Origin of the sequence: Sphingomonas sp. (assembly GCF_965248875.1) — a bacterium.
GTDB lineage: Bacteria > Pseudomonadota > Alphaproteobacteria > Sphingomonadales > Sphingomonadaceae > Sphingomonas.
Genome location: NZ_CBDFKR010000003.1, coordinates 1 through 443,543, shown reverse-complemented (window position 1 = coordinate 443,543; position 443,543 = coordinate 1). Strand labels below are relative to the sequence as shown.

446 protein-coding genes, 4 tRNA genes and 9 pseudogenes (1 of these 459 running past the window's edge) are annotated in these 443,543 nt (G+C 69.3%); 204 read left to right on the top strand and 255 right to left on the bottom strand.

Going from position 1 to position 443,543, the window contains the following annotated elements:
• The 3 genes in view from gspE to ACP2AD_RS02520 are tightly spaced (at most 44 nt apart) and all read right to left on the bottom strand, a layout consistent with a single transcriptional unit that may run on beyond the window.
• A protein-coding gene (gene gspE / locus ACP2AD_RS02530) for a type II secretion system ATPase GspE (protein WP_425228499.1) crosses the window boundary here: on the bottom strand, positions 1-145 show its 5' portion. 1,349 nt of this gene lie to the left of the window's left edge; the window shows 145 of its 1,494 coding nt (coding positions 1-145); it begins with the start codon at positions 143-145; its stop codon lies off the left edge, out of view.
• Positions 146-189: 44 nt separating this feature from the next.
• Positions 190-2,376 carry a type II secretion system secretin GspD gene (gene gspD / locus ACP2AD_RS02525; protein ID WP_425228498.1) on the bottom strand — a complete coding sequence of 729 codons (2,187 nt, stop codon included), beginning with the start codon at positions 2,374-2,376 and terminating at the stop codon, positions 190-192.
• Positions 2,373-3,242 (bottom strand): type II secretion system protein N, encoded by an 870-nt coding sequence (locus ACP2AD_RS02520; RefSeq protein WP_425228497.1) that lies wholly within the window; start codon positions 3,240-3,242, stop codon positions 2,373-2,375. Before ACP2AD_RS02520 ends, gspD begins: the two co-directional genes overlap by 4 nt.
• Before the next feature lie 131 nt (positions 3,243-3,373).
• On the opposite strand from ACP2AD_RS02520, the gene ACP2AD_RS02515 reads away from it, so the two are divergent.
• On the top strand, positions 3,374-4,036 hold the full coding sequence (locus tag ACP2AD_RS02515; RefSeq protein ID WP_425228496.1) for a prolyl hydroxylase family protein: 663 nt from the start codon (positions 3,374-3,376) through the stop codon (positions 4,034-4,036).
• A gap of 44 nt (positions 4,037-4,080) precedes the next feature.
• Here the strand turns inward: ACP2AD_RS02515 and ACP2AD_RS02510 are convergent, their stop codons facing one another.
• The gene (locus ACP2AD_RS02510) at positions 4,081-6,762 is read right to left on the bottom strand and encodes a TonB-dependent receptor (protein ID WP_425228495.1); all 2,682 of its coding nucleotides are present in this window, start codon (positions 6,760-6,762) and stop codon (positions 4,081-4,083) included.
• Between the two features lie 139 nt (positions 6,763-6,901).
• Positions 6,902-8,146, bottom strand: a complete 1,245-nt coding sequence (locus ACP2AD_RS02505) for an amidohydrolase family protein (protein ID WP_425228494.1) — start codon at positions 8,144-8,146, stop codon at positions 6,902-6,904.
• Positions 8,147-8,314: 168 nt separating this feature from the next.
• Between ACP2AD_RS02505 and sppA the strand changes: the two genes are divergently transcribed.
• The 3 genes from sppA to ACP2AD_RS02490 all read left to right on the top strand — a co-directional run bounded on the left by sppA (position 8,315) and on the right by ACP2AD_RS02490 (position 11,391).
• On the top strand, positions 8,315-10,198 hold the full coding sequence (sppA, locus tag ACP2AD_RS02500; protein ID WP_425228493.1) for a signal peptide peptidase SppA: 1,884 nt from the start codon (positions 8,315-8,317) through the stop codon (positions 10,196-10,198).
• Between the two features lie 13 nt (positions 10,199-10,211).
• Positions 10,212-10,772 (top strand): N-acetyltransferase family protein, encoded by a 561-nt coding sequence (locus ACP2AD_RS02495; protein WP_425228492.1) that lies wholly within the window; start codon positions 10,212-10,214, stop codon positions 10,770-10,772.
• Between the two features lie 91 nt (positions 10,773-10,863).
• Positions 10,864-11,391 carry a hypothetical protein gene (locus tag ACP2AD_RS02490; RefSeq protein ID WP_425228491.1) on the top strand — a complete coding sequence of 176 codons (528 nt, stop codon included), beginning with the start codon at positions 10,864-10,866 and terminating at the stop codon, positions 11,389-11,391.
• 114 nt (positions 11,392-11,505) lie between these two features.
• Here ACP2AD_RS02490 and ACP2AD_RS02485 read toward each other — a convergent pair whose 3' ends face one another.
• Positions 11,506-12,165 carry a trimeric intracellular cation channel family protein gene (locus ACP2AD_RS02485; RefSeq protein ID WP_425228490.1) on the bottom strand — a complete coding sequence of 220 codons (660 nt, stop codon included), beginning with the start codon at positions 12,163-12,165 and terminating at the stop codon, positions 11,506-11,508.
• Between ACP2AD_RS02485 and ACP2AD_RS02480 the strand changes: the two genes are divergently transcribed.
• From ACP2AD_RS02480 to ACP2AD_RS02435, 10 genes are all read left to right on the top strand, one after another.
• Positions 12,164-12,742 (top strand): hypothetical protein, encoded by a 579-nt coding sequence (locus tag ACP2AD_RS02480; RefSeq protein WP_425228489.1) that lies wholly within the window; start codon positions 12,164-12,166, stop codon positions 12,740-12,742. The genes ACP2AD_RS02485 and ACP2AD_RS02480 overlap by 2 nt on opposite strands.
• Positions 12,743-12,896: 154 nt before the next feature.
• Positions 12,897-13,160, top strand: coding sequence for a hypothetical protein (locus tag ACP2AD_RS02475; RefSeq protein ID WP_425228488.1), 264 nt, complete (start codon positions 12,897-12,899; stop codon positions 13,158-13,160).
• Positions 13,161-14,212: 1,052 nt separating this feature from the next.
• Complete coding sequence (locus tag ACP2AD_RS02470) at positions 14,213-14,524, top strand: glycine zipper 2TM domain-containing protein (protein WP_425228487.1); 312 nt, start codon at positions 14,213-14,215, stop codon at positions 14,522-14,524.
• 191 nt (positions 14,525-14,715) lie between these two features.
• Positions 14,716-15,438, top strand: a complete 723-nt coding sequence (locus ACP2AD_RS02465; protein WP_425228486.1) for a hypothetical protein — start codon at positions 14,716-14,718, stop codon at positions 15,436-15,438.
• Between the two features lie 120 nt (positions 15,439-15,558).
• Positions 15,559-15,927: a fluoride efflux transporter CrcB gene (crcB, locus tag ACP2AD_RS02460; protein WP_425228485.1), complete on the top strand. Its 369-nt coding sequence runs from the start codon at positions 15,559-15,561 to the stop codon at positions 15,925-15,927.
• Positions 15,924-17,006, top strand: coding sequence for an RluA family pseudouridine synthase (locus ACP2AD_RS02455; RefSeq protein ID WP_425228484.1), 1,083 nt, complete (start codon positions 15,924-15,926; stop codon positions 17,004-17,006). The genes crcB and ACP2AD_RS02455 overlap by 4 nt, the downstream gene beginning before the upstream one ends.
• Positions 17,006-17,596 (top strand): FMN-binding negative transcriptional regulator, encoded by a 591-nt coding sequence (locus ACP2AD_RS02450; protein ID WP_425228483.1) that lies wholly within the window; start codon positions 17,006-17,008, stop codon positions 17,594-17,596. The genes ACP2AD_RS02455 and ACP2AD_RS02450 overlap by 1 nt, the downstream gene beginning before the upstream one ends.
• A gap of 22 nt (positions 17,597-17,618) precedes the next feature.
• Positions 17,619-17,864 carry a hypothetical protein gene (locus ACP2AD_RS02445; protein WP_425228482.1) on the top strand — a complete coding sequence of 82 codons (246 nt, stop codon included), beginning with the start codon at positions 17,619-17,621 and terminating at the stop codon, positions 17,862-17,864.
• Positions 17,861-18,550, top strand: a complete 690-nt coding sequence (locus ACP2AD_RS02440; protein WP_425228481.1) for an ATP12 family chaperone protein — start codon at positions 17,861-17,863, stop codon at positions 18,548-18,550. The genes ACP2AD_RS02445 and ACP2AD_RS02440 overlap by 4 nt, the downstream gene beginning before the upstream one ends.
• A gap of 34 nt (positions 18,551-18,584) precedes the next feature.
• Entirely contained in the window at positions 18,585-19,196 is a 612-nt protein-coding gene (locus ACP2AD_RS02435; RefSeq protein ID WP_425228480.1) for a hypothetical protein, read from the top strand.
• Between the two features lie 17 nt (positions 19,197-19,213).
• Here ACP2AD_RS02435 and gmk read toward each other — a convergent pair whose 3' ends face one another.
• The 4 genes from gmk to ACP2AD_RS02415 form a co-directional block, all read right to left on the bottom strand.
• Positions 19,214-19,864 (bottom strand): guanylate kinase, encoded by a 651-nt coding sequence (gene gmk, locus ACP2AD_RS02430; RefSeq protein ID WP_425228479.1) that lies wholly within the window; start codon positions 19,862-19,864, stop codon positions 19,214-19,216.
• Between the two features lie 136 nt (positions 19,865-20,000).
• Positions 20,001-20,216, bottom strand: coding sequence for a hypothetical protein (locus ACP2AD_RS02425; RefSeq protein WP_425228478.1), 216 nt, complete (start codon positions 20,214-20,216; stop codon positions 20,001-20,003).
• Between the two features lie 78 nt (positions 20,217-20,294).
• A complete protein-coding gene (fumC, locus tag ACP2AD_RS02420; RefSeq protein ID WP_425228477.1) occupies positions 20,295-21,683 on the bottom strand; it encodes a class II fumarate hydratase in 1,389 nt (462 codons plus the stop codon).
• A 141-nt stretch (positions 21,684-21,824) separates the two neighbouring features.
• Positions 21,825-22,310 carry an SspB family protein gene (locus ACP2AD_RS02415; RefSeq protein ID WP_425228476.1) on the bottom strand — a complete coding sequence of 162 codons (486 nt, stop codon included), beginning with the start codon at positions 22,308-22,310 and terminating at the stop codon, positions 21,825-21,827.
• Between the two features lie 71 nt (positions 22,311-22,381).
• On the opposite strand from ACP2AD_RS02415, the gene hisB reads away from it, so the two are divergent.
• The 4 genes from hisB to hisF all read left to right on the top strand — a co-directional run bounded on the left by hisB (position 22,382) and on the right by hisF (position 25,409).
• Entirely contained in the window at positions 22,382-22,969 is a 588-nt protein-coding gene (gene hisB / locus ACP2AD_RS02410; RefSeq protein ID WP_425228475.1) for an imidazoleglycerol-phosphate dehydratase HisB, read from the top strand.
• Between the two features lie 47 nt (positions 22,970-23,016).
• Entirely contained in the window at positions 23,017-23,619 is a 603-nt protein-coding gene (gene hisH, locus ACP2AD_RS02405; RefSeq protein WP_425228474.1) for an imidazole glycerol phosphate synthase subunit HisH, read from the top strand.
• 142 nt (positions 23,620-23,761) lie between these two features.
• Entirely contained in the window at positions 23,762-24,496 is a 735-nt protein-coding gene (gene hisA, locus ACP2AD_RS02400; protein ID WP_425228473.1) for a 1-(5-phosphoribosyl)-5-[(5-phosphoribosylamino)methylideneamino]imidazole-4-carboxamide isomerase, read from the top strand.
• A gap of 142 nt (positions 24,497-24,638) precedes the next feature.
• Complete coding sequence (gene hisF / locus ACP2AD_RS02395; protein ID WP_425228472.1) at positions 24,639-25,409, top strand: imidazole glycerol phosphate synthase subunit HisF; 771 nt, start codon at positions 24,639-24,641, stop codon at positions 25,407-25,409.
• Here the strand turns inward: hisF and ACP2AD_RS02390 are convergent.
• Positions 25,399-25,884, bottom strand: coding sequence for a DUF3592 domain-containing protein (locus tag ACP2AD_RS02390; protein ID WP_425228471.1), 486 nt, complete (start codon positions 25,882-25,884; stop codon positions 25,399-25,401). The two genes, hisF and ACP2AD_RS02390, sit on opposite strands and share 11 nt — an antisense overlap.
• A gap of 316 nt (positions 25,885-26,200) precedes the next feature.
• Between ACP2AD_RS02390 and ACP2AD_RS02385 the strand changes: the two genes are divergently transcribed.
• Positions 26,201-26,515, top strand: a complete 315-nt coding sequence (locus tag ACP2AD_RS02385) for a phosphoribosyl-ATP diphosphatase (protein WP_425228519.1) — start codon at positions 26,201-26,203, stop codon at positions 26,513-26,515.
• 8 nt (positions 26,516-26,523) lie between these two features.
• Here ACP2AD_RS02385 and ACP2AD_RS02380 read toward each other — a convergent pair whose 3' ends face one another.
• From ACP2AD_RS02380 to ACP2AD_RS02370, 3 genes are read right to left on the bottom strand one after another with little or no spacing between them, the layout of a single operon-like run.
• A complete protein-coding gene (locus tag ACP2AD_RS02380; RefSeq protein WP_425228470.1) occupies positions 26,524-26,751 on the bottom strand; it encodes a hypothetical protein in 228 nt (75 codons plus the stop codon).
• Positions 26,748-27,293, bottom strand: a complete 546-nt coding sequence (locus ACP2AD_RS02375) for an RNA polymerase sigma factor (protein WP_425228469.1) — start codon at positions 27,291-27,293, stop codon at positions 26,748-26,750. The genes ACP2AD_RS02380 and ACP2AD_RS02375 overlap by 4 nt, the downstream gene beginning before the upstream one ends.
• A 5-nt stretch (positions 27,294-27,298) precedes the next feature.
• Positions 27,299-27,517 carry a YgaP-like transmembrane domain gene (locus ACP2AD_RS02370; protein WP_425228468.1) on the bottom strand — a complete coding sequence of 73 codons (219 nt, stop codon included), beginning with the start codon at positions 27,515-27,517 and terminating at the stop codon, positions 27,299-27,301.
• 130 nt (positions 27,518-27,647) lie between these two features.
• Here ACP2AD_RS02370 and ACP2AD_RS02365 point away from each other — a divergent pair, with 130 nt between their 5' ends.
• Positions 27,648-28,025: a histidine triad nucleotide-binding protein gene (locus ACP2AD_RS02365; protein WP_425228518.1), complete on the top strand. Its 378-nt coding sequence runs from the start codon at positions 27,648-27,650 to the stop codon at positions 28,023-28,025.
• A gap of 83 nt (positions 28,026-28,108) precedes the next feature.
• Complete coding sequence (locus tag ACP2AD_RS02360; protein WP_425228467.1) at positions 28,109-29,674, top strand: amino acid permease; 1,566 nt, start codon at positions 28,109-28,111, stop codon at positions 29,672-29,674.
• 37 nt (positions 29,675-29,711) lie between these two features.
• Here the strand turns inward: ACP2AD_RS02360 and ACP2AD_RS02355 are convergent, their stop codons facing one another.
• Entirely contained in the window at positions 29,712-30,710 is a 999-nt protein-coding gene (locus ACP2AD_RS02355; RefSeq protein WP_425228466.1) for an adenosine kinase, read from the bottom strand.
• 68 nt (positions 30,711-30,778) lie between these two features.
• On the opposite strand from ACP2AD_RS02355, the gene ACP2AD_RS02350 reads away from it, so the two are divergent.
• Positions 30,779-31,147, top strand: a complete 369-nt coding sequence (locus tag ACP2AD_RS02350; protein ID WP_425228465.1) for a hypothetical protein — start codon at positions 30,779-30,781, stop codon at positions 31,145-31,147.
• Positions 31,148-31,210: 63 nt separating this feature from the next.
• On the opposite strand, the gene ACP2AD_RS02345 is transcribed toward ACP2AD_RS02350, so the two are convergent.
• Positions 31,211-31,357, bottom strand: a complete 147-nt coding sequence (locus ACP2AD_RS02345; protein ID WP_425228464.1) for a lmo0937 family membrane protein — start codon at positions 31,355-31,357, stop codon at positions 31,211-31,213.
• Between the two features lie 15 nt (positions 31,358-31,372).
• Positions 31,373-32,530, bottom strand: coding sequence for a tRNA epoxyqueuosine(34) reductase QueG (queG, locus tag ACP2AD_RS02340; protein WP_425228463.1), 1,158 nt, complete (start codon positions 32,528-32,530; stop codon positions 31,373-31,375).
• A gap of 37 nt (positions 32,531-32,567) precedes the next feature.
• Here queG and ACP2AD_RS02335 point away from each other — a divergent pair, with 37 nt between their 5' ends.
• Genes ACP2AD_RS02335 through ACP2AD_RS02325 form a run of 3 tightly spaced genes read left to right on the top strand, consistent with a single transcriptional unit; the run spans position 32,568 to position 35,988 of the window.
• A complete protein-coding gene (locus ACP2AD_RS02335) occupies positions 32,568-33,470 on the top strand; it encodes an ABC transporter ATP-binding protein (protein WP_425228462.1) in 903 nt (300 codons plus the stop codon).
• Positions 33,467-34,714 carry an ABC transporter permease gene (locus tag ACP2AD_RS02330; protein ID WP_425228461.1) on the top strand — a complete coding sequence of 416 codons (1,248 nt, stop codon included), beginning with the start codon at positions 33,467-33,469 and terminating at the stop codon, positions 34,712-34,714. The genes ACP2AD_RS02335 and ACP2AD_RS02330 overlap by 4 nt, the downstream gene beginning before the upstream one ends.
• A gap of 29 nt (positions 34,715-34,743) precedes the next feature.
• Positions 34,744-35,988 (top strand): cytochrome P450, encoded by a 1,245-nt coding sequence (locus ACP2AD_RS02325; protein ID WP_425228460.1) that lies wholly within the window; start codon positions 34,744-34,746, stop codon positions 35,986-35,988.
• Between the two features lie 7 nt (positions 35,989-35,995).
• Here the strand turns inward: ACP2AD_RS02325 and ACP2AD_RS02320 are convergent, their stop codons facing one another.
• Positions 35,996-36,280, bottom strand: a complete 285-nt coding sequence (locus ACP2AD_RS02320) for a hypothetical protein (RefSeq protein ID WP_425228459.1) — start codon at positions 36,278-36,280, stop codon at positions 35,996-35,998.
• A gap of 121 nt (positions 36,281-36,401) precedes the next feature.
• On the opposite strand from ACP2AD_RS02320, the gene msrB reads away from it, so the two are divergent.
• The gene (gene msrB, locus ACP2AD_RS02315) at positions 36,402-36,893 is read left to right on the top strand and encodes a peptide-methionine (R)-S-oxide reductase MsrB (RefSeq protein ID WP_425228458.1); all 492 of its coding nucleotides are present in this window, start codon (positions 36,402-36,404) and stop codon (positions 36,891-36,893) included.
• A 79-nt stretch (positions 36,894-36,972) separates the two neighbouring features.
• On the opposite strand, the gene ACP2AD_RS02310 is transcribed toward msrB, so the two are convergent.
• From ACP2AD_RS02310 to ACP2AD_RS02300, 3 genes are all read right to left on the bottom strand, one after another.
• Entirely contained in the window at positions 36,973-37,413 is a 441-nt protein-coding gene (locus ACP2AD_RS02310) for a CHAP domain-containing protein (RefSeq protein ID WP_425228457.1), read from the bottom strand.
• A gap of 237 nt (positions 37,414-37,650) precedes the next feature.
• Complete coding sequence (locus ACP2AD_RS02305; RefSeq protein ID WP_425228456.1) at positions 37,651-39,114, bottom strand: MFS transporter; 1,464 nt, start codon at positions 39,112-39,114, stop codon at positions 37,651-37,653.
• On the bottom strand, positions 39,111-39,938 hold the full coding sequence (locus ACP2AD_RS02300; RefSeq protein WP_425228455.1) for an SDR family NAD(P)-dependent oxidoreductase: 828 nt from the start codon (positions 39,936-39,938) through the stop codon (positions 39,111-39,113). Before ACP2AD_RS02300 ends, ACP2AD_RS02305 begins: the two co-directional genes overlap by 4 nt.
• A 123-nt stretch (positions 39,939-40,061) precedes the next feature.
• Here ACP2AD_RS02300 and ACP2AD_RS02295 point away from each other — a divergent pair, with 123 nt between their 5' ends.
• Positions 40,062-41,207: an acyl-CoA dehydrogenase family protein gene (locus ACP2AD_RS02295; RefSeq protein WP_425228454.1), complete on the top strand. Its 1,146-nt coding sequence runs from the start codon at positions 40,062-40,064 to the stop codon at positions 41,205-41,207.
• Positions 41,208-41,223: 16 nt separating this feature from the next.
• A complete protein-coding gene (locus ACP2AD_RS02290) occupies positions 41,224-42,012 on the top strand; it encodes an SDR family NAD(P)-dependent oxidoreductase (protein ID WP_425228453.1) in 789 nt (262 codons plus the stop codon).
• Positions 42,013-42,015: 3 nt separating this feature from the next.
• Here ACP2AD_RS02290 and ACP2AD_RS02285 read toward each other — a convergent pair whose 3' ends face one another.
• The 8 genes from ACP2AD_RS02285 to ACP2AD_RS02250 all read right to left on the bottom strand — a co-directional run bounded on the left by ACP2AD_RS02285 (position 42,016) and on the right by ACP2AD_RS02250 (position 49,465).
• Complete coding sequence (locus ACP2AD_RS02285) at positions 42,016-42,444, bottom strand: type II toxin-antitoxin system VapC family toxin (protein WP_425228452.1); 429 nt, start codon at positions 42,442-42,444, stop codon at positions 42,016-42,018.
• Complete coding sequence (locus ACP2AD_RS02280; protein ID WP_425228451.1) at positions 42,441-42,680, bottom strand: type II toxin-antitoxin system Phd/YefM family antitoxin; 240 nt, start codon at positions 42,678-42,680, stop codon at positions 42,441-42,443. Before ACP2AD_RS02280 ends, ACP2AD_RS02285 begins: the two co-directional genes overlap by 4 nt.
• A 58-nt stretch (positions 42,681-42,738) precedes the next feature.
• A complete protein-coding gene (locus ACP2AD_RS02275; RefSeq protein WP_425228450.1) occupies positions 42,739-43,824 on the bottom strand; it encodes an aspartyl protease family protein in 1,086 nt (361 codons plus the stop codon).
• Between the two features lie 52 nt (positions 43,825-43,876).
• Positions 43,877-44,506 carry a hypothetical protein gene (locus ACP2AD_RS02270; RefSeq protein WP_425228449.1) on the bottom strand — a complete coding sequence of 210 codons (630 nt, stop codon included), beginning with the start codon at positions 44,504-44,506 and terminating at the stop codon, positions 43,877-43,879.
• Positions 44,507-44,569: 63 nt separating this feature from the next.
• Positions 44,570-46,261: a hypothetical protein gene (locus tag ACP2AD_RS02265; protein ID WP_425228448.1), complete on the bottom strand. Its 1,692-nt coding sequence runs from the start codon at positions 46,259-46,261 to the stop codon at positions 44,570-44,572.
• Positions 46,252-46,647, bottom strand: coding sequence for a hypothetical protein (locus ACP2AD_RS02260; RefSeq protein ID WP_425228447.1), 396 nt, complete (start codon positions 46,645-46,647; stop codon positions 46,252-46,254). The genes ACP2AD_RS02265 and ACP2AD_RS02260 overlap by 10 nt, the downstream gene beginning before the upstream one ends.
• Positions 46,644-48,902 (bottom strand): NADP-dependent malic enzyme, encoded by a 2,259-nt coding sequence (locus ACP2AD_RS02255; protein ID WP_425228446.1) that lies wholly within the window; start codon positions 48,900-48,902, stop codon positions 46,644-46,646. The genes ACP2AD_RS02260 and ACP2AD_RS02255 overlap by 4 nt, the downstream gene beginning before the upstream one ends.
• A gap of 47 nt (positions 48,903-48,949) precedes the next feature.
• Entirely contained in the window at positions 48,950-49,465 is a 516-nt protein-coding gene (locus ACP2AD_RS02250) for a methylated-DNA--[protein]-cysteine S-methyltransferase (protein WP_425228445.1), read from the bottom strand.
• A gap of 117 nt (positions 49,466-49,582) precedes the next feature.
• On the opposite strand from ACP2AD_RS02250, the gene mutS reads away from it, so the two are divergent.
• Entirely contained in the window at positions 49,583-52,159 is a 2,577-nt protein-coding gene (gene mutS, locus ACP2AD_RS02245) for a DNA mismatch repair protein MutS (RefSeq protein WP_425228517.1), read from the top strand.
• Here mutS and ACP2AD_RS02240 read toward each other — a convergent pair.
• Entirely contained in the window at positions 52,126-52,818 is a 693-nt protein-coding gene (locus ACP2AD_RS02240; protein WP_425228444.1) for a CAP domain-containing protein, read from the bottom strand. The genes mutS and ACP2AD_RS02240 overlap by 34 nt on opposite strands.
• A gap of 125 nt (positions 52,819-52,943) precedes the next feature.
• Positions 52,944-53,108, bottom strand: a complete 165-nt coding sequence (locus tag ACP2AD_RS02235; protein ID WP_425228443.1) for a hypothetical protein — start codon at positions 53,106-53,108, stop codon at positions 52,944-52,946.
• Between the two features lie 110 nt (positions 53,109-53,218).
• Between ACP2AD_RS02235 and ACP2AD_RS02230 the strand changes: the two genes are divergently transcribed.
• Positions 53,219-55,966 carry a [protein-PII] uridylyltransferase gene (locus ACP2AD_RS02230; RefSeq protein WP_425228516.1) on the top strand — a complete coding sequence of 916 codons (2,748 nt, stop codon included), beginning with the start codon at positions 53,219-53,221 and terminating at the stop codon, positions 55,964-55,966.
• Positions 55,967-55,977: 11 nt separating this feature from the next.
• Positions 55,978-56,361 (top strand): VOC family protein, encoded by a 384-nt coding sequence (locus tag ACP2AD_RS02225; RefSeq protein WP_425228442.1) that lies wholly within the window; start codon positions 55,978-55,980, stop codon positions 56,359-56,361.
• Positions 56,362-56,388: 27 nt separating this feature from the next.
• On the opposite strand, the gene ACP2AD_RS02220 is transcribed toward ACP2AD_RS02225, so the two are convergent.
• The 6 genes from ACP2AD_RS02220 to ACP2AD_RS02195 form a co-directional block, all read right to left on the bottom strand.
• Entirely contained in the window at positions 56,389-57,417 is a 1,029-nt protein-coding gene (locus ACP2AD_RS02220; protein ID WP_425228441.1) for a substrate-binding domain-containing protein, read from the bottom strand.
• 218 nt (positions 57,418-57,635) lie between these two features.
• Positions 57,636-58,454 carry a hypothetical protein gene (locus ACP2AD_RS02215; protein WP_425228440.1) on the bottom strand — a complete coding sequence of 273 codons (819 nt, stop codon included), beginning with the start codon at positions 58,452-58,454 and terminating at the stop codon, positions 57,636-57,638.
• Positions 58,455-58,650: 196 nt separating this feature from the next.
• A complete protein-coding gene (infC, locus tag ACP2AD_RS02210; protein WP_425228439.1) occupies positions 58,651-59,181 on the bottom strand; it encodes a translation initiation factor IF-3 in 531 nt (176 codons plus the stop codon).
• Positions 59,182-59,264: 83 nt separating this feature from the next.
• A complete protein-coding gene (locus ACP2AD_RS02205; protein ID WP_425228438.1) occupies positions 59,265-60,191 on the bottom strand; it encodes a hypothetical protein in 927 nt (308 codons plus the stop codon).
• Positions 60,192-60,233: 42 nt separating this feature from the next.
• Complete coding sequence (thrS, locus tag ACP2AD_RS02200) at positions 60,234-62,261, bottom strand: threonine--tRNA ligase (protein WP_425228437.1); 2,028 nt, start codon at positions 62,259-62,261, stop codon at positions 60,234-60,236.
• Positions 62,262-62,420: 159 nt separating this feature from the next.
• Positions 62,421-63,236 carry an LD-carboxypeptidase gene (locus ACP2AD_RS02195; protein WP_425228436.1) on the bottom strand — a complete coding sequence of 272 codons (816 nt, stop codon included), beginning with the start codon at positions 63,234-63,236 and terminating at the stop codon, positions 62,421-62,423.
• Between the two features lie 47 nt (positions 63,237-63,283).
• On the opposite strand from ACP2AD_RS02195, the gene ACP2AD_RS02190 reads away from it, so the two are divergent.
• The 12 genes from ACP2AD_RS02190 to ACP2AD_RS02135 all read left to right on the top strand — a co-directional run bounded on the left by ACP2AD_RS02190 (position 63,284) and on the right by ACP2AD_RS02135 (position 72,302).
• Positions 63,284-64,747, top strand: coding sequence for a glutamate ligase domain-containing protein (locus tag ACP2AD_RS02190; protein WP_425228435.1), 1,464 nt, complete (start codon positions 63,284-63,286; stop codon positions 64,745-64,747).
• 32 nt (positions 64,748-64,779) lie between these two features.
• Positions 64,780-65,034: a DUF6356 family protein gene (locus ACP2AD_RS02185; RefSeq protein ID WP_425228434.1), complete on the top strand. Its 255-nt coding sequence runs from the start codon at positions 64,780-64,782 to the stop codon at positions 65,032-65,034.
• 307 nt (positions 65,035-65,341) lie between these two features.
• Positions 65,342-65,755: a hypothetical protein gene (locus ACP2AD_RS02180; RefSeq protein ID WP_425228433.1), complete on the top strand. Its 414-nt coding sequence runs from the start codon at positions 65,342-65,344 to the stop codon at positions 65,753-65,755.
• Positions 65,752-65,955 (top strand): helix-turn-helix transcriptional regulator, encoded by a 204-nt coding sequence (locus ACP2AD_RS02175; RefSeq protein ID WP_425228432.1) that lies wholly within the window; start codon positions 65,752-65,754, stop codon positions 65,953-65,955. Before ACP2AD_RS02180 ends, ACP2AD_RS02175 begins: the two co-directional genes overlap by 4 nt.
• Position 65,956: 1 nt before the next feature.
• Complete coding sequence (locus ACP2AD_RS02170) at positions 65,957-66,874, top strand: alpha/beta fold hydrolase (protein ID WP_425228431.1); 918 nt, start codon at positions 65,957-65,959, stop codon at positions 66,872-66,874.
• A gap of 58 nt (positions 66,875-66,932) precedes the next feature.
• Positions 66,933-68,039: a YjgN family protein gene (locus ACP2AD_RS02165; protein WP_425228430.1), complete on the top strand. Its 1,107-nt coding sequence runs from the start codon at positions 66,933-66,935 to the stop codon at positions 68,037-68,039.
• A gap of 1 nt (position 68,040) precedes the next feature.
• Positions 68,041-69,105 (top strand): M48 family metallopeptidase, encoded by a 1,065-nt coding sequence (locus ACP2AD_RS02160; protein WP_425228429.1) that lies wholly within the window; start codon positions 68,041-68,043, stop codon positions 69,103-69,105.
• Between the two features lie 132 nt (positions 69,106-69,237).
• Positions 69,238-69,963 (top strand): alpha/beta fold hydrolase, encoded by a 726-nt coding sequence (locus tag ACP2AD_RS02155; protein ID WP_425228428.1) that lies wholly within the window; start codon positions 69,238-69,240, stop codon positions 69,961-69,963.
• Positions 69,963-70,700 (top strand): tetratricopeptide repeat protein, encoded by a 738-nt coding sequence (locus tag ACP2AD_RS02150; protein WP_425228515.1) that lies wholly within the window; start codon positions 69,963-69,965, stop codon positions 70,698-70,700. Before ACP2AD_RS02155 ends, ACP2AD_RS02150 begins: the two co-directional genes overlap by 1 nt.
• A gap of 16 nt (positions 70,701-70,716) precedes the next feature.
• Entirely contained in the window at positions 70,717-71,154 is a 438-nt protein-coding gene (locus ACP2AD_RS02145; protein WP_425228427.1) for a VOC family protein, read from the top strand.
• Positions 71,154-71,876: a hydroxyacylglutathione hydrolase gene (gene gloB / locus ACP2AD_RS02140; RefSeq protein WP_425228426.1), complete on the top strand. Its 723-nt coding sequence runs from the start codon at positions 71,154-71,156 to the stop codon at positions 71,874-71,876. Before ACP2AD_RS02145 ends, gloB begins: the two co-directional genes overlap by 1 nt.
• 18 nt (positions 71,877-71,894) lie before the next feature.
• Positions 71,895-72,302 carry a hypothetical protein gene (locus tag ACP2AD_RS02135; protein ID WP_425228425.1) on the top strand — a complete coding sequence of 136 codons (408 nt, stop codon included), beginning with the start codon at positions 71,895-71,897 and terminating at the stop codon, positions 72,300-72,302.
• On the opposite strand, the gene hslU is transcribed toward ACP2AD_RS02135, so the two are convergent.
• The 3 genes from hslU to hslV are packed head-to-tail and all read right to left on the bottom strand — an operon-like array spanning position 72,299 to position 75,248.
• Positions 72,299-73,600 carry an ATP-dependent protease ATPase subunit HslU gene (gene hslU / locus ACP2AD_RS02130; protein ID WP_425228424.1) on the bottom strand — a complete coding sequence of 434 codons (1,302 nt, stop codon included), beginning with the start codon at positions 73,598-73,600 and terminating at the stop codon, positions 72,299-72,301. The genes ACP2AD_RS02135 and hslU overlap by 4 nt on opposite strands.
• Before the next feature lie 8 nt (positions 73,601-73,608).
• Positions 73,609-74,682: an aldo/keto reductase gene (locus ACP2AD_RS02125; protein ID WP_425228423.1), complete on the bottom strand. Its 1,074-nt coding sequence runs from the start codon at positions 74,680-74,682 to the stop codon at positions 73,609-73,611.
• A complete protein-coding gene (gene hslV, locus ACP2AD_RS02120; protein ID WP_425228422.1) occupies positions 74,682-75,248 on the bottom strand; it encodes an ATP-dependent protease subunit HslV in 567 nt (188 codons plus the stop codon). The genes ACP2AD_RS02125 and hslV overlap by 1 nt, the downstream gene beginning before the upstream one ends.
• 113 nt (positions 75,249-75,361) lie before the next feature.
• Here hslV and ACP2AD_RS02115 point away from each other — a divergent pair, with 113 nt between their 5' ends.
• Positions 75,362-76,693, top strand: a complete 1,332-nt coding sequence (locus tag ACP2AD_RS02115) for a Yip1 family protein (protein WP_425228421.1) — start codon at positions 75,362-75,364, stop codon at positions 76,691-76,693.
• A gap of 39 nt (positions 76,694-76,732) precedes the next feature.
• On the opposite strand, the gene ACP2AD_RS02110 is transcribed toward ACP2AD_RS02115, so the two are convergent.
• Positions 76,733-77,146, bottom strand: coding sequence for a holin family protein (locus tag ACP2AD_RS02110; protein WP_425228420.1), 414 nt, complete (start codon positions 77,144-77,146; stop codon positions 76,733-76,735).
• Between the two features lie 82 nt (positions 77,147-77,228).
• On the bottom strand, positions 77,229-77,768 hold the full coding sequence (locus ACP2AD_RS02105) for a glycoside hydrolase family 108 protein (protein ID WP_425228419.1): 540 nt from the start codon (positions 77,766-77,768) through the stop codon (positions 77,229-77,231).
• A 185-nt stretch (positions 77,769-77,953) separates the two neighbouring features.
• Here ACP2AD_RS02105 and ACP2AD_RS02100 point away from each other — a divergent pair, with 185 nt between their 5' ends.
• The 15 genes from ACP2AD_RS02100 (at position 77,954) to ACP2AD_RS02030 (ending at position 90,938) form a co-directional block, all read left to right on the top strand.
• Entirely contained in the window at positions 77,954-78,535 is a 582-nt protein-coding gene (locus ACP2AD_RS02100) for a hemerythrin domain-containing protein (RefSeq protein WP_425228418.1), read from the top strand.
• A gap of 37 nt (positions 78,536-78,572) precedes the next feature.
• Positions 78,573-79,334 (top strand): histidine phosphatase family protein, encoded by a 762-nt coding sequence (locus ACP2AD_RS02095; RefSeq protein ID WP_425228417.1) that lies wholly within the window; start codon positions 78,573-78,575, stop codon positions 79,332-79,334.
• The gene (locus ACP2AD_RS02090; protein ID WP_425228416.1) at positions 79,327-80,190 is read left to right on the top strand and encodes an NAD(P)H-hydrate dehydratase; all 864 of its coding nucleotides are present in this window, start codon (positions 79,327-79,329) and stop codon (positions 80,188-80,190) included. The genes ACP2AD_RS02095 and ACP2AD_RS02090 overlap by 8 nt, the downstream gene beginning before the upstream one ends.
• A 132-nt stretch (positions 80,191-80,322) precedes the next feature.
• Positions 80,323-81,501 carry an inositol-3-phosphate synthase gene (locus ACP2AD_RS02085; RefSeq protein ID WP_425228415.1) on the top strand — a complete coding sequence of 393 codons (1,179 nt, stop codon included), beginning with the start codon at positions 80,323-80,325 and terminating at the stop codon, positions 81,499-81,501.
• Positions 81,498-82,385 carry a hypothetical protein gene (locus ACP2AD_RS02080; protein WP_425228414.1) on the top strand — a complete coding sequence of 296 codons (888 nt, stop codon included), beginning with the start codon at positions 81,498-81,500 and terminating at the stop codon, positions 82,383-82,385. The genes ACP2AD_RS02085 and ACP2AD_RS02080 overlap by 4 nt, the downstream gene beginning before the upstream one ends.
• Positions 82,382-83,503 (top strand): class I SAM-dependent methyltransferase, encoded by a 1,122-nt coding sequence (locus ACP2AD_RS02075; RefSeq protein WP_425228413.1) that lies wholly within the window; start codon positions 82,382-82,384, stop codon positions 83,501-83,503. Before ACP2AD_RS02080 ends, ACP2AD_RS02075 begins: the two co-directional genes overlap by 4 nt.
• Entirely contained in the window at positions 83,500-84,606 is a 1,107-nt protein-coding gene (locus tag ACP2AD_RS02070; RefSeq protein WP_425228412.1) for a Gfo/Idh/MocA family protein, read from the top strand. The genes ACP2AD_RS02075 and ACP2AD_RS02070 overlap by 4 nt, the downstream gene beginning before the upstream one ends.
• On the top strand, positions 84,597-85,412 hold the full coding sequence (locus ACP2AD_RS02065; RefSeq protein WP_425228411.1) for a hypothetical protein: 816 nt from the start codon (positions 84,597-84,599) through the stop codon (positions 85,410-85,412). The genes ACP2AD_RS02070 and ACP2AD_RS02065 overlap by 10 nt, the downstream gene beginning before the upstream one ends.
• A complete protein-coding gene (locus ACP2AD_RS02060) occupies positions 85,409-86,896 on the top strand; it encodes a YcaO-like family protein (protein WP_425228410.1) in 1,488 nt (495 codons plus the stop codon). Before ACP2AD_RS02065 ends, ACP2AD_RS02060 begins: the two co-directional genes overlap by 4 nt.
• Positions 86,893-87,714: a sugar phosphate isomerase/epimerase family protein gene (locus tag ACP2AD_RS02055; protein ID WP_425228409.1), complete on the top strand. Its 822-nt coding sequence runs from the start codon at positions 86,893-86,895 to the stop codon at positions 87,712-87,714. The genes ACP2AD_RS02060 and ACP2AD_RS02055 overlap by 4 nt, the downstream gene beginning before the upstream one ends.
• Before the next feature lie 5 nt (positions 87,715-87,719).
• On the top strand, positions 87,720-88,922 hold the full coding sequence (locus tag ACP2AD_RS02050) for a glycosyltransferase family 4 protein (RefSeq protein ID WP_425228514.1): 1,203 nt from the start codon (positions 87,720-87,722) through the stop codon (positions 88,920-88,922).
• Between the two features lie 24 nt (positions 88,923-88,946).
• A complete protein-coding gene (locus ACP2AD_RS02045; RefSeq protein WP_425228408.1) occupies positions 88,947-89,636 on the top strand; it encodes a PIG-L deacetylase family protein in 690 nt (229 codons plus the stop codon).
• A gap of 43 nt (positions 89,637-89,679) precedes the next feature.
• Positions 89,680-90,234, top strand: coding sequence for a dCTP deaminase (gene dcd / locus ACP2AD_RS02040; RefSeq protein ID WP_425228407.1), 555 nt, complete (start codon positions 89,680-89,682; stop codon positions 90,232-90,234).
• Between the two features lie 3 nt (positions 90,235-90,237).
• Positions 90,238-90,480 carry a hypothetical protein gene (locus ACP2AD_RS02035; RefSeq protein WP_425228406.1) on the top strand — a complete coding sequence of 81 codons (243 nt, stop codon included), beginning with the start codon at positions 90,238-90,240 and terminating at the stop codon, positions 90,478-90,480.
• Positions 90,462-90,938, top strand: a complete 477-nt coding sequence (locus ACP2AD_RS02030; RefSeq protein WP_425228405.1) for a hypothetical protein — start codon at positions 90,462-90,464, stop codon at positions 90,936-90,938. Before ACP2AD_RS02035 ends, ACP2AD_RS02030 begins: the two co-directional genes overlap by 19 nt.
• Positions 90,939-90,959: 21 nt before the next feature.
• On the opposite strand, the gene ACP2AD_RS02025 is transcribed toward ACP2AD_RS02030, so the two are convergent.
• The 5 genes from ACP2AD_RS02025 to ACP2AD_RS02005 all read right to left on the bottom strand — a co-directional run bounded on the left by ACP2AD_RS02025 (position 90,960) and on the right by ACP2AD_RS02005 (position 94,459).
• A complete protein-coding gene (locus ACP2AD_RS02025; RefSeq protein ID WP_425228404.1) occupies positions 90,960-91,352 on the bottom strand; it encodes a hypothetical protein in 393 nt (130 codons plus the stop codon).
• Between the two features lie 430 nt (positions 91,353-91,782).
• Positions 91,783-92,208, bottom strand: a complete 426-nt coding sequence (locus ACP2AD_RS02020) for an ExbD/TolR family protein (protein WP_425228403.1) — start codon at positions 92,206-92,208, stop codon at positions 91,783-91,785.
• 39 nt (positions 92,209-92,247) lie between these two features.
• Positions 92,248-92,730, bottom strand: a complete 483-nt coding sequence (locus tag ACP2AD_RS02015) for an ExbD/TolR family protein (RefSeq protein ID WP_425228402.1) — start codon at positions 92,728-92,730, stop codon at positions 92,248-92,250.
• A gap of 165 nt (positions 92,731-92,895) precedes the next feature.
• Positions 92,896-93,726 (bottom strand): MotA/TolQ/ExbB proton channel family protein, encoded by an 831-nt coding sequence (locus ACP2AD_RS02010; protein ID WP_425228401.1) that lies wholly within the window; start codon positions 93,724-93,726, stop codon positions 92,896-92,898.
• Between the two features lie 67 nt (positions 93,727-93,793).
• On the bottom strand, positions 93,794-94,459 hold the full coding sequence (locus ACP2AD_RS02005) for an energy transducer TonB (RefSeq protein ID WP_425228400.1): 666 nt from the start codon (positions 94,457-94,459) through the stop codon (positions 93,794-93,796).
• Between the two features lie 239 nt (positions 94,460-94,698).
• Here ACP2AD_RS02005 and ACP2AD_RS02000 point away from each other — a divergent pair, with 239 nt between their 5' ends.
• On the top strand, positions 94,699-95,556 hold the full coding sequence (locus ACP2AD_RS02000) for a hypothetical protein (RefSeq protein ID WP_425228399.1): 858 nt from the start codon (positions 94,699-94,701) through the stop codon (positions 95,554-95,556).
• A 27-nt stretch (positions 95,557-95,583) separates the two neighbouring features.
• On the opposite strand, the gene ACP2AD_RS01995 is transcribed toward ACP2AD_RS02000, so the two are convergent.
• Positions 95,584-95,955 (bottom strand): dihydroneopterin aldolase, encoded by a 372-nt coding sequence (locus ACP2AD_RS01995; RefSeq protein ID WP_425228398.1) that lies wholly within the window; start codon positions 95,953-95,955, stop codon positions 95,584-95,586.
• 122 nt (positions 95,956-96,077) lie between these two features.
• On the opposite strand from ACP2AD_RS01995, the gene ACP2AD_RS01990 reads away from it, so the two are divergent.
• From ACP2AD_RS01990 to ACP2AD_RS01975, 4 genes are read left to right on the top strand one after another with little or no spacing between them, the layout of a single operon-like run.
• Complete coding sequence (locus tag ACP2AD_RS01990) at positions 96,078-96,575, top strand: GNAT family N-acetyltransferase (RefSeq protein WP_425228397.1); 498 nt, start codon at positions 96,078-96,080, stop codon at positions 96,573-96,575.
• A 46-nt stretch (positions 96,576-96,621) separates the two neighbouring features.
• Entirely contained in the window at positions 96,622-97,197 is a 576-nt protein-coding gene (locus ACP2AD_RS01985) for a DUF1285 domain-containing protein (RefSeq protein ID WP_425228396.1), read from the top strand.
• Complete coding sequence (locus ACP2AD_RS01980; protein WP_425228395.1) at positions 97,194-97,799, top strand: CoA pyrophosphatase; 606 nt, start codon at positions 97,194-97,196, stop codon at positions 97,797-97,799. The genes ACP2AD_RS01985 and ACP2AD_RS01980 overlap by 4 nt, the downstream gene beginning before the upstream one ends.
• Entirely contained in the window at positions 97,796-99,004 is a 1,209-nt protein-coding gene (locus ACP2AD_RS01975) for a CCA tRNA nucleotidyltransferase (protein ID WP_425228394.1), read from the top strand. Before ACP2AD_RS01980 ends, ACP2AD_RS01975 begins: the two co-directional genes overlap by 4 nt.
• On the opposite strand, the gene ACP2AD_RS01970 is transcribed toward ACP2AD_RS01975, so the two are convergent.
• On the bottom strand, positions 98,920-100,644 hold the full coding sequence (locus ACP2AD_RS01970) for a putative bifunctional diguanylate cyclase/phosphodiesterase (RefSeq protein WP_425228393.1): 1,725 nt from the start codon (positions 100,642-100,644) through the stop codon (positions 98,920-98,922). The genes ACP2AD_RS01975 and ACP2AD_RS01970 overlap by 85 nt on opposite strands.
• A 35-nt stretch (positions 100,645-100,679) precedes the next feature.
• On the bottom strand, positions 100,680-102,941 hold the full coding sequence (parC, locus tag ACP2AD_RS01965) for a DNA topoisomerase IV subunit A (RefSeq protein WP_425228392.1): 2,262 nt from the start codon (positions 102,939-102,941) through the stop codon (positions 100,680-100,682).
• 413 nt (positions 102,942-103,354) lie between these two features.
• Between parC and ACP2AD_RS01960 the strand changes: the two genes are divergently transcribed.
• The 4 genes from ACP2AD_RS01960 (at position 103,355) to purC (ending at position 107,335) form a co-directional block, all read left to right on the top strand.
• Complete coding sequence (locus tag ACP2AD_RS01960; RefSeq protein ID WP_425228391.1) at positions 103,355-104,245, top strand: alpha/beta hydrolase; 891 nt, start codon at positions 103,355-103,357, stop codon at positions 104,243-104,245.
• A gap of 8 nt (positions 104,246-104,253) precedes the next feature.
• On the top strand, positions 104,254-105,468 hold the full coding sequence (kynU, locus tag ACP2AD_RS01955) for a kynureninase (protein WP_425228390.1): 1,215 nt from the start codon (positions 104,254-104,256) through the stop codon (positions 105,466-105,468).
• Positions 105,469-105,554: 86 nt separating this feature from the next.
• On the top strand, positions 105,555-106,466 hold the full coding sequence (locus tag ACP2AD_RS01950) for a hypothetical protein (RefSeq protein ID WP_425228389.1): 912 nt from the start codon (positions 105,555-105,557) through the stop codon (positions 106,464-106,466).
• 89 nt (positions 106,467-106,555) lie between these two features.
• On the top strand, positions 106,556-107,335 hold the full coding sequence (gene purC, locus ACP2AD_RS01945; protein WP_425228388.1) for a phosphoribosylaminoimidazolesuccinocarboxamide synthase: 780 nt from the start codon (positions 106,556-106,558) through the stop codon (positions 107,333-107,335).
• A 42-nt stretch (positions 107,336-107,377) separates the two neighbouring features.
• Here the strand turns inward: purC and ACP2AD_RS01940 are convergent, their stop codons facing one another.
• Positions 107,378-107,527, bottom strand: a complete 150-nt coding sequence (locus tag ACP2AD_RS01940; protein ID WP_425228387.1) for a hypothetical protein — start codon at positions 107,525-107,527, stop codon at positions 107,378-107,380.
• Between the two features lie 147 nt (positions 107,528-107,674).
• On the opposite strand from ACP2AD_RS01940, the gene purS reads away from it, so the two are divergent.
• Positions 107,675-107,905 (top strand): phosphoribosylformylglycinamidine synthase subunit PurS, encoded by a 231-nt coding sequence (gene purS, locus ACP2AD_RS01935; RefSeq protein WP_425228386.1) that lies wholly within the window; start codon positions 107,675-107,677, stop codon positions 107,903-107,905.
• Positions 107,902-108,567 (top strand): phosphoribosylformylglycinamidine synthase subunit PurQ, encoded by a 666-nt coding sequence (purQ, locus tag ACP2AD_RS01930; RefSeq protein ID WP_425228385.1) that lies wholly within the window; start codon positions 107,902-107,904, stop codon positions 108,565-108,567. Before purS ends, purQ begins: the two co-directional genes overlap by 4 nt.
• Here purQ and ACP2AD_RS01925 read toward each other — a convergent pair.
• On the bottom strand, positions 108,564-109,313 hold the full coding sequence (locus tag ACP2AD_RS01925; protein ID WP_425228384.1) for a queuosine precursor transporter: 750 nt from the start codon (positions 109,311-109,313) through the stop codon (positions 108,564-108,566). The two genes, purQ and ACP2AD_RS01925, sit on opposite strands and share 4 nt — an antisense overlap.
• 49 nt (positions 109,314-109,362) lie before the next feature.
• A complete protein-coding gene (locus ACP2AD_RS01920; protein ID WP_425228383.1) occupies positions 109,363-110,067 on the bottom strand; it encodes a hypothetical protein in 705 nt (234 codons plus the stop codon).
• Between the two features lie 58 nt (positions 110,068-110,125).
• Here ACP2AD_RS01920 and ACP2AD_RS01915 point away from each other — a divergent pair.
• Together ACP2AD_RS01915 and ACP2AD_RS01910 are read left to right on the top strand one after the other, a co-directional pair.
• Positions 110,126-110,199, top strand: a tRNA-Arg gene (locus ACP2AD_RS01915).
• A 195-nt stretch (positions 110,200-110,394) separates the two neighbouring features.
• On the top strand, positions 110,395-111,519 hold the full coding sequence (locus ACP2AD_RS01910) for a zinc-binding dehydrogenase (protein WP_425228382.1): 1,125 nt from the start codon (positions 110,395-110,397) through the stop codon (positions 111,517-111,519).
• A 24-nt stretch (positions 111,520-111,543) separates the two neighbouring features.
• On the opposite strand, the gene ACP2AD_RS01905 is transcribed toward ACP2AD_RS01910, so the two are convergent.
• Both ACP2AD_RS01905 and bla read right to left on the bottom strand, forming a co-directional pair.
• Entirely contained in the window at positions 111,544-111,786 is a 243-nt protein-coding gene (locus ACP2AD_RS01905; protein ID WP_425228381.1) for a KTSC domain-containing protein, read from the bottom strand.
• Positions 111,787-111,913: 127 nt separating this feature from the next.
• Positions 111,914-112,774 (bottom strand): subclass B3 metallo-beta-lactamase, encoded by an 861-nt coding sequence (bla, locus tag ACP2AD_RS01900; RefSeq protein ID WP_425228380.1) that lies wholly within the window; start codon positions 112,772-112,774, stop codon positions 111,914-111,916.
• 221 nt (positions 112,775-112,995) lie between these two features.
• On the opposite strand from bla, the gene ACP2AD_RS01895 reads away from it, so the two are divergent.
• The 3 genes from ACP2AD_RS01895 to ACP2AD_RS01885 are packed head-to-tail and all read left to right on the top strand — an operon-like array spanning position 112,996 to position 116,650.
• Positions 112,996-114,012: a hypothetical protein gene (locus ACP2AD_RS01895; RefSeq protein ID WP_425228379.1), complete on the top strand. Its 1,017-nt coding sequence runs from the start codon at positions 112,996-112,998 to the stop codon at positions 114,010-114,012.
• A gap of 2 nt (positions 114,013-114,014) precedes the next feature.
• The gene (locus tag ACP2AD_RS01890; RefSeq protein ID WP_425228378.1) at positions 114,015-115,202 is read left to right on the top strand and encodes a hypothetical protein; all 1,188 of its coding nucleotides are present in this window, start codon (positions 114,015-114,017) and stop codon (positions 115,200-115,202) included.
• Entirely contained in the window at positions 115,199-116,650 is a 1,452-nt protein-coding gene (locus ACP2AD_RS01885; RefSeq protein WP_425228377.1) for a hypothetical protein, read from the top strand. Before ACP2AD_RS01890 ends, ACP2AD_RS01885 begins: the two co-directional genes overlap by 4 nt.
• 75 nt (positions 116,651-116,725) lie before the next feature.
• Here the strand turns inward: ACP2AD_RS01885 and guaA are convergent, their stop codons facing one another.
• The 16 genes from guaA to rplO form a co-directional block, all read right to left on the bottom strand.
• A complete protein-coding gene (guaA, locus tag ACP2AD_RS01880) occupies positions 116,726-118,279 on the bottom strand; it encodes a glutamine-hydrolyzing GMP synthase (RefSeq protein WP_425228376.1) in 1,554 nt (517 codons plus the stop codon).
• A gap of 59 nt (positions 118,280-118,338) precedes the next feature.
• Complete coding sequence (locus tag ACP2AD_RS01875) at positions 118,339-118,773, bottom strand: hypothetical protein (protein WP_425228375.1); 435 nt, start codon at positions 118,771-118,773, stop codon at positions 118,339-118,341.
• A gap of 52 nt (positions 118,774-118,825) precedes the next feature.
• Positions 118,826-119,254, bottom strand: a complete 429-nt coding sequence (rplQ, locus tag ACP2AD_RS01870; protein ID WP_425228374.1) for a 50S ribosomal protein L17 — start codon at positions 119,252-119,254, stop codon at positions 118,826-118,828.
• A 106-nt stretch (positions 119,255-119,360) separates the two neighbouring features.
• The gene (locus ACP2AD_RS01865; RefSeq protein WP_425228373.1) at positions 119,361-120,143 is read right to left on the bottom strand and encodes a hypothetical protein; all 783 of its coding nucleotides are present in this window, start codon (positions 120,141-120,143) and stop codon (positions 119,361-119,363) included.
• Entirely contained in the window at positions 120,143-121,204 is a 1,062-nt protein-coding gene (locus tag ACP2AD_RS01860; RefSeq protein WP_425228372.1) for a hypothetical protein, read from the bottom strand. The genes ACP2AD_RS01865 and ACP2AD_RS01860 overlap by 1 nt, the downstream gene beginning before the upstream one ends.
• A gap of 291 nt (positions 121,205-121,495) precedes the next feature.
• A complete protein-coding gene (locus ACP2AD_RS01855) occupies positions 121,496-122,563 on the bottom strand; it encodes a DNA-directed RNA polymerase subunit alpha (protein ID WP_425228371.1) in 1,068 nt (355 codons plus the stop codon).
• A gap of 101 nt (positions 122,564-122,664) precedes the next feature.
• Positions 122,665-123,054, bottom strand: a complete 390-nt coding sequence (gene rpsK / locus ACP2AD_RS01850; protein WP_019516037.1) for a 30S ribosomal protein S11 — start codon at positions 123,052-123,054, stop codon at positions 122,665-122,667.
• A gap of 78 nt (positions 123,055-123,132) precedes the next feature.
• Positions 123,133-123,501: a 30S ribosomal protein S13 gene (rpsM, locus tag ACP2AD_RS01845; RefSeq protein ID WP_425228370.1), complete on the bottom strand. Its 369-nt coding sequence runs from the start codon at positions 123,499-123,501 to the stop codon at positions 123,133-123,135.
• 226 nt (positions 123,502-123,727) lie between these two features.
• A complete protein-coding gene (locus ACP2AD_RS01840) occupies positions 123,728-124,312 on the bottom strand; it encodes a hypothetical protein (RefSeq protein ID WP_425228369.1) in 585 nt (194 codons plus the stop codon).
• Between the two features lie 130 nt (positions 124,313-124,442).
• A complete protein-coding gene (locus tag ACP2AD_RS01835; protein WP_425228368.1) occupies positions 124,443-125,705 on the bottom strand; it encodes a sensor histidine kinase in 1,263 nt (420 codons plus the stop codon).
• Between the two features lie 86 nt (positions 125,706-125,791).
• Positions 125,792-126,478 (bottom strand): winged helix-turn-helix domain-containing protein, encoded by a 687-nt coding sequence (locus ACP2AD_RS01830; RefSeq protein ID WP_425228367.1) that lies wholly within the window; start codon positions 126,476-126,478, stop codon positions 125,792-125,794.
• 196 nt (positions 126,479-126,674) lie between these two features.
• Positions 126,675-126,812, bottom strand: a complete 138-nt coding sequence (locus ACP2AD_RS01825) for a hypothetical protein (RefSeq protein ID WP_425228366.1) — start codon at positions 126,810-126,812, stop codon at positions 126,675-126,677.
• Positions 126,813-126,976: 164 nt separating this feature from the next.
• Positions 126,977-127,195 (bottom strand): hypothetical protein, encoded by a 219-nt coding sequence (locus ACP2AD_RS01820; RefSeq protein ID WP_425228365.1) that lies wholly within the window; start codon positions 127,193-127,195, stop codon positions 126,977-126,979.
• A gap of 95 nt (positions 127,196-127,290) precedes the next feature.
• Positions 127,291-127,938, bottom strand: a complete 648-nt coding sequence (locus ACP2AD_RS01815) for an adenylate kinase (protein WP_425228364.1) — start codon at positions 127,936-127,938, stop codon at positions 127,291-127,293.
• 29 nt (positions 127,939-127,967) lie between these two features.
• Complete coding sequence (gene secY, locus ACP2AD_RS01810) at positions 127,968-129,338, bottom strand: preprotein translocase subunit SecY (RefSeq protein WP_425228363.1); 1,371 nt, start codon at positions 129,336-129,338, stop codon at positions 127,968-127,970.
• Positions 129,339-129,559: 221 nt separating this feature from the next.
• Positions 129,560-130,099, bottom strand: coding sequence for a 50S ribosomal protein L15 (rplO, locus tag ACP2AD_RS01805; RefSeq protein ID WP_425228362.1), 540 nt, complete (start codon positions 130,097-130,099; stop codon positions 129,560-129,562).
• Positions 130,100-130,462: 363 nt separating this feature from the next.
• Between rplO and ACP2AD_RS01800 the strand changes: the two genes are divergently transcribed.
• Complete coding sequence (locus tag ACP2AD_RS01800) at positions 130,463-131,653, top strand: CaiB/BaiF CoA transferase family protein (protein WP_425228361.1); 1,191 nt, start codon at positions 130,463-130,465, stop codon at positions 131,651-131,653.
• Positions 131,654-131,769: 116 nt separating this feature from the next.
• A complete protein-coding gene (locus ACP2AD_RS01795) occupies positions 131,770-132,084 on the top strand; it encodes an NAD(P)-binding protein (protein ID WP_425228360.1) in 315 nt (104 codons plus the stop codon).
• A 115-nt stretch (positions 132,085-132,199) separates the two neighbouring features.
• Here ACP2AD_RS01795 and ACP2AD_RS01790 read toward each other — a convergent pair.
• From ACP2AD_RS01790 to ACP2AD_RS01775, 4 genes are all read right to left on the bottom strand, one after another.
• Positions 132,200-132,274 (bottom strand) — tRNA-Val (locus ACP2AD_RS01790).
• Between the two features lie 214 nt (positions 132,275-132,488).
• Positions 132,489-132,761 (bottom strand): HU family DNA-binding protein, encoded by a 273-nt coding sequence (locus tag ACP2AD_RS01785; RefSeq protein WP_425228359.1) that lies wholly within the window; start codon positions 132,759-132,761, stop codon positions 132,489-132,491.
• A 108-nt stretch (positions 132,762-132,869) separates the two neighbouring features.
• Entirely contained in the window at positions 132,870-135,284 is a 2,415-nt protein-coding gene (lon, locus tag ACP2AD_RS01780) for an endopeptidase La (RefSeq protein ID WP_425228358.1), read from the bottom strand.
• A gap of 189 nt (positions 135,285-135,473) precedes the next feature.
• A tRNA-Gly gene (locus ACP2AD_RS01775) sits at positions 135,474-135,544 on the bottom strand.
• Positions 135,545-135,651: 107 nt separating this feature from the next.
• Here ACP2AD_RS01775 and ACP2AD_RS01770 point away from each other — a divergent pair.
• The 6 genes and pseudogenes from ACP2AD_RS01770 to ACP2AD_RS01745 all read left to right on the top strand — a co-directional run bounded on the left by ACP2AD_RS01770 (position 135,652) and on the right by ACP2AD_RS01745 (position 140,112).
• Entirely contained in the window at positions 135,652-135,843 is a 192-nt protein-coding gene (locus tag ACP2AD_RS01770) for a hypothetical protein (protein WP_425228357.1), read from the top strand.
• A gap of 15 nt (positions 135,844-135,858) precedes the next feature.
• Positions 135,859-136,263: pseudogene (locus ACP2AD_RS01765) on the top strand (ECF-type sigma factor); the annotation flags it as partial.
• Positions 136,241-136,981 (top strand): protein kinase domain-containing protein, encoded by a 741-nt coding sequence (locus tag ACP2AD_RS01760; RefSeq protein ID WP_425228356.1) that lies wholly within the window; start codon positions 136,241-136,243, stop codon positions 136,979-136,981. The pseudogene ACP2AD_RS01765 and the gene ACP2AD_RS01760, both read left to right, overlap by 23 nt.
• Before the next feature lie 89 nt (positions 136,982-137,070).
• Positions 137,071-138,606 (top strand): hypothetical protein, encoded by a 1,536-nt coding sequence (locus ACP2AD_RS01755; RefSeq protein WP_425228355.1) that lies wholly within the window; start codon positions 137,071-137,073, stop codon positions 138,604-138,606.
• A 984-nt stretch (positions 138,607-139,590) separates the two neighbouring features.
• Positions 139,591-139,698: pseudogene (locus ACP2AD_RS01750) on the top strand (PEPxxWA-CTERM sorting domain-containing protein); the annotation flags it as partial.
• Positions 139,699-139,740: 42 nt separating this feature from the next.
• Positions 139,741-140,112: a hypothetical protein gene (locus tag ACP2AD_RS01745; protein ID WP_425228354.1), complete on the top strand. Its 372-nt coding sequence runs from the start codon at positions 139,741-139,743 to the stop codon at positions 140,110-140,112.
• Here the strand turns inward: ACP2AD_RS01745 and ACP2AD_RS01740 are convergent.
• A complete protein-coding gene (locus ACP2AD_RS01740; protein ID WP_425228353.1) occupies positions 140,109-140,867 on the bottom strand; it encodes a competence/damage-inducible protein A in 759 nt (252 codons plus the stop codon). The two genes, ACP2AD_RS01745 and ACP2AD_RS01740, sit on opposite strands and share 4 nt — an antisense overlap.
• 53 nt (positions 140,868-140,920) lie before the next feature.
• Between ACP2AD_RS01740 and map the strand changes: the two genes are divergently transcribed.
• Positions 140,921-141,748 carry a type I methionyl aminopeptidase gene (map, locus tag ACP2AD_RS01735; protein ID WP_425228352.1) on the top strand — a complete coding sequence of 276 codons (828 nt, stop codon included), beginning with the start codon at positions 140,921-140,923 and terminating at the stop codon, positions 141,746-141,748.
• A 50-nt stretch (positions 141,749-141,798) separates the two neighbouring features.
• Complete coding sequence (locus tag ACP2AD_RS01730; RefSeq protein ID WP_425228351.1) at positions 141,799-142,179, top strand: hypothetical protein; 381 nt, start codon at positions 141,799-141,801, stop codon at positions 142,177-142,179.
• Positions 142,180-142,183: 4 nt separating this feature from the next.
• Here the strand turns inward: ACP2AD_RS01730 and ACP2AD_RS01725 are convergent, their stop codons facing one another.
• Together ACP2AD_RS01725 and ACP2AD_RS01720 are read right to left on the bottom strand one after the other, a co-directional pair.
• Entirely contained in the window at positions 142,184-143,902 is a 1,719-nt protein-coding gene (locus ACP2AD_RS01725) for a hypothetical protein (RefSeq protein ID WP_425228350.1), read from the bottom strand.
• 90 nt (positions 143,903-143,992) lie between these two features.
• Entirely contained in the window at positions 143,993-144,178 is a 186-nt protein-coding gene (locus ACP2AD_RS01720) for a hypothetical protein (protein ID WP_425228349.1), read from the bottom strand.
• Between the two features lie 120 nt (positions 144,179-144,298).
• Here ACP2AD_RS01720 and purL point away from each other — a divergent pair, with 120 nt between their 5' ends.
• From purL to bfr, 3 genes and pseudogenes are all read left to right on the top strand, one after another.
• Complete coding sequence (gene purL / locus ACP2AD_RS01715; RefSeq protein WP_425228348.1) at positions 144,299-146,545, top strand: phosphoribosylformylglycinamidine synthase subunit PurL; 2,247 nt, start codon at positions 144,299-144,301, stop codon at positions 146,543-146,545.
• A 79-nt stretch (positions 146,546-146,624) separates the two neighbouring features.
• The gene (locus ACP2AD_RS01710) at positions 146,625-146,792 is read left to right on the top strand and encodes a (2Fe-2S)-binding protein (protein ID WP_425228347.1); all 168 of its coding nucleotides are present in this window, start codon (positions 146,625-146,627) and stop codon (positions 146,790-146,792) included.
• 27 nt (positions 146,793-146,819) lie between these two features.
• Positions 146,820-147,296: pseudogene (bfr, locus tag ACP2AD_RS01705) on the top strand (bacterioferritin); the annotation flags it as partial.
• 267 nt (positions 147,297-147,563) lie between these two features.
• On the opposite strand, the gene ACP2AD_RS01700 reads toward bfr, so the two are convergent.
• The 8 genes from ACP2AD_RS01700 to ACP2AD_RS01665 form a co-directional block, all read right to left on the bottom strand.
• Positions 147,564-147,986 (bottom strand): Hpt domain-containing protein, encoded by a 423-nt coding sequence (locus tag ACP2AD_RS01700; protein ID WP_425228346.1) that lies wholly within the window; start codon positions 147,984-147,986, stop codon positions 147,564-147,566.
• Between the two features lie 105 nt (positions 147,987-148,091).
• A complete protein-coding gene (der, locus tag ACP2AD_RS01695) occupies positions 148,092-149,468 on the bottom strand; it encodes a ribosome biogenesis GTPase Der (RefSeq protein ID WP_425228345.1) in 1,377 nt (458 codons plus the stop codon).
• Positions 149,469-149,563: 95 nt separating this feature from the next.
• Positions 149,564-150,892 (bottom strand): PQQ-binding-like beta-propeller repeat protein, encoded by a 1,329-nt coding sequence (locus ACP2AD_RS01690; RefSeq protein WP_425228344.1) that lies wholly within the window; start codon positions 150,890-150,892, stop codon positions 149,564-149,566.
• Positions 150,889-151,590: a tetratricopeptide repeat protein gene (locus ACP2AD_RS01685; RefSeq protein ID WP_425228343.1), complete on the bottom strand. Its 702-nt coding sequence runs from the start codon at positions 151,588-151,590 to the stop codon at positions 150,889-150,891. Before ACP2AD_RS01685 ends, ACP2AD_RS01690 begins: the two co-directional genes overlap by 4 nt.
• A 75-nt stretch (positions 151,591-151,665) precedes the next feature.
• Positions 151,666-152,544, bottom strand: a complete 879-nt coding sequence (gene panB / locus ACP2AD_RS01680; protein ID WP_425228342.1) for a 3-methyl-2-oxobutanoate hydroxymethyltransferase — start codon at positions 152,542-152,544, stop codon at positions 151,666-151,668.
• Positions 152,545-152,578: 34 nt separating this feature from the next.
• Positions 152,579-153,037 (bottom strand): hypothetical protein, encoded by a 459-nt coding sequence (locus tag ACP2AD_RS01675; protein WP_425228341.1) that lies wholly within the window; start codon positions 153,035-153,037, stop codon positions 152,579-152,581.
• A gap of 51 nt (positions 153,038-153,088) precedes the next feature.
• The gene (locus ACP2AD_RS01670) at positions 153,089-153,370 is read right to left on the bottom strand and encodes a DUF427 domain-containing protein (protein ID WP_425228340.1); all 282 of its coding nucleotides are present in this window, start codon (positions 153,368-153,370) and stop codon (positions 153,089-153,091) included.
• A 10-nt stretch (positions 153,371-153,380) separates the two neighbouring features.
• Positions 153,381-153,725, bottom strand: coding sequence for an ArsC family reductase (locus tag ACP2AD_RS01665; RefSeq protein WP_425228339.1), 345 nt, complete (start codon positions 153,723-153,725; stop codon positions 153,381-153,383).
• An 88-nt stretch (positions 153,726-153,813) separates the two neighbouring features.
• On the opposite strand from ACP2AD_RS01665, the gene ACP2AD_RS01660 reads away from it, so the two are divergent.
• From ACP2AD_RS01660 to ACP2AD_RS01640, 5 genes are all read left to right on the top strand, one after another.
• Positions 153,814-155,856 (top strand): NAD(+) synthase, encoded by a 2,043-nt coding sequence (locus ACP2AD_RS01660; RefSeq protein ID WP_425228338.1) that lies wholly within the window; start codon positions 153,814-153,816, stop codon positions 155,854-155,856.
• 117 nt (positions 155,857-155,973) lie between these two features.
• On the top strand, positions 155,974-156,825 hold the full coding sequence (locus tag ACP2AD_RS01655; protein WP_425228337.1) for a CDP-alcohol phosphatidyltransferase family protein: 852 nt from the start codon (positions 155,974-155,976) through the stop codon (positions 156,823-156,825).
• 17 nt (positions 156,826-156,842) lie between these two features.
• The gene (locus ACP2AD_RS01650; RefSeq protein WP_425228336.1) at positions 156,843-157,937 is read left to right on the top strand and encodes an inositol-3-phosphate synthase; all 1,095 of its coding nucleotides are present in this window, start codon (positions 156,843-156,845) and stop codon (positions 157,935-157,937) included.
• A 1-nt stretch (position 157,938) separates the two neighbouring features.
• Complete coding sequence (locus tag ACP2AD_RS01645) at positions 157,939-158,643, top strand: NTP transferase domain-containing protein (protein WP_425228335.1); 705 nt, start codon at positions 157,939-157,941, stop codon at positions 158,641-158,643.
• 428 nt (positions 158,644-159,071) lie between these two features.
• Positions 159,072-159,317: a hypothetical protein gene (locus ACP2AD_RS01640; RefSeq protein WP_425228334.1), complete on the top strand. Its 246-nt coding sequence runs from the start codon at positions 159,072-159,074 to the stop codon at positions 159,315-159,317.
• Here the strand turns inward: ACP2AD_RS01640 and ACP2AD_RS01635 are convergent.
• Positions 159,303-160,916, bottom strand: coding sequence for an alkaline phosphatase D family protein (locus ACP2AD_RS01635; protein WP_425228333.1), 1,614 nt, complete (start codon positions 160,914-160,916; stop codon positions 159,303-159,305). The two genes, ACP2AD_RS01640 and ACP2AD_RS01635, sit on opposite strands and share 15 nt — an antisense overlap.
• A gap of 86 nt (positions 160,917-161,002) precedes the next feature.
• Here ACP2AD_RS01635 and ACP2AD_RS01630 point away from each other — a divergent pair, with 86 nt between their 5' ends.
• Positions 161,003-162,955, top strand: coding sequence for a CocE/NonD family hydrolase (locus ACP2AD_RS01630; protein WP_425228332.1), 1,953 nt, complete (start codon positions 161,003-161,005; stop codon positions 162,953-162,955).
• Between the two features lie 154 nt (positions 162,956-163,109).
• On the opposite strand, the gene ACP2AD_RS01625 is transcribed toward ACP2AD_RS01630, so the two are convergent.
• The 6 genes from ACP2AD_RS01625 to rpiA all read right to left on the bottom strand — a co-directional run bounded on the left by ACP2AD_RS01625 (position 163,110) and on the right by rpiA (position 169,695).
• Positions 163,110-163,856, bottom strand: coding sequence for an HAD-IIB family hydrolase (locus ACP2AD_RS01625; protein ID WP_425228331.1), 747 nt, complete (start codon positions 163,854-163,856; stop codon positions 163,110-163,112).
• Positions 163,853-164,668, bottom strand: a complete 816-nt coding sequence (locus ACP2AD_RS01620; protein ID WP_425228330.1) for a Cof-type HAD-IIB family hydrolase — start codon at positions 164,666-164,668, stop codon at positions 163,853-163,855. Before ACP2AD_RS01620 ends, ACP2AD_RS01625 begins: the two co-directional genes overlap by 4 nt.
• 10 nt (positions 164,669-164,678) lie before the next feature.
• Positions 164,679-165,665: a phosphogluconate dehydrogenase (NAD(+)-dependent, decarboxylating) gene (gene gnd / locus ACP2AD_RS01615; RefSeq protein WP_425228329.1), complete on the bottom strand. Its 987-nt coding sequence runs from the start codon at positions 165,663-165,665 to the stop codon at positions 164,679-164,681.
• 45 nt (positions 165,666-165,710) lie between these two features.
• Entirely contained in the window at positions 165,711-166,835 is a 1,125-nt protein-coding gene (gene tal, locus ACP2AD_RS01610) for a transaldolase (RefSeq protein ID WP_425228328.1), read from the bottom strand.
• 25 nt (positions 166,836-166,860) lie between these two features.
• Positions 166,861-168,948: a transketolase gene (tkt, locus tag ACP2AD_RS01605; protein ID WP_425228327.1), complete on the bottom strand. Its 2,088-nt coding sequence runs from the start codon at positions 168,946-168,948 to the stop codon at positions 166,861-166,863.
• Between the two features lie 66 nt (positions 168,949-169,014).
• A complete protein-coding gene (rpiA, locus tag ACP2AD_RS01600; RefSeq protein WP_425228326.1) occupies positions 169,015-169,695 on the bottom strand; it encodes a ribose-5-phosphate isomerase RpiA in 681 nt (226 codons plus the stop codon).
• A 121-nt stretch (positions 169,696-169,816) separates the two neighbouring features.
• On the opposite strand from rpiA, the gene ACP2AD_RS01595 reads away from it, so the two are divergent.
• From ACP2AD_RS01595 to ACP2AD_RS01565, 7 genes are read left to right on the top strand one after another with little or no spacing between them, the layout of a single operon-like run.
• Complete coding sequence (locus ACP2AD_RS01595; protein WP_425228325.1) at positions 169,817-171,037, top strand: efflux RND transporter periplasmic adaptor subunit; 1,221 nt, start codon at positions 169,817-169,819, stop codon at positions 171,035-171,037.
• Positions 171,034-174,309 carry an efflux RND transporter permease subunit gene (locus tag ACP2AD_RS01590; RefSeq protein ID WP_425228324.1) on the top strand — a complete coding sequence of 1,092 codons (3,276 nt, stop codon included), beginning with the start codon at positions 171,034-171,036 and terminating at the stop codon, positions 174,307-174,309. The genes ACP2AD_RS01595 and ACP2AD_RS01590 overlap by 4 nt, the downstream gene beginning before the upstream one ends.
• The gene (locus tag ACP2AD_RS01585; RefSeq protein WP_425228323.1) at positions 174,309-175,808 is read left to right on the top strand and encodes an efflux transporter outer membrane subunit; all 1,500 of its coding nucleotides are present in this window, start codon (positions 174,309-174,311) and stop codon (positions 175,806-175,808) included. The genes ACP2AD_RS01590 and ACP2AD_RS01585 overlap by 1 nt, the downstream gene beginning before the upstream one ends.
• A 32-nt stretch (positions 175,809-175,840) precedes the next feature.
• Positions 175,841-176,185 carry a poly(R)-hydroxyalkanoic acid synthase subunit PhaE gene (locus ACP2AD_RS01580; RefSeq protein WP_425228322.1) on the top strand — a complete coding sequence of 115 codons (345 nt, stop codon included), beginning with the start codon at positions 175,841-175,843 and terminating at the stop codon, positions 176,183-176,185.
• Between the two features lie 19 nt (positions 176,186-176,204).
• Positions 176,205-177,293, top strand: coding sequence for an alpha/beta fold hydrolase (locus ACP2AD_RS01575; RefSeq protein ID WP_425228321.1), 1,089 nt, complete (start codon positions 176,205-176,207; stop codon positions 177,291-177,293).
• The gene (locus ACP2AD_RS01570) at positions 177,290-177,832 is read left to right on the top strand and encodes an N-acetyltransferase family protein (RefSeq protein WP_425228320.1); all 543 of its coding nucleotides are present in this window, start codon (positions 177,290-177,292) and stop codon (positions 177,830-177,832) included. Before ACP2AD_RS01575 ends, ACP2AD_RS01570 begins: the two co-directional genes overlap by 4 nt.
• A 55-nt stretch (positions 177,833-177,887) precedes the next feature.
• Positions 177,888-178,694: an esterase/lipase family protein gene (locus ACP2AD_RS01565; RefSeq protein WP_425228319.1), complete on the top strand. Its 807-nt coding sequence runs from the start codon at positions 177,888-177,890 to the stop codon at positions 178,692-178,694.
• Positions 178,695-178,836: 142 nt separating this feature from the next.
• On the opposite strand, the gene ACP2AD_RS01560 is transcribed toward ACP2AD_RS01565, so the two are convergent.
• From ACP2AD_RS01560 to ACP2AD_RS01530, 7 genes are all read right to left on the bottom strand, one after another.
• Entirely contained in the window at positions 178,837-179,286 is a 450-nt protein-coding gene (locus ACP2AD_RS01560) for a phasin family protein (protein ID WP_425228318.1), read from the bottom strand.
• Positions 179,279-180,784, bottom strand: coding sequence for a WS/DGAT/MGAT family O-acyltransferase (locus ACP2AD_RS01555; protein WP_425228317.1), 1,506 nt, complete (start codon positions 180,782-180,784; stop codon positions 179,279-179,281). Before ACP2AD_RS01555 ends, ACP2AD_RS01560 begins: the two co-directional genes overlap by 8 nt.
• A 116-nt stretch (positions 180,785-180,900) precedes the next feature.
• Positions 180,901-184,068, bottom strand: a complete 3,168-nt coding sequence (locus ACP2AD_RS01550; protein WP_425228316.1) for a bifunctional cytochrome P450/NADPH--P450 reductase — start codon at positions 184,066-184,068, stop codon at positions 180,901-180,903.
• Positions 184,069-184,163: 95 nt separating this feature from the next.
• Positions 184,164-185,705, bottom strand: a complete 1,542-nt coding sequence (locus tag ACP2AD_RS01545) for a DHA2 family efflux MFS transporter permease subunit (RefSeq protein WP_425228315.1) — start codon at positions 185,703-185,705, stop codon at positions 184,164-184,166.
• Between the two features lie 163 nt (positions 185,706-185,868).
• Positions 185,869-187,059 carry an efflux RND transporter periplasmic adaptor subunit gene (locus ACP2AD_RS01540; RefSeq protein WP_425228314.1) on the bottom strand — a complete coding sequence of 397 codons (1,191 nt, stop codon included), beginning with the start codon at positions 187,057-187,059 and terminating at the stop codon, positions 185,869-185,871.
• Positions 187,056-188,480 carry an efflux transporter outer membrane subunit gene (locus ACP2AD_RS01535; RefSeq protein WP_425228313.1) on the bottom strand — a complete coding sequence of 475 codons (1,425 nt, stop codon included), beginning with the start codon at positions 188,478-188,480 and terminating at the stop codon, positions 187,056-187,058. Before ACP2AD_RS01535 ends, ACP2AD_RS01540 begins: the two co-directional genes overlap by 4 nt.
• Complete coding sequence (locus ACP2AD_RS01530; protein WP_425228312.1) at positions 188,477-188,932, bottom strand: MarR family winged helix-turn-helix transcriptional regulator; 456 nt, start codon at positions 188,930-188,932, stop codon at positions 188,477-188,479. The genes ACP2AD_RS01535 and ACP2AD_RS01530 overlap by 4 nt, the downstream gene beginning before the upstream one ends.
• 141 nt (positions 188,933-189,073) lie before the next feature.
• Here ACP2AD_RS01530 and ACP2AD_RS01525 point away from each other — a divergent pair, with 141 nt between their 5' ends.
• On the top strand, positions 189,074-189,397 hold the full coding sequence (locus ACP2AD_RS01525) for a PilZ domain-containing protein (RefSeq protein WP_425228311.1): 324 nt from the start codon (positions 189,074-189,076) through the stop codon (positions 189,395-189,397).
• Here the strand turns inward: ACP2AD_RS01525 and ACP2AD_RS01520 are convergent.
• From ACP2AD_RS01520 to glnE, 3 genes are read right to left on the bottom strand one after another with little or no spacing between them, the layout of a single operon-like run.
• Complete coding sequence (locus tag ACP2AD_RS01520; RefSeq protein WP_425228310.1) at positions 189,394-189,903, bottom strand: hypothetical protein; 510 nt, start codon at positions 189,901-189,903, stop codon at positions 189,394-189,396. The genes ACP2AD_RS01525 and ACP2AD_RS01520 overlap by 4 nt on opposite strands.
• Complete coding sequence (locus ACP2AD_RS01515) at positions 189,903-190,352, bottom strand: peroxiredoxin (protein WP_425228309.1); 450 nt, start codon at positions 190,350-190,352, stop codon at positions 189,903-189,905. The genes ACP2AD_RS01520 and ACP2AD_RS01515 overlap by 1 nt, the downstream gene beginning before the upstream one ends.
• Complete coding sequence (glnE, locus tag ACP2AD_RS01510) at positions 190,336-192,996, bottom strand: bifunctional [glutamate--ammonia ligase]-adenylyl-L-tyrosine phosphorylase/[glutamate--ammonia-ligase] adenylyltransferase (protein WP_425228308.1); 2,661 nt, start codon at positions 192,994-192,996, stop codon at positions 190,336-190,338. The genes ACP2AD_RS01515 and glnE overlap by 17 nt, the downstream gene beginning before the upstream one ends.
• Positions 192,997-193,110: 114 nt before the next feature.
• Between glnE and ACP2AD_RS01505 the strand changes: the two genes are divergently transcribed.
• The gene (locus ACP2AD_RS01505; protein ID WP_425228307.1) at positions 193,111-193,233 is read left to right on the top strand and encodes a hypothetical protein; all 123 of its coding nucleotides are present in this window, start codon (positions 193,111-193,113) and stop codon (positions 193,231-193,233) included.
• A gap of 156 nt (positions 193,234-193,389) precedes the next feature.
• Here ACP2AD_RS01505 and ACP2AD_RS01500 read toward each other — a convergent pair whose 3' ends face one another.
• From ACP2AD_RS01500 to ACP2AD_RS01490, 3 genes are all read right to left on the bottom strand, one after another.
• On the bottom strand, positions 193,390-194,064 hold the full coding sequence (locus tag ACP2AD_RS01500; protein ID WP_425228306.1) for a sigma-70 family RNA polymerase sigma factor: 675 nt from the start codon (positions 194,062-194,064) through the stop codon (positions 193,390-193,392).
• Positions 194,065-194,206: 142 nt separating this feature from the next.
• Complete coding sequence (locus tag ACP2AD_RS01495) at positions 194,207-194,353, bottom strand: hypothetical protein (protein ID WP_425228305.1); 147 nt, start codon at positions 194,351-194,353, stop codon at positions 194,207-194,209.
• A gap of 45 nt (positions 194,354-194,398) precedes the next feature.
• Complete coding sequence (locus ACP2AD_RS01490) at positions 194,399-195,223, bottom strand: response regulator (protein ID WP_425228304.1); 825 nt, start codon at positions 195,221-195,223, stop codon at positions 194,399-194,401.
• 211 nt (positions 195,224-195,434) lie between these two features.
• Here ACP2AD_RS01490 and ACP2AD_RS01485 point away from each other — a divergent pair, with 211 nt between their 5' ends.
• Together ACP2AD_RS01485 and ACP2AD_RS01480 are read left to right on the top strand one after the other, a co-directional pair.
• Complete coding sequence (locus ACP2AD_RS01485) at positions 195,435-195,701, top strand: NepR family anti-sigma factor (protein WP_425228303.1); 267 nt, start codon at positions 195,435-195,437, stop codon at positions 195,699-195,701.
• Between the two features lie 12 nt (positions 195,702-195,713).
• Entirely contained in the window at positions 195,714-197,324 is a 1,611-nt protein-coding gene (locus ACP2AD_RS01480) for a sensor histidine kinase (protein WP_425228302.1), read from the top strand.
• Between the two features lie 290 nt (positions 197,325-197,614).
• Here ACP2AD_RS01480 and tatC read toward each other — a convergent pair whose 3' ends face one another.
• Genes tatC through argS form a run of 8 tightly spaced genes read right to left on the bottom strand, consistent with a single transcriptional unit; the run spans position 197,615 to position 203,987 of the window.
• Positions 197,615-198,406, bottom strand: coding sequence for a twin-arginine translocase subunit TatC (gene tatC / locus ACP2AD_RS01475; RefSeq protein ID WP_425228301.1), 792 nt, complete (start codon positions 198,404-198,406; stop codon positions 197,615-197,617).
• Positions 198,403-198,795 (bottom strand): Sec-independent protein translocase protein TatB, encoded by a 393-nt coding sequence (gene tatB / locus ACP2AD_RS01470; RefSeq protein WP_425228300.1) that lies wholly within the window; start codon positions 198,793-198,795, stop codon positions 198,403-198,405. The genes tatC and tatB overlap by 4 nt, the downstream gene beginning before the upstream one ends.
• Positions 198,796-198,824: 29 nt before the next feature.
• Complete coding sequence (locus ACP2AD_RS01465) at positions 198,825-199,091, bottom strand: twin-arginine translocase TatA/TatE family subunit (protein WP_425228299.1); 267 nt, start codon at positions 199,089-199,091, stop codon at positions 198,825-198,827.
• Between the two features lie 29 nt (positions 199,092-199,120).
• Positions 199,121-199,708 (bottom strand): SMC-Scp complex subunit ScpB, encoded by a 588-nt coding sequence (scpB, locus tag ACP2AD_RS01460; protein WP_425228298.1) that lies wholly within the window; start codon positions 199,706-199,708, stop codon positions 199,121-199,123.
• Positions 199,705-200,451, bottom strand: a complete 747-nt coding sequence (locus ACP2AD_RS01455) for a segregation and condensation protein A (protein ID WP_425228297.1) — start codon at positions 200,449-200,451, stop codon at positions 199,705-199,707. The genes scpB and ACP2AD_RS01455 overlap by 4 nt, the downstream gene beginning before the upstream one ends.
• A gap of 3 nt (positions 200,452-200,454) precedes the next feature.
• Entirely contained in the window at positions 200,455-201,456 is a 1,002-nt protein-coding gene (locus ACP2AD_RS01450; protein WP_425228296.1) for a glycoside hydrolase family 3 N-terminal domain-containing protein, read from the bottom strand.
• A gap of 60 nt (positions 201,457-201,516) precedes the next feature.
• A complete protein-coding gene (locus tag ACP2AD_RS01445; protein WP_425228295.1) occupies positions 201,517-202,251 on the bottom strand; it encodes an SPOR domain-containing protein in 735 nt (244 codons plus the stop codon).
• Positions 202,251-203,987 (bottom strand): arginine--tRNA ligase, encoded by a 1,737-nt coding sequence (gene argS / locus ACP2AD_RS01440; RefSeq protein WP_425228294.1) that lies wholly within the window; start codon positions 203,985-203,987, stop codon positions 202,251-202,253. The genes ACP2AD_RS01445 and argS overlap by 1 nt, the downstream gene beginning before the upstream one ends.
• Positions 203,988-204,184: 197 nt before the next feature.
• On the opposite strand from argS, the gene ACP2AD_RS01435 reads away from it, so the two are divergent.
• Positions 204,185-204,691, top strand: coding sequence for a globin family protein (locus ACP2AD_RS01435; protein WP_425228293.1), 507 nt, complete (start codon positions 204,185-204,187; stop codon positions 204,689-204,691).
• Positions 204,692-204,702: 11 nt separating this feature from the next.
• Here ACP2AD_RS01435 and ACP2AD_RS01430 read toward each other — a convergent pair whose 3' ends face one another.
• The 26 genes from ACP2AD_RS01430 to ACP2AD_RS01305 all read right to left on the bottom strand — a co-directional run bounded on the left by ACP2AD_RS01430 (position 204,703) and on the right by ACP2AD_RS01305 (position 238,024).
• Entirely contained in the window at positions 204,703-205,857 is a 1,155-nt protein-coding gene (locus tag ACP2AD_RS01430) for a DUF1501 domain-containing protein (protein WP_425228292.1), read from the bottom strand.
• Positions 205,858-205,861: 4 nt separating this feature from the next.
• Entirely contained in the window at positions 205,862-207,397 is a 1,536-nt protein-coding gene (locus ACP2AD_RS01425) for a DUF1800 domain-containing protein (RefSeq protein ID WP_425228291.1), read from the bottom strand.
• A 251-nt stretch (positions 207,398-207,648) separates the two neighbouring features.
• Positions 207,649-208,809: a deoxyguanosinetriphosphate triphosphohydrolase gene (locus tag ACP2AD_RS01420; RefSeq protein WP_425228290.1), complete on the bottom strand. Its 1,161-nt coding sequence runs from the start codon at positions 208,807-208,809 to the stop codon at positions 207,649-207,651.
• Positions 208,806-211,091, bottom strand: a complete 2,286-nt coding sequence (locus ACP2AD_RS01415; protein WP_425228289.1) for an SPOR domain-containing protein — start codon at positions 211,089-211,091, stop codon at positions 208,806-208,808. The genes ACP2AD_RS01420 and ACP2AD_RS01415 overlap by 4 nt, the downstream gene beginning before the upstream one ends.
• A gap of 260 nt (positions 211,092-211,351) precedes the next feature.
• Complete coding sequence (gene ftsZ / locus ACP2AD_RS01410; protein ID WP_425228288.1) at positions 211,352-212,812, bottom strand: cell division protein FtsZ; 1,461 nt, start codon at positions 212,810-212,812, stop codon at positions 211,352-211,354.
• 104 nt (positions 212,813-212,916) lie between these two features.
• Complete coding sequence (ftsA, locus tag ACP2AD_RS01405; protein WP_425228287.1) at positions 212,917-214,182, bottom strand: cell division protein FtsA; 1,266 nt, start codon at positions 214,180-214,182, stop codon at positions 212,917-212,919.
• Between the two features lie 3 nt (positions 214,183-214,185).
• Positions 214,186-215,097, bottom strand: coding sequence for a cell division protein FtsQ/DivIB (locus tag ACP2AD_RS01400; protein ID WP_425228286.1), 912 nt, complete (start codon positions 215,095-215,097; stop codon positions 214,186-214,188).
• Complete coding sequence (locus tag ACP2AD_RS01395; protein ID WP_425228285.1) at positions 215,094-216,059, bottom strand: D-alanine--D-alanine ligase; 966 nt, start codon at positions 216,057-216,059, stop codon at positions 215,094-215,096. The genes ACP2AD_RS01400 and ACP2AD_RS01395 overlap by 4 nt, the downstream gene beginning before the upstream one ends.
• Positions 216,026-216,964: a UDP-N-acetylmuramate dehydrogenase gene (gene murB, locus ACP2AD_RS01390; RefSeq protein ID WP_425228284.1), complete on the bottom strand. Its 939-nt coding sequence runs from the start codon at positions 216,962-216,964 to the stop codon at positions 216,026-216,028. The genes ACP2AD_RS01395 and murB overlap by 34 nt, the downstream gene beginning before the upstream one ends.
• An 89-nt stretch (positions 216,965-217,053) precedes the next feature.
• The gene (murC, locus tag ACP2AD_RS01385) at positions 217,054-218,469 is read right to left on the bottom strand and encodes a UDP-N-acetylmuramate--L-alanine ligase (protein ID WP_425228283.1); all 1,416 of its coding nucleotides are present in this window, start codon (positions 218,467-218,469) and stop codon (positions 217,054-217,056) included.
• A 43-nt stretch (positions 218,470-218,512) separates the two neighbouring features.
• Complete coding sequence (murG, locus tag ACP2AD_RS01380) at positions 218,513-219,670, bottom strand: undecaprenyldiphospho-muramoylpentapeptide beta-N-acetylglucosaminyltransferase (RefSeq protein ID WP_425228282.1); 1,158 nt, start codon at positions 219,668-219,670, stop codon at positions 218,513-218,515.
• Positions 219,655-220,887 carry an FtsW/RodA/SpoVE family cell cycle protein gene (locus ACP2AD_RS01375; RefSeq protein WP_425228281.1) on the bottom strand — a complete coding sequence of 411 codons (1,233 nt, stop codon included), beginning with the start codon at positions 220,885-220,887 and terminating at the stop codon, positions 219,655-219,657. Before ACP2AD_RS01375 ends, murG begins: the two co-directional genes overlap by 16 nt.
• Complete coding sequence (gene murD, locus ACP2AD_RS01370) at positions 220,884-222,284, bottom strand: UDP-N-acetylmuramoyl-L-alanine--D-glutamate ligase (protein ID WP_425228280.1); 1,401 nt, start codon at positions 222,282-222,284, stop codon at positions 220,884-220,886. The genes ACP2AD_RS01375 and murD overlap by 4 nt, the downstream gene beginning before the upstream one ends.
• Complete coding sequence (mraY, locus tag ACP2AD_RS01365; RefSeq protein WP_425228279.1) at positions 222,281-223,351, bottom strand: phospho-N-acetylmuramoyl-pentapeptide-transferase; 1,071 nt, start codon at positions 223,349-223,351, stop codon at positions 222,281-222,283. Before mraY ends, murD begins: the two co-directional genes overlap by 4 nt.
• A complete protein-coding gene (locus ACP2AD_RS01360; RefSeq protein ID WP_425228278.1) occupies positions 223,352-224,752 on the bottom strand; it encodes a UDP-N-acetylmuramoyl-tripeptide--D-alanyl-D-alanine ligase in 1,401 nt (466 codons plus the stop codon). It abuts the gene before it with no gap.
• A complete protein-coding gene (locus ACP2AD_RS01355; protein WP_425228277.1) occupies positions 224,749-225,270 on the bottom strand; it encodes an endonuclease domain-containing protein in 522 nt (173 codons plus the stop codon). Before ACP2AD_RS01355 ends, ACP2AD_RS01360 begins: the two co-directional genes overlap by 4 nt.
• Positions 225,270-226,697 (bottom strand): UDP-N-acetylmuramoyl-L-alanyl-D-glutamate--2,6-diaminopimelate ligase, encoded by a 1,428-nt coding sequence (locus ACP2AD_RS01350; protein ID WP_425228276.1) that lies wholly within the window; start codon positions 226,695-226,697, stop codon positions 225,270-225,272. Before ACP2AD_RS01350 ends, ACP2AD_RS01355 begins: the two co-directional genes overlap by 1 nt.
• Complete coding sequence (locus ACP2AD_RS01345) at positions 226,694-228,427, bottom strand: peptidoglycan D,D-transpeptidase FtsI family protein (protein ID WP_425228275.1); 1,734 nt, start codon at positions 228,425-228,427, stop codon at positions 226,694-226,696. Before ACP2AD_RS01345 ends, ACP2AD_RS01350 begins: the two co-directional genes overlap by 4 nt.
• 5 nt (positions 228,428-228,432) lie before the next feature.
• Positions 228,433-229,071: a hypothetical protein gene (locus ACP2AD_RS01340; protein WP_425228274.1), complete on the bottom strand. Its 639-nt coding sequence runs from the start codon at positions 229,069-229,071 to the stop codon at positions 228,433-228,435.
• 1 nt (position 229,072) lies between these two features.
• On the bottom strand, positions 229,073-230,002 hold the full coding sequence (gene rsmH, locus ACP2AD_RS01335) for a 16S rRNA (cytosine(1402)-N(4))-methyltransferase RsmH (protein WP_425228273.1): 930 nt from the start codon (positions 230,000-230,002) through the stop codon (positions 229,073-229,075).
• Positions 229,999-230,535, bottom strand: coding sequence for a division/cell wall cluster transcriptional repressor MraZ (locus tag ACP2AD_RS01330; RefSeq protein WP_425228272.1), 537 nt, complete (start codon positions 230,533-230,535; stop codon positions 229,999-230,001). The genes rsmH and ACP2AD_RS01330 overlap by 4 nt, the downstream gene beginning before the upstream one ends.
• Before the next feature lie 273 nt (positions 230,536-230,808).
• Positions 230,809-231,084, bottom strand: a complete 276-nt coding sequence (locus ACP2AD_RS01325; protein WP_425228271.1) for a hypothetical protein — start codon at positions 231,082-231,084, stop codon at positions 230,809-230,811.
• A 10-nt stretch (positions 231,085-231,094) separates the two neighbouring features.
• Positions 231,095-232,096: a cysteine synthase A gene (locus ACP2AD_RS01320; RefSeq protein WP_425228270.1), complete on the bottom strand. Its 1,002-nt coding sequence runs from the start codon at positions 232,094-232,096 to the stop codon at positions 231,095-231,097.
• Between the two features lie 104 nt (positions 232,097-232,200).
• Complete coding sequence (locus ACP2AD_RS01315) at positions 232,201-233,262, bottom strand: efflux RND transporter periplasmic adaptor subunit (protein ID WP_425228269.1); 1,062 nt, start codon at positions 233,260-233,262, stop codon at positions 232,201-232,203.
• Positions 233,262-234,869 (bottom strand): TolC family protein, encoded by a 1,608-nt coding sequence (locus tag ACP2AD_RS01310; RefSeq protein WP_425228268.1) that lies wholly within the window; start codon positions 234,867-234,869, stop codon positions 233,262-233,264. Before ACP2AD_RS01310 ends, ACP2AD_RS01315 begins: the two co-directional genes overlap by 1 nt.
• Positions 234,866-238,024, bottom strand: a complete 3,159-nt coding sequence (locus tag ACP2AD_RS01305) for an efflux RND transporter permease subunit (RefSeq protein WP_425228267.1) — start codon at positions 238,022-238,024, stop codon at positions 234,866-234,868. Before ACP2AD_RS01305 ends, ACP2AD_RS01310 begins: the two co-directional genes overlap by 4 nt.
• A gap of 56 nt (positions 238,025-238,080) precedes the next feature.
• On the opposite strand from ACP2AD_RS01305, the gene ACP2AD_RS01300 reads away from it, so the two are divergent.
• Both ACP2AD_RS01300 and ACP2AD_RS01295 read left to right on the top strand, forming a co-directional pair.
• Positions 238,081-238,698 (top strand): TetR/AcrR family transcriptional regulator, encoded by a 618-nt coding sequence (locus ACP2AD_RS01300; RefSeq protein WP_425228266.1) that lies wholly within the window; start codon positions 238,081-238,083, stop codon positions 238,696-238,698.
• Positions 238,695-240,086 (top strand): hypothetical protein, encoded by a 1,392-nt coding sequence (locus ACP2AD_RS01295; protein ID WP_425228265.1) that lies wholly within the window; start codon positions 238,695-238,697, stop codon positions 240,084-240,086. The genes ACP2AD_RS01300 and ACP2AD_RS01295 overlap by 4 nt, the downstream gene beginning before the upstream one ends.
• Positions 240,087-240,096: 10 nt before the next feature.
• Here the strand turns inward: ACP2AD_RS01295 and ACP2AD_RS01290 are convergent, their stop codons facing one another.
• Positions 240,097-241,302, bottom strand: coding sequence for a multidrug effflux MFS transporter (locus ACP2AD_RS01290; protein ID WP_425228513.1), 1,206 nt, complete (start codon positions 241,300-241,302; stop codon positions 240,097-240,099).
• A 127-nt stretch (positions 241,303-241,429) separates the two neighbouring features.
• Here ACP2AD_RS01290 and ACP2AD_RS01285 point away from each other — a divergent pair, with 127 nt between their 5' ends.
• The 3 genes from ACP2AD_RS01285 (at position 241,430) to aat (ending at position 244,162) form a co-directional block, all read left to right on the top strand.
• The gene (locus ACP2AD_RS01285; protein WP_425228264.1) at positions 241,430-242,821 is read left to right on the top strand and encodes a DNA polymerase Y family protein; all 1,392 of its coding nucleotides are present in this window, start codon (positions 241,430-241,432) and stop codon (positions 242,819-242,821) included.
• Between the two features lie 55 nt (positions 242,822-242,876).
• Complete coding sequence (locus tag ACP2AD_RS01280) at positions 242,877-243,266, top strand: hypothetical protein (protein ID WP_425228263.1); 390 nt, start codon at positions 242,877-242,879, stop codon at positions 243,264-243,266.
• A 170-nt stretch (positions 243,267-243,436) separates the two neighbouring features.
• Positions 243,437-244,162: a leucyl/phenylalanyl-tRNA--protein transferase gene (gene aat / locus ACP2AD_RS01275; protein WP_425228262.1), complete on the top strand. Its 726-nt coding sequence runs from the start codon at positions 243,437-243,439 to the stop codon at positions 244,160-244,162.
• 35 nt (positions 244,163-244,197) lie between these two features.
• Here aat and ACP2AD_RS01270 read toward each other — a convergent pair.
• The 3 genes and pseudogenes from ACP2AD_RS01270 to ACP2AD_RS01260 form a co-directional block, all read right to left on the bottom strand.
• A pseudogene (locus tag ACP2AD_RS01270) lies at positions 244,198-244,431 on the bottom strand (DUF2155 domain-containing protein); the annotation flags it as partial.
• A 235-nt stretch (positions 244,432-244,666) separates the two neighbouring features.
• Complete coding sequence (locus tag ACP2AD_RS01265; RefSeq protein ID WP_425228261.1) at positions 244,667-245,059, bottom strand: NADH:ubiquinone oxidoreductase subunit NDUFA12; 393 nt, start codon at positions 245,057-245,059, stop codon at positions 244,667-244,669.
• Positions 245,060-245,190: 131 nt separating this feature from the next.
• A complete protein-coding gene (locus tag ACP2AD_RS01260; RefSeq protein WP_425228260.1) occupies positions 245,191-245,607 on the bottom strand; it encodes a hypothetical protein in 417 nt (138 codons plus the stop codon).
• A 95-nt stretch (positions 245,608-245,702) separates the two neighbouring features.
• Between ACP2AD_RS01260 and ACP2AD_RS01255 the strand changes: the two are divergent.
• Both ACP2AD_RS01255 and ACP2AD_RS01250 read left to right on the top strand, forming a co-directional pair.
• Positions 245,703-246,455 (top strand): annotated as a pseudogene (locus ACP2AD_RS01255) (IS5 family transposase).
• A gap of 17 nt (positions 246,456-246,472) precedes the next feature.
• A complete protein-coding gene (locus ACP2AD_RS01250) occupies positions 246,473-246,880 on the top strand; it encodes a hypothetical protein (RefSeq protein ID WP_425228259.1) in 408 nt (135 codons plus the stop codon).
• A gap of 352 nt (positions 246,881-247,232) precedes the next feature.
• Here ACP2AD_RS01250 and ACP2AD_RS01245 read toward each other — a convergent pair whose 3' ends face one another.
• The 3 genes from ACP2AD_RS01245 to ACP2AD_RS01235 all read right to left on the bottom strand — a co-directional run bounded on the left by ACP2AD_RS01245 (position 247,233) and on the right by ACP2AD_RS01235 (position 248,961).
• Positions 247,233-247,724 (bottom strand): DUF192 domain-containing protein, encoded by a 492-nt coding sequence (locus tag ACP2AD_RS01245; protein WP_425228258.1) that lies wholly within the window; start codon positions 247,722-247,724, stop codon positions 247,233-247,235.
• Complete coding sequence (locus tag ACP2AD_RS01240) at positions 247,721-248,311, bottom strand: cold-shock protein (protein ID WP_425228257.1); 591 nt, start codon at positions 248,309-248,311, stop codon at positions 247,721-247,723. Before ACP2AD_RS01240 ends, ACP2AD_RS01245 begins: the two co-directional genes overlap by 4 nt.
• Positions 248,312-248,409: 98 nt before the next feature.
• Positions 248,410-248,961 (bottom strand): RecX family transcriptional regulator, encoded by a 552-nt coding sequence (locus ACP2AD_RS01235; protein WP_425228256.1) that lies wholly within the window; start codon positions 248,959-248,961, stop codon positions 248,410-248,412.
• 97 nt (positions 248,962-249,058) lie between these two features.
• On the opposite strand from ACP2AD_RS01235, the gene ACP2AD_RS01230 reads away from it, so the two are divergent.
• On the top strand, positions 249,059-250,822 hold the full coding sequence (locus ACP2AD_RS01230; RefSeq protein ID WP_425228255.1) for a fatty acyl-AMP ligase: 1,764 nt from the start codon (positions 249,059-249,061) through the stop codon (positions 250,820-250,822).
• 114 nt (positions 250,823-250,936) lie between these two features.
• Complete coding sequence (locus ACP2AD_RS01225; RefSeq protein WP_425228254.1) at positions 250,937-253,315, top strand: putative bifunctional diguanylate cyclase/phosphodiesterase; 2,379 nt, start codon at positions 250,937-250,939, stop codon at positions 253,313-253,315.
• A gap of 53 nt (positions 253,316-253,368) precedes the next feature.
• Here ACP2AD_RS01225 and ACP2AD_RS01220 read toward each other — a convergent pair whose 3' ends face one another.
• The 6 genes from ACP2AD_RS01220 to ACP2AD_RS01195 form a co-directional block, all read right to left on the bottom strand.
• Positions 253,369-253,719 carry a DUF3140 domain-containing protein gene (locus ACP2AD_RS01220; RefSeq protein WP_425228253.1) on the bottom strand — a complete coding sequence of 117 codons (351 nt, stop codon included), beginning with the start codon at positions 253,717-253,719 and terminating at the stop codon, positions 253,369-253,371.
• A 52-nt stretch (positions 253,720-253,771) separates the two neighbouring features.
• On the bottom strand, positions 253,772-255,229 hold the full coding sequence (locus ACP2AD_RS01215; RefSeq protein ID WP_425228252.1) for a hypothetical protein: 1,458 nt from the start codon (positions 255,227-255,229) through the stop codon (positions 253,772-253,774).
• 70 nt (positions 255,230-255,299) lie between these two features.
• Entirely contained in the window at positions 255,300-256,439 is a 1,140-nt protein-coding gene (locus tag ACP2AD_RS01210) for a S41 family peptidase (protein WP_425228251.1), read from the bottom strand.
• Positions 256,436-257,830 (bottom strand): dihydrolipoyl dehydrogenase, encoded by a 1,395-nt coding sequence (gene lpdA / locus ACP2AD_RS01205; protein ID WP_425228250.1) that lies wholly within the window; start codon positions 257,828-257,830, stop codon positions 256,436-256,438. The genes ACP2AD_RS01210 and lpdA overlap by 4 nt, the downstream gene beginning before the upstream one ends.
• Positions 257,823-258,200 (bottom strand): endonuclease domain-containing protein, encoded by a 378-nt coding sequence (locus ACP2AD_RS01200; RefSeq protein ID WP_425228249.1) that lies wholly within the window; start codon positions 258,198-258,200, stop codon positions 257,823-257,825. The genes lpdA and ACP2AD_RS01200 overlap by 8 nt, the downstream gene beginning before the upstream one ends.
• A gap of 115 nt (positions 258,201-258,315) precedes the next feature.
• A complete protein-coding gene (locus ACP2AD_RS01195; protein WP_425228248.1) occupies positions 258,316-259,656 on the bottom strand; it encodes a pyruvate dehydrogenase complex dihydrolipoamide acetyltransferase in 1,341 nt (446 codons plus the stop codon).
• 113 nt (positions 259,657-259,769) lie between these two features.
• Between ACP2AD_RS01195 and ACP2AD_RS01190 the strand changes: the two genes are divergently transcribed.
• Together ACP2AD_RS01190 and ACP2AD_RS01185 are read left to right on the top strand one after the other, a co-directional pair.
• Positions 259,770-260,225, top strand: a complete 456-nt coding sequence (locus tag ACP2AD_RS01190) for a universal stress protein (protein WP_425228247.1) — start codon at positions 259,770-259,772, stop codon at positions 260,223-260,225.
• Positions 260,226-260,295: 70 nt separating this feature from the next.
• The gene (locus tag ACP2AD_RS01185; RefSeq protein ID WP_425228246.1) at positions 260,296-260,976 is read left to right on the top strand and encodes a ferritin-like domain-containing protein; all 681 of its coding nucleotides are present in this window, start codon (positions 260,296-260,298) and stop codon (positions 260,974-260,976) included.
• Between the two features lie 22 nt (positions 260,977-260,998).
• Here ACP2AD_RS01185 and ACP2AD_RS01180 read toward each other — a convergent pair whose 3' ends face one another.
• Entirely contained in the window at positions 260,999-261,646 is a 648-nt protein-coding gene (locus tag ACP2AD_RS01180) for a TetR/AcrR family transcriptional regulator (protein WP_425228245.1), read from the bottom strand.
• 162 nt (positions 261,647-261,808) lie between these two features.
• Here ACP2AD_RS01180 and ACP2AD_RS01175 point away from each other — a divergent pair.
• Positions 261,809-262,126: pseudogene (locus ACP2AD_RS01175) on the top strand (GFA family protein); the annotation flags it as partial.
• A 106-nt stretch (positions 262,127-262,232) separates the two neighbouring features.
• Here the strand turns inward: ACP2AD_RS01175 and ACP2AD_RS01170 are convergent.
• From ACP2AD_RS01170 to ACP2AD_RS01150, 5 genes are all read right to left on the bottom strand, one after another.
• Positions 262,233-263,183: an RcnB family protein gene (locus ACP2AD_RS01170; protein ID WP_425228244.1), complete on the bottom strand. Its 951-nt coding sequence runs from the start codon at positions 263,181-263,183 to the stop codon at positions 262,233-262,235.
• A gap of 100 nt (positions 263,184-263,283) precedes the next feature.
• Positions 263,284-263,787: a GAF domain-containing protein gene (locus ACP2AD_RS01165; protein WP_425228243.1), complete on the bottom strand. Its 504-nt coding sequence runs from the start codon at positions 263,785-263,787 to the stop codon at positions 263,284-263,286.
• Positions 263,788-263,802: 15 nt separating this feature from the next.
• On the bottom strand, positions 263,803-264,195 hold the full coding sequence (locus ACP2AD_RS01160) for a DUF2809 domain-containing protein (RefSeq protein WP_425228242.1): 393 nt from the start codon (positions 264,193-264,195) through the stop codon (positions 263,803-263,805).
• On the bottom strand, positions 264,192-264,590 hold the full coding sequence (arfB, locus tag ACP2AD_RS01155; RefSeq protein WP_425228241.1) for an alternative ribosome rescue aminoacyl-tRNA hydrolase ArfB: 399 nt from the start codon (positions 264,588-264,590) through the stop codon (positions 264,192-264,194). The genes ACP2AD_RS01160 and arfB overlap by 4 nt, the downstream gene beginning before the upstream one ends.
• Positions 264,587-265,228 carry an RluA family pseudouridine synthase gene (locus ACP2AD_RS01150; RefSeq protein ID WP_425228240.1) on the bottom strand — a complete coding sequence of 214 codons (642 nt, stop codon included), beginning with the start codon at positions 265,226-265,228 and terminating at the stop codon, positions 264,587-264,589. The genes arfB and ACP2AD_RS01150 overlap by 4 nt, the downstream gene beginning before the upstream one ends.
• Before the next feature lie 49 nt (positions 265,229-265,277).
• Here ACP2AD_RS01150 and ACP2AD_RS01145 point away from each other — a divergent pair, with 49 nt between their 5' ends.
• Positions 265,278-265,934: a M15 family metallopeptidase gene (locus ACP2AD_RS01145; protein ID WP_425228239.1), complete on the top strand. Its 657-nt coding sequence runs from the start codon at positions 265,278-265,280 to the stop codon at positions 265,932-265,934.
• Positions 265,935-265,964: 30 nt separating this feature from the next.
• On the opposite strand, the gene wrbA is transcribed toward ACP2AD_RS01145, so the two are convergent.
• Both wrbA and ACP2AD_RS01135 read right to left on the bottom strand, forming a co-directional pair.
• The gene (gene wrbA / locus ACP2AD_RS01140; RefSeq protein ID WP_425228238.1) at positions 265,965-266,564 is read right to left on the bottom strand and encodes an NAD(P)H:quinone oxidoreductase; all 600 of its coding nucleotides are present in this window, start codon (positions 266,562-266,564) and stop codon (positions 265,965-265,967) included.
• 30 nt (positions 266,565-266,594) lie between these two features.
• A complete protein-coding gene (locus ACP2AD_RS01135) occupies positions 266,595-267,320 on the bottom strand; it encodes a pirin family protein (protein ID WP_425228237.1) in 726 nt (241 codons plus the stop codon).
• A 129-nt stretch (positions 267,321-267,449) separates the two neighbouring features.
• Between ACP2AD_RS01135 and ACP2AD_RS01130 the strand changes: the two genes are divergently transcribed.
• From ACP2AD_RS01130 to ACP2AD_RS01115, 4 genes are all read left to right on the top strand, one after another.
• Complete coding sequence (locus ACP2AD_RS01130; RefSeq protein WP_425228236.1) at positions 267,450-268,328, top strand: LysR family transcriptional regulator; 879 nt, start codon at positions 267,450-267,452, stop codon at positions 268,326-268,328.
• A gap of 309 nt (positions 268,329-268,637) precedes the next feature.
• Complete coding sequence (locus tag ACP2AD_RS01125; protein WP_425228235.1) at positions 268,638-269,852, top strand: AI-2E family transporter; 1,215 nt, start codon at positions 268,638-268,640, stop codon at positions 269,850-269,852.
• Positions 269,853-269,949: 97 nt separating this feature from the next.
• Positions 269,950-270,651: a response regulator transcription factor CtrA gene (ctrA, locus tag ACP2AD_RS01120; protein ID WP_425228234.1), complete on the top strand. Its 702-nt coding sequence runs from the start codon at positions 269,950-269,952 to the stop codon at positions 270,649-270,651.
• 94 nt (positions 270,652-270,745) lie between these two features.
• Complete coding sequence (locus tag ACP2AD_RS01115; RefSeq protein WP_425228233.1) at positions 270,746-272,239, top strand: esterase-like activity of phytase family protein; 1,494 nt, start codon at positions 270,746-270,748, stop codon at positions 272,237-272,239.
• On the opposite strand, the gene ACP2AD_RS01110 is transcribed toward ACP2AD_RS01115, so the two are convergent.
• A complete protein-coding gene (locus ACP2AD_RS01110; protein ID WP_425228232.1) occupies positions 272,236-272,529 on the bottom strand; it encodes a putative quinol monooxygenase in 294 nt (97 codons plus the stop codon). The two genes, ACP2AD_RS01115 and ACP2AD_RS01110, sit on opposite strands and share 4 nt — an antisense overlap.
• A complete protein-coding gene (locus ACP2AD_RS01105) occupies positions 272,526-274,190 on the bottom strand; it encodes an amidohydrolase (RefSeq protein ID WP_425228231.1) in 1,665 nt (554 codons plus the stop codon). Before ACP2AD_RS01105 ends, ACP2AD_RS01110 begins: the two co-directional genes overlap by 4 nt.
• Before the next feature lie 56 nt (positions 274,191-274,246).
• On the opposite strand from ACP2AD_RS01105, the gene ACP2AD_RS01100 reads away from it, so the two are divergent.
• Positions 274,247-275,518 carry a threonine ammonia-lyase gene (locus ACP2AD_RS01100; protein WP_425228230.1) on the top strand — a complete coding sequence of 424 codons (1,272 nt, stop codon included), beginning with the start codon at positions 274,247-274,249 and terminating at the stop codon, positions 275,516-275,518.
• A 43-nt stretch (positions 275,519-275,561) separates the two neighbouring features.
• Here ACP2AD_RS01100 and ACP2AD_RS01095 read toward each other — a convergent pair whose 3' ends face one another.
• Complete coding sequence (locus ACP2AD_RS01095; RefSeq protein WP_425228229.1) at positions 275,562-275,807, bottom strand: hypothetical protein; 246 nt, start codon at positions 275,805-275,807, stop codon at positions 275,562-275,564.
• A gap of 185 nt (positions 275,808-275,992) precedes the next feature.
• Here ACP2AD_RS01095 and ACP2AD_RS01090 point away from each other — a divergent pair, with 185 nt between their 5' ends.
• Together ACP2AD_RS01090 and ACP2AD_RS01085 are read left to right on the top strand one after the other, a co-directional pair.
• Positions 275,993-276,745: an arginyltransferase gene (locus tag ACP2AD_RS01090; protein ID WP_425228228.1), complete on the top strand. Its 753-nt coding sequence runs from the start codon at positions 275,993-275,995 to the stop codon at positions 276,743-276,745.
• Positions 276,746-276,869: 124 nt separating this feature from the next.
• The gene (locus ACP2AD_RS01085) at positions 276,870-277,442 is read left to right on the top strand and encodes a hypothetical protein (RefSeq protein ID WP_425228227.1); all 573 of its coding nucleotides are present in this window, start codon (positions 276,870-276,872) and stop codon (positions 277,440-277,442) included.
• Here ACP2AD_RS01085 and ACP2AD_RS01080 read toward each other — a convergent pair whose 3' ends face one another.
• The 4 genes from ACP2AD_RS01080 to ACP2AD_RS01065 form a co-directional block, all read right to left on the bottom strand.
• Positions 277,443-278,249, bottom strand: a complete 807-nt coding sequence (locus tag ACP2AD_RS01080; RefSeq protein WP_425228226.1) for a transglutaminase family protein — start codon at positions 278,247-278,249, stop codon at positions 277,443-277,445.
• A 159-nt stretch (positions 278,250-278,408) separates the two neighbouring features.
• Entirely contained in the window at positions 278,409-279,344 is a 936-nt protein-coding gene (locus tag ACP2AD_RS01075; protein WP_425228225.1) for an alpha-E domain-containing protein, read from the bottom strand.
• A 148-nt stretch (positions 279,345-279,492) separates the two neighbouring features.
• Positions 279,493-280,977: a circularly permuted type 2 ATP-grasp protein gene (locus ACP2AD_RS01070; protein WP_425228224.1), complete on the bottom strand. Its 1,485-nt coding sequence runs from the start codon at positions 280,975-280,977 to the stop codon at positions 279,493-279,495.
• Between the two features lie 100 nt (positions 280,978-281,077).
• The gene (locus ACP2AD_RS01065; protein ID WP_425228223.1) at positions 281,078-283,051 is read right to left on the bottom strand and encodes a protein-disulfide reductase DsbD family protein; all 1,974 of its coding nucleotides are present in this window, start codon (positions 283,049-283,051) and stop codon (positions 281,078-281,080) included.
• A gap of 47 nt (positions 283,052-283,098) precedes the next feature.
• On the opposite strand from ACP2AD_RS01065, the gene ACP2AD_RS01060 reads away from it, so the two are divergent.
• The gene (locus ACP2AD_RS01060; protein ID WP_425228222.1) at positions 283,099-284,745 is read left to right on the top strand and encodes an alkaline phosphatase family protein; all 1,647 of its coding nucleotides are present in this window, start codon (positions 283,099-283,101) and stop codon (positions 284,743-284,745) included.
• 63 nt (positions 284,746-284,808) lie between these two features.
• Here ACP2AD_RS01060 and ACP2AD_RS01055 read toward each other — a convergent pair whose 3' ends face one another.
• Complete coding sequence (locus tag ACP2AD_RS01055) at positions 284,809-285,738, bottom strand: right-handed parallel beta-helix repeat-containing protein (RefSeq protein WP_425228221.1); 930 nt, start codon at positions 285,736-285,738, stop codon at positions 284,809-284,811.
• 236 nt (positions 285,739-285,974) lie between these two features.
• Between ACP2AD_RS01055 and ACP2AD_RS01050 the strand changes: the two genes are divergently transcribed.
• Positions 285,975-286,886 (top strand): PEPxxWA-CTERM sorting domain-containing protein, encoded by a 912-nt coding sequence (locus tag ACP2AD_RS01050; RefSeq protein WP_425228220.1) that lies wholly within the window; start codon positions 285,975-285,977, stop codon positions 286,884-286,886.
• A gap of 52 nt (positions 286,887-286,938) precedes the next feature.
• Here ACP2AD_RS01050 and metH read toward each other — a convergent pair whose 3' ends face one another.
• The 4 genes from metH to ACP2AD_RS01030 form a co-directional block, all read right to left on the bottom strand.
• Positions 286,939-289,650, bottom strand: a complete 2,712-nt coding sequence (gene metH / locus ACP2AD_RS01045; protein WP_425228219.1) for a methionine synthase — start codon at positions 289,648-289,650, stop codon at positions 286,939-286,941.
• A 143-nt stretch (positions 289,651-289,793) separates the two neighbouring features.
• Positions 289,794-290,837: a homocysteine S-methyltransferase family protein gene (locus ACP2AD_RS01040; protein WP_425228218.1), complete on the bottom strand. Its 1,044-nt coding sequence runs from the start codon at positions 290,835-290,837 to the stop codon at positions 289,794-289,796.
• A gap of 148 nt (positions 290,838-290,985) precedes the next feature.
• A complete protein-coding gene (metF, locus tag ACP2AD_RS01035) occupies positions 290,986-291,927 on the bottom strand; it encodes a methylenetetrahydrofolate reductase [NAD(P)H] (RefSeq protein WP_425228217.1) in 942 nt (313 codons plus the stop codon).
• Positions 291,924-292,868, bottom strand: a complete 945-nt coding sequence (locus tag ACP2AD_RS01030) for an ArsR/SmtB family transcription factor (RefSeq protein WP_425228216.1) — start codon at positions 292,866-292,868, stop codon at positions 291,924-291,926. Before ACP2AD_RS01030 ends, metF begins: the two co-directional genes overlap by 4 nt.
• A 106-nt stretch (positions 292,869-292,974) precedes the next feature.
• Here ACP2AD_RS01030 and ACP2AD_RS01025 point away from each other — a divergent pair, with 106 nt between their 5' ends.
• From ACP2AD_RS01025 to ACP2AD_RS01015, 3 genes are all read left to right on the top strand, one after another.
• Positions 292,975-293,319 carry a hypothetical protein gene (locus tag ACP2AD_RS01025; RefSeq protein ID WP_425228215.1) on the top strand — a complete coding sequence of 115 codons (345 nt, stop codon included), beginning with the start codon at positions 292,975-292,977 and terminating at the stop codon, positions 293,317-293,319.
• A 69-nt stretch (positions 293,320-293,388) separates the two neighbouring features.
• Complete coding sequence (locus ACP2AD_RS01020; RefSeq protein WP_425228214.1) at positions 293,389-293,571, top strand: hypothetical protein; 183 nt, start codon at positions 293,389-293,391, stop codon at positions 293,569-293,571.
• Complete coding sequence (locus ACP2AD_RS01015) at positions 293,568-294,521, top strand: aldo/keto reductase (protein WP_425228213.1); 954 nt, start codon at positions 293,568-293,570, stop codon at positions 294,519-294,521. Before ACP2AD_RS01020 ends, ACP2AD_RS01015 begins: the two co-directional genes overlap by 4 nt.
• Before the next feature lie 4 nt (positions 294,522-294,525).
• Here ACP2AD_RS01015 and ACP2AD_RS01010 read toward each other — a convergent pair whose 3' ends face one another.
• Positions 294,526-294,906, bottom strand: coding sequence for a DUF3060 domain-containing protein (locus ACP2AD_RS01010; protein WP_425228212.1), 381 nt, complete (start codon positions 294,904-294,906; stop codon positions 294,526-294,528).
• Positions 294,907-295,147: 241 nt separating this feature from the next.
• Between ACP2AD_RS01010 and ACP2AD_RS01005 the strand changes: the two genes are divergently transcribed.
• On the top strand, positions 295,148-295,300 hold the full coding sequence (locus tag ACP2AD_RS01005) for a hypothetical protein (RefSeq protein WP_425228211.1): 153 nt from the start codon (positions 295,148-295,150) through the stop codon (positions 295,298-295,300).
• 177 nt (positions 295,301-295,477) lie between these two features.
• Here ACP2AD_RS01005 and ACP2AD_RS01000 read toward each other — a convergent pair whose 3' ends face one another.
• A complete protein-coding gene (locus tag ACP2AD_RS01000) occupies positions 295,478-296,860 on the bottom strand; it encodes a helix-turn-helix domain-containing protein (protein WP_425228210.1) in 1,383 nt (460 codons plus the stop codon).
• A gap of 157 nt (positions 296,861-297,017) precedes the next feature.
• Here ACP2AD_RS01000 and aceA point away from each other — a divergent pair, with 157 nt between their 5' ends.
• The 4 genes from aceA to ACP2AD_RS00980 all read left to right on the top strand — a co-directional run bounded on the left by aceA (position 297,018) and on the right by ACP2AD_RS00980 (position 300,275).
• Positions 297,018-298,340: an isocitrate lyase gene (gene aceA / locus ACP2AD_RS00995; RefSeq protein ID WP_425228209.1), complete on the top strand. Its 1,323-nt coding sequence runs from the start codon at positions 297,018-297,020 to the stop codon at positions 298,338-298,340.
• Positions 298,340-298,522, top strand: a complete 183-nt coding sequence (locus ACP2AD_RS00990) for a hypothetical protein (protein ID WP_425228208.1) — start codon at positions 298,340-298,342, stop codon at positions 298,520-298,522. Before aceA ends, ACP2AD_RS00990 begins: the two co-directional genes overlap by 1 nt.
• A gap of 90 nt (positions 298,523-298,612) precedes the next feature.
• Positions 298,613-299,563: a cation diffusion facilitator family transporter gene (locus tag ACP2AD_RS00985; RefSeq protein ID WP_425228207.1), complete on the top strand. Its 951-nt coding sequence runs from the start codon at positions 298,613-298,615 to the stop codon at positions 299,561-299,563.
• 40 nt (positions 299,564-299,603) lie between these two features.
• Positions 299,604-300,275, top strand: coding sequence for a hypothetical protein (locus tag ACP2AD_RS00980; protein WP_425228206.1), 672 nt, complete (start codon positions 299,604-299,606; stop codon positions 300,273-300,275).
• Here ACP2AD_RS00980 and ACP2AD_RS00975 read toward each other — a convergent pair.
• Positions 300,272-301,057 (bottom strand): 3-hydroxybutyrate dehydrogenase, encoded by a 786-nt coding sequence (locus tag ACP2AD_RS00975; RefSeq protein WP_425228205.1) that lies wholly within the window; start codon positions 301,055-301,057, stop codon positions 300,272-300,274. The genes ACP2AD_RS00980 and ACP2AD_RS00975 overlap by 4 nt on opposite strands.
• Positions 301,058-301,160: 103 nt before the next feature.
• On the opposite strand from ACP2AD_RS00975, the gene ypfJ reads away from it, so the two are divergent.
• Positions 301,161-302,075, top strand: coding sequence for a KPN_02809 family neutral zinc metallopeptidase (ypfJ, locus tag ACP2AD_RS00970; protein ID WP_425228204.1), 915 nt, complete (start codon positions 301,161-301,163; stop codon positions 302,073-302,075).
• An 18-nt stretch (positions 302,076-302,093) separates the two neighbouring features.
• Here the strand turns inward: ypfJ and ACP2AD_RS00965 are convergent, their stop codons facing one another.
• From ACP2AD_RS00965 to ACP2AD_RS00955, 3 genes are all read right to left on the bottom strand, one after another.
• Positions 302,094-303,083 (bottom strand): NADP-dependent oxidoreductase, encoded by a 990-nt coding sequence (locus tag ACP2AD_RS00965; protein WP_425228203.1) that lies wholly within the window; start codon positions 303,081-303,083, stop codon positions 302,094-302,096.
• Between the two features lie 102 nt (positions 303,084-303,185).
• Positions 303,186-304,217 carry a DUF2171 domain-containing protein gene (locus ACP2AD_RS00960; protein WP_425228202.1) on the bottom strand — a complete coding sequence of 344 codons (1,032 nt, stop codon included), beginning with the start codon at positions 304,215-304,217 and terminating at the stop codon, positions 303,186-303,188.
• Positions 304,218-304,379: 162 nt separating this feature from the next.
• Positions 304,380-304,455: transfer RNA gene (locus ACP2AD_RS00955), tRNA-Ala, on the bottom strand.
• 97 nt (positions 304,456-304,552) lie between these two features.
• Here ACP2AD_RS00955 and ACP2AD_RS00950 point away from each other — a divergent pair.
• Together ACP2AD_RS00950 and ACP2AD_RS00945 are read left to right on the top strand one after the other, a co-directional pair.
• Positions 304,553-305,311, top strand: a complete 759-nt coding sequence (locus ACP2AD_RS00950; protein ID WP_425228201.1) for an NUDIX hydrolase — start codon at positions 304,553-304,555, stop codon at positions 305,309-305,311.
• Positions 305,311-306,018, top strand: coding sequence for an extensin family protein (locus ACP2AD_RS00945; protein WP_425228200.1), 708 nt, complete (start codon positions 305,311-305,313; stop codon positions 306,016-306,018). The genes ACP2AD_RS00950 and ACP2AD_RS00945 overlap by 1 nt, the downstream gene beginning before the upstream one ends.
• Here the strand turns inward: ACP2AD_RS00945 and ACP2AD_RS00940 are convergent.
• The 4 genes from ACP2AD_RS00940 to ACP2AD_RS00925 form a co-directional block, all read right to left on the bottom strand.
• Entirely contained in the window at positions 306,015-306,557 is a 543-nt protein-coding gene (locus ACP2AD_RS00940) for a hypothetical protein (protein ID WP_425228512.1), read from the bottom strand. The genes ACP2AD_RS00945 and ACP2AD_RS00940 overlap by 4 nt on opposite strands.
• Before the next feature lie 262 nt (positions 306,558-306,819).
• Positions 306,820-307,104: a hypothetical protein gene (locus ACP2AD_RS00935; protein ID WP_425228199.1), complete on the bottom strand. Its 285-nt coding sequence runs from the start codon at positions 307,102-307,104 to the stop codon at positions 306,820-306,822.
• Positions 307,105-307,162: 58 nt separating this feature from the next.
• Complete coding sequence (locus ACP2AD_RS00930; protein ID WP_425228198.1) at positions 307,163-307,942, bottom strand: transglutaminase-like domain-containing protein; 780 nt, start codon at positions 307,940-307,942, stop codon at positions 307,163-307,165.
• Positions 307,943-308,014: 72 nt separating this feature from the next.
• Positions 308,015-308,767, bottom strand: coding sequence for a Bax inhibitor-1/YccA family protein (locus ACP2AD_RS00925; RefSeq protein ID WP_425228197.1), 753 nt, complete (start codon positions 308,765-308,767; stop codon positions 308,015-308,017).
• A 129-nt stretch (positions 308,768-308,896) separates the two neighbouring features.
• Between ACP2AD_RS00925 and thpR the strand changes: the two genes are divergently transcribed.
• The gene (thpR, locus tag ACP2AD_RS00920) at positions 308,897-309,451 is read left to right on the top strand and encodes an RNA 2',3'-cyclic phosphodiesterase (RefSeq protein ID WP_425228196.1); all 555 of its coding nucleotides are present in this window, start codon (positions 308,897-308,899) and stop codon (positions 309,449-309,451) included.
• Between the two features lie 27 nt (positions 309,452-309,478).
• Positions 309,479-309,994: a superoxide dismutase family protein gene (locus tag ACP2AD_RS00915; RefSeq protein WP_425228195.1), complete on the top strand. Its 516-nt coding sequence runs from the start codon at positions 309,479-309,481 to the stop codon at positions 309,992-309,994.
• 8 nt (positions 309,995-310,002) lie between these two features.
• Here ACP2AD_RS00915 and ACP2AD_RS00910 read toward each other — a convergent pair whose 3' ends face one another.
• The 3 genes from ACP2AD_RS00910 to ACP2AD_RS00900 form a co-directional block, all read right to left on the bottom strand.
• Entirely contained in the window at positions 310,003-311,559 is a 1,557-nt protein-coding gene (locus tag ACP2AD_RS00910) for an MFS transporter (protein ID WP_425228194.1), read from the bottom strand.
• A 99-nt stretch (positions 311,560-311,658) separates the two neighbouring features.
• A complete protein-coding gene (locus tag ACP2AD_RS00905; RefSeq protein ID WP_425228193.1) occupies positions 311,659-312,318 on the bottom strand; it encodes a hypothetical protein in 660 nt (219 codons plus the stop codon).
• The gene (locus ACP2AD_RS00900) at positions 312,291-313,523 is read right to left on the bottom strand and encodes a TIGR04063 family PEP-CTERM/XrtA system glycosyltransferase (protein WP_425228192.1); all 1,233 of its coding nucleotides are present in this window, start codon (positions 313,521-313,523) and stop codon (positions 312,291-312,293) included. The genes ACP2AD_RS00905 and ACP2AD_RS00900 overlap by 28 nt, the downstream gene beginning before the upstream one ends.
• 135 nt (positions 313,524-313,658) lie before the next feature.
• Here ACP2AD_RS00900 and ACP2AD_RS00895 point away from each other — a divergent pair, with 135 nt between their 5' ends.
• The 5 genes from ACP2AD_RS00895 (at position 313,659) to ACP2AD_RS00875 (ending at position 320,582) form a co-directional block, all read left to right on the top strand.
• Positions 313,659-315,587, top strand: coding sequence for a beta-propeller domain-containing protein (locus ACP2AD_RS00895; protein ID WP_425228191.1), 1,929 nt, complete (start codon positions 313,659-313,661; stop codon positions 315,585-315,587).
• Positions 315,588-315,742: 155 nt separating this feature from the next.
• Positions 315,743-317,338, top strand: coding sequence for a DUF5935 domain-containing protein (locus ACP2AD_RS00890; RefSeq protein ID WP_425228190.1), 1,596 nt, complete (start codon positions 315,743-315,745; stop codon positions 317,336-317,338).
• Positions 317,331-318,389 carry an acyltransferase family protein gene (locus ACP2AD_RS00885; protein WP_425228189.1) on the top strand — a complete coding sequence of 353 codons (1,059 nt, stop codon included), beginning with the start codon at positions 317,331-317,333 and terminating at the stop codon, positions 318,387-318,389. The genes ACP2AD_RS00890 and ACP2AD_RS00885 overlap by 8 nt, the downstream gene beginning before the upstream one ends.
• Positions 318,361-319,380, top strand: a complete 1,020-nt coding sequence (locus ACP2AD_RS00880) for a DNA topoisomerase IB (RefSeq protein ID WP_425228188.1) — start codon at positions 318,361-318,363, stop codon at positions 319,378-319,380. Before ACP2AD_RS00885 ends, ACP2AD_RS00880 begins: the two co-directional genes overlap by 29 nt.
• 11 nt (positions 319,381-319,391) lie before the next feature.
• Entirely contained in the window at positions 319,392-320,582 is a 1,191-nt protein-coding gene (locus tag ACP2AD_RS00875) for a mechanosensitive ion channel family protein (RefSeq protein WP_425228187.1), read from the top strand.
• 29 nt (positions 320,583-320,611) lie between these two features.
• Here the strand turns inward: ACP2AD_RS00875 and ACP2AD_RS00870 are convergent, their stop codons facing one another.
• The gene (locus ACP2AD_RS00870) at positions 320,612-321,526 is read right to left on the bottom strand and encodes a DUF2167 domain-containing protein (RefSeq protein ID WP_425228186.1); all 915 of its coding nucleotides are present in this window, start codon (positions 321,524-321,526) and stop codon (positions 320,612-320,614) included.
• Positions 321,527-321,583: 57 nt separating this feature from the next.
• Positions 321,584-324,535, bottom strand: coding sequence for an L-glutamate gamma-semialdehyde dehydrogenase (locus ACP2AD_RS00865; protein WP_425228511.1), 2,952 nt, complete (start codon positions 324,533-324,535; stop codon positions 321,584-321,586).
• Positions 324,536-324,670: 135 nt separating this feature from the next.
• Between ACP2AD_RS00865 and ACP2AD_RS00860 the strand changes: the two genes are divergently transcribed.
• The 5 genes from ACP2AD_RS00860 to ACP2AD_RS00840 all read left to right on the top strand — a co-directional run bounded on the left by ACP2AD_RS00860 (position 324,671) and on the right by ACP2AD_RS00840 (position 328,675).
• Positions 324,671-325,105 carry a MaoC family dehydratase gene (locus ACP2AD_RS00860; RefSeq protein ID WP_425228510.1) on the top strand — a complete coding sequence of 145 codons (435 nt, stop codon included), beginning with the start codon at positions 324,671-324,673 and terminating at the stop codon, positions 325,103-325,105.
• A gap of 40 nt (positions 325,106-325,145) precedes the next feature.
• The gene (locus ACP2AD_RS00855) at positions 325,146-325,691 is read left to right on the top strand and encodes a carboxymuconolactone decarboxylase family protein (protein ID WP_425228185.1); all 546 of its coding nucleotides are present in this window, start codon (positions 325,146-325,148) and stop codon (positions 325,689-325,691) included.
• A gap of 10 nt (positions 325,692-325,701) precedes the next feature.
• Positions 325,702-326,877 carry an acetyl-CoA C-acyltransferase gene (locus tag ACP2AD_RS00850; RefSeq protein ID WP_425228184.1) on the top strand — a complete coding sequence of 392 codons (1,176 nt, stop codon included), beginning with the start codon at positions 325,702-325,704 and terminating at the stop codon, positions 326,875-326,877.
• 357 nt (positions 326,878-327,234) lie between these two features.
• Complete coding sequence (gene hemF, locus ACP2AD_RS00845; RefSeq protein ID WP_425228183.1) at positions 327,235-328,077, top strand: oxygen-dependent coproporphyrinogen oxidase; 843 nt, start codon at positions 327,235-327,237, stop codon at positions 328,075-328,077.
• Between the two features lie 4 nt (positions 328,078-328,081).
• Positions 328,082-328,675, top strand: coding sequence for a GNAT family N-acetyltransferase (locus tag ACP2AD_RS00840; RefSeq protein ID WP_425228182.1), 594 nt, complete (start codon positions 328,082-328,084; stop codon positions 328,673-328,675).
• Here the strand turns inward: ACP2AD_RS00840 and ACP2AD_RS00835 are convergent.
• Positions 328,645-329,394: a hypothetical protein gene (locus tag ACP2AD_RS00835; protein ID WP_425228181.1), complete on the bottom strand. Its 750-nt coding sequence runs from the start codon at positions 329,392-329,394 to the stop codon at positions 328,645-328,647. The genes ACP2AD_RS00840 and ACP2AD_RS00835 overlap by 31 nt on opposite strands.
• The gene (locus tag ACP2AD_RS00830; protein ID WP_425228180.1) at positions 329,391-330,218 is read right to left on the bottom strand and encodes a hypothetical protein; all 828 of its coding nucleotides are present in this window, start codon (positions 330,216-330,218) and stop codon (positions 329,391-329,393) included. The genes ACP2AD_RS00835 and ACP2AD_RS00830 overlap by 4 nt, the downstream gene beginning before the upstream one ends.
• A 96-nt stretch (positions 330,219-330,314) precedes the next feature.
• Here ACP2AD_RS00830 and lipB point away from each other — a divergent pair, with 96 nt between their 5' ends.
• From lipB to ACP2AD_RS00815, 3 genes are all read left to right on the top strand, one after another.
• Positions 330,315-330,974, top strand: coding sequence for a lipoyl(octanoyl) transferase LipB (gene lipB, locus ACP2AD_RS00825; RefSeq protein WP_425228179.1), 660 nt, complete (start codon positions 330,315-330,317; stop codon positions 330,972-330,974).
• 91 nt (positions 330,975-331,065) lie between these two features.
• Entirely contained in the window at positions 331,066-331,341 is a 276-nt protein-coding gene (locus tag ACP2AD_RS00820) for a hypothetical protein (protein ID WP_425228178.1), read from the top strand.
• 218 nt (positions 331,342-331,559) lie between these two features.
• A complete protein-coding gene (locus ACP2AD_RS00815; protein WP_425228177.1) occupies positions 331,560-332,231 on the top strand; it encodes a hypothetical protein in 672 nt (223 codons plus the stop codon).
• 3 nt (positions 332,232-332,234) lie between these two features.
• On the opposite strand, the gene queE is transcribed toward ACP2AD_RS00815, so the two are convergent.
• The 7 genes from queE to parE all read right to left on the bottom strand — a co-directional run bounded on the left by queE (position 332,235) and on the right by parE (position 340,545).
• Positions 332,235-332,867 carry a 7-carboxy-7-deazaguanine synthase gene (queE, locus tag ACP2AD_RS00810; RefSeq protein WP_425228176.1) on the bottom strand — a complete coding sequence of 211 codons (633 nt, stop codon included), beginning with the start codon at positions 332,865-332,867 and terminating at the stop codon, positions 332,235-332,237.
• Positions 332,864-333,556, bottom strand: coding sequence for a 7-cyano-7-deazaguanine synthase QueC (gene queC, locus ACP2AD_RS00805; protein ID WP_425228175.1), 693 nt, complete (start codon positions 333,554-333,556; stop codon positions 332,864-332,866). Before queC ends, queE begins: the two co-directional genes overlap by 4 nt.
• 152 nt (positions 333,557-333,708) lie before the next feature.
• Positions 333,709-334,629 (bottom strand): Hsp33 family molecular chaperone HslO, encoded by a 921-nt coding sequence (locus ACP2AD_RS00800; RefSeq protein ID WP_425228174.1) that lies wholly within the window; start codon positions 334,627-334,629, stop codon positions 333,709-333,711.
• A gap of 111 nt (positions 334,630-334,740) precedes the next feature.
• A complete protein-coding gene (argF, locus tag ACP2AD_RS00795; RefSeq protein ID WP_425228173.1) occupies positions 334,741-335,658 on the bottom strand; it encodes an ornithine carbamoyltransferase in 918 nt (305 codons plus the stop codon).
• A 140-nt stretch (positions 335,659-335,798) separates the two neighbouring features.
• On the bottom strand, positions 335,799-336,989 hold the full coding sequence (locus ACP2AD_RS00790; RefSeq protein ID WP_425228172.1) for an aspartate aminotransferase family protein: 1,191 nt from the start codon (positions 336,987-336,989) through the stop codon (positions 335,799-335,801).
• Positions 336,990-337,087: 98 nt separating this feature from the next.
• A complete protein-coding gene (locus ACP2AD_RS00785; protein ID WP_425228171.1) occupies positions 337,088-338,413 on the bottom strand; it encodes a serine hydrolase in 1,326 nt (441 codons plus the stop codon).
• A gap of 137 nt (positions 338,414-338,550) precedes the next feature.
• On the bottom strand, positions 338,551-340,545 hold the full coding sequence (parE, locus tag ACP2AD_RS00780) for a DNA topoisomerase IV subunit B (RefSeq protein ID WP_425228170.1): 1,995 nt from the start codon (positions 340,543-340,545) through the stop codon (positions 338,551-338,553).
• 104 nt (positions 340,546-340,649) lie between these two features.
• Between parE and ACP2AD_RS00775 the strand changes: the two genes are divergently transcribed.
• Both ACP2AD_RS00775 and ACP2AD_RS00770 read left to right on the top strand, forming a co-directional pair.
• Complete coding sequence (locus ACP2AD_RS00775; RefSeq protein ID WP_425228169.1) at positions 340,650-340,784, top strand: hypothetical protein; 135 nt, start codon at positions 340,650-340,652, stop codon at positions 340,782-340,784.
• A 67-nt stretch (positions 340,785-340,851) separates the two neighbouring features.
• Positions 340,852-342,315 (top strand): S41 family peptidase, encoded by a 1,464-nt coding sequence (locus ACP2AD_RS00770; protein ID WP_425228168.1) that lies wholly within the window; start codon positions 340,852-340,854, stop codon positions 342,313-342,315.
• Positions 342,316-342,328: 13 nt separating this feature from the next.
• On the opposite strand, the gene ACP2AD_RS00765 is transcribed toward ACP2AD_RS00770, so the two are convergent.
• Entirely contained in the window at positions 342,329-342,988 is a 660-nt protein-coding gene (locus ACP2AD_RS00765) for a GcrA family cell cycle regulator (protein ID WP_425228167.1), read from the bottom strand.
• A gap of 53 nt (positions 342,989-343,041) precedes the next feature.
• Between ACP2AD_RS00765 and ACP2AD_RS00760 the strand changes: the two genes are divergently transcribed.
• The 3 genes from ACP2AD_RS00760 to ACP2AD_RS00750 all read left to right on the top strand — a co-directional run bounded on the left by ACP2AD_RS00760 (position 343,042) and on the right by ACP2AD_RS00750 (position 344,802).
• Positions 343,042-343,905, top strand: a complete 864-nt coding sequence (locus ACP2AD_RS00760; RefSeq protein ID WP_425228166.1) for an ABC transporter permease — start codon at positions 343,042-343,044, stop codon at positions 343,903-343,905.
• 65 nt (positions 343,906-343,970) lie between these two features.
• Positions 343,971-344,366 carry a BPSL0067 family protein gene (locus ACP2AD_RS00755; protein ID WP_425228165.1) on the top strand — a complete coding sequence of 132 codons (396 nt, stop codon included), beginning with the start codon at positions 343,971-343,973 and terminating at the stop codon, positions 344,364-344,366.
• Positions 344,338-344,802: an STY0301 family protein gene (locus tag ACP2AD_RS00750; RefSeq protein ID WP_425228164.1), complete on the top strand. Its 465-nt coding sequence runs from the start codon at positions 344,338-344,340 to the stop codon at positions 344,800-344,802. Before ACP2AD_RS00755 ends, ACP2AD_RS00750 begins: the two co-directional genes overlap by 29 nt.
• Here the strand turns inward: ACP2AD_RS00750 and ACP2AD_RS00745 are convergent.
• From ACP2AD_RS00745 to ACP2AD_RS00730, 4 genes are all read right to left on the bottom strand, one after another.
• On the bottom strand, positions 344,789-345,325 hold the full coding sequence (locus ACP2AD_RS00745; RefSeq protein ID WP_425228163.1) for a GNAT family N-acetyltransferase: 537 nt from the start codon (positions 345,323-345,325) through the stop codon (positions 344,789-344,791). The two genes, ACP2AD_RS00750 and ACP2AD_RS00745, sit on opposite strands and share 14 nt — an antisense overlap.
• Positions 345,322-346,125 carry a LysR family transcriptional regulator gene (locus ACP2AD_RS00740; RefSeq protein ID WP_425228162.1) on the bottom strand — a complete coding sequence of 268 codons (804 nt, stop codon included), beginning with the start codon at positions 346,123-346,125 and terminating at the stop codon, positions 345,322-345,324. The genes ACP2AD_RS00745 and ACP2AD_RS00740 overlap by 4 nt, the downstream gene beginning before the upstream one ends.
• A 142-nt stretch (positions 346,126-346,267) precedes the next feature.
• Positions 346,268-346,666, bottom strand: a complete 399-nt coding sequence (gene apaG, locus ACP2AD_RS00735) for a Co2+/Mg2+ efflux protein ApaG (RefSeq protein WP_425228161.1) — start codon at positions 346,664-346,666, stop codon at positions 346,268-346,270.
• Between the two features lie 14 nt (positions 346,667-346,680).
• The gene (locus ACP2AD_RS00730; RefSeq protein WP_425228160.1) at positions 346,681-347,886 is read right to left on the bottom strand and encodes a trans-sulfuration enzyme family protein; all 1,206 of its coding nucleotides are present in this window, start codon (positions 347,884-347,886) and stop codon (positions 346,681-346,683) included.
• 119 nt (positions 347,887-348,005) lie between these two features.
• Between ACP2AD_RS00730 and ACP2AD_RS00725 the strand changes: the two genes are divergently transcribed.
• A complete protein-coding gene (locus ACP2AD_RS00725; RefSeq protein ID WP_425228159.1) occupies positions 348,006-349,235 on the top strand; it encodes a phospholipid carrier-dependent glycosyltransferase in 1,230 nt (409 codons plus the stop codon).
• Positions 349,236-349,239: 4 nt separating this feature from the next.
• On the opposite strand, the gene leuB is transcribed toward ACP2AD_RS00725, so the two are convergent.
• The 7 genes and pseudogenes from leuB to uvrC all read right to left on the bottom strand — a co-directional run bounded on the left by leuB (position 349,240) and on the right by uvrC (position 357,341).
• On the bottom strand, positions 349,240-350,283 hold the full coding sequence (gene leuB, locus ACP2AD_RS00720; protein ID WP_425228158.1) for a 3-isopropylmalate dehydrogenase: 1,044 nt from the start codon (positions 350,281-350,283) through the stop codon (positions 349,240-349,242).
• Between the two features lie 27 nt (positions 350,284-350,310).
• On the bottom strand, positions 350,311-351,042 hold the full coding sequence (gene recO, locus ACP2AD_RS00715; RefSeq protein ID WP_425228157.1) for a DNA repair protein RecO: 732 nt from the start codon (positions 351,040-351,042) through the stop codon (positions 350,311-350,313).
• Between the two features lie 24 nt (positions 351,043-351,066).
• A complete protein-coding gene (locus tag ACP2AD_RS00710) occupies positions 351,067-352,020 on the bottom strand; it encodes a polysaccharide deacetylase (RefSeq protein WP_425228156.1) in 954 nt (317 codons plus the stop codon).
• A gap of 377 nt (positions 352,021-352,397) precedes the next feature.
• Entirely contained in the window at positions 352,398-354,680 is a 2,283-nt protein-coding gene (locus ACP2AD_RS00705; protein ID WP_425228155.1) for a class I SAM-dependent DNA methyltransferase, read from the bottom strand.
• A gap of 114 nt (positions 354,681-354,794) precedes the next feature.
• A pseudogene (locus tag ACP2AD_RS00700) lies at positions 354,795-354,908 on the bottom strand (hypothetical protein); the annotation flags it as partial.
• A 115-nt stretch (positions 354,909-355,023) separates the two neighbouring features.
• Positions 355,024-355,254 (bottom strand): annotated as a pseudogene (locus ACP2AD_RS00695) (type IIL restriction-modification enzyme MmeI); the annotation flags it as partial.
• Positions 355,255-355,403: 149 nt separating this feature from the next.
• Positions 355,404-357,341: an excinuclease ABC subunit UvrC gene (gene uvrC / locus ACP2AD_RS00690; RefSeq protein ID WP_425228154.1), complete on the bottom strand. Its 1,938-nt coding sequence runs from the start codon at positions 357,339-357,341 to the stop codon at positions 355,404-355,406.
• 72 nt (positions 357,342-357,413) lie between these two features.
• On the opposite strand from uvrC, the gene ACP2AD_RS00685 reads away from it, so the two are divergent.
• On the top strand, positions 357,414-358,184 hold the full coding sequence (locus ACP2AD_RS00685) for a class I SAM-dependent methyltransferase (RefSeq protein ID WP_425228153.1): 771 nt from the start codon (positions 357,414-357,416) through the stop codon (positions 358,182-358,184).
• 44 nt (positions 358,185-358,228) lie between these two features.
• On the opposite strand, the gene ACP2AD_RS00680 is transcribed toward ACP2AD_RS00685, so the two are convergent.
• From ACP2AD_RS00680 to ACP2AD_RS00640, 9 genes are all read right to left on the bottom strand, one after another.
• Positions 358,229-358,504 carry a hypothetical protein gene (locus ACP2AD_RS00680; protein ID WP_425228152.1) on the bottom strand — a complete coding sequence of 92 codons (276 nt, stop codon included), beginning with the start codon at positions 358,502-358,504 and terminating at the stop codon, positions 358,229-358,231.
• Positions 358,505-358,616: 112 nt separating this feature from the next.
• Positions 358,617-359,213: a hypothetical protein gene (locus tag ACP2AD_RS00675; protein ID WP_425228151.1), complete on the bottom strand. Its 597-nt coding sequence runs from the start codon at positions 359,211-359,213 to the stop codon at positions 358,617-358,619.
• Positions 359,206-359,697, bottom strand: a complete 492-nt coding sequence (locus ACP2AD_RS00670) for an ATPase (protein WP_425228150.1) — start codon at positions 359,695-359,697, stop codon at positions 359,206-359,208. The genes ACP2AD_RS00675 and ACP2AD_RS00670 overlap by 8 nt, the downstream gene beginning before the upstream one ends.
• Positions 359,698-359,739: 42 nt before the next feature.
• Positions 359,740-359,970, bottom strand: coding sequence for a F0F1 ATP synthase subunit C (locus ACP2AD_RS00665; protein ID WP_425228149.1), 231 nt, complete (start codon positions 359,968-359,970; stop codon positions 359,740-359,742).
• A 52-nt stretch (positions 359,971-360,022) separates the two neighbouring features.
• Positions 360,023-360,775, bottom strand: coding sequence for a F0F1 ATP synthase subunit A (locus ACP2AD_RS00660; RefSeq protein ID WP_425228509.1), 753 nt, complete (start codon positions 360,773-360,775; stop codon positions 360,023-360,025).
• Positions 360,776-360,841: 66 nt separating this feature from the next.
• Positions 360,842-361,156 carry an AtpZ/AtpI family protein gene (locus tag ACP2AD_RS00655; protein ID WP_425228148.1) on the bottom strand — a complete coding sequence of 105 codons (315 nt, stop codon included), beginning with the start codon at positions 361,154-361,156 and terminating at the stop codon, positions 360,842-360,844.
• Positions 361,157-361,429: 273 nt separating this feature from the next.
• Positions 361,430-361,798, bottom strand: a complete 369-nt coding sequence (locus ACP2AD_RS00650) for a YdbL family protein (protein WP_425228147.1) — start codon at positions 361,796-361,798, stop codon at positions 361,430-361,432.
• Positions 361,798-361,989, bottom strand: a complete 192-nt coding sequence (locus ACP2AD_RS00645; protein WP_425228146.1) for a YnbE family lipoprotein — start codon at positions 361,987-361,989, stop codon at positions 361,798-361,800. The genes ACP2AD_RS00650 and ACP2AD_RS00645 overlap by 1 nt, the downstream gene beginning before the upstream one ends.
• Positions 361,986-365,168, bottom strand: a complete 3,183-nt coding sequence (locus ACP2AD_RS00640; RefSeq protein ID WP_425228145.1) for an intermembrane phospholipid transport protein YdbH family protein — start codon at positions 365,166-365,168, stop codon at positions 361,986-361,988. The genes ACP2AD_RS00645 and ACP2AD_RS00640 overlap by 4 nt, the downstream gene beginning before the upstream one ends.
• A 62-nt stretch (positions 365,169-365,230) precedes the next feature.
• On the opposite strand from ACP2AD_RS00640, the gene radC reads away from it, so the two are divergent.
• From radC to ACP2AD_RS00620, 4 genes are all read left to right on the top strand, one after another.
• A complete protein-coding gene (gene radC, locus ACP2AD_RS00635) occupies positions 365,231-365,944 on the top strand; it encodes a RadC family protein (protein ID WP_425228144.1) in 714 nt (237 codons plus the stop codon).
• Between the two features lie 27 nt (positions 365,945-365,971).
• Positions 365,972-367,285, top strand: coding sequence for an adenylosuccinate lyase (purB, locus tag ACP2AD_RS00630; RefSeq protein ID WP_425228143.1), 1,314 nt, complete (start codon positions 365,972-365,974; stop codon positions 367,283-367,285).
• Positions 367,286-367,306: 21 nt separating this feature from the next.
• Positions 367,307-367,861: a hypothetical protein gene (locus ACP2AD_RS00625; RefSeq protein ID WP_425228142.1), complete on the top strand. Its 555-nt coding sequence runs from the start codon at positions 367,307-367,309 to the stop codon at positions 367,859-367,861.
• A 76-nt stretch (positions 367,862-367,937) separates the two neighbouring features.
• Entirely contained in the window at positions 367,938-368,060 is a 123-nt protein-coding gene (locus ACP2AD_RS00620; protein ID WP_425228141.1) for a hypothetical protein, read from the top strand.
• Between the two features lie 61 nt (positions 368,061-368,121).
• Here ACP2AD_RS00620 and ACP2AD_RS00615 read toward each other — a convergent pair whose 3' ends face one another.
• Positions 368,122-368,490 carry a bactofilin family protein gene (locus tag ACP2AD_RS00615; RefSeq protein WP_425228140.1) on the bottom strand — a complete coding sequence of 123 codons (369 nt, stop codon included), beginning with the start codon at positions 368,488-368,490 and terminating at the stop codon, positions 368,122-368,124.
• Positions 368,471-369,586 carry a M23 family metallopeptidase gene (locus ACP2AD_RS00610; RefSeq protein WP_425228139.1) on the bottom strand — a complete coding sequence of 372 codons (1,116 nt, stop codon included), beginning with the start codon at positions 369,584-369,586 and terminating at the stop codon, positions 368,471-368,473. The genes ACP2AD_RS00615 and ACP2AD_RS00610 overlap by 20 nt, the downstream gene beginning before the upstream one ends.
• A gap of 339 nt (positions 369,587-369,925) precedes the next feature.
• Between ACP2AD_RS00610 and ACP2AD_RS00605 the strand changes: the two genes are divergently transcribed.
• A complete protein-coding gene (locus ACP2AD_RS00605; RefSeq protein WP_425228138.1) occupies positions 369,926-370,690 on the top strand; it encodes a hypothetical protein in 765 nt (254 codons plus the stop codon).
• 16 nt (positions 370,691-370,706) lie between these two features.
• The gene (locus ACP2AD_RS00600) at positions 370,707-371,312 is read left to right on the top strand and encodes a hypothetical protein (RefSeq protein WP_425228137.1); all 606 of its coding nucleotides are present in this window, start codon (positions 370,707-370,709) and stop codon (positions 371,310-371,312) included.
• A 126-nt stretch (positions 371,313-371,438) separates the two neighbouring features.
• Here ACP2AD_RS00600 and ACP2AD_RS00595 read toward each other — a convergent pair whose 3' ends face one another.
• From ACP2AD_RS00595 to dnaK, 3 genes are all read right to left on the bottom strand, one after another.
• The gene (locus tag ACP2AD_RS00595) at positions 371,439-371,912 is read right to left on the bottom strand and encodes a hypothetical protein (RefSeq protein ID WP_425228136.1); all 474 of its coding nucleotides are present in this window, start codon (positions 371,910-371,912) and stop codon (positions 371,439-371,441) included.
• A 461-nt stretch (positions 371,913-372,373) separates the two neighbouring features.
• The gene (gene dnaJ, locus ACP2AD_RS00590) at positions 372,374-373,504 is read right to left on the bottom strand and encodes a molecular chaperone DnaJ (RefSeq protein WP_425228135.1); all 1,131 of its coding nucleotides are present in this window, start codon (positions 373,502-373,504) and stop codon (positions 372,374-372,376) included.
• 64 nt (positions 373,505-373,568) lie between these two features.
• Positions 373,569-375,473: a molecular chaperone DnaK gene (gene dnaK / locus ACP2AD_RS00585; RefSeq protein WP_425228134.1), complete on the bottom strand. Its 1,905-nt coding sequence runs from the start codon at positions 375,471-375,473 to the stop codon at positions 373,569-373,571.
• Between the two features lie 180 nt (positions 375,474-375,653).
• Between dnaK and ACP2AD_RS00580 the strand changes: the two genes are divergently transcribed.
• Both ACP2AD_RS00580 and ACP2AD_RS00575 read left to right on the top strand, forming a co-directional pair.
• A complete protein-coding gene (locus tag ACP2AD_RS00580; RefSeq protein WP_425228133.1) occupies positions 375,654-376,067 on the top strand; it encodes a copper chaperone PCu(A)C in 414 nt (137 codons plus the stop codon).
• Positions 376,064-376,576, top strand: a complete 513-nt coding sequence (locus tag ACP2AD_RS00575; protein WP_425228132.1) for a GNAT family N-acetyltransferase — start codon at positions 376,064-376,066, stop codon at positions 376,574-376,576. Before ACP2AD_RS00580 ends, ACP2AD_RS00575 begins: the two co-directional genes overlap by 4 nt.
• A 3-nt stretch (positions 376,577-376,579) precedes the next feature.
• On the opposite strand, the gene ACP2AD_RS00570 is transcribed toward ACP2AD_RS00575, so the two are convergent.
• The 3 genes from ACP2AD_RS00570 to ACP2AD_RS00560 all read right to left on the bottom strand — a co-directional run bounded on the left by ACP2AD_RS00570 (position 376,580) and on the right by ACP2AD_RS00560 (position 379,129).
• Positions 376,580-377,497 (bottom strand): lysostaphin resistance A-like protein, encoded by a 918-nt coding sequence (locus ACP2AD_RS00570; RefSeq protein WP_425228131.1) that lies wholly within the window; start codon positions 377,495-377,497, stop codon positions 376,580-376,582.
• A gap of 61 nt (positions 377,498-377,558) precedes the next feature.
• Positions 377,559-377,750, bottom strand: coding sequence for a hypothetical protein (locus ACP2AD_RS00565; protein WP_425228130.1), 192 nt, complete (start codon positions 377,748-377,750; stop codon positions 377,559-377,561).
• Between the two features lie 149 nt (positions 377,751-377,899).
• The gene (locus tag ACP2AD_RS00560; RefSeq protein WP_425228129.1) at positions 377,900-379,129 is read right to left on the bottom strand and encodes a threonine synthase; all 1,230 of its coding nucleotides are present in this window, start codon (positions 379,127-379,129) and stop codon (positions 377,900-377,902) included.
• Between the two features lie 82 nt (positions 379,130-379,211).
• Here ACP2AD_RS00560 and ACP2AD_RS00555 point away from each other — a divergent pair, with 82 nt between their 5' ends.
• A complete protein-coding gene (locus ACP2AD_RS00555; RefSeq protein ID WP_425228128.1) occupies positions 379,212-379,664 on the top strand; it encodes a DUF4126 domain-containing protein in 453 nt (150 codons plus the stop codon).
• A complete protein-coding gene (locus tag ACP2AD_RS00550) occupies positions 379,664-380,779 on the top strand; it encodes an AI-2E family transporter (RefSeq protein WP_425228127.1) in 1,116 nt (371 codons plus the stop codon). Before ACP2AD_RS00555 ends, ACP2AD_RS00550 begins: the two co-directional genes overlap by 1 nt.
• 155 nt (positions 380,780-380,934) lie before the next feature.
• On the opposite strand, the gene ACP2AD_RS00545 is transcribed toward ACP2AD_RS00550, so the two are convergent.
• From ACP2AD_RS00545 to ACP2AD_RS00530, 4 genes are all read right to left on the bottom strand, one after another.
• Entirely contained in the window at positions 380,935-381,246 is a 312-nt protein-coding gene (locus tag ACP2AD_RS00545) for a hypothetical protein (RefSeq protein ID WP_425228126.1), read from the bottom strand.
• A gap of 247 nt (positions 381,247-381,493) precedes the next feature.
• Positions 381,494-382,036 carry a nucleotide exchange factor GrpE gene (grpE, locus tag ACP2AD_RS00540; RefSeq protein WP_425228125.1) on the bottom strand — a complete coding sequence of 181 codons (543 nt, stop codon included), beginning with the start codon at positions 382,034-382,036 and terminating at the stop codon, positions 381,494-381,496.
• Positions 382,037-382,052: 16 nt separating this feature from the next.
• A complete protein-coding gene (hrcA, locus tag ACP2AD_RS00535) occupies positions 382,053-383,093 on the bottom strand; it encodes a heat-inducible transcriptional repressor HrcA (protein WP_425228124.1) in 1,041 nt (346 codons plus the stop codon).
• Between the two features lie 38 nt (positions 383,094-383,131).
• The gene (locus ACP2AD_RS00530; protein ID WP_425228508.1) at positions 383,132-383,389 is read right to left on the bottom strand and encodes a GCG_CRPN prefix-to-repeats domain-containing protein; all 258 of its coding nucleotides are present in this window, start codon (positions 383,387-383,389) and stop codon (positions 383,132-383,134) included.
• A gap of 167 nt (positions 383,390-383,556) precedes the next feature.
• Between ACP2AD_RS00530 and rph the strand changes: the two genes are divergently transcribed.
• The 3 genes from rph to hemW all read left to right on the top strand — a co-directional run bounded on the left by rph (position 383,557) and on the right by hemW (position 386,295).
• Positions 383,557-384,270 (top strand): ribonuclease PH, encoded by a 714-nt coding sequence (gene rph, locus ACP2AD_RS00525; protein ID WP_425228123.1) that lies wholly within the window; start codon positions 383,557-383,559, stop codon positions 384,268-384,270.
• Positions 384,267-384,905 (top strand): RdgB/HAM1 family non-canonical purine NTP pyrophosphatase, encoded by a 639-nt coding sequence (gene rdgB, locus ACP2AD_RS00520; RefSeq protein ID WP_425228122.1) that lies wholly within the window; start codon positions 384,267-384,269, stop codon positions 384,903-384,905. Before rph ends, rdgB begins: the two co-directional genes overlap by 4 nt.
• Positions 384,906-385,146: 241 nt before the next feature.
• Entirely contained in the window at positions 385,147-386,295 is a 1,149-nt protein-coding gene (hemW, locus tag ACP2AD_RS00515) for a radical SAM family heme chaperone HemW (protein WP_425228121.1), read from the top strand.
• Between the two features lie 138 nt (positions 386,296-386,433).
• Here the strand turns inward: hemW and ACP2AD_RS00510 are convergent, their stop codons facing one another.
• A complete protein-coding gene (locus ACP2AD_RS00510) occupies positions 386,434-387,645 on the bottom strand; it encodes a penicillin-binding protein activator (protein ID WP_425228120.1) in 1,212 nt (403 codons plus the stop codon).
• An 11-nt stretch (positions 387,646-387,656) separates the two neighbouring features.
• Between ACP2AD_RS00510 and rsmI the strand changes: the two genes are divergently transcribed.
• From rsmI to ACP2AD_RS00480, 6 genes are all read left to right on the top strand, one after another.
• Positions 387,657-388,499: a 16S rRNA (cytidine(1402)-2'-O)-methyltransferase gene (rsmI, locus tag ACP2AD_RS00505; RefSeq protein ID WP_425228119.1), complete on the top strand. Its 843-nt coding sequence runs from the start codon at positions 387,657-387,659 to the stop codon at positions 388,497-388,499.
• Positions 388,500-388,655: 156 nt separating this feature from the next.
• The gene (locus ACP2AD_RS00500) at positions 388,656-389,189 is read left to right on the top strand and encodes a hypothetical protein (RefSeq protein WP_425228118.1); all 534 of its coding nucleotides are present in this window, start codon (positions 388,656-388,658) and stop codon (positions 389,187-389,189) included.
• A 43-nt stretch (positions 389,190-389,232) separates the two neighbouring features.
• Positions 389,233-389,604, top strand: a complete 372-nt coding sequence (locus ACP2AD_RS00495) for a YraN family protein (protein WP_425228117.1) — start codon at positions 389,233-389,235, stop codon at positions 389,602-389,604.
• Positions 389,605-389,614: 10 nt separating this feature from the next.
• Positions 389,615-390,082, top strand: a complete 468-nt coding sequence (locus ACP2AD_RS00490) for a hypothetical protein (RefSeq protein WP_425228116.1) — start codon at positions 389,615-389,617, stop codon at positions 390,080-390,082.
• On the top strand, positions 390,079-391,044 hold the full coding sequence (gshB, locus tag ACP2AD_RS00485; RefSeq protein ID WP_425228115.1) for a glutathione synthase: 966 nt from the start codon (positions 390,079-390,081) through the stop codon (positions 391,042-391,044). Before ACP2AD_RS00490 ends, gshB begins: the two co-directional genes overlap by 4 nt.
• 192 nt (positions 391,045-391,236) lie before the next feature.
• A complete protein-coding gene (locus ACP2AD_RS00480) occupies positions 391,237-391,836 on the top strand; it encodes a DedA family protein (protein ID WP_425228114.1) in 600 nt (199 codons plus the stop codon).
• A 95-nt stretch (positions 391,837-391,931) separates the two neighbouring features.
• Here the strand turns inward: ACP2AD_RS00480 and ACP2AD_RS00475 are convergent, their stop codons facing one another.
• Together ACP2AD_RS00475 and ACP2AD_RS00470 are read right to left on the bottom strand one after the other, a co-directional pair.
• Entirely contained in the window at positions 391,932-392,834 is a 903-nt protein-coding gene (locus ACP2AD_RS00475) for a tyrosine recombinase XerC (protein ID WP_425228113.1), read from the bottom strand.
• Positions 392,831-393,271 (bottom strand): hypothetical protein, encoded by a 441-nt coding sequence (locus ACP2AD_RS00470; protein WP_425228112.1) that lies wholly within the window; start codon positions 393,269-393,271, stop codon positions 392,831-392,833. The genes ACP2AD_RS00475 and ACP2AD_RS00470 overlap by 4 nt, the downstream gene beginning before the upstream one ends.
• Positions 393,272-393,311: 40 nt before the next feature.
• Here ACP2AD_RS00470 and ACP2AD_RS00465 point away from each other — a divergent pair, with 40 nt between their 5' ends.
• Complete coding sequence (locus tag ACP2AD_RS00465) at positions 393,312-395,495, top strand: primosomal protein N' (protein ID WP_425228111.1); 2,184 nt, start codon at positions 393,312-393,314, stop codon at positions 395,493-395,495.
• 71 nt (positions 395,496-395,566) lie between these two features.
• Positions 395,567-397,204, top strand: a complete 1,638-nt coding sequence (locus tag ACP2AD_RS00460; protein WP_425228110.1) for a hypothetical protein — start codon at positions 395,567-395,569, stop codon at positions 397,202-397,204.
• A gap of 228 nt (positions 397,205-397,432) precedes the next feature.
• Here ACP2AD_RS00460 and ACP2AD_RS00455 read toward each other — a convergent pair whose 3' ends face one another.
• Complete coding sequence (locus ACP2AD_RS00455) at positions 397,433-398,101, bottom strand: hypothetical protein (protein ID WP_425228109.1); 669 nt, start codon at positions 398,099-398,101, stop codon at positions 397,433-397,435.
• A gap of 97 nt (positions 398,102-398,198) precedes the next feature.
• Between ACP2AD_RS00455 and ispH the strand changes: the two genes are divergently transcribed.
• From ispH to rnhA, 3 genes and pseudogenes are all read left to right on the top strand, one after another.
• Positions 398,199-399,131: a 4-hydroxy-3-methylbut-2-enyl diphosphate reductase gene (gene ispH, locus ACP2AD_RS00450; protein ID WP_425228507.1), complete on the top strand. Its 933-nt coding sequence runs from the start codon at positions 398,199-398,201 to the stop codon at positions 399,129-399,131.
• Positions 399,132-399,546: 415 nt separating this feature from the next.
• Positions 399,547-400,563, top strand: coding sequence for a homoserine kinase (thrB, locus tag ACP2AD_RS00445; protein WP_425228506.1), 1,017 nt, complete (start codon positions 399,547-399,549; stop codon positions 400,561-400,563).
• Positions 400,560-401,003: pseudogene (rnhA, locus tag ACP2AD_RS00440) on the top strand (ribonuclease HI); the annotation flags it as partial. The gene thrB and the pseudogene rnhA, both read left to right, overlap by 4 nt.
• Positions 401,004-401,115: 112 nt before the next feature.
• Here rnhA and ACP2AD_RS00435 read toward each other — a convergent pair.
• Genes ACP2AD_RS00435 through ACP2AD_RS00425 form a run of 3 tightly spaced genes read right to left on the bottom strand, consistent with a single transcriptional unit; the run spans position 401,116 to position 403,343 of the window.
• Positions 401,116-401,295 (bottom strand): YegP family protein, encoded by a 180-nt coding sequence (locus tag ACP2AD_RS00435; RefSeq protein WP_425228108.1) that lies wholly within the window; start codon positions 401,293-401,295, stop codon positions 401,116-401,118.
• 18 nt (positions 401,296-401,313) lie between these two features.
• Positions 401,314-402,405, bottom strand: coding sequence for an NAD(P)/FAD-dependent oxidoreductase (locus ACP2AD_RS00430; protein WP_425228107.1), 1,092 nt, complete (start codon positions 402,403-402,405; stop codon positions 401,314-401,316).
• Positions 402,402-403,343, bottom strand: coding sequence for an alpha/beta fold hydrolase (locus ACP2AD_RS00425; protein ID WP_425228106.1), 942 nt, complete (start codon positions 403,341-403,343; stop codon positions 402,402-402,404). The genes ACP2AD_RS00430 and ACP2AD_RS00425 overlap by 4 nt, the downstream gene beginning before the upstream one ends.
• A gap of 52 nt (positions 403,344-403,395) precedes the next feature.
• Between ACP2AD_RS00425 and ACP2AD_RS00420 the strand changes: the two genes are divergently transcribed.
• From ACP2AD_RS00420 to ACP2AD_RS00385, 8 genes are read left to right on the top strand one after another with little or no spacing between them, the layout of a single operon-like run.
• Positions 403,396-403,869, top strand: a complete 474-nt coding sequence (locus ACP2AD_RS00420; protein ID WP_425228105.1) for an A24 family peptidase — start codon at positions 403,396-403,398, stop codon at positions 403,867-403,869.
• A gap of 54 nt (positions 403,870-403,923) precedes the next feature.
• Positions 403,924-404,985: a Flp pilus assembly protein CpaB gene (cpaB, locus tag ACP2AD_RS00415; protein ID WP_425228104.1), complete on the top strand. Its 1,062-nt coding sequence runs from the start codon at positions 403,924-403,926 to the stop codon at positions 404,983-404,985.
• 3 nt (positions 404,986-404,988) lie between these two features.
• Positions 404,989-406,710: a type II and III secretion system protein family protein gene (locus ACP2AD_RS00410; RefSeq protein ID WP_425228103.1), complete on the top strand. Its 1,722-nt coding sequence runs from the start codon at positions 404,989-404,991 to the stop codon at positions 406,708-406,710.
• A 23-nt stretch (positions 406,711-406,733) separates the two neighbouring features.
• Positions 406,734-407,363, top strand: coding sequence for a CpaD family pilus assembly protein (locus ACP2AD_RS00405; RefSeq protein ID WP_425228102.1), 630 nt, complete (start codon positions 406,734-406,736; stop codon positions 407,361-407,363).
• A 1-nt stretch (position 407,364) separates the two neighbouring features.
• Complete coding sequence (locus ACP2AD_RS00400) at positions 407,365-408,639, top strand: AAA family ATPase (protein WP_425228101.1); 1,275 nt, start codon at positions 407,365-407,367, stop codon at positions 408,637-408,639.
• Positions 408,639-409,607, top strand: a complete 969-nt coding sequence (locus ACP2AD_RS00395; RefSeq protein ID WP_425228100.1) for a type II secretion system F family protein — start codon at positions 408,639-408,641, stop codon at positions 409,605-409,607. The genes ACP2AD_RS00400 and ACP2AD_RS00395 overlap by 1 nt, the downstream gene beginning before the upstream one ends.
• Before the next feature lie 11 nt (positions 409,608-409,618).
• Entirely contained in the window at positions 409,619-410,611 is a 993-nt protein-coding gene (locus tag ACP2AD_RS00390; RefSeq protein WP_425228099.1) for a type II secretion system F family protein, read from the top strand.
• Between the two features lie 52 nt (positions 410,612-410,663).
• Positions 410,664-411,020, top strand: a complete 357-nt coding sequence (locus tag ACP2AD_RS00385; protein WP_425228098.1) for a hypothetical protein — start codon at positions 410,664-410,666, stop codon at positions 411,018-411,020.
• On the opposite strand, the gene ACP2AD_RS00380 is transcribed toward ACP2AD_RS00385, so the two are convergent.
• The 6 genes from ACP2AD_RS00380 to ACP2AD_RS00355 form a co-directional block, all read right to left on the bottom strand.
• Complete coding sequence (locus ACP2AD_RS00380; protein WP_425228097.1) at positions 411,017-411,532, bottom strand: DUF1254 domain-containing protein; 516 nt, start codon at positions 411,530-411,532, stop codon at positions 411,017-411,019. The two genes, ACP2AD_RS00385 and ACP2AD_RS00380, sit on opposite strands and share 4 nt — an antisense overlap.
• Before the next feature lies 1 nt (position 411,533).
• Positions 411,534-412,097 carry a DUF1214 domain-containing protein gene (locus tag ACP2AD_RS00375; RefSeq protein ID WP_425228096.1) on the bottom strand — a complete coding sequence of 188 codons (564 nt, stop codon included), beginning with the start codon at positions 412,095-412,097 and terminating at the stop codon, positions 411,534-411,536.
• A 147-nt stretch (positions 412,098-412,244) separates the two neighbouring features.
• A complete protein-coding gene (gene ppdK, locus ACP2AD_RS00370; RefSeq protein ID WP_425228095.1) occupies positions 412,245-414,902 on the bottom strand; it encodes a pyruvate, phosphate dikinase in 2,658 nt (885 codons plus the stop codon).
• An 86-nt stretch (positions 414,903-414,988) separates the two neighbouring features.
• Positions 414,989-417,289, bottom strand: a complete 2,301-nt coding sequence (locus ACP2AD_RS00365; RefSeq protein ID WP_425228094.1) for a glycine--tRNA ligase subunit beta — start codon at positions 417,287-417,289, stop codon at positions 414,989-414,991.
• The gene (locus ACP2AD_RS00360) at positions 417,286-417,774 is read right to left on the bottom strand and encodes an endonuclease domain-containing protein (protein ID WP_425228093.1); all 489 of its coding nucleotides are present in this window, start codon (positions 417,772-417,774) and stop codon (positions 417,286-417,288) included. The genes ACP2AD_RS00365 and ACP2AD_RS00360 overlap by 4 nt, the downstream gene beginning before the upstream one ends.
• Positions 417,771-418,625 (bottom strand): glycine--tRNA ligase subunit alpha, encoded by an 855-nt coding sequence (locus tag ACP2AD_RS00355; protein WP_425228092.1) that lies wholly within the window; start codon positions 418,623-418,625, stop codon positions 417,771-417,773. The genes ACP2AD_RS00360 and ACP2AD_RS00355 overlap by 4 nt, the downstream gene beginning before the upstream one ends.
• Before the next feature lie 131 nt (positions 418,626-418,756).
• Here ACP2AD_RS00355 and ACP2AD_RS00350 point away from each other — a divergent pair, with 131 nt between their 5' ends.
• The 3 genes from ACP2AD_RS00350 to pth all read left to right on the top strand — a co-directional run bounded on the left by ACP2AD_RS00350 (position 418,757) and on the right by pth (position 421,158).
• The gene (locus ACP2AD_RS00350) at positions 418,757-419,680 is read left to right on the top strand and encodes a TraB/GumN family protein (protein WP_425228091.1); all 924 of its coding nucleotides are present in this window, start codon (positions 418,757-418,759) and stop codon (positions 419,678-419,680) included.
• 133 nt (positions 419,681-419,813) lie between these two features.
• Complete coding sequence (locus ACP2AD_RS00345) at positions 419,814-420,470, top strand: 50S ribosomal protein L25/general stress protein Ctc (RefSeq protein ID WP_425228090.1); 657 nt, start codon at positions 419,814-419,816, stop codon at positions 420,468-420,470.
• A 118-nt stretch (positions 420,471-420,588) separates the two neighbouring features.
• On the top strand, positions 420,589-421,158 hold the full coding sequence (pth, locus tag ACP2AD_RS00340; protein WP_425228089.1) for an aminoacyl-tRNA hydrolase: 570 nt from the start codon (positions 420,589-420,591) through the stop codon (positions 421,156-421,158).
• A gap of 136 nt (positions 421,159-421,294) precedes the next feature.
• Here the strand turns inward: pth and ACP2AD_RS00335 are convergent, their stop codons facing one another.
• Positions 421,295-421,999, bottom strand: a complete 705-nt coding sequence (locus ACP2AD_RS00335; protein ID WP_425228088.1) for a phosphatase PAP2 family protein — start codon at positions 421,997-421,999, stop codon at positions 421,295-421,297.
• A 51-nt stretch (positions 422,000-422,050) separates the two neighbouring features.
• Between ACP2AD_RS00335 and trmB the strand changes: the two genes are divergently transcribed.
• Genes trmB through ACP2AD_RS00320 form a run of 3 tightly spaced genes read left to right on the top strand, consistent with a single transcriptional unit; the run spans position 422,051 to position 423,615 of the window.
• Positions 422,051-422,728: a tRNA (guanine(46)-N(7))-methyltransferase TrmB gene (gene trmB / locus ACP2AD_RS00330; protein ID WP_425228087.1), complete on the top strand. Its 678-nt coding sequence runs from the start codon at positions 422,051-422,053 to the stop codon at positions 422,726-422,728.
• A gap of 48 nt (positions 422,729-422,776) precedes the next feature.
• Positions 422,777-423,226, top strand: coding sequence for a DUF2721 domain-containing protein (locus tag ACP2AD_RS00325; RefSeq protein WP_425228086.1), 450 nt, complete (start codon positions 422,777-422,779; stop codon positions 423,224-423,226).
• Complete coding sequence (locus ACP2AD_RS00320; RefSeq protein ID WP_425228085.1) at positions 423,223-423,615, top strand: DUF4345 domain-containing protein; 393 nt, start codon at positions 423,223-423,225, stop codon at positions 423,613-423,615. The genes ACP2AD_RS00325 and ACP2AD_RS00320 overlap by 4 nt, the downstream gene beginning before the upstream one ends.
• A 116-nt stretch (positions 423,616-423,731) precedes the next feature.
• Here ACP2AD_RS00320 and ACP2AD_RS00315 read toward each other — a convergent pair whose 3' ends face one another.
• The gene (locus ACP2AD_RS00315) at positions 423,732-425,306 is read right to left on the bottom strand and encodes an amidase (RefSeq protein WP_425228084.1); all 1,575 of its coding nucleotides are present in this window, start codon (positions 425,304-425,306) and stop codon (positions 423,732-423,734) included.
• A gap of 109 nt (positions 425,307-425,415) precedes the next feature.
• Here ACP2AD_RS00315 and ACP2AD_RS00310 point away from each other — a divergent pair, with 109 nt between their 5' ends.
• Both ACP2AD_RS00310 and ACP2AD_RS00305 read left to right on the top strand, forming a co-directional pair.
• Entirely contained in the window at positions 425,416-425,892 is a 477-nt protein-coding gene (locus ACP2AD_RS00310) for an SAM-dependent methyltransferase (protein ID WP_425228083.1), read from the top strand.
• 69 nt (positions 425,893-425,961) lie between these two features.
• Positions 425,962-427,125, top strand: coding sequence for an MBL fold metallo-hydrolase (locus ACP2AD_RS00305; protein WP_425228505.1), 1,164 nt, complete (start codon positions 425,962-425,964; stop codon positions 427,123-427,125).
• Positions 427,126-427,137: 12 nt separating this feature from the next.
• Here the strand turns inward: ACP2AD_RS00305 and ACP2AD_RS00300 are convergent, their stop codons facing one another.
• Positions 427,138-428,523, bottom strand: a complete 1,386-nt coding sequence (locus ACP2AD_RS00300; protein WP_425228082.1) for an MFS transporter — start codon at positions 428,521-428,523, stop codon at positions 427,138-427,140.
• 399 nt (positions 428,524-428,922) lie between these two features.
• Entirely contained in the window at positions 428,923-429,192 is a 270-nt protein-coding gene (locus ACP2AD_RS00295) for a hypothetical protein (protein ID WP_425228081.1), read from the bottom strand.
• 1 nt (position 429,193) lies between these two features.
• Here ACP2AD_RS00295 and ACP2AD_RS00290 point away from each other — a divergent pair, with 1 nt between their 5' ends.
• From ACP2AD_RS00290 to ACP2AD_RS00280, 3 genes are all read left to right on the top strand, one after another.
• A complete protein-coding gene (locus ACP2AD_RS00290) occupies positions 429,194-429,841 on the top strand; it encodes a hypothetical protein (protein WP_425228080.1) in 648 nt (215 codons plus the stop codon).
• A 57-nt stretch (positions 429,842-429,898) separates the two neighbouring features.
• Entirely contained in the window at positions 429,899-431,482 is a 1,584-nt protein-coding gene (locus tag ACP2AD_RS00285) for a ShlB/FhaC/HecB family hemolysin secretion/activation protein (RefSeq protein WP_425228079.1), read from the top strand.
• Between the two features lie 82 nt (positions 431,483-431,564).
• On the top strand, positions 431,565-432,725 hold the full coding sequence (locus ACP2AD_RS00280; RefSeq protein ID WP_425228078.1) for a sterol desaturase family protein: 1,161 nt from the start codon (positions 431,565-431,567) through the stop codon (positions 432,723-432,725).
• A gap of 12 nt (positions 432,726-432,737) precedes the next feature.
• On the opposite strand, the gene ACP2AD_RS00275 is transcribed toward ACP2AD_RS00280, so the two are convergent.
• The 8 genes from ACP2AD_RS00275 to mmsA form a co-directional block, all read right to left on the bottom strand.
• Positions 432,738-433,680 (bottom strand): IS630 family transposase gene (locus ACP2AD_RS00275; protein ID WP_425228077.1). Its coding sequence is split into 2 segments (ribosomal slippage): positions 432,738-433,343 and positions 433,345-433,680, totalling 942 coding nucleotides; the frame shifts between segments, so codons are not numbered across the junction.
• A 113-nt stretch (positions 433,681-433,793) separates the two neighbouring features.
• A complete protein-coding gene (locus tag ACP2AD_RS00270; RefSeq protein WP_425228076.1) occupies positions 433,794-434,909 on the bottom strand; it encodes an NAD(P)-dependent alcohol dehydrogenase in 1,116 nt (371 codons plus the stop codon).
• A gap of 61 nt (positions 434,910-434,970) precedes the next feature.
• The gene (mmsB, locus tag ACP2AD_RS00265; RefSeq protein WP_425228075.1) at positions 434,971-435,849 is read right to left on the bottom strand and encodes a 3-hydroxyisobutyrate dehydrogenase; all 879 of its coding nucleotides are present in this window, start codon (positions 435,847-435,849) and stop codon (positions 434,971-434,973) included.
• 217 nt (positions 435,850-436,066) lie between these two features.
• Complete coding sequence (locus tag ACP2AD_RS00260; RefSeq protein WP_425228074.1) at positions 436,067-436,840, bottom strand: enoyl-CoA hydratase; 774 nt, start codon at positions 436,838-436,840, stop codon at positions 436,067-436,069.
• On the bottom strand, positions 436,837-437,877 hold the full coding sequence (locus ACP2AD_RS00255) for an enoyl-CoA hydratase/isomerase family protein (protein WP_425228073.1): 1,041 nt from the start codon (positions 437,875-437,877) through the stop codon (positions 436,837-436,839). Before ACP2AD_RS00255 ends, ACP2AD_RS00260 begins: the two co-directional genes overlap by 4 nt.
• A gap of 151 nt (positions 437,878-438,028) precedes the next feature.
• Positions 438,029-439,174 carry an acyl-CoA dehydrogenase family protein gene (locus ACP2AD_RS00250; RefSeq protein ID WP_425228072.1) on the bottom strand — a complete coding sequence of 382 codons (1,146 nt, stop codon included), beginning with the start codon at positions 439,172-439,174 and terminating at the stop codon, positions 438,029-438,031.
• 31 nt (positions 439,175-439,205) lie between these two features.
• On the bottom strand, positions 439,206-442,346 hold the full coding sequence (locus ACP2AD_RS00245; RefSeq protein WP_425228071.1) for a DEAD/DEAH box helicase: 3,141 nt from the start codon (positions 442,344-442,346) through the stop codon (positions 439,206-439,208).
• 77 nt (positions 442,347-442,423) lie between these two features.
• Positions 442,424-443,543 (bottom strand): CoA-acylating methylmalonate-semialdehyde dehydrogenase (mmsA, locus tag ACP2AD_RS00240; RefSeq protein WP_425228070.1); only part of this gene is annotated, 1,120 nt, incomplete at its 5' end.

Here is a 443,543-nt window from a genome sequence, read left to right as displayed (position 1 = left end):
GCCCCAACGCGCGACGTACCTCGATCAGCGCCTTCGGGTCGGCCGCCTCGCGCAACGCCACGGTGAGATGACCGTCGGCGGCCGTGGGCGCGATGCAGACGCCGAACTTGCGCGCGAAAAGATAGGGTAGCGTGAGCGTTGGCAAGCCATACAGCCCCTCCCCTGACGGAGAGGGGAGAGCAGAGACACTCACCTTCTAGCTCCCGGGACCGCTGGCTGCACCGGCACCGCGACGCGCGGATCGTCGATGCTGCCCGCCGCGGGCGCGCTCGGCAGCGGCGGCGCAGCGCCGAAATAGTCCCGCACCAGCTGATCGATCGTCGGCTCCTCGCCCGGCCGCTGTTCGCCCTCCTGGACGCGCAGATAGCCGTAGCGCCGCTCCGCCAAAGCGCGTGTGTCCCCCTCGGTGCGCAGGATGGTCGGGCGGATGAAGATCATCAGGTTGGTCTTGGCCCGCGTCCGCGCCCGCGACCGGAACAGATTACCGACGATCGGAATGTCGCCCAGCACCGGGATGCGCTCCAGCGTGCGGCGCTCCTCGTCCGACAACAATCCGCCGATCACCCCGATCGCGCCGTCGTCCAGCGTCAACGTCGTCTCGACCTCGCGTTTGTTGAGGATCAGGTCTGAATTGTCGTTGCTGACCGGTCCCGCGATCGAGCTGACCTGAAGGTGCAGCGTCAGCTTCACCGTGCCCGACGAATTGACCTGCGGCCGGACGTCGAGGCCGATGCCGACATTCTCGCGCTGCGTGGTGCGAAAGGCGTTGTCGAAGTTCGACGACAGCGCCTGGCCGGTGGTGATCGGCACCTCCTGCCCGACCAGGCTGTGCGCCTCCTGATTGTCGAGCGTGACAATATGCGGCACCTGCAACAGGTTCGACGTCGTGTCGCTCTTCACCGCGTTGATGATCGCGCCGAAGATCGTGTTGCCGATCTGCCCGCCGAAGCCGCCGAACCCCCCCGACGAGCCGATGATCGAGTTGATCGCCGACTGCGCAAGGCTGTCGCTGACGGTGTTGTTGGTCTGGGTCACCGTCGTCGTGCCGTTGACGGTGGTCGTCGTGGTCGCCAGCTGCCGCGCGCCGATCGCGCCCGCGATCTGCAGGATGTTGGGCGCCGAGTTGGAGAAGGTCGACGCCGCGAACGCGCCACCGCTGGTGTTGCCGAGCAGGAACTGCGCGCCGAGCCGGTTGACCGTCGAGTCGGACACCTCCGCGACGATCGCCTCGACCAGCACCTGCGCGCGCCGCGTGTCGAGCTGGCGGATGACGTCAGCCAGCTGGCGCTGGATCTCGGCCGGCGCGGCGATGACGATTGCATTGGCGCCGGCGAAGCGGGTGACGACCGACGCGCTGCGCCCGCCCTGAGTCGTGATCGCCGCCTGCCCGGTGCCGCCGCTCCCGGTCGAGGGCACGGGCGTCGGGGTCGGCGCGGGCGTGGAAACCGGGCCGGTGCTGTTGCTTGTGCCTGTCCCGGAGCTGGTCGAGCCGAAATTGGCGCGCGCCAGCGACTGTGTCGTTGGCTGTTCGGGCGCCTGGCCGACCAGCTGCTGGAGGACCGGCAACAGCTGCTCGGCGTCGGCGTTCTCCAGGAACACGACCTTGATCTGGGTGCCGTTGCGCGCCTGCGTGTCGAGCTGTTCCGCCACCCCCCCCAGCCGCGCCACGGTGCCTGCGTCACCACGCAGCGCGACCGAGTTGGACCCCTCGACCGCAACGATCGACACGCCCGCACCCGGGGTCAGGCCGCCGCCGCCTGACTGGCCGGAGCCGCTCAGCGCCTGCAGCGCCGCCGCCACCTCGCGCGCGCTGGCGTTATGGAGCGCGATTACCCGCGTCGTCGCCGCATCGGTGTCGAGCCGCCGCAGCACCTCGCGCACCCGGCGGATATTGTCGGCGAAGTCGACCACCACCAGGCTGTTGCCAGCCCGGTTGGCGCTGACCGATCCCTGCTGGCTGACCAGCGGCCGCACCGTGTCCAGCGCCGACTGCGCGTCGACGGTGCGCAGGCGGATGATCTCGGTCACGAAGCTGTTGCGGTTCGCGCCGTTGACCCCGATCCGCCCCGGCTGCTGCGCGGCGTTATCGATCGGCTGGATGCGCAGAGCCCCGTTGGCGATCGGCACCGCGATCAGGTTGTTGGCGCGCAGCGTCGACAGGAACACCTCGAAATACTCGGATCGGCTTAGCGGGCGGTCGGTGACCACCGTCACCTTGCCGGTCACGCGGTTGTCGATCACCATGACCCGCCCCGTCACCCGCGCCGCGTCGGCGATGAAGGCGCGCATGTCCGCGTCGCGGACGTTTAGCGTCGTCTGCGCGGCGAGCGGCGCGGCGGCCGCGACGATCGCAAGGGGAACGAGCCAGCCCCTCACCGGGTCGGCGCCACGGTGAGGGCGAGCGACAGCGTCTGCGTCCCGCGCTCGACCTGGACCGGAATGTTGCCGCCGCCGCGGAAGTCCGCCGCGATCCGGTCGAGGTCGTCAGGCCCCTGCACCGGGCGGCCGCCGATCGACGTCACGACATCGCCCTCACGCAGCCCCGCTTGGCGGAATACCGTGCCCGATCCCTGCGCGCGTACCACCAGCCCGCTCAGCCGGCCGCCGTCGATCCGCGGAATGAAGCCGATCTCGTTGCGCAACTGCGCTACCGGCACGCCGGGCAACGGCGCTCCGGCCCCTGGCGGCATTCCCGCCGGCGCGCCTCCTGCCACCGGCACGACCACCGGCGTCGCCTGGCCCCCGGTCTGGCTTCCTGCCTGGCCGCCGCGCGACTGGTCGATGAACAGATCTTCGGCCGCGCCGCCGCGGTCGAGCGTGACATGGTCGAAGGCAACCGCCTTGAGCCTGACGCCCGGCGCGACCTCCTCGCCCACCGCAACCGAGCGCTGCACCCCGTCGGGACCGGCGACGATCGCCGAGCCGCCGCCCTGCGCCTCGTCCATGCGGGTGCCGAACAGGGTCAGCTGCAACGACGTCACCGTCGCCGGGCCGGTATCGCTGCCGCTCAGCCTGAAGAATGGATCGAACGAGGCGAGCGTATCGGCGGCCACCCCGGACACCGCCGGCGCCGCCGGACGCCAGTCGCCGAGCGGCCCGACCGGGGTCGCGATCGTCCAGATCAGCCGCGCCACCTGCAGCGCCAGACCGCCGAGCAGCAGCAGCTCGAGCCCCGAATAGATGGTGACGGCAGGCAGGCGCCCGAGCAGCCGGCGCGCGCGCCCGTCCAAGGTCAGTCGCATTTGCCATCCTTGCCCATAGCGCCAACGGGTTAGCAAGCCCTTGTTGCCGCGATCGGTCCGCAGCTTGCGGCGAATTGACCGGCACGCACCCCTCATGGTGAGGGCGTGAACGTGATGACCAAGGACGAGCGATGACCGATCCCCCGCCCCCGCCGCTAGGCTGCGGCCACCCATCGGAAGCGATTGTCGCACGCATTCTCGCCCAACCGCGGGTGCAGAAGCTGCCCAGTCCCAAGCTGACGCTGTTCGTCGCGCGCGGGTTCCTGCCGCCGGACCTGTGCACCCGGATCGTCGCGCTGATCGATGCGGTGCGCCGTCCCTCCACCATCGCCGACGGCAACGGCGATGCCAACTATCGGACCAGCGAGACCGGCGACCTCGCCGACGCTGACCCGGCGGTGCGGGAGGTCGAGCAAAGGATCGCCGTCTTTACCGGGCTGGATGCCGCGCATGGCGAGCCGCTCCAGGGCCAGCGCTACGCCGTCGGGCAGGAGTTCAAGGGTCACACCGACTATTTCGAACCGTCGGGCGCCGACTATGACCGGTACTGCTCCGTGGCGGGCAACCGCACCTGGACGGTGATGGTGTATCTGAACAAACCCGACGCGGGCGGCGCGACCCGGTTCAAGGCGGCGGACAAGATCATTCAACCCGAGACGGGGAAGCTGGTGTGCTGGAACAACCGGCGCCCCGACGGCACACTCAACCCCGCCACGCTCCATCAGGGGATGAAGGTGCGCAGCGGGGTGAAATACGTGATCACCAAGTGGTTTCGGGAAAAGCCCTGGGCGTGAGCGATGGGCTGCGCCGGCTGCGCGCCGGTACAGTCCGCTTGCTCCTAGAACTTGACGCTGACCTCCGCCCCATAGGTGCGCGGTGCGTTGAAGTTGCCATAGTCGCCCAGGATGTTGTTGACGCTGCCCGTCGTGACGCTGGTGGTCGGCGCGCCCGGCAGGCTGTTCGACGGATCGCGGCGGAACACGTGCTGCTCGTCGAGCAGGTTGCGCGCCCAGACGCTGAACGTCACCTGCTGCGATCCGCCGACCGAAATGCCGGCCAGCGACACGCGGCCGTTGACCAGGAACGATGCGTCGTTGTGCGTCGCGAACTGATCAAAGGCCTGGGTCGACTGGGCATAATTGGCATCCGCGTGGAAGCGGAGCGCCGCATCGCCGCCGCCGAACGGGATCGCATAGTCGATCGACCCTGACGCCGCGTTGCGCGGCGTGAAGACGATGTAGAATTGCTGCTGCACCGTCGTCGACAGCCCGCCGGCCGTATAGGTGATCGGCACCAGCGGCAGCTTGGTGTAGGTGTAGGCATAGGATGCGTTCAGGGTAAGGTTCTCGACCGGATTGATCGTCAGGTCCGCTTCCAGACCCCTGATCCGGGTGGTGCCCTGCGCGTTGATCGTGACCAGGTTGTTGAAGCTGCCGGTCGCGGTCACCTGGATCGAGCTGATGTCGACCTGACTGTTCTTGCGGTCCATCACATAGCCCGCCAGGTTGAAGCGAACGCGATGATCGAGCAGGTCGGTCTTCAGCCCGACCTCGTAGCTGTTGACGTCCTCCGGACCGAACGGCTGGTAATTGGACGTGCGCGAGCTGGCGCCGCCAGCGCGATAACCACGCGCATATTTGGCATAGCCGTGGATGGTGTTGCTGAAATCATATGCCACGGTCGCCGTCGGGCTGAACCGGTTGTAGGTCTGGTTCAGCGGCTGGTAACCGTTGGCCGTCGCCGCGGCGGTGTTCACGACGAACGGCAGCGAGGTGTTATAGATCGACCGAGCGAACGGCGTGTCCACATAGACGATGTTGCGGGAGATGACGAGCTGTCCCTGTTTGCGGTCATGCGTATAGCGGCCGCCCACCGTCAGATGCAGTGCGTCCGTCGTGTTCCAGGTCAGCTGGCCATAGGCCGCATAGCTACGCGAACGAACCTCGGAAGCGCGGTCGATCGAGCGGCAGCCATAGGTCGAGCCGACCCCGGCCGACCCGGTGCATGGGTCGACCACCACATAGCTGTAGCCGGTCGTCTGCCCCGCCGTGGTGTAGCCTGAAATAGCATTCGAGTTCGGAGTCGCCGCATCATCACGGACGTTCTCGATGAAATAATACAGGCCCGCGACGTAATCGACCGTATTAACTGTGCCAACGGCCTGCAACTCTTGGCTGAACTGGTTCTGGTGCAGGTCGGCGAGACTGTACCGGCTGAAATTGCACCCATTGCCCCCGACGTTGCCGACGCCGACACAGCCCGGCGCCACGACTGGAACGCGGTGCGCGCCGCCCGAATTGTCCCACTGGCTGGCGTTGACGCCTCGCCAAGAGGTGAAAGAGCGCAGCTCGATCTCGGGTGAGATGTGGTAGCGCAGGATGTTGGTGAACCCATGCGTCTTATCGACGCTCACCTGCTGCGGTACGCCGATGTCGGCGACCGTCTGGCGCGACGACCCGTTCACCACCACGCCCGGCAGCAGCGGCTTCACCGTACCCGTCAGCGTCGTGTAATTCGTGCCCGGCAGGTAGCAGGCGCCCTCGCGGTTGCTGGCCGATGAGGCCGGCGATGCGCCGGCGACACAGCCGTTCGGGTTATAATTCAGCAGCTGGCTGTAGAACGGCGTGTTGGCGTCATAGCCATTGTCGTAGGAAAAGACGTTGGTCAGCCCCTCCAGTGGCTGCCACCGTACCGCGACGCGGCCACCGCGACGGTTGTAGTAGTTCCAGCCGACCTGCCCCGCGAGCGGGTCCTTGGTCGTGGCGTTCTGGTGCTGGACGACCCCGTCGAACTTGAACGCGAAGCCATAGGCTTCCGGCAGGTCGAGATGGATGTCGGCATTGTAACCGCCATAGTTGGAGACGCCGCCGGTCGCGCGGCCACCCGCTTCGCCGGTCGGCGCGCGGGTAACGATATTGAGCGCGCCGCCCTCCGTATTGCGGCCGAACAGCGTGCCCTGCGGGCCCTTCAGCACCTCGATCCGCTCGACGTCGAACAGCGCGGCGTTAAGGCCGTGCTGACGGCCCAGGTAGATGCCGTCGACATAAATGCCGACGCCCTGCTCGCGCGCCGGTTGATTGGCGTCGAGCGGGACGATGCCGCGAATGCCGACGGTCAGCGCCGACTGGCGCGCCTCGAAGGTCGCGACGCGCAGCGACGGCACGCCGCCGTCGGCCAGATCGTACAGGCTCTGGACGTGGCGGTCACGCAGCGCGACGTCGTTGACGACCGAGATCGCAACCGGGGTGCGCTGCAGGTTGGTCTCGCGCCGGGTGGCGGTGACGACGACGTCCTGGATGCCCTGCTGCGGGGCCGGCGCGGCCACCTGCTGCGAGTCGGACTGCGCAGCATCGCTGGCGGCGTTCGGGGTCGGGACGCCGGCGTCGGCGGGCACGGTCGCGGCGGTCGCGCCGGGCGCGGTGGTGCCCGAGGTGCTTTGCGCGAAGGCAGGTGAGGCGAGTGCTGCGGCCAGTGCGGCGGCCGAGACAAAGGAGCCGCGCAGGCGGGCGGGCGTCAGCATGAAGATAGTCCCCGATCGTGTCAGGCCGACTCGGGAAGCTCCCCGCGGCCTTGCCCGGCGCGCTAGGCGCGGGGTGTGACACTCCCGTGCCGGTTCGGAGACTCCACGGTGACAATCGGGTTGCGGATTTGTGACGGCGCTATCGTACCCGCACCCCTCCCTTCATCACCAGCGTAACGCGCCGCAACGCGCCGATGTCGCGCGTCGGGTCGCCGGTCACCGCCACCAGGTCCGCGAGCATTCCCGCACGCACCCGCCCGACGCGGTCGTCCATGTGCAGCGCCCGCGCGTTGCCGCTGGTCGCGACCGTCAGCACCGCGAGCGGGGTCATGCCCCAGGCGACCATCCGCTCTTCCTCGCGCGCGTTGTCGCCATGCGCGAAAACGCCGGTGTCGCCGCCCGCGCACAGCCGCACCCCCGAGCGCAGCGCCGCCGCAAAGCTCGCGCGCTTGGCCGCGATCCGCGCCGGCTCGGGCGCCTGGCCGTTCCACCCGGCATAGCGGCTGATCGCGTCGGTCGCCGCCAGCGTCGGGCAGTAGAAGACGCCCCGCGCCTTCATCAGCGCGAAGACCGCCGGTGTGCCTTCGTCGCCATGCTCGATCGTGTCGACCCCGGCCTCCGCTGCGCGTCGCATTCCTTCGGCGGTGGCGGCGTGCGCCGCCGCGGTCCGGCCGGCGTCATGCGCCGCCTCGACCGCGCCGCGCATTTCCGCGATCGTGAAAGTCGGGGTCGCGCGGGCGTTCCCCTGCCAGTGATAGTCGGCGTAGAGTTTCACGACGTCGGCGCCCTCGCCCATCTGCCGCCGGGCGACGCGCGTCACCTCCTCGCCCGACGCCTCCTCCGCGCCCTGCGGCACCGGAAAGGCGTAGCCCTTCGGGCCATAGGCTCCGGTCGCGACGATCGCACGGTTGGCGCTGAGCAGCCGCGGGCCGGGCACGATCCCGCGCTCGATCGCGAGCTTCAGCCCCTGGTCGGCGTCCCCCGCCCCCTCCGTGCCGAGGTCGCGCACCGTGGTGAACCCCGCCATCAGCGTCGCGCGCGCCGCCGCCACCGCGCGCGCGGTACGCAGCGCCAGCGGCTCGTGCAGCACCTGCTCGTTCCAGCTCGTCTCGTTATACGGATGAAGGAACAGGTGGACGTGCGCGTCGATCAGTCCGGGCATCAGCGTCTGCCCCGGGAGGTCGATCGTCTCCGCTCCTGCGGGCGTAGCGATCGCCGGCCCGGCGGCGACGATCCGCTCGCCGGTGACGAGCACCTGCCAGCCAGGGTGCAGCGCCTCGCCGTCGAAGACCTGGGCGGGGCGCAGGAGAACCGAATGGTCCTGCGGCGCAGGCGAGGCGGCGGCGAACAGCGCGAAGAGTGGGGCGAGCAGGCGGAGACGCATGAGCACTCCCTAATTCGTTATGCCGCGCTTGTCCCGGCATCGATCTCGCCGCGAGGGACAGGCCCGAGGAGAGATCGATCCCGGCGCATGAACGGGTTGACGAACGAAAGCAGATTGCACGGGGTGAAATCGACCGGCTAAGCCCTCCGTACAAAGGAGACCGCCCCCGTGAAGCTCGTCAAGGCCGCCTGGAAGCTGCTCGTCGCGATCAAGGACGGGCTGGTGCTCGTCGCCATGCTGCTGTTCTTCGGCGCGCTGTTCGCGGCGCTGTCCGCCCGCCCCGGTGGCAAGGCGATCGGCGACGGCGCGCTGGTGCTCCGCCTCGACGGCGCGCTGGTCGAGCAGCCGAGCGAGCCCGCGGGCCTCGCCTCGCTGCAGGGCGGCGGCAACCCGCGCGAATACCGCCTGCGCGACGTGCTGCGCGCGATCGACGCGGCGCGAACCGACGGGCGGGTCAAGGCGATCGTCCTCGACCTCGACAGCTTTGGCGGCGGCTATCCGGCCGCGATCGCCGAGGTCGGTGCAGCGTTGAAACGCGCCCGCGACGGCGGCAAGCCGGTCCTCGCCTACGCCACCGCCTATACCGATGCGGGCTATCGCCTCGCCAGCAACGCGAGCGAGATCTGGGTCCATCCGCTCGGCGGCACGCTGTTCACCGGCCCCGGCGGGTCGCAGCTCTACTACAAGGGGCTGATCGACCGGCTGGGCGTCGACGTCCATGTCTATCGCGTCGGCCGCTACAAGAGCTTCGTCGAGCCCTATATCCGCGCCGATCAGTCGCCTGACGCGCGCGCCGCCGGCGAGGCGCTCTACGGGACGTTGTTCACGCAATGGCAGGAGGCCGTCCACGCCGCCCGCCCCCGCGCGCAGCTCGCGGGCTTCCTGACCGCGCCCGACACGACCGTGCAGGCCGCCAACGGCTCAATCGCTGACGCCGACCTCCATGCCGGGATCGTCGATCATCTCGGCGACCGCACCGCGTTCGGCCGCCGGGTCGCCCAGCTCGCCGGGTCCGATGACAGTAAGCCCGCGGGCAATTACCGGACGATCGCCTATCGCGACTGGATTGCTGCGCACCCGTTGCCGACCGGCGGCGACGCGATCGGCGTGCTGACGATCGCAGGCGACATCGTCGACGGCAAGGCAGGGCCGGGCAGCGCCGGCGGCGAGACGATCTCGCGCGCGCTGCTCGACGGACTGGCGCACAACCGGCTTAAGGCGCTGGTCGTCCGCGTCGATTCGCCCGGCGGCTCGGTTCTCGCTTCCGAACAGATCCGGCTCGCCATCCTGGAAGCCAAACGCAAAGGGCTGCCGGTCGTCGTGTCGATGGGCGGCCTCGCCGCCTCGGGCGGCTATTGGGTGTCGACGCCGGGCGACACGATTTTCGCGGAACCCAACACGATCACCGGCTCGATCGGCATCTTCGGCATCCTGCCGACGTTCGAGAACGCGCTCGCGAAGATCGGCATCACCGCCGACGGGGTGCGCACTACGCCGCTGTCGGGGCAGCCAGACCTCTACCGGGGCACGACGTCGCAGCTCGACGCGGTGCTGCAGGCGGGGATCGAGAACGGCTACCGCCAGTTCATTTCCCGCGTCGCCGCATCCCGTCACATGACGACGGCGCGCGTCGACGAGATCGGCCAGGGCCGCGTCTGGGACGGCGGCACCGCGCATCAGCTCGGGCTGGTCGACCGCTTCGGCACGCTGCAGGACGCGCTGGCGGAAGCTGCGCGCCGGGCGGGGGTTGCGGGCGACGGCTGGCACGCGGTGTATCTGGAAAAGAAGCCCGGCTGGTGGGCGCAGTTCGTCGCCGGGCTCAATCGCGATGACGAAGAGCAGGCGGGGGAGCAGACTGGCGGCGATGTCTTCGCCCATGCCGCGGCGGCGCAGCGCGGCCTGCTCGCCCGCGCTTTGGGCGACGTGCGGCGGCTCGCGACCGGCGGCTCGGTCCAGGCGCGATGCCTCGAATGCGGCGGACTGGGCGCGACTACCCCAGCACCCGCCGAGGCGCACCTGCGCGACCTGCTGCTGGCGCGGCTCGGCCTGTGATCGGACACGACGCATGATCGCGCTGCGCCCGGCCCGCCCCGACGACGCCGCCGCGATCGCCGCGATCTATGCCCCGCATGTGCTGGTCGGCACCGCCTCGTTCGAGACGGAGGCGCCGGACGCGCGGACGATGCGCACGCGGATGAGCGGGTCGGAGGGCCTCTACCCGTGGCTCGTCGCGACGCAGGGGGAGGCGACGGGCGGCGTGCTCGCCTATGCCTACGCCACCGCCTTTGCGACCCGCGAGGCGTATCGCTGGACGGTCGAGACCACCGTCTATGTTGCCGACGCGGCGCAGCGGCAGGGCGCGGGGCGGCTTCTCTACGAGGCGCTGATCGACACGCTCCGCGCGCAGGGTTTCACCCAGGCGATCGCCCGCATCGCGCTCCCCAATCCGGCCTCGATCGCACTCCACGAGCAGGTCGGCTTCCGCCGCGCCGGCGTGCTGCGCGAGGCGGGATGGAAGAGCGGCCGCTGGATCGACGTCGGCCTGTGGCAGTGTGAGCTGGCCGAGCCGGCAACCCCGCCCGCCGAGCCGCGGCCGTTCGTGGAGGTAGGATTGGTGCGGGGGTAGCGTGGGGATGTCAGCTTATGGTGGAATGCCGTCTGTCCGGTTCCAAGCAGCGAGGGGTGGAAAGCTGCCGTCGTTGCGACGATGATGCCCCATGACCGATGCGACAGAAACCGGAGTGCCATATCCAAGCGAGATGGCGGGACCCGTCGACGAATGGTCTGAGCAAATCTACGCAGCCCTTAGCGATTGGCCTATCGCCCAGACGGGTGAGTGGACCCGATGGGAGCCGGGCTACCTCTTGCTGACGATCACGCACGTCGACGACAGCGAGGTGGAGCCGATTGTGCTGTACTCCGCCGATGAAGAGCTGACCGTAGCGTTCGGATATTGGGAAACTCACAACCCAGCCCCGTATGAATTCTGGGACGCGGAAGCAGGCGTAATCGTAGAGCACGCCAAGTTGCTCGTCGAGCACTGGTTGAACGGTAGCATCCGCACTGCCGTCCTCACTGATGCAACCGGCAAGTGGTGCGGAAGCGCCACCATTGAGCCGGAGGAGCTTGCACCGCAGTTGGAGGCTGCTGCTCGGCGGGTGCGCAACTTTCATCCGGAGCAGTTGGAAGTCCGCACACCTCGCAAATGCGATTGGAAACCTACCCTATTGAGCGAGAATGGCTGAAGCTGCCCGTGCTCGCGCCCGACAGGCTACCGGGATAAACGTACGCCAAACGTCTGCTTTTGGGATGCGGCGAGAGGGGGGTCGAACGGCCGAGATTGGGCGAAAGCATGCCCTTTACCGCCGCCCGCGATACGCCGGCAGCCCCAGCCGCCAGCGGATCGCCGCCGCGCGCAGCGCAAATCCCGCCGCCGCCGCCACGCCCGCCGCGGCCGACCGCTCCACCCCCAGCCGCTCGCCCGCCACATACAGCCCCGCCGCCAGCGCCGCCGCCGTCACGTACAGCTCCGGCCGCATCAGGATCGAGGGTTCACCCGCCAGCACGTCGCGGATGATGCCGCCGACGCACGCCGTCACTACGCCCATCAGCGCGGCGGGGACCGGCGGCACGCCATAGCCGAGCGCCTTGGCCGCGCCGAACACCGCATATGCCGCCAGCCCTACCGCATCGAACCAGTCGAGCGCCGCCCCGCGCCACCATCGCTCGGGCGTCACCCAGATCACCGCCGCCACCGTCAGGCACGCCGCCGCCGCCCGCGCGTCATGGACCCAGAACACCGGCGCGCCGATCAACAGGTCGCGCACCGTGCCGCCGCCCACCCCCGTCACCAGCGCGAAGAACGCGAGCGTGACGAAGGTCTGCCCCCGTTTTGCCGCCGCCAGCGCACCGGAGGCGGCGAACACCGCCAGCCCCGCCAGATCGACCCACGGCGCCAGCCCGCGCACGACCTGCGGCGCGACAGCGCCTAGCGCGTGGGCAGCGGCGGGGTGGAACATGGCGGCCGGGTTGCAACACCCCCGCGCCGCGCGCAACCCGCACGGCATGGAGATCGACGCCGCCACAGCGGCCGCGCACGGCTGGCCCAAGCTCAAATACGCCGTTGTCGAGCGCGAGCGCCGCTGGCTGTGCGACGCGGTGCCGCTCGACCTGGTCGAACGCGCGGCGGCGATCACCGACCTTTATGTCACCGGCACCCGCCTGCGTCTTCGCGAGGCCGTGCCGCAGGGCGGCGGTGCACCGCAGCGGCGGCTGGGGCGCAAGGCGGACGTGACCGCCGACACCCGCCTCCTCACCTCCATCTATCTGAGCGACGCGGAGTTTGCCCGCCTCGCCGTCCTCCCCGGCCGCCGCCTGCGCAAGACGCGCCACACGCTGCGCCCCATCGCCGGCGTCGCGCTGGCCGTCGACCGGTTCGAGGGGGAGTTGGCCGGGCTGATCCTTGCCGAAGCCGAGTTCGACAGCAACGCGGCGATGCGGGCCTATGTCGCGCCGTCGTTCTGCGGCCGGGAGGTTACCGCGGATACGCGGTACACAGGCGGAGCGTTGGTGGAGATCGGGTTACCGGCCGACTGAACGTACGACCGCTGAACGAAGCGCTCGGTCCCATTAGCCTGCTCGTTTCGCGCCAGCCACCAGCACCAATGGCGTGCGTCAGAAACCGCCCGGCGAGAACGAGACGACGGTGAAGCTAATCGTGCGTCAATCGCGCCCGCACGGCCGTGATGTCATGCTGGAGGTCAGCTCCGGGCAATTGATGTGTCCCTCCTACGAAGGGTGCAGCGGCACCGTACGATTCGATGCTGGACCGTCGCAGCGCATCCGGTTCGATGGCGCAGCCGACTGCAGCAGCGAAGTGATCTTCGCCGTCAATCCGACGCGGTTCATCGCGCAGCTCAAGCGAGCGCGGAATCTGATTGTCGAGACGACGATGTACGAGGCGGGTGACCCGCAATTCACGTTCGATGTGTCGGGGTTGCGATGGGACCACTGAGCTGTGATCATTAGGTCATGTGGACTGGCCCTGGCGGCATCGGCGCGCTCTCGGGACGGAAATGGATCATCGCCGGGCGATGGTGAGACGCGCTGCAACGGCGATGCGCGGCGCAGCCGCGTCGTGAAGTCGGACGGGTTCGGCGTCGCCGTCCCGCCGGCCGCGCTAGCGCGTGTCGTGAACAGCGCTGGCGCTCTTCGCGTGCGCGCTGCGCGAAAAAGGGGCCGGCGTTGCCGCCGACCCCTCGCGCTGCCGTCGGGCTGATCCGCCGACCTGTCCGCGCCTGACCTGCGTCCTGCGCTCGCCGTCCCGCCAATCCGCCTCCCGGCTGCAACCGAATGGAGAGAAGCCGCGAACGGCATCTGCCCTGTTCGATCTCTTGGTCGGCGTCCCGGCTGATCGATCGACTCGGCTTCCGAGGAAACCTTGTCGCTCGTCCGCGCCGATCATACCGGCCTGCTCGGCCGGCCGGACCCTTGCGGAACCCGGCCTGCACCTCGCTTTCGAGCCGCTCCTGACCGCCCGACCTTCGCCCGGCCCGACCACTCCCGAAAGAGCGTCCCTGCGCGGTCGCGTCCCTGCCGCCCTTAGCGACCCCCGGTGCCGCTGCCCTGCCCATTCGAGTAAACCCGAACCTGCCCGGCCTTGCCGCCCCGGTCGGCGATGCACTTCCCATCTCGTCGCAGCGCCGCTCGAAAGCGTCGCGCGCCCGATGCCGTTCGTCGCATCCCCAGCTGCCTGACCCGCTCTGTCGCGTGCACCCGAAGATGCCGTCAACCGCATTGTCTTGCAGCACCTGCTTCTGCGACCTTCCTCTCGGGGTGACCCGGGGGCGTCCGCCTCCGCCTGCCCATGGAAGTTCTCACGCCTGGCGAGTCGCGCCAAGCGTGAATGTAACGCCCGGGCTGTGGATAATGTGGATAGTTGATGAGGGTTGCTACTGGACGAGACTAACGGGCACCGGCGGCTCCGCGTCGTTGTCTCCCGTTCATGCAACCGCGGCTGCCGGGGGACGTTACGCTTCCAGATCAATTCATACGGGAGTTTCGTACATGCGTAAGTTCATCCTGACCCTCGGCGCCTTTGCCGTCGCCCTGCCCGCCGTGGCGGTGTTGCCGGCCTCCGGCGCCGACGCCCGACGGTCGCAGTATCGCGAATGGCGTGGGCGCGACGGCCGCGTCTACTGCCGCAAGTCGAACGGCACCACCGGACTCGTCGTCGGTGGCGTCGCGGGCGCGCTGGTCGGGCGCACGATCGACACCGGCGGCGACCGCACGGTCGGCACGCTGGGCGGCGCGGCGCTGGGTGCGCTGGCCGGCCGCGCGGTGGAGCGCAACACCGGCAACAACCGGCATTGCCAATAAGCTCTCGCGAGACCTGACGGATCAGTGCCGCGTCAGGTCTCGCGACGGGGGGCGGACAGCCGAGCTGCCCCGTTCGACCGCTTCGGCGGTCTTCTTCGTACGGACACCCGCCAGCTATTCTGACAGCATGAAGTGACGAGCTTTCCGACGTTGCTCATCAAAGCTTTACCCGGCCACGCTAGTCATCCGGCATGCCGCGGGACCTGTTATCCACCCTGCTCCTCCTGTCGTTTGCGGCCTGCAGCCGCGCGCCGGATAGTCAGACCGACCTAGAGCGGCTCGACCGTGAACTCGCCAACTCCCAGAGCCCGGAAAACACCCGGGACCCGGCCGTCGCCCAGGCGATCGCCGCGCCGATCATGGCTGATCCGACCCTGTCGCAGGCGAGCAATGGCAATGCCGTTCGACCGCCGCCGCGACCCGACTCGGGCGCCGTTCCGCTCGACCCGCCGCACCCCGACCCGGTGAACGCCCACACGCTGCGCCATGCACCGGCGGCACGACAGCCCTGTCCGCAATGTGACGCGCATGCTGAAAGCTATACGCTCGGCGCGCTCGCCGCCAGCCAGGGTCAGCGCGGCTGCGCATCAGTTAGTTATTCCGCGGCCTGGGCAAACCGCCTTCCCGCCGATCTCCCGCTTTACCCCGGCGCGCAGGTTGTCGAGGCGGCAGGCAATGCCAGCGGCCGCTGTGCGCTGCGTATGGTCACCTTCGCCAGTGGCGCCGCGCCCGCCAAGATGATCGACTGGTATTACACCCGCGCCACCACTGCCGGCTATTCGGTCGAACACCGCACCGGCCATGGCACGCAGGTGCTGGTCGGCACCAAGGGTTCCGCAGCATATGTGGTCTATGTCACGCCCCGCCAGGACGGCGGAAGCGACGTCGACCTGCTGACCAACGCGGGCACGTAATTATTCAGGCTGGCCTGTAGCCGTTATCCGGGGTTGCCCGCGCAACCGCCCCGTTCAGCTGAACGCAGGCGACGCGCGCTTGGGGTGACGGCATCGGCGGGAACGGCTAACGGGCTTCCCATGCCCCTCCTCCTCGTCATGCTCGGCGGCGCGCTCGGCGCCGGCGCGCGGTATATGGCCGGGCGCGCGATGCCGCTGCCCGCGAGCGGCTTTCCCGTCGCTACATTGAGCATCAATATTGTTGGCGGATTCCTGATGGGACTGCTCGCGGGCAGCCTCGCGCGGCTCAACGCCGGCGAGGGCTGGCGGCTGTTCATCGGTGTCGGCGTGCTCGGCGGCTTCACCACCTTCTCCGCCTTTTCGCTCGACGCTGTGACCCTCGCCGAGCGCGGCCAGCTCCTCCTTGCTGCCGGCTATGTCGCCGTCAGCGTTGCGGGCGCGATCGGGGCGCTGATCGCCGGCCTCGCGCTGGTCAGGGCGGGCGCGTGACTGAAGCCGTCCGCCAGTTCACCGTCGCGCCCGACGACGATGGCATCCGCCTCGATCGCTGGTTCAAGCGGCATCTGCCCGACACCAGCTTCACCACGGTCGCGAAATGGGCGCGTACCGGTCAGCTCCGCATCGACGGCGCCCGCGCGACGCCCGGCGACCGGATCGAGGCGGGGCAGCAGCTGCGCGTGCCGCCGCCGGAACCCGTCCGCCCGGCCGCCAAGCCGCAGCGCGAGCGCATCCCCCTCACGCCCGACCAGGTCGCCTTCGCCAGCGAGATGGTGATCCATCGTGACCCGCAAGCGCTGGTGCTCAACAAGCCCCCGGGCCTGGCGACGCAGGGCGGCACCAAGACCACCGAGCATGTTGACGCGCTGCTCGACGCCTTCGCCGAAGGGGAAAGCCGCCCCAAGCTGGTCCACCGCCTCGACAAAGACACGTCGGGCGCGCTGCTCGTGGCGCGCACCAGCCGCGCGGCGGCGTTCTTCGCCAAGACTTTCAGCGGCCGCATCGCTAAAAAGGTCTATTGGGCGCTGGTCGTCGGCGTGCCCTCGATCGACGACGGCACCGTAGAGTTGCCGATCGGCAAGCAGCCCGGCACCGGCGGCGAGAAGATGCAGGTGGACGAGGAAAACGGTCAGACCGCGCGAAGCCGCTACCGCGTCGTCGAGCGCGCCGGCAACCGCGCCGCATGGGTCGAGCTGCAGCCCTTTACCGGCCGCACCCACCAGCTCCGCGTCCACATGGCCGCGATCGGCCACCCGATCGTCGGCGACGGCAAATATGGCGGGCAGGCGGCGTTCCTGACCGGCGGCATCAGCCGCAAGATGCACCTTCACGCGCGCCGCCTGCGCGTCGATCATCCCGATGGTGGCCAGATCGACGTCCAGGCCGAGCTGCCGACCCATTTTGCGGAAAGCCTCAAGGGGCTCGGCTTCGAGCAGATGCTGGGCGACCAGCTCCCGCTCGACGAATATGTCCCCCCCTCGCGCGCCGACAAGAAGCAGGCCGCCAAGGCCCACGCCAAGACGATCCGCAAAGCCCGCAAGGGGGAGCGGCGCGGCCGGGGAACGCGCTGATGCACCCAAACCCCGCCTTCCGTCCTGATGCGGCGGCCTTGCTCGACCACGCTGCGCGGATCGCCTTCGCCCACCTGTTCGTCGCCACCCCGGCCGGGTCGATGGTCGCACACGCGCCGCTGACGCGTCATGGCGAGCGGCTGCGCTTCCACCTAGCCCGCGCCAACCGCCTCCACCCGCATCTCGACGGCGCGGCGGTGCTGGCGAGCCTCGCCGCGCCGGAGGGGTACGTTTCGCCCAACTGGTATGCGCGACCGGGCAATCAGGTGCCGACCTGGAACTACCTAGCGATAGAGATCGAGGGCGTTGCCCGCGCGCTGCCCGAGGCGGCGCTGCTCGAGCAGCTCGACACGCTTGCCGATGCGCACGAGCCGCGCCCGCATCCCTGGACCCGCGCCAAGGCCGATTCCGCGACCATCGCCGCGATGCTCCGCGCCATCCAGGGCTTCGAGATCGAGGTGACGACGATCCGCGGCACCGCTAAGCTGTCGCAGAACAAGAACGCGGAGGATCGTGCGGGGGTGATCGCAGGGCTGCAGGCGCAGGGCAATCACGCGCTGGCGGGTGCGATGGCGGACTGGCCTTCCTGATCGCAGCCGCCATATGACGGTCATGCCCGCCCCGGACCCCGCCCAGGACCCAGCCCCCGGCCCCGCGTCCGACCCTGCACGGGGTCGCTGGTTCGCGATCGTCGCCACCCGCCTCGCCGGGACGGCGGGCGCGGTGCTGGGGCTGGTGCTGGTCGGCCGCGCACACGACTGGCCGGTCAAGGCGCTCGGCATCGCGATCGTCCTCGCCGCGCTCTATCTGATCGCGGTGGTGCCGCGCGCGTTGGCTCATCGCTGGCGGAGCGAGTGAAGCGGTTCTGGACAACGGCGGCGGTAACGGCCGAGCGCAGCGTCGCGCTCGACGGCCGCCCGGTGCGGACCCCAAGCCGCGCACCGCTGATCCTGCCGACGGATGCGCTGGCAGCGGCGGTGGCGCGCGAGTGGCTGGATAGCGGCGACACCGTCGATCCACGCGCGATGCCGCTAACCGGGCTCGCCAATGCCGCGATCGACCGGATCGCGCCCGACCGCTCCGCCTTTGCCGTCGGGCTGGCGCGCTATGGCGAAAGCGACCTCCTCTGCTACCGTGCCGCCGACCCGCCCCAGCTCGCCGCGCGCCAGGCCGCTGCCTGGGATCCGGTGATCGCCTGGGCCGAGCGCCGCTGGGATATCCACCTCGCCGTCACCGCGGGCGTCATGCATCGCGCACAGCCGCCGCTAGCGCTGGAGCGGCTCGGCCAGGCGATCGCGGCGTTCGACCCGTTCACGCTCGCCGCACTGTCGCCGGTCGTGACGATCACCGGCTCGCTCCTCCTCGCGCTGGCGCTGGTCGAGGGCGCGCTGAACCCGGATCAGGTCTGGACCGCCGCGCATGTCGACGAGGACTGGCAGGTGGAATTGTGGGGCGAGGATGCGCTCGCGCAACAGGCGCGCGCGGCTCGGCGGCGCGAGTTCGACGCAGCGGCCCTGATGCTGGGGCATCTTGCGACGCCGTGACGGTGCTGCCAAGTTCGCGGCGGAAGGATCGACGATGCCGAACAACACGAAGTGGATTGTCCTGGTTGTCATTGCCGCGGTGGTTGGCGCAGTACTTGGTCCGGCGATGCTGTACGCCCTGCCTGGCGGTGTCGGCCTCGCCATCGCCGGCCTCATGTTCCTCGGCGTGGTCGGCTACCTCGTCTACATCCTCGCGGGCAACCGGGTCGGCAAGGCCGCGCCGCCCGCGCTCGTCGCTGAAGCGCGCAGCTTCGCGCCCGCGCCGGGCATGGCGCGGCTATACGTCGTCCGGCGCGGCTTCATGGGCGGCTTGGCCGGCATGAAGGTCGCAATCGCCGGCGTCGTTTCCGGCCAGATAAGGATGAACCAGTTCGTCATGGCCGAGCTGCCGCCCGGCACCTACACGCTCGAAACCGCGATGGCGCGCAACGGCATGAAGCCATCGCTCGCGTCCGGCGCCTTCACGCTGGCGGCGGGCGATATCGTGGTGGTGCGTGCGATGCTGGAGATGCGCGCGACGCATGCGCTAACGGTGCAGCAGCCGCTGGCGCCCCCCGACGGCCGGGCGGAGATCATGGCGGCAAAGATGGTGGGGTGGAACGAAGGCGCGCCGCCGACCCTGACGACCTCGCGCGTGGTGGGCTGAGCCACCGCAGCGCAGCGTTACCGCGTCAATCCGCGGATGAAACCGATCAGCCCCGTCTGCCGCGACCGCCGCAGCCGCTCGGCCGCCAGAATCGTTTTCACGCCTGCGAAACACCGCTCGACGTCATCGTTGACGAGCACATAGTCATATCCGTCCCAATGGCTGACCTCGTTCGCAGCGCGCGCCATCCGCGCATCGATCACCTCGGCCGGATCGGTTGCGCGCTTGCTCAGCCGGGTGTGCAGCTCCGCCATCGACGGCGGCAGGATGAAGACGCGGACGACGTCGCCGCCAGCGATCTGATACAGCTGCTGAGCGCCCTGCCAGTCGATGTCGAACAGCACGTCCTTTCCCGACGCCAGGATCGCGTCGACGGGGCCACGCGGCGTGCCGTAGCGCTGGCCGAAGACGTGCGCCCATTCGAGGAAGGCGTGATCCGCGACCATCGCGCGGAACCGCTCCAAGTCGACGAAATGATAGTCGCGCCCGTCGACCTCGCCCGGGCGCATCGGCCGCGTCGTGGCGCTGACGGACATCTCCAGCTCCGGCTCCTGCGCCAGCAGCATGCGCGCGATCGTCGATTTTCCCGCCCCCGACGGCGACGACAGCACGAACAGCACGCCCCGCCGCTGAAAGCCGTGCGGATCGGGCGAGGCGGCGTCTGGCATGCCCGCCTTTGGCGTGCCGCAGGTTGAGACGTCAACCCGCGTCGGGCGCGTCAGTCGTGACTCGCGCTACGCCTGCGCCCGATCATCTGCTTGGCGACATTGGCGCCGCCCAGCGCCGCGCCGATCATTCGCCTGATCACGCCGCGTCGCCGTCGCCGATCACCCGATCCTTGAGCGCCCCCATCCCGCGCAGCACCGCCCAGCCGATGGCGTAGGTTGCGACGACGGGCAGCACGACTTTCAGGACATTGGCGACTACCGCGCCCTTGATCGCACCGTCCGCGGACGAGTCGTCGCCTGACATGCCGTCGATCGCGGCGCCGATCAGGCCGCCAATGGTGGTTGCAGACATCGCCATCCTCCTGGTGTGCAGGTAGCGCGGGAAAGCGGGGGTTGGTTCCGTAGCCTCCCGTTCCGCATGAAGGGGAAATCAGGGACCAATCATCAGGTCTGCCCGCACCACGCGGTCGAACGTGACCGCGTCGACCAGCCCCAGCCGCAGCCCCGCCTGACGCAGCGTTTCGCCCGACGCATGCGCCTCCTTCGCGATCTTCGCGGCGTTGTCGTAGCCGATCTCGGGCGCCAGCGCCGTCACCAGCATCAGCGATCGCTCGACCAGCTCCGCGATCCGGCCGCGGTTCGCCGTCATGCCCTTGACGGCCCGCTTGGCGAAGCTCTCCATTCCCACGCTCAGCAGCTCGATCGAGCGCAGCACATTGGCGCCGATCAGCGGCTTGAAGACATTGAGCTCCAGATGCCCTTGCAACCCGCCGATCGTCACCGCAGTCTGATTGCCCATCACCTGCGCCGCGACCATTGTCAGCATCTCGCACTGGGTGGGGTTGACCTTGCCCGGCATGATCGAGCTGCCCGGCTCGTTGGCGGGCAGCTCCAGCTCGCCGAGGCCAGAGCGCGGGCCGGAGCCGAGCAGGCGGATGTCGTTGGCGATCTTGGTCAGCGCCACCGCCAGGCTGTTGAGCCGGCCGTGGAAGTCGACCAGCGTGTCGTTCGACGCCAGCGCCTCGAACTTGTTGGGCGCGGGCTCGAATGGGGCGCCGACGATGGCGCTGATCGACGCCGCCATGTCGCGGTCGAACCCGGCCGGCGCGTTCAGCCCGGTGCCGACCGCCGTCCCGCCCTGCGCCAGCCGGCTCAGCGCATGCTCGACGAACGGCACGATCCGCACCCGCGCGAGCTGGAGCTGCGCAACATAGCCGGAGAACTCCTGCCCCAGCGTCAGCGGCGTCGCGTCCTGCAGGTGCGTGCGGCCGATCTTGACGATGCCGTCCCACGCCTTCGCCTTGGCGAGCAGGTTGGCATGCAGCCGGTCGAGCGCGGGGAGCAGCCGGTCTCGGCTGGCGCGGACGGCGGCGATATGGAGCGCGGTCGGAAAGCTGTCGTTCGACGATTGTCCCCGGTTGACGTCGTCGTTCGGATGGACCGGCGTCTTGCCGCCGCGCGCGCCCGCCATCAGCTCGTTGGCGCGGCCGGCGATCACCTCGTTGACGTTCATGTTCGATTGCGTGCCGCTGCCGGTCTGCCAGATCACGAGCGGGAACTGGTCGTCGAGCTTGCCCGCCACCACCTCCGCCGCCGCCGCCTCGATCGCGTCCGCTTTCGCCGCGCCGAGCGCATCCCGGTTCACCCGGGCAGCAGCCTGCTTCACGATCGCAAGCGCATGGATGATGCCGATCGGCATGCGCTCGGCGGGCGGAAAGGGAAAGTTCTCGATCGACCGCTGCGTCTGCGCACCCCAATAGGCGGCGGCGGGCACCTCGATCGGGCCGATCGAGTCGGTTTCAGTGCGGGTCTGGGTCATGGCCGTAGAACCTCCATGGACGCGGTAGGCTCCCCTATCCCCCGCAGGCGGTGGCGGAGGGGACCATCCTCTCGAGCGGAGTTCCAGCTCCGTCACGGGCTGCGCGCGCGCCACCTCCCCCGCAGCGCGGGGAGGTGAGGCCTATTTCTTCCGCTTGAAATCCACCGACACGACGTTCGACCCATCCTCGACCGGCGCGGCGACTGCGCCGTCATTCTCCGCCGGATCGTGCGTCGTCGCGCCGTCCTCCGGCCCCTCCTGCGCCTGGAAACGCAGCTCGAAATTGACCGCCGGATCGTGAAAGCCGGTGATCGCGGCATAGGGAATGACCAGCTTCGACGGGATCTGGTTGAAGCTGAGCCCGACCGAGAACCGCTCGTCGTCGACCAGCAGGTCCCAGAAGCGGTTCTGCAGCACGATCGTCATCTCGTCGGGGAAGCGCTCGATCAGCCGCCGCGGAATGTCGACACCGGGCCCCTGCGTCTTGAAGGTGATGTAGAAGTGATGCTCGCCCGGCAGCCCGCCCGACTCCGCTACCGACCCCAGCACCCGGCCGACGACGGCGCGCAGCGCTTCCTGCACGATCTCGTCATACGGGATCAGGCTGTCGGGCAGGCCGTCGGTCATGCGCCTTGGGTAGCGGCCCCGCCCGCCGGGTCAAGGTTGCTTGGCCCGCCTGCGGCGCTAAGAGCGCGGCCATGCGCCAGGCGACGATCGAACGGAACACCAGCGAAACCCGCATTGCGGTCGTCGTCGACCTCGACGGGACCGGCAAATACGACATTGCAACCGGGATCGGCTTTTTCGATCACATGCTGGAACAGCTCAGCCGCCATTCGCTCATCGACCTGCATGTCCGCACCCAGGGCGACCTCCATATCGACCAGCATCACACGGTCGAGGACACCGGCATCGCAATCGGTCAGGCGGTGGCGCAGGCGCTCGGCGACAAGCGCGGCATCCGCCGCTATGGCGACGCGTTGAGCCCGATGGACGAATGCCTGACGCGGGTGGCGCTCGACATCTCGGGGCGCCCCTGGCTGGTATGGAACGTGCCGTTCAGCCAGAAGCGGCTGGGCGAGATGGACACCGAGCTGTTCGGCCACTGGTTCCATTCCTTCGCCCAGGCGGCCGGGCTGACGCTGCACGTCGAGACACTCTACGGCGACAATAACCACCACATCGCCGAGAGCGCGTTCAAGGGGTTGGCGCGCGCCCTTCGCACCGCGGTCGAGATCGATCCGCGCAAGGCGGACGCGATCCCGAGCACGAAGGGGGTGTTGTGACGGCCTGGTGTCGCCCGTCCCCTCGCCTGAAGGGAATAGGCTAAGCTGTGCTCGCGCTTATCGACATCCAGTCGGGCAATCTCCACTCCGTCGCCAACGCGCTCGCCGCGGCGGGGGCCGGTGACGTGGCGATCACCGCCGATCCCGACCGGGTCGCGAGGGCCGACCGCATCGTCCTCCCCGGCGTCGGCGCGTTCGGCGCGTGCGCGGCGAATCTGCGCGCGGTCGACGGACTGGAGGCAGCGCTGGGCGCCCGCGTGCTGGCCGACGGGCGCCCCTTTCTCGGCATTTGCGTCGGGATGCAGCTGATGGCCGATCTCGGGTCCGAGATGGGTGAACATCGCGGGCTCGGCTGGTTTCGCGGCGAGGTCGACCGGCTGATGCCCGGCGAGGCTGCCGTCAAGGTGCCCCACATGGGCTGGAACGACGTGACGCCCACGCGCGCGCACCCGTTGCTGGAAAAGGGAGAGGCGTACTTCCTGCACAGCTATGCGTTCACCGGCGCGGGCGTGCTCGCGACGACGGATCACGCCGGCCCCATCACGGCGGCGATCGGCCTAGACAACATGATCGGCGTCCAGTTCCACCCCGAGAAAAGCCAACGCTACGGCATCGAGCTGCTGCAGAAGTTCGTGTCGTGGGCGCCCTAAACTCCTCCCAGGCACGGAGAAGTGGCGCGCGCGCAGCGCGTGGCGGAGGGGGCCCGCCTCCCGCGCACCGCTCGTGGCTGGCCCCCTCCACCACCCGGATGCGCCGGGCGGTCCCCCTCTCCGTGCCGGGGAGGATTTCACGATGACCCTCATCGTCTTCCCCGCGATCGATCTCAAGGCCGGGCAGGTCGTCCGCCTGGCGGAGGGCGACATGGCGCGCGCCACGATCTATGGCGACGACCCCGCCCACCAGGCGCAGCTTTTCGCCGAGGCGGGCGCGCAGCACCTCCATGTCGTCGACCTTGATGGCGCATTCGCGGGCGAGAGCCGCAACGGCGACGCCGTCCGCGCGATCGTCGAGCGCTTCCCCGGCCACGTCCAGCTCGGCGGCGGCATCCGCACGCGGGAGAGCGTCGAGCGCTGGTTCGACCTGGGCGTCGCGCGGGTCGTCATCGGCACCGCCGCGCTTGAAGACCCCGCTTTCGTCCGTGCCGCCGCCGCCGACTTCCCCGGCGGCATCGTCGTCGCCGTCGACGCGCGCGATGGCTTCGTTGCCACGAAGGGCTGGGCCGACGTGTCGGACGTCACCGTCGTCGATCTCGCCCGCCGCTTCGAGGATGCGGGCGTCGCGGCGCTGCTGTTCACCGATGTCGGCCGCGACGGCATGCTCAAGGGCTGCAACATCGAGGCGACGGTGGACCTAGCGCGCGCTGTCACCATCCCGGTCATCGCCAGCGGCGGGGTCAAGGGCCTCGCCGACATCCACCTCCTCGCGCTGCACGGCAGGGACGGCGTGGAGGGCGTCATCACCGGCCGCGCGCTGTACGACGGCCGCCTCGACCTGGCGACGGCACTCAGCGTCGGGGCGGCGGCATGATCCTCCCCGCTCGCGGGGAGGGGGACCATGCATCAGGCATGGTGGAGGGGGCTCTCCACCCGCGAACCGCCCGCGGCCTGCCCCCTCCACCACGGCGCCGCGCGTCGCGGTCGCCCTCCCCGTCCCGGGGAGGAGCGCAGCCATGACCGTCCGAGCCCGCGTCATCCCGTGCCTCGACGTCGCCGACGGGCGCGTCGTCAAGGGCGTCAACTTCGTCGATCTGATCGACGCCGGCGATCCGGTCGAGCAGGCGCGCACCTATGACGCCGCTGGGGCGGACGAGCTGTGCTTCCTCGACATCACGGCCAGCCACGAAGGGCGCGGCACGCTCCTGGACATCGTGCGGCGCACCGCGGCGGTCTGCTTCATGCCGCTGACCGTCGGCGGGGGCGTCCGTACGGCAGACGACGCGCGCGCGCTGCTGCTCGCGGGCGCGGACAAGGTCGCGGTCAACTCCGCCGCCGTCGCCCGGCCAGAGGTCGTCGCCGACATCGCCGAATGCTTCGGTAGCCAGTGCTGCGTCGCCAGCATCGACGCGCGCCTGACCGGGTCTAACTGCTGGGAGGTCTTCACCCATGGCGGCCGCCGGGCCACCGGGATCGACGCGGTCGCCCACGCCGTCCGTCTTGCCGAACTGGGCGCGGGCGAGCTGCTCGTCACCAGCATGGACCGCGACGGCACCCGCGATGGCTACGACCTCGCGCTGACACGCGCCATCGCCGACCGGGTCGGCGTGCCGGTGGTCGCTAGCGGCGGCGTCGGCGGCCTCGACGATCTCGTCGCCGGCATCACCCGGGGTCACGCCAGCGCGGTATTGGCCGCGAGCATCTTCCACTTCGGCCAGGCGAGCATCGCCGACGCCCATCGCGCGCTGGCTGCGGCGGGGGTGCCGGTGCGGCGGCCTATAGGCTGAAATGGACGAGCCAACCGGCGGCGATGACCCCTGCCCCGGTCAGCGCAACGAGCGCGCTGTTGAACAGCGACGGCTTCTCGTTGATGAGCGCCGACCGGTCCGGGTCGGCCGGATCGAACCAGACCTGGACCGTGGTGCCGGGCGCGACGCTGCGCAGCCACGCGTCCGCGTCCCTGCGCAAAAGAAACTGTTTCCCGAGAAGGAATGCGGTCGTGCCGCGCCGCTCGCCATCGGCCTGGAACGCATATTCGATCTGCGGGAAATACCGGGCGGCGCTGTTGGCCGACCACGCATCCTCCAGCCTGACGATGCGGAGGTCCGACCATAGCACCACACCGGGGGCGCTGATCCAGGATCGCGTGTTCTGCGTCCGCGCCCGCGCCCAGATCAGATAGCCGATGGCGCACCCGATCAGCACGAGCCCGAGCAGCGTCAGCCCTGTCCGCCACCAGAAGACGACCTGCCCGTCCGACATCACCCGCCCCCCGACGTTTGTTCGCCTGACGAGGGGCCACGCGTCGCCGCCCTTGTCAAACGGGACATCGCGCGCGGCGGCTAACCCGATCGCAACGGCTTCCGGCTAACCGGCGGTGCATGCCCGTAGAACAGGTTCCGAGCGGCCACACCGGCGTCCCCCGTCCGCGCACCGGGCCGGAGCTGTCGGACCTCGCGCTGTTTGCGCTGGCGTGCGTCGCCGTCTGGCTGGTCCGACGGGCGCTGCGGCGGCGCTTCGCCCGGAAGCCGGCCGCGAAGGATTGACCCCCCTCCCCGCCTGCGGCACCGCGGGCGGCATGGCCGAAGACCCGCTCGACCGCTTGGACGCCACGATCCGCGCCCGCCGCGACGCGGCTGCCGACACGTCCTACACCGCGCAGCTCTTCGCCCGCGGCCGCGCCCGCATCGCGCAGAAACTGGGCGAGGAAGCGGTCGAGACCGTCATCGCCGCGCTCGGTCCCGATCCACGGCGGATCGTCCCGGAGGCCGCCGACCTCCTCTACCACCTCCTCGTCCTCCTCGCCGACGCCGGCCTCTCGCTCGACGACGTGCGGACGGAGCTGGCGCGGCGCGAGGGGGTGAGCGGGCTCGAGGAAAAGGCCCGGCGCTAGCTTGCCGCCTATTCACCGCGCGGATCGGCGCATCGCAATATCTTGAACGCAGCTGTTTCGATAAGGCCGACGGTCCAGCACATCGGACAGCCCTTGAACGCCCAGACCGTCACGCCCGCGAGCAGCAGCGCGGGCCAGCCGATCATGTCATAGCCACGCAGCGCGGCGATCAGCGCCACCGTCCCGATGATCCCCCGGGCCAGATGCACGGTCAGAGAGCGGTTGCCAAATGTCATCGCTTCGCCCTCAGCGTCATCGGCTGGCTGTTCTCACCCAGCACCTCGCGCACTGCGGCACGGGCGCGGTGCAGGCGGCTCTTGGTGGCTTCCAGTCCGATGCCAAGATGCTGGGCAGTCTCGTCGGCCGACCAGCCCTGGACGTCCTTCAGCAGCAGCACGGCACGATGGTTGGGCGTCAGTCTCGCGATCGACCGTGCCAGCCGTGCGCGGAGTTCTGCGTCCGACGCGGCGGCGTCCGGCGCGTCCCACCCTTCCAGCGTTGCCGCGCTACGTTGCTGGCGGCGACGCATGTAGCGCAGGCATGTTCGGCGCACGACCTGGACGATCCAGCCGGTGAAGGCGGCCGCGCTGCGCAGTCCGCCGACCTTGCGGTACAAGATCCACAGCGCGTCCTGCACCGCCTCCTCGATATCACCGGATTCGCAATGCCTGCGGGCGTAGCGATGCAGGTCGGGCCGCGCGACCGTGAGCAGTCGCTCGATCGCACCCGTCTCGCCCGCCATCGCCTTTGCGATCAAATCCGCAGAAAGCGGATGCACGGCGGTCATTCCGATCTGGCCGCGCGGCGATCCAGCCGGCGTCCGGCCAACGCACAGGCAGGGCAGAAACCGAACACCGATGTCAGCGCCGCGGACGCGGCGGCAACGCTGAAGACCGTTCCCACCGGACGGCCCCAGAAATGCCAAGCGCACGCCGCCATCAACACGGCACCTCCGATCCGCACGAGCCGCTCCCAAGTCGGCAGATTGTTCCGGTACAGCATCTATGGCTCCTTGTGCGTTGATCCTTAAACCCAAGAGGACGCGGGCGAGCGAAACGGTTCGCCTGTGTCGATTTGTTCACCCGGATGTCCCGCCCTTGCCGTTCGCAGCAAAACTTCGGACATGCGTTCCATGCCCATCGACGCCACCCTGCTCTATGATCCGGCCAACATCTTCGCCCGCATCCTGCGCGACGAGATCCCCTCGACGCGGGTGTACGAGGACGAATGGGCGGTCGCGTTCCACGACATCGCGCCGCAGGCGGCGACGCACATCCTGATCATTCCGCGCGGTGCCTACGTCTCATGGGACGACTTCTCCGCCCGCGCTTCGGCAGCCGAGATCGCCGGCTTCGTCCGCGCCGTCGGCGCCGTCGCCCGCGCGCAGGGGCTGGTCGTCCCCGGCTATCGCCTCCTCGCCAATACCGGACAGCACGGCGGACAGGAGGTCCCGCATCTCCACGTCCACCTGTTCGGCGGGCAGCCGCTGGGGCCGATGCTGGCGCGATAAGCATTGCGCCCTGCGGATTTGCCGATAGGCTCTGCCGCATTGCGTAGGTGAAGGCCGCCACCTGAGCGGCAGAGGGAGATTTGATGGCGACCAGACCCGCCCCCGGGCTTTTCGCGCGCATGGCGCTCCGCAAGACCGTCGAGCAGGTGCAGCGCGAGACCGAGTCGAGCGAGCTCAAGCGCACGCTCGGGCCGTGGAACCTGCTGTTCCTCGGCATCGGCTGCATCATCGGGGCGGGTATCTTCGTGCGGACGGGCAGCGCCGCGTCGCTTCACGCCGGCCCGGCGGTGCTCCTGTCGTTCCTGATCGCCGGCGTCGTCTGCGCGCTCGCCGGCCTGTGCTACGCCGAACTGTCCTCAACGCTGCCGGTCTCGGGGTCGGCCTATACCTACAGCTATACGACGATCGGCGAGTTCGCCGCCTGGATCATGGGCGCGCTGCTGTTGCTTGAATATGGCCTGGCAGCGTCGGTGGTGGCGGTCGGCTGGGGCGGGTACGTCGTCAGCCTGCTGAGCGACTTCGGCATGGTCATTCCCGTCGCCCTGACCGGCCCAACTGGCCATCATGTGCAGGAGGCGGGGGTCGACGTCCTCGTCAACGGCGCGCCGGTTACCTATCTCTTCAACCTGCCCGCCTTCCTGATCTGCGCCGCCATGACCGCGCTGTTGGTCGTGGGCGTGTCGGAAAGCGCCAAGGTCAACAACGTCATCGTCGCGATCAAGGTGACGGTGATCACCGCTTTCATCCTGATCTGTGGCGGTTACGTCATCGCGCATATCGGCACGCTGAAGGCGAACTGGAGCCCGTTCATCCCGCCGGCCACCGGCGCAAAGGGGGAGTTCGGCTGGGGGGGCATCCTGCGCGCGGCCTCCATCGTGTTCTTCGCCTATATCGGCTTCGAGGCGGTCTCGACCGCCGGCCAGGAAGCCAAGAACCCCAAGAAGGACATGCCGATCGGCCTGCTCGGCAGTCTGGCGGTATGCACGCTGATCTACATTCTCGTCTCGATCGTGATGACGCTGATCGTCAACTACAAGACGCTCAACGTGCCCGATCCCGTCGCGGTGGCGGTCGACGCGCTGGGCCCGCAATGGGCCTGGTTCGCGAAGCTGGTGAAGGCGGGCGCGATCGTGGGGCTGACTTCGGTGGTGCTGGTGCTGATGTACGGCCAGACTCGCATCTTCTACACCATGGCGCGCGACGGCCTGCTCCCGCGCGTCTTCGCAACGGTGCACGCGAAGTTCAAGACGCCGTGGGTCAACACGCTGCTGGTCGGGCTCATCACCGCGGTGGCGGCGGCGTTCTTCGACATCAACACGCTGGGCGACATGACCTCGGTGGGGACACTGGCCGCCTTCGCGATCGTCTGTCTGTCGGTGATCTGGCTGCGGCGCACCCATCCAGACATCCCGCGCGGCTTCACCGTGCCGCTGTTCCCAGTCCTGCCGGCGCTCGGCATCGTCGCATGCATCGCGCTGATCTTCACCGTCGAGACGCGCGTGCTGGTTTTCTTCGGCTGGTACACCGTCGGCGCGGTAATCCTGTATTTTGTGTACGGCATGCACAACAGCCGACTGTACAAGGGGCTGGACGAGATCGAGGCGGCACCGATGGGAGAGTATGTCGCTCCCATCAGGCAGCAACCCTGACGGACGCGGGTCCGCGACACGCTTCGTTTGACGCGTGTCACCCCAGCAACCCGCCCGCCAGCGCCTTCAGGTCAGCCACCGGTCGCGCGCCGACGTGGCCGATGACCTCCGCAGCGCATACCGCCCCCAGCTTGAGCGACGCCGCGTTCGGTAGTCCCCGGACGTAGCCCGTCAGGAAGCCGGCGGCGAAGAGGTCGCCCGCCCCCGTCGTATCGACCACCTTCGCGACCGGCTCGGCCGCGACATCGGTCCGCACCCCGCTCTCGATCGCGCTGGCGCCACGCGCGCCATGGGTGACGACCAGCAGCGGCACCTTCGGCGCCAGCGCCGCCAGCGCCGTCTCCACATCCGCACTCCCGGCCAGCGCCACCGCCTCCTCCTCATTGGCGAACAGGATGTCGATCTCGCCCGCGTCGATCATCGCGGTGAAGTCGGCATGGTGGTTCATGATGCAGAAGGTTGCGGACACCCCCAGCGCCACCTTGCGTCCCGCCGCGCGCGCGATCCGGATCGCGCGCTGCATGGCCGCGCGTGGCTCGGCCGGGTCCCACAGATAGCCTTCGAGCAGCAGTACCTTCGCCCCCGCGATCTCCGCCTCGTCGATCGCATCCGGCGGCAGGAACTGCGCCGCGCCCAGGAAGGTGTTCATGGTCCGCTCGCCGTCCTCCTCGCTGACCAGCACCAGGCATCGGCCCGTCTCGACCACCGGCTCGCGCGGCGGCACCGCGCAGGTCACACCCTGGACCCGGAGGTCGTGGACGAAGATCTCGCCCAGCTGATCGTCGGCGACCTGCGCGATCATCCGGCAGCGCGCGCCCAGCATCGCCGCGCCGACCAGCGTGTTGGCGGCTGACCCGCCGCTCGTCACCTGCGTCTCGCCCATCTCCTGATACAGCGACTTGGCGCGCGCCTGGTCGATCAGCTGCATCTGTCCCTTGGTCAGGCCCTCGCGGGTCAGAAACGCGTCGTCGATGGTGGCGAGAACGTCGACGATCGCATTGCCGATCGCGACGATATCGTAGGTGGGCTGATCCAAGGGAGGCTCCGGCAGGGGAAAGCGCGCCCTCTAGCGGCACCGGCCGACGCGCGATAGTCGCGGGGCGCATGAGAACCGCCCCGATGATCACCGCCGCCGCCCTGCTCACCGCCTGTACCGGCGGCGGCACGACCCGGCCGCAACCGGTCAGCGCCGCACCGGTGCCGCGCTACACCGCCAGCGGCCTGGAGCGGGTGGTCGGTCAGGATGCTGCCGCACTGACGCGCCTGTTCGGTCAGCCCGACGCCGAGGTCCGGGAGGGGACGGCGCGCAAGCTGCAGTTCGTCGGTCCGATCTGCATCCTTGACGCTTACCTGTACCCGCACGGATCGGAGCCGCCCCAGGTCACGTGGATCGACGCCCGCCAGCCCGACGGAAGCCCGATCGACCGCGGCAGCTGTGTCGCGGCACTCAGCCGCCGCGAGGCGGCGCGCTAGTTCCTCTCGTCCCCGTCATCTCGAACCGGTCGAGGATGACGAGGCGAACGGGAATGCGCCCGGTCAGACCGCGCGTCGGCCGGAGAAGAGCTGGATCAACCCGACAACCAGCGCCACGACCAGCAGCAGATGGATCAGCCCGGCGCCGATATGCAGGCTGAAGCCAAGTACCCAAAGCACGAGCAGGATGACAACGACGGTCCAGAGCATGGTGAACGCCTTTCGTTACACAGGTGATATGGCCGAAACGTCCATCACACCCGCAACGTTCCCGTCCCATTCGACCCTGACGTCAGCATCGTCCTCGGTTTGCAGCCGCGCCGCCCGCTCGATTGCCCATGTCCGCGGGTCCAGTTCTCCCAGCGCCCACACCGCCGCCCCGCGCACCACCGCCGCCGGATCGTCGAGCAGCCCCCGCACGACCGCCGCCAGCACCGCCGCCCCGCTGTTCCCCGCCGCGATCAAGCAGTTGCGTATGAAGCGGGCACGCCCGATCCGCTTGATCGGCGAGCCCGCGAACACCTGGCGGAATGCCGCGTCGTCGAGCCGCAGCAGGTCGGTAAGCGCCGGGGCCGTCAGCTCGGCACGCGGCTGAAACGCGATCTGCGCGGCGGCGGCTTGAGCGAACTTGTTCCACGGACACACCGCCAGGCAATCGTCGCAGCCATAGATGCGATTGCCCAACGCGCGCCGGAACGTCCGCGGGATCGGCCCGGCATGCTCGATCGTCAGGTAAGAGATGCACCGCCGCGCATCGAGCCGGTACGGCGCTGGAAAGGCATCGGTCGGGCATGCCCGCTGACACGCAGCGCACGATCCGCACAAGTCGCGCCCGGGCCCATCCGGCGTCAACGTCAGCGTCGTGTAGATCGCGCCGAGGAACAGCCAGCTGCCGTCGCTGCGGCTGACGAGGTTGGTGTGTTTGCCCTGCCAGCCCAGCCCCGCCGCCTCGGCCAGCGGCTTCTCCATTACGGGCGCGGTGTCGACGAACACCTTCAGCGGCGCCGGCGCCTGCGCCGCCAGCCAGCCGCCCAGCGCCTTGAGCTGCCGCTTGACGACATCATGATAGTCGCCGCCCTGGGCATAGACGCTGACCCGCCCAACCTCGCTCGCACTCGCCAGCCGCAGGGGATCGGCGGCAGGCGCATAGCTCATCCCCAGCGCGATGACGCTGCGCACCGCCGGCCACAGTCCGGCGGGCGACGCGCGTTCGTCGGCGCGCGCTGCCATCCAGATCATGTCGCCGTGGTGACCCTCGTCCAGCCACTCCCGCAGCCGCACACCCGCGGCGGACGCTGCCGCTGCGGCCGCGATCCCGCATGCGGCGAAGCCGAACGCCGCCGCCTGCGCCTTGATCCGCGCTTCGAGGTTGTCAGCCGCCACGCTCGGCCGCTACCAGCCCGCGCATGACGTGGGTAGCATGAGCAGCGACTGGGCGGTCACCGCCACCGGTCTCGTCAAGCGGTTCGGTGACCGTGAGGTGGTGCAGGGCGTCGACCTGCAGGTGCCGCGCGGCAGCATCTACGGCGTCCTCGGCCCCAACGGCGCGGGCAAGACGACGACGCTGCGGATGCTGCTCGGGATCATCGAGCCCGACGGCGGCAGCCGCACGCTGCTCGATGCCGTCCACCCGCGCGACGCGGGCGACCGGGTCGGTTACCTGCCGGAGGAGCGCGGGCTGTATCCAGCGATGAAGGCGCGCGAAGCGATCGCCTTCATGGGCGCGCTGCGCGGGCTGTCCTGGGGTCAGGGACGCGCACGCGCGGTCACGATGCTCGATGCGGCGGGGCTGGGCCACGCCACCGACACCAAGATCAGAAAGCTCAGCAAGGGCATGGCGCAGCTCGTCCAGCTGCTCGGCTCGGTTGTTCATCGGCCCGACCTGCTCGTTCTCGACGAACCCTTTTCCGGGCTCGATCCGGTCAACCAGGAACAGCTGGAGCGGCTGATCGTCGGCGAGCGCGATCGCGGCGCGACCGTCATCTTCTCGACCCACGTCATGGCGCATGCCGAGCGGCTGTGCGATCGCCTGGCGATCATCGCCAAGGGCAAGCGGCGGTTCGAGGGAACTGTCGCGGACGCCCGCGCGCTGCTGCCCGAGCGGGTACGCTACACGCCGCGAGAACGCGCCGATGAGGCGCGCGCGCTATTGCCTGACGGCGCGATGCGCGACGACCGGGGCTGGCGGTTCGAACTGCCCGCCGAAGGGATCGAGGCGCTGCTCGCACGGCTGATCGCGGCGGGGCACGGCATCGCCGGGCTGCAGATCGAACGGCCCGGGCTGCACGACGCATTTGTCCGCATCGTCGGCGACGCGCGATGAGCAAGGTCCGCCGCTTTGTGCGCCAGGTGCTGACGATCGCCCGCCGCGATTTTGTCGCGACGGTGTTCACGCCCGTGTTTCTCCTGTTTCTGTTTGCGCCTGTCGTGATCGGCTCGTTCAGCCTGATCGGCGGCTTGGGCGCGTCGGCGGCGGCAAATAGCGGGTCGGACCGGGTCCGCGTCGTCGCGATCGTACCCGATGCACTCGCCCGACCCATCGCCGAAGCGGACACCCGACTGCGGGGCGCATTCAAGGACGCGGGCGATGCGCCACCGGAACTGACCACGCTGCACCCCGAGAACAATACCGCTGGCCAGGCCCGTCGCACGTTCACGGCTCACGATTTTGAAGCCGCGGCGGTATTATCGGGTCCGCTCGACCACCCGCGCATCCTCTACACGGCCAACGCCGCACGTAGCGCGCGGTATCTTGAACTGCTCGCCCAGACGACGCTGGCGGCACAGCAACTCGGTGGCGCGCTGCCACGCGTTGCGACGGTCAGAGAGCTGGTCCAGGTGCCCCGACCCTCGGCCGGCACCCGCAACCAGTCCGCCTTTTTCGCGGTGTTCGGCGTCTTCTTTCTGACCCTTTTCCTCGCCGGGCAGGTCGTCGGGACGATGGCGGAGGAGCGCAACAACAAGGTGATCGAGGTGCTCGCCGCCGCCGTGCCGCTGGAGGCGGTGTTCGGGGGCAAACTGATCGGCATGTTCGGCGTCGCTGTGCTGTTCGTTGGCTTCTGGGCGACGGTGATCGGCCGCGTCACCTCGCTGCTGCCGCCCAGCTTTGCGCACGGCTTGGCGGAGCTCACCCCGGCGGTCGGGGGTGGCAGCTTCGCGCTGCTGTTCTGCGCCTATTTCGCGATGGCGTACCTGCTGCTCGGCTCGGTTTTTCTCGGCATCGGGGCGCAGGCGTCGACGATGCGCGAGATCCAGATGTTGTCGCTGCCGATCACCTTGGTGCAGGTGGGGATGTTCGCATTGGCGACCGCGGCGGCGTCGCATCCGGGCAGCGGCCTGGCCACCTTTGCGCAGGTCTTCCCGCTGTCCTCCCCCTTCGCGATGGCAGGCCGGGCGGCGAGCTCGCCGGAGCTGTGGCCGCACCTGCTCGCGCTCGGCTGGCAGGCGCTGTGGGTCGCGATCTTCATCGCGGTCGGTGCCCGGCTGTTCCGACGCGGCGTGTTGCAGTCCGGAAGCGCCAGACCGTTCTGGCGGCGGCAGCGTCCTATTGACACTGGTGTCAGTTAAGGCACACTCCGATCGCAAAGGAGCCCGACATGGCAACGCTCGTGCGCGATTTCGTCCGATCACCCGCTATCGACCCGTTCGACGTCAGCCGCGCCGAGCTTTACCGCGACGACACGTGGCACGCACCGTTCGCCCAGTTGCGCGCCGAGGCGCCGATCCATTTCGTGCCGGAATCGGAGTTCGGGCCCTATTGGTCACTGTCGACCTACAAGCCGATCGTCGAGGTCGAGTCGCTACCCGACATCTACTCGTCCGAAGTCGACGGCTTCACGATCAGCCGGTTCAATCCGGCGATGGAGGGACCGCGCATGCCGATGTTCATCGGCCGCGACCGGCCGATCCACACCGCGCAGCGCCGCACCGTCTCCCCCGCCTTTACGCCGTCGGAAATGCAGCGGATGGCCATAGATATCCGCCACCGCACCGGCGAGGTGCTCGACGGGCTGCCCTGGGGCGAACGCTTCGACTGGGTGGAGACGGTCGCCATCGAACTGACCACGCAGATGCTCGCGATTTTGTTCGATTTCCCTTGGGCCGATCGGCGCAAGCTGACGGAATGGTCCGACTGGGCTGGCGACATCGAGATCGTCAAGAACGACGCGCTCCGTGAACAGCGGCTCGGCAAGATCTACGAGATGGGCACCTATTTTCAGGGGCTTTGGAATGCCAAGCTCGGCAAGGAGCCGACCCCGGACCTGATCTCGATGATGCTCCACTCGGACGCGATGAGCGCGATGGATCATCATGAATTCATGGGCAATCTGATCCTGCTGATCGTCGGCGGCAACGATACCACGCGCAACACCATGTCGGGCCTTGCCTACGCGCTGGACCGGTTCCCGGATCAGCGCGCGAAGTTGGAGGCCGATTCCGGCCTGATCGGCAACGCCGCCAGCGAGATCATCCGCTGGCAGACACCGCTGGCGCACATGGCGCGAACACCGATTCAGGACACCGAGCTGATGGGCCACAAGATTGCGGCCGGCGACAAGGTGGTGATGTGGTACATCTCTGCCAATCGCGACGAGAGCGTGTTCGGCGACAATGGCGAAGACTTCCAGGTCGACCGGCCCAACGCCCGGCGTCATCTGGCGTTCGGCCACGGTATCCACCGCTGCGTCGGTGCCCGGCTTGCCGAACTGCAGGTGTCCATCCTGATGGAGGAGATGGCGGCGCGCCGGATGCGAGTGAATGTTGTCGGCGAGCCCGAGCGTGTCGCCGCCTGCTTCGTCCACGGCTATCGCAAGTTACCGGTCGAGATCAGCAAATACTGATCGGCCGTCAATTTGGCTTCACGACCTCCGCCTTCAGCATCGGCTCATCCGGCCCCGAGCACCTGCCGTCGGCACGTGCCGCGACCGCAGGCGGCTTGGCGCGGCCCATCGTCCAGTTCGCCTGGAGCCGCACGCGCGGGTTGGGCGCGCACCAGATCTCGCCGGTGTCGTTGATCGCGGTGACCCAGATCAGGTTATGCTCCTGCCCATAGTCGATCACCGCAAAGGCGTAGCCCGGCCCCTTGTCGAGCACATGGACGGGCAAGGGCGGGTCAAGCTGTTCGAAACTCATAACGGCTCCGTTGTTGATCTGGCGCAAGCGCACGACCTTGATCGGAGTTCCCCAACGTAACCTATCGTCATCGGCGTGCGAAAACCTATATCGTCCATCGGTATAGCAAGGAGCACCCGCCATGATGAACCGCCGCGATCTGTTCGGCCTTGCCGCAACGGGTGCCGTCGGTGCGGCGCTCTGGGGTTGTCGCAGCGGGCCTGCGGCCGCCGCCGAGCGCTACACTGTGACCTATTCCGATGCCGAATGGCGCCGCCGGCTCGGCCCCGCCGCGTACGACGTGCTGCGCCACGAGGGTACGGAGACACCCTTTACCAGCCCGCTCAACAGCGAGCATCGGGCGGGTACCTTCGCGTGCAGGGGGTGCGCGCTGCCGCTGTTCGCGTCGCGCACGAAGTTCGACAGCGGTACCGGTTGGCCAAGCTTCTGGCAGCCGCTCGCCAATGCGGTGAGCACCCGTAACGACGCGTCGCTGATGATGGCTCGCACTGAGGTCCATTGCCGTCGATGCGGCGGCCATCTGGGCCATGTCTTCGACGACGGTCCCCGCCCGACCGGCAAGCGCTATTGCATGAACGGCGTGGCCATGACCTTCGCCCCAGCGCACACGTAAGCTAGCGCCACTACGCCCGAGCGGGGCCGGGCTCGCGCTCGCCAGGTTCAACGGCGCGGCTTTGCCGCGTCGCGCTATGTCAGCCCTGCGCGCCCTCGTCGCCGGCCGCGGCGACCGCATCGCCGTCATGGCCGGAATAGATGAAGCCCTTGGTCGGGTAAGTCGAAGTGCCCATGCCCGAGCCATACTGGACGCGCACTTCGCTCCAGTCGTTCGCCGCCGACACGTCGATCGCCCGCGCGCCGACCTCGACGCCGCCGCGACGCGACCAGTTGGCGTGGGTCAGGCGGACCTCACGGTCGTTCACCAATTCCGATACCATGGCGACATGGCCGACGCGCATTCGCCGCGTCGCCTCGAAGGCCAGCACCGCGCCGACGCGCGGCGTATGCCCACGCGCATAGCGGCCCGCCGCCTGCGCCCACCAGGTGTTTGCGTTGCCGCGGATCTGAATGCCCGAGACCGACCGCGCGAAGGTCACGCACTGCCAGAACTGCGCGGACGCAGGTGCAGCCGTCATCAGGGCACAGGAAGACACCAGCGCGAATCGCGCTGCAAAACTACCGAAACGCAATTGAACCCCCCGGCCCAAAAGAGTGATGTTGCAGTCTCGCTACGGGTAGGGGTCCCGCTCACCAAGTCGTTGGCGATGAACCGTTTCGACGTGCCGACGAACTGTGCCGCACTGCAAAACCGACAGACCTGCCTGTCGACGAGCTGCCCACGGGCGGCGACGAACCGACACAGCGCTCGCGAATCAGACCTGCTGCGGGATCGCCTCGAGCGTCGGCGCGCCGGCAAGAAGCGCCAGCCTTGCCTGATGCTCGGTCCTTCCGAATGGAAAGCGCGTGAGGATGAAGGCCGCCACCAGCGCGATCGCGAGATAACTGCTCGCATGCACCAGCGCGAGACGGTCGAGCACCGCTGCGGATACCTGTCCCGGCAACGCCCGTGCGGGAAAATGCGACAGCGACAGGATCACGCCTGCGCCGAAGATGCCGATGCCGCTGGTGCATTTCTGCATGAAGAAGGACCCCGCGAAGAACACCCCTTCGTCGCGGCGGCCGGTGCGCAGCTCGGAATCCTCGACGACATCGGCCATCATCGATGCCGCGAGGATGAAGCCCGATATGTTGCAGGCCGTACCCGCGGCCGACACCCAGACCGCGATGAAGGGCAGGACGGGGTCGGACGCCGGCGGCAGCAGACCGGCGAAGCGGAGCCAGTAGGGAACCGTGATGAACATCGCGCCGCACACCACCGCGGCGGCGGCGATCTTCGGCTTGCTCCCGCGTCGTCCCAGCCACGGCGCCGCCAGCAGAGCGATAGACGCCGCCACCGCGAAGCTCAGCGCCTGCATCACGAAGTCGCCGGGGTGGAAGCCCCAGATGTGCACGGCGGTATACACGCCGAGCGCGCTGATCACGCCCTGGTTGGTGTAGAGCAGCACCCCCGCCGTCATCAGGATCGCGAAGGCGCGGTTGCGCAGCGTGTCGCGCAACTCGCCGAAACTGTCGCGCAGGCGCGCCGCCTTCACGGCGCCGAGCTTGGGGAATTTGGGAATCTCCCGATGCGTCGCCAGCGCGGAGACGAGGATCGCAAATCCCATCAGCAGCGCCGAGGCGATCCCCAGCCGGTAATAGCCGGCCGGGTTGAGCTTGCCGTCTGGAAAACCCGGAGCCGGCGCAAGGAACCACAGCCAGATCGCCAGCAGCGTGGCGACCACCCCTGCCCATCCCCATAGATAGCGCCACGCCAGCACCCGCGTCCGCTCGTCGTAATCGCCGGTCAGTTCCGGCGTCAGGGCGACCGACGGCACCTCATAGGCGGACACGGCGCTGCGCATCAGCACCGCGATCGCGAACAGCCAGACCAGCAGCCCGGTCGCGCCCAGGCCGGACGGCGGGCTCCACACCGCGACATACAGCATCATGATCGGCAGCGCCGACGCATACATCCACGGATGCCGCCGTCCCCAGCGCGAGCGGGTACGATCGGACAGGAACCCGATCATCGGATCGACCGCCGCATCGATCAGCAGCGCCGCCATGATGACGAAGCTGACCGTCGCCTGGGGCAGCCCCATGACCTGATTGTAGAAGAACAGGAGGAAACCGCCGAAGCCCGTGTCCTTGACGCCATAGGCGACCGCGCCGAAGCCATAGGCGACGACCAGCCCGCGGCTTAGACGACGCGGCGGCGCCACCGCCGCGGTGCTCATCGAAACGCGTCCAGCGCGCTCATCATGCCGGGGGCGTCCGGATCCCAGCTCGGCCGCGTGCCGACCAGCATGCCGCCGTCGACCAACAGGTGCGTGCCGGTGACGAAGCTCGCTTCATCGCTGAGCAGAAATGTCACCGCCGCCGCGATATCCTCCGGCCGCCCCGCCCGCGCGACCGGCTGCGCCTGTGCCGCGCCAGCGGCGATCATGCCCTTGACGGTGTCGACCTGCGCGGGGGGCACGCCCACCGCGCTGGTGAAGATGTTCGTCACGATGAAGCCGGGCACGACCGCATTCACCCGGATGCCGTGCTTCGCCAGGTCAGCCGCCGCCAGGCGCGATAGATGGAGCACCCCCGCCTTCGCCGTCGAATAGGCGACCGGGGCATAGCCCGATCCCATCGCCGACACCGACGAGATGTTGACGATCGCCGCGCCCGCGCGCCCGCTCATCAGCGGCGCGGCGTAGCGCATCCCCAGCGCGACCGAGCGCAGCAGCAGCGCCTGCGTCCGGTCCCAATCCTCCGGCGCGATCTCCGCCAGCCCCTCGCGCGCGCCGCCCGCACCGGCGTTGTTGACGACAAGGTCGATCCCGCCCCCCGCCGCCGCGGCGTTCATCAGCGCCGCGATCTGCGCGGCGTCCGTGACGTCGGCATGCCGGAAGCTGATCCGCCCGTCCGATTCGGCCGCGACCGCCGCGCCGCCCGCGTCGTCGATGTCGCCGATCAGAACGGTGGCGCCTTCGGCCGCAAGGCGGAGCGCCGTCGCACGGCCGATGCCCGACGCCGCGCCGGTCACCACCGCGCGCTTGCCCGTGAACCGCATGCGCCTCTCCTCACTGCTGTTTGTCGAAAGCATAGTATGGGCGGACGCGCGGTCAACGCCGTCGGCTTGGAAAACCGGGTTTGCTCGCTTGCGGGCGGCGGGCGGGCTGATTACCGGTAGGGAATGGCCCTCGACCCCGAGACGTTCGACCAGCTCCTCGATACCGTGCGCCGCTTCGTTGCCGAGCGGCTGCGCCCGCTGGAGGCGGAAGTGGAGGCGAACGACGCCATCCCCGATGCGGTGCTGGCCGAGATGAAGGCGATGGGGCTGTTCGGCCTGTCGATTGGCGAGGACTATGGCGGACTAGGCCTGACGATGGCCGAGGAATGCCGCGTCGTGATCGAGATGGGGCGGACCACGCCCGCCTTCCGCTCCTCGTTCGGCACCAATGTCGGCATCGGCTCGCAGGGGTTGGTGATGGCCGGCACCCCCGAGCAAAAGGCGCGTTGGTTGCCCGGCATCGCGTCGGGCGAGGTCATTACCAGCTTCGCGCTGACCGAGCCGGAAGCAGGGTCCGACAGCGGCAGCGTCAAGACGCGTGCGGTGCGTGACGGCGACGACTACCGGCTGACCGGCAGCAAGCGCTACATCACCAACGCCGACAAGGCGCAGCTCTTCACCGTCATGGCGCGCACCGGCGAAGAGCCGGGCGGCCGCGGCGTCTCCGCCTTCCTCGTGCCGCGCGATCTGCCCGGGATAACGCTCGGCGAGCCCGAGAAGAAGATGGGGCAGAAAGGCGCCAAGGTCTCGGACGTCATCTTCGACGATGTCCGCGTGCCGGCCGCCAATCGCCTTGGCGCGGAAGGGGAAGGCTTCAAGATCGCGATGCGCGTGCTCGACCGCGGGCGACTGCACATCGCGGCGCTGTGTGCCGGCGTCGCCGAACGGCTGATCGCGGACAGCGTCGCCTATGCAACCGAACGCAACCAGTTCGGCAAGGCGATCGCCGAACATCAATTGATTCAGGGGATGATCGCCGACTCCAAGACCGAGGCGCTCGCCGCCCGCGCGCTGGTGCTGGAGACCGCGGCGAAGAAGGATCGCGGCGAGGACGTCGTACTCGAAAGCGCCGCAGCAAAGTATTACGCCAGCGAAATGGTCGGCCGCGTCGCCGACCGCGCGGTCCAGACCTTCGGCGGCGCGGGCTACATCGCCGATTACGGGATCGAGCGGCTCTACCGCGACGTCCGCCTGTTCCGCATCTACGAAGGTACCAGCCAGATCCAGCAGATCATCATCGCCCGCGAGACGCTGAAGCGCGGCGGCTGACATTCAGGAGAGCTTTATGGATACCACCAACCTGTTCCGCCTCGACGGGCGTGTCGCGCTGATCACCGGCGGGTCGCGCGGCATCGGCAAGATGATCGCCGCCGGTTTCATCGCGCAGGGGTGCAAGGTCTATATCTCGTCGCGCAAGGCGGCGGCGTGTGAGGAGACGGTGGCGGAACTCGGCCCCAACTGCATCGCGTTGCCGCAGGACGTTTCGACGGTCGACGGCTGCAAGGCGCTCGCGGCGCAGTTCGCCGAACATGAAGCCAAGCTCGACATTCTCGTCAACAATGCGGGCGCCGCCTGGGGTGTGCCGTTCGAGGAGTTTCCGGAGAAGGGCTGGGACAAGGTCATGGACCTGAACGTCAAGTCGCCCTTCTTCCTCACCCAGGCGCTCCATCCCGCGTTGAAGGCCGCCGCCAGCCATCAGCGGCCGGGCAAGGTCATCAACATCACCTCGATCGACGGCCTGCGCCTCAATCCTTGGGAAACCTACAGCTATCAAGCGTCCAAATCGGCGCTGATCTATCTTACCAAGCGGATGGCGGCGCGGCTGATCGAGGATTCGATCAACGTGACCTCGATCGCGCCCGGCGCCTTCGCGAGCGAGATGAACCGCGCCGCCCGCGACCATGGCGACGCGGTCGCGCAAAGCATTCCGGCCAGGCGCATCGGCGTCGATGAGGACATGGCGGGCACCGCGATCTATCTCGCGTCGCGTGCGGGCGACTATGTGGTCGGCGACACGATCGTGGTCGACGGCGGACTGGTCAACGCGGCCGTGGGGACCAGCATCGACGCGTGAGGGTCAGGCGAGCAGGCGCACGTTCAACCCGAGGGCCTGCCCCGCTTGCGCCATCCGCCGGTCGAACGTCCATGCCGTGGCAGACAATCTCGATGATATCGCTAGGTGCAGGGCATCGCCGGCACGCAGCGGTTGGTCGGTCGCCAGCATCAGCTCGACCGCGGCGGTAAAGTCTCGCGCAATCGGCTCCAGCCACTGCGCCGTCCGCGTCAGATACGTCGTGATGGCTAGATGAAGCGGCCGCCGTTGGTCCGCCTCCAGCGTTCCCGTGCGCACCTTGATCCCAAGCGCCGATGCTATCTCGGTGACGGTCCAGGAGCTGACGAGGAGCGTATCCTCCGGAAGGCTCGTCAGAAACGCTAGCGCTGTCGCACTGTTCGGCTCGTCCGCGAACGCTGAAACAAGGACCGACGCATCAGGGTAGGTCGTCAAAGCAGGTCCTGCTCCTTCGCCCAGACAACGAAGCTGCCCTCGCCTTCCCACGGTTTGGACATTGCCCGGATCCGCCGCAGCTCCTCCGGATCGAAGGGGCGCTTGGGCTGCTTGCGCGGCACGATGTCGGCGACGGGCTTGCCACGGCTGGTGATCGTGACCGCTTCACCCTGCTCGGCAAGCCGAATGAGCTCGCTCAGCCTCGCCTTTGCCTCCGCCAACGCGACCGCGACCATGTCACCGCTCCTGACCAACTAGATGGTCAGGTAGCGCAGATCAGCCGCCGTCGCAATCTCAATCCCGCCGGCACGCCGCGCTGCCGCCGTTGCTCAGCCCGATGCGGGCGGAATCGCCGAACGGGTCGGTGGAAATCGAGATGCCGATCGCGTCGCAGCGACGGAGCTGGAAGCGGACCTTGCGCGCGCGGAAATCCAAGGACACCCGCCGGAACGTCTCCATCAGGTCGGTGCCGAGCAGCAGCGCCGGCTCGTCGCGAAGGCCGAAGACCGCAAAGGGCGGCACGTCGGCAAAGGCGATCGGCACGTCCCGCAGCACCACGGGCCCGAGCCGTAGCTCGCCGATCCGCGCCATCTCGAGATGCACCGTGACCCCGGTCACCCCGGTTACCGCACCGCTGGTGAAGGTATTGCCGTAGCGCCGCATCAGCGCATCGCGCAGCGCGAGGTTGCCGATCGTGATCTCCGACCCCGTGTCGACCACGGCATTGACCGGCCGCCCGTTCGCCCGCGCCTGCGTCAGGATCAGCTGCCCGCGCCGCCGCCGCGCCACCACGACGATCTCGCCGTCCAGCCGCGGCGGCGGCCGGCGCGCATCCTCGACGCGGATCGTACGCCGCTCGAAATCGAGCATCAGCCGCTGGTTCACCAGCGCATCAATCCCGACCATCCCCGCCCCACCAAGATCGCGCTCGCGCAGCACGGGCAGCTCCAGGCCGTGAAAGTCGCTCTGCCCCAGGTGCAGCGTATCGACCTGCACCCGCTGTACCTCGCTGGTCGCCGTCATGCCGTGCAACGTCACCGGTGTGCCAGCGGGTAGCTGGAGCAGGCGGGCGACGTTGGCGCCGACCACCGAGGTGTCCGCGCCGCTGTCGACGACAAAGGGGAACGGCCCGCGCCCGTTGACGTCGACCTGCACCGTCATCCGCGTATGCGTGCGCCGCGCGTCGAGATCGTCGCCGCCGATCTGCAGCGCATCGTCGATGACGGCAGGCGGCAACGGCGCCAGCGTCGGGGTCGGCGCCGGGCGCGGCGCGCGCTGATCCGATGCAGCAAGGCCCGTGCCGGTCACCCCGCCGCCGATCGCCAGCAGCATAAGCAGCATCCGCCGCTTCGCGCACGCCCGGATCGACTCAGCCGCCATGCTCGCCTCCACGCGGCCATCTACGCCAACCGGGCGGTCGCGGCCACGCCGATCAGGTCACCCAACTGCTAATCGTGTCCACCGCCCAACGGCCGCCGATCCAGCGCAACCGATAGGTGCCGCCCGCCCAGCCGGACGACCAGCGGACGAAGCCGCGATCATGCGCCCGGTTGAAGACGATCGGCGGCACCTCCAGCACGTGGAAGCCGGGCGAGAATCGCGCCAGCGCCGCGATCTGCGCGCGGGTGTAGACCAGCATCGGTCGGGTCGGGCGCAGGCACGCGAAGTCCGCGGGGTCGCCGAGCAGGAACAGCGGCCGGTCCGCCGCCGCGGCCGCGCGCTGCCACCCGGTGATCGCCAGCTGACCCGCGGGGCGGTCGACTGGCTCGACGATCGCCTGCCCCGCGGGATCGAACAGTTCGGCCAGCACCGCCGCCCGCGCTGCCGCCTCCCGCGAGGGCGCCGTGCAGGCGCCCGCCGCGTCGCTGCCGACCACGAAAGGTCGCTCGCCCGCTGGCTGATCGAGCAGCAGGTGATGCGCGGCGATGTCGGTCAGCCCGTCGCCGTCCGCGTCCCGTTGTAGCGCGGCGAGCGGGATCGAGAGGTACAGCTCGCGCGCGCGCCGCCGGGTGCGCAGCATGACGGGCGGATAGGTGATGCTGGCCGTGTCGAGCTCCGCCACCTCGACCGCGAGGTTCAGCGCGTTGCCGGCCAGCAGCGGCAGCGCGGCCGATGACGCGACGACTTAGGGGAACCGCTCGGCGAGCCCGGTGTAGAGCGGTCGGCGCCACGTCCGCCCGCCGTCGTCCGACAAATGCACCCAATAGCCGCCGCGCGACACCTCGCCGGTCGGGTCCAGGCTCTGCGATACGCTGATCGCCACCGTCCGCTGCCCTGACCGTTCGGCGCGCACCGGCGTGTAGCCGGCGGGGAGCGGCGCAAGCCCGGCAGGCGCGCCGGCTCCCCGCCCGCGCGCCGGCGGGATGGGGTGCTCGGCGAAGGGCGACGGTTCGGGATCGGTCGAGACGCGCGCGATCCGGGGCGGCGCGGCGGCCGCCGGCGCGTCGCGGTGAAGCGCCGCCCGCCTGGCGGCGAAGCCCGGGATTGCGCGGTCCAGCGCCGCTTCCTGCCGTGCCACCTGTCCGGTATCCGCCTCTAGGGCGTCGGTTCGGTCGAGATCGCCAATGCTCATCGCCGCCTGCCGCGCCCGATCACACAAATGGGGGACCTCGGCCGGCGGGAAGAGGCGGCAGGTGATCGCCGCATTCGGCATTTCAGTCAGCATCGTACCGGCGAAGAGGGTCTCGGCCAGCGGGTACGGGTCGGCCGCCGCGTCGTTGAGCAGGTGATCGAGCGGCAGTGCCGCCATCGGCAGCGCGTCGCGCCCGTCTCCGTGCAGCGAACGCGCCATCGCCGCGCATCCCGCAGTGTCCAGCTCGTAGCGGCAGCCCAGGGCCTGCCGCGCCCGCGCAAAGCCCGGCAGCGTCGCGAGCAGGCGCCGCGCCTCGTCCTCGCGTCCAGCCGCGGTCAGCGCCTGCGCCACGCCGAGGATCGGCGCCTGCGTCGCATCCTCTCCGGTCGGATCGCCCTGCTCGGGCTCGAACGGCACGATGATGCCGTCCAGCGTCAGGCTCGCAGGCACCGACACGGCAGGGGTCAGCAGCGCCTGCCGCGCCGCGGGTGGCAGGTCGTCGAGCAGCTGCAGCGCCTCGGCATCGCGTCCTGCATGCAACAGCACCGCCAGCAGCCGCCGTCGGACCAGCAGGGTCGCCGCCGGACGGTCCGCGTCCGCCACGCGCGCCAGCGCGGCGGGGCTCGCCAGCCACGTGTAGAGCGGGATCGCGTCGCGCAGCGGCAGCCCGCCCCACTCCGCCATCCGCGCCAGGACGGGCAGGCTGCGGTCCGGCGCTGCGAGCACGGCACGGCTCCAGTTGTCGTTGCACGGCGCACCCGACGCGGCGCGAAACGCATCTTTTGCGACATCAGTCGACGCAGCCGTCAGCGCCGCAAAGTCGTCGGCACGGCATTCCTCGATCGTGTTCAGCGTTTCCGCGAGCACGCCGACGCCCAGCCGCGAACGCCGCAGCGCCGGCACCAGCGCGTACAGTTCCGCGCGCGCCTGCGACGCCCAGGCTGGCCGGTCGTTCTCCAGGCCGCCGTGGCGACCGCGGACGATCACCCACAGGTCGATCAGCCGCTCCATCTCGGCCGCCGTCATGCCATAGCGCGTCGCCATCGCGGCTGCCGTCGCGGCAGGCGACCCATGCGCCAGCTGTGCGCGTACCTCGCGTTGCCATCCGACGATCACCGGATCGGGGTAGCTCGACGTGTCCTCGTTCGCCCGCGCCGCCGCGATGTCCTGCGCCGTCGGTCGCAGCGGGGTGGAAGGCGCAGCCGCGAGCAGCAACAGCGGGAAAACGCGCCGCGTCAAAGCCATTGCGCGACCGCCACGATGGCCTGTCCGGCGAGCAACAGCAGCTGCCCCCCCGCGATGACCGCGGCCCCCGCGCGCAGGTAGGTCCGGTCACGCGACAGCGCGGCCCACCCGGCCAGGAACAGCGCGCGGACTATGCCGATCGCCACGTTGGCGGCTCCGAACACGAATGCGCGACGCGAAATCGTCTCGTACGCGCCCGTCGTCATCCACGCCGTCAGCAGCGGCCAGCCCAGCGCCGGCACGACCACCAGCGTCATCGCGATCACCCGCAGCGTCGGGGTGTCCCGAGACTGCGCCGCCCACCACGTCAACCAGATCGCCGCCGCCGCGATGCTCCACTGCATCGCGACGGTAAGCAGCATCGGCAGCGGGTGCACATCGTTCACCGCGCGATACCCCCGGCCGCCAGCACCGCCAGCGTCACCAGCTCGCTTGCGGTTGCCGTCATGGCGGCGATCTGGACCGGTTTGGCCATCCCGATCAGCATCGGCCCGATCATGTCGTCACCGCCCAGCTCGCGGAGCAGCTTGGCGGAGATGTTCGCCGATTGCAGCCCGGGCATGATCAGGACGTTGGCGGGACCGGACAGCCGCGCGAACGGATAATTGGCGAGCTGCCGGGGGTTTAGCGCGACGTCGGGGGCCATCTCGCCCTCATATTCAAAGCCGACCTGCCGCGCGTCCAGTGTCGCCACCGCCTTGCGCAGCGTGTCCAGCCACTGCCCCTCCGGATTGCCGAAGGTTGAATAGCTCAGGAACGCGACGCGCGGCTCGTGCCCCATCCGCCGTGCCACCGCCGCGGTCTGTTCGGCGATGTCTGCGAGCATCTCGCCCGACGGCCGCTCGTTGACCGTGGTGTCGGCGATGAAGACGGTATGGCTCTGCCCGACCAGGATGTGAATGCCGAACGGCGTCCGCCCCGCCTCTGGGTCGATCACCCGCCTGATCTCGCGCAGGTTCTGCGCATAGGTGCGCGTGACGCCGGTGATCATCGCGTCCGCCTCGCCCAGCTGGAGCAGCGCGGCGCCGAACAGGTTGCGGTCCTGGTTGATCATCCGCTCGGCCTCACGGCGCAGATAGCCGCGTCGCTGCAGCCGGGTGTAGAGCAGGTCTACCATCTTCGGCACCAGCGCGGAGGTGCGGCTGTTATGCACCTCATACTCCTGCGGGTCGGCGACGCCCAGGGCGGCCAGCCGGTCGTAAACATCCTCGCGCCCGACCAGCACCGGCGTGCCGTAGCCGCCTTCCTTGAAGGCGATCGCCGCGCGCAGCACCACTTCCTCCTCGCCTTCGGCGAACAGCACCCGCTTGGGATGCGCCCGCGCGCCGTCATAGGCGAGGCTGAGGACCGATGTCGTCGGGTTGAGCCGCGCGCGCAGCGCGGTGCGATAGCCGGCGAGGTCCAGGATCGGCTTGGTCGCGACACCCGAGTCCATCGCTGCCTTGGCCACCGCGACCGGGACTACCTCCATCAGGCGCGGATCGAACGGCGCGGGGATGATGTACTCCGGCCCGAAATGGTGCCGCACGCCATAGGCGATCGCGACCTCTTCGGGCACCCGCTCGCGCGCCAGTTCAGCGATCGCGGTGGCGGCGGCGATCTTCATCGCATCGTTGATCCCCGTCGCGCGCACGTCCAGCGCGCCGCGGAAGATGAAGGGAAAGCCCAGCACATTGTTGACCTGGTTCGGATAATCCGACCGCCCCGTCGCGATGATCGCGTCGGGCCGCGCCGCACGCGCCTCCTCCGGCAGGATCTCTGGCACCGGGTTCGCCATCGCGAAGATGATCGGTGCGGGCGCCATGTCCTTGACCATTTCCGGCGCGAGCGCGCCCGCCGCCGACAGGCCCAGGAACACGTCGGCCCCGGCCAGCGCCTCCGTCAGCGTCCGCCGGTCGGTAGCCGCGGCATGCGCCGACTGCCACTGGTTGACCCCCTCGCGCCCCTGATAGATCACGCCCTTGCGGTCGCAGATCAGGACATGGTCGTGGCGCACGCCCATCGCCTTGATCAGCTCGGTGCACGCGATCGCCGCAGCGCCCGCGCCGTTTACCACCACCCGCACCTCGGCCAGCGCGCGCCCGGTCAGCAGGCAGGCGTTGATCAGCCCCGCGGCAGTGATGATCGCGGTGCCGTGCTGGTCGTCGTGGAAGACCGGGATGTTCATCCGCTCGCGCAGCGTCTGCTCGATGATGAAGCATTCCGGCGCCTTGATGTCCTCCAGGTTGATGCCGCCGAAGCTGGGCTCCATCAGCTCGACCGCGTCGATGAAGCGGTCGACGTCCTCCGTCTTCAGCTCGATGTCGATCGAATCGACGTCGGCAAAGCGCTTGAACAGCACCGCCTTGCCCTCCATCACCGGCTTCGACGCCAGAGCGCCGAGATTGCCCAGGCCCAGGATCGCGGTGCCGTTGGAGATGACCGCAACCAGATTGCCCTTGGCGGTATAGTCATAGGCCGTCGCCGGATCGTCCGCGATCGCGCGCACCGGCACCGCGACGCCAGGCGAATAGGCGAGCGCCAGGTCGCGCTGCGTCGCCATCGGCTTCGATGCGACGATCTCGATCTTGCCCGGCCGCCCCTCCGAATGGAACAGGAGCGCCTCGCGCTCGGAGAATTGCAGGGACTGTTCGTCAGACATGGGCGCGCTCCTGTCCGGCTCCCCTTAGGGCAAAGGGCGGAGCGCCGTCACCCCGTCGCGCTTCGAGAACGGGACGCGAACAGGTCGCGCCGTTCGTGGTCGAGCAGGAACCGCTTGATCGGCAGGCCGCCGCCGAATCCGGTCAGGCTGCCGTCGGCGCCGATGACGCGGTGGCAGGGTGCTACGATCGGCAGCGGATTGCGGCCGTTCGCCGCCCCCACCGCGCGGGTCGCGCTGGGCTGGCCGATCGCACAGGCGATGTCGCGGTAGCTGCGCGTCTCGCCGAACGGAATCGCCATCAGCGCCTCCCAAACCCGCCTCTGGAACATGGTCCCGACGGGCGCGAGCGGCAGGTCGAACACGTCGCGCGTCCCGGCGAAGTAAGCTTCCAACTGGTCACGCGCGGCGCACAGAACAGGATGGTGGGGATCGTCGCCGGGGTCCGGAACCGGCGCGCGCGCGTCGTCCTCGCCGGGAAAGCGGATCGCCACCAGCGCGGCGTCGCCGGCCACCAGGGTCAGCTCGCCGATCGGCGACGGCATCGTTGTCATGAGATAGCTCATCGCGATGCGTTAGCGCATCCGCCGCCGCCTGCGCATCCCGGCGCTTGCGGCCAAAGCACGGCGGCCCCACACGCTCCGTCGATGGCCGTCCCGCCGACTCCCGCCTCCTCCACCCCGATGATGGCGCAATATCATGCGCTCAAGGCGGAGGCCGGCGACTGCCTGCTCTTCTATCGCATGGGAGACTTCTTCGAACTGTTCTTCGACGATGCGAAGATCGCTGCGCAAGCGCTTGATATTGCCCTGACCGCGCGCGGCCAGCATGACGGCGAGAAGGTGCCGATGTGCGGCGTGCCCGTCCACGCCGCGACCGCCTATCTGCAGCGGCTCATCAAGGCCGGGCACCGCGTCGCCATTGCCGAACAGACCGAAAGCCCCGAAGCCGCTCGTCAGGCGCGCGGATCGAAGGCGCTGGTCAATCGCGCCATCGTACGCTTCGTCACCGCCGGGACGCTGACCGAGGAAGCGCTGCTCGACGCGCGCGCCGACAATTGGTGCGTGGCGATCGGCGAAGCGGCAGGCGGCGTGGCGCTCGCCGCGGCCGACGTCTCGACCGGCCGCTTCGAGGTGATCGAGACCAGCGCCGCCGGGCTCGACGCCGACCTCGCGCGCCTTGCCGCCGCGGAGGTGATCGCGTCAGAAGCCAGCGAGGCGGCAGGTGTAACCGCGACCCGCCCCCGCGACGAGTTCGACAGCGCCGCGGGCGAGGCGCGGCTGAAGCGGCTCTACGGCGTCGCGACGCTGGACGGTTTCGGTCAGTGGAGCCGCGCCGCGCTGGCGGCGGCGGGCGGGCTGGTCGCGTATCTCGATCATGCCGGCAGGGGTGCGGTCCCCTTCCTGCGCCCACCGATGCTCCGGCACGCCGCCGAGACGATGGCGATCGACCCCGCGACGCGCGAGAGCCTGGAGCTGACCTGCACCGCTGCCGGCCAGCGCAAGGGCTCGCTGCTCGACGCGGTCGACCGCACGGTGACCGGCGCGGGCGCGCGGCTGCTGGCGGGCGACATTGGCGCGCCGCTGATGGACCGCGTGGCGATCGGCGAGCGGCTCGACCTCGTCCAAATCTTTGCCGACGACGACGCAGTGCGTGAGCGGCTGCGCGCCGCGCTCCGCGCCGCCCCAGAGATCGGCCGCGCGCTCGGCCGCCTCGTCGCCGGGCGCGGCAGCCCGCGCGACCTCGGCCAGCTCCGTGACGGGCTCGACGCAGCATGGGCGCTTGGCGAACAACTCGGAAGCTTCCCCGTCCGCCCTGTCCTACTCGACCGCCTCGCGCCCCACCTCCGCGGCCACGGCGCGCTGATCGACCAGCTCCACCGCGCGCTAGTTCCTGCGCCGCCGGTCGACGCCGCGGACGGCGGCTACATCGCTGCGGGCTACGACGCCGCGCTCGATGCGCTGCGCGAAACTGGTGCAGGCGGCCGCCGCATGCTGGCGCAGCTGGAGATCGAGATGAAGGCGGCGACCGGCATCGCGACGCTGCGCATCCGTCACAATAACGTGCTCGGCTATCATCTGGAGGTCCCCGCCCGCGCCGCCGACCCGCTGATGAAGCCCGACAGCGGCTTCACCCATCGCCAGACACTGGCGGGCGTGGTGCGCTTCAACACCCCCGCATTGCACGATGTCGCGGCGCGCATCGCCCAGGCGGGCGCGCACGCGCTCGCGGCCGAGGCGGCGCATCTGGAGGAGCTGACCGCCGCCGCACTCGCCCGGCGCGAGGAGATCGCCGCCGCCGCCGACGCACTCGCCCGCCTCGACGTCGCCGCCGCGCTCGCCGAGCGTGCGATCGAGGGCGGCTGGATGCGCCCCGCGCTGGTCGATCGCCCCTGTTTCGAGATCGAGGGCGGCCGCCACCCCGTGGTCGAGGCGGCAGTGGGCAAGCATGGCGGTCGCTTCGTCGCGAATGACTGCCGCCTGTCCGACGGCGATCGGCTTTGGCTCGTCACGGGGCCCAACATGGGCGGCAAATCGACCTTCCTCCGTCAGAACGCGTTGATCACCGTCCTCGCCCAGGCGGGCGGCTATGTCCCCGCCGCCCGCGCCACGCTTGGCCTCGTCGATCGCCTGTTCAGCCGCGTCGGCGCGTCAGACAACCTCGCCCGCGGCCGCTCGACCTTCATGGTCGAGATGGTCGAGACCGCCGCGATCCTGGCGCAGGCGACGACCGCCAGCTTCGTCATCCTCGACGAGGTCGGACGCGGCACCTCCACCTATGACGGGCTGGCGATCGCCTGGGCGGTGGTGGAGGCGATCCATGAGGAGAACCGCTGCCGCTGCCTGTTCGCCACCCATTATCATGAGCTCACACGGCTGGCGGAACGCTGCGACTCCCTGTCGCTCCACCATGTCCGCGCGCGCGAGTGGAAGGGCGAGCTAGTGCTGCTCCACGAGCTGGCCGACGGCCCGGCGGATCGCAGTTACGGCCTCGCCGTCGCGCGGCTGGCGGGGATGGCGCCCGTGACGGTCGCGCGCGCCAAGGCGGTGCTCGCCAAGCTGGAGGCAGGCCGCGCGAGGACCGGCGGCCTCGCGGCCGGGCTCGATGATCTTCCTCTCTTCGCCGCCGCGCAGGTCGCTGAGGAGAGGCAGTGCGACGCCATTCGCGCGGAGGTCGAACGCATCGATGTCGACGCGCTCACCCCGCGCGAGGCGCTCGATACGCTCTACCGGCTGAAGGCGCTGGCGCGGGAGGGCTGAAGCGCGGCGACCTGTGGCAGCACCGGACTGCCGTCGGGCGTTGCGGCATAGTCGATCACGCACATCGCGCCATAGCGGGCATGGCCGCCGCAGCCGACCCCGGCGAAACGGATTGACGTCGAGAAGACGAGCGCGCGGTGACCGCGGCGAGGCTGACCATCGTCGACGATGAACTGACGCACCACCGTCTCACCGGCGCGCATGCCATAGGAGATAGTCTCGCCGACATAGATGTCGCCGCCCGCGGCGCGCACCCGCGTGCCCGGCGTGGCGCCGGCGGCCGAGATGTGGCCGGTCGCCCCGGCCGGCCCCTGCGCCGCCGCCCAGCCCTGTGCCGCGCGCGCCAGCACCGGGCTGAACTGCAGCGGCGGCAGCGGTGGCTGGGCGTCAAGGAAGGCGATCGCCTCGTCTACCGCGGGTGTACCCTCGAAAGTCTCGGTCCCGACCGGATCGCCATCCTCATGCACCACTCGCCCCGCGAAACCCTGCCGATAGCGACGCAGCGCCGCCGCTACTTCCTGCGGATGCGCACGGACATAGTTCAGCTGCGCCAGCACCGCGGCCTCGATGCCGTCACCGTCCACCGCCGCCGCCGATCCTGCCGATGCCCAGCAACCCACCATGACGGCGACCGCTGCGCCGCCAAGCCTGATCCCCATGTCCCGCCCCCTTCCGATCGCGCTGACCGGTATCGAGCATGGGCGCGGAAAATCACTTTAAGGTCTATGGTTAGGGCGGCGTTTTCAGCAGACATCAGGGCGCCGTTCGCCATACCCGGCGCGGGTTAGGCCGAGGGGCTATCGACCCGCTTCAGCATCTCACGCATCGTCCGCTCTTCCGCGGTATCCGCCGGACCCGTGCCGTAACCACGCCGCAGCGCGATCCCGGTGCGATGCAGCTCAGGTTCCTGATAGTCGTGGTAGAGCGGGCGGCGCGTGACGTCGGTCATGTGGGCGATCCGATCGGAATCCAGAACCGTTAATACCTGAGCAAGGACAAGGTTGCAGCCCCGCCCATACTTTGCGCACGCGCGGCGCGCCAGCTATGCGCAGCGCCGCCATGACCGGCCGTTTCGATCATCTGCCCAACCGTCGCGCCATCGTCGACCGGCGCGGGCTAGCCGACGCGCTGCTCGCTCTGCCGGAGGCGGCGCGCCCTGTGCTGCGCACCGCCGCGGTCGCGCTTCTCGCTGAGGCGTTGACGGCCGGGCGCACCGAGATCGCGCGCCGCCTTGCGGAACATCCGTCCCGCGGGCTGATGGCAGCGAACGCCGGCGCCTATCTGGTCGACGCGGTGTTGCAGGCGCTCTTCGCCTTCACGACCGAACGCCTCCACCCGCTGCCCAACCCGACCGCGGGCGAGCGGCTGCTGCTGCTGGCGGTCGGCGGCTATGGCCGCGGCGAGATGGCGCCGCATTCGGATGTCGACATCGGTTTCGTCACGCCGGGCAAACAGACCGGCTGGGGCGAGCAGGTCATCGAATCGATGCTCTATGCGCTCTGGGACCTGCGGCTGAAGATCGGCCAGTCGACCCGCTCTGTCGATGACACCATTCGCCAGGCCAAAGCCGATGTCACGATCCGCACCGCTCTCTTGGAGGCGCGCTATGTCGCGGGCGACCAGGCGCTTCACGCCGAGGTGGCGTCGCGCTTCAAGGTGGAGGTGCAGCGCGGCACCGAACGGCAGTTCATCGCCGACAAGCTCGCCGAACGCGATGCGCGCCACCGCAAGATGGGCGATACCCGCTACGTCGTCGAACCCAACGTCAAGGAGGGCAAGGGGGGACTGCGTGACCTCCACGCGCTGTTCTGGATCGGCAAATATGTCTACGACGTGACCCGGGCCGCGGAACTGGTTGGCAAGGGGCTCTTCACCCGCGCCGAATATCGCCGCTTCCACGCCGCCGATCAGTTCCTGTGGGCGGTGCGCTGCCACCTCCACCTCATCGCCGGGCGTGCGGAGGACCGCCTCACCTTCGACGTCCAGCGCGAGGTGGCGACCCGGATGCGTTTCGCCGATCGCCCCGGCAAGTCCGCGGTCGAGCGCTTCATGCAGTTCTATTTCCTCCAGGCGAAGACGGTCGGCGTCCTCACCGGTGTCTTCCTGACCCATCTGGACGACCAATTCGCGGAGCGCGGCTGGCGGTCGTGGCTGCCGGCACTGCGCCGGTCGCCGCGAAGACTGAACGGCTTCCGGCTCGATCGCGGGCGGCTGGCGATGCCGCACGACGAGTTCTTCGTGGAGAGCCCCGTCCGCCTGATCGAGCTGTTCGCGCTCGCCGATGCGCAGGGGCTGGAGATCCACCCGCTGACGATGCGCGCTGCGACGCGCGATGCGAAGCTCATCGATGATTACCGCGCCGACCCGCACGCCAACGCGCTGTTCATGGAGGTGCTGACCTCGCGCCGCGACCCCGAGCTGGTGCTCCGCTGGATGAACGAGGCCGGCGTGTTCGGACGTTTCGTGCCCGATTTCGGCCGGGTCGTCGCACAGATGCAATTCGACATGTATCATCACTACACCGTCGACGAGCACACCATCCGCGCCATCGGCCTGCTGTCGCAGATCGAGCGGCGGCGGCTCGACGCCGATCACCCGCTCGGTGCCGCGATCGTCCGCCAGATCGTGTCGCGCCGCGTGCTGTACGTCGCCGTCCTGCTCCACGATATCGCCAAGGGCCGCGGCGGCGATCATTCGGTGCTGGGCGCTGCGGTCGCCGAGCGGCTGGGGCCGCGCTTCGGCCTGTCGGCAGCGGAGACGGAGACGGTGAGCTGGCTGGTGCGCTGGCACCTGCTGATGAGCGCAACCGCGTTCAAGCGCGACCTATCCGACTTCAAGACGATTCTCGACTTCGCCGGCGCGGTGCAGAGCCCAGAGCGATTGCGCCTGCTGCTGCTCCTGACCGTGGTCGACATCCGCGCGGTCGGGCCGGGCACCTGGAACGGCTGGAAGCGCCAGCTGCTGACCGACCTGTACGAGTCGGCCGAGGAGGTGCTGCGCCTCGGGCACAAGCAGCGCGGACGGATCGAGCGCGTCGCCGCCAAGCAGCAAGCGTTGCAGGCGGCGCTGGACTGGGACGACGCGCGCTTCACCGCGTTCGTCCGCCGGTTTCCGGAAGCGTACTGGGTCGCCGAACCCGACGACGTGCTCCTCCACAACGCCCGCTTCATCGCGGGTGCGCCCAGCGAGGCGCTGGCGATCGACGCTCAGGTCTATCCCGGCCGCGGTGCGACGCTGGTCACCGTCTACGCCGCCGACCACCCCGGCCTGTTCTACCGTATCGCCGGGGCGATCCACGTTGCCGGCGGTAACATCATCGACGCGCGTATCCATACCACGCGCGACGGCCTCGCGGTCGACAACTTCTTGGTCCAGGACCCGTGGGGCCGCCCGTTCGACGACGCCGGTCAGCTTGCGCGGTTGAAAGCGACCATCGCCGATGCGCTCGCCAACCGGGGCAAGCTGGTCGACCGGCTGGTCGCCAAGCCTGCGGCGCGTCCCCGCGCCGACGCCTTTCCGATCCAGCCCAACGTCCTGATCGACAACCGGGCGTCGAACCGCTTCACCGTCGTCGAGGTCAACGCCCGCGACCGTCCGGCGCTGCTCAATCAGCTCGCGCATGCGCTGTTCCAATCGAAGGTGACGATCCACTCCGCGCATGTCGCGACCTATGGCGAGCGCGCGGTCGACACCTTCTACCTGACCGACCTGACCGGCGATAAGCTCGACAATGCGATCCGGTTGCGGACACTGGAACGCAGGCTCGCAGCCGCCGCTGCCGGCGAGTCGCTGGAGCTGGCGGCGTAAAGGAGACGATCATGCCCGTTCTCGGCATCGGCGGCCTGTTCTTCCGGGCGGCAGACCCGGACGCACTTGGCGCCTGGTACAAAACGCATCTCGGCATCGGCGGCGGCTGCGCCGCACCCGGCGCGCCGGCGGCAGGACCCTGGGAATGGCAGGCGCTGGGCGGCCCGGTCGTATTTCAGCCCTTCGCCGCCGATACCGAGTATTTTCCCGCGGCCAGGCAGACGATGCTCAACCTGCGCGTCAGCGCGATCGACGCCCTGCTCGATCAGCTCCGTGCCGCCGGTGTCGTCGTCATCACCAAACCGGAATGGGACGATCCGGCGATGGGCAAGTTTGCGCGCATCCATGATCCCGAAGGCAACCCGATCGAACTGTGGGAGCCACCGGCCGGGTAGGCAGGGCCGGGCGGCGTTGGCCGGCCGTCAGAACAGCGCCTCGCGATCGAGCGCCTCGCCATTGGCGATCGCCGTCTGCGCCGCCTGACGGGCGCTATCAGACATGGCGATCAGGCCCCGCCGGGTCAGCGGTCCGCCCGGGTTCCACATCGTCGCGTAGAGGTTCAGGAACGCCTGCAGGTCGGGCTTGTTCTTGAGATGCGCGATCTTGACATAGAGCATCAGCGTCCGGCCGCCGGGATAGGTGCCGTTCGCGATCGTGCCTTGGTCGGGCGCGACACCGTCGATCGCCAAGCCCTGCAGCTGATGCGCGCTCTCCAGATAGGAGTAGCCGAACACGCCGATCGCCTGCGCATCGCGGCCTACCGCCTGCGCCGTGGCGGCGTAATCCTCGCCGCCGACGACATAGACGCCGTCGGTGCGCACGGCCCGGCACAGCTGATTGAAGGCGGATTGATCGGTCTGCGCCATCATCGCCTGGGCGGCAGGGTTCGCCTGCACGCACCCCGGCTCGATCAACAGCTGCAGGAGCTGGTCGTGCGTGCCGCTCGTCGCGGACGGGCCAAGCACCTTGATCGGCAGGGCGGGGAGCCGCGGGTCGACATCGCGCCAGGTCCGGGCGGTGTTGGGGTGGCCCATCGGCATCGCCGCCAGCGCCAGATAGATGTCCTTGCGGCTGAGCGTCAGGTGCGGGCCGGCCGCCGCCTCGGCGAGCGCCACGCCGTCGCGTCCGATGCTCACCTCCATGATCGGCCCGGCGCCGTTGCGCTGGCAGGCGTCGAACTCGGCGCGAGTGATGCGCCGTGAGGCGTCGGCGATGTCCGGCGTGTCGTCGCCGCCGCCGGCGCAAAAGGCCGCGATGCCCTGACCGGTGCCGATCGAGTCGACCGCGGGCGCCGTGCGTCCGGCCTGTTGCGCCGCGAACGCCTCGCTTACCGCCTGGGTGAAGGGATGGACCGTCGACGAGCCGGTGATGCGGATCGCACCGTCCGACCCGCCGCATCCCGTCAGCGCCAGCATCAGCGCCGCCGCGCCTGCACCAGACCAGCCGCTCATCGCCGTCTCCCCGTTGACCCTGGCCGGCAACGCTGCCGCATCCACGACAGTCCCTTCTCGACCGCGCGCGTGACCGGATGATGACAACGCCGGACGCGGGGCCGTCGCTCGGCGATCACAACGTCAGCTGCCGACGATCCAAGTCCAGGGTCCATCGCGCCGCGGCGATTTAGGTCGGACGGGCCGAGGAGCGGCGGGGCTCGCGCGGTGACGTCGGCTCAGGACGACGACGCGCGGTAATAGGGCTGGTGCGATGCAAAGTCCTGCTTGCCCGGCTGCCCGGCCGCGCGCGCGACCGCAGCATTGACCGCCTGCCAGAAATGATTGGTGAAATCGCTTTCCATTGCGGTCCGGAGGTCGTCGCCGATCAGCATCCGGCTGTGCACGCCGATCTGAAACGAATGGATGTCCGGCGAGCTTGTCGCAGAGACCGCGCTTCTGCCGATCGGTCGCTTCGTTCGCCAGTCGAGCAGGATGACCCAACCGCGAAAAACACCCGGCTCGAACGTCTGGCCATCGCTGTTGAGCACCGGTCTCCGCTCTTCCTGCGGCACGATCACCACGACATAGGCCGCGTGCGCCAGATCGTCGATGTTGCCGACCAGTCCGCTCGTGTCACGCGACGGCATCCCCGGCGCGGGTACTGCCTCGGCGGCGATGTTCCCGAAATCCTGATCGCGATAGAGTGGCGGGGAGGACGCCGCACCCGGCGTGAAGCGGCCGTCGCTGAACAAGGCGAGCCATCCGGCGTCGACCGTGCTGTACGGCAGCTCGCTGGCCGTGACCGGTGCCGATGCCTGTTCCGTCAGGGCATCACCGGTAGGGAGACGCGCGCGAAGGTCACTCATCGCCCGGAAAAAGGCGCCGATCTTCGCGTCATCCGCAACTTCGCTCGCCGTGGCGCTCATCGCCGCATCGCCATGCAGCGCAGCGCGCTGTGCGGGGGTCATGAAGTGATTGACGCCGGCCCCGACCAGGATGACGACGGCGAACAGCCCCAGACACCCGAAACACCCGATCGCCACAGGACTTTTCATGACGTTTGCCGGCTGGTTTGATGTCATGGCTGTTTCCCCGCTGCGAAGGCATATCAGCCGACGGCCACAGGCGAGACAAGGCGTAATCGATCAACAGGCGCCGCAGCGACGCCGCGCCGTCAGCCGGCGCTGCGCACCGCTGGCCGCGCATGACACCGCGACGCGGAACAGCGCGCGCTGCCCCGCTGCGCCAGGCTCACTTGGGCGACAGCACCATCAGCATCTGACGGCCTTCCATCCGCGGATAGGCCTCCACCTTGGCGATCTCGTTGGTCGCCTCCGCCACCCGCTGGAGCACTGCCATGCCGAGATTGCCGTGGCTCAGCTCGCGCCCGCGGAAGCGCATGGTGACCTTCACCTTGTCGCCCTCGCCGATGAACTCGACGACCTTCTTCATCTTGGTGTCATAGTCGTGATCGTCGATGTTCGGACGCATCTTGATCTCTTTGATCTCCTGCGTCTTCTGCGACTTGCGGGCGAGGTTCGCCTTTTTCTGCGCCTCGTACTTGAATTTGCCGACGTCGAGGAACTTGGCGACCGGCGGATCGGCGTTTGGCGACACCTCGACCAGGTCGAGGCCCAGCGCCTGCGCCTGTTCCATCGCTTCGCGGGTGTACATGACGCCCAGATTCTCGCCCTCGTGATCGATCACGCGGACCTTCTGGCTCTGGATCCACTCGTTGAAACGAGGGCCGTTCATCGGCGGCGCCTGATTTGGCCGGCGCATGGTGGGAGGACGTATGAGTTGATCTCCTTGGTTTGACATCGTCGATATAGCGGTTGCGGCAGGGTCACGATAGGGTGCGCGCCCTATCGCGGGAAAAGATCGGTGTGGTGCTTCGACATGGCCGCATAAAATGGGCTGCCCTGCGCCATGGCGATCGACGGACTTTCGGTAAAGCTGTGATCGACCTTGCCGACTTGGGTGCCATAGGTCGACGCGACGCGGCTGCCCATCTCGAGCCAGACCGGTCTCACGGCCGTCGGCGCCCCGCCCATGGCGTAATCGGTAGCTTTCTGAAAGATGACATGGGAATAGGCCTCGGCGGCAGCGGTCTCGAATACCCAATGACTACCCGGCAGGCCGAACTCCGCGGCCGTTCCCATCCGGAACGATCGACGTCCCGCAAGGAAGTGGTATTGGTTTATCTCGATCGCCTTGTCCACGAACCATTGGGAAACATACTCGCTTACGCTTGGTATGGCCAACAGGGCGGTAGCAGGGGCAGTCAAAGGATTCGAGGCGAGCAGGGTCGCGAGTAGCGAGACGACAGCTGTCGTGACCAACAGCTTGATCTTTTGGTCGTCGGCCGTGATGTATTCCCGTTTCAAGGTCTGCACGGTGATTTCCTTCGCTTTGGGCATGTAAACGTGCCCGACGCTGTCGGTGTGGAGGTCAGGGATCATGTAGTCGCGAATCTGCTCGGGAATGGGAATGCTGAGCGGAAATCCCGGCGGCACCGGCAGCCAGACGGGCAGCGGAATAGCCTGATAGACCGAAAAGGGTCGAAACCGCGCGACGCCGCGAAAACACAAGGTCGCTTCGTTGTTCCAGCGGTTGGCTTCATCGACGAAGACCGTCGCGGTATGCGGGTCCATGAAGGTCGGCATGGCGTTGGCGAGCGCATAGCCATTGGGCATCTGCTGGCCAGGCCTAGGCTGGATCACCGTCCGCGTGCGATTCATGTGGACGACGCCGACGCCGTTGTAGATCGGCAGCTCGGTAAATCCCGGCATCGTGCGACTCCTTCTTAACGATCGAAGCGACCTGGCAGCGGGTCAGTGCCGGCGCAAATCCGGCGGGACGGCTTCGCGACCAAGTGCCGCGACGCACGCCGTCAGCGTCATCACCTCCTGCGCCTGGCTGCCCAGGCGGCGCAGGGCGATGGTTCCTTCCTCCGCCTCGCGCTTGCCGACGACCAGCAGCACCGGCACTTTGGCGATCGAGTGTTCGCGCACCTTGTAGTTGATCTTCTCGTTGCGCAGGTCGGTCTCGACGCGCAGCCCCGCCGCGCGCAGTGCCGCCGCGACCGCGCCGGCATAGGCATCCGCGTCCGAAACGATTGTCGTCACCACCGCCTGCACCGGCGCCAGCCACAGTGGGAAGCGGCCGGCGTGATGTTCGATCAGAATGCCGATGAAGCGCTCGAAGGTGCCCAGGATGGCGCGGTGGAGCATTACCGGGCGGTGGCGCTCGCCGTCGTCGCCGACATAGCTCGCGTCGAGCCGCTCGGGCAGCACCCGGTCGCTCTGCATCGTGCCGACCTGCCACGTCCGCCCGATCGCGTCGGTAAGATGGAATTCCAGCTTCGGCGCATAGAACGCGCCCTCGCCGGGCAGCTCCTCGAACCTCGCCTTGATCGCCTCGGACAACCCCGACGCCATCACCGCCGCGCGCAGCTCGGCCTCGGCCTTGTCCCACATCGCGTCGTCGCCGAACCGCGCGTCGGGCCGCAACGCCAGCTTCACCGCGTAATCCTCGAAGCCCAAGTCGCGATAGACGCTGTCGAGCAGCTCACAGAACCGCGTCACCTCGTCGACCAGCTGGTCCTCGCGCACGAAGATATGCGCGTCGTCCTGGGTGAACTGGCGCACCCGCATGATGCCGTGCAGCGCGCCGTGCGGCTCGTTTCTGTGGCAGCAGCCGAACTCGGCCATACGGATCGGCAGGTCGCGGTAGCTCTTGATCCCCTGCTTGAAGATGAGGACGTGCGCGGGGCAGTTCATCGGTTTGAGTGCCATCAGCTCGGCGTCGCCCGACAGCACCGCTGCGCCCTCCTCGGTTCCCGGGATTTCATCGGGGACGACGAACATGTTCTCGCGATATTTGCCCCAGTGCCCGGACTGCTCCCACTGGTGCGCGTCCATCAGCTGCGGCGTCTTGACCTCGGCATAGCCGGCGCCGTCCAGACGGCGGCGCATATAGGCCTCCAGCTGGCGCCAGAGCAGATAGCCCTTTGGATGCCAGAACACGCTGCCCTGCGCCTCCGACTGGAGATGGAACAGGTCCATGTCGGCGCCGATGCGGCGGTGATCGCGCTTCGCCGCCTCTTCCAGCATCATCAGGTGCTGGTCGAGCTGCTTCTTGTTGAGCCAACCGGTGCCGTAAATGCGGCTGAGCATCGCGTTCTTCTGGTCGCCGCGCCAATACGCGCCCGACACGCGCGTCAGCTTGAACGCATCCGCCGCCAGCTTGCCCGTCGACGCCAGGTGCGGCCCCCGGCACATGTCGAGCCAGGCGTCGTCGCCCCTCCCCGCGCGGTAGACGGTAAGCTCCTCGCCGTCCGGCAGCTCCGCCGCCCATTCCGCCTTGAACGTCTCCCCCTTCGCCCGCCACCGCGCGATCAGGTCCTCGCGCGTCCAAACTTCCCGCACCAGCGGCTCGTCACGCGCGATGATCGCCCGCATCTCCGCCTCGATCGCGGGCAGGTCCTCCTCGGTGAACGGCTGCGCCTTTCCGTCAATCAGCGGAGGCGCGAAATCATAGTAGAAGCCGTCCGCCGTCGACGGACCGAAGGTGATCTGCGTCCCCGGGAACAGATGCTGCACGGCCTCGGCGAGCACATGCGCATAGTCGTGGCGCGCCAGCTCCAGCGCATCCGCCTCGTCGCGGCTCGTCACCAGCGCAAGCGCGGCGTCGCCCTCTAACGGCCGTCCAATGTCGCGCAGTTCGCCATTTACCCGCGCGGCGATTGCCGCCTTGGCCAGGCCCGGCCCGATCGCCGCCGCGATGTCGGCCGGGGTGGTGCCGGGCGCGACCTCCCGCACGGAGGCGTCGGGCAGCGTGATCTTGAACATGGCGGACATCGTGGGTTCTCGCGAAAGGCGGCCGGCTCGGCCCGGCGCTTAGGGGTTCTCGGGCGGCATAGGCAAGCGCACCGCCGCCCAAAGGCGGCGACGGCTCAGCGGCTAGTTCGCGGGGAGAACCGGGCGATCATGCAACACCATGTAAGCGATCGCGCGCGCTCAGAACAGCCCGAACGGCACGACATGGTTGGTCTGGGTATGGCCGATCTCCGCCCGCCCCAGATATGGCACCCGCATCTCGCCGCACCAGCGGACGATCATCGCCTCCAGTTCCTCGCCCCAGGCGGGATCGTTGGGCTTGATGTCGGTCACCGCGCCCAGCCGCACCCCCGCCAGCCCACGCAACTGTGTCGCCTGCGCCATGTGCCAGAGCAGGCGGTCGACATTGTACATCGCCTCCGACACCTCCTCGACCAACAGGACGTGGTCGGCAAGGTCTGGAAGCCACGGCGTGCCGATCAGCGCGCCCAGGATCGACAGGTTGAAGGCCGCGGCCGGGCGCCCATCGAGGCCGGGCTCCAGCCCCTGCCGGTCGCGCGTCGACAGCCAACCGAGCGACCGCGCCACCGTCACGTCGCCGCCCTGCCGCCTGATGTCGCTTGCCATCGGGCCGTGCACCGGCTTGCCGATGCCGCGGGCATACAGCGCGCCGAGCAGGAAGCCCGAGTCCGAATAGCCGCAATAGCTCTTGTGCCGCGCCGCCTCGCCCAGATGCGGCATCACCAGCGGCAGGATGCGGTTGCCGCCATAGCCGCCGCGCAGGAACCAGATCGCGTCGACGCCCGGATCGTTCGCCATTTCCAGGAACGCCGCCGCTCGCACCGCGTCCGATCCCGCGAAATGCCCCTCCACCGCCCAGCATTGCGGATGCACGACCAGCTCGACATCGGGATAGGCGATCGCGGCGAAGGCCATGAAGGGCGCCTCGGCATCCTTGTTGCCCCGGCTCGCGGGCGCCACCACGCCGATCTTCAAGGCCGTTCCCCGTTGCCGCTCGCGCGGGGCCGCGATAGCGCGCGGGGATGATCGAGGGCAAACGCTACTTCTTCGTCGGGATAGGCGGTTCCGGCATGATGCCGCTGGCGATGATCCTGGCCGGACGAGGTGCGCGAGTGGAGGGGTCGGACCGTTCGCTCGACGCGGGTCGCGTGCCCGCCAAGTTCGACGCGTTGCGCGCACTTGGCATTGCGCTCCACCCGCAGGACGGCAGCGGCGTCGTGTCGGCTGACCAGATCGTCGTCGCCTCCGCTGCAGTGGAGGACAGCGTGCCGGACATGGTCGCGGCGGCGAGGCTGGGGTGCGCACGCATGACCCGCGCGGAGCTGAACGCCCGGCTGTTCAACGCAGCCACCGTGTCGATCGGGGTGGCGGGAACGAGCGGCAAATCGACGGTCACGGGCATGATCGCCTGGATGCTGCACGCGCTCGGGCGGGAGCCGACGGTGATGAACGGTGCGGTGATGAAGAACTTCGCCACTGCCGAAGCGCCCTTTGCCAGCGCTCTTGTTGGGCGAGGCGAACCGTGGGTCAGCAATATGGTGGAAGACGGCCGCGTGATCGCGCGGATCGAGCACGACGACATCTATGTAAGCGAGGTGGACGAGAGCGACGGGTCGATTGCACTGTATCGGCCCAGCATCGCCGTACTCAACAACGTCAGCGCCGATCACAAGCCGCTGCCGGAGTTACGCCGGCTGTTCGCCGACTTCATCGCGCATGACGGCTGGACCGTGGCGAATGCGGACGATGCCGAGGCGGTGACGCTGGTCGCCGCACGCGCGCCCGACCTGCTGCTCGATTACGCCATCGATGGTGACGCAGGGCTCGTCGCGACGGCGCTCTCGGCGGAGCCCTACGCGGTTTCGTTTGAGTTGCGCGACGGCGGCATGCCGGTGGGCCGCATGCGACTGCAGGTGCCCGGCCGCCACAACGTGGCCAACGCGCTTGCCGCGCTCAACGCCTGCGTCGGCGCGGCCGTGGCGACATTGCCCGAGCTGATGCAGGCCCTGGAGGGGTATGAGGGCCTCTCCCGCCGCTTCGAGCTGATCGGCCAGGCGAACGGCGTCAGCGTCATCGACGATTTCGGCCACAACCCGGACAAGATCGCCGCCACGCTGGCGACGCTGCGCGCCTTTCCCGGCCGCCTGCTGATCCTTTTCCAGCCGCACGGCTACGGGCCGCTCAGGCAGCTCCGCGCCGAACTCGCGGCGGCGTTCGCGGCGGGGATGGCGGACGGCGACCTGCTCGTTCTGCCCGACCCCGCCTATTTCGGCGGCACCGTCGCGCGGGAGGTCGGCAGCGGCGACCTTGCCGCCGACATCAGCGCGCTCGGCCGCGACGCACGGCATATCGCCGACCGGGCTGAGGCCGCAGCGGTGCTGGTCACGGCGGCGCGGCCGCGGGATCGCATCGTCGTCATGGGCGCGCGCGACGATACGCTGGGCATGCTGGCGCGTCAGATGCTGGCCGATCTCGGCAAAGCTTGATACAGAGTCACCGGGCAAAGGGAGGCAAGCACGTGATCCGCGACCTGTTCCTCGATCACCCGGCCTCGGTCGGCGAGAGCTTCACCGAGCATTTCGGCGTCGCGACGCGCTTCGGCTGGCGGCTGACGCGCGGCGGCCTGGCGTGCATGCTCCACGGTTTCCTGCCCTTCGCATTCAAGACCGCGGGCAGCGACACGGTGCGCGACCTCCACGCCGAACTCGTGGCCAAGCGCGCCGCCGCCCGCGCCGCGCAGACGCAGATGGCAACCGTGGAATATGTGATCTAGCGCGCCGCGCGGACGCGAGTGGCAGCGCCATTCGCGAGACGCGCCAGCGCGGCCGGCGGGCAGCGAAGCCGGCCCGTCCGACGTCACGACGCGAATTCGCCGCGGCGCGCCGAAAATCCTGTCCTACAGCCCGCCGGCACTGCAATGCCGATCCCGCGCCGTCGCGTCCGCCCGCCGGCCTGCCACGGGAGATGCACTGCGCGCGAGCCTCTACTTAGCCTCTACTTCCGACAAAATGTAAAAGACCCTTGACGTAAAGCTCACTTGTCTTGTAAAGCGCCCTTGTCACATTGAAGGACGCTTCCGCATGATCGAATCGACCCCTGCCATCCGGCGATACACCCGCAGCGTCATGCTGCTGTCGGTCGCCTACGCGCTCATCCTGTTCGGCACGGTGGGCTTCTTTCGGGACCACCCGCGCATCAGCGACGTTACGGCCTATGCGATCGCCGCGCTGCCCGCGCTGCCGATCATTGGCATCATCATGGTCATCGGCCGCTACCTGATCGAGGAGCGCGACGAATATCTGCGGATGCTGATGGCGCGCCAGGCGCTGATCGCTACCGGCATCACGCTCAGCATCGCCACGCTATGGGGCTTTATCGAGGACGTTGGCCTTGCGCCGCACATCCCGGCCTATCATGTCGCGGTGCTGTGGTTCGCCGGCTTCGGCGTCGGCGCCCTCGTCAACAAGCTCCTCGAGCGGCGGGGGGCGGCATGACAAACGTCCTCAAGGATCTGCGCGGCGAGCGCGGCTGGAGCCAGCAGTTCCTCGCCGAGCAGCTCGGCGTCTCCCGCCAGAGCGTCAACGCCATCGAGACCGGCCGCTACGATCCGTCGCTGCCCCTCGCCTTTCGCATCGCCGAGCTGTTCGGGCTCGCGATCGAACAATGCTTCGCCAGTCCCTCAAAGGAGTCCTGACATGATCACCCAGCACACCGCCCGCCTCATCGCCTTCGTCGCCGCACCGCTCGCGCTGGCGAACGTGACGCACGCACATGCTCAGCCAGCCCCCGCCGCACCCGCCGCGGCACAGGCGGCAGCGACCGTCCTGCCGCACATCTCGATCACGACGATGGGCCGCGGCAGTCCCGTCGTACTGATCCCCGGCCTCTCCTCGCCGCGAGAGGTCTGGGCCGGTGTCGCGCCGCAGATCGCGCGCAACCACCGCGTCATCCTGGTCCAGGTCAACGGCTTCGGCGGCGACGCGCCGGGCGCGAACCTGCAACCGGGGCTGCTCGACGGCGTCGTCACCGATCTGAACGGCTATCTCGCCTCCCAGCATCTGGGGCCCGTCGACGTCATCGGTCATTCGATGGGCGGGTTGCTCGCGCTGATGATGGCAAAGGCGCACCCGCAGGCCGTGCACCGCCTCATGGTGGTCGACTCGCTGCCCTGGATCGGCACGCTGTTCGGCCCGACCCTGACGGTCGCGCAGGTCGAGCCGCAGGCGCGGGCGATGCGTGACCAGATGGCCGCCGTCTATGGCAGCGCGACCAATCCCTCCGCCGACGCAACCGCTGCCCGCCTGGCGCTGAAGCCGGAGAGCCGCGCCCAGGTCGCGGCCTGGGTCAACCACGCCGACGCGCGCGTCACTGCGCAGGCCTTCTACGCCGACATGACCACTGATCTGCGCCCGGCGATGGCGGCTATCGCGACGCCGATCACGCTGGTCTATCCTGGTACCGGCGGCGCCGATGATCAGGGCGCCGCACTCTACCGCGCCGCCTATGCCCAGGCGCCGCACGTCACCTATGTCCCGGTTGCGGACAGCGCGCACTTCATCATGCTCGATCAACCCGCCGCCTTTGCCGCTGCGGTGCAGTCCTTTCTCAACTGACCGGTTGACGTCGTCCCCCGCTTTCGGCTTCACAAGCGGCCAAAGCGGGGGTTCGCGCATGTACAACGACGACGCCGCAGGTGAGAGCGCCTTCGGTTTTACGGGTAGCTGGCGCGAGTATGCGCCGATCGCCTTCACCAATCTGCTGCTCAACATCGTCACGCTGTCGCTTTACGGCTCCTGGGCCAATACGCGCAGCCGCCGGTACCTTTGGAGCAGGACGCGCTTCATCGACGATCAGGTCGAATATACCGGCACCGGACTGGAGCTGTTCATCGGCAAGATCATCGCCTTTTTCCTCTTCGTCGTTCCGTTCGGCGTGCTTCAGCTGATCATGCAGGGGGTCCTGCTGCGCGGTCATCTGGGCGCAGCCATCCTGATCGGAATCAGCATCTATCTGCTGCTGATCTGGCTGGTCGGGGTCGCGATCTTCCGGGCGCTGCGCTATCGGCTCAGCCGCACCTGGTGGCACGGCATCAGGGGCGGCAGCGACGATCAGGGGCTCGGCTATGGCTGGAGCTATTTCTGGCGCACGGTGGTCGGCTATCTCGCCGCCGGATTGATGGTGCCCTGGTCGATGACGACACTGTGGAACCGCCGCTGGAGCGTGATGAGCTTCGGGCCGCTGCGCTTCCGGGCGCAGGCGGACTGGCGCAACATCATCGGCCGCTACCTGATCTATTATTTCTCGCCGATGATCCTCGTCATCGTGCTGGCCATCGTTTTCGCGATCATGGCCGGGATCGGCGCGGTAGCCAGCGGTGGCGGCAGCAGCGGCCCGCCCGGTCCCGGGCTGGTGATCGCGTTCGTCATCGGGCTGATCGCCTTTTACCTGATCTTCTTCGTCGCGCTCGGGCTGGTCGCCCTTACCTATTACGCCGCCTTTTTCCGGGAGGCGACGGGCAAGCTCCAGCTCGGCGGGCTGCAGTTCGCCTTTACCGCGCGGACGAAGGACTGGATCCTGCTTTATCTCGGCAATGCGGGGCTGACGATCGCGACCCTGGGGGTCGGCTACATCTTCGTGCCCTATCGCAACTGGGTATTCTTCGTCCGCCACGCGCAGGCCTATGGCGAGATCATGCTCGGCGACCTGACCCAGTCGACAACGCGCGATCCGGGCCAGGGCGAGGGCCTGCTCGACGCCTTCGATGTCGGCGCCTTCTGACGTGAACGGGCCCGAGGCCGACGTCCGCGTCTGGCACTATGACGGCGTGTCGGCGCTGCGGCGCGAGGCGAGGCTGGCAGACGATGGCGTAACCTTCCGCCTGACCGAAGCCGGACGCGAGACGGGGCCGTTCGCCTGGGCGTCGCTGCTCGCCAACGACGCCGATTCGGGCCGCGCCAGCTTCTCGCTAAAGGGCGTGCGCGGGTGGCGGATGGGGCTGATCGACACCGCACCCCCGGCGCTCGGCGCGAAGCTGCCCGGGCGGCAACGCTATGGCCGCTGGGTCGACCGGTTCGGGCTGTGGCCCGCCAGTCTCGCCTTCGCCTGTATCGCCGCCCTGACGGTTGCGGTCGTCCTGCGCACTCCGGCGCTGGTCGCGCGACTGGTGCCTGATTCGGTCGAGCAGCGGCTGGGCGATCTGATGGTCGGCGATTTCGGCCGTCGCGGCTGCAGCCGGCCCGAGGGCGCGGCCGCGCTGGGGGCGCTGGTCCAGCGGCTCGATGCCGACCCGCGGGTCGAGGTGCACGTGGTGCGCCTATCGATGGTCAACGCCGTAACGCTGCCCGGCGGCCGCATCGTCGTGTTCGACGGGCTGCTCCAGGCGGCGCGCTCACCGGACGAGGTGGCGGGTGTGATCGGCCACGAGCTCGGCCATTTCCGCCACCATGACGTGACTGAGGCGCTGATCCGCCAGCTCGGCTTGTCGGTGCTGCTCGGCGGCATGGAGGGGCATGTCGGCGGCTACACCAACACGCTGCTCGCCACCGCCTATTCGCGTCAGGCGGAAGCGAACGCGGACGTCTATGCGATGGACCTGTTGCGCCGTGCCCAGGTGTCTCCCGCCGCAACGGCCGAATTCTTCCGGCGGCTGGGAAAGGGATCGGGCGGAACCGAACGGATGCTCGCCTATCTCAACACCCATCCCGTTTCGGCCGACCGCGCCCAGCAGTTCACCGCCAGCGCCGACCCGCACATCGCCTATCGCCCGGCGCTGGACGCGGACCAGTGGGCGGCGCTGCGCAACATCTGCAAGGGTGCGAAGGAAGAGAGCGGGTTCAGGTTCTGAACCCGTCATGTGAGATTGGACCAGGCAGTCGACGGGCGGCTTGACGAACCGCTGAGACACGGAACGACGCGCCTGAATGCACAAATACGAGGCTGGGGTGACGCTGGGACGGCAGCGCCTTAATGCCAGCTCATGACAGAACCCGCCGCTCGCCCCCGCCTCGCCTACCACCATATCCCGGGCGCCTCGCCGACCGTCGTCTTCCTTCCCGGCTTTGCGTCGGACATGAGCGGGACCAAGGCACTGGCCCTGGAGACGTGGGCGCGAGCACGCGGCCAGGCGTATCTGCGCTTCGACTATGCCGGCTGCGGCGAGAGCGAAGGCACGTTCGAGGAACAGACGCTCGCCGACTGGCGCGACGACGCCCTCGACCTGATCGACGGGCTGATCGAGGGACCGGTGGTGCTGGCCGGCTCATCGATGGGCGGCTGGCTAATGCTGCTGATCGCGCGCGCCCGGCCCGAGCGCATCACCGGGATGGTGGGTGTCGCGGCCGCGCCCGACTTCACCGACTGGGGCTTCACCACCGACGAGAAGCTGCAACTGCTGCAGCAGGGGCGGCTGGAGCGGCCCAACGCCTATGGTCCGGATCCGACCGTCTATACCCGCGGCTTCTGGTCGTCGGGCGAAGCGAATCGACTGATGTTCGGGCCGATCCCGTTCACCGGCCCTGTCCGCCTGCTGCACGGTATGCGCGACACCGAGGTGCCGTGGCATCGAACCGGGCGGCTGGCCGAGCTGATCGGTTCATCGGACGTGCAGTGCTGGTTTACCAAGGCAGGCGATCACCGGCTGTCGGGCGACGCGGACCTCCGCCTCCTGACCCGCGCCGTCGAGGAGGTGATCGCCGCGTGTTGATGCTCGCCCTGCTGCTCCAGGCGGCGCCTGCCGCCCCGGTAGCCGACCCCTGCCCGAACCCCGACGCGCTGCCTGCGCGCGCCGCAGCAAAGCGTTGCGAGGGTATGGCGCTGGCGAGCGGCGCGCACTGGCGCGACGCGGCGACCGCGTTCGAGGCAGCCGCTGCGCTGACCGACCCGGCCCAGGCGGCGGCCCTGTGGACGCAGGCGGGCAATGCCTGGCTTGCGGCGGGCGACCCGGCGCGCGCCGGCACCGCGCTGGACACCGCGCTGGTTCGAAGCGACGGCCGGCCCGGCTTCGACCGCGGCGAGCTGCTGCTCGACCGTGCCCGTGTTGCGGTAGCGGGCGGCGACCTCGACGGCGCACGCCGGGTGATGAACCAGGCGCTGACCGCGGTGCCGACCGATCCGCTCGCCTGGCTGCTGTCCGCGACGCTGGCGCGACGGATGGGCCAGCCGCCGCGTGCCGCGACCGATATCGCCGAAGCGCTGCGGCTCGCGCCCGACGACGCGGCGGTACAGCTGGAGGCGGGCAATATCGCCGCCCTCGCAGGCGATGAGCCACGGGCACGCGAGCGCTGGGGCGAGGCGGCGCGGCTGCAGCCCGCCGGGCCGAGCGGGCGCGCGGCGGCACAGGCGCTGACCCAGTTCGGCCCTGCGCCGTCGGCTCCGATTCCGGCGACCGCTGCGGCTTCCGCGCCAGCTCCGGCGACAGGGGCTGGCACCCCGCGGCGCTGAGGGGTATCGCAGTTCGATGCAGTACCTACACACCATGATCCGGGTATCGGACCCGGACAAGACCATCGCCTTCTTCAAGCTGCTCGGCCTCGAGGAGGTACGCCGGCTAGACAATGAAAAAGGCCGCTTTACGCTGATCTTTCTCGCGACTCCCCAGGACCATGCCGAGCTCGGCGAACGGCGGCAGGCCGAGGTCGAGCTGACCCATAACTGGGACGCGGAGGACTATGGCGATGGCCGCAATTTCGGTCACCTCGCCTATCGCGTCGACGACATTTACGCGACGTGTCAGCGGTTGCACGATGCGGGGGTGACGATCAACCGGCCGCCACGCGATGGGCACATGGCGTTCGTCCGCACCCCCGACGCCATCTCGATCGAGCTGCTGCAGGCGGGCGGGCCCAAGCCGGCTGCCGAACCCTGGGTGTCGATGCCGAACACGGGGCATTGGTGATGGGCAAGCTCGACATCGTCCAGGTGCCGGTGCTGTCGGACAATTATGCCTGGTTGCTCCACGATGCCGACAGTGGCGAGACGGTCGCCGTCGACCCTGGCGATGCGCCGCCGCTGCTCGCCGTTGCCGAAGCGCGGGGGTGGCAGGTAACGGCCGTGTGGAACACGCACTGGCACCCCGATCATGTCGCGGGTAACCGCGCCTTTGAAGCACCGGTAACCGCGCCGGGCGAGGAAGCGGCCAAGATCGGCCGCGTCGATCATCCCGTCACCGACGGCGACACCGTCGCGATCGGCGCGCATCGGGCGCATGTGATGCGCGTACCTGGCCATACGCAGGGGCATGTCGCCTATCATTTCGCAGATGACTCGGTGATCTTCACCGGCGACACGCTGTTCGCGATGGGCTGCGGCCGGCTGTTCGAGGGCACGGCTGTCGACATGTTCGCCAACATGGAGCGCTACCGGGCGCTGCCCGACAACACGATCGTCTATTGCGGGCACGAATACACCCAGTCCAATGGCCGCTTCGCCCGCTCGGTCGAGCCCGGCAATCAGGCGATCGCCGAACGCATGGTCGAGGTCGACCGCCTGCGCGCCGCGGGGGAGCCGACCGTGCCGACCACGATTGGGCAGGAACGCGCCACCAATCCGTTCATGCGTGCGACGTCCGCGGAACATCTGGGCGAGCGCCGCGTAGCGAAGGATAACTTCACCGGTTGACCGAAACGAGGCTCCGTCATGCGTATCATGCTGTCTTCCCTGCTGTTTCTGGCGGCCTGCTCGCCGGGAGCGCGTCAGCTTCAGGCCGCAGCCGACGCCGACGCCGCGACCCGCGCCGCGCTGGACCACGAACTGGCGGGCTTCACCCCCGGGCGGCCGCAGACCTGCATCCAGCAGACCGAGCTGCGCAACTCGCGCGGGTTTGGCGAACATATCGTCTACGAAAGCGGACGCAACGAGCGGCTGGTCAACCGCACGAGCGGCGGTTGTGAGCAATATGGCGAGTGGGCCTATCTGGTCACGCAATCGCCGCAGAGCCAGCTCTGCCGCGGCGACATCGCTACGGTGGTCGACCGGACGACGCAGCAGCCGATCGGCTCCTGCGTTTTCGGCGACTTCACCCCCTATCGGCGGGCCGGCAGCTAGAGCACGAAACGGCTGAGGTCGGTGTTGCGGGCGATCGCGGCGAGCTGCTGCTCGACATAGGCGCGATCGATCGTCAGGGTCGACCCGCCCCGATCCTCGGCATCGAAGCTGACCTCTTCCAGCAGCTTCTCCATCACCGTCTGCAGGCGGCGCGCGCCGATATTCTCGATCTCGCTGTTGACCTCCGCGGCGATGCGCGCGACGGCGCGGATGCCATCGCCGGTGAAGTTGATCTGTACGCCCTCGGTCCCGAGCAGCGCCCGGTACTGCGCGATCAGCGAAGCCTTGGTGTCGGACAGGATGGCGACGAAGTCCTCTTCGCTCAGCCCCTTCAGCTCGACCCGGATCGGCAGCCTTCCCTGCAACTCGGGCAGCAGGTCACTGGGCTTGGCGACATGAAAGGCGCCGGACGCGATGAAGAGGATGTGGTCGGTCTTCATCGGCCCGTATTTGGTCGCAACGGTGGTACCCTCGATCAGCGGCAGCAGGTCGCGTTGCACGCCCTCGCGGCTGACCGAGCCGCCGCGCACGTCGCTGACCGCGATCTTGTCGATCTCATCGAGGAAGACGATGCCATTCGCTTCCGCTTGGGCGAGCGCGACGCGGTTGACATCATCATTGTCGAGCCGCTTGTCGGCCTCTTCCTCCAGCAGCTTGTCCCAGGCGGCGCGCACGGTCAGCTTGCGACGCTTCAGATTCTGTCCGCCGCCGCTGAACGACTTCATCATGTCGCCAAGGTTGATCATGCCGATCTGAGGCGCACCCGGCACCTCGAACGGCATCTGCGACGCCTGCTCCAGCTCGATCTCGATCTCGGTCGTGTCGAGGTGCCCGTCGCGGAAGCGCTGCCGGAACGACTCGCGGGTCGCCTCCGACGAACCCTTGCCAGTGAGCGCATCGAGTAGGCGCGCCATCGCGGCGGCCTCCGCCTTGTCAGCAACCGCGGCGCGGCGGCGCTCCCGTTCGAGGCGGATCGCCTCTTCGACCAGATCGCGTGCAATCTGTTCAACGTCGCGGCCGACGTAGCCGACCTCAGTGAACTTGGTCGCCTCGACCTTGACGAACGGCGCATCGGCCAGCTTCGCCAGCCGGCGGCTGATCTCGGTCTTGCCACAGCCGGTCGGCCCAATCATCAGGATGTTCTTGGGCGTGACCTCATCGCGCAACTCGGCGCTGAGCTGCTGCCGCCGCCAGCGGTTGCGCAACGCGACCGCGACCGCGCGCTTGGCGTCGGCCTGGCCGATAATGTGCGCGTCGAGCGCGGCGACGATCGCCTTCGGGGTGAGCTGGTCGTTCATGGTGTCTCTTAAAAAGCGCGTAGCGCCTTGATATCGGGAAGGTGCCCGTCGCCAGGCTTCGCGCGGAGCGCGGCGGTGATGATCGCGTCGGGCACGTTGACGACCCAGCCGGGATAGCTCGGCGCCGGCTTCGTCGTCGCGTCCAGGCGCGCGACCTCGTCGGCGCTCAGCGCCAGCTCGGCGGCGGCTAGATTGTCGTCCAGCTGCGCGAGCTTCGAGGCGCCCAAGATGACGCTGGACACCGCCGGCTTCGCCAACAGCCAGGCGATCGCCACCTGCGCCACGCTGGCGCTGTCATGCGCGCCGGCGATGGCGCGCAGCGTGTCGAGCAGCGCGAACCCCTTGTCCCTGTCGAACGGAATCTGATCGAACCCGGACAGCCGGTTCGCGGCGTCGCCGAGATTCTCGCGCGTGTACTTGCCCGACAGGAAGCCGCCGGCCAGCGGCGACCATGCAGTGAGGCCTAGGCCGAAATGCTGCATCATCGGCGCGACCTCGTCCTCGATCCCGCGACCGAGCAGCGAATACATCATCTGGCCGTGGGTAAAGGCGGCGAGGCCGTTGTCGCGCTGGAACTGGACCGCCGCCGCCGCCTTCCACGCCGGCCAATTCGAGAAGCCTAGATAGCGCGCCTTGCCGCTGCGAACGATCGCGTCCAGCGCGACCAGCGTCTCTTCCAGCGGCGTGTTCAGGTCGTTGCGGTGAGCGATGTAGAGGTCGACATGATCGGTGCGGAGCCGCTTCAGGCTGCCGTCGATCGCGCGATGCAAGTGCGCGGCGGACAGGCCGCTGTCCATCAATGCCGCGCCGCCGCGCCATCCCGCCTTGGTCGCGAGCACGACCCGATCGCGCCGATCACGCAGGAGATCGCCCAGCATCTCCTCCGACTGACCGTCGGCGTAGATGTTGGCGGTGTCGACGAAATTGACCCCGGCGTCGAGCGCGCGGCCGAGGATCTGGTCGGCGCTCGCGGCGTCGGTCTTGGCAATCGCCGCGTTGCCGCCGCCGCGCGTGAAGGTCATGGTGCCGAGCGACAGCCGCGAGACCACGAGGCCGGATTGGCCGAGGCGGCTATAGAGCATCAGGCGGCTTCCTCGATCGTTTCGACGGTCAGCCGATCGTTGGTGTAGACGCAGACCTCGGCGGCGATCTTCATCGCCTTGCGCGCGATCGTCTCCGCGTCGGGCTCGTATTCGGTCAGCGCGCGGGCAGCGGCGAGCGCAAAATTGCCGCCCGAGCCGATCGCGGCGATCCCAGCCTCCGGCTCCAGCACGTCGCCGTTGCCGGTCAGGATCAGCGTCACCTCCCGGTCGGCGACGATCATCATCGCCTCCAGGTTGCGGAGGTATTTGTCGGTCCGCCAGTCCTTCGCCAGCTCGACCGCCGCGCGCATCAGCTGGTTGCCGTGCCTCTCCAGCTTGGCCTCCAGCCGCTCGAACAGCGTGAAGGCGTCGGCGGTCGCTCCGGCGAACCCGGCGATGACCTTCCCGTCTGCGCCAAGCGTCCGGACCTTGCGCGCGTTGGGCTTCATCACCGTCTGGCCCTGCGTCACCTGGCCGTCGCCGGCGATGACGACGCGGCCGTTCTTGCGCACCGACACGATCGTGGTGCCGTGCCAGACCGGCGCGGCATGGGGGTTTCCGCTCATGCCGCGCATATGGGTGGCCCGCGGTGCAACGCAAACACGTCGCGGACGGCCTAGCCTTTCGCCGCAAACTGGCGCAGCCTGATCCAGATTTACGCAGCAGGGGATTCGACATCATGGCCAGCCAGTTTCCGGGAGACCGCCCGCCGCCGTATCAGCCCGGCCCCGGCGGCCCCTTGCCCTACCAGCCCGGGCCTGCCGGCCAACCGCCCTATGGCAGCGGTCCGGGCGGCCCACCGCCGCAGGGACCGGGCGGGGGCGGCATGGTCGGCCGTATCCAGCGGCTGATCACCAGGCCCGCGGCCGAATGGCCAGCAATTGATGCCGACCCATCGCCCGCCATGGCAACCTTCACCAAGGTTGCGGTGCCGCTCGCGGCGATCGGCCCGATCGCCAACCTGCTCAAGGGCCAGCTGTTCGGCTGGGGCGCGTTCGGGGTGAGCTTCCGCCCCAGCCTGGTCTGGTCGATCGCCAACGCGGTCAAGGACTATGCTGTCGCGCTGATCGGCGTGTGGATCTTCGCGCTGGTGATCGAGGCGCTGGCCCCGACCTTCCAGGCCTGGAAGAGCCGTGACCAGGCAATGAAGGTCGTCTGCTGGTCGTTCGTCGCCGCCTGGCTGGCGCAGGGCTTCGTCATCATACCCTACCTCGGCGTCCTGCTGTCACTCGCCGGGCTGTATAGCCTCTATGTCCTGTGGGTCGGCATGCCGCCGATGATGCGCACGCCGCCGGACAAGGCGGTGCCTTACGTCATCCTGTCGGTGGTGGTCGGCGCGATCGGAACAGCGATCGCCGCGGTGGTGCTCGGGCTCGTCGTCGGCATTCTCGCGCCCTCGCCGCTCGCCTTTGGTACGGGCGGCACGGTAACGCTCGGCAGCCTCAACACCGGCAACGGCGCCAGCATCAACCTCGACCAGCTCGCCGCCGCGGGGCAGCAGATGGCGGCCTCGGCCGACCGCGCCGCCGCCAACGCCAACACCGCGACGACGAACGGCACGGTCTCGAATGGCCATATCGTTGATCCCGCCGCGCTGCAGGCGATGCTGCCCACGAGCGTGGCGGGCTTCACCCGCACCGCCGTCGAGAGTTCGGGCGGCTCGGCGGCGGGCCTTGGCGCAGCGACCGCCAAGGGCACCTACACGCTGGGCGACCAGAGCTTCGAGCTGTCGGTCAGCGATGTCGGCGCGCTGGGCAGCCTGGCGACGCTGGGCGGGGCACTCAACGTCAACTCGAACCGGCAGACCGCGACCGGTTATGAGCGCACCTCGATGCAGAACGGCTCCATGGTCGACGAGGAATGGGACGGCAGCGAGCATCACGGCAAGTTCACCACCATGGTGGCGAGCCGCTTCGCCGTCGCGGCGGAAGGCAACGCGCCGTCGATCGACCCGCTGAAGGCCGCGGTGGCGACGATCGACACCGGCCGGCTGGCGGCGCTCGCCCACTGAGCATGAAGCCTCTCCCGCGGCAGCGGGAGAGGACTTTCACTACCGCTCCGCCCCCACTGCCTTGCCCCAGGTCCGCGCCACCGTGTAGCCGAGATAGCCGGTCCCAAAGAGCGCGTAGAGCGGCTCCGGGATGCCGTTGAGGTACGCCGTCATCCCCGCCGCGATGTCGCGCGCCATCCTCGGCTCGACGGCAGCGATCAGCCCCATCGGGATGCTCCACATCAGCAGCGCGTACATGACGTAGAGGAAGGATGGCCGCGCGCGGCTGGTCCAAGGATCGACGGACTGCGCTTCAGCCACCACCGCCTGCATCTGGACGCGGATCTGGTCCAGCCCCTGCTCGCCTTGCAGCTTGAGCAGCTCCAGCTTGGCGGCGTCGCGTGCCTTCGGGTCGGGAATGATCTTGTCCAGCAGGGCCGCAACGGGCCCGATGATGCCGTCGAGAATGGTCATGTTTGTCGGTCCTTCGATGTTGTGCATGTTGTCCGTGTTGACCCCATCGCTTGTGTCAGGGGGGTCAACATCTTGTGGCTGTCTAACCGATCCGGTTCACAAGCCAGCCGTAGAGGAACGCCTCGTCCGCGGGGCGGCGTTCGGCGAGGCTGAGGTAGCGCTCTCCCTGCAGCGCCTCGACCGCCTTCAGCAGCACCGTCTCGCCCGTCCGGCCACGGGTGCGCAGGAACGCGTCGACCGCAGCGAAACTGGCGGGGCCGAGGCGACCGTCCAACGCGATGTCGGGATAGTCGCTGGCACCACGGTTGAGCGCATTGAGGGCGCGCTGAAGAAACCCGATCGCCCCCGCAGGCCCCATGTTGACGCCAGTATCGAACAGTTCTGCCGCCAGGGCCGGGGCGCGGACGGCAAGCTGGTCGAAGCCGGGCCGCTGCCAATAGACACGCGCGTAGATCGCGGCGGCGCGGGCACGGCTCAGCAGCCGCATGTCGCCGCCATAGCCGTCGGCCCGCGCGGTCGCCTCCGTGATCCCCCAGCGGGTCGCACCGCCCGGGTCGGCGGGATGATCTACATAACCGCCTTCGCGGTCGATCACGGCATCGATAAGGCGAGTCGGGTCCATGCTGCAGCTCCTGATCCAAAGAGCGTTAGCGAACCATATGGGTTGCCTTGTAGGACAGCGAAATCGTCAGGTCGTAGCGTCGGAGCAGCGATCTTTGCACGCGAGGAGGTTGACCAGGCTCAATCGGCGCGGAACCGTCCGCCGGTCCGCGTGGTTGCCGCTGCAGATTCCTTGGAGGCACGATTATGGCAACGCAGACCAAACAGCGCAGCGCAGCGGGCGAGAGCTACACCGGAACCGCCGTCGCGATCGGCGCGGGCGTCGGATTGGTGGCGGGGCTGCTCGCGAATGTCGCGCGCAAGGCGGCGGTGCAGTCGCCGACCATGCTGGCGGGCGAATGGGATGCGGCGCTGGCGACCGAGCACAAGATGGCGCTGGGCATCTTCGACCTGCTTGAAAAGACAACGGACGCGCAGGCGGGCCGCCGCTCCTTCCTGCTGATGCAGCTCAAGCACGCGCTCGGCAAACACGCGTTTCAGGAAGAGAACACCGTCTACGCAATGATGCGCGACAAGGGCATCGCGGAGGGCGCCGACCATCTCAACCATGAGCACGGCTATGTGAAGCAGTATCTGTTCGACCTGACCGAGATGAGCCGGGGCGATGCCCGCTGGCTGCCGAAGCTGGCCGAGTTCCGCACCATGATCGAAGGGCATATGCGCGAGGAGGAGCAGGATCTGTTCCCGCGCATGAGGGGACTGCTCAGCGATGCGGAGAACAAGCATCTGACCGTGCAGATGAACAAGGAAGGGCTGAAGCTGGCTTGATGGCGAATTGGGAAAAGCGCGCGAAGGGCCAGAACTGATGTCCGCCGCGCGCTGGCCGTCGCGCCTGTGGATCGTCCGCCACGGCCAGAGCGCGGGCAACGTCGCGCGCGATGCAGCTGATGCCGCGGGCGCCGAGCGCATCGTGCTGGGCGGACGCGATGTCGATGTGCCGTTGTCGGAACAGGGTGAGGAACAGGCGCGGGGGCTGGGCCGCTGGTTCGCGCACGAGGCTGTCCGGCCGGCGGTGATGCTGGTCTCGCCCTATGTCCGGGCGCAGCAGACCGCCGGGCTGTTCCGCGCGCAAGGGGGGTGCGACGCCGCGGTGCCGCTGTGTCTCGACGAACGGCTGCGCGAAAAGGAGTTCGGCATCCTTGATGGGCTGACCGGCGCAGGTGTCAGGGCCATCCACCCCGAACAAGCGGAGTTCCGCCGGCTGCTCGGCAAGTTCTACCATCGCCCGCCGGGTGGGGAGAGCTGGTGTGATGTCGTCTTCCGCCTCCGGTCGCTGATCGACACGGTCGCGCTCCATCATGCGGGCAAGGACGTGATGATCGTTGCCCATCAGGTCGTGGTGCTGTGCCTGCGCTACGTCATCGAGAACCTGACCGAGGCCGAGATCCTGGCGATCGACAAGGCAGGCGACGTCGCCAACTGCTCGGTCACCGAATATGTCTTCGACGCCGCGGCGCGCGGCGACGGCGGCATGACGCTGGTCCGCTACAATGCGGTCGAAGCGATCGAGGCCAGCGCGGCACCCGTTACCGCCGCGCCCGACGTGATGGCCGCACCGCGTGGATGAGATCGATGCGGCCTGGTGCGCCGCCAATCCGCTGCCCGATCCGCGCGGCGGCAAGGACGCGCGTGGACAGGTGCTGGCCATCGGGGGCTCGTCGGCCGTTCCCGGCGCTCTGCGGCTGACCGGGGAGGCGGCGTTGCGGGCCGGCGCCGGCAAGCTCAGGCTGGCGACGATCGCGACGGCGGCGCTGCCGCTCGGCATCGCCTTTCCCGAAGCCGCGGTGTTGGCGCTCCCCGAGGCGGAGGGCGAGATCGCCGCCACAGCGGGCCCGGCCCTCACCAAGGCTGCGGCACATGCCGACGCCCTGGTGTTCGGCCCCGGCATGGTCGATCAGGCGGCGGCGGCGGAACTGATGCGCGTCGTCGCGGCGATCGACGCGCCTGACGCCTGCCTGGTTCTCGATGCAGCGGCGGTGGCCTGTGCCGGGCCGCTGGATCGGCTGCTCGAAGCCTGGCGTGGCCGGCTGGTGCTGACGCCGCACGCGGGCGAGGCGGCGTCGCTGCTCGATTGCGAGATGGCGACGATCGCCGCGGATCAGGCCGGCGCGGCCCGGGCGGCGGCGGAGCGGTTCGGCGCGGTGGTTGTGCTGAAGGGAGCGGAAACGGTGGTCGCCGCGCCAGAGGGCGTACTGCTCCACTATCGCGGGGGCGGCCCGGGGCTGGGCACCGCCGGTTCGGGCGATGTCCTGGCCGGCGTCGTCGCCGGTCTGCTGGCACGCGGCACCGCGCCGCTGCCGGCGGCCTGCTGGGGCGTGTGGATGCACGGCGAGGCGGGCCGGCGGCTGGCGCTTGACACCGCGCCGGTCGGCTTTCTGGCGCGCGAACTGCTTCCCCTGCTTCCGGCCTTCCTGCCGGTCTGATCGCAACTGGATCATCGCGGCGCAACAGTGCCGCAACATAGGTGGCTGCTACGCCATCTGGCTGGCGGTTCGCTGCGACCGACCGTGCCTTCGCTCGTTGGCGGCACTCCGGAAACAACGAAGAAGATCGGCATGGGAGAGCGCGTCGGGGTCGCGGTGATCGGGCTCAACGGAGCGGTAGCAACGACGGCGGCCGCGGGCATCGCGATGATCCGCGAAGGATCGAACGACCTGTCCGGCCTGCCGCTCGCCAATCGCGATGTCCCCGGCATGGCGGCGTATCGAGATCTGCAGTTCGCTGGCTGGGATCTCAGCCACGACGATCTGGCGACGGCGGCGCGGCGGCATGGCGTCATCGGCGACAAGGAGCTGGCGAACGGCGCGTCGGCGCTGGCCGGCATGCGGCCGTGGCCCGCGGTCGGATCGCGCGATTTCTGCGCCAATATCGACGGGGCCAACAAGATCGCCGCCGCCGGCCATCGCGCCGCGGTGGAGCAGATCCAGGCAGACCTCAGCCGTTTCAAGGCGGACCAGTCGCTCGATCGCGTGGTAATGATCAACCTCGCCTCGACCGAGCGCAAGGCGGACGCGGCCGCCGACAGCCTGCTCAGCGTCGATGGGTTCGAGCGCGGGCTGGACCGGGACGATGCGGCGATCAGTCCCGCGATGCTGTACGCCTATGCGGCGATCGCGGCGGGCACGCCCTATGCGAACTTCACGCCCTCGGTGGCCGCCGACATCGCGCCGCTGGCGGAGCTGGCGCGGGTTCGCGGGGTGCCGGTGGCGGGCAAGGACGGCAAGACCGGGCAGACGCTGATGAAGACGGTGATCGCGCCCGCTCTGCGCGATCGCGCGCTGCACGTCGACGGCTGGTTTTCGACCAACATCCTTGGCAATTCGGACGGGCTGGCGCTCGACGATCCCAAGAGCCTCGCGTCCAAGGTCGACACCAAGAAGTCGGTCCTCGACCAGATTCTCGGCTATCCGGTCGAGGATCACATCATCATGATCCATTATTATCGGCCGCGCGGAGACGACAAGGAAGCGTGGGATAACATCGACCTGACCGGCTTTCTTGGTCAGCGGATGCAGCTCAAGCTGAACTTCCTGTGCAAGGATTCGGTGCTCGCCGCGCCGCTGGCGATCGAGATCGCGCGCTGCCTCGATCTGGCGCAGCAGCGTGGGCAGAGCGGCGTGCAGGAGCAGATGGGCATCTTCTTCAAGGCGCCCCAGACCGCCGACGGCCGCGATCCGGTCCATGCGTTCGGCGAGCAGCAGCTGATCCTGGATCGGTGGCTGGACGCGACGTGAGGGTCGATCGGCGGCTGTTGCCGCTGCTGCGCGAACTCGGCGACCTGAAACGCATCCGCGCGGCGGGGCGCGACGGGTCGATCGCCGAACGCCTGTTCCGTCATGGCTGGGCGGCGCTGGCGCGGGGCGAGGCGGCGGACGCGGTCATGCAACGCACCGTGGCGGCAGCGTTGGCGGCGGTCCGGCTGGGCGATCTGGACCGCGCGAAGCTGGTCGAGCTGGGGCTGACGCAGGCACAGGCCGTCACCGTGCTGGCGCGGGGCTTCGACGAGCTTGCCTTCGCAATCGACCCGGTGCTGGCGGCGACGCTGCGCCCGGCACTGGCGGAGGGCGCGCCCGCGGCGGGGCCGGTGCCCCGCTTCGTGGGCCTGCTCGCCGCGCAACCGCGGGCGGGCGTGACCTGTCCCGGCAAGCCGCGGTTGCTGCTCCAGCCGGCGGAGAGCCACGCCGAACATTGCCTCATGGTCGCTATCTACGGCGTACTGCTGGCGCCGGGCTATCGTGCGGACGCAACGACGGTGTTCGTCGCGGGCATGGCCCACCACCTCCACAATGCGGGGATGCCCGACGCCGGCTTCACCGGCGAGATGCTGCTCGGCGAGATGCTCGACCGGGTCATCACCGACGCACGCGATCGGGCCCTGGGCGAGTTGAGCCCCGGCATCGCCGCGACGGTGCGCGCCGCGCTGGCGCCGATCGGCGGCGACACAACGCCGGAGGCACGCGCGTTTCACGCCGCGGATGTGATCGACCGCGTGCTCGAGATCGAGCAGCACGGGCGCATGGCGGCGATGGACGTGGTGCTCGGCGACTACGCGCTCGTCCACGCCGGCCCGGTCAAAGTCTTCCACGATCGCGTGCTGGCCGAGATCGGCCTGTTGTGAGCTGGACGTCGCCGGCCACGGGCGCGGTGCTGGCCGCGGACACGCCGCATTCGCTGGCTGCCGCGGGCGAGCGGTGGCCCGTGGTCGACGGCATCCCCTATCTGCGGACCGGCAGCGAGGGTCTGGCCGCCGTCGCGCTCGATCACCTGGACGCGGGCTGCCCGGACGATGCGCTGGTGGCGCTGCTGACTGATCAGGATGCGTGGTGGACGGGTCCCGCCACCGATCTCGGCGAGCTGAAGCGGCTGGTACGCGAGCGCGAAACGCTCTCGTTACGCGACGCGATGGCGCTGCTCCGCTTCGGCCCGGTGGCGGATTATTTCGCATATCGCTGGGTCGACTCGACCTATCTCGCCGGGCTGGCGCTGCTGGAGGCGCACTGGACCACGCCGCGAAGCGCATTCGAGCTGGCATGCGGGATCGGCCATTACCTGCGCGAACTGACGCAGCGCGGCGTGGCCTGTCTGGGCGCGGACGTGGTGTTCGCGAAGTGTTGGCTGGCGAAACATTGGGTCGCGCCCGACGCCGCCTATGTGGTATTCGACGCAGGCGGCCGATGGCCCGTTGCCGGTCAGACCTTCAACCTTGTCCAGTGCCATGACGCCTTCTACTTTCTGCCGCAGCAGGCTCGTGCTGCAGCTATGCTGCGCAGCATGGTTGCAGCAGAAGGAATGCTTGCGGTCAGCCATCTGCATCATGCCGGCTATCGCAACGGCGCCAGGGGGCCGGCGCAATCGTCGACTTACTGGGCGGCGCTGTTTCCCGACGCCTGCGTCTATGACGAGGAAGAGCTGCTCTGGGCTTTGCTGGAGGCCGACGTCCCCCCGCTGCACGGCTGGTGTGACGACACCGACGTCGAAGCCTTTTCGCTGGTCGAAGGGGGCGGCATGCCGCGTGCGATCCAGGCGGGGCTGGCGCTGCCGCCCGACGGCGCAACGCTGATGCGCAATCCGCTGCTCGGCAGCGAGCAGGGACAGGAGCACGTTCGCTGGCCCTCGGCACGTTGGCGCGACGAATATGGCGCCGGCTGCTTCTGGGGGAAGCGCGACGACGAACTGCCGTTTGCGGCGGACCCGGCAAGGCTGCGGCGGCGCGTGGACCTGCCTGCGCGATGGTGAGGGGTGCGAGCCTCTGTTCCCCCGCTGTCGCGCCCGATGCCGGTGAGCGGCCCGGCCATGCGTCCGGCGTCCACGTCCATCGGGCCGAGGCCCGCCGGATGGCGGGCGGCGCCCGCAATAACGGCCGCTGCTGGGCCATTGCTGGGTTCGGCTGGGTCGCGCGCGATTATATGGCGCCGGGGATTGCGGCCGCGGGGGGTGAGGTGGTGGCCGTCGCCGATCCCTCGCCGGTCGCACAGGCAAGCGCGCTGTCGGCCTCCATCGCGACGCACCACGATGCCCAAGCGATGCTCGCGGCCGGCGGCATCGACATACTGTACGTCGCCACGCCCAACCACCTCCACCTCGCCCCTGTCCGCGCCGCCGCCGCGGCGGGGGTGCCGGTGCTGTGCGAGAAGCCGCTCGCGGCGACGCTGGCCGAGGCCGAGGCGATCGCCGACGCGACGCAGGGACTGCTGGCCGGCACGGCGTTCGATCAGCGCCATCATCCGGCGCACCGCGCGATGGCCGTGGCGATTCGCGACGGCGCGATCGGGCGGCCGACCGCGGTGCGGATCGTCTACGCCTGCTGGGTCGGGCCCGACTGGTCGCATTGCAATTGGCGCGCAGACCCGGCCGCCGCCGGCGGCGGCGCAGTGATCGACCTGGCGCTGCACGGGCTCGACCTTGCGCAACTGCTTATCGACGAGCCGATCGACACGCTGCACGTCGCGCTGCAGCGGCGGGTGCACGCCTACCCGGTCGATGATGGCGGCATGCTGACCGGGCGGACCGCGGGCGGCGTGCTGGTGCAGTGCCATGTTGCGTACAACTGTCCGGAGATGCTGCCGCGGCGGCGGCTGGAGGTGATCGGCGACACCGGCATGCTCGTCGCGGTCGATACGATGGGCCAGACGCCGGGGGGCAGCGTCACCCTCACCTGCGGCCGCACAGGCGCGGCAACCCCCCTGCCCTTCGACGCGACCCTTTCGCCCTTCACGGCGCAGGCGGCGGCGTTCTCACGCGCCGTGCGGGGCGAGCCGCATGATTTCGACATCGGCCGCGACCTCGCGTTGATGCGTCTGTTCGACCGCGCGCATGTGGAGGCGAAGCGATGCCTTTGAGCTGGTACGCCTGCGCCCATTGCGGCTTCTGGCAGCGCCACTTCGACCCCGCCGACTGCCCGGTGTGCAGCGACGTCCGCAACGACCTGCCCGAAGATGGCTGGCGCTTCCTGCCCGAAGCCGAAATCGCGGCGACGCATGGCGGCACGTGGCGGCAGGTTGCCGAAGACCTGTGGGCGTTCACGACCACGCCGGCGCTCGGCCTTGCGGGCACGGGCTGGCTGATCGTGCGGCCGGGCGGCAACATCGCGTTCGAGGCGGCGCCATATTACAGCGACGCGATGCTGGCGCAGATCGAGGCGCTGGGCGGCATCCGTTTTCTCGCCGCCAGCCATTGTCACGGCTACGGCGCGCTGTTCCAGCTCCAGCGAACCTTCTCTCCCGAGCGGGTTGCGATCCACAAGGACGACCTCCGCCTGACCAAGGCGTTCCGGGTCACGGCGCCGTTCGACGACGTGCTGGCGCTGGCGCCGGGCTGCACGCTGCACCATGTCGGGGGCCATTATGAGGGGCAGGCGTGCCTTCACGACGAACCTGGGCGGCGGCTGTTCTGCGGCGACATGTTCAAGGTCGATCAGGACGAGGGCGGCCGCGCGACCGCGATCAGCAGCCACAAGGCGTTCCACAAGGACATTCCGCTGACCCATGGCGAGTTGCGACGGTATCGCGCGGTAATCGCGCCGCTGGCGTTCGACGCGGTGCTGACCCCGTTCGAGTTTGCGCCCGAGATCGGGCGGCCGGTGGCGCTGGCGGTGCTGGACGAGGCGCTGACGCGACCACCGGGCGTGAAGCGCGTGCTGCTGTGAGAGCCGGACTGCCTTCCGGCCTAAGCGCCGCCTGCCGCCGCTATCTCGACGCCTTCCCGGCGGGCGACGTCGTCGCGTTCCCGATCCACGGTATCGACCGGGTCGGCATCCCCGTCTGGGTCGTGGCGCTGTTTCCGGAGACGCCGGCGCTGGCCGGGATCATGCCCTATGGCGTCGGCTATGGCGCGACCGACGAAGCGGCGATCCTGGGCGGACTGGGCGAGATCGCCGAGATGGTGTGGCCAACACTGACCCTGGCGGCTCGGGCGAAGACGCACGGCAGCCATGCCGACCTGGCGCGGACGCTGGGCGAGCGGAGCGTCGTCGATCCGCTGACGCTGTGCCTGCCCGCCGGGTCGCCGGTCGGGCGCGACTCCGCGCTCGACTGGGTCGAGGCGACACGCTGGGCAGACGGATCGGCCGTCCTGGTGCCGATCGACCTCGCCGCCTATTCGGCTACCGAGCTGAGCCCGGGCTATCGGCCGTTCACGACGATCATCTCCAACGGCATGGGCGCGGGGCCGGACCTCGACTGGGCGATCGGCCACGGCCTGTGCGAGATTTTGCAGCGCGACGGCAACGGGCTCCTGTTCCGCGCGCTGGATCAGGGAGTGGTGCTCGATCTGCCTGTCCCGCCGGCCGGGTCGGCGGCGCTGCTCGACCGGTTCGCGGCGGCAGGCATCCGCGCGATCCCGAAGTTCGCGACCGGCGAGTTCGGGTTCGCCAATGTGTATTGCGTCGGCGTTGATGAGCAAGGCGAGCCCACGGTGCCGATCATGGCGACCGCCTGCGGTGAGGCGGCGCATCCCGACCGCGACCAGGCGCTGGACAAGTGCATCGCCGAATACGCCGCCAGCCGCGCCCGCAAGGCATTCGCGCACGGACCGATGGCGGTGGCAGAGCGGATCGCACCCGAAGGCTATATTGCGCGCTTCATGGCGCAGGCGGGCGGCGCGGCGAAGTCGAGCGACGGCCGCGCCTTTGCTGAGATGCAACGCTGGACCCGCACCGATGCCGCGACGCTGCGGGACTGGCTGGCGCCGACGATGCTGGCCGAGCGGTCGCGGCGCGACTTCTCCACGCTGCCCCACGCCGACGCCGCCGACGGCCGCGCGCGCGGCGCGCTGGCGCGGGCGGCGGTGGAGGCGGCCGGGTTCGACATACTCTATGTCGACATGTCGCCGGCCGATCGCAGCATCGCCGTGGTCAAGGTCGTCGTGCCCGGCATGGAGGTCGAGACGATGAGCTATTACCGCGTCGGCGAGCGCAACGCGGCCAAGCTGCTGGCGGCCGACAGCCCGCTGGCCGGGATCGGCGCGGGCGCGGGCGCGCGACGTGCGGTACGACTGACCGAGGCGGCGGAAGCGCGGCTGGGCGGGCCGGTGTGGTTCGACACGGCGGCCGCCGACGCGGTCGTCGGTCCGCTCTACCCGCTGTATCGCGAGCCGGAGGCGCACCATGTGGCGTGGAGCGAGCGGGCATGACGCTGCGTTTCGCCTACAACACCAACGGCGCGGCCAACCACCGGCTGGACGACGCGGTCCGGCTGATCGCGGATGCTGGCTATGATGGCGTCGCGCTGACGCTCGATCACCACCATCTCGACCCATTCGCCGACGACTGGTGGCGCGAGGCGGACCGGGTCGGCGAGCTGCTCGACGGGCTGGGGCTGGCGAGCGTGATCGAGACGGGCGCACGCTACCTGCTCGATCCCGCCGACAAGCACGAGCCGACGCTGGTGAGCGCGCATGGCCGCGAACGCCGTGTCGCGTTTATCCAGCGCGCCATCGACGTGGCAAGCATCCTGGGCAGCGAGACGGTAAGTTTCTGGGCGGGCGTGCCGAAGCCGGGCGTCGCGCCGGTCGACGCGTGGCGTTGGCTCGACGAGGGACTGACCCAGCTACTCGACCATGCCGAGGCCAAGGGGGTAGCCGCGAGTTTCGAGCCCGAGCCGGGCATGCTGGTCGAGACGGTAGCCGATTACACGGTACTCGCGGCGCGACACCCGCGGCTCAGACTCGCGCTCGACACCGGGCACTGCCTGGTGACGCAGGACATCGACCCCGCCGACGCGCTGCGCCGCCATGCCGATCGGCTGGGCACCGTCGCGATCGAGGACATGCGGCGCGGAGACCACACCCACCTGCCGTTCGGGCAGGGCGACATGGATGTGCCCGCGGTGCTGGACGCGCTGGACGCGATCGGCTGGACCCGGCTGGTCTGCGTCGAATTGAGCCGTGAAAGCCCGCGCGCGCATCAGGCGATCCCGGAGGCGATCGCATATCTGCGGACATGCCGGTGAGCGGCATGCGGATCTGTTTCGTCTCGCGCCGCTTCTTCCCGGCAATTTCAGGCATGTCGATCTACGCGCTCAACCTGCTGCGTCAGCTGGTCGCGGCGGGACACGAGGTGACGCTGGTGAGCCAGTTCTACGGCGATCCGGCGCTCCGCGGCGTCTATGGCGGCGGCCCGCCCCCGCCGGTCACGGGCGTCCGCGTCATCGGGCTGGAGGCGCTGGGCGAACAGGACGGCGGCGATTTCGAACGCGACGTGGACGGGCTCGTCTTCGCGATCATGCGCGAACACGGCCGCACGCCGTTCGACCTGATCCACGCGCAGTACGGCTATCCGACCGGGTGGGCGGCGATGATCGCGGCGGCCAGGCTGCGGCTGCCCTGCGTCGTCTCGATCCAGGGCGGCGACGGGCATTGGGTCGGCTCATGCTGCGAAACGCACCGGGTGGCGATGGTGCGCGTCCTGGACCGCGCGGGCGCGCTGCTGATCGGCGGCGCCAGCTTCGCCGCCGAGGTGAGCGACCGGTTGGGCACCGCGCGCAAGCGGTTCACGATCGTCCCGGGCGCGGTCGACACGACACGCTTCACGCCGGGGGAGCGGCAGCCCGGCCCGGCGCGGCTGCTGTACCACGGCCGCATCGATCGGCGTAAGGGCGTGCTCGACTTCCTGCAGGCGCTGCCCGGCGTCGCCGGTGACTGGACCGCGACGGTGTCCGGGATCGGGCCCGACCTGGCTGCGGCGCAGGCCCTGGTGGCCGAGCTCGGGCTCGCGGCGCGGGTGCGGTTCAGCGGCTATGCCGATTACGACACCGCCCCCGCGCTGTACCGCGCGCACGACGTGTTCGTTTCGCCGACCTATGCGGAAGGCTTCTCCAACACCATCCTGGAGGCGATGGCGGCCGGGCACGCGGTGCTGTCGTGCCGCGCGGTCGGCGTCGTCGATTGCCTGCGCGACGATGAGAACGGCCTGCTGGTCGAGCCGGGCGATGTGCCCGCGCTGGCCGCGGCGCTGACCCGCCTGGTCGATGACCCTGGTCTACGCACCCGGCTGGGCGAGGCGGCGCTGGCGGAATGCCGGCGGGTTTACGGCTGGGAGGCGGTCGGGCGGCAGATCATGGCGGTTTATGACGGCTTGCGCGGGCGGCCGCAGCAGCCGTTCGACGAGGCGCTGCCGATCACCCCCTGCCGTTTTCGCGCGACGCCCCAGTTACTCTAGGCCAGCTGCTGTGAGGCTGCTGCCGTGAAACTCCTGGCGGTCTCACCGCATCTCGACGACGCAGCCTTTTCGGCGGGCGGGCTGCTCGCCGCACGCGCGGCGGCCGGGTGGCAGGTGACGGTCGCGACCTGCTTCACCGGCAATGTCGCCCGGCCGACCGGCTTCGCGCTCGCATGCCAGCTCGACAAGGGGATCGGCCCCGAGCTCGACTATATGGCGCTCCGCCGTGCCGACGATGAGGAAGCATGTGCGGCGCTGGGCGCAGTACCGGTCCACCTGCCGTTCCTGGAGGCGCCGCACCGCGGCTATGACTCCGCCGCCGCCTTGTTCGGGCAACGGCGGCACGACGACGATGAGGCGGAACGGATCGCGCCCGCGCTGGCGGGGCTGCTCCATGAACAGGCGCCGGACCTCGTGCTCGCGCCGCTCTGCCTTGGCGATCATGTCGACCACTGGATCGTCCTCGCTGCGCTGACGGCGGTGATCGGCGAGCGGGCGCTGCTGCTGTGGGAGGATTGGCCCTATGCCGATCGTCACGCCCCTGTCGCCGCCCCGGCTGCACTGGTCGAGCCGCTGACCCCCACCACCCGCGCCGCAAGGCTCGCCGCCTGCGCCGCCTATCGCAGCCAGCTCGGCTTCCAGTTCGGCGGCGCGGCGGCGCTGGCGCAGCGGCTCGCGGCGATCACCGAGGAACGCTACCACAGCCGCGCCTGACCGCCGGCTTGCCCTGCCCCCACTTTCCCCGCATCACGCCGCCATGTCCGTGCTGTCAGACCGCTGGATCCGCGATCAGGCGCTCGGCCGCGCCATGATCGAGCCGTTCGTCGAGGCGCAGCGGCGCGAAGGGTGCATCTCGTACGGCCTGTCCAGCTATGGCTATGATGCGCGCGTCGCCGACGAGTTCAAGATCTTCACCAATGTCGACTCGGCCACCGTCGACCCGAAGGACTTCGCCGCCAACAGCTTCGTCGACCGCAAGACGGAGGTCTGCATCATCCCGCCCAACAGCTTCGCGCTGGCGCGGACGGTCGAGTACTTCCGCGTGCCGCGCGACGTGCTCGTCATCTGCCTCGGCAAATCGACCTATGCGCGCTGCGGGATCATCGTCAACGTGACGCCGTTGGAGCCCGGCTGGGAAGGCCATGTGACGCTGGAGTTCTCCAACACGACCCCATTGCCCGCCAAGATCTACGCCAATGAAGGCGCCTGCCAGTTCCTGTTCCTGCAGGGCAACGAGCCGTGCGAGGTGAGCTACGCCGATCGGGCGGGCAAATATATGCGGCAGCAGGGCGTCACCCTGCCGAAGTTATAGCGGATGCCGCTGCCCTCAATTCCCCTCACGCTCGCCGCCGCGAGACTGGATTGCCCGGCGCTGCATTATCGCAGTGCGACGCGTTGCGGCGACGGCGATCCGCTCCCGGTGATCGACTCCAGGATGCCCGTGCCTCAGCATCGCCTCGGCCTGTGGCGCCCCGGTGCGCTGCTGCCGCTGCTCGCGGGGCGCTGCGTGCATCCGCGACTGGCGCGCGAGGCGCTCTGGTGCGGCGATCCGCAGTGATCGACGCGATGCTCGGCGCTGCTCTGGGGATCGCCCTTCCAGCCGCCAACGCGCCCCGCGTTACCGTGTTCAGCGGCGTCGACGGCCAGCGCCTGCTCCACCAATGCTCCCGCCGTGCGCCCGTCAGCAGCGCCGTTTGGCGTCCCACATTGGCACAGGTCGCCCGCGCCGAAGCGGCGCTTGCGGCCGCCTATTTCCATCTGGCGCCGCGCGGCTACGCCCCGGCCATCGTGAGCCTTGCCGACCTGCAGCGCGGATGGCGGGTGGAGGCGACCGGCGTCGTCAGGCCTGGTCATCCTACCGTCTATCTGAATTACATCCCGCGCGGGGGACCGGGCGATTCGGCGAGCGGCGCGGGCCCGACCGTCATCTGCGACGGAGGCCCGGGCCTGTTCGGGGCGGCCGTCGACCTCGTCACCGGCGACGTCGGCCAGCTGGATTTCAACGGCGTCGGCTGACCCGGTGGTTCGACCGGCGCGCTAGGGCGCCATCCGCGCAGCCCGGCGCTCCGCCGCCCATTGCCTTATCATCGCCTGGGTGCACCCGGTCTGGCCGCCGGTGCCGATCGGCGAGCAGGTGTCGGGCAGCCCCGCCGCGATCCGGCCGGCCTCGTCGAGATCGGCGGCGCGGTTCACCCAGCTGGTCGTCCGCTCGGCGATCCGCGACCGGCGCAGCGCGGCGGGGATGCGATAGGGATCGTCAGCCGGCGCGCAGACCACCACTTCGCCCGGCGCCGCAACCGGGCAGAGCTGGCCGCGGGCGAGCTGGACGCTGCGGATACGTTGCGGCGGATCGCTGGTCTCGGCCGCCGTCGCGCTCGCGCCGGCACCGGCCACGGCCAGCGCGCCGAAGATCATCGCCAACTGGATCATATGCCGACTCCGTTCCTGGCCAACCCGCCGTCCCGCATCGCCTGTCGGCGTTGCGGGCATATGTCGGCGCTGCAACCTGAACAGGGCATTTGTCGCGGTATCAGGATCGGACTGCAGCAGCTGCGCCGGCAGACTTACGTGGCGCTGGGAGGATATGTACGAGGAAAGCGTGGCGGTATATCCGGGCGGTCCCTCACGACGCCAAGAGCCCAACTGGACACGCGGCGTGTGTCGCGCTTGTCCGCAGCATCCGGTAATGACGGCGAGACGGGGAGCCGTCGTCGATACCTTTAAGCGCTGATCCATAACACGATCAGGGGAGCAGGTCGACGACCTGCTCCCCTGATGTGAGAACCTCTGCGTTCGAATTGCCGACGGCGCCGTGGATCTGGGGATCGTGCAGACGCTCCGCCGAGACTTCCTCCGGCGATCAGAACCGGTTGTAATATTGCTCGTTGCCGATGAAGCCGAGCTTGGTGATGTTCGACCGCTTCACGATCGCCAGCGTCTTGTCGACCACCTCATACCGTGCCGACGCGTCGGGCTGGAAATGGAGCTCCGGCTCGGGCTGAAGCTGCGCACTCTGGTTCAGATAGGACGCCAATGTCGGATCGTTCACCGGCACGCCGTTCCACGACACCGTGCCGTTGGCGGCGATATCGAGGACATTCTTGACGGGATCGACGGGGGGATGCGGGTTGTTGTTCTGGACGGGCAGATCGACCTTCACCGCGTGCGTCTGCACCGGGATGGTGATGATGAACATGATGATGAGGACCAGCAGGACGTCGATCAACGGCGTCATGTTGAGGTCGACCATCGGATCGCCGTCGTCCTTGCCGCTGCTCATGGCCATGACGAAATTACTCCTGAGATGTTGGACGCACCGCTGCCATTACAGGCGCGGCGAGTTCTCCTGGGCGGAAGGCTCGGAAATGAAGCCGACCTTGGCGAAACCGGCCATCTGCATGTTGTAGATCGCCCCGCCGACGCACTGCCACGGCACATTGACGTCGGCGCGGACATGCGCTTCGGGCAGATCATCCGGGTTGATGTTGCCCGGCCCGCCGAGCCGGGCGACGTCGAAGCGGAGCTTCGCAACCGCCCGGTTCAACAGCTCCTCGTGCGTGACCCGGCTCATCCCCCAATAAACCGCGCAGTGGCCGGTCGGATCGGTCAGGACCGACAGCGACACATTCTCCGGCTTGGTCGTGGTCGGATCGAAGCGGACGTCGGGCAGCTTCAGCTTCACCGACGACACCACCACTGGCACCGCGATCAGGAAGATGATCAGGAGCACCAGCATGACGTCGACGAGCGGCGTCGTGTTGATGTCCGACATGGTGGTGTCGTTGTCACCGCCAACGCTCATTGCCATCGCGTGTTCACCTTGCTCTCGATGGCCGGAAGCCGGCCGGGCTCTAAGACCGGCCGAACGCCGGCCGGGGCATCCATGACGGTCCGCCCACCCGGACCGTCAGCCGCGATCAACCGCGCGGCCGGCGGCGCCGACGCCGCCACCGGGCGGCGCCGGCCGTCGTCGTCAGTTGCTGTTGGGCGTGCTGCCGGTCGCGCCGAACGTCGCCGACCCCTGGCTGGCCCGGGCGGGCGCCGCAGCCGCAGGCTTGTTCGAACCGGTCGCGGTGGCAGGCGCCATCCGCACCGCCGGCTTCACCGCGCCGTTCGAGGCAAGGAAGCCCAGCACATCGTTCGAGAAGGCCGACAGGTCTTCCTGGATCGACTTGTTGCGCCGCTGCAGCCAGTTGTAGCTGAGCACCGCGGGAACCGCGACGACCAGGCCGAGCGCCGTCATGATCAGCGCCTCGCCGACCGGGCCCGCGACCTTGTCGATCGACGCCTGACCCGCAGCGCCGATGTTGAGCAGCGCGCGATAGATGCCGACCACGGTGCCGAACAGGCCGATGAACGGCGCGGTCGCACCGACCGTTCCCAGGAACGCGAGACCGGCGTTGAGCTGCGAATTGATCGACGCTTCCGAGCGCGCCAGCGAGCCGTGCAGCCAGTCATGCGCCTCGACCGGATCGGTCAGCTTGCCATGCTGCTCCTGCGCGGCGAGCCCGTCGTCGACGATCTGGCGATAGGCCGAGTTCTTGTCGAGCTTCGCCGCACCCTCGCGCAGATTGGCCGAGTTCCAGAAGCCCTGACGGATGCGCTTGGCCTGCGACCGGATCTTCTGCTGCTCGAACAGCTTGGTGAAGAGGATGTAGAGCGACACGACCAGGAACAGCACCAGGATGCTGAAGGTGGTCCAGGAGATCAGGCCGCCCGCCTTGAGGGCGGGGACCAGGCCGTATTGCTCGGCATTGGCGGCGCCGGCGGCGTTCCCGGCGGCGGTGAGGAAGGTGATGGGCATGATCGGGTCGGTCCTTTTGTAATTGGTGGTGACGGGCCGAATACCCGCCGGTCAGGCAGGTCGAGCGTCAGTCTTGCGGCAGCACCCAGCGCACGGGAAGCGTGAACGTGGAGGTGATCGGATTGCCGCTGTCGTCCTTAGCCGGGGAGAAACGCACCCGGCTGCGGGCGATGCGGCATGTCGTCTCGTCCAGGTCCGAATTGCCGCTGGACGCCGACACCGAACAGTCGGTCACGCGGCCGTCCGTGCCGATCGACAGGTGCGCCACGACGCGGCCCTGGGCGCCGGCCCGCTGCGCCGCGGGCGGGTAGGCGTCCGGCCCGAAGAAGCGGCCGGGGTCTCCGCGCAGACCGGCAGCCTGTGACACGCGCGGCGCAGGCGGCGGCGCCGGCGGCGCCGGCGGTGGCGCGGTCGGCGTCGGCACATAGACCGGCGGCGGCGTCGCAACGGTCGTGATCGGCGGCGGCGCCTGGTTCGTCTGCACGATCGGCGGCGGCGACACCACGGGCGGCGGCTGCAGATGCTCCTCCGGCGGCGGTGGCGGCGGCAGCTCGGGCGGCGGCGGCGGCGGCGGCGGCGCCACGTCGAAGACGTTGAGGTTCTTGTTCACCTTCTTCGCGAAGTCCATCGCGAGGCCGGTGACAAAAGCGTATCCGACGCCCGCCACGATCAGGCAGACGACGAAGATCGCCACCAAGCGGTTGCCGGTTGTGTCACGATCAGCGTAGGCCATCCGGCTCTTGCTCTCCCTTGAACGCTCGCCCTCCACAATGACGGAAGTGGAGTCCGCACCCTGAAAACGCGTCGGCTGGGATGTTGTATCCCGTGCCGTGTGATTCGTGTATCGCCGCGCCTCGCCCCGTGCAAACGCTTTCACCGTGTAACCTGTGTGACAGCGGGTATGCGCCGTCGGCACTTGCATTGCCCAGGTGGTTGTTGGCGGTTCATCGCCGTCGCGATAACATTGACGCCATGACGCCTCGCCCCCTGCTCGCCGCGCTTGCGCTGTCCGCCACCGCCGCGCCTGCGCAGATGTCTCCGCCGGTTTCGGGCGCCACCCCCGTCGCTCTGCGCCCCGCCCTGCCCCCCGCACTGCCCTATGCGGACGTCGCCGATCTGGTGCTGGCGGCGCCGGTCATCGCCGACGCGACGATCCGTTCGACCGTGCAGCTGAAGGGCGCCGACGCGGTGGGCGTGCGACCCGGCTTTGTGCGCTTCTACATGGAAGCGGACGTCGCCGCGCTGATCCGCGGCGCGGGCGGCCTGCCGCCCCGCGTCGGCTGGCTGTACGATGCCGCGTTTGATGCGCGCGGGCGGATGCCGCGTTTCAAGAAGGCGCGCGTGCTGCTGTTCGCCCGCGCGACGGCGACACCGGGCCAGCTCCAGCTCGTCGCGCCGGATGCGCAGCTTGGCTGGGCGCCGGATCTCGACACGCGCGTTCGCAGCATCGCGCGCGAGGTGCTGGCGCCGGCCGCGCCCCCGCGCGTCACCGGCGTCGGTCAGGCGTTCCACGTCGCGGGCGCGCTGCCCGGCGAGGGCGAGACGCAGGTCTTTTTGCAGACCGCCGACAGCCGCCCGGTGTCGCTGTCGGTGCTGCGCCGGCCGGGGGAGCGGCCACGCTGGGCGGTGGCGTTATCAGAGATCGTCGACGATGCCGCGGCCCCGCCGCCGCGCGACACGCTGCTCTGGTATCGCCTTGCCTGCGTCCTGCCCCCGCGCCTGCCCGGCGCCAGCATCGCGGGGCTGGCCGCGGACGACGCGATCAGGGCGGCGGAGGATTATGCCTTCGTGCTCGCGCAGCTGGGCGCGTGCGGGCGGACGCGAAGTTGATCTCACCCCTTTACCTGGACGCGGCGGCTACCGCCGGTGGCGCACCAGCGTGATCCCGATCCGCTCGCCCGCTTCCGCGATCGCGAGCTTGACGATGGCGACCTCCACCCGGCGCACGCGGCGATCCTGCAGGAACAGGGTCTCGCAGATGTGGTCCGCGACGCCCTCGATCAGCGTGAAGTGCACCCCCGGGGGCAGCGCGGCGGTGGCGGCATGCTTCAGGTCGAGATAGTTCTTTGACGCCGCCAGCTTCGTATCGGGCAGGAACTGACGCGGGCAATCGATCTCCACCGACAGCGAGATGCGCAGCGGCTGGGTCGCGCCGGTCTCCTCCGAATAGATGCCGGTCAGCACCTGCACCTCCAGATCGTGCACGTTGAGCGTCAGGCGATCGTCCATGGCGGGCCCCTGTAGAGCAGGACGGCTGGCCTCGCTACGCTCCTGTCCGGACCGGGCAATACGCTTGCCATCGCCCGCGCGGCCGCTACAGCGCGCGCCCTTTCACCTGCGGGAACACCTTGTTGACCGATCTCGTGCCGCTCGCCGCCGTCGATCCCGCCATCGTCGACGCCCTGCTGGATCGCGCCTTCGAACCGGCGCGGCGCGGACGCACGGCGTACAAGGTTCGCGGGCAGGCCGCAGCCATCCCGGCGCTCAGCTTCGCCGCGGTGGAGGACGGCACGCCGATCGGCAGCATCCAGTGCTGGCCGGTCGCCTTCACGTCCGATGCGGGAGCGCGCGTGCCGCTGGTCATGGTCGGCCCCGTCGCCGTCGAGCCCGCGCGTCAGCGCGACGGCATCGGCCGCCTGCTGATGGAGCATGCCCTCGCCGCCGCCGTCCGTGCCGGGCTCGACGACCGCCTGATCCTGATCGGCGACCCCGAATATTACGGCCGCTTCTTCGGCTTCACGGCCGCGCGGACCGGCGGCTGGCGGCTGCCGGGGCCGGTCGAGCGCCACCGCCTGCTGGCGCGCGGCGACGCGGTCCCGGCCGGGGCGGGTACGCTCGGCCCGGCCTGACGCCCGGCGCTTGCCCCCACCCCGCCCCTCCCCTACCGCGCGCGCCATGCCGATGGCGCCGCTCCCCGATCTCGCCGCCCTCAGCCTCGCCGAGGTGGCGCAGCTTGTCGCCGAGCAGAAGCTGCCCCCCGTCGAGCGGTGGAACCCGACCCATTGCGGCGACTCCGAGATGCGGATCGCGCGCGACGGCACCTGGTTTCATCAGGAGTCGCCGATCGGGCGTCCGGCGATGGTGCGGCTGTTCTCCACCATCCTGCGCCGGGAGCCGGATGGCGGCTTTGTCCTCGTCACCCCGATGGAAAAGCTCGATATCGCGGTCGAGGACGCCCCCTTCGTCGCGGTCGAGATGAAGGCGGAGGGCGACGGCGCCGACGCGCGCCTCGCCTTCCGCCTCAACACCGGCGATCTCGTCACCGCCGGGACCGGGCATCCGCTGCGGTTTGGGGGCACGGCCGACGAGCCGCGGCCATATCTCCACGTGCGCGGCGCGGTGGGCAGCGGGCTGGAGGCGCTGGTCGCACGGCCGCTATATTACGAGCTGGCGGAGATCGCGCTGGCGAACGACACCAATCCGCCGGGCATATGGAGCGACGGCGCGTTCTTCCCCCTTACCCCTGCATGACCGTGGCCAACCGCCTGCGCGCCGCGCTTGCCGGCGGGGAGGATACCGCGCCCGAGCTGCTGACCGGCGATCAGGTCGGGCTCGACGCCGGCGCCGACGACGCGCTGACGCCGGCCGCGGTGCTGGTCGCCGTGACGGACCGGCCGCGCCCGGGCGTCATCCTGACCCGGCGCACCGATACGCTACGCCGGCATGCCGGGCAGGTCGCCTTTCCCGGCGGCCGCCTCGACCCGGGCGAGGACGCCGTCGCCGCCGCGTGTCGCGAGGCGGAGGAGGAGATCGGCCTGGCGCCGTCCGCGATCACGGTGATCGGCGCGGTGGACCGCTATCGCACCGTGACCGGCTACGCCGTCACGCCCATCCTCGCCGCCATCCCCGCCGACCTCCCCTTTCGGCCGAGCGAGGCGGAAGTGGCCGCGGTGTTCGAGGTGCCGCTGGATTTCCTGCTCGATCCCGCCAACCAGGTCGAAGCGGAGATGGTCTGGCGCGGCGTGAACCGGCGCTATTGGGAACTGCACTGGGAGGGCATCAGGATCTGGGGTGCGACCGCCGCGATGATCGTCAACCTGTCGCGGCGGCTGCGGTGGCCGCCGGAGCGATGAGGGTCCTGCCCGATGCGGACTGGCGGGGTCAGCGGGGACTGGCGGCGCTGGTCGCGGCGCTGGGGCCCGCTGGCGGTGGGCCGCGCTATGTCGGCGGCGCGGTGCGCGACACGCTGCTGGGGCTGCCCGTCTCCGACATCGATCTCGCCACCCCGCTAGCCCCGCCGGAGGTCGTGCGCCGCCTGAAAGCCGCAGGGATCAAGGCGATCCCGACCGGCATCGCGCATGGCACGGTGACCGCCGTCGCACAGGGGGTGCCGGTCGAGGTCACGACGCTGCGCCGCGACGTCAGCACCGACGGGCGGCACGCGGTGGTTGCCTATACCGACAGCTGGCACGAGGACGCGGCGCGGCGCGACTTCACGATCAACGCGCTCTACGCCGATCCGCCGACCGGCGCGGTGACGGACTTCTTCGGCGGGCTGGACGATCTTGCCGCGCGGCGCGTCCGCTTCATCGGCGACCCGTACCGCCGCATCGCCGAGGATCACCTGCGTATCCTGCGCTTCTTCCGGTTTCACGCGCGGTTCGGGGAGGAGCCGGACGCTGACGCCCTCGCCGCCTGCGTCGCGCGCGCCAACGACCTGATGGCGCTGTCGCGCGAGCGGATCGCCGCCGAGCTGCTCAAGCTGCTCGTCGCGCCTGGCGCCGTGGCAACGGTCACGCTGATGCTGGCGCACGGCATCCTCACGCCCGTGCTGCCGGAGATCGCGGATGCGCGGCGGCTGACCGGCCTCGCCGCCGCCGAAGCACGCGCCGGCATCGCGCCCGACCCGGTACGCCGCCTCGCTGCGCTGCTCCCGCGCGATCCGGCATTGGGCGAGACGATCGCTGCACGGCTGAAGCTTTCGAAGGCGCAGCGGCGGCGGCTGATCTTGGCGGCGACCGAGCGGCCGGGCGATCCTCGGGAAGACGCCTATCGCGTTGGCCGCGAGGCGGCGATCGACCGGCAGCTATTGCGGGGCGATGTGGACGCGCCGCATGATTTGCTCGACTGGGCGATACCGCGCCTGCCGCTGACCGGCGGTGCGCTGGTGGCGCGGGGGCTGATCGCCGGGCCCAGCGTGGCAGCGGCGCTGAGGCAGGTCGAACAGCAGTGGATCGCCGAGAAGTTTCCGGCTCAGCCGCGCGTCGAGTCGATCGCCGACTCGGTGGTGGACGCGATCATCCGCCACGCTGCCGACGCCTCCAGCGGGCGGGCATAATAATAGCCCTGGCCGAAGGTGCAGCCCAGCGCCGCCAGCGTCTGCGCCAGCGCGTTGGTTTCCACGCCCTCCGCCGTGGTCTGCTTGCCCAGCGCCTGCGCCAGGCTGAGCACCGCACGCACGATCGCGACCTTGTCGCGATCGGCGAGCATACCGGTCACGAACGTCCGGTCGATCTTGAGAATGTCGATCGGCAATTGCTGCAGATAGGCGAGATTCGAATAGCCCGTGCCGAAATCGTCCATCGCCAACGTCGTGCCCAGCGCCTTCAGCGCATGCATGGCGCGCGCGACGCCGTCGGGATCACCGACGATCGCGCTTTCCGTCAGCTCCAGCGTGAAACGGTCGCCGCCGAGCCCGGTCACGTCCAGCGCCGATTCCAGCACGGCCGAGACGTTGTCGCGCTGCAGCTGGATGGCCGACAGATTGACCGCCAGTTTGACGCCGCAATCGGGCCTTCCCCCTTTACGCGCCTGCGCGTCCCACCCCGCCAGCGTCCGCGCCGCCTCGTCGATCGCCCAGCGGCCGAGCGGCACGATCAGTCCCGACTCCTCGGCCACGGGGATGAAGGCGGTCGGCGAGTGATCGCGCCCATCTTCGCCCCGCCAGCGCGCCAGCGCCTCGAATGCGACGGTCCGGCCCGATCCGAGGTGGCAGATCGGCTGATAGGTCAATCGCAGCCGCCGCTCCTCAATGGCACGTCGCAACTGCGTCTCCATCGCGAACTGCGCGCGCGCGACGGAGAAGGCCCGTGGTTGGTAGGTCTCGACATGCCCGGTCGCCTTGGCGCGCTTGACCGCGAACTGCGCGTGACGGATCAACTCGGCGCCGTCGATTCGCGCCTCCGCATCATCCCCGCCCTCGGCCGCGCCATCATGCTCCGCGCCGATCGCGATGCCGATCGAGCACTCCACGCCGATCTCGAAGTCTGTCAGCCGGAACGGCGCCTGCAACGCGCCAACGATCCGGGTCGCGAGCGCATCGGCCTCATCGCCATCGGCGTCGACCAGCATCATCACGCCGAACTCGTCGCCGCCGATCCGCGCCAGCGCGTCGCGCGCACGCAGCGCCCCCTTGATCCGCCGCGCGACCGTGATCAGCAGCTCGTCGCCGACCAGCGACCCCATGCACGCATTGATCCGTCCGAACCTGACCAGATCGATCACCAGCACCGCGAACCGCTGGCCCGCCGCTGACGCCGTCTCCAGCAGGTCGCCGAACCCTTCGCGATTGGGCAGCCCGGTCAGGCTGTCGGTGGTCATCTCGCGGCGCAGGGACCGCTCCGACTCCAGCCGCGCGGTCTGATCGAGCAGCGTCACGGTGCAGCGCCGCGTCTTGGTCGAAATCCTGCCCAGCCCGACCCGATAATGCCGCCCGCCGATGCCGTCCTCGGTCGACCAGTCGAACTCCATGTTGCGCAGATCGCCGGCCTTGAAGACGTCGAGCTGCGCCGCCAGAGCGCCGACCATCACCGATCGATCGGCGACGACGCCCAGCCCGGTCAGCCGGTAAGCACGGTTGAACGCCTCGAATTGCCACCCCGTCTCCAGGCGGATGAGGTGCGCCGCGGGCACCGGGACCAACTCGATGCCCATTTCCAGCATCTCGGGCGTGATCGTGAAGGCGACGGCAGCGGCCATGCCTCCGCCCTAGCGTGGCGACCGTTAAGGGCGCGTCAAAACTCCAGATTACTGAAGCGGTTATCGCGCGGGAAGCCGGTCGGCGGCATTCGCCCCGCCGCCCCGCGCGCCGCGCGCCACGGCCCCAGATCCGCCTCGTTCCGGGTCCGCCCGCTGTCACCACCCATCGGCCAGCTCAGCCCCTGAGCAAAGACGAACGTGATCGCATCCGACAGCCCGCCGTCGCGGTAGCGCTGCAACTGCATGCCCTGTCCGCGGCTCATTTCCGCCAGTTCGGCGAGTGGAAAGACCAGCATCTTGCGATTGTCGCCGATCGCCGCGACGTAATCATCCGCCGCCCCCACCGGCCGGACCACCTTCAGCTTCGCACCCGGGCGGGGCGTCATCACCGTCTTGCCCTTGCGCGTTTCGGCCAGCACGTCGGCCACCGGCACCGCGAACCCGCGCCCATCGGTCCCGACCAACAGCAGCCTGGCGCCGGCCCGCGCCGGCAGCAGCGTCACGATACCGACATCGCCGTCGAGGTCGACGAACGCCCGCACCGGCTCCCCGAACCCGCGCCCGCCGGGCAGCTTGTCGGCGCCCAGCGTGAAGAAGCGGCCGTTTTCGGTCGCCAGCAGCAGCTTGTCGGTGGTCTGCGCATGGAACGCGAAGGCGGGGCCGTCGCCCTCCTTGAACTTGAGCAGCTCGGGGGTGGCGAGATCGCCATGCCCCTTCATCGCCCTGATCCAGCCGCGCTGCGACAGCACCACGGTGATCGGCTCACGCTCGATCATCGCCTCCAGCGGGATGTCGCGCGTCGGCGCGGCCTCCTCGATCACCGTCCGCCGCGCGCCCAGCGCCGTCTCCGGCCCATATTTGTCGCGCAGCCGCTTCATGTCCCGCTTCAGCCGCGCTTTCTGCTTGCTTGGCGAGGCGAGCAGCGCCTCCAGCTCGCCCTGTTCCTTGGTCAGCGCGTCGCGCTCGCGGGTCAGTTCCATCTCCTCCAGCCGCCGGAGCGAGCGAAGCCGCATGTTGAGGATCGCCTCCGCTTGCCGGTCGGTCAGCCCGAACTCGGCCATCATCACCGGCTTGGGCTCGTCCTCGGTCCGGATGATCTCAATCACCCGGTCGAGGTTGAGGTAGGCGATCAGATAGCCGCCGAGCAGCTCCAGCCGGTCGGCGATCCGCTGCAACCGGTGCTCGGACCGGCGCGTCAGCACGATGAACTGATGGTCGACCCACTGCGCCAGCACGTCGCGCAGCCCAAGCACGCGCGGCGTCCGCTGCGCATCGAGGACGTTGAGGTTGAGGCTGAACCGCGTCTCCAGCTCGGTCATCCGGAACAGCCCGTCCATCAGGACCTGCGGGTCGACCGTGCGGCTGCGGGGCTCGATCACGATCCGGATATCGGCGTCCGAATGATCGTCGACATGGCCCAGGATCGGCAGCTTGCGATCCTCGATCAGCGCTGCGATCTCGGCGATCAGCTTGCCCTTGGCAACGCCATAGGGGATCTGGCTGACGACGATCTGCCAGCCGCCGCCCTTCTCGCGCTCGATCGTCCATTTGGCGCGCACCCGGAAGCTGCCGCGCCCCGTCGCATAGGCTTCCGCGATCGCCGCGGGAGAGTCGACGACGGCGCCGCCAGTCGGGAAATCGGGTCCCTTCACATGCGCCAGCAGCGAGGCAAGGGTCGTCGCGCGATCGTCGACCAGCAGCATCGCGGCGTCCAGCAGCTCGGCGGCGTTGTGGGGCGGAATGCTGGTCGCCATTCCGACCGCGATCCCCGCCGCGCCGTTGGCGAGCAGGTTGGGGAACAGCCCGGGGAACAGCTCGGGCTCCTCCTCCTCGTTGTTGTACGTTGGCCGGAAATCGGCGGCGTTCTCGTCCAGCCCCGCCATCAGGTCGATCGCGACCGCCGTCAGCCGCGCCTCGGTGTAGCGGTAGGCGGCGGGATTATCGCCGTCGATGTTGCCGAAATTGCCCTGTCCGTCGACCAAGGGGTAGCGCAGCGAGAAATCCTGGGCGAGGCGGACCATCGCATCGTACACGGCGACATCGCCATGCGGGTGGAACTTGCCGATCACGTCGCCGACGACGCGCGCGCACTTCTTGTAGCCGCTGGCCGGATCGAGTCGCAGCTGCCGCATCGCCCAGAGCAGCCGGCGATGGACGGGCTTCAGCCCGTCGCGCAGGTCCGGCAGCGACCGGGCGGTGATCGTCGACAGCGCATAGACGAGGTAGCGCTCGGAAAGCGCGGAATCGAAGGGGGCATCGACGATCGCGTCGAAGGGGTCGGTGGTGTCGGTGGGCATCGTCGCCGTCCGCTAGCAGAGCGCGCCTTCGTTCCACAACCGTTCCAGATCGTCGGTCGGTCAGGGCGCGGCGTCGCCGATCTCGAACTCGACCGTCAGTGTCGCTCGGTCTCAATCGGCGCAGGAGCGAGAGTAACCGCGATGGCGGCGCGACCGGCCGCCGTACAGAGTCCGTGACGATCACGTCCTGCATGTCGCCCTGCGTGGCATGTCGTGACAACGCCATGCCCCGCCACCAATTGTCATGAATGACGAAGCGTCCGCGCTTGTTCGTCGGAAAAGGGCTGCACGGCCATGAGGCCATGTATCCCACATTTCCGCCAAACGCCGATTGTGGGATAACCCGGCGGCGGCCGCTGCCTAGGCAGCGGGGGCCAGTTGGTATGCGGCGGCAAGGCTGGTAGGTCGAGCCGATGCACCTTCGCCTCTTCCTGACCGTCGCCGCGGCGGCGTTGCTCGGTTATGCGGCGATCGCCATACGCCCGGTCGATGGCCCTCTCCTCACCTGGCCGGACCTCATCGCCCGACCGCGCCCGCATGCCGACGCCACCGTCAGCTACGGCACCGATCCGTATCAGAAGGTCGATGTCTGGCTTCCCGCTGGGCGCGGCCCGCACCCGGTGGTGCTGATGGTGCATGGCGGCTGCTGGACGACGTCGATCGCGGACCGGACGTTGATGGACTGGATCGCGGCCGACCTGCGCAGTGCAGGCGTAGCGGTATGGAATATCGATTATCGCGGCGTCGACCGGCCGGGCGGCGGCTATCCGGGCACGTTCCAAGACGCGGCGGCGGCCGCCGATGCGCTGACGGCGAGCGCGGCGCGCTTCCACCTCGACACCGGTCATGTCGTCGCGGTCGGGCACAGCGCGGGCGGGCATCTCGCGCTGTGGCTTGCCGGCCGCAAACGCCTGCCCGCGGACAGCCCGCTGCGTATCGCGCAGCCGCTGCCGATCGCGCACGTCATCAGCTTGGGCGGGCTGCCCGATCTGGAGGCGACCGCCGCCGCGCACGACAATGGCTGCGGCACGGAGGTTATCGCGCAGCTGACCGCCGGGCACTTTGCCGATACCAGCGTACCGCGCCTGCTGCCGCTCGGCATCGCACAGGACCTCGTCAACGGTGGCGAAGACCGCATCATCCCGATGCGGCTGGCGACCGGCTATGTCGCGCAGGCGCGCGCGGCGGGCGACCGCGTCACGCTCCACACCGTCGCGCATACGGGCCATGTCGAGCTGATCGCGCCGGAGACGGCGGCCTGGGCAGAGGCGAAGCGGCTGATCCTCGCCGCGCTGCGGCGGTGACCGGCCGCATGACCGCGGACGACGCGCGTGCGCTCGACGCCGCCGACCCGCTCGCCGCCATCCGCGGCCTCTTTACCCTGCCGGAGGGCGTTATCTATCTCGATGGCAATTCGCTCGGCCCCCTGCCCCGCGCCGTCCCCGCCGCGCTGGACGACGCGGTTGCGCGGCAATGGGGCGAGCGGCTGATCCGCAGCTGGAACGAGGGGTGGATCGACGCGCCGCAACGGGTGGGGGCCAAGCTCGCCGGGCTGATCGGCGCACGGCCGGACGAGGTGATCGTCGGCGACTCGACCTCCGCCAACCTCTACAAGCTGCTCGTCGCGGCGCTGCGCCTCGACCCGCACCGCCGCACGATCGTCAGCGAGCTGGGCAACTTTCCGACCGATCTCCACATCGCCGAGGGCGCGGCGCAGGCAGTCCCCGGCGCGCGCCTTCACGCCGTGCCGCGCGGCGAGGTCGAGGCTGCGCTGAGCGGCGACACCGCCGTCCTCCTGCTCACCCACATCCACTACAAGACCGCCGAACGGTGGGACATGGACGCGCTCACCGCCGCGGCGCATGCCGCCGGTGCGCCGGTGCTGTGGGACCTCAGCCATTCGGCGGGCGCGGTGGCGATCGACCTGAACGGCAGCGACGCAGACCTGGCGGTGGGCTGCGGGTATAAATACCTCAATGGCGGGCCGGGCGCGCCCGCCTTTCTCTACGTCCGGCAGGCACACCAGGAGCGTCTTCACAACCCGCTGTCCGGCTGGATGGGCCATGCCGAGCCGTTCGACTTTGCCGACGCTTATGCCCCTGCGCCGGGTATGAAGCGATGGCTGACCGGCACCCCCGCGATCCTGGGGCTTGCGGCGCTGGAGACCTCGCTGGACCTGTGGGCGAACGTCGACCGCGCGCAGGTCTGGGCCAAGAGTGCGCAGCTGTTCGATCGGCTCGCCGCTGTGGGTGACGTGCTGAAGCTGACCTGTGTCACCCCGCGCGACCCGGCCCGGCGGGGCAGCCATATCAGCTTCCGTCACCCCCATGCCTATGCGGTCATCCAGGCATTGATCGCGCACGGCGTCATCGGTGACTTCCGCGCGCCCGACATCCTCCGCCTCGGGCTGACGCCGCTCTATCTCGGCCATGCCGACGTCGACCGTGCGGGCGAACTGCTCGGCGAGGTGCTGGACAGCGAACCGTGGCGCGATCCGCGCTACACGCAACGGCAAGCCGTCACCTGATCTCAGGCGAAATGTGGCGACAATGTGGCTTGACTGTAATCCTATCGCCTGAGTAGACTTTCCGGATCAACGGCGTGGAGGTCGTAATGCGGTGGATGCTGATCGGCATGGCGGGCTTGGCGCTGACGGGGTGCTCGCGCCGGGAAGAGCCGGATTCCGCAACGTCGTCCGGGCCGCCCGCGCGGGAGACGCAGACCTTCGACGTCGCTCCGCCAACCGACGGCGCCGGCCGCGCGGCCGCGGCGATCACCGCGCCGGGCATCGAGGTGACCGCTGCACCCGGCGTCGCCTTCACCTACCGCTATGGCTTCCGCCTCCCCTCCGGCCGCATCGAGGCGGTCCAGGAAGCGCACGCCCAAGCCTGCGAACGGCTCGGGATCGCGCGCTGTCGCATCACGGGCATGCACTTCACGCTGGTCGGCGAGAACGACAAGCGCGGCGAGCTGGATTTCAAGCTCGATCCGACGCTCGCCCGCCGCTTCGGCAAGGACGGCATTGCGGCTATCGAGGCGGCGCAGGGCACGCTGATTGCGGCGTCGATCGAGGGCACCGACGCCGGCGCCGTGGTCGACACCGCGACACAGCAGCGGGCGGCCGCGGATGACGAGGTCCGCCGCCTCGACGCGCTGATCGCCCATGCCCGTACCGGCAGCGAGCGCGCCGAGCTGCAGAACCAGCGTGCCGAGGCCGCCCGCCAGGTCGCCGCCGCGGCCGAAACGGGCGCGGCGGCGCGCGCCAGCCTCGCGACCACGCCCGTCACCTTCACCTATGGCTCGGGCCCGGCGGTGCGCGGGTTCGACACCTCGGCGCCGTTCACCAGCGCGCTGGACACCGCGGTCGGTTCGGCGCAGGCGACGCTGACGGTGGTGCTGGCGATCCTGGCGATCTTCGGTCCCCCGGCGCTGGCGATCGGTCTGGCGATCTTCGCGTTCCTGCGCGCGCGCGCCGCCTGGCGTCGACGCCGCGTGCCGATCGGTCCCGCCGCCCCGGCCGATTGATCGCGGAGGCACCCAGCCCTATAGCGCCGCGACACCGCCCCGGCTGCCGTCCGCGCCGCCGGGGCGCTCGCTGTTCAGAGGACAAGAGCATGGCGCGCCGCCGGCAGATCTACGAGGGCAAGGCCAAGATCCTCTACGAGGGTCCAGAGCCGGGCACGCTGATCCAGTATTTCAAGGACGACGCCACCGCCTTCAACGCGCAGAAGAAGGGCACGATCAACGGCAAGGGCGTGCTCAACAACCGGATCAGCGAGCACATCTTCACGATGCTCGACCTGATCGGGGTGCCGACCCATTTCGTCCGCCGCCTCAACATGCGCGAACAGCTGATCCGCCAGGTCGAGATCGTGCCGATCGAGGTCGTCATCCGCAACGTCGCGGCGGGCACCATGTCGACACGGCTCGGCATTGAGGAGGGGACGAAGCTCCCGCGCACGATCATCGAATATTATCTGAAGGACGACGCGCTCGGTGATCCGATGATCACCGACGAGCACATCGCCGCCTTCGGCTGGGCCAGCCAGGAGGAGATGCACGACATCGCCGACCTCGCGATCCGCGTGAACGACTTCCTGTGCGGCTTGTTTGCTGGCGTGAACATCCGGCTGGTCGACTTCAAGCTGGAGTTCGGGCGGCTGTGGGAGAATGACTGGAGCCGCATCATCCTGGCCGACGAGATCAGCCCCGATTGCTGCCGGCTATGGGACATGACGACCAACGAGAAGCTCGACAAGGATCGCTTCCGCCGCGACCTGGGCGGCGAGGTCGAAGCCTATCAGGAGGTCGCGCGGCGTCTGGGCCTGCTGCCCGAGGGCGGCGACAATGCGGTGCTCGACCTGGAATCACACCGCAAGCGGCGCGGCAAGTGACCGGCCGATAGGGAGTGCCCGGCAGGAAGGCCTGGTCTGCGGCTAGGACTTTACCCGGTAGCCGCAGATGATGCCGAACACGAAGCTCGCGAACAGCGACAGCGAGACCTTGCCGCCCGGATCGTCCCAGCCGAAATAGGTCGATCCCCAGGCGAACAACGCGATGAACAGGGCCATGGCGATACCGGCCATGATGACGCTCCTTGACGGGTGATCGACGCCCCACGCCCCGACTCACCCGCCGCGACGGTCCGCCTCGCGGGTTAGCAAGCGGTAAAGGTTGCCCGCATTGGCTCCCGGCGGCATAGCGCCGCGCATCAGCGGGAGCCCGGCCTAGCCATGAAGTTGCGCATCATCGTCACGCTCAAGCCCGGCGTTCTCGATCCGCAGGGCCGCGCCATCCAGCATGCGCTCAGCTCGCTGGGCTTCGGCGGCGTCAACGACGTCCGCGCGGGCAAGCTGCTCGAACTCGACGTCCGCGACGATACCGACGACGCCGCGGTCGACCGGATGTGCCGCGAGCTCCTCGCCAATACGGTGATCGAGGATTACCGCGTGGAACGCGCATGAAGACTGCGGTTATCGTCTTCCCCGGCTCGAACTGCGATCGCGATCTTGCGGTAGCGGTTGAGCAGGTGACCGGGGCGCGGCCGGCGATGGTCTGGCATCGGGAGACCGCGCTGCCCGGCGGCATCGGCCTCGTCGCGGTGCCGGGCGGCTTTTCCTATGGCGATTATCTCCGCTCGGGCGCGATCGCGGCGCGTTCGCCGGTCATGCGTGCGGTCGTCGAGGCGGCGGGGCGCGGAGTGCCGGTGCTGGGGGTGTGCAACGGCTTTCAGGTGCTGACCGAGGCCGGGCTTCTCCCGGGCGCCTTGATGCGCAACGCCGGGCTCAACTTCGTCTGCCGCGATGTCGCGCTGACCGTCGCAAATGCGCAGAGCCCCTTCACGTCCGGCTATGCGACGGGCGAGACGATCCATCTGCCCGTCGCGCATCATGACGGCAACTACGCCGCCGATGCCGGCACGCTCGACCGCCTCGAAGGCGAGGGCCGGGTCGCGCTGCGCTATGCCGAGCCCGTCAACGGCTCGGCGCGCGGCATCGCCGGCATCCTCAACGACGCCGGCAACGTCCTCGGCCTAATGCCCCATCCCGAACGCAGAACCGAGGCGGCGCATGGCGGCAGCGACGGGCGGCGGCTGTTCGAAGGCCTGTTGGCGGCCGTTGCCTAGACCCGCGCGCGGAAGGGCGTGAAGTCCGTCGCGCGGTCGAACACGTCCACGCCCTCGCGCCGCTTCAGCCACCCCACTACCGCATAGGTGACCGGCATCAGCAGCAGCTCCCAACCGACCTTGAGCACCCATTGCGTGACCAGCACCTGCGCCACCTTGCCCGGCGTCCACCCCGCCACGCCCAGAAATGCGAGGGGGTAGAAGATCAGGCTGTCGACCGCCTGGCCGAACACGGTCGAGCCGACCAGCCGCGACCACAAGGCACGGCCCCCGGTCGCGACCTTCATCCGCGCCAGCACATAGCTGTTGACGAACTCGCCCGCCCAGAATGCCGCGATCGACGCGAAGACGATGCGCGGCACCTGCCCGAACACCGCCTCATAGGCCGCCTGACCTGTCCAGCCGCGGTCCGGCGGCAGCGCCACGACGATCCAGCTCATCGCCGCCATGAACAGCATCGCCGCGAACCCCGCCCAGATGCACCGCCGGGCGCGGGCGTAGCCATACACCTCGGTCAGGACATCGCCGAGCACATAGCTGACCGGGAAGAACAGGATGCCCGCCCCGAACGGCCACGCCCCGATCAACGGCAGGTCAACCACCGCGCGCTTTCCCGCGCCGATCACGTTGGACAGCAGCAGGATCGCGACGAACGCCGCCATGACGAAGTCGAAATAGCGGAACGTCGCCGCCACCCCGACCTGTTCCACCGCCGCGGGCTGCGGCACGTCCGCCTGGTCACTCATCCGGAGGATTATGCAGGCTGCCGGGCCATCCTGCAATCGCGGCTGCTCGTCAGTCGATCAGCGACAACCTGGCGACGTTCCTGCCGGCGAAGCCGATCATCGCCGCTTGCACCGCCTCGGCCACCGACGGCGGGGCGGCGCCGACGATCAGGATCGTCGGGCTGACGCGGCAGCGCAGCACGGGCAGCGGGGCGGCCTCGCGCGCTGCCGCCAGCAATGCGGCGCGGCTGGCACGCGCCCGCGCCGTCACATCGCATTGCCGGGCGAACTGGACCGCCAGCAGCGCCTGCCCGCGATCGAGATAGGCCGCCGCCTCTTCGTACCGCGCATATTTCGGCAGCCTGCGCCGCGTCGCCGACGGCACGGCAAAGCCGTTGTCGGGGTCGAGGAATACAAGCCCCGCCCCCGCGAGCGCCGCCAGCGCACGGCTATGCCAGATGCTGCGATCACCGCACGGCACCGGCTCGCCGAAGAACAACGTGCCCGCCGGCAGCACGCCCCCGGTCTCGAAGGCGGCCAGCGGACCGCCATCGAACTTCGCCAGACCTGCGCGCAGGTCATCGTCGGTCCCGGCCCATGACGGGTCGTCGCGATAGCGCCGCTGCCGTCCGTCGCCGTTCCCGGCCGGATCGACCGCATCCTGATGCGTCAAATACCAGTTCAGCCCGACAGCGTTCCCGAGCATCGCCGCACAATGGCGAAGCAACGCATATTTAAGGAAGTCGTGGACATCGCCGAGATACCGCTCCTGCATCCGACCTCCATGATCGCGGTTCCGTCGCAACTCAATCCGCGCTAGGTCACGCCTGCGCGCGCCCGTAGCTCAGCTGGATAGAGCACGTGCCTTCTAAGCTCGTGGTCGGTGGTTCGAGTCCACCCGGGCGCACGCCGCAGCACGCAGCCGCGTAGCAAATCTCAGCCGCAGACGGGCGAGGCGGCCGGCGGGTCGGCACCGCCGAACCCGTCCGGCAAGGCGGCTTTGCTGCGGCGCCCGGCCAACCTGCACACGCCCCCCCCGACAACGCGGGATTTACTCGCGCCCGCCACTCCGCGATGGAGCCTGCAAAAAAGGAGAGCCCCCATGCCCGACACCGACGCCCTCGAACTCCGCTCGCTCGTCACGTCCGACGGCAAGCTGCGCCTCAGCCTCGACGAGATCACCCTGCCTGCTCCGGGCCCGGACGAGCTGCTGGTCCGCGTTGAGGCGGCGCCGGTCAATCCGTCGGACCTGGGCCTGCTGCTCGGCCCCGCCGACCTCGCGACGATGCAGCCGGGTGGGAGCGCCGGGCAGCCGACGCTGATGCTGACGATCCCGCCCGAGCGGATGGAGATGATGCAGGCGCGGCTCGGTCAGGCGCTGCCCGTTGGCAACGAGGGCGCGGGCACCGTGATCGCCGCCGGTGAGAACCAGCAGGCGCTGATCGGCAAGCGCGTCGGCATGCTCGGCGGCGCCATGTACGCCACCCATCGCAAGCTCCCGGTCCGCGACACCATCGTGCTGCCCGACGACGCCAGCGCCGCCGACGGCGCGTCGATGTTCGTCAACCCGCTGACCGCGCTGGCGATGGTCGAGACGATGCGCGCCGAGGGGCACAAGGCGATCGTCCACACCGCCGCCGCGTCGAACCTGGGCCAGATGCTCAACCGCATCTGCCTTGCCGACGGCGTGCCGCTGGTCAACGTGGTCCGCTCGGCCGACCAGGCGCAGCTGCTCCGCGACGCGGGCGCGATGCACGTCGTCGACTCGACGGCCGACGGCTTTCGCGAGGCGTTGACCGATGCGGTCGCGGCGACCGGCGCAACGGTCGCCTTCGATGCGATCGGCGGCGGCAAGATCGGAAACGCCGTTCTCCATGCAATGGAAGCCGCCGCCAATCGCCACGGCGGCGCCTATAGCCGCTACGGCTCGACCACGTTCAAGCAGCTCTACATCTATGGCAGCCTCGATACCGGCCCGACGCTGCTCGACCGCGGCTTCGGCTTCTCGTGGAGCGTCAGCGGCTTTCTGCTGACCCCGTTCCTCATCAAGGCAGGACCGGCCAAGACACAGACGCTGAAGGATCGCGTCGCGCGTGAGCTGAAGACGACGTTCGCCAGCCACTACACGCACACGATCAGCCTGGCGGAGGCGCTGCAGCCCGCAACGGTCGAGGCGTATCAGCGCAAGGCGACGGGGCAGAAGTTCCTGATCGACCCCAGCCGCTGACCACGCGGCCGACGGCGGCGAAGGCTAGTCCACCGTCGGCCGATATCTGCGCTGGGCCGGGTCCGCCCGGCACGCGTATCGGCCCCGGACCTCCTCGTTGAAGAACCGTCCCGCCGATCCGGCCCGGCGCAGCCCGTCATACACCGCCCGCGGCACGCCGGCGTAGAGGTAGCGCAGGCCGGAGCGGAAGCAGACGAGCAGCGTCTGCGCCTCGTCGTCGAAGACGATGCGGCGGATCATGGACGAGGTGAGCGTGGCAGCGCGCATGGACCGCGACGCAGCGATCGAGGGAATCGCCGGTTCCGTTGCGAGTAGCACGACGCGGTGAGTCGAGTCGGTTTGGCGGCGAGCCGAATCCGCCGCCTTGCCGCAGGCGCTGTTCGACCTTGCGGGCTTACCCGCGTGGCGACCCACCGCGCTGATGCAGCAACTCCACCTCGAACGCGGTCCGCGCCGCCGCGACCAGTTGCCCCAGCAGCGCCGGCGCGACGAACGCCCCCCGCTCGCCCGCTGCGGCGCGGCGTTCGCGGCCCAGTACGTCCGCGATCTCGGGATGCGCAGGCAGCACCACGTCGGCGTGCACCGACGCCAGCCGCTCGAAACTGCGACGGAAGTCCGCCACGATCCCGGGGTAGCGCCGATTGCCGACCAGCTTGTTCCCCGCCACCGTCAGCGAGCCGACGAACAGAATGTCGAGCGTCCGTCCGCCCTCCATCGCGCGCAGCGCCCAGCTGGTGTTGCCCGGCGTATGCCCCGGCGTCGCGATCGCGGTGAGGACGACCTCCCCCAATCGCACGCGCTCGCCGTCGCGCACCGGATGGTCAACCGCGACCGGCGGAAAGCGGATCACGCCGTAGCTCGTCTCGCCGGGCGGCACCCCGGTCGCCAGCGCCTCGGCGTCCGCGGCGCCCGCCATCAGCCGCGCGCCGGTGTCGTGCCTGAGCTGTTGCAGCCCGGCGGCGTGATCGAAATGCGCGTGGCTGTTGAGCAGCAGCCTGACGTCGGACAGCCTGACCCCGATCGCCGCGATGTGACGCTCGATCGCGGGCACATTCTCCGCCATCGTCCCGTCGAGCACGATGGCGCCGGACCGCGTCCGGATCAGATAGGCGGCCAGCCCCTCCGTCCCGATATACCAGACCGGACCGGCGATGTGGAACGGCGCGGTCGGGCGGGTCCAGGCGGGCGGATCAAGCTGGGCAGGCGCCGCCGCCGTGATCAGCGCCAGCGCGCCTGCAATTGACCGTGCAATCATGCTGCTTTCCCGTTCACGCTCGTCGGCAGCGCCGCGTCCGGGCCGGATACGCGACAATGGGCATGAGCAGATGCCATGTATTGCCCCGGCACAAGGTTAAAGTTTTTGTAACGCGCGCCGCCGCGTTTCCCGGTACACACTTCGAAGCCGCGAATCCGTCCGGACGCTGCCGTCGTCGGCAGACCGGAAGCCGGGCCGGCCGCAACCTAGGGGGAATGCGAGTGTCGAGACGCAACGAGGAGCGCACGCGACGGAGCCGCAGCGCGCAGACGCTGCTGCTGGTCTTCTCCATCATCTTCTGTTTCTTCATCGCCTATGGCTGGTTCAACCTGTTTCTGAAGTTCGGCGTCTTCGTCGCACTGATCTGCGCATTCGTTGCGGCGCTGCTCGCCTGGTCGCTGGCGCGCGAAGTCGGCGAAAACGTCAACCGTCGTATTCTGTTCGCGCCGCTGCTGCTGGTCAGTGCGGCGGGAGTCTACAACAGCCTGATGCTCTACCTTGAGGGCGGTCAGGTCCTGGTCGACGCCGCCAACCGGTCGGAGGCGCAATTCGCGCAGCTGCAGACCTCGGCGGAGACCGGACTGGCCACCAGCGGCGCGGCGGCGCACATCAACCATGTCCGGTCGCTCAGCGAGGCGCTGTTCAGCGAAATCCGAAATCCGCTTAATTGCGGCCAAGGGCCGGAGGCGCGCCGGCTGATCGTCGAGCTGCAGCGCGAGCTGCCCAACTTCACCCAGCTCAGCGAAACCGGACAGACCTGTGCGCATAACGACGAGGTCGTCGGCGATTACCGGACGCGCATCGACGGGCTGATCGCGAGAGCGAGCTGGAACGATCCGGCGCTGGCGAGCACCGCGGCCGATGCGGCAGGCGCGCGCCAGGCGGTCGGCGTGCTGCGCGGTCAGGTCGCGGCCAACTATCAGCCGACGCAGGTGCCGCACGTCGTCGGCGAGTTGGAAGCGCAGGACGCCGCCTATCGTGACCTGCGCTTCCGCCTGTCGCGCCGGGTGGACGTGAGGGCCATTCCCGAGGGGTTGCCGCTCACCGCGGCGCAGAGCCTGGGCAATGTCGCCAAGCTGCCGTCGCTGTTCTTCTCACGGCTCGATCAGCCCTCGACGTGGGTATTCCTGCTGATCGCCGCCGGGTTCGACCTGCTGATGGTCTATCTGTTCAGCATGGCGGCGGCGAGCCGGATCGAGGCGCAGCCCCGCGCCCACTCGCTCGCGACGGGCATGTAAGCGTGTCGGCAGGACCCAAGCCGTTCGATGCCAACGCCGTTCCGTCGCCGGCCCCGATCGCGGAAGAGCAGGCGGAGCAACCGGCTGGGCCTGCGACCACACGGCCGGTCGCCGCCGAACCCGCGCCCGAACCGGCCGACCCGATCGACACACGCCAGCTCGGCGCGACGCTCGCCGCCGCGATGCAGGACGGCGGCTTCCATCCCGTCATCCTGTTCGGCACGGCCGCCAGCGGCAAGACGTCGCTGCTCCTGTCGCTCTTCTCGACGCTGATCGCCGAGCCGAGGCTTGAGGCGGGGCTGGTGCTGTGCGATCCGCTGCTGGGCGCGCGCAACACGACGGGACGGCAAATCCACGATCAGGCGCGCCACACCTTTGAGGTCAAGACCCAGGCGTTTCTCGACCGCATCAAGATCCCGCGCACGAACATCGACCTGCCCTTCTTCATCCCGGTCGAACTGCGCCCCGCCGACGGCAAGTTCGCGGCGCGCTTCGCATTCATGGAAAGCAACGGCGAGTTCTACCGTCCCGAACGCGACAGCCTGCGCTCGCCCGGCGGCGCCAGCTTCCTCTACAAGGACCTGCAGGAGGAGATCGAGGAGTTCATCGCCACCTATGAGGGCGCGATCACGTTTCTCTACCTTGCGCCGTATACGCAGAGCGAGGTGTACGCCGATCCCGACGTGCAGGCCGATCTGGAGGAGCTGAAAAGCGCATCGCAGGCGATCCAGGGCGTGCTAGCCTCCTATGACCGCATTCGCGCTGGCGACCGCAGCCACGACTTCCACCTGATGCTAGTGACGAAGTGGGACGCGCATGCTGCCCGCAGCGCCGACCACACGATCGGCATCGCCGAAGATCGCGAGGCGCTCGACCGCTTCGTCCAGCAGCGTTACCCGCAGGCGCTTGCCGCGCTCCAGGCCATCAAGGTCGCGCCCGATCAGCGGGCGCTCAATGCTTATTGCTCCGGGATCATCGACGAGCGCGGGCTGCGCCCCCGCTCGATCAACGACGATGTGTTGGCGGACGTGCAGAGCTATCCAATCAGGCTGTGGACGCGGCTTTATGGCAATGCGCTCGCCGCGCATGGCGCGGTTCGCGTGTCGCCCTTCCCGCAGCCGCCGCAGAAGCACGTGCTGGTCCGCGCCTTTCACCGCGTCCTCGACCTGGTGTCTGGGCATCGTCCGTGAGCGCCACCGGCGCTGTCGATGTCGCGCTCGACGCCCATTACTATGACGGCGGGCTGAGGGTCCGGCGGCTTGGCGCGGACGCCGCGGGATGGACACCGGCGCCGCCCGAGCGCTTCGCGGGCTTCCGCGACGAGGTGCCGCTGGCCGGCGACGACCTCGCGGTGGAGATTGCGCGGCTGCTGATCGACGGACATCCTTTATGGTGGATCGCGATCTATGCGCGCGCGGCGGACAAGAAATTCGGTGATCGCGGCAACGAGGCGGGGGTCGGCGTCTGGGTCCGCGATGGCGACATCGGTGAACCGCGGATGCTGCTCGACGGGCTGCGCCAGTTGACCGCGAAACTGATCGGCGACGGCGTCGATCAGGCCGACGCCGTCGCGCGCAGCTTCCTGGGCAGCGACTATCTTCCCCGATATGTCGGCATCCCCGCGCCCATGCCGCCGCAGCTGTCGGGCTGGCGCCGCGCCGCCGGCCCTGGGCCGACCACCGCACTATACGTGATCGACGCGCGGGTGGACGGTGCCGAATGGGACCTGATCGCCGAGCAGATCGGCCGCATGACGCTGCTGCCCGGCCCTACGCCCGACCATTCGCGGGCGGTGATCCTGGTCCGCGCCGGCGGCTCCGCGGCCGCGCCTTCGTCGACCGTCAGACCGCTGCCGTCGGGTTTCGCCACCGAGGTGCTGGCGCTGCTGCCCGCCGCGTTGGCCGAGGTCGCCCGCGACGATGCGACGTTGCGCGCGAAGGTCGGCGAAGGAGCGGCCACCGCCAAGGCGCTGGAGGCCTCGCTTGCCCAGGCCCAAGCCGCCGCCGCAGAGCAGGACGCGGCGATCGCGGATCTCCGGCGAGAGGTAGCGGCGCTTCAGGAAGAACGCCGCAGCCTGCAGCAGCAGATCGACGGCGACGACACGCTGGCCCGCCTGCAGTCGATCGACAAGGGGCTCAAACAGATCGAGACGCTGGTCCGGCGCAGCGAGCCCGCACGCCGCGAACCGTCGTCTCTACGTGACGATGCCGCGGAGGACGATCGCCGATCGTATCGCACCGTGGCCGCGCCGGAAGCATATCGGTCGGCCGGTCGAAGCCGCTCGGGGTCGGAGCCGTATCAACGGTTCCTCATGCCGGTTGGGGCCGTGGCCGGCATAGTCGTCACCGCGTTACTGCTGTTCGCGGTCTATAGGTGGTGGCATCCGGGTTCGTCGAGCGTCCCGGCAGCCGTGCAGACGGCGCCGTCCGAGAGCAGAGCGATCGATGTCCAGACGCCCAATGCCGACGATTCCGCTACGTTCGGCAGACGCGACCTCGATGACTTAACCGGCAACCGAGTGGTCGAGTATCGCGACGCGCCGTCGTCGATCGGGCAACGCGACGACGCCAGTGCGCGCGGCAACGGTGGCGACCGCCCGTCCCAGGGCGACCGCTATCCGCCGTCCGATCGCCCATAGCCGTCATTACCTTTTCGCCGCCTTATCGATCGGGCGCGGCCGAGAAACGCCGCTCAACAGTTGGCCGCGCTGCGGCTACTCCCACTCGATTGTTCCCGGCGGCTTCGACGTATAGTCGTACACCACCCGGTTCACGCCGCGCACCTCGTTGACGATACGGGTCGCCACCCTTGGCAGGAAGTCGCCCGGGAAGCCGAAACACTCCGCCGTCATCCCGTCGGTCGAGGTCACTGCGCGCAACGCGAGGACATTGTCATAGGTGCGGCCGTCGCCCATCACCCCGACGCTGCGCACCGGCAGCAGTACCGCGAACGCCTGCCAGATGGCGTCGTACAGCCCCGCATTCCTGATCTCTTCCAGGTAGATCGCGTCCGCCTTGCGCAGCGTGTCGCACCGTTCCTTTGTCACCTCGCCGGGAATACGGATCGCCAGCCCTGGCCCCGGAAACGGATGCCTCCCGACGAACGCCTCGCTCAGCCCCAGCTCGCGGCCCAGCGCGCGGACCTCGTCCTTGAACAGTTCGCGCAGCGGCTCGACCAGCGCCATGTCCATCCGCTCGGGTAGCCCGCCGACATTGTGGTGGCTCTTGATCGTCACCGACGGCCCGCCCGTAAAGCTGACGCTCTCGATCACGTCAGGATAGAGCGTCCCCTGCGCCAGGAACTTCGCGCCGCCGATCTTGCGCGCTTCCGCCTCGAATACCTCGATGAAGGTTCTGCCAATGAACTTGCGCTTCGCCTCCGGATCGGTGGCGCCCGCCAGCCCGTCGAGGAACAGCGTCTCCGCTTCCACATGGACGAGGGGGATGTTGTAATGGCCGCGGAACAGCGACACGACCTGCTCCGCTTCGCCCGTCCGCATCAGCCCGTGGTCCACGAACACACAGGTCAGCTGCTCGCCGACGGCTTCGTGGATCAGCACGGCGGCGACCGCGGAATCGACCCCGCCCGAAAGCCCGCAGATCACGCGCCCGGCGCCAACCTGTGCGCGGATGTCGGCGATCTTCGCAGCGCGATATTCCGCCATCGTCCAGTCGCCTGCGCACCCGCAGACATGGCGCACGAAATTGGCGAGCAGCTTCGCGCCGTCAGGGGTATGGACGACCTCCGGGTGAAATTGCATCGCGTAGCGGCGGCGCTCGTCGTCGGCGATCACCGCGAACGGCGCGCCGGCGCTCTGCGCCACCGGTCGAAAGCCGGGCGCCAGCGTCGTCACCTTGTCGCCGTGGCTCATCCACACCTGGTGCGTCTCACCCGGCCGCCACAGCCCGTCGAAGAGCGCGCAGCCGTCGGTGATCTCGATGAACGCGCGGCCGAACTCGCCGCTGTCGCCCAGCACGACCGTGCCGCCGCCCTGTGCGGTCATCACCTGCTGGCCGTAGCAGATGCCCAGCACCGGCAGCCCCGAGTCCCAGATCGTGGCGGGCACCCGCGGCGACCCCTCGTCCAGCACCGAGGCCGGCGACCCCGACAGGATCACACCCCGCGGCCGCAGCCGCGCGAACGCCTCGGCTGCCGTGGTGAACGGCGCGATCTCCGAATAAACCCCGGCCTCGCGCACCCGCCGCGCGATCAGCTGGGTCACCTGGCTGCCGAAGTCGATAATGAGGATGGTGTCGGGGTGGCGCATGGCCATGCGCATAGCAAAGCCGGACGGGCGTGCCACCATGATGGCGGCAATCAGTCAGGTCAGTCGGCGAACAGCCATTCGATTGCAGCGTCTTCGTCGAAGAAGATCTGAAAATTGGGATCGTGGACGGTACGCTGGAACTGCATCTTCTGCAGCATGCCGCCGAGCAGCATTGCCACCCGCTCTGACGCGGGGCCTTGGCTCTGCGCCAGGGCCTGCATGTTGGCGATGATGTGCTGCGGCATCACCGCCGCCGTGCGTGCATCGACCAGCGTGCGAAGCGATCCGAACGGGGCACCTGCCGCCACGAGTTTTTCGATAGCCGACCCTGCCGCCGCGCCGAACGCCGCTCCGGTGCGCGCGTCCCACAACCCGTTCATCACGAAGTGCAGGTGGCGGCGCGATGGGTCGACCGCTACCGTGAACAGCGGATCGCTGGCGGTCACGATCAGCCGGCCCCCTGGCTTGGGCGCGATGGGGGGAGCGTCGGACATGCCGCTCTTGTCGCCGCCAAACACTACCGTCCCGTTAAGCACGCGCGCGGCATCACGCCGCCAGGTCGTAATCCTCGTCGTCGTCGCTCATCACCGGGCCGCTGTCCTGGCCCTTGGCGCTGACGTCGCGATCGACGAACTCGATGATCGCCATGGGCGAGGCGTCCGAGGCGCGGATGCCCGCCTTGATGACACGGGTGTAGCCGCCGTTACGCGCCGCGTACCGCTCGGCCAGCACCTCGAACAGCTTGACCAGCTGCGTATCGTCGAGCAGCCGGGCATGCGCCAGGCGGCGGTTCGACAGCCCGCCCTTCTTGGCCAGCGTGATCAGCTTCTCGACATAGGGCCGCAGCTCCTTGGCCTTGGCGACCGTGGTCGTGATCTGCTCGTGCTTGATAAGGGCCGCCGCCATGTTGCGGAACAGGGCCGCGCGATGGGCGGAGGTACGCTGCAGCTTACGGCCGCCGACGCGATGACGCATGATCTGGTCCTTTCAGGTTCGTCCGCGACCCGGATCAGGTAGTCGCAGCCAGGCGGAAGGAACCCGCCCGGAGAAGGAGGAGCTGAACCACCGGCGCGCCCGAAAGTCAAGCAGCGGCGGCGAGACAGCTCATCACGTAGCGCGTCCGCAGGGTGATCGCGCCGTAGCGACGCAGGAACGACTGGAATTGTGAAACCCGGTCCGCCGGCGGGCCTTCCAAGGTGTAGATCACGCCCTCGCCGCGCGGCAACAGACAGGCGACCGCACGCGCCAGGCCGGTCTCGCTCGTGCTGCCGTCGTTGATGGTGAGGGGCACGCCGGTCAGCGATCGCCCGGACGTCAGGTCCCACCGGCGGCCGGGCCACGCCATGCCCGCCCGCGGCGGCGGCGTGAAGACGGCGGCGGTCCGGCGGTCCGGCGAGACCACGACGCGCGACAGGTTCCCCGCCCGCGCCGCCAGGCCCCGCGGCAGCAGCCGACGGTCGTCGGGCACGCCCCGGTCGGTACCAATGGGCGTCCGCACGGCCCATCCGCTCGCCTCTGCATCGATCCGCTGCCCGCGCGGGGCAAGCGTGCGAGCGTCGAACAGCAGCACGACGCTTTCGGACTCGGTTGCGCCGTCGCGATCCGCCGCGATCTCCAGCGTCCGGCCGTCCGCGCTCCATCGCGCCGCGCCCAGCGTGAAGCCGGCCACGTCGTGCGACAGCGTGACGCGCCCGTCCCGCCACAGCCCCAGCCAGCGCAAGCCGATCAGCACCGTGGTCGCCGGTGTCGCCGCCGCCCGTGTCGCTGGCGGTGCCGCCGCTGGTCGCCGCGGCGGACGCGCGCGGCCCGCCGCCCCGCCGAGCGCCAGCGCCGCCGCGACGAGCAGGATCAGCCGCCCGCGCATCAGCCCGGCTGCGCCAGCACGTGCGCGACATAGTTCGGATCGCCCGGCGCCTGGCCCCCCGACCGCGTGTTGCGTTCCGCCCCCGTCACCTGCCGCCAGCTGCCCACCCCGGCCGCATCGACATCGGGCACCGGCGGGCTCTTCATCGGCTGGCCGTTCGGCGCCTTGCGCGTCGCCGACACCAGCGTCGTCAGCAGCGGCTCGAACTCATGGATATAGTCCAGATACTGGCCATCCGCCTTGACGCCGAACCCGTTATACGCGCGTAGCCCCTCCCAATCCTGCTGTTCGGCGGTCAGCGCGGGCAGCGTGACGTGCAGCGGCGGCTGCCCCTCCGCACGGCGCCACTCGTTCAGCGCCCCGACCTCGCCCGTCCAGCGCGCCGACGCCATGATCCGCGTGTGCAGTGTGCTGCCCGATGCACGCTTGCCACGGAACCGCACCTGCAGCGTCGCCGCATTGGTGCGCCAGTTCCACGCGTCGTCGGCGCTCGGCGGCGGGTTGGTCAGCTGCCCGAGCCCGACGCCGCGGAGCCGGTCTTGCGACCAGTTGGGATTGAGCGCGGTCGCGGGCAGACCGCCGCGGCCGTCATTGAACTGCGCCCCGCCGCTTTCCTGCTGGATCATCTGCCGCATCAGCTTGGTCTGCACCGCCGCGCTCAGCTCCGCGGCGGTCGGATTGGTGCCGCCGATCAGGATGTCGTCGCGCGTCGCGGACAGCTTCTGCGTGCCGATCGTCACCTCCAGCCGAACGGTCAGCCGCCCGCCCATCACCTCGGTGAACGGCACGCGCGCCGGGTTGCCCATGATCGGCGCGATCGCGGGATGGGTACGCGCGCGGCCCGGCCGGGTCAGGCCATGCGCCACGGCGATGAACCCCGGATAGGCCAGCGCCACGTGCCAGACGAGGACGGCGTTGGGCGGCAGCGGGGTCGGCGGCACCGGCGGCGCGCCGGGTCGCGGCGGCTCGCCCATGACCGCGGTCAGGACGATCTCCGGCATCGCCGGAACACTCGACAGGTTGAACCGCGTCGCCGTCGCGTTGATCGTCAGCTGCGTCATGCCGATCCCCGCTCGATCCCGTTCGAGCTTGAGTGACAGATGCGTGGCTAACCCACGCTAAGTCAAGCGAACTATGGCATGCTGCTCCGCTGTGCGTAGAGGACGGCGCACTCGATTTTGCAGCACGCACCGGCCAGAACGCAATGGGGACACCCCTCGTTCAAGGGTGCCCCCGTAAGGCTCGCATGGCCCGCCGCGGCAACGCCGCGTGGTCGAACGGGACGGCTTGGCCGACCCCGCCGGCCGCGGTGATCGCCGCGGCGCGGATTAGCCTGCGCTAATCCGCTGCGATCAGCCCATGATTTCCTGCTCGAGCTTCTTGGCCATTTCCTCGATGTTCTCCGGCGGCCAGCCCGGGATTTCCATCCCCAGCCGCAGCCCCATCGACGACAGCACTTCCTTGATCTCGTTCAACGACTTGCGGCCGAAGTTCGGCGTGCGTAGCATCTCGGCCTCGGTCTTGCCGACCAGATCGCCGATATAGATGATGTTGTCGTTCTTGAGACAGTTGGCGCTGCGCACCGACAGCTCCAGCTCGTCGACCTTCTTGAGCAGGTAGCGGTTGATCTGCTGCGTGTCGCCGGTGATCTCGGCGACCTGGGTCGGCATCGCGGTCTGACCGATCGGCGCCGAGCGCGGCATCGCACCCTCGTCGAACTGCACGAACAGCGCCAGCTGGTCCTGCAGGATGCGCCCGGCATAGCCCACCGCATCGTCGGGCGAGATCGTGCCGTCGGTCTCGACCGTCAGCGTCAGCCGGTCATAGTCCAGATCCTGCCCGACACGGGTCGGATCGACCTTGTAGCTGACCTGGCGCACCGGCGAATACAGCGCGTCGACGGGGATCAGACCGATCGGCGCATCGGCCGGCCGGTTCGCGGTCGCAGGCACATAGCCCTTCCCGATATCGGCGGTCAGCTCCATGTTGAGCGTGGCACCCTCGTCGAGGTGGCAGATCAGCAGATCCTTGTTCATGATCTCGATATCGCCGCTGACCGCGATATCGCCCGCCTTCACGTCGGCCGGGCCGGTTGCGGACAGCTGCAGCCGCTTGGGGCCTTCGCCCTGCATGCGGATCGCGATCTGCTTCACGTTGAGGACGATGTCGGTCACGTCCTCCCGCACCCCGGCGAGCGAGGAGAACTCGTGCAGCACGTTCTCGATCTTGATCGAGGTGACGGCGGCGCCCTGCAGGCTGGACAGCAGCACGCGCCGCAGCGCGTTGCCGAGCGTCAGCCCGAAGCCCCGCTCCAACGGCTCGGCGACGAAGGTCGCCCGGCGCTTGCCGTCACCCCCCGCCTTGCGCTCCAGCGCGTTGGGCTTCTTCAGTTCCTGCCAGTTCTTCGCATTGACGGCCAAGGCTTTGGTCCCCTGGTTGGGCCGCAAGGGAAAACGTTGCGGCCGGGAATGGAAAGGCGCCGGCGCGTCCGCCGGAGCCGAAAGGTCACACTAGGGTCACACTAAACGCGACGACGCTTGGACGGGCGGACGCCGTTGTGCGGGATCGAGGTGACGTCGCGGATCGAGGTGATCTGAAAGCCGACCGCCTGCAGCGCGCGCAGCGCCGACTCGCGGCCCGAGCCCGGACCCTTGACCTCGACCTCGAGCGTGCGGACGCCATGCTCGGCGGCCTTCTTGCCCGCGTCCTCGGCCGCGACCTGCGCCGCATAAGGCGTCGACTTGCGCGAGCCCTTGAACCCCATCATCCCGGCGCTGGACCAGCTGATCGCATTGCCCTGCGCGTCGGTGATGGTGATCATGGTGTTGTTGAAGCTGGCGTTGACGTGGGCGACGCCCGCCGTGATGTTCTTGCGCTCGCGACGGCGAATGCGCTGGGGTGCTTGAGCCATGTGGCTGGTCCTGACCTGAAATCTGGAAGCGGCGATTGCCGGAAGTAGAGGCTAAGTAGAGGCTCGATCGGCCGCCGCTTACTTCTTCTTGCCGGCGATCGGCTTGGCCTTGCCCTTGCGGGTGCGCGCGTTGGTGTGCGTGCGCTGGCCGTGCACGGGCAGACCCTTGCGATGACGAAGGCCGCGATAGCAGGCCAGGTCCATCAGCCGCTTGATGTTCATCGCCGTCTCGCGGCGCAGGTCGCCCTCGACACTATGATCGGCGTCGATCGTCTCACGGATCTGCAGCACTTCCTGATCGGTCAGGTCCTGCACCCGGCGCTCGGGCGCGATGCTCAGCTTGTCGGTGATCTGCTTGGCCTTGGCCGGGCCGATCCCGTGAATGTACGTCAGCGCGATCACCACGCGCTTGTTGGTCGGGATGTTGACCCCCGCAATACGTGCCATGAAACCTGTTCTCCTGCTCCACGGGACCGGCATGGCAGCACGGCACCCATCTCGACGCGTTGCATTCCGAAACGCACAGCTCCTGAACGCATAAGCGCGGCGAGCGCAAAAGAGCGCCGCCGGGAACCGGTGGTCGGAAGTGACCCTCAGTTAGGCGTCGGCCCCGGCGCTGTCAACGGTTGCGGAACCATAAACGCGATCACGCGTGCACTATCGGCAGCAACGCTCAGCGCCAGACGTTGATCACCTGCAGGATGTCGCCGACGCCGCCATAGCGCGCGGCATAGGTGCCGTTGTTCCATTGTTCGTTGACCTTGCCGTCCCACGGATCGAGGAACACGACCGCGCCGTTGTTGGCCATGCGCGCGGCGCAGACGAAGTGGGCCCCGTTGCCGGCCGGACGCCAGCGGACAAAGGCGATCACCGCCTTGCCCGGCCCCAGGTTGACGGGGTTGATCGACTGCGCACCGATGAAGTTCGCGTGCAGGCCCTCATTCTGCAGCCCGGTCGCCACCTGGCTGGAGAACAGCCCGAACTGGGAAAAGGTGCTCCCCATGCTGCTCTGGTTCTTCGGAAAGGCGCCGGGGTTGTAGCAGACCGGAAAGCGATCGCCTCCGGCGGCGTTCATTGCGCCGCGCACCGCGCCGCTGAACACTCGCTGCGCGAGCGGCCATTCGTCCTCGTCGATGCACTGCTGCTTGACCAGGCCCCGCGCCATCCAGATGCTGGCGACGCCGCACGAGCTCGCCTGCTCCTGCTTCCAGACCTCATAAGTGTTGCGGTCGCTGTCCGATTCAATGCTGACGGTCATGGCCCCTCCGGCGGATCAAGTACGGGGAGGAGCGACCCGCCCGGCCCGGTGGTCCCCACCACCTTTTGAACGCCGCGACCGCCGCACCATAGCATCGTCCCGCCGCGGCGCGACCGGCTCCGTCGCTTTTTCACCGCACCGGCAACACGAGCCGAGCGATCAGCCCGGGCTCGTTCGCGACCAGCTCGAACCGGCCGCCGTGGAGTCGCGCCACCGCCTCGACCAGCGCCATGCCCAGCCCCGCGCCCGGGGTCGATCGCGCCGCATCGAGCCGCCCGAAGCGTTTCAGCGCGTGGGTGCGATCCGCCGCGGCGATGCCGGGGCCGCGGTCCTCCACCGAGATCGCCACCGCCCCCGCAGGCGCGGTCAGCCGCAACGTCACCTCGCCGCCGCTGCCGCCATGCTTGATCGCATTGTCGAGCAGGTTGGCGACCGCCTGGCTCAGCAACTCGCGATGCAGCAACATCGCCGCGGGCTCGACATCGAGCGCCAGCGTGAAGGCAAGCCCCGCCTCCTCGGCCACCGGCTGATACAGATCGGCGATCTCCGCCACCAGGTCGCCGGGCGCCGCGGGCTGCAGCCGATCCTTCGCCACCGCTTCCGACCGGCTGATCTCGATCGCCGTGGTCAGCATCCGCATCACCAGGTCGGTCTCGACGATGAGCCCGTTCAGCGCCGCCTCCCGCACCCCCGCATCCGCCAGCGCCGCCTGTTCCGCGCGCGTCCGCAGCCGCGCGAGCGGCGAGCGCAGGTCGTGCGCCAGCCCGTCGGTGACGACGCGCAGCTCGCTCATCAGCCGCTCGATCTTTTCCAGCATCGCGTCCAGCCGCCCGGCCAGCCGATCGAACGCATCGCCCCCCGCCTCGCCGCCGCCGCCGCCGACCCGGCGCGACAGGTCGCCGCCGCCCGCCGCATCGATCACGGCGGCAATGCGATCGAGCCGCCGGCCGACATAGCGCGCCAGCACCAGGCCGGCGGCGACACCGAGCACCAGCGATAGCAGGGCGGCGATGCCGAGCGCCCGCTCCAGCGCGCGCTGCTCGGCCGCGAGCAGGTCCAGGCTGCGCCCGGCCAGCAGCCAGTCCTCACCCACCGGGTGCAGCGCATAGGCAACGTCGCGGGCGGCGCCATCGCGATCCAGCGCGGCGACGCGGAAACCGGTGCGCTGCAGCGGCACGCCCAGCGGCGCGGGCAGGTTGCCGGCCAGCCGCCTTCCGTGCGCGTCGGCCAGGCCCAGCACCTGCGCCTGATCGCGCGGCACGGCGGCGTCGTGGAGCGCGGTCCGCAGCGCGGGCATGCCGCCCGACCGCCAAACCGCCTCCAGCGCATCGGCCTGCTCCACCGTCTCTCGCCGGACCGCGTCGAGCGCATTGGTCCGCGTCTGCCGCCACACCGCGGCGACCAGGAACAGGTTGGAGGCGAGCGCCAGCGCGATCGACAGCAGTGCGATCCGCGCCGTGACCGAAAGGCGCGGCGTCGTCAGGCGGCCAGCCTGTACCCCGCGCCGCGCACGGTGTGGAGGATCGGCGTCGCAAAGCCCTCCTCCAGTTTGCGCCGCAGCCGGCCGATATGGACGTCGACGACGTTCGAGCCCGGGTCGAAATGATAGTTCCAGATCTTCTCCAGCATCATCGTGCGGGTGACGACCTGGCCGGCATGGCGGGCGAGGAACTCCAGCAGGCTGAACTCGCGCGCGCCCAGCGGCACGACCCGCCCGGCGCGGGTGACGGTGCGGGCGAGCAGGTCGATCTCCAGGTCACCGACGGTCAGCCGCGTCCGCTGTCGCTCGCCGCCGCTCCGCTCCGCCCGGCGGAACAGGGCGTCGACGCGCGCAAACAGCTCGGCAAAGGAAAAGGGCTTGCACAGGTAATCATCGGCGCCCGCGCGCAGGCCGTCCACCCGATCGTCGACACTGGCGAGCGCGGTCAGCATCAGCACGGGGGTGGTGATCCCAGCGGCCCGCACCGCGCTCACCATCGCCAGCCCGTCGAGCCCGGGCAGCATGCGGTCGGCGACGATCAGGTCGAAGATGCCCTCGCTCGCCAGGAACAGCCCGTCGCGGCCGTTGCCGCACCGCTCCACCGCATAGCCGGCCTCCGCCATGCCCTTGGCGAGATAGTCGGCGGTGGACGCATCGTCCTCGACGATCAGGATCTTGCGGGTCATTCCTGTCCCTCTACGCCGCGCCCGGCCGGGAAGGGAATGGGGCCGGCGACCACACACCGTCGCCGGCCCCTCGACACCCTCCGGGAGTTCGGGCGCCGATCCAAGGGAGCTTTCGCTCCTGAAGCCGATGTAGCGGTCCGGCGCGGTGGCGGCGGTGAAGCGCGGGTGAAAAGCCTGTCATTCGCCGTCAGGCCACTCAGGCGAGGCGGGCGGTGTCGACGATCAGGTTTGGGATGGTGGCGGAGGCGATGCGCTCGCCGAACGCGAACTCGGCCCGCTCGGCATAGGCCTCGCCCGCAGGCGCGTGGAGCCGGATGATGCGGCGCCCAATCACATCCGCAACCCAATATTCCGCACTTGCGAGCGCGCGTAAAGACGGAGCTTGCGGCCGAGATCATGGCTCAACTAGCTAGCGGAAACCTCAATCATGATCTGCGCGAACTAAGGCGTGACGAACCGATCCCCCGCCCCCTCCCGCACCACCAGCAGGTCCGCCTCCTACAAATTGTTGTTATCCAATTCAGCCGACACAGGGGTTGTCGCTTTGAACCCTCTCACCTGCCGTACCGCGAGCCCGACGGCCATCGTCAGCTCAAACAACGTATCGCCGTGCGGAAAACACAGCGGCGCCACCGTGAAGATTTCTCCGTCGATGAGCTCCACGCGCCTAAGCCCCTCGAAGGCGCCAGACTCGTCGAGCGTGAGGAAATCGCTCACCGTGAGCGGTACACGCTGTGGCCCCGCTCCCGCATCGGCACTAACGCGCTGCTCGCTTCCCATTGCCCCTTCCTACCATATCAGCGGAATGCGGCCTACCCGTCTAGCACAGCCCCGATCGCGGCCGTCACCTGCTCGATGTCGGCCATGCCGTCGACCTGCGCGACCAGCCCGCGCGCGACGTAGAAGGGCAGGATCGGCGCGGTCTCGCCCCGATAGATGCTCATTCGGGTTGCGATCGTCTCCGCGGTGTCGTCGGGGCGGCGCTTGAAACTGGTCGATCCGCAGACATCGCAGACGCCCGCCACCGCCGGCTGTTTGAAGCGGTCGTGATACCCCTCGCCGCACTGCGCGCAGGTGTAGCGCCCGACGATGCGTTCGGTCAGCACCGCTTCGTCGACCGTCAGCTCGATGACATGATCCAGCTGCTGCCCGCGCTCCGCCAGCAGCAGGTCGAGCGCCTCGGCCTGCGCCGCCGTCCGCGGGAAGCCGTCGAAGATCACGCCGCTGCCGGTATCGCCCTGATCCAGCCGCTCCCCGATCAGCGCCGACACGATCGGGTCCGAAACCAGCGCGCCCGACGCCATCACCGCCTTGGCCTGCAGCCCGACCGGCGTCTCCGCCTTGACCGCGGCACGCAGCATGTCGCCGGTCGACAGCTGCACCATGCCGCGGCGCGCGACCAGGCTGCTCGCCTGCGTACCCTTGCCCGCGCCCGGCGGCCCCAACAGGATGATGTTCACGGGCTTTCGCTCCCCTTCCGCCGCCACGCTTAACGCAGCCGGCCGCCCTTCAGCTTCGCCTTCTTGATGAGGTCGCCATATTGATGCGCCAGCAGATGGCTCTGGATCTGCGTCACCGTGTCCATCGTCACATTGACGACGATCAACAGCGACGTGCCGCCCAGGTAGAACGGAATGCTGAGCGCGGTGACCAGATATTCCGGCAGCAGGCAGATCACGACCAGATAGGCGGCCCCGATTACCGTGATGCGGGTGAGCACGTAATCGAAGTACGTCTCGGTGTTCTTGCCGGGCCGGATGCCGGGGATGAAGCCGCCATAGCGCTTCAGATTGTCCGCCGTCTCCTCCGGGTTGAACACCACCGCGGTGTAGAAGAAGGAGAAGAAGATGATCCCGGCGGCGTAGAGCGCCATGTAGACCGGGGAGCCGTGCTGCAGATACTGGTTCAATGTCAGGATGAAGTCGCCCCAGCGGCTCTCGCCCGCGACATGGCTGCCCGCGAACTGGCTGATCGTCAGCGGCATCAGCAGCAAGGACGACGCGAAGATCGGCGGGATCACGCCCGCGGTGTTGATCTTGAGCGGGAGGTGGCTGCGCTCCGCCTGCATCCCACGCTGGGTCTGGCGCTTGGGATATTGGATCAGGATGCGGCGCTGCGCGCGCTCCATGAAGCAGATGAACAGGATCAGCGCGGCGACCGCGACGATGATGCCGCCCAGCTGCGCCCCGCCGATATTGCCCTGGCCCGACCGTGCGCTTTCCAAGAGGTTGACCAGCGTCGTCGGCAGGTTGGCGACGATGCCCGCCATGATGATGAGCGACACGCCGTTGCCGATGCCGCGGCTGGTGATCTGTTCGCCCAGCCACATCAGGAACATGGTGCCGCCGATCAGGCTGATGACCGCGGCGACGCGGAACAGCATGCCGGGCTCCACCACCGCCTGCACGCCCTGGTTGGCGCCGATCGTCTCCAGCCCGACAGAGATGAAATAGCCCTGGATCGCGGTGAGCAGCACCGTACCGTAGCGGGTATACTGGTTGAGCTTCTTGCGCCCGCTCTCGCCCTCCTTCTTGATCGCGGCGAGCTGCGGCGACAGCGAGGTGGCGAGCTGCACGACGATCGAGGCGGTGATGTAGGGCATCACGCCGAGCGCAATCAGGCTCATCCGCTTGAGCGAGCCGCCGGAGAAGGTGTTGAAGAAGTCGAGCACGCCGCCGTTGGTGCGGTCCGACAGCAGGCCCAGCGCGGTCGGATCGATCCCCGGCAACGGCACATAGCTGAGTGCGCGGAACACGATCAGCGCGCCGATCGTGAACCACAGCCGCTTCTTGAGGTCGGTCGCCTGGGCGAGCCTGCCTGGGCTCAGGCCAATGGAAAGTCGGTCGGCTGCGGATGCCATGAAGAAGTCCCGAGATGGTCGGCGGATCGGCCGTTGCCGCGGTCATATAGGTGGCGGGAGGCACTTGTCTAATGGCGCCGCGCTCCTGCGAAGGCAGGAGCCCGGGCCCTCGCACGCCGTCTCCGCGCCGTTATGCCGGCATTGCGCCGCCATCCACCTTGCCGCACGCCGATCGCCTGCGGCCGGTTGGGCCCGGCGCACTTGCCGGGCGACGCAGGCGATCAGGCCTTGAACGACGCCTTGTGCGCCTGACGCTCCTTGTACTTGACGCCCTTCTTCGCCGCCGCCTTGTCGGCGGGGCTGACGACCTCGATCACCGCGACCGTGCCGCCCGCGGCCTCGACCGCAGCGCGCGCGCCGGCGCTGACCCCGGCGACGGTGAAGTTGAGCACCGCGGTCAGCGTGCCCTTGGCGAGCAGGCGAACGCCGTCCTTGCCGCCGCGCGCCAGCCCCGCGGCCTTGAGCGCCGCATGATCGACCGTGGCCCCGGTCAGCGTGCCGGCATCGACCGCCTTCTGGATCGCGCCCAGGTTCACCTCGGCATGATCTTTGGCGAAGATGTTGTTGAAGCCGCGCTTGGGCAGCCGCATGTGGAGCGGCATCTGCCCGCCCTCGAAGCCCGCAATGGAGACGCCCTCGCGGCTCTTCTGCCCCTTCTGCCCGCGCCCGCCGGTCTTGCCCTTGCCGGAGCCGATGCCACGGCCGACGCGGATCTTGGATTTACGCGCGCCAGGATTGTCGCGGAGGTCGTTCAGATTCATGATGATGCACTCGCTTTCGCTATGGTCGCGCGTTGATGGGAAGCGGGGGCGCTTAGCGGGGTAGGGGCGGGTTGTCACCCCCGCGAAGGGAATGCCTCAGACAATGCGCCTTCATTGACCGAAGCGGCAGAGGCCGTGTGGCCGAATTCGGCAAATGCAGCCGACACGCAATTACGCTGGGCCAAAAAGCCCAACACGCTGTCAGACCAATTGAAAACCCTGGTTTGACGCGGGCGGGACCGACCAAACCTGACGCGACCACGGACCGTCCAAGGCGATCACGCTGCAGATATGCGCTTACGTGCGGGCCCCTCTGCGCCGAACCCTTTGCATTGGCGGATTTCCCCGCGCTATCAGGCAGGCATGGCTCCGCTGGCGGGTATCCGCGTCCTCGATTTCGGCCGCTACATCGCCGGTCCCTACTGCGCAGCGCTGCTCGGCGATTATGGCGCGGACGTCATCCGGGTCGAGCGCATCGGCGGCAACGAAGATCGCTTTCCGGTTCCGGTCGCCGCCGACGGCTCGGGCGCGGGTTTCCTTCAGATGAATCGCAACAAGCGTTCGCTTGCGCTGGCGCTGTCGAGCGAAGGCGGCCGCGCGATTGTGCGGCGGCTGGTCGCGACCGCCGATATCGTCGTCGCGAACATGCCCGCCGATGCACTGGCAAAGGCTGGGCTCGATCTCGCCTCGCTGGCGGCGATCAAGCCCGACATCATCCTCGTCACCATGTCCGCATTCGGCGACACGGGTCCGATGGCGGGCCGGGTCGGCTTCGACAGCGTGGGGCAGGCGATGGCGGGCGGCGTGCACCTGACGGGCACGGCCGATCAGCCTTATCGCGCGCAGGTCACCTATGTCGATTATGGCACCGCGCTGCACTGCGCATTTGGTGCAATGGTGGCGCTGCGTGAACGCGATCGGACGGGACAGGGGCAGCAGGTCTCGGGTTCCTTGCTGGGTACCGCGGTGGCGATGACCAACGGGCTGGCGATCGATCATGCGCTGACCGGCGCCGAGCGCCAGCCGCTCGGCAATCGCAGCTTTGGCTCGGCGCCGACGGACATGTTTCGCACCCGCGATGGCTGGATCGTCACGCATGTCGTGGGCAACGCGATCTTCGCGCGCTTGGCCTTGCTGATCGGCGCGCCGGAGCTGATCGACGACCCGCGCTACGCCAACGACATGGCGCGGGGCGACAATGGGGCATCACTGAGCGAGCGGATGACGGCCTGGTGCGCCGGGCGAACGAACGCCGAGGCGATCGCCGCGCTGGGCGAAGCGCGCGTTCCCGCAGGCGAGGTCCTCGCCCCCTCCCAGGTCATCGCGCACCCGCAGGTGCAGGGCGCGGGGCTGGTCGAGAAAATGCATTATCCCGGCACGCCCGCGCCCGCCCCGATCGTGCGCGCGCCGATCCGGCTCAGCGCATCGCCGCGCGCGCCGCTGACGCGCGCACCGCAGGCCGGCGAGCATAGCGCGGCCATTCTCCGCGAACTGGGATATGATGCGGACGACTGCGCGTCGTTCGAGGCGGCGGGCGCGATCAGGCTGACCTGACCGGCCGGACGATCAGACACGGATGTGATGTTGCGCCGCCGCTATCGTCGCGGTTGGACGCTGCTCGCCGCCCTCGGGCAGACCGCTGCCTCAACCGAGGTCAGCAAGGACGTGCCATGTCGCAGCCCAGGGATGCCAAGCGGCTCGACGCGATCGTTGTCGGGGCCGGTTTCGGCGGGATGTATGCGCTTCACCGGTTGCGCGAGATGAGACTGTCGGTCCTCGGCGTCGAGGCGGGTGACGGCGTCGGCGGCATCATGGCGACGGGCCCGCTGTCCGTACCAAAGGGGTCGCGCCACGCGCTTCACGGCATTCGCCGCCTGTTGCGCGACGAGCCGCCGCCATCGCTGGTGAACCCGGAGGCGCTCCCGGCCTGGCGGCGGCGGCGAGATCAACCCCGACCGCCAAGTGCTCCGGCGATCAGCAGCTGACCCGATAGACCCCTCGACGTTCAGCGGCCGGGAGCGGTTCAGCGCCAGTCCCCAAATCATCTGCCAACGCAAATTAGGGGATCGGCTGGGCAACGCCACTAGGTCGTTGACGAAGTGGTGGGCGCGACAGGGATTGAACCTGTGACCCCACCCGTGTGAAGGGTGTGCTCTACCGCTGAGCTACGCGCCCGTGCCCGTGCCCGGCGCATCGGAAGCCGGCCTGTTAGGCAAGGCGCGCGATGGTGTCCAGTGCGACGTGCCGGTCACGCCCTACGGGTTGCTGTCGCCGAAGATCAGCCAGAGCAGGTGTCCCAAGCCAAAGAACAGCAGCGGCCCAAGCAAAATGCCGCACCCAATGGCTGCTCCGGTGGTAAGCCGAAACACGCCCCCATGCGCGCCGCGGCTCAGTTGACGCTGTCCTTCAGCCCCTTGCCGGCCTTGAACTTCGGCTGGCTCGACGCTTTGATGGTCATCGGCTCGCCGGTACGCGGGTTGCGGCCGGTCGAGGCCTTGCGCTTGGATAGCGAGAAGGTGCCGAACCCCACCAGCCGGACCTCATCCCCCCGCTTCAGCGCGCCGGAGATCGCCTCGAACACCGCTTCCACTGCCTTGACCGCATCGCCCTTGGTCAGTCCCGAGGTGTCGGCCACGGCCGCGATCAGCTCCTGTTTGTTCATGCCCCTTGACCCCTCGTCTGCTGGTGTGTGGCGCATCAGAATCGCGCGGATAGCAAGCGAGTAGTTAACCCCCGCCGGATAACCTGTGTCAATGCCGTCCAGCGGCGCTCAATGGTGCAGTTCGCCCACGATCGGCACAGCGGGCGGCGGCGCGATCTGCGCGCCCGGCGGCAGCGCCGCCAGCTCGTCCGCCTCCGACCAGTCGATCGCCTCGACCGGCTGCGTCAGCGCGAGCGCCAGTACCTCGTCGACATGCTTGACCGGCACGATCTTCAGCCCGTCCAGGATGTTCTGCGGGATGTCGGCGAGGTCCTTCTCGTTCTCCGCCGGGATCAGCACCGTCTCGATGCCGCCGCGCAGCGCCGCCAGCAGCTTCTCCTTCAAACCACCGATCGGCAGCACGCGGCCGCGCAGCGTCACCTCGCCCGTCATCGCCACCTCCTTGCGCACCGGCGTCCCGGTCAGCGTCGACACGATCGAGGTGACGATGCCGACCCCGGCCGACGGCCCGTCCTTGGGCGTCGCGCCTTCGGGCAGGTGGATGTGGATGTCCTTGCGCTGGAAGACGCTGGGCTTGATCCCATAGCTCGGGCTGCGCGCCTTGACGAAGGAGAAGGCGGTTTCGATCGACTCCTTCATCACGTCGCCCAGCGTGCCGGTCAGCTTTGCCGCGCCCTTGCCCGGTACCGTCACCGACTCGATTGTCAGCAGCTCCCCGCCGACCTCGGTCCAGGCCAGGCCGGTGACCGCGCCGATCTGATGCTCCGTCTCGCTCAGCCCATGCCGGTACTTCTGTACACCCGCAAATTCATGAAGATTGTCGGGCGTGACGGTGACGCTGGTCTCCTTGCCTTCCAGGATGCGGCGCAGGGCCTTGCGCATCAGCTTGGCGATCTCGCGCTCCAGCGTCCGCACCCCCGCCTCGCGGGTGTAGCGCTGGATCAGCGCGCGCAGCCCGTCATGCGTCAGCGTGAACTCGCCGGGCTTCAGCCCATGCGCCTCTAACTGCTTCGCCAGCAGGTGGCGCTCGGCAATCTCGACCTTCTCGTCCTCGGTATAGCCCTCCAGCCGGATGATCTCCATCCGGTCCAGCAGCGGCTGCGGCAGGTTGAGCGTGTTCGCGGTGCAGACGAACATGATGTCGGAAAGGTCGAGGTCGATCTCGAGATAGTGATCCTGGAACTTGCCGTTCTGTTCGGGGTCGAGCACCTCCAAAAGCGCAGACGCCGGATCGCCGCGAAAATCCTGACCCAGCTTGTCGATCTCGTCCAGCAGGAACAGTGGATTGCTGCTGCCCGCCTTCTTCAGATTGGTCACGATCTTGCCGGGCAGCGAGCCGATATAGGTCCGGCGATGGCCGCGGATCTCCGCCTCGTCGCGCACGCCGCCGAGCGACTGACGCACGAACTCGCGACCGGTCGCGCGCGCGATCGACTGACCAAGCGAGGTCTTGCCGACACCGGGCGGCCCGACCAGGCACAGGATCGGCCCCTTCAGCTTCTGCGTGCGCGCCTGCACCGCCAGATACTCGACGATCCGGTCCTTGACCTTCTCCAGCGCATAATGGTCCTCGTCCAGCACCGCCTGTGCCGCGGCGATGTCCTTCTTGACCTTGGATTTCTTGCCCCAGGGAAGCCCCAGCAGCACATCCAGATAGTTGCGCACCACCGTCGCCTCGGCGCTCATCGGCGCCATCGACTTCAGCTTCTTCAGCTCGGCGGTCGCCTTGGTTCGCGCCTCCTTGGACAGCTTCAGCGTCGCGATCTTTTGAGTCAGCTCCGCGATCTCGTCGCCGTCGCTCTCGTCGTCATGATTGCCCAGCTCGCGCTGGATCGCCTTCAGCTGCTCGTTCAGATAATATTCGCGCTGTGTCTTCTCCATCTGCCGCTTGACGCGCGTCTTGATCTTCTTCTCGACCTGGAGGACGCCCAGCTCGCCCTCCATCAGCGCGAACGCCATCTCCAATCGCTTCCGGGGGTCCGGCTCGACCAGCAGCGCCTGCTTGTCGGCAACCTTGACCTTCAGATTCGCCATCACCGCGTCGGCGAGCTTGCCCGCGTCCTCAATCTCACCCAGCTGCACCGCCGTCTCGGCCGGGGTCTTGCGATTGCCCTTGGCCCAGGTCTCGAACTGGGTGACGACGGAGCGCATCAGCGCCTCGACCTCCGGCCCCTCCGCCGCGTCGTCGGCGACCGGCTCGATCGTCGCGGTCAGGTACGCGCCGCCGCCGTCAAGCTCGACCATCCGCGCGCGCGCCGCGCCCTCGACCAGCACCCGGACAGTGCCGTCGGGCAGCTTCAGGAGCTGCAGCACGGTCGCGGTGACGCCGACCTCGTGCAGGTCGGCGCGCGCTGGATCGTCCTCCGCGGCATCGAGCTGCGCGACCAGGAAGATCTCCTTGTCGGCGGCCATCGCCGCCTCCAGCGCGGCGACCGATTTGTCACGCCCGACGAACAGCGGCACGATCATGTGCGGGAAGACGACGATGTCCCGCAGCGGCAGTACGGGCAGGGTCTGGTGCATGGATACTCCGGCGGGCGTACAGGCGTCGCCCGGTGCAGCAAGCTATATGGGATGAGGTGAAGAGTCCGGCAACACTTGGATGGGCGGCGCCGCGGCAAAGCCGCGCCGTCGAAGCTCAGCTTGGGCCGGGCCCGGCCGCGCTGGCGCGTCTTAGACGCAGCCTCGCTGCGTCAATGCGCGCGGCGCGGGAGCGGGTGAAGGGAATCGAACCCTCGTCGTAAGCTTGGGAAGCTTCTGCTCTGCCATTGAGCTACACCCGCGTTCCCCGCGCGGCGCCGCCGTGCCACAGCGTGGCGGCGCGCGTCAACGGCGGCCTCGCGGCCGCGGGGTGGCCCCGGTCGCGGGCCGTCGCCGCCTATAGCGGTGCATGTTCGGGACATCCGTCCAACCACCGCCGCTTACGCGTTTCACCTTTCCGCCCGACACCGGGCGCATGGGGGACTCGGCGCGACATGCTGAAGCCGGCACGCCGGCGGCGCTGCTGGCCGCCTGCTACGACGATGTGCGCCGCATCGCCCGCGCGATCCTGGCGCGCGACGGCATGGCGCGCGTGATCTAGGCGACCGAACTCGCCAATGAAGCAGCGATCCGGCTGATGGGCGTCGACCGCATGGCGATCGCGGGCAAGGCGCACATGCTGGCGATGGCCGCGCGGACGATGCGCCGCGTGCTGATCGACGAGGCGCGCAAGGGGTCGGCAGTCAAACGCCAGGCTCCTGCCTTCGTCACCGTCTGGCCCGACGACGACGCAGGCGCGACGATCGACGTCGCCGATCTCGACCGGGCGCTGGACGCGCTCGCCGCCTTTTCGCCGGAACATGCGCAGGTGGTAGAGCTGCGGTTCATGCTCGGGTTGACCTTCGGGGAGGCGTCGGTCGCGAGCGGGGTGCCCGAACGCACGATCAAGCGGCGCCGGGCGGCGGGACGCGCCTGGCTACTCGACTATCTCCAGGCCGATGCCGGACCCGTCCCCGCCTGAGGTCGAACGCCGCGCGCTCGCACTATTCGAGCGGCTGTCCGGGCGAGAGGACAATGTCCGGCTACGCGCCCGGCTGCTCCGTTACGCCACCGCGCCAGTGCGCGCGCGTCTCGCCGCGCTGGAGGCGAGCGCCGGCCGCGCCGCGCGCGTGCTGCCGACGCTGCTGTCCGACGGCGACCATCCCGGCGACGAGGCCGCGCCGCCGCCGCCGGCGCGGATCGGCGCGTTTCGCCTCACCGATCACATCGGCCGGGGCGGCATGGGTGATGTGTGGGCGGGCGAGCGTGACGACGGGCTGTACGAGCAGAAGGTCGCGATGAAGCTCATCCAGCGCCGCGCGCTCCACCGCGCCGCTGCGGCGTTTGACGACGAGCGGCGCTTCCTCGCGCGACTGGAACACCCCAATATCGCGCGGCTGATCGACGGCGGCGTCACGGCGGACGGCCTGCCCTGGCTGATGATGGAATATGTCGATGGCCGGCCGATCGACGAGGCGGCGGCCGGCCTGACCGACGCGCAGCGGGTCGCGGTGGTCGTCAAGGCGATCGACGCCGTGCAATATGCGCATAGCCGGATGGTCGCACATGCCGACCTGAAGCCGTCGAACATCCTGGTCGACCGGCAGGGCGCGGTGAAGCTGCTCGACTTCGGCATCGCCGCGCTGATCGGCGGCGATGCGCGGTCGACGCCGGGGTCACGGCCGGATCGGGGCCGCTGACACGCGAGTATGCCAGCCCGCAGCGGCTGGCCGGTGACCCGCCCTCGGTCGCGGACGACGTCTTCGCGCTCGGCAAGACGATCGCGCGGGTGTTCGGCGCGACCGCCGATCGCGAGCTGCTGGCGATCGGGGCCAAGGCGCAGCATCCCGATCCGGCGCATCGCTACGACAGCGCGGCGGCGATCATCGCCGATTTCGACCGCTGGCGCGCGATGCTGCCGGTCAGGGCCATGCCGGACCGCCGCCGTTACCGGATCGCAAAGTTCGTCGAGCGGCACCGTCGCGGCGTGATGGCGACGGGCGCGGCGCTGGTCCTGCTCAGCGCCGCCTCGCTGATCGCGACCTCCAGCTATGTCCGCGCCGAACAAAGCCGCCGCAGCGCAGCCGCCCGCTTCGGCGAGGTCAGGACCTTGTCCGGCTTCATGCTGTTCGATCTCTACGACCAGCTCGCCGCGAAGCCCGGCACGGTCGCCGCGCGCGCGCAGCTGGCGGCGACCAGCGCGCAGTACCTCGATCGGCTGCACGTCGCGGCCGATGCGCCGGCGGACCTGCAGCTACAGACCGCGATCAGCTTTCGCCGCCTCGCCGCGATCCAGGGGCTGCCGGGCACGTCCAATCTCGGGCACCCCGATCTGGCGCTGGTGTCGCTGGCGCGCGCCGAAGCACTGCTGCGCGGCCTGATCGCTGCCGGGCCGCGTGACGAGGCGGTCTGGGCGCAGCTCGGCTGGGTCCTTTCCGACCGCTGGAGCCTGCATCGCGACGGCGCGCAGTCGCAGGCGCTCAACGCCGCCGCCCGCGCCGCCTTTGCGCGTGCGCTGGCGCTCGCTTCTGCCGACCCGGTCGCACGGGCGGGCGCGATCCAGTCGGAGGAGAACGCCGCCTATGACCTGATCTGGACCGCCGACGCACCCGCCGTGGCGCTGGTCCGGGCACGGCGCGCCCTGGCCTCGCTGCGTGCGCAGCGCTGGCCGGTGGCGTTCACGGACCAGGTCGCGACGCTGCAGATCCAGCTGCTCGACCGCATCGGCGACGCGCTATATTATGGCGGCGACATTCCCGGCTCGCTGGCCCCCTATCGCGAGGCCGACGCGCTGATCGACCGCATGATCGCGACCCGCGGCGCAATCCCGACCTGGCTGATCCGCAAGGGCGAGAGCGCGTTCAACATCAGCGGCTCGCTGGGCGACATGCCCGGCCGTGAAGCGGACGCGCTGGCGGTGGCGCAGGACGGCATCGCCTCGCTCACCCAGCTGCTCGGCTTCGGCCCCGACGCCGCGGCGGAGAAGAAGCTGCTGGTGCTGCTGGGGCAAAAGGCGGCGCTGCTCGATCAGCTGGGGCGGACGCACGATGCGCTGACGCCGTCGCTGGCGAGCGTGAGCCTGCGCGAGCGGCGGCTCGCCGGGTCGCCAGGGGACGCCCAGCGCCGCCGCGACCTCGCGATCGGCATCGCACCTTATGCCGAGCTGCTCGCCAAGGACGGCCAGCCGCGACCGGCCTGCGCCGCCGCCGGCCGGGCCGTCGCGATCTGGGCCGGGCTGCAGCGCGAAGGGACGCTGGGCGTGCTCGACGCGCGCAAGAACGCGCCCCATGCGCAGACGCTGCAAAGAAACTTCTGCACGCCCTAGCCCCATGTGGCCCGCTTTGCCGGTCGCCCGCGCCTTTCTGAATGTCTCGATCGACAGGAGGGCTAAGGGGTGAACATCAGGACTTTGATTGCCGCGACCACATTGGGCGCGGCCTTTGCGGCGGCGACGCCGGTGTTCGCGCAGAACGCGCCGGACGTGTACGACAAATGCTATAACAACGTGAACGGCGCGGCGGGGACGATCTATGCCCATGCCTGCGCCGGCGCGACCGTCAACGCGTCGCAGTCGGCCGCGTCCGGCAACATCGGCAACGGCTACAGCGCGCCCAGCAACTATGCGCAGGGAAACGGCACCGTCTCCACCACGGCGTCAAACGGCGGCTGGACCGATCGGGCGGCGGCGTCGGCGGGCAATTCGTCGATCAGCACGAGCAGCAGCCTGACCGACGGCAAGCTCCATTCCTACGCCGCCACCGGCAGCGACGGCAGGGCCTACAGCCTCGCGCGCATCGGCGACACCGTGACCTTCAACAACACCACCGGGCACAGCCTGACGCTGGGCATCGGCTACACCTATGACGGCCGGTTCACCGGCGCGGGCGGCAGCAACGGCGACACCGCGGCGATCTACCTGAACATCGCGGACCCATCCCGCAACATCACCTTCGCCGGCAGCGGCCAGGAAGTCGGCGGCTATGGACAGACGCTCGCTTATGCCGACGGCTTTTTCGATCAGCGATGGCTCAACGCCGGCACGGCCGCCGATTTCAGCCTTTCCAAGTTCGGCACGCCGGGCAGCGGCCTGTTCGGCGGGGCGGTCAGCACGACGATCAGCATTCCGGCCGGCACGTCGCAGCTGGGCTTCGCGCTGACGCTCGACATCGCCTGCGGTGTGCTGAACTCGGTCTGCGATTTCGGCCAGACCAGCGCGTTCAACTTCGGGGCGCTGCCTACCGGGCTAACCTATACCTCGCAGTCGGGCGTGCTTTTCTCGGCGCTGACGCCCGTCGGTCCGATCGTCGGCGGGGTGCCCGAGCCCGCGTCTTGGGCGCTGATGATCCTAGGCTTCGGGCTGGTGGGCGCGGCGATGCGCTCCCGCCGGCCGCGGGTCGGCGTATTGCAGGCCGCCTGAGGCGACACGGAACGGTCCTGGGGGGTCGCCCGTTCTGGGCGGATGCAGGACCGTTCCGTCGACCCCGAACGCCCGCGCGGCGCCAACCCCTTCGATGCGCCCGACGGCTATTCCGGCCAGGGCTATACCGCCGGACGTGAGATCGCCGAAGGCGCGGCGGCGGCCGGTCCGGCGTTCCGGCCGCAGGTCGACGGCCGCGACCTGCCGCCCGACACTGGCCGCCGCGCCGCGATCGACCGGGCGACGGGCGAGGTGCACGGCAGCGGCGCCGGGATCGGCGGCGGCAATCCGGGCGAGGATTTTGACAGCGCCTCGGCGTCGGGCGACGCCTATCCATTGACCGGCGGCGAGGGCAGCGATGGTACGCCGGGTCCGCTCGGCCCCCAACCGGCCCAGCCGACGCCGCTCGGCTAGATCCCGCCCGCCACCACCGTCCGCCCCGCCCCCTCCAGCGCAGCGGTCAGGTCCGCCAGGCAGCGGTCGACCAGCGTCTCGTCCGGGCTGCGCACGACGAAGTTCGCTCCCACCTTGCCGTCGCGGAAGAAGGGATAGGAGCCGATCGCGACGCCCTCGTGCGCGCGCTCCTGCTCGCGCAGGATGTCGGCGACCTCGCTCTCCGCCATCCAGCCGCCGATCTGCTTCGACACCACCGGTCGTCCGCCCTCCAGCGTCCCCGTCAGCGCATCGAGCATCCCGGCGGTGATGTGCGGCACGCCAGCCATGATGAAGATGTTGCCCCAGCGGATCCCCGGCGCCCCCGACAGCCGGTTGGGGATCAGCGCCGCCCCCGCGGGCACGCGCGCCATCCGGCTGCGCGCCTCGGTCAGCCCGCCGCGCGTCGCGTAATAGCGCTCCAGCACCGCCATCGCGTCGGGATGATGCTCGACCGCGACGCCCAGCGCCGCGGCGATCGCGTCGACGGTGATGTCGTCATGCGTCGGGCCGATGCCCCCGGTCGTGAACAGATAGTCGTTGCGCGCCCTGAGCGTGTTGACCGCCTCGACGATCGCCGCCTCGACGTCGGGCACGACGCGCACCTCGGCCAGCCGGATGCCCTGGACGTTGAGCCAGCTCGCCAGCTGCGCGACGTTCTTGTCCTGCGTTCGCCCCGACAGGATCTCGTCGCCGATCACGACCAGCGCGGCGGTCCAGATACGCTCGGTGCTCACGTTACCGACCCTAGCCTCGCAAAGCCGTCGCCGTCACGCTATATCGCCCGGCGATGACCGATTACCTGACCATTGCCGCCGATGCGCCGATGACGCGCACGGGGGCGATCAAGCTCCACGGCGCGGCCGCGTTTGCAGGCATGCACAGGGCCGGGCGGCTCGCGGCCGAGACGCTGGACATGCTGGTGCCGCACATGGTTCCGGGGGTGACGACCGCGACCATCGACCGGCTGATCTACGACTTCATCGTGGCGGCGGGCGGGCTGCCCGCGACGCTGGGTTATCGTGGCTACACTCACTCGACCTGCATTTCGATCAACCATGTCGTCTGCCACGGCATCCCGTCGGAGAAGACGCTGAAGGCGGGCGACATTGTCAATATCGACGTCACCCCGATCCTGGACGGCTGGCACGGCGACTCCAGCCGCATGTACCTGATCGGCGACGTGCCCCTGAAGGCGCGGCGGCTGGTCGAGGTGACCTTTGAATGCCTGATGCTCGGCATCGAGCAGGCGCGGCCCGGCAACCATATGGGCGACGTCGCGCACGCCATCCAACGTCATGCCGAGAAGCATCGTTACGGCGTCGTCCGCGACTTTTGCGGGCACGGCGTCGGCCGCCTGTTTCACGACGCGCCGGAGGTCGTCCATGTCGGCAAGCCCGGCACCGGCCCGGCGCTGCGCCCCGGCATGATCTTCACGATCGAACCGATGATCAACATCGGCCGCCCCGACGTGAAGCTGCTCGACGACGGCTGGACTGCGGTCACCCGCGACCGGTCGCTGTCGGCGCAGTTCGAACATTCGATCGGCATCACCGAGACGGGCTGTGAGGTCTTCACGCTGAGCCCGAAAGGCAATACGCTGCCGCCTTACGTCTAGGGCGACCGCCGTCGGGAAAGCGGCGGGAGCCCGCAACGGGGGAAGTGCCGATGTACAAACCGATGTTCTCGGGCGCGCGGCAGGTGCGCGCCGGCTGGATCGACGACCGTCACTGGGTCGAACTACTCGCCGACATCGAGGCGATCGGGCTGGTCGCGTACAAATACCTCCTCGCGCTGCACCGCACCGGGGTGGAGGACCCTGTCCTGTGGGTGAGCGCAGAGGAGTCGGCGGACATGTTCGGCAGCCTCTTCGCGTCCGAGGACAGCGAGACAACGGTGGTCCCGCGCGCCAAGAGCTTCACCCTCGGGGCGTTCGTCAACGATGCGCACGAGAATTACGGCCGCAGCCCCGACTGGGGCGATGAGTCGGCGTTTGAGGCGCGGGCGTTCGAGATCGTCCGCAGCAAGCTGGCGTCCGGCGCGATCTGACCGTTCAGCTTGTGGGCGCGGCGCCGGCGAGCAGCGCCTGCGCGGTCCGGCGATCGGCCGTGTCGTAGGGGCCCAACGCGACAACTTGCAGCAGACGACGGCCGAGGTCCGGCCTGCCCTGCCGGATCAGCTCCGCGGCAAGCGCCAGCCGCGGCCCCGGCGCCGCGGGCACGCTTCGCACCGCGTGCGCCAAGGCGGCCAGCGCCGCCGGCGGCGCGCGCTCGCCCGCCGCGGTATAGCTCCACACCCACGCCAGCGCGGCCAACGGCGTACCCTGGTCGAGTTCCGTCGCCCGCTGCGCCACCGCCCGCGCGCGCGCCAGCATCGCGGCCCGATCGGCAGCAGCACCGGCGATCGCCTGCCCGGTCAGCGCCTCCGCCTGCCAGCCCATCGCGCGCGCGTCGGTCGGCGTGGCGGTTAGGACGCGCTCGGCGGCGGCGAGGCAGTCGTCGTACCGGCCGCCGCGGCACGCCGCCTCCGCCGCGAACAGCATCGCCTCGGCGTCATAGGGCGGCGTCGCCGTCGTCGCGCGCACCGCCGCCAGCCAGTCTGCCTGCGCTGCCGCCGGCCCCGCCAGCCGCGCTGGCATCGCTAATCGCATTTCCACCGCCGCCCCCGCCGCCGGGCTCAACGCCGTGACCAGCGGCGGGTCGATCGCCGCGCCCGGCGTCGCGGTCCGCGCATAGGACAGCGTCCGCGCCGGATAGTCGTTCAGTTCGCGCTGAAGCCGCCCCGGGTCGGTGAACGCCGTCGCGGCCTGGGCGAGCGGCGCGCCGTCATGGACCGCGGCCATATACTGCGCGAACTGTCGGCTGCGCGCCGCGGGCAGCGGCGAGAAGAGGAAATAATGCGCCAGCAGCCAGGCATGGTACGGCGTCCACACCGCCGCACCGCCGCGCGGCGCGCCGCCTGATTGGGCTGGCGGGTCCAGATAGCGGCCGCTCAGCACCGCCGCGACGTCGACATCGCCATAGGCCCGGACGATGTCGCCATAGCGCATCGGCGGCCGCGCATAGTCGACCGCCCCGTCACCGCGCACCTGCACGGTCGAGAACAAGGCGGCGATGCCGTCGAGATACCAGCGCGGATAGACCGCGGGCACATGAGTCAGGATGAAATGCTCGGCGAACGCGCCATACAGCTCGCCGCGCCACGCCCGCCGCACCGGCAGGTTGGGGGTCAGATGCGAACAGGACACGCCGCCCTGCATCGCGTCCTCCGCCGCCCCGCCGCCCTGCGCCACATCGTCGCAGGTCAGGCTGGCGGCGCGGCGAGTGTTGGTGCTGATGTCGCGATCGGCCTGGACGACCGCCAGCACGTCGCCATCGTCGCCCGGCGCGTAATAATAGCCGCCCGCGAAGGGCGCCGCGTAGGAGTCGCCGCCGGCGTCGAGCCCGAGCGCGTGGAAGCGGTCGCGCGACTCGATCAGCGTCACCTGCAGCTTCGCGGTCTCGTCATGCGGATCGCCGTGGCGGTAGAGCCGCGTCAACAGCCCATACAGCCGCTCCAAGTCGATCGCGACCTTCGCCAGCTCGGCGTCGCCCAGCTTGCCGGTGACGACGACATGCGCCGTTTCGGCGCGCTTCCACGGACTGCGGGCGGCGACGTTCGCCACCACCGTGACGTCGGAGCCGGTCGCGGACGATAACGCCGGCGGCGCTTGCTGCGCGGTCGCCGCCGTCGCCGCCGATGCGAAGATCGCGAACCCCGCTACCGCCCGCATGCGATCCCCTCGCGCAACGACCCTGCCGCGCCGAGGGGGATTGCCGCGTCCGCGGCGCAACCGCCAGTCCCTATCGAACCGGCGTGCGGCTTAGTGGTAGTTGCACTTCTTGACGCGGTGATGCGCGACGTATTTCACTTCGCACCGCTTGATGCGATGGTGCGGGAGCAGCCGCACGGGGCCGTGGACGACGCGGGTATAGTGACGCGCCGCGGCTGGTTGGGCGGCGCCAGCGAGCGCCACGGCGGCAAGAGCGGACAGGGCGATGATCTTCATGGGGTTGCTCCGAATAGCGCGAGGCAGGTACGCATGCGCAACCACATCGTTCCTGCCCCCCCCTTCCAGGCCCTCCGGCCGCGCGTGACGCGCCCGCTTCTCGCGGCTAGGGCGTGGGGCATGACCGCCGAGCCCGCGCCCGCCCCGATCACGTCCGCGATCGTCGCCCGACATGGCCTGTCGCCCGAGGAGTATGATCGCGTCCTGCATGCGCTCGGCCGCGAGCCCAATCTCGTCGAACTCGGCATCTTCTCCGTGATGTGGTCGGAGCATTGTTCGTACAAATCCAGCCGCATCCACCTCAAGAAGCTGCCCACCACCGGGGCCCGGGTGATTTGCGGTCCCGGCGAGAACGCCGGCGTGGTCGACATCGGCGACGGCCAGGCGGCGATCTTCAAGATGGAGTCGCACAACCACCCCTCGTACATCGAACCCTATCAGGGCGCCGCAACCGGTGTCGGGGGTATCCTGCGCGACGTGTTCACGATGGGCGCGCGGCCGATCGCGAACCTCAATGCGCTGCGCTTCGGTCGACCCGATCATCCCCGCATGCGTCACCTCATCGCGGGTGTGGTTCGAGGTATCGGCGGCTATGGTAACTGTGTCGGCGTGCCGACGGTCGGGGGCGAGGTGAACTTCCATCCCGCCTATGACGGCAACATCCTGGTCAACGCGATGACCGTCGGCATCGCCGATCGGGACAGGATCTTCTATTCGGCCGCGTCGGGCGTCGACAATCCGATCGTCTATGTCGGGTCGAAGACCGGCCGCGACGGCATTCACGGCGCGACCATGGCGTCCGCAGACTTCGGCGCCGACAGCGAGGAGAAGCGTCCGACGGTGCAGGTCGGCGACCCGTTCACCGAAAAACTGCTGATCGAGGCCTGCCTCGAACTGATGGCCTCCGACGCGATCGTCGCGATCCAGGACATGGGCGCGGCGGGCCTCACCTCGTCCTCGGTCGAGATGGCGTCGAAGGGCGGCGTCGGCATCGAGCTGGTGATGGACGACGTGCCCCAGCGCGAAACCGGCATGTCGGCCTACGAGATGATGCTGTCGGAATCGCAAGAGCGTATGCTGATGGTCCTCAAGCCCGGGCGCGAGGCGGAAGCGGCGGCGATCTTCCGCAAATGGGAGCTCGATTTCGCGGTGATCGGCCGCGTCACCGACACCGGGCGGATGGTCCTGCGCCATCGCGGCGAGATCGTCTGCGACATCCCGCTCGGCCCGCTCGCCGACGAGGCGCCGAGCTACGACCGGCCCTGGACCCCGACCACGCCCCCCGCCCCGCTCGGCGAGCTGCCCGACGCGACCGACATCGCCGCCGACCTCCTCGCGCTGATGGGCTCGCCCGATCTCGCCAGCCGCCGCTGGATCTGGGAGCAGTATGACTCGATGGTCGGCGCCGACACCGTTCAGCGCCCCGGCGGCGACGCAGCCGTCGTACGTGTCCACGGCACGCAAAAGGCGCTGGCGATGACGACGGACTGCACACCGCGCTATTGCTTCGCCGACCCGGTCGCGGGCGGTCGGCAGGCGATTGCGGAGGCGTGGCGCAACCTCTGCGCGGTCGGCGCGACCCCGCTCGCCGCGACCGACTGCATGAACTTCGCCAATCCCGAGCGGCCCGAGATCATGGGCCAGTTCGTCGGCTGCATCGAAGGCATGGCCGAGGCCTGCCGCGCGCTCGACTTCCCGATCGTGAGCGGCAACGTCTCGCTGTATAATGAGTCGAAGGCGATCGGCGGCGGTTCGGCGATCCTGCCCACTCCCGCGATCGGCGGCGTCGGGCTGCTGGCGGACTGGCGCAAGTCCGCCACGATCGCATTCAAGCAGCCCGGCGACGTCATCCTGGCGATCGGCACCCGCAGCGGTCATCTCGGCCAGACGCTGTGGCTGCGCGAGGTGCGCGGCCGCCAGGGCCGCGACGCGGGCCCGCCGCCGCCGGTCGACCTCGCCGCCGAGCGCAAGGCCGGCGACTTCATCCGCGGTCAAATCGAGGCCGGGCACGTCACCGCCTGCCACGACGTAGCCGACGGCGGCGTCGCTGTGACGCTCGCCGAGATGGCGCTGGCGGGCAATGTCGGCGCGCTCATCGACAAGCCGCAGCCGTTCGGCTGCGCCCGCGCCTTCTTCGGCGAGGATCAGGGTGTGTACGTCGTCACCGTCGACGACCACGCGCTGCTCGACTTCTTCCACGCCGCCCACGTCGCCGATGTCGAGGCCGCCCCGCTCGGCCGCACCGGCGGCACCCGCCTGATTTTCGAGCGCGCGCATGCCGACTATGCCGTACCGCTGGCAACACTACGAACAGCGCATGAGGCGTTCTTTCCGGCGCTGATGGGTACGGACGCCGCTCTGGCGTAATCGCTACTGCGACAGACTCATAACACGCTTGCGAACAGTTCTCATTAGCACTACAGACCGCTTAGAGAAGGAGCGGTTGATGGTCGTTTGCATCTGCAATGCGATTCGCGAGCATCAGATTCGCGGCGTCGCGCGCACCTGCACGACGCCCTGCCAAGCCTATTCAGCGCTCGGCTGCCAGCCCAAATGCGGACAATGCACCCTCGCCGCGCGCGCCATCCTCGACGAAGAGCGGGCTGCCGCCTGAGCTCGGGCGACGGAGGACGGCATGGCGATCAAAGGCGACCCGCGGGTCATCGAGCTGCTGAATGAAACGCTCAAGAACGAGCTGACCGCGGTCAACCAATATTGGCTGCACTACCGCCTGCTCGACCATTGGGGCGTCTACAAGCTCGCCCAGTACGAGCGCGCCGAATCGATCGACGAGATGAAGCACGCTGACTGGCTGGCCGAGCGCATCCTCTTTCTCGACGGGCTGCCCAATTTCCAGCTGCTCGGCCGGTTGCGGATCGGCGAGACCGTCGAGGAGGTGCTCAAGTCCGATCTGGCGATGGAGCTGGAGGCGGTGGAGCAGCTCAAGGGCGCGATCGATTATTGCGAAGGCGCGAGGGACTTTATCAGCCGCGAGTTGTTCGCACGCATCCTCGCCAGTGAGGAGGAGCATGTCGACACGCTGGAACGGCAGTTCGAGATGATCGCCCGGATGGGGCTGCACAATTATGTGCAGCTCAATGCGATGAGCGAGGACGACAAGCCGAATGCCGGGGCGGCGCCCATCTCAAGGGCTGAGCGCAGTCGCGTTCGCGCGGCGCGAACGATAATGCTGTCCTACAGGCGCAGCGCGGTGGTAGCGTGTCGAGTGCTCTTTGACATCGCCGAAGTACGCCGGCGGCTTGCCGCGCCACGCACCAGGCGTGGTTGGGTGAAAGGCGTTTATGCCTCTACTTAGCCTCTACTTCCGGGATCGGCACCGGGGCAGGGAATGCGAGATTACGCCTCAACCTCCTCAACTTCCGCGTCAGTAGCTCGCCACCCGCCGCCCGAAGCCGCCGCCCTGCGGCTTGCGCGCCACCAGCGGGTTGGCCTCGCGTTCCAGCAGCTCCAGCGTCTGCGTGAACAGCGGCCTGAGCTTGACGATGTGCGGCAGCGCATCCTCCGGCGTGTCGTGCCGCTCGACACAGTCGCGCGCGGTCATCTCGATCTGTTCCGCCAGCAGCGCGAGCGGCTCCGCCCCGAACTGACGCGCCTCACCCTTCAACGTATGCGCGGGGATCACGATCGCGGCGGCGCTCTTGGCGCGCATCGCCTGTTCGATCGCCGCCACCGACTTGACGCCGTCCTCGCGAAAATAGCCGAGAATGCGCACAAATCCGGCGCCCAGTTCGCTGCGCGCCTGGCCAAACGCGGCCCAGTCCACCAAGCTGTTGCCTTCGACTGCCACTCATCGGCTCCCCGGACGCCTGTGTCATGCGTCTGTTGAGCATCCCTACCCCGATCCGGTAAACAGACGGTTTCCCCTCATCCATTCGGATGAGAAGGTCCGCGCTTAGCCCTCCCGGCCGCGATCGAACGGGTTCTTGGGCGCGCGCAGCGTCAACCGCACGGGCACCGCGCCAAAGCCCAGCTCCTTGCGCATCGAATTCACCAGGTAGCGCTCGTAGCTGGCGGGCAGCTGATCGACCCGCGTGCCGAATATGACGAATGAGGGCGGCCGCGTCTTTACCTGCGTGACGTAGCGCATCTTGATCCGCTTGCCGCCCGGCGCCGGCGGGGGGTTGGCGTCCACGGCTCGTTCGAACCAGCGGTTCAGTTCGCCGGTGCCGACCCGCTTCGACCACGCTTCGCGCGTTTCGAACGCGGCCTGGAGCAGCTGGTCGATACCCTTGCCGGTCGCCCCCGACACGGTCATCACCGTCACGCCCTTGACCTGGCTCAGCCCGTCCTCGAGCGCCTTCTTGACGCCGTTGAACAGGGAAGAGGCGTTCTCCGCCACGTCCCATTTGTTGAGTGCGATGACCAGCGCGCGGCCCTCTTCCAGCACCCGGTCGGCGATCCGCAGATCCTGCGCCTCCAGCCCCAGCGTCGCGTCGAGCAGCAGCACGACGACCTCGGCGAAGTCGACCGCGCGCAGCGCGTCGGCGACCGACAGCTTCTCCAGCTTGTCCTGCACCTTGGCGCGCTTGCGCATCCCGGCGGTGTCGATCAGCCGCACCGCCCGGATTTCACCGGACGGGCTCGCCCAATCCCAGTCGATCGCGATCGAATCGCGGGTGATCCCCGCCTCGGGCCCGGTGATGAGGCGGTCCTCGCCCAGCATCTTGTTGACCAGCGTCGACTTGCCCGCATTGGGGCGGCCGACGATGGCGAGCTTGAGCGGCGCGTCGGGGCGGTCGTCTTCCTCGGCCTCGGGCACGACCGCATCCTTGCCTTCCAGCAGCGGCAGGATCGCCTCGAACAGCTCGACCACGCCCTCGCCATGTTCGGCCGACAGCTCGACGGGGTCGCCGAAACCGAGCGCCAACGACTCGATCACCCCCTGGTCGCCCGCTCTGCCCTCGGCCTTGTTGGCGACCAGCACCACGGGCGTCGACGACCCGCGCAGCCAGCGGGCGATCTCCTCGTCCAGCGGCACGATCCCGGCGCGCGCGTCGAACAGGAACAGCGCAACGTCCGCTTGCGCCACCGCCGCCTCGGTCTGCTGGCGCATCCGGCCCGGCAGCGATTGCGCGTCGTGGTCCTCGTACCCCGCAGTGTCGATGACGCGGAAGTCGAGCCCGACCAGATGCGCGTCGCCCTCCCGCCGGTCGCGCGTCACGCCCGGCCGGTCGTCGACCAGCGCCAGCTTCTTGCCGACCAGGCGATTGAACAGCGTCGATTTGCCGACGTTCGGGCGGCCGACAATCGCGACGGTGGGAAGGGACATGAGCGGCGACTAGCAGGGTGAACGCGTCACGTCTTCCCTCTCCCCTGAAGGGGAAGAGGGCGGAGCCGCGCAACGGCGTGGGAGAGGAAACTCGCCTACCGCCAGGCGGTCAGCCGTCCTCGCTGATCCACCGTGTACAGCACCGAATTGGCCACCACCGGCCCCAGTGCGAAGCCGTCCTTGCTCACCCGCGCGGTGCTCAGCACATGGCCGTCGGTCGGCGACGTGTACACGATCTCGCCTTCGCTGTTGGTCAGCACCAGCTTGCCGCCCGCCAGCACGGGGCCGAACCAGGTTATCGGCCCCTTGCGGCTGCGCTCCTTGCGGAAGCGCCGGAGCTGCGCGATCCACCGCGCCTTGCCACTTGATCCCGAAAGACAGACCAGCCGGGCGTCGTCGGTGACCACGAACAGCCACTCGCCCGCCAGCCATGGCGTCGAGATACCGGCCAGGTTCTGCTCCCACTGCCGCCGCCCGGTGCCGAGATCGAGCGCGACCATGCGCCCGCCCTGCCCGACCGCATAGACGCGGCCGGAATCGATCACCGGCGCCGCGTCGATATCGGCGATCGACGAGACGGAGGTCGAGATCGAGCTGCGCCCCAGCGCATCCTGCCAGAGCTGGCGGCCGTTCTCGTAGCGATAAGCGTTGAGCTCGCCGCTCGAGAAGCCGGCGATCACCGACCCCTGCCCCGCGGCCGGGGCGGCGACGCCGAACACGCCCTGCGTTTCCGCCGTACCCTGACCCGCCCAGTTTACCGCGCCGGTGTCCTGGTTGAGCGCATAGAGCTGGTCGTCCTGGGTCAATACATAGACGATGCCGTTCGCCACCGTCGGACTGCCGCGCAGCGGGCCACCCGGCTTGGCGCGCCACAGCTCATGGCCGTCGCTCGCCTGCAGCGCCACAACCTCGCCGAGCCCGTCGGTCGCGTAGAGCTTGCCCTCGTCGAAAGACACGCCGCCGCCAAAGCGCGCCTCGCGATTGGTCCGGTCCCGCGGGATGCCGACCGTCCACAGCGCCGCGCCGGTGTCGGCGGCAAAGGCGTGGACCTGCGCATCGACGTCGACGATGTACAGCTTGCCGTCGGCGATCACCGGGGTGGCCGCCAGCCGTTCGCGGTTGGAGCCGCCCGCGATCTGCGCCGACCACAGCCGCTGCGGCGCCTCGCCGAGCGCCAGCTGGCCCATCGACTTCTGCGCATTGCCGCCCGGCTGCGTCCAGCCCGGGTTGACGGCGGCGGCGGGCAGCAGCACCTCGACGGTGGCGATGCTGGGATCGGCGGCGATCGACGTCTCGCTGACCAGGATCGGCACACGATTGCCGACCGTCGGCGTATGGCGGCCGTGCCCGCCCTTGAAGATGCCGCAGCCGGCCAGCGCCATCAGGGCCGCCGCCATCAGCGGCGCGCGGAAATAGGTGCTCATGGGGTAGGTGTAGCTCCTGCGGAAGGGGCGGCATCGACGCCCATCGAACCGGCCATCTGAACCGCGCGTTGACGGATGGTTTCCGGCACGCCCTCGTCTCGCGCGATCTGACCGAACAGCCGCCCGGCAAGATCGCGGCGGTTCTGGCGGAGATAGGCGACCGCGGTCATCTCGCCCGCGCTACCGAACCAGGGATTGCCGGCGACGGCCAGCGGGCGCAGCCGCTCGACCACCTGCTGCGGCGGCATCGTGTCGAACTCGGCCGCGGTCCGGCGGATGGTGGCGAGATCACGCAACGGCTGCCCTAACGAAGCATCGCCGGCGACGGCGGCGTATTTCGCCACCGCTTGCGGCAGCTTGTTCTGCGCCAGCAGGATGTCGCCTTCGGTCAGCAGCGCCATGGCGCGCGTGCCGCCGCCGTGCGCCTGCTCCAATGGCGCGAGCGCCTGCGCCGTCTCGGCAGGGCGCCCGGCGTTGAGATGATCATAAGCCGCGGCGAGCTGTTCGCCTTCGACGCCCGCGCGCTTCTCGTTGTGGCTCTGCCAGTACAGCCATCCGCCGAACGCCGCGAGTACCGCGATAACCGCCACCACCGCGATCCGGCCCCAGCGTCGTGCGGCGTCCGCGATCTGGTCGCGGCGCAGCTCTTCGTCGACCTCGCGCAGAAATGCTTCGTCGGTGGCGGGCGGACGGGCCAAGGGGTACTCCGGCAACGGGGAAAGGCTGCGCTCTTAGCCGGGCGATGCCGCAAACGAAAGGGTCGGGCGGACGAGTCAGGGCTTCGCCGCGTAGACCTGCTCCGCGCCCGGGAAGCTGCGCGCGCGCACCTCGGCCGCATAGCTCGCCGCCGCCGCCTCTATCCGCCCGCCCAGGTCGTCGAACCGCTTCACGAAGCGTGGCACCCGCTCGAACAGGCCGAGCATGTCCTCGGCCACCAGCACCTGGCCGTCACATTGCGCCGATGCGCCGATGCCGATGGTGGGACAGTCGACGCTTTGCGTGATCGTCACCGCGATCGGCTCGACCACGCCTTCCACGACGATCGCGAACGCCCCGGCGCGCGCGACCGCCTGCGCGTCATCGACGATCTTCGCCGCCTCCGCCCGGCTGCGCCCGCGCGCGCCATAGCCGCCGAGCATGTTAACCGCCTGCGGGGTCAGCCCGACATGCCCCATCACCGGAATGCCGCGTTCCGACAAAAAGGCGATAGCCGGCGCCATCGCCGCGCCGCCCTCCATCTTCACCGCCGCCGCGCCGGTTTCCTTCATCAGGCGTGCGGCGCTGGCGAACGCCTGTTCGGGCGAGCCTTCATAGCTGCCGAAGGGCAGGTCAATCACCACGACGGCATGATAGCTGCCGCGCACCACCGCCGCGCCATGCGCCGCCATCATGTCCAGCGTGACCGGCACGGTCGAAGGCAGCCCATAAACCACCTGCCCCAAGCTGTCGCCGACCAGCAGCAGGTCGCAATGCGGGTCGAGCAGCTGCGCCGTCCGGACGGTATAGGCGGTCAGCATCACCAGCGGCGCGCCCTCGCCGCGCGCGATCTCCGCCTTGCGCCGCCGCACCGCGGGCACGGTAAGCCGCTTCATCGGCGCCGCGACGGGGGTGGCGCGGCTGGTGGAGGTGTCGAGCGTGAAGGTCGTGGACATGGCGCGGGGGCTTACGCGCCGCACGTCGGGCGCGCTAGAGAGCGGGAACTGCCCGCCGCTCACCCTGCAGCCACCCCCGCCGCCGCCCAGTCAGCGCGAGCCAGACCTGAGAGACGCAGACCGCTGCGATGAACAGCGGGAAATAGATCGTCCCCACACCCTTGTGTGCGATCAGGTCGGTGCTTGCAAACAGATAGCCATATTGCACGATGACGCACAGCAGTGAGAGCACGAACAGCGGCGTTGCGACCCGGTTTCGGGCAAGCAGCGCGATGCATCCGCCGATGCCGGCAACCTCGGCCAAGGCGAAGTTCCAATTGTACCACCAAGGCATGCTGGCGAAGAGCGCCCGGTCATATGCCGTCGTCGGCGCATATGCTTCGGCGCCGAGCCGGAACTGCTGGATACAGGCGTAGGCTCCGACCAAGTTCCACAGCAACAGGATCACGGCGGCGATGGTGAACCAGGTCGGCGCGACGATTCTCGCGGGCATGGGCTTTCTCCCCTCCCCGCCAGACTGCGCCAGCGCGGCGCCGGCGGCAAGTCAGGCGACGGTGACGCCCTTCCAAAAGGCGTAGCGCCCCTTGATCGCGGCGGCCGCCGCCTTCGGCTCGGGATAGTACCAGGCGGCATTGAGGTTGCGCGCGCCGTCGACGATCAGCGTCTTGTAGCTCGCCTCCCCCTTCCACGGACAGGAGGTGTGGGTATCGCTGTCCTCGAGCAGCGTGGCATCGACACTGTCGGCGGGGAAATAGTGGTTGCCTTCGACGACGACCGTGTCGTCGGACCGCGCGATGACGGTGCCGTTCCAGCGTGCGGTGGGCATGGCGATCCTCCTAGCAGCCTAGCGCCGCGCTATAGGCGTCGGGCCTGAAGCCGGCCAGCACCGTTTCGCCCGTGTCCAGCAGCGGGCGACGGATCACGGACGGATGGGCCAGCATCAGCGCGACTGCCGCGTCGGGCGCCACGACCGACCGCTCGGCGTCGGACAGCTTGCGGAAGGTCGTGCCCGACCGGTTGAGCACCCCATCCCACCCGAGCCGCGCGACCCAGGCGCGCAGCTTCGCCTCCGGCACGCCGGCCGTCTTGTAGTCATGAAAGTCGTACGCGACACCCGCCGCGTCCTGCCAGGCGCGCGCCTTCTTGACCGTGTCGCAGTTGCGGATGCCGTAGAGGATCATGTCGCCTCTTACCGCCAATCCCGGGCGCGCTGAAAGCATCCACTTCGGCGGGGATGACGGAGACGGTGGACAGGCCTAACACGCCGCCATGACCCATCCCTTTTACTCGATCCACAGCCACGGGATGGTCCGCGTCGCCGCCGCGACGCCGCGGGCGAGTGTCGGTGACGCGCCGTTCAACGCCGAAGCGTGCATCGCGCTGGCGCGCCGCGCCGACGCGGCGGGGGCGGACCTGATCGTCTTTCCCGAACTCAACTTGACCTCCTACGCGATCGACGACCTGCACCTGCAAGCGGCGCAGCATCGCGCGACCGCGCAGGCGCTGGCAATCGTGGTGGAGGCGAGCCGCGACGTCGCCTCCGTGCTGCTGGTCGGCGCGGCGTTGCCGCGCAACGGGCGGCTCTACAATTGCGCGGTTGCGATCGCACGCGGGCGGGTGCTGGGTGCGGTGCCCAAGACCTATCTGCCGAACTACCGCGAATATTACGAGAAGCGCTGGTTCGCGAGCGGCGGCGGGCTGACAGGGCTGACGATAGAGGTCGCCGGGCAGCAGGTGCCCTTCGGGACCGACCTGATCTTCGCCGCCAGCGACCTGGACGGCTTCGTCTTCCACGCCGAGATCTGCGAGGATTACTGGGCGCCGACGCCGCCCTCCACCGCCGGGGCGCTGGCGGGCGCGCTGATCTGCTGCAATCTGTCGGCGTCGAACATCGTCATCGGCAAGGCGCGGGAACGGGCGCTGCTCGCCGCGGCGCAGTCGGCGCGGGCGATGTGCGCTTACGTCTATTCGGCTGCGGGGCCGGGCGAGAGCACCACCGACCTCGCCTGGGACGGCCAGGGGCTGATCCATGAACTGGGCGAGCTGCTTGCCGAATCCCAACGTTTCACCAGCGACGACTTCGTGCTGGCGGACGTCGATCTGCAGCGGCTGGCGCAGGAGCGGCTGCGCACCGGCACCTTTAATGAGGGCGCCGCGCGCGCCGGCCATCCCGAAACGCAGTTCCGCCGCGTCCTGTTCGATCATCGACCGGCCCTGACCGACTTGGGCCTCCAGCGCACGATCCGCCGCTTCCCCTTCGTGCCCAACGATCCCGGCAAGCGCGACGCGGATTGTTACGAGGCGTTCAACATCCAGGTCGAGGCGCTCGCCAAGCGATTGTCGGCGGCGGGCGCGGGGAAGCTGGTGATCGGCGTGTCGGGCGGGCTCGACTCCACCCACGCGCTGATCGTCGCCGCCAAGGCGATGGACCGGCTGGGCAAGCCGCGCGCCGACATCCTGGGCTTCACCATGCCGGGCTTCGCGACCGGGGAAGCGTCGAGGAGCAACGCCTGGGCGCTGATGCGGGCGCTCGGCATCACCGCCGAGGAGATCGACATCCGCCCCGCCGCGCAGGCGATGATGGCGACGATCGGCCATCCCGCCGCGCGCGGCGAGGCCGTGTACGACGTGACCTATGAGAACATTCAGGCGGGGCTGCGTACCGATTACCTGTTCCGTCTCGCCAACCAGCGCGGCGGCCTTGTGCTCGGCACCGGCGATCTGAGCGAGCTGGCGCTGGGGTGGTGCACCTATGGCGTCGGCGATCACATGTCGCACTACGGTATCAACGCGGGCGTGCCCAAAACGTTGATCCAGTTCCTGATCCGCTGGTGCATCCGCACCGATCAATATGACGTAGCTACCGATGCGGTGCTCGACGCCATCCTGGCGCAGGAGATTTCGCCCGAGCTCGTCCCCGCCGATGCGTCGGGCGCGCTGCAGAGCACGGAGGCGGCGGTCGGACCCTATGCGCTCAACGACTTCTTCGCGCACTATCTTCTGCGTCACGGGCTGCTGCCGTCCAAGGTTGCGTTCCTGTGCTGGCACGCCTGGCGCGACGTGGACGCAGGCCGCTGGCCAATGGACTTTCCCGCCGGCGCGCGGGTCGCCTACGACCTGCCGGCGATCCGGTTGTGGCTGGAGCGGTTCCTTCAACGCTTCTTCGCTGGCAGCCAGTTCAAGCGCTCCGCGCTGCCCAACGGTCCTAAGGTGTCGGCGGGTGGCGCGATCAGCCCGCGCGGCGACTGGCGAGCACCTTCGGACGGGAGCGCCCGGGTCTGGCTCGACGAGCTCACAGCCAATGTCCCGTGACGGGACCGTCATCGAACCGTCACAAGACGAGCCCTGTGCCCTTCCCGCAACGCCAAGGGGACAAAGCCTTTCACCTGCCTTGCAAAATCGCAGGCTTCCGCGCATTGTGAAAGCCTGATGACAACGCCTCCACCGGATGGATCGCGCGATCGCCGGATCGAGGACCCATCGAACCGCTGGATAATTCACGCCGCCGCGCGCCGTCTGCTCCCCTTCGCGTTGCGGGCCGGGGTCAGCGCCAATGCCGTGTCGCTGACGGGAATGTTGCTCGGTACCGGTGCTGCGGTCGCCTATTCCAACTGGCAGAACCCGGTGCTGGCCCTGATCGGGCTGTTCTTCTCCGCCTGCTGGCTAATCGCCGACGGTTTGGATGGGATGATCGCACGTGCTACCGGGACGGCCGGTGCGCTGGGTCGTTTTCTGGACGGAATCTGCGACCATGGCGTTTTCGCCCTGATCTATATCGCGATCGCGACCTCGATCGGCACGGCCGGGGGCTGGGCGCTCGCGGTGACTGCGGGCGTTGCCCACGCCGTTCAGTCGAGCCTGTATGAAGGCGAGCGAACCCGTTTTCACCGCCGTGCCAAGGGCGACGCGGAGGTTACGGCGCCCAAGCTCGCCACCAACCCGCTGGTTCGGCTCTACGACACCGTCGCGGGCAGCATCGGCCGGATCGCCACCCCATTCGAGGAGGCGCTGGCGGCCAGCGCCGCGCCGCAGCAGATGGGCGCGGCCTATGCGCTCGCCGCGGTCGCGCCGATGCGGCTGATGGTCGCGCTGACCGCCAACGCCCGCGTCCTTACTGTCTTCCTCGCCTGCCTGTTTGGGATGCCTAGGCTCTTCTGGTGGGTCGAGATCGTGCCGCTTACCGTCATCACCATCGCCGGGCTCACCTGGCATCGCCGGGTGGAGCAGCGCTTCGCTGGGTGCACGGCGCCCGCCGCGGGCCGCCCCTCCTCTTACGCATAGATGAACAGGAACTTCGAATGACCAGCATCCGCGTCGCCGTGGTCGGGATCGGCAACTGCGCGAGCAGCCTCGTCCAGGGGCTGGAGCATTACCGCGAAGGCTCCAACGACAATGTCGGGCTGATGCACTGGGAGATGGGTGGGTACAAGCCGTCGGACATCAAGATCGTCGCGGCCTGGGACGTTGACCGCCGCAAGGTCGGGATCGACGTCGCCGAGGCGATCTTCGCCAAGCCGAACTGTACCGCGATCTTTGCCCCCAATGTGTCGGCGACTGGCACGGTGGTGAAGATGGGCAAGGTCCTCGACGGCGTCGCCGAGCATATGAGCGACTTCGCCGACGACCGCACCTTCGTGGTCGCCGACGCCGATCAGCCGACGCGGGAAGACATCGTCGCTGAGCTAAAGGCGTCGGGCGCCGAGGTGCTGATGAACTACCTCCCCGTCGGGAGCCAGGAGGCGACCGAGTTCTACGCCGAATGCGCGCTGGAAGCAGGGGTCGCGTTCGTGAACAACATCCCGGTGTTCATCGCCTCCAACCCGGTCTGGGCGAAGCGTTTCGAAGACGCGGGCGTCGCGATCATCGGCGACGACATCAAGGCGCAGCTGGGGGCGACCATCGTCCACCGCGTGCTGACCGACCTGTTCGCGAAACGCGGCGTCAAGCTGGAGCGCACATACCAGCTCAACACCGGCGGCAATACCGACTTCCTCAACATGTCCAACCATCGCCGGCTCGCGTCCAAGAAGGTCAGCAAGACCGAAGCGGTTCAGTCGGTTGCGGCCGAGCGACTGGCGGACGAGAACGTCCATATCGGCCCCTCCGATTACGTGCCGTGGCAGAACGACAACAAGGTCTGCTTCCTGCGCATGGAAGGTTCGATGTTCGGCGGCGTGCCGATGAACCTGGAGCTGCGGCTCTCGGTCGAGGACTCGCCCAACTCGGCAGGCGTCGCGATCGACATGATCCGCTGCGCCAAGATCGCGCGCGACCGTGGCCTCGCGGGCGTCGTCGACCCCGCCAGCGCCTATTTCTGCAAGCACCCGCGCCACCAGATGACCGACGACTTGGCGCAGATCGCGGTCGAAGAGTTCATCCACGAGGCCGCATGAGGTGATCGACACCGCCGTCTTGCTCGCCGCGGGCGAGGGTTCGCGGCTGCGCGACACAGCGGCGGTCAAGCCGCTGTGCCCGGTTGCGGGCCGGCCGCTGATCGATCATGCGCTCGCCGGCCTCGCGGCGGCCGGCATGCGCCGGGCGATCGTCGTGCTGGGTTATGAGCGGGCCGCGATCGAGGCGCATCTAGCCTCGCGCAACTGGCCGTTGCGGGTCGAGACGGTCACGAGCGATTACCTGCTGCCCAACGGCGTCTCGGCGCGGATGGCGGCTTCGGCGGTAGGCGGCGTACCGGCGTTGCTGGCGATGTGCGACCATCTGGTCGAGCCCGCGCTCTACCGGCGCGTCGCGACGGCGGGCGCGGGTGCTGGGGTGACGCTCGGCGTCGACCGCAGGCTGACCCATGACTGGATCGATCCCGACGACGTCACACGGGTGCGCACGGCGGGCGACCGGATCGTCACCCTCGGCAAGGTGCTGAAGGATTATGACGCGCTCGATACCGGCGTCTTCGCGGTCGGACCGGCGCTGTTCACGACGCTGGCGGCGTTGCCGGACCCGTCACTGAGCGAAGGCGTGCAGGCGCTGGCGGACGAAGGGCTGGCGGGCGTCGTGGACTGCACCGGGCTGGCCTGGCTCGATGTCGACGACGCCGCGGCGCTGGCCAAAGCGGAGGTGTGGCTGGGGCCCCGTGCGGCCTAGCTTGCCGCCATGCTTCCGAAAAATGCGTCCACCGCCGCCTGGTCGCCCTGATACAGGGTGATCGTTTTTTCCGGCCGCCCTCGAAGCCGAACACGATAGCCTCGTCCCAATCGAGGCTGCGCATGTCGGCTCCGGCATGGTTGCGCGTGACCAGGGTGACGCTTTCCCCGCTCGCCAGCCACAGCATGTCGGTAATGCGATAGCTGCCGCCGGTCAGCGCCATGAGGCTACCGAAATAACCCATCACCGCGTCGGGATCTTGATGGCGCCCGCTCAGTGCATTCGTGCCGGGCACATCGTAGACCACGTCTTGCTTACCGACGATTTCGTGCTGATCGCCGCGCAGGGCCGCCACCCGCCCGGAAGCTTTGCCGATCTCGACACGCTCGCCAGGGCGCCGTTCGTGCTCGTCGCGCCGGAAAACGGTGGTGACCTCAGCCGGCTCGTCGATCATCGGCTGGGGGCGCTGGGCCGCAGGCGCGCGGCTGGTTGCCCGGGTCGCGCCGATCGACGTTACAATCCACCCCGTGCCCGCGTTCGACGACCGGTTCGAGGTCGGCATGCTCTGGCGAGAGCGCAGCCACCGCGATCCGGCCAGCGCATGGCTGCGCGATCAGTTCCGCACGGCCGCGGCGGCGTTGGACGCACCGGCCGCCCGCTCAGACTCGCCGTAGCGCCACCGTCGGGTCCCGCGCCATGGTCTCCCACGTCGTCAAGGTCGTCTCCGTGAACGCCGGCGCTGTCACCGTCGATACCGCGCGGTATTCGGCCCGCGCGCGTTCATGCGTCAGCGTCAGTAGGATATAGCCCTTGGCGCGCTGATCGCACCACAGCACCTCCTCGTTCGCGTCAGCGAGCAGCTGCCCCACCGGCACCTCGGGCATGGCGTCGCCGAGCGAAGGGCTGGTGATCGCGGTGGTCGCGAATTCGGCCGCTACCGGCGTCCCGCCCGCATTCAACAGCCGGTTGGCCCAGTGCGCGTGGCTATCGCCAGACAGGACCACGGGCCGCGACCCCGCCCGGCGAAAGGTCGCGTACAGCCGCTCACGCGCCGCCGGATAGCCACCCCACGAATCGGGCTGGAACGGCAGGCCCGCAGCATAGCTCGCCTGCGCCGCCTCGACCTGTGCACGGTAGTTTTCGGGCACTTTGGCCGGATCGATCGCGACGCCGGCGATCTTCGCCATCACCACCTGGTTGCCGAGCAGCTGCCACGGTTCGCCCGCGCGGACCGATCGCGTCAGCTCGCCCTCCAGCCAGCGCCGCTGCCCCTCGCCCAGCATCTCGCGCGACGGATCGGCCAGACGCGCCAGTTCGGCTGCGAAGAAGGCGGGTTCACGATGGGTTTCCACTTCGGTCTGTTCGCTACGCGCGAGCAGGCGCGTCTCCACCATCGCCAGCGTCGCCAGATCGCCAAAGCGGAACGACCGGTTAATCGCCGCCCAGGGCTGGCCGGGTACCGGATCGCGGATCGGCATCCATTCAAAATAGGCCTGCATCGCCGCAGCCTTGCGCGCCGCCCAGCTGCCCTCGGTCGCGGGCTGATGGTTCTCCGCCCCGCCGGTCCAGCTGTCGTTGGCGCTTTCGTGATCGTCCCACACTGCGATCATCGCCGCACGAGCATGCAGCGCCTGCAGGTCGGGATCGCGCTTGTAGTGGGCATGCCGACGGCGGTAATCGGCCAGCGTCACGATCTCGTGCGGCGGATCGACGTGCCGGCCGATCCTGTTGCCGATCGTGCCGCCATAGCCCTCCTGCCCATATTCGTAGATATAGTCGCCGAGGTGGATCACGGCATCCAGCCGTTGCGCCTGCGCCATTGCCTTGTACGCGTTGAAGAAGCCGCCGGTGTAGAGCGAGCAGGTCGCGACGCCGAGCACCAGGTCCTCGGTCGGCCCTACCGGCAGGGTGCGGAACTGACCCTCAGGCGAACGCTGCCCACCCGCCTCGAACCAGTAGCGATAGGGACGGCCGGGCTGCAGCGTCTGGGGTACGACCTTGACCGTCCAGTCGCGGCTGCTCCGCGCCTCGGCATGACCGCTCGCCACCGTGCGCGTCGCATCGGCGACGTACCAGCGGACGGGTATAGCGGCCGTATGTGCGGGCATGGCCGTGACGCGGGTCCACAGCACCGCGCCATGGGCGCTCGGGTCACCGCTGGCGACACCGTGAACGAAGGTGATCTCGCCGGGCGGCGGCGCTGCGATCGCCTCGCCCGGCAGCGAGGCCGCTGCTCCCAGCACACCCAGAAACGATCGCCGATCCACCGTCATCGCCGCTCTCCAATCTTTTGTCGCGGCCCTTTACGCCGCACGCGCCATCCCGCAACAAGCACGCTCTGCCGGAGAAGGATGACGTCATGAAGGCATGGGCTTTGCTAAGCACCGCATTTATCGGACTGACGCTGGCGGGATCGCTCGCCTCCGCGCAGGTGCAGACCGCCTCTCCAACCCCGGCGCCCGGCCCGGCCACCGCTCCCAATTCTGAGCCGGCGGGCGATGTCCCCGCCACGTTCACCCCGCCGGTCGGCCAGCGCGACTATGACAAACGTGTGGTGATGGTGCCGATGCGCGACGGCACACGCCTCTACACGGTCATCGTCGTGCCCAAGGGCGCGCACAATGCGCCGATCATTCTAACCCGGACGCCCTATAATGCCCGCATGCGCGCGCAGCGCAGCGACGCGCGGTCGATGCTCGACACGCTGCCGCTGGCCGACGAGCCGTTCGTCCGCGCGGGCTATATCCGCGTCTATCAGGATGTACGCGGCAAATACGGGTCGGAGGGCGATTACGTCGTGACGCGGCCGGTGATCGGGCCGCTCAACCATACCAGCGTCGACCACGTTACCGACGCTTATGACACGATCGACTGGCTGGTGAACCACGCCAACTTGCCCGAGTCGAACGGGCGGGTCGGCATGATCGGCTCGTCCTATGAGGGCTTCACCGTCGTCATGGCGCTGCTTCACCCGCACCCGGCGCTGCGGGCGGCGGTGCCCGAGAGCCCGATGATCGATGGCTGGATGGGCGACGACTGGTTTCACTATGGCGCGTTCCGCCTCGCCAATATCGCCTGGCTGGGCGCGCAGACCGGCTACAAGGGTGAAGGGCGCGCGCCGTCGACCGGGGGCTGGGACGATTACGACAATTTCCGCGAGGTCGGCTCGGCCGGGACCTGGGCGGAGCGGTCGGGCTATGACCAGCTCCCCTATTGGCGCCGAATGTCGCAGCACGCCGCCTATGATGGCTTCTGGCAGGGGCAGGACCTTGTCCGCCTGCTCGCCGCCAATCCGTCGAACATCCCCACGTTGTGGGAACAGGGGCTGTGGGATCAGGAGGACATGTGGGGCGCAATCCATTCGTGGGAGGCGCTCAAGGCGCACGGCCACCTCGGCAACAACATGCTGGTGATGGGACCGTGGCGGCACAGCCAGATCAATCGGGAAGGCCGGAGCCTCGGCCCGTTCCAGTGGAATGGCGACACGGCCATGCAGTTCCGCGAGGAGATGGTGATGCCGCTGTTCCGTCAATATTTGGAGGACGGTCCGCCCGCTAACCTGCCCGCCGCCGCCATTTACAACACGGCCGAGAATCATTGGGACCGTTTCCAGCAATGGCCGCTCGCATGCGAGACCGGCTGCGCCGCGGGGCTGACGCCTTTGTATCTGCAGGCCGGTGGCGGCGCCGGGTTCGATCGGGCGGTCGCGGGTGGCGACAGCTATGTCGCCGATCCCGCAAAGCCGGTGCCGCATTTGCCGCGGCCGGTGAACTTCAACGACGGGCGCTGGGGCGACTGGCTGGTTCAGGATCAGCGCTTCGCCGACGGGCGGCCGGACGTGATGACCTATCAAACACCGGTACTGACCGCGCCGGTGCGGGTCTCCGGGCCGCCGATCGCGGACATCTGGGCCAAGACGACGGGCACCGACGCGGATTTCGTCGTCAAGGTGATCGACGTGTTCCCCGCGACCAACGTCGCCGACCCGAAGATGGGCGGCTATCAGCTGGCGGTCAGCCTCGACATCTTCCGCGGCCGCTACCGGCGCGACGCGGCTCACCCAACGCCTATCCCCGCCAATCAGGCACAGGAATACCGCTTCCGGCTGCCGGCGGTGAACCACGTCTTCCTGCCCGGCCACCGGATGATGGTGCAGGTCCAGTCGTCGCTGTTCCCGCTCTACGACCGCAACCCGCAAACCTATGTCCAGAACATCTTCTTCGCACGCCCGCAGGATTACCGGGCACAGACGGTAACGATCCTGCGCGGCGGCGCGACGGCAAGCTCGGTGTTGATGCCCGTGGTGCGCTGAGGCGCTCTACCCTCTCCCGCTCGCGGGAGAGGGACAGGCAGCGTAGCTGCCAGAGTGGGGTTCGGTGCGGGCCATCGGCCGCCTCGCACGCAACCCTTACCTGACCTTCCCTGCGGCTCGGCCACCCTCTCCCGCTCGCGGGAGAGGGTTCCGCCTACTTCATCACCGCCACGATGCCCGCGATCACCGACGCGGTCTCCTGCGGATCGCGGACCTTGACCGTATCGAGCCCCATCGTCTTCGCCGGGTAATCGTTGCCGCCCGGGAAGATCGCGTCGCCCATGAACAGGAAGGATTCCAGCGGGAAGCCAGAGGTTTCGCTCAGCTTGCGCAGGCCATAGGCCTTGTCGACGCCTTCGCGCGTGATGTCGATCGAGGTCGCCCCGCCCATGTTGATCGACAGGCTCGGCAGCCGCTTTTGCAGATCGGCCTGGATCACGCGGCGCTTGGCGAAGTCGGGATCCCAATGCTCCTTGGCGTCCAGCGGCGCCTGCTGGCCCAGCGCGGAGAAGGTGATCTGCGAACCGCGATCCTCGACCAGCTCGCCCCAGGTCTGCTCGGGTTTGAACCCCGTCGCTTCCAGAGATTCGTTGAACGCCGTCTTGATCTTGGCCTTGAGCGCGTCGTCGAACAGCTCGGCATAAACTGGCGCCCATTGCCCGTCCCGATAAGTGTAGAGCTTCGTGCCCGTGGTCGGCATCAGCCACAGCTTCGCGATGTCGGCACGCTCGGGCAGGCGCGAGGCGACCTGCTTCTGAAACTGCGGCCAGTCGCCGCCCGAGATCACTGCCACGTCGGCAACGCCCAGCAGATCGGCCAGCGCTTCCGCCATGAACGGCTCCAGCGCCTGCTTGCTGGCGGCGAGTGTGTTGTCGAGGTCGAAGGCGACGAGTTGCTTCACTTAATCTGCTCCAGCGCGGGTAAGAGGTACGTGTCGATGGCCTTGGCGACACCGTCGGCATCATTCGCGGTGGTGACATGCGCCGCCGCCGCCTGGACCGGCGCGGGCGCGTTGCCCATCGCGATCGCGAGCCCGGCGCGTCTCAACATGGGAAGGTCGTTGGCCTGATCGCCGATCGCGACCACTTGCGCCAGCGGCACGCCGGCCGCCGCGGCGAGCGCCTCGATGCCCGCTCCCTTGTTGGCGGCGAGCGCGGTGACGTCGAGATAGTAAGTCTGGGACTGTGCGACGGTCGCCTGGCCTGCGAACCCCGCATCGATAAGGGCGTGTAGGTCCTGCAGCACCTGCGGTTCGTCGCTGACGAAGGTGATCTTGTCGGCATTGTCGAGCAGCGCCGTGAAGTCGGTGGTGACGATCGGCGCCTGGTTCGAAGCGATACGCTCGTGCTCGACATGGACGCCCTTGTCGGTCGAGCTGTGCCACAGGTCGTCGGCGAACACCCAGATGTCGACCGGCGCGCCGCGGGCCGCATCCAGCGCGCCGCGTGCAACGGCGGGTTCGATGACGTGGTGCTCGTCCACCGTGCCGTCACGATGGAACAGGATGCCGCCGTTGAACGCCGCCATCGGCCCGTCGAGCCCCAGCGCGTCGGCGATCGGCATCATGCCAGACCGCGGCCGTGCCGAGATGATCGTGAAGCGGATACCGGCCGCGGTCAGCCGGCCGACGGCCGCGATTGTGGCGGGGGCAAGCCGCTTTTCATTGTCGACCAGCGTCCCGTCGACATCGGATACCAGCAATCGATAGCTCATCGCGTCACCATCACTGCGGCATCTCGACATGACCGCCGAACCCGAACCGCATCGCCGACAGCACCTGATCGCCGAAGGTATGCTCGACGCGGCTGCGGTAGCGGGCGAACAGCGCGGCGGAGAGGACATTCACGGGCACCGCCTCTTCCATCGCCGCCTCGATCGTCCAGTGCCCCTCGCCTGAATCGGCGACGCGGCCGGAGAACTGCGCCAGCATCATGTCCTTCGCCAGCGCCGCGGCGGTGAGGTCGAGCAGCCAGGACGAGATCACCGACCCGCGCCGCCAGACCTCGGCGATGTCGGTCAGGTTGAGGTCGAACCGCTCGTCCTCGGGCAGCTTGTCGGAGCTCTTGCTCTTCAGAATATCGAAGCCCTCGGCATAGGCCTGCATCAAGCCATATTCGATGCCGTTGTGGATCATCTTGACGAAATGACCTGCTCCCGCTGCACCGGCGTGGATGTAGCCCAGCTCGGCGCGCTCATCCTCACCTTCCTGAGCCATGCGGTTGGGGGTGCGCGCGATCGTACCCCGCCCCGGCGCCAGCGTCTTGAAGATCGGATCGAGCAGAGCGACCGCATCCTTGTCGCCGCCGATCATCATGCAATAACCGCGTTCCAATCCCCAAACGCCGCCCGAGGTGCCGACGTCGATGTAGCGGACGCCATGCTCGCGCAGCGCCTTGGCGCGACGGATGTCGTCTTTGTAGAACGTGTTGCCGCCGTCGATGATGACGTCGCCCGCCTGCGCATGGTCGGCGATCTGCTGGATCGTCTGCTCGGTCGGATCGCCCGCGGGCAGCATGACCCAGTATATTGCGGGCGTGTCCAGCTTGACGCGCAGGGCGTCGAGCGAGTCGGCGCCCTCGGCCCCGTCGGCGACGAGCGCCGCCACCGCGTCCGCGCCACGGTCGAAGCCTACGACCTGATGCCCGTCGCGCATCAGCCGCCGCCCGATATTCGCGCCCATCCGGCCAAGGCCGATGATGCCGATCTTCATATGCTTCGTCCCTTCAGACGTCGTTGGCTACAGGTCGCCGGCGGATCACGCCGTCACGGGCTGCTTCTTCGCGATCGCGCCGAGCAGGTCTTCGAACGCCTTGGCGAAGGAGGCGACGCCCTCTTCCACCAGCGTATCGGTGACGCCGGTCAGGTCGAGCCCGAGCCGTTCCGCCTCGGCCAGAACGTGCCTTGCGCCGGCGACATCCTGCGTCAGCGTCTCGGCGACCGTGCCTTTCTCGCGAAAGGCATCCATTGTCTTGGGCGGCATGGTGTTGACCGTGTCGTGGCCGATCAGCGTGTCGACGTATAGCGTTTCGGGATAAGCCGGGTCCTTCGTGCCGGTCGACGCCCAGAGCAGCCGCTGCGGGCGTGCACCCTTGGCGGCCAGCGCCTGCCAGCGCTCGGACGCGGTGAAGTCCTGAAACCACGCATAGGCCTGCTTCGCGTTGGCGATCGCGACCTTGCCGCGCAATGTCTTCAAGGCGTCGGCGTCCTTGTCGCCCGCCGCGACCCGCTCGTCGATCTTCTTGTCGATGGCACTGTCGATGCGGCTGACGAAGAAGCTGGCGACCGACGCCAGCCGGTCGATCGGCTGGCCCTGCCGCACCCGCTCCTCCAGCCCTGTCACATAGGCCTCGGCGATGCGTTGATAGGCGTCCTGCGCGAACAGCAGCGTGACGTTGACGTTGATCCCGGCCGCGATCGTGGCGCTGATCGCCGGGCCGCCCGCGAGCGTCCCGGGGATCTTGATCATCAGGTTGGGCTTGTCGACCGCGGCCCACAGCTTCTGCGCTTCCGCGATCGTGGCGTCGGTGTCGTCGGCGATGGTCGGCCGCACCTCGAGGCTGACATAGCCGTCGCGCGCGTCGAGCCGATCATAGACGGGGCGCAGCGTGTCGGCCGCAGCCTTGATGTCCTCGATCGCCTGTGCCTCGTAACGGTCGATGGTCGCCGCCCCGGCATGGGCGGCGTCATATTTGGCGAGGCTGGCGTCATAGGCGTCGCCATGCCCCATCGCCTTTTCGAAGATCGACGGGTTGGAGGTAACGCCGGTCAGTCCATCCTCGTCGACCAGCTTCTGCAGACCGCCCGCGGCCAGGAACTTGCGGTCGACGAAATCCAGCCAGACGGCCGTACCGGCGGCGCTGAGGTCACTTAGCTTCGACATGAGCCCATCTCCTGACGGCAGTCACTTAGGATTTTGCTTCGGCGATCAGCTGCTTGGCCTTGGCGACCACCTTGTCGACCGTGAACCCGAACTTGTCCTGCAGCTTCGCAATCGGCGCCGATGCGCCGAACGTCGACATGGTGATGGTGTCGCCGTGGCTGCCGACATACCGGTCCCAGCCGATCTCACCCGCCATCTCGATCGCGAGGCGCGGCTTGATTGCGGGCGGCAACACCGAATCGCGATACGCTTCATCCTGCAACTCGAAACGGTACCAGCTCGGTAGCGACACCACGCGGCTGGACACGCCCTCGGCCTTGAGCTGCTCGTGCGCCTGTACCGCCAGCGCCACCTCGCTGCCGGTCGCGATCAGGATCACTGCCGGCACATCGCTGTCGGCAAGCACATAGCCGCCCTTCAGTACCCCTTCGGCCGAGGCGTATCTTGTCCGGTCGAGCGTCGGCAGCGCCTGGCGCGACAGCACCAGCGCGGCGGGGCGATTGCCCTCCTGCATGATCCCGCGCCACGCCCAGGCTGCTTCGTTGGCGTCGCACGGGCGCAGCATGTCTAGCCCCGGCGTGGCGCGCAGGATCGCCAGCTGCTCGATCGGCTGGTGGGTCGGTCCGTCCTCGCCGACGCCGATCGAGTCGTGCGTGTAGATCCACGCTGTCGCCAGCTCCATGATTGCGGACAGCCGCACCGGCGGCCGCATGTAATCGAGGAAGACGAGGAAGGTGGAGCCGTAGGACCTGAGGTGCGACAGCGCCATGCCGTTCACCACCGCCCCCATGCCGTGCTCGCGGACGCCGAAATGGAAGTTCGAGCCGTCATAGCTGCCGGGCTCGAACGACGGCTTGCCCTTGATGTCGGTCTTGGTCGAGGGCGCGAGGTCGGCCGAGCCGCCGATCAGCCACGGCACCTTGGCGGCGATCGCGTTGAGCACCTTGCCCGCCGAGTCTCGCGTAGCGAGCCCCTTCTCGTCGGCCTCGAACGTTGGAATGTCGGCATCCCAGCCGTCGGGCAACCGGTCCTCCAGCAGCCGGTCTAGCTCGGTGGCGAGATCGGAATGCGCCAACCGGTAGCGGCCAAGGGTAGCCTCCCACGTCTCGCGCAACGGTCGACCGCGATCGGCCACCGCGGCGGAGAACGCCTCCTTGACTCCGTCCGGCACCAGGAACTGCGCGTCTTCGGGCCAGCCATAGGCCTTCTTGGTGCCGCGGACATCGTCGGCGGTCATCGCCTCACCATGTGCTTTCGACGTTCCAGCGATCGAGCTGCCATAGCCGATGATGGAGCGAACGACGATCAGCGTCGGACGGTCGCCGGTGCCCTTGAACGTGTCAATCGCGGCGGCGACCGCCTCGGTGTCGTTGGCGTCGTCGACGTGAATGACCTGCCAGCCATAGCCTTGGAAGCGCTTGCCGACATCCTCGTCGAAGGTGATGCTGGTCCCGCCCTCGATCGTGACGCTGTTCGAATCGTAGATCCAGCACAGGTTCGACAGCTTCAGGTGCCCGGCCAGGCTCGCCGCCTCGCTTGCCACGCCCTCCATCATGTCGCCGTCGCCGCACAGCACGTAGATGTCGTGGTCGAACAGCGTGAAGCCGTCCTGGTTGTAACGCGCCGCCAGCCACCGTTCGGCGATCGCCATGCCGACCGAATTGCCGCAGCCCTGGCCCAGCGGACCGGTCGTGGTCTCGACGCCGGTGGTGTGGCGGTATTCGGGATGACCCGGGGTCTTTGACGACAGCTGCCGAAACTGTTTGATGTCGTCTAGGCTGATGGCCGGCGCGCCCGTCTTGTTGCCCTCGGCATCGATCTCCTCGACGCCCGCCAGATACAGCAAGGCGTACAGCAGCATCGACGCATGACCCACCGACAGCACGAAGCGATCGCGGTTCGGCCAGTCGGGCCTTGCGGGATCGGTGCGCAGGAACCGCGTCCACAGCGTGTGCCCGACGGGCGCCAGCGCCATCGGCGTTCCGATATGGCCCGACTTCGCCTTCACCACCGCGTCCATCGCCAGCGTGCGGATGGTGTCGATCTGAAGACGCTGGGAGCTGCCGTCCTCATGCAGCGCCGGATCGGCGGTAGCGGTATCAGCGTCAGTCATCGGAACCCCTATCCGGCTCGGTCGAGCCCGCCTCCCCAACGAAGCTGCGGCCGTTCGGATGCGCCCCTACCCGCTCGCGTCGCCACGTTCCAGCCTCGTTACGACGCCGTTCGCCGCGATGTAGGCCGCATCCACCTCGTCGAGGAACAGGCCGTGTCCCACCACCGCCGGGATCGCCTGCAGCATCACGGCAAGCGCCTGCGGGTCGGCGCCGCGCCAGCCGGTACAATCGGCGACGAGATTGCCGTTGTCGGTCCGGTAATCGCCCCCATCCCGCCGCTCGACGCTGTCGAACAACGCGCCCAGGCGTGCGAGGACCGATGCTCGGGCGAAGGGCAGCACCTCGACCGGCAGTTTTGCCGACCCGATGCGCTCGACCCGCTTCGATCCGTCGGCGATGACAATCATCCGCGCCGACGCCGCCGCCACCGCCTTTTCGCGGAGCATCGCCCCGCCCGCGCCCTTCACCGCGAGCAGGTGCCGGTCGATTTCGTCGGCGCCGTCGATGGTCAGATCCACCGCCGCCACGCTGGCAAAGTCGAGCACCTCGATCCCTAGCCCGCGCGCCTGCTCCGCGCTGGCCAGCGACGTGGCGACCGCGCGGATGCGCAGCCCCTCCGCCGCCCGCCGCCCAATCGCAGTGATGGCGTGCGCGGCGGTCGAGCCGGTGCCCAGCCCGACCAGCATCCCGTCCCGCACCTCTTCGACCGCGGCCTCAGCCGCCAATCTTTTATCATCATCGCTCATGAGCGGGAGCGATTAGCAGGTCACGCATGTTGTCGCAGCCGAACAATTCATGTCTGCAGCTATGGCAACATCGCTGACCTTCAGGCATGGGCGCCTTCCTTCGCAGGTGACGAGGTTAGTGTTGACGGCATCGCGCGCGAGATGGGCGGTCGGACTGGCGGCGTTGTCGCTGGCGGGATGCGGCGGCAAGGCGGCCGATGGCGGCGGTAGCGCCGGGGGCGGTCGTGGCGGGCGCGGCGGCGGCGGCCCCGCCGAGGTCGGCTTTGTCGTCGTGCAGCAAACCAGCGCGCCCGTGACGGCCGAGCTGTCGGGCCGCACCGCCGCCTATGAGGCGTCCGACGTGCGGCCGCAGGTGTCGGGTATCATCCGCCGCCGCTTTTTCCAGGAGGGCGCGCTGGTCCGGCGCGGGCAGCCGCTCTACGAGATCGATCCGTCGCTGTATCGCGCAGCGGCGGCGCAGGCGTCGGCAAACCTTCAGTCGGCGCAGGCCAGCGCGGCCGCGAGCCAGACCCAGGCGGATCGCTATGCGCCGCTGGCACGCATCCAGGCGGTGTCGCAGCAGGAATATACTAACGCCGTCGGCCAGGCACGGGTCGGCCGCGCGTCGGTGGCGCAGAATCGCGCCGCGCTGGAGACGGCGCGGATCAACCTGCGTTTCACGACCGTTCCGGCGCCGATCAGCGGCCGCATCGGCCGGTCGCTGTTCACCGTCGGCGCCCTGGTCAACGCCGCACAAGCCGACCCGCTGGCCCAGATCCAGCGGCTCGACCCGATCTTTGTCGACATTCAGCAGAGCGCGTCCGACATGCTGGCGCTGCGCCGCAGCCTGACGTCAGGCGGCGTTACGCCGGGCAGCGCAGAGGTGCACATCACGCTTGAGGACGGCAGCACCTATCCGGCGGCCGGCCACATCGAGTTCGCCGAGGCGCTGGTCAGCGTCACGACCGGTACGGTGACGCTGCGAGCCCGTTTCCCCAACCCGCAGGGACTGCTCCTCCCCGGCATGTTCGTCCGCGCCAGCTTCACCGCGGCGGTCGATCGCACGGCCTTTCTGGTGCCGCAGCAGGGCGTGAACCACGATCCGCAGGGACACGCGACGGTGTTTCTGGTCGGCCCGAACAACAAGGCCGTGCAGCGTGTCGTCACCGCCGACCGGACGCTGGGGGCGAACTGGGTCGTCACCGACGGCCTCCGCCCGGGCGATCGCGTCATCACCCAGGGCACCGCCAAGCTGAAGCCCAACGCCCCGATCAGGCCGGTGCCGGCGGCGGCGGCGCAGCAGGTCGCGCCGCCGCGACAGGGCGAAGGCAGGGGCGACGCCGGGGCGCAGGCCGGCCGGTGATCTCCCGCATTTTCATCGACCGCCCGATCTTCGCCTGGGTGATCGCGATCATCATCATGCTGGCTGGGGTCGGCGCGATCACCGCCCTGCCGATCGCGCAATATCCCGACGTTGCGCCGCCCCAGGTCTCGGTACGCGCGACCTATCCTGGCGCATCCGCGGAAACAGTCCAGAACTCGGTCACCCAGATTATCGAACAATCGCTGACCGGGATCGACGGCCTCCTCTATTTCAGCTCGGCCAGCACCTCGCGCGGCACCGTCACCATTACCGCCACGTTTCGCAAGGGCACCAACCCCGACATCGCGCAGGTGCAAGTCCAAAATCAGGTCTCGCAGGCGCTCTCCCGCCTGCCGCAGACGGTGCAGCAGCAGGGCGTGGTGGTCCGCAAATCCAATCCGGACAATCTGCTGATCGTCGGTGTCTATGACGAGACCGACACGCGGACCAATCAGGACGTGTCGGACTGGCTGATTTCCAACCTGCAGGATCCGCTCGGCCGCGTTGCGGGCGTGGGCGACACCAACGTCTTCGGCGCGCAATATGCCATGCGCGTGTGGCTCGATCCGGCGAAGCTCGCTTCCTATCAGCTGATGCCCGGCGATGTGGTCGCCGCCATCACCGCGCAGAACACCGAGGTCGCGGCGGGCGAGATTGGCGGCCTCCCCGCCCCGCCCGGCCAGTATCTCAACGCGACCGTCACCGCCCAGTCGCGCCTGCAGCGGCCCGAGCAGTTCGCGAACATCCTGCTCAAGACCGAGCCGGACGGTGCCGGCGTCCGCATCGGCGACGTCGGGCATGTCGAACTTGGCGCCGAAAACTACAATGCGCGCAGCCGCGTGAACGGCCATCCCGGGGCGGGCATCGCCGTCCTGCTCGCGCCTGGAGCCGACGCGCTGCAGACTGCCGAGCTGGTCAAGGCGGAGATCGCCTCGCGGGCAAGAAGCGCACCCGCCGGGTTCGTCTTCGCCTATGCGCAGGACTCGACCGACTTCATCAAACTGTCGATCCACGAGGTGGTAAAGACGCTGATCGAGGCGATCATCCTCGTCGTCATCGTCATGTTCGTGTTCCTGCAGAGCTGGCGCGCGACGCTGATCCCGACCATCGCCGTCCCGGTCGTGCTGCTCGGCACCTTTGCGGTATTCTATCTGGCGGGCTTCTCGATCAACACGTTGACCCTGTTCGGGCTGGTGCTGGCAATCGGGCTGCTTGTCGACGACGCCATCGTCGTGGTCGAAAATGTCGAACGGCTGATGGAGGAGGACCCGGACCTGACCCCGCACGATGCGACGGTCAAGTCGATGGACGAGATCACCGTCGCGCTGATCGCCATCGCGCTGGTGCTGTCGGCGGTGTTCCTGCCGATGGCGTTCTTCGGCGGCTCGACGGGCGTCATCTACCGTCAGTTCTCGGTCACCATCGTCGCCGCGATGATCCTGTCGGTCGCCGTGGCGCTGATCCTGACCCCGGCGCTGACCGCCAATTTGCTCAAGCAAAAGCACACGAAGGCGGTGGGCGAACCGGAAGACGGCTGGCTCGAACGGCGCGCACCGCGCGTCGGTCATGCGCTGGCGCGGGCGCGCGACGGGTTCAACCGCGGATTCGAGCGCACCACCGACCGCTATATCGGCGCAGTCCAGCGGGTGATCGACAGCAAATGGCTGTTCTTCCTGATCTATGTCGGCGTCGTGGCACTTCTGGCGGTCCTGTTCCTGCGGCTGTCGACCGGCTTTCTGCCGACCGAGGATCAAGGGGCAGCGTCCGTTCAGTTCCAGCTTCCCGCCGGCGCGACCCAGACCCGGACGCTGGAGGTTCAGCGGCAGGTCGAGGAGTATTTCCGCCATTATGAAGGCGCCAACGTCTCGACCATGTTCACCGTCGCCGGCGGCGGAGGCGGCGGCGGCGCATCGGGACAGAATACCGGCCAGGGCTTCATCGCGCTGACCGACTGGGCGAACCGCAAGGGTAAGAAGAACGGCGCGGATGCGATCGTCGCGCGCGCCTCCGCCGCCTTCCGCCACGTCCGTGACGCGCAGGTGTTCGCGCTCGTTCCGCCCGCGATACGCGGGCTCGGCCAATCGAACGGCTTCACCATCGAGCTGCAGAACACGGGCAACCTGTCGCGCGAGGCGTTTGCGGCGGCCAAGGACAGGCTGTTGGCGGCGGCGAGCGGGGACCCGGCCCTGACCGCCGTCCGCGTCAGTGAACTGCCCGACCAGGCGACGCTGCGGGTCGACGCCGACCCCGAACGCCTCGCCGCGCTCGGGCTGGCGCAGGCAGATGTCAACGCGACGCTGTCGACGGCGTGGGGCGGCCGCTATGTCAACGACTTCGTCGACCGCGGGCGCGTCAAGCGGGTTTATGTTCAGGGTGACGCGCCGTATCGCGCGCAGCCGTCCGATATCGGCCAATGGTTCGTGCGCGGCAGCAGCGGCCAGATGGCGCCCTTTTCGGCCTTCGCCACGACCGGCTGGAGCCAGGCGCCGTTTCAACTTTCGCGGTACAACGGCATTCCGTCTTACGAGTTTCAGGGTTCTGCCGCCGAAGGCAAGAGTTCGGGCGACGCCCTGGTGCGGATGGAGCAGCTCGCGGCCGACATCCCGGGCACCAGCGTCGCCCTGTCCGGACTCAGCTATCAGGAGCGGCTGTCGTCGGGGCAGGCGCCGCTGCTGTATGGCCTTTCGCTGCTGGTCGTATTCCTGTGCCTGGCGGCGCTGTACGAAAGCTGGTCGATCCCGGTCGCGGTGCTGCTGATCGTGCCGCTTGGGCTGGTCGGCGCGATCATCGCGGTGACGCTGCGTGGGCTGATCAACGACGTCTACCTGCAGATCGGGTTGCTGACGACGATGGGTCTAGCGTCAAAGAACGCCATCCTGATGATCGAGTTCGCCGAACAGGCTGAACGCAAGGGTGCTCGCGTGATCGATGCCGCGCTAGCGGCGGCGAAGATCAGGCTGCGACCGATTCTGATGACCAGCTTCGCCTTCATCTTCGGTGTGCTGCCGCTGGCCATTTCGACCGGCGCGGGCGCGAACGCGCGCATCGCGATCGGCACGGCGGTGATCGGCGGCATGCTGACCGCGACGCTCCTGGCAGTGTTCTACATTCCCTTCTTCTTCGTGCTGATCCGGCGCGGCGTGCGCGACGGCGTCGCCAAGCTGCGCGGCCGCCCAACTGGGCATCCGAGCACCCACGGCAAAGACGGCGGCGAGGAGAGGCTGGCGCTGCCCGCGCCGCCGGATCGACCGCTATTGCCGGGGACGGCGTGATGCGCGGCCTTCTCGTCGTCGTCGCGGCGCTGCTGACCGGCTGCAGCCTGGCGCCCCGTTACGACCGGCCCGCGCTCCCGGTGCCGCCATCCTGGCCGGTCGGCGATGCCTATCTGCGCCAGTCGGAGGCGGCACTGCCCAGCGTCAGCTATGCGCAGGTCTTCACCGACCCGCGCCTGCAACAGGTGATCGCACAGGCCCTGGCCAACAATCGCGACCTGCGCGTGGCAGCCGCCAATATCGACGCGGCGCGGGCGCGTTATCGCCTTCAGCGCGCCGATCTGCTCCCGGCGGTGGATGCCGACGCCCGGTACAGTCGCTCCTACAGCGGCGGATCGACGGGAGCGGCGTCGGGTGCCGGCACGGGCACGACCACAGGCACCACGACCGGCACCGGCACCAACACGGCCGCGTCGGCGGGCAGTGCGGGCGCCCGCAGCAGTTTCTCGACGCAGGTCGGCGTCACCGCCTTTGAGATCGACCTGTTCGGCCGCGTCCGCTCGCTCACCGGCGCGGCGCTCGACCGTTATTTCGAAACGGAAGCCGCCGCGCGCGCGACGCGACTGACGCTGGTCGGCGATGTGGCCGATGCCTGGCTGCAGCTTGCGGCCGACCGCACGCTGCTGAAGCTGGCGGAGGACACCGCCGCCGCATCCGGGCAAAGCGTTCGCCTCACGCGCGCCCGGCTGGAAGGCGGGATCAGTTCGCGCGTCGACCTGGCGCAGGCAGAGCAGATCCTAGAAACGGCGCAGGCCGATGTTGCGCAGCAAACGACTGCGGCCGCGCAGGATGCCAATGCGCTGCAGCTGCTCGTCGGCACCCCGGTCGCGGGCACGCTGCTGCCGGCGGGGATCGACGACGCGGCTGGCGGCGTGGCGGCGCTGCCGGCCGGCGTCGACAGCACGGTGCTGTTGCGGCGTCCCGATGTGGTACAGGCGGAGTATGAGCTGCGCGCGACGAACGGCGATATCGGTGCCGCGCGAGCGGCACTGTTCCCCCGGCTGTCGCTGACGGGGCTGCTCGGCTTCGCGTCGAACGCCCTGTCGTCGCTCTTCACCGGCGGCGCGTTCAACTATTCGGTCAGTCCGACCGCCAGCTACTCAATCTTCGCGGGTGGCGCGGCGCGCGCCGACGTCGCGCTCGCCCGGGCGCAGCAGCGGGCGGCGCTGGCGAGCTATGAGCGATCGATCCAGGCGGCCTTTCGCGACACGGCGGACGCGCTGGCGCGTCAGGGCACGATCCAGGCGCAGCTCGACGCCAACCGCCGCTTTGCCGCCGCCGCGGCCGACACGCTCCGGCTGACCGACGCGCGCTATCAGGGCGGCATCGACACCTTCCTGTCCAGCCTCGATGCGCAACGGTCGCTGTACAGCGCACAGCGCCTGCTGGTTGCAACGGCGCAGACCCAGGCCAGCAATCGGGTCGCGCTGTACCGCGCGCTCGGCGGCGACGCGACGCTGGACGCCGCGCCCGGCAGCACAACCGCGTCACACCCTTGACGGCGCCGGGCGCTGCGCCGATGCTGCGCAGCATGGCCACGGACCCCGGCGCCTTCTTCCGCACCATGCTCGGCGAATGGGAGAAGCTTGCCAACGGCGTCGGCGGGGAGATGCTCAAGACCGATGGCTGGTCACAGGCGATGAATGCGGGGCAGAACGCGCACATCGAGACACAGGCGGCGATGAAGGCGATGAGCGAACGAGCGCTCGCCGCCGCAAACCTGCCCAGCCGCAGCGAGTTCGCCGACCTCTCGGCGCGGATCGGCCGGATCGAGGCGGCGCTGGAGCGGATCGAGGGGCATCTGACCGGCACACCCGTACCGACGTCTGGGCGGCCGAAACCGACCCGCGGGCGAACGCCGCCGGCCGCCGTCTGATGAGCCTTTTGCCGCGCTGATGGCCACCGCGGCTCCCGACCTTTTCGCTCCCGAGCTGTTCACCGCCGCAGCCAGCGAGTTCGAGCGCGCACTGACGCGCAACATCAAGGGGCTCGAATATTTCACCACCGCCGGCCCGCAGCTCGGCGCGACACCCAAAGACGTGCTCCTCGAACGCGGCACGATGCGGTTATACCATTACCGGCCGCTGGTCGATGACGTCTATCGGGTGCCGATCCTGCTGGTCATGGCGACCACCAACCGCGGTTACATCTTCGACATGGTGCCGGGACAGAGCCTGGTCGAGTATCTCGGCCGCGCCGGCTTCGACGTGTTCATGCTCGACTGGGAGGCGCCCCGCGCCGACGAGAAGTCGCTGACGCTCGACAGCTATGTGCTCGACTTCCTGCCCGCTGCGGTAGAGCGGGTGAAGCGCGAGACCGGCGAGACCGATGTGTCGCTGATCGGCTATTGCTTCGGGGGCGTGCTGTCGCTGCTGTGGGCGGCGCTGGAAGGCAAGGCCGCAGGGCTGAAGAACCTGGTCACGTTCACCACCCCGGTCGATTTCAGCGCGATGGAGATGTTTCAGGCCTGGTCGGACAGGCGGTTCTTTGACGTCGACCGGCTGGTCGATACGCTCGGCAACTGTCCCGGCGACTATCTCTACAGCGCCTTCGACATGCTCCGCCCCGGCGCGCGGATGGCGGGGCAAGTGCGGCTCATCGACCAGCTGCACGACGACGAATTCGTAAAGAGTTTCCGCATGTTCGATCGCTGGGCCAGCGACGTCCTGCCGCTCGCGGGCGAATATTTCCGCGAGACGACCAAGGCGCTGATGTGGGACAACCGCCTGCTCGCCGGGACGATGGAGGTCGGCGGCCGAGCGGTGGACCTGAGCGCGATCAAGGTGCCGTTCCTTCACGTCGCAGCGCTCCACGATCACATCGTCCCGACCGCCGCCTCGGCGCCGCTGATCGGGTTGGTGGGCGCCGCCGACAAGGAAGAGGTGGTGCTCAAGGGCGGGCACGTCAGCTTGGTCGCAGGGGGCAACGCGGTGCGGCGGCTGTGGCCCAAGCTGGTCGACTGGCTGGGCCAACGATCGCTGTGAGTCACACGATCCGCCGCTTCGAGCCCGCCGATCGTGAGCGGGTCGCCGCCTTTGTGGCGACGCTGGACGAGCACGACCTGCTCTTCCTCGGCCGCGACCTGCGCCACCCGCGCGTCATCGAAGCATGGCTCGACGCGATCGGCGAAGGCTGGATCGACAGCCTCATCGCGGAGGATCTGGACGGCGACGGCAAGCCGGTTGTGGGCACCGCAGCGCTGGTGCGCGATCCGCTCGGCTGGAGCGCGCACGTTGGCGAGGTGCGGCTGCTGGTCAGCCCCGAGCGACGCGGCGCGGGCGTAGGGCGCGACCTGCTGGAGGCGGTGTTCGCGATTGCGCACGGCCGTGGCCTCGCCAAGCTGACCGCCCGCATGACGCCCGACCAGAATGGCAGCGTGGCGCTGTTTGAAAGCCTGGGCTTTCGTGCCGAAGCCCTGCTCCGCGACCAGGTGCGCGGGCGTGACGGCACCGCGCACGACCTGGCCATTTTGGCGCACGATCCCGCGCGTGTCGCCGCACAGCATCGTGCATTCGGTATCTAGATGAAACCTAAAACCCTTCAAAGGGTTAGTACGTGACCGCAAGGAGAGTTACCTCATGGCGACCGCCGCCTTAGACCTGAAACAACCGCATGAGATCAAGGCGCCGTCCGCGCTGCTGGCGTTGACCGAGCTGCCGCGTGCGTTGATGGAATGGGGGTCGCTTGCCTGGTCGGCGGGCGCGTTGCTGACGACTGCGCCGCGTGGCGACGGGCACCCCGTTCTGGTCCTGCCCGGGTTCATGACCAGTGATACCTCCACGCGGGTGCTGCGGCGGTTCCTGCGGACGCTGGGCTATGATGCGCATACCTGGAACCTGGGCCGTAACTTGGGGCCGCGCGCGATCGGCGAGTCCGGCGAAAAGCTGGTTGAGCGGCTGCGCGAGGTGCATGCGCTGACCGGGCAGAAGGTATCGATCGTCGGCTGGAGCCTCGGCGGCATCATGGCGCGTCTGCTCGCTCGCCGCGCGCCCGATGCGGTGCGGCAGGTGATCACGCTGGGGTCGCCCTTCGCCGGCAGCCCCAAGGCCTCAAACGTGTGGCGGCTGTACGAAGTGATGAGCGGCAAGCGGATCGACGACAAGCATACGCAGGGTATGATGGCCGAGATCTCGGCGCGGCCGTCGGTGCCGTGCACCGCGATCTTCTCCAAGGCGGACGGGGTGGTCGCATGGCAGAGCTGTCGCGAGGTCGAGTGCGACTTGGCCGAAAATATCGAAGTCCGCGGCTCGCATTGCGGGCTGGGGGTCAATCCGTCGGTCTTGTACGCCGTTGCCGATCGGCTGGCGCGCAAGCCCGGCGAGCAGCGGCGTTTCGATCGCTCCGGCTGGCGGGCGATGGTATACCCGGCAACCGCACACGCCTAAACCAGCCCCGGTTGGCGGCCACACGGCAACCGGCCGGATGTGCACGCCGTCGACTGCCCGACGTCAGGTTCGCCGCCGGTCCAGCTTGGCCCGACAGGGTAGTCGCCGGGCGCGACGGTGGGCGCCGCGCCCGGATAGCGGGCTATTCCCCCCCGGTCCGCTGACTTCCGCCTTCGCCTCCGGCGTCGCCGCGCATCGCGCCGACGGCGTTGCGGCCGAAGTTAACGATCATCTCACCGATCTCGCGCGCCTGTGACATCGAGCGCTGACCCTGCTCGCGCAGATAGTCGCCCTGGACTCGCATAACCTCCGATAGATCCCTGGCCTGTGCCGCCTTGCGCATCGCGGCGAACGCCTCGTGCGTGTTCTGCTCGGCCTGATCGATCATCTTGACGCCGATCTGCTGATTATTCTCGGCGATCTGCTGGCCGCCCTGCCGCATTGCCTCGCCGGCGCGCTTGGCCGGCTCGACGACGCGGTCGTTGAAGGTCTGCTGCGCCTGTTCGGTCGCATTGCGCATCCGGTCCGCGGCGCTCTTGGCGAAGTTCGCGGCCTGGTCGGCGGCGCTCTGGGTGCCCGTGTCGTCAGCCATTGCTCTTCCTCCTGCTGCCTGCATTGCCTGATTTGGCTGCGGGCCTGTTGTCGTTGGTCTCAACCGGCGGCGCGGCGGCGCGTTCCGTCACCGCTGCCTTCAGCGCTTCGAACGATTGGCGCAGCGCTTCGGCATAGGCGGCTGGGTCCGGCATCGCATCACGATCGGAGGTGAAGGAGATCGCGATGGTCGGACCATAACTGTAGATCGTGTTTATCAGCCCCATGCCGTCGAAAATCGGCCCCGTACCGTACATGCCGACCATGCGCGCGCCTGCGAAGAAGAGCGGCACGCGGCTGCCCGGCACGTTGGTCACGACACAGTTGAACACGGGCGCATGCGCGTTCGCCGCGCCGACGCGGGTGTAAAGCCGCGCAGCCAGCCCCGCGAGCGCGCTCGGCATCAACTGCGAATAGTCAGCCAGCGTCCGCGCGCCAACCGCACCGGTCATCGCTTTTGAATTGACGGCCTCGTCATGGACGAAGCGCAGCCGCTCCAGCGGATCCTCGACCTGCGTGCCAAGCCCGACGACCATCGCCGAGACCAGATTGCCCAACGCCGCCTTCTCGCCCTCGCCGCGGACGGAGATCGGCGCCATCGCGGTCAGCGTCTCCTTGGGCAGCTGGTCCTTGCCGTTGAGGTACTGTCGCAAGCCGCCGCCGACGATCGCGAGAATGACGTCGTTGACAGTGGCGCCGTCGACCGCCTCCTTGATCGCACGGATGTCGGTGAGCGCAAACGGCACTGCATCCCACACGCGATGCGCCGAGACTTTGCCGTTGAAGGGTGTCTTCGGTGCAGGCCGCGCGTTGCGGATCGACACGTCGCCGCTACGCACCTGGCTGGCCAGCCGGCCCATGCCGGGCAAAGAACGGCCGATAGTCTCCATGATCCGCATCGGCTGGATCAGGTTGTTGACGTAAGATCGCGCGAGAAGGTCAGCGACCTTGGGCATGTCCTCCGCTTTCCAGCCGTCGATCTTCTCCGGCGTCGTCATCGACGCATCGAGATCATGAACAGCTGCCGACATCTCGACGCCGGACATGCCGTCGATCGCGGCATGATGAACCTTCGACAGCAGCGCGAAACAGCCGGGCGGCAGGCCATCGATATTGTCAAGGCCTTCGATGATTGTGAACTCCCAGAGCGGTTTGGTCAGGTCCATCGGACGCGAATGCAGCCGCGCGACCTGAATGCAGAGCTGACGCCAGTCACCGGGCTTGGGCAGCGCGATGTGGCGGACGTGGTATTCGATGTCGAACTCGGGATCCTCGATCCAGTAAGGATGGTCGAGGTCGAAGGGCACACGCACCAGCCTTTGGCGGAACGACCGCGCGCCGCCCAGCCGCTCACCCACGAAGCGCAGGATGTCCTTGAACCGGACGAACCCGCCCGGCGCGGTGGAGGGATCGTAGATGCCGACCGACCCGATATGCATGGGGGTGTGCGGCGTCTCCAGATAGACGAAGGACGCGTCCTGCGCGGACAGCTGCTGCATGGCTCTCTCCTCAAGCGGACGCCTCTGACGGGCGATGATCTATGTTGGACGGGAGAACGCCGCAGGGCAATGAGTCGTTGCGAAACGGCGTGCGTCGAAGGGACGCTCGCAAGCGCCTACTTGCCGAACCCGAACACATCCTGATGAAAGCGGCCCTCCTCGATCAGTGCCGCCAGCCATGCCGACCCCTGCGCATGCTCGCCGCCGACCTGCTGCATCCAGATACGAATCAGCGTGTCGCGCACCGCTGGCGCCATGTAACGACCGTCGCCGCACAGAAACACCTGCGCGCCTGCTTCCATCGCCCGCCAGAACGCCTCCTGCTCCGCCCAGAGCGCGTCCTGAACGAAACGCCAAGGGTGGGACGGCACCGCTGAAAAGGCGACGTGGAGGTCGATCAGCCCGGTGTCACGCCACCGCTCCATCTCGTCACGGCAGAACCAGTCGTGATCGGGATGGCGGCAGCCGAAGAACAACAGGCTCTTTGCCGCGCCCTCTTGCCGCTGGCGGTGCTGGAGGAAGCCGCGCAACGGCGCAAAACCGGTGCCGGGCCCGATCAGGACAGTCGGCACGCTCGCCTCCTCGGGCGGCGCGAACGGCGGGTTGGGACGACGGACATAGCCGAACAGCTCCGCGCCGGGATCGACACCGGCCATATAGGTGGACGCGAATCCGCGATGCTCGCCCAGCCCCGACCAAGCGGGCGCCTGCGTCGTGCCGACGAGCAGGTCGACGGTATCGGGCGAGACGAGCGGCGACGAGGCGATCGAGTAGAAGCGCGGCGCGATCGGCGCGGACAGCTCGACGAAGCGATCGAGCGGCAGGTCGGCGGCAGGGAACCGATCGAGCAGATCGATCAGCGTCAGCCGCCTGGCCGCGACCTCCTCACCGTATTGGTCCGCGAGCGCGGCAAGCTGGCGCTGTGTGTCGGGACAGCGGGTCTGCACCACCTCGAACGCGCGGCGCGGCAGCGGATCGCTCAGTTCGACAAAATCGGCGAGAAGCTGGCGGACGGTGACCGTCTCGCCCGCGGGCAGATGGCGAAAGCGCGAGCCCTGCCCGTCGACCCGCACCTGGGTCGCGCCGTCGATATCAAGACGGGCGAGGACGCGCTCGACCAGCTCCGGACGATTATGCGCATAGACGGCGATATGGTCGCCGGTGCGGTAGCTCTGGCCGTCGGGCAGCTTCAGCCGGATGAAGCGGGTCGATGGGCGCGGCGGCTCCTCGGCAAAGTCCCACAACCCGTCGGCGGGGCGGACGAGTTCGTCGTTGGCGATCACCGTCAGTCGCTGAGCATGTTCCGGCAGTACCGCAGCGCGGGTGGCGGCGGTGTCGACCGGCATCAGCGTCAGTCCAACCGCGGACGCCGCGCTGGGCTCGGCCGCGCCCAGCGCGCGCCACAGGTCGCGGACGAAGGCTGCCACGGCGCCGTCGAAATCGCCCTGCCCGTCCGCCTCGGCCCGCGGCACCAGCCGCCCTGCCCCGGTCGCCGCAATCGCGGCGTCGATGCGCTTGGGGAAGTTCTGGTAATTTGGCCATTGCGAGTTGCCCACGCCCAGCACCGCGAACGTCGCGCCCGACCAGTCGGCGCCGTCGAACTGCCCCGCGTCGATCGCGCGCTCCACCGCCAGCGCGGTGTCGGGAGCACGACCGTTATAGGTGGCGGTGACGACGACGATCACCTTGTCCTCAGGCTCGGCTCCCGACCGCAGCGACTCGTCCATCGCGCGGACGGTGACGTCAAAACCGTCGACGCGGGCGCGCTCGGCGATCTCCTCGGCAATGTCGCGCGCGGTGCCGAGCGACGAGCCGTAGAGCACAGCGAAGCGCTTTCCCGTCCCCTCCACGGCGGCGACCGGCGCATCGTCTGCGATGAGCGCGGGCGCGCCGACCTGCAGCCGCTCGTGCTCGCCCCGCACGCGCACCCGCATGGTGAAGTTGTCCGGCTTGATCGACAGCGTCTCCTTGACGGTCAGGCGGTAGCCGTGCGGATCGCTGATCGCGAAGCGGCGGAGCAGCAGCGCCATCGCGATCTTCGCCTCCACCATCGCGAACTGCCGCCCGATACAGGCGCGCTCGCCATTGCCGAACGGTTTGTAGGCGTGGGGATGGTGCGCGGCTTCGGCGTCGGGGAGCCAGCGGTCGATGCTGAACTCCTCCGGGTCCGCCCACGCCTTGGCGTTGCGGTGGAGGCCCGGTGAGAAGACGTTGACCGGGCGGTCCTTGCGGAACGTCCAGGCACCGACCTGCTCGTCCTCGAACGGCGCCAGGCTGAACGACGGCGCGGTCGGCCAAAGGCGCAGCGCCTCTTTCAGCACCCGCTCGATCACCTCCAGCCGCGCGACGTGCGCAAAATCCGGCGCGGTGTCGCCGGGCAGCACGCGGTCGACCTCGGCATAGGCCTGCGCCAGGATTGCCGGGTTACGGAGCATGTAGGTAAAGGCGAAGGTCAGCATCCCGGACGTCGTCTCGTGCCCGGCGATAAGAAAGGTCAGCACCTGATAGCGGATGTTGACGTCGTCCAGGCCGTCCCCCGTCTCCGGATCGACCGCGGTCAGCATCAGGTTGAGGAGGTCGCGCGCGCCGGGGTCGGGCTTGGCGCGGCGCTCGGCGATGATGCCGTCGACCTTCGCGTTCATCTCCGCGATCGCGGCGGCAAATCGCGCCTGCGCCTTTTTGGCAAAGGGCTTCTGGAACGGCATTCGGGTGATGGTGCTCATCGACTCGCTCAGGGCGTCACCCAGCGCGACGAGGAAGCTGTCGAGTTCGTCGCGCTCGAAGCTGTTGAAGCGCGTGCCGAACCCCGCGATCGCGATGCTGTCGAGCGTCAGGCGCGTCATGTCGTCGGCGACGTGAACGTCGGTCCCCGCCAGCCGCGTCCATTTCGCGACCAGCTGGTCGCAGACCTCGACGATCAGGTCGAAATAGCCGCGCATCGCGCGCTGGCTGAAGGCAGGGAGCAGGATGCGGTGCGCCTTGCCCCAGTTCGGCTCGTCGCTGAACGCGGTGAACAGGCCATCGCCGGCGAAGCGGCGGACGACGCGCAGGCCGGGACCCGGCATCTTGCGGAAGCGCGTCTCGTCGCTGAGCGCGGCGACGACGTCGGGGTCGGTGACGAAGATGCCGACGCGGCTCCCGAAATTGAGCTGGAACACGCCGCCGGGGAAGCCGCGCGCGACCGTTAGCAGATGGCCGACCAGCCCGGCGCGCGCGATCTGGTGGAGGTGGCCGACGATCGGCAGCCCCTTGGGCGCGGGAAAGCGATCGGCTGCGATGGCCATGACGGTATCCTCTCCTGCCGCCACCTGATCATAGCGGCAAGGGTCGCACAATCCCCCCTCTGGCGCTCGCCGGCCGATCCGGCGAGGGCAACCGGTCAATCCGCGGCGACAGGACCGCTCGATGCGGCTGGACGACGCGTCAGCCAGACAAGGCCGATCAACGCCGCGCACAGCACCGCCGACAGCCAGAACAGATCGGTGGAGGCGAGTAGATAGGCCTGGCCGGTGAGCTGACGCGTGATCGCGCCGACCGCCTGGGTGGCGCTCATGCCGGCTCGGCCGAGCGCGTCGGTCGCCATCTGCAACGGCACTCCGTGGCCGACCTGCTCGGCGATGCGGGTCTGATGCAGCGCCTCGCGCCGATCCCACATCGTCGTCACGATGGAGGCGGCGAACGAGCCGGCGACGATGCGGGTAAAGTTAGACAGGCCGGTCGCCGACGGCAGCCGCTCGGGCGGGATGCGGTCGAGGCAGATCGTCACCATCGCCAGGAAGAAGCAGCTCATGCCCACGCCCTGCACCAGCGCGGTGACGATCAGCGTATGCACATCGATCGCCGTCGTGAACTGCGACCGGAGGTAATAGGAGGTGAAAAAGGCAACAAACGCGACGGTGGCGAGGATGCGGACGTCGACCTTGCCCGACAGGCGCGCCACGAACGGGGTCAAGATCACCGCGACCAGCCCGCCCGGCGCCGCGACCAGCCCCGCCCAGCTGGCGGTGTAGCCCAGCTGGGTCTGGAGCCACAGCGGCAGGATCAGGATGTTGGCGAAGAACACCGCATAGCCGATTGCGAACGCGATGCCGCCGAGCGCGAAGTTGCGGCGGCGGAACAGCGTCAGGTCGACGGTGGGGTTGGCATCGGTCAGCTCCCAGATCACCCATGCGACAAAGGCGATCGCCGCCACGACGGCGAGCAGCACGACGTGCGGCGATGCGAACCAGTCGGCGTTCTTGCCGAGGTCGAGCATCACCTGAAGCGAGCCGACCCACATCACCAGCAGGATCAGCCCGACCGTGTCGATCGGCAGCTTTCGCGTCGGCGTCTCGCGATTCTTCAACCCGTTCCAGCAGACCGCCGTGCAGGCGAGGCCAAACGGCACGTTGATGAGAAAGATCCAGCTCCAGTGGAGATTGTCGGAGATGTAGCCGCCGAGCAGCGGCCCCATGATTGGCCCGACCAGCGTCGTCATCGACCAGATGCCCAGCGCCGCAGAGCGCCGCGAAGCGGGGAATATGGAGATCAGCAGCGCCTGGCTGCCCGGCATCATCGGACCGGACACCGCCCCCTGCATCACTCGAAAGGCGATCAGCGAGGAAAGGCTCCACGCAATCCCGCACAGGAACGACGCAACGGTGAACAGGAACACCGACGTACAGAACACCCGGACCACACCGAAGCGGCCCATCAGCCAGCCGGTGAGCGGCACGGCGATCCCCTGCGCCACGGCAAAGGCGGTGATGATCCAGGTCGATTCGTCCGAAGCGACGCCCAGATTACCGGCGATCGTCGGCAGCGAGACATTGGCGATGGTGGCGTCGAGCACCTGCATGAACGTACCGACGGCAAGCGCAAAGGCGATCAGGCCGAGCCGCCCGCCGGTCAGCGGAGCCTGTTCCGACGCGGCGGCGGCCATCAGCCGATCCTGGCCCAGTCCGCTGGGACGGCGGCGTTGGCAAAGCTAGTCACGGCGGCATCGCCACCAAGGTTTGGCTCGGGGAGAAGCCGCCTCCGCCACGCCTCGCGCGCGGCCCCCTCCCCCGCGGAGCGGCCAGGAAGGCATGGGTGCTCAGGCGTCACTAGCGGTTCGCCGCGACGATCTGCTGAATGCGCGCTTCGACCATTGGGTCGCGCTCGTCGGTTGCGGCGCCCTGATAAGCCTGCTGCGCCGGTGCGCCGAGGCGGGGACCGTTCAGGTCGGCGGTGCTGATCGTCGTCCTGACCGACAGCCCGACACGCAGGGGGTTGCGGCGCAGCTCGCCCGGATCGAGCGCGATACGGACCGGTACGCGCTGGACCACCTTGATCCAGTTGCCGCTGGCGTTCTGCGCCGGCAGCAGTGCGAAGGCCGAGCCGCTGCCCGCGCCGATGCCCTGGACCCGGCCGTGAAAGACGACATCACCCCCATAGATGTCGGCGTGGACGGTCACTGGCTGGCCGAGACGGATATCCTTCAGCTGCGTCTCGCGGAAATTTGCGTCGACCCAGACGCGATCGAGCGGCACCACCGCCATCAGCGGCTGGCCGGCGGCGACCTGCTGCCCGATCTGCACCTGGCGCTGCGCAACGACGCCGTCGATCGGGGCGGTCAGGCGCATATGGCCGCGCATGATCGCAGCACGGCGGTAGGCGGCGATCGCGGCCAGCACCTGCGGATTTGACCCGGTGTCCGTGCCCTCGACCGCAGCCCGGCTCTGGCCGCGCTGCGCGACCGCGGCGTTGAGCTGGGCGCGCGCGACCTTCACCTCGTCGGCGGCATGGGCCAGCTCTTCGCCGGAAATCGCCCCTTCCGCCGCCGCACCGCGGCGACGGCGATAGTCGTCGAGCGCGCGGGCAAGCTCCGCTCGAGCCAACGCGACCTGCGCATCGGTCGCGCCGACACCCGTGATCGCGCCGCGCGTGGTGCGCACCGCGCGCGCCAGATCGGCGGCGGCGGCGGCGAGCCCGACATCGGCGGTGGCCACGTCGAAGTCGATCAGCGACTGTCCGACGCGCACCGTCTGTGTGTTGTCGGCATGAATGGCGAGCACCACGCCCGGCTCGCGCGCGGTGACCGCCACCACGTCGCCCGCGACATAGGCGTCATCGGTCTCCTGTTCCGGCGGCGAGAAGAAAAAATGCATGATCGCCCAGACGATGACGGCGATCAGCACGATGGCGCCGAGGATCAGCAGCCAGCGGCGACGTCCGGACGGATTGCCGGTGGGCGGCGCGGCATGGTCCTCCGGCGGCGCGGCGGCGGGCTTTGGATCAGTGCGGGTATCGGTCATGGGCGTATGTCCTGCTTGGGCCCGGCGGCTATGGGGTCGCCGTCCCAGCCGCCGCCCAGCGCGAGCAGCAGCTGGACGCGCGACCTGGCCGCGTCGATGGCGAGATTGGCGAGCGCCAGGCGAGCGTCGAGCAGACGGACGTCGGTGTCGACCAGGCCCAGCTTTGAATCGAGCCCGGCGCGGACACGCACGCCGTTCAGCCGATCGGTTTCGGCAAGGTCGTGCGCCACTGCCGCGGCGTCCGCTCGCTGCTGCTGCAGATTGCCGCTCAGCGCCAGTGCATCGGCGGCTTCGCGCACTGCGCCGATCACGGCGGCATTATATTGCGCGGTGGTGAGGTCGACGCCCGCCGCGGCCCCTGTCAGGTCGGCGCGCAGGCGGCCGCCGTCGAACAGCGGCAGATGGATCGCGGGCCCGGCGCCGAGCTGCGCTGCATCGAGCGACAGGAGATTGCCGAGGCCGATCGCCTGCAATCCGATCAGCCCGCCCAGATTGACGTTCGGATAGAAAGCGCGCCGGGCAACCTGCCGCGCCGCCTCGGCCGCGTCGATGCGCGCCAGCGAAGCGGCGACGTCCGCGCGCCGTGCGAGCAGGTCGGCAGGCAGCGCCGCTGGCACCGGCAGAGCAGCATCGATGCGGAGCGCAGTCGGCCCGAGTTGCGCCGCATAATCCGGCCCCCGGCCCGCCAGCGCGGCCAGCGCATCAGCCGCCAGTGCCCGGCTGCCCTGCGCGCGGGTCAGCGCGCCGCGCGCCTGATCGAGCAAGGCGAGCGCCGCCTGCTCCTGAACATGGCTGGCGAGCTGGTTCCTGATCTGGATGCGAACGAGCCGCAGTGAGCCTTGGCGCGTGGCTATCGTCTCGCGTGCGATCGTCGCCTGCGCCTCGGCACGCGCCAGCTCCAGATAGGCCTGCGTAACCGATCCGGCGATCGCCAGCCGTGCCGCGGCGGCATCCAGCCCGGCGGCCAGCGCCGTCGCGCGCGCGCCCTCGACCACCGCGCGCTGCCGCCCGAACAGATCGAGGTTGTAGCCGAGGTTGATTCCGGCCGTACCAACCGTCCGCACCGTCCCGCGATAGGGCGGCGGGATAGTGTAACGGCCCGACAGCCGCGCCGCCTGCAGCTGCGCGTCAAGGCTGGCCTGCGGTGCCTCATCGGCGCGGCGGGCGGACAGCTGCGCGTCGGCCTGGGCGAGGCGGGCGAGCGCCTGATCAAGTGTCGGGCTGCCCGCCAGGGCGTCGGCGACGACCCGGTCAAGCTGGGGATCACCGAAACCGCGCCACCATGCTGCGTCGATCGCGGGCGCGGGCACGCCGGTTAGCCCAAGCGCGAGCGCGCTGGCCGGGCGCACCCGCTGGTGCGTCGTCGGTGGTGTGCAGGCGCCGAGAACACCTGCCAGGAGCAAGGCAGCCGCGCGCTTCATGCCGTCACCTTTTCCATCGTGCCGCGCAGCCGCTGCAGGGTCGCGATCGTGTGCGCGACATCAGCATCGGGCCAATCCGCAAGCCAATCGTTCCACGCCTCCAGCACCCTGGCACGGGTGCGGTGCGCGATCTGGCGGCCCTCTGGCGTCAGCTTCAGCGCAACGAGCCGCCGGTCGTCATGCTCACGATGCCGGGTCACCCAACCGCGCGCCTCCAGCACGTCGATCAGCCGAGTTGTCGCGCCCTTGTCGTAGCTGAGATCACGCGCCAACGCCGCCGAGGTCGTGCCGCGGTCGAAATAGATCGAAATCAGCGCGTGCCACTGGACGTAGCTGAGCCCCTCACGCGCGAAGACGGGCTCCAGTCCCGACTGGGCGAGCTGATGCACTCGCTTGCAGAGAAAACCGAGCGAGATGTCAGGCGTGAAATCAGCATCCGAATAGAAGCCCATGAAAGTTGCTTTGGCAACGATCGCTAGTTGGGTCAACAAAGTTTTTGTTTGCTACGGGATTCGGCCGAGAGTGACGTAAGCGTCAGCGATGGCGGACCGTCGCTTAACCAATCGTAGAAGCGTCGACGGTATGAACGCCTCATGGCGACCGACGTCTGGCAATCGGCCTCTGTCCACGCTGCTGCCGAGCGGCGGCGGGCGCGTCGTTCTCTGCTCGTCGGGCGCATCGGCATTGAAGCAGGAAGCGACGGGCCGATCGCGACGGTGCTCGATCTATCGATCTACGGCTGCAGACTGCAAATTCCGGGGTGGCACGACGAGGGCGACCGGTTATGGCTCCGGTTCGACGGCGGCTGGCCGATCGCGGCGACGGTGATGTGGAGCGACGGCGGTCGGATCGGGTGCCGTTTCGACGAGGCGATTTCGCGGGTGTTGATGCGCGAGCTGCATCGGACGCTGCTCTAGCCGTTCTGCCACTCCTTCAACGCAGCGGCATAGTTGCGCTCTGCATCGATGCGCGCCGCGTCGAGACGGCCGCGCTCGGCAAGCCAATCGGCGCGCAGGGTGCGGCGGCGTTCGTTCAGGGCGTCCTCTTCGGCCTGAAGCGCGCGATCGGCGACCCGATGCGCTTCTTCTGCTTTCGTCAGCGCCGCCTCGGCACCGTCGATCGCATCGCGGCCCGGCCGCGGCCCGGGCGCGCGCTTTGCCGCGCCCTTTGCCCTGGGTTTCTTCGCGGACGGCGCAGCGGCGGCGATCTGCTCTTCCGCGGTGCCGCGCAGCCGCCTGATCACCTCACCGGGGCAGGCGAGCGCTTGCGCGGTGAGCCGGGGATCGGTGATCACCTCCGCGATGCCGCGTGCGAACAGGTCGGCGTCGCTGCCCCAGGCCTTCAGCGCCGCCTTCTGGCTGGACGCCGCGACATAGGCGTCGTGGAAGCCGATCGGCGTGCGGTAGACCTTGAGCGCCGCCACTACAGCGCCTGCACCGCCGCCAGCACCTCGGCGGCGTGTCCGGGCACCTTTACCTTGCGCCATGCGCGGGCGACCCGACCGTCGGCGCCAAACAGGAAAGTGGCGCGCTCCAGGCCCAGATAGGTCCGGCCATAAAGCTGTTTCTCGCCCCAGACGCCAAACGCGTCGGACACGGCCCCGCTGTCGTCGCTGGCGAGGCGGACAGCAAGGCCATGCTTGGCGGCGAACTTGCCAAGCCTGGCGGGCGTATCCTTTGACAGGCCGATCACCTGCGCGCCGGCCGCGGCGAAGCCGGGGGCAAGCGCGGTGAAATCAAGCGCTTCGCGGGTGCAGCCGGGCGTATCGGCCTTGGGGTAGAAGTAGAGGATCGCGGGCGCGCCGGCGAGCGTGAGCAGCTTCAGCGGTATGCCATCGGCCAATGTCACGGTCAGATCAGGCAGCTTGTCCATGCGTCACCTCGTTCCAATAGCGCCGCACGTCCTGCCGCGTGGCGTCAAGGGCCGCAACCACGCCTTCCCAGTCCGCAAGACCGACCGCTTCGGCGACCAGCGCCGCGGTCACGGGCTCAGGCGGTTGCGCGTCGGGCGCGAGCAGCCGGAGCGTGACGAGCAGGCGAGTGAGCAGGTCGTGCGCGGACCGCAGGCTGGGCGGCGCCAACCCCGCTGCGGCGAGCGCGTCGATCGCAGCGCCAAGTTCAGGGTCGAGGCCCTGCCCCGTCGTCAGCTGCACGACATGCACTGCAAACTCCAGATCGACGAGGCCGCCCGGCAGCAGCTTCGCGTCGAGCGGCCCGCCGGGCGGCTTGTGCGCAGCCATGTCGTCGCGCATCTTGACCGCGTCGGCGACAATGGGCCGATGGGCGCGGCCGCCCCCCAGCACTGTGGCGATCACGGCCTCAATCGCAGCGCGAGCGCGGGGCGAGCCGTAAACCGGGCGGGCACGGGTCAATGCCATGTGCTCCCACGTCCAGGCATCCTCGCGCTGATAGCGGGCAAAGCTGTCTAGGCTGACCGCGAGCGGGCCGTGTGCACCCTGCGGGCGCAGGCGCGTATCGACCTGGTAGAGCGGGCCGGCGGCGGTGGCGACCGAGAGTGCGGCGGTAACACGCTGCGCCAACCGGTTGTAATATAAGGTCGCGCCGAGCGGTTTGGCGCCGTCTGAGGTTGCCGCGAAGTCGCCGGTGAAGAGGTAGATGAGGTCGAGGTCGGAGGCGTGGGTAAGCGCCGCACCCCCGAACCGCCCGAGCGCGATGATACAGAACTCGCTGTCGGGTACACGGCCGTGCACGGTTTCGAATTGCAGAACTGTGGCATTGACGAGCGCCTCGACGGCCGCTTCGGCGACGCGGGCATAGCCGGCCGCAACGGCCAGCGGGTCGGCGCGCCCGGCGACGATCTGCGCGCCCAGAGCGAACCTTTTCTCGCCCACGACCCGGCGGACGTGATCGAGACGCGCGCCATAATCGGGCGCGTCGCCGCCCGCCATCTCGGCCGCCAACTGCGCTACCGTCCCGATGCCATCAAAGGCGCTGGCGTCGACCAGCCCGTCGAGCAGCGCCGGGCGCCGGCCAAGCTCGTCCGCGAGCGGCGCAGCATGGCTAAGGATCTGGACCAGCAGCGTGAGCAGGCCCGGCCGGGCCTCCAGCAGCCGGAAGATGTTGACCGCGCTCGGCAGTCGTTCGAGCAGCACGTCGAACCGTAGCGTTGCGGCCCGTGGATCGGGCGCGGCGGTCAGGGCAGGCGCCAGCGTCGGCAGTACCGCCTCCAGCGCCGCCTGCGCCGCCGCGGAGCGGGTGGCGGGATAGGTGCCCCCACGCCACGTGGCGACGCGCTGCGCGCCGATCTCGCCGATCAATGCGGTGAGCGTCGCTGTATCGTGCGGCAGCGCGTCTCGGCCGCCGCCATCGAGCGCATCGTAGCGCCAGGCAACCGCATCGACCCGGGGCTGCAGCAGCGCCAGCAGCGCCGCCCCGTCCGCCAGACCATGCAGCCGGGCGACATTGTCCAGCGCGGCGCCGGCCGGCAGCGCGTGGGTCTGCCGATCGTCGACCATCTGCACGCGATGCTCGATCGTGCGGAGCAGCGTATAGGCATCGCTCAGAGCAGCGGCATCGGCTGCGTCGATCCGCTTTGCGGCGCCCAGCGCGGCGAGCGCATCGCGGGTCGCGGGCGCGCGCAGGGCGGGATCGCGGCCGCCATAAACGAGCTGGTGCAGCTGCGCGAAGAACTCGACCTCGCGGATGCCGCCGCGGCCGCGCTTGAGATCGAAACCGGGGCCGAACAGCTGCCCTCCGGCATAGTGGTCGCGGATGCGCCCGGTCAGCGCACGAATCTCGCCCACCGCACCAAAATCGAGCGAACGCCGCCAGACAAAGGGCTTGACCGCATCAAGGAAGCTGTTGCCGAGCGCCTTGTCGCCCGCCGCCGCCCGCGCCCGGATAAAAGCGGCGCGCTCCCAGGGCAGCGCCTGGCTCTCGTAATAGCCGATCGCGGCGTCGACCGGCAAAGCGATCGGCGTCACCTCCGGCGAGGGCCGCAGCCGCAGGTCGACGCGCAGAACATAGCCGTCGGCGTCGCGCGCCGAGAGCAGCTCGACGATGCGGCGGCCGATGCGCACTGCGGCGTCGCCCGGCTCCTCGCGCGGGCGGCAAGGCAGCGTCACGGGGTCGTAGAGGAAGATCGGGTCGATGTCGGAAGAGTAGTTGAGCTCACGGCTGCCCTGCTTGCCGAGCGCGATCACCGCAAATCCCTGCGGCGCGGCGTCGGAGGTGCGCTCGGCGATCGCCCCGGCGATCGCGACGTCGAGCGCCTGGTCGGCAAAGTCGGTGAGGAGGCCGGTGACCGCACTCAGGTCGAGCAGCCCCGCCAGGTCGCCGACCGCGACCGCGAGCGCGAGGGCGCGGCGCTGGCGGCGGAGACGCGCGGCGACGCCGGCGTCGGGCGCGATCGCGTCGAGGTCGAGGTGCAGCCGTCGTGCGGCGAGCCCCTCGGCGAGCGCGGGCTCGCGGCCGAGCAGCATCGCCAGGAAGGGCGAATGCGCCCGCGCTCGTTCCGCGGCGGCGGTAAGGTGCGGGCCTGCGAGCGTGACCTTCATGTCACGCGTGCGCCCTTTTCCGCCGCACTTCCGTCGTGCGGCGGGCAACCAAGACCGAAGCCGCCCGTTATCAACGGCATGTCCCCGCTGTCAGTCCCGGTCGGTTGCGATGCCGTGGAGGTTGTCCCCCGCCCCCGCGCCGCCGATGCGGTGGGCGCGGCGCTGCGCGGCGCGTTCGACCTGTCGCCGTTGCCCGACGAGATGCAGCGGTTGCTGCAGCGGTTGGACCGAGCTTGAAATCGACGCATTCGCTACCGGCTTAACCGTGTCTCTGCCGGAGCGGGAGGGGCGTTTTGCGTGCGATGGTCAATCCAGCCGCGGCGCGGCGGAAACCCGTATCATCGCACGCGTCAACGTCGTCGCCTGGGCTAGCATGCCTGCAGGTCGGCGCGGCTAATCCGTCTCGCGCGCGGTGCCCTGTCGCCCCCGGCTCAGCTGCTCGACATTGCCCATGATCGAGTCCAGGGCGGTGACACCCGGATCGACCTCGTGGTCGCGACGCGACGGCAGAACGCCCTCGCTCAGCAGCGCCTCCAGCGCAACGCGCCCGCGTGCGACGCGGCTCTTGATCGTGCCGACCGCGACCTGACAGATGTCGGCCGCCTCTTCGTAGGCAAAGCCGCCTGCGCCGACCAGGATCAGCGCCTCGCGCTGCGGCTGCGGCAGGTGCATCAGCGCGCGCTGCATGTCGCCGAGCTCGACGTGACGATCTTGGCTGGCGGGCGCGGCGAGGATGCGATCGGCGACGAGATCGTCCCACTCGCCCTTGAAACGCGAGCGGCGCATCTGCGAGAGATACAGATTGCGCAGGATGATGAAGGTCCAGGCACGCATGTTGGTGCCCGCCTGAAAGCGCAGCCGCGCCGCCCATGCCTTGAGCAGCGTTTCCTGCACAAGATCATCGGCAAGGTCGCGGCTGCCCGAAAGCGATCGCCCGAAGGCGCGCAGGTGCGGGATGACCTGCGCCAGCTGAACCTTGAAATCGTCATCGGACAGCGAGACGTGCGGGACCGGCTCCGCTTCGGGCGCGCCCTCTTCATCGTCGTCGTCGAGCAGCGCCTGGGTCACACGGGTCCGATCACGAAAGAAACGGTTCAGCGGAGATGACTTAGGTCAAACCGCCCGCGCAACAAACAACATAGGTAGCAGGAACGCTACTCGCTAGTGGCGCGCAGCCACTAAACGCGCGCGGATGCGGGAGGCGCGGCGTCTAGTGAAAGACGCCGGAGAACAGCAGGGCGAAGAGGATGATGACCAGCACCAGAGAACCGCCCAGGATGTAACGGGTCATGCCCGGGGTGGACCCGCCTCGCGCTTCGGTGGTGTTCAAGTGGATCTGCTCGTTCGGGTCAGCCATGTCCGCTCAACACCTCGCGTTCGTTTTGGGTCCGTTCAGCACCGATCATGCCGTGACGGGCAGCGTATTCTCGTCGAAGAACAGCGCCTGGCTGATCAGCGCTTTGACCGTCGAACGCTGGAACGGCTTGGTGATGAGGAAGGTCGGCTCGGGCCGCTCGCCGGTCAGCAGCCGTTCCGGGAAGGCGGTGATGAAGATCACCGGCACCTGGAACTCGGCCAGGATGTCCTTGACCGCGTCGATGCCGGACGAGTCGTCGGCAAGCTGGATGTCGGCGAGCACCAGGCCGGGCCGGTCTTCCATCGCCAGCGCCACCGCTTCATCACGGGTCACGGCGACGCCGGTCACGTCATGGCCCAGGTCACGGACGATGCTCTCGACGTCCATGGCGATGATCGGCTCGTCCTCGATGATGAGGACGCGGGCGCGGGTCTGCGTCTCGATCTCCTTGAGCGCATCGGCGACCAGCGTGTCGACCTCGTCGCCATCGACCTCGATCAGGTACGCCGCGTCTTCGGGCGTGAAGCCCTCCATCGCGGTCAGCAGCAGCGCCTGACGCGACAGCGGCGTGATCCGCGACAGGCGCGCGCGGGCGACCGCCTCGTGTCCGCCGGCGCCGTCGGGCGCGCCGGTGTCGCCGACCGGCTCCGCACCCGTCTCGTCGAAATTGGCCGAGTTCCAGATGCCCTGGAACATCCGGTACAGCCCCAGCCGCGGGTCGACATCCTTGGGAAACTGATCGGGCGCGGCGACAATCGCCTCCAGCGTCGCGCGCACATATCTGTCACCGCTCTGCTGGTTGCCGGTCAGCGCGCGGCCGTAACGGCGCAAAAAGGGAAGGTGCGGGGCAAGCTGCTGTCCAAGCGACATGGGTATGCGGTACTCCCTAGGATACTCGTCCTCCGGCGTTGCCCGCGCGGCGGCCTGTTTGCTGTTCGATCGGTCGAAACCCCCATGCCCCCCGTGGACGTCAAGGATTTTTCACGCAAGTGCCGGAACAATCGTACGCGTTTTTGGTTTCATCGGCCTCGAATATGACGCGCAGGGATACCGCCAGTTGCGGTGCGCCCCGGGCGTCGCCATGCTGCCCCTGTCCGCTAATGCGCTCTGGTCAGAACATGGTGCGTGGTGGAACAGCGTGGGGGCGACGAAGAGCTTGGCCGAACAGACTGACAAGGCTCCGCGCGACAGCCGGGAATCGGCAGGTCGCTCCGGCTCAAAGCGCGGTCAGCCCGATCGCGGTGCGGGCGATGCGCAGATGGGCGCGGCGCTGCGTTCCGTGTACCAGAAGACCGTTGAAGAGTCGGTGCCTGCCGAGATGCTTGACCTTCTGTCCAAGCTCGACTGACAAGGGCGGCCGATGGCCTCCCAATCAACGCTTGCCCCTCCCGAGTCCGGCGGCCGTGACGGCAAGCTGATTGCACTGCCATGGTTCGCGCGGCTTCCGACCGGCGGAAAGCTGTTCCTGATACTGTCGATCTGGCTTCTCCCGCTGGCGTTGATCGCGATGGCGGCGACGCTGCAGACGACGCGGTTGGCGGATCAGCAGGCGCGGGTGCGGCTGCGGCTGGCGTCGACCGAAAGTGCGCGGGCGCTGGCGATCGAGCTGGTCGGCGACATGACCGCGCTGCGCGCAGCCGCGGCGGCGCTGGCGACCGACGCGGCGGACGCGCCGAGCTGCGCGCGGGCGGAAGGCGTGTTCGCGCAGCAATCGTCGGCGGGAACGCATTTTGCGATCGTTGACCGCGCCGGGCGGGTGGTGTGCGGCGTACCGCTGCCTGCCGTCCGCGGCGATGCTCGCGACCGCGCGGCGATCACGGCGAAGCTGTTACCCGGTGACGGCAATGGCGGCGGCGTGCTGTTGACCCTGCCGCCGTCTCGGACCGGGCTGGTGGCGCGCGCCTTTTTCCCGCAGGGCACGCTGGCGCTGCTTGGCCGGCCGACCAGTCGCGCCACCGCGTTCGCGAGCGCGCTGCAACTGGGCGACATGCGCCTGCCGCTCGAGTCGGCGGCCGATATCGGGCCGTTCGACCGCTTCGAGGCGATGGAGACCGATCTCGGCATCGGCGGGCTGCACCTGACCACCGCGATCCGGGCGGCGCCGATCTCGTCATCGTTCATCGTCGCGATGCTGTTGCCGCTGCTGATGTGGGTCGCGGCGGCGAGCATCGCCTGGTTCGTGGTCGACAGGCTGCTGATCAAACCCCTGCGTCGCCTGCGCGCGAGCGTCGCCCAGTTCACGCCGGGCGAGGTCATCAACCCCGGCAACACCGGTCCGGCGGCGGAAATCCGCGAGCTGGGCGACACGTTCCGCGCCATCAGCCGCACCGTCGCCATCCACGAGAAGGGGCTGGCGGACGGGCTGGTGCGCCAGACCAAGCTGACCAAAGAGGTGCATCACCGGGTCAAGAACAACCTGCAGGTGATCTCCAGCCTTATCAACCTGCACGCGCGCGGCGCGCCGAGCGCCGACGCGACCACCGCCTATTCCTCGATCCAGCGGCGGGTCGACGCACTGGCGGTGGTGCACCGCAATCATTTCGCCGAGAACGAGGAAAATCGCGGGCTCAACCTGCGCACGATGATCGGTGAGCTGGCGGCGAACCTGCGCGCGACGGCGCCGGAGAGCAGCCACGCGCTCGGTATCTCGCTCGACATAGAGCCGCTGATGGCGAACCAGGATGTCGCGGTCGCGATCGCTTTCCTGGTTACCGAGACGGTCGAGCTGGCGATGAACTGCGAACCGGCATGCCAGATCAGGATCGTGATCCGCACCGGCGATGTGCCCGAGCGCGCGGTTCTGCGCGTTGGGTCGCGCGCGCTGGTCGAGAGCGATATCCTGACCGGGATGCTTGGCACGCGTTATGGGCGCGTGATGGAGGGGTTGGCGCGACAGTTGCGCGCTCCCCTGCATTATGATCCGCTGACCGGAGCCTATGAGATCGGATTTGCGGTGCTCGGCCGGGCGTAAGCGCCGCCGATAGCCGAGTGTGAAGCAACCGTCACAGAGGGGAGATCTGGTCCACGCCCGTGTCGTATCCATACAAGAATAATTTCGCGTGATCGTCCCGTTTGGGGAACCTCACTCCGGCTTGCCCGTTGTATATTCCGGATAGCGACCTTATGCCCCCCCGCTCTCGCTATCCACGACATAGGCCCGGAAGCGTCTCCCCTCCCCCCCTTGGAGGCGCTTTCGGGCCTTAATCGTCTCGACGCGCTACCGCGGTTTGTCCGGTGAGGTCGAGGCGTTCAGCGCCAGTCCTATTCGCCTGCAGGCAATTCGATCGCAGTCTGCCGCGCACGGCGGCGCTCGGTGATGAGGATGCCGAACAGCGCCAGCTCGTAGAGCACCACCAGCGGCAGCGCGAGCAGCATCATCGACCAGGGATCGGGGGGCGTCAGCAGCGCCGCCGCCGCGAAGTTCGCCACGATCGCATAGCGCCGCGCCCCGACCAGCTGCTTGCGGGTGACGATCCCAGCCCGCTCCAGCAGCATCAACAGCACCGGCAGCAGGAACGCAAAGCCGAACCCGAACAGGAACTGCATCACGACCTTTAGATAACTGGCGACGTCGGGCAGTGCCTTTTGCGTGACGCCGCCGAGATCGCCCTGGAACCCGAACAGGAATTTGAGCGCCGGCGGAATGACGAAGAAATAGGCGAGCGCGGCCCCCATGCTGAACAGCACCGGCGTCGCGAGCAGGAAGGGCAGCAGCGCGCGGCGTTCGTTGCGGTACAGTCCCGGCGCCACGAAGCGCCAGATCTGGTTGGCGGTGATCGGAAAGGACACCATCACAGCAGTGAAAAAGGCGACCTTCACCTCGACCATGAAGCCGCCATAGACGTCGGTGTTGACCAGAATCAGCTGCCCGGCCTTGCGCAGCGGTGCGACCAGCACCTTCAGGATCGGCCGCGCGAAATACAGCGATGCCCCGAACGCCACGACCAGCGCACCCATCGAATATAGCAGCCGCCGGCGCAGCTCGATCAGATGATCTAGCAACGGCGCCTTGCTCGCCTCGATCTCGCTCCGGTCCTCGATCACCTCCGTCACGACGCGGCCTTGGCGTCGGCCGTCGGAGCAGTTTCGTGCGGCGCGGGCAGGATTAACGGTTTTTCGACCATCAGGGGTGGAGAAGGGTCGGTGGCCTCGGCGGGAGGCGCCGGCAGCTCAGCCGTGGCGATGTCCACCGCCTCCGCTGGCGTCGCGGGATGTTCGGCGAGGATGCGGGCGTTCTCGCTCGCCCACTTCTTCTCCATTTCCTGCAGTTCCGCCTCGCGCACCATCGAGTCGAAGCCGCTGCGGAACTGGCGCGCGACACCACGCGCACGCCCGACCCAATAGCCGAGCACGCGCATCGCCTTGGGCAGGTCTTTCGGCCCGATCACCACCAGCGCGACGATCGCGACCAGCAGGAACTCGGACGGCGCGATGTCGAACATGCGATGCGGTCAGCGGAGCGGGAAACGGATCAGCGGTCGTCGCGAACCCGATTGCCGTCACGATCGAAGGCGGGATCGGCGCTGTTCTGGACGATCGGGCGCGCTGCGTCGGCGGGCTGGTTGCCGATCCGTGACGGCTGGCGCGCGGCGTCGCTGTCCTCCTCCGCCATCCCCTTCTTGAACTGCTTCACGCCCTTTGCGACATCGCCCATCAGGTTGGAGAAGCGCCCGCCGCCGAGAAGGAGGACCACGACGACCGCGAGGATGATCAGGTGGATGGGGCTAAGGCCGCCCATTGGGTATCTCCTGGAAACAGACAGGCTATCTAGGCGTCCTCGCCCGACTTTTCCACCTCTGCGTTGCCGGGCGCGTCGTCCAGCGCGTGGTCGAGCGGATCGAGCAGCCCCGCCGCCTTCAGATCGTCGATGCCCGGCAGGTCGCGGCGGCTCTCCAGCCCGAACTGCTGCAGGAAAGCGGGCGTAGTCACATAGGTGAGCGGGCGGCCCGGCGTCTCGCGGCGGCCGGCCGGCCTGATCCAGCCCGCCTCCATCAGCACGTCAAGCGTGCCCTTCGCGATCTGAACGCCGCGGATCGCCTCGATCTCGGCGCGGGTGACGGGCTCATGATAAGCGATGATCGCCAGCGTCTCGACGCCTGCGCGACTGAGGCGGCGCGTCTCGTCGCGCTCGCGGCGCAGCAGCGGGGCAAGGTCCGGCGCGGTCTGAAAAAGCCAGATGTCGCCGCGCCGGACGAGCTGGATGCCGCGCCCCGCATAATCGTGCTGCAGTCGGGCGAGCGCGGCGGCGATATTGCCCGCGCCCACATGCGCGGCGATGGCGTCGGCGGTCAGCGGTTCGGCGGCGGCGAACAGCACCGCCTCGACCGCGCGGGCGGTCTCGTCGGGTGGAATCATGCCGCTTGTCCCTGCGCCTGCTCGGACGCCGCGCGCAGATAGAGCGGCGCGAACGCCTGCGTCTGGCGCAGCTCCACCCTGCCCTGCCGCGCGAGTTCCAGCACGGCGAGGAAGGAGGAGGCGAGCGACGAACGACGCAGCCGCGGCGACGCGACCTCGGGCAGGAACGCCTCGATCGCCGCCCATGCGCGGCGGGCGCCGATCAACGCCGCGATCCGGGCAAGCGCGTCCTCCAACGTCACCACCTCGCGGTTCTTGATAACGTGGAGCGCCGGTCGGGTGCGGGCGCTGACCCGGCCATAGGCGGCGATCAGGTCATACAGCGACGCCGTCCAGCGCGCGTTGCGGACGGCCCTGACGCCCTCGGGCGCGCCGCGGGCGAACACGTCGCGGCCGAGCCGGTCGCGCGCCAGCAATCGCGCACCCGCCTCGCGCATCGCGTTCAGCCGTTCAAGGCGCAGCTGCAGCCGCAGCGCGAGTTCGTGCGGGTCCGGATCGGCTTCCGGGTCGCGGGGCAGGAGGAGGGCGGATTTCAGATAGGCGAGCCATGCCGCCATCACGAGCCAGTCCGCGGCTGCTTCCAGCTTGAGCACCGCGCTGCCTTCGATCACCGCCAGATATTGCTCGACCAGCTGGAGGATCGAGATCTGGCGCAGGTCCACTTTCTGGGTGCGAGCAAGCGCCAGGAGCAGGTCGAGCGGCCCATCCCAATGCTCGAGTTCGAGGAGGAGCGTGTCGTCCACCGATCAGACGAGCGCCAGGAAGGCGTCGCGCGTCGCCAGCAGCTCGGCCATGTCGCCGCTCGCACGGTCGCGCATCGCCATCGCGCGGTCGAGCCGCGCCAGCGTGGCGGGCAGCGCGTCGTCCAGCCGGTCGGCGATCGCGATCATCTCCTCCATCCGGCCCCAGCAATCGAGCACCACGTCGCATCCCGCCGCGATCGCGTCCGCGGCCTTGTCGGCGGGCGTGCCGCTCAGCGCCTTCATGTCGATATCGTCGGTCATCAGCAGACCGTCGAAGCCGATACGACCGCGGATCACCTGCTCGATGACGACCGGCGACAATGTGGCCGGGCGGCTGGCGTCCCAGGCCTCGAAGACGATGTGCGAGGTCATGCCCATGCCGGCGTGGCGCAGCGTACGGAACGGTTCGAGATCGACCTCCAGCGCGGCATCGTCCGCCGTGACCGTGGGTAGCAGGTGATGGGTGTCGACCTCGGCCAGGCCGTGGCCGGGCATATGCTTGACGACGCCGACCACGCCGCCCGCGCGCAGGCCCTCCAGCATCGCCCGGCCCAAGGCCGCGACCTGCATCGGCTCGGCGCCATAGGTGCGGCTGCTGATCGCGTCGGTCGTGGCCGGGCGGGCGACGTCGAGGATCGGCGCGCAGTCCACGGTGATACCGACGTCGTTCAGCATCAGGCCCAGCGCCTGCGCATTGGCGCGCATCGCCTGGATCGCCGACATCGGCGCGGCTTGGTAGAGCGTATCGAAGACGGGACCGGCGGGAAAGGCGGGCCATTCGGGCGGTTTCATCCGCGCCACGCGGCCGCCCTCCTGATCGATCAGGATCGGCAGGTCGTCGCGCCCGGTCAGTGCGCGCAGAGATCCGGTCAGCGCAAGGACTTGCGCGCGGTTCTCGATATTGCGCCCGAACAGGATAAAGCCGAGCGGCGCGGCGTCGGCGAAGAAGGCACGCTCATCGGGGGTAAGCGCCGGGCCGGCGAGGCCGTAGATAACAGGCTTCATACCGCGCTTGTAGCCCGTCGCGCCGCGGGACGAAACCGCAGCGCGGCCCCGCCTTTGACCTCACGAAGCCACGAAGCAACCTTCGCCTGCAACCTTCAGCCGCCCGCAGATATCGGCCGCCTGGTTGGCCCCACCCGCGTTGACGCGAAGCCGGTAGAGCGTCCGTCCGCCCGTCGCGACCGGCTGGATCGATTTGCCGAGCGGCGCGAGATAGGCGAAGCGATGCGAAAAGGCGGTCCAGGCGCTGTTGGCGATCGCCTCGCTGGGATAGGCGCCGAGCTGGACCAGCGACCCGCCCGACGCGCTGCCCGGTGCCGGGCCGTGGGCGGCGGTGACCGGCGGCGGAGCGACCAGGCGACCGCCCGAAGCGGGGACTGCCACCACCGCGTTGCGTCCGCCGGCCTGCGCAGTCGGCAGCGGCTGCGCCGCGCGGCGGCCGTTGACCGGCGCCTCAGGCACGGCGTTGAGGTCGATCGCCCCCGTATGCGGTCGCCCGGCACTGGTCGCGACCGCGGCCGCGCCCTCACCGTTGACGTGCAGCCCGCCGGGATCGGCGGGCCGGATCTTGTAGTCGCCTTCCTGCGCCGCGATCAGCTCGCCACCGGCTGCGGCGGGAGTATGACGCTGCGCCTTGTATACGCCGAAGATGATCGCGGCGAGCACCGCCAGCCCGAGCAGCACCAAGGCCACGACGCGGCCGACCGACGGCCCGCGGCCGTCCTCCGCGTCGACCGTTTCGAGCCAGGGCAGCCGGTCCTCTTCCCGCAATTCCACCCCGTCGACACTCGTTGCCATCAGCTCATCTCCGCGACCGCCTGGACGCCCATCAGCGCCAGCCCGTTACGGATAATCTGTCCCACGGCGTCCGCCAAGGCGAGACGCGCACGTGTCGCCGCATGGTCGTCCGGCTGCAGGAATCGTCGCGTCACATCGTCGTTGCCCGCGTTCCATTCGGCGTGAAAAGCGGCGGCCAAGTCATAGAGATAGAACGCGATCCGGTGCGGCTCCCGGGCCGCGGCCGCGGTCTCCACCACGCGCGGGAACTGCGCCGCCAGTTTGGCGAGCGTCAGGCTCTCGGTCCCAAGTAGGGACAGGTCGCCTGCGCCCCCGGCAACGCCCGCGTCCGCCGAGCGGCGGTGGAGCGAGCAGATGCGCGCGTGCGCGTACTGGACGTAGAAGACCGGATTGTCCTTCGACGCCTCCACCACCTTGGCGAAATCGAAATCCATCTGAGCGTCCGACCGCCGGGTCAGCATCGTGAAGCGGACGACGTCCTTGCCGACCTCGGTCACCACGTCGGCCAGCGTCACGAAGTTGCCGGAACGCTTGGACATCTTCACCGGCTCGCCGCCACGGAGCAGCCGCACCATCTGCACCAGCTTGACGTCGAGCGGCTTCGCCCCGCCAGGTTCATTGGCCGTCAGCGCCGCCACCGCTGCGACGATCCGCTTGACCGTACCCGCATGGTCCGCGCCCCAGATGTCGATCAGCTGATCCGCCGCCTGCGATTTCTGGAAATGATAGGCCAGGTCCGCGCCGAAATAGGTCCAGCTGCCGTCCGACTTGCGAATCGGCCGGTCCTGATCGTCGCCGAACGCGGTCGAGCGGAACAGCGGCAGTTCCACCGGCTCCCAGTCCTCCGGCGTCTCGCCCTTGGGCGGCGGCAACACGCCATCATAGACCAGCCCGCGCGCGCGCAGCTCCGCCTCGGCGGCGGCGGGCTTGCCCGCGGCCTGCACCGCGGCTTCCGACGCAAAGACCTGGTGATGGATGCCGAGCAGCGCCAGGTCGGCGCGGATCAGGTCCATCATCGCCGCCACCGCGCGGGTGCGGAACAGCGCCAGCCACTCGGCCTCGGGCGCGGCCACATAGCGGTCGCCATACTCTGCCGCGAGCGCCTGCCCGACCGGGACCAGATAGTCGCCGGGATACAGCCCCTCGGGGACGGCGACGGTTTCGCCAAGCGCCTCGCGATAGCGCAGGTGGACCGAGCGCGCGAGGACATCGACCTGCGCGCCCGCGTCGTTGACGTAATATTCGCGCGTCACCCGCGCGCCCGCGAACTCCAGCAGCGTCGCCAGCGCGTCGCCCACCACTGCGCCGCGGCAATGCCCCATGTGCATCGGCCCGGTCGGGTTGGCGGAGACATATTCGACGTTGACGGTGGTTCCGGCGTTGCGATCCGACCGCCCGTAATCCGCCCCGGCCTCCGCAATCGCCGTCAGCTCGTCGCGCCATGCGTCGTCATCGAGCCGCAGGTTGATGAACCCCGGCCCCGCCACGTCGACGCCCGCGACGCCCGCGATCTTCGCCAGCTCGCCCGCCAGCGCCGTCGCGAGCGCGCGCGGGTTGGTCCCCGCCGGCTTGGCGAGCACCATCGCAGCGTTGGTCGCCAGATCGCCGTGGCTGGCGTCGCGCGGCGGCTCGACCGTCACGTTGCGGCGATCGAGCCCGCCCGGCAGCGTCCCGGCGGCGGTCAGGGCATCCAGCGCCGCGTCGATCGCGGCGGCGAAACGGGTGTAGAGCGTCATGGTGGCGCGGGCGTTAGCCGAGACGGCTGCGCGCGACAAACCGCGGCGGCCGGCGACGCACGCTCGCGCTCTTCACTATCCGGCCGGACACCGCGCGGCCGTCGCCTCGTCCTCGGGAAAGCGGATAGATGCTTCATCTGTGTTCGACCCGTCATCAAGGCCATTGGACCCATGTATCGGCCGTAGGACAGCGTCGCATGCCCGATGCCCCCATGCCACCTGCAGGACAGCAGCGGATCGCGCGTTCCCTCGACAGCGCCGACGCCGGTGATAGGTTGAAGACCATGCCGAACCGCCAGATCGCGATCGTCCAGGCGAGCTTCGCGCAACTGCGGCCGATCCCCGACCGCGTCGGCGCGCGCTTCTATCACCGCCTGTTCCAGCTGGCGCCCGAAACACGCGCGATGTTTCCGGACGACATGGCCGTGCAGGGGCGGAAGCTGGTCGACACACTGGCGGCGGTGGTCGACGCGCTGGATCACCTGGACACCATCCTTCCCGCCGTGCGCGCACTGGGTCTTCGGCATCACGCCTACGGCGTCAGGGATGAGCAATACGGCCTGGTCGGCCTGGCGCTGATCGAGACATTGCGCGAGATGCTGGGCGCGCAGTTCGACGACGAGCTTGAGCGGGCATGGCGCGACGCTTACGGGCTGGTTGCGACGGCGATGATCGAGGCGGCGAACGCGCACGCGGCGCGGTAGCGGCGCTTCCGCTAAGCGCGCAACAGCCCCTCGCTCGCCCGTGCACCCGTGCTGCCCGGAAACAGCGCCGGCAGGGTGCGCGCGGGGTCGATCGCGAAGTGGCCCGCCACCGCGCCGGCGATGAAGCCGTCCAGCGATGTCGTCGGCCGCAGATCGCGCGATTCGTACAGCTGTGCGGTCTGAAGCCCAGGCCAGTCGCTCAGCACGCGGCCGCCGCGCACGCCGCCGCCGAACAGCATCGCCGCGGACGCAGTGCCGTGGTCGGTGCCGCCGGTGCCGTTGACCGCCACCGTCCGCCCGAACTCGGTCGCGACCAGCACCATCGTATCGCTCCACAGCGGGCCCATCCCCGTCTGCAACGCGCCGACCAGTGCGTCGAGGCCACGCAGCTGCGCCGCCAGCCGGCCGCGCTGGCCGGCATGGGTGTCCCAGCCGCCGGTCTCCATCATCAACACCCGCGCGCCGTTCTCCGGCCCGAGCAGCCGCGCCGCGAGCGCACCGGTCGCCGCCGCATTGCGGCCGTTGTCGGCGCTGAGATCGCTGGTCAGCGTCCGCGTCTGCATCGCCTCCGACCACAGGGCATGGAGCTGCTGGTCGCCGCCATACAGCGTGCCGACGCGCGTCAGCAGATCGTCGGATGCGGCGGGCAGCGCGCTGGGGGCATAGGAGGCGACGTCGTGCGGTCCGCGCAGCGCCAGCGGCACCGTCGCACTGACCGCGATCGCGCGCGCCTCGTCGGGCGGCAGCAGCCCGAGCAGCCGGTTCATCCAGCCGTCGCGGACCTGATACGCCCCCGCTCCGCCGGTCTCGAGCACATTCTGCCCGTCGAAATGCGACCGGTCGCGATAGGGCGAGGCGACGGCGTGGGCGAACAGCGCCTGGCCGTGCGCGTAGAGCGCCGCGCTGGCCGTCATCGCCGGGTGCAGCGTGAAGCTCGGATCCAGCCGCGCGCCGGTCGCGAAGTCGGCGGCGAGGTCGCCGCGCGCGCCCGCGAACGCAGGGTCGCCGGTCGCGCCGATCGTGCCGAGCCCGTCCGCCGCGCCGCGCTGGATGACGAAGACGAAGCGCTTTTCCGACGCGGCGCGGGCAAAGGCGAGGCGCGGGGTAAAGGCGCTGGCGGCGACTCCGAGCGAGCCGCGGGCCAGCAATGTACGACGAGATAGCATCACCTTACCTCCGCATCATGTCGGGCGAGACGAGCAGCAGCGCGAGCGCCTGCCCCGGGCTTTCGGCGCGCGCCACCGCCTGCGCCGTGGCGGGTGAAAGCGACGCGGGGAACAGTTTGTCGCCCAGCGCACGGGCGTCGATCGGCCCGGCGCGCGACGCCAGCCGCTCGGCCGCCTCGACCCGGCGCAGCACCGCGTCGGGCCCCGCCCAGCTGCCCGCGATGTCGTCATAGCCGGCGGGCGAGCCGGGCCGCCACAGCGGCTGGCCGAGCTGGTTCAGAAGGCCCACCGTCGCCCCCGCCGGCGTCTCGCGATAGCCGAGCGCGCGCAAGCTGCCTACCGCCCACTCCCACGGCGTGCGGAACTTGACCGGCCCCGCCACCCACGCCTCCGGCGAGGCGATCAGCGCGCGATACACGGTCGGCAGGTCGCCGCCGGAGCGCAGGAACGCGGTTTGAAGCCGCGCCACCATTGCCGGCGGCGGGGTGTCGCCCGCAAAATGCCGGGCGAGCTTGGTCGCGACATGCTGCGCGGTCGCTGGGTGGGTGGCGAGCGTGTCGAGCACCGCCTGCGCCTGCCGCTCGCCGTCCTGGGGGTAGCGCCGCCCCATGATCGTGCGGTCGCCGGGTTCGTGCAGCGGCGCGGCGAAGACGAAGCTGCCCGGTTGCCCCGCCGTTCCCGTGAACCGCTGCGCCGCGCCCTGCGCCAGTCCCGCCACCGACCAGCCGGTCAGCGCACGCGCGAACTCGGTCACGTCGGCCTGAGCGTAGCCGGTGCGGACGCCCAGCGTGTGCAGTTCCATGATCTCGCGCGCCAGGTTCTCGTTGAGCCCGATCCGGCGCTGCGCCTGCGGTCCGGTCTGCAGCGCCGCCCGCGCCGCCGCGCGCGCGCCGATCGGACTGTTCGGGCCGACCGACTGCGCCTGATCGAGGTAGAGCAGCATCGCCGGATGCCGCTCGACCGCGCCCAGCATGTCGCCGAACTTCCCGAGCACGTGCGGGCGGATCGCCTCGAACTCCAAGGTCGGCGCGAGGCCGATCACCTCCAGCTTGTCGGCCGACACCGCGAAGTGATTGGCCCAGAAATGCACCAGCCGCTCGACAAATGGCGCCGGGGCGAGCAGCGCCGCGCCCGTGCGGGCGGCGACCGCGCTGCCGTAATATTGCTGCGCCTGTTGCCCCGCGAAGCGCCGCGCGACCATCAGCGCGTCGGGTGTCGCGCCGCCGGGGGTGGGAGCACCGGCTGCGGGTTGCATCGGCGTCATGCCCTGCATCGCGGTAGCCGACACCGGCATGGCAGCCGACTGAGCAGGGCGGCCAGGCGCTCCACCGGCTGCCCGGCGCAGCTGACGCTGCTCGTCGAAATACTGCGCCAGCGCCGTCGAGACGGTAGCGCTCGCCGCCGCGCCCGCGATCGCCGCCGGCCGGGCCTCGAAGCGGCCGAATTGATCCAGCAGCCAGCGTCTGCCGTCCGTCGGCGCAGGTTCGTCGGGCCGCGCGCCAAGCCCGAAGCGGTTGAGTGCGATGCTGGCGTCCGTCATGGCCGGCTCCTCTTGCCTGTCCGTCTAAGCCTGAATTGTCGCAAGATTGTGCCGGTCGGGCGGGCGGGCTGTCGCAGAGCATGGCGGGGTGGTTTGACCCGGGTGCGTTGTCCGGGGAGGCTGCGACGCAGTGCCTTAGAGGGACAAGATCGCGGCGGACGCTTGGCCGTCAGACGGAGACGGCTGCGCCGCCACCGCTGCCCGCCGCAGCGAGGCCTGCGCTTGCTTGCGCGAGCGCAGGCCGCTCGCACCTAAAAGCCTTCCGGCAGCTCCACCGGCCCCACCACCCGCCGGTATTCCTTCACCGCGAACCGGTCGGTCATGCCCGCGATGTAATCTGCGACGTGCCTGCTCCGCCACGGCTCGTCGGCAGGCGCCGCACCCCAGCTCTCGCCCATCAGCGCAGGCTCGGCGTGGAACGCGGCAAACAGCCCGGCGACGATCCGCCGCGCGGCGGCGGCGGCGGCGAGTTGGCGGGGATGGTGGTAGAGGTTTGCGTACATGAAGCGTTTCAGCGCCCGCTCCTCATCGCGCATGGCAGCGGTGAAGCCGACCAGCGCGTGCGGCGTCGCGCGCACTGCGTCCGCCGAGTCTGGACGCGCCGCGGCCAGCCGCGAGTGGGTCTCGCCGAGCAGGTCGTTGACCATCGTCCCGATCTGCGCACGCACCAGCTCGCGGGCGAGGCGATCGGACGCCACACCTGGATAGCGCGCCTGCACCGCCGCCCAGCCGCGCGCCACCAGCGGCACCGCCATCAGCTGATCGAGGCCGAGCAATCCCGCGCGCAGCCCGTCGTCGATGTCGTGATTGTCATAGGCGATGTCGTCCGCAATCGCCGCGACCTGCGCTTCCAGGGACGGCTGGCTGCCCAGCCCAAGCGGATAGCCGGCGTTCGCCGCCGCCATCGCCCAGCCGGGGTTGCGTACCGGCCCGTTATGCTTGGCCAACCCCTCAAGGCATTCCCAGCTGAGGTTGAGCCCGTTCCACGTCGGATAGGGCCGCTCGATCGCGGTCAGGACGCGCAACGTGTGACCGTTGTGATCGAACCCTCCCCGTCCGGCGAGCGCGGCCTTCAGCGCGTCCTCCCCGGCATGGCCAAAGGGCGGGTGGCCGATGTCGTGAGCGAGGCAGATCGCCTCGGTAAGGTCCTCGTTCAATCCCAGCGTGCGCGCGACGGTGCGGCCGATCTGCGCGACCTCAAGGCTGTGGGTCAGGCGGACGCGGAAATGGTCGCCGTCGGGGGCCATGAACACCTGGGTCTTGTGGCGCAGGCGGCGGAAGCTGATCGAGTGGATGACGCGGTCGCGGTCGCGCTGGAACGCGTCGCGCGGACCGCGGCTGGTGTCGGCCGGTTCGGGATGCCGGCGGCCGCGCGTCTGCGCCGGGTCCGACGCATAGGGGGCCGGGGTCAATGTGTCGCGAGCCGGGTGACCTTCTGCCCCGCCTCGCTGGTGAAGGTGAACGCCTGCACACCTGCGTGACCGAGCTGGTTCACCACCGCGCGCGCCTCCGCGTCGGTGTGGAAGGGGCCGGTCAGTACGCGGTTGGTGGCGCGTAGCGGGGTCGTCCACGCCTGGCGGCTGCCGAGCACGTCGGGCGCGCGATCGCGCATCGTGCGCCAGGCGAGCGTCAGCCCCGCTTCGTTGGCGCCGCCCGCAACTTGCACCCAAATGCGGGGAGGTTCGGCACGGGCGATGCGGCGATCCTCGGCAGCCTGCCGGTCGGCTTCTGCCTGCGCGGCGGCGGCCGCGCGGCGGTCGGCCTGCGCCTTGCGGTCGGCGGCGGCGCGGCGTTCGGCGATGCGGCGGTCGGCGGGGGCGACGTCGAGTTCGGACGCCGGGATCGTCAGCCCCGCGACAATCCGCGACAGCACACCGTCGGCTTCACCGCGACCGTTGCGATGCGGCGGCCTGGGCGTGACCACGGCGACGCGCGGCGACGGCGGCGGGGCAGCCGACGTTGTCGCCGCGACAGCGGGTGTACGGGCGAGCGGCTCCGGCGCAGCTTCGACCGCCGCCGGCACGATCGTCTCGGTTGCGACCGGTAGAGGCTCCACGCTGACCGGAGCGGTGAGCGTGGTCGCGAAGCCGGGAGTCGGCATCGGCGTCTGCGTCGTCGCGGCAAGGCCCGGTGAGGACGGTGGCGCGTCCGTCACCGAGGCAAGGGCCGGCGCGTCTCCGGGCACAGGCACGATCGGCGAAAGCGTTACGGGCGGTGGGGTGACGGGCCGAGCGATGGCGACGGTCACGGGGGCGGACGCCGGCGCTTGTGGCGGCCGGGCTATCGTGGCGAACACCCCCGGCTGTTCGGCGGCGGGCAGCACGCGCGCAACGACAACAGGAGGCTGCGAATGGACCGGAGCCGCGGGGACGATGCGATCGGGTGTCGCCGGCGCAGACGCGACGGTGCCGGGTGAGGCGGACGGCGCGAACACCCCCGTCACGCGGGCGCTGCGTACCGGCTCCGGCGGGGTGCGGACGGCCAGCAATGGGCGGCGGGCCGCACGGTCGGTGCCGCCGTCGCCATCGCCTCCGGCGGCGGCGAGGCTACGCTGCTCGGCGGGAGTCAGCGCGCGGGCGGCGACGGGGGTGACGGCGCTCTGTTGCGGGGGTAGTGATTGCGACCGCGATCTATGCCTCGACGGGGTGCCGATCCCCGCCATCGCCAGCGTTGCCTGCTCGCCTGCGGTCAGCGGGCGGTCGCGCATCGGGGTGGTCGCGGCGGGGGTCGTGTAGACCGGCGCCTGATAGGCCGGCGGCGGCGGCAGCGGCGGCGGGGCGGGCGCCATGATCGCCACGGCCACCGGTTCATTGCGGCGGTTGCGGTTGCGCCGGTCACGGCGGCCGGACTGCGGCGGTTGCACCGGCTGCACGGGCTGCACGGCGGCGACCTGCACCGGCGCCGGATCGAGCGGCAACGGCGCCTGATGCGGGGCGAGCCGCGCATCCGCCAGCCGCTGCGGGGTTGCGCGCACCTCACCGAAATGCACCGCAAAGGCACGGTCGATCGCGGGCAGGCGTGGCAGCTCGACAAAGAACTGCTGCAGCGACTGCGCGGCGCCGGGCGGCATCATCGTCTCGGCGATGCGGAGCGCGCCCGCACTGTCGCCACCCATCGCCAGCACGAAGGCGCGGGTGCGCCACGCGGCGCGGTCGTTCTGCCGGATCAGCGGCGCCAGCTCGTCGAGCGCCTGCGCCTGCCGGCCGGCGATGCCGAGCGACAGCGCATAGCGGCGCCGCGCCTCGGGGTCGTCATGCCCCGCCAGCGCCTGACGATAGTCGCGCTGCGCTCGACCGGGGTCGCCGAGCAGATCATAGGCGAGCCCGCGCTCTGCGGCGAAGCGGGCCGGCGCGACACCGAGCTGTTCCGCCGCTGCGAAGAAGCGCAGCGACTCCGCGGGACGCTCCGCATGCACCAGCATGGCCGCCTCGCCCGCCTTGACGCGGCCGTTGCGCGGATCGACCCGCTCCGCGCGCTGGAAGAAGGCGCCTGCCGCGCTGTAATCCTCCAGCCGGATGGAGATTTCACCGGCGTCGAGCAGCGCATCGAGGTCGGTCGGATTGGCGCCGAGCCGCCGCATCTGTTCCGCCAGCGCGTCGGCGTCGGCTTGCGGCGCGGGCTGGAAACTCGCCTGCGCCAATGCGGGAACGGGGGCGAGCAGCAGGGCTGCGATCAGGAGGCGGCGGGCTGGCATCGGAACTCGGCTAGGGCGTTTGGGCGCATCGGCAACGGGTTAGAGGGTAGCGGCGGTTTGGGGGCAAGCATTGGTTTTCGGCCGCACGACGGGCGGTGGCAGGCCGGCGGCGAATGCCGGTATGCGGCTAGCCGCGCCTTCTGCATCGACCGTGACGCGGCGGCGGCGCGTCGCGACGTCGGACGGGTCGGCTTCGCCGCCGGACGGCCGCGCCGGCGCATCTTGCGTGCAGCTGAGCTGCGCGCATGTGCGCTGGCGCGCTACTGGTTCCCTTGCCGATGCAGGAACCGCGGGATCTCCACGCCCTCGTCAGCCGCAGCGCTATCCTCGCGCGCAGCGCCGCGCGCGGCGTTTGACATACGCTCGAACAGCGTGCCGCCGAGCTTCACGCGAGGCGCCGCGGCCGGAGCGGCGGTCTCGATCCCCGTCGCGATCGTGCGGCGCGGTTCCGCATTCGGGGCGGGCGCGCCATAGGCATCGTCGCCGAACACCTTGGGCGGCGACTCCACGATCGCATCGGCGCCCAACACCAGCGCATCGTCGGCGGCATCGGCCGTTTCCGGCGCCTCGTCGGCGACCTGGGCGAGCTCGAGAGGCTCCTCTGCCGCGACCTGCGCGTCGGGTTCGGCCGGCGCGGTGCTCCGTGCTTCGCTCGGGCGGAAGGATTGCGGCTCCTCGCGCCGCCCGCCGCCGAAGGCGAAGGAGCGCGACGGCTCGGGCTGCGCCGCCTGGCCGCCCGCCTGCGCCGGGCGCGCCGCCGCCTCGATCCCGGTCGCGACGACTGAGACGCGAATCTTGCCCTCCAGATCGGGATTAAACGCCGAGCCCCAGATGATGTTGGCGTCGGGATCGACCAGCTCGCGGATGTGGTTGGCCGCCTCGTCGACCTCCAGCAAGCGCATGTCATCGCCGCCGGTGATCGAGATGATCACGCCCTTGGCGCCCTGCATCGACACGCCGTCGAGCAGCGGGTTGGCAATCGCCTTCTGCGCCGCCTCCAGCGCACGGTTGTCGCCGCTCGCCTCGCCGGTGCCCATCATCGCCTTGCCCATCTCCTGCATCACCGATCGCACGTCGGCGAAGTCGAGGTTGATGAGCCCGGGCATGACCATCAGGTCGGTGATGCCGCGAACGCCCTGCTGCAGCACCTCGTCGGCCATTTGAAAGGCTTCGCGGAACGTCGTGTTGGCGTTGGCGATCAGGAACAGGTTCTGATTGGGGATGACGATCAGCGTGTCGACGAACTTCTGCAGCTCCTCGATGCCTTGGTCGGCGGCCTTGGCGCGGCGATTGCCCTCGAAGCTGAATGGCTTGGTGACGACGCCGACGGTCAGGATGCCCATGTCGCGCGCCGCCTTGGCGATGACGGGTGCGGCGCCGGTGCCGGTGCCGCCCCCCATGCCGGCGGCGATGAACACCATGTGGCTGCCCTCCAGCCGCTTGGCGAGGTCGTCGATCGTCTCCTCGGCCGCGGCGCGCCCGATCTCCGGACGCGCGCCCGCGCCCAGCCCCTGCGTGATCTTCGATCCCAGCTGCACCCGCGTCGGCGCAGTCGATTGCTTCAGCGCCTGCGCATCGGTGTTGGCGACCAGGAAGTCGACCCCCTGCACATCAGCGGCCATCATGTTGGCGATGGCGTTGCCGCCCGCGCCGCCGACCCCGACGACGGCGATCCGTGGGGTCAGCTCGTCCACCTCGGGTGCCAGGAACTCGATGCTCATGCGCCTTTTACTCCGCCCCTCGCCGACCTGGAAGCCGCCGTTGATTAACCTTTCTGCACCAGCGATTCCCGACATGCCAGCCGAAAAGCGCCGGTGGGCGCCCTTCAATAGTTCGCCCGCGCCGCCTGGATCAACTTGCGCACCAGCCCCGCGCCTTTTGGCCGGTGCACCGTCTGCACGGGCGCGACGGTGCGCAGGTCGATCGGATCGGCGGCGGCGTAGAAGGCGAGCCCCGCCAACGTCGCGAACGCCGGGCCGCTATGCGCATCGGGCAGCCCGGTCAGACCGCGCGGGCGGCCGATCCGGACCGAGCGGCCGAGCGCCTGTTGCGCGTAATCGGCCACGCCCTTCAGCTCCGCACCGCCGCCGGTCAGCACCACCTGCCGGCCCACCGGACCCTCGAACTTGAGCTGGGTCAGCGCCTTCCTCACCTCCGCCATCTGGTGCTCCAGCCGCTGGCGGATGACGCCGATCAGCTGCGCCTTGGTGATCTGCGACGCCTCGCCCTCCTCCTCGCCGATGCCGCCGAGCGGGATCATCTCGTGATTGTCGCGTGGGGATGCGTTGGCGGAGCCGTGGAAGCACTTCATCCGTTCCGCCTGCTGACGCCGCGTCCCGAACGCCGACGCGATGTCGTCGGTGATGTCGGCCGCACCGAACGGCAGCGAGGTCAGCCCGACCAGCATCCCGCCCGCGAACAGCGAAACATTGGTGATCCCCGCGCCCAGCTCGACCAGCGCGACGCCCAGTTCGCGCTCCTCGTCTGAAAGGCAGGCGAGCCCGGTCGCGACCGGCGCGGCGATGATCGACTTCACCTCCAGATGCGCCGAGCGGACGCACAGGTCGAGGTTCCTGACCGGCGATCCGTCCGCGGCGACGACGTGGATGTGGACGCCCAGCCGGTCGGCGTGAAGCCCCAACGGCTTCTTGACACCCGTCAGCCCATCGAGCGTGTAGAGCGCGGGCTGGGCGTGGAGCACCATCCGCCCCTGCGGATCAATCGCGTTGCGCCCGGCCGACAGCAGTGCGTCGATGTCGCCCTGCTCCACCCGGTGCCCGCCCAGCTCGAACTCCACCTCCGCGACGTCGCTGACCAGCCCACCGGCGGAGAAGCCGACCCAGACATTCTCGATATTGAGGCCGGCGATCCGCTCCGCCTGCTCGACCGCCTCGCGCACCGCGGCCTCGGTCGCGCCCATGTCGGCGATGTAGCCGCGCTTGACGCCGCGGCTCTCGCGCTGGCCGGTGCCGAGCACGATCAGCTCGCCCCCGGAGACACTCGCATCGCCGGGCTGCGCGATCATTGCGGAGACCTTGGACGAGCCGATGTCCAGGGCGGTGATAAGGTTCTCGGGTGCTGCGCGCGCCATGTTTCAGCCCTCCATACCGTTGCCGCCCGCGCCCGCCGGCTGGGCGGGGTCCGCCACCTGCCGTTCCGCCCCCGTGGGTGGCCGCCTGACCACCATCTTGCCGGGCAGCCGCAGGTCGAAGCTCAGCCAGCCGCGCCCGAGCAGCGGATGCGCGCCGTCGCGCTTGGCGAAATCGAGCAGCGCGGCGCCCGCGCCTTCCTCCGGCAGCTTGAGCGTCTCGCCTGAATCGAAGCGGAGGTTCCAGCGCCGGTTCTCGACCCAGGTCGCCGCCGCCACTCGCGGCCGGAGCGCGGGCGCCGCGGCCATCAGCTGGTGAAAGCTTGGCGCCTGACGGTTCGCGTCGGGGCCGATCAGCAGCGGCAGGTCGGGCATCGCGTTTCGGTCGACATCGTCGAGGATCACGCCGTCTGCATCGACCAGCTTGAGCTGGCCGTGGAACTGCCAGGTCGCGGCGGGGACGCGCTCGACGATCCGCACCAGCACCTTGTTGGGATAGCGCCGCGAAACCTGCGCGTCCTTGACCCAGCCGAGCGTCAACAGCCGCCGCCGCACCTCGCCCAGATCGAGCAGCGGCAGCGATCGGGTACCCTGCTCCTTCACGACCGCGGTGATGTCGACCAGGCTGAGATGATGGTTCCCCTCCGCCTGCACCTCGTCGTAGCGCAGACCCGCGCGTCCCGCCGCTTCGCCGATCGCGGCGCCGACGGTGGCGGGCACGCCTGCCCAGACCGCGGCGAGCAGCACCGCCGCGCCGCCCGTCGCAAGGATGCCGCGCGTCGCCCAGCGTCGGATCGTCGCCTCGTCGACTGGCAGCCGCGACAGCAGCGCGTCGAGGCGCGACTGCCTGGGCTTGCCGCGCCGCTTGACGGCAGGGCGGCGCACCGGGGCGCCGCGGCGGAGGGTTCGGGTCGTCATTGCCCAACTTTCTCGTGAAGCGCCTCGTCGACGATCATCTGCACCAGGTCCGGATAGGCGATGCCGTTGTGACGCGCCTGTTCGGGAACGAGGCTGAGCGGCGTCATGCCCGGCTGCGTATTCACCTCCAGCAGGAACAGCCCGTCCACGCCGAGATCGTCGTCCCAGCGGAAGTCGGCTCGGCTCGCCCCGCGGCAGCCGAGCAGCCGATGCGCCTCCAGCGCGATGCTCTCGCACCGGCGGGCGACTGCATCGGGGATCGGCGCCGGGTAGAGATGCTCGGTCATGCCCTCGGTGTATTTCGCGTCGTAATCGTAGAAGCCCGCCTTGGGGCGCAGCTCGGTGACGCCGAAGGCCCGCCCTCCCAGTACCGCGGTAGTCAGCTCGCGACCGCGAATGAAGGGCTCGGCGAGCAGCTCGTCGAAGTCTTGCCATGGCCCCGCCACGTCCCGTCCGATCGGGTTGCCGTAATTGCCGCTGGCGGTGACGATCGCGACGCCCACCGACGAGCCTTCGTTGACCGGCTTGACGACATAGGGCCGCGCCAGCGGATCGCCCTCGAACAGCTCGACGGACCGGACCATGCGGCCCCCCGGCATGGGGATGCCATGCGGCACCAGCACCTGCTTGGTCAGCTGCTTGTCGACCGCGATCACCGAGGTCGCCATGCCGCTGTGCGTGTAGCGCAGCCCCATCAGGTCCATCAGCCCCTGGACCGCTCCGTCCTCGCCGGGGGTGCCGTGGAGCGCGTTGAAGACGAGGTCGGGCGAGGCCTCGGTCAGCCGTGCGGCGACGTCGCGCGCCATGTCGATCCGGGTGACGCGATGGCCGAGGCTCTCCAGCGCGTCGGCGACGCCCGCGCCCGACAGCAGCGACACCTCGCGCTCGGCCGACCAGCCGCCCATCAGGACGGCGATGTGAAGGGGGGTCACGACGCTTCCCCCACCCGCTGTATCTCCCATTCCAGCACAACGCCGCTGTGCGCCTTCACCCGCGCGCGCACCTCCTCGCCCAGCGCCTCGATGTCGACGCTCGTCGCCGCGCCCAGGTTGAGCAGGAAGTTGCAATGCTTCTCGCTGACCTGCGCGTCGCCGCGCCGGAGCCCGCGACACCCGGCAGCGTCGATTAGCCGCCATGCTTTATCGCCTGGCGGGTTCTTGAAGGTCGAGCCGCCGGTCCGCGAGCGCAGCGGCTGCGACGCCTCGCGCGCGGCAGCGATCCGGTCCATCTCCGCGCCGATCGCCGCCGGGTCGCCGGGATGCCCGCGGAATACCGCCTCGACCACCACCGCCCCCACCGGCAACGCGGAATGGCGATAGGTGTAGCCGAGCCGCGCGGCGGGCCAGGTCTCGACGGTTCCGTCGCGGGTGACGACGGTCGCCTCGACCAGCACGTCCTTCACCTCGCGGCCATACGCGCCGCCGTTCATCCTGACGAAGCCGCCGACCGTGCCCGGTATCGAGCGCAGGAACTCGACGCCGGCGATGCCCGCGTCGCGCGCGCTGGAGGAGACCAGGATGCCGCTGGCTCCGCCGCCGCAGCGCAGGCCGGTCGCGTCGATGCGTTCGACTTTGGCGAATGCCTTGCCAAGCCGCACGACAACGCCCGGCACCCCGCCGTCGCGCACGATCAGGTTGGAGCCGAGCCCCAGCCCCATCACCGGCACGGCCGGGTCGAGCGCCTCCAGAAAGGCGACGAGGTCGTCGAGGTCCGCCGGCTCGAACAGCCGTTCGGCGGCGCCGCCCGCCTTGAACCAGACCAGTGGCGCGAGCGGGGCACCGGGAGTGAGGCGGCCCCTGAACTCCTCCCCGGGACGGGGAGGGGAACCGCGACGCGAAGCGGCGTGGTGGAGGGGGTTCTTCACCATCGAGCTCGCCTGAGGCATACCCCCTCCACTACCGGCCGCGCCGGCGGTACCCCTCCCCGTGCCGGGGAGGAGCGAAGAAGCGGCCCCGCTCACCGCCGCGCCTCGATCGCATCAGCCAGGCTCGCCGCCCAGCGTGTTATGTCACCCGCACCCAGGCAGACAACCTGATCGCCCGCCTCCAGCGTCCCCGCCAGCGCCGCCGCCAGCGCGTCCGCATCCGCGACCGTCGCCGCCTGCCGGTGCCCGCGCCGCTTCAATCCCTCGACCAGCGCCTCGGCGTCGACGCCAGCGACCGGCGTCTCGCCCGCCGCATAGACCGGCGTCACCAGCACCCGGTCGGCATCGTTGAACGCCGTCTGGAAATCCTCCATGAGGTTGCCGAGCCGCGAATAGCGGTGCGGTTGCACGACGGCGATCACCTGCCCACGCGCGCTCTCGCGGGCCGCGGCGAGGACCGCCCTGATCTCGACCGGGTGGTGGCCGTAATCGTCGATGATCGTCGCCACGCCGCCGGTCACCGGCACCTCGCCGACCTTGGTGAAGCGCCGCTTGACCCCGCCGAACCCGGCGAAGCCGCGCTGGATTGTCGCATCGTCGATGCCGAGTTCAAGCGCCACGCCGATCGCCGCCAGCGCATTCTGGACGTTGTGACGCCCCGGCATCGGCAGCTCGATGCCCTCGATCGACCGCGTCCGCCCGTCGCGGGCACGGACGATGACCTCGAAGGTATTGCCGCCCGCGACCGGCTGGACATTGACGCCGCGAACATCCGCCTGCGCGGAGAAGCCATAGGTGACGATGCGGCGGTCGCGCAGCCGCGGCAGGATGCCCTGCACCTCCGGATGATCGAGGCACAGCAGCGCCGCGCCGTAGAAGGGCACGTTCTCGACGAACGCGACGAACGCATCCTTGACCGCATCGAAGCTGCCATAATGGTCGAGATGCTCGGGGTCGATGTTGGTGACGACCGCGACGGTGCCGTCGAGCCGCAGGAACGAGCCGTCGCTCTCGTCGGCCTCGACCACCATCCAGTCGCTGGCGCCCAGCCGCGCGTTCGAGCCATAGCTGTTGATGATGCCGCCGTTGATTACGGTCGGATCGACCCCGCCGGCGTCCAGCAGCGCCGCGATCATGCTCGTCGTCGTCGTCTTGCCGTGCGTTCCGGCCACCGCGACCGTGGACTTCAACCGCATCAGTTCGGCCAGCATCTCCGCACGCCGCACCACGGGCACACGCCGCTCGATAGCGGCCTCAACCTCAGGGTTGGAGCGGACGATCGCGGTGGAGGTGACGACCACCGCCGCATCGGCCAGGTTCGCCGCGCGATGCCCGATCGCGACCGCGATGCCCTTGTCGCGCAGGCCCTGCACGACATAGCCCTCGGCAACGTCGGAGCCCTGCACGCGATAGCCCAGGTTCTTCATCACCTCGGCGATACCCGACATGCCGATCCCGCCGATGCCGACGAAATGAATGGTGCCGATGTCGGTGGCGAGGGACTTCATGCCGAAGTCCTCCCCGGGACGGGGAGGTGTGACGAAGTCACCCTCACGCGAACGCCTCCCGCAGGCGCTGCGGCGTCGCCACCGGCAGGCGCGACAGCGGCGCGTCCAGGCTTTCGACCAGGTCGGCGAGGTCACTGACCGCGTTCGGCTTGCCCACCGACTTCGCCCGCCCCGCGGCGTTCTCCAGCGCCGACGGGTCGAGCCCCAGCTTCTGCATCTGCTTGGCCAGCTCGACGGCGGTGAATGCGCCTTGCGCGATCGTACGCGCGCCGCCCGCGGCGGTGATCTCACGCGCGTTCGCGGTCTGGTGATCGTCGGTCGCGCCGGGCAGCGGGACAAGGATCGCGGGCCGCCCCGCCGCGGTCAGCTCCGCGATCGTCGACGCGCCCGCCCGGGCGATCACAAGATGCGCCCAGCCAAGCTGCTCGGGTAGATCGGGCAGATAGGTCGCGAGGTCGGCGGGAATGTCATGCGCCTTGTAGCTGGCGCGCGCCGCGTCGATGTCCTCGATCCGCGCCTGGTGCGTCACCTGCAGCCGCCGCCGGAAGGTGACCGGCAGCATCGCCAGCCCGTCGGGCACAACCTGGCTCAGCACGCTCGCCCCCTGTGAACCGCCGGTGACGAGGACACGGAAGATGCCGTCCTCCTCCAGCAGCGGATAGGGCTTGGTGCGCAGCCGCAGCACCGCCTCACGCACCGGGTTGCCGACGACATGGACCTTGCCCGCCAGCCGCGTGGGCAACCGCTCGGTCTCGTCATAGCTGGTCGCGATCGCATCGACCCGGCGCGCCACCAGCCGGTTGACGCGGCCGAGCACTGCGTTCTGTTCGTGCACCGCGGTCGGGATTTTCTCGGCGAAGGCGGCGAGCAGAGCGGGAAACGCGGGATAGCCGCCAAAGCCGATCACCGCGGCGGGGCGAAACGTCCGGTACAGCTCGCGCGCCATCGCGCGGCCGCGCCACATTTCGCGCGCCGCCGGCACCCAGCCGAGCGGCTTCTTCGCCTGAAAGCGCCCGGCGGGGAGGACGTGGGTCTGCACCCCCTCAAACAGCCCGGGAAAACGTACCCCGCGCGCGTCGCTGACCAGCGCGACGCGGTGGCCGCGGCGCATCAACTCCTGCGCCAGCGCCGCCGCCGGCACCATGTGCCCGCCGGTGCCGCCCGCCGCGAGGACGAAATGCTTGCTCACGCCTGCCCCCATTTCACGACATAGGGTGAGCGCGTCAGGAACGGGTTGCGCCGCGTAAAGGCGAGCAACAGCCCCATCCCGATCGACAGCGCGATCATCGACGACCCGCCATAGGAAATGAACGGCAGTGTCATCCCCTTCGACGGCGCCAGTCCGGTGTTGACCGCCATGCTGACCAGCGCCTGCGCCCCGAACTGCACCGCCAGCCCGCTCGCCGCCAGCAGCTTGAACTCGTCCTGCTCGTCCAGCAGCTTGACGAACACCCGCACCACCACCGCCAGGAACACGACCGCGATCACCATGCACGCGATCAGCCCGAACTCCTCGCCGATCACCGAGAAGATATAGTCGGTATGCGCCTCGGGCAGCCCGAACTTGGCGTGCCCGCCGCCCGGCCCGGTGCCGGTCCAGCCGCCCGCGGTCAGCGTCGCATGCGCGGCGTCGACCTGAAAGTGATCGGCCGCGCCCTCGCCGTCGACGCCGGGGAACAGGAATGCGTCGATCCGCGCCCGCGCGGTCGAGTAGAACAGATACGCCGCGCCCAGCCCAACCGGCACGCAGGCGACGATCCCGACCAGCACGCGCGTCGAGGTGCCTGCAATCATCAGCAACGCCAGCCAGACGGTGCAGAAGATGATCGTCTGCCCGAAATCGGGCTGCAGCATCAGCAGCGCCGCGACGACCGCGGTCAGCGCCATCGTGATCGGCACCACCGGCAGCTCCTCGTCCTTCGCCTTGAGGCTGAGCACCCACGCGACCGCGACGATGAAGAAGGGCTTCAGGAACTCGGACGGCTGGAACTGCGCGAAGCCGACGCCGATCCACCGTCGCGCGCCGTTCACCACGACGCCGGCGACCGGCGTGATCGCCAGGCATCCAAGGAAGACGACCGCGCCGATCAGCGCCAGCCGCCGCGCGGTCGCGACCGGCAGCATCGACGTGATGATCAGCACCGGCAGCGACAATCCTACCCAGACCAGCTGCCGCCAGAAATAATATAGCGGCGCGAAATGATGGTGCTCGCCCGAATAGCGCACGGCAGTCGCCGGGCTGGCGGCGGCGACCGCGACCAGCCCGATCGCGATCAGGAAAAAGGTGAGCGCGAGGAGCATCCGGTCGATGTCCCAGAACCAGGTGCCGAGCGGCGATCGGTCGCCCCGCCCGCCGCGGCGACGGACCTTGGCGACCAGCCCGCCCTTTGGCGCCTCGGCGCGCGCCGCGTCGGTCATGGCAGCGCCCTTACAAGCTCGCGGAAGGTCCGGCCACGATCCTCGTAATCGCGGAACTGGTCAAACGAGGCGCAGGCAGGTGACAGCAGCACGGTCTCGCCCGGTTCGGCATTGGCGTGCGCCGCCGCCACCGCATTTGCCAGCGTCTCGTAATAGCCGGTCACCAGCCGGCCCTTGAGCAGGCGGTAGAAGTCGAGCCCCGCCTCCCCGATCGTATAGGCAAAGCGGACATGATCGAAGAAGGGCGCGCAGGCGTCGAGGTTGTCGGCTTTCGCCTGTCCGCCGACAATCCAGTGGATGTCATCGAACGCCGCCAGCGCGGGCGCGGTCGACTCCGGGTTGGTCGCCTTGCTGTCATTGACATAGGTCACGCCGCCGACGACGCCGACCCCCTCCATCCGGTGCGGCAGTCCGGCGAAGCTCTCCAACCCGCGGTCGATGTCGCGCTCCGCCACGCCCAGCACCTTGGCGACGGCGATCGCGGCGAGCGCGTTCTGTGCGTTGTGCGGGCCCTGCAGCGCCGGCCATTTGCGCTGGTCGAGGCACACGCCCGGCGCTACCTTGGTCAGGTATTCCCCGCGGTCGGCGAGACTTCGCGCGATGTGAGATGAGGGCACGTCGCCGATGCCGACGATCGCTTCATTTGCGGGCGACTGCATCGCGAACAGCCGCGCCTTGGATGCGGCATAGGCGTCGAAGCTATCGTAGCGGTCGAGATGGTCGGGGGTGACATTGAGCAGCACCGCGACGTCGCAGTCGAGGCTCTGCGTCAGGTCGAGTTGATAGGAGGACAGCTCCAGCACGTAGACGCCACCTGCCGGCAACGGCGCCTGCGCGAGGATGGGCAGGCCGATATTGCCGCCCATCAGCGCCGGGATGCCCGCGGTCTGGAGGATGTGGTGGACCAGCGCGGTGGTGGTCGACTTGCCGTTGGTGCCGGTGATCCCGACGACCCTGTGCGGCGGCAGCTCGGCGCGGGCCTGGGCGAACAGCTCGATGTCGCCGATGATCGGCACTCCAGCGGCGCGCGCGTGGGCGGCGAGCGGATGCGTGTTGAGCGGGACGCCGGGGGAGACGACGAGGGCGTCGAAGCCGGTCAGGTCGTCCAGCGGGGCGATCGTCAAATCCTCCCCGGGACGGGGAGGGGGACCAGCCGCAGGCAGGTGGAGGGGGCGGGCCGCTGGCGGGAAGGCTCGAGGAGAACCCCCTCCACCATCGGCTGCGCCGGCGGTCCCCCTCCCCGTGCCAGGGAGGATTGCAGAACGCCGTGCCTCATCGTCATCCCACGCAGTCACCTCTGCTCCGCTTGACACCAGCGCGCGCACCGTCGCCGCGCCGGAGCGTGCCAGCCCCAGCACCGCGTAGCGCTTGCCTGCCCAGGTGCGTGAGGTGATCACCGCAGCTTCAACGTGCTGAGGCCCGCCAGTGCCAGCACCAGCGACACGATCCAGAAGCGGATCACCACCGTCGGCTCCGACCAGCCGAGCTGTTCGAAATGATGGTGGATCGGCGCCATGCGGAACACGCGCTTGCCGGTACGCTTGTACCAGAAGACCTGGATGATGACGCTCATCGCCTCCACCACGAACAGCCCGCCGATGATCCCCAGCACGATCTCATGGTGCGCGACGACCGCGATCGTGCCCAGCGCCCCGCCCAGCGCCAGGCTGCCGGTATCGCCCATGAACACCGCCGCCGGCGGCGCATTGTACCACAGGAACGCCAGCCCCGCGCCGATCACCGCGCCGCAGAAGATCGCCAGGTCGCCCGCCCCGCGCACGTGCGGAATGCCCAGATAGGTCGCGAACTTGATGTTGCCGACCAGGTAGACGATGATCATGAACGCGACCGACGCGATGATGACCGGCATCGTCGCCAGCCCGTCCAGCCCGTCGGTCAGGTTCACCGCATTGCCGAACGCCACGATCGTGAAGGCGGCGAAGATTGGGTAGAACCAGCCCACCTCGTAATAGATGCGGCTGGTGAAGGGCAGGTACAGATGCGGCCCGTTCTGGCCCATGATGATCGTCGCGGCGATCCCGGCGATGACGAACTCCAGCAGCAGCCGCACCCGCCCCGGCACGCCTGCCGTGGTCGCCTTCTTCACCTTGTCGTAATCGTCGAGGAAGCCGATCGCGCCGAACCCCAGCGTCACGAACAGGCACGCCCAGACATAGGGGTTGTCGAGGTCCATCCACAGCAGGATCGACAGGCTCATCGCGGTCAGGATCATCAGCCCGCCCATCGTCGGCGTGCCGCGTTTCGCCAGGTGCGACTGCGGCCCGTCGAGGCGGATCGGCTGGCCCTTCCCCTGCCGCACGCGCAGCCAGCCGATGAACCGCGGTCCGATCAGCAGTCCGAAGAACAATGCCGTCGCCACCGCCGCACCGGTGCGGAAGCTCTGATAACGGATCAGGTTGAGGAGCCCGGTAAAACCCAGATGCTCGGCAATCCAGAACAGCATCTACGTCTCACCCCGAAGCGCGGCGACGACCCGCGCCAGCCCCACCGCATTGGACCCCTTGACCAGCACCGCATCGCCCGCACGGATCAGCCCGGGCAGACGCGCCACCGCCGCGGCCGCGTCCGCGTCCGGCACATGCACGACGTTAACCTTTCGCTCAAGCGCGGCGGCAAGCGGTGTCATCGCTTCACCGACGAGCAGAATCGCTTGGACGTGTGCGGCGGTGATCGGGCCCGCCAGATCGAGGTGATAGACCGCTGAATCGACCCCCAGTTCGCCCATCTGGCCAAGGATGGCGACATGCCGCCCCGGCTCCTCCGCCAGCACTGCCAGCGTCGCGCGCATCGACGCGGGGTTGGCATTGTAGCTTTCATCAAGCACCAGCGCGGTCCCGCCCGTGACCGTCGCGGTGAACCGCGCACCGCGCCCGGGCAGCCCGCCGAACTCGGCCAGCGCCAACCCGGCCAGGCCGAGGTCGCCACCCGCCGCGTCGACACAGGCGAGGACGCCGAGCGCGTTCGACACGTGGTGCGCGCCCGGCTGGGCGAGGGTGAAGCTCAGCTCGCGCTCATCGGCTTTGGCGCCCAGCCGAACGGTGACGAAGCTGCCCCCCATCGCGCTGCGCATCACCTCGGTCGCGCGGACGTCCGCGCCGTCGCCGTCGCCGTCGCCGTCGCCGAAGGTGACGACCCGTGCGCCGTGCGCCCGTGCCGCAGCAGCGAGCCGATCGCGATGAGCGTTGTCAAACGGAATCACGGCAGTGCCACCCGGCTCCAGCCCTTCGAAGATTTCCGCCTTGGCGTCGGCGATCGCTTCCTCGTGCGGGAAGAACTCGATGTGGACCGATGCGACCGCCGTCACCAGCGCGATGTGCGGGCGGACGAGGCGGGTCAGGGCGGCGATCTCGCCGGGGTGGTTCATCCCCATCTCCAACACCGCGAACCGGCTCTCGCGCGGCATCCGCGCGAGACTGAGGGGGACGCCGGTGTGGTTGTTGTAGCTCTTGACCGAGCGATGCACCGCGCCCGGATGCGCCCGGTCGAGCGCCGCCCACAGCGCCTCCTTGGCGCTGGTCTTGCCGACCGAGCCGGTGACGCCGATCACCGTCGCGTCCGTGCGCGCGCGCGCGGCGCGGGCGAGGTCGTCGAGCGCAACGGTCGTGTCGGCGACGCGGACGTGCGGGCCGTCACAGTCCTGTGACACCAGCGCCCCCGCTGCGCCCTGCACGAACGCCTGCGTCAGGTGACGATGCCCGTCGCTATGCTCGCCCGCCAGCGCCACGAACAGATCGCCCGAACCGACCTCCCGCGAGTCGAAGGCGACCCCGGTGGCGGTGAAGGCGCCGGACGCGGTGCCGCCCGTAGCGGCCGCAATTTCGGCAGCGGTCCACAGCGGCGTCATGCAAGCCCCTCCCCTTCAGCGGAGGGGTTGGGGTGGGGGCTCTCCGCCAGGCCGATCGCGCGTGGAAAACCCCCACCCCCGACCCCTCCCCTGAAGGGAAGGGGGGAGGCTATCGCCGATCCGATCGCACGCCAGACGCCTTCCAAGTTGCTGATGACGTCTGCATTCGTCACCCGCAGCACATGATAGCCCTTCGCCCCGAGCAGATCGTCCCGCAACCGGTCCTTTTCGCGGTCGTGCGTATCGCCATCCACTTCGACGATCAGGCGAACGGCCGGGCAGAAGAAATCGGCGATGAACGGCGGCAGCACAGCCTGTCGCCTAAACTTGCAGCCGCTCATTCGCGCGCCCGACAGAGCGCGCCACAGCCGCTTCTCCTCCTCGGTCGGGTTGCGGCGCACTTCAGCGGCTCGCCGATGCAACTCGGCCAGCCGCTCCGCTGTCACGTTCCACCCCTTACCCCTGCCGTGACCGGGCGAGACCTCGGTGCGCCGGTCGTTGTCGCGCGGCGAAAGCATTATCCCGCGCACTCCCGCGCCACCTGAACGTCGTCGAACGGCAGCACCAAGTCGCCGACCACTTGGCCCTGCTCGTGGCCCTTGCCCGCGATCAGGACGATGTCGTCCGGTCCGGCGTCCGCGATCGCGGCGGCGATCGCGGCGCGGCGGTCGCCGATCTCGGTCGCATCGCCATCCGCCTGGCGTGCGCCCTTCAGCACCGCGGCGCGGATCAGCGCGGGGTTTTCGCTGCGCGGATTGTCGTCGGTCACGATCACCCGGTCCGCGCCCGCCGCCGCAACCTGTCCCATCGCCTCGCGTTTGCCCGGATCGCGGTCGCCGCCCGCGCCCAGCACCAGGATCAATCGCCCGCCGGCATGCGGCTTCAGCGCCGCCGCCGCCGCCTCGACCGCATCGGGCGTGTGCGCGTAGTCGACATAGACCGGCGCGCCGCTGCGCGTGATCGCCGCCCGCTCCAGCCGCCCACGCACGGGCTGCAGCCGCGCCAGGTTCGCCAGCGTCGCGGCCAACTCGCCGCCGGTCGCGATCACCAGCCCCGCCGCGACCAGCGCGTTCGCCGCCTGATACGCCCCGATCAGCGGCAGGCGCACGCGATGCACCTGCCCGTCCGCCTCGATGCTCAGCATCTGACCGAGCAGCGTTGGATCGCGCCCGACCAGTTTGAGGGCGCACCCGCGCGCGCCGACGGTCAGCAGCCGGTTGCCCCGCTCGCGCGCAAGATCGATCACCCGCGCCGCCTCCGCGTCGTCGGCCCACACCACCGCCGCGCCATCGGGCTGGAGCACCTCGGCGAACAGCCGCAGCTTGGCGGTGAGATATGCGGCCATGTCGCCATGGTAATCGAGATGATCGCGCGACAGGTTGGTGAACGCCGCCGCCGCGACCGGCAGTCCCTCGGTCCTGTACTGGTGCAGCCCGTGACTGGACGCCTCAAAGGCGAGGTGAGTCACCCCCTCTCGCGCCAGTCCGGCGACGTTGGACAGGAAGGTGACGACGTCGGGCGTGGTCAGTCCGGTCGTGACGCGCTCGTCCGCAGTGGTCACGCCCAGCGTGCCCAGCGACGCGGCGGGATGCCCGGCCATACGCCACAGCTGGCGCGTCATCTCGACCGTCGAGGTCTTGCCGTTGGTGCCGGTCACGGCGACGCAGCATTGCGGAAAGGGCGCGAAGAACTGCGCCGCAAGGGCGGCAAACCGCTGCCGAGGCTCGTCGGCTGAGAGGTGCACCGCTCCCTCGACGCGCGCGCCCGGCCGCGCCACGACGGCGACCGCGCCGCTCCTCACCGCGTCGGCGATGAAGTCCTCGCCGTTGACGCGGTTGCCGGGGAAGGCACCGAACACCGTCCCCGGCGCGACCTTGCGATGGTCGATCGCGAAGCCGGTGACCAGGGCCTCCTCCCCGCCGCCGGTCAGCGCGGCCAATCTCATTGCGGGGGAATGCCGCGCTGGGGCCCGGGGGCGTGCCAGATCAGCGGCATCAGCTCGTGGACGTCGATGTCGCGGTTCATGTCGGGCGTCACGCCCAGCATCGCGCCGGTCCGCGCGATCACCCGTCCGACCACGGGCGCGGCGTTCCAGGCGGCGGTCTTCAACCCGAAGGTCTCGTGCGTGCCCAGCGGCGAGTCGAGCATGGCCAACACGACATAGCGCGGCGCGTCCATCGGGAAAGCGGCGGCGAAGGTCGCGACGTTGCGGCTGTGGTCATAGCCGCCACCCGACGCCGCCTCCGCCGTGCCCGTCTTGCCGCCGACCCGATAGCCCGGCGCATCGCCGCGCCGCCCGGTGCCGAGCTGCACGATCAGCCGCAGCAGCTGGCGCATCCGCGCGCTGGTCGCCTCGCTGATGACGCGGCGGCCGGGCACCGCCTGACCCGCAGGCACCTTCATCATCGTCGCCGGGCGCCAGACGCCGCCGTTGACCAGCGCCGCATAGGCCTGGGCGAGCTGCAACGGCGTGATCGCGATGCCATGGCCATAGGCGGTGGTCATTACCGTGGTCCGCGCCCAATAGCCGGGCCAGAGCGGCCGCCCGCGCTCGCGCAGCTCGATCGCAGGCTTCTGATCGAAGCCCATCGCGCGGAACATCGCCTGCATCCGCGCCGCGCCCACCTCGTCCGCGATCCGCGCGGTCGCGATGTTGGAGGAATAGATCAGCGTCTCCGGGATATCGAGCCAGCGCTCCTGTTCGTCTCCGCGGTCGTCATGGATCGTGAAACCGCCGATCTGCATCGGCCGCGTCGCATCGAAGCGGCGGCTCATGTCGGTGACGACGCCGTTGTCGATCGCGGCGGCGACGGTGATCGGCTTGAAGGTCGAGCCCAGCTCATAGACGTTCTGCGTCGTCACGTTGCGCAGCTGCTCCGACCCCGCCATGCCGACACGGTTGGGATTGAAGGTCGGCAGCGAGACCATCGCGATGACCTCGCCGGTGTTGACGTCCAGCACCACGCCCGATGCCGCCCGCGCCGAGAAGGCGGTCATCGCCCGGCCCAGCTCCGACTCCATCGCCGCCTGGACGCGGGTGTCCATCGCCAGCTGCACCGGCGCACCGGCGTTGGCGGGCGACAGCAGCCGCTGGTCGAGCACCCGCTCCATCCCGCTCATGCCGTGGCCGTCGACCGACAGGAAGCCCAGCGCATGCGCCGCCATGTCCGATTGTGGGTACAGCCGCTGCGTCTCGCGCGCGAAGACGATGGCGGGTTCGCCCAATGCGTTGACCTGCTCGACCAGCTGCGGCGACGCGCGATGCTCCAGCCAGACAAAGGAGGTGTCGCGGGTCAGCTGGCTATGGAACCAGTTCTGATCGCCGCGGTCGGGCATGAGCGCCGCCAGCCGTGCGGCCAGCTCGGTCCGGTCGCCCATCAGCTGGCGGGGGTGGACCGCGATCGTCCAGCTGTCGATCGTGCGCGCCAGCGGCTGGCCATTGCGGTCGACGATGTCCCCGCGCGCCGCCAGCGTCGCGACATTCGCGCGCGCCTCCGACCCCCCGAAAGCCGCCAGCATGCTCAGCCGCCCGATCACCAGCAGGACGGCCGCCGCGAACAGCAGCATCAGCATCATCAGCCGCATATGGGCGACCGCGACCAGGGCCCCGCGCGCCTGCGCCCGCCGGGTCGGCGCCGGGCGGGCGACCAGGATGGTGTTGGCGACGCCCCCCACGACGGTCAGCGCTGCGCTTCGCGCCGCGCGCCGCTCGCCAGATCGCCGAAGGTGGTGGGCGACAACAACTGCCGGTCCAGCATCGCCACCGCCTGTGGTCGCACCCGCGCCACCGCCACCATGCCCCGCGCCGCCTCGACCGCGCGGGCGAGGGCCGGCGCGGCGCGGCCGGTAGGCGCGACCATCTCGACCGCGGGGATTACGGCCGGCCTGGGCATCTCGACCCGCGCGACCGCGACCGGCAACGGTTCGGCGGGGGCTGTTGCGGGCCTCGTGGGCAGGGGCGGCGCGACCGCCGCCGGTGCGACCGTCGGCACCAGCAGCGCGGCAGTGCGAACCTGCCCCGGCCCGGTGGGGTCCAGCGCGGCCAGCGCCGCATCGCTCGCGACGAACTGCGCCGCGGTTGGCGCGGCCAGCGCCAGCGTGTCGCCGTTCCACCGCTCCAGCTGCGCCAGATTGGCGCGCGTATCGAACTCGGTCTCCAGCGCGCGGAGATCGCGCTGCGCCACCGCGATCCGCGCATTGGCGTCGTCGAGGCGGCGATGCTCCGCCGCGACCTGCAACGACACCAGGTAACAGCCGAGCGCGACCGCTGCGAGCAGCGCCAGCCAGCCGAACCCCTTCAACCGATAGGTCGCCGCCATCTCAGCTCTCCATCTCTGACTGGTTCCACGCCGCCGCGTTCGTCCGCCGTGCCGTCCGTAACGTGGCCGAGCGCGCGCGGGGGTTGCGCGCCAGCTCCGCCTCGCCGGGCCGCACCGCCTTGCCGACCGCCTCGAAGCTCGGCGCGCGTGCGTCGTTCGCTGCCGGCAGGTGGCGCGATCCGCCGGGGGCTGCGCCCGAGCGGTCGCGCAGGAAGCGCTTCACCAGGCGGTCCTCCAGCGAATGGAACGTCACCACCGCCAGCCGCCCGCCGGGCCTGAGTGCCCGCTCCGCCGCCGCCAGCCCGTCACCCAGCTCGTCCAACTCGCGGTTTACATGGATGCGGATCGCCTGGAACGCGCGGGTCGCCGGGTCCTTCTTGTCGTGCGCCCGATACCCCAGCGCGCGGCGCACCGCTGTCGCCAGCTCGCCGGTCCGCGTCATCGGCCGCGCCGCGACGATCGCGCGCGCGATCCGGCGTGACTTGGGCTCGTCGCCGTAGCGATAGAGCACGTCGGCGATCTCTTCCTCGTCAGCATCGTTGACGAAGTCCGCCGCACTCGGACCGCTGCGGGCCATCCGCATGTCGAGCGGCCCGTCGGCCTGAAAAGAGAAGCCGCGCTCGGCCTGGTCGAGCTGCATCGACGACACGCCGATGTCCATCGTCACGCCGTCAACGGGGTCGTCGGTGGCGGCGTCCAGCGCGGAAAACTGACCCTCGACCAGCGTCAGGCCGTCCAGCCCTGCCGCGCGCCCTGCGGCGATCGCGTCGGGGTCGCGGTCGATGGCGATCACGCGGGCGCCCCGGTCAAGGAGCGCCCGCGTGTACCCGCCCGCCCCGAAGGTCGCGTCGATGAACTGCTCGCCGGGGGAAGGAGCAAGTGCGGCGACGACCTCGTCGAGGAGGACGGGAAGGTGGTGGGGGGCGCTCACAGCGACGCCCCGCGTTCGGCCATGTAAAAGCCGACCATCTCTTTCACGACGTCGGGATAACCGTCGGCTGCGATCAGCGCCTTGGGGTCCCAGATCTCGATATAATCGAGCACGCCGTAGAAGAAGGCGTGCGTCTTGATGCCTGCATAGAAGCGCGCGAACGCAGGCATGATGAAGCGGCCCGAGCCGTCGAACGGGGCCGGCTCGCCCACCGCGGCGCGACGCTTGATGTTATAATCGACGGCGCCGCCCGCGCCGGGATGCTCCGCCTCGCGCTTGGCTGCGCGCTCGGCAAGCTTGTCGACATAGGCGGGGTCATAGGCGATCAGGCAGCGCTGCGTTTCGTGCGTGCCGACGATGACGGTGCCGCCGTCCTTGCCGTTGGCCTTCGGGTAGTTGGCGGACAGCGCCTGGCGGAGTGCGGCAGGGATGGAGACCCGGCCCTTGTCGTCGACAAGGCCGATGCCGTCCCCCTGATACCACCCCCGCTCCGCCACGTCCTTTACCCCTTGCGGCGCACGTTTCCCCGTCACGAAAAGCGGCCATCACCGCCTCCCGCTGCGCTGAACGGCGCAAACGAAGATCATGCCCCTGCTGTTAACTTCCATTACCGATATGGGGGCGGGGACGCAACGGGATTTTACGGGAGACTGCGGAATCTGATGGGTGGGCCGGGATTCGAGTGATCCGTCGCGGGCCGTCGGGGCGCACCTGTGCCGAGGATGACAAGGCTGACGTCACAACGGAGTTACGGGATGATGTGACCGACCGTTCTGTGGGTGACATCACCCGACTGCACGCGGCGCTCAGCGGGCCGCGGCGCTCTCATTCTTGACGCCCGGCGCGACGCCCATGTCCGACAGCGGCCCTGTCTCCGCCGCGGCCTCGTTGCCGCCCGCCATGTTGGCGACGATATCCGGCTTGGCCCCGCCGGGCGCAGTCGCCGGCCGTTCATGCGACACCTGCCGCAGCACCAGGCTGGCCAATGCGATCAGGAGCAGCACCAGCCCCAATCCGATCGCGCCGACCCTGGCGCGATGGCTCGCCTGCGAGGCGTTGGTCTGGGGCGAAGCCGTAGCCAAGCCCGACTTTCTACAGGACCGATCCGGCCGTGTCGACCCGCGCGGCCTGCAACCCTTTGGCGGCGCGCCATTCCGGGTTGTGCAGCGTCGATAGATAACGAAAGCCGGTATCGCACAGGATCGTGGCGACCCGGCTTCCGGCGCCCAACTGCCGTGCGAGCCGCACCGCGCCCGCAATGTTGATCCCGGACGACAGACCCAGGCACAATCCCTCCTCGTCGAGCAGCCGCTTGACCCAGCCCCAGCCCTCCGCGTCCGAAATGCGGAACTGCCGGTCGATCGGCGCGCCTTCCAGATTGGCGGTGATCCGCCCCTGCCCGATCCCCTCCGCCACCGACGAGCCCTCGCTCTTCAGCTCGCCGCAGGCATAATAGTCGTACAGCGCCGCGCCATGCGGGTCGCTCAGCGCGATCGTCACCGCCTCGTCATGCGCCTTCAGCCCCAGTCCGACCCCCGCCAGCGTGCCGCCGGTTCCGACGGCGCAGGTGAAGCCGTCGATGCGGCCGTCCATCTGCGTCCAGATTTCTTCCGCGGTGCCCGTGACATGCGCGCGGCGATTGGCGACGTTGTCGAACTGATTGGCCCACACCGCCCCCCCCGTCTCCTCCGCGATCCGGCGCGACTGGTGGACGAAATGACAGGGCGACGAATAGGGGGCGGCGGGCACCAGCACCAGCTCGGCGCCCAGCGCGCGCAGCGTATCCATCTTCTCGCGCGATTGCGTCTCGGGCATGACGATGACCGTCTTGTACCCCTTGGCGTTGCCGACCAGCGCCAGCCCGATCCCGGTGTTGCCCGCCGTCCCCTCGACGATCGTACCGCCGGGCTTGAGCTGCCCCCGCGCCTCATAATCCTCGACGATGCCGAGCGCCGCGCGATCCTTCACCGACCCGCCCGGGTTGGCGAACTCGCACTTGCCGAAGATGTCGGCGCCGGCCGCCTCGCTCGGCCCCTTCAGGCGGACCAGCGGCGTATTGCCGATAAGGGCGAGAGAGTCGGGAAGAGCGGACATGATCCGGATGTAAGCCGCCCGGGCGCAGGGGGGAAGCGAGCAAGGCTACGCAATCGCCATGCTGAACTTGTCTGGACGGCCGGCGGCAGTCCACGCCGCGCACGCTAGCGCGTCGGCCGGACCTCCTCGCCCTCGATGACGAAGCTCGACGCGCCCAGCGCCACCCGTGTCCCGACCGGCGGCCCTTCGACCAGTTCGACCCAGCCGCCGCCGCGCGTACCGGTGCGCACCCGCACCTCGTGCGCTCGGTTGCGGGCGTCCACCACGGTCAGCCGCGGGCCGTCGGCGGTGAAGACCACCGCTGCCTCGGGCACGGCATGTACTGCCGGGCCAGCCCCGCCAAACCGCGCGCTGGCGAAGCCACCCGCGCGCACATCGGCGCGGACGGGCAGACGGATATAGACCAGCCCCAGCCGCGACTGCGCATCGACCGCCGGACTCACCAGCCGGACGCTGCCGTCGACGGTCGTGCCGTCGGCCAGCCGCACCTGCACCGGCGCCCCGGGCCGCGCCGCGCGCAGATCGCTTTCCGCCAGCTCAGCCTGGAGCTCGACCAGTCCGTCGCGCGCCAGCGTGAGATAGGGCGTCGTCCCCGCCCCCGTCACGTCGCCCGGCCGCACGCCGCGGGTCAGCACCACGCCCGCGACCGGCGAGCGCACGGTCAGCCGCGCCCGCCTGGTCAGGCTGTCGTCCAGCGCCGCGCGCGCCTGGCGCACCGCCCCCGACGCCGCCGCCGCATCGGTGTCGCGCTGGACGATCACCTCGTCAGCGACCACGCCCGAGCCGTTCAACCCGGCGACCCGGCGTGCCTGGTCGGCGGCGTTGCGGGCCCGCGCCTGCGCCTGGTCTAGACTGGCCCGCTCCTGCCCGATCTGCGCCTCCAGCAGTGCCGGGTCGAGCACGATCAACGCCTGGCCCCGCCTGACGGAGGATCCGACATCGACGAGCACGCGCAGCACGCGATAGCCCGCCAGCTCGGCGCCGACCGCGGCTTCCTCACGCGGGCGCAGCGTGCCCGACGCGGTGATCGCCCGGTCGAGCGAGCGCTCCTCCACCGTTGCAACCTGCACCGCGCGCGGCGGCGGGGCGCTCGCCTGCGCATCGGGCTTGCCCTTGCCGCAGCCCGCCAGCGCGATCGCGCCCAGAAGTATCACGCCGCGTCGCATCAATTGGTCCTGCCCGCAAGAGGATCGGCCTGCGCGGGCGACCAGCCGCCGCCCAGCGCCTTGAACAGCTGCACCGACCGGCTGAGCGCATCGACCCGGGCCGCCGACGCCTGCTGACGGGCCGCGCGCCATGTCGCCTCGACGTCGAGCAGCGTCGACAGGTCGGTCAGCCCGAGGCGGTACTGGGTCAGCGCCGCATCATACGACGCCCGTGCCCGCACCTCGCCGGTGGTCAGCGCCGTCACCCGCGCACGATCGGCGGCGAGCTGCGCGATCAGCTGATCGCTTTCGGAAAATGCCGTCTGCACGCTTTGTTCGAAGGACAAGACTGCCTGCTCGGTCCTCGCGTCGGCGATGCCGACTTCGGCGCGCAGCCGGGCGCGATCGAGCAGCGGCACCAGCAGGCTGGCGCCGATCGACCAGAAGCCGGTCGTCGAGGTGAAGGTGCCCCGTTGCGCGTTCAGCCCGGCGCTCGGCGTCAACGTGATCGTCGGCATCTGCGCCAGCTCGGCGGTCTTGAGCCGCCCCAGCGCGCCTTCCAGCCGCGCGCGCGCCTCCAGCACGTCGGGGCGGCGGACGAGCAGATCGGCAGGTAGACCCGCGGGGATGGGCGGCGCGTCGCCCAGGGCGGGCGTGATCGGCACCGTCTCGACCCGGTCGCCGGCTCGCCCGATCAGCGCCAGCAGGCTGCGCCGGGCCGCGTACAGCTGCGCGTCCAGCCGCGCCACCTCTGCCTGCGCGGTCGCAAGGTCGGTGTCGACGCGGTTCAGGTCCGACCGCGGCGCGATCCCGCGTTCCGCCCGCACCGCCACGGCGCGGCGGATATCGCTGCGAATGCGCAGCGTGGCCTGCGCATTCTCCAGTTCGCTGGCGGTGCCGCGCGCCTGGAACAGCTGATCCGCGACATCGCCCGCCAGCGTCGTTCGCGCGCCCTGATACGAATAGCGCGCCGCCGCCAGATCGGCATTGGCATAGCGCCGCGCCGCCGCGACCCGCCCCCACAGGTCCAGCTCCCACCGGACCGGCAGGCTGAGCGAATAGCTCTCGCTTGCGCCGGGCAAGCTGAAGCCGAAGCCGGACGCGCCGGTGGTCGTGCCGGTCGTCGCGCCCGCCCCTGTCCCTGTCCCTGTTCCTGTCCCTGTCCCTGCGCCCGTCGTCGATCCACCGGTGGTCGAAAGGCCCGAGCCGCTGCCCAGATTAAAGGTTTGCGTCCGCGACGCGCTGCCGTTGATGTCGCCCTGCGGCCCGAACTGGCTGCCGACCTGACGTCGCACCGCGCGCGCCTCGTCGAGCCGCGCCAACGCCTCGCGCACCGAGAAGCCTCGGGTCAGCGCCTCGTCCTCCAGCGCGTTCAGCTGCGCATCGCCGTACAGCGTCCACCACCGGTCGAGCGCGACCGGCACCTGGGCGGCGGCCGGCGCCTCGAACTGCAGCGGCAGCGCGATTTCCGGCGTCCGCGGATGTCCAGCGGCGCACCCGGCGAGGAACAGCGTCAGAGCGGCTACTCCTCCTCGAAAACGACGCAGCGGCGACTGGCCCCCGCCGGCATCACCTGCGGCGATGCTGCCTTGGTCCGGGCTGTGGAGCATCGGAGCGGACAGGCTCACGCCATCGCCTCGCGCCGCGCATCGGCATCCGCGCCGTCCCGCTTGCGCGGTGTGATCAGCCGCGCGGCCCTGGGGCGGAGCCAGCGCTCGAAGTCGTCCACGAACTCGTACACCACCGGTACCAGCAGCAGTGAAAGGCCGGTGGACGTGATCAGCCCGCCGATCACCGCGACCGCCATCGGCTGCCGGAACTCAGCCCCTTCGCCGATGCCGAGCGCCGTCGGCAGCATGCCCGCCGCCATCGCAAAGGTCGTCATCACGATCGGCCGCGCGCGCTCGCGGCACGCCTCCAGCAGTGCTTCGCGCTGCGACTTGCCCGCACGCTCCTGTTCGGTGGCGTATTCGACCAGCAGGATCGAGTTTTTCGCCGCCAGCCCCATCAGCATCAGAAAACCGATCATCGAGGGCAGCGATAGATCGAGCCCCGTCACCAGCAGCCCCAGCACCGCGCCGCCGATCGCCAGCGGCAGCGCCGATAGGATCGTCGCGGGCTTGAAGAAACTGCCGAACAGCAGGACCATGACGCCGTACAGCAGGAAGACCGACCCGAAGATCGTGATCCCCAGCGCCGAGAAAAGCTCGCCCAGCGCCTGCGCATCGCCGACCTCAGCCTGGCGCACCCCGGCGGGCAGATGCTGCATCGCGGGCAGCTTGCCGACCGCCGAAAGCGCGGTGCCCAGCGCCACCCCGTCGCCCAGATCGGCGTCGATCGCCTCCTGACGCAGGCGGTTGTAGCGATTGATCTGCGCCGGCCCCGCCTCGAACCGGATGTCGGCCACTGAGTCGAGCGTGGTCGTGCCGCCCGCCGCCATCGGCACCCGCAGCCGCCCCAGGCTGGTGACGTCGCTGCGATCTCCCTGCGGCAGGCGGACGCGCAGCGGGATGCGCCGCTCGCCCTGTGTCACCTTGGCGACATTGGCGTCGATGTCGCCGATCGTCGCCAGCCGCGCGGTCGCCGCCAGGGTCTGCGCGTCGACCCCCAGCCGCGCCATCTCGGCTGGGCGCGGGACGATCTGCACTTCCGGCCCCGCCGATTGCGACGCCGGGCGCGGATCGCGCACCGCGGTCAATCCGCCCATGCCGCGGCGCACGTCCGCCGCCGCGCGGTCCAGCGCCGCGCCATCCTGCGAGGTGAGCGTGATCGTCACCTCCGGCGCACTCTGGTCGGACAGGAAGCTGACCCGCGCGCCGGACACGCCGCGCACGATCGGCCGCATCGCCGCCCTGAATCCGGCGGCGGTTACGTCGCGGTCGTGGTTGAGCACCACGATCAGCGAGCCGGTGCGAAGATCGCTCGACGCGACGCCGCCACCGGGGGTGCCCCCGGCGCTGGCCGACCCGCCGATATTGGCGAAGACATGCGCCACCTCGGGCCGCCGCTTCAGTAGCGCCGTCGTTTCCGCAACCGCCCGGCTCATGTCGGCGGCGGTCGCGCCGGGCGCACCCTGGATCGACGCGAAGACATAATCCGGATTCTGGACCGGCTGGAACCCGACGGGCACCAGCACCAGCAGCCCGACCGAGCCGACGAACAGCAGGGTCGCGCCCAGGAGCGACAGCCAACGGTGATCGAGCGCCCAGCCCAGCATCCGCTTGTACCAGCCGGGCGTGTCGGTCCGGTGTTCGCCCTCCTTGGGCTTGAGCAGATAGGCGGCCATGAGCGGGGTCACGAAGCGCGCGACCGCCAGGCTGAACAGCACCGCCACAGCCACGGTCAGCCCGAACTCCTTGAAGAACTGGCCCGCGATCCCCGGCATCATGCTGACCGGCGCGAACACGACCACGATCGCCGCAGTAGTCGCGATCACCGCCAGGCCGATCGAGTCCGCCCCCTCATAGGCGGCGTCATAGGGCTGCTGCCCGCGCTCGATCCGCTTCTCGATATTCTCGACCTCGACGATCGCGTCGTCGACCAGAATGCCGATCACCAGCGTCAGCGCGAGCAGCGTCACGACGTTGAGGCTGAACCCGAACAGCACCATCGCCGCAAAGGTTGGCGCGAGGCTGAGCGGCATCGCCACCGCCGCGATCGCGGTCGAGCGCCAGTCGCGCAGGAAGAAGAACACCACCAGCGCCGCCAGGATCATCCCCTCCAGCAGCACATGGACGGTGGCGGTGTAGCTCGCGCGGGTTTCATCGACCAGGCTCAGCACCGGCACGAAGCGGATGCCGGGATGACCGCGTCCGAGCTGCGCCACCGCGGCTTTGACCTCGTCCTCCACGCTCACGTCGCTCGACAGCTTGGTCTTGCGGACCTGGAAGCCCACCACCGGCCGCCCGTCGAGCCGCGCCAGATTGCGTTCCTCGCCCGCGCCAAAGCCGATGCTGGCGACGTCGGTCAGGCGGATGTAGCGCCCGCCCGCAACGGGCAGGGTCAACGCCTGCAGCTGTTGCAGCGTATCCGCCTGTCCCAGCACGCGGATGGTCTGCTCGCGCCCGCCGACGTCCAGCCGGCCGCCCGGCGCGTTGACCGAGAACTGCCGCAGCGCGTCGTTCAGCTGCGGCGCAGTCAGGCCGTAGCCGTTGAGCCGATCCAGATCGACGACGATGTTGACCTCCCGGTCGACCCCGCCGACGCGGCTGATCTGGCTGACGCCCTTTTGCCCCAGCAGCGCGCGCGTCACCGTGTCGTCGATGAACCAGCTGAGGTCGGCGTCGCTCATGCCGGGCGCATCGACCGCATAGGTCAGGATCGGCGCCGCGTCGAACTCGACCCGCGCGATGATCGGCTCGTCGATCTCGCGCGGCAGCGACTGGCGGATCTTGTCGACGGCGCTCTGCACTTCGTCTTTGGCGCGCTGTTCGTCCTCGCCGATCTGGAAGTTGACGGTGACGATCGAGGCGCCCTGCGACACGGAGGAGAAGATATCCTTGACCCCGCTGATGCCGGCCACCGCATCCTCGACAGGGCGCGTCACCTCCGTCTCCAGCTCGATCGGACTCGCGCCGTTCTGCGTAATGGTGACGGTCACCGCCGGAAAGCTGACATTGGGAAACTGCTTCACGGGCAGCAGCAGATAGGCGAACACCCCGGCGATGCTCAGCGCCATGAACACGACCGCGACCGAAATCGGATTCTCGATGGCCCAGGCCGAGATGCGGAGGTGGCGCAGGCCGGACGGCTTCGGCTCAGCGGCAGGGGGGCTAGTCGCCATGACGGGGCCCCCTACCCTGTTGTTAGATGGACGTCCATCCATTAAGAGCCAGCTGCATGAGTGATGTCGCCTTCCGCCGTCGTCCGGCCGAACGCGGTGAGGAGATCCTCACCGCGGCGATGGGGCTGTTCGCGGAGAAAGGGTTCGGGGCCACCCGCGTCGTCGACATCGCCCGGCGGGCTGGCGTCAGCCACGGCACCGTCGGCTTTTATTTCGCGACCAAGGAAGCGTTGCTGCGCGCCTGTGTCGATCGCATGGCGCTGGCCGAGTTCGACGATATGCAGCGGCTGGTCGACGCCGATCAGGGCAGCGCAGCCGCGCAACTGCAGCAACTAGGCCGCTTCATGGCCGAGCATTGCCAGTCGGAGGAGATGAGCCGGCTGTTCCGCGTCGTCGAGGGCGAAATCGGCAATTTCCCCGACTTCGCCGCCCATTTTCGCGATCGCGTCTTTGAGCCGATGATGGAGCTGTTCCGTACGCTGATCCGCCGCGGCATCGCCCGCCACGAGTTCGCGTGCGACGATATTGAGACCTGCGCCCAGCTGCTGTTCGGCAGTCTGGTCCACCTGTTCGACTGGAACGCCGCGATGGGCGCCGCGCTGGATCGTCAGATTGACCAGGAGCGGTATTTGCGCGCATGGACGCGGTCGGCAGTGGCAGGACTGCGGCCGTGAACCGTCGACAGGCAGGAAGCGAACGCGGACATGCGATCGATGTGAAGCTGCTATTCGGCGCGATCTTGTTGCTGGCCGCCCCGCCCGCCGGCGGCCGGGCGCAATCGATGCCGGGCATGCCGATGCCGGGCATGCCGATGCCGCCCGCGCCCGCCCGGCCGCCAACGCCCGATCGCCCCGAACCGGCGATGGCGGCAGGTGGCATGGCGATGACCGGCGCGCTCGGCCCTTACTCGATGACCCGCGACGCGTCTGGCACCGCGTGGCAGCCGGACGCCAGCCCGATGCAGGGCGTCATGCGGATGAGCGGCCACTGGACCCTGATGAGCCAGGCGACGCTGAACGGCGTCTATGACCGCCAGAACGGGCCGCGCGGCGACAGCAAGGCGTTCGTGTCGGGCATGGTGATGGGCATGGCTACGGGCAACCTATCCCTGCGCGACACCGTGCAGTTCCGGGCGATGCTGTCTCCCGACCCGCTGATGGGCAGGCGAGGCTACCCGCTGTTGCTGGCGGCAGGCGAGACGGCGAATGGGCGCGATCCATTGATCGACCGGCAGCACCCTCACGACCTGATTATGGAGCTGGCGGCTTCCTACAGCCGCCGGCTCGGCGGCAGCGGCAGTGCGTTCGTCTATATCGGGCTGCCCGGCGAGCCGGCATTCGGGCCGGGCGCGTTCATGCATCGCCTGTCGATCATGGACTCTCCCGAAGCCCCGATCACGCATCACTGGTTCGATTCGACCCACATCACGTTCGGCGTCGTGACGGTGGGCGCGACCTATGGTGGGGTGAAGCTGGAGGCGTCGCGGTTCAAGGGCCGCGAGCCTGACCAGCACCGCTACGACATCGAAAAACCCAGGTTCGACTCCATCGCGATCCGGGCGAGCTGGAACCCGGCCCGCACGCTCGCGCTGCAGGCGTCGTGGATGCGGCTCCACTCACCCGAGCAGCTCACACCGGAAGAGGATCAGGAGCGTCTTTCGGCGAGCGCCATCTATACGCGCCCGATCGGCCGGGACGGCTATGTCTCGGTGACGGCGGCCTGGGGCCGTAAGACGGAAATCGAGGCGGACGGGTATCGCGGCGGCGGCCTCGACGCCTATCTGCTTGAGGCGGCGGTGAAGCCGGATCGGCGCTGGACGGTGTTCGCGCGCGCGGAGCGGATCGACACCGACGAGCTGCTGCCTGCCCGCGGCGGCGTTCACGGCGCTGCGTTCACCGTCGGCAAGGCGTCGATTGGCGCGATCCGCGATTTTCGGGTGGCGAACGGCCCGGTGTTCGGCGTCGGGGCCCTCGTCGCGCGTTCGTTCACGCCGGACAGGCTGGCCCCGTCTCTTGGCGGCGACCGCACCAGCGGCATGGCCTTCGTCCGTTTCCGCCTGTGATGTCGCAACGCTAGCTGCTGACCGGCGCCATCCGCGGCCGGAATAGGCTGCCCCCTTCGACCACGAAGACGATCGCGAGCACGCCAAGCCCGATGCCCAGATAGCCTAGCGCGAAGGGCGTCGTCGTGCCGTCATAGGCCTGGCCGATCGCCGACCCGACCGCGACCGCGCCGATGCTGGTGATGAACCCCTGCACCGACGAGGCCGTGCCCGCGACGTGCCCCACCGGCTCCATCGCCATTGCCCCGAAGTTCGACCCGCACAGCCCGATACAGGTCATGCTCAGCGCCTGCAGCGTCATGTAGCTCGGCAGCGTCTCCAGCCCGGCCCGCGCGATCAGCAGATGCGCGAGCGACAGGCCGATCAGCCCCAGCACCGCAGCCTGGGAGATCAGGCGCGTGCCCAGCCGCTCCACCAGCCGGCTGTTGAGCCAGGCGGCGAACCCCATCGCCGCCGCGCAGATCCCGAACAGCAGCGTGAACCGCTCGCCCGCATGAAAGGTGTCGGCGAACACCTGCTGCGCCGACGACACAAAGGCGATGATCGCGCCGAAGGTCAGCGAGCCGGCGATCGCATAGCCCATCGTGAAGCGGTTGCGCAGGATGGCGCCGTACGCCTCGCCCAGCGTCGCGAACGATATCGCGCGGCGGCGTTCGGGCGGCAGCGTCTCGGGCAGCCGCCACGCCGACCAGACCAGCACGGTCGCGGCGTAGCCCGCCAGCACGTAGAAGATGAACCGCCACGGCCCGACCGCCAGCAGCGCCTGTCCGCCGGTCGGCGCCAGGATCGGCACCAGAAAGAAAACCATCTGCGCCAGGCTGGAGATGCGCGCCATCTGCCGCCCCGAATAGCTGTCGCGCACGATCGCGACCGACAGCACGCGCGTCGACGCCGAGAACAGCCCCTGCAGCACCCGCGCCGCCAGCAGCGCGGCGAAGGTGGCGCTGCTCGCTGCGAACACGCTCGCGCCGACGAACCCCGCCAGCGTCCACAGCAACACGCGGCGGCGCCCTAGCCGGTCGGTCAACGGACCGTAGACGATCTGGCCGACGCCGAACCCGAACAGATAGCTCGTCACCACCCATTGCCGGTGGTTGGGGTTGGCGACGTGCAGCTCGCGCCCGATCGCGGGCAGCGCCGCCAGCATCATGTCGATGCCGAGCGCATTGACCGCCATGATCGCGGCGACGAACGCCACGAACTCGCGGCGGCCGATGGTCGGGTGCGGCTTGACAATGGCGGTCACCCGTCCCCGCCTAGGGTCGCACGCGCCGGGGCGCCACCCCGAAAGCGCGCGGGACAGGCTGTCCTACGGTGTTCTGTTCCGCTAATGTTCCTACGTCATGCTATTGCCCGAGTCGCCGTTGCCCGCCGCTGCGTCTTCACCGGGCGGGCAGGCGCGTGCCGCGGATGATTGCGACCTGCGGCAACTTCGTCAACTTCCGCCGCTCGACCTGCCGCCTCGCCCGCTGCGCTGGCTGTTCCTCGACCTCAATTCCTATTTCGCTAGCGTCGAGCAGCAGCTGCAGCCGTCGCTGCGCGGCAGGCCGGTGATCGTCGCCCCGGTCGGCGCCGACACCACGGTCGCGATCGCCGCCTCGGTCGAGGCCAAGCGCTTCGGGATCAGGACAGGGACGCCGGTCTGGGAGGCGAAGCAGAAATGCCGTGACGTGATCGTCACCCCCGCGCGCCACGATCGCTATGTCGAGTTCCACGAAGCGATCGTCGCCGAGGTCTGGCGCCACGTGCCGGTGACGCGGGTCTGCTCGATCGACGAGATGGCCTGCCGGCTGCTCGACAACGAGAACAGCCGCGACGCCGCGGTGGCGCTGGCGCAGCGGATCAAGGCGGGCATCGTGGCTCGGGTCGGCGAGCGGTTGACCAGCTCGGTCGGGATCGCGCCCAATCGCCTGCTCGCCAAGCTCGCTTCCGACCTGCAGAAACCCGACGGGCTGGTGGTGTTCGAGGCGGCCGACCTCCCCGACGCGCTGTATCCGCTGCGGCTGCGCGAGATCGCGGGGATCGGCGCGAAGATGGAGGCGCGGCTGGCGCGCGACGGCGTCAACGACATTCGCCAGCTGCTCGGCCGCCGCCCGCGCGATGCTGGGCATGCCTGGGGCGGGCGCGACGGCGACCGGCTGTGGTTCCTGCTCCACGGCGTCGACCTGCCCGACAAGCCGACGCAGAGCCGCACGATCGGTCACAGCCATGTCCTCTCCCCGTCGATGCGCGGACCAGAACCCGCCCGCCTGACCGCGCGGCGGCTGGTGCTCAAGGCCGCCAGCCGGCTGCGTCGCAAGGGGTATCGCGCGCGGCTGCTGGTGCTCCACGGCCGGTTCGAGGATGACAAGTCGACCTGGCGCGCGTCGATCCGCCTGCCCGCGACGCAGGACAGCTTCGTCATCCTCGACCGGCTCGACGCGCTGTTTCCGCGGCTGCGCGAGGCCGGGCGAGCGCGTACCGGCGGCTTCCGGCTGCGCATGATCGGCACGACACTGGCCGAGATCGAGCCGGCCGCCGGTGAACAGGCGTCGCTATGGGCGCATCTCGACCCCGAAGACCCGCTGGCGCGGGAGAGCCGCGGCGTCCATCTGTCGCGTGCGCTCGATCGGATCAACGAGCGCTGGGGGCGAAACGCGGTCAGCGTCGGACCGCTCCATGGCGGGCGGCTGGACCGCGTCGGCACCAAGATCGCATTCGGCCGCATCCCGGAGCTCAGCGAGTTCCATGAATGATCGATCCCTGATGGGCTTGACGGCTCATGCTGCATCAGCGAAGCCGCGCGCCGCCATGAAGAGCCTCCTCGCCCTCGCAACCGCCACGGCCGCGCTGCTGCCGCTGGCAGCCTGTCACCAGCCCAATGCCCAGGAGCGCGCCAATGCGAGCGCCGCGAACGAGGCCGCGGCGGAGAACGCCGCCGCCGCCGCTGCGCCGCTGCCGCCGGTCGTCCGCGCCGAAAAGTCGTTCCGGTGCAAGGACAACAGCCTCGCCTTTGTGACCTTTTTCGAAGGCGACACGCAGGCGGTGGTGCGCGACACGCAGGAGGGCTCGCCGACCGCCCTGACCGCCCCCGCGGCGGGCCAGCCCTATGTGGCGGCCGGAGGCTGGACGATGACCGGCAACGATCGCGGCGTCATGCTGACCCGCCCGGGGAAGCCCGCGGTCAGCTGCCACGTTTGAGCCGAAGCGAGGCGCGCTCGCGCGCCGGTCGCGATAGCGGCGCGAACGGCCGGCTAACATGACGCAGTCACGGTCGACGTCACGGGCGGAGCCGCCCAAGGTTCGCCGGTGCGAGGCATCGGTGGAATGGCCTTGCAGGGTTTGCCCGTGACAGCCGCCTTCGCCGGAGCATGACACCCCTTGACCCCGGCCTCGTCCTCGGCGCCTATGCCGTCGGCGTGTTTCCGATGGCCGACGACCGCGACGCGGACGAGGTCTACTGGGTCGAGCCTCGCACCCGCGCGGTGCTGCCGCTCGACGGTTTCCACCTCAGCCGCTCGCTGTCTCGTACACTGGCACGCGACCGCTTTCGCGTCACCGCCGACACCGCCTTCGCCGGCGTCATCCGCCTCTGCGCCGAAAGCGCCGCCGACCGGCCCAGCACCTGGATCAGCGGCGCGATCGAGCAAGCCTTTCTCGCCCTGCACGAACGCGGCCACGCCCATTCGGTCGAATGCTGGGACGGCGACCGGCTCGTTGGCGGCCTATATGGCCTGGCGCTCGGCCGCGCCTTCTTTGGTGAGAGCATGGTCAGCCGCGCGACGGACGCCTCCAAGGTCGCGCTCGCCTGGCTGGTCGCGCGGCTGCGGGCCGGCGGCTTCACCCTGCTCGACTGCCAGTTCCAGACCGCCCACCTCGCCACGCTCGGCGCGGTGGAGATCGACCGTTCGGCCTATCTGGCGGCGCTGTCCGCCGCGTTGGCAGGCGTGGTTGGGGTGGCGGCGCCTTCGTCCGTTCCCGGCGACTGGGCCGCCCTCGACCGCGCCGGCGCCGCCGCGGCGGGCGCGCTCAGCCGCTCGGTGTCGGGGCCGGTCGCGGGAAAGGACATCGTGCAGCTCTTGGTCCAGACATCGTAGATCGGGTGCTGGACAACGTTGAGCGCCGGACGTTCCTTGTAGAGCCAGCCCGAGAAGGGCCGCCGCCACTGGCCGTCGATCCCGCGCACGTCGAGCTGGACGAACGCGCCGGTCAGCTGATCCTGTTCCCACGGCGCCGTCCGCTCGCAGGCGCGCAGGTGGATGCGCACGTCGCCCACCTCCACCGCCTGGCCGGGATGCAGCGTCACATCCTGCGCCCGGCCGTTGCGCTTGTTGAGGAGGCCGATCACCGCGACGCGCTGCGCCATCGGCGTTGTGCCGGCGGTGGCGATCGTCGGCTGGTCGGTCGCGGTCACCGTCTCCACCGTCTGCGCGCCGCCGCCCGCCTCGGGCAGCTCCTGCACCGCTACCGCCGCGGGCGCGGCGCCGCCCTGCCAGGCGCGCCAGCCGAGCCATCCCGCCGCCGCCACCGCCAGCAGCACGATCGCCGCCGCCAGCGGCCGCCACCAGCGGGTCATCCCCAGATTCTCAAACGGCCGGCGCTCATGCGTCCGGGATCCAGGCTTCGTAATCGCCGGTCGCCGCCGCACGCCGGCCGCCCTTCTCCAGCGCGCCGGGCGGGCGATAGGCGAGCGCCGTCCCCGTCATGTTGGGGACCGCCGGCTTCTGCCACGGCCGCGCTGGCGGCAGCGCCCGGTCGGGCACCGTGTCGAGCTGATGATGGAGCCAGGCGAACCAGTCGGGCGGCACCCGGCTGCCGTCGTTCGCACCGGTGTAGATCACCCAGCGCCGCGGATTGCCCGCCGTGTCGCGCCCGCCCTCGTAATAGACGTTGCCGAGCGCATCCTCGCCCACCCGCACCTTGCCGCGCAGGCCGAGCATCGTCCCCCAGGACGCGCCGTTCCACCAGGTGAAGGGGTTGAGGTTGATGCCCATGGCGCCGGGCTTAGCCGCGCTGCGGCGACGCTTCAACGGGCGTGTGGGGATGCGGGTGCACGGCGAGTTTTGGTGGAGCCGGACTTGAAGGCTGCGGCTACGCTCGTATGGTCTTTAGGGTCCAAACTCAATCAGCGCAGGAGCCATGCTGCGGCGAGACCGGCTGCGAACACCCAGTCGAACACGGCGCAGAACGGCACATACCAGGCGGGCATGGCGGTTGCGACGTGACGATGATGGGCTAAATCCCAGAACCCATGCAGGGCGTACGCCGCCGGTATGGCCCAGGCGCTCACCCATAGTCCGGCCAGAGCCGCGGCGGCGAAGACTATGGCGATCGAACCCTCTATCGCTATCGTTTTGGCCCTGCCGTCCTGCACGGCGAAGCCGACGTAGATGCCGGCCACCAGCACCAGCACAATGGCAGCGAGCTGGTGGGAGGCGGTCGAGGACAGCGCGAAGTGGGCGGGCAGACTCGCTAGCGCGAGACCGGCCCCGACACGGGCAGGGTGCCTGCCGACGATGGCGTTTGGCTCTACCTCGGACATTCCGCTCCTCCCGCGCTAGCGAGCAGCATAAGCCGGTTGTGCGGGGCGCGGCACTCTGATTCAACGGTACAGGGCGGGGCTGATGGAGGTCACGCATGGCGCTATTCTGGTTGTCGGACGAGGCCTGGACGGCGATCGAGCCCCACCTGCCCAAGAACCAGCCGGGCGCGCGGCGGGTGGACGACCGTCGCGTGATCTGGGGCATCTTCCACATGCTCAAGACTGGCGGTCGCTGGTGCGACTGCCCGGCCGACTACGGGCCGTCCACGACCGTGTACAACCGGTTCAACCGCTGGTCGGCGCGCGGCTTTTGGCTCGGGCTCCTGGAGGCGTTGGTTGATGCGGGCGCGGTTACGAAGAGCACCGCGATCGACAGCACGTACGTGAAGGCGCAGCGTGCCGCATTCGGGGGTTAAAGGGGGCTAAAGCGCAGGCGATCGGCCGCTCGCGCGGTGGCTGGACGACCAAGATCCACGCCCTCACCGACGTCGTGGGCCGTCCCTTTGCGCTGATGCTCACGCCCGGCAACGTCGCCGACGTGACCGTTGCGCCCGGGCTGCTCGCCCGCATGGGTCGCGCCAAATACGTGCTGGGGGCATAAGGGCTACGACGCCGACCCGCTCCGGCGCTTGCTCCGCCAGGCGGGCACCGTGCCGGTCATCCCCGGCCGGTCCAACCGCAAGCGCCAAGTCCGCTGCGACCGGGAACGCTACCGTGGCCGCCACCTTATCGAAAACGCCTTCTGCCGCCTCAAGGACTTCCGGCGCGTCGCCACCCGCTACGACAAGCTCGCCCGAAACTTCCTTTCAGGCGTGGCACTCGCCATAGCCTTGGTGTTCTGGATGTGAACGAGTCTGGACCCTAGGTGGAGAACGGTCCTACCCGCGCCGCTTTCTGGGCGGATTTCATCCTGAAGCGGTGCGAGTATCCCGCGCCGGACCTTCTTCGGGAACATCTTGCACACGCCACCTTTGCCGAGTTCTGCCGGTGCGAATGCAACAGCTTCGGTGTTCGAAACGGTGGGGAGACCAGATCACTGGTGCCGCCACGAGACGAGGTTCTACCCGGGCGCCACGCCGCAATCTTCGAAGCCGATATCCGCCTTGCCGATAGCAAGACAATTGAGATCATCATCTTTGCCAACGATGAAGGTAATCTGGACTACATCGAGGTCGATTGCTGCGCGAACAGCGAAGCCGTGCCGGATGAGGTAATCGCGCCAGATCGCCCCTTCCACGTGCGCGCGTCCAATAGCCTCAACATGGACGCGTGATCGTCCGCAATTCGGCGGACGCCGCGCCTCGACGCCCATGGCGATAGGCCCGTTGGCGTCATTCCGCTGCCCGCGCGCCGTGGAACGATGCTACCGCTCCGATGCCGATTGCAGCGACGACAGCCCAGAAGATGAGGCTGGTTCGCATACACCAGCGGAACTCCCGCTCGTCGTCAGGAGCGAAGCTGGCGAACCGCGCCGTCGCCAGCGAACCGAGGGCCAAGGCGGCAAGCGCGACTTTTCACCATCCGCTGGTGATGGAGCTGCCATGGACAGAGAGCGCCAAGAGCAGCAACGCCGCCGGGACGGCGGCATTCGTGCCGAACAGAAGAAAATACTCTCTGGGACTCATCTACCGCCCCGGCCAGCTCACCCGGTCCCCCTCGCTAACCCCCGTCTCCGCGGTCCGGCCGCCGACCAGTTCCAGCACCGCCGCCACCGGCTCACCCGAGGGCACGATCGTCTCGGACATCGGAATCGTATTCTCCGCGATGTGGGCGATGGTGCCGTCCGCGCGGATGAAGACGATGTCGAGCGGGGTCGGCGTATTCTTCATCCAGAAGTTCGCCGCCGCCGGGCGGCCGCCGCCGGGCGGATAGGGCGCGAACAGCATGCCGCCATCGGGGGTCAGGTCGGTCCGGTACATCAGCCCGCGCTCCTGCTGCGCCGCGGTTGCGGCAACCTCCGCGCGAAAGACGTGCCGCCCGCCGCCAGCGACGCCCGGCCCGGCGATCGTCACCGGCACCACCCGCGCGGCCCCCGTCGTGCCGGCGTCGCCGTCGCCGTCGCCACGCGCGCATCCCGCCACCAGCGCCAGCAACAGGACCGCACCCAACCGCCTCATTCTTGCATCCCTCCGCCGGGCGCGACGGCCACCGCCAGTGGCCCCTTCTGCCCTTCGACAACGCGCGCGCTCAGCCGCTGGTCGGGCTCCACCACGACGATGCCGCCGCGGCGCAGCGTCTCCATATGGACGAAGACATCCGCGCCATCGGCCGCCCGGATCAGGAAGCCATAGCCTTTCAACCGGTTGAACCATTTGACGGCAACCGGCTCGAACGGCCCGGCGGCATCGACCAGCGTCGCGGGATCGACCCGGTCGCCATCGCGGGCCCGGCGCGGCGGCGGCTCGGGCACGGCGTCGGACAGGTCGATCGCGGTGATCTCACGTGCCTGGAAGCCGCGGCCGCGCTGCACCGCCAGCGACTCGATCCGCGCGCCTTCGGGCAGCGAGCGGCGGCCATGCGGCTGCAGCACCGAGAAATGGACCAGCACGTCGCCGATCGCCGGATCGTCCGCGACCGCGAAGCCGAAGCCGCGGGTCACGTCGAACCATTTGATCACGCCCGCGATCCGGATCGTCCCGGCGGCGTCGGGAGCGTCGCCGGTCAAAGCGTCGGCTCGCGCGCCATCGGGCGGCACGCCGGTCATCCTTTCGCTTCCGGACGCCTCATCACGCATTGCAAAATCCCTGCGCGCGGCACGCTAGAACGGCGGCGCGACGCTCGCAATGCGTTGTCGCGCGAAACCTACTCCAGCGCCCCCGCATCGGGCTCCACGCCGGGGGGCAGCGCCAGGACGCGGCGCGCGAGATCGAGCGGGTGCCCGGCGCGCAGCATCGCCGCGAGCTGCTTCTCGCGCGCCGGCCGGTCGACCTCCCCGCGCGCCCACGGCCCCAGCCGCTTGCGCCGCGCAAAGGCCAGCGCCGCCTCGATCGTGCGCCCGGCGACATCGTCCGCCACCGCCGCGCGGTCATCTTCCTCCACCCGCGCCGCCCGCAGCGCCTCGCCGACGCGGCGCGCGCCCAGCCCGCGCCGTCCCAGCGCCTCCGCCTTCGCCTCCGCCCAGGCGCGGTCGTCGACATAGCCCAGCGCCGCCATGCGCTGCGCTAGCGCATCCGCGTCCGCAGCGGCCTCATCCGCCCAGCCGCGCTCGCGCACCTTGCGCCGGAGATAGTCGGCGAGCTTGCCCCGCGTCGTCGCGAACCGCTCGACATAGCGCAGCGCCAGCCGCTCCAGCGCCGCCGGGTCGAGCGGGGGTGGCGGGCGGCGGGGCTCCCGGCGGGTGGATGGCGGCAGCATGCGCCATGTTTGTGCCACACTACGTCCCGAAAAAGAACGCCCGGTGCGCGCAGAGCAGCGGGCGGGCGCCTCGTGCGCTCGCGATGAAAGGACTTGCATGGCGACCGACCCGAACAAGGCCGACCCCGCCCTCCTACCCACCGTCACCGATGATGCGCTGCCCCGCCGTTTCGCCGACTTCACCACACTCGGTGAGGCGCTGGACTATGCGGCGCGCGGCGGCCGCGGGCTCAACTTCCACGATGGGCGCGGCAATCTGACGCACCCCTATGCCTATGCCGAGCTGCGCGCCGACGCGCTCGCCGCCGCCCGCCGCTTCGTCGCCGCCGGGGTCGCACCCGAGGACCGGATCGCGATGGTTGCAGAGACCGGGCCGGCGTTCGCGGCCCTGTTTTTCGGCGCGGTCTATGCCGGCGCGTGGCCGGTGCCGCTGCCGCTGCCCACCTCGTTCGGCGGGCGCGACTCCTATGTCGAGCAGCTCCGTGTCCAGCTCGCCAGCTGCGACCCCAAGATGCTGCTCTTCCCGCCCGAGCTGGCCGATTTCGCGTCCGAGGCGGCGCGGCTGGCCGGGACCGAGCCATGCGACTGGTCGGCGTTCAACGCCCGCCTAGCTCCCGACGTGACCCTGCCGCAGGCGCGCGGCGACGCTGTCGCCTATCTGCAGTACAGCAGCGGCTCGACCCGCTTCCCGCACGGCGTCGCGATCACCCACCGCGCGCTCCTCAACAACTTGGCGGCGCACGGCCACGGCATGAAGCTGCAGCCGTCCGACCGCTGCGTATCGTGGCTGCCCTGGTATCACGACATGGGGCTGGTCGGCTGTTTCCTTTCGCCGGTCGCGAACCAGGTCTCGACCGACTATCTCAAGACCGAAGATTTCGCCCGCCGCCCGCTCGCCTGGCTCGACCTCATCACGCGCAACCAGGGGACATCGCTCAGCTACTCGCCCACCTTCGGCTACGACATCTGCGCGCGCCGCATGTCGTCGCAGACCAAGGCGTCCGAGCGCTTCGACCTGTCGCGCTGGCGCGTTGCGGGCAACGGCGCCGACATGATCCGCCCCGATGTGATGCAGGCGTTCGTCGACGCCTTTGCGGAGGCCGGGTTCAAGGCGTCGGCCTTCCTGCCCAGCTATGGCCTGGCGGAGGCGACGCTGGCGGTGTCGATCATGCCGCCGGGCGAAGGCATCCGGGTCGAGCTGGTCGAGGAGACGCAGCTGTCGGGTGGCGGGTCGCTCGGCGCCAATGACGGCCCGCGCCCGGCGCGCTACCGTGCCATCGTCAATTGCGGACGACCGGTGCGCGATATGAGGATCGAGATCCGCGAGGAGGACGGCGCCCCGCTCCCCGACGGCGCGATCGGCAAGGTCTGGTGCAAGGGACCGTCGGTGATGGTCGGGTATTTCCGTGACCCGGACGCGACTGCCGGCTGCCTGCAGGATGGCTGGCTCGACACCGGCGACATGGGGTACATGTCCGGCGGCTATATCTACATCGTCGGCCGCGCGAAGGACATGATCATCGTCAACGGCCGCAACCACTGGCCCCAGGACATCGAATGGGCGGTCGAGCAGCTGCCCGGCTTCAAGGCGGGCGACATCGCCGCCTTTGCCGTCACCACGCCCTCGGGCGAGGAGACCCCCGCGGTGCTGGTCCAATGCCGCAGCCTCGACGAAGAGGAGCGCCGCCGCCTGCGCGAGGAAATCCGCGAGCGCGTCCGCGCGGTGACGGGGATGAACTGCGTCATCGAGCTGATTCCGCCGCGCACGCTGCCCCGCACCAGCTCTGGCAAGCTCAGCCGCGCCAAGGCGCGCAACCTCTATCTCAACGGCGACATCAAACCCTATGCCGTCGCCGCCTGATCCCGCCCGCCTTTGGCTGGAATTGGTCAAAGGGCGAATAATAACCGTTTTTTCCGGAATCCGGGCCGTCCCGCGGAAACCTCCCGATAACCGTCGGGCGCTAAAGCTGCGGCGGTGCACCTCCCCCCCACCCTTACCCGCCCGCCACGCGTCGGCGTCACCAGCGTCGGCCTCGCTGCCCTGCTCGGGCTGAAGGAGGGCAGTGATCCGGCCGAGTGGGGCCGCATCCGCGCGACCCAACTCCACGCCGGGCGTGATCTCGCGCTGTTTCTGCTGGCCGCCAACCTGATCGGCGGGTCTGCCGTCGCCCTGCTCCTGTCGCATCGCCCGCTATGGGCGCAGGCGCTCGCCTGGACCGCCGCAACGGGGGTGATCGCGACCATCGTCACCGTCCGTCGCCTCGCATCGCATCATCGTAACGATGGCTACGCACAACCCCAGGATCTGCGCGGCGCCGCCTGGGGCGGGGTCGCGCTCGGGCTCGCCTGGGCTGTCGTGCCGCTGTATTTCTGTCGCGACAGTGCGGCGGGGACCATTGCGGGCCTCGGCCTGGTGCTGGTGGTGCTGATGAGCGCAGCCGCCGTGGCGATGGCGCCGCTGGCGCTGGCCACGCTGGCGTTTCTGGTGATCCTCGGCGCCGCCACGGCGGGATCGCTGGCGCTGCACGCCTCGTATGCGGCGGCCGGCGGGATCGCCCTGTTCACGTCGATCATGGCGATGGTCTGTGTCGGCCGAGCCCGCGCGCTGGTGACGATCCGGGCCAGTCAGATGGCGCTGGAGGAACGCGAAGAGACCGTCAGCCTGCTGCTCCGCGAGTTCGAGGACAAGGACGCCGATTGGCTGTGGGAAACCGACGGCGCGCGTCGCGTCATCAAGGCATCGCCCCGCTTCGCCATCGCCTGCGGACTCGATCCCGTGTCGATCAACGGCATGCCCTTCCTGCAGGTGCTCGCCGGCCCGACTTGGGAGAGCGGCCATTTCGCGCAGGGCCTACGCACGCTCGCCGACAAGATGAAGGGGCGGGAGAGCTTCCGCGACCTCAGGCTGCCCGTCTTCATCGACGGCGAGGAACGCTGGTGGGAGTTGTCCGCCGGGCCACGCTATGACGAGCGCGGCTCCTATGTCGGGTTCAAGGGCGTCGGCTCCGACGTGACCGAACAGCGCGCGTCCGCCGACAAGATCAATCGTATGGCCCGGTTCGATACGCTGACCGGGCTGCCCAACCGCCTCCAGATCAACGAAGCCCTGGTCCGCGCGATGGCGGAGGCGGAGAAATGGGGCAAACGCTGCGCCTTCATGATGATCGACCTCGACCGGTTCAAGGCGGTCAACGACACGCTTGGTCATCCGGTGGGCGACCGCCTGCTCGGCCGCGTCTCGGAGCGGCTGCAGCAGCTGATGGGCGCCAACGAGCTGTGCGGGCGGCTGGGTGGCGACGAGTTCGCGGTGGTCGTGCGCGATGCGACCGACACGACGGCGGTCGAGAAGCTGGCGAGCGAGATCATCGCGGCCCTGTCGAAGCCCTATGAGGTTGACCAGCACACGCTCTATATCGGCGCGTCGGTGGGGCTCGCCACCGGGCCACGCGACGGGCGCACCGCGGAGATGCTGATCCGCTCCGCCGACCTCGCGCTATATCGCGCCAAGGACGCCGGCCGGGGCATCTTCCAATCCTACGAGCCCGCGCTCCACGTTCAGGCGGAAGAGCGCCGCGTGCTCGAGATCGAGCTGCGCGGGGCGCTCGAAAAGGGCGAGATGCACCTTCATTATCAACCGGTGGTCGACGCCGAGCACGGCCGCCTGACCGGCTTCGAGGCGCTGCTGCGCTGGCAGTCGGCGAAATTCGGCAACGTCTCGCCCGCCAAGTTCGTGCCCTTGGCCGAAGAAGCACGGCTGATCGAGCCGATCGGCGAATGGGTGCTGCGCACCGCCTGCGCCGAGGCCGCGCGCTGGCCGGAAACGATACGGATCGCCGTCAACGTCTCGGCCGACCAGCTGCAGAACCCGCAGTTCGTCTCCACCGTCACCAGCGCGCTGGCGAACAGCGGGCTACACGCCGAGCGCCTTGAACTGGAGGTGACGGAAAGCGTCTTCATGCATGAGGAGCTTGGCGCGACCAAGGTGCTCGACCGCGTCCTCGATCTCGGCGTCAAGCTCAGCCTGGACGATTTCGGCACCGGCTATTCGTCGCTCGGCTATCTGTCGCGCACCCGCTTCTCGACCATCAAGATCGACCGCAGCTTCGTCAAGGGCGCGTCGAAGGGCGTGCGAGAGGCGCTGGCGATCATCCGCGCCGTGGTCGCACTCGCCAAGAGCTTGGGCATGGCGACTACGGCCGAGGGCGTCGAGACCGAGGCCGAGCACCGCCTGGTCCAGGAGCTCGGCTGTTCCAAGGTACAGGGCTTCTATTTCGGCCGGCCGCTGCCGGTGGCGGAAGCTCGGACCTTGGCGAACCGCCAATATACCGTCCCCCCGCAACAGGCCGCGGCCTAGACGGTCCTTCCCGCAGAGCGGGGGTGATCTCACCGCGCCGCGGGAATGGTTGCTCAGCCGCCCCGCACCGGGTCATGCCCCCAGTTCATCAGCGAATAGCGCCATCGCGAATGCTCGACATCTTCCGCAGGGCCGCCCTGAGCGAGGTGCCGATGCACATACCCGGCAACCTTCTTCATGTCGGCATAGTCCGCGTCGGTCAGCTCGCCCTTCTTCTTGCGCAGGATCGCCATGATTCTCGCGCCTTCCGTGTGCCCGACGCTCTCGCCGCCGCCACGGCCGTCCGCGCCCTTCCAGCCGACCGCTTTGCTGTCGTCGGTCGCGAGCCACTTCTCCAGCACCGCGGGCGTCATGTTGACGGCGTCGTGGAACGCCTTTGCAATCGCATCGTGATCGTCGGCCATCGCCTGCTCCCGGTTGGACGGAAAAACGCCGGGCCCGCGACTTGGCTCCCGCCTACAGCGCCGGCGCGGCCGGCCAGACGAGCAGCGCGGCATAGTCGTCCGGCGCGCGCGGCAGCGCCAGCCGCGTCGCCGTCCCGGCGAGCAGGACGATCGCGAGTACCGCTCCCCACACCCGCCGCACCTGCTTGGGCGGCGGCCGGTCGGCCAGCAACACCAGCGCCAGCGCCGTCGCGAGCATCGTCCACAGGTGATAGCGCAGGTCCGACGCGATCGAGATCGCCGCAAAGCTCGCCTCCTGCGCCACCGCCGACCCGGCCAGGGCCAGCGCCAGATCGCGCGCCGGTGCGGGCGGCCGTCGCCGCGCGGTGGCGATCGCCGCCATCGCCAGCACCAGCCACACGATCGGCCATGCGACCGGCAGGTCGACGACCCCGCCGGTCCACCGCTGCAGGACCACCGCCGCGGCGCCGGGGTCGGCGAGCCCCAGGCGGTTTGGCTCGCTCCCTTCCGGCGGCGCCGCCCCGCCCAGGCCGGCGGGGACGAGCCAGCGCTCCGTCATGTTGAGGTGTGACAGCCGATGGCGCGCATAGGCGAGCGGGTGCGCCAGCGCGGCGGCGGCAAGCGCCCGATAGAGCGCGCCCGTGGTCTTCGCCTGCAGGTGGCCGATATCCGCCGCACACCCGTCGCCATCGCCCAGCGGATCCCAGAAAAAGGGCGTCGCGCAATGCTTGCGCCGGATCGCGTCACGCTCGGCACGCGTCAGCGGCAGCGTCGCCGTCGCGGGAACGGGGACCGCGATGCCCGCCAGGTCGTACAGCGCCTCGACCCGCTCCACCCCGCTGTGACGCGCGCCGAGCAGCCCGTGATTGATCGGCCCCGCGACCCCGAGCCCGGCCGCGATCAGCGCGACCGCAAGCGCCACCCTCACCCTCGCCCGCAGCCCGGTCGCGAGCAGCGCGATCAGCGGCGCCACTGAAAACACCGCGTTCGCGCGCAGCAGCGCGGCGTAGCCGAGCAGCACCGCCACCGCCGCCCAGCCCCACCACGGTAGGGCCCGCGCGCGCAGCCGCCAGCAGCCGACCAAGCCTGTCGCCGCCAGCAGCGCCCCCGCCAGCTGCGCGTCCTTGAGCACCACCACCTGCCAGCCGAGGAACGGCGGCAGCACGCCGATCGCCAGCGTCGCCGCCGCCGCCCGGCAGCGTCCGGCCGCCGCCAGCGCCGCCGCGATCAGCCCCAGTCCCAGCCACCATCCCGCCAACTGCATCAGCAGCAGCGGCCCTGCGCCGCCGCCCACCAGGCTGTGCAGCTCCTGCCACACCCGCGCCATCACCGGCGGGTGCCAGTCGGAATAGACGCCGCTCAGCGCCTGCCGATACTGGTCGACGCTGTCGTATTCGCTGAACCCCGGCCAGAACAGCGCCGCGCCGCCGGCGAACAGCGCGACGGCGGCCGCAGCCCATGGCGCCGCGCTGCGCGGGCTCGCCCGCAGGTCGCCGGTGGCGACGCCCACGCTATTCCCCGGACGAGAACGCCGGCCGGATGATGTCGCGCTCGATCACCGCAGTTCCCCCGCAGCGATCCTAGGCGGCGCGGCAGCCCGGCGTCCAGCGTTCGCGTGGCTGACCGTCCACCGTGTACAGCCGCTCGGCGGGCACCTTCACCACCAGGCCGCTGCGTTCGAGCGTGAGGTCGTAGACGGCGCCCTTCAGCCCAGCCATCGGCCCGCCGCACACGCGCGCGCCGATCGCCGCGAAGCCGATCGCCAGCCCCTCCCCCATGCTCCCCGTCCAGCGCCCGACCAGCACCGTCACCGGCCCGGGATGGTATCTGCCGGGCCGGGGCAACACCTCCTCCAGCCATTGGCGCGGTACGCCGGTCTCACGCTCTTCGCTCGGCAGATTGTGGACCTGGTACGGCATCGCGCGGCGCACGAACCAGCCCATCATGGCGCGGGCGACGCTGGTGTTGCCGCCGCTCGCGGTGTCGGTCAGATCGACGGTGACGGCGGCGCGCGACGGGAGGGCCGCCATCGCCGCGTCGAATGCGGCGATCGTGGCGTGCTCGCCGAGCGAATCGTTCAGGCGGATGGTGTTCGCTGTGACCGTCAACACGCCGGCGGAGCGATGCTCGGCGTAGAGGCTGGGCAGCGTCACGTCGCGGCTGCGCCCGTCCCGCGTCACGCTCAGTACCCGCGCGGCGTTGCGCCGCCCCGCCGCAAGCACGCGCTCCGCATGGTCGCGCCGCTCGGGCGTCACCGGCAGGCCCAGCCGCGACCAGAACGCCGCCGCCGCCACCGGCAGCGCGACGCCGCCCACCGCCGCCAGCTTGTCGCCGGCCATGATCCCCGCGCGCGCCGCCGGGCTGCGGTCGCGCACCGCCGTGATCCGCCCGTCTTCGACCCACAGATCGGCGAAACTTGGCACCAGCGCCCAGTCGTCGCCGAACGACGCGCCGGTGATCGCGTGGTGATCGGCCAGCGTCGCGATCATGTCCTCGGCATAATGGAGCAGCGTATCGCGGTCGTGAACCGCGTCGCGCTCCGCCTCCAGCGCCGCCGACTGCGGCACCGTCCCGTTCGGCAGGTGATCGGGATAGGCATAATGATCGGCGATCAGCTGCCGCAGATCGCGGGCGTCGGCGGCATAATCCGCAGCGGTCGGCGCCGGCCGGGCCGCTGCCCCGATCGTCACCACCGCCAGCGCTGCAATGAGCGCCCTCAAATGTGGATCGCCCGGCCGTAGGCGCCGAGCACGCTTTCGTGCATCATCTCGCTGAGCGTCGGGTGCGCGAACACCGTCTCCATCAGCTCCGCCTCGGTCGTCTCCAGCTGGCGCGCGACGACATAGCCCTGGATCAGCTCGGTCACCTCCGCGCCGACCATGTGCGCACCGAGCAGCTCGCCCGTCGTCGCGTCGAACACCGTCTTCACGAAGCCGTCCGCCTCGCCCAGCGCGATCGCCTTGCCGTTGCCGATGAAGGGGAACTTGCCGACCTTGACCTGATGCCCCGCTTCTTTGGCTTTGACCTCGGTCAGTCCGACCGACGCGACCTGCGGGCGCGAATAGGTGCAGCCGGGGATGTTCCAGGTCTCGAACGGGTGCGGGTCGCCGCCCGCCAGCTTCTCGACACAGACAATCCCCTCATGGCTCGCCTTGTGCGCCAGCCACGGCGCACCGGTGACGTCGCCGATCGCGTGGATGCCGTCGACATTGGTACGGCCGAACCCGTCGACCTTGACGTGCCCGCGCTCGGTCGCAACGCCCAGCGCCTCCAGACCGATCGCCTCCGTGTTGGGCACGATCCCGATCGCGACGACGACGTGGCTGTAGTCCTCCGGCGCGCTCTTGCCGTCCGCACCCTTGATCGTCGCCTTGACCCCGCTCGCCGAGGTTTCGATCTGCTCGACGCCCGCGCCGGTGACGATGCGGATACCATCCTTCGCCAGCCGCTTCGCCATGAAGGCGCTGACCTCCTCGTCCTCGACCGGGAGGATGCGCGGCAGCATCTCGACGATCGTCACCTCGGCGCCCATGTCGCGGTAGAAGCTTGCGAACTCGACCCCGATCGCGCCCGAGCCGATGACCAGCAGCTTGGGCGGCATCTCAGGCGGCACCATCGCATGGCGATAGGTCCAGATGCGCTTGCCGTCGGCCTTGGCGAACGGCAGGTCGCGTGCCCGCGCGCCGGTCGCGACGATGATGTGCTTGGCGGCGAGTTCGACCGTCTTGTCGCCTTGGACGACCGACAGCTTGTTCTTCGCCGTCAGCGTCCCCGTCCCGGCATGTACCGCAATCTTGTGCTTCTTCATCAGGCCGGCAACGCCGGCGTTGAGCTGCCCCGCTACCTTGCGGCTCCGCTGCACGATCGCGGCCAGGTCGAAGCCGACCTTCTCCGCCTTCAGCCCATAGTCGGCGGCGTGGGTCATGTAGTGATAGACCTCGCTGGTCCGCAGCAGCGCCTTGGTCGGAATGCACCCCCAGTTAAGGCAGATGCCACCCAGCCGCTCGCGCTCGACGATCGCCGTCTTCAGCCCCAGCTGCGCCGCGCGGATGGCGGCGACATAGCCGCCCGGACCGGAACCGAGGACGATGAGGTCGTAGGTGTCAGGCATCCAATGCTCCAAATCCCTCTCCCCTTGCGGGAGAGGGAGGGGCCCGCCGCGAAGCGGTGGGAGGGTGAGGCGTGGCCAAGGCGAGAAGCAATGCCTCACCGACCCGTCTTGGCCGCGCTAGTATGTCGCTGTTCCAGAAACGTAAGGTCTCGAAGCGCTGACGCCGAAGCCACGTATCGCGGCGAATATCGTAGTCGCTCGCAAAGTGCTGAGTACCATCGGCCTCGACAATCGTTCGGTGCTCGAAGCACACGAAGTCGACGATGTACGGCACCAGGGACACCTGTCGCCGAAATTTGTAGGCACCAAGGCGGCGGTCGCGCAGCATTGACCACAGGCGCCTTTCCGCATCGGTCGGATGACGGCGCATATGATCGGCATAATCTTTCAGCCGCTCAAGCCCCTCACCCTCCCACTGCCTTCGGCAGCGGGCCCCTCCCTCTCCCGCAAGGGGAGAGGGGCGGAACTCCTCACCCGCACGCATGCTACGCCAGCAACCCCAAAGGCTTCTCCACCAGCTCCCGGAACGCGCGCATCAGCGCCGCGCCGTCGGCGCCGTCGATCGCGCGGTGGTCGAACGATCCCGTGGCGCTCATGACCGTCGCCACCCCCAGGCTGTCGTCGGGCATGACACAGGGCCGCTTCTCGCCCGCGCCGACCGCCAGGATCATGCCTTGGGGCGGGTTGATGACCGCGTCGAACTGCTTGATCCCGTACATGCCCATGTTGCTGATCGAGGCCGTGCCGCCCTGATATTGCTCCGGCTTCAATTTGCCGTCGCGCGCCAGGCCGGCCAGTTCCTTCACCTCGGTCGCGATGCGGCTGACGCTCTTGGTATCCGCCTCGGTCACGACCGGCGTAATGAGCCCCGTCGGCGTCGACACCGCGACCGAGATATCCGCGCGCCAGAACGTGATAAGCTGGTCGGGGGTGAACATGACGTTGCACTTGGGCTCCGCCATCAGGCTGAGCGCGAGCGCCTTCACCAGCAGGTCGTTGACCGACAGCTTGATCCCGCGGCTCTCCAGCGAGGAGTTCAGCTCGCCGCGCAGCTTCAGCAGCGCGTCCAGGCGCACGTCCACCGTCAGGTAGATGTGCGGCACCGTCTGCTTCGATTCTGTCAGCCGCCGCGCGATCGTCTTGCGGACATTGGACAGCTTCGTCGCCTCGTGCGGGATGTCCGGCACTGCGGCGGCCTTGGGCTGGAGCGGGGGCGGGGGCGGGGGCGCGGGCGCGGGCGCAGCCTCGATGGCCGAGGCCGCTTCCTTCGCCACAGTAACCGGTGCAGCGCCGGGCTCGGCTCTCTCCACATCCGCCTTGACGATCCGCCCGTTCGGCCCCGAGCCGCTCAGCCCCGCCAGTTCCACCCCCTTCGCCGCCGCCAGCCGGCGCGCCAGCGGGGACGCCTTCACCCGCTCGTCCCGCTCGCCGCCAGGCTGCTCGCCCGGCGACGGGGGCAGGCCGTGGTCCTCCGCCTGCTCCTCGGTGCGCGCGGCGGGGGACGCCGCCTCGGCCTTGGCCGGCGCGGGCGAGGGCGCTGGGGAAGCCGCGGGCGAGGGCGGCGGCGCGGCACTCGCCTCCTCCCCCTCCATCGCCAGCGTCGCGATCACCGTTCCGACCTTCACCCCGTCGGTCCCTTCCGGCACCGCCAGCACGACGATCGTCCCCTCGTCGACCGCCTCGAACTCCATCGTCGCCTTGTCGGTCTCGATCTCCGCCAAGATGTCGCCCGACTTGACCACATCACCCGCCTTGACCAGCCATTTGGCGAGCGTGCCCTCCTCCATCGTCGGGGAAAGCGTGGGCATCTTGATCTCGATCGCCATCAGGGTTCCCGTTGCTGAACCCGCTTCCCTTCGCGCCCGTCCGATGCAGGGTCAAGCCTGCCCCTTGCGCCCTGCCCCTTGCGCAATATTGCCCCGGGCCTCACGCTGCTGTCATGCGCACCTACCTCGTGGTCATCGACGACACGCCCGAAGCCGCAGTGGCGCTGCGCTTCGCGGCGCGGCGGGCGGTCAAGACCGGCGGCGGCGTCGAGATCCTGAGCCTGGTCGAGCCGCAGGAGTTCATCGCCTTTGCCGGTGTCCAGGCGACGATCGAGGAGGAAGCGCGCCTGCATGCCGAGGGGCTGGTCGCAGGCGCGGCGGGGACGCTGATCGCGGAATCGGGCCTGCGCCCCGCCATTACCGTGCGCAGCGGCGAGGGGCCCAAGGTGATCCGCGAGCTGATTGCCGCCAACCCCGCCATTGCGGCGCTGGTGCTGGGCGCGGCGGCCAGCGGTGCACCGGGGCCGCTGGTCGCGCATTTCGCCGGCACCGACGCGGGCGCGCTGCCGGTGCCGCTGATGATCGTGCCCGGAAGCTTGACGGTGGAGGGGATCGACCGGCTTTCATAGCGGGCCCTGCGTCCTCGGCGCGGCGGCAGGGATGCTTGCCAAGCCGCTCCGTCGAGCGCAGGCATTCCCGATGCTTAGCTGGTTCCGCCGCCGCTATCTCGACCTGCTCGGGTCGATCTACATCTACAACGAGCATCGCGGCTACACCGCCATTGATCGCGTCCTCGACGCCGTGCGCGCCCGCGCGCCCGACGACATCGCCTTCATCCGCGCGGTGGAGAAGCATCGCGCCGACGAGCGCAAACATTATCTCATGTTCCGCCGCTGGTTCGAGCTGCAGGGACGGATGCCGCTGCTGGTCGACCGGACCTGCGGCCATATCGACCGCTTCGTCGAGATCATGTTCCGCCAGACCATTGACCAGCTCGACACGCAGGCGGTGATCGACCGCGACGAGCTGTTCGAAAAGCTCTGCCGCGTCATCTCGCTCACTGAACAGCGCGGTCACAAGCAGGTCGAAGTCCTGCTCAAGCACCCGCTGGTCCGCAACGACCGCGTCTTGATGAAGATCTTCCGCATCATCGAACGCGACGAGCCGAGCCACTGGGCACCCTATGATGCCTGGCTCCACGCGCACGGCAAGCGCGCGCCGCGATGGTGGGAGCGGGCGGTCGACGCCTTCATCCACTCGGAACTCTTGTTCCTGAAGCTGCCCGTCCTCTTCCTCCGGCCCGGCCTCAAGCGTCGCAACGATTGGGCCGATGCGAGCGACCCGGCGGAGAAGCTGGCGTCGAGCTTCTCGCTGGCGTGAGCGCCCGCAGGCGACCCCGCGCCTAGGCCGCGTAGAGCGTCAGGAACAGGTCCGTCCCGCGGGTGACGCGGTCGGCCATCCCGGCGCGGACGGTCTCTGCTCCGCCGGCAATCGCTAGCTCCAGATTGCTGAAGCCCTGCCACAGGCCGAACAACAGGTCGGCGGCCTGCGCGGCATCGGCGACCGCGATCTCCCCGCGCCCGGCCGCCGCCGCGATCAGCGCGGTCAGGTTGGCGCGCGTGCGGCCCGGGCCGAAGTCCCAGAAGATCGCCGACAAGTCCGGCCGCCGTCGGATCTCCGCCGACAAGGTGCCGTAAAAGGCGACCCCGACCTCACTGGCCAGGAATGCCATGATGCCGATGCCGAACAGGTTCAGCCGGTCGCGCACGCTGCGGCTGTCCGGGCCCGGATCGCCGACCTGCTGATCGGCTTCGATCTTCAGCATCGCGTGCAGCATCGCGGCCTCGAACAGCGCCGACCGGTCCGGGAACGCGGCGTAGAGCGTGCTCTTGGACACTCGCGCTGCCGCCGCCACCGCCTCCATCCGCGTCGCCTCCACACCCGCCGTCACGAACAGGCGCCACGCCGCTTCCATGATGCGCGTCCGGCCGGTGAGGTCGCGCGGCCGCCCGCCCTTGCGCAACGACGCGGGGTTCCCGCTTGACGTCACGACCGCCGGCAAGTTAGCGTACGACATCGTTCTTTAACTCTGCCGGTTCGGTCCGGCCCGGAGACAGCCATGCAGATCAGTGGTCGATGCCTTTGCACAGCAGTAACCTACCGATGCGACGCCGATCCGGCTTTCATGGGCAAATGCTAGTGCCTCGATTGCAGCAATGAAAGCGGGACCGGCCATATCACGACGATCGCCGTTCCCGACGTCGCGTTCAAGGTCGAGGGTGCGACGACCGCGTATCGCAAACAATCCGACGACGGGCACGCGCTCACCAAATATTTCTGCACCACCTGCGGCTCGACCTTGTTCACCCGGCCCGAAAAGCTGGCGGGCCTCGTCGTCGTGCGCGCGGGGACGCTGGACGATCGCTCGGTCATCGTCCCGCAACTGCAGATGTATGTGTCACGCGCGCCGGCCTGGGACCGGCCCGATCCGGCGGTCCATTCCTTTGCGGAGATGGCAAGTGCCTGGTAGGTTCGCGCCGTTCCGGCCTCGGCTGGCGGCGCCGACGGCCGCGAGCGCCGGTTACCGTCGCCAGCCACACGCCGCCGTCACGCCGACGACGGCCTGACGCGAGCGATCAGCTGCCCTGGACGGCCGGCGCGTGGTGGCGCACCGGCGGACGTAGACGCGGCTGGGGGCGGGGCTGGGGACGGGGCCGCGGGCACCAGACATGCACCGGCCGCGCGACGCGGACGACGCGGCGGGAATAGACCGGCCGGCTATAGGTCACGCGGTCCTCGACGGTCTCGGTCGTGGTGGTCGTCACCACGGGCGCGGACTGGACGGTGATCGTCGTGACGGAGCCGCCATACCCATAGCCATAGCCGCTGCCGGTGTTGACGATGATCGGCGCGCCGCCGCCGTAAGCGCCATAGCCGCCGCCCGTCGTGGTGGTGGTCACCACCGTGCGCCCGTCGCTCCCGTGCCAGCTGCGGACCGGGGGCGGGGGCGGATAGTCGCCGCCGTCGTGGCGCACGATCACCTCGCGCCGCTCGCGATAGCGGCGGCCCCCCGGCCCCGCCTCATCGATCATCGGCGGCGGGCCGTGATCCTCGATCTGCGCGTCGGCATAGCCCGCGCCGTCCCAGTTCATGCCGCCGCGCCAGTCGGCGACCTGGCCGTTGCGGTCGACCAGCACCGCGTCGTCATAATAACGGCCCCAGTTGTACCCGGCCATCGGCTGCGGCAGGCCATAGCGCTGCCAGCCCGTGACGTAAAAACGCGGCGCGGCCCAGTAACGCGGCACGCGATAACCGCGATAGGGCTGGCGGTACGCCGCCCAGCCGCCCGGTGCGTTGGTCCCGCCGCCCCCATGGCCGCCGACCTGGCTGCCCCAGCGGCCGTTCGCGGGCCCGGACATCGGTGTCGGCGCCTGCGGTGCCGGCGGCAGCGGCGGATGATAGACGCTGGGTCCCGGCACGACCTGACGCCCCGGCGCCGGATAGGGCGCGCCCGGCCCCGCCTGCGCGCTCGCGCCGCTCGCCGCCATTAGCGCCAGCCCCGCGCCCACGATCACGGACTTCCCCATCGAAACCTCCCTGCCGGCGGGCGCCGCGCGCCCATTCCTTAACGCGCTGCTTACCAATCGGGGGGTCGAACCGCGAGTCCGGGGCGAGTCCCGTTCCGGGTCACGGCATGGTAAAGAGCCGGGTGGCGAGCAGCGCCGCCAGCGCCTCGCACCCTCTCTGATCCGCTGCGTCAAAGCGCGCGGGCGTTGGGCTGTCGAGGTCGAGGACGCCGATCACGCGGCCGCCCTCGCTCTCCGGCGCGATCAGCGGCACCACCAGTTCCGACCGGCTCGCCGCGTCGCAGGCGATGTGGCCGGGAAAGGCGTGAACGTCGTCGACCCGCTGCGTCGCGCGCGCCGCCGCCGCCGTGCCACACACACCGGTGCCCAGAGCGATGCGGATACACGCCACCTTGCCCTGGAACGGCCCGAGCACGAGCTCGCCGCCGACGAGGCGGTAGAACCCCGCCCAGTTGAGGTCGGGCAGATACTGAAAGATCGCCGCCGCCGCATTGGCCATGTTGGCGACGGGGTCCGGCTCCCCCGCGGTGAGCGCGTCGAGTGCGGCGAGGAGATCGCGGTATAGCGCCGGCTTGTCGGCGGTGGAGACAGCGAAGTCGTGCATGGGGCGTCCCTTACTTCACCCCCGCGCAGGCGGGGAACCATCACCTGCCCGCCGGTTCCGCCACGTCTCGAACAGGACGACGGTCAAGCCGCCGACCGCATACGCCACGAAGTCCCGCGGATCGTAGCCGCTCCCCAGCACCACCCGCGCGACCGCGACGCCGTCGAGCCCGACCAGCCGCAGCACACCGATCAGCTGCCCCAGCTCGATCACCACGGCGATCAGCAGCGCCACGCCGACCGCGACCGGCCACCGCCAGCGCGTCGCTGCCATCAGCCCGCAATAGACCAGCACCACCGCCAGCGCGTCGCCGCCGTGGGGCCGCACGAAGCGGTCATCGACCCACAAGGCGATCGCGATCTCGACCAGCAGCAGCATGCCCGCCGCCGCCGCATAGCCGCGCCTCATTCGTCGCGTACCCGCCCCCGCCCCGCCTTGACCGCGGCCCGGCCCTTCTTCTCGTCGACCCGCTTCGCCTTTGCCGCGCGCGACGGCCTGGTCGTCACCCGGCGCGCCTCGCGCTCCGCCGCCGCCGTCAGCAGTGCGGTCAACCGCGCACGGGCGTCGGCGCGGTTCTGCTCCTGCGTCCGATAGCGCCGGGCGGTGATGACCAGCGCGCCCGCCGCGGTCATCCGGCTCCCCGCCAGCAGCTTCAGCCGCCGGAACGTCTCCGGGTGGAGCCCCAGACGGTACACGTCGATGCGCAGCTGGCAGGCGGTCGCGACCTTGTTGACGTTCTGCCCGCCCGGCCCGGAGGCGGCGAGGAACTTCTCCTCGATCAACGCCTCGGGCACCTCGGTCATGCAAAGGTGCCGAACCGCGCCGGGACCGGCGCTTCGGCGATGATCGCCGCCTTGCCCGCCCGCGGCATCGTCAGCGCGCGCGCGTGGAGCAGCATCCCCGCCCCGTCGGCACGTCCATATACCGGATCGCCCACCACCGCCGCGCCCAGTCCGGTCGCCGCATGCACCCTGATCTGATGCGTCCGCCCGGTCTCCGGCCGGAACTCGACCAGCGCGCGCCCGTCCTCGATCCGCAGCACCCGCCACGCCGTCCGCGCGCCCTTGCCTTTGGGATCGGCCACCATCCGCCATCCCGCCGCGCGCGTCGACACCTTGGCCAGCGGCAGATCGACCATCCCCTCCCCCGCCGCGGGCACGCCGTCGAGCACCGCCAGATACAGCTTCCCGACCTCGCCCGCTTCGAACGCCCGCCCAAATCGCGCCGCCGCCTTGGGATTGCGCGCCAGCAACAAGCAGCCGCTGGTGTCGCGGTCCAGCCGGTGCACCGCCACCGGCCAGCGCTGAAAGCCAAAGCGCAGCGACTCCATGTGATTGTCGAGGCTCAGCCCGCCGTCGCGCGGCGCGTCGACCGGCAGGCCCGCGGGCTTGTCGATCACGATCGCCTCGCCGTCGATAAAGAGCACGCGGTCGGGTTCCATAGCGCCAGCGCCTTGCCACCCGGGCGCCGGCGATGCCAGTGGGGCCGCGATGCGCCAGCTCGTCGCCTTGATGCTCCTCTGGCCCGCCGCGGCGCAGGCGCAGCGCTGCATCCCGACCGCCGCGATCGCGCCCGACGGCCGCGTCCTCGGCCACCTCCCCTATGGCGAGACCGCGCCCGACACACTGGTCGACGCGCCCGCCGGTTTCGCGGTGCGCTCGCGCTGCCGCCTGCGCGCGGAGGTCATCCCCGACCTGGAGCGCCTGCTCGCCGCCGCCGCGGCCGATCCCGCAACCGGCGGCGCGCTCCGCGCCGCCTCCTGTTTCCGCAGCCTGACGTGGCAGGAAAGCGTATTCTGCTCGGAAAGCCGCGGCGACCCCGAGCTGCGGGCGATCAGCGTCGCGCCGCCCGGCCACAGCGAGCACGCGACCGGCTATGCGCTCGACTTCGCGGTGCGCCCGTCGCCCAACTGCCCCGACGTCGAGGCGTGCATGGCGGCGCTGCCGGCCGCGCGCTGGCTCCTCGCCAACGCACCGCGCTTCGGGTTCGAGCTGAGCTTCCCCGGCGGCAACCGGCAGCGGGTCAAGTGGGAGCCGTGGCACTGGCGCTGGGTGGGCGCGACCCCCGCCACGTCGGGCGCCCCGACCGCGCGCTTCATCTTCGCGCGGGCGAGGCGGGAGTTCCCGGCGGGGCCGATGGTGGAGTAACCCCCTCTCCCTTCAGGAGAGAGGGAACGGTCACCCCTTCAGCTTCGCCGCCGTCTCTGCGATGCGCTTGCCCTGATAGCGCGCACCTTCCAGCTCCTCTTCGCCCGGCTGACGGCTGCCGTCGCCCGCGATCGTGGTGGCGCCATATGGCGAGCCGCCGACCACCTTGTCGACCCCCATCTGCGCCTTGAAGCCATAGTCGAGCCCGACGATCGTCATGCCGTGGTGCAGCAGGTTGGTGATGATGGAGAACAGCGTCGTCTCCTGCCCGCCATGCTGCGCCGAGGTCGAGGTGAAGGCGCCGCCGACCTTGCCGATCAGCGCGCCCTTCATCCACACCCCGCCCGTCGTGTCCCAGAACGCCGCCATCTGGCTCGGCATCCGTCCATAGCGGGTCGGGGCGCCGACGATGATCGCATCGTAGCCGGCGAGTGCGTCAGGCCCTTCGATGACGGCGTGCGCGGTATCGGTCTTGAAATGCGCCGCGGTCACGATCTCGGACGGCGCAGTCTCGGCGACGCGGCGGATGTCGACCTCGGCCCCGCCCGCGCGCGCGCCCTCCGCGACGGCGTCGGCCATCTGCTCGATATGGCCGTAGGATGAGTAATACAGCACCAGCACCTTGGTCATCGTCATTCTCCTGCAACAGATGAACGTTCGTCAGTTCGCATCGACGAGCACGATTTCGGCCTCGTCCACCGCCTCGATCCGGTATTCGCCGCCGCCCAGCGCCACGCCGTCGCGGGTGTCGACCCGCTCGCCATTGATCATGAGCGCGCCGGTCGCGGGCACCAGATAGGCATGCCGCCCAGCCTGGACGGTCCAGTTCAGCGCCTCACCCGGCCGCAGCGTCGCGCCCAGCACCCGCGCCTCCGCCCGGATCGGCAGGGCTTCGGCCTCCCCGAACCCGCTTGCCAGCACTGCCCAGCCGCCGGCGCGGTCGCCCTTGGGAAACGGTTTTGCGCCCCAGCTCGGCTGACCGCCCTTCGCGGCCGGCTCGATCCAGATCTGGAACAGCGTCGTCGTCTCGTCTTCCACATTGACCTCGGCGTGGCGTACACCGCTGCCGGCACTCATCACCTGCACGTCGCCCGCGGCGGTGCGGCCACGGTTGCCGAGTGAGTCCTCGTGCGTGATCGCGCCCGAGCGGACATAGGTGACGATCTCCATGTCGCGATGCGGGTGCGGTGGGAAGCCGGTGCCTGGCGCGATCGCGTCGTCGTTCCACACCCGGATCGCGCCCCAGCCCATCCGCGCCGGGTCATGGTAGTCCGCGAACGAGAAATGGTGCCGCGCGTCCAGCCAGCCATGATCGGCATGGCCGAGCGAGGCGAACGGACGGCGGTCGATCCGCGTAGCGGTGCGGGTAAGGGTGTCGGTGGTCATCGGGACCTCCTCTCGGTTGGTCCGGAGATAAGCATGCCGCGCTCTCACCGAAACAGAAACAATGGAAACACATCGTTTCTGCAGTTAAACCGTTCCCCGTTGTGAGCGGGATGGTGGTGGAGGAAGAGGATGCTCGATCTGGACGCGTGGGCGATCTTCGCCGCGGTCGCCGACGCCCGCTCCTTCACCGCCGCCGCCGAGGCGCTCGGCGTCAGCAAGGCGACCGTGTCCAAGGCGGTGGCGCGGCTCGAAACCCGGCTCGGCCAGGCCCTGTTCCACCGCACCTCGCGCCGCCTCGCCTTGACCGAGGCGGGTCGCCCGCTCGCCGATCACGCCCGCCGCATCATCGCCGAGGCGCAGGCCGCGGAGGAGGCCGCGCGCGCTGGCGCCGACGGGCTCTCGGGGCGCATCCGCCTGGCCGCGCCGCTTGCCTTCGGCATCGCCGACGTCGCGCCGCTGGTCGCCGCCTTCCTGCTCGCGCACCCGCAGGTTGAGATCGACCTGCAGCTGTCCGACGCCCGCGTCGACATCGTCGCTGACGGCTTCGACCTCGCGCTGCGCATAGCCGACCTGCCCGACAGCTCGCTGCGTGCGCGCCGCCTCTGCGGGGTGGCGGCGTACCTGGTCGCCAGCCCCGCCTACGTGGCCGCGCACGGTGCCCCCGCGCATCCCGCCGACCTCGTCCGCCACCGCCTGCTCGGCTATACCAACGTTCCCGGCCCGTGGCGGTTCAGCGGCCCGGACGGCGAGACCAGCGTCCGTCCAACGGGGCCGCTAGTCGCCAATTCAGGCGACGCGCTGCTGCCCGCACTCCTCGCCGGGCTCGGCATCGCGCGCCTGCCAGACTTCATCCTCGGCGCGCATCTCGCGACCGGCGCGCTCGTTGAGCTTCTTCCCGCCTGGCGCGCCGCGCCGATCGGCCTCCACCTCCTCACCCCGCCAAGTTCCCTGCGCCCCGCGAGGGTCGAGGCGCTCATCGACTGGCTGGCGACGGGGTTGAAGCCGTGACCGCTCGTTCCCCTCTCCCCTTGGGAGAAAAGGCGGCGCGCGCAAAGCGCGTGACGGATGAGGGGGCGTAGCGGCAAACAGCGAGCAAAAGGCTCGCGCCCCTTGCCCTTCCGCCGAATGCGTCGGCTCCGTCCCGTCCCGCAAGGGGAGAGGGAAAACTTGCCTGTCCTACAAGCCCCCGATCTGCCACGACCGCCCGATGCCGCCGCTCGACCGTCTCATTGTGCACGCCGCGCCGCCGGACCGGCGTGTTCGCTCCGGTTCCCACCAAACATCGCGTTGGTGTGACCCTCGTGTGACCTTTGGCGCATGATCGACCGCTCACCGCCTTCGACCGGGCGTAAAGAACGTCAAGATGCCGATGCGGAGCCATCCCGTACCGGACAACACGGACAACACCCGCCCCGCCTCGCACCCGACGCCGACGACGCCCGTTTCGTCCGCCGCCTCCTCCTGCTGATCCTCGTCGCCGCCGTGGTGCTCGCGCTCTATCGCGCCGGCGACCTGCTCATCCTTGCCTTCGGGTCGATGCTCGGCGCGATCGTCATCCATGCCGTCGCCGAGATGTACCGCGACCGGCTGCGCCTGCCCAAGCGACCCGCGCTGCTCGCCGCAATCGCCACCGTGGTCGCCGTCATCGGCTTCCTCGCCTGGCTGTTCGGGGTCGAGTTCCGCGGCCAGGTCAACCTGCTCGTCGTCCGCCTCCCCGGGCTGCTCGATCAGCTTGCCGCCTGGGCGGGGCAGTCGCCGGTCGGCGCCAAGCTGGTCGACGCCGTTCGCGTCGCTTTCGCCGGCAGCCGCGTCGCGCAGGACGCGGGCGGCCTCGTCCAGGGCGCGGGCGAGCTGCTGCTCAACGCGATCCTGGTGCTAATCGGCGCGTTGTTCTTCGCCGCCGATCCCAAGGTCTATGAGCGCGGCTTCCTCTATCTCGTCCCCCGCAGCTACCGCCCGGTGGTCGAGGATGCGCTGTTCGACGCCGGGTCGACGCTCAAGCTGTGGCTGAAGGCCGAGCTGATCCTGATGACGTCGATGGGCCTGCTCGTCGGCGTCGGCCTGTACGTCGCGGGCGTGCCGTCGGCGGCGGCGCTTGGACTGCTTACCGGGCTGAGCGAGTTCGTCCCCTATATCGGCCCGATCGCCGCCATGCTCCCCGCGCTGGGCCTTGCCGCCACCGCCGGGACGGAGCCGATCATCTGGACGCTCGCCACCTTCGCGGCGGTGCGGCTGATCCAGACCAACTTCGTCACCCCCTATGTCACCGCGCGCGTGGTCGCGATCCCGCCGGCGATGACCGTCTTCGCGATCATCGGCATGGGCTATATCTTCGGGGTGTTCGGCCTGTTCTTCTCGGCTGCGCTGCTGGTAGTGATCTTCAGCCTCGTCCGCAGCCTGTACCTGCGCGAGGTGCTGGGCGAGGACATTCCCCGCGCCCGGCATCGCACGCTGCTCGGCCACGACCTGACCCCGACCGGCGGGCCGCCCGAGCAACCGGCCGACGAGCCGTTAGCCCGCGACTCGCGGTGAGTCCTGGCTTAAGGTCAAATTAACCTTTTGCCTTCAGAGGTTCTTTGGTTAATGAATCCGGCCGTTCGGACCAGAATGGCTTACGGGGGAGTGCCGCATGCGTGTGCTGCTGATCGAGGACGAGCCGTCGACCGCCAAGGCGATCGAGCTCATGCTCACGACCGAAGGCTTCAACGTCTACACCACCGATCTCGGTGAGGAAGGCTTGGATCTCGGCAAGCTCTACGACTACGACATCATCTGTCTCGACCTCAACCTGCCCGACATGCACGGCTATGACGTGCTCAAGAAGCTCCGCGTGGCGCGCGTCGCGACCCCGGTGCTGATCCTGTCGGGCGTCAATGAGATGGACTCCAAGGTCCGCTCCTTCGGCTTCGGCGCCGACGACTATGTTACCAAGCCCTTTCATCGCGAAGAGCTGGTCGCGCGCATCCACGCCGTCGTCCGCCGCTCCAAGGGTCACTCGCAATCGGTCATCCGCACAGGGAAGCTGGCGGTCAATCTCGACGCCAAGACCGTCGAGGTCGACGGCAGCCGCGTCCACCTGACCGGCAAGGAATATGCGATGCTGGAGCTGCTGTCGCTCCGCAAGGGCACGACGCTGACCAAGGAGATGTTCCTCAACCACCTGTACGGCGGCATGGACGAGCCCGAGCTGAAGATCATCGACGTGTTCATCTGCAAGCTGCGCAAGAAGCTCAGCCTTGCCTGCGACGGCGAGAACTACATCGAAACCGTTTGGGGCCGCGGCTATGTGCTGCGCGAGCCCGACGAGGTGGTCACCGCGAAGGTCGCCTGATCGCCGGTCGCCGGTCACCGGTAAGTTTTCAGCGACGCGGGATTGTCACAACGCGCCGTTAACCACCCCTGCAACCAACAGGCAGGGGTGGGTCATGAAGTTCTCGATTTTTGTCGGCGCGGGTGCACTCGCGCTGGCCGCCCCGCTTCAGGCGGGCCCGGTGCTGATCGCGAAAGGGTCGATCAGCGGTAGCAGCGCCGGCGCCAACGCCGACCTTTCCGGGCTGACCGGCACGCTGGAGAACGGGCTGCCCGCCAATATTCTCGGCGGCTTCGGCTCCGGCCTTGCCTATGCCGGAGGCAACACCTTCCTGGCGCTGCCCGATCGCGGCCCCAACGCCACGCCGTATAATTCGCTCGTCGACGATACGGTTTCGTACATCGCTCGCTACCAGTCGGTGACGCTGCAGCTGACGCCGCAGGCTGGCGGCGGACTGCCCTTCGCCCTGACGCCGACGCTGACCGGCACAACGCTGCTCTACAGCCCGACGCCGCTCATTTACGGCACTGGCACCGGTCTGGGCAATCGCGCCGACGGCTCGCTGCTCGGCTCGGGCGCGCCGTCCAGCAACACCCCTTTCAGCTTCTACTTCTCCGGCCGTTCGGACAATTTCGGCGCGGGCGGCTCAGGCAATCCCGCCAACGCCCGTTTCGATCCTGAATCGATCCGCGTTTCCAACGACGGCCGCAGCGTCTTCATCTCGGACGAGTACGGCCCCTATGTCCGCCAGTTCGACCGCACCTCAGGCCAGCTGCTTCGCACCTATACGCTTCCCGCCAACCTCGACGTGGCCACCGTCTCCGCGCACGGCAAGGACGAGGAAGCCAACTTGATCGGCCGGGTCGATAACAAGGGGATGGAGGGGCTGGCGATCACGCCCGACGGCAAGACGCTGGTCGGGATCATGCAGGCGCCGTTGCTGCAGGATGTGACGAACGCCCCCAAGCTGCTGCGCATCGTCACGATCGACATCGCGACCGGCACCACGCAGGAGTTCGGCTACTCGCTCACCACGGGCACTGGCGTCAGCGAAATCGTAGCTGTCAACAATCATCAGTTCCTGGTCGACGAACGCGATGGCAAGGGGTTGGGCGACGGCAGCAACGCGGCAGTCAAATCGATCTTCCTAATCGATACCGCGGGCGCGACCGATATCTCGGGAGTCGTCAACGCGACGGCAACCGGCCCGAATGCGACGGCGGTCGTCACCAAGTCGGCAACGCCCTTCCTTGACATCGTCGCGGCGCTCAAGGCGAACGGCCTGACCGCGGCGCAGATCCCCGCCAAGATCGAAGGCCTGGCGTTCGGGCAGGACGTGACGCTGAACGGCCAGCTCCTCCACACCCTGTTTGTCGCCAACGACAATGATTTCGTGCCCGGCACCGCGGGGGCCAATCAGTTCTTCGTCTTCGGTTTTCAGGACAGCGATCTGCAGGGCTTTACCGCGCAGGCGATCGCGGCGCCGGTCCCGGAGCCTGCGACCTGGCTCACCATGCTGCTTGGCTTCGGCCTGCTCGGCGCCGCGCTGCGCCGGTTGGGCGGGGGCGCCCGGCGCGGAACGGTCGGCGCAGCCCGCCGAGGTAGTTAGGCGGCCGGTTTGGCCTCGAGCAGGACAGGCCCGTCGCTGGTTACCGCATATTCGCGGATCGCGGCCATGATCTTGGCGGTGTCGGCATGGCGGAAATGCGCCTGGACCGCCGCCATGTCGCGCCATTCCTCATAAAAGAACAGCCGCGCCGGCACGGCCGCGTCAACATAGCAGCGGTGCGACAAACAGCCCTCCTCGCCGCGCGACCGCTCGCTATGCGCCAGCCCTTCGTTCTTCATCGCCTCGATGCTGCCCGCCCGCGCGGTGACGCTGCCGGTGATCACGATCATGGTGTTCTCTCCCACATTCTCTCGCCGCCGACCCAGGTCTCCAGCACCTGCGTCGCGCGCAGCTCGGTTGGTGATGCAAGCAGTGGATCGCGATCGACGATGATGAAGTCCGCGCGCTGCCCGACCGCCAGAATCCCGAACTTGTCTTCGGCGAACCCGGCATAGGCGGCGCCGCCGGTAAACGCCCACCAGGCCTGTTCGCGGCTGACCCGCTCTTCGGACCGCCAGCCCCCGAACGGCTGACCATCGGGATCTGCGCGCGTGAACGCCGCTGCCCAACCCGCCCAGGGGTCCGGCCGCTCTACCGGGAAGTCCGATCCGAACGCCAGCTTCGCGCCGACCCGTAGCATCGACGCCCACGCATAGGCGCCGGTCAGCCGCGCGCCCTGAATACCCGACGTCCCCAGCCGCGCTTCCGCCATCGTCCGGTCGCTGGTCTGGTGGGTCGGCTGCATCGACGCGATCACGCCATGCTGGCCAAAGCGCGACAGGTCGGCGGGATCGACGATCTGCGCATGTTCGATCCGCCAGCGCCGGTCGCCGCCATAGGTCGGCGCCAGCACGTCGATCGCGTCCAGCACCGCGGCGTTCGCCCGGTCGCCGATCGCGTGCACCGCGACCTGCCAGCCGTCCATCGCCGCCCGGCTCATCCGGTTCTGCAGCTGATCCTCGGTCATCTGCGCCGCGCCGGTTTGCCCCGGCGCGTCCGCATAGGGCGCCTTCAGCCACGCGCCGCGCGATCCGAGCGCGCCGTCCTCATATATCTCGCCGACGCCGCCCATCCGCAGCCGGTCGGCATACAGCCAGGGAGTCGGCCCACGCCCGCCGACCGCCGAGGCGACCTCCTGATCGACCGCATAGGACATGATCCGGACGCGCAGCGCGCCGGCGTCGCCCATTCGCCGGAAGCTCAGCCAGTCATCGATGCTCGTCCCCATGTCGGCGACCGCGGTGATGCCGCTGCGGTGGAGAATGGCCTGCGCGGTCAGGAACGCGGCGTCACGCTCCTTGGGCAGCGGCGGCGGCACGGCATGCTGAATCAGCACCTTGGCCGCATCGACGAAAACGCCGGACGGCGCTCCCCCCGCGCGTTCGATCCGGCCGCCCGGCGGGGCGACGGCGCGCGCCGTGACGCCGCCCGCCCGCATCGCCGCCGTGTTGGCCCAGCTGGCGTGCCCATCGGCGCGCGCCAGCCACACCGGCCGGTCGCCGACCGCAGCGTCAAGCTCGGCCGCGGTGGGGAAGCGGCCGAGATGCCACCGCTCCTGGTTCCAGCCGCCGCCAAGAATCCAGCGCTTATCGGGATTGGCCGCGGCATAGGCTCTGATCATTGCCTGCGCATCCGCCAGGCTGGTCGCATCGGACAGGTCAAGCGCCATCGCGCGGAACCCCAGTTCCATCACATGCCCGTGCGCATCAATCATGCCCGGCAGCATTACCCGCCCATGCATGTCCAGCCGCCAGTCGGGTCGCGCCGGCCGCGCCGCCTCGCGCGCCAGCAGTGCTCGAACCTTGCCATCCGCCAGCAGCAGCCCGGTGAAGCGTAGGACATGCCCCTCCCGATCGAGCGTCACGCCGTTGACGTTGTCGATCAGCCCGTCGGCCAGCGCGGGGCCGGCGAGCGAGAAGGCGGCGAACACGGCGACGGCGGTCCTGAACATCGCCAGCCGGATAGGCGCTGTTCCCCCGCCGCGCCAGATGGCCTAGGGCGCGCTGCATGGCCTCCCTCGCCCGAACCGCCGCGCCCGCTACGGACGCCGAGCCGCTCCCCGTCACCATCGCCGACGTCCACGCGGCGCATGCCCGCATCGCCGATGCGATCGTCCGCACCCCCACGCTGATCAGCAAGACGCTGAGCGACCTGACCGGCGCGACAGTCTATCTCAAGTTCGAGAACCTGCAGTTCACCGCCGCCTACAAGGAGCGCGGCGCGCTCAACACTCTGCTGCTGCTGCCGGACGAGGCCAAAGCGAACGGCGTCATCGCAGCTTCGGCCGGCAATCATGCGCAGGGGCTCGCCTATCACGCGCAGCGGCTCGGGGTTCCGGCGACGATCGTGATGCCGACGACGACGCCGATCGTGAAGGTGACGCAGACGCAGGGGCACGGCGCCGACGTCATCCTGGAGGGCGACACCTTCGACGCCGCCTATGCTCATGCCCGTGTGCTGGAGGAGGAACGCGGCTTCACGTTCGTCCACCCGTTCGATGATCCACGCATCATCGCCGGGGCGGGAACGACGGCGGTCGAGATGTTCGAGGACGTGCCCGCGATCGACACGCTGGTCACGCCGATCGGCGGCGGCGGCCTCATTTCCGGGATGGCGACTGTGGCGCGCGCGCGTGAAGCCGAAACGGGCCGTGCGATCCGCGTCATCGGTGTCGAGGCGGAACTCTTCCCGTCGATGTATAATCGTCTCAACAACACGCATCTTCCCTGTGCGGGCGATACGCTGGCCGAAGGCATCGCAGTCAAGGAACCGGGCGGCGTCACCGCCCGCATGGTCCGTGCGCTGGTCGATGATATCGTGCTGGTGTCGGAACGGCGGCTGGAGGAAGCGGTCAGCCTGCTCCTGCAGATCGAGAAAACGGTGGTGGAGGGCGCCGGCGCAGCCGGGCTGGCGGCGCTGCTCGCCTATCCGGAGAAGTTCGCCGGGCGCACCGTCGGGGTGGTGCTGTGCGGTGGCAACATTGACACGCGGCTGCTCGCCAATGTCCTATTGCGCGATCTCGCGCGGTCGGGCCGCCTTGCGCGGCTGCGCATCCGGCTACAGGATCAGCCCGGCGCGCTCTTCAACGTCGCCCGCATTTTTGATCAGGAGCGGATCAACATCATCGAGGTCTATCACCAGCGCGTCTTCACGACGCTGCCCGCAAAAGGCCTCATCACCGACATCGAGTGTGAAGCACGCGACCGCGGACACCTCGATCGCCTGGTCGCCGCGTTGGGCGAAGCAGGCTATGAGGTATCCGCGGTCGAACTCGCCTGAGCCGTCGCGCGCTGGTCCGCGCAACGGCCGTGAGCGGCGAAGCCTAGGGGCTCTTGGTCTTCGTATCGTTCGACGCGCCGACCGCGATAATCGCGGCGATGCCGGCGACGATCAGCAGCGCATAGATGCCGGCGCTGCCGCCACCCAGATTGCTATGCTTCGCCGACGGGGTCGACGCGCGCTGTGCGGACGCGACCGACAGGCTCGACGCCGGATTGGCATTGGCAGCAACCGGAGCGACGACCATGCCGGCCGCGGCCAGGGAGAAAAGAACCGATTTCAGACGCATGAGCAGAGCCCTCCTTTTACTGCAGTCCCGACAACCAGTCGGCGCTACTAGTGTTCCAACCTTAACGACTTCTATTTCGCGCCGCAACACGGGCTCTGCCTTAACCCTCTTTCGTGGTAAAGCCGCTTTTCAGCAGGGCGCGCACCCGGCATAGCGGCTCGACCCTTTCGAAAGGCCCGCTACCGGTGACTGCGCCGTTCCGTTTCCCGCGCTTCTTCGTCACCAGCCCATCGCCTTGCCCGTACCTGCCTGGCAAGCAGGAGCGCAAGGTGTTCACCGAACTGAACGGCGTTCATGCGGCCGAATTGAACGACGCGCTCGGCCGGATCGGCTTTCGCCGGTCGCAATCGGTGGCCTATCGTCCGAGCTGCGCGGGCTGCACCGCCTGCGTGTCCGTGCGCGTCGTGACGCCCGATTTCCAGCCCAACGCAACGCAGCGCAAGCTCGTCAAGCGCCACGCCGACCTGGAGGTGACGCCCTGCCGCCCCTGGGCCACCGACGAGCAGTACCAGCTCCTTCGCGGCTATCTCGCGACGCGCCATCCGGGCGGCGGCATGGCGCGGATGGACGAGGAGGACTTTGCCGACATGGTCGAGCATTCCCCCGTCAACTCGTTCCTGCTCGAATATCGCGAGCCGGCGCGCTTCGGCCGCCGCGGCAAGCTGATCGGCGCGTGCCTGACCGATCGTCAGGCTGACGGACTGAGCATGATCTACAGCTTCTTCGACGCCGGCGGCGCGGACCGGCCGGGGCTGGGCACCTTCATCATCCTCGACCATATCCTGAAGGCGCGCGAGGCGGGGCTGCCCTATGTCTATCTCGGCTATTGGGTGAAGGGGTCGCAGCGCATGGCGTACAAGGTCCGCTACCGCCCGCTCGAGATCCTCGGCCCGACCGGGTGGCGGCCGCTGGACGAGCGCGAGCTGACACACATCTGATCGCGAACCGAGTCCGGCGCGATTTGTTACACGTTGCGACGATTTGCAACGTGCCGGCTGGCAGCAACTTCGCTTAGGGTGGATGGGCACAATCCCGCCACCCGGCGGGTCGAGGATATCGTTCATGGCAAAGCGCATGCTGCTGCACGACACCCGCCTCAACGGCAACGCGCCGCATATCGCACAGAATATCTACCGCGTCGGTCCCAAGGACAAGATCGCCAATATCGTGAGCTGGGTACAAGCATATGCGGCGTCGCAGGGCGGCCTGGATGAGCTGATCGTCATGTGCCACGGGGGCGAGGCGCATTGGGACATGGAACATCAGATGTCGGTCGCCCGCACGAGCGGCGGCTGGGGGCTGCAGCTCGGCAAACGGGGCCTTGACCTGCGTAACGTCGCCCTGGTCAGGGCGTGGCGCAATCCCAAGCCGCTGATCGGCAAGATCATAATCTATGCGTGCGCGGCAGCGGACACGGGAAAGGGCAACGCCGGCACCGTGGGGGACGGGCGGCGGTTCATGGGCGAGATGGCGCTCTATTCCGGCGCAACCGTCATCGCATCGTCGGCTACCCAGATGTTCAGCCGATCCATGTTTCTGAACCGGATCAATTTCGGCGAATGGGAAGGGCCGGTGTTCAGTTTCAGCCCCGACAGCGGCGCCTCGACGCCGATCTGGGCCGACAAGATGCAGTAATCAGCCCTCCCGGCTGACGCTGACGTCGACGTCCAGCTCCTCTGCCCCTTCCCCCAGCCGCGATCCCGCCACTGGCGCGGCGCCCGCCGCATCCAGCGCGACGGCGACCCGGACATTCTCCTCCTCCGGCGACATGCCCGTCGTCGGGTCGAAGCCGATCCAGCCGATCCCCTCGACATGCGCCTCCGCCCAGCCGTGGGGCGCGGGGCGGTGCGCGCCGCCGACCTCCCACAGGTGATAGCCGGACACGAATCGCGCCGGCGCGCCGAGCGAGCGTGCCGCGACGCAGAAAATCTGCGCCAGCGCCCGCGGCGTCGCGCGTTTGCCTGCGAACGCCCGCGCCGCGGGCTGCTTGGGCTCGCCCCGCTCGCGCGCGATCCCGAACCGCTCGTGGAGCGCGCAATTCAGCCGGTGCAGCCGGTCGAGCGTCCCGCCCTCCCCCGCCGCCTGCCGCGCCCAGTCCGCGATCGCCGTATCCGGCGCCGTCGCCGCGGTCGCGCGCAGATACAGCGCCGGCGGCAACGGCTCGGCCGCACCCAGCACCGCGCCTGCCGAATGGCTGGTCACCACCTCGCCATGCACCGCCAGTTCGATCTCGGTCAGCGGGCCCTCGGCGTAGAGCATGGTGATGCAATTTCCGAACCCATCGGTGCCCTCACGCATCCGCGCATCGCAATCGACATGCACCCGCCACGACGCGACGGTCTGGTCATGGGTGTTGCCCGGCGTGAGCCGCAGCAATTGCACCACCCGCGACTGCGGAACGGTGAAGCGATAGGTCGTGCGATGATCGACCGTCAGGCGCATGCGCGTCGATCCTCCTCGCTGACGCGGAGGGGAACCGCCGCCGCAGGCGGGGGTGGAGGGGGCAGGCCGCGTGTAAGTCGCTCGCGGCGAGCCCCCTCCGTCACGCGTTTCGCACGCGCCACCTCCCCGTCCCGGAGAAGAGTAGCGGGGCCACGCCCCTCACCCAAAGGTGAACTGCCGCCCGACCGCGGCGTGGAGCAGGTCGTTCTCGTCGATGAACGCCTGTAGATATTGGTGCAGCCCCGCCGCGATGACCTCGCCCGAGCGCGTCTTCGCCACCCGGCTGGCGCGCAGCCGCGCCATGCGGTCCGCCTCGCCATGGCGGCCGGTGTGCTTGGCCAGCATCCCCAGCACCTCGACCACCTCCTCCGCCGACGCCGCGAGGCTGCGCGGCATTTCCGGCCGCGCCAGCAGCAGGTCAACGACATTGCCGACTGTCAGCCCTTCCGAATAGAGCCAGCGATAGGCGGTCACCGCCGACACCGTCTGCAGGATCGTCGTCCACTGGTCGCGATCAAGCACGCCGCCGACCGGCTCGCCCTCGGGCAGCAGCAGATGGTATTTGACGTCGACCAGTCGCGCGGTGTTGTCCGCGCGCTCGATCGCTTGCCCCAGCCGCACGAACCACGTCGCCTGGTTGCGCAACATCCGATAGACCGCGCCCTCGAACCCGCGGCTCTCGTTCTGAACCGCCGCCACCATCCTTAGCGTGTCGTCGAGGTCACACCCCTCGGGCCGCGCCTCGAAGGTCAGCCAGGCACGGTTGATCGCAGTCCATGCTTCACGCGTCAGCGCCGTGCGCACCGCCTTCGCATTCTGCCGCGCCATGTCGAGGCAGCGCACGACGGAGCCGGGGTGCGACGCGTCCGTGGTGAGGAAGCACGCCACTTCCGTTTGGGTAGCGGCGGCACCCGTCGCGGCGAACGCCTCGTCATTCTCGGTCACCGCCAGCGCCGACGCCCAGGCCGCCTCGCCCGCCGGCCGCGACGACAGCGTGTCGAGCCGCGCCGTCGCCTCGACCAGCCGCGCGACGAAGTCTGCCCGCTCGAAATAACGACCGAGCCAGTAGAGCGAGGATGCGGTGCGGCTCAGCATGGGCAATCCTCCCCGTTCACGGGGAAGCGGCGCGCGGCGTCAGCCGCGTGACGGAGGGGGCTCTCCGCAAGCGGCGCCGCCTGTGGAAAACCCCCTCCTCCACTCGCGCAAGTGCGAGTGGTCCCCCTCCCCGTAATCGAGGAGGACTTCAAGACGACCGCCCCTGCGACTGCGTCATGCCGCCCATCCGCTGCGTCTGCGTCTGCGTCTGCGCTGGCCCATCCTCCATCAGCACGAAGCTGTCCTTGGTCCCGCCCCCCTGGCTGGAATTGACGACGAGCGACCCTTCGCGCAGCGCGACCCGCGTCAGCCCGCCCGGCACTACCTGCACCCCCTTCGCGCCGGTCAGCACGAAGGGGCGGAAATCGACGTGCCGCGGCGACAGGCCGCTCTCGGCGAGCGTCGGCACCGTCGACAGCGCCAGCGTCGGCTGCGCGATATAGCGGTGCGGCTCCGCCGTCAGCGCGGTGCGGAACGCCTCGATCTCGGCGCGCGACGCGGTCGGCCCGACCAGCATCCCGTACCCACCCGAGCCGTCGACCAGCTTCACCACCAGCCGGTCGAGATGATCGAGGGTATAGCGGAGCGCGTCGGCTTCCCGGCACCGATAGGTCTCGACATTGGGCAACCGCGCCTCGCCGCCGGAATAATAGCGCACGATCTCGGGCATGTAGCTGTAGATCGCCTTGTCGTCGGCGATGCCGTTCCCGGGCGAGTTGAGGATCGCGACGTTGCCCGCGGCATAGGCGGCGATCAGCCCCGGCACGCCGAGCGCCGAATCGGGACGGAAGATCAGCGGGTCGAGAAAGTCGTCGTCGATCCGGCGGTAGATCACGTCTACCCGCACCCGCCCCGCGACCGTACGCATATAAACGACGTCGTCGTCGACCAGCAGGTCAGCCGCCTCGACCAGCTCGACCCCCATCGAGTCCGCCAGGAAGCTGTGCTCGTAATAAGCCGAGTTGAAGTGCCCGGGGGTCAGGACGACGCAGACCGGGGCGCCGGACGGCTTCGGCGCGACCGACTGCATCGTCGCGAGCAGCCGGTCGGGATAGCTGTCCACCGCAGCGACGCGAAGCTGGCGGAACAGCTCGGGGCACAGCCGCAGCATCGCCTCGCGGTTCTCGAGCATATAGCTCACCCCCGACGGCGTGCGGGCATTGTCCTCCAGCACCCAAAAGTCATCGGGCCCGGTCCGAACCAGGTCGATGCCGCAGATATGCGCGCGCACGCCATGCGGGCTGCGCACGCCGTGGACTTCGGGCCGGAACTGCGGGTTGCCGAGCACCAGGTCGGCTGGGAGCACACCGTCGGCCAGGATTTTCTGCGCGCCATAGATGTCGTCGAGGAAGGCGTTGATCGCCTCCACCCGCTGCACCAGCCCTTCGGACAGCCGCGCCCACTCATGCGCCTGGAAAATCCGAGGTACGATGTCGAACGGGATGATCCGCTCCGCCGCCGCCTCGTCGCCATAAACGGCGAAGGTGATGCCGAGCTGGCGGAAGGTCGTCTCCGCCGACTGCTGGCGCCGCCGCAGCTCGCCCGCCTCAGTACCGTCCAGCCAGCCCGCAACCGCGTCGAAGCCGGACCCGCAGCCGTCCCTGATCTCGTCGAACGCGGGTCGCTGCTGCATCGGGCGGATCAAGACTCCGGACGGGGTGACGGTTCCCATGCTGGCCGGGTTCGCTGCGCCGCACAAGGCCTTCTCTCTACCTCCCCGCCGTGGGGCAGAGCTACAGCCCCGTCATCACTCCCGGCGTCAGCACCTGCGGCAATACCCGCGGCATGGCCGCCCCCGGTGCGTAGTAGATATACAACGGGACCCCCGCCCGGCCCTGCGCCTCGATGAACCGCCCCAACGCCGGATCGCCGCCGGTCCAGTCCCCCACCAGCACCGCCACCCCCTTCGCGTGCAACGCCGCCCGCGCAGGCTCGATCGCCACCCGTTCGTTGACCTTGCAGGTCAGGCACCAATCGGCGGTAAAATAGGCGAACACCGGCCGGTGCTGCGCCCGAAGCTGCGCCAGCCGCGCCTCGCTGAACGGCAGGTCGCGGCCAGGCCTGCCGCCATGGACCGACGGACCGGCCGCCCAGAGCACGCTCATTGTGACCACGAAAGCGAGCGCACCCGCCACGCCGGCCAAAGGCATCGTTCTGCCCCGCCGCTGCAACGCGCCGAGTCCCGCGAAGAAGGTTCCGAAGAGCAGCGCGAAGAACACTGCGCCGCCGAGCCGCCCCGTCTCCTGCCACAGCAACCACACCAGCCCCGCCGCGGTCAGCCACATCGGCACCGCCAGCACGCGGCGCGCCCGCTCCATCCACGCGCCCGGCCGCGGCAGCCGCCGCCGCAGCGCCGGTATGAACCCGAGCAGCAGGAACGGCAGCGCCAGCCCAAGGCCGAGCCCCGCAAACACCGCCAGCCCCGCCGCCCAGGGCAAGACCAGCGCCGCGCCCAGCGCTGCCGCCATGAATGGCCCGGTGCACGGCGTCGCCACGAACGCCGCCAGCGCCCCGGTCGCGAACGAGCCCAGCCGATTGGCCCCGCCCTCGAACGACAGCGACGGCACCTCCCACAACCCGGACAGATTGGCCGCGATCGCGACGCAGAGCGCCAGCAGCGCGGCGATCATCCGCGGATCCTGCAGCTGGAACGCCCACCCCGCCGCACTCCCCCAGGCGCGCAGCAGCAGGATCGCCCCGCCCAGCCCGACGCACACCAGCACCACCCCCGCCGTGTAGGCCAGCGCCTCGCCCCGCATGTGCGCCTCGCTCTCCCTCGACCGCGCCAGGCTCAGCGCCTTGAGGCTCAGGATGGGAAACACGCACGGCATGACGTTGAGGATCAGCCCGCCCAGCACCGCCAGCCCGAACGCCGCCAACGCCGTGCCCAGCCAGCCGCGCGCGCCGGGCACCGCGCCCGCCCGCGCCGTCAGCCTCAGCCCCCGGCCCTCGCCGACCCGCAGCACCGCCTCGAACGCAGCCGCCGGGTGTCCTGCCGTCTCGATCACCACCCGGTCGCCGTCGCGCGTCACCGTCTGCGCCGCGGCATAGTCGAACGCGTTCGGCGTCACCGGCAACAGCGACGCCCCATCCAGCGGCGCGCCCGCCGGATAGGGCACTGCAATCCGCACCCTGCCGTTCTGCGCCGCAAACGCGGCGTCGCCGCCCAGCGGCTTCGGCACCGCGCGCCTCCAGCCGTCGAAGCGCGGGTCCGCCGCGCCGCCATCGCCGACCGTCAGCTCGGTCGCGACCGTCTGCGCCTCCGGCACGCACAGCGAGCGGGTGCAGACCAGATAGCTGAGCTTCAGCTGCACCGGCAGCCGCGTCCCCACCGCCAGCCCCGCCGGCACCCGCAGCGTCACCAGTGGCGCAAACGGCTGCTCATAGACGTAGTTCATCAGGCCTGAGATCAGCAGCGTCCCCGGCACCGGCCACTGCCAGGCGCCCGCCGTCATGCCAGCGGGCAGAGCCCATTCTAGCTTGGGCGGAAACCCGGCATCGCCCGGATTTTCGCCCCAATAGCCGTGCCATCCGACTTGCGGCCGGGTGTCGAGCGCCAGCGTCACCGCTTCGCCCGCGCGCGGGCGCGCCGTCTCCGGCGCCAGCGTCATCGCCAGATGCGGCGCACCCTGCGCCTGCTGGGCCGGCGCCGCCCCGCCGCACAGCGTCATCAGCAAGCAAAACAGCGCGGCTATTGTCCGGGTCATCGCCCCGGCCCATAGCCGCCCCCGCCAGTCTGCCCAAGGATCAAGGCATGAAAGCATTTGCCGCCGCCCTGCTCGCAGCATCCCTGCTTTGCGCACCCGTCATTGCCCAGACTGCTCCCGCTCCGACTGCTCCCGCCCCCGCCGCCGCTCCGGCCGGGAAGCCGACACTCATCGTCGCGATCTCGGTCGATCAATTCTCCGCCGACCTCTTCGCCGAATACCGCAACCGATTCACCGGCGGCTTCGCGCGGCTGCTCGACGGCGCGGTGTTCCCGTCGGGCTATCAGAGCCACGCCGCGACCGAGACCTGTCCCGGTCATTCCACGCTCATGACGGGCATGCGCCCGGCGCACACGGGGATCGTCCTCAACACCTGGCGCGACGAGCGTTCGCCGCTCGCAGACAAGGTGATTTACTGCGTCGAGGACGAGCACAACGCAGCGAACCGCCACGACCATTACACCGTTGCCAACGATCACCTGCTCGCCCGCACGCTGGGCGAGCGGCTCCGCGCCGCCAACCCCGCCAGCCGCAACGTCGCAGTGTCCGGCAAGGACCGCGCCGCGGTGACGATGGCCGGTCGCACCGCCGACGAGACCTGGTGGTGGGACGCCGATGCGCGCGCCTTCGCGACCTATCCGGGCCGCCCGGCGCCCGCCATCGTCGACCGCGCCAACGCCGCGATCGCGGCCCGCATCGGCGCGGCGCAGCCTGCTCTCGACTTGCCTGCCTGGTGCGCAGGCCGTGCCCGCAGCGTCCCGACCACCGGCCCGACGGTGGGCGACGGCCGCTTTGCGCGCGAGCCGGGCAACGCCGCCGCTTTCCGCGCCTCGCCCGAGTTGGACGGGGCGACGCTGGCGCTCGCCGCCGGGTTCGTTCAGACCATGCGGCTCGGGCGCGGCAGCGCGCCCGACGTGCTCAGCGTCTCACTGTCGGCGACTGATTATGTCGGCCACGCCTATGGCACGCAGGGCGCGGAGATGTGCCTCCAGCTCGCCAGCATCGACCGCGACCTAGGCGATTTCTTCGCGGTGCTCGACCGTGCGGGGATCGACTATCTGGTCGTGCTCGCCGCCGACCACGGCGGCGTCGACCTGCCGGAAAGGGCGCTCGCGCAGGGCGCGGCGGGGGTTTCGCGCTCGCATTTCGACCCTGACGCGGCGATCCGCGCGGCGACGGCGGCGGTCGGCCTGCCCGCGACGGCGCTCCACTTCCAGGAGTCGAACCTCTACGCCGACGCGACGCTGCCGCCCGCCGTCCGCACCCGCCTGATCGCCGCCGCGCGCACGGCGATCCGTGCCCAGCCAGATGTCGCCGCCGTTTTCACCGCCGACGAGATCGCCGCCTCGCCCGAACCCGGCGGCCCGCCCGAGACCTGGCCCCTCATCATGCGCGCCAAGGCGAGCTTCTACCGCCCGCGCTCGGGCGACCTGATCGTGGCACTCGCGCCGCGGGTGTCGGGGGCCAGCGAGCCGCGCCCCGGCTATGTTGCGACGCATGGCAGCTTCTGGGACTATGACCGGCGCGTGCCGATCCTGTTCTGGCGGCGCGGCATGCCCAGCTTCGAACAGCCGCTGTCGGTCGAGACGGTCGACATCATGCCGACACTGGCGGCCGTGCTGGGGCTGCCGGTCAGCGGCGTCGACGGCCGGTGCCTCGATCTCGATCCCGGCCCGGCGAGCACCTGCCCCTGACGTGAAGGTTACACGGCGCGCCGCGCCAAAACCGCGTCGTTGGACGTCGCCGGCTGCCGCGCTTCAGCGCCGCTCGAACATCCTGATCCCCGGCCCCAGCCGGTTCGCGCCGACCGCCAGCCGCTCGCCGCTCAGGTCGGCGACAAAGGCGGGGCCGGTCGGCGCACCAGGCGCCAGCCGCGCGTCGTTGCCCTCGACGCGCAGCCCCGCCGACGGATAGGTCCGCGCCTCCGCCGCCACCACGATCAGCCCCGAATGATTCTCCTTGTGGCTGCCCTGCACGAACGCGTTGCGCGCGATCAGCCCCGTCGCGCCGTCGGGCAGATCGATCATATAATTCGTGCTGCGCCCGGCGGTGTCGTCGAAGCTGTTGCCGGTGATCGTCACACGCGGGCTGCGCAGCTTCACATAGTGCCCGCCCGTTCCGCGCTCGAACCGCGAGTTCGTCACCATCACCTGCCCGCGATTGGCGAGGTAGATGGCGTGCGCGCAGTCGCGCGTCTCGTCGCATTGCCCCAGCCCGGCGAAGGTCGAATGGTCGATCACGATCCGCTGACCGGTCGGCTCGCCGCCCAGGATGCCCTCCTGGCTGTCGAGGAACATCGAGCGCGTCACGGTCAGGTCGCCAAGCTCGGTCCTGATCCCCGCACCGTTGCCGTCGCCGACGCGCAGGTGACGGAACACCAGTCCGTCGACCGCCGAGCTCCGCCCGCGCAGCACCAGCACCGCCTTGTCCTCGCAGGTCGTGCCCTCGAACACCGCCGTCCCCGGCTGCCGCGCACGGAACGTGATGTCACCCCCCGCCTGCACGGCGCAGTCGTGATACACGCCGGGCGCGATCAGAATCGTCCCGGCACCGGTGCGGATCGAGCTCACGGCCTCCTGGAGGCGGGCGAAGCCCTGCCCGGTTTCCGCGATGACGAATGGCGCGGGTTCAGACCTCGCAGCCAGCAAAGCGCACCAGGCGACGGATATGGTCAGGGCTCGCAGCATCGGACAACTCCTCTCGCCCGCTGCTGGCGTGGCGGTTCGCTACATACCAGCCCAGTTCAGGGTTAACGGCCACGGGTCGGCGTCGCAATCGTTGCTGGCGTCGGCGGCCGTACCGGAACGGGACAGGAACCCAGAAACCGTCAACATTGCACCTTTGCAACTTGCGAGCCCATTAAGTGATTGTTCGCAATCATCTAATGGGGCGGAAAACGTCGCCTCGATATTGGGGGAGAGCGATGAAGACCTATCTTTGGGCGGCTGCGGCCGCGACAGTGCTGGTCGGCTCGGCGGCAACTGCGCAGACTGTGAGCAACACCAGCCTGCAGAATCTGAACGGCACCAACGGTGCGGGCGTTGCGACCACGACGACGACGCCCACCGGCACGCGCACCACCGTGGTCGGCCCGGGTGGCGGCGCCAACCGCGTCAGCGGTGCGTTCACCACCAATCAATGGTATCAGAACAATGTCGGCGGCGGCGGTACGGTCGGCATCACGACCGACTACAGCCGCAACGGCAACGGCTCCGCCTTCTTCTCGACGACATCCGCGGACAGCAAAGCCGACCTGCAATATTATCTGAGCAGCCCGATTGCGCTGTCCAGCCTGTCGAGCGTTTCGTTCGACTTCTATCGCGACCCGGCCTCGACCACGACGGCGCTGTTTTCTCCGGTTTTTCGCTTCGACATCTACAAGAATTGCGGATTTGCGGGTGCCCTAGTGCTCGAGAACTACTATCAGGCCAATCAAAACGCCCCGGTCGGCACCTGGACGACGGTATCGGCGACGCTCGGCACCGGTCAGTTCTGGGCCACCAACGCGGCGCTCGGGCCGACCTTCGCGGATGCCAATGGCGGCGTGAAGACGATGGCGGAATGGATTGCCGCCAACTCCACCGCGAACCTCAGCGTCGTCGGGCTGGAAATCGGTGTGGGGTCGGGATGGACCGGCACCTTCTCCGGCGCGGTCGACAATGTGCGGGTTGCGTTTGCGAACGGCCCCAACGTCAACGCCAATTTCGAGGTTGCTGCGGTTGCTGCGGCAGTGCCCGAGCCGGCGAGCTGGGCGATGATGATCGTTGGCTTCGGCGTGGTCGGCTTTGCGCTCCGCCGCCGGGCCAAGGTGCAGACCGCGGTCCGCTTCGCCTGATCGGATAGGTGGGAACGGGCGCGTCGCCTACGGCGGCGCGCCCGTTCCTGCGTCAGTCCAGGTTGGGCCGCAGCCACCGCTCCGCCAGCGCCGGATCCACCCCACGTCGCGCCGCATAGTCCGCGACCTGATCCTGCCCGATCCGCGCCACGCCGAAATATTCGGCCTGTGCGTGCCCGAAATAAAAACCGCTGACCGCCGCGGTCGGCAGCATTGCGAAGCTCTCGGTCAGCGTCAGCCCGGTCGCCTCCGCATCGAGCAGGTCGAACAGCATGGCCTTGAGCGAATGCTCGGGGCAGGCCGGATAGCCGGGCGCTGGGCGGATGCCACGATACTGTTCCTTGATGAGCGCCTCGTTGGTCAGCTGCTCGCCCGCGGCATAGCCCCACAGCGTCGTGCGCACATGCTGGTGCAGCCGCTCGGCGAACGCCTCCGCCAGCCGGTCTGCCAGCGCCTTCAGCAGGATGTCGTTGTAATCGTCGTGCCCCGCCTTGAACCGCGCGAGATGCGGCTCGAGTCCATGGATGCCGACCGCAAACCCGCCGATCCAGTCGCCCGCCGGATCGACGAAATCGGCCAGGCACATGTTGGCGCGCCCCTCGCGCTTCGCGATCTGCTGGCGCAGGAAGGGGAGCCTTAGCTCCTCCCCGGCACGGGGAGGGGGACCGCCAGCCGCAGGCTGGTGGTCGAGGGGGCCCTCCACGCGGGTTGTCGCTTGGGGCTGCGCCCCCTCCACCACGCCCTGCGGGCGCGGTCCCCCTCCCCGTCCCGGGGGGGAGTTTACGAGAACGACATCATCCCCCTCGCGCCGGCACGGCCACAGCCCGACGACGCCACGCGCGGTCAGCCACCCCTCCCCCACGATCCGGTCGAGCATCGCCTGCGCATCTGCGAACAGCGCGGTCGCGCTCTCGCCCACCACCGCGTCGTCGAGGATCGCTGGATAGTTACCCGCCAGCTCCCACGCGCGGAAAAACGGCGTCCAGTCGATCAGAGCGCGGAGATCGGCCAGATCCCAGCCGTCGAACACGTGCCGCCCAGGCGACATCGGCGCCGCCGCCTTGAGCTGCATGTCCGCCGCAAAGCCCCGCACGCGGGCTTCTGCGAGCGGCAGCAGCTCGTTCGCGCCCTTGCCCGCGCGGGCGTCTCGGACCTTCTGATATTCGTCCGCGACACCCGCGACATAGGCGTCGCGGCCGGTGTCGCTGACCAGCGTCGTCGCCACCCCCACCGCGCGCGAGGCGTCGAGCACATGCACGATCGGACCGTCATAAGCTGGCGAAATGCGGAGCGCGGTATGCACCTTCGACGTCGTCGCGCCGCCGATCAGCAGCGGCATCGTCATGCCTGCCCGCTTCATCTCCTCGGCGACGGTCACCATTTCGTCGAGGCTCGGCGTGATCAGCCCGCTCAAGCCGATCATGTCGGCGTCGTTCTCGTTCGCCGCCTCCAGGATGCGCGACCACGGCACCATCACGCCTAGATCGACCACCTCGAAGCCGTTGCACTGGAGGACGACGCCGACGATGTTCTTGCCGATATCGTGAACGTCGCCCTTGACCGTCGCCATGACGATCCGGCCTTTGCCCTTGGCGCCCGGCTCCTTCGCCGCCTCGATGAAAGGGAGAAGGTGGGCGACCGCCTTCTTCATCACCCGCGCCGACTTGACGACCTGCGGCAGGAACATCTTGCCGCTGCCGAACAGGTCGCCGACGACGTTCATGCCGTCCATCAGCGGGCCTTCGATAACCTCGATCGGCCGCGCGAACGCATGGCGGCACTCCTCGGTGTCCTCGACGACATGCAGGTCGATGCCCTTTACGAGTGCATATTCGAGCCGCTTGGTCACCGGCAGCCCGCGCCACTCCGCCGCCGCCTTCTCCGCCACCGCATCGGTGCCGCGGTACCTCTCCGCCAGCGCGACCAGCCGGTCACCCGCCAGCGGGTCGCGGTTGAGGATCACGTCCTCGCACGCCGCCCGCAGTTCGGGGTCGATCGCGTCATACACGTCCAGCTGCCCGGCATTGACGATCGCCATGTCCAGCCCCGCGGGGATGGCATGGTAGAGGAACACCGAATGCATCGCGCGGCGCACCGGCTCGTTGCCGCGGAAGCTGAAGGACAGGTTCGACAGCCCGCCCGAATAATGGGCGTGCGGGCAGCGGACGCGAAGCTGCTTCAGCGCCTCGATAAAGTCGACCGCATAATTGTTGTGCTCCTCGATCCCCGTCGCGACCGCGAAGATATTGGGATCGAAGATGATGTCCTCGGGCGGAAAGCCGATGCCGACGAGGAGGTCATAGGCGCGCTTGCAGATCGCGACCTTGCGCGCCTCCGTATCCGCCTGCCCGGTCTCGTCGAACGCCATCACGACGACCGCGGCGCCGTACGCCATGCACTTGCGCGCGCTGTCGAGGAACGCCGCCTCGCCCTCCTTCATGCTGATCGAATTGACGATCGGCTTGCCGGAGACGCACTTCAGCCCCGCCTCGATCACGCTCCATTTCGAGCTGTCGATCATTACCGGCACGCGCGCGATGTCGGGCTCCGCGGCGATCAGCTTGAGGAAGGTGGTCATCGCGTGCTCGGCGTCGAGCAGCCCCTCGTCCATGTTGACGTCGACGATCTGCGCGCCGTTCTCCACCTGCTGCCGCGCGACCTCCACCGCGCGCGTATAGTCGCCCGCGAGGATCAGCTTCTTGAACGCCGCCGAGCCGGTGACGTTGGTGCGTTCACCGATATTGACGAAGGTGGAGGAGGTCATCTGCTTCTCATTCCTCCCCATTTATGGGGAGGGGAACCGCTCGCGAAGCGAGTGGTGGAGGGGGCCCTCCGCAAAGGTGATCGCCAGCGGAGAGCCCCCTCCACCGGCTTCGCCGGTCCCCCTCCCCGCGCGGCGGGAGGAGTTCAAGCCGCCATCGTCATCGGCTCCAGCCCCGCCAGCCTCGTCCTGACCCCAGGCGTCGGCACCACCCGCGGCGCCAGCCCGCGCACCGCGTCGGCCATCGCCGCGATGTGCGCGGGCGTCGACCCGCAGCACCCGCCCAGTACATTGACCTGCCCGGCCCGCGCCCACTCGCCGACCAGCGCGGCGGTCGTGCCGGGCGCCTCGTCGTAAGCTCCAAGCTCGTTGGGCAACCCGGCATTGGGGTAAATCATCACCAACGTATCGGCGATCTGCGACAGCGTCTTGACATGTGGCCGCAGCTGCTCCGCCCCGAACGAGCAGTTCAGCCCGATCGTTACCGGCTTCGCATGGCGCACCGCGTGCCAGAACGCCTCCACCGTATGCCCCGACAGGTTGCGCCCGCTTAAGTCAGTCAGCGTCATCGACAGCATGATCGGCAGGTCGCGCCCCAGCGCCGCCCGCGCCTCGATCGCCGCCATGATCCCCGCCTTGGCGTTGAGCGTGTCGAACACCGTCTCGATCAGCACGAAGTCGACCCCGCCCTCCACCAGCGCATCGATCTGCTCGCGATAGACCTGCTTGAGGAAGTCGAAGTCGATCTCCCGATAGCCCGGATCATTGACGTCGGGCGACAGCGACAAGGTCTTGTTGGTGGGCCCCAGCGCCCCCGCCACGAAGCGTGGCCGGCCGTCCTGCGCCGCCGCATCCGCCGCAGCCCGCGCGATCCGCGCCGAGGCGACATTGATCTCGCGCACCAGCGCTTCCGCGCCATAATCCGCCTGGCTGATCCGATTCGCCGAGAAGGTGTTGGTCGACACGATGTCCGACCCCGCATCTAGGTACGCCTGCGTGATCGCCTCGATCACCGCCGGCCTGGTCAGCGCCAGGATATCGTTATTGCCCTTCTGGTCGTGGCCCAGCGCCAACGACCCGGCATAGGCCGCCTCGTCCAGCCGCCAGTTCTGGATCTCGGTCCCGAACGCCCCGTCGGTGAGCAGAATGCGCTCGGCTGCGGCGGCATTGAGCTGTTCGCGTTTGGTCATCGTCAACCTCGCTCCTCCCCGCACGCGGGGAGGTGGCGCGCGCAACGCGCGTGACGGAGGGGGCTCTCCAGCAAAGGTGACGCCGGTGGAAAGCCCCCTCCACCATTCGCTTCGCGAGCGGTCCACCTCCCCGTGAACGGGGAGGAGATCATGCCGCCGCCTCTCGGACTGGTGCCCGCGGCCTGACCCCCAGCAGGTGACAGATCGCATAGGCCAGCTCCGCCCGGTTGAGCGTGTAGAAATGGAACTGCCGCACGCCGCCTGCATACAGCTTGCGGCACAGCTCCGCCGCCACCGTCGCCGCGACCAGCTGGCGCGCCTCGGGCCGTTCGTCGAGCCCTTCGAACAGCCGCCCGAGCCAGCCGGGCACCGCCGTCCCGGTCATCGCCGACATCCGCAGCACGCTGGCGACATTCATTACCGGCATGATCCCCGGCACCAGGTCGGCGTCGATCCCCGCCGCCGCCGCTGCATCGCGAAAGCGGAAGAAGGTCTCCGCCTCGAAGAAGAACTGCGTGATCCCGCGCGTCGCGCCCGCGTCCAGCTTGCGCTTGAGGTTGTCGAGATCGGCCCGCGCATGGCCGCTGTCGGGGTGCCGTTCGGGATAGGCGGCAACCGACAGCTCGAACGGGTGGAGCCGCTTCAACCCCGCGACCAGCGCCGCCGCATTCTCATACCCGCCGGGATGCGCGGCATAGCGCGTACCCGCCACGGGCGGATCGCCGCGCAGCGCGACGATGTGCCGCACCCCCGCAGCCCAATATTCCTGCGCGATGCCGTCGATCTCGTCGCGCGTCGCCTCGACGCAGGTCAGGTGCGCGGCCGCCGCCAGCAGCGTTTCGCGCTGAATGCGCGCCACGGTCGCATGCGTCCGCTCGCGCGTCGACCCGCCCGCGCCATAGGTGACGGACACGAAGCGGGGGCCAAGCGGCTCCAGCGTCCGCACCGACGCCCACAGCTGCTCGTCCATCTTTTCCGTCTTGGGCGGGAAGAACTCGAAGCTGACCGCCATGTCGCCCGCGACATCGGCGTAAAGCGGCGCATCTAGAGCGCGGCGCGCTTCCTCCAGCTGGTTGACCGACAGCGTCATGCGACCTCCTTGAGCCGGACGCCGTCTTTGCGCCCGAGCCACAGCTTCACCGTCAGCTCGCCCCCCTCCAGCGTCTCGACCCGCGCCGTCGCCAGCCCCGCCGCGGCGAACCAGGCGGCGATCTGCGCCTCGTCGAAGCCGAGCCGGACGTGCGCGTCGCGCGCGCGCAGCTCCTCGCGATCATGCGCGGCGAAATCGGCGATCAGCAGCCGTCCGCCCGGTCCCAGCACCCGCGCCGCCTCCCCAATCGCTGCCGCCGGGTCTTCGGCGAAATGGAGCACATGGTGCAGGATCGCGACGTCCGCCGCCCCGTCCGCCAGCGGCAGCTGATAGAGGTTCGCCTGCCGCAGCTCGGCATGTGCCAGCCCGTGCAGCTTGGCGCGCGCCAGCCGCAGCATCTCCGGCGAGCGGTCGATCCCCAGCGCCTGCCCGGCCTGCGCGCCGAACAGCTCCAGCATTCGGCCGGTGCCGGTGCCGATGTCGAGCAGCGTGCCGAGCGGCCCCGGCCCGAGCACCGCGGCCATCGCCGCCTCGACCTGTTCCTCCGCAACGTGGAGCGAGCGGATCGCGTCCCACTCGCTGGCATGCCCCTCGAACCACGCCGCCGCCGCCGCCGCGCGATCGGCGCGCACCGCCTGCAACCGGGCCGCGTCCGCGACTCCCCAATGATCCTCACCCCCTGCCCAGCCGTCCAGCGCCACCGCGACCGGCTCCACCGCCTCCGCCGCGCCCAGTGCCACGAACACCCAGCTGCCCTCCTTGCGTCGCGTCAGCAGCCCGGCGTCGCACAGGATCTTGACGTGGCGGCTGACGCGAGGCTGCGACTGGCCCAGCACCTGCGCCAGCTCGCCGACCGAAAGCTCCATCCGCCGCACCAGCTGCAGGATGCGCAGCCGCGTCGCGTCGCCAAGGGCGCGGAAGATGTCGAGGGCGCGCGTCATTCAGGGAGCATATAAAGAAATCTTTATATGACTGTCAACGCTGCGGCGTGGCGGGACCGGAACCGCTGCGCTAGCGTTTGAACACCGATCTGCCCGGGAGTGACCCATGAAGCTTGCCGCCGCCCTGCCCGCCGCCCTCCTCGCCGCGCTCGCGCTCGCCGCCTGCCAGGTGTCGGTCGATAACCAGACCGCCGCCGACACCGGCAACGCCGCCGACGCCGCCGCCGCGACCACCCGCAACGCGGTCGAGGACGTCGACGCCGCTACCGACCGCGCGCTGGGCTCGGCGGAGAACGCGATCGACGATACCGGTAACGCCGCCGCGCCCGCGCTCCACGACGCCGCGACCGCGGTCGATCGCGCCGGCCGCAACGCCAGTCGCGCCGCCGACCGTGCTGGTGACGCGCTCGACCGCGCCGGCGACACCGCCGCGAACGAGGTGGCGCGATAACGCTTCACCTCTCCCGCCCTGCGGGGGAGGTGATTGCTAGCGGCACGGACGCGGCCTATCGCTCGCTGAATGCGCTCCGCCTTGGCCATCCTGCTGGTCCTCACCGCCTGCTCGCATGACGACCCGCAGCCGCGCGGGCTGACCGCCGACGATCAGGCGCAGCTCAACGACGCCGCCGCGATGCTCGACGCCAACAGCGTCGACCTCAACCAGATCACCGCCAATTTCTCCGGCAACGAGGCCCAGCCATGACCGTCCCTACACGCCGCCTCGGCGGCTCCGACCTCAAGATCGCCCCCCTCGTCCTCGGCGGCAACGTGTTCGGCTGGACTGCCGACAAGGCCGCGAGCTTTGCCGTGCTGGACGCCTTCGTCGACGGCGGCGGCACCATGATAGATACCGCCGACGTCTATTCCGCCTGGGTGCCCGGCCATCAGGGCGGCGAGTCGGAGACGGTCATCGGCGAATGGCTGAAGTCGTCGGGCAAACGCGACCGGGTGCTCCTCGCCACCAAGGTCGGGATGCTCCCCGGCGAAGGCGGCGCGAAGCTCGCTCCCGCCCGCATCGCCGCCGCCTGCGACGCCTCGCTCGCACGCCTTGGCACCGACCGGATCGACCTCTATTTCGCGCATCAAGATGACGAGGACACGCCGCAGGCCGACTATCTCGCCGCGTTCGGCAGGTTGATCGATGCCGGCAAGGTGCGCGTCCTCGGCGCGTCCAACTTCACCGCCGCCCGGCTCAAGGCCGCGGTCGACGCGTCGCATGGCGGCGGTCTGCCCCGCGTCCACGCGCTCCAGCCCGAATACAATCTCGTCAGCCGCCACAAATTCGAAGGCGAGCTGCAGGATTATTGCGTCGCCGAGAATATCGGTGTCGTGCCGTATTACGGCCTTGCCAGCGGCTTCCTGACCGGCAAATACCGCTCCGCCGCCGATCAGGGGAAATCGATCCGCGGCGGCCGCATGGCGAAGTTATTGGAGGGGAACGGCGCTGCGGTCCTTGCCGTGATGGACGCGATCGCCGCCGACAGCGGCGCGACACTGGCGCAGATCGCGCTCGCCTGGCTCGCCGCACAGCCCGGCGTGACCGCCCCGATCGCCAGCGCCACGTCCGCGCAGCAGCTGACCGAGCTGCTCCCCGCGATGACACTGGAACTAAGCGAGGATCAGCTCGCCCGCCTCACCAACGCAGGGGCGTAAACCGCTACATCCCGGTGCGCGTCACCGACGTGCGCGTGCCGACGTTCGACACCGCCACCGATACGCCCCGCGGCGCGCGCCAGCGGATCGTGTCGTTGTTGCCTTCGACATCCAGCCTGCCGGGCGACGCAAACGCGATCGTCAACTCATTCCAGTTGCCGGGCACGCTGACCAAGCGGCAGTTCGCGACGCGCAGCCGGTTGTGGTTGCCGTTCACGGTCAGCGCGCCGCCACCGCAGTCGGCCGCGCGGTCGCCATGATTGGTGTCGATTACAATGCCGGCCCCGCCACGCGCCCGGCCGTGCGTGCTGACGCCGTGACCGGTTACGCTCGTCCGGCCGGTATGAACGCCCGTTGCGTCGATCACCGTGCCGCCGCTGCGCACGCCGCGGCTGTGGATCGTACCTGCGCTACCCCTGGCGCGGCGGCGAGCAACAGGGCGGCGGGAAACAGACGGCGCATGGCAGACCCTCGAGCGGTCGGACAGCGAATAGAACGCGCAACCGCGCGCCCGCGTTCCGCCCCATTCCCGCAACGCCCGCGTCGCGCGGCTGTAACACGACTCGGCTAGCGCGACCGCCTACCCACCGCACCGCAGCTCGCGGTCGTTGACGGAGCCGAACGCCATGCAGGACACCCCCACGCCCCGCACGCCCCAGACCAAGCTGACCCCGCGCCACCGCGAAGAGATCGTCCGCCGTTATTGGCTGAAGGGCGAGCTGACCCCGCTCGGCGTCGCCAACTGGCTAGCCGGCCAGCCGACGCCCCAGCACGCCTGACCGCACGCAGCGCAGTCGCTCATGACGAGCGCATCTCGCCGGAATCACCCCTCCCCAACAGGGGGAGGGGACGGGTTGGGGCCTCTCCTCCGGGCGGCTGGCTTGGGGGGCAGCGCCCCACCCCAACCCCTCCACTGAAGGGAGGAGTTGGATTAGTCGAACACGTCCGAAGCGACGCTAATCCCCCGCAAAGGTCAGCGCCGACACCCGCCGCTCGCGCTCGTTGATGGTCAGCACGCGGCCGGCCGGGGGCAGCGAGCGCTGCGGGCAGTCGGGGCGCAGGCAGCGGCGGCAGCCGAGCCCGATCGGCGTCGCTTCGCCCGCCAGTTCGATCCCCCGCGCCGCCGCTAGGCCGCCCGCCTGCCCGGCCTCAACCCCCAGCCCGATCGCGAACTCGGCCACCACCGCGCCGACGCGGCGACCCTGCGGCGTCACCGTGCGCGCCAGCGTAAACCAGCGGGACTCGTCCTCCAGCTCGACCAACTGCGCCGTCATCGCCCCCGGCCGGTCGAACGCGGCGTGTAACCGCCACAGCGGGCAGCGCCCGTCGGCGGTCGCAGGGGCCGCGCCGCTCGCCCCGGCAAAGCGCTTCGACGCCTGACCGGCCCGGTCGACCCGGACCATGAAGAACGGCAGCCCGCGCGCGCCGACGCGCTGCAATGTGGTCAGCCGGTGCGCGACCTGTTCGAACCCCGCGCCGAACCGCCGCTGCAACAGCTCGACGTCATAGCCCGTCGTTTCGCACGCGCGCAGGAAGCGGCCATAGGGCATCATCAGCGCCGCCGCCCAATAGCTCAGCAGGTGGCGGCGAAAGAGCCGCTCCGCCTGCCGGTCGATCAACGCAGCGCCGCGCGCCAACGCCTCCACCTCGCCGCGCGCCTCGATCTGCGCCAGCTGCGTCGCGGCGGCGAAGGTGCGGCTCGCCCGGTCGAGCACCTCCGAAAGCTGCAGCTGCCGGGCATGAAGATCGGTGCGCCGCAGCACGTCGGGCAGCACATCGACCGGCAGCACGCGGATCGTCAGCCCGTGCTTGACCCGCAGCCGCTCGGCGACCGCGCCATACAGGTCGTCGTTGCCGAGCCGCAGTTCGTCGGCCAGCGCCTCGGCATGCGCGTCCAGATCGGGGAAGTGATTGCGCCACCGCTCGATCGCCTCACGCGCCAGCGCCCCCCCATCCGGTGCATCCGCCGTCGGCGCGCCCGCGCCGATCCGGTCGTAAGCCCGCGCGAACGCCTCCGCCCCGCCGGGCGCTGCCGCAAGCCACTCGGCCAGCTCGTGCCGGTCGATCTCCAGGTCGGCGAAGATCGGGTCGGCCAGCCGCCGTCGCAGCGCGTCCGCGCCGCCACCCGGCGCCGCCGCCGCCAGCGCACGCGGGTCGAAGTCGAACTGCTCGGCCAGCCGCACCAGCAGCGCCGCAGTGACCGGCCGCTGGTTGCGCTCGATCAGGTTGAGGTAGCTGGCGCTGATTTCCAGCATCTCCGCCATTGCCGCCTGCGTCAGCCCCGCCTGCCGCCGGGCGCGCCGCACGGCATGACCGGCCAGCAGCTTGCGATGCGCCATGTCCGATAACCTCCTCACAGTGTCAGCCCGCGACTCGGTCGACAAGCCGAGCTTGTAAACTCTTTACATCACGACAGCGGCTCTGGTCATCATCCGTGACAGGAGTACCCCGGAATGTGCGTAATAGCGTGACCTGAGTGTCAGCTTTGGACGTAGGATGGTGCAGAACAAGTCGAATTGTAAAAGGGACCGTACCGTGACCACGACCTTCGAAGACCTGATCCCCGCCCCCGCCGGCCGTTTTGATGGGATCAAGCGACCTTACACCGCCGATGACGTGGCGAAGCTGCGCGGCTCGGTGCCGATCGAGCACACGCTCGCCAAGCGCGGCGCGCTCAAGCTGTGGGAGCTGCTCAGGACCGAGGATTACGTCCATTCGCTCGGCGCAATGACGGGTAACCAGGCGATGCAGATGGTCCGCGCCGGGCTGAAGGCGATCTATCTTTCGGGCTGGCAGGTCGCCGCCGACGCCAACACGGCGGGCGCGATGTACCCTGACCAGTCGCTCTACCCCGCCAATGCCGGGCCGGAGCTGTGCAAGCGGATCAACAACGCGCTCCAGCGCGCCGACCAGATCGAGCATAGCGAAGGCGGCGCGACCCGCGACTGGTTCGCCCCGATCGTCGCCGACGCGGAAGCCGGCTTCGGCGGCCCGCTCAACTGCTTCGAGATCATGAAGGCCTATATCGCCGCGGGTGCCGCGGGCGTCCATTACGAGGACCAGCTCGCTTCCGAGAAGAAGTGCGGCCATCTCGGCGGCAAGGTGCTGATCCCGACCCAGGCGCATATCCGGAACCTCGACGCGGCACGCCTCGCCGCCGATGTGTCAGGCGTCCCGACCGTGATCTGCGCCCGCACCGACGCCGAGAGCGCGAAGCTGATCACGTCGGACGTCGACGAGCGCGACCACGAGTTCCTGACCGGCGAGCGCACGGCAGAGGGCTTCTTCCGCCTCAAGGAAGGTACCGGCGTCGACCATTGCATCAAGCGCGGCCTCGCCTTTGCGGAACATGCCGACCTGCTGTGGTGGGAGACCAGCTACCCCAATCTGGACGATGCGAAGCGCTTCGCCGAGGCGATCCGGAAGCAGTTCCCCAATAAGATGCTGGCGTATAACTGCTCGCCCAGCTTCAACTGGGCGGCGAAGCTCGACGCGGACACGATCGCGAAGTTCCAGCGCGAGATCGGCGCAATGGGGTACAAATACCAGTTCGTGACGCTGGCCGGCTTCCATCAGCTCAACCATGGCATGTTCGAGCTGGCGTCCGGCTATCGCGACCGCGGCATGGCGGCCTATTCCGAGCTGCAGCAGGCCGAGTTCGGCGCGGAGGCCAAGGGCTATACCGCCACCCGCCACCAGCGCGAGGTCGGCACCGGTTATTTCGACCTCGTCGCCCAGGCGGTCGCCGGCGGCGAAAGCTCGACCACCGCACTCGCCGAGTCTACGGAAGCGGCCCAGTTCAAGAAGGAAGCCGCATAATGGCCGAGGATGCCACCGATACGCCGATCGCCGAACGCCCGCGGGCACGGGCGGTGTTCTCCCCCGCCGACTTCGCGCTGATGAAGGACGCCCTGGGCGAGTTCATCCGCACACTCCCCGCCGGGGACCCCCGCGCGCAGCAGGCGTCGAACCTCCACCACAGGCTCGGCCGCATCGACTGACTTCCTGGAGAGGAAGGTGCCCGCCGGCGCAACGAAGCGCCGGCGGGCATTTGCTTGCCTAGACTGGCTCGCCCCGCCACAAGCGCCGCCATGCCCGGGATCGTCGACCGCCTCCGCGCCAACATCGTCCTGTACGGCGCGCTGGCGGCCAATCTGGGGATCGGGGTCGCCAAGTTCGTCGCAGCCGCGATCACCGGCTCGTCGTCGATGCTGTCGGAGGGGGTCCACTCCTGCGTCGACAGCCTCAACCAGGTGCTGCTCCTCTACGGCCAGCACAGCGCCAAACGCCCTGCCGACGCAGCCCACCCGTTCGGCTATGGCCGCGAGCTGTATTTCTGGGCGTTCGTCGTCGCGCTGTTGATCTTCACCGTCGGCGCGGGCGTGTCCTTCTATGAGGGCTATCAGCACATCCGCCATCCGGCCGAGATGACCAATCCGACCGTCAACTATATCGTCCTCGGCTTCTCCATGCTGCTGGAGGGATCGAGCTGGGCGGTGGCCTGGCGCGAGTTCAACCAGGGCCGCGGCAATGTCGGCTGGTGGCAGGCGATCAGGCAATCCAAGGACCCGGCCGGGTTCATCGTCCTGTTCGAGGATTCGGCCGCGTTGATCGGCCTCCTGATCGCGCTAGCCGGCAACGTCGCCGCGCACGCGCTCGCCCGGCCCGAGCTCGACGGCTATGCCTCGATCGCGATCGGCTGTGTCCTGGCCATCGTCGCCATCTTCCTGGCGCGGGAGTCCAAGGGCCTGCTGATCGGCGAACGCGCCGACCCGGCCGTGGTCGCCGAGGTCTACAAGCTGGTCGACGGCCATCCCGCGATCGCGTCGGTCAACCACGTCCGCACCATCCACACCGCGCCGGAAAGCGTGTTCGTCGCGATCAGCGCCGACTTCCACGACGAGGTCACGATGGGCGAGGGCGAGCGGCTGATCGAGGAGATCGAGACCCGGCTCAAGGCGGCGCTGCCGATCCTGTCGTCAATCTATATCCGGCCCGAAAAGCGTGAGGACGCCGTCGTCTATGTGCCGTCCGCGCACTGAGCCGCCGTTGCGGTGGTCCGTGGCGGCGGTAGGATCGTGCATGCGCAAGCTGCTCCTCCGCGTCTTTGCAGCGCTGTTCCTGGCGCTGAGTGTCGCGCCGGCCGCGCAGGCCGCGGTCACCATCACCTTCTGGAGCCACGAGTTCGGCACTCGCTTCCCGCACGCCTTCTTCACGCTGCGCGGCGTGCCGGACGCAGGCGGGCCATCGATCGATCGCATCTACGGCTTCACCGCTAGGTCGGTCAGCCCGGCTTTGTTGTTCGGCTCCGTCCCCGGCCGCGTCGAGCCCGAGCCGCCGGGCTATGTCGCGTCCAGCGACGCGCAGTTCTCCGTGGTGCTGACCGACGTGCAGTACGGCCAGGTGCTGGCCCTGATCGCCGCCTGGGACGAGCACACCGGCGACGGCCACTACAATCTCAACCGCCGCAATTGCATCCATTTCGTCAAGGAAGCCGCGCGGATCGCGGGGCTGACCGGGCTCGACCAGCCGCGGCTGATGAAGCGCCCGCGGTCCTACCTGCTCGCGGTGCAGGCGGCGAACGCCGGCCATGTCGTCGCGGTCAACCGCCACGGCGACGCCTATCTGGCCGCGCTGCCACCCGTCGAGGCGGCGCAGGCGGTGGCCAGCGCCACCCCCGCCGATCCCGCCGTCGCCGTTCCGGCGGCGCCGGTCCCGCCCGCGTCTCAGCCGGCACCTGCGCCGGTGAACTAGGCCGCGGTCCAGCCGCCATCGACCGACAGGTTCGCGCCCGTGATCGACTGCGCCTCGTCGCGGCACAGGAACAGCGCCAGCGCCGCCACCTCGTCGGGGGTCACGAAGCGCTTGGTCGGCTGCGCGGCGAGCAGCACATCGTTCATCACCTGCTCGCGCGTCAGCCCGCGCGCCTTCATCGTGTCGGGGATCTGCCCCTCCACCAGCGGCGTCCAGACATAGCCGGGCGACACCATATTGACCGTCACCCCATCGGTCGCCGCTTCCAGTGCGATCGCCTTGGTCAGCCCGGCCAGTCCATGTTTCGCCATGACATAGGCCGATTTGTTGGGGCTCGCGACCAGGCTGTGCGCGGAGCCGGTGGTGACGATCCGCCCCCAGCTCCTCGCCCGCATGTGCGGCAGCGCCGCGCGGATCAGGTGCCAAGCAGACGACATCACGATCGCGACGATCGCGTCGTAGCGGTCGACCGGGAAGTCGGTGATCGGCGCGACATGCTGGATGCCGGCGTTGTTGACGATGATGTCGACCGATCCGGTCGCCGCCACCGTGCGCGCCACCATCGCCGCGATCTCATCTGGCTTGCTCATGTCGGCGGCATCATAGAGCGCCTGCGCCCCGCTCGCCGCCGCCAGCTCGCCGCGCGCCGCCTCGATCACCGCGGCGTCGCCGAATCCGTTGAGCACGACGCCAGCGCCCGCGCCTGCCAGCTTGTGCGCCATTGCGAGGCCAATGCCCGACGTGGAGCCGGTGACGATCGCAGTCTTGCCTTGCAGGAACATCGCCCCTCCTATCAGAACGATCGCGCGTGACCGCAGTCGTCGGTGCTTGCAACCGCACGCGGCGCGAAGCATTTCACTTCCGCAACAAGCAGGAAGCACGCCCATGCGCCTCGACGATTTCGACCCGAACATCAATGTCGAGGATCAGCGCGGCCAGGGCGGCGGCGGGTTTGGCTTTGGCGGCGGCGGCGGCGGCGGTGGCGGGCTGCTCTTCAGCCTGCTGCCGATGATCGGCAGCCGCTTCGGCTGCGCGGGCATCGCGGTGGTGCTGCTGATCTTTGGCGCGATCACCTTCATGGGCGGCGGCCTGACCGGCGGCGGCTCGGCGCCGACCGCGACGTCTCGCGCGCACGGCACGGACGTGCGATCGTCGTGCACGCTCAACGCGGAGAGCCGCACCGCCTGCACCGCGTTCAGCTCGGCCGACCATACTTGGGCGGCGCTGTTTCAGCAGCAGGGACGTCAGTTCACCGCGCCCAAACTCGTCTTCTACGACCGTAATGGCCAGTCGGGCTGCGGCGCGGCGCAGTCGGCGATGGGGCCCTTCTACTGCCCGACCGATCAGGGCATCTATCTCGACACCAGCTTCTTCGGCGAGCTGACCAACCGCTTCCACGCCTCGGGCGACTTCGCGCAGGACTATGTCATCGCCCACGAGTTCGGGCACCACATCCAGAACCTGCTCGGCGCGTCCGATCGCGTCCACAACATCCAGCGCAGCGGCAGCGAGACGGAAGGTAACCACGCCTCCGTGCTGCTCGAGCTGCAGGCGGACTGTTACGCCGGGGTATGGGCGGCGCAGAACCGCGACCGGATGGATCAGGGCGACGTTCAGGAAGGCATGACCGCGGCGCACGCGATCGGCGACGACACCCTGCAGCAGGAGGCGCAGGGGCGCGTCGTCCCCGACAGCTTCACCCACGGCACGTCGGCGGAGCGGATGCACTGGCTGCAGACCGGGCTCAACTCGGGCGACCCGGCGCAGTGCGACACCTTCGGCAGGGGCGCCGACGGCTGAGAGCGGAAACGACGGCCGCTAGATCTTGACCAGCATCTTGCCGCGGTTCTCGCCGGTAAAAAGTCCGCGGAAGGCGGCGGGGGTCTGCTCGATCCCTTCGAACACCGTTTCCTCACGCCGGAACCGGCCGTCCGCCAACAGGGCGCCCATCTCGCGATAGAACTCGTCGGCGCGGTCCATATAGTCGCTGACGATGAAGCCCTCGATCTTCAGCCGAGCGCCGATGATCCGCGCGGCATAGCGCAGCGTCGTCGGCGCGCCCGTGTTGTACATGTCGATCATACCGCAGATCGCCAGCCGACCGCGCGGCTTGGCATGCGCGATCGCGGCATCGAGATGCTGGCCGCCGACATTGTCGAAATAAACGTCGATACCCTCCGGCGCGGCGCGGCCGAGCGCCTTCACCAGCGGCTCGTCCGCCTTGTAGTCGATCACCTGATCCGCGCCCAAGTCACGCACCCACGCGCATTTGTCAGAGCCGCCGGCCGACCCGATCACCGTCATGCCCTTGGCCTTCGCGACCTGCACGACCGTCGATCCCACCGCGCCCGCCGCGGCGGAGACGAACACGGTGTCGCCGGGCTTCGCCTCACCGACCGCGAGCAGCCCGAAATAAGCGGTCATGCCCGGCATGCCGAGCTGCCCCAGGAAAGCCTGCGGCGGCACCTCGAGCGCGGGCAGCTTCTGTGCGGCGGCGGCCGGGATCACCGCCGCGTCGCGCCAGCCCGCCATGTGCTGCACCATGTCGCCGGGCCTGAGCGCGTCCGCCCGGCTTTCCACCACTTCGCCGATCGCGCCGCCGTCCATCGGCGCGCCGAGCTGAAAGGGCGGGACATAGCTCTTCACGTCGTTCATCCGGCCACGCATGTACGGGTCGACCGACAGCCAGCGGTTTGCAACCCGCACCTCGCCCTCCTTGAGCGGCGGCAGATCGATGTCGATCAACGCGAAGTCCTCATCCGCCGGTACGCCGCTCGGGCGTGAGGCAAGGGTCCATGCGCGCGTCATCATTTTTCTCCTGTTCTGCGCTACCGTCGCTAGCGCTGCCCCTATGCGAGCGAAAGGGCCCGGGCACAGGCCCGAGCCCCTCGCTCACCCGGTGACCGCGGCTCAGTAGGTGCCGGAGAAGCTCCGGTTGAGGTTTGTCCAGCCCTCGTTCGACGGGCGGTCGCCCCGCTCGCTACCATCGTCCTGGCCGAACAGCGCGCTTCGGTCGCCCTGGCTGCGTTCTTCGTCGCGCCAATGCTGCTTGGCTTCCGCCGCGGTCTTGCGCAGCGTCACCTTGCTCGCGTCGGCCGTCTGGAGCCAGCGCGACGGGATGGAGTGGTGCCGTCCGCCCGCGTCCGCGTCGCTCTTGGTCAGGATAATGCGGTCGCCGCGGACCTTGTCGACGGTGCCGACGTGCTCGCCGTCCGAGCCGACCACGTCCGCATGCTCCTCGACATGCCCGAGCAGGTCGCGCTGACCCTGGCGTTCGGTCCGCCACGACGCGAACTCGTTATGGAACTTGGACTGGTTTTCCTGACGATATTCGTCGTAATCGCGATCGAACGAGGCGATCTGCTGATTGCGCCAGCTGTGATAATGCTGGTCGCGGCTCTGGCCGCCGCGCTCGTCATGCTGCGCGTCCTGTTCGCGGCGGCGCTCGGCGTCCTCGTTGCCGAACCAGGAGCGGACCTCGTCCCCGGCGCGCGCCATGAAGCCTCGATCGTCCTCGCGATCACGCTCGGCGCTTTGCGGCTGACGGCCATAGGTGCCGCGCTGCTGGCGATACGTGTCGCGGCCCTGGCGCGGCTCTTCGCGGCCGCGATTGTCGTCGCGACCCGCATCGCCGCGATGATCATCGCCGCCGCCGCCGAACTCCTGGCGCTGATAGCCCTGGTTGCGGCCCTGCTGGCCACTGGAGCCCTGACCGCGCCATTCGTCACGGCCAAAGCCGCGGTTGCCGTGGTCGCGCTGGCTATCGGCGTCGCGGTTGGCGTAACTCTGACCGCCGCCCTGCTCGCCCGCGGCCAGATAGTCGCGTGCACCGGACCGGTAGCCGTCGCCGGTCGAGCTGTAATCCTGTCCATAGTCCGACAGGTCGTTGCGGTCGGTGTAGCCGCGCGGTCCGTCCGCACGGGGGTAGCGTTCGTAGGCCATCGGTGATCCTCCTGGCGTGTCGCCGTCCTGCGGTTACGCGCACAGCGCTACGGCGCCGCATCGCGTTCCGGGCGACTCAAGGCGCGACGGAAGCTATTGTTCCGCAAGGATCGGTTGGCCGCCGCGAAGCGAGGCTATGGCGCGGCGAATGTCAGGCGTGCGTGGTGGAGCTGAGGGGAATCGAACCCCTGACCTCTGCAGTGCGATTGCAGCGCTCTCCCATCTGAGCTACAGCCCCGCACGCCTGCCAGAGGATCGTTTCCCCCGGGAAGCGATGCCTTTAGCCTCCCGTCGGCAGCGTCGCAAGCCATCCATTTGTGCGCTAGGGCACCTCCATGCCCGATCTTCAGCCCGCCATCCCCGCCGCGACGCTGGTCATCTTCCGCACCCGATCCGACGGCCCGCCAGAGCTGTTGATGGTGGAGCGATCGATGGGCATGGCCTTCGCCGCGGGGGCGCTGGTGTTTCCGGGCGGCCGCATCGATCCGGGCGACCACGACCTCGCCGCTGAACAGGACGGCGATCCCGACGACACCGCCGCGCGCATCGCCGCGATCCGCGAGACGATCGAAGAGGCCGGGCTGCCGATCGGGCTCGAACCGCAGCCCGCGCCCGGGGCGCTGGTCGCGCTTCGGGAGGCGCTACACGCTGGCGCGCCGCTGCGCGATGCGCTTGCCGCTGCCGGAACGCAGCTTGCCCTCCACCGGCTGACACCGTTTGCGCGCTGGCTGCCCCAGCATCAGGGGATGCGCATCTTCGACACCCGCTTCTACCTCGCCGAACTGCCCGCCGACGCGCCGCGCGCCAGCGTCGATGCGACCGAGAACGTCCGGCTGCTCTGGGCAAGCGCGGCTGAGGTGCTGGCCGAGGCCGATGCGGGCCGCGCGACGATCATCTTTCCGACGCGGCGCAATCTGGAGCGGCTGGCGCAGTTCGGTTCGTTCGCCGACGCCGCCGCGCACGCCCGCGCCATCCCGGTCCGCACGATCACGCCCTTCGCCGAGGAACGCGGCGGCCGCCAGCACCTCTGCATCCCCGCAGGGCTCGGCTATCCGGTCACGGGCGAGCCGATGGACGACACGGTCAGGGGTTGATGCGGCGCGCACGGCGGCTCGGATTCGGTGCGGCGCTGGCGCTGTTCGCGGCGGTCGCGGCGCTGCTGACCGGGTGGGCGGCCAGCCGCCAGCATGCGCTTGACCTCGGCGAGGCGCCGGGGCCGCTGACCGGCCGCGCGCTCGCCGGGCTGGGGCGGCAGCCGGCGCGTTGCCGCGCGCTGCTCGACCGGGCCGGGGTCCGCTTCGCAGTGCTATCGCCGCGGCGCGAAGGACCCAGGTGCGGCTGGACGGCAGCGCTCCGGCTCGGTCCCGGCGGCGCGCGTTCGATCGGCCTTGCGCCCAGCGAACCGCCCCTGACCTGCCCGGTCGCGGCGGCGCTGGTGATGTGGGAATGGGCGGTGGTCCAGCCCGCGGCGCGACGGTACCTTGGCGCGCCGGTAACCGGAATCGAGCATCTCGGCAGCTATAATTGCCGCCACATCGCGGGCAGCCAGTCGTGGAGCGAACATGCGGCCGGCAATGCGCTGGACGTCGCGGCGTTCCGGCTGGCGGACGGACGCCGCGTGTCGGTGAGGGACGACTGGCGCGGCCGCGGTCCGGCGGCGACCTTTCTGCGTCAGGTCAGGAACGGCGCTTGCGGCCTGTATGCCACCGTGCTGTCACCCGACTACAACGCTGCACATCGCGATCACCTCCATCTGGATCAGGCGGCGCGGGGCGAATGGCGTTGGCGGGCGTGTCGTTAGGCTGGGAGCGCCCCGCTCGAGTCCACCTTCTCGACCCAATAGGGGAAGAACGCCGGCTGGCGCGCGGACCAGCCCGACGCCGTCGCCGCCGCCTCGCTGATCGACTGGAGCAGCTTGCGGCGCAGCTCCGGGTGGAGATGCGGCAGCGCCGCCGCCGCGCAAAAGGCGGACGGCAGCCAGGGCCGCACCTCGGCGCCGACCAGCCGCTCGTAGAGGAAGCGATAGGCGCCGAAGCTGGTCAGCCGCCCCTGCCCCAAGTCGAAGGCGGCGAGCGTGATCAGCGGCGCGAGGAACGGCTCGACCGAGTCGAGCCCGCTATCCTCCGGCACGTTGTCGCGCAGCACCGTCAGCATCTGGTAATGGCGCGCCTGCGCCCGGATCGACGCGGCTTCCACCACGTCGCGCGACCAGCGTGCCAGCGCGTCGTCACGGTCCAGCCCGATGTCCAGCGAGCGGCGGATATACCGCTGCGTCGCTGCGCCGAAGCTTGCAAACTCCTTCATCTCGGCCAGCGTCATCACGCCTTCGGCCTGCTTCATCTTGGTCATGCCGCTCAACCCCGCCCCACGAAGCCTACGATCCCGTCAACCATGCGCCCCCATGGTTAACAAACCACTGAACATCCCCGTCAGCCGCCGTTTACCAAGCGAACACGGATGATTCCGCAGCGCAACATGCTTTGCGGCGAGTGGAGTCGGGCTGAGCAGAAATGTCGTGAGGTGAAGCTTCGCTGCAACAATGCCGCGGCGGGAACGCAGGGACGCCCGCCTAAGGGAGAGCATCCCCTCGGGTCGCGGGCGATCAGCTGCCGGCCAGCTTCCTCTCGGCCTCTTCGTCATAGCCCGACGATGCGGCCGGCGCATTGTTGTGGACCGGCTGCGTCGACGCGGGCGGATCGCTGGCGTCCATCGACTCGTCCAGCGCATTGTCCAGCCGCGCCTCCTTGCTTTCCGGATCACGCTCCAGCCGCGCGGCGATTGAGGCGTCCTGGCCCGCATCCTGGCGCGGGTCGCGCTCCTGATTGCCGGCGTTGGGCGCGTCCGGCGCTACGGACAGCGTATCGAGCGCAGTGTCGGGATCAGGCATGCGGTGTGCTCCTGCAGAAAACGGGCGCAGGGAAAACGACCGAGGGGCGTCCGCGTTCCTAGTCCGCCCGCACCACCCGCACGGCTTGGCGTACCAGTGTCGCGCGGCCGAACACCGTCATGAACGCGATGTCGACCGCATCGCGCCCAACCGCGACGCGCGCCAGCTCGTCCGCCCGCGCCATGCCGGTCGCGTCCACAAGATGCCATTGCTCCTCTAGCCACAGCTCGGCGACGGCATGAAAGTCGGGCGGATCGACCCCCGGCGCGTAAGCCGACACGCACCGCGCCGGGATGCCGCCAGCGCGCGCGAACGTCACCAGCAGGTGCGCGAAGTCTCGGCATACGCCCGCCCGCTGCCCAAAGGTATCGAGCGCGGTCATGTCGCCATTCGACGCATCGGCGCGATAGGCGATGTTCTCGCCTACCCAGCCGGCCAGCGCGGCGGCGAGTGCGCCGCCGGTCAGCCCGGCGAAACGCTGCTCGACAAAGCCGTAGAGCCGGTCGACCGGGCAATAGCGGCTCGGCAGCAGGTACGCCGTCAAGGCGGCCGGCGCGGCGCGTGCCGGCGTCGCCGCCAGGCCGTCGAGCACGACGGGCGGCCGTTCGATCTCCACGGTGGCGCGATACTCCGCCCGCAGCGGCCCCTCGCCGTCGATCCAGCAGCGCTGCCCGACACCGTCCTCGCCCGGCGCCGCGCGCACCGGCCGATCGGACCACACCGTCAGCCGCTCGGTCACGATCCGCTGGTCCGCCGTCGCCGCCGCCTCGATCTGGAGCAGCACATCGGCGCGTCGATCCAGGCAATATTCCAGGTCCGCCTCGATCAGCAGGCGCATACATCAACTCCCGATGCAGAAAGGGGCCCGGCGGTCGCCCGCCGGGCCCCTTCGCCTGCCTGCCTCGCGCGATCAATTACGGCCGGAACCGAACAGGCGCAGGATGAACAGGAACATGTTGATGAAGTCGAGATACAGCTTCAGCGCCGACATCACCACGACGCGCCCGACCTGATCGGTGCCCGCCACATAGCTGTAGAGGCTCTTGGTCCGCTGCGTGTCATAGGCGGTCAGCCCGGCGAAGATCAGAACACCGACGATGCTGATCACCAGATTGACGACGCTGGACCCGAGGAAGACGTTGATCAGCGACGCGACCAGGATGCCGACCAGCCCCACGATGAGAAAGGTGCCAAAGCCCGACAGGTCACGCTCCGTTGTGTAGCCCCACAGGCTCAGTCCGGCGAAACCTGCCGCGGTGGCGAAGAACGCACCCGCGATCGATCCGACATTGTAGGAGAGGAAGATCGTCGACAGCGACAACCCCATCAGCACCGCATAGGTCCAGAACAGCGCGCGCAGCGTGCCGGTCGCCATGCGGCTCTGGCCAAAGCTCATTGCGAAGACGACGCCCAGCGGCGCGATCGCCACGATCCAGCCGAGCGCCGACAGGCCGCGGCCGCCGTCCGCGATCATCGCGTCGGTGAAGCCGAACCGCGCGGCTACGGCCGCGACGATCCCCGTCAGCAGCACGCCCGACGCCATGTAGTTGTAGACGGACAGCATGTACGCGCGCAGCCCCGCGTCATACGTCACCGACCGCGTATCGGCCGGGGCCCCGGCGAACGGCGATGCGCCGGTACGGGGGTCAGACCAGTTAGCCATCATCAGCTCCTTTGCCCGGCGTGAAGAGCGCACCGGATGTGCGCAATATCGTGCGAAGTGAGAACGTGTTCAAGCGTCATCCGTTGCGCCCTCATTGCGTCCTGTCGAAAGCGCCGTAAACGCGCCGGCATGAGTATCCGCCTGTTCGTCGCGCTGCGCCCGCCCGCGGCGGTCCGCGAGCAGCTGCTGGGGACGATGCGCGGCATTCCCGGCGCGCGCTGGCAGGCAGACGAGCAGCTGCATCTGACGCTGCGCTTCATCGGCGCGGTCGACGAGCGCACCGCCGACGCTGTCGCCGCGGTGCTGGGACAGGTCCATGCGGCCGCGCCCACGGTGCGGATCGCCGGTACCGGCCGCTTCGACGGGCGCAGCGCAGCCCAGGCGCTGTGGGCGGGCGTACAACCGCACGATGCGCTGCAGCAGCTTCACCGCAAGGTCGATGCCGCCTGCGCTCGCGCGGGATTGGAGCCGGAACGCCGCGCCTATCTGCCCCATATCACCCTCGCCCGCTTCGCCGCGCGCTCGGGGCGTGCACCCGAGATCACGGACTGGCTTGCCGACACCGCAGCCCTGGCGAGCACCCCCTTCACCTGCGGGCACCTGATATTGTACGAGGGCGAGCTCGGGCGTGACGGCGCGGCCTATTCGCCGCTCGAACGCTGGCCGCTCGCCGTGCCCGGCTGACCATGTCCGTCTGACGGAGCCGAACCGATGCGCGCGCTTTTCCTCCTCCTGCTTCCGCTCGCCGCCTGTTCGCAGGGGCATGCCGACATGGGCGCGCCGCTGCCCGGCGGGCGGATCGCCACGGCGCAGCTGATCGACGGCGCCGGCCGGCCGATCGGGCACGCCCGGGTGACGGAGGTCGCAGGCGGCCTGCGCATTACCGCCGACGTTCACGGGTTGGCCCCGGGCAATCACGGCGCGCACCTGCATACCGTCGGCCGCTGCGATCGCCCGGATTTCAGCAGCGCCGGGCCGCACTGGAACCCTGCCGGAACCAAGCACGGCGGCATGAACCCGCAGGGGCCGCATGCCGGCGACCTGCCCAACCTGCTCGTCGGCGGCGACGGCCGCGGCACGGTCGGCGTCGTGCTGGCGGGCGCGACGATGGCGGGGCTGCTCGATACCGACGGCGCTGCGCTGGTGGTGCATGCCCAGCCCGACGACCTGATGACGGACCCCAGCGGTAACAGCGGCGCCCGGATCGCCTGCGGCGTGCTGCAGTAGCGGGAACGCTAGACCGCCTCCCCCGCCGCCCTTGCCCGCGCGACCACCGTCGCCTCCGCCTGCGGCACCCTGCCCCACGCCAGCAGCAGCATCAGCGCCGCCAATGGCGACACGACCAGCAGCGCCAGCACGCCGGTGCGCAGGTCGCCGCCGAGGCTCTTCGACACGAAGCCCGCGAAATACGGCCCCAGCGCCAGCCCGACCAGCGTCGTCGCGATGAAGAAGGTCGCGGTCGCGGTGCCGCGCATCCGTGGCAGCACCAGGTCCTGGGTCGTCGCCGCCGCGGGCCCCAGCGCGGCGCTCGCCAGCCCTGCCATCACGAAGCTCGCGAGATAAAAGCCCGTCGCGCTCGCAGTCGTGTACGCAAAGATCAGGAAAGGGGTTGGCAGCAGCACGCCGCACAGGATCACCGGCACCCGTCCCCATGCCACCCGGCTTCGCGCCCAGTCCGCGATCCGCCCGCCAAGCACGATGCCCATGAACCCGCCCGCCGCCGCGCCGCCGCCGAGGTAAAAGCCGATCTGCGTCTTCGGCAGGTGCAGCACCGTCTCGGCATAAAGCGCGCCGAACGCGGCGACGCCGTAGCTGACGAACGCGATCAGCCCATAGCCGAGCGACACCAGGATGAAGGCGGGCGTGCCCCAGATCAGCTGAAAGGCAGGCCGGTCGCGAGACCGGAGCGAGCTGGCCCAGCTGAACACCGCATAGGCGCCGCCGCACACCGCGATCCACTGCGCCGCCGCACCGGTTACGCGCGTCAGCAGCCACCCGGCCGCGACCGCGATGCCCAATCCCAGCAGGTTCGCCGTCAGCGCCCGCCCGCCGCGACGCGCCGCGCCGATCAGCGTCAGCGGCGGGATGATCGCCAGCAGCTCGCCGGCGAAGTCGCGGAAGGGCGTCGCCGACACCGGCGTCACCAGCCCGTCGACCCCGCCCCGCACCGGCTCGCGCAGCGTCGCCACCAGCGCGGCGAGCAGCAGCCCCGGCAGCCCCACCGCCATGAACGCCACCTGCCATCCGACCAGCCCCCAATGGCCGCCCGGAAAATGCGCGTTCCAGGTGTCGACGATCGCACCGCCGATGAACAGCGACACGCCGCCGCCGATGAAGATGCCCGACGAATACAGCGCCAGCGTTGTCGCGCGCTGCCGCTTTGGAAAATAGTCGGAGATCAGCGAATAGGCGCACGGGCTCGCCGTCGCCTCGCCCACCCCGACGCCGATCCGCGCAAAGGTCAGCTGCCCGCCGGTCCGCGCCAGCCCCGAAAAGGCGGTCATCGCCGACCAGATCGCCAGCCCGACGGTGATCAGCCGGACCCGGTTCCAGTTATCCGCCAGCCGCCCGAGCGGAATACCGAACAGCGAATAGAACACCCCGAACGCGGTCCCGAACAGGAAGCCGATATCGGCATCGTTCAGATGCAGGTCGCGCTTCACGTCCTTGGCAAGGATTGACAGGATCTGCCGGTCGATGAAGTTGAGCACATAGACCGCAAACAGCACGCTCAGCACGTACCAGGCATAGCGCGGCGCCCGCGGCTCGGGCGCGTCGGCGTTCGATTCCATGCGGTCATCCTCTCTCCCCGTGACGGGTAACAGAGGCGTGGACGGGAACAACCCCGTCCGATCGCTTGAGGGTATGCTCCCCCTGGTGGTCGCAAAGGCTTAGGCCGCTGTCGCCACCCGCCGGCGGGCGCCCTGCTCCAATCGCCGCAGCAGCGCGTCGATGCTCGGCGGCTCGTCGTAGCGCGTCGCGGGCTGGGTCGGCGGCGGCGGCGCGAGGGTGAATATCTCCAGCCGCTCGCCCGGGGCAAGCGAAGGCGCCAGCGGCTTCAGCGCCCGCACCGGCTGCTGGGGCACGGCGGGCACCGCCGCGGGATCGAACGCCGCCAGCGGCACGTCCAGATCGGCCGGCACCCCCTGCTCGACCGGAGGTGGAGGCGGCGACGCCAGTTCGGCGGCGGTCAGCGGCCGCCGTGGCGGCGCGTCAGGATGCGCGTCGGCGCGGCGCACCGTCGGCGCATCATCCGCCCGGCGCGGCGGCCTCGCGGCGAGGGGCCCGCCCGGTCCGACCAGCAGATACACGGCCGCCCAGAAGACGGCAGCCACTCCGATGCCCCCGCCCAGCGCCATCATCGCCCGCGCGGTCAGCCCCAGCGGCGGTGCCGCCACCGGCAGGATCGCGGGCAGTCCGCTCGCCTCGATCGCGCCATCCAGCCACGCCCCCGGCATGATGGCGCTGGCAAGCGCGACAAGCGCCCCCGCCGCGCTCCCGGCGATTGCGGGCAGGCGGGAGTTCAGCTGTGGGCGGGCTGGTTCGACCATGAAACACTCTTGTTCGCCGCGGCGATCAACCGCTGGTAAACCGGTTCGTAACGACAAATGTTTGCCGACCAGTTACGGTCGGTCTCGACGAACCGCCGCGCCAGCGCCCGCCGCGCGTCCCAGCCGCTGCGGTCGGTGAGCAGCCCGGCGAGCGCCCGCGCGATCGCGACGGGGTCGTCGGCCCGGAACAAGGTGCCTGTGTCACCATCCCGGATCAGCTCGCGATGACCCCCGACGTCGGACGCCGCCACCAGCCGCCCCTGCGCCATCGCCTCCAGCGGCTTGAGCGGCGTGACCAGCTCGGTCAGCCGCATCCGCTTGCGCGGATAGGCGAGCACGTCGACCAACCCATAATAGCGCTCGACCTCGTCATGCGGCACGCGGCCGACAAAGCGGATTCGCCCCGCCACTGGCGACGCCGCCGCCTGCGCGCGCAGCGCCCCCTCCGCCGGGCCGCCGCCGACCAGCAGCAGCGCCGCATCCGGCCGCGCCGCGACCAGCGCGGGCATGGCGGCGATGAGGTCGTCCAGCCCCTCATAGGGATAGAAGCTGCCGATGAACCCGACCACCTCGGCGCCGTCGAGCCCCAGCGCCGCCGCCAGCGCGTCGTCGCGCGGAGCAGGCGTCCCGAACAAGGTCAGGTCGACGCCGTTGGGCACCACCGTCAGCTTGTCCGCCGCCACCCCGCGCCCGATCAGGTCCTGCCGCAGCCCGTCGCAGATCACCGTCACAGCATCGGCGCGCGCCACCGCCCAGTTCTCCAGCGCGCGGGTCGCGCGGCTCCGCCACGATCTCGCGACCCCGGTGCCGTTGCCCGCCGCAGCATCCTCCCAGAAGGCACGGATCTCGTAGACCAGCGGCAGCCGATGCAGCTTCGCCACGGGCCACGCCGCCAGCGCATCGAGCGCCGGCGAGTGGGCATGGAGGATGTCGGGCCGGAAGGCCCGCACCGCCTGTCCGATGCCGCGGCAAAAGCTCAACATGCCCTGCACCTGACCGCCTGCCGGTCCAGAACCGGTCGACGCGCGATAGAAGTGCAGGCCGTCCGCCTCGTCCCAGCCCCAGCCCGGCGCCTCCTGCCGCCGCCCGGTGACCCCCGCCACCTGCCACCCGCGCGCCTCCTGCGCCTTCATGATCGCGCGCGTGCGGAAGGTGTAGCCGCTCTGCAGCGGCAGCGAATGGTCGAGGACGTGGAGGATACGCATGGCTGGCCGGCGGTCTGCACCCCCGGCCGTTAAGGGCCGGTCAACATGGCGCGGCCGACCGTCGCGACGGAAAGCGAGCGGCTTGCCACGCGCGGCGCGGTTGGCACGCTCGACGATAAAGGTGGGAGAGAAGCCATGCGCGTACCAACGGCCGCCCTGGCCCTGCTGCTGATCCTGAACGGCAACGCCACCGCGGCGCGGGCCGGTGCGGGGCGCGGTATGCGCGCTTTCGCCAGCGACGCGACGCTGATTGCTTTCCTGCACCGCCACTCGGGCAACCGCCGCGGTTCGGCCGTGCCGGCGCCACCCCCGCCGCCGGCGGTGGCCGCACCGGCGCCTGCTGTGGAATCCGCGCCAGCCACGCGTTCGTTCGGCTTGTCCAACGTGACCGTCACCGGCGCGCTTGCCCAGCCGTCGATCACCAACACGCAGGAGGCTGATGTCGACGAGGGCGGCATCGTCAAGGTGCACGGCCGCCACCTCGTCATCCTGCGCCGCGGGCGGCTGTTCACCGTCGCGATCGGCGAGCGCACCGCCCACGCGGTGGACCGGATCGATGCCTTTCCGCCCGGCACCTCGGGGGCGGGCGCGTGGTATGACGAAATGCTGGTCGCGGGCGACCGCATCATCGTCGTCGGCTATAGCTACGCGCGCGGCGGGACCGAGATCAACCGCTTCCACATCGGCGACGACGGGCGGCTAGCCTACGAAGACAGCTATCACCTGCGCTCCAACGACTATTATTCGTCCACCAACTATGCCTCGCGGCTGATCGGCCACCGGCTGATCGTCTACACCCCGCTCGGCCTCGACCGCGACGAGCCGATCGCGCGGCAGCTGCCCGCCTTGCGGCGCTGGACGGGCGCGACCGACGGCAAGTTCGCGCGCATCGTCCCCGCGACGCGCATCTTCCTGCCCGAGCCGCTGCGCAACGATCCCACCGCGATGATCGACACGCTTCACACCGTCACCACCTGCGACCTCGCGACGGCGCAGCTCGCCTGCACCGCCACCGGCGTGCTCGGCAGTGGCTCGCGCAGCTTCTACGTGTCGGGCAACGCGGTCTATGTCTGGCTGGGCAACACCTCGTCGGACCCGGCGCGCGAGGCGCGATCGATGGTCTATCGCCTGCCGCTCAACGGCGGGCGGCCGGGGGCGGTGCAGGCGTGGGGCGGCCCGATCGACCAGTTCTCGTTCCGCGAGGACCGGCAGGCCCATGCGCTCGATGTCGTCGTGCGCGCCGATGCGAACGGCGACCGCATGTGGCGGGCGCAGGTGACGGGCGGCAGGACCGCGCTGCTGCACCTGCCGCTGGCGCAGTTCGGCGACGGCTCGGCGACGACCCCGCGCACCGCCTATCGCGCGCTGCCGCTCGACACCGAGCAGGACTGGTCGTTCCACAACCGCTTCGTCGGATCGTACCTGATCTACGCCGCCGGCTCGTTCGCCGCGCAGACGGGAAAGGAAACCGTCTTCGCCGCGCGGGTGGCGGGCGGCCCGATCGCGCGGGTCGCGGCGCCGCACGGGGTCGACCGCATCGATCTGATCGGCGAGGACGCGGTGGTGATCGGCAACGACGCGCGCAGCCGGCTGGGCTTCAGCGCGATCGAGCTGACCGGCGACACGCCGCGGCTGGGCGACACGTCCTTCCTGCCCGCCGCGCGCGAGGGCGAGAACCGCAGCCAGGCGTTCTTCTTCCGTCCCGATCCTGACAGCGCCGACGGCGCGTCGGGAACACTGGGGCTGCCGATCACGACGGCGCTGGGCGACAATCCGGCGCAGCGCTTCCTGGGCAACGGCTCGGCCGTTGCGTTCCTGCGCCGCGACCGGCGTCGCCTGACATCCACGGGCCAGCTCGACGCGCATGCCGCCGACGCCCGTGACGACGGCTGTCAGGCGTCTTGCGTCGACTGGTATGGTAACGCCCGGCCGATCTTCCTTGGCGGACGCATCTTCGCGCTGATGGGCTATGAGCTGGTCGAAGGCCGGATGCAGGGCGGCCGCATCGGCGAGGTCGCGCGGCTGGACTACGCGCCCGGCCCCGAACGCGGCGGCGGCAAGTAGCGCGTTTGACGCCGCCTTAACCCGCCGCCGCTAGGCGGGTGGGGCCGTGATCGACAATCTTGCCCTCGCCATCAGCCACGGGCTCCTCCTGCTCGCTGCGTTCCTCCTGTCGCGCCGCGCCGATCTCGATCGCGAGGACCCGGACACCACCCCGCGTGCGTGACCTCGCCTTCCTCGCCTTCCTCCTTGCGCTGCTCGGGCTCGGCCTCCGGCGGCCGTTCCTGCTCGTGCTGGTCTATGTCTATATCGACATCGTCTCGCCGCAGCGGCTGACCTATTACCTGCTGAACGTCGTGCCGATCTCGCTGATCGCGGTGCTGCTCGCCGTTGCGGGCTGGGCGCTCGCCGACGACAAGCGCGGCCTGCGCCTCGCACCGCGCCAGCTGATGATCGCGGCGCTGCTGGTCTATTGCGGGCTGACCACGCTCACCGCCGAGTTCGCGCTGGAAGCGCAGGAGAAGTGGGATTGGGTGTGGAAGGCGCTGGCCTTTGCCGCCTTCCTGCCGCTGACGTTGCGCACGCGGCTGCGGATCGAGGCGCTGCTGACCTTCATGATCCTGTCGGCGTCGTCGATCATCATCGTCGGCGGCATCAAGACGCTGGCTTCGGGCGGCGGCTATGGCCAGCTCAACCTGATGGTCGACAACAATTCCGGGCTGTACGAGGGTTCGACCATCTCCACCGTCGCGGTCGCGATCGTGCCGCTGATCGCCTGGGTGGCCCGCCACGGGACGATTTTAGGCAGTGGCTTTGGCAGGCGGAGCGCAGAGTCCGGCGATAAGATCCGCCCCTACCCTTCAGGGGAGGGGTTGGGGTGGGGGCCATCCTCATTGCCAATCGCTCGTGGAGAGCCCCCACCCCCAACCCCTCCCCTGAAGGGGAGAGGCGGAAAAATATCGCCGTGGCCCGCCCGCGCCGTCACCCTCTTCTGCTTTGCGCTGGGCTTCGCCTGCCTGCTGATCCCGATCGGCACCTCGACGCGCACCGGCCTGCTCTGCATCGGGCTGGTCGCGCTGCTGTCGCTGCGCAGCGTCAAGCGCCGCGGGCTCTATCTCGGCGCGATGGCGGTAGCGGCGCTGATCGCCGTGCCGCTGCTGCCGTCCGCCTTTATGGAGCGGATGAGCACCATCGGCACCTATCAGGCCGACGAGTCCGCTTCGACGCGTATCGCCGTTTGGCAATGGACCTGGGACTTCGCCAAGTCCCATCCCTTCGGCGGCGGGTTCGAGGCGTATCGGGGCAACCGCATCGTCTACGACCTGCAGACCGCGAGCACGCCCGGCGGCGGGGCCGTCGCCGCCGGTCCGCGGCTGGAGATCGATCAGGGCCGCGCCTATCACTCCGCCTATTTCGAGATGCTGGGCGAACAGGGCTATCCCGGCGTCGCGCTGTGGCTGCTCATCAACCTCGCCGGACTGTGGCGGATGGAGGTGCTGCGCCGCCGCTACCGTGACGGGGGAGACGCTTGGGCCGGCAGTCTCGCCGCCGCGCTGCAGACCGCCCAGCTCGTCTATCTGCTCGGCGCCGGGTTCATCGCGATCGCGTTTCAGCCCTTCATCTACATGCTGATCGGCGCACAGATCGGGCTCGACACCTATCTCGCGCGGCAACGCTCGGCGAGCACGGAGCGGGGGTTCAGGAAGGGCGCTAATCGCCCTGGATCCGTAGAAGGGCACGAGTCCTCCCCAACCGCACGTTGGCCATCGACCGGCCCGGGGCGGACGGCATCGGCCGGACCCGCCGGTGCCTGAACTCCGCCAGCTTACCGGCGCCCGCGGCGTCGCCGCCTGGGCGGTGGTGCTCTATCATGTGCGCCTGTCGGTCCTGGGCCTGCCGCCACCCGTCGTCGCGGTGCTGGCGAAGGGCTATCTCGCGGTCGACTTCTTCTTCCTGCTGTCGGGCTTCGTGATCTGGCTGGCCTGGCACGATCGGGCCGCCGCCTCGCCGCTGCGCTTCTGGCAGAAGCGGGTCGCCCGCATCTGGCCGCTCCACGCCGCGATGCTCGCCTTCGCCGCGCTGCTCGCCATCGTGCTGGCGCTGCGCGGGCCAACGGACAGCGCGTTTCCCTGGCCGGCGCTGCCGCTGCACCTGCTGCTCGTCCAGGCGTGGGGCAGCGCGGCGACGCTGCGCTGGAATATCCCCGCCTGGTCGATCAGCGCGGAGCTTGCCGCCTATCTGTTGTTCCCGCTGCTGACGCGGCTGGTGAACCGGCGGCGCTGGCCGGCGCCTGCGCTGCTGTTCGCCGCCGCCGCCATCCTCGCCATCCTGCCGCTCGCGATGGGGTTCGGCAGCCTCGGGCGCGACATTGGCCGGTTCGGCGTGCTGCGCTGCCTGTGCGAGTTCACCGCGGGCACGATCATCGCCACGCTGTACCGGCGCGGCGGCGGCGCCCGCGCGCCGCTCGCGGTTGGGCTCATCTGCCTCGTGGCCTGGAGCCTAGGCGCTCCCGAGACGCTCGCCGTCCCCCTCGCTTTCGCCGCGCTGCTCCTCGCGCTTGCCCGCAGCCGCGCAGTGTTGCTGGCGAGCCGCCCGGTCCACTGGCTGGGCTCGATCAGCTACGCGACCTACCTCGCCCATTTCCTGCTCTGGAAAGCGATGCGCCTGCCGCTTGCGCCCGGACCGCAGCATTGGACCGTCATCGCCGCTTACCTGCTGCTGGTCCTCTTCGCCTCACACCTGCTCTACCGCTGGCTGGAGCTGCCCGCCCAGCGCTGGATCAACGGCCTGGCCCTGCCGCGGCGGAACGTTCGCGTGGCACAGGCATTGCCCGGCGATGGCCACCAAACTCGTCTACTCGGATGATTCGCTGCCTGGCATCACCCGCAAGAAGGTCCGCAACGGCTGGGGTTACTGGGACGCGGGCGGCGCGCGCATCACCGATCGCGACGAGATCGAACGGCTGAATGCGATCGGCCTGCCGCCCGCCTATCGCGACGCCTGGTTCAATCCCAAGCCGCACGGCCACATCCAGGCAGTCGGCTGGGACGACAAGGGCCGCAAGCAGTACCGTTATCACACCGGCTTTCGCGAGCAGCAGGAACTGGCGAAATACGAGAAGACCGCCGAGTTCGGCCGCGCGCTGCCCCGCCTGCGCCGCCATGTCGAGGCCGATCTGGCCGGCCGCAAGCTCGGCAAGGACCGCGCCGTCGCCGCCGTCGTCCGCCTGCTCGACACCAGCCATATTCGGGTCGGTAATGAGGAATATGCACAGGCGAACGAAAGCTATGGCGCGACGACGCTGCGCACCGAACACGGCTATGTCTGCGGCGACACGCTCCGCCTCCGGTTCAAGGCGAAGTCGGGCAAGCTGTGCGACACCAAGGTCACCGACCGGGGGCTGGCGCGCTTCGTCAAGGCGGCGGGCGACCTGGACGATCAGCACCTCTTCGCCTGGCTCGATGATGCGGGCGAGGCGCACCCCGTCACCTCGTCGGACGTCAACGCCTATATCAAGGACGCGACCGGCGGCGACTTTTCCGCCAAGAACTTCCGCACCTGGGGCGCCAGCCTGCTCGCGTTCGAAGCGCTGGCGGCGGCGCAGGGCAACCTCAGCCTGAAGCAGGTGCTGGAGCCGGTCACGGCGCAGCTCGGCAACACGCCCGCAATCGCGCGGAAATCCTATGTCCATCCCGACCTGATCGCGCTCGTCAAGGAGGGTCAGGCGGCGTTCAGGGAGGGGCTGCAACTGCCCCGTGCGGCCGGCGGCCTGTCGCGCGCGGAGCGCGGCCTGCTCGCGTTTCTGGAGCGCGACGTCGTGCCGGCGGCACAGGCGGCGGTTAACGCCCCCGGGTAGATAAAGAGCTGATGACCACGACGAACACCGCGGCCCAGGCTGCCGCCACGCACAAGCCGATCTTCAAGGGCGCCGACGTTTCCGCCCGGCTGCAGGACACCGCCGCCGCCTCCGCCGCCTGGCTGACCACGCATTGGCTGCAAATCCTGATCGCTACCGCGATCGCGACTGTGGTCGTGCTCGCGCTGCATGCGTTGCGCCGGCTGGCGCGGCGGCTGTGCGACCACAACCCGGCGTCGACGGACTGGCGCGTGGTGATCGGCCGTGCGCTCGTCAGGACCAACAACTTCTTCATGGTGATGCTGGCCGCGAAGCTGGTCGGAGACACCTTCGCCGCCGCCGCGCCGCCGCCGGAGGTTGCGAAGACTATCGGCTTCCTGTGGATCGTCGCCGCCACGTTCCAGGTCGCGATCTGGGCGCGCGAGATCATCCTGGGTGCGATCGAGCACCGCACGTCGGCCGACACCTATCACGGCGAGGCGCTGACCAGCGCGATGGGGCTGATCCGCCTGCTGGTCACCTTTGCGCTGTTCGCGATCGCGCTGGTGGTCGTGCTCGACAATCTCGGTGTCAACGTGACGGGCCTGGTGGCGGGGCTGGGCGTCGGCGGCATCGCCATCGGTCTCGCCGCGCAGGGCATCTTCGCGGACCTCTTCGCGGCGCTCGCGATCATCTTCGACCGCCCCTTCCGCCGCGGCGACACGATCGCCTACGACCAGACCACGGGCACGGTCGAGGAGATCGGGCTCAAATCGACCCGCATCCGCTCGGCGACCGGCGAGGAGCGGATCATCTCCAACAAGAACCTGCTCGACAAGGAGATTCAGAACATTACCCGGCGCGACTATCGCCGCGTCAAGTTCACGCTCGGCGTTGTTCAGTGGACGCCGGTCGAACAGCTGCAGATGCTCCCCCAGATAATGAAGGAGGTGGTCGACGCCGACGGCCGCACCTTCGTCCGCTGCGGCTTCATGGCGTTCGGCCAGTCGTCCTACGATTTTGACCTGGAGTTCGACTCGCCCACCGCCGCCTTTGCTGACTTCTTCGACGCTCGACACACCGTCGGCGTAGCGATCATCAAGCGGCTGAACGACGAAGGCATCGCGCTTGCCTACCCGACCCAGACCGAGTTCAGCGCGCCGGAGGGCGCGATCGCCGCCAGCGCCTGGCCGGCGGCGGTGAAGGCGGGGGGCGCGGCATAACCTTATCAGCGCTACGCGAAACCGAGGGGTCAGGCCTGCGCTTCCCCGTCCCCGCCCTTGCGCCCGAACAGCTTGCCCAATCCCCGCTTCACCGCCGCGCCGGCCACTGCGAGCAGCACCAGCCCCTTCTTGCCGAACCGAAGCACGAGCGCCAGTACGCCCAGCTTCTTCGCCGCCACCACGCCGACGCCCGCCGCGACCAGCCCCGCCAGGCCATAGCCTGCGCGCTTGTCGCCATGCGCCGCGTCGAAATCGGCGTAGCGCTGCCCCGGCTGGAACGCCGCCGTCCGCCCAAAGATCGCCGCCGCTCGCCGGACATCGGGCAGGTCGGCCATGCCGGCGAGCATGTTGAGGCTCAGCACGCCCTCGCGCCCCAGCAGCCGGACGTCGTAGTTGAGCGTATCGTTCGCGGCGCCGTCGACATGCAGGTCGCGCGCCCACACCATCGCGTGCGACGTGCGATCATAGGAAGGCGGCTGCGCCCAGCCGACCAGGTGCATGCCGGGATACCCCTGCTCGTGCCGCTGCCGGTTTTCCTCCGCCTCGCCCGAGCGCAGCTGATCGAGCACGCCGCTATATTCGGCGCTGTTCGCATCGTCGTCGGTGACATAGCCCGACGGCTGCCACGTCACGACCGCGCCCCAGACATTGTCGGTGATGGTCTTGCCAGCGGGCAATACCAGCCCCAGCGCGTCGCTAACCGCCTCGGGCGGATTGCCCCACACCTCCGTCAGCACCCGCTTCGCCTCGGCCGGGTTGAGATAATAGAAGTCGCGTCCCAAGTGCAACGTCGCACCCGCCTGCGGGATGGCGACATCGCCCGTTTGCGGATGCAGGCTCCGCTCCACCGCCTCGACCTGCTGCTCGGTCGGCGCCGTATGTTGCGCTACTGCGGGCGTTGCGCCGGCCAGCCCCAGCACCACCACACCCATCCACCTGTTCATCATCTGCGCCCTCCCGTTCGTCCAAGGCTGCTGTGCGGCAAGCGGCGCGTCAACCGCTCAGATCCCGCCCTCGTCGAGCGACAACAGCGTCGCGTTGCCGCCGGCGCTGGTGGTATCCACCGACACATGCCGCTCGACGCAGAAGCGCGCGAGGTAATGTGGTCCCCCCGCTTTAGGCCCGGTGCCGGACAGCCATTCGCCGCCGAACGGCTGCGAGCCGACCACTGCGCCGATCATCGAACGGTTGACGTACAGATTGCCGACCGCCGCCTGCGCCTCCGCGACCTCTGCCGCGCGCGCGATGCGGCTGTGGAGCCCCATAGTCAGCCCGAAGCCCTTGGCGTTGACCTGCGAGATCGTCTCGCTCAGCTGCCCCGCAGGCCAGGTCGCGACGTGGAGCAGCGGTCCGAACCATTCCTGCGTCAGCGCCTCGATCGTATCGAGCCGGATCAGCGTCGGCGGCACGAACAGGCCGTGCTCGGGCACGCCGATCGTCTTCACCCACTTCCCCTCCACCGACGCGCGATAGCCCATCAACCGGTTATAGGCCGCCCGGTCGATCACCGGCCCGACATCGGTCGCCGGATCGCCGGGATCGCCAACGATCAGCGTCTCCATCGCGCCCGCGAGCATATGGAGCACGGTATCAGCGACCTCCTCCTGCACCAGCAGCAGCCGCAGCGCCGAGCAGCGCTGGCCCGCCGAACGGAAGGCGGACGCGACCACGTCCGCGACCACCTGCTCGGGCAGCGCGGTAGAATCGACGATCATCGCGTTGATCCCGCCTGTCTCCGCGATCAACGGCACGATCGGCCGCGCGTCGTCCGCCAGCAGCGCCCGCGCGATCTTCTTGGCCGTCGCCGTCGAGCCGGTGAACGCCACCCCGGCGACGCGCGCGTCCGCGACCAGCGCCGCGCCGACTTCCGGCCCGCCGGGCGCGAGGGTCAATGCATCGGCGGGCACCCCCGCCCGATGCGCCAGCGCCACTGCGGCGGCGGCGATCCTCGGCGTCTGCGGTGCGGGCTTGGCGACGACAGTGTTGCCCGTGACGAGCGCCGCCGCGCACTGGCCGAGGAAGATCGCCAGCGGAAAGTTCCACGGCGCCACCGTCGCCCACACGCCGCGACCCTCCAGGCGCAGCACATTGCGCTCGCCGGTCGGCCCGGGCAGCTCGACCGGAGCCATCAGCCCCCGCGCCTGCGTCGCGTAATAGCGGCAGAAATCGGCGGCCTCGCGCACCTCGCCGATCGCGTCGGGGATGGTCTTGAACGCCTCCTGCACGCACAGCGCCATCAGCTCGTCGCGATGCTCCTCGAGCAAGTCGGCCAGCCGCTCCAGCGTCGCGGCGCGTTGTTCGACGCCGTTGGCATTCCAAACCGGGAACGCCGCATGCGCCTGTCCGATCGCCTGCGCCACCGCGGCGGTGGGCATCTCGATGGTGCGCGCGGTCAAGTCCGGGTGCGGCGCTCGGACCGCGTCCACCGTCCGCGCCAGCACCTTGCGATCACTCAGGTCCAGCCCCTCGCTGTTCCGCCGCGCTCCGAACAGATCGCGCGGCAGCGGAATGCTCGGATGGCGCGCCCCGCCGACCGCCGCGATCTTCGCCACCGGGTCGGCGAGAATGTCCGCCTCGGTCAGCCGCGTATCCGCCAGCTGATGCACGAAGCTGGAGTTCGCCCCGTTTTCCAGCAGCCGCCGCACCAGATAGGCCAGCAGGTCGCGATGCCCGCCCACCGGCGCATAGATGCGCGTGTGATACCCCCGCTCGCGCACCAGCCGCTCGTACAGCCCATCGCCCATCCCGTGCAGTCGCTGGAACTCGAAATCGCGCGAATTGCCCGCCCATTCGACAATCGTCGCCACCGTCAGCGCATTGTGCGATGCGAAGGCCGGGCGGATATGCTCGGCGTCGAGCATGTCGCGTGCGACCGCCAGATAGCTGACGTCGGTCGCCGCCTTGCGCGTGAACAGCGGATAGTCGCTCAGTCCCTCGACCTGCGTCCGCTTGATCTCCGAATCCCAGTATGCGCCTTTGACCAGCCGCACGTTCATCAGCCGGCCCCGCTCATTGGCCCACGCCACCACCGGCCGCGCGCGCTTGCCATAGGCCTGCACCGCCATGCCGAAGCCGTCCCAGCCGCTAAGCTGCGGCAGCCCCGCGACCGCACCGATGATGTCCAGCGACATTTCCAGCCGTTCGCTTTCCTCCGCGTCGACAGTCAGCGCGATCCCCGCCCCCGCCGCCTGCACAGCCAGCGCCTCCAGCATCTCGGTCAGCGCCGGCACGCACTCGTCCCAACGTGCGACCTCATAGCGTGAGTGCAACGCCGAGAGCTTAACCGAAATCGAGTGTCCAGCGCTTGCTTTACGCCCGACGGCCGCCACCGCATCGGTATACGACCGGAAATAGCGCCCCGCGTCCTCATGTGTCCGCGCCGCCTCGCCCAGCATGTCGAAGCTGGCGGTGAATCCCCGGTGCTCGCTCCGTGCCATCCGCCGCGTCGCCTCGTCGATGGTGCGGCCCATGACGAAGATTTCGCCCATCATCTTCATCGCCGCACCCACCGCCTGGCGCACGAACGGCTCTCCCGCGCGCCCGATTAGCCGCTTGAGCGCGCCCCCATGTTCCTTGGCGCCCTCGCCGACCAGCGCGCGTCCCACCACCAGCCCCCAGGTCGCCGAATTGACCAGCAGCGAAGTCGACTTGCCGCGATGCGCGCGCCAGTCCGCCTCGCCCAGCTTGTCGGCGATCAGCAGGTCGGCGGTCTCCGGGTCCGGCACCCGCAGGAACGCCTCGGCGAGGCTCAGCAGCGCCACGCCCTCGCTGGTGTTGAGCCGATACTCCTGCAGGAACTGGTTCACCCACCCCCTGCTCTGCGCCGCGCGCAGGTCGGCGAGCAGCTCGGACGCCGTATCCATCACCCGATCTTGCGATTCGAGCGTCAGCCGCGCCCGCTTCAGCAGCGGTTTTAGAACATCGGGTTCGGACGCCCGGTGCAGCGCACGCATGGCCTGGAGCGGGTCGGCAGAGGGCATGTTGGAACTTCCGGTTTAGCTTGCGATGTTGGACACGACGTGCCTAGAGCGCGCGGCACACGCGTTTAGCCGAGGGGATTGCCGGTGACCACGATCACGGTGGACGAGATGAAGGGCCGCGTCGGTCAGGAGACCGTCAGCGACTGGGTCGAGGTCACGCAGGACATGATCAATAAGTTCGCCGACGCCACCGGCGATCACCAGTTCATCCACATCGACCCGGAGCGCGCCGCGATGACGCCGTTCGGGGGCACCATCGCCCACGGCTTCCTGACGCTGTCGCTGATGCCGCTCCTGTCGAGCAAGGTCGCCGATGCGCCGCGGCTGGAGGGCGTGAAGATGGGAGTCAACTATGGGGGCAACAAGGTCCGGTTCCTGACCCCCGTCCGCTCCGGATCGAAGGTGCGCGGCCGCTTCAAGCTATTGGAGTTCGACGAAAAGCGCTCGGGTCAGTTCCAGCAGACCAACGAGTTCACCGTCGAGATCGACGGGCAGGACAAGCCGGCGATGATCGCCGAGTGGATCAGCCAGATCTTCGTCTAAGCGCGGTTGGCATGACCCTGATGTGACTTTTGGAGGTGTCGTGGTCCGCATCAAGCCCCTAACCAAACCCTATCCGCCCGAGTTTGAGACGCGGATGAAGGTGCTGATGCGCGGCGCCGAGCCGCTGGTGCTGTTTACCACGCTCGCCAAGCATGAGCGGGCCTGGACGAAGTTCAGCGGCGGCTCACTGCTCGACAAGGGCAGCCCGTTGACGATGCGCCAGCGCGAGATCGTGATCGACCGGACCACGGCAAAATGCGGCTGCGACTATGAATGGGGCGTGCATATCGCCGGGTTCGCCCGCCATGTCGGGCTGACCGACGATCAAGTCCACGCGACCGTTCACGGTGCCGCCGACGATCCCGCCTGGCCAGCGGAAGAGGCGGTGCTGATCGCCAGCGTCGACGCGCTGCTAGACCGAAAGAAACTGTCCGACGCCGAATGGACCGCGCTGCGCGACATCGTCGATGAGGAACAGGCATTCGAAGTGATCCAGCTCGTCGCCTTCTATCATGGCGTTTCATTGATCTGCGGCGCGCTCGACCTGCCGCTCGAAGCTACTGCGGCCCGTTTTCCGGCCGCCTGAGGAGAATCCCATGCGTTCCGCCGTCATCGTTTCCACCGCCCGCACTCCAATCGGCCGCGCCTATCGCGGGGCGTTCAACGCGCTGCCTTCGCCCACCCTCGCCGGCCATGCGATCAAGGCCGCGGTCGAGCGTGCCGGGATCGACGGCGCGGAGGTCCAGGACGTCGTCCTGGGCGCCGCGCTTCAGCAGGGCGTACAGGCGGGCAACATCGCGCGCACCGCGCTGCTCCGCGCCGGACTGCCCGTCTCCGTCTCCGGCCAGTCGATCGACCGGCAATGTTCGTCGGGCATGATGGCGATCGCAACCGCCGCCAAGCAGATCGTCGTCGACAACATGGACGTCGCGATCGGCGGCGGGGTCGAAAGCATCTCGATGGTCCAGACGCCGCAGATGCGCGTCGGCGCCGATCCCGAGCTGCTGGCGATGCACCCCGACATCTATATGCCGATGCTTCAGACCGCCGAGATGGTCGGCAAGCGCTACGGCATCGGCCGCGACGTCTGCGATGCCTATGGCCTTCAGTCGCAACAGCGCACCGCCGCCGCTCAGGCCGCGGGCAAGTTCGACGACGAGATCGTGCCGGTCAGCGCGACGATGAACCTCGTCAACAAGGAAACCAAGGAAGTGACCCAGAAGGAGGTCACGCTCGCCAAGGACGAGGGCAACCGGGCCGACACGACGCTGGAAGGGCTGCAGTCGCTCAAGCCGGTGCTGGAGGGCGGCATCGTCACCGCCGGCAACGCGTCGCAGCTGTCGGATGGCGCGTCGGCAAGCGTGCTGATGGAGGAGAAGGTGGCGGCGGCGAAGGGACTGACGCCGCTCGGCCGCTATGTCGGCATGGCGGTGGCAGGGACCGAGCCCGACGAGATGGGCATCGGCCCGGTCTTCGCGATTCCCAAGCTGCTGGAGCGCACCGGGCTGAAGATGGACGACATCGGCCTGTGGGAGCTGAACGAGGCGTTCGCGGTCCAGGTCCTCTATTGCCGCGACCAGCTCGGCATCCCGGACGAACTGCTCAACGTCAATGGCGGTTCAATCTCGATCGGTCATCCCTATGGCATGACGGGCGCGCGCTGCACCGGTCACGCGCTGATCGAGGGCAAGCGCCGCGGCGCGAAGTACGTCGTCGTGACGATGTGCGTCGGCGGCGGCATGGGCGCGGCGGGGCTGTTCGAGGTGCTGTGAGCCGAACGGCAACCGATCATCGGCTATATCGATTTTGACGACGTAGTGGACATCTTACGTGGAGCCCCGGTCGTGACAACGGCCGGGGCTTTTCCGTTTGGGACCCGGGTTGCAGCCCAGGTCACTCCCGATGCTAGCCCTTCCGGGCAACCTCGATCGCTTTCACGGTCAAGGCCGAGAAGGCGCCCACAACCGCGCACGCTTCGACGAACGCCATGCGCGTTTTCCTTACGTGTTGACGGCGGAACTGCCACCGTCGACCGATATGTAGACCGCGCACGTTTGCGGCGGGCTTCTACAAACGAGCGGGCAGCGCCAAGCCTTCCACATCGCCCAGCGCGCGCTATGGCAACGCCCATGCCTCTCCTCGACGATCAGCAGTCCGCCGCCCGCGCCTGGTTCGAGAGCCTGCGCGATCGCATCTGTGCGGCGTTCGAGGGGATCGAGCGGGAGGCCGGATCGGACGCACGGTTCGCGTTCATCCCCTGGGACCGCGCCGACCCGTCCGGCGAGCCCGGCGGCGGTGGCGTGCGCGGGGTGATGAAGGGGCGGGTGTTCGAGAAGGTCGGGGTCAACGTCTCCACCGTCGGCGGCACGCTGGAGGGCGAGTTCGGACGCACTGTCCACGGTGCGGGCGAGGACCCGCGCTTCTTCGCGACCGGGATCAGCCTGGTCGCGCACGCGGCCAACCCGCACGTTCCCGCGGTCCACATGAACACGCGCTTCCTGCGCACCACCAGGCAATGGTTCGGCGGCGGGGCCGACCTCAATCCGCCGCTGCCGATCGCCGACGATACCGCGGCCTTCCACGCCCGGCTGCGGCAGGGGTGTGACGCCCACGACCCCGCCTACTATCCGCGCTTCAGACAGTGGGCGGACGACTATTTCTACATCCCCCATCGCCAGGTCCATCGCGGCGTCGGCGGCATCTTTTACGATCATCTGGAGAACGGCTTCGACGCCGATTTCGCCTTCACCCGCGACATCGGCGAGGCGTTCCTCGACGTCTATCCGCAAATCGTGCGGCGGCGCATGGCCACGCCCTTCACAGAAGCGGACGTGGCGCAGATGCGGCGGTGGCGCGGGCGCTATGCGGAGTTCAACCTGGTCTATGACCGCGGCACCCTGTTCGGGCTAAAGACTGGCGGTAACATCGAAGCGATCCTGATGAGCTTGCCCCCGGTCGCCGAATGGGACTGACGGCATGGGTCTGACGCCGGTCGCGGACGACCAGCTGGCGACTGTCGTGACCACGCTGGTGATGACCGAACGTCCCCGCCCGCGGCCCTTCCCCGCCTCGCCGCTGCGCCTCCAGCGCTGGCGATCGCCGGCGCCCGCGGCCTACCGCACGTTGTTCCGCCGGGTCGGCGCACCGTGGTTGTGGTATTCGCGCCTCGCCCTCGACGATGCGCAGCTCGGCGCCAGGTTGGTTTCGCCGACCTTACAGCTCTACGCCGCGCGCGACGCCGCCGGCATCGAGGTCGGGATGGTAGAGCTGGACTTCGCCGCCCAGCCCGAGGCCGAACTCGCCTATTTCGGACTGGTGCCGGAACTGACCGGTCAGGGCCATGGCCGCTGGCTGATGGCGCATGCGCTCCCGTTGCTGTGGCGGCCCGGGGTAGAGCGGGTGCGCGTCAACACCTGCACGCTCGACCACCCCTCGGCGCTCGGCTTCTACCGGGCGCAGGGGTTCACGCCGGTCAGGCGCACGGTCGAGACCTTTCCCGATCCGCGCACGCTCGGCCTGCTCCCCGCCGGCGCCGCGCCTCAGATTCCCTTTCTCGCCAGCGCCCGATAGGCCGACACGGCGATCAACGCCGCGCCCAGCGCCGCCGCGGTCGCGGTCAGCGCGATCAGGGCGTCGACGATGACCACCGCCGCGACGTTCTCGCCACCGGGCTGACCGCGCAATATGCCGTCGAGCTGGAGCAACAGCTGCGGCGCGATGACGCCGGGCGCCAGCGTTAACGCAACCAGCGCCATCAGCGGCAGCCCGACGCCGCGGCTCAGCCGCCAGCTGCGCCCGAGCGCCCGCCACACGCCAAGCGGCGCCTCTGCCGCCAGCGCCGGCGCCGCCAGCATGAATCGCGCGAGCAGCCACACTGCCGGCAACACGAACAGGCGCAGGCCGAGCGGCTCCAGTGGCCCGACCACCAGCCCCAGCAACAGAAAGCGCGGCCACAGCCGCACCCCACGCTCCACCGCGCCGCGCACGTCCGGCCGCGCCGGATCGAGGTACAGGAGGTAGAAGACCGCCGATCCCCACGTCATCACGGCCTGCGCCAGCACGATCCAGCCGCCCTGCAGCAGTACCCAGTTGATCGCCTGATCGGCATAGGTGGTGGCCGCCTGGCTGCCGGGCTCCGCATCGGGCAGCGCGGGCGGCTGCGGCACCAGCAGCGCGAGCGCGAACAGCGGCAGGAACCAGAACACGCCCGCGACCGGCACCAGCAGCGTCCCGTCGCGGCGAAAGGCCGCCCAGGCATCCGCCAGCAGCGCGGCGGGACTGATCCTCACGGGCCGGTCCGCGCCGCCAACCCCGTGACCGCGACGTACAGCCTGGCCCCGAACACGCCGATGACGACCATGAAGCTGCTCGTGATCACAGCATCGGCGATCCCGCCGATCCACGCCGCGGTCCCGATCTGGGCCGGTCCGAGCAGCAGGCGAACGACGAGGAACACGACCCTGCTGGCCGCGAACGACGCGATCAACAGCACCAGCGACAGGATCAGCTGCACCCCGATCAGCTTGAAGACCAGCCCGCGGGTCAGCGCGAACGACCGCCCGAACGCGCCGATCGCGCGCTGCTCGTTGACGATCACGGCGTTGACCAGGAACAGTCGCGCGCCGATCCACAGCCCCGCCACGACGATCGCCAAAGCATAGAAGAGCAGGAACAGCGCCGCGCCCGGCGCGATCGCCGGCCCCGCGGCGCTGCCCGCCTGCGCCGACGCGGCCTGGAAGTCGAACCCCGACGCGGCGAGCGCCACCCCGACCGGTATAACCGCCAGCAGCGCCGCTGCGATGATGATCAGGGTTACCAGCAGCGCGGCGGGCAGGCGAGCGAGCGCCAGCCGCCCCGCCTCGCCGCGCGTCGTGACCGGGTCGCTCGCCACCGCGATCACCGTCATCACCCCCCAGAGCTGCAACGGCAGCGCCAGCAACGCGATGAACCCGGTAAGCACCACCGCGCCGGTCGAGCCGCCGCCATACGCCTGGATCGCGGCGCGGATCACCAGCGGCAGCGTGAAGGCGCCCGCCGCGACCGGCACGAGCAGCCCCGCCCGCCCCGCCAGCGCGGCTGTCGTGCTGTCCCACACATCACCGATCTTCACCATCGTCCGTCCGCCTCTGCCGTCTTGCTCCGCGTTTAGGGGCCGCCGCAGGACCGGGCAACGGTTGCGCCGTGTCTGGCGAAGACGCAGATGGAAGGCATGTCCTGCCCCGATCCCGAATGGCGCTTCAGCCCCGGGCTGACGCCATATGCCGAGGCGCACGCCGCGATGGAGGCGCGCGCCGCCGCCGTGTCGGTCGGGGCCGCAGCGGAGCTGGTATGGCTGCTCGAACACCCGCCGGTCTACACCGCCGGCACCAGCGCGCGCGCCGGCGACCTGCTCGATCCGCGGTTTCCGGTCGTCGCGGCCGGGCGCGGCGGGCAGTATACGTACCACGGACCCGGGCAGCGCGTCGGCTATCTCGTGCTCGACCTCAACCGCCGCGGCCGCGACGTGCGCTGTTTCGTTCACGGGGTCGAGGGGTGGGTCATCGCCGCGCTGGCGACATTCGGGGTAGAGGCGTTCCGCGCGCCCGGCCGGGTCGGCATATGGACGATCGACCGCGGTCGTGAAGCGAAGATCGGCGCGATCGGCGTGCGCGTGCGACGCTGGGTGACCCTGCACGGGTTCGCGATCAACAACACGCCGGACCTTTTGCACTTCGCCGGCATCGTTCCGTGCGGGCTGCCGGACCATCCCGTCACCAGCCTTCTCGCCTTGGGTCACACCGTGTCGCCAGAAGCGCTCGACACGGCGTTGGCCGCGACGTTTCCGGCCTTCCTTGATAGCTTATCTTGCAGGCGCGAAATGGAGGCTTGAGGCCCCGCGGCAAATAATCTAATGTCCACGGCGATTTGGGTAATAAGGGCCAGCCAGCCGTCCAAATCCTCTTTCCAAGGGAGCTTCCTACATGCGTGCACTTTCCAAGATTCTGACCGGCTCGCTGATCGCCGGCGCCGCCCTGGCCGTTGCGGCCTGCGGTCCGAAGACCGAGACGACGACGACCGACAACACCATGGTCACCGACATGAACACCACCGGCGACATGGGCACAATGAACGACACCATGACGACCACCGACAGCACGTCGAACGGCGGCATGATGGCCAATGACTCGATGGGCGGCAACATGACCACTCATAACGAGACCATGATGACCAACACCACGACCACCAACGCGATGTAAGTCGCCTGTTCCCGCAGCTTGTGGGAACATGGTCAAGGGTTGAAATAGGGGCCGTCCGGGCGACCGGGCGGTCCCTTTTTCTTATGTGCGTGCGTTGGTTGGACGTCGCGACGTGTCCGGTACTGCCGCCGCTGCGACTAACGGCGGCAAAGCTCTTGGTCTCCCGACTCCGGCAGCCTAGGGCGTGCATGACGGCCGTGTTTGAGAGGGGTTGGGCGATGCAGCGTATGGTTCTGGCGGGCGCGGTGCTCGCGCTGGGCGTGACGGCGGCGCCGGCCGCTGCGCAATTCTATCTCCGCAGCCCGACGATGAGCGGCCAGCCGATCCAGGGCGACGAACCCGGCATGGTCCAGCCGATGCCGGGTGCCACCCCGGCCGAGCTGCGCGCCTCGCTGGTGTGGAGCATGCGCGCCGCGCTCAACGTCGCCGCGCTGCAATGCCAGTTCGAGCCGACGCTGCTGACCGTCGCCAACTACAACGCCGTGCTCAAGGATCACGGCGCTGAGTTCAAGGGAGCGTTTGACGCGCTGGGCAGATATTACACCCGGGTCGGCCGGTCGGTGCCGCGCGGTCAGGCGATGCTCGACCAATATGGCACGCGCACCTATTCCAGCTTCGTGACCGTCGGCGGGCAATTCGCCTTTTGCCAGACCGCGGCGGCGATCGGGCGCGACGCGGTATTCACCCCGCGCGGACAGTTCGCGACGCTCGCCGCGAACCGGCTGGCGGAGCTGCGCTCCAGCCTGACGACGGCGTTCGGAGAGATCGGCATCGGCCGCTTCTCGCCCTCGGGCAATTCGGCGCTGCCGCGGCTCGACGCGCAGTGCTGGGACCGGCGCGGCAACTGGGTGCCGCGCAAATGCGGCCCGCTGGTCTGGCCGCCCGCCTGATCGTCAACGCAGGCCGAGGAGCTTGTGGGTCTGCAGGCTGAGCCGCCACCCCGGCCGCGCCATCACCAGCTCGATCGCGGCGCGGGTGTTCGCCTCGGCCTCCCGGTCGTCAAGCGGCTGAAGCAGGCGGTGGGCGAAGTCCCATCGGTACAGGGCATCCGGATCGATGCCCGCCTGCGGCCAGACCAGCTTCAACTCGTCGCCCGAGCGCTGAACGACCTCGCTCCCTGCCTTGGGGCTGATGCAGACCCAGTCGATGCCGGGATGGACCGGCAACGTGCCGTTGCTCTCGATCGCGATCCGGAACCCCGCCGCATGCAGCGCCTCGATCAGCGCGTCGTCGACCTGGAGCATCGGCTCGCCACCCGTCAGCACGACAAAGCGGCCGTCCCGGTTATCGCCCCATGCCTTCACCACAGTCGTGACCAGCGCGGCGGCGTCGACAAACTTGCCGCCGCCCGCGCCATCGGTGCCGACGAAGTCGGTGTCGCAGAAGCGGCATACCGCGGTGGCGCGATCGACCTCGCGCCCAGACCACAGGTTGCACCCGGCAAAGCGCACGAACACCGCGCGGCGGCCGGCGTTCACCCCCTCCCCCTGCAGCGTCAGGAACAGCTCCTTGACGGCGTAGCTCATGGGACGGCGGGCGGCCGCGCATAGCCGGTCGGGTCGGCCACGCCCGCATCCACGAAACCCTTGTGACGCAGCCGGCAGCTGTCGCACAGCCCGCAATGCTCGACCTCGGCGCTCGGATCGTAGCAGGACCAGCTCAGCCCCATGTCGAGACCCAGCCGCGCGCCCTCGCGGACGATGTCGGCCTTGGTCATGTGCTGCAGCGGCGCGCGAATGTGAAAGGGACTGCCCTCCACCCCCGCCTTGGTCGCCAGCTCCGCCAGCGCCTCGAACCCCGCGATGAACGCCGGCCTGCAATCGGGATAGCCCGAGTAATCCAGCGCGTTGACGCCGACGAACAGGTCGCGTGCGCCCGCCGCCTCCGCCCAGCCGAGCGCGAGGCTGAGGAAGATAGTGTTGCGCGCGGGCACATAGGTGATGGGGATACCCGGCCCGACGCCGTCCTTGGGCACGTCGATGTCGGCGGTCAGCGCCGAGCCGCCGAACGCGGAAAGGTCGAGCGGCAGCACGACGTGACGCATCACCCCCAGCGCGTCCGCAATGCGCCGCGCGGCGGCAAGCTCGACCCGATGGCGCTGATTATAGTCGATCGACAGCGCCAGCAGCCGAAAACCCTGCTCGCCTGCCAGGGCGGCAGCAACGAAGGAGTCCAGCCCGCCGGAGACGAGCGCCACGGCCAACGGTGCGTTCATGCCGCGCGGGCTAGGCCGCGTGCACCGGCCCCGCAACGAAAAACGGGCCGCAGTGACGCGGCCCGAGTCTCGATCAAGGGAGAAAAGCGTGCCGACTGAGCACGAGGATCGCGATAGCGCATGGCGGTGAAGGGAAGGTTAACGAGCGCCGCTCATGCCGCCGCCAATCCCGCCGGCACGGCGAATTGCTGGGCGCAGAAATGACAGTCGACGCGGATCATCCCGGCCTCGTCCGCCATCTCGCGCCGTTCCTCGGGCGGGAACTTCGCCAGCACTTCAAAGATATAATCGCCGTCACAGCGACACCCGCGAACGATCGGCGTCGCCGCGAGCACCCGCACCTCGTCCGCGTTGAACAACCGCCATAGCAGCGTCTCCAGCGGGACCGCCGCATCTGCCAGCTCGTCCGCGCCGATCGTCTGACCCAGCGCGGCGACATGCTCCCATTCGGGATGGTCGAGACGCGTGTGCAGCCGCTCGCGCCCATCTTCGCCCTCGGGCAGATGCTGCAGGAATACCCCGCCCGCGACGATGCGGCCGTCGGCGTGCTTCTCGATACCGACGCGGACCAGGCTGGGGATCTGTTCGGACTGGACGAAATAATTCTCCGCCGCCTCGGCGAGGGTCGCGCCGTCGAGCGGGACGATGCCCTGATAGCGCTCGCCGGTCGTCGCGAGGTCGAAAGTGATGGCGAGATAGGTCTCGCCGAACAGCGCCTGCAGCGACGGCGCGGCGGGCACGTCCGCGAGCCGCTCGGCGTTGTATCGGACATAGCCACGCACCTCGCCGCCGCAATAATCGCACACCAGCAGCTCGACGACCGCGCCCTTGCCGCGCGTCTGCCCTCCCCTGCTCTGCATGGTCAGTTGCGCCTGCGGGTCCTTGAGCGTCGACCCGATCAGCGCGACCAGCGTCAGCGCCTCGGCGAGCAACCGCTCGATCACCGACGGATAGGCGTGCGCGGCGAGCACCCGGTCCAACGTCGGCCCGAGCCGGACGAGCCGCCCGCGCGCATGACGCTCGGGAATCGCGAAGCCGAGCGCGCGGTCTAGGTCTGGGCCGAGGTCCGTCACGATTATCCTTCGTCATCCCCGCGCAGGCGGAGATCCATCGCGCCTCGGGCGCCATGTGGAGAGATGGATTCCCGCCCTCGCGAGAATGAGGTAAGTCTGGCTCCTCCGAAATCAACCGATCTGCCCGAAGCACCAGCGGAGCACGCTCTTCTGTGCGTGCAGCCGGTTCTCCGCCTCCGGCCAGATCAGCGATTGCGGCCCGTCGATCACGGCGTCGGTGACCTCCTCGCCGCGATGCGCGGGCAGGCAGTGGAGGAACTTCGCGTCGGGCTTGGCGCGCGCCATCAGCGCCGCGTCGACTTGATAGGCCGCCAGCGCCACCAGCTTGGTCTCGGCCTGCGCCTGCCCCATCGAGATCCAGGTGTCGGTGACGACGATGTCCGCGCCCTCGACCGCCTCCTGCGGGGACGCGACCACGCGCGCACGGCCCCGCCCGGCGGCGAGCGCACCCTCATCGAGCTGGAACCCCTGGGGTGATGCGGCGACCACCTCGAAGTGCAACAGCCCCGCCGCCTCGACGAACGACGCCAGCACGTTGTTGCCGTCGCCCAGCCATGCGACCTTGAGGCCGGGCAGCGCCTTGCCGCTCTCGATGATCGTCAGCAGGTCGGCCATGATCTGGCAGGGGTGCGACGCGTCGGTCAGACCGTTGATGACGGGAACGGACGCGTGGGCGGCCATCTCCATGAGCTTGGCGTGGTCATCGGTGCGGCACATGATCGCGTCGCAATAGCCGGAGAGCACCCGCGCGGTGTCCGCCACCGTCTCGCCGCGGCCGAGCTGCGACGTGCCGCTGTCGAGCACCAGCGCCGACCCGCCGAGCTGGCGCATCGCCATATCGAAGGAGACGCGGGTACGCGTCGAGTTCTTCTCGAACACGCAGGCAAGTGTATGACCGGCAAGCGGCGCGTCGGCGTCCGCGCGGCCCTTGGGCCACCCCGCCCGCGCCGCTTTGCGGTCGAGCGCGTCGGCCAGCATCGCGGCGATCCCATCGGCCCCGGCGTCGGTGAGCGAGAGGAAGTGACGCACGCTAAACTCCTCCCCGGCACGGGGAGGTGGCGCGCGCGCAGCGCGTGACGCAGAGGGCCCGCCGCAAGCGATGCTTGTGGGGCGGGCCCCCTTCACCACCGGCTTTGTCGGCGGTCCCCCTCCCCGTGCCGGGGAGGAGATCAATCATCGCTCGGGCCGACCCAGACCCGTGCCGCGTCGCTCAGCTTCTCGATGCACTCGGCGATCTCCGCCTCGCCGATCGTCAGCGGCGGCAGCAGGCGGACGACATTGTCGCCCGCCGCCACAAGCAGCAGGCCGTGCTCCTCGCGGCAATGCGCGACGAACGCCCGCGGCTCCGCCTTGATGCGGATGCCGAGCATCAGCCCCTTGCCGCGCACTGCCTCGAACAGATGGTCATGGTTCGGGATCATCTGCTCCAGCGCCCCGCGCAGTCGCTCGCCCATCCGCGTCACATGATCGAGGAAGCCCCGCTCCTCCATCACGTCCAGCACCGCCTCCGCCGCCGCCATGGCGAGCGGGTTGCCGCCATAGGTCGACCCGTGCGTGCCCGCGACCATGCCCTTCGCTGCGCGCTCGGTCGCGAGGCAGGCGCCGAGCGGAAAGCCGGCGCCGATTCCCTTCGCTACCGACATGATGTCCGGCGTGATGCCGACCTGTTCGTGGTAGAAGAAGCTGCCGGTGCGCCCGTAGCCGCATTGGACCTCGTCGAACACCAGCATCAACCCATGCTCGTCGCAAGCCGCGCGCAGCCCCTTCAGGAATGCGTCCGTGCCGACCGAGACGCCGCCCTCGCCCTGGATCGGCTCGACCAAGAAACCCGCGGTGTTGTCGTCGACCAGCGCCAGCGCCGCGTCGAGATCGTTGAAGGGCGCGTACTTGAACCCGGGCAGCAGCGGCTCGAACCCATCACGCATCTTCGCCTGGTTGGTCGCGGAGATCGCGCCCAGCGTGCGGCCGTGAAAGGCGGAGTTGAAGCAGATCAGCGTGTTGCGCTGCGGATCGCCGTCGGCATAATGAAAGCGTCGCGCGGTCTTGATCGCGCACTCCACCGCCTCCGCGCCCGAGTTGGTGAAGAACACTGTGTCGGCGAAGGTCTTCGCGACCAACCGCTCGGCCAGCCGCTCCTGATGCGGCGAGCCGTAGAGGTTGGAGACGTGCATCAGCGTCGCCGCCTGCGCCGCGATCGCCTCCACCAGCTTGGGGTGCCCGTGCCCAAGCGCGTTGACCGCGATGCCGCCCGCCATGTCGAGCGCGCGGCCGCCGTCCTCGCCGATCAGATAGCAGCCCTCGCCGCGCACCGGCCTGAACCCGCTGCGCGGATAGACGGGCATCAGGGCGGGGATGGTCACGGGCGCAGCTCCCAAAGCGAAAGGGCGGCCCCATGCGGACCGCCCGCAATGTTCATAGAGCTATGGCGCGATCGTCACAACCCGGCGGTCGGCGCGCGTCATTGCGCCGCCAGTTCCGCCGCGTGGCTTACCAGCAGGATCAACCGTGTCTGATCCACCGCGGCAACCGGGTTGTTCCACCCTGCGGTCAAGACCCGCCACTGCCCGCCTCGCGTTCGCAGCAGCAGTGTCAGGTCAATCACCCCCGGCTCCGACCCGCCCTTGAAGCCGACATAGGCATATCGCCCCGCTATCTGGGGCGGGATGAGTGGATTGATCGCCAAGATCGTCCGCGCCTCCGCGCCTGGCCCGCTCTCCGAATGCCGCCGCAGCCAGTCCATCACCCGCACCAGGTCGGCCGCGCTCGCGAACCATTCCAGCTCGCCGATCCGGACCGGCCGCCCGTCCGCGAACAGCGGCCCGATTGCGCTGCCCGGCATGTGCGCGACCTCGCCCGCCAGCAGCGCCCGCCGCCCTGCGACATCGGCCGCCAGATAACGCACACCCAGCGTGCCGCCGCCGGACCCCTTCAGCTTGAACAGCTCAATCGTCATGAGCCACGGCCGGTTGCGTTCGGGATGCGCCCAGCCGACCGTCGCCTGCATCGCCTCGATCCGTTCGCGTCCCAGCGTGTCGATCAGGATGTCAGTCGCGCTGTTGTCGCTGATCGAGATCATCTGCCGGGCCAGCTCGCGCAGCGGCACGCGCGTGCCCGCCGGGCTGTGATTATAGCCGCCCGCCGGTCGCTCGGTGCCGTCCAGCGTCACGGCGTCGTCCCAATGCCGCCGGCCCGCCTCAATGTCCTGCACCAGCGTGGCGAGCACGACGAGCTTGAACGCGGACCCGAGCGCCAGCGGCTGGTCCGGTTGAAGGCCCAGCGCGACGCGTGGCGCACCGTCGCCCAGATCGGCCAGCGCGAAGTTGGTCTGTCCCGGCAATGCATGGATCGCCTCGATAACCGCGCCCAGCGTTGCCTCCTCAGGTCCGGCAGAGAGGACGCGCAGGCCGATGACCCTGCCGGGTGTGGTCGGCGACACGGCAACCCCCACCCGCGCGGCGCCATGTTCATACCGGACCGTCACCACCGCTTGGTTCGCGTCAACCGGCTCAGTCGGTCCGACCGAGAGCGCCTGTCCGAGGCTGCTCCCCAGCTGAGCGGTGATTGCGCGGAACTGCGCGGCCGGCACCGCGGCGAGGAATGTGGGGTCGAAGGTCGCAGCCAGGTCGCCGCCGCCATTGAGGACAGGGATCAGCTCAGCGATGCGCTGCCTCAGCATCGGTGAAGGCGCGGGAGCCGCAGCCGCAGCAGGTGGCGGCGATACAGGCGCCTGCGCCGCGCCAGTGCTCGCCAGCGCCACGAAGACCGCTGCCAAAACAAAACGCATTTTCATACCCCTTTTCATGTCGCAGATCAGTCTACGGCGAGCCCGTCTCACCGCGGCAAAGCCGCGTCGCCGGACGGCGCAGACGCCGACGGCCGCGCCTGCGCGTCTCGACCACAGCACGGCTGCGGGCGTGCGCGCTACGCGTCAATCGCCTCCTCCTCCAGCCGCCCGGCATTCTCCGTGATGAACGCGAACCGGTGCGCCGGGTTGGTGCCCATCAAGCGGTCGACCAGATCCTTCACCAGCGCGCGATCCTCATATTCCTGCGGCAGGGTGATGCGCAGCATGCCGCGGGTCTTGGGGTCCATCGTCGTTTCGCGCAGCTGCATCGGGTTCATCTCGCCCAGCCCCTTGAAGCGCGCCACCTCCACCTTCTTGCCCTTGAACGACCCGCGCTCGATCTCGGCGCGATGCGCGTCGTCGCGAGCGTAGAGCGAGGTCGCGCCGCTGGTCAGCCGATAGAGCGGCGGCTGCGCAAGATACAGGTGCCCGCGTCGCACCAGGTCGGGCATCTCCTGGAAGAAGAAGGTCATCAGCAGCGTCGCGATGTGCGCACCGTCGACATCGGCGTCGGTCATGATGACGACGCGGTCGTAGCGCAGCGCCTCCTCGACGAAGTCCTTGCGCGTGCCGCAGCCCAGCGCCTGGATCAGGTCGGCGATCTCGCTGTTGGCGCCGATCTTCGCCGCGGTGGCACTGGCGACGTTGAGGATCTTGCCGCGGATCGGCAGGATCGCCTGCGTCTTGCGGTCGCGCGCCTGCTTGGCCGACCCCCCTGCCGAGTCCCCCTCGACGATGAAGATTTCGGTCCCGGCGGGGCTGTCCGACGCGCAGTCGGTCAGCTTGCCGGGCAGCCTGAGCTTGCGTCCCGATGTCGCGGTCTTGCGCTTGACCTCGCGCTCCTGCTTGCGGCGGAGGCGATCCTCCATCCGTTCGACGACATAGCCGAGCAGCGCCTTGCCGCGGTCCATGTGCGCGCTCAGCCAATGATCGAAATGATCGCGCACCGCCTTTTCGACCAGCCCCGCCGCCTCGGGCGAAGTCAGCCGGTCCTTGGTCTGCGACTGGAACTGCGGCTCGCGGACGAAGACCGACAGCATCAGCTCGGCGCCGACCACCACATCGTCAGCGGTCAGCTCCTTGGCGCGCTTGTCCTTGATCAGCTCGCCGAACTGCCGGAGCCCGCGCACCAGCGCCTGGCGCAGCCCCTGTTCGTGGGTGCCCCCGTCGGGGGTCGGGATGGTGTTGCAATACCAGGAAAAGCTGCCGTCGCTCCACAGCGGCCAGGCGACCGCCCATTCGACGCGGCCGTGTTCGTTGGGAAAATCCTGCGACCCGGCGAAGAACTCCGCCGTCGCGCAGTCGCGTCCGGCGATCTGCTCACGTAAATGATCGGCGAGGCCGCCGGGGAACTGGAACACCGCTTCGGCGGGCGTATCGTCGGCGATCAGCTCGGGCGCACACCGCCACCTGATCTCGACGCCTGCGAACAGATACGCCTTCGACCGCGCCAGCCGGTACAGCCGCTGCGGCTTGAAGTGCAGCTCAGGGCCGAAGATGTCGGTGTCGGGCGTGAAGCTGACCGTCGTGCCGCGCCGGTTCGGTGCGCCGCCGACATGCTCCAGCGGGCCGAGCGTCTGGCCCCTGCAGAACCGCTGGCGGTACAGCTGCCGGTCGCGCGCCACCTCCACCACCGTGTCGCTCGACAGCGCGTTGACCACCGACACCCCGACGCCATGCAGCCCGCCCGATGTCGCGTACGCCTTCCCCGCGAACTTCCCGCCCGAGTGCAGCGTCGACAGGATCACCTCCAGCGCGCTCTTGTCGGGGAACTTGGGATGTGGGTCGACCGGGATGCCGCGACCGTTGTCGGTGACGGTCAGGCGCCCCGCATTGCCTTCGGCGTCCGGCTCCAGCACCACCTCGATCCGCGTCGCGTGCCCCGCAACCGCCTCGTCCATCGCGTTGTCGAGTACTTCGGCGGCGAGATGATGGAGCGCACGCTCGTCGGTGCCGCCGACATACATGCCCGGCCGCCGCCGCACCGGCTCCAGCCCCTCCAGCACCTCGATCGATGCGGCATCGTAGCTATCGGCGGCAGCCGAAGAGGAAGCAAACAGGTCATCGGCCATCGCGGAACGTATAGGGGCCGAGGAGTCGGTGGCGCAAGCGGACTGCCAGCAGGCGCGGTGCGGCGTTGAGGTGTTGTTAACGCCCGCACGCTATCGACGATGCAATGAAAGCCGTGATCTTCGCGCTGATCGTGCTGCTGGGAGTGGACATATTCCACTATCACAGCGGCCATCTGCATGCGCTCGGCGACAATCTGGCGGGCATCGGTCACGAGTTCGGCTCCTGGATGTATCAGTAGCCGAACGCCGCCGCCGTTGCCGCCGCGACGGGACGCCACCATTCTAGTCTCGAAAAGCGAGGCTGCCATGAACATCTTACTCACCCGCCGTACCGTAATCGCCGGCGGCGCCGCAGCCTTTGCCGTGCCGCCTTTTCCCGCTTGCGCGGCGACGGTCGCGACGGTTCTTTCGCCGGATGCGATGCGCGCCGACATCGCGCTGCTACGCCGCGCCTATGAAATGCTGCACCCGGGTCTGCTACGATACAATACGCCCGCCCAGAGCGCCGCGCGGTTCGCTACGCTGGCCAACAGCTGCGCCAGGCCCATGACGCTCCCGGCCTTTTACCTGCGGCTGTCCCGCTTCCTCGCGACCGTGCAGTGCGGGCACAGCTACGCCAATTTCTATAATCAGAGCCGCACCGTGCAGGCGGCGCTGTTCGACGCGCCCGACCGGCTGCCGCTGTCGTTCCTGTGGCTCGGGCCGCGGATGATCGTCACCGCCGATCCGTTCGCCACCGGCATTGTGCCCGGCAGCGAGGTGCTTGCAATCGACGGCCGCCCCGCAGGCGAGGTGCTTGCCGCGCTGATGACGATGGCACGCGCCGACGGCGGCAACGACGGCAAGCGCCGGCGATTGATGTCGGTGCAAGGGGAAGACGGGTATGAGAGCTTCGACATCTTCTTCTCGCTGCTGTTCGGCGGCCGCACACGCTATCGGCTGCTCGTCGCCGATCCCGCGGGGCGGCGGCGTACCGCGGTGCTGGAGGCGGTGTCGCTGGCACAGCGCCGCGCGCATCGGCCGCGCGACGTCGACACCAGCGGCGACCGGCCGGTCTGGACGATCGAGCGGCACGGTTCGGCGGCGCTGCTCACCATGCCGACTTGGGCGTTCTACAACACGCACTGGGACTGGGCGGGGTGGTTGAACGAGGAGATCGACCGCCTCTGCGCTGATCGGGTACCCCGCCTCATCGTCGATCTGCGCGGCAACGAGGGCGGCAACGACTGCGGCAACGTGCTCGCCGCCCGGCTGCTCGATCACCCGACCACGCTCGATACCGCCCACCGCCTGGTCCGTTACCGGCGCATCCCGCCCGATCTAAGGCCTGCGCTCGATACCTGGGACCGGCGCTTCGACGATTGGGGCGACGCCGCACAGCCGTTCGACAGCCGCTATCTGGAACTGACCGGCGCGCGCGAACGCTGGGAGACCCTTGCGCCGCGGGGCCCACGCTACACCGGCGCGGTGACCGTGCTGACCGACGCGCAGAACAGCTCCGCCACCTTTGCCTTTGCGCAACTCGCACGCCGCGAACGGCTGGCCACGCTGGTCGGGGAGCCGACTGGGGGCAATCGGCGTGGCATCAACGGCGGCGGGTTCTATTTCTTGCGCCTGCCCGCAACGGGACTGGAAGTCGATTTGCCACTGATCGGCACCTTCCCGCGCGCATCGGAGCCGAACGCCGGGATCGTGCCCGACCGCCGCATCGCGCCGACGATCGCCGACATCACCACCGCGCGCGACCCGGTGATCGCCGCGCTGCTCTGACCGGCTGCGCCGCTCAGCGCACGCGCGGGCCTCCGAACGGCAGCGGCGGCGGCGGCCGCCGGTCGCGCCGCGGCAGCTGCGCCTGATACGCGTGGCCGCAATGCGCGACGCAGTACGGGAAACCCGGGTTCACCTTGTCGCCGCAGAAGTGGAAGTCCGGCTCGCCCGGATGGCCCAGCGGCCATTTGCAGATCCGGTCGTTGAGGTCGAGCAGCGTCGTCTTGCCCGCGATGTCGGGTGAGGGCTTGGCGGGCACCAGCCGCCGCGGCGGCGCCGGCGTGGTCGGCGGATGCTGTTCGCCGGGCGACTGACGCACAAAACCGCCGGGCCCCACCGACCGCATGACCGGCTGCGGATCACTCTCCTCGCGGCGCGGATCGGGCGCGGCGGGTAGTGCCACCGCCGGCCGCGGCGCTGGGGCAGGCGCGGCGGGCTCGTGCCGGACCGGCGCGGGCGGGGCCGCGGCGGGGGGCGGCGGCGCGGGCTCGGGCGCCTTGACCTCGGGCTCGTTGGGCCTGACCGGCGACGGCCGCGCCTGCAGCCCCAGGCGATGCGCCTTGCCGATCACGGCGTTGCGGCTGACCCCGCCGAGCGCCTCGGCAATCTGGCTGGCGGTCTGCCCCGCCTCCCACATCGTCTTCAGCTGGTCGATCCGGTCTTCGGTCCAGGACATAGCATTCCTTACAAGCGTTGCGGCCGGGGGCCACGCCAGCTACCCGCATGGCGATGAGCAGCAGGCCCCCGATCGACGATACAATCGCGCGTCCGACCGCGCCCTTGAACGGTTGGGGCGTGCCGGTGATCCGGAACGTCAACTGGGGCGGCCTGAAGACCCTCTATGTGAAGGAGGTGCGCCGCTTCTTCAAGGTGCAGCTGCAGACGGTATGGGCGCCTGCGATCACGACCTTGCTGTTTCTGGTCGTGTTCACGATCGCGACCGGCGCCCGGCGGCCGGTCCATGTCGGCGGCGTCGACGTGCCGTTCGCCGATTTTATCGCGCCGGGCCTGATCATTTCGCAGGGCATGATGAACCCCGCCTTCGCCAATGCCAGTTTCTCGCTGCTGGTCGGCAAAATCCAGGGCACGATCGTCGACTATCTCCAGCCGCCGCTGTCGAGTGCGGAGCTGCTTGCCGCCCTGGTCGGCGGCGCGATGACGCGGGCGTTTATGGTTGGCTCGATTTGCTGGCTGGCGATGGCCTGCTATCCGGGGCTCCACGTCACGCCCGCACAGCCGCTGGCGGTGTTGTGGTTCGGCTTTCTGGGCGCGATGTTCCTGTCGCTGCTGGGTGTCCTGACCTCGATTTGGGCGGAAAAGTTCGACCATGCCGCCGCGGTCACCAACTTCGTGATCGTGCCGATGGCGCTGCTGTCGGGTACCTTCTATTCGGTCGACCGGCTTGCCCCCGCCTTCCGCGCGTTCAGCCATGCCAATCCCTTCTTCTACATCATCTCGGGGTTTCGTTACGGCTTTCTTGGCGCAAGCGATTCGCCGGTGGCGATCGGCGGCGTCGCGCTGCTGGCGCTCGACGCCGCGCTGGCGGCGCTGTGCTACGGACTGTTGCGGTCGGGCTGGAAGCTCAAGAACTAGCGGTTCGGCTGCTGGACTTCGCCTTATCCGGCGGCCAGGTAATGAAGCGGCAACGGAGGACACGCGTGCCGGGACCCTATGTCTATACGGACGTCGACGACCTGGAAGCAACCGACAAGGTCGGCAGCGGCCAGTGCGTCGTCCTGGTTCAGCATTACGCCGCTGCGCCCGTGACCAGCCAATGGCGCGAGGGCGCGGCGGTGCGCGGGCAGGCCCTGCTCGCCAAGGGCACCGCGATCGCGACCTTTGTCGGCGGCCGGTACGAAAGCCACCGGCACGGCAACCACGCCGCGTTGTATTTGCGTCAGGACGCGACGGGTATCTGGATCATGGACCAGTGGACGAGCGCGAAGACCAAGCCCAGGGTCAGCTCGCGCCACATCGCCTTCAAGGGCAAGGACAAGAACGGCAACTATGTCGATCCGAGCAACAATGCCGACGCGTTCGCCGTCATTAACTGACCGGCTGGCCGCGGCGGCCGCGGTGGCGCTGATCCTGGCGGCAGGCGCTGCCTGGGCCGCCCCGGTCCAGCCGACCGCTCCCGCCGCCACGCTGGCCTGCCCCGTCCGCCTCGACACCAGCCAGTCGGCCGCCGCGGTCGCGGGCTGGGAAAGCGTGCGCTCGCCGCGCGGCGGCCGGCTCGACAGTTTCGGCTTCTACGACGGCCCGGTCGCCGAGGAGGCCGAGCTCGCCCCCACCGGCAGCCGCCGCGCCGGGCGGCTCACCACTGCGAGCTGGACCTTTGCGGGCCATGTCAAGCCGATCTACTTTGCCTGCCGCTATCAGGGCACCGACATCGTGTTGAGCCGCCCGGTCGTGGCCGCAGCGCGCGGTTGCACCGTCACCACGGACACCATGCACCCCGCCGCGAGGGATGCCGCAATCAGTTGCCGCTGAAGCCCCGCCACTCGTCGGCGAGCAGCCCCCAGATGAGCGCGTCGCGCACGCCGAGATGCGTTTCCCACTCCTCGCGTAGGCGGCCCTCCGGCCGGAAGCCGAGCCGCTCCAGCAGCCGGTTGGACGCGACATTATCCGGATCAGTGTCTGCAAAGACGCGGCGGTGGCCTTCGTCGCGGATCAGCCGGTCGATCATCGCCGCCACCGCCTCACGCGCGAGCCCGCCGCCCCAAGAGGTAGGCACGAAGCCATAGCCGATCTCCGCTACTCCCGCACGACGCGCATGCGTGTTGACGGTGCCGATCGCGGTATCGTCGCCGGCCCGCGTCACGACCCACATGCGCCAGCCATCGGCATCAAGGATCGACGCCATCTTGGCCCGGCTCTCTTCGAAAGCGGTGTGCGGCGGATGCGACCAGAAGCGCATCGCCCGCTCGTCGCTCCATAGCGCATGCAGTGCCTCAGCATCACCGGGCCGCCCGCGCCGCAGCACCAGCCGCGCTGTCGTCAGCGTGGGGATCACGCGCCGAGCGCCGCGACCAGCGCCTGCACCTTCTTCTGCCGCCATTGCGGCAGCGGCGCGACCAGCCAATAGCCCGCGGGCGAGGGCACCGCCGCGTCCACCGCGACGACCCGGCCCGCGGCCAGATCGGCGCGCGCGATCAGCTCGGGCACCGTTGCGCGACCGAGCCCCGCCGCCGCCGCATCGACCGCGAGCCCGGCGTCCGCGACGCTGATCGCCGCCGCCGGATCGGCCGCGCCGGGCCAGCCGATCGCCGCCGCCGTCCCGCCGGCCAGCGCGGCACCACCCACCGGGGCCGTAACCGTGACCAGCCCGTCCGCCTCGATCGCTTCCCCCTCCTCCGCACCCGGCCCGGTGCCCCACCGGATCGCGAGGTCCAGATTGGCCTGAGCGAAGTCGAGTTCGGCATCGGCGGAAAGCAGCATGAAGCGCAGGTCGGGGTCCGCCCGGGCGATCGCGGCGAGGCGCGGCATCAGCCACTTCTCGGTCACGTCGCGCGGCGCGGCAATGGTCAGCGACTTGGATGACTGCCCCGCCTGCATCGCGCGCACCGCTTCTTCGAACTGCAAGAATGCATCGCGCAGCGGCGCCAGCCCGGCTTCGGCCTCCGGCGTCAGTTCCAGCCCGCGCGTGGTGCGCCGGAACAGCACCGCGCCAAGTGTGTCCTCCAGCGCCCTGATCTGCTGCCCGACCGCCGCCGGGGTTACCGCCAGCTCGTCGGCCGCGCGCGTGAACGACAAATGCCGCGCCGCGGCGTCGAGCACGCGCAGGCCGTTCAAAGGGAGATGGGTGCGTTTCATCGATCGCTCCTCCCCGGGACGGGGAGGTGGCGCGCGCGCAGCGCGTGACGGCGGGGGCTATCCGGCAGCTGACAGTATGCGGCCCGCCCCCTCCACCACCCGGCTGCGCCGAGCGGTCCCCCTGCCCGTGCCGGGGAGGAGTTCACCCCGCCACCGTCGGCGCGATCAGTGCAAACCGCGGTATCTCCACATCGAAGCTGCGCCCGTCCTCGCCGACCATGCGATACGATCCCTGCATCGCCCCCGTGGGGGTGGCCAGGGGGCACCCCGACACGTAGTCGAACGATCCGCCCGGTTCGATCAGGGGCTGCTCGCCGACCACGCCCTCGCCCTCCACCGTGTGCTTGGCACCGCGGCCGTCGGTGATGACCCAGTGCCGCGTCAGCAGCTGCACCGCGCCGACGCCAATATTCTCAAGCCGGATGTGGTAGGCCCAGAACCAGCGTCCGCGCCGCGGCTCCGACTGTTCGGGCAGGAAGCTGACCGACACCCGTACGTTCACCCCTTCGGTGGTAGCGACATGCGGAAAGAGGAAATTCATCGTCGCCGCCGTGCTCATAGCCCCGCCGCCGTCAACGCACCGTCGAGATCGTCGATCAGATCGAGCGGGTCTTCCAGCCCGACATTCAACCGCAACAGCCCCTCGCCGATCCCCATTTCCGCCCGCGCTTCGGCCGACACGCTGGCATGCGTCGTCGACGCCGGGTGCGTCATCAGCGTGCGTGAGTCGCCGATATTATTGGATATGTCCGCCAGCTCCAGCCCGTTGAGCAGCGCGAACGCCTGCCGCCGGTCGGCCACTTCAAAGGCGAAGATCGCGCCGGCGGCATCCATCTGGCTCATCGCGAGATTGTGCTGCGGATGGCTCGGCAGCCCCGGATGGAGCATCCGCTTGACGCGGTTCTCCAGGAACCGCCCAACGGCCAGCCCATGTTCCGACTGCCGCCGGATGCGCAGGTCCAGCGTCTCCAGCCCCTTCAGCACCACCCAGGCACTGAAAGGCGACAGGTTCGGCCCGGTATGTCGGGTGAAGGCGAGCAGCTGCTTCTCGATCCACTCGGCCGATCCGCACACCGCCCCGGCGAGCACGCGCCCCTGCCCGTCCATCATCTTGGTCGCGGAATAGGCGACGACGTCCGCACCCCATTCCAGCGGCCGCTGCAGCGCTGGCGTCGCAAAGGCGTTGTCGACCACCGTCGTGATCCCGTGCGCCCGCGCGATGCCGCACACGGCCTTCAGGTCGACCACGTCCATCGTCGGGTTAGCGGGGGTCTCGAAGAAGAACGCCTTGGTGTTGGGCCGGACAGCATCCTGCCATTGCTGCGGATCGCGCGCGTCGACGATCGTCGTCTCGATCCCAAAGCGCGGGAGGATGGTGTCGGTCAGCACCCGGCACGAGCCGAAGGCGGCGCGCCCGGCGACCAGATGATCGCCCTGCGACAGCTGGCACATCAGCGCCGCCGTCATCGCCGCCATGCCGCTGGCGGTGACGCGGCAAGCCTCGGCTCCCTCCAGCAACGCGATCCGCTGTTCCAGCATCTCGGTCGAGGGGTTCTGGAGGCGCGAATAGGTCATCCCCGGCGCATCGCCGGCAAAGCGCGCCGCCACCTCCTCGGCGCTGTCATAGCAATAGCCGCTGGTGAGGAAGATCGCCTCGCTGGTTTCCCCCCATTCGGAACGCGCGGTGCCGCCGCGCACGGCGCGGGTGGCGGGGCGCCAGCGGTCGGTGACGGATCGGTCCTGCCCGGTGCGGCGCTTCATGGCGCGCGCCATGCCCGTTGCGCTGCAGCGCCGCAAGGGAGGGGGCCGCGAGGGAGGCGGGCGCCGCGTCCGCCATGCGGCCCCTTGCGCGCGCGCGTCCGCTCGGGAACATCGGCCTGGTGAAACATCTGCAACGTCCTGCCGTCGCGTGCCTGCTCCTCACGCTGGCGACGCAGGCGCTGCTATCGTACCATCTCGCGACGCCGCACAAGCCGATGTTCGACGAGGTTCATTACGTACCCGCCGCGCGGACACTGTGGGCGCTGGCGCGGCCGGTGAACATCGAGCATCCGCTGCTCGGCAAGGCGCTGATCGGACTCGGCATCGCGCTGTTCGGCGACGATCCGTTCGGTTGGCGCATCCTGTCGAGCGTCGCGGGCAGCCTCACCGTCGCGGGGCTGTTCGCGATCGCCTGGCTCACCTTTCGTGACCTCCGGACCGCGGTGCTGACCGCGCTGCTCGCGATCCTCAACTTCACGCTGTTCGTGGAGTCGCGGATCGCGATGCTGGACCCGTTCATGGCGGTTCTGATGGTCGGCGGCGCGGCGGCGATGCTGTGGGCGATGCGTAGCGAGGGTGTGGCGGTCGGACAGCGCTGGCTGCTCGGCGCGGTGCTGCTGGGGCTGGCGGCGGGGTGCAAGTGGCTGGCGGTGCCCTATGGCGTCCTTGCCGCGGCCGGCTTCCTCCTCGCCCGCAACGAACGGCGCTGGCCGAGCATGAGCATCCGGGGGGCGGCGTGGCGGCTCGCGCTGGGCAGCACAGCGGGTTATTTCGTCACTTTCCTTCCCGCCTTCTTCTACGCCGAGCAGCCGCTGACGCTCGCGACTCTGCTGCCGTTCCAGCTCGAGATGCTGCGCGAACAGATGCAGGTGCTGCCGGCCCACACCTATCAGTCCGCCTGGTGGAGCTGGCCGCTGCTGATCCGGCCGATCTGGTATCTGTACGAGCCGGTCGACGGCGCGGTGCGCGGCGTGCTGATGCTCGGCAATCCGGCGGTGATGTGGGGGGGACTGGGGGCGGTGGCGCTGTGCGGCTGGGCGTGGCTGCGCGAGCGGGCAGCGGCCTATGGCGGGGTCGCGGCGCTGTGGTTGGGCGGCTGGGGAATGTGGGCGCTGATCCCGAAGAGCCTGGGCTTCTATTATTATTACTACCTGCCCAGCCTGTGGCTGCCGCTGGCGATCGCGGCTGCCTTTCACCGCTATCGGGGGGTGCGGCGGCAGTGGTGGGACGAGGCGTTCGTGGCGCTGGCGGCGGGGCTGTTCATCCGCTTCTGGCCGATCCTGTCGGCGGCGGCGCTCGACGGGCCGCAGGCCTTTCAGCGCTGGATGTGGTTCAGCACGTGGCCGTAAGCGGTCAGAGCGCCGCCAGCACCGCGTCGCCCATCGCGCTGGTGGACAGTGTGCCGCCCAGGTCCGCCGTGCGCGCGCCGCCCGCAATCGCCGCCGCCACTGCCGCCTCGATCCGGTCGGCCGCCGCGGTCAACCGCAACGAGTGCCGCAGCAGCATCGCCGCGGAAAGGATCGCCGCGCAGGGATTGGCCTTGCCCTGCCCGGCGATATCGGGCGCGGAGCCGTGGATCGGCTCGTACAGCCCCTTGCCGTCCTCATCGAGCGCAGCCGAAGGGAGCATCCCGATCGAGCCGACGCACATGCTCGCCTGATCGGACAGGATGTCGCCGAACAGATTGCCGGTCAGGATGACGTCGAACTGGCCGGGGTCGCGGATCAGCTGCATCGCGGCATTATCGACATACATGTGAGTCAGCGCGACCTCCGGGAAATCGCGCCGTACCTCGTTGACGACCTCGCGCCACACCGCGCTCGTCTCCAGCACATTGGCCTTGTCGACGGAGAGCAGCCGCCCGCGCCGCCCCGCCGCCGCGGTGAAGCCGATATGCGCGATGCGGGCGATCTCCGTCTCGTCATAGCGCATCACATCCTGACCATAGCGCAGCCCGGTATGCGTCCGCCCGCGGCTGTGCTCGCCGAAATAGATGTCGCCGGTCAGCTCGCGCACGATCAGCAGGTCGATCGCGCGTGCGATTTCCGGCTTGAGCGCGGATGCATCCTCCAGCCCCTCGAACAGCCGTACCGGGCGCAGGTTGGCGAACAGGCCGAGCTTCTTGCGCAACCCCAGGATCGCCTGTTCGGGGCGCAGCTCGCGCTCCAGCCCGTCGAACTGCGGGTCGCCGACCGCGCCGAACAGCACCGCGTCAGCACGCTCCGCCAGGTCCAGGCTCTCGGGCGGCAGCGGGTGCGCCGCCGTCAAGTAAGCGGCGCCCCCGACCGCGGCCTCTTCGAACGACAGGTCGAGGCCGAGCGCGTCGAGCACGCGCCGCGCCTCGGCGATGACCTCGGGGCCGATCCCGTCGCCGGGCATGAGTGCGATCAGAGCCATGCGCCACCCTTGCCGGGCGTGATCCGCTCACGCAACCGCGCGGTGCAGCCGCTCGACCAGCCGCTCCCGCGCGGCAAGCGCCGGGGCGCGGCGATCGACCAGGATGTCGCGCGTGAGGAAATGCCCCGTCAGCGCCAGCCCGTCGAAGATCGCCGGCCAATCCGTCGCGCCGCCGGCCCGCAGGAACGGGGGCAGCGCCAGCAGCCGCGCCTCATAGCCTTGCGCCCCCGCCTGGCTGACCGCGCCGCCGCTTTTCGGGCTGACAAAGGCCAGGCCGTCCGCGGCCCCGGTAACGACACAGCGGTCGAGGTCGAGCCCGAATCCCATCTCGGCGAGCAGCAGCAGCTCGTAGCGCACCAGGCTCCCGGCCCAGTCGCGCGCCGCCGTCGCCGCCTCGATCGCGGCGAGCACGCCGGTCAGCCCGTCATGGAGCCGCGGATAGGGCTGCGCCTCGGGCAGCGCCGCCGCGGTCAGCGCGGTCAGCCACTCGAGCGCCCCGGCGGCCAGCGGCTCGGCATGCAATGGCGCGCGGCTCGTCACCAGCTCCACCGTCAGCGCCGCCAGCTGCTCCCCCGTCCGCGCGCGCCAGTCGCCCAGCACGGTATTGGCGGGCTGCAGCACCGGCCGCAGCCGCCGCGACCGGCCGCCGCGGACATAGCCCGGCTGCACCCCGTCGTCGCGGGTGAAGCCGCGCACGACCGCACCATGTTCGCCATGCGCACGAACCGCGAGGACGATGGCTTCGGCGCGCAGGTGCATGAGCCACGCCTAGCACAGCCGCCCCTAGGCCGCGCGTTCCTCCACCCAGTTCGACCAGAGCTGTTCCGCCTGCCGCCAGCCGGTGCGCAGACGATCGGGCGCCAGCGGCCTGTCGGCGCGATCGAGCGGCAGCGCACGGCGATCGCCGAACCACGCCGTCGGCAGCTCCATCCTGCGCGCGTCGAGCAGCCGGCACAGCGCCGCGAAGCGGCGGACATGGACCGCATTGGCGCGCGTCCCCGCCCGGTTCGCGAGTTCGAACGAGTGGCTGACGATCGTCACCGCGGCGTGGTCCGCGCCAACCGCATGGTCGAGCGCCGCCGCCGCTTCGCCGGTCGACAGCGCGCAGGGCTGGAAGATGCGATAATGCCCCGCCCGGTCCTCGATCACCGTCACCGGCACCTCGACGACGGCGCCCCCGCCGGCCAGGGGCACGACCGGCGCGACCTGATCCGGGGGCAGCGCGATACGGCTGATCGCGGGCGCCCCGGCGCCGTTGTGGCTGCTGTCATAAACGAAGCCCAGCGCCGCCAGCGCCGCCAGCGTGGCGTCATCGGCGGCATAGCTGCCCGCGCGGAACGCGATCGGCGGCGGCGCGCCCGCGGCCCCCAGCAGCTGCGCCGCCGCCTCGATCAGCTGCGCCTGTTCGCCGCCGTCATATTCCCATAGCTGAAAGCGGCCATGCGACGCGCCCGCATCGGCGCGCGCGCCCGCCCATTGCGGATGGAGGTGGAGCTGCACCTCCTGCCCGGCAGCGAGGATCGCCTCGACCGCCTGCCGGATCGGCGCGAGGCCGTAGACGAGCGCGGGCAGCGGATCGACGAAGAAGCATGCCTTCAATCCATGCCGCGCGAGCAGATCGAGCTGCCACGCCAGCCCCACCCCGCCCGGCTCGAACGACCGCCCTGCGACCTCCGCCACCGGCAGCCCGGCTGCATGGTGGCGCCAGGCGATCTCGGTATCGATGGTGAGGAACACGGCCGGCACGCGGGCGGGCGTAACGCGCGGGGCGTGAAGATTTTGCGAAGCGGCCGGCCCGGGGCGGTGAGGCGGACATTCGCCATCTTCACGGTCCGGGGTGGAATGCGACGCCGCGCAGGGATCGTAAGCGGGCAAAGCCGGGGCGGCCGTTTGCGATCGTGACGTTCCGGGTCGCGAGCTTGCAGGCCGGCGGGCGGAGGTGACATGTTGTCCATGTTGTCCGCTAAACACGCATCGTCTCCAGCGCGCGCGACACTATCGTCCGCCGTGGCGGGAGCAGGCGCAAAGGAGTGAGTCGTGCCCATGCCACGAACGCTAGGCGCGGGGCGGGTTTGTAGGACAGGCTTATTTCAGCGGCAGCTCAATCGCTGGCGTTACATCTTTGGGCAATCAGGCTTAGGCTTGCGGTCGTCGCGACGCGCGACACGCCGATTGGCCTTCACCCCGCTGGTGGCCAGCGGGTTCACCAGCGCCTCGTAGCGCCCGAACAGATGCTCGACGCGGTCGCGGTCAGAGGCGAAGGGGGCCGGGCGGTAGAGTTTGTCCACGGCCAGATCGAGCGCGTGATGCGCGCGGCGCAGATCGCCGGGCATGGTGTCGGGATCGTAGAGATCGGCGAGACTGGCGGTCGGGTGCGCGGCGCGGGCGTCGAGCACGGCTTGAGCGAGCTGCTCGACCCTCGCGCGCTGCGCGGGGGTGGCGTCGGGCCACGGGAAGGTGTTGTAGTTTAGTCCGATCCCGTATTGAAAATCGCTTTTGAGGCGTCCTCCGATATGGGCCGTCCATGCCACATGAGACCGACTGGTCAGTAGCCCGAAATCCCAAAGAGTGGCGCCGTCGAGCAGTCTTATTTTAGCGCTAGGAATCGTTGGCGGCGCTAGCCAACCGATTGGGACATACTCTCGACGTTCAGAGCTGACTTCGGGAATTGCCAAATAGGGACGCTTTGGAAGGACAGTTACGTGGAAGGCAGTCGGTGTCGATGCAAGCGAGCGCGATGAAGTGCCGGGCTCTTTCATCTTATCTTTTGATTTGCCCTTTGCCGGGATTTCGCCGCTTCTATAGCGGCGTACCCTTGCTATGCGATCCATCAGTTTCGGCATGTTGCGAAGGCGTTCTGGGGAAGCGGATTGCAATGCAGCAATCCATCGCCCACCTCCGTTAATGAAATCTTCGCCGCTCACGTAAGGTCGGATAAACTCGGCGGCATCCGGCTCGCTTTGCAACAAGTCTCTTCGCTCGTTAGCGTCGAAAATGAGGTAGCCACCATCGATTGGCTTCGATCCAATTACGATTCTACCAGCACCGTTGATCGGGCGTGACTCCTCCTTCACTACCAAATGCCGGTTCGTCACCCCACGAGCGTCGAACAGATACGCGGTCAACGCCCCGTGCTGGCTTTCGATCGGCTCGCGGCGGATGTCGGGATAGCTGAACAGCCGCTTCTCGGCGGGTTCGTTGTCGCGGTGCGCCAGCCCGATCACCACGACATGAACGTGCGCTGCGCCGCGCGCCTCGCTGCCCCAAGCGAAGGTGCGGTGCGCGAACGCGATCTCCAGACCGAAGCGGTCAAAAAGAATCGGCCATAACTGCGCCACCTGCTCGCCCTGGCTGACCGAGTTGGTCGACACGAAAGCAATGCGGATACGCGGATTGGCCGAGACCATCTGCCCTGCCTTGATGAACCACGCCGCGACGAAATCGAGCGTGCCGCCGCTGCCGCCCAGCCCGGCGATCGCGCGGACCTCCGCGCGCTGTTCGAGTGTCTGGAACTTGGCGCCCACGAACGGCGGGTTGCCCATTATGTAGCGCAACTGCTCGGGCGCGACGACGCTCGACCAGTCGGTGTCGAGCGCGTCGGCATGGCGGATGTGCGCGGAATGGCGGAGCGGGATGCGTGCCGTGTTTCCCTTGAACGCCTCATTATATTCGTTGTTGGCAAGGTGATCGGTCATCCACATCGCGATCTCGGCAATGCGGGCGGGAAACTCCTCGATCTCGATGCCGTAGAATTGCTCCACGGTGACGCGACTGAGCAGCACCGCGTCAATCGCTTGCGTCGGGTACAGCGCCTTCAGGCAATCGAGTTCGAGCCGCCTGATCTCGCGATAGGCGATGACGAGAAAATTGCCGCAGCCGCACGCCGGGTCGAGGAAGGTCAGACGCGACAGCTTGGCCTGATATTCCAGCAGCGCGCCCTCACGCCCGGTGCGGCGCGCGATCAGCCGGTCCAGCTCGGCGCGCAGATCGTCGAGGAACAGCGGGCCGATCACCTTCATGATGTTGGATTCGGACGTGTAGTGCGCGCCCTTGGCGCGGCGCTCCTTCGCGTCCATCACCGACTGGAAAAGCGAGCCGAAGATCGCGGGGCTGACCCCGGTCCAGTCGTGGCGGCAGGCGTCGATCAGCAGCGTCCGCATCTTCGCGTCGAACACCGGCGTGCGCAGCCGTCCGGCGAACAGCGCGCCGTTGACATAGGGGAAGGCGTTGAGCTCGCCCGACAGGCCGGTCTGGCGATCGCCCTCGGGCGTGTCGAGCACGTCGAACAGCTCCATCAGGATACGGCCGGTGTCGCTGCCGTCCTCGCGCGTGTCGTTCCCGAGCAGTTCGAGGAAGATGTCCTTGGGCTGGAAGATGCCGGTATCGTCGGCGAACATGCAGAACAGCAGGCGGACGAGCAGCTGTTCGAGGTCGTGGCCCTTGTAGTTCGCCGCCTCCAGCGCATCGTGGAGCTTGCCCATCAACTCGGCGGCCTTGATCGTCACTCCGGCCTGGGTCTCGAAGGTGCGATGACGGCCGAGGATGAAGGCGAACGCCTCGACATGCTTGTGCAGATCGGCGAGCCTGAAGGTCAGCGGGTCGCCGGCCTGCTCCAGATCGAGCAGGCACCAGGTCTGGAAATCGCAGGTCAGGACGTAACGCGGCTGCTCGGCCCGGGGGCAGACCGTCGATATAGTCCATCGCCTGCGTGCCGGCGCGGTTCAGGTCGAGCCGGGCACTCTTCTGCTCGACCAGCAGCGTGCGCGGCCAGAACAGGTCCATGAAGCCGGACTTGTTGTTGAGCAGCCTGACGCGCTGTTCATAGGTGGCGACGCGGCGGCGCTTGACGCCGAAGATCTCGAAGAAGTCGTTGTAGAAGGACTGCGTCTCGCCCTTCTCGTAATGAGCGTCCTTCCATTCGTCGCTGAACGTCCGCGCGCGGCGTTTGATCTCGTCCCAGCCCAGCCTCATGCGGCGCGGTTGTGCCGGGGGTGAGAGCGGGGGGCAAGACTTAGGGGCCGTCACGCGCGTAAATCGCGTGACGTCGGACAGGTCGGCTGACGCCGCCTGCCGACCGGCCTTGCGCGTCTCGCTTCCAGCTTGGGCCAGGCGCGTGCGTGCTAGCGGCTGTGATAGAAGTCGTACACCTGCTGCGCCACGGCCGCCGACACGCCGGGCGCCTGTTGCAGGTCTTCCAGGCTGGCGTTGCGCACTGCCCTGCCCGTGCCGAAATGCATCAGCAGCGCCTTCTTGCGCGCGGGACCGATGCCGGGCACCTCGTCCAGCGGCGACGCGCCGATCGCGCGCGCGCGCTTTTCGCGGTGCGCGCCGATCGCGAAGCGGTGGACCTCGTCGCGCAGGCGCTGGAGGTAGAACAGCACGGGCGCGTTGACCGGCAGCATCCGCTCGCGGCCGTCCATCAGGTGGAACACCTCGCGCCCGTCGCGGCCGTGGTCGGGCCCCTTGGCGACGCCGACCATGCAGACGTCCTCGATGCCCAGATCCTCCAGCACCGCCCGCGCCGCGCTCAACTGGCCCTTGCCGCCGTCGAGAAGCACCAGGTCGGGCCAGGTCTGGCCGTCCCGGCCGGTCGCATCGCGATCGGGCGCTTCCTCCAGCTGGCGGGCGAAGCGCCGCGTCAGCACCTCGCGCATCATCGCGAAATCGTCGCCGGGGACGGTGTCCTTGTTGCGGATGTTGAACTTGCGATACTGGCCCTTGCGAAAGCCTTCGGGTCCGGCGACGACCATCGCGCCGACCGCATTGGTCCCCTGGATGTGGCTGTTGTCGTAGATCTCGATGCGATCGGGGGGCTCGGGCAGGTCGAACAGCTCGGCGACCTCGCGCAGCAGCTTCGCCTGCGTCGTGCTCTCCGCCAGCCGCCGGTCGAGCGATTCGGCCGCGTTGCGCTTGGCCTGGTCGAGCAGGCGGCGGCGGGTGCCGCGCTGCGGCGTGCCGAGCGCGACCTTGCGTCCCGCCTGCGCCGCCAGCGCCTCGGCGAGCAGCGCCTGGTCGGGCAGGACGCGATCGATGAAGATCGTGCGCGCGGGCGGCACCTCCTCATAGAACTGGGTCAGGAAGCTCTGCAGCACGTCGGCCTCGGGCACATCGGCGACATGGCCGGGGAAGAAGGAGCGGTGTCCCCAATTCTGCCCGCCGCGGATGAAGAACGCCTCGATCCCGACCACGCCGTCCTTGCTGGCGAGCGCGAAGATGTCCGCGTCGCCGATGCCGTCGGCGTTGATGAACTGGCTGCCCTGGATGAAGGTGAGCGCCTTCAGCCGGTCACGCAGGACGACCGCGCGCTCATAGTCCATCGCCTCGGCGGCTTCGCTCATCTCCGCGCCCAGCTTCGCCTGCACCTGCGTCGCCTTGCCCGCCAGGAACTGCCTGGCCTCGTCGACCAGCCCGGCATAGCCGCCCTGGTCGATCCGACCGACGCACGGCGCCGAACAGCGCTTGATCTGGTACAGCAGGCACGGCCGGTCGCGCGTCTTGAAGAAGCCGTCGGTGCACGACCGCAGCAGGAACAGCTTCTGCAGCGCGTTCAGCGTGTTGTTGACGCTGCCGGCGCTGGCGAAGGGGCCGAAATAGTCGCCCTGATGCCGCCGCGCGCCGCGATGCTTCTGGATGCGCGGAAACGCCTGGTCGCCGCGCAGCAGGATAAAGGGAAAGCTTTTGTCGTCGCGCAGCAGCACGTTGTAGGGCGGGCGATAGCGCTTGATCAGCTGCGCCTCCAGCAGCAGCGCCTCCGCCTCGTTGTTGGTCGTCACCACGGTCATGCCGCGGCACTGCGACACCATCCGCTGCAGCCGCTTGGGCAGGTTCCTGACCTGGGTGTAGTTCGCGACCCGCGCCTTCAGCGCGCGCGCCTTGCCGACGTACAGCACGTCGCCCTTCGCGTCCTGCATCCGGTACACGCCGGGCGCGGGGGGCAGCGTTTTAAGCACGTTGCGGATCGCCGCCACCCCCGCGTCGAGATCGGGCGGATCGGAACCGCGCACCGTGAAGGTCGCCTGCTCTTCGTTGAAGCGGGTGGGCGGGCCGTAGCCGGTCATGCCGGGCGATGTAGGAGTCGGCGCAACCGGGGGCAACGTGCTAGGTGGCGCGCAACAACAGGAGAGAGATCGATGCGATTCGCCACCCCGCTTTTGATCGCCGCCGCGCTGGCGTCGACTGCACTCGCCCGTCCCGTACCGCGCACGGCGCCGCCCGCCGCGTCCATCCGCGCGATCGCGGCTGCGCTGGCCGATCCCGGCCGCCCCGCCGCCGACCGCGAGCGCGACACCTCACGTCACGCCACCGAGCTGCTCGCGTTCATGGGGGTGAAGCCCGGCGACAAGGTGGCGGACTTCATCATGGGCGGCGGCTATTGGACGCGCGTGCTGGCGCCGCTCGTCGGCCCGGCTGGCAAGGTCTACGCCTATCAGCCGGCCGAGTTCATCCAGTACCGCGCCGCCTATGGCACGGAACAGGACGCCGCGGTGGCGGGGCGCGCGAACGTCGTCGCCAATCGCGATTCGCTGGGCGCGATCCACTTCGCCGAGCCGCTCGACGCGATCATCACGGTGCAGAACTGGCACGACCTGCACCTGCACCAGTCGCCGCCGGGCGCGTCGGCGCTGATCGCGCATGAGCTGTTCGCGGCGCTGAAGCCGGGCGGGACGCTGCTGGTGGTCGATCACGTCGGCGCCAACCCGACGCCGTTCGCGGTCGCCGACACGCTGCATCGCGGCGACCCGGCCGCTACGCGCGCGGAGATGGAGGCGGCCGGCTTCCGCTTCGACGGCAGCCTGCCGGTGCTCGCCAACCCGGCCGACCCGCACACCGCACTGGTGTTCGACCCGGCGATCCGGGGGCACACCGATCAGTTCGTCTACCGCTTCCGCAAACCGCGATAGACGAAGATCACCCTCTCCCGCCCGGTGGCGGGAGAGGTGCGGAATCAATGAATGGCGGCGAGGTCCGTCGCCACCCGCGCCAGGTTGGCGTCAGTGAGGCGGTCGGGGGCGTAGCCCTGCAGCTGGTGCAGGCTCATGCCCTTGAAGGTGTCGTACATCTCGTGCGTCGTCAGGCCCGGCAGATCGCGGTCGAGCACCGCCTTGCCGGCCGTGTCGGCGACGATCGTCTCGACCGGCACGTCGAGGTTCAGGCGCGTCGTGGCAGCTGACGCGGTGGGCGCGGGGGTCGGCGTCGGCGCAGCGACGGCGGGAGCAGTCATGGTCTGAGCAGCGGCGAGCATTAGAGCGGCGGCGAGCATGGTGAGCGATCCTCTCGAGGTGGAACGATGACGGCCCAGCGGCTTACACGATCGCGTCGTGCTGAAAAGCCGTTTAGCCAGGCCGACCCAACCCGGCGATCGTGCGGTCAACCAGCGCGCGGTCGGCATCGGCGCCGTGCTTGGCGGCGATCAGCGCGGCTGCGGCCCGTGACGCGGCGTCGGCGGCATGGGCGCGGACCTGCGCCAGTGCGGCGCGCTCGGCGGCGGCGATCTTGTCCTCCGCCATCTTGCCGCGGCGCTCGACCAGTTCGGCCGCGTCGACGTTCGCCTTTGCGATCAGCGCGTCGGCCTCGGCCTGCGCATGGGTCAGCATGCCCGCCGCCGCGTTCTCCGCATCGGCGACGCGCGCCGCATAGCTGTCGCGTAGCGCCTCGGCCTCCGCCCGCAATGTCTTCGCCTCGTCGAGCTGCTGGCGGATCGCGGCGATCTGCCGGTCGAGCGCGCCTGCGATGACCTTGGGCACGCCCTTCCAGAGCAGGATGGCGATGAACACCAGCATCGCCAGCGACACGACGACAGTGGCGTTGACGCCCAACAGTTCGGGCTCGGGACTGTTCTCATGTCCCGTGCCGCCCGCTGCCGCGGTAGTCGCCTGCAGCCCGGTATGCGGAACGCCCTGCGCGTGGTCGGCGCTCGATAGATTAGCCATGAAGCACCTTCTGCACCGCGTCACGCGCTTCGGCGGCGGTAACCTGCGCGCCCGAGACGCGGGTGACGATCGCTTGGGCGGCTTCGGCCGCGACGCCCTCGATCTCGCCGATCGCCTTGGCGGTGGCGGCGCGGATCGACGCCTCACCCGCCGCAAGCCGATCCGCCTGCTGCGCGTTGGCGGCGGCGAGCGTCGCCTCGCTTGCCTTGGTGGCCGTCCCGCGCGCGTCCGCCATCAACGCCTGCGCGCGTTCGCGATTGGCATGATCGCGCGCCTGCCACTCGATTTCGGCCCTGTCGGCGGCATCGCGAGCGGCGGCGGCGGCGGCCAGGTCGCCGCCGATCTTGCCGTCACGGCTGTCGATGGTCGCCTGAACCTTGGGCAGCATGCCGCGGCCGACGACCAGGAAGACCAGGCCGAAGGTGACCACGAGCCAGAAGATCTGCGACATGTACGTCGCGGCGAGCTGGGATATCTGGGGCATCGACTATCCTGAATGGGCCGGGGAACCCCGGCCCCGCGCAGCCTACTTCGCGACGAAGATCAGGATCATCGCCACGACGAACGCGAGCAGGCCGAGGAGCTCGGCGGCCGCGAAGCCGATGAACAGGCGACCCTGCTGCCCGTCCGCGGCGCCCGGATTGCGCAGCGCGCCCTCCAGAAACGAGCCGAAGACATTGCCCACGCCGATCGCGGCCATCCCCGCGCCGATCGCGGCCAGGCCGGCGCCGAGCAGCGCTGCGGTATGTGCGTCCATGATTTCAGTCCCTTGCAGATGTGAGTGAAAAGAAGAGCAGAGCGTCGCGCGCTCAGTGCAGGTTGACCGCGTCGTTGATGTAGAGCGACGTCAGTAGCGCGAACACATAGGCCTGGATCGCCGACACCAGCACCTCCAGCGCGCAGATGCCGATCATCAGCAGGAATGACGGGATGCCGACGCCAAGCCCGATGCCCACGCCCGCATTGCCGCCGTTGATGATGAAGCCCGACAGCACTTCGAGCAGCACGTGCCCGGCCATCATCGCCACGAACAGTCGCAGCGCCAGGCTGAACGGCCGCACCATGAAGCTGATCAGCTCGATGAACGGGATCAGCCAGAGCAGCCATACCGGCGTGCCGTGCGGCACGAACAGGCTGAAGAAATGCAGCCCATGCCGCCAGAAACCGACGATCAGGACGATCGAGAAGGACATGATCGCCAGCACGCCCGTGACGGTGAAATGGCTGGTGAAGGTGAAGGGATGGAGGCCGACGACGCCCAGCGGCAGCAGCCCGAGCATGTTGGCGAACAGGATGAACATAAACAGCGAGAAGACATAGGGGACGTAGCGCTTCCCCTCCGGCCCGACATTCGCCGCCAGCATGTTGTCGATGAACCTGACCGCGCCTTCGGCGGCCATCTGCCAGCGGCCGGGCACCAGGTCGCGCTTCAGCCCGCCGGCCATGAAGACGATCAGCGCCACCACCGTCACGCACATCCACAGCGCGGAGTTGGTGAAGGCGATCTGATGCCCGCCGATGCTGAAGCCATCCCAGATCGTCTGCACCTCGAACTGGTGCATGGGGTCGATCCTGCCGCCGCCGCCTGCCGCCACTGATTCAAAGTCCCTAAACGAAAACGCCCGAAATCAATTCGAGCGTCTGGAAAGCCGAATGATGTTCCTGAACGCAACGCCGATGCCGAGAAACAGCAGCGTCAACAGGAAAGCCGGGGAGGTGTGGAAGACCTTGTCGAGGACAAAGCCGATCGCCGCACCGCCGATCATTCCCCCCAGCAGTTCGGCAAGCACGCGGTTGCCGAGATTGTAACTCTCGTCGGCCTGCCGCTCGCTCGTCCCCGCCCGCTGTTGCTCGGCCGCCTGCGCCTGCCGGAGCCGCTGGTCGAGCGACTGCAGGCGAGGATCGGCGCCGAGGGGGTCTGGTCCGGGTTCGTTCTCGGCCACTCTCGCTCCTCCCGCTGGACAACGGACAAGCTCAAGCGTGCCGAAAGGCGAGCCCGCCAAGGCGAGGGAGCGGTTAGCCGGGGGGTGCGGGGGTGTCAACCGCCGCGGCGCGCACGCGCACAGCCGCGCTGCGCACGACACGCCCGGGCCCGGCTTCGGCCGGGCTTCGACGTCACGGGCCTTGCTCCCGTAACGGCCTCCGCCGTGTCGGACGGGTCGGTTCGTCGTCGCCTGCCGGTCGCGCGCCCGGCCCCGCTGCGCGTGCCGTCTGCGCTAGACGCAGCGGCTGTCGCGCTCCGGCGCCGCCGCGGTGCGCGTCCGCCAGGCGCCGTCGGGGCCGCGGTATTTCTCGCCCGCCGCCGTCCGCTCGATCAGGTTGCAGCCGCTCGTGAACGCCAGCTGCTCCACCGTCGCGCCCGCCGCCTGCGCCCGTTGCGTGTAGACGTTCTTGCGCTGGATGTTGACGCTCGCAACCAGCGCGCGAAGCTCGGCCGAGCCTGCGCCGACCACGCCCAGATAACCGTCGGGCTGCTCGCCGACCTGCCCCGCGGCGCGCGCGGCGGCATAGGCCGGGTCGCGCTGTGCGATCGCGGGCGCCCCGGCCAGCGCGGCGAGAAGGACGGCACTGACAAACCTGCGCATCAGAATATCCCCGGGTTCTGCTGGATGACGGATCTCGCATCCTCGTTGTAGCGCAGCACCACCTGTTGCGTCACGCTGATGTTGAGGTTGATCTCGATCGGCCGGGTCGGCGCGCTGACATTGACGCACCCCCCGGCGGCAAGGCCGAGGCCCAGACAGGTGATCGAAAACGTTGCTCGGGTCATCTTCATCGACGCTGGACTCCTTGTGGCACGGGGGTGCTTGCGGGGGGCTGAATGGGTGCAGGCGCGGGAAGGCCATGCTCGCGCAGATCGGAGAGGTGCTGGTTGATGAGGTTGGTCGGGTCGTAGAAGCTCGCGGTCGCGTCCAGCAGGCCGCGGAACGGCGCGCGGATGCGGATGTTGAAGACGATCGGCAGCCGCTGCAGCCGCCGGATCAGGAAGTTCGACTGCGCGCCCGTGCCCTGCGTCACCCCGGCGAAACGAACGTCGGTGATCATCTCGCCCGCCAGCGGCCCGTTCATGGCGATGCCGAGCGCGCGATAACGGACCGAGCGCAGCGCCTGAAACGCGAAATTTCCCCAGAAGCCCAGGTTCTTCTGACTGACGGGGCCGACATAGGCGAGCGTGCCGCCACCGGGCCGGACGGTCAGGCGGCCGTTTTCGATCCGGCCACCACTCGCGTCGAAAACCATCGGCAGCTCACCGTCGAAGACGCCGGTGGCATTGAGGTTGCCGAAGTCGAATTGCTGGAGGAACCGGTCCGCCTGCGCGCCGGCGACGCGGAAGGTCATGCGCCGTTCGACGTCCTGACCAAAGTCGAGCATCGTCGGCAACAGCGTCAGCTCGCCGCCCGCGAACGGCCAGCGCGCGCCCTCGACGCGGACGCGGGTGCCGGGCAGCGTCTGGAAGCGGACGACGCCGTCGGGGACGAGCACGCCCGGGTTGATCGCGCGGAGGCCGAAAGTCTGCCCCGGCGCGCTCTCCAGCGCGAGCAGGTCGGTGAAGCGGATCGTCCCGGCGATCCCCTGGACCGGGCCGAAGGCGGCGGCGAGGTCCGTGCCCGTCGTCGTGAACCTGCCGGTCGACCTTACGCCTGCGGGCGACCAGTCGATCGCGCCCTCCCCCGTCACCGTGCCGCGGACGTCGGCGATGACGCCGAACGTGAGCGGGGTGAGCTGATCGGGCTGGAGCGCCTGGTCGAAGACGAGGCCCGGCACGGCGAGACGGGCACTGCCGGTGCCGGCGTCGAGATCGTGGTGGAGGCGGAGGTCCGCGACCAGCCGCGGCCCGCCGGGCGCACGCAACGCCCCGGTCGCATCGACCTCGCCGTTGCGCAACGTCAGTGCGACGCCGTCCACCGGCATCGGGCGAAAGCGCGGGTGGGCGGTGTCGGCATCGCCGACGGTCAGCGCGCCATCGAGGCTGAGTCCACCGCGGGTGAACCGCCAGCTGCCGGCCGCATTGGACACCAGCAGCGGCACGGCGCCGATCTGCCCGCCCCCGCCGGTGAACCGCCCCGCCAGACCGCCGGGCCCGGCTCCTCCCTCCAGCGTCGCGAGGTCGAGGCGGGTGATCCGCCCGGTCCGGCCGAGGCGGGCGGCAATCCCCTGCAGCGCGAAGCGGCGGTCGCTCAGCTGCAGCGTCGCGCCGGCGGCGGCGAGCGTCAGCGGCGTACCGCCGAGGCGGCCGGACAGCTGCGTCGCGCGCAGCGACGCGCCGCCGCCGAGCCTGCCGTCTTTGACGGTCAGCAGCGCGTCTCCCGCCGGACACAAGCGCACGCCGCCGGGATCGAGCACCAACCCCGCCACCGCCACCCGTACCCACCGGATCGGCGTACAGGCCCTGCCGACCGACAGCGCGCCGCCGTGCCACTGCGCGTCGAGCGGGAGCGTAAGCATGTCGACCCGGCCGTCGCCGAACGGGCCGGAGAGTGTCGCCACGGTCGCCACGCGCCAGCCGCCGGAAGCCCCGCCGAACGACACCGGCGACAGTGCCAGTTTCGCGTCTGCGGCGGCGTATGGGGCGATCTTGGCGACCCCGTGCAACGGCCCCGCGTCGTGACGCGCCAGCTGCGCGCTGACCGCGGGTAAGCCCCCGCCGCTCGCCGCCAGCGCGCCGTCGAGATCGACCGACGGCGACGATCCCCAGCCTGAGCGTGCCGATCCGGTCCACCGCAGCGTCGCACCCGAGCGCGTCTGCACCGCCGCCGAGGCGATCCGCGCCATTCCTTCGTCGCCCGTTACCGCGACGCTGGCCCGCGCCGCCGCATCGAAATTCTGGCCGGCCCGCCGCGCTGCCTGCGCCCACGCGACGAGCAGCGGTGCGACCGGCGTGCCGGGGGCCGCGATCGCCAGCGCATCGGCCCGGCGTAGCTGCGCCGATCCCAGCCGCACGCCGTTGGCGGTCAGGGCCGCGTCGCCGCCCTCGCCCAACCGCAGCCCCGCGGCATCGATCACGACCGGCCCGGCAATCGCCAGCCGCCGCCCGGCGGCGACCGTCGTTGTCCAGTCGCTCGCGCGCAGGTCGAGCGTGCCGCGTGTGCCCCCGGCGCCGCCGGTCAGCTGCACCCGCGCGGTCGCCGCGCGCGCGGCGGCGATCGGGTGCCGGAGCGCGTTTGCCGCCAGGTCCGCCTGCGCCCGCCATGCCGTCGTGCCGCCCAGCGTGATCTCGCCCGCGCCGTTAAGGTTCGCATAGCCGCTGGTCACCCCCGCACAGGCCAGCGCCTCGGCCTGCGCCGACCCCTCCAGCCGGACGGCGGGCATCCGCCGCAGCAGGCCCGCGCCCAGCGTGCGCACGCGCAGCGCCGCCGCCGGCGCCGTCGCCGCACAGCCCGCGTCCAGTCGCGCCGCCGTCACCGCCAGCCGCCCGTCAAAGCCGCCGTCGAGCGGCCCCTGCCCGCTCAGTCTTGCGCCGACCACGCCCCACGGCGTCTCGATCCTCGCCCGCAGATCCTCGACGTCGAGCGACAGCGCGGGCAGCGTGAACGGCCCGCCGCCCTGCCCCTGCGGCAGCAGCCGGTCGAGGCTGCCCAGCGACAGCCGGCCGTTCAGCCACCGCGCCCTGACCCGCACATGGCCGCCGCGCACGCCAGCCAAATATGGCCCGCTCCGCCCCAGCGCGGTGCGTGTCTCCAGCCAGTCGGCGACGAGATCGGGCGCCGCCGGGTCGCCCAGCACCACGTTGACCAGCCGCTGCCGTCCTGGCCCCAGATCGGCGATATCGTACCGGACAGCGACATGCTTTCCGGCTAGGAAGCTATCGGCGTAATGCGACGCGAGCGGCTTGCGAAACAGCCATAGCCCGCCCAGCAGGACGAGCAGCACGGCCACCGCCGCGCCGACGCGCCGCGGCCAGCGACGGCGCGGCCGCGGCGTCTCCTCTTCCTCCAGAACCGCGGCGCTGCTCACCGGTGCCCTTATGCGCGACAGGGCGCTTGCGTCCAACCGGTCCGGGCCTAGGTTTCGCGCCGATGGCCGACGCCGACCTGTTCCCCGATGCGCCAGGCGACACGCCCAGCGATTATTTGGGTCATCGCGCCCGGCTGCGTGAAAGGCTGGCCGCGGGCGGCGGCGAGGCGTTTCACGATCACGAGCTGCTGGAGTTTCTCCTGTCCCTCGGCCGGCCGCGCGTCGACACCAAGCCGACCGCCAAGGCGCTGCTCAAGGAGTTCGGCGGGCTGGGGGGCGTGTTCGCGGCCGACCACCAGTCGCTGGCGCGCGTCGCCGGCATGGGCGAGCTGTCGATCGCGGCCCTGCGCGCGGTGCAGGCGGTCGCGGTCAGGCTGGTCAAGAGCCGCATCGCCGACCGGCCGGTGCTCGCCAACTGGCAGGCGCTGCTCGATTATCTGCGCGCCGACATGGCGCATCACCCGATCGAGCGGTTTCGTGTCCTCCATCTCAACACGCGCAACACGCTGACCCATGACGAGCTGATGAGCGAGGGCACGGTCGACCAGGCCGCGGTCTATGTCCGCAAGGTCGTGGGCCGCGCGCTGGCGCTGGAGTCGGCAGCCGTGATCCTGGTCCACAACCACCCGTCGGGCGACCCCTCGCCCAGCCGCGCCGACATCGACATCACCAAGGCGATCGCCGCCGCCGGCAAGCCGCTCGGCATCGCGGTGCACGACCACCTCATCATCGGCACGCAGGGGCATGTAAGCCTGCGGGCGCAGGGGCTGTTGTGATGCGCTGCCCCTGCTAGAGGGCCGCCCATGATCGCCCGCTATTCCCGCCCCGTCATGACCGCGATCTGGTCGGCGGAGAACCGCTATCGCATCTGGTTCGAGATCGAGGCGCATGCGACCGATGCGCTTGCCGGGCTTGGCGTCGTGCCGCAGGCGGCGGCGCAGGCGCTGTGGGACTGGTGGGCGGCCGGTCCCGCCATCGACGTTGCCGCGATCGACGCGATCGAGGCGGTGACCAGGCATGACGTCATCGCCTTCCTGACCTGGGTCGCCGAACAGGTCGGCCCGGATGCGCGCTATATGCATCAGGGAATGACGAGTTCCGACGTGCTCGACACCTGTCTCGCAGTGCAGCTGCGCGACGCGGCCGACCTGCTGATCGCCGATCTGGATGCGCTGCTGGCGGTACTGGAGCGCCGCGCGCGCGAGCACAAGCTGACGCCGACGATCGGTCGCAGCCACGGCATCCATGCCGAGCCGGTCACCTTCGGGCTCAAGCTGGCGCAGGCGCATGCCGAGTTCCAGCGCGCACGCGCGCGGCTGGTCGCGGCGCGGGCGGAGGTCGCGACCTGCGCCATTTCTGGCGCGGTCGGCACCTTCGCGAATATTGATCCGGGGGTCGAAGCGCATGTCGCGGCGAAGCTGAGGCTGGCGGTGGAGCCGGTCTCGACCCAAATCATCCCGCGCGACCGGCACGCGATGTTCTTCGCGACGCTCGGCGTGATCGCCGGGTCGGTGGAACGGCTGGCGACCGAGATCCGCCACCTCCAGCGCACCGAGGTGCTGGAGGCGGAGGAGTATTTCGCGCCGGGGCAGAAGGGCTCGTCGGCGATGCCGCACAAGCGCAACCCGGTGCTGACCGAAAACCTGACCGGGCTGGCGCGGATGGTGCGCGGCTATGTCACGCCCGCGCTGGAGAATGTCGCGCTGTGGCACGAGCGCGACATCAGCCACTCGTCGGTCGAGCGGTATATCGGGCCGGACGCGACGATCACCCTAGATTTCGCGCTCGCCCGGCTGACCGGAGTCGTCGACAAGCTGCTCGTCTATCCCGAGCGCATGGCGCGTAACATGGACCGGATGGGCGGGCTGATCCATTCGCAGCGCGTGCTGCTGGCGCTGACGCAGGCGGGGGTCAGCAGGGAGGATTCCTACCGGCTGGTCCAGCGCAACGCGATGAAGGTATGGGAGTCGGACGGCGCGGAGTCGCTGGAGGCGCTGCTTGGAGCCGATCCGGAGGTGGCGGCGGTGCTGACGCCGGCGCAGATCGCAGCCAACTTCGATCTCGGCTATCACTTCAAGCATGTGGATGCGGTGTTCGCGCGGGTGTTCGGCCACTGACGCCGGCGCCGGGAGGGGGACATGAAGCCGTTCGACTATGTGTCGGTTCTGCTGTCGTTCGTCATATCGCTGGTCTTCGCGCAGGTCCTGACCGGGGTCTCGCACATGATCCAGAGCGGGGTCCGACGGCTGTCGATCCCGTTGCTCTACTGGATCAGCTTCGTGCTGTTCCTGTGTGTCGACTATTGGTTCTCGATCTGGGGGCTGCACGACCTGAAGGGCTGGAGTTTCGCCTATGTCAGCCTGCTGCTCGTGTTCGCCGGGCTGCTCTTCCTGGTCGCGCGCGCCGCGGTGCCTGAAGCGGCGTCGAACGATCCGATCGATCTGACCGCCCTGTACGACCGTGACCGGCGCAAGATCATGGTGCTGTTCCTGCTCTTTTCGCTGTGCGGGCTCATCGTCAACCTGACGTTACCCGGCTTTGCGACATCGGAGCTGTTCGCGATCGCGGTCGCGATGATGATGCTGTTCGCGGCGGCCTGGCGGTGGGCCGACGCTCGCGCACAGCTGGTCATCGTCGTGCTGCATGCGGTGCTGATGACCTATTATGCTGTCCGGTACGAGCCGCTGCTCTAACCTGCAGCTTGCGATTGCACTTTCTGCACTCGCGATGACACGTAACAAAATTGCGCTGAGTTGAAATAATCTCCATTTGATCGGCGTCGGCATCGTGCCGGCAAGGAGACCAACAATGCGCGTTATGGAAACGCTGACCGGCGGTATGCTGTCGGTGGCGACCATCGTGCTGGCGGTCGGGGCGGTTTTCGCCTTCTAAGTCAGCCCAATCCCGCCCTCTGCGCCAAATGTTTTTGGGAGGGGGCGGTGCGGCTGCCCTTCTACCCTGCCACCACCTTCAATTCCAGTTTCGCGTCACTCTCGCGCGACGTCAGGCGGCCGTCGATCTGCGCCCCCGCTTCGATCTGGAGGCGGCCATAGCTACAGTCGCCGGTCACGCGCGCGGTCGCCAAGATGATCAGCTCGTCCGCGGTGATCGACCCTTCGAACCGCCCGGCGATGCGGGCGGTCTTTGCCGTGACGCCGCCACGGATAACGCTGTCGGGGCCCTGAACCAGTGCCGCGCAGCTGGTGTCGCCGTCGATCCGCCCGTCGATATGCAGATCGACGGTCGCGGCGATATTGCCGGTGATCACCACATCGCCCCCGATGAGCGAAAAGGGCGTGTTCCTAGCCCCGGTGGCCGGCATGGCGTGGGTCCGGGTTTCTGGCGAGGGCGGTTTGCTGAACATCGCGAAAGTCCTGTGAGGCCTCGAGAAAGCGGCGCGGGTTCACGGCCTCGCCGTTGACCCGCACCTCGAAATGCAGATGCGTGCCCGTCGAGCGGCCGGTCGATCCCATCCGGGCGATCTGGGCGCCCCGCGAGACCTGTTGCCCGACCGCGGTATCGAAGCCGGACAGGTGGGCGTAGCGGGTCAGGAGCCCGTTGCCGTGGTCGATCTCGACGACATTGCCATAGCCGGAGCGCTGGCCGACATAGGCGACGCGCCCCGCCGCGGCGGCACGGATCGGCTGGCCGTAACTCCCTATGAAGTCGAGCCCAGCATGAAAGGCGGCGGCGCCGGTGAACGGGTCGGCGCGGACACCATAGCTGGATGTCACCATCGTCCCGTCGGTCGGCGTGAATGAGGGCACCGCGACAAGATTGTCCTGCAACACCGTCCAGCGCGTGATCGCTGCGGCCAGCAGCCTGATCGCCAGGGGCAGCGCCCGCCCGTCGGCGGGCCAGGGCACCAGCGGCCCGCCCTGCGCCTCGCGTGCGGCGGCGAGCAACCGGCCGGGGTCAAGCCCGAGCCCGCGCAGGGCCGCCTCCGTGCGTGCGGTGCGCGCGTCGAAGCGGGCGGCGAGCGCGGTCGCGAACCGGTCCTGCTGCGCCTCCAGCGCGTGCAGCTGCGCCGCGGTCGGCAAGGCGGCGCTGATCCGCCTGCCGCCGGTCGCAGCGGGGGCGGGCTGCGCGGGCGGAGCGCCGAGGCGCGAGGTGACCAGCGCCTCCATCAACCGCTGGCGCTCGGCCAGATCCTGCAACGTCGCGCCAGCGGCGGCGCGATAGCGGAGCTGCGCCGCCTGCTCCTGCGCCACGACCGCCCGCGCGCGTCGCAGCTGTGCCGACTCGACGGCGGCACCCGCATGCGTGACCAGGCTGACCAGCGTCACGCCCAGCGTCAGTGCGAGCAGCAGCGATCCCATCACGGCGGCACGCAGCTGCGCCCGGCGCGTGACCCGCACGAAACGCACGGCGCCGTCGGCGCGCAGGTACACCTCGCGATCGACGAACAGCGATGACACACGGGCGGGCAACCCGCGCGGGGCGGATAAAACGAACAAGGGTGACATTGCTCCCGGACGTGGCGCACGACCGACGCCCAATCAGGTATTCGACATAGATGCGACGGAGAGCGAGCGCGAATCTTGATCTGCGTCAACGCGGCGGGCTGTGGGAGTCGCGCGGCGAACGTTGGGCGGAGTTTACGCTACAGTGGAACAGCGGACGCCGCATGCCTCATCCCGGCGGCGACTCGGCCGACGTCGCCCGCTCACCAATGATCCTTCGAACGTTGCAGCGATGTAACTTGTAGTTTTGCCCGCCTCCTCGCGCAATCTCTGCGCGACAAGGCGGCGGCAAGAGTGGCTTACAACGACCACATGCGTCGCGTGATCGCGGAGGGGAAGAAACGCGAGGCCGAACGCAAGCGCGAAAGCGAGCGGATGCGCAAAGAGACCAAGGCGCGCATGGATCGCGCCGCAGCCGAGAACAAGCGGCGGTCGGAGCAGATGCAGCGCGAGGCCGAACAGCGTCGCAAGGATCAGCAGCGCGACAATGAGCGGCACAAACGCGACACAGCCGCGGAAATGCGGAGGAGACAGGCCGACCAGGATCGGCGCGCGCGCGACGCACAACAGCAGCGGCAGCGCGCGGACGATCAGCGCCGTCACGATCGCCAGCGCGACCAGGATAACCGCGACACCGAGCGCCGCCATCAGGAGCGATTGCAGGAGGACCGGCGCGCCGCGGAGATGCGAGTCACGTGGCGAGACGACACCCGACCGGGTCTTGAAGATCAGGACGGCTATACCGCGCTTCAGCACGATGCGACACCCTACGGACGATCAGGGCCTGCCGCCGATGATTACGACGTACCCAATCACTACGCCCGATACGCCTCTGCCCGGCGGCCGCGCTGGGGCCGGCGGCTGATCGTGCTCGGCCTGCTGATCGCCGCGATCACCTACGTCGCGCCACTGGACCGCGCGCGGGCTTGGCTTGCGCGAAACAGCGGGATGCCCGCGTTGGCTGGTGCGGCAACGCCCGGATCGCCGCACGCGGTCCGTCAGCACCGGCGGACATACCCGCGCTGTTCGACGACGGTGACTGACGAGTGCCAGCAATAAAGTGAGGAGCACGGAATTGGCCGAGACGAAGATGCAGCACCACCCGCACGTTGGTGTCGACTACCAAAGCGGCCATGGCGGCAAGCGCGTCTCAGTGATGGGCTATTCGCATCATAGCGACGATGACGACCACGAAGACTTCACGACCCGCTGCGTTGCCAACGTCCAGAGCGGCGCGTGGCCGCACATCAGCTTCTTCAACCAGATCGCGTCCTACTTTCACTCCGCCAATGACCGCTTCTGGTCCACCGTAGCTTTCCTCAACTTCCTGCCACGCCGCATCGGCGGGGGCGACGAGCGGTTCGATCATGGTACGGCCGACGACACCGAGGAGGGACGGCATCGGGTGCGCGAATTCCTGGAGCGTCACCGTCCCGATTTCCTGTTCGTGTTCTCGCGCAAGGCGTGGGCGAGCCTGCCCCGGACGCTGGAGGACGAGCGCGACGGGAATGGCGGCGCTCGGATATCGCCCGACCATGACTTCGATCGGCAACACTACCGCCTCAGCGATGGCCATGTTGTACAGGCGATCGGACTCCGCCACCCACAAGGTGCGGAGAAGGATGTAATGCGACGCGCGGTCGCTTCTGCGCTCGCGCTGGAACCCGCTCCCCCGGCTTGATGGCGTCAACGGCCGGGCGGTCGGCGCCGGCAAGAGTGATAGAAGGCGTACCCTTGGTATCCTCCCAATGGTGCGGAGGACGAGGGAGGTATGCGCGATGGGGCGGTATAGGACAGCGGTTTGAGATCAGGTCAGCTGCCGCTCGCGCGACTCCCAGTTCCCCGGCGGGACGTTGGTCCTTCGTTGGCATAGCCGACGCGTTGGCACCGAACCAAGCGGACCAGCAGATAGCCGAAGGGAACGGTGCCGCCGCTGCCATAATCCGCGCATCCCGTTGCCGCGGACCACCGCCGTCATCCTGTACACGGCGGGCAGGTCGGACCGCCCGGGCCGATCCCCATCGCGGATCAGCAGATCGACGGGACAACTTCGGCCGACGTCGCGACGGGTCTCTGTGAAGCAGGACTCCTCCAGCCCGATCGTCAGATAGCCGCTGATCCGCCGGATCGGGAGGTGGCGCATGCATCGTTCGGCGCCGACCAACCACCGTCGCCCATGCAGCTGGACCAGGCACGCATCGGGATTGTAACCGGGGGCATAAGTCATGCCTTGCTGGCCTGAAACCAACCAGAGCAACAACGCCAGCGTCGGCGCGGTCACCTTCGCCTCCATTGCCAATGGGTTGGTCGCCCAACCGTGGAAACCGACCCTCGTCTGCAAAAACTCGACAGCACTCGATCGTAAAGCATGCCGGTCATCGGCATAGCTTGGTTAGGCTGACGACCAACAACCATCGGGATGAGTGTGATGATCCGCTACGGGATCAGGTCTAATTATAAACCGCTCGAAATCTGCTCGCCGAGCATTCTGATCCTGCTGGTCCGTCCAAATTTTCCCGACACCGAACGTCGAATGAGCTACTCGCGAAACTCGGAAACTTCGCTCTAGGCCGTCGCGCAAGGTCTTCGCCCAGTCCAAATACATATCCCCGCGACCAACGGGTGGCCATGATCTCAACCACAAGAGCAGTGTCAGCGTCGCAGAGCTGATCCCAAGCGCGCATCCATGATCGATCGGCGACTACATCGTTGACCGGGCAGGTAGGACCGGCACTCACCTTGCTACCCCGCCACCGCCTTCTTCAGCTTCGCGAAGAAGCCCTGGCTCGCCGGGCACTCGTCGCCCGTCTCGGTCTCGCGGAACATCTCCAGCAGTTCGCGTTGCCGCGTCGAGAGCTTGGTCGGGGTTTCGACCTCGACCTGGATGACGAGATCGCCCTGCCCCCGGCCCTGCAGCACGGGCATGCCGGCGCCGCGCTGCTTGAGCTGCTTGCCCGACTGGATGCCGGGCGGGATGCGGACCTCGTGGGTGACGCCGTCCAGCCCGGGGATGTGGAGCGTGCCGCCGAGTGCAGCGGTGGTGAAGCTGACGGGCGCGCGCGCGAACAGTGTCGTGCCGTCGCGTTCGAACAACGCGTGGCGCTTGACGTGGAGGAAGATGTAGAGGTCGCCGGGCGGTGCACCACGCGCGCCCGCTTCGCCCTCGCCGCCTAGGCGGATGCGCGTGCCCTCATCGACGCCGGCGGGGACGTTGACCTCCAGGGTCTTCGTCTTCTCGATCCGCCCCTCGCCGCGGCAATCGGGGCAGGGATCGGCGATCATCTCGCCCGAACCCTGGCAGACCGGGCAGGCGCGCTCGACCACGAAGAAGCCCTGCTGCGCGCGGACCTTGCCGTGGCCGTTGCACTGACGGCAGGTGGAGACGCTGGTGCCCGGCCGTGCGCCCGCCCCGTGACAGGTGCCGCACTGCGCGGCGACGTCGACGGTGATCTCGGTCGCTTTGCCGTGGAACGCCTCCTCCAGCGTGACGTCCATGTCGTAGCGCAGGTCGGCACCACGCCGCACGGCCTGGCGCCCGCCGCCGCGAGCCTGCCCGCCCATGAACTCGCCAAAGACGGATTCGAAGATGTCGGAGAAGCCGCCGAAATCCTGCGGTCCCCCAGACCCATGGGCGCCGCCGCCATTCTGGAAGGCGGCGTGGCCGTAGCGGTCATAGGCGGCGCGCTTCTGCGGGTCCTTCAGCACCTCATAAGCTTCGGAGACGGCCTTGAACTTGGCCTCGTTCTCCTTGCACCCGGCATTCTTGTCCGGGTGGTGCTTCATCGCGAGCTTGCGATAGGCCGACTTGATCGTCCCCGCGTCTGCGGTGCGCTCACATTCGAGCAGCTCGTAATAATCGATCGTGGTGGTCATCGCCGGTCCCGGATGACGAGCCGGCCGTCACCCTCGCGCGGGCGAGCGTGACGGCCGGGCATCATTATTTGTTCTCGTCGACTTCGGAGAACTCGGCGTCGACCACGTCCTCGCCCTGTGCGTGCGGCTGCGCGCCGTCCGCGGCAGGGGACGCTTCCGCCTGCGCCTGCTTCTCGTAGATCGCCTGGCCAAGCTTCATCGCGACCTGCGCCAGCGCCTGGCCCTTCTCGGTCATCTGATCGGCGTCGCCGCTCTCGACCGCCGCCTTGGCCGCGTCGATCGCGCCCTGGATTTCGGTCTTCAGCGCCTCGTCGACCTTGTCGCCATTGTCCGCCAGCTGCCGCTCGGTGGTGTGGATCAGCGATTCGGCGTTGTTCTTCGCCTCCGCCGCCGCGCGCCGCTTCTTGTCCTCATCGGCGAACTGCTCGGCGTCGCGGACCATCTGCTCGATGTCGTTGTCGCTGAGCCCCCCACTCGCCTGGATGCGGATCTGCTGCTCCTTACCCGTGCCCTTGTCCTTGGCACTGACGTTGACGATGCCGTTGGCGTCGATGTCGAAGGTGACCTCGATCTGCGGCACGCCGCGTGGCGCGGGCGGGATGCCGACCAGGTCGAACTGGCCGAGCATCTTGTTGTCCGCCGCCATCTCGCGCTCGCCCTGGAAGACGCGGATCGTCACCGCGCCCTGATTGTCGTCGGCGGTCGAATAGGTCTGCGACTTCTTGGTCGGGATCGTCGTGTTGCGGTCGATCATCCGCGTGAACACGCCGCCCAGCGTCTCGATGCCGAGCGACAGCGGCGTCACGTCGAGCAGCAGCACGTCCTTTACGTCGCCCTGCAGCACGCCCGCCTGGATGGCGGCGCCCATCGCCACGACCTCGTCGGGGTTGACGCCGGTGTGCGGGTCCTTGCCGAAGAACGCCTTCACCGCGTCACGGACCTTGGGCATCCGGGTCATGCCGCCGACCAGCACCACCTCGGCGATGTCGTCCGCCTTCAGGTTCGCGTCCGCCAGCGCCTTCTTCATCGGCTCGATGGTGCGCTTGATCAGGTCGTCGACCAGCCGCTCCAGATCGGCGCGGTTGATCGTCTTGACCAGATGCTTGGGCCCGTTCTGGTCGGCGGTGATGAAGGGCAGGTTGACCTCGGTCGAGGCCGCGCTCGACAGCTCGATCTTCGCCTTTTCCGCCGCTTCCTTCAGCCGCTGGAGGGCCAGCTTGTCCTTGGTGAGGTCGATCCCCTCATCCTTCCTAAACCCGTCGGCCAGATAGTCGACCAGCTTGTTGTCGAAATCCTCGCCGCCCAGAAAGGTGTCGCCGTTCGTCGCCTTGACCTCGAACACGCCGTCACCGATCTCCAGGACCGATACGTCGAAGGTGCCGCCGCCGAGATCATAGACCGCAATCGTCTTGCCGTCCTGCTTCTCCAGCCCATAGGCGAGCGCGGCCGCGGTCGGCTCGTTGATGATCCGCAGCACTTCCAGCCCTGCGATCTGGCCGGCGTCCTTGGTCGCCTGGCGCTGCGCATCGTTGAAGTACGCAGGAACCGTGATGACCGCCTGCGTCACCGTCTCGCCAAGATACGACTCGGCGGTCTCCTTCATCTTCTGCAAGGTGAAGGCGCTGATCTGCGACGGTGAATAATCCTTGCCGCCCGCCTTGACCCAAGCGTCGCCGTTGGCGCCCTTCACGATCGTGTAGGGGACCAGTTCGGTGTCCTTCTTGGTGATGGGGTCGTCGAAACGGCGGCCGATCAGGCGCTTGACCGCAAAGACGGTATTGTCGCCGTTGGTGACCGCCTGGCGCTTGGCAGGCTGACCGACCAGCCGCTCGCCATCTTTCGCAAAGGCGACGATCGACGGCGTGGTGCGCGCGCCTTCCGCATTCTCGATCACCTTGGGCTTGCCGCCCTCCATCACCGCAACGCAGCTGTTGGTGGTGCCGAGGTCGATACCGATTACTTTAGCCATAGGTCGTAGAGGCCCCTGTCTGAATAAAAACGGATGAGATCACGCCCCGTTACGGCAGCGCAACCTCTCGTGCTGGGCCGGATATAGGTGCAGGTCGGCTTGCCGCAAGACGGGCGCAGGCGTAGCGGCGGCCGCAACGGTAACCGGTTTGGGACAGGGTGGATGCGCCTAGGCCTGACAATGACGGCAGCGATGATGGCGGGGCTGGCGGCGCTCGGCGCGTGTGGCAAGCCCGCGCAGCCATCGGTCGACGGCGCCTGGGTGCGGTTGCCGGCGGTGCCCGGCCGCCCTGCGGCGGCGTACTTCACGCTTCATGGCGGCAGTGCGGACGTAACGCTGGTGGGGGTCGGCGCAACCGGGGCAGCGCGCGCCGAGCTGCACGAAAGCATGGCGAACGGCATGCGTCCGCTCGCCGGCGTGCCGGTGGCGGCGGGGGCCAGCGTCACGTTTGCGCCGGGCGGGAAGCATGTCATGCTGTTCGCGGTCGATCCGCGGCTGACGCCCGGCAAAACGATGCCGCTGCAGCTCCATCTCGCCGACCGCGAGCTGCAGGCGACGGCGATGGTATTGGGGGCGGCCGACCCGGCGCCGTGACGATTGCGCTGCGTCAGCTCAGACCGGACGACTGGGAAGCATTTCGCGCCGTCCGGCTGGCGGCGCTCGCCGACGCGCCGGGCAATTTCTTTGCCTCGCTCGCCGAAGCGCAGGCGCTGCCCGACCCGTGGTGGCGGACCCTGCTCACGAAGCAGCGCACGGCATTGTTCGGCGCGTTCGCCCATGAGGAGGGCAGCGACCGGCTGGTCGGCATCACCGGGGCATTCACCGATCGCGACGACCCGACCGGGCGCACCGCGGCATTCGGCATGACCTGGCTGGCCCCCGGCCATCGCGGCCAGGGCATCGGCCACCGCTTCTATCAGGTGCGGCTCGACTGGGCACGGACACAGGGCTTCGCGCGCGTCGAGGTAAGCCATCGAGGCTCCAACGAACCCTCGCGCCGCGCGATGCTGGCCGCCGGTTTCCGTCACGTCGCGACGCGCCGCCATTGCTGGCCCGACGGCGCAGAGGAAGACGACCTGCTTTACGAACTGCGGCTCGACTGACGGCTATAGCGCCCGCGGCGCCTCCGGTGCGAACTGGCCCTGCAGCCAGGCGCGGCGGAGCACCCACAGGCCCGCGGCGGTGCAGATCAGCAGCGCGGGCAGCGCCGCCTCCGGGCCGAAGCCGCCGCCGTCGAGCCAGTCGGCGACGGACGCCTTGGGCGTCGTCGTCAGCGGCCCGCCCGCAAAGCCGCTGGTGCCGCTGACCGCCGCGCCGAAGATCCAGCCCTGGGTGAAGTTCCAGCCCATGTGGACGCCGATCGACGCCCAGATCCGTCCGGTCAGCATGTAGAAGGCCGCGAGCATGATCCCCGCCTCGAACGCGATGCAGATCGCCGCGAACCAGGAGGCGTTGGGATTGGCGAGGTGCAGCGCCCCGAACAGCAGCGCCGACAGGCCCAGCGCCCACCACGCCCCGAACGCGCGCCACAACAGCCGGAAGACGACGAGGCGGAGCAGCAGTTCCTCGAACGTCCCCGACTGCAACGTGTCGACCAGCGCGGTGCTGATCGTCCTGACCGGCGCGGGCGTCAGGGTGACGAACCCCGCCAGCGCCATGATGCCGACCGTCACCGCCATCAGCACGAAGCCGACGCCGAGCCCGGCCAGCCATTCAGGCAGGAAGCGCGACACGTCCCATTCCGCGGGTCGCGGCCGATCCTCGCCGAAACGCACGGCGAGCAGATAGCCGCCGACGGTGATCGCCAGCACCACCGCCATGCCGATCACCTTGAACCAGCCGGGGAGCTGTTTGGATTGCGACGGGGGCAGACCGGCAATCGCGGTCATCGCGTGCTGGACGGCCCAGGCGGTGCCGGCGAACAGGATGCCGACCGCGAAGAACAGCAGCACCATCCAGCCGACCGCGCGCAGCCAACGCAACCGTCCCGGCTGCAACACCCGCCTGTCGCCCAGCTCCACCATGCCCCACCTCCCTACTGTATTGCCTTGCTAATACAGAATGGAGATCAGGGGAAGCGGGATGTCAGATCGTGTGCGCCATCCTCAGCACGGGCCGCATGCGCGAAGCCTGCTCGGCCTCGACCCGCAGACCGCGATAATGATCGGCGATCTCGTCATGGATGGCGGCGATGGACCGCGACACGGCGCGGGCGGCGAGCTGAGGCTCCTTGGCTTCGCGTGCGGCGTAGTAATCGGGCGAGTTGAGGGTGGACATGGCGGACCCGGCTGGGAGGAGGGTGAACGCGATGGACACACGGGCTTTCTGCCGCCGCCCGGCTCTGCCGCGTCGCACGCGGCCCTCCCATATACTGGATCAAGCTGTTGCCCGGTCTCGATGATTTTCGTTGCGACGGCGTCGTGACTTCAGAGCGCGGCAAGATCGATCGGCACGTCCTTATCGAGCGTCGCGCCCGCCGGCGGGAGCGGGTATTTCAGTCCCGTCGCGCAGTTGAATAGCACCACCTGCTCGTCCGCGTCCACCTCGCCGGTGCGCAGCGCCTCGCGATATGCGGCCAGCGTCGCGCCGCCCTCAGGACACAGCAGCAGGCCGTCCGTCCTCGCGCACTCGTCGACCGCACGCAGGATCGCCGGGTCGCCGACCGCCAGCGCCCTGCCCCCGCTCTCGCGCACCGCGCGCAGGATCAGGAAGTCGCCGACCGCTTTTGGCACCCTGATGCCGGCGGCGACGGTATGCGCGTCCTCCCAACGCCCGGCATGCTCGACGCCCGCCTCGAACGCGCGGACGATCGGCGCACAGCCCGCCGCCTGCACCGCGTACATCCGCGGGCGTTCGGGGCCGATCCAGCCCAGCGCCTCCAGCTCGGCGAACGCCTTCCACATCCCGATCAGGCCGGTGCCGCCGCCGGTCGGGTAGAAGATCGCGTCCGGCAGCCGCCAGCCGAGCTGCGCCGCCAGCTCCAGCCCCATCGTCTTCTTGCCCTCGATCCGGTACGGCTCCTTCAACGTCGAGAAGTCGAACCAGCGTCCCTCCGCCGCACCGCGCCCGACGATCGCGCCGCACTCGTCGATCTGGCCGTTGACGCGGTAGACGCGCGCACCCTGCGCGGCGATCTCGCGGATGTTGACCTCGGGCGTTTCCTGAGGTGCGAGGATGATCGTCTCGATCCCGCACCGGCTCGCATAGGCGGCGAGCGCGGCGCCGGCGTTGCCGTTGGTCGGCATCGCGATCCGCGTCACCCCCAGCTCGCGCGCCATCGCCACCGCCATGACGAGCCCGCGCGCCTTGAAGCTGCCGGTCGGCAGGCGGCCTTCGTCCTTGACCAGGACGCTCGCACCGGCGGAGGCGGGGATCGGGACCAGCGGCGTCTCGATCTCACCCAGGCTGACGATGCTGCGCGGGTGACGGACGGGCAACAGCTCGCGCCAGCGCCACAGGTCGGTGGGGCGGCCTTCGAGCAGCGGCCGGGGGAGCGCCGCACCCACGCCGTCGAGGTCGTAGCGGACCAGCAGCGGGCGTCCGGCGCGGCTGAGGCCGTGCAGTTCGTCCGCCGCGTATCGTTCGCCGGTGAGCGAGCATTCGAGGTGGGTGACGAAGGTCGGGCGGTCGGCGATGAGGTTCGGGTTGGGGTGCATGCCTGGGCGTGTAGCTGTCTCTCCGCCGCAAGAGGAGGGGGGCAGATAGGGACCCATCGCCGCCGCCGTCAGTTGGGCGGTGATGATCCGTTCCTTCCTCATCGGCCTCGTCGCAGGCCAGCGCGCCATGACGCCGCTCGCCGTGCTTGCCGGCGCGGCGCGCAACGGGCTGCTCGCCCCCGACGCGCCGGGCGCGAAGCTGCTCACGCATCCGCTGGTCGCGGCGGGTGCCGTGACGCTCGCGTCGGGCGAGATGGCGGGGGACAAGATGAAGTCCGCGCCCGACCGGATCGTGCCGTCGGGCCTCGCGGCGCGGCTGGCGACCGGGGCGTTCGCGGGCGCGGTGCTGGCGCCGTCCGGCAGGCGGCGGGTGGGCGCGCTGATCGGCGCGGGGACGGCGGTCGCGTCGTCCTATCTCGGCTGGTCGGCGCGGATGGCGGCACTGCGCCGGTTTGGTCAGACGCCGACCGGGATAGTGGAGGATGCGGTGGTGCTCGCCGCCGGACAGGCGATCGCAGGGCGGGGGAACGGCTGATGGCCGAAGTGGAGGCGGCGGAATCGCCACAGGAGGTCGTCCGCACCCGTCAGCGCTGGCTGACCGTCGGCATCATCCTCTTCGCGCTTTACGTCGCCAAGGCGTTCCTGACCCCGATCGCCTGGGCGGCGGTGCTGGCGCTATCGCTATGGCCGCTCTACGCGCGCGCCGTGCGGCGCTTTCCCGGGCGCGAGACGCTGATCGCGTTCGGCTTCGCGGTCGCGACAGCGGTGCTGGTGATGATCCCGATCGCGATCGTCGCGGCATCGGCGGTGCAGGAGAGCCAGGACGCGCTCGGCTGGGTCCAGGGCGTGCAGCGCACGGGGCTGCCGGTGCCGGGCTGGCTCGGCGGCGTGCCGCTGGTCGGCGGCCGGCTGCAGGCGTTCTGGCAGAGCCATGTCGGCAGCCCGCGGGCGGCGGCGGAGCTGCTCGGCGGCATCAACGCCGGCGCGGTGTTCGGTTATACCCGCACCGCCGCGGGTCAGGTCGCCAACGCCGCCGTGCTGTTCCTGATCACGCTGGTGATGCTGGTCGCGATGCTGGCGCGCGGCCGGGAGCTGGCGCGCGAACTGCAGCGGGCGAGCGACCGGTTGCTGGGCACGTTCGGGGGGCACTTCCTCGAACGGTTGGGCGAGGCCGTGCGCGGCACGGTGGTCGGCACCGTGCTGGTCGCGGCGGGCGAGGGCTCGCTGATCGGGATCGGCTATTGGGTCGCGGGCGTGCCGCGGCCGCTGCTGTTCGCGGTGCTGACGATCTTCGTCGCGACCCTGCCGTTCGGCGCATGGTTCGCGTTCGGGATCGCGACGCTGATCCTTGTCATCCAGGGGCATCTGCTCGCGGCGGGGCTGCTGTTCGGCTTCTCAATCGTGGTGATGCTGGTCGGCGACAATGTCGCGCAGCCGGCGTTGATCGGCTCGTCGGTCAAGCTGCCCTTCGTGATGGCATTGCTGGGCGTGTTCGGCGGGCTGGAGACGTTCGGGCTGGTCGGCCTGTTCATCGGCCCCGCAATCATGGCGGCGGTACTGCTCGTCTGGCGGCAATGGACCGACGCCGACCCGGGCCCGCCCGCGCGCCCGGCGGAGGAGGCGCGGGTGGGGCCCGAGGTGGCGGCCTAGCTTACCATTTGCCGCCGGCGTCCTCGATCGCCTTGAGCAGGGCGCGCTTGCTGTCGGTCCGGCGCGCCCCGGCGTTACGCGGCAGGTCGATAGCCGGATTAGCCAAGCGCCGCCGCGCAATATCCGCGGCAAACGCGTCAAAGGCGACCGGCTGATCAGGATTTGAGCTGCGCAAGGGCATAGTCACCTCCGGTCCCGTAGCGGATGCGGCTGTCCAGATACGCGTGATCCACGTCCGGGTGAAGCGCGTACAAGCTCCGCGCCTGCGCCAGCATCTCCGGGGCGCTGCCGCTCGCGAACTGTCCCATCCGGTCCGCGATCATGTCCGCGACCGACACGATAGCAACGGTGCCATCATCGCCCAACCCGAGCAGCACAACGCACTCGCGGTCGGCCATACCACCGTACAAACTTGATGATACGGCCTCGAACCCGAGACGCAAGGTCGGATGCACCCAGCCGAGCACGGTGTGCCCCAGCCCGCCTGGCTTAGTGAAGCCAAGCAGTCGCAGGCTGGCTTCAAACTCCTCCTGCTACGCCGTGACCAGATCCAAGTCGCCGCTCATGATCGTACCCGCGGTGTAGACCTCGACGGCACCGCCACCCACCAGAACGGGGCGGACAAACCCTTGCTCACCATCGCACGGCTGGCTCGCGCCAACAGGCGAAGAGCGGCCTCGAACTCAGGGCGATAGATCGACACTCCGCCTCCAACTATCCCGCCGCTTTCGCCACCCCCACCAGCGCCGGACGCAGCAGGCGGTCCTTGATCATATACCCCGCCTGCATCTCCTGGACGATCGTGCCCGGCGGCTGGTCGCTCGGCACTTCCAGCATCGCCTGGTGGCGGTTGGGGTCGAGCTGTTCGCCGACCGCGTCGATCTTGGTGATGCCGTGGCGCACGAAGACACTCTCCAGCTCGCGGCCGGTCGCTTCCAGCCCGCCGACCAGCCCTTTCATCTTATCGTCCGCGCGCAGCTCGGCGGGGATGGCGGCGAGGCCGCGCTGAAGGTTGTCGGCGACCGACAGGATGTCGCGCGCAAAGCTGGTTGCGGCATATTGCCGTGCGTCGGCGCTTTCCTTTTCCGCGCGGCGGCGGACATTCTGCACCTCCGCCTGCGCATACAGCTTTGCCTGCCGCGCGTCGGCCAGCTCGCGCTCCAGCGCCGCCATACGATCGTCGGCCGCCACTTCCGGCGCGGTCTCGGCAGTTTCCTGACGCAGGTCGTCCGCCTGCGTGGTCGTCTCTTCGGTCATGTAGATCCCTGTGTGTTCAGCTCATCAGCCGGGCGAGCGTCGCCGCCGTGAAATCAACCATGGGCACGACGCGCGCATAGTTCAACCGCGTCGGGCCGATCACCCCGACCACGCCGACCACCCGCCCGTTCGCACCGCGAAAGGGACGCGCGATCACCGACGAACCGCTCAGCGCGAACAGCTTGTTCTCCGCGCCGATGAAGATGCGCGTCGCATCGCCCGCCGCCGCCGAATCGAGCAGCTGCGCGACTTCCTGCTTGCCGTCGAGGTCGTCAAGCAGATCGCGCACCCGCTCCAGGTCGGCGGCGGCGGCGGCGTCGATCAGCCGTCCCTGCCCGCGCACGATCAGCACCGGGCGGCGCGCGCCGTCCTCGCTCCACACCGCCAGGCCGCGTTCGACCAGCGCCGCCGCGGCCCCGTCGAGTGCCGCCCGCCCGGCCGCCAGCTCGCGCGTGACGCGCGCGCGGGCTTCGGCCAGCGTCAGGCCGGCAAGCGTCGCGGTCATGTAGTTGCCCGCCTCGACCAGCGCGCCCGGCGTCATGCCTGCCGGCAGCGCGACGACGCGGTTCTCGACCGCGCCGTCCTCGCCGACGAGCACGGCCAGCGCCTCCCCCGGCCCGAGCGCAACAAAGCCGAGCGAGCGCAGTCGCGCCTCGTGCTTCGGCACCAGCACCAGCCCTGCGCAGGCCGAGAGCCCGCTGAGCGCAGCGGCAGTGGTCGCCAGCGCTTCCTCGACCGGTCCGGCGGCAGCGGCGCGCGCCTCGATCTGCGCGCGTTCCTCGGCGCTGGGCTCGGTCGCCTGCATCATCCCGTCGACGAACAGCCGCAGCCCGCGCTCGGTCGGCATGCGTCCTGCCGAGGTGTGGGGCGCGGCGAGCAGCCCCAGCTCCTCCAATCGCTGCAGTACCGATCGGATCGAGGCCGGGGACAGGTTGGCCCCGGCCCGCGCCAACGCCCTGGACCCGACCGGCTGGCCGCTTTCGAGATAGCCGTCGACCACGCGGCGAAAAATGTCGCGTGCGCGGTCGGACAGCTCGGTCATGGGGACGGACGCCATACCGCTTAGCTAGGCGGCCGTACCCCGTCCGTCACCCCTTAGCGGTAACGACACCCGCCGCGCCGGCGCTCGCGATGCCGCCAATAGCGATGGCCGGCCCAATAGCCGCGGTCATAGCGGTTGCCGATCACCAGCCGGACGCCGGGCGCGGCGGCCAAGGCGGGATCGCGATTGGGGCGGCAGCGGCCATAGGGTCCACGATGGCCGCCTCGGCCGCAGCCATCGGCGGCAGCGCCCGGCGACGCGGCGGCAAGCCCGGTGCCGACGCTAGGCGCGGCGGCGATTATCGTCTTCATCATCTGGTCTCGCCTTTTACTCCGCAACAGGGTCCGTCGCCCGCTCCAACAACGGGGAAGGACCCGGCCCGGTCCGCGACCAAATGGTCTCAGATTGTACCGGACGGCGGCGGTGGCGCGGACGCGGTGTTGCGGCTAGGGCGACCGCTCACGAGCAGGAGTTCCCCATGCGCCCCAGCGGCCGCGCGTCCGACCAGATGCGCCCCATCACCATCGAGCCGCGCTTCACCCGCCATGCCGAAGGCTCGGTGCTGATCGGCTTCGGCGACACCAAGGTTCTCGTCACCGCCAGCATTGAGGAGCGGCTGCCGCCCTGGCTGCGCGGCAAGGGCGAGGGCTGGGTCACGGCCGAATACGGCATGCTGCCCCGCGCGACGCACACCCGCGGCAGCCGCGAGGCGGCGAAGGGCAAGCAATCGGGGCGGACACAGGAGATTCAGCGGCTGATCGGCCGCTCGCTGCGCGCCATCACCGATCTGAAGCTGCTGGGTGAGCGCCAGATCACGCTCGACTGCGACGTCATCCAGGCCGACGGCGGCACCCGTACCGCGTCGATCTCCGGCGCTTGGGTGGCGCTGAGGCTCGCGATCGACGGGCTGATGCGCGACGGCAAGCTCGCCGCCGACCCGCTGACGCAGAAGGTTGCGGCGGTAAGCTGCGGCATCCACGAAGGCACGCCGGTCCTCGACCTCGATTACATCGAGGATTCGAACGCGCACGCCGACGGCAATTTCGTGCTGCTCGAAAACGGCAACATCGCCGAGGCGCAGGTGACCGCCGAGGGCGCGACTTATGACGAAGAGGCGCTGCTCCGCCTGCTCCGCCTCGCGCGGATCGGCTGCTCGGACATCTTCGCCGCGCAGGCCAGGGCGGTGGCGTGAGTCTCGACCTTCCCGGCCCGCAGGCGGTGCGCGCACTCGCGCCCGGCAAGCTGGTGATCGCCAGCCACAACGAGGGCAAGGTGCGCGAGATCAGGGCGCTGCTCGAACCCTTCGGGATCGAGGCGGTGTCGGCGAAGGAGCTGGACCTGCCCGAGCCGGACGAAACCGGCACGACCTTCTTCGCGAATGCCGAGCTGAAGGCGCGGTCGGCGGCGGACCTGAGCGGCCTGCCCGCGCTGGCCGACGACAGCGGGCTGTGCGTCGATGCGCTGAACGGCGAGCCGGGCGTGCTGACCGCCAACTGGGCGGAGACCGGCGACGGCGCGCGCGACTGGCAGCTGGCGATGCGCCGGGTCGAGGACCGGCTGCAGATGATCGGCCCCGCGGCGGGGCGCGACGCGCATTTCGTCTGCGTCCTGGCGCTTGCCTGGCCCGACGGCCATGTCGAATGGTTCGAAGGCGCTGCCTATGGCACGCTGACCTGGCCGCCGCGCGGCACCGTCGGCTTCGGCTACGACCCGGTGTTCGTGCCGCTGGGCGGGACCGAGACATTCGCCGAACTTCCTCCGGCGCAGAAACACGCGATCAGCCACCGCGCCGACGCCTTCGGGAAGCTGGTGGCGGCGGTGTTCTGATGGCCCACGAACTGTCATCGACAGACGTCCGCGAAGCTATCCTGCGCTTCCTTGACGGCGATGTCCGACCCTATGACTGAGACGATTTTACGTCAGCGTGTATTAGAGACCCCTTTCTCAATGCGGTGCGCTTGCTGTGCGTTCACGTTCGCGACGCCTACCCGCCGGTCGTCGCAAATTGTTGTTGCAGCGACGCGGGCGCCGACCTGATGCGGGAGGTAGCGAACCGATTGCCGGTGTCGTGACTGACCTCGCCCTCTACATCCACTGGCCGTTCTGCGTCGCGAAATGTCCGTATTGCGACTTCAACAGCCATGTCCGCGAGGCCGTTGATCAGGATCGCTGGCGCGCGGCGCTGCTCGCCGACCTCGCGCATGAGGCAGGGCTGACGCGCGGGCGGAGCATCGGCTCGATCTTCTTCGGCGGGGGCACGCCATCGCTGATGCCGCCCGCCACTGTCGCGGCGCTGCTGGACGCCGCGGCGGGACAGTGGGCCTTTGCGCCCGACATCGAGATCACGCTGGAGGCGAACCCGTCGTCGGTCGAGGCGGCGCGGTTCGCCGATCTGGCGGCCGCCGGGGTCAACCGCGTCTCGCTGGGGCTGCAGTCGTTCGACGACGCGGCGTTGCGCTTCCTGGGCCGGGCGCACGATGCGGCAGAGGGGCTGGCGGCGCTCGCCACCGCGCAGGCGAGCTTCGCGCGGGTCAGCTTCGACCTGATCTACGCGCTGCCGGGGCAGACGATCGCCGCCTGGGATGCGCAACTAGCGCACGCACTGGCGTTCGGGACCGAGCATCTGTCGCTGTACCAGCTGACGGTGGAGCGGGGCACGCGCTTCGCGACCGATGCGACGGCGGGGCGGCTCCGGCTGCCCGACGCGGATCACGCCGCCGACCTGTTCGAGCTGACCCGCGCCCGCACCGCGGCGGCGGGGCTGCCCGCCTATGAGACGTCGAACCATGCGCGACCGGGAGCGGAGAGCCGTCACAACCTGACCTATTGGCGCTACGGCGAGTACCTGGGCGTCGGGCCGGGTGCGCACGGAAGGCGCGGCGGTCTGGCAACCCAGCGGCGGAAGAAGCCGGAGAACTGGCTGGCGGCGGTCGACCGCAACGGGCACGGGATCGAAGCCGAGACGCTGCTGACCCCGCACGAGCGCGCGACGGAGGCGCTGCTGATGGGACTGCGGCTGACCGAGGGCGTGGACCTCGCGCGCATCGCGGCGCTGGCGGGCGGGGTGGCGCCGGTAGATGCGGCCGCAGTGGCGCGGCTGGCGCGGCTCGGGCTGGTCGCGTGCGACGACGAACGGTTGCGCGTCACCGGCGCCGGGGCGCTGCTGCTCGACGCGATCCTCCCGGAGGTGGTGACGGACGAGACGGTAACGGCGTGAGCCTCGCCTCCGCCGCTCCGCGGGGGAGGGGGGCCACCGCCCGCAGGGCGGTGGTGGAGGGGGCCCCCCACAACAGTAGCCCCCTGCGTCATGCGGCTTGCGCAGCGCGCCACCACCCCCGCAGAGCGGGGGAGGAAATCAATGCGCGAAGCCCGTCGGCGCGGGCGACACCACCACCGTCGTCCCGCCCCTGATCTCCTGCACCTCCAGCGCCCGCTCCGCGACGCCGTCGCGGCCGAACCGGAACGCGCCGTCCAGCCCCGCAAACCCCTCCGGATCGCGCAGCCGGTTTTCCGGAAACCGCGCGCCGATCGGCCAGTCACGTGCGATGCGCACCGTCAGCAGCACCGCGTCATAGCCCAGGCTCGCCAAGCGGTACGGCCCCGCGCCGAAGCGCCCGCGATACTTCGCCGCGAACTGGCGATAGAGCCCGTCGCCGACGCTTGCGAACCAGCCGCCCGCCAGCTGCGGACGCGCGGCGATGCTGCTCTCCGCATTCCACAACTCGGTACCGAGCACATGCGCGCCGGCGCTGCCGCGTTTCGCACCGGCTGCTGCGGAAGCCGCCACCGCGCCGCCATCGGCGATCAGGACCGCGCCATAGGGCGCGCGCGCCGCCACCCGCGCCGCCGCCCCCGCGATCGATGCGGGCGTGCGGGCATAGGTCTGGAGTGACAGCACCTGGCCGCCGCCCGCCTCCACCGCGCGCAGGAAGGCGGTCGACGCGCGTTCGCCATACAGCCCGTTGGGCACCATCCCCGCAAAGGTCGTCACCCCACGGCTGCGCGCATAACCGACCACGCGCTCCACCGATTGCGCGGGGACATATCCCATCACAAAGGTACCGTTGCCGGCGACGCCGCTATCGTTGGAAAAGCTCAGCACCGGCACCCCGGCCGCACGCGCGATCGGCCCGACCTGGCGCGCATCCTCGGCCAGCAGCGGCCCTAGGATCAGCTGCGCGCCGTCGTCGATCGCATGCCGCGCCGCCGCCGCCGCGCCCCCATTGGGTCCACTTGGCGCGGTGTCGTAAGTGGTGACCCGCACCGCCGTCGTCCCCGTATCCAGCATGGCCAGCTGGGTGGCGTTGGCGATCGACTGACCGACGCCCGCATTGCCGCCGCTCATCGGCACCAGCAGCGCGACGCGGTTGCGCTGCGTGTCGTGCGGAATGCCGGCCTCGACGGCCGGCGGCGCATAGACCGGCGGGGGCGGCGCCTGTGCCGGCTCCGCCCCCCGCGGCACCACCGCCGCGCAGGCGGCCAGCGCCAGCCCGGCGGCGAGCACCGCCAGCCGCCCTGCCCGGCGCCTCAAAGCTGCCCGTTGCCGGACCGCACCACCCTCTGTCATGACCCTCTCCCATGAACGCCGCCGCGCCCAAGCTTTCTCCGGGTCTCTACATCGTCGCGACCCCGATCGGCAATCTCGGCGACCTGAGCCCACGCGCGGCCGCGGTGCTGGCGGGGGCCGATCTGCTGGCGGTCGAGGACAGCCGGGTGACGGCCGGGCTGCTCCGCCATATCGGGATGAAGCGACCGATGACGCCCTATCACGATCATAATGCGGAGGAGGTCCGGCCGGGACTGATCGCGCGGCTGGCGACGGAGGCGATCGCGCTGGTCAGCGACGCGGGCACGCCACTGATCTCCGATCCCGGTTTCAAGCTGGTCCGTGACGCGCGCGCGGCGGGGCACAGCGTCGTGACGATTCCTGGGCCATGCGCGGCGGTGGCGGCGCTGACGCTGGCGGGGCTGCCGACCGACCGCTTCCTGTTCCTGGGCTTCCTGCCGCCCAAGGCGGGCGCACGCGCGGCGGCGATCGCGGAAGTGGCGGCGGTGCGCGCGACGCTGGTCCTGTACGAATCGGGGCCGCGGCTTGCTGGCTGCCTCGCCGCGCTGGCGGACGGGCTGGGCTACCGCGAGGCGGCGGTGACGCGGGAGATCACCAAGCGTTTCGAGGAGGCGGTGACCGGCACGCTGTCGACGCTCGCCGCCCGCTACGCCGATACGCCGCCAAGAGGCGAGATCGTGATCGTCGTCGCGCCGCCCGGCGACCCCGCCCCGGCGAGCGCGGACGACGCCGACGCCGCGCTGACCGAAGCGCTGACCCGCCTTTCCGCCGCCAGGGCCGCGGGCGAAGTGGCGAAGCGCCTCGGCCTCGACCGCCGCGCCCTCTACGCCCGCGCGCTCACGCTCAAGGATTGAGCCGAAGAAGCGACGAGCGCCGCCGCCGATCGAGGTCGACGGCTTGCCTTTGGCGGCCGCCGCGTCAGGTTGACCCCACAAGCGAGGCCCCGGGCGCGAGTCCGAGCAGAGCCGCGCGACAGGGTCGCCGGTCTATTCGGTCAAGGAGCATCGGCAATGCCATTCAGGATCTTTGCGTCGGGCCACGGCGCCAGCGGGCACTTCGTCCACGAACGGGTCGACCTCGATTTCGAGAAGGCGGTCGACAAGGCAGCGCAGATTCAGGCGGTGGCCGAGGGCAATTACGGCTCCGTCCAGGGGGTCGCGAAGACCGCCAACGACGTCAGGAATGCTGGACCAGACGACGTCGGCGCGGGCGCGCAGAAGGTCGGCCAGATCGTGATGGCCGAACTGATCCAGACCGGCATCAACTATCTGGCGATGAAGGGCGGCGGGGACAGGCGCAAGGTGATGCTGTCGGCGCGCATGACGCATGCGCTGTGGCCCGACACCATGCGGGTGTTCGAGGTGAGCCTCGACGAGGACGACGCGGGATATAGTTTCATGAAGAAGCTGAAAACCGCGCTGGTCGCCACCGACATGTATACCGTCGGCGTGCTGCGCCACATCAGCGATACGCTGGCGCGCTACGGCACCTGGATGGACGCGCGTGGTGGCGATCCGTGGCTGAGCATCCAGCTCAAGGGGTGAGGCGACTGGCGCGCGCGCGCCGCGGCGGTTAGCGGCGAACGCGATGCGCCGCACCACGCTCGCCCGCCAGCATGCCGACGCCCAGGGCCGCCGCGGCGAGACCTATGCGGCGACATGGCTGGAGCGGCGCGGCTGGACGGTGGTCGACCGGCGGGTGAAGACCAAGGCCGGCGAGGTCGACCTGGTCGCCCGCCGCCCCGGCCTGGTGGCGTTCGTCGAGGTCAAGGTCCGCCGCACCGCCGCCGAGCTTGACCATGCGATCGACGAACCCCGCCTCGCCCGCGTCGCCGCCGCCGCCGAGCTGCTGATGGCGCGCTACGCGGAGCCCGGCGACGACATCCGCATCGACGTGATCCTGCTGGCGCCGGGCAGCCTGCCGCGCCACATCGAGAATGCATGGGTGCCGCAGGATTGAGGCTAGTAGCATGACCGAAAAGCCGCCGAGCATCTGGACAATGGATCGCCCCGCTATCGAGCAGACACTGGTCGAGGGACGCTCGCCGCGAGGAGCTTATTCGGATCGGGAGCTGGTGGCGGTCAGGACGGTCATTGATCGGCCTGATTTTGATCATCTTGATCTGCACGGCCGACAGCTTGCGTTCAAAGAGGCGTGGACCGGTCCCTCGGATTTCCACCCGGCTGCGGCGACGCAGCAAGGCTCGTCGCTCACAGGCGCCGGCTGGTGCCTCATTTTGATGTCGGTCGCGTTCTGCCTCTTCGCATTTTTCGGTTACACTATGACGGCATCGTACAGCGACACGCTCAACATTGGCCTTCTCCAGAACCAGCTCATGTTGTTTCTGCTCGGGCTCGCCGGCCTGCTCAGCGGAGTCGCCGCGCTATTGACCAACTGCATTGTCGCCGCCATCCGTTCGCCTAAGGCGGATGCATGACCACCCCACTTACCGTCGCCGTTCAGATGGACCCGCTCGCCGGCATCAACATCGCGGGGGACTCGACCTTCGCGCTGATGCTGTCCGCGCAGGCGCGCGGGCATCGGCTGTTCCATTATGCGGCCGAGGCGCTGAACTACAGTGCCGGGCGGGTGTGGGCGCGCGCGCATCCGGTTACGGTGCGGCGGGTGGAGGGCGATCACTTCACGCTCGGCGAACCCCTCAGCCTCGATCTGGGCGCCGACGCGGAGGTCGTGCTGATGCGCCAGGACCCGCCCTTCGACCTCGGCTACATCACCGCGACGCACCTGCTGGAGCGGATCGCGGACCGCACTCTCGTCGTCAACGATCCGGTCCAGGTCCGCAACGCGCCCGAAAAGGTGTTCGTCCTCGACTATCCGCAGTTCATGCCGCCGACGCTGGTCACCCGCGACCTCGACGAGGCGCGCGCCTTTCTCGCCGAACATGGCGAGATCGTCGTCAAGCCGCTCCACGGCAACGGCGGCAAGGCGATCTTCAAGGTCGGGCGCGACGGGGCGAACCTGTCGGCGCTGATCGAGGTCTTCAACATGACGTGGCGCGAGCCGCACATGCTGCAGGCGTTCCTGCCGGAGGTCGCGGGGGGCGACAAGCGGATCGTGCTGGTCGACGGCGCGGTCGCGGGCGCGATCAACCGGCTGCCGGGCGAGGGCGAGATCAGGAGCAATCTCGCGGTCGGCGGTTCGGCGCAGCGGACGGTGCTGACCGAGCGCGAACGGGAGATCTGCGCGGTGCTCGGCCCGGAGCTGAAGAAGCGCGGGCTGCTGTTCGTCGGCATCGACGTGATCGGCGGCAAGTGGCTGACGGAGATCAACGTGACGTCGCCGACGGGGATCGTCGCGATCGAGCGGTTCGACGGGACGGACGTGGCGGGGATGATCTGGGACGCCATTGAAGCGAAGGTGGCAGCACGGGGTTCGTAGCTCCTCCCCGGGACGGGGAGGTGGCGCGCGGCGGAGCCGCGCGACGGAGGGAGCTCTCCACCCGCAGATCGACCGCGGCAAGCCCCCTCCACCCCCGCCGCTTCGCGCCGGCGGTCCCCCTCCCCGTCCCGGGGAGGAGCCAGGCGGTTCAACGCTCGTTGAACAAGCCGAGCGTGACGGAGTCCGGCAAACATGACCGAGTTCATCCTCCACTGGATCGCCCGCGGCGGTTACCTTGGCATTGTCGCGCTGATGGCGCTGGAGAACATCTTCCCGCCGATACCGTCCGAGGTCATCATGGGGCTGGGCGGGATGGCGGTGGCGCGCGGCCAGATGGCGCTGATCCCCCTGATCGTTGCGGGGACCGCGGGGACCACCGCGGGCAATTACTTCTGGTACTGGATCGGGCGAAATCTCGGCTATGAGCGATTCCGGCCGTTCGTCGAGCGGCACGGGCGCTGGCTGACGCTCGACTGGCCCACGGTCGAGCGGCTGCACCGCTTCTTCGAGGATCGCGGCGGCTGGGTCGTCTTCGTGTTCCGCTTCATGCCTGCGTTCCGGACGATGGTGTCGCTGCCCGCGGGCATGACGCGGATGCCGCTGTGGCGCTTCCTCCTCTTCACCTTCGCCGGCGCTGCGATCTGGAACAGCGTGCTCGCCTGGGCCGGCCTCTATTTCGGCAGCCGCTTTCAGGAGCTGCATCGCTATGTCGGCCCGGTGACGGTCGCGACCTTCGTGCTGCTGGGGCTCGGCTATGCGTGGCGGGTCCTCCGGTGGAAGCCCGCCGACTGATTTGGCTGTCCTACAGACCCGCGGGCGGGATACGCAGCCAACTCGATCCAAGTCAGTGACTTAGCGGAAAAGCGCGGACACGATCATGCCTCTACTTAGCCTCTACTTCCGGCGCGGGGATGCGCGTTCCGGTACACGTCCATCAGAAGCGCGGCGTCGACCGCCGTATAGATCTGCGTCGACCCCAGGCTGGCATGCCCCAGCAGCTCCTGCAGCGCGCGCAGGTCCGCGCCGCGGCCCAACAGATGCGTCGCGAAGGAATGGCGCAGCGCGTGCGGCGTCGTCCGCTCGCCCAGGCCGAGCCGCCCCCGCGCCGCGCGCACCGACCGCCGCACCACCGCCGCCGCCAGCGGCCCGCCCTTCGCCCCGCGGAACAGCGGCGCGTCGCCCCGGACCGGCCAGGGGGTCGCCGCCACATAGGCTTCGATCGCGGTGCGGATCGCGGGCAGCAACGGCACCACCCGCGTCTTGTCGCGCTTGCCGATGACGCTCAGCGTCTCGCCCAGCGGCAGCACCCGTGCCGGCAGCGCCATGGCCTCGCCGATCCGCAGCCCCGCGCCATAGAGGAGCAGCAGCACCGCCCAGTCGCGCGCGGCGATCCAGGGCTGCGCGGCGTCGTCCGCCACCTCCTCGGCGAGCGCGACGGCATCGGCGGGCGAGACCGGCCGCGGCACCCCCTTCTTGACCCGCGGGCCGCGCAGCCGCGGCGCCTCGACCCCTGAATCCTTCAACGCCCAGGCCAGGAACCCCCGCACCGCCGACAGCTCGCGCGCCGCCGACGCATTGCCCAGCCCCTCCGCCCGTCGCGCGGCGAGGAAGGCGCGCAGATCGGCGGCGGAAACCTTGCCCAGCGCGGCGGCATCCACCGCCTCCCCCCAATGCGCCTGCAGGAAGCCGAGCAGCCGCTCCGCCGTCGCCTGATACGCCCGCACCGTATGCACCGACCGCCGCCGATCGCGCGCGAGATGCTGGGCATAGGCGGCGGGCAGATCGGTCAACGCCGCGGCCGCTGCTTGGCGGAGACCGACTTGATGATGGTCCGGGCCTCGCCCTGCGGGTCGATCGGCGTCTCGACGCTGGCGGCGGCCGCCGCGATCAGCGCCGCGACCGCCGGGCTCGCCATGCGCGCGGCGTCAAGCTTGACGTGCCGGACGGTTCCTCCCGTCCCTTCGAGCAGGCCATCCGGATCGGGCAGGGTCGGCCCGTTCGCCAGGAACAGGCTGACCCAGCGCGGATACACCGCCACCGAACAGGTGATGGCGCGCGCCTTCTCATTGGGCCCGAAGCCGATCGCGAGCGCGTTGTAATTATCATAGACCAGCCGCAGCGCGCCCGGCAGCGCCGCCGTCACCATCGCCAGCGCCGCGCGCGCGTCAGCCGCGACGGCGGGCGTGAAGCGGTCGATGAACTGATCGAGCTGCTCGTCCGGCGTCATTCCCGTCCTCCACCCCCTCTCTTATATGAGCGCGATCACGATGTCCCGCGCCCGCGTCCTGGTCCTCAACTCGGCCCTCGGCCCACTCGACTATCGCGTGCCCCCGGGGATGCAGGTCGAGCCCGGCTCGATCGTCGTCGCGCCGCTGGGGCCGCGCCAGCTGCTGGGTGCGGTTTGGGAACCCGAGCATCTGCCGTCGGCGGCCGAGGTCGGCGACAACCGGCTGCGGCCGCTGCTCGCGGTCGCCGATGTCCCGCCGATCCGCGCAGCCCTGCGCCGGCTGATCGAGTGGACCGCGGATTATTACCTCGCCCCGCCCGCCGCCGTGCTGCGCATGACGCTCGCCAGCACCTCAGCGCTGGAGGGCGCGCGGCTGGTGGTGGAGTATCGCGCCACCGGCGACCAGCCCGACCGCCTCACCCCGCAGCGGGAGCAGGCGCTGGCACGCATCGGCGATCGCCAGGGCCTGATCCGCGAACTCGCCACGATCGCGGGTGTCAGCGACGGCGTCATCCGCGGCCTCGTCAAATGCGGGGCGATCGAGGCGGTCGAGGTCGATATCGACAGCCCCTATCCCGTTCCCGACCCGGACCACGCGCCCCCCGCGCTGTCGCCCGCCCAGGCCGCGGCGGCGGCGCAGCTGGTCGCCGATGTCGACGCCCGCACCTTCGCGCCCACCCTGCTCGACGGCGTCACCGGCTCGGGCAAGACCGAGGTCTATTTCGAGGCCGTCGCCGCCGCGCTGCGCGCCCAAGGATCGGAAGGGGGCCGCCAATGCCTCGTCCTCCTGCCCGAGATCGCGCTGACCGAGCCCTTCCTCCAGCGGTTCGACGCGCGCTTCGGCTGCGCGCCCGTCGCGTGGCACTCCGGCCTGCGCTCGACCCAGCGCCGCCGCGCCTGGCGCGCGATCGCGTCGGGCGAGGCGCGCGTCGTGGTCGGCGCCCGCTCGGCCTTGTTCCTGCCCTATGCCGATCTCGGCCTGATCGTCGTCGACGAGGCGCACGAAACCAGCTTCAAGCAGGAGGAGGGCGTCCACTATCACGCCCGCGACGTCGCGGTGATGCGGGGCAAGTTCGAGGGCTGCCCCGTCATCCTCGCCTCCGCCACCCCCGCGATCGAGACGCGCCAGCAGGTGACGCTGGGCCGCTATGCCGAGGTCCGGCTGCCCGAGCGCCACGGGGCGGCGGAAATGCCGGAGATCGCGGCGATCGACCTCCTCGCCGAACCGCCCGAACGCGGCCGCTGGCTCGCGCCCCGGCTGGTCGCTGCGATGGCAGAGACGCTGGAGCGGCGCGAGCAGGTGCTGCTGTTCCTCAACCGCCGCGGCTATGCGCCGCTGACATTGTGCCGGACCTGCGGGCACCGCTTCCAATGCCCGAACTGCAGCGCCTGGATGGTCGAGCACCGGCTGACGCGCCGCCTCGCCTGTCACCATTGCGGGCATGCCGAGCCGACGCCGCGGCTGTGCCCCGAATGCAAGGGCGAGGAATCGCTCGTCGCCTGCGGTCCCGGGGTCGAGCGGATTGCCGACGAGGTGACGGCGCTGTTCCCCGCCGCGAAGGTTGCGGTAGTGACCAGCGACACGATCTGGTCGCCCGCCCGCGCCGCCGAGTTCGTGGCGCGGATGGAGGCGGGCGACATCGATGTCGTGGTCGGCACGCAGCTGGTGACCAAGGGCTATCACTTCCCCAACCTGACGCTGGTTGGCTGCGTCGACGCGGATCTGGGGCTGGAAGGCGGCGACCTGCGCGCGGCCGAGCGCACCTTTCAGCAGATCAGGCAGGTGTCGGGCCGCGCCGGCCGGGGAGAGAAGCCTGGGCGGGTCTTCATCCAGACGCATTCGCCCGGCGCGCAGGTGATGCGGGCGCTGGTGACGGGCGACGCCGACGCTTTCTACGCGGCAGAGACCGAGTCCCGGCAGGAGGCGGGCGCCCCGCCTTTTGGTCGCTACGCCGCGATCGTCGTGTCGTCGGAGGATCAGGCGTGCGCACACGAGACGGCGCAGCTGATCGGCCGCGCCGCGCCGCGTGTCGAGGGCATGCACAGCTACGGCCCCGCCCCCGCCCCGCTCGCCATGCTGCGCGGACGCCACCGCTACCGCCTCCTCGTCCACGCCCGGCGCGCGCTGGACGTCCAGGACGTGATCCGCGACTGGCTTCACGCGCTCAGCTGGCCCGCGAAGGTGCGGGTGACCGTCGACGTCGACCCCTATTCCTTCCTGTAGACGCTTGAGCCCGGCCGCGCATGACGGTAGCGTGCCTAACATAGGACAAGAGTCGGGACGGGGGTTTACGCATGTTTCGCAAGAGCTTGGCGCTGATTGCGGCGGCGCTGGTTGGGTCGGCGGCGAGCTGGGCGGGCGCGCAGGAAGTCTATGATCACGATGTGGTCGTCACCGGCGCGCGCAGCAACGCGGTCGGCTGGCAGGTTGCAACCTCCAGGCACTTCGTCGTCTACATGCGGGACACGCCCCAGCATGTCGGCCAGTACGCCGCCAAGCTGGAGCATTTCGACAAGGCGATCCGCGTCCTTCACGGCACGCCCGAGGACAATCGCGGCGCCGCCAGCCGCGTCACCGTGTTCATGCTGGACTCGGTCGATGAAGTGCAGCGCATCGCGCACAACGACCGGATCGCGGGCTACTACGAGCCGAACATCCACGCAGTCGCGTTCATGCCGCGCAATACCGGCGAGGGCCGCGACTTCGGTTTCACCTCGCAAGCGGTGATGTTCCACGAATATACCCATCATTGGATGCTGACCAACTGGGTCGATGCCGCCTTTCCGGCTTGGTACACCGAAGGCAATGCCGAGCTGCACGCGACCGCGATCTTCCGGTCCGACGGCAGCGTCACCTTTGGCGCGGTCCCGACCTACCGGCAGAACAGCATGGATTCGGGCGTGGTGCCCGCCTCGATGCTGCTCCGCGGGCGGGTCGATCGGCTCGACGAGCGCCAGGCAGCGACGCTGTATGGTCGCGGCTGGCTGCTGACCCATTATCTCACTTTTGACCCGGCGCGGCGCAACGAGCTGGCCGCCTATGTCGCTGCCGTCAATTCCGGCAAGACCATCGACGAAGCCGCGGCCGTGCTTGGCGATGTCGGCTCGCTGGACGGCCGGATGAACGCCTATGGCCGCCGCGCGCAGCTACCCTCGCTGACCATGCCCGCGGACCAGCTGCAGATCGACCGGGTGGCGGTGCGCGCGCTGTCTGCCGCCGAAGCGGCGGCGATGCCTGCGTTGATCCGCTCCAAGAGCGGCGTCGGCAAGACCACGGCGCCGCAGGTGCTGGCGATGGCCCAGCAGGCGGCGAACGCCTTTCCCAACGACGCCGCGACGCTGAACGAGCTCGCCGAGGCAGAGTATGACGTCGCCTCGACCGGGGCGGAGGCGAACGCGGTGCCGGGCCTGCAACGCGCCATGGCCGCCGCCGATCGCGCCATCGCGGTCGATCCGCATTCGGTGCACGCCCTGCTATACCGCGGCATGGCCGAACAGGGGGTGGCCGAGGCCCAGCACAAGACCGACGATCCGACCTGGCGATCGGTCAGGTCATGGTTCATCCGGGCGAACCGGGCGGATACCGAAGACCCCGAGCCGCTGCTGACCTATTATGAGAGCTTCCGGGTGCCGCATCAGACCCCCTCGGCGGGCGCGTTGAACGGCGTGATTTATGCCTATGCGCTGGCGCCGCACTCGCTCGACGCGCGCTTCGACGCAACCAAGGTGCTGCTCACGCAGGGCAAGCTCCGCGAAGCCCGCGCGGCAATCGCGCCGATCGCCTACCGCGCCGATTTGGGCGATCAGGGCAAGAACTTCCTCAAGGTGCTGACCGCGATCGACGGCGGCAACGCGGCGGCGGCGCTAGCGGCGATCACCGAGATCGAGACCAAGGCGGATGCGGACCGGGCCAAGGCGAGGAACCATGCCTAAGGCGCAGCGCGCACGGCGGTAGCGCCGCTGCCGGCGAGGTGCGCCGTGCGTAACCTCCGGATGGCGCGACGAGCCGGTTGCCGATGCCCTGCTCTGGCGAGCAGATCGTTGAAAGCCGCGCAAGACGCAGCGGCAAAGCCAAGTCCTCACGTCGGACGGGCTCGCCGACGGGCCACGCGGCCGCGTTCGCTCGTCTCGCGAACAGCGCGTCGCGCCATTCGCGTGCGATCAGCGCGTCGCGTTGTAGCGTAGCTGCTCGTCGGTCAGCTGGAACCCGACCAGCGCCTCGAAGGTCGACCGCAGCACCGCCTGGCGAACGTCCGGCTGGGCAAGCGGATCGACGGCCGCATCCTCCTCGCCCGCACGCCGCCGCCGCGTCAGTTGCTGGCGCACCGCATCGGGCAGGGTCGCCGCCGCCCGCGCGATTGTCGTCGATGCGCTGCCCGCCACCTGCGCCCGCGCGGCCCCCGCGTCGAAATGCAGGTGCACCGTCCCGATCCGCTTCGCCACCACTGCGCTGCCGCCGCGCACCACCGTGATGAAATAACGCAGGTCGAGGTCGCGCGGCGTGTCCGTCCGCGTCCGACGCGCCGCCACGTCGAAGGTGACGTTGGTGACGATCTGATCGCCCGCGTCGCCGCAGGTCGAGCGCACGTTGGTCATGTACGCGACCAGATCGATCGCCGAGGCGTCGCGGCTCCCGGCCGGGTCGAACAGCGTGACGTCGCCGGTCGCGGCGGGCACGCCCACCTGCGGGCAGGCGGAGCGCACCGCGCTGACACCGCCGGTCTCGTCCAGCTCGCCGCGGCCGGAGCAGCCGCCCAGCAGCAGGGCGCCGCCCAGGAGCGCCGCCGCCCCGATCATCGATACGCGCACTTGGGGCCACTCCTTCGCCATCGCCGCCGCCATAGGAACCGCCTTCCGCCCGCGCAAGCAATCGCGTAGAGGCGCGCCCGTGACCGAGCCCCTGTCTGATCCGGCGACCAAGCCCCCGATGGCGCTGCTGATCGCCGCGCCGCGCGGCTTCTGCGCCGGGGTCGACCGCGCCATCCGCATTGTCGAGCTGGCGCTGGAAAAGCACAGCGCCCCCGTCTTCGTCCGGCACGAGATCGTCCACAACCGGTTCGTCGTCGATGGCCTCAAGGCGCAGGGCGCGGTGTTCGTCGAGGAGCTGGACCAGGTGCCCGACGGCAAGCCGGTGGTCTTCTCCGCGCACGGCGTGCCCAAATCGGTGCCGGCCGCGGCACAGCACCGCGGTCTCGACTATCTCGACGCGACCTGCCCGCTGGTCAGCAAGGTGCATCGCCAGGCCGAGCGGCTGGTCGCGATGGGCAAGCACATCGTCTTTATCGGCCATGCCGGGCATCCGGAGGTGATCGGCACCTTCGGTCAGGTCCCCGCCGGGTCGATGTCGCTGATCGAGGACGTTGCGGGGGCGGAAGCGTTCGCACCCGCCGATCCCGACAACCTCGCTTTCCTGACCCAGACGACGCTGTCGGTCGACGATACCGCGGCGGTCGTCGCGGTGCTGGCGCGGCGTTTCCCGTTGATCCAGGCGCCCAAGGGCGAGGACATCTGCTACGCGACGTCGAACCGCCAGGCTGCGGTCAAGGCGATCGCGGCGCAGTGCGACGCGATGCTGGTGATCGGCGCCCCCAATTCGTCCAACTCGGTGCGGCTGGTCGAGGTCGCGGAGCGCGAGGGCATCCCCGCCCGCCTGATCCAACGTGCGAGCGACCTCGACTGGAGCTTCCTCGACGGCGTCGGGACGCTGGGCATCACCGCGGGTGCGTCGGCGCCGGAGCTGCTGGTGCGCGAGCTGGTCAACCGGCTGGCGGAGCGCTTCGCGGTGACGGAGCGCGAGGTCGAGACGACGCGGGAGACCATCGCCTTCAAGCTGCCGCGAGGGCTGGAGGCGGCGGCGTAGCCCGCGCGCGCCCAGCGATGCTGGACGCGAGACGGGGCAGCCCGGCCGGCGGGTCGCGCCAGCACCCGTCCGACGACGGGGCTTCGCCGCGGCGGGCTGCTTTGCCGTCGTTGAGTCCCGACCGCTACTTCCCGGACGTGGTCTGTCTAAGCACCCGCCGCCGCGGGGGTGCAGGAAACGTCTCGAGCAGGAGGGAACAGGCAACGATTGTCGTGGCGAGGACTGTCCTACACGCGCCCATCCCGCTACCCCCGGCTCGTGTCCGGCGCTGCCCATCACCCCCACCACGATGCGCCGCGCGTCAGCGGCGTCGGGGAGGCATCGCGCGACCGGTCGCCTTTGCGTGAAGTTCGTCGACTTCGGCGCGAGAATGGCCGCGGCTTGCGGCAAGTTCAACAACTTCCGCGGCCCTGACATGGCCGTCTACACCCACGTCTCCGCCGAATCGCTGGCCGCGTTCCTCACCCGCTACGACGTCGGCGAGCTGGTCAGCGCCAAGGGTATCGCCGAGGGGGTGGAGAACTCCAACTATCTCGTCGACACCACAGGCCCAAAGGGTGAAGGCGGCCGCTACATCCTGACGCTTTACGAAAAGCGCGTCGCGGCGGACGACCTGCCCTTCTTCATGGCGCTGCTCGACCATCTCGACGCCAAGGGCCTGCCGGTGCCGCCTGCGATCAAGGATCGCAGCGGAAAAGCGATCCAGCAGCTGGAAGGGCGCCCGGCATGCCTCATCAAGTTCCTGCCGGGGGTCTCGCTGTCGCACCCGACACCGGCGCAGGCGTGGGCCGCGGGTGAGGCACTAGGACGGATGCATGCCGCGCTGGCCGATTTCGCGCCGGAACGGCCGAACAGCCTTGGCGTCAACAGCTGGCAACCGCTGCTCGACCGCTGCGGAGGCGGTCTGGACCGGATCGCGCCGGGGCTCGACCGCCGCCTGGGGCTGGCGCTCGACGAGGTGTTGGCCTTCTGGCCGCAGGGCTGGGGCGATCGAGCGTCGGCAGGATCGGGGATCACGGACCTGCCGATCGGCGCGATCCACGCTGATCTTTTTCCCGACAACGTCCTGATGCGGGGCAACGACGTGTCGGGTTTGATCGACTTTTACTTCGCCTGCACCGATGTGCGAGCCTATGATCTGGCGGTTACGCACACCGCCTGGGCGTTCGACGCCTTCGGGGGCCCCCTTGCGCCGGCCGTCGGACGCGCGCTGGTTGACGGCTACACTGCTGCCTTTCCGCTTTCAGAGGCCGAGCGCCGTGCGCTGTGGGTGCTCGCGAAGGGCGCATGCCTCCGCTTCGCGCTGACTCGCGCATGGGACTGGCTCAACACCCCAGCTGACGCGCTGGTCACGCGCAAGGATCCGCTCGCCTATGTCCGCCGGCTCGACTGGTACGACGACCACGACAACTGCACGGCGGCCTTTGCATGACCGAGCTCCCCCATGTCGAGGCGTTCACCGATGGCGCGTGCAAGGGCAATCCCGGCCCCGGCGGCTGGGGCGTGCTGCTTCGTCGCGGCGCCACTGAAAAGGAGCTGTCGGGCGGCGAGGCGGCGACGACCAACAATCGCATGGAGCTGACCGCTGCGATCGAAGCGCTCAATGCGCTGACCAAACCCTGCCGCGTCACGGTGTCGACCGACAGCCGCTATGTGATGGACGGGCTGACCAAGTGGATCCACGGCTGGCGGAAGAACGGCTGGCGCACCGCCGACAAGAAGCCGGTCAAGAACGCCGAGCTGTGGCAGGCGCTGCTGGAGGCGTCGGCGCGGCATCGCGTCGAATGGACCTGGGTCAAGGGCCATGCCGGCCACCCGGAGAACGAACGGGCGGACAGACTGGCGAGCGACGCGGCGAAGGTGGCAGGCAAGTCTCACCCCTCCCCTTTAGGGAAGGGGCTGGGGATTGGGGCTGGCCCCAAGCCGTCCGCTCCGAGACCAACCCCCACCCCAACCCCTCCCCTGCAGAGGAGGGGATAAAGGATCAGTCGTCGATCTCTTCGATCGCCGCGCCGGGGCCGTTCTTCAGCACCGAGGCGATCGCGTTGCGCGCCGAGGTCTTGCTCGAATAGCCTTCCGTCCAGAAGATCGTCTCGCTGTTATAGACGAAGCGGGCGACAAACTCGCCGGCCTTGTTCTTCTTGATCGTGAACTTGTGCGCCATGACGGTCTCCCTCGTCGTTTAACCTATGTTACGCTGAAATCGGCCAGGTGCATAGCGGCTCGCATCCACCCCCGCCGGCAGGGCGCCGTTCCCGAGCAGCAGTGTCGCGGCCAGCGCCGCAGCCGCAGGCGCGGTCTGGATGCCGAAGCCGCCCTGCCCCGCCGCCCAGAAGAAGGACGGCACGTCGGGGTCGTAGCCATAGACCGGCAGCCGGTCGGGCGCGAACGACCGCAGCCCCGCCCAGCGCCGCTCGACCGCCGCGACGCGCCAGTCGACGACGTGCTCGAACCGGTCGATGGCGACCGCGACGTCCAGCTCCTCGGGCGCGGTATCGTGCGGGTCGACCGGCGTCTCGTCATGGGGCGACAGCCACAGCCGGCCGCCTGCTTCGGGCTTGAAGTAGAAGCGCCCGGCTATGTCGGCGATATGCGCCATGCCCTCCGGCGGGGGCGGTTCGGTGCGCAGCTGCACGACGGTGCGGCGATAGGGCTGAATGCCGAGCGGCGTCACCTCTGCCAACGCGGCAACCTGATCGGCCCAGGCCCCCGCCGCGTCGACCAGCACGCCCGCGGTGAAGTCACCCGCGGTGGTGGTAAGTAGCCAGCCGTCGCCGCGCCGCTCGGCCCGCGTCAGCCCGGCCCGCGTCGCCAGCACCGCACCGGCCTGCTTGGCCGCCTTGAGCGCCGCGGCGTGCAGCCCGCCCACGTCGATATAGGCGCAGCTCGGCTCGTAGACGCCATGCACCCAGTCCGCCCGCAGCCCCGGTACGAACCGCGCCGGATCGACCCGCTCCAGCACCACGCCGGTGTCGGCGAAGGCGGCCAGGAAGGCGTCGATCGCGCCCTCGTCCTCGGCCCGGCCGATATGGAGCGAGCCCAGCGGCTCCAGGAACCCACCCGCCTGGAACGCCGCGGTCGATGCCGCGGTCAGCGGCTGGATTGCCGGCCCGCCATAGGTTTCCGACCAGAAGGCCGCCGAGCGTCCGGTCGAGTGATAGCCCGGCTGGTCCTCCGCCTCAAGGAGCAGGACACTGGCGCGATCGCCGATCGCGGCGGCGAGCGTCGCCCCGACGATCCCCGCGCCGACGATCGCGTAGTCGTACCGGCTCATGCGTTCCCCCGTTCCCCGACCCGTTCGAGCAGCCGGTCGATGGCCGCGAACGCGCGGTCGCGCACCGCCGCGCCCTCGCGCAACACCTCATGCCCCGATTCTGGTCCGAAGCGCACCACTTCCGCCGTCGGCATCCGCGCCGCGATCTTGAGCGCGGCCCTCGGATCGACGAGCTGGTCGTGCTCCGGCACAAGGAACAAGATCGGTGTCACGACCGTCGCCAGCCGCCCGTCCCGGAGCAACGCCGCGCCAGAGAGGAATGCTTGCGCGACCCAGCCCCAGCTCGGCGCGCCCAGCCTCAGCGCGCCGTCCGCCTCCCACCAGCGGCCGTCCTGGCCGCGCGCTGTGTCGACCGTCAGCCGCCGCAGCCGCTGCTCGACCGCGGCGGGGTGGTCGGGCATCGCCCAGGCGGCGCGGCGCGGCGCGCCGGTCCGGCACATCCAGCGCGCGAACGCAAACCCGCCGCGCTGTCCCAGCGGCGAGCGCACCTGCACCATCGGCGCGCTGAGCACGACCGCGGCGGGAGCGATCCGCCCCGCCGCCAGCGCGCGCAGCACCAAATGCGCGCCCATCGAATGCGCGACGACGACGTGCGGTCCCGGCGCTTCCTGCGCCCATGCATCCCAGAAGGCGGCGAGATCGTCTTCGAACGCCGCGAACCCCGCGACATGGCCGGCGTCGCCGATGCCCAGCCGGCCCGACCCGCCCTGCCCGCGCCAGTCGAACGACGTGACGGTCCAGCCGCGATCATGGAGGTGCGCAGCCAGGTCGAGATATTTCTCGATCACATCGGCACGCCCGCCCTGCAGCAGCACCGATCCGCGCACGGGCTCGGCCGCCCAGTCGAAGCGGCGATGCTCCCAGCCATCGAGCGCGCGCCAGCGGCTCAGCCGCGCGGCCGCGGGCAGGCGATCGGGCAGGAGCGGGACAGCCGGCATGGTCGCCAGCGCGGTTACGTTTTGGAAAGGCGCCGCGTCTAGACCCGATTGCATGGGGGAAAGCGTCTTGCCGCTGGCTTTGCTGGCCGTGCTCGCCCTGCTGCTGCTAGCGGCGGGTGTCGAAGATGCGCGGCAGCGGACCATCGCCAACGGTCTCAACGCCGCGATCGCGCTGCTGGCACCCGCCTGGTGGTGGGCGACCGGCTATGCGCTGTGGCCCGACGTCCCGCTCCAGCTCCTGCTGGCCGCCGCCGCCTTGGCCGCCTTTGCCGGGCTGTTCGCGGCCGGCGCGATGGGGGGCGGCGACGTCAAGCTGATCGCGGCGCTGGCGCTGTGGCTGCCCTTTGCGCCGTTTCTGCGGCTGCTGATGGTGATGTCGCTGGCGGGCGGCGCGGTAACGCTGATCATGATGGTCGAGCGGCGGCTGCACCGCAAAAGCGGGGCGCTGGAGATACCCTATGGCGTGGCGATCGCTTTCGCCGGCCTGCTCGCTCTTCGCGAACCGATATTTAACCAATTGGCGTGATGCTTAACCGCGCATCAACCCCGCTGCCGTCCTGCGGAAAGGCACGAGTGAGACATGGATAGTCGTAAAGTCATCCTTCTGGTGGGCGCGCTGATGGTAGCGGCGCTCACGGCATTTTTCGCGAGGTCGCTGCTGGCCGGCGGCGCTGCGCCGCAGGCGAACGCATCTGGCATGGCGGCCGCGTCGGTCGACGGCCCGGAAGTCCTGGTCGCCACCAGGGCGCTGCCGGTGGGCACGATCATCGATGCAACCGCGCTGCAGTTCAAGCCGTGGCCGCACGAGCTGGTCGACAATGCCTATTTCCTCCGTGCCGGGACCAACGTCCAGTCGCTGCAGGGCACGGTCGTTCGCACCGCCATCACCGCGGGCCAACCGTTGACGCAGGGCGCTTTGGTGCGGCCCGGCGATCGCGGGTTCCTCGCCGCGGCACTTGGGCCGGGCATGCGCGCCGTGACGGTGCCGGTGTCGGCGCAGGCGGCGGTAGCGGGCTTCGTCTTTCCGGGCGATCGCATCGACCTGGTGCTGACCCAGTCGGTCATCGGCGGCGGTGATGGGCCCCCGCTAAAGGTGTCGGAGACGATCGTGCGCAACCTGCGCGTGCTCGCCACCGATCAGCGCACCGACAATGTCGTCGGCGAGGACGGCAAGACGGTCGTCAAGACCTTCTCCACCGTCACGGTCGAATCCACCCCGCACATCGCGGAGCAGATCGCGGTCGCGCAGACCCTGGGACAGATCTCCCTGTCGCTGCGCTCGATCGCCGACAATTCGACGGAACTGGAGCAGGCGATCGCATCGGGCGCCGTGCACGTGCCCGACGGCAGCACACCGCAGGCCGAGCACGCAATGATGATGCAGCTCGCGACGCAGCCTGCCAGCGGTAACTCGACCTTCGCCACGGGCGCCGACGTCTCGCGCTTTCAGCGTCGCACGGTGCCCGGCAAGGGTGCGGGGGCGCCGGGATCGTTCGGCGCGGTGCCGGCCGCTCCCATGCCGGGCGGACCCGGTGCGGGCATGGCGCCCAGCTTTCCTGGCGGCGCACCTGCCTCTGTCGGCCCCGTCGTGCGGATCACGCGCGGCAACGCCACCACACCCGTCCCGGTCGGGGGGAACTGAACCATGCGTAGCTTCCACATGACACGTCACCTGTTGGCTGCGACCGTCGCGACCGTGCTGGTGGCAGGGCCGGCGACCTCCGCCGGCGCCCCCCACCGCCCGCACGCCCCGGTCCGCCGGGCGGCCGGTCCGGTCAGCCGCCATCTCGCCCAGCAGCCTCCGGGCGTACAGCGCCCGACGACGGAGGTTCTCCTCTCGATCGGTCAGGGCGAGCTGATCACGCTGCCAGCCACCGTGTCGGACGTGTGGGTGTCCAATCCGGATGCCGCGGACGTCTATGTCAGCAACCCGCGCCAGATCCATCTGTTCGGAAAGGGTGCTGGCGAGACCACCATCTTCGCCACCGGGGCAGGCGGCACGGTCATCTATGCGACCAATGTCCGCGTCGCGCAGAACCTGACCTCGGTCGACGCGATGCTGCGGCTCGCAATGCCAGAGGCCAACATCCGCGTCGTCACCGCGGGACAGATCGCGGTGCTGACCGGCACCGTCTCCACCCCCGAAGATGCAGCCGAAGCGCAGCGGCTGGTGACGTCGATGCTGAACCCCGGCGTCGACCCCAGCAGCGCGACCGGGCTGCGTATCCAGGTGATCAACCGGCTCAAGGCCGCGACGCCGCTACAGGTCAATCTGCAGGTCCGCATCGCCGAAGTCAGCCGCAGCTTCGCCAAGAACGTCGGGACCAACTTGACCACGCTGGACGGCACCAGCGGCTTTCAGTTCGGGGTCGGCTCCGGCCGCTCCCAGACCAACCAGTTCAATGCGCTGGGCGGTCCACTCGGGATCGGCTCGACCGCATCCCGGTGTCTGCCGCCCGTCTCGTCTGCAGGTCAGTGCGCAGGGACCATTCCGGGTACCGCCATCACGCCCGGCGGCCAGCGCACCACGCTGGGTGCGCTGACCAGGGTCCTCGGTCTCGATCTGCTCGGCAGCTTGGACTTGGGCGAGACGATCGGCCAGGTGTCAACGCTCGCAAATCCCAACCTCACCTGCCTTTCGGGCGAGACCTGCACCTTCCTTGCCGGCGGCGAGATCCCGATCCCGATTGCCCAGCCGGGCGGCGGCGGCTCAGCGATCACGATCGAGTACAAATCCTACGGCATCGGCCTGGCCTATACCGCCACGGTCCTGTCGAACGGCCACATCTCCTTGCGCGTAAAGCCGGAGGTGTCGCAGCTGTCGTCGCAGGGTGCGGTGCAGATCAACGGCACCACGATCCCGGCGCTGACCACCCGGCGCGCAGAGTCAACGCTTGAGCTGGGCTCCGGACAGAGCATGGTGATCGGCGGGCTGCTCCAAAACGATCACCAGAACACGATCGACGGCACGCCCGGGTTGGGCAACATTCCGGTCCTGGGCGCCTTGTTCCGCTCCAACGGCTGGCGCCGCAGCGAGACGGAGCTAATGATCGTCATCACGCCGTATCTGGTCCGTCCCGTGGACAACCCCGGCGACATCGTGCTGCCGACCGACGGCGAGCGTGCGCCGACCGATGCCGGCCGCATCCTGCTCGGTCAGATCGGCAGCGGCGTCAGCGGCCAGCGGCGGCCGGTGCCGACGATGTCGACCCCGAACGCTCCGTCGCCGACTGTCGGCGCGACCGCGCCCACCATGCCGCAGCCGCTGCCTCAATCGGTGCCGGGCGAGCGTCAGGCCGCGTCGATCGAACGTCCGGTGGCGCCAGCACGGCGCGGCGCCGGGCCGACCCCCGGCTTCTCCAATTGACCTTCCGCAGAGGACTTGCCCCCATGAAGCGTTCGCTTCTCCTCCCCCTGTTCATCCCGGCGCTAAGCCTCGGCGCCTGTGCGGGTACGACTAACCGAGGCCTTGAATCGGTCCACCAGGCCGTCGTCTCGCGCCAAGATTTCGTGCTCGACCTCCAAGCCGGCGGCGACGGCCTGGCGGGCGGCGAACGCGGCCGGCTTGACGGTTGGCTCAGTTCCATGCGTCTCGGCTATGGCGACAAGGTCACGATCGACGATCCCGTCGGCCGCGGCGGCGTCAGGACCGATGTCGCGCAGACCGTCGCGGCCTATGGCTTGCTGCTGTCCGAGGAGCGTCCCGTCACCGGCGCCCCGGTCGCGCCTGGTACGATCCGCGTCGTCGTCAGTCGTGCGCATGCGGCCGTGCCGGGCTGTCCCGATTGGAGTCGCGATTCGAGCGTCGACTTCAACCAGAACACCTCTTCCAATTTCGGCTGCGGCGTCAACGCCAGCCTGGCGGCGATGATCGCACAGCCGGAGGACTTGGTCCACGGCTCCGGTCCGGGGGCGGTCGATGCGCGCAGCTCGGCCAAGGCGATCGACGCCTATCGTCGCGCAGCGCCGTCGGGCGCCGGCGGCGCCACGGTACAGAGCCCCGGCACGGGAGGTCATTGAGATGAACGCACCATGGAAGCCCAATGCCGGCACCCGCGAGCCGTTCGTCGCCTATGTCTGCGACGACACGACGGCGGAGAGCATGCGCCCGGTCATCGCCGAACTCGGCTGGTCGGTGGAGAAGATCCACAAGGGCGGGCTGCGCAACGCGGTGCAGACCCTGTCGGTTTCGGCGAGTCCCCAGATCCTGTTCGTCGACCTCGCCGAATCGGGCGATCCGCTCAACGACATCAACGCGCTCGCCGAAGTATGCGAGCCCGGCACGGTGGTGATCGCCGCGGGGCAGGTCAACGATGTCCGCCTGTACCGCGACCTGGTCGCGTCGGGCATTCAGGATTACCTGCTCAAGCCGCTTCACCCCGATCTGCTGCGCGAATCCTTCACACAGGCTCAAGCGATGCTGAACGCGCCGCGTCAGGCCGAAGCCGGCGCCGAGCGCGCGCATTGCGCGATCGCGGTGATCGGTACGCGCGGCGGGGTCGGCGCATCGACGGTCGCGACCTCGCTCGCCTGGCTGATGTCGGCCAAGGAGGGCCGCTCGACCGCACTGCTGGACCTCGACATCCATTTCGGCACCGGCGCACTGGCACTCGATCTGGAGCCGGGTCGCGGCCTGACCGATGCGATCGAGAACCCCAGCCGCATCGACGGGCTGTTCATCGAACGCGCGATGGTCAAGGCGTCGGAAAAGCTGGCGGTGCTGTCGGCCGAGGCACCGATCAATTCACCGCTGCTGACCGACGGCGGCGCGTTTTATCACCTGCAGGAGGAGATGCGGAGCGCGTTCGAGTGCACCGTCATCGATCTGCCCCGCGGCATGCTGGTCCAGCATCCGGCGCTGTTGAGCGACGTGCAGCTGGCGGTGCTCGTGACCGATCTGACGCTGGCGGCGGCGCGTGACACGATCCGCTTCCTGTCGTGGATGAAGAGCAACGCGCCCAACACCGGCGTTCAGGTGCTAGTCAACCGCATGCATGGGGCGGGGGGCCAGCTGGAGATCAGCCGCAAGGACTTCGAAGGCTCGATCGAGCGCCGCGTCGACTTCGCGGTGCCGTTCGACCAGAAGCTGGCGGCGCAGGCGGCCAAGCTGGGCAAGCCTTTCGCGGAAGCGGGGAAAAACTCCAAGACGGTGGCCCCGCTGGTCGCCTTGGCCGATTATCTGGCCGGGGCCGCCGAGGACGCGAGCGCACCGGCGGAAGGCAAGAAGCCCAAGGGCGCCTCGCTAGTCGGCAAGTTCGATCTCAAGGCGCTGATCGGCAAGCGCGCCGCCAAGTGATGGCGCTGCCCGTCCTCCTCCTCGCCGGTAGCGCGTCGTTGATGATGCTGCTGCTGTGGCTCGCCTTTGCGGGCCCCTCGGCGTCACGCGCGCAGACACGGCGGCTCGGCGCAGTGCGTGAACGGCATGGCGACGTGCGCGTCAGCAACGAAGAGAAGATGCGCCGCATCAGCGCCAACCGCGCGACGCGGATGGACCTGGCGGTGGGGCGGCTGTTGCCGAATCCCAAGCAGCTCCAGAAGCGGCTGAATATGACGGGCAAGCCATGGACCGTCGGTCAATATGGCGGCGTTACCGCGGGGCTGTTCGTGGTGATGACGTTGCTGCTCCACTTCAAGGGATTGCCGGTCCTGTTCGCCATTCTGGCTGGGTTGGTGATCGGCGCGGGCATGCCGCACTGGTTCGTCGGCAAGGTCATCAAGCGCCGCGTCAACAAGTTCACGACCAAGTTTCCCGACGCGATCGAGCTCCTAGTCCGCGGCCTGCGCTCCGGCCTGCCGATCTCCGAGACGATGCAGGTCGTCGCCGCCGAGGTCGACGGCCCAGTCGGCGAGGAGTTCCGCATGGTGTCGGACAAGATGAAGATCGGCCGGTCGATGGACGCCGCCCTTCAGGACACCGCCGATCGGCTCGGCACGCCCGAGTTCCAGTTCTTCGTCATCACCATCGCCATCCAGCGCGAGACCGGCGGCAATCTGGCGGAGACGCTGGCGAACCTTGCCAACGTGCTGCGCATGCGGTCGCAGATGAAGCTGAAGATCCGCGCGATGTCGTCGGAATCGAAGGCGTCGGCCTATATCGTCGGCTCGCTGCCGTTCATCGTCTTCACGCTGATCTGGTTCATCAATGCCGAATATATGCAGAACTTCTTCATCGACCAGCGGCTGATGGTCGCCGGTATCGGCGGGCTGATCTGGATGGGTCTTGGCGCCTTCATCATGGCCAAGATGGTCAATTTCGAAATCTGAGGCCGAGCAGCATGACTCCTCCCATCGGCCATCCCACGCTGCTCGGCGTCGACGTGATGTGGGTCGCGACGCTGCTGTGCGGCGTCGCCGCTTTCGCCGTGCTGGTCGCGATCTATGCCGCAACCACGGTGCGCGACCCGATGGCAAAGCGGGTCAAGGCGCTCAACGACCGGCGCGAACAGCTGAAGGCGGGCATCACCGCCTCCACCAAGCGCCGCGCCAAGCTGATCCAGCGCAACGATACCGCCGACCGCATGCGGTCGCTGCTGTCTTCGATGAAGGTGCTGCAGGACAGCCAGGTCAAGGTCGCGCAGCAGAAGCTGATGCAGGCCGGCATCCGTTCGAAGGAATGGGCGGTCGCGGTCATCTTCGGACGGCTGGTGCTGCCGATCGTGTTCGGCGCGTTCATCATCTGGCTGGTCTATATCGACCAGTATTTCCCGGCCTGGGGACCGATCAAGAAATACGGGCTGGTCGCGGGCGTGTTCATCCTCGCCTACAAGACGCCGGACCTGTTCCTCAACAACAAGATCAAGAAGCGCTCGGACGCGATCCGCAAGGGCCTGCCCGACGCGCTTGACCTGCTGGTCATCTGCGCTGAGGCGGGACTGACGGTCGACGCCGCCTTTCACCGGGTGGCGCGCGAGCTGGGCCGCGCCTATCCGGAGCTGGGCGACGAGTTCCAGCTCACCGCGATCGAGCTGGGCTTCCTGACCGAGCGGCGTCAGGCGTTCGAGAACCTGGCGATGCGGGTCAACCTGGACGCGGTGAAGGGCGTGGTCACGACCATGATCCAGACCGAGAAATACGGCACCCCGCTGGCGTCGGCGTTGCGCGTGCTGTCGGCCGAGTTCCGCAACGAGCGGATGATGCGCGCAGAGGAGAAGGCCGCCCGGCTGCCCGCGATCATGACCATCCCGCTGATCCTGTTCATCCTGCCGACTCTGTTCGTGGTCATTCTCGGCCCCGCCGCCTGCTCGATCAAGGACGCGCTGATCCACTGATCGGGATACCGGGCGGGCGATGGTCGTTATGCTCCCGTAACAGGAGGCACCGATGCAACCCTTGCAACTCTTCTCGATCACCGGCGGCGTCATCATGCTGCTGGTCTTCGTCGCCGGCTGGCTGGTCGGGCTGGCCAGCCGCAGCGGCGGGCGCAAGTGGCGGGAGCGCTATGCGGCCGAGCGCGACGCGCACGCCGCCTATCGCCGTGACGCCGATGCCGCGGTCGCCGCAGCCAACGCACGCGCGAAAGAGGTCGAACGCGAGCATGCCCGCCTGGCCGCCGCCGCGCCCGTGACCGCGGCCACCGTCACCCCGGCAGCCGGCGCAAGCTCGGTGGTGACCGCGGCGCCCCGCCCGGGCGAGACGGTGGTGATCCGCCCCGGTCAGCCGGTCGAGGAACGCCGCTAGGCCGGTCCGCAAGAAGCGCCGCGGCGCGCGGTGTCAATGACTGCGAAGCGAGCGCGGTCCTGGACCAGGATGCGGATCAGCGCGATGCCCCTGGCGCCGTCGACGCGCACCACGGTCGCGCCCGGCGGCGTGACCTGACCGGGGCGGGCGAGGAAAACGTCGATCTCCCTGCCGCCGACTTCGCGATTGTTGCGGACATAGACGACATCGGTGCGCGCATCGAACACCGACAGCGACCAATAGGATGACGGCAGCGCGGGCGTTTGGACGCGGATCGGCCCGGCGGACAGGTCGAAGGGGCAGCTGGAATAAGCAAGATCCGGACTGGGCCGGACGATCGCGCGGGCCTTGTCGGTCGCGAGCGGACCGGCGGTCATGCGGTTCATCCCCGCCCGCCCGACCCGCTTGATCGCTGCCGCCATCAGGACGCGCGGCGTCGCGACCAGCGCGAGGTGAAAGGTGACAAAGGTCACACCCAGACCGACCAGCAGCGGCAGCAGCCAGCGGCGCATGTCAGCAGCCCTCCCTGACGATGCTCGGCAGGCCCGCTTGCGGCGGATTGGTGCGGCCGGCGTCAGGCGGCAGATAGGTGCGCAACGTCAGCTCGACATGCTCGCGGCCGCCGGTTGGCAGCCAGTGGCCTGGCTGACGGGCGGGGGCGAGGACGATCTGCCACCGCGGCTCGGCAACGGCAGCGCTCTCCACCGAGAAGATATTCGCCGGGTTGGCGACGAGGTAGCCGTCGGCGTCATAGACGGTCAGGCTCCACCACTTCCCGGGCAGCGCGCCGCCCGCGATGCGGTAACGGCAGCGGCCGTCGAGCAGCTGCCCGGCATCGTCGGTCGCCGCGGTGTAATAGCGCGCCTCGCGCGCCGGCAACGCCAGGAGACCGCGCAGCGCCACGACCGCCCGGGTGCGCGCGCTGGCGTCCGCGGTGCCGAAATCGAGGCCGGTCCGCCACGGGCCGATGGCGACATTCGACCCGAACGCTCCCGCGCGCACGCTGTGCACGGCGAGGCCGACACCCAGGAGTACACCGAGGGCGACAGCCAGGAGATAACGCCAGATGCCGCTCACGTTCTTCTCTCTTCCCCGCCGGGGCCGGGCCCGGCTGCACCCGCCCGGGGGTGTAGGACAGCGCTGGTCACCGATCTCATCGCAACCGGGCCCTTACCTTCGGAGGGGATGAGCGCCCGCGAATCCGGCTGCCTGCCACCTGCTTCCTCACCCCTTCGCCAACGCCGCCTGCGCGGCGGCCAGGCGGGCGATCGGGACGCGGTACGGGCTGGCGCTGACGTAATCCAGGCCGACCTCCTCGCAAAAGGCGATGCTGGCGGGGTCGCCGCCATGTTCGCCGCAGATGCCGAGCTTGATCGCGGCGCGCGTGGCCCGGCCGCGTTCGGCGGCGAGCCTGACCAGCTCGCCGACCCCGTCGACATCGAGGCTGACGAACGGGTCCTTAACGAAGATGCCCTGCTCCACATAGGCGCCGAGGAAGCGGCCGGCGTCGTCGCGGCTGATCCCCAGCGTCGTCTGGGTCAGGTCGTTGGTGCCGAACGAGAAGAACTGGGCCGCCGCCGCGATCTCGCCCGCCTTCAGCGCGGCGCGGGGCAGCTCGATCATCGTGCCGACCAGATAGTCGACCGTCGCGCCGCGCTCGGCGAAGACGGCCTGCGCCGCGCGATCGACCACCGCCTTCATCAGCTCCAGCTCGCGTCGGGTGGCGACCAGCGGGATCATCACTTCGGGCACCGGGGCGTCGCCGCGCGAGGCGACGTCGAGCGCCGCCTCGAAAATGGCGCGCGCCTGCATCTCGTAGATTTCGGGATAGGTCACGCCCAGCCGGCAGCCGCGATGGCCCAGCATCGGATTGAACTCGTGCAGTTCGGCGGCGCGGCGCTTCAACTGCTCGATATCGAGCCCGGACGCGCGCGCGACCTCCGCGAACTCCGCCTCCTCGTGCGGCAGGAACTCGTGGAGCGGCGGATCGAGCAGGCGGATGGTGACCGGCAGTCCCGCCATTACCTCGAAGATGGCGGCGAAGTCGGCGCGCTGTTCGGGCAGCAGCTTGTCGAGCGCGGCGCGGCGGCCCGCTTCGTCCGACGCCAGGATCATCTGGCGGACGGCGGTGATCCGCGCATTGTCGAAGAACATATGCTCGGTGCGGCACAGCCCGATGCCCTCCGCGCCGAAGTCGCGCGCGGTCTGCGCGTCGTTGGGCGTGTCGGCGTTGGTGCGGACCTTCATCCGCCGCAGCGCATCGGCCCAGCCCATCAGCGTGCCGAAATCGCCCGACAGCTCGGGACTGACGGTCGGGACCGTACCCGCCATCACCTCGCCGGTCGCGCCGTCGATGGTGAGGAGGCCGCCCTCCTTCACCTCGCGGCCGGCGACGCGCATCACCTTGTCCTTCGCCGAGATGGCGAGGCTGCCGACGCCGGACACGCAGGGGCGGCCCATCCCGCGCGCGACCACCGCGGCATGGCTGGTCATGCCGCCGCGCGCGGTCAGGATGCCGCGAGCCGCGTGCATGCCGTGAATGTCCTCCGGGCTGGTCTCGGTGCGGACCAGGATCACCGCCTTGCCCTCCGCGGCCCATTTCTCGGCGGTGTCGGCGTCGAACACCGCCGCGCCCGACGCCGCGCCGGGCGACGCGGGCAGGCCCTTGGCGATGACGTCGCGCGGGGCGCCGGGGTCGAGCGTCGGGTGGAGCAGCTGGTCGAGGGCGGCCGGATCGACGCGGGCGATCGCCTCCTCGCGCGTGATGAGCCCGGCTTCGGCCATATCGACCGCGATCTTGAGCGCCGCCTTGGCGGTGCGCTTGCCCGAGCGGGTCTGAAGCATCCACAAATGGCCGCGTTCGACGGTGAACTCGATGTCCTGCATGTCGCGATAATGCTGTTCCAGCGTCGCGAACACCTGCGCCAGCTCGCCATAGACCGCGGGCATCGCCTCTTCCATCGAGGCCGGTCTGGCGCCGGCGGCCTCGCGCGCGGCGCGGGTCAGGTATTGCGGCGTGCGGATGCCGGCGACGACGTCCTCGCCCTGCGCGTTGATCAGGAACTCGCCATAAAAGGCGTCCGCGCCGGTCGAAGGATCGCGGGTGAAGGCGACGCCGGTCGCGCTGGTATCGCCCATGTTGCCGAACACCATCGCCTGAACGTTGACGGCCGTGCCCCAGTCGGCGGGGATGTCGTTCAGGCGCCGGTAGACCTTGGCGCGCTCCGATTGCCACGAGCCAAAGACCGCGCCGACCGCGCCCCACAGCTGGTCGTGCGGGTCCTGCGGGAAGGGCTTGCCCCATTCAGCCTCGACCAGCGTCTTGTAGTCGGCGACCAGCGCCTTGAGGTGAGCGGCGGTCAGCTCGGTGTCGAGGGTGAAGCCGCGGTCCTCCTTGGCGATCTCCAGCGCCTCCTCGAACGCGCCGTGATCCAGCTCCAGCACGACATCGGCGTACATCTGGATGAAGCGGCGATAGCTGTCCCAGGCGAAGCGCTCGTCGCCCGACGCCGCGGCGAGCCCCGCGACGGTGGCGTCGTTCAGGCCGAGGTTGAGGACGGTGTCCATCATCCCGGGCATCGACGCGCGCGCGCCGGAGCGGACCGAGACGAGCAGCGGGTCGGATGCGTCGCCGAAGCGCTTGGCCGTCACCCGTTCGATATGGGCGAGGCCGGTCGCGACCTCGGCACGCAGTGCAGGCGGGAAGCTGCGGCCCTCATCATAATAGACCGCGCAGAAGTCCGTCGAGATGGTGAACCCCGGCGGCACCGGCAGGCCGATCGACGCCATCTCCGCCAGGTTCGCACCCTTGCCGCCGAGCAGGTTGCGATCCCCCCTGCCCCCGTCCGAGACGCCGCCGCCGAACCTGTAGACATATCCCATATCTGGTATCCCTGCGCGGCATTGCGCCTGCGCGATGTTGTCCGTGTTGACCCCACGGATTGTGTTTGCGGGCGGGCGGGCTTGGCTCAGGCGCCCTCGATCCGGGAAAAGTCGGCGACGGCGTGAACGGCGTCGCGCATCCGGGCGAGGAGCGCAAGGCGTGCGGTGCGCTTGGCGGGATCGGAATCGTTCACGGTCACCTCGTCAAAAAAGCGGTCGATCGGCGCGCGCAGCGAGGCGAGGGCCGCCATCGCGCCCTCGAAATCCTCCGCCGCGACCGCCTGGGCGGCACGCGGCTCGGCCGAGTCGAGCGCGATGGCGAGCGCTTCTTCCGCAGGTTCGGGTGTGTAGGACAGCGAATTCTCTCTACCTGCGGGAGCGGGAGGGAGTGGCGCAGCCGCGGAAGAGTGAGGGTGAAGCTCGCTGCGAGGCTCACCCTCACCCCGCGGCGCTGGCGCGCCTTGCCCCTCTCCCGGTGGGAGAGGAGTAAACCCCTCCTTCTTCAGGATATTCGCCGCGCGGCGGTAGCCGGTGAGGAGGTTGGCCCCGTCCGCGGTCGCCATGAACGCCTGCAGCGCGCGGACGCGGGCGAGGAGGCGGACGAGGTCGTCTTCGCCACCGAGCGCGAAGACGGCGTCGATCAGGTCGTGGCGGACACCGGCTTCGCGTTGCTGGACTTTGAGGCGGTCGGCGAAGCTCACAAGTAAGGCTTCGACATCTACCTTGGCCGCATGTGCCGACGATAAAAAAGGGACCGCCAGCAGCTTGCCGAGCGGAATACGCAAGCCATTCTCGACTATTAGTCGGATTATGCCCAGCTCCGTTCGGCGTACCCCAAACTGGTCCCCAGACCCTTTGGCATGAATGTCGCCCGCAAAGAAGGCAGCGCGGGTTTCTACTTTGTACGAGAGAGCCTGGATGACCGATAATGGCGCCGAGGGGACGAAATCGTTTGGTCCACGCGGTCGGTATTGGGTTCGAATTGCCTCGCAAACCTCCGGAAGTTGGCCTTGTGCAGCGGCGTAGTAGCTCCCCATTAAACCCTCAAGTTCTGGGAACTCCCCTACCATACTAGTGGGTAAGTCCGCTAAGCAGAGTTGAGCTCCTTGCCTTGCCGCTTTAGCAAGTTCTTCTGTCGGCGTCGCGATAAGACCCGATAGAGCTAGCCACTCGGCGGTCTTAACCAAGCGAGACGCCTTATCAGCTAGCGTCCCCAGCTTTTCCTCGTAGCGGTCGAGTTTTTTCGCCTGTTCGGCCAGCGGCGTTTTCAGATCCTGCTCGTAGAAGAAGCGTGCGTCGGCCAGGCGGGCGGCGAGCACCTTGCGGTTGCCCTCGACGATCGCGGCGCCGCCGTCGCTCGCGTCGATATTGGCGGTGCAGATGAAGGCGTTTGCCAACGCGCCCGATCCTCCCCGGGACGGGGAGGTGGCATCGCGCAGCGATGACGGAGGGGGGACTGTGGAGACGACAGCGCCTGCCTCGGAGCCCCCTCCACCACTCGGCTGCGCCGGGCGGTGCCCCTCGCCGTCCCCGGGAGGATTGCGCAGGACGAAATATTTCTGGTTCACCCGGGCGGTGAGCTGGATCACCTCGGGGGGGACGTCCAGGAACGCCGGGTCGAAGCGGCCGAGCAGCGGCACCGGCCATTCGGTCAGCCCGGCATTCTCGATCACCAGCCCTTCGTCCTCGACCAGCGCCAGCCCCGCCTCGGCGGCCAGCGTAGCCGCGCGGTCGCGGATCAGCCGGGCGCGCTCGGCCTGGTCGACGATGACGTGGCAGGCGCGGAGCTTCCCGACATAGTCGGCGGCCGAGCCGATCGTGATCGGGCCGGGATGGTGGAAGCGGTGGCCGAACGTCGCGTAGCCGCTGGTGATGCCGGCTATTTCGACCGGCACCAACGCCTCGCCGAACAGCGCGACGATGCCGTGGAGCGGGCGGACCCAGCGCAGGCTCTCGGTCGACGCCGACGCCGCGCCCCAGCGCATCGACTTGGGCCAGGGGAAGGCGCGGATCACGGAGGAGATCGCTTCCGCCAGCACCGCCGCGGCGGCGCGGCCGGGCTTCTGCGTCACGGCAAACAGGATGCCGTCGCGCTCGGTCAGCTGCTCGCGGGTGAGGCCGGTCTTGCGCAGGAAGCCTTCGAGGGCCTGGGGCGGGGCGGACGTTTTCGGGCCCTTTACCTCCACAGTGACGACGTCGGTCGCGTCGGGCAGCCCGCGGGCGATCAGCGCGAGGCGGCGGGGGGTGGCGTAGGTGACGGTCTCGGCGGCGGCGATGCCGGCCCTGGCGAGTTCGGCGGTGAACAGCCGCGCAAGGTCTTCGCGCGCGCGTTCCTGCATCCGCGCGGGAATTTCCTCCGAGCGGAGTTCGAGAAGGAAATCGGTCACTGTTCTGCTCCTCCCCGCTCGCGGGGAGGGGGACCGCCGCGCTTGCGCGGTGGTGGAGGGGGGCCGGCCACGAGCACGCCGATCGACGCTGCCACGTGATCCGGGTTGCGCAGGATGTCCGCAGCCGAGACGCGAATCACACGATAGCTGTCCGCTTCCAAGAAGCGGACGCGCTCCTCATCCCGCGTCGGTCGATCACCACGATTGTGGATCTCGCCGTCGACCTCGATCACCAGCTTGAACGCCGCGCAATAGAAGTCGGCCTTGTACTTGCCGATGGGGTGCTGGTGACGGAAGGATACACCCGTCGCCTTGCGACGGATGCGCTGCCACAGCAGCGTCTCGGGCAGGGTCATCTGCCGCCTTAACGCGCGCGCCTCGTATACTTCGGGCCGCCGGAGTGATCGCGAGCCCTCTCCACCACGCCGCTCCGCGGCGCGGTCCCCCTCCCCGTCCCGGGTAGGAGCGGCGTCGTTCCACCTCACGCCGACCACCCGTGCTTGGTCATCCAGGCGGCGCAGGCGCCCTTCGCCAGGTCGCGGACGCGGCCGATATAGGCCTGGCGTTCGGCGACGGAGATGACGCCGCGCGCCTGGAGGAGGTTGAAGGTGTGGCTGGCCTTGATCGCCTGTTCGTAGGCGGGGATGGGCAGGTCGCGGCCCAGGCAGTTCTCGCACTCGGACGCCGCCTTGCGGAACTGGTCAAACAGCGTGCCGGTGTCCGCCACCTCGAAGTTCCACGCGCTCATCTCGCGTTCGTTTTCCAGGAACACGTCGCCATAGGTCACCCCCGCATCGTTGAAGGCGAGGTCGTACACGCTGTCGACATCCTGAATGTACATCGCCAGCCGCTCCAGCCCGTAGGTCAGCTCGCCCGCGACCGGCTTGCAGTCGAAGCCGCCCATCTGCTGGAAATAGGTGAACTGCGTCACCTCCATCCCGTCGCACCACACTTCCCAGCCGAGCCCCCAGGCGCCCAGCGTCGGCGACTCCCAATCGTCCTCGACGAAGCGGATGTCGTGGGTCCGCATGTCGACGCCGATCGCCGCCAGGCTGCCGAGGTAGAGGTCCTGCAGGTCGGGCGGCGAAGGCTTCAGGATGACCTGATACTGATAGTAATGCTGCAGCCGGTTGGGGTTCTCGCCATAGCGGCCGTCGGTGGGGCGGCGGCAGGGCTGGACGAAGGCGGCGTTCCACGGCTCGGGGCCCAGCGCGCGCAGCGTGGTGGCGGTGTGGAAGGTGCCCGCGCCCATCTCCATGTCGTAGGGCTGGAGGATCAGGCAGCCTCTGTCGCTCCAATAGTCGTGCAGCGTCAGGATCATGCGCTGGAAGGACATGGTCGGTTGTTGGGGCGCGGGCATGGGCGCTGCGGGCTTTGGCGGATGGCCGGACCGGTGGCAAGTGGATGGCGGGGGCAGAGTGGCGGGGACAGAGTGGCGGGGACGGCGGGGACGCGCTAGGGCGGGGCATGACCGCCCTCCCCCGCCTGCGCGCCGCGTTCGCCGCGCTCGTCCTGCTCGCCGCGCCCGCCTGTGCGAAGCCCGCGCCCGCCGCGGCCGCGCACCCGCACGCGCGCGCCGCGACCGACGCCGACCCGGCGCTGTGGGTCGTGCATCAGGGGCCGGCCACCATCTATCTGTTCGGCACGATCCATGTGCTCAAACCCGGGCTGACCTGGTTCGACGAGGCGGTGCGCCAGGCGTTCGACCGCTCCGACGAGCTGAAGCTGGAGATCGTCGAGCCGGACCCGCAGGCGATGGCGGGGCTGGTCCAGACCCAGGGCATGGCGGCGGCCGGCCCGACGCTGACCGACAAGCTGCCGCCGCGCGAACGTCCGGCGCTGCGGCGATGGATGGCGCGGATCGGGATGCAGCCCGCCGCGTACGACCGGATGCGGCCATGGCTGGCGGCGAGCTTCCTGGAGGTGCAGAGCCTGATCCAGGTCGGCTACGATCCCGCCAGCGGGCCGGAGCATGTCCTGACCGCGGCAGCGACGGCGGCGGGCAAGCCGGTCAGCGGGCTGGAGACGGTGGAGCAGCAGATCGGCTTCTTCGCCGGGCTGTCCGACGGCGCGCAGGTGGCGATGCTGGACGAGACGCTGGACGAAATGCCGACGCTCCAGCGGCAGATGGGGCGGATGGCCGACGAATGGGCGGCGGGGCGCAGCGACCTGATCGCGCGCGAGCTGAACGACGGCATCACCCGATCGCCCGAGGCGATGCAGGCGCTGCTGATCGACCGCAACCGGCGCTGGGCGGACTGGATCAAGGCGCGCCTCGCGCGGCCGGGAACGGTGTTCATCGCGGTCGGCGCGGGGCATCTGGCGGGGCCGACCAGCGTCCAGGCGGAGCTGGCGCGGCGGGGGGTGCGGGCGGAGCGGGTGAACTATTGACCCGCTCGCGCCTGCGGGAGCCGGAGGAGTTGCGTTTCGCCCCCTCTCCCGCTAAGCGCCCCCGCTTGCCCGGCCCTGCTACATCCCTGGAGGAGCGGCCGGCAATCAACGCAAACGAACCAAGGAACTGCACATGAGCGACCAGTTGGAGCTCGCAGCCGAGGCGCGTGAGCGGGTTGGCAAGGGAGCCTCCCGCCTGCTGCGCCGTCAGGGCCGCGTCCCCGCCGTGATCTACGGCCAGAATCAAGCCCCGGCGTCCGTCCATCTCGAAGAGAAAGCGCTGATCCGCGCGCTGGGCACCGGGCATTTCATGAACACGGTCGTCACCGTCGGCGGCGTCCGCACGCTGCCCAAGGACGTCGCCTTCGACGTCGTCACCGACCGCCCCGTCCATGTCGACTTCCTGCGCATCGGCGAGCACACCACCGTCCATGTCTCGGTGCCCCTGGTCTTCGCCGACGAGGACGACTGCCCCGGGATCGCCGCGGGCGGCGTGCTCAACATCACCCGCCACGAGGTCGAGCTGGTCGTCGACGCGGCCGACATCCCCAGCGAGCTGACCGTTTCGCTCAAGGGCCGGCAGGTCGGCGATGCGATCCACATCTCCGACGTGCAGCTGCCCGCGGGCGCCAAGCCGGCGATCGAGGACCGCGACTTCGCGGTCGCGACGATCGTGCCGCCGACGGTCCCGACCGCGGCCGACGACGCGGCGGATGCCGAAGTCGCGGCGGCCGGGCCGGAGGCTGCCGAGCCGGCGGCCGAGGGCGAGGGCGATACGACCGAAAGCTGAGGAGTGGAGCCCTCCCCTTCAGGGGAGGGGTTGGGGTGGGGCGCCGCCGCGCGCCGGTCGCCCGGAGGAGAGGCGCCACCCCCCGCCCCTCCCCTGAAGGGGAGGGAAGTCCGACGACATGCAGATCTGGGCCGGGCTGGGCAATCCGGGGCCGTCATACGCGCTGCACCGGCACAATGTCGGCTTCATGGCGGTCGACACGATCGCCGACGTCCACGGCTTTGGCCCGGTGAAGAAGCAGTTCGGCGGCTGGACGCAGGAGGGGCGGATCGGCGCACACAAGGTGCTGCTGCTGAAACCCGCCACCTTCATGAACGACAGCGGCCGGTCGCTGGGCGAGGCGCTGCGCTTCTACAAGCTCGGTCCCGACGCGCTGACCGTGTTCTACGACGAGTTGGACCTGGCGCCGTTCAAGGCCCGGGTGCGTGCCGGGGGCGGTGCTGCGGGGCATAACGGCGTCCGCTCGGCGGTCCAGCACCTCGGCCCCGACTTCCGCCGGGTCAGGCTCGGCATCGGTCATCCGGGGCACAAGGACCGAGTGACCGGGTATGTGCTGGGCAATTTCGCTAAAGCGGAAATGGACCCGCTCAGCGCCATGCTCGGCGCGGTGGCGGCGGCGGCGGGGTGGCTGGCCGATGGCGACGACGCGCGGTTCATGAGCGACGTGGCGCTGCGGCTGCAGGATTGACCTCGCCTCTCCGGCTCGCGAGAGAGGGACAGGCAGCGCAGCTGCCAGGGTGAGGGCTCGGTGCGGACGGAAGCGTCGGCCCCTAGCTTGGGCTCAGGTGGCAGGGCGAATACCGCCGGTGCGTCGCGCCTAACCCTCACCCTGACGCGTTCGACGTCTGTCCCTCTCCCGCAGGCGGGAGAGGGTGGTGCTGCTCGAACCGGTCGAACACCGCGCCGACCACCGCTTCCGCCGCCCAGCCGATCGCCGCGCCGGCGACCACATCTGTCAGATAATGGTTCCCCGCCGGTGCCTGCCCCGCCGCCACGCCGGCCGCCGCGAGCGCGGCCGGGACGGCAGCGCCGTCGATCTCGTGGCTCGCCGCGCGCGCGACCGCGACCGCGCCGGCAGTATGGCCCGAGGGGAAGCTCTTTTCCGCATGCCCGCCTTCGTCGCCTCTCGCGAAGCGGTGGCCGTGCGCCAGCGCCTCGCTGGGCCGGGTGCGGTCGAACTGGTGCTTGATCGCCAGCTTCGCGCCCGTCGCGAGCAGGTGCGAGGCGAGCATCCGCGCGCCGCCGCGCGCCAGGTCGCCGCGCCGCGCCAGCAGCCCGATCGCGAGCGTCCCCGCCGACGCAGCGATCAGCGGCGGCTGGTCGGCGCCTTCGAGCAGCGTAGCGAGCGCCTTCATCACCGGCGAGTCGCGGAAGCGCGCCGCCTGGTGGGTGACCTGCACGTCCGCCCGTGCGACCCGGTTTGCTGCCTTCTTCGCCTTGGTCGCGGTTTTCGTCGCGCGCTTGCCGGTCTCCTTCGACTTGGCGGCCTTGGGCTTGGAGGAACGCGATTTGGTCGGCTTGGTGCTCATGCCGGTGCAAACGGGTGTGCAGCCCGATAGGTCCGCGGCTACAGCGCGCGCATGAACGATCCCGCCACCATTCGCCGCCTGTACGGCCGCCGTCAGGGCCACAAGCTGCGCCAGGGCCAGGCCGCGCTGGTCGAGGCGATGCTGCCGGACGTGAGCGTGCCGGAGGGACCGATCCATGCGCGGACGCTGTTCGGCGACGAACGGCCGCTGGAGCTGGAGATCGGCTTCGGCGGCGGCGAGCACCTTGCCGCACAGGCGGCGGCGCGGCCGGATACCGGCTTCATCGGCTGCGAGCCGTTCCTCAACGGCGTGGTGCAGGCGCTGGGGCATCTGCGCGACGGGGCGCTGGCGAACGTCAGGCTGCACATGGGCGACGCACTGGACGTGATCGAGCGGCTGCCCGACGCCGGCCTGGAGCGCGTTTATCTCCTCCACCCCGATCCGTGGCCCAAGGCGCGCCACGCCAAGCGGCGGATGATCAATCACGGGCCGCTCGACGCGATCGCCGCCAAGCTCAGGTCCGGCGGCGAGTTCCGGCTGGGCACCGACGACCCGACCTATTGCGCCCACGCGATGATGGTGATGGGGCAACGGCACGACTTCGGCTGGACCGCAGAGACCCCGCGCGACTGGCTGCAGCGGCCCGCCGACTGGCCCGAGACGCGCTACGAGCGCAAGGCGCGGCGGCACGGGCATGAGGTGTGGTATTTCCGGTACGTGCGGATCTGATGCCGCGGACGTTGCGCTGGCCCGCTCCGGCGCGGCATAGCGGCGGCCGTGATCCCCTCCCCAGCCGTCTCCACCATCGCGCAGACGATTCAGCTGTCGCTGTCGCCGGTGTTCATGCTGGCTGGGATCGGCGCGCTGCTGAACGTGCTCGCCGGACGGCTGTCGCGGGTCGTCGACCGGGCGCGGGCGCTGGAGCGGCTGCATCCCGCGTCGACCGGGCCGGAGCATGAGCGCCACGTCTGGGAGCTGCGCATCCTGGACCGGCGGATCGCGATCATCAACGCCGGGCTGGCGCTGGCGGTGTCAAGCGCGGTGATGACGTGCTCGGTCGTGGCGCTGCTGTTCGTCGCCGAGCTGGCGAAGCTGCGGCTCGGGCGCGAGGTGGCGGTGGCGTTTATCCTGGCGATGCTGCTGCTGATCGCGGCGCTGGTGAGTTTCCTGCTTGAAGTTCGCACGTCGCTGCGTGCGATCCGCATCCGGCCGGAGCTGCTCGAATGATCGAGAAACGCGTGTTGCAGGTTGTCGTCGCGATCGCCTGCCTGGTGCCGCTCGTCACCGGCGGCGAGTCGATCCTGCGCGGCGCGGCGTGGATGGCGCACGGGCCGGTGTCACGCGATCTCGACAGCCATTTCCGCTACGTGTCGGGGATCTTCTTCGCGCTGGGGGTGGCGTTCACGACCTGCGTGCCCGCGATCGAGCGCAAGGGCGCGCGATTCAGGCTGCTCGGCGCGATGGTGGTGACGGGCGGGCTGGCGCGGCTGCTGTCGCTGGTCGAAGTCGGCCCGCCTGGTCAGGGGCATCTGTTCGGGCTGGCGATGGAGCTGGGCGTCGTGCCGTTGTTGATGGTGTGGCAATCGAGCCTGGCGCGGCGCATGATGCGCATGTAAGCCTCTGTGGAAGCTCTCGCTTCCGGCGCGCGTGACACGGTGAACCTGCCGGCCGTAGGACCGGGCTTCCGCTCGGGATCGCATGCGAGGCATGGCAGACCTCGCCGCGCGCCGTTCTAGCGACCGTGGCCCTCCATCCCCGCACCCACGTCCACCGCCGGCAGATAATGCGGTGCCACGCGCGCCTGCGCCCGCTGCTCATAGGCGTAGCCCGCGCCGAGCACCGTCGCCTCGCCGTTCCGGGTCGCGATGAAGCTGAGCCCGACCGGCAAGCCGCGGACCAGCCCCATCGGCACCGTCAGGTTGGGATAGCCCGCAATCGCGGGCAGTTCGCTCGACGACGGGCCGGGATACTGATCGCCTTGGATCGGATCGGTGAGCCAGGCGGGGCCATAGGCCGGCTCGACCAGTATCGTCGCGTGCGCCCGCGCCAGCATCCCGTCGATCGCCTCGCTAGCCATCCGCAGCGACCGGGCGCGGGCGGCAAGATAATCGGCATCGGCCAGCCCCCGCGTCCGCACCGCCGCCTCGAACGTCTCCTGCGCGAAGAAGGGCATCTCGGCGGCGGCATGGGCGCGGTCAAAGGCGATCACCTGGTCAAGCGTCCGCGCCGTCACCGCGGGCGGCGTGGTCGCCAGATAGGCGTCGAGATCGGCGTGAAGCTCGGTATGGAGCACGATGCCCTCGGCCGCGCCGATCCCGTCCAGCTTGGGCGCCTCGACCGCGACCAGCTCCGCCCCGCCCGCACGCAGCACCGCCAGCGCGCGATCGTAGGCGGCGGCGAGATCGGGCGACATCTCCGGCCGCTGCACCGCGACGCGCAGCCCGGACAGCGCGCTGGTCGACAGCCCCGCGACATAATCGTGCGGCTGCGCCCCAGCCGTCGCCGGGTCGGCGGGATCAGCGCCGACCATCGCGGAGAACAGCAGCGCTACGTCGCGGACCGAGCGCGCCATCGGCCCGGGCGTGTCCTGCGAATGGCTGATCGGCACCACATGCGTGCGGCTGACCAGGCCGATCGACGGCTTCAGCCCGGCCAGCCCGTTGATCGACGACGGGCAGACGACCGAACCGTCGGTCTCCGTTCCCAGCGCCGCCGCCGCAAAGCTGGCCGCCACCGCCGCGCCCGAGCCGGACGATGAGCCGCAGGCGGTGCGGTCGAGCGCATAGGGATTGCGGACCAGGCCGCCGACCGCGCTCCAGCCGCTCATCGCGCGATCGGAGCGGATGTTCGCCCATTCTGACAGGTTGGTCTTGCCGAGGATCACCGCCCCCGCCGCGCGCAGCTGCGCCACCACCGGGGCGTCGCGATGCGTGACGTTGGCGGCGAGCGCGAGGCTGCCCGCGGTGGTCGGCATGGCGTCGGCGGTCTCGATATTGTCCTTGACCAGGATCGGCACGCCGTGGAGCGGCCCGCGGACATGCCCGGCACGCCGCTCGGCGTCGAGCGCGCGCGCCTGCGCCAGCGCGTCCGGGTTGAGCGCGATGACCGCGTGGAGCGCCGGGCCGCGGCGGTCCATCGCGGCGATGCGGCGGAGATAGGAACGGACCAGGTCCTCGCTCGACGCGCGGCCCTGCGTCATCGCCGCCTGGAGCTGCTCGATCGATTGTTCCTCAACCGCGACGGTGCGTGCTGCGGCCGCGGCCGGCAGCAAGGTCGTCAGCGCAACGGCAAGAAGCAGGTGTCGCATCCGTGCAATCTCCATCAACCGGGGCTTGTCCGCACCGACGCCCACCGCATTGGCTCGGCTGCAACCTGCGGCACCGGCGGCGCCGCGACAAGTCCAGGAGGGTGCGATCTTGCCATTTACCGTGGAACCCGTCGGCCATGTACGCGGCGGGCGCGAGGTGGTTGAGGACGACGATTGGGGCGCGGTGACGGCTGCGATCGAGCTGGCCGATGGCTATCCGGCCGAGGCGCTGGCAGGGCTGGCCGACTTCAGCCATGCGGAGATCGTCTTCCTGTTCGATCGCGTGCCGCCAGAGAAGATCGAGACCGGCGCGCGGCGGCCGCGGGGCCGGGCGGACTGGCCGCTGGTCGGCATCTTCGCGCAGCGCGGCAAGAACCGGCCCAACCGGATCGGGCTGACCATCTGCACGATCGTCGGCGTCGAGGGCCGGACGCTCCGCGTCCGCGGGCTGGACGCGGTGGACGGCACGCCGGTCATCGACATCAAGCCGGTGATGACCGGCTTCCTGCCGCGCGGCGAGGTGCGCGAGCCGGCCTGGGCCGGGGAGCTGATGGCGGAATATTGGGATCGTCCGGCTGAACAATAAATGCTGAACAATGACGGGCGCACGGCGTTCACCTCCTCTGCATCCAGGAGCGCGTAACTTTTGACGACGATCCTCAAGATTGTCGGCGGCGTCCTGCTGCTGCTCGTGATCCTGTTCGGGCTGGTGGTGACCATCGTCCCGCGCTTCCTCGACCGCGTCTATTACAAGGGGCCGCCGAGCGACCATTTCGATGGCGAGCGCTTCCATAATCCCGGGCCGGACGACGACACCTTCCGGCCGCCGACGGGGGGCAGCCGGGCGGGGTTCTTCTGGCGCTATCTAACCAAGCGCGACGGGCGCCCGCCCTGGCCAGAGCGCGTGGCCGTGACGCCGTCGAGGCCGCCGGCGCGGGTCGAGGGCGAGCGGATGCTCGTCACCTGGGTTGGTCATGCGACCGTGCTGGTGCAGACGGCCGGGCTCAATATCCTGACCGATCCGGTGTGGAGCGACCGCACCGGGCCGTGGGGTCTCGGGCCGCGCCGCGTGGCGGAGCCGGGGATCAGGTTCGACGACCTGCCGAAGATCGACCTCGTGCTGCTCAGCCACAATCATTACGACCATATGGACCTGCCGACACTGCAGCGGTTGTGGGATCGCGACCGGCCGCGGATCGTCACCAGCCTGGGCAACGACAGCGTGATCGCGCAGACCGGCGCGGCGGCGACCGCGCTCGACTGGGGGGGCCGGGTCGCGGTTCACCCGGGCGTCGAGGTGATCGTGCAGCGCGTCCACCACTGGGGCAGCCGCTGGTTCACCGACCGCAACCGCGCCCTGTGGTCCGGCTTCGTCGTGCGGCTGCCAAGCGGGGGCAACCTGTTCTTCTCGGGCGACACCGGGTTCGGCGAGGGCGAGTGGCCGCGCAAGGCGGCCGCCTATGGGCCGATCCGGCTCGCCATCCTGCCGATCGGCGCGTTCCGTTTCATGCCGGGGCAGATGGAGATCGGCTCGCACATGGGGCCAGTGGAGGCGGTGCAGGTGTTCGACCGCACCGGCGCCGGCATGGCGCTGCCGGTCCATTGGGGAACGTTCCGGCTGTCGTTCGAGGGCTATGACACGCCGCCGAAGATGCTCGCCGCGCTGATGCGCTGCACCGGCAGCGACCCGGCGCGGTTTGCAGGTCACGGTATCGGCGTGGCGTTCGAGCCGCCGCCGGTGACCGCGCCTCGCGCACCGCTAGACCTGTCGCGGCTGGACGCCTGCGCGCGGAGCGAAGAGGTACGCGCGTTGCCATAACGGCAGAGCTCGCTAATGATCTGTGGGCTGCTCCCTTACGGGCTCCTCCAGACCCCACCACGTCACGGCCAGCGCCATCGCCACCACCGCTTCGGTATACCACAGCCCGGCATAGGCGTTTCCCGTCCGCGCCACGAGTGCGGCGCTGATCAGCGGCAGGAAGCCGCCGAAATAGCCTGTCCCGAAATGGTACGGAATCGACAGGGATGAGTAACGGATGCGCGGCGGGAACATCTCCGCCAGCAACGCCGCGACCGAACCGTAAGTCAGGCCCGACAAGGCCATCAGCCCCAGGATGCCGAGCAGGATCAACACGATCGCGCCCGGCCCCGGCACGAAGTGGGCGGGCTGCGCGCCGTCCCCCGCCGCCCAGCCGATCAGCCAGAACAGCGGGAACAGCAGCACCAGCGTCAGCAGATAGCCGATCACGATCGGCCGCTTGCGCCCGATCCGGTCCGACCACGCCCCGGTCAGGAAATAGAAGACCAGCCCGACCAGCGCACCCGCTGCGACGATCAGCTGCGCCGCGCTGTCCTGCATGTGCATCGCCCCGGTCAGGAACGACAGCACCGAGAATAGCGATGTGTACCAGATCACCGTCAGCCCGGCGGCGATCCCGAACAGCGCCACGAACAGCCGCCGGGGATTGCCGGGAAAGGTGAAACTCTCCTTGAGCGGGTTCGCCGCCCCCTCCCCCGCCGCCTGCATCGCGCGGAATACGGGGCTTTCCGACAGCTTCAACCGCATCCACAGCGACACCGCGAGCAGCAGCAGCGAGAACAGGAACGGAAAACGCCACCAGCCCCCTGCCCACGCCGCCGCCGCGACCGACGCCTTGGTCGCGAGCACCACCGCGAGGCTGAGGATGAAGCCCCCGACCACGCCGGCCTGGATGAAGCTGGTGTAGAAGCCCGCCCGGCCGCGCGGCGCGTGCTCGGCGACGTAGATCGCCGCGCCGCCATATTCGCCGCCCAGCGCCAGCCCCTGCGCGACGCGGAGCGCGACGATCAGCAGCGGCGCGGCGGCGCCGATGCTGCGGTAGGTCGGCATCAGGCCGATGCCGGCGGTGGCGACGCCCATCAGCGTGATCGTAACGAGAAAGGTGTATTTGCGCCCGAGCCGGTCGCCCAGATAGCCAAACAGCACCGCGCCCAATGGCCGGAAGGCGAAGCCGATCGCGAAGGTCGCCCAGCTGAGCAGCGTCGCCAACAGCTCGTCGCCGGGCGGGAAGAAGCTGTGCTGGAGGATGCCCGACGCGGTCAGCGTCCCCCAGATGAAGAAGTCATACCATTCGAACACCGTGCCCAGCGACGATGCGGCGATGACGAGGCGCAGATCGGCGCGGGGCTGCCCATCGGACGCTGGCCGCGACGGCAATTCAGCGGCGGTGACGGCCATGCGCTCTCCTCTCCCTACGCCGACCTGTAGCGTGCGCGGACGTGGCGGCAAGGGTGGCGGGGCCGGAGGATTAGGCACTGCCGGAAAGATGTGGCCGCATACTTTCGAAACCTGGACGCGGTCGAAAAGACAGATGATCGTCCGACCATTTAAGAATTATCAGTCATCAATTGTTGTCGAATATCCGAATGAAATACAACTGGTCAAGTATAACGCCGCGTTAACCCTGAATACTGCGGAACAATTAGCAGGTTTCTTGATTGATCTGTACCTTACGACCCGGGTAGCGGGTCGAAGTTTGGAGAGGTTGATCATGGAACGGACATTCATCGTCTGCGCCCGTGGCGCACTTGTTTCAAGTATTGCTCTGGCAGTTGCCGCGTGCTCCAGCACGGGCTCCTATCGCCTGGCATCGGTCGGCGACGTGCCCGGTGATACCGCAAGCGGCTCCGGCACAAACGGCGGCAGCACGGCGGCCGACGGCAGCACGGGCAGCGGCACGGCCACGGCCAGCACAGGCTCTGGCAGCAGCTCGGGCGGCAGCGGTAGCAGTACGGGGACCGGCAGCGGCACAGGCTCGGGCTCGGGCTCGGGCTCGGGCTCCAGCTCAGGCGCCATGAGCACATCGTCGGTCAGCGCGCCGATCCTGGTCAGCGCCGGCAACGCCATGATGGGCGCTGCGAGTACGAGCGGACAGCTTGGCGGCCAGACCGGCACGGCGGGCACCGCGGTAGCGCCGGTGACCGGGCGGATCGTCGCCGTACTGCGGCGCAGCGGCCAGACGCTGGTGGACCTCGGTAACGGACGATCGGTGGTGCTCAACCGCGCCGGCGGGGCGCTCGGCCAGGTCGTCAGCGTCGATCTGGGGGCGGGCCGCGTGGTCAGCGCCCCGTCGGGTTCGTCGCTGCTCGGCGTCGGCATCGCTTCGCCCTCACCTGCGGCGGGAACGCTCGCCTCCGTCAACGTCGCTCCGGGCAGCGGTACGGCCAACTCGGTCGGCACCGTGCTCGGGACGGTCGGGGGCACGCCCTCCGGCGGTGCGGTGAATACCGCCACGGGCGCGGCGAACAGCGTGACGGGGACGGCGGCGGGCATCGTCGCCGGAGCCGCCAGCACCGGGGGCGGCGCGCTTGCCGGATCGCCGGCAGCGACGATCGCGCCGGTGACGAGCACGCTCAACAGCGCCGTCTCGCCGGTGCTCGGCACCGGAGTAGGCGTCGGCGGCGCCCTGGCGGGGGGTGCGGCCGTCAGCAGCGGCAGCACCAGCGCCGCTACCGGCGGCGTGCTCGGCGGCGGGCTGATCGCCAAACGGCACTGATGCCCCGGGCGCGGGGGCCGCATGGCCGCCGCGCCCCAGCATCGACAGGGGGCAATCATGGACATGATCTTGTTGCCGCTCGTCCTCGCGGCGGGCGTACAGGCGACGCCAGGCGCAGTGCTGATCGATCGGCAGCGTGCGGACCGGGCGCCGCCGGCGACCGCGACGGCACCGGCAGGCGCACCGGTCGCCGCGATGGCGGCGGGCGCGCCGGATATCGCCATTGCGGGCATCCGCTTTACCGGCGCCCGCGCACCGGCGCCCGTTGCCGAAGCAGCACGGCGCTTCATCGGGCGGCGCGCCACGCGGCAGACGCTGACCGAACTCGCGGCAGCGCTGTCGTCGGCTTACGGTCGAAGCGCGGTCGCACTCTACACCGTCGCCATCCCCGCGCAGGATTTCGCGCGCGGGGTGGTGATCGTCGATCTGACCGAAGGACGCATCGTGCGCGCACAGCTCAAGCGCGCGCGGCCCGGCCGCAACCGGTTGTTGCGCGCACGCCTGGCGCGGATGGTCGGCGACACGGCGTTGCCGCGGGCGACGTACGAGCGCCAGATCGTGCTGATCCGCGATATCCCGGGGCTGACGCCCACGATCGAGCTGACCGACCCGCATGCCGACGGCGCGCTGGTGATGACCGTCACCCCCCGGCAGCGGCGGACCAGGTTCTCGGCGGGCTTCAGCAACCGCGGCATCGACCTGCTCGGCGCCGGCCAGTTCGATCTGACCGCCATCGCCTATGGTCTGGGCGTCGATGGCGACCAGCTCAGCCTGTCGGCCAGCGCCGCCAGCGACCTCGATCGCTATCGCTACGCGTCCGCCGCCTACACCGCGCCGCTGGGCGCCGACGGGCTGACGGCGTCGATCAGCGCCGCTTATCTGCGCACGCGGCCGCCGCGCTACCCGCTCGAGGGGCGCGCACGCCAGGTCGCGGCGGCACTCGCCTATCCACTGGTGCGCAGCTTTCACCGGTCGGCGGATGTCAGCCTCGGCATCGACGGGCTCAACAGCGACAACGCCGCGTTCGGCAACCTGATCGCCACCGAGCGGACCCGGGCGGTGCGGCTGAGCGGCAGCTTGTCGGACGCGCGGGAACGGCGCAGCTTCAGCATTGCTGGATCGGCGTCGCACGGGCTCGATGTCGCCGGGGCGAGGGTGACGGCGCCGTTCGCCGATGCGACCTTCACCAAGATCACCGCCGCCGCGTCGGTCGATCAAACGATCGGGCAGCGGCTGATCGCGCGGCTATCGGCGTCGGGGCAGTACAGCCGCGACGCGCTGCCCGCGGCCGAGCGGTTCGCGATCGGAGGCCCGGCGATCGGCCGCGCCTTCGACGCCGGGCTGCTGACCGGCGACCGGGGCGTCGGCGGTCTCGTCGAGCTCGCCTGGCGGCCGGTGCAGGCGGCGCGCCTTGCCACTAGCGAGCTATACGGCTTCGTCGATGGCGGCCGCGTCGGCGCGGCCGCCCGCGGGCCGATCGTTGCGCAGCGCTACGGCCTTGCCTCGGCAGGGGCCGGGTTCCGGCTGCGCCATCGCGACAAGGCGGAACTGGGGCTGGAGGCGGCACACGCCATCGACAAGCCCTACCCGACCTATCGCGAGGACTGGCGCGCCTTGGTGGAATGGCGGCTGACCTTGTGACCGGCCAGCCCGCCGGAGCGGCTGGCGGGAGATACTTCCTTTGCATTTCGCGCTATAGCGTCGCGCATCGGGAGGGTTGGTCGTGGTCGGATTCATTGAACGGCTGGAGCGCGATCTGTCGGCGCCGATCGAGGTGCGCGGCTTCGGGTCGGGCTGGTTCGCCGGGTTCTTCGGGTTGGTGACGGCGATCGCCGGGCTGTGCCTGGTCGCGGCGCTGCGCTGGCCCGACTGGTTCTCCATGCCCGAACTCGCCAGCGTCATGACGAGCCGGACGATCCGCGTCGTGGTCCATCTGCTCCTGATCGGCGCTTATGCGCTGGCGCTGCTCAGCCTGTTGCTGCGCCCGCGCAAGGCGATCGGCTTCACGGCGCTGGGCATCGCGCTGCTGGCGACGCTGCTCGGCGGGGCCGGCGTCAGCCCGCGCGAAACGCATGACTGGGGCGTGTTCTTCGGGGTCGACTTCTTCGCGGTGAACATGGTCGCGACCGGCCTGATGTTCGCGCCGATTGAGCGGCTGCTGCCGAGGAACGGCACGCAGCGCCTGTTCCGGCCGGAGTGGCAGGAGGACCTGTTCTACTATCTCATCAGCTCGATGATGGTGCAGCTCATCACCTTCCTCGCGCTGGCGCCGTCGACCTTCATCACCGCGCATACCGGCGGGTGGGGCGCGTTCCGCGCGGGCGTCGCGGGTCAGCCGTGGCTGCTCCAGTTTCTGGAGGTGATGCTGCTGACCGACTTCGCGCAATACTGGTTTCACCGCGCCTTCCACCGTGTCGAGTTCCTGTGGGGCTTCCACGCCGTCCACCATTCGGCAAAGCACATGGACTGGCTGGCGGGCGCGCGGATGCACTTCGTCGAGATCGTGCTGCTGCGCGGGGTGACCAGCCTGCCGCTGCTGACGCTCGGCTTCGCGCCGTCGGTGATGCAGGCCTATATCGCGTTCGTGTACGTCTATTCGTCGCTGGTCCATGCGAACCTTCGCGGCGACTTCGACCGGCTGGGGCGGTGGCTGGTGGTGCCGCGCTTCCACCACTGGCATCACGGGCTGGAGGAGGAGGCGGTCGACGTCAATTTCGCGATCCACTTCCCGTGGCTCGACCGGCTGTTCGGGACGTACCATTTCCCGAAAGGACGCTGGCCGCAGGGCTATGGCGTGCCGGAGAAGGTGCCGAGCGGCTATCGCGCCCAGTTCCTGTATCCGTTCCGGCGCAAGCGGCTGATAGCGGCCGACGCGGCGGACTAGAGCGTGACCGGATCACGTTGTGGTGTATCCTGAGTTGGCGAGGTAGTTGCCGCATTCGTGTGATGAGAAGCATTCGAGGAGGGAGCCGATCCGTTTCCATGTTGCCTCGACAGATCGCTCGTCGGCCTTTCGCAGCAGTGTTTTGAGCTTGGAGAACATCTGCTCGATGGGGTTCAGGTCGGGGCTGTATGGCGGCAGGAACAGGAGATGCGCGCCTGCCTTGCGGATCGCCTGACGGACAGCCTTGCCTTTGTGGCTGCCCAGGTTGTCGAGGATGACGACATCGCCAGGTGTAAGCGTGGGCAGCAGCGCCTGTTCGACATAGGCCGTGAACGTCTCGCCATTGATCGGCTGGTCGAACACGATGGGCGCGGTGATCCGGTCGTGGCGCAGCGCGGCGATGAAGGTCAGCGTGCGCCAGCGACCATGCGGGACCTTGGCCACCAGCCGCTCGCCGCGCAGCGATCGACCGTGGGTCCGCGTCATGTTCGTCTTGGCCCAGGTCTCGTCTATGAAGACCAGACGGCGTGGATCGAGCCTATGCTGATGACGTCGCCAGCGTTCCCGCTTGCGCGCCACGTCCGGTCGGTCCTGTTCGGCCGCATGCAGGCTTTTTTTTGAACGTCATTCCCGCCTGACGATAGAAGCGCCAAACCGCATCATAGCTGACACGGACATCGCGTGCCGCCAGCTCGGCCACGATCGCCCGCAGCGTCAGGTCCGGCTTCTCGGCGATCCGCGCCAGCAACCAGTCACGCTCGCCACCCAGGACCGCACGCCGGCTGCCGCCCATCGGACGCGCCGATGCATCGCCGGTCGTGCGATACCGATGCGACCAGCGCACCGCTGTCGCCAGACCAATATCAAACCGCGCCGCCGCCTCGCGGCACGTTGCTCCCGACGCCACGCACAAAACAACACGCTCACGAAGATCTTGAGAATATGGTCGCGCCATCGCTGCCCGCTCCTGACCAGACAGCAGCTTGAATCACATCTGGCGCTCAAACGAAATCCTGAATCCGTCAGATGCGGTCATGCTCTAGCTGCGCCGGCCCAGGGGCAGATGGATCAGACCGCTTCGCGATCCTCCTTCAGCGACGTCATGTCGATGACGTAGCGGAAGCGGACGTCGCCCGCCTCGACCTTCTTCATCGCGGCGTTGACCTCCTGGATCGGGATGATCTCGATGTCGGGCGCGATGCGATGCTTTGCGCAGAAGTCGAGCACCTCCTGCTGCTCGGCGATCGAGCCGATCAGCGACCCGGCGACCGAGCGGCGGTGGAAGGCGACCTGCTGGTTGTTGACCGGTGCCAGCGGCTCCAGCGCACCGACCACCACCAGCGTCGCGTCGCGCTTGAGCAGGACCATGAACGGGTTGAGATCGTGCTTCTCGGGCACGGTCGACAGGATGAAGTCGAACCGTCCGCCGGTTGCCGCCATCTTCTCCATCTGCGCCTTGGCGTCCTTTTCCAGCTCGACATGCGCCGCGCCCAGCGCCACCGCCGCGCCCTCCTTGTCGGCGCTGGTGGTGAACGCCGTCACCTCCGCGCCCAGCGCGCGGGCGAGCTTGACCGCCATGTGGCCCAGCCCGCCGAGTCCGATCACGCCGACCTTGTCGCCCGCCTTCACACCCCAATGCTTCATCGGTGAGAAGGTGGTGACGCCCGCGCACTGGATCGGCGCGGCGGCGGCGGGGTCGAGCCCGTCGGGGATGCGGACCACGAACTCCTCACGCACCACGATCACGTCCGAATAGCCGCCATAGGTGTTGTCGCGGCCGTACATGTTCGCGCCCGTCGTCGCCTGTGCCGCGGGCAGCATCGGGCCGTTATAGGTCGCCAGGAACGAGTTCGGCCCCTCACAATATTGCTCGTTGCCCTCTTGGCATGACGCGCAGCTGCGGCAGCTGTCGATCATACAGCCGACACCGACCAGGTCGCCGACCTTGAACTTCGTCGCCCCCGCCCCGGCACGCGTCACCCGGCCGGTGATCTCGTGGCCGGGCACGCAAGGGTAGACGGTGTTCGACCACTCGTTCTTCACCTGGTGGATGTCGGAATGGCAGACGCCGCAATATAGGATCTCGATCTCCAGCTCCCCCGGCCCGGCGGGCTCGCGCTGAAAGATCAGCGGCTTGAGGCGCGAGAAGCTGTGCTTGGCGGCATAGCCGATGGCGTCGATCATGGGTGTCTGGCTCCTGAAGGGGTCAGGCACCGCAACCGCCGGGCGGCGGCCCGTGTTCCCGTCAGCGCCGCGCAAACCGTTCGATTATGGCGGAAAAATCCCTGCCGCCCTCGCCGTCGGCGGCCATCGCCTCGTACAGCTCGGCCGCGCGCGCGCCCATCGGCGTGTGCGCGCCCGCCTCCGCCGCGGCCTGTTGCGACAGGCGCAGGTCCTTGAGCATCAGCGCCGCGGCGAACCCGCCTTCATAGTTGCGATCGGCGGGCGTTTCGGGGCCGACGCTGGGGACGGGGCAATAGCTGGTCATGCTCCAGCTCTGCCCCGACGAGACGCTGGAGATGTCGTAGAACGCCTGCGGGTCGAGGCCGAGCTTTTGCGCCAGTACGAACGCCTCGCAGGTCGCGACCATGGTGGCGCCCAGGATCATGTTGTTGCAGATCTTCGCGGCCTGCCCGGCGCCCCTGCCGCCCGCGCGGATCACCGCCTTGCCCATCTGCGCCAGGTACGGCTCGGCGCGGGCGAAGGCGTCCTCCGGGCCGCCGACCATGAAGGTCAGCGCCCCCGCCGCCGCCGCGGCGATGCCGCCCGACACGGGCGCGTCGACCGCGGCGAGGCCGTGCGCGATGGCCGCCGCGGCGACGCGCTTGGCGGTCGCAGGATCGATGGTGGAGCAGTCCATCAGCACCGCGGCGGGGGCGCAGGCGGGGACGATGTCCGCATAGACCTGCTCGACATGCGTGCCCGCGGGCAGCATCGTCACCACCGCCTCCGCGCCGTCGACGGCGCTCACCGCATCGGGCGCGCGGAGGCAGCCCGCCGCCTCGGCACGGGCCAGCGCGTCTTCGCTGAGGTCGAAGGCGCGAACGTCATGCCCCGCCTTCGCCAGGTTCGCAGCCATGCCGCCGCCCATGTTGCCCAGGCCGATGAATGCGATGCGTGCCATTGTTATTCCCCCGGAGAGGCAAAAGCGCTGGCTATAACCCACCAAACGCCTGTCACGAGCGCTCCGATAAAATACAACCCTAGGTAGGTACTCAGAGGGGGAGTGTCAGAACGCCCCCACCAAGTCAGAGGAACGATTAGGGGTACAATCCACCAGAGGATGATGAAGCGACGCATATGCCGGCCTGTACGTCTGCGATAAGCGTTTGCTGGCGCCTTCATCGGCCCTTCCACTGCCCCGACCGCTTCTCCACGAACGCGGCCATCCCCTCCTTCTGGTCCGCGGTTCCGAACAGGCCGTGGAACAGGCGGCGTTCGAAGCGGATGCCTTGGCTGAGCGGCGTCTCGAACGCGGCGTCGACCATCTCCTTGCACGCGATCGCGGCGAGCGGGGCCATGGCGGCAATCTGCGCGGCAACCCTGAGCGCCTCGTCGAGCAGCTCGGCGGCGGGGAGCACGCGGCTTACCAGCCCGGCGCGTTCCGCCTCCTCGGCACCCATCATCCGGCCGGTCAGGCACATCTCCATCGCCTTGGCCTTGCCGACCGCGTGGGTCAGCCGCTGCGAGCCGCCCATGCCGGGGCCGACGCCCAGCTTGATCTCGGGCTGGCCGAACTTCGCGGTGTCGGCGGCGAGGATGAAGTCGCACATCATCGCCAGCTCGCAGCCGCCGCCCAGCGCAAAGCCTGCGACCGCGGCGATCACCGGCTTGCGCGTGGCGGTGAACCGCTCCCAGCCCCCGAAATAGTCAGCCCCGTACATCTCGCCGAACGACTGCGGCTGCATCTCCTTGATGTCCGCGCCGGCGGCAAAGGCCTTTTCGGAACCGGTGAGTACGGCGCAGCGCTGCGACGGATCGGCGTCATAGGCCTGCATCGCCGCGACCAGCTCGCCCAGCACCTGATTGTTGAGCGCGTTGAGCGCCTGCGGACGATTGAGCGTGACCAGCGTTACGGCCTGGCGCTGCTCGACGAGGATGGTTTCGTAGCTCATGCGGGGCTCCATGCCTCGTCGTCGGGGAGAGGGGCGAAGATCTGATCGATCAGATGGTCGCTGACTGTATCGGGCGTCGGCGGGTCCCAGCGCGGGGCGTTGTCCTTGTCGACGATGACCGCGCGGACCCCTTCCAGGAAGTCGTGGCGCTGGACCACGCGCGTGCCGACCGCATATTCCTGGCGCATCTCGTCCTCGAAAGTCGGCATCGTGCGGCCGTCGAGGAGCAGCTTGAGGCTGACCTTCATCGTCTGCGGCGACTTGGCGTGCAGCGTGGTCAGCGTCTTGCGGGCGAAGTCGCTGTCGTCGGCTTCCAGCGCGGCGAACACGTCTTCGAGCTGGTCGGACGCGAACAGCCGGTCGATCGCGTCGCCGTGCGCGAGGATCGGCGCGTCGCCCGGCGGCACGGCAGATCGCTCAAGGACCGCGCCGACCTCCTGCGGGCGCTCGGCGATGAGCGCCTTGGCGCCCGCGACCGCCGCACTGTCGATCAGGTGAGTGGCGAGCCCGAGCGCCAGGCATTCCATGCCGTTCAGCCGATGCCCGGTGAGCGCCAGATACTGCCCCATCCGCCTTGGCAGTCGTGACAGATACCAGCCGCCGCCGACGTCGGGGAACAGCCCGATCCCGGTCTCGGGCATTGCCAGCCGCGTGTTCTCGGTCGCGACGCGGTACTTGCAGGGCAGCGCCAAGCCGACGCCGCCACCCATCGTCACGCCGTCCATGAACGCGATCGTCGGCTTGGCGTAGGTGAAGAGGCGGTGATTGAGCCGGTATTCGGTGTGGAAGAAGGCGCGCGCCGCGACGCCGTCCGCGGCACCGCTGTCGGCGAGCATGCGGATGTCGCCGCCCGCGCAGAACCCCCTGCCCTGCGCATGGTCGATCAGCACCGCTCGCACGTCATCATCGGTGCGCCAGTCTTCGAGCGCCGCCAGCATCGCCTCGCACATCGCGGTGTTGAGCGCGTGGAGCTGTTTGGGCCGATCGAGGCGCAGCCGGCCGACCCTGCCTTCGACGATCGCGAGAACCTCGGTCATGCAGGATCCTCCCCGGGACGGGGAGGGGGACCGCCGGCGCAGCCGGTGGTGGAGGGGGCGCAGCCAGGAGCGTCACGCTCGCGGCGGGCCCCCTTCACCAGCCTGCGGCTGGTCCCCCTCCCCGTCCCGGGGAGGATTGAGATATTCCCGCTCACTGCCGCACCAGGTCGCGGCCGACGATCATGCGCATGACCTGGTTGGTGCCCTCCAGGATCGAATGGACGCGCAGGTCGCGCCAGAAGCGCTCGATCGGGTAATCGCGGAGATAGCCGTAGCCGCCGTGCAGCTGCAATGCGCGGTCGACGATGCTCGACCCGTTGTCCGTCGCCAGCCGCTTCGCCATCGCCGAGAAGCGGCTCTTGTCGGGCGCGTTGGCGTTGACCTTAGCGGCAGCGAGATACAGCAGCGCGCGGGCCGCCTCCAGATCGGTCGCCATGTCGGCGAGCGTGAACTGCGTGTTCTGGAAGTCCGCAATCGGCTGGCCGAACTGCTGGCGTTCCTTGGTGTAGCGGATCGACTCGTCGAGGCAGCGCTGCGCCCCGCCGAGCGAGCAGGCGCCGATGTTGAGCCGGCCGCCGTCGAGTCCCGCCATCGCGATGCGGAACCCCTCGCCCTCCGCGCCGACCAGATTGACGGCGGGCACACGGCAGTCCTCGAAGATCACCTGCGCGGTCGGCGAGGCGTTCCAGCCGAGCTTCTTCTCGGGCGCGCCGAAGCTCAGCCCCGGCGTGCCCTTCTCGACCACCAGCGCGCTGATGCCTTTCGATTTCTCCTCACCGGTACGGACCATGCAGACATAGATGTCGTTATAGCCCGCGCCCGAGATGAACTGCTTGGCACCGTTGATGACGTAATCATCGCCGTCGCGCCGGGCCGTGGTCGCTAGCGCCGCCGCATCGGAGCCGGAACCGGGCTCGGTAAGGCAATAGCTGGCGATCTTGTCCATGCCGACGAGATCGGGCAGAAAACGAGCCTTGATCGCCTCACCTCCGAAACGCTCGATCATCCACGTCGCCATGTTGTGGATCGAGATGAAGGCGCTGGTCGCAGGGCAGCCATAGGCCATCGCCTCCATGATCAACGCGGCCTCCAGCCGGCCGAGCCCGATGCCGCCATTCTCCTCGGCCACATAGATGGCGCCGAACCCGAGCTCGCCGGCCGCCTTCCATACGTCGACCGGATAGTGCGCCTGCTCGTCCCATTCGCCGGCAAAGGGCGTGATGCGATCGGCGGTAAAGCGCTGCGCCAGCGCCTGGATCTCGCGCTGGTCGTCGGTGAGGTCGAACTGGGTCGTCATGGCGCTGCGGTGCTCCCGGGTCGCAGCGAGGTCAACCGGGCGCCAGCATCTCCAGCACCTCGCGGACGCGCGCCAGCCGGACGCCGATGTCATCGATGCCCTCGGTCAGCAGCAGGCGGCCGTTCTTTTCCGTCAAGCCGGCGGCGGCGGGGTCGCCTGCAAAATCGCGGCGTGGAGAAAAGGCGATCGCGGCTGGACCGGCGTCGATGCGCTCGATCCTGGCGTCGCCCGCGAGCAGGCGGATGGCGGCGCGGTCGAGCAGGGCGCGTACCGCGGGCGGCGGCGGGCCGAAGCGATCCTCGACCTCGGCCGTAAAGGCGTCGAGCCCGGCCTGATCGGCGATCCGGGCGAGGCGCGCGTACAGCGTGATCCGTTGCTCCTCCTCGGGCACCCAGTCCGCGGGCCAGCGACCCTGTGCGCCGAGATTGAGCGCGGGCGTCCAGCGCTCGACCTCTTCGCCGCGCGCCGCGCGCAGTCCCGCCTCCAGCAGGAACTGGTACAGGTCGACCCCGATCAGCTTCATGTGCCCCGCCTGCTCGTCGCCGATCAGGTCGCCTGCGCCCCGCATGTCGAGGTCGCGCGCGGCGATCGCGAACCCGGCACCGAGCCGGTCGAACGCTTCGAGCGTGCGCAAACGCTTGAGCGTCGCGGCGGCGATCGGATGATCGGGGTCGGTCAGCAGCAGCACCTGCCCCCGCCGGCCGCCGCGCCCGACCCGCCCGCGCAGCTGGTGCAGCTGAGACAAGCCGAAACGGTCGGCCCGCCACACGATCATCGTGTTGGCGCGCGGCACGTCGAGCCCGGCCTCGATGATGTTGGTTGCGAGCAGGACGTCGCCGCCGCCGCGTTCCGGGCCTGCCGCGAACGCGACCATCGCCTCGTCGATCTCGGCCACGGGCATCTTGCCGTGCGCCTGGACCAGCGTGAGCTCGGGAACGAGCTTGGCGAGCCGATCGCCAATCGCGGCCATATCCTCGATGCGGCTGACGACCACGAAGCTCTGCCCGCCGCGCCCGGCCTCGCGGCGCAGCGCGGTGCGGATCGTGGCGTCGTCCCAGCCTGCGACCGCGGTGCGGATCGGCTGACGGCGCGCGGGCGGGGTAGCGATGATCGACAGCTGCTGCAGTCCGACCAGCGCGGTCTGCAGCGTGCGCGGGATCGGGGTGGCGCTCAGCGACAGGACGTGGGTGGCGTCGCCGCCCAGCGCGCGCAGCTTCGCCTTGTCAGCGGCGCCGAAGCGCTGTTCCTCGTCGATGACCACCAGGGCAAGGTTGCGATACGCGACGCCCTTCGCCGCCACCGCGCCCGTTCCGATCACGACCCCAATCGAACCGTCGGCGAGCCCTGCCTTGACGCGCTTCTTCTCCGCCGCGCTCGACAGGCGCGACAGCCCGGCGACATCGATGCCGGTGCCCTCGAAACGGCGGCGGAAGGTCTCGATATGTTGGCGGACCAGCACCGTGGTCGGCGCGGCGATCGCGACCTGCGCGCCGGCGAGCGCGGCCAGCGCGGCGGCGCGCAACGCCACCTCGGTCTTGCCATAGCCGACATCGCCGATGACGAGGCGGTCCATCGGCTTGCCGCCCGCGAGGTCGGTACGGACAGCGGCGATCGCGCGTGCCTGGTCCGCGGTTTCGGTGAAGGCAAAGCCGGCGGCGAACCGCTCATATGCCGCCGCGTCGGGATCGAGCACCGGCGCGCTGCGTCCGTCGCGCTCGGCGGCGAGGCGGGTAAGCTCCTTGGCGCTCTGCGCAATGGCGGCGTCGATCGCGCCGCGCCGCTTTGTCCAGGAGGACCCGTCGAGCTTGTCGAGCGTCACCGCATCGGCATCCGCGCCGTAGCGCCAGATGCGATCGGCCTCGGCGACCGGGACGAGGCGGCGGTCGTCACCGGCATAGGTCAGTGCGATCGCGTCGCCGCCGTCCTGATCTCTGGCGTGCAGTTCCTCCAGCCCGGCGACGACACCGATGCCGAAATCCTCGTGCACGACGACATCGCCGCGCCGGATCTCGGCTGCATGGGCGGCAAAGGGATCGGCGGAGGCGCCGCCGGGGTCCGTGACCGCCCGGCTGCCGATCAGGTCGGCGGCCGCGACGGCGCTCAGACCCGGTGTCCGCCACCCGGTATCGACGGGCATGATCAGCGCGAGCAGCGCCCCGGCAGGCGCGGCGCGGGCGGCGGCCCAGCTGTCGACGGGTGCGATCTCATGCTTCAATGCAGCGGCAGCGCGGGTGCGCAGGAAGCGCAGGTCGCGTTCGCTCCCGACCAGTACCAGCCGTTCGCCGGCATCAAGCAGAGGGCGGGCAAAACGGGCAAAGGCGCGCGCCGGATTGCGGGCCTCGACGAAGCGCGGCGCCGGGTCGGCGGCGGGGACGAGCGTTTCGGCTGCGCGACCCTGCAAGGCGGCGTCCCAGGCCGCGGCGTCAAGCACCGGCTCGCGTCCGCCGGCGTCGCGAGCAAGTGCCAGGAACCGGTCGCGGCGGCGCTCCACGCCATGGTCGAGCAGCACCGCAGCATCGGGTAGATGGTCGAACAGGGCGACGCCGTCCCCGATCGGCGGCTCACACAGCCGCCCGACTTCCAGCCGCTCGACCTCGCCGGTGCTGAGCTGCGTTGCGGCGTCGTAGCGCCGGATCGCCGCGACATGGCCGTCGGCGATTTCCAGCCGCGCCGGGCAGCCCGCGTCGGCGGGAAAGATGTCGACGGTGGCGCCATGTACCGCCATCTCGCCGGGCTCGTCGACGCGGTCGTCGGCGAGGTAGCCGATCTCAACCAGGGTGGTGGCGAAGTTGTCGACGTCCAGCGGGTCGCCGGCCGCGATCACCGGCGGTGCGACATCATAGGCCTGAGGCGCGGCCTGACGCCGGGCGGCGGCTTCCGCGGTGGTGACCAGCGCCACGCGCTCGCCCGCCAGCTGCGCGACAAAGGCGGCGTGCAGCGCCGCGACGCGCCGCCCGATATTGGCCGGCGAGGCGGGGCTGTTGTCGCCGGGCAGCGCGTCGCTCGACGGGAGATGCAGGACGCGCGCGGCGGGTGCGGCGGTCGCGAGCGCGGCGGCAACGGCCTCGGCGCGCTGTTCGTCGGCGAGGACCAGGATGACGTTGGCCGTTGCAAGTTCGTCGGCCGCGCGTGCAGCCACCGCGCCGACCGGCGCGCGTTCGGTATCGGTCAACTCTGTCCCTCCGCTCCGCCACTTAACGTGGCGAGTGCGGCCCCCGTTCCGCCGCTGCTCGCGCCAGCAGCGAGGACTCAGCCCATCGTCGGGATGACGAACGCATCCTGGACGCGGCTCGGCCCGCCGTCTTCCGACCCGCGCGGCAACGCCGAACCGTCCGGCCAGCGCTGCGTCACCGTCTTGACGCGGGTCCAGAACCGGACGCCCTCCGTCCCGTGCTGGTTGACGTCGCCGAACGCGCTGCGCTTCCAGCCGCCGAAGGTGTGATAGGCGACCGGCACCGGGATCGGCACGTTGATGCCGACCATCCCGACCTCGACCCGCGCGGCGAACTCGCGGGCGGCGTGGCCGTTGCGGGTGAAGATCGCGACGCCGTTGCCATACTGGTGCTCGGACGGCAGGCGGACCGCGGTCTCGAAATCGGGCGCGCGGACGATCTGGAGGACGGGGCCGAAGATTTCCTCCTTGTAGCTCTGCATCGCTGGCGTCACGCGGTCGAACAGCGATGGGCCGATGAAGAAGCCCTGCTCATGGCCTTGCAGGCTGAAGCCGCGGCCATCGACGACCAGCTCCGCGCCCTCGTCGACGCCGGTCTGGATCCAGTTCTCCACCCGCTGCTTATGCGCGGCGTTGACGACCGGGCCGTAATGCGCCTCGGCATCGGTCGAGACGCCGACCCGCAGCGCCGCCATCGCCGGGATCATCTTCTCGCGCAGCGCGTCGGCGGTCTTGTCGCCGACCGGCACGACGACCGGCAGCGCCATGCAGCGCTCGCCCGCCGAGCCGAACGCTGCACCGCTGAGGTCGGCGACGACCTGATCCAGATCGGCGTCGGGCATGACGATGCCGTGGTTCTTCGCCCCGCCCATTGCCTGCACGCGCTTCCCCGCCGCGACGCCGCGGCGATAGACATAATGCGCGATGTCCGACGAGCCGACGAAGCTGACCGCGGCGATCGCGGGATGGTCGAGGATCGCGTCGACCATCTCCTTGTCGCCATGGACGACCTGGAGGATGCCCTCGGGCGCGCCCGCCTCCAGCATCAGCTCGGCGAGGTGGACGGGCACCGACGGGTCGCGCTCCGACGGCTTGAGGATGAACGCGTTGCCGCACGCAATGGCGACGCCGAACATCCACATCGGGATCATCGCCGGAAAGTTGAACGGCGTGATCCCCGCGCCGATCCCGAGCGGC

What these genes read in the sequence shown, in the direction of transcription:
- parC (WP_425228392.1), bottom strand. Translation starts at nt 102,941, where the DNA reads ATGCCCACCGACACCACCGACCCCTTCGACGCGATCGTCGATGCCCCC.
- ACP2AD_RS01125 (WP_425228235.1), top strand. Translation starts at nt 268,638, where the DNA reads ATGATCGACCGCTCACCGCCTTCGACCGGGCGTAAAGAACGTCAAGAT.
- ACP2AD_RS00685 (WP_425228153.1), top strand. Translation starts at nt 357,414, where the DNA reads ATGCGATTCGCCACCCCGCTTTTGATCGCCGCCGCGCTGGCGTCGACT.
- ACP2AD_RS02190 (WP_425228435.1), top strand. Translation starts at nt 63,284, where the DNA reads ATGATCGAGGGCAAACGCTACTTCTTCGTCGGGATAGGCGGTTCCGGC.
- ACP2AD_RS00830 (WP_425228180.1), bottom strand. Translation starts at nt 330,218, where the DNA reads ATGGTGAAGATCGGTGATGTGTGGGACAGCACGACAGCCGCGCTGGCG.
- purS (WP_425228386.1), top strand. Translation starts at nt 107,675, where the DNA reads ATGAAGTTGCGCATCATCGTCACGCTCAAGCCCGGCGTTCTCGATCCG.
- ACP2AD_RS01130 (WP_425228236.1), top strand. Translation starts at nt 267,450, where the DNA reads ATGCTCGATCTGGACGCGTGGGCGATCTTCGCCGCGGTCGCCGACGCC.
- ACP2AD_RS01070 (WP_425228224.1), bottom strand. Translation starts at nt 280,977, where the DNA reads ATGCAGCAGCGACCCGCGTTCGACGAGATCAGGGACGGCTGCGGGTCC.
- ACP2AD_RS01580 (WP_425228322.1), top strand. Translation starts at nt 175,841, where the DNA reads ATGGCCACGGACCCCGGCGCCTTCTTCCGCACCATGCTCGGCGAATGG.
- ACP2AD_RS00850 (WP_425228184.1), top strand. Translation starts at nt 325,702, where the DNA reads ATGCGTTCCGCCGTCATCGTTTCCACCGCCCGCACTCCAATCGGCCGC.
- ACP2AD_RS00740 (WP_425228162.1), bottom strand. Translation starts at nt 346,125, where the DNA reads ATGAAACGCACCCATCTCCCTTTGAACGGCCTGCGCGTGCTCGACGCC.
- ACP2AD_RS01245 (WP_425228258.1), bottom strand. Translation starts at nt 247,724, where the DNA reads ATGAGGCGGTTGGGTGCGGTCCTGTTGCTGGCGCTGGTGGCGGGATGC.
- ACP2AD_RS02465 (WP_425228486.1), top strand. Translation starts at nt 14,716, where the DNA reads ATGCCGCGGGACCTGTTATCCACCCTGCTCCTCCTGTCGTTTGCGGCC.
- ACP2AD_RS00285 (WP_425228079.1), top strand. Translation starts at nt 429,899, where the DNA reads ATGGACATGATCTTGTTGCCGCTCGTCCTCGCGGCGGGCGTACAGGCG.
- ACP2AD_RS02235 (WP_425228443.1), bottom strand. Translation starts at nt 53,108, where the DNA reads ATGACCGACGTCACGCGCCGCCCGCTCTACCACGACTATCAGGAACCT.
- ACP2AD_RS00550 (WP_425228127.1), top strand. Translation starts at nt 379,664, where the DNA reads ATGGCCGAAGTGGAGGCGGCGGAATCGCCACAGGAGGTCGTCCGCACC.
- ACP2AD_RS01940 (WP_425228387.1), bottom strand. Translation starts at nt 107,527, where the DNA reads ATGGCCGGTATCGCCATGGCCCTGTTCATCGCGTTGTTCGCCTGGGGA.
- ACP2AD_RS01635 (WP_425228333.1), bottom strand. Translation starts at nt 160,916, where the DNA reads ATGACGGTGGATCGGCGATCGTTTCTGGGTGTGCTGGGAGCAGCGGCC.
- ACP2AD_RS01800 (WP_425228361.1), top strand. Translation starts at nt 130,463, where the DNA reads ATGGCTCCGCTGGCGGGTATCCGCGTCCTCGATTTCGGCCGCTACATC.
- ACP2AD_RS01375 (WP_425228281.1), bottom strand. Translation starts at nt 220,887, where the DNA reads ATGACCGACGCGGCGCGCGCCGAGGCGCCAAAGGGCGGGCTGGTCGCC.
- rpsK (WP_019516037.1), bottom strand. Translation starts at nt 123,054, where the DNA reads ATGGCTCAAGCACCCCAGCGCATTCGCCGTCGCGAGCGCAAGAACATC.
- queE (WP_425228176.1), bottom strand. Translation starts at nt 332,867, where the DNA reads ATGAGCTACGCCGTCAAGGAGCTGTTCCTGACGCTGCAGGGGGAGGGG.
- guaA (WP_425228376.1), bottom strand. Translation starts at nt 118,279, where the DNA reads ATGCGCCACCCCGACACCATCCTCATTATCGACTTCGGCAGCCAGGTG.
- hisF (WP_425228472.1), top strand. Translation starts at nt 24,639, where the DNA reads ATGACCGTCCGAGCCCGCGTCATCCCGTGCCTCGACGTCGCCGACGGG.
- ACP2AD_RS01060 (WP_425228222.1), top strand. Translation starts at nt 283,099, where the DNA reads ATGAAAGCATTTGCCGCCGCCCTGCTCGCAGCATCCCTGCTTTGCGCA.
- ACP2AD_RS02055 (WP_425228409.1), top strand. Translation starts at nt 86,893, where the DNA reads ATGACGCTGCGTTTCGCCTACAACACCAACGGCGCGGCCAACCACCGG.
- ACP2AD_RS01785 (WP_425228359.1), bottom strand. Translation starts at nt 132,761, where the DNA reads ATGAACAAACAGGAGCTGATCGCGGCCGTGGCCGACACCTCGGGACTG.
- recO (WP_425228157.1), bottom strand. Translation starts at nt 351,042, where the DNA reads ATGCACCTGCGCGCCGAAGCCATCGTCCTCGCGGTTCGTGCGCATGGC.
- ACP2AD_RS01445 (WP_425228295.1), bottom strand. Translation starts at nt 202,251, where the DNA reads ATGGCAACGAGTGTCGACGGGGTGGAATTGCGGGAAGAGGACCGGCTG.
- ACP2AD_RS01265 (WP_425228261.1), bottom strand. Translation starts at nt 245,059, where the DNA reads ATGGGCATCAACCTCAACCCCTTCACCTGGTGGAACGGCGCGTCCTGG.
- ACP2AD_RS02150 (WP_425228515.1), top strand. Translation starts at nt 69,963, where the DNA reads ATGCTCGCCCTGCTGCTCCAGGCGGCGCCTGCCGCCCCGGTAGCCGAC.
- ACP2AD_RS02095 (WP_425228417.1), top strand. Translation starts at nt 78,573, where the DNA reads ATGTCCGCCGCGCGCTGGCCGTCGCGCCTGTGGATCGTCCGCCACGGC.
- ACP2AD_RS00420 (WP_425228105.1), top strand. Translation starts at nt 403,396, where the DNA reads ATGGGGGAAAGCGTCTTGCCGCTGGCTTTGCTGGCCGTGCTCGCCCTG.
- rph (WP_425228123.1), top strand. Translation starts at nt 383,557, where the DNA reads ATGCGCCCCAGCGGCCGCGCGTCCGACCAGATGCGCCCCATCACCATC.
- ACP2AD_RS00625 (WP_425228142.1), top strand. Translation starts at nt 367,307, where the DNA reads ATGAAGCCGTTCGACTATGTGTCGGTTCTGCTGTCGTTCGTCATATCG.
- ACP2AD_RS01415 (WP_425228289.1), bottom strand. Translation starts at nt 211,091, where the DNA reads ATGCCAGCCCGCCGCCTCCTGATCGCAGCCCTGCTGCTCGCCCCCGTT.
- ACP2AD_RS01490 (WP_425228304.1), bottom strand. Translation starts at nt 195,223, where the DNA reads ATGTCGCTTGGACAGCAGCTTGCCCCGCACCTTCCCTTTTTGCGCCGT.
- ACP2AD_RS02100 (WP_425228418.1), top strand. Translation starts at nt 77,954, where the DNA reads ATGGCAACGCAGACCAAACAGCGCAGCGCAGCGGGCGAGAGCTACACC.
- ACP2AD_RS01910 (WP_425228382.1), top strand. Translation starts at nt 110,395, where the DNA reads ATGCCCGACACCGACGCCCTCGAACTCCGCTCGCTCGTCACGTCCGAC.
- map (WP_425228352.1), top strand. Translation starts at nt 140,921, where the DNA reads ATGACCGATTACCTGACCATTGCCGCCGATGCGCCGATGACGCGCACG.
- ACP2AD_RS00750 (WP_425228164.1), top strand. Translation starts at nt 344,338, where the DNA reads ATGCCGACGCGTTCGCCGTCATTAACTGACCGGCTGGCCGCGGCGGCC.
- ACP2AD_RS00580 (WP_425228133.1), top strand. Translation starts at nt 375,654, where the DNA reads ATGACGGCAGCGATGATGGCGGGGCTGGCGGCGCTCGGCGCGTGTGGC.
- ACP2AD_RS01115 (WP_425228233.1), top strand. Translation starts at nt 270,746, where the DNA reads ATGAAGTTCTCGATTTTTGTCGGCGCGGGTGCACTCGCGCTGGCCGCC.
- ACP2AD_RS02005 (WP_425228400.1), bottom strand. Translation starts at nt 94,459, where the DNA reads ATGGCCTACGCTGATCGTGACACAACCGGCAACCGCTTGGTGGCGATC.
- ACP2AD_RS00495 (WP_425228117.1), top strand. Translation starts at nt 389,233, where the DNA reads ATGCGCCGCACCACGCTCGCCCGCCAGCATGCCGACGCCCAGGGCCGC.
- purB (WP_425228143.1), top strand. Translation starts at nt 365,972, where the DNA reads ATGATCGCCCGCTATTCCCGCCCCGTCATGACCGCGATCTGGTCGGCG.
- ACP2AD_RS02015 (WP_425228402.1), bottom strand. Translation starts at nt 92,730, where the DNA reads ATGGCAATGAGCGTTGGCGGTGACAACGACACCACCATGTCGGACATC.
- ACP2AD_RS01320 (WP_425228270.1), bottom strand. Translation starts at nt 232,096, where the DNA reads ATGTCCGCTCTTCCCGACTCTCTCGCCCTTATCGGCAATACGCCGCTG.
- ACP2AD_RS01425 (WP_425228291.1), bottom strand. Translation starts at nt 207,397, where the DNA reads ATGACGGACGCCAGCATCGCACTCAACCGCTTCGGGCTTGGCGCGCGG.
- ACP2AD_RS01260 (WP_425228260.1), bottom strand. Translation starts at nt 245,607, where the DNA reads ATGTCCGAGGTAGAGCCAAACGCCATCGTCGGCAGGCACCCTGCCCGT.
- ACP2AD_RS02380 (WP_425228470.1), bottom strand. Translation starts at nt 26,751, where the DNA reads ATGACATTTGGCAACCGCTCTCTGACCGTGCATCTGGCCCGGGGGATC.
- grpE (WP_425228125.1), bottom strand. Translation starts at nt 382,036, where the DNA reads ATGACCGAAGAGACGACCACGCAGGCGGACGACCTGCGTCAGGAAACT.
- ACP2AD_RS00775 (WP_425228169.1), top strand. Translation starts at nt 340,650, where the DNA reads ATGAAAGCCGTGATCTTCGCGCTGATCGTGCTGCTGGGAGTGGACATA.
- ACP2AD_RS01360 (WP_425228278.1), bottom strand. Translation starts at nt 224,752, where the DNA reads ATGACGCCGCTGTGGACCGCTGCCGAAATTGCGGCCGCTACGGGCGGC.
- trmB (WP_425228087.1), top strand. Translation starts at nt 422,051, where the DNA reads ATGAACGATCCCGCCACCATTCGCCGCCTGTACGGCCGCCGTCAGGGC.
- ACP2AD_RS01535 (WP_425228313.1), bottom strand. Translation starts at nt 188,480, where the DNA reads ATGAAGCGCGCGGCTGCCTTGCTCCTGGCAGGTGTTCTCGGCGCCTGC.
- ACP2AD_RS00315 (WP_425228084.1), bottom strand. Translation starts at nt 425,306, where the DNA reads ATGCGACACCTGCTTCTTGCCGTTGCGCTGACGACCTTGCTGCCGGCC.
- ACP2AD_RS01240 (WP_425228257.1), bottom strand. Translation starts at nt 248,311, where the DNA reads ATGACCGGCGTGCCGCCCGATGGCGCGCGAGCCGACGCTTTGACCGGC.
- ACP2AD_RS02020 (WP_425228403.1), bottom strand. Translation starts at nt 92,208, where the DNA reads ATGGCCATGAGCAGCGGCAAGGACGACGGCGATCCGATGGTCGACCTC.
- ACP2AD_RS02155 (WP_425228428.1), top strand. Translation starts at nt 69,238, where the DNA reads ATGACAGAACCCGCCGCTCGCCCCCGCCTCGCCTACCACCATATCCCG.
- ACP2AD_RS01055 (WP_425228221.1), bottom strand. Translation starts at nt 285,738, where the DNA reads ATGCTGCGAGCCCTGACCATATCCGTCGCCTGGTGCGCTTTGCTGGCT.
- ACP2AD_RS01795 (WP_425228360.1), top strand. Translation starts at nt 131,770, where the DNA reads ATGTCGCAGCCCAGGGATGCCAAGCGGCTCGACGCGATCGTTGTCGGG.
- lipB (WP_425228179.1), top strand. Translation starts at nt 330,315, where the DNA reads ATGTCCTGCCCCGATCCCGAATGGCGCTTCAGCCCCGGGCTGACGCCA.
- ACP2AD_RS00565 (WP_425228130.1), bottom strand. Translation starts at nt 377,750, where the DNA reads ATGTCCACCCTCAACTCGCCCGATTACTACGCCGCACGCGAAGCCAAG.
- ACP2AD_RS02225 (WP_425228442.1), top strand. Translation starts at nt 55,978, where the DNA reads ATGCCCGTTCTCGGCATCGGCGGCCTGTTCTTCCGGGCGGCAGACCCG.
- purQ (WP_425228385.1), top strand. Translation starts at nt 107,902, where the DNA reads ATGAAGACTGCGGTTATCGTCTTCCCCGGCTCGAACTGCGATCGCGAT.
- glnE (WP_425228308.1), bottom strand. Translation starts at nt 192,996, where the DNA reads ATGAAGGTCACGCTCGCAGGCCCGCACCTTACCGCCGCCGCGGAACGA.
- murC (WP_425228283.1), bottom strand. Translation starts at nt 218,469, where the DNA reads ATGAAGTCCCTCGCCACCGACATCGGCACCATTCATTTCGTCGGCATC.
- ACP2AD_RS01665 (WP_425228339.1), bottom strand. Translation starts at nt 153,725, where the DNA reads ATGATCCTCTACGGCATCCGCAACTGCGACACGGTCAAGAAGGCGCGC.
- ACP2AD_RS01495 (WP_425228305.1), bottom strand. Translation starts at nt 194,353, where the DNA reads ATGGCTGACCCGAACGAGCAGATCCACTTGAACACCACCGAAGCGCGA.
- ACP2AD_RS02365 (WP_425228518.1), top strand. Translation starts at nt 27,648, where the DNA reads ATGCCCATCGACGCCACCCTGCTCTATGATCCGGCCAACATCTTCGCC.
- ACP2AD_RS01085 (WP_425228227.1), top strand. Translation starts at nt 276,870, where the DNA reads ATGGCAAAGCGCATGCTGCTGCACGACACCCGCCTCAACGGCAACGCG.
- ACP2AD_RS00760 (WP_425228166.1), top strand. Translation starts at nt 343,042, where the DNA reads ATGAGCAGCAGGCCCCCGATCGACGATACAATCGCGCGTCCGACCGCG.
- ACP2AD_RS02240 (WP_425228444.1), bottom strand. Translation starts at nt 52,818, where the DNA reads ATGGGGATCAGGCTTGGCGGCGCAGCGGTCGCCGTCATGGTGGGTTGC.
- ACP2AD_RS01920 (WP_425228383.1), bottom strand. Translation starts at nt 110,067, where the DNA reads ATGCAGGAGCGGTATCTCGGCGATGTCCACGACTTCCTTAAATATGCG.
- ACP2AD_RS02175 (WP_425228432.1), top strand. Translation starts at nt 65,752, where the DNA reads ATGACAAACGTCCTCAAGGATCTGCGCGGCGAGCGCGGCTGGAGCCAG.
- lon (WP_425228358.1), bottom strand. Translation starts at nt 135,284, where the DNA reads ATGCACCAGACCCTGCCCGTACTGCCGCTGCGGGACATCGTCGTCTTC.
- ACP2AD_RS01170 (WP_425228244.1), bottom strand. Translation starts at nt 263,183, where the DNA reads ATGGGGAAGTCCGTGATCGTGGGCGCGGGGCTGGCGCTAATGGCGGCG.
- ACP2AD_RS02445 (WP_425228482.1), top strand. Translation starts at nt 17,619, where the DNA reads ATGCCCGCCCCGGACCCCGCCCAGGACCCAGCCCCCGGCCCCGCGTCC.
- ACP2AD_RS01675 (WP_425228341.1), bottom strand. Translation starts at nt 153,037, where the DNA reads ATGCCCGCGAGAATCGTCGCGCCGACCTGGTTCACCATCGCCGCCGTG.
- ACP2AD_RS01040 (WP_425228218.1), bottom strand. Translation starts at nt 290,837, where the DNA reads ATGACCAAACGCGAACAGCTCAATGCCGCCGCAGCCGAGCGCATTCTG.
- ACP2AD_RS01305 (WP_425228267.1), bottom strand. Translation starts at nt 238,024, where the DNA reads ATGGCGACTAGCCCCCCTGCCGCTGAGCCGAAGCCGTCCGGCCTGCGC.
- ACP2AD_RS00815 (WP_425228177.1), top strand. Translation starts at nt 331,560, where the DNA reads ATGCAGCGTATGGTTCTGGCGGGCGCGGTGCTCGCGCTGGGCGTGACG.
- ACP2AD_RS01465 (WP_425228299.1), bottom strand. Translation starts at nt 199,091, where the DNA reads ATGGGCGGCCTTAGCCCCATCCACCTGATCATCCTCGCGGTCGTCGTG.
- ACP2AD_RS00510 (WP_425228120.1), bottom strand. Translation starts at nt 387,645, where the DNA reads ATGACAGAGGGTGGTGCGGTCCGGCAACGGGCAGCTTTGAGGCGCCGG.
- ACP2AD_RS01220 (WP_425228253.1), bottom strand. Translation starts at nt 253,719, where the DNA reads ATGGCCGACGATCACGATGCGATTGCAAAGGCGTTCCACGACGCCGTC.
- ACP2AD_RS00820 (WP_425228178.1), top strand. Translation starts at nt 331,066, where the DNA reads ATGCGTGCACTTTCCAAGATTCTGACCGGCTCGCTGATCGCCGGCGCC.
- ACP2AD_RS02320 (WP_425228459.1), bottom strand. Translation starts at nt 36,280, where the DNA reads ATGAGTTTCGAACAGCTTGACCCGCCCTTGCCCGTCCATGTGCTCGAC.
- ACP2AD_RS00645 (WP_425228146.1), bottom strand. Translation starts at nt 361,989, where the DNA reads ATGAAGATGACCCGAGCAACGTTTTCGATCACCTGTCTGGGCCTCGGC.
- ACP2AD_RS01655 (WP_425228337.1), top strand. Translation starts at nt 155,974, where the DNA reads ATGACAACGCCTCCACCGGATGGATCGCGCGATCGCCGGATCGAGGAC.
- ACP2AD_RS00345 (WP_425228090.1), top strand. Translation starts at nt 419,814, where the DNA reads ATGAGCGACCAGTTGGAGCTCGCAGCCGAGGCGCGTGAGCGGGTTGGC.
- rsmI (WP_425228119.1), top strand. Translation starts at nt 387,657, where the DNA reads ATGAACGCCGCCGCGCCCAAGCTTTCTCCGGGTCTCTACATCGTCGCG.
- ispH (WP_425228507.1), top strand. Translation starts at nt 398,199, where the DNA reads ATGGCGCTGCTGATCGCCGCGCCGCGCGGCTTCTGCGCCGGGGTCGAC.
- ACP2AD_RS00705 (WP_425228155.1), bottom strand. Translation starts at nt 354,680, where the DNA reads ATGTTCGCCGACGATACCGGCATCTTCCAGCCCAAGGACATCTTCCTC.
- ACP2AD_RS02215 (WP_425228440.1), bottom strand. Translation starts at nt 58,454, where the DNA reads ATGAAAAGTCCTGTGGCGATCGGGTGTTTCGGGTGTCTGGGGCTGTTC.
- ACP2AD_RS02280 (WP_425228451.1), bottom strand. Translation starts at nt 42,680, where the DNA reads ATGGTCGCGGTCGCGTTGGCGGAGGCAAAGGCGAGGCTGAGCGAGCTC.
- ACP2AD_RS02335 (WP_425228462.1), top strand. Translation starts at nt 32,568, where the DNA reads ATGAGCAGCGACTGGGCGGTCACCGCCACCGGTCTCGTCAAGCGGTTC.
- ACP2AD_RS00385 (WP_425228098.1), top strand. Translation starts at nt 410,664, where the DNA reads ATGCAACCCTTGCAACTCTTCTCGATCACCGGCGGCGTCATCATGCTG.
- ACP2AD_RS00985 (WP_425228207.1), top strand. Translation starts at nt 298,613, where the DNA reads ATGCCCGGGATCGTCGACCGCCTCCGCGCCAACATCGTCCTGTACGGC.
- ACP2AD_RS01975 (WP_425228394.1), top strand. Translation starts at nt 97,796, where the DNA reads ATGAGGGTCCTGCCCGATGCGGACTGGCGGGGTCAGCGGGGACTGGCG.
- der (WP_425228345.1), bottom strand. Translation starts at nt 149,468, where the DNA reads ATGTCCCTTCCCACCGTCGCGATTGTCGGCCGCCCGAACGTCGGCAAA.
- ACP2AD_RS00355 (WP_425228092.1), bottom strand. Translation starts at nt 418,625, where the DNA reads ATGTCCTTCCAGCGCATGATCCTGACGCTGCACGACTATTGGAGCGAC.
- ACP2AD_RS02370 (WP_425228468.1), bottom strand. Translation starts at nt 27,517, where the DNA reads ATGCTGTACCGGAACAATCTGCCGACTTGGGAGCGGCTCGTGCGGATC.
- hemF (WP_425228183.1), top strand. Translation starts at nt 327,235, where the DNA reads ATGCCTCTCCTCGACGATCAGCAGTCCGCCGCCCGCGCCTGGTTCGAG.
- hisB (WP_425228475.1), top strand. Translation starts at nt 22,382, where the DNA reads ATGCGCCAGGCGACGATCGAACGGAACACCAGCGAAACCCGCATTGCG.
- ACP2AD_RS01075 (WP_425228225.1), bottom strand. Translation starts at nt 279,344, where the DNA reads ATGCTGAGCCGCACCGCATCCTCGCTCTACTGGCTCGGTCGTTATTTC.
- aceA (WP_425228209.1), top strand. Translation starts at nt 297,018, where the DNA reads ATGGTGCAGAACAAGTCGAATTGTAAAAGGGACCGTACCGTGACCACG.
- murB (WP_425228284.1), bottom strand. Translation starts at nt 216,964, where the DNA reads ATGGTGAAGAACCCCCTCCACCACGCCGCTTCGCGTCGCGGTTCCCCT.
- ACP2AD_RS00675 (WP_425228151.1), bottom strand. Translation starts at nt 359,213, where the DNA reads ATGGCTAATCTATCGAGCGCCGACCACGCGCAGGGCGTTCCGCATACC.
- ACP2AD_RS01985 (WP_425228396.1), top strand. Translation starts at nt 96,622, where the DNA reads ATGCCGATGGCGCCGCTCCCCGATCTCGCCGCCCTCAGCCTCGCCGAG.
- ACP2AD_RS00930 (WP_425228198.1), bottom strand. Translation starts at nt 307,942, where the DNA reads ATGCGCCTGCTGATCGAGGCGGACCTGGAATATTGCCTGGATCGACGC.
- arfB (WP_425228241.1), bottom strand. Translation starts at nt 264,590, where the DNA reads ATGACCGAGGTGCCCGAGGCGTTGATCGAGGAGAAGTTCCTCGCCGCC.
- ACP2AD_RS02360 (WP_425228467.1), top strand. Translation starts at nt 28,109, where the DNA reads ATGGCGACCAGACCCGCCCCCGGGCTTTTCGCGCGCATGGCGCTCCGC.
- ACP2AD_RS02510 (WP_425228495.1), bottom strand. Translation starts at nt 6,762, where the DNA reads ATGCTGACGCCCGCCCGCCTGCGCGGCTCCTTTGTCTCGGCCGCCGCA.
- ACP2AD_RS00730 (WP_425228160.1), bottom strand. Translation starts at nt 347,886, where the DNA reads ATGAAGCGCCGCACCGGGCAGGACCGATCCGTCACCGACCGCTGGCGC.
- ACP2AD_RS00430 (WP_425228107.1), bottom strand. Translation starts at nt 402,405, where the DNA reads ATGAGCCGGTACGACTACGCGATCGTCGGCGCGGGGATCGTCGGGGCG.
- ACP2AD_RS02295 (WP_425228454.1), top strand. Translation starts at nt 40,062, where the DNA reads ATGGCCCTCGACCCCGAGACGTTCGACCAGCTCCTCGATACCGTGCGC.
- ACP2AD_RS01300 (WP_425228266.1), top strand. Translation starts at nt 238,081, where the DNA reads ATGAGTGATGTCGCCTTCCGCCGTCGTCCGGCCGAACGCGGTGAGGAG.
- gmk (WP_425228479.1), bottom strand. Translation starts at nt 19,864, where the DNA reads ATGCCAGACGCCGCCTCGCCCGATCCGCACGGCTTTCAGCGGCGGGGC.
- ACP2AD_RS00295 (WP_425228081.1), bottom strand. Translation starts at nt 429,192, where the DNA reads ATGGCGTTGCCGGCGCTGACCAGGATCGGCGCGCTGACCGACGATGTG.
- ACP2AD_RS00865 (WP_425228511.1), bottom strand. Translation starts at nt 324,535, where the DNA reads ATGCGTGCGCTGCACCGGGCGTCCGAACCCGATGTTCTAAAACCGCTG.
- ACP2AD_RS02505 (WP_425228494.1), bottom strand. Translation starts at nt 8,146, where the DNA reads ATGCGTCTCCGCCTGCTCGCCCCACTCTTCGCGCTGTTCGCCGCCGCC.
- purC (WP_425228388.1), top strand. Translation starts at nt 106,556, where the DNA reads ATGGCGCGCCGCCGGCAGATCTACGAGGGCAAGGCCAAGATCCTCTAC.
- hslV (WP_425228422.1), bottom strand. Translation starts at nt 75,248, where the DNA reads ATGAGCGGAAACCCCCATGCCGCGCCGGTCTGGCACGGCACCACGATC.
- ACP2AD_RS02490 (WP_425228491.1), top strand. Translation starts at nt 10,864, where the DNA reads ATGACCGATGCGACAGAAACCGGAGTGCCATATCCAAGCGAGATGGCG.
- ACP2AD_RS00390 (WP_425228099.1), top strand. Translation starts at nt 409,619, where the DNA reads ATGACTCCTCCCATCGGCCATCCCACGCTGCTCGGCGTCGACGTGATG.
- argS (WP_425228294.1), bottom strand. Translation starts at nt 203,987, where the DNA reads ATGACGCTCTACACCCGTTTCGCCGCCGCGATCGACGCGGCGCTGGAT.
- ACP2AD_RS00410 (WP_425228103.1), top strand. Translation starts at nt 404,989, where the DNA reads ATGCGTAGCTTCCACATGACACGTCACCTGTTGGCTGCGACCGTCGCG.
- ACP2AD_RS02105 (WP_425228419.1), bottom strand. Translation starts at nt 77,768, where the DNA reads ATGGACCCGACTCGCCTTATCGATGCCGTGATCGACCGCGAAGGCGGT.
- ACP2AD_RS01875 (WP_425228375.1), bottom strand. Translation starts at nt 118,773, where the DNA reads ATGTCCGACGCTCCCCCCATCGCGCCCAAGCCAGGGGGCCGGCTGATC.
- crcB (WP_425228485.1), top strand. Translation starts at nt 15,559, where the DNA reads ATGCCCCTCCTCCTCGTCATGCTCGGCGGCGCGCTCGGCGCCGGCGCG.
- ACP2AD_RS02230 (WP_425228516.1), top strand. Translation starts at nt 53,219, where the DNA reads ATGACCGGCCGTTTCGATCATCTGCCCAACCGTCGCGCCATCGTCGAC.
- ACP2AD_RS01285 (WP_425228264.1), top strand. Translation starts at nt 241,430, where the DNA reads ATGCTATTGCCCGAGTCGCCGTTGCCCGCCGCTGCGTCTTCACCGGGC.
- ACP2AD_RS00990 (WP_425228208.1), top strand. Translation starts at nt 298,340, where the DNA reads ATGGCCGAGGATGCCACCGATACGCCGATCGCCGAACGCCCGCGGGCA.
- thrB (WP_425228506.1), top strand. Translation starts at nt 399,547, where the DNA reads ATGGCCGTCTACACCCACGTCTCCGCCGAATCGCTGGCCGCGTTCCTC.
- ACP2AD_RS00335 (WP_425228088.1), bottom strand. Translation starts at nt 421,999, where the DNA reads ATGAGCACCAAGCCGACCAAATCGCGTTCCTCCAAGCCCAAGGCCGCC.
- ACP2AD_RS01995 (WP_425228398.1), bottom strand. Translation starts at nt 95,955, where the DNA reads ATGGACGATCGCCTGACGCTCAACGTGCACGATCTGGAGGTGCAGGTG.
- ACP2AD_RS00860 (WP_425228510.1), top strand. Translation starts at nt 324,671, where the DNA reads ATGAAGGGCCGCGTCGGTCAGGAGACCGTCAGCGACTGGGTCGAGGTC.
- ACP2AD_RS02265 (WP_425228448.1), bottom strand. Translation starts at nt 46,261, where the DNA reads ATGGCTTTGACGCGGCGCGTTTTCCCGCTGTTGCTGCTCGCGGCTGCG.
- ACP2AD_RS01005 (WP_425228211.1), top strand. Translation starts at nt 295,148, where the DNA reads ATGCAGGACACCCCCACGCCCCGCACGCCCCAGACCAAGCTGACCCCG.
- ACP2AD_RS01065 (WP_425228223.1), bottom strand. Translation starts at nt 283,051, where the DNA reads ATGACCCGGACAATAGCCGCGCTGTTTTGCTTGCTGATGACGCTGTGC.
- tal (WP_425228328.1), bottom strand. Translation starts at nt 166,835, where the DNA reads ATGTCGAAGCTAAGTGACCTCAGCGCCGCCGGTACGGCCGTCTGGCTG.
- purL (WP_425228348.1), top strand. Translation starts at nt 144,299, where the DNA reads ATGACCGCCGAGCCCGCGCCCGCCCCGATCACGTCCGCGATCGTCGCC.
- dnaK (WP_425228134.1), bottom strand. Translation starts at nt 375,473, where the DNA reads ATGGCTAAAGTAATCGGTATCGACCTCGGCACCACCAACAGCTGCGTT.
- ACP2AD_RS00290 (WP_425228080.1), top strand. Translation starts at nt 429,194, where the DNA reads ATGGGCGCTGCGAGTACGAGCGGACAGCTTGGCGGCCAGACCGGCACG.
- bla (WP_425228380.1), bottom strand. Translation starts at nt 112,774, where the DNA reads ATGATTGCACGGTCAATTGCAGGCGCGCTGGCGCTGATCACGGCGGCG.
- panB (WP_425228342.1), bottom strand. Translation starts at nt 152,544, where the DNA reads ATGTCCACGACCTTCACGCTCGACACCTCCACCAGCCGCGCCACCCCC.
- ACP2AD_RS02325 (WP_425228460.1), top strand. Translation starts at nt 34,744, where the DNA reads ATGGCAACGCTCGTGCGCGATTTCGTCCGATCACCCGCTATCGACCCG.
- ACP2AD_RS00570 (WP_425228131.1), bottom strand. Translation starts at nt 377,497, where the DNA reads ATGGTGGAGCTGGGCGACAGGCGGGTGTTGCAGCCGGGACGGTTGCGT.
- ACP2AD_RS00660 (WP_425228509.1), bottom strand. Translation starts at nt 360,775, where the DNA reads ATGCACCAGTTCGAGGTGCAGACGATCTGGGATGGCTTCAGCATCGGC.
- gloB (WP_425228426.1), top strand. Translation starts at nt 71,154, where the DNA reads ATGGGCAAGCTCGACATCGTCCAGGTGCCGGTGCTGTCGGACAATTAT.
- ACP2AD_RS02485 (WP_425228490.1), bottom strand. Translation starts at nt 12,165, where the DNA reads ATGTTCCACCCCGCCGCTGCCCACGCGCTAGGCGCTGTCGCGCCGCAG.
- parE (WP_425228170.1), bottom strand. Translation starts at nt 340,545, where the DNA reads ATGGCCGATGACCTGTTTGCTTCCTCTTCGGCTGCCGCCGATAGCTAC.
- ACP2AD_RS00940 (WP_425228512.1), bottom strand. Translation starts at nt 306,557, where the DNA reads ATGAAGCAGGCCGAAGGCGTGATGACGCTGGCCGAGATGAAGGAGTTT.
- ACP2AD_RS00490 (WP_425228116.1), top strand. Translation starts at nt 389,615, where the DNA reads ATGACCGAAAAGCCGCCGAGCATCTGGACAATGGATCGCCCCGCTATC.
- ACP2AD_RS01145 (WP_425228239.1), top strand. Translation starts at nt 265,278, where the DNA reads ATGCGCCAGCTCGTCGCCTTGATGCTCCTCTGGCCCGCCGCGGCGCAG.
- ACP2AD_RS00395 (WP_425228100.1), top strand. Translation starts at nt 408,639, where the DNA reads ATGGCGCTGCCCGTCCTCCTCCTCGCCGGTAGCGCGTCGTTGATGATG.
- ACP2AD_RS01730 (WP_425228351.1), top strand. Translation starts at nt 141,799, where the DNA reads ATGTACAAACCGATGTTCTCGGGCGCGCGGCAGGTGCGCGCCGGCTGG.
- metH (WP_425228219.1), bottom strand. Translation starts at nt 289,650, where the DNA reads ATGACCTCCTCCACCTTCGTCAATATCGGTGAACGCACCAACGTCACC.
- ACP2AD_RS01020 (WP_425228214.1), top strand. Translation starts at nt 293,389, where the DNA reads ATGCGCTCCGCCTTGGCCATCCTGCTGGTCCTCACCGCCTGCTCGCAT.
- ACP2AD_RS00905 (WP_425228193.1), bottom strand. Translation starts at nt 312,318, where the DNA reads ATGGTCGAACCAGCCCGCCCACAGCTGAACTCCCGCCTGCCCGCAATC.
- ACP2AD_RS00945 (WP_425228200.1), top strand. Translation starts at nt 305,311, where the DNA reads ATGCGGCGCGCACGGCGGCTCGGATTCGGTGCGGCGCTGGCGCTGTTC.
- ACP2AD_RS00260 (WP_425228074.1), bottom strand. Translation starts at nt 436,840, where the DNA reads ATGAGCTACGAAACCATCCTCGTCGAGCAGCGCCAGGCCGTAACGCTG.
- ACP2AD_RS02255 (WP_425228446.1), bottom strand. Translation starts at nt 48,902, where the DNA reads ATGTCTGACGAACAGTCCCTGCAATTCTCCGAGCGCGAGGCGCTCCTG.
- ACP2AD_RS02305 (WP_425228456.1), bottom strand. Translation starts at nt 39,114, where the DNA reads ATGAGCACCGCGGCGGTGGCGCCGCCGCGTCGTCTAAGCCGCGGGCTG.
- dcd (WP_425228407.1), top strand. Translation starts at nt 89,680, where the DNA reads ATGTCCGTGCTGTCAGACCGCTGGATCCGCGATCAGGCGCTCGGCCGC.
- queC (WP_425228175.1), bottom strand. Translation starts at nt 333,556, where the DNA reads ATGAACGCACCGTTGGCCGTGGCGCTCGTCTCCGGCGGGCTGGACTCC.
- ACP2AD_RS01905 (WP_425228381.1), bottom strand. Translation starts at nt 111,786, where the DNA reads ATGCGCGCTGCCACGCTCACCTCGTCCATGATCCGCCGCATCGTCTTC.
- ACP2AD_RS02475 (WP_425228488.1), top strand. Translation starts at nt 12,897, where the DNA reads ATGCTGGAGGTCAGCTCCGGGCAATTGATGTGTCCCTCCTACGAAGGG.
- ACP2AD_RS02135 (WP_425228425.1), top strand. Translation starts at nt 71,895, where the DNA reads ATGCGTATCATGCTGTCTTCCCTGCTGTTTCTGGCGGCCTGCTCGCCG.
- kynU (WP_425228390.1), top strand. Translation starts at nt 104,254, where the DNA reads ATGACCGCGGACGACGCGCGTGCGCTCGACGCCGCCGACCCGCTCGCC.
- rplO (WP_425228362.1), bottom strand. Translation starts at nt 130,099, where the DNA reads ATGAATCTGAACGACCTCCGCGACAATCCTGGCGCGCGTAAATCCAAG.
- ACP2AD_RS02495 (WP_425228492.1), top strand. Translation starts at nt 10,212, where the DNA reads ATGATCGCGCTGCGCCCGGCCCGCCCCGACGACGCCGCCGCGATCGCC.
- ACP2AD_RS00900 (WP_425228192.1), bottom strand. Translation starts at nt 313,523, where the DNA reads ATGCGTATCCTCCACGTCCTCGACCATTCGCTGCCGCTGCAGAGCGGC.
- ACP2AD_RS02125 (WP_425228423.1), bottom strand. Translation starts at nt 74,682, where the DNA reads ATGCTCTATAGCCGCCTCGGCCAATCCGGCCTCGTGGTCTCGCGGCTG.
- apaG (WP_425228161.1), bottom strand. Translation starts at nt 346,666, where the DNA reads ATGAATTTCCTCTTTCCGCATGTCGCTACCACCGAAGGGGTGAACGTA.
- ACP2AD_RS01230 (WP_425228255.1), top strand. Translation starts at nt 249,059, where the DNA reads ATGGCGACCGACCCGAACAAGGCCGACCCCGCCCTCCTACCCACCGTC.
- ACP2AD_RS01980 (WP_425228395.1), top strand. Translation starts at nt 97,194, where the DNA reads ATGACCGTGGCCAACCGCCTGCGCGCCGCGCTTGCCGGCGGGGAGGAT.
- mraY (WP_425228279.1), bottom strand. Translation starts at nt 223,351, where the DNA reads ATGCTGTTCTGGATTGCCGAGCATCTGGGTTTTACCGGGCTCCTCAAC.
- ACP2AD_RS02385 (WP_425228519.1), top strand. Translation starts at nt 26,201, where the DNA reads ATGGCCGAAGACCCGCTCGACCGCTTGGACGCCACGATCCGCGCCCGC.
- ACP2AD_RS00870 (WP_425228186.1), bottom strand. Translation starts at nt 321,526, where the DNA reads ATGAACAGGTGGATGGGTGTGGTGGTGCTGGGGCTGGCCGGCGCAACG.
- ACP2AD_RS01530 (WP_425228312.1), bottom strand. Translation starts at nt 188,932, where the DNA reads ATGGGCTTCTATTCGGATGCTGATTTCACGCCTGACATCTCGCTCGGT.
- ACP2AD_RS01630 (WP_425228332.1), top strand. Translation starts at nt 161,003, where the DNA reads ATGAAGGCATGGGCTTTGCTAAGCACCGCATTTATCGGACTGACGCTG.
- ACP2AD_RS02390 (WP_425228471.1), bottom strand. Translation starts at nt 25,884, where the DNA reads ATGTCGGACGGGCAGGTCGTCTTCTGGTGGCGGACAGGGCTGACGCTG.
- ACP2AD_RS00935 (WP_425228199.1), bottom strand. Translation starts at nt 307,104, where the DNA reads ATGCCTGATCCCGACACTGCGCTCGATACGCTGTCCGTAGCGCCGGAC.
- ACP2AD_RS00895 (WP_425228191.1), top strand. Translation starts at nt 313,659, where the DNA reads ATGCGCGTACCAACGGCCGCCCTGGCCCTGCTGCTGATCCTGAACGGC.
- ACP2AD_RS01860 (WP_425228372.1), bottom strand. Translation starts at nt 121,204, where the DNA reads ATGACGCAGCTGACGATCAACGCGACGGCGACGCGGTTCAACCTGTCG.
- pth (WP_425228089.1), top strand. Translation starts at nt 420,589, where the DNA reads ATGCAGATCTGGGCCGGGCTGGGCAATCCGGGGCCGTCATACGCGCTG.
- ACP2AD_RS01585 (WP_425228323.1), top strand. Translation starts at nt 174,309, where the DNA reads ATGCGCGGCCTTCTCGTCGTCGTCGCGGCGCTGCTGACCGGCTGCAGC.
- ACP2AD_RS01575 (WP_425228321.1), top strand. Translation starts at nt 176,205, where the DNA reads ATGGCCACCGCGGCTCCCGACCTTTTCGCTCCCGAGCTGTTCACCGCC.
- ACP2AD_RS01725 (WP_425228350.1), bottom strand. Translation starts at nt 143,902, where the DNA reads ATGCGGGCGGTAGCGGGGTTCGCGATCTTCGCATCGGCGGCGACGGCG.
- ACP2AD_RS01650 (WP_425228336.1), top strand. Translation starts at nt 156,843, where the DNA reads ATGACCAGCATCCGCGTCGCCGTGGTCGGGATCGGCAACTGCGCGAGC.
- ACP2AD_RS00925 (WP_425228197.1), bottom strand. Translation starts at nt 308,767, where the DNA reads ATGGCTAACTGGTCTGACCCCCGTACCGGCGCATCGCCGTTCGCCGGG.
- ACP2AD_RS00875 (WP_425228187.1), top strand. Translation starts at nt 319,392, where the DNA reads ATGACCACGACGAACACCGCGGCCCAGGCTGCCGCCACGCACAAGCCG.
- ACP2AD_RS01545 (WP_425228315.1), bottom strand. Translation starts at nt 185,705, where the DNA reads ATGGCCGCCGCCGCGTCGGAACAGGCTCCGCTGACCGGCGGGCGGCTC.
- ACP2AD_RS01840 (WP_425228369.1), bottom strand. Translation starts at nt 124,312, where the DNA reads ATGACCGTCAGCATTGAATCGGACAGCGACCGCAACACTTATGAGGTC.
- ACP2AD_RS02000 (WP_425228399.1), top strand. Translation starts at nt 94,699, where the DNA reads ATGACGCCTCGCCCCCTGCTCGCCGCGCTTGCGCTGTCCGCCACCGCC.
- ACP2AD_RS00435 (WP_425228108.1), bottom strand. Translation starts at nt 401,295, where the DNA reads ATGGCGCACAAGTTCACGATCAAGAAGAACAAGGCCGGCGAGTTTGTC.
- ACP2AD_RS00975 (WP_425228205.1), bottom strand. Translation starts at nt 301,057, where the DNA reads ATGTTCCTGCAAGGCAAGACTGCGATCGTCACCGGCTCCACGTCGGGC.
- ACP2AD_RS01620 (WP_425228330.1), bottom strand. Translation starts at nt 164,668, where the DNA reads ATGAGCTATCGATTGCTGGTATCCGATGTCGACGGGACGCTGGTCGAC.
- msrB (WP_425228458.1), top strand. Translation starts at nt 36,402, where the DNA reads ATGATGAACCGCCGCGATCTGTTCGGCCTTGCCGCAACGGGTGCCGTC.
- ACP2AD_RS01560 (WP_425228318.1), bottom strand. Translation starts at nt 179,286, where the DNA reads ATGGCTGACGACACGGGCACCCAGAGCGCCGCCGACCAGGCCGCGAAC.
- thrS (WP_425228437.1), bottom strand. Translation starts at nt 62,261, where the DNA reads ATGTCCGCCATGTTCAAGATCACGCTGCCCGACGCCTCCGTGCGGGAG.
- ACP2AD_RS01355 (WP_425228277.1), bottom strand. Translation starts at nt 225,270, where the DNA reads ATGCTTTCGCCGCGCGACAACGACCGGCGCACCGAGGTCTCGCCCGGT.
- ACP2AD_RS02035 (WP_425228406.1), top strand. Translation starts at nt 90,238, where the DNA reads ATGCCGCTGCCCTCAATTCCCCTCACGCTCGCCGCCGCGAGACTGGAT.
- ACP2AD_RS01350 (WP_425228276.1), bottom strand. Translation starts at nt 226,697, where the DNA reads ATGAGATTGGCCGCGCTGACCGGCGGCGGGGAGGAGGCCCTGGTCACC.
- ACP2AD_RS00480 (WP_425228114.1), top strand. Translation starts at nt 391,237, where the DNA reads ATGACCGAGTTCATCCTCCACTGGATCGCCCGCGGCGGTTACCTTGGC.
- ACP2AD_RS00350 (WP_425228091.1), top strand. Translation starts at nt 418,757, where the DNA reads ATGACCGCCCTCCCCCGCCTGCGCGCCGCGTTCGCCGCGCTCGTCCTG.
- ACP2AD_RS00880 (WP_425228188.1), top strand. Translation starts at nt 318,361, where the DNA reads ATGGCCACCAAACTCGTCTACTCGGATGATTCGCTGCCTGGCATCACC.
- ACP2AD_RS01025 (WP_425228215.1), top strand. Translation starts at nt 292,975, where the DNA reads ATGAAGCTTGCCGCCGCCCTGCCCGCCGCCCTCCTCGCCGCGCTCGCG.
- ACP2AD_RS02165 (WP_425228430.1), top strand. Translation starts at nt 66,933, where the DNA reads ATGTACAACGACGACGCCGCAGGTGAGAGCGCCTTCGGTTTTACGGGT.
- ACP2AD_RS01760 (WP_425228356.1), top strand. Translation starts at nt 136,241, where the DNA reads ATGCCGGACCCGTCCCCGCCTGAGGTCGAACGCCGCGCGCTCGCACTA.
- ACP2AD_RS01710 (WP_425228347.1), top strand. Translation starts at nt 146,625, where the DNA reads ATGGTCGTTTGCATCTGCAATGCGATTCGCGAGCATCAGATTCGCGGC.
- ACP2AD_RS00840 (WP_425228182.1), top strand. Translation starts at nt 328,082, where the DNA reads ATGGGTCTGACGCCGGTCGCGGACGACCAGCTGGCGACTGTCGTGACC.
- ACP2AD_RS00960 (WP_425228202.1), bottom strand. Translation starts at nt 304,217, where the DNA reads ATGGCCTACGAACGCTACCCCCGTGCGGACGGACCGCGCGGCTACACC.
- mmsB (WP_425228075.1), bottom strand. Translation starts at nt 435,849, where the DNA reads ATGGCACGCATCGCATTCATCGGCCTGGGCAACATGGGCGGCGGCATG.
- ACP2AD_RS01015 (WP_425228213.1), top strand. Translation starts at nt 293,568, where the DNA reads ATGACCGTCCCTACACGCCGCCTCGGCGGCTCCGACCTCAAGATCGCC.
- rpiA (WP_425228326.1), bottom strand. Translation starts at nt 169,695, where the DNA reads ATGAGCGATGATGATAAAAGATTGGCGGCTGAGGCCGCGGTCGAAGAG.
- ACP2AD_RS00555 (WP_425228128.1), top strand. Translation starts at nt 379,212, where the DNA reads ATGATCCGTTCCTTCCTCATCGGCCTCGTCGCAGGCCAGCGCGCCATG.
- ftsZ (WP_425228288.1), bottom strand. Translation starts at nt 212,812, where the DNA reads ATGAGCATCGAGTTCCTGGCACCCGAGGTGGACGAGCTGACCCCACGG.
- ACP2AD_RS02300 (WP_425228455.1), bottom strand. Translation starts at nt 39,938, where the DNA reads ATGCGGTTCACGGGCAAGCGCGCGGTGGTGACCGGCGCGGCGTCGGGC.
- ACP2AD_RS00670 (WP_425228150.1), bottom strand. Translation starts at nt 359,697, where the DNA reads ATGCCCCAGATATCCCAGCTCGCCGCGACGTACATGTCGCAGATCTTC.
- ACP2AD_RS02065 (WP_425228411.1), top strand. Translation starts at nt 84,597, where the DNA reads ATGCCTTTGAGCTGGTACGCCTGCGCCCATTGCGGCTTCTGGCAGCGC.
- ACP2AD_RS00530 (WP_425228508.1), bottom strand. Translation starts at nt 383,389, where the DNA reads ATGAAGACGATAATCGCCGCCGCGCCTAGCGTCGGCACCGGGCTTGCC.
- leuB (WP_425228158.1), bottom strand. Translation starts at nt 350,283, where the DNA reads ATGGCTCTGATCGCACTCATGCCCGGCGACGGGATCGGCCCCGAGGTC.
- fumC (WP_425228477.1), bottom strand. Translation starts at nt 21,683, where the DNA reads ATGACCCAGACCCGCACTGAAACCGACTCGATCGGCCCGATCGAGGTG.
- ACP2AD_RS01190 (WP_425228247.1), top strand. Translation starts at nt 259,770, where the DNA reads ATGCGCACCTACCTCGTGGTCATCGACGACACGCCCGAAGCCGCAGTG.
- ACP2AD_RS00400 (WP_425228101.1), top strand. Translation starts at nt 407,365, where the DNA reads ATGAACGCACCATGGAAGCCCAATGCCGGCACCCGCGAGCCGTTCGTC.
- ACP2AD_RS01135 (WP_425228237.1), bottom strand. Translation starts at nt 267,320, where the DNA reads ATGACCACCGACACCCTTACCCGCACCGCTACGCGGATCGACCGCCGT.
- gshB (WP_425228115.1), top strand. Translation starts at nt 390,079, where the DNA reads ATGACCACCCCACTTACCGTCGCCGTTCAGATGGACCCGCTCGCCGGC.
- ACP2AD_RS01485 (WP_425228303.1), top strand. Translation starts at nt 195,435, where the DNA reads ATGCTGCCCCTGTCCGCTAATGCGCTCTGGTCAGAACATGGTGCGTGG.
- ACP2AD_RS00950 (WP_425228201.1), top strand. Translation starts at nt 304,553, where the DNA reads ATGCCCGATCTTCAGCCCGCCATCCCCGCCGCGACGCTGGTCATCTTC.
- cpaB (WP_425228104.1), top strand. Translation starts at nt 403,924, where the DNA reads ATGGATAGTCGTAAAGTCATCCTTCTGGTGGGCGCGCTGATGGTAGCG.
- ACP2AD_RS00765 (WP_425228167.1), bottom strand. Translation starts at nt 342,988, where the DNA reads ATGTCCTGGACCGAAGACCGGATCGACCAGCTGAAGACGATGTGGGAG.
- ACP2AD_RS01830 (WP_425228367.1), bottom strand. Translation starts at nt 126,478, where the DNA reads ATGACCCGCAAGATCCTGATCGTCGAGGACGATGCGTCCACCGCCGAC.
- ACP2AD_RS02220 (WP_425228441.1), bottom strand. Translation starts at nt 57,417, where the DNA reads ATGAGCGGCTGGTCTGGTGCAGGCGCGGCGGCGCTGATGCTGGCGCTG.
- ACP2AD_RS02470 (WP_425228487.1), top strand. Translation starts at nt 14,213, where the DNA reads ATGCGTAAGTTCATCCTGACCCTCGGCGCCTTTGCCGTCGCCCTGCCC.
- secY (WP_425228363.1), bottom strand. Translation starts at nt 129,338, where the DNA reads ATGGCATCCGCAGCCGACCGACTTTCCATTGGCCTGAGCCCAGGCAGG.
- ACP2AD_RS01660 (WP_425228338.1), top strand. Translation starts at nt 153,814, where the DNA reads ATGACCCATCCCTTTTACTCGATCCACAGCCACGGGATGGTCCGCGTC.
- scpB (WP_425228298.1), bottom strand. Translation starts at nt 199,708, where the DNA reads ATGATTCCACCCGACGAGACCGCCCGCGCGGTCGAGGCGGTGCTGTTC.
- ACP2AD_RS02350 (WP_425228465.1), top strand. Translation starts at nt 30,779, where the DNA reads ATGAGAACCGCCCCGATGATCACCGCCGCCGCCCTGCTCACCGCCTGT.
- murG (WP_425228282.1), bottom strand. Translation starts at nt 219,670, where the DNA reads ATGGGGGCAGGCGTGAGCAAGCATTTCGTCCTCGCGGCGGGCGGCACC.
- ACP2AD_RS02330 (WP_425228461.1), top strand. Translation starts at nt 33,467, where the DNA reads ATGAGCAAGGTCCGCCGCTTTGTGCGCCAGGTGCTGACGATCGCCCGC.
- ACP2AD_RS01450 (WP_425228296.1), bottom strand. Translation starts at nt 201,456, where the DNA reads ATGAAGCCTGTTATCTACGGCCTCGCCGGCCCGGCGCTTACCCCCGAT.
- mutS (WP_425228517.1), top strand. Translation starts at nt 49,583, where the DNA reads ATGATGGCGCAATATCATGCGCTCAAGGCGGAGGCCGGCGACTGCCTG.
- ACP2AD_RS00980 (WP_425228206.1), top strand. Translation starts at nt 299,604, where the DNA reads ATGCGCAAGCTGCTCCTCCGCGTCTTTGCAGCGCTGTTCCTGGCGCTG.
- ACP2AD_RS01960 (WP_425228391.1), top strand. Translation starts at nt 103,355, where the DNA reads ATGCACCTTCGCCTCTTCCTGACCGTCGCCGCGGCGGCGTTGCTCGGT.
- ACP2AD_RS02345 (WP_425228464.1), bottom strand. Translation starts at nt 31,357, where the DNA reads ATGCTCTGGACCGTCGTTGTCATCCTGCTCGTGCTTTGGGTACTTGGC.
- ACP2AD_RS01195 (WP_425228248.1), bottom strand. Translation starts at nt 259,656, where the DNA reads ATGGCGATCGAGATCAAGATGCCCACGCTTTCCCCGACGATGGAGGAG.
- ACP2AD_RS01525 (WP_425228311.1), top strand. Translation starts at nt 189,074, where the DNA reads ATGGCGACCGACGTCTGGCAATCGGCCTCTGTCCACGCTGCTGCCGAG.
- ACP2AD_RS01165 (WP_425228243.1), bottom strand. Translation starts at nt 263,787, where the DNA reads ATGCACGACTTCGCTGTCTCCACCGCCGACAAGCCGGCGCTATACCGC.
- dnaJ (WP_425228135.1), bottom strand. Translation starts at nt 373,504, where the DNA reads ATGACCACCACGATCGATTATTACGAGCTGCTCGAATGTGAGCGCACC.
- ACP2AD_RS00255 (WP_425228073.1), bottom strand. Translation starts at nt 437,877, where the DNA reads ATGACCGAGGTTCTCGCGATCGTCGAAGGCAGGGTCGGCCGGCTGCGC.
- ACP2AD_RS01050 (WP_425228220.1), top strand. Translation starts at nt 285,975, where the DNA reads ATGAAGACCTATCTTTGGGCGGCTGCGGCCGCGACAGTGCTGGTCGGC.
- infC (WP_425228439.1), bottom strand. Translation starts at nt 59,181, where the DNA reads ATGCGCCGGCCAAATCAGGCGCCGCCGATGAACGGCCCTCGTTTCAAC.
- wrbA (WP_425228238.1), bottom strand. Translation starts at nt 266,564, where the DNA reads ATGACCAAGGTGCTGGTGCTGTATTACTCATCCTACGGCCATATCGAG.
- ACP2AD_RS01105 (WP_425228231.1), bottom strand. Translation starts at nt 274,190, where the DNA reads ATGTTCAGGACCGCCGTCGCCGTGTTCGCCGCCTTCTCGCTCGCCGGC.
- ACP2AD_RS02205 (WP_425228438.1), bottom strand. Translation starts at nt 60,191, where the DNA reads ATGCCGGGATTTACCGAGCTGCCGATCTACAACGGCGTCGGCGTCGTC.
- ACP2AD_RS00320 (WP_425228085.1), top strand. Translation starts at nt 423,223, where the DNA reads ATGATCGAGAAACGCGTGTTGCAGGTTGTCGTCGCGATCGCCTGCCTG.
- ACP2AD_RS01080 (WP_425228226.1), bottom strand. Translation starts at nt 278,249, where the DNA reads ATGCGCCTGACGGTCGATCATCGCACGACCTATCGCTTCACCGTTCCG.
- ACP2AD_RS00785 (WP_425228171.1), bottom strand. Translation starts at nt 338,413, where the DNA reads ATGCGTTTTGTTTTGGCAGCGGTCTTCGTGGCGCTGGCGAGCACTGGC.
- ACP2AD_RS02435 (WP_425228480.1), top strand. Translation starts at nt 18,585, where the DNA reads ATGCCGAACAACACGAAGTGGATTGTCCTGGTTGTCATTGCCGCGGTG.
- ftsA (WP_425228287.1), bottom strand. Translation starts at nt 214,182, where the DNA reads ATGGCGCGCGCAGCACCCGAGAACCTTATCACCGCCCTGGACATCGGC.
- ACP2AD_RS00300 (WP_425228082.1), bottom strand. Translation starts at nt 428,523, where the DNA reads ATGGCCGTCACCGCCGCTGAATTGCCGTCGCGGCCAGCGTCCGATGGG.
- ACP2AD_RS02425 (WP_425228478.1), bottom strand. Translation starts at nt 20,216, where the DNA reads ATGTCTGCAACCACCATTGGCGGCCTGATCGGCGCCGCGATCGACGGC.
- ACP2AD_RS01480 (WP_425228302.1), top strand. Translation starts at nt 195,714, where the DNA reads ATGGCCTCCCAATCAACGCTTGCCCCTCCCGAGTCCGGCGGCCGTGAC.
- ACP2AD_RS01970 (WP_425228393.1), bottom strand. Translation starts at nt 100,644, where the DNA reads ATGGCCGCTGCCGTCGCCTTCACGATCACGCCCGAGATGCTGGAAATG.
- ACP2AD_RS01555 (WP_425228317.1), bottom strand. Translation starts at nt 180,784, where the DNA reads ATGCAGCAGCTGTCCGCGCAGGACGCGTCCTTCGTCTATCTGGAGACG.
- ACP2AD_RS01430 (WP_425228292.1), bottom strand. Translation starts at nt 205,857, where the DNA reads ATGCTATCTCGTCGTACATTGCTGGCCCGCGGCTCGCTCGGAGTCGCC.
- thpR (WP_425228196.1), top strand. Translation starts at nt 308,897, where the DNA reads ATGAGTATCCGCCTGTTCGTCGCGCTGCGCCCGCCCGCGGCGGTCCGC.
- ACP2AD_RS01095 (WP_425228229.1), bottom strand. Translation starts at nt 275,807, where the DNA reads ATGCGTCTGAAATCGGTTCTTTTCTCCCTGGCCGCGGCCGGCATGGTC.
- hisA (WP_425228473.1), top strand. Translation starts at nt 23,762, where the DNA reads ATGACCCTCATCGTCTTCCCCGCGATCGATCTCAAGGCCGGGCAGGTC.
- ACP2AD_RS02115 (WP_425228421.1), top strand. Translation starts at nt 75,362, where the DNA reads ATGGCCAGCCAGTTTCCGGGAGACCGCCCGCCGCCGTATCAGCCCGGC.
- ACP2AD_RS01160 (WP_425228242.1), bottom strand. Translation starts at nt 264,195, where the DNA reads ATGAGGCGCGGCTATGCGGCGGCGGCGGGCATGCTGCTGCTGGTCGAG.
- ACP2AD_RS01030 (WP_425228216.1), bottom strand. Translation starts at nt 292,868, where the DNA reads ATGACGCGCGCCCTCGACATCTTCCGCGCCCTTGGCGACGCGACGCGG.
- ACP2AD_RS00470 (WP_425228112.1), bottom strand. Translation starts at nt 393,271, where the DNA reads ATGACGCCGGACGAGCAGCTCGATCAGTTCATCGACCGCTTCACGCCC.
- uvrC (WP_425228154.1), bottom strand. Translation starts at nt 357,341, where the DNA reads ATGACCGGCTACGGCCCGCCCACCCGCTTCAACGAAGAGCAGGCGACC.
- ACP2AD_RS01670 (WP_425228340.1), bottom strand. Translation starts at nt 153,370, where the DNA reads ATGCCCACCGCACGCTGGAACGGCACCGTCATCGCGCGGTCCGACGAC.
- ACP2AD_RS01315 (WP_425228269.1), bottom strand. Translation starts at nt 233,262, where the DNA reads ATGCGACGCGGCGTGATACTTCTGGGCGCGATCGCGCTGGCGGGCTGC.
- ACP2AD_RS00465 (WP_425228111.1), top strand. Translation starts at nt 393,312, where the DNA reads ATGTCCCGCGCCCGCGTCCTGGTCCTCAACTCGGCCCTCGGCCCACTC.
- ACP2AD_RS00560 (WP_425228129.1), bottom strand. Translation starts at nt 379,129, where the DNA reads ATGCACCCCAACCCGAACCTCATCGCCGACCGCCCGACCTTCGTCACC.
- ACP2AD_RS01745 (WP_425228354.1), top strand. Translation starts at nt 139,741, where the DNA reads ATGCAGGACCGTTCCGTCGACCCCGAACGCCCGCGCGGCGCCAACCCC.
- ACP2AD_RS02480 (WP_425228489.1), top strand. Translation starts at nt 12,164, where the DNA reads ATGGCGGCCGGGTTGCAACACCCCCGCGCCGCGCGCAACCCGCACGGC.
- ACP2AD_RS02310 (WP_425228457.1), bottom strand. Translation starts at nt 37,413, where the DNA reads ATGACGGCTGCACCTGCGTCCGCGCAGTTCTGGCAGTGCGTGACCTTC.
- lpdA (WP_425228250.1), bottom strand. Translation starts at nt 257,830, where the DNA reads ATGCCTGACACCTACGACCTCATCGTCCTCGGTTCCGGTCCGGGCGGC.
- ACP2AD_RS01690 (WP_425228344.1), bottom strand. Translation starts at nt 150,892, where the DNA reads ATGAGCACCTATTTCCGCGCGCCGCTGATGGCGGCGGCCCTGATGGCG.
- ACP2AD_RS00270 (WP_425228076.1), bottom strand. Translation starts at nt 434,909, where the DNA reads ATGATCGACGCCATCGGCTATGCCGCCAAGCACAGCTTCTCGCGCCTC.
- ACP2AD_RS02275 (WP_425228450.1), bottom strand. Translation starts at nt 43,824, where the DNA reads ATGGCGGCTGAGTCGATCCGGGCGTGCGCGAAGCGGCGGATGCTGCTT.
- ACP2AD_RS02450 (WP_425228483.1), top strand. Translation starts at nt 17,006, where the DNA reads ATGCACCCAAACCCCGCCTTCCGTCCTGATGCGGCGGCCTTGCTCGAC.
- ACP2AD_RS02290 (WP_425228453.1), top strand. Translation starts at nt 41,224, where the DNA reads ATGGATACCACCAACCTGTTCCGCCTCGACGGGCGTGTCGCGCTGATC.
- ACP2AD_RS02050 (WP_425228514.1), top strand. Translation starts at nt 87,720, where the DNA reads ATGCGGATCTGTTTCGTCTCGCGCCGCTTCTTCCCGGCAATTTCAGGC.
- ctrA (WP_425228234.1), top strand. Translation starts at nt 269,950, where the DNA reads ATGCGTGTGCTGCTGATCGAGGACGAGCCGTCGACCGCCAAGGCGATC.
- ACP2AD_RS02180 (WP_425228433.1), top strand. Translation starts at nt 65,342, where the DNA reads ATGATCGAATCGACCCCTGCCATCCGGCGATACACCCGCAGCGTCATG.
- ACP2AD_RS00665 (WP_425228149.1), bottom strand. Translation starts at nt 359,970, where the DNA reads ATGGACGCACATACCGCAGCGCTGCTCGGCGCCGGCCTGGCCGCGATC.
- ACP2AD_RS01280 (WP_425228263.1), top strand. Translation starts at nt 242,877, where the DNA reads ATGAAGAGCCTCCTCGCCCTCGCAACCGCCACGGCCGCGCTGCTGCCG.
- ACP2AD_RS02250 (WP_425228445.1), bottom strand. Translation starts at nt 49,465, where the DNA reads ATGAGCTATCTCATGACAACGATGCCGTCGCCGATCGGCGAGCTGACC.
- ACP2AD_RS00250 (WP_425228072.1), bottom strand. Translation starts at nt 439,174, where the DNA reads ATGACGACCCAGTTCGACCTCACCGACGACCAGCGCGAGATCCAGGCG.
- ACP2AD_RS01340 (WP_425228274.1), bottom strand. Translation starts at nt 229,071, where the DNA reads ATGGCGGCGACCTATCGGTTGAAGGGGTTCGGCTGGCTGGCGCTGCTC.
- ACP2AD_RS01720 (WP_425228349.1), bottom strand. Translation starts at nt 144,178, where the DNA reads ATGAAGATCATCGCCCTGTCCGCTCTTGCCGCCGTGGCGCTCGCTGGC.
- ACP2AD_RS01435 (WP_425228293.1), top strand. Translation starts at nt 204,185, where the DNA reads ATGCCCGATGCCCCCATGCCACCTGCAGGACAGCAGCGGATCGCGCGT.
- ACP2AD_RS00615 (WP_425228140.1), bottom strand. Translation starts at nt 368,490, where the DNA reads ATGCCGGCCACCGGGGCTAGGAACACGCCCTTTTCGCTCATCGGGGGC.
- ACP2AD_RS01925 (WP_425228384.1), bottom strand. Translation starts at nt 109,313, where the DNA reads ATGAGTGACCAGGCGGACGTGCCGCAGCCCGCGGCGGTGGAACAGGTC.
- ACP2AD_RS00405 (WP_425228102.1), top strand. Translation starts at nt 406,734, where the DNA reads ATGAAGCGTTCGCTTCTCCTCCCCCTGTTCATCCCGGCGCTAAGCCTC.
- rplQ (WP_425228374.1), bottom strand. Translation starts at nt 119,254, where the DNA reads ATGCGTCATCGCGTCGGCGGCCGTAAGCTGCAGCGTACCTCCGCCCAT.
- ACP2AD_RS02170 (WP_425228431.1), top strand. Translation starts at nt 65,957, where the DNA reads ATGATCACCCAGCACACCGCCCGCCTCATCGCCTTCGTCGCCGCACCG.
- ACP2AD_RS00455 (WP_425228109.1), bottom strand. Translation starts at nt 398,101, where the DNA reads ATGGCGAAGGAGTGGCCCCAAGTGCGCGTATCGATGATCGGGGCGGCG.
- metF (WP_425228217.1), bottom strand. Translation starts at nt 291,927, where the DNA reads ATGACGCTGTCGGTCAACCAGCTGGAGGAAGCGCGCCGCGCTCTAGAT.
- ACP2AD_RS01185 (WP_425228246.1), top strand. Translation starts at nt 260,296, where the DNA reads ATGCTTAGCTGGTTCCGCCGCCGCTATCTCGACCTGCTCGGGTCGATC.
- ACP2AD_RS01865 (WP_425228373.1), bottom strand. Translation starts at nt 120,143, where the DNA reads ATGCGCGGGCGGCTGATCCTGCTCGTCGCGGCGGCGCTGGCGCTCGGC.
- ACP2AD_RS01950 (WP_425228389.1), top strand. Translation starts at nt 105,555, where the DNA reads ATGCGGTGGATGCTGATCGGCATGGCGGGCTTGGCGCTGACGGGGTGC.
- tatB (WP_425228300.1), bottom strand. Translation starts at nt 198,795, where the DNA reads ATGTTCGACATCGCGCCGTCCGAGTTCCTGCTGGTCGCGATCGTCGCG.
- ACP2AD_RS00965 (WP_425228203.1), bottom strand. Translation starts at nt 303,083, where the DNA reads ATGACGCGCGCATGGACCCTTGCCTCACGCCCGAGCGGCGTACCGGCG.
- ACP2AD_RS00650 (WP_425228147.1), bottom strand. Translation starts at nt 361,798, where the DNA reads ATGCGCAGGTTTGTCAGTGCCGTCCTTCTCGCCGCGCTGGCCGGGGCG.
- ACP2AD_RS00910 (WP_425228194.1), bottom strand. Translation starts at nt 311,559, where the DNA reads ATGGAATCGAACGCCGACGCGCCCGAGCCGCGGGCGCCGCGCTATGCC.
- ACP2AD_RS01400 (WP_425228286.1), bottom strand. Translation starts at nt 215,097, where the DNA reads ATGACGACCCGAACCCTCCGCCGCGGCGCCCCGGTGCGCCGCCCTGCC.
- ACP2AD_RS01550 (WP_425228316.1), bottom strand. Translation starts at nt 184,068, where the DNA reads ATGGCCATCGCAGCCGATCGCTTTCCCGCGCCCAAGGGGCTGCCGATC.
- ACP2AD_RS02010 (WP_425228401.1), bottom strand. Translation starts at nt 93,726, where the DNA reads ATGCCCATCACCTTCCTCACCGCCGCCGGGAACGCCGCCGGCGCCGCC.
- ACP2AD_RS01150 (WP_425228240.1), bottom strand. Translation starts at nt 265,228, where the DNA reads ATGGAACCCGACCGCGTGCTCTTTATCGACGGCGAGGCGATCGTGATC.
- ACP2AD_RS02415 (WP_425228476.1), bottom strand. Translation starts at nt 22,310, where the DNA reads ATGACCGACGGCCTGCCCGACAGCCTGATCCCGTATGACGAGATCGTG.
- radC (WP_425228144.1), top strand. Translation starts at nt 365,231, where the DNA reads ATGGCCGACGCCGACCTGTTCCCCGATGCGCCAGGCGACACGCCCAGC.
- ACP2AD_RS02520 (WP_425228497.1), bottom strand. Translation starts at nt 3,242, where the DNA reads ATGCGACTGACCTTGGACGGGCGCGCGCGCCGGCTGCTCGGGCGCCTG.
- tkt (WP_425228327.1), bottom strand. Translation starts at nt 168,948, where the DNA reads ATGACTGACGCTGATACCGCTACCGCCGATCCGGCGCTGCATGAGGAC.
- ACP2AD_RS01515 (WP_425228309.1), bottom strand. Translation starts at nt 190,352, where the DNA reads ATGGACAAGCTGCCTGATCTGACCGTGACATTGGCCGATGGCATACCG.
- ACP2AD_RS02085 (WP_425228415.1), top strand. Translation starts at nt 80,323, where the DNA reads ATGGGAGAGCGCGTCGGGGTCGCGGTGATCGGGCTCAACGGAGCGGTA.
- ACP2AD_RS00915 (WP_425228195.1), top strand. Translation starts at nt 309,479, where the DNA reads ATGCGCGCGCTTTTCCTCCTCCTGCTTCCGCTCGCCGCCTGTTCGCAG.
- ACP2AD_RS00380 (WP_425228097.1), bottom strand. Translation starts at nt 411,532, where the DNA reads ATGCGCCGCTGGCTGCTGCCGCTGCTGGTCGGTCTGGGTGTGACCTTT.
- gnd (WP_425228329.1), bottom strand. Translation starts at nt 165,665, where the DNA reads ATGAAGATCGGCATCATCGGCCTTGGCCGGATGGGCGCGAATATCGGG.
- ACP2AD_RS00425 (WP_425228106.1), bottom strand. Translation starts at nt 403,343, where the DNA reads ATGCCGGCTGTCCCGCTCCTGCCCGATCGCCTGCCCGCGGCCGCGCGG.
- ACP2AD_RS02025 (WP_425228404.1), bottom strand. Translation starts at nt 91,352, where the DNA reads ATGATCCAGTTGGCGATGATCTTCGGCGCGCTGGCCGTGGCCGGTGCC.
- ypfJ (WP_425228204.1), top strand. Translation starts at nt 301,161, where the DNA reads ATGCGCCTCGACGATTTCGACCCGAACATCAATGTCGAGGATCAGCGC.
- ACP2AD_RS00460 (WP_425228110.1), top strand. Translation starts at nt 395,567, where the DNA reads ATGTTTCGCAAGAGCTTGGCGCTGATTGCGGCGGCGCTGGTTGGGTCG.
- aat (WP_425228262.1), top strand. Translation starts at nt 243,437, where the DNA reads ATGACACCCCTTGACCCCGGCCTCGTCCTCGGCGCCTATGCCGTCGGC.
- ACP2AD_RS01770 (WP_425228357.1), top strand. Translation starts at nt 135,652, where the DNA reads ATGTTCGGGACATCCGTCCAACCACCGCCGCTTACGCGTTTCACCTTT.
- ppdK (WP_425228095.1), bottom strand. Translation starts at nt 414,902, where the DNA reads ATGGGATATGTCTACAGGTTCGGCGGCGGCGTCTCGGACGGGGGCAGG.
- ACP2AD_RS02145 (WP_425228427.1), top strand. Translation starts at nt 70,717, where the DNA reads ATGCAGTACCTACACACCATGATCCGGGTATCGGACCCGGACAAGACC.
- rpsM (WP_425228370.1), bottom strand. Translation starts at nt 123,501, where the DNA reads ATGGCACGTATTGCGGGGGTCAACATCCCGACCAACAAGCGCGTGGTG.
- ACP2AD_RS00500 (WP_425228118.1), top strand. Translation starts at nt 388,656, where the DNA reads ATGCCATTCAGGATCTTTGCGTCGGGCCACGGCGCCAGCGGGCACTTC.
- ACP2AD_RS01395 (WP_425228285.1), bottom strand. Translation starts at nt 216,059, where the DNA reads ATGGGAGATACAGCGGGTGGGGGAAGCGTCGTGACCCCCCTTCACATC.
- ACP2AD_RS01110 (WP_425228232.1), bottom strand. Translation starts at nt 272,529, where the DNA reads ATGATCGTGATCACCGGCAGCGTCACCGCGCGGGCGGGCAGCATCGAG.
- ACP2AD_RS01540 (WP_425228314.1), bottom strand. Translation starts at nt 187,059, where the DNA reads ATGACCGATACCCGCACTGATCCAAAGCCCGCCGCCGCGCCGCCGGAG.
- hrcA (WP_425228124.1), bottom strand. Translation starts at nt 383,093, where the DNA reads ATGGCGTCCGTCCCCATGACCGAGCTGTCCGACCGCGCACGCGACATT.
- ACP2AD_RS01235 (WP_425228256.1), bottom strand. Translation starts at nt 248,961, where the DNA reads ATGCTGCCGCCATCCACCCGCCGGGAGCCCCGCCGCCCGCCACCCCCG.
- ACP2AD_RS01100 (WP_425228230.1), top strand. Translation starts at nt 274,247, where the DNA reads ATGGCCTCCCTCGCCCGAACCGCCGCGCCCGCTACGGACGCCGAGCCG.
- ACP2AD_RS00680 (WP_425228152.1), bottom strand. Translation starts at nt 358,504, where the DNA reads ATGACTGCTCCCGCCGTCGCTGCGCCGACGCCGACCCCCGCGCCCACC.
- ACP2AD_RS02110 (WP_425228420.1), bottom strand. Translation starts at nt 77,146, where the DNA reads ATGACCATTCTCGACGGCATCATCGGGCCCGTTGCGGCCCTGCTGGAC.
- ACP2AD_RS00770 (WP_425228168.1), top strand. Translation starts at nt 340,852, where the DNA reads ATGAACATCTTACTCACCCGCCGTACCGTAATCGCCGGCGGCGCCGCA.
- ACP2AD_RS01000 (WP_425228210.1), bottom strand. Translation starts at nt 296,860, where the DNA reads ATGGCGCATCGCAAGCTGCTGGCCGGTCATGCCGTGCGGCGCGCCCGG.
- ACP2AD_RS01565 (WP_425228319.1), top strand. Translation starts at nt 177,888, where the DNA reads ATGGCGACCGCCGCCTTAGACCTGAAACAACCGCATGAGATCAAGGCG.
- hslU (WP_425228424.1), bottom strand. Translation starts at nt 73,600, where the DNA reads ATGAACGACCAGCTCACCCCGAAGGCGATCGTCGCCGCGCTCGACGCG.
- ACP2AD_RS01200 (WP_425228249.1), bottom strand. Translation starts at nt 258,200, where the DNA reads ATGCGCCGTCATCCGACCGATGCGGAAAGGCGCCTGTGGTCAATGCTG.
- ACP2AD_RS02515 (WP_425228496.1), top strand. Translation starts at nt 3,374, where the DNA reads ATGACCGATCCCCCGCCCCCGCCGCTAGGCTGCGGCCACCCATCGGAA.